Source organism: Rhodovulum sp. P5 (assembly GCF_002079305.1).
Lineage (GTDB): Bacteria > Pseudomonadota > Alphaproteobacteria > Rhodobacterales > Rhodobacteraceae > Rhodovulum.
On sequence record NZ_CP015039.1, the window covers coordinates 2,058,049 to 2,516,050 of the forward strand.

At 64.7% G+C, this 458,002-nt stretch carries 413 protein-coding genes, 5 tRNA genes, 9 pseudogenes and 1 CRISPR repeat array (2 of these 428 running past the window's edge); of the genes and pseudogenes, 215 read left to right on the forward strand and 212 right to left on the reverse strand.

Annotated features, from left to right (window positions below; all coding sequences use genetic code 11):
• Together RGUI_RS10060 and RGUI_RS10065 are read right to left on the reverse strand one after the other, a co-directional pair.
• On the reverse strand, positions 1 to 422 hold the 5' portion of the coding sequence (locus tag RGUI_RS10060) for an N-acetyltransferase (protein ID WP_081532937.1). It extends 304 nt beyond the left edge of the window; 422 of the gene's 726 nt are visible here — the first part of the coding sequence; the start codon lies at positions 420 to 422; the stop codon falls past the left edge of the window.
• A complete protein-coding gene (locus RGUI_RS10065) occupies positions 419 to 1,150 on the reverse strand; it encodes a molybdopterin-binding protein (RefSeq protein ID WP_081532938.1) in 732 nt (243 codons plus the stop codon). The genes RGUI_RS10060 and RGUI_RS10065 overlap by 4 nt, the downstream gene beginning before the upstream one ends.
• A gap of 174 nt (positions 1,151 to 1,324) precedes the next feature.
• Between RGUI_RS10065 and RGUI_RS10070 the strand changes: the two genes are divergently transcribed.
• Positions 1,325 to 2,296 carry an NAD(P)H-binding protein gene (locus RGUI_RS10070; RefSeq protein WP_081532939.1) on the forward strand — a complete coding sequence of 324 codons (972 nt, stop codon included), beginning with the start codon at positions 1,325 to 1,327 and terminating at the stop codon, positions 2,294 to 2,296.
• A 36-nt stretch (positions 2,297 to 2,332) separates the two neighbouring features.
• Here the strand turns inward: RGUI_RS10070 and RGUI_RS10075 are convergent, their stop codons facing one another.
• A complete protein-coding gene (locus RGUI_RS10075) occupies positions 2,333 to 2,620 on the reverse strand; it encodes a YggT family protein (protein ID WP_081532940.1) in 288 nt (95 codons plus the stop codon).
• Positions 2,621 to 2,760: 140 nt separating this feature from the next.
• On the opposite strand from RGUI_RS10075, the pseudogene RGUI_RS10080 reads away from it, so the two are divergent.
• The 6 genes and pseudogenes from RGUI_RS10080 to arfB all read left to right on the forward strand — a co-directional run bounded on the left by RGUI_RS10080 (position 2,761) and on the right by arfB (position 7,832).
• Positions 2,761 to 3,293: pseudogene (locus RGUI_RS10080) on the forward strand (acyl-CoA thioesterase).
• A 74-nt stretch (positions 3,294 to 3,367) separates the two neighbouring features.
• Positions 3,368 to 4,720 (forward strand): MFS transporter, encoded by a 1,353-nt coding sequence (locus RGUI_RS10085; protein WP_081532941.1) that lies wholly within the window; start codon positions 3,368 to 3,370, stop codon positions 4,718 to 4,720.
• Positions 4,705 to 5,598 carry a penicillin-insensitive murein endopeptidase gene (gene mepA, locus RGUI_RS10090; RefSeq protein WP_081532942.1) on the forward strand — a complete coding sequence of 298 codons (894 nt, stop codon included), beginning with the start codon at positions 4,705 to 4,707 and terminating at the stop codon, positions 5,596 to 5,598. Before RGUI_RS10085 ends, mepA begins: the two co-directional genes overlap by 16 nt.
• The gene (locus RGUI_RS10095; protein WP_081532943.1) at positions 5,571 to 6,467 is read left to right on the forward strand and encodes an esterase-like activity of phytase family protein; all 897 of its coding nucleotides are present in this window, start codon (positions 5,571 to 5,573) and stop codon (positions 6,465 to 6,467) included. Before mepA ends, RGUI_RS10095 begins: the two co-directional genes overlap by 28 nt.
• A gap of 66 nt (positions 6,468 to 6,533) precedes the next feature.
• Positions 6,534 to 7,154 (forward strand): queuosine precursor transporter, encoded by a 621-nt coding sequence (locus RGUI_RS10100; protein ID WP_081532944.1) that lies wholly within the window; start codon positions 6,534 to 6,536, stop codon positions 7,152 to 7,154.
• A 255-nt stretch (positions 7,155 to 7,409) separates the two neighbouring features.
• On the forward strand, positions 7,410 to 7,832 hold the full coding sequence (gene arfB / locus RGUI_RS10105; protein WP_081532945.1) for an alternative ribosome rescue aminoacyl-tRNA hydrolase ArfB: 423 nt from the start codon (positions 7,410 to 7,412) through the stop codon (positions 7,830 to 7,832).
• A gap of 132 nt (positions 7,833 to 7,964) precedes the next feature.
• Here arfB and RGUI_RS10110 read toward each other — a convergent pair whose 3' ends face one another.
• From RGUI_RS10110 to RGUI_RS10170, 14 genes are all read right to left on the reverse strand, one after another.
• The gene (locus RGUI_RS10110) at positions 7,965 to 8,582 is read right to left on the reverse strand and encodes a hypothetical protein (RefSeq protein WP_081532946.1); all 618 of its coding nucleotides are present in this window, start codon (positions 8,580 to 8,582) and stop codon (positions 7,965 to 7,967) included.
• 26 nt (positions 8,583 to 8,608) lie between these two features.
• On the reverse strand, positions 8,609 to 8,977 hold the full coding sequence (locus RGUI_RS10115; protein ID WP_081532947.1) for a response regulator: 369 nt from the start codon (positions 8,975 to 8,977) through the stop codon (positions 8,609 to 8,611).
• 24 nt (positions 8,978 to 9,001) lie between these two features.
• The gene (locus tag RGUI_RS10120) at positions 9,002 to 9,265 is read right to left on the reverse strand and encodes a hypothetical protein (protein WP_081532948.1); all 264 of its coding nucleotides are present in this window, start codon (positions 9,263 to 9,265) and stop codon (positions 9,002 to 9,004) included.
• On the reverse strand, positions 9,253 to 11,565 hold the full coding sequence (locus RGUI_RS10125; protein ID WP_081532949.1) for a chemotaxis protein CheA: 2,313 nt from the start codon (positions 11,563 to 11,565) through the stop codon (positions 9,253 to 9,255). The genes RGUI_RS10120 and RGUI_RS10125 overlap by 13 nt, the downstream gene beginning before the upstream one ends.
• Complete coding sequence (locus RGUI_RS10130) at positions 11,558 to 11,959, reverse strand: response regulator (RefSeq protein ID WP_081532950.1); 402 nt, start codon at positions 11,957 to 11,959, stop codon at positions 11,558 to 11,560. Before RGUI_RS10130 ends, RGUI_RS10125 begins: the two co-directional genes overlap by 8 nt.
• A 1-nt stretch (position 11,960) precedes the next feature.
• Entirely contained in the window at positions 11,961 to 12,830 is an 870-nt protein-coding gene (locus tag RGUI_RS10135; RefSeq protein ID WP_081532951.1) for a protein-glutamate O-methyltransferase CheR, read from the reverse strand.
• Positions 12,820 to 13,452, reverse strand: coding sequence for a HEAT repeat domain-containing protein (locus tag RGUI_RS10140; protein ID WP_081532952.1), 633 nt, complete (start codon positions 13,450 to 13,452; stop codon positions 12,820 to 12,822). The genes RGUI_RS10135 and RGUI_RS10140 overlap by 11 nt, the downstream gene beginning before the upstream one ends.
• A gap of 14 nt (positions 13,453 to 13,466) precedes the next feature.
• The gene (locus RGUI_RS21885; protein ID WP_253798192.1) at positions 13,467 to 13,976 is read right to left on the reverse strand and encodes a CheB methylesterase domain-containing protein; all 510 of its coding nucleotides are present in this window, start codon (positions 13,974 to 13,976) and stop codon (positions 13,467 to 13,469) included.
• Between the two features lie 44 nt (positions 13,977 to 14,020).
• Positions 14,021 to 14,557, reverse strand: a complete 537-nt coding sequence (locus RGUI_RS21890) for a response regulator (RefSeq protein ID WP_216640065.1) — start codon at positions 14,555 to 14,557, stop codon at positions 14,021 to 14,023.
• A 29-nt stretch (positions 14,558 to 14,586) separates the two neighbouring features.
• Positions 14,587 to 16,182, reverse strand: a complete 1,596-nt coding sequence (locus tag RGUI_RS10150; protein WP_081532953.1) for a chemotaxis protein CheW — start codon at positions 16,180 to 16,182, stop codon at positions 14,587 to 14,589.
• A gap of 22 nt (positions 16,183 to 16,204) precedes the next feature.
• Positions 16,205 to 18,193, reverse strand: coding sequence for a methyl-accepting chemotaxis protein (locus tag RGUI_RS10155; protein ID WP_081532954.1), 1,989 nt, complete (start codon positions 18,191 to 18,193; stop codon positions 16,205 to 16,207).
• A 341-nt stretch (positions 18,194 to 18,534) separates the two neighbouring features.
• Complete coding sequence (locus RGUI_RS10160; RefSeq protein WP_081532955.1) at positions 18,535 to 19,122, reverse strand: DUF1643 domain-containing protein; 588 nt, start codon at positions 19,120 to 19,122, stop codon at positions 18,535 to 18,537.
• Between the two features lie 132 nt (positions 19,123 to 19,254).
• Positions 19,255 to 20,850 carry a phosphoglycerate dehydrogenase gene (gene serA / locus RGUI_RS10165; protein ID WP_081532956.1) on the reverse strand — a complete coding sequence of 532 codons (1,596 nt, stop codon included), beginning with the start codon at positions 20,848 to 20,850 and terminating at the stop codon, positions 19,255 to 19,257.
• A 99-nt stretch (positions 20,851 to 20,949) separates the two neighbouring features.
• Entirely contained in the window at positions 20,950 to 22,104 is a 1,155-nt protein-coding gene (locus RGUI_RS10170; RefSeq protein ID WP_081532957.1) for a phosphoserine transaminase, read from the reverse strand.
• A gap of 256 nt (positions 22,105 to 22,360) precedes the next feature.
• Here RGUI_RS10170 and RGUI_RS10175 point away from each other — a divergent pair, with 256 nt between their 5' ends.
• The 8 genes from RGUI_RS10175 to RGUI_RS10210 all read left to right on the forward strand — a co-directional run bounded on the left by RGUI_RS10175 (position 22,361) and on the right by RGUI_RS10210 (position 30,821).
• On the forward strand, positions 22,361 to 23,614 hold the full coding sequence (locus tag RGUI_RS10175) for an Hsp70 family protein (RefSeq protein ID WP_081532958.1): 1,254 nt from the start codon (positions 22,361 to 22,363) through the stop codon (positions 23,612 to 23,614).
• A gap of 163 nt (positions 23,615 to 23,777) precedes the next feature.
• Positions 23,778 to 25,121, forward strand: a complete 1,344-nt coding sequence (locus tag RGUI_RS10180; RefSeq protein WP_172841121.1) for an ABC transporter substrate-binding protein — start codon at positions 23,778 to 23,780, stop codon at positions 25,119 to 25,121.
• A 48-nt stretch (positions 25,122 to 25,169) separates the two neighbouring features.
• Positions 25,170 to 26,114 carry a carbohydrate ABC transporter permease gene (locus tag RGUI_RS10185; RefSeq protein WP_081532960.1) on the forward strand — a complete coding sequence of 315 codons (945 nt, stop codon included), beginning with the start codon at positions 25,170 to 25,172 and terminating at the stop codon, positions 26,112 to 26,114.
• The gene (locus RGUI_RS10190; protein ID WP_081532961.1) at positions 26,114 to 27,160 is read left to right on the forward strand and encodes a carbohydrate ABC transporter permease; all 1,047 of its coding nucleotides are present in this window, start codon (positions 26,114 to 26,116) and stop codon (positions 27,158 to 27,160) included. Before RGUI_RS10185 ends, RGUI_RS10190 begins: the two co-directional genes overlap by 1 nt.
• Positions 27,160 to 28,224, forward strand: coding sequence for an ABC transporter ATP-binding protein (locus RGUI_RS10195; protein WP_081532962.1), 1,065 nt, complete (start codon positions 27,160 to 27,162; stop codon positions 28,222 to 28,224). The genes RGUI_RS10190 and RGUI_RS10195 overlap by 1 nt, the downstream gene beginning before the upstream one ends.
• Positions 28,217 to 29,248: an endonuclease/exonuclease/phosphatase family protein gene (locus RGUI_RS10200; RefSeq protein ID WP_081532963.1), complete on the forward strand. Its 1,032-nt coding sequence runs from the start codon at positions 28,217 to 28,219 to the stop codon at positions 29,246 to 29,248. Before RGUI_RS10195 ends, RGUI_RS10200 begins: the two co-directional genes overlap by 8 nt.
• On the forward strand, positions 29,245 to 29,964 hold the full coding sequence (locus RGUI_RS10205) for a glycerophosphodiester phosphodiesterase family protein (RefSeq protein ID WP_081532964.1): 720 nt from the start codon (positions 29,245 to 29,247) through the stop codon (positions 29,962 to 29,964). Before RGUI_RS10200 ends, RGUI_RS10205 begins: the two co-directional genes overlap by 4 nt.
• Entirely contained in the window at positions 29,952 to 30,821 is an 870-nt protein-coding gene (locus RGUI_RS10210; RefSeq protein WP_081532965.1) for an endonuclease/exonuclease/phosphatase family protein, read from the forward strand. Before RGUI_RS10205 ends, RGUI_RS10210 begins: the two co-directional genes overlap by 13 nt.
• A 51-nt stretch (positions 30,822 to 30,872) precedes the next feature.
• Here RGUI_RS10210 and RGUI_RS10215 read toward each other — a convergent pair whose 3' ends face one another.
• From RGUI_RS10215 to RGUI_RS10245, 7 genes are all read right to left on the reverse strand, one after another.
• Positions 30,873 to 31,181 carry a hypothetical protein gene (locus RGUI_RS10215; RefSeq protein WP_081532966.1) on the reverse strand — a complete coding sequence of 103 codons (309 nt, stop codon included), beginning with the start codon at positions 31,179 to 31,181 and terminating at the stop codon, positions 30,873 to 30,875.
• A gap of 177 nt (positions 31,182 to 31,358) precedes the next feature.
• Positions 31,359 to 32,975 (reverse strand): glucose-6-phosphate isomerase, encoded by a 1,617-nt coding sequence (gene pgi / locus RGUI_RS10220; protein WP_172841122.1) that lies wholly within the window; start codon positions 32,973 to 32,975, stop codon positions 31,359 to 31,361.
• A 4-nt stretch (positions 32,976 to 32,979) separates the two neighbouring features.
• Positions 32,980 to 33,642, reverse strand: a complete 663-nt coding sequence (pgl, locus tag RGUI_RS10225) for a 6-phosphogluconolactonase (protein ID WP_156882934.1) — start codon at positions 33,640 to 33,642, stop codon at positions 32,980 to 32,982.
• Complete coding sequence (gene zwf, locus RGUI_RS10230; RefSeq protein WP_081532968.1) at positions 33,639 to 35,093, reverse strand: glucose-6-phosphate dehydrogenase; 1,455 nt, start codon at positions 35,091 to 35,093, stop codon at positions 33,639 to 33,641. Before zwf ends, pgl begins: the two co-directional genes overlap by 4 nt.
• A 209-nt stretch (positions 35,094 to 35,302) precedes the next feature.
• Positions 35,303 to 36,115 carry a hypothetical protein gene (locus RGUI_RS10235; protein ID WP_081532969.1) on the reverse strand — a complete coding sequence of 271 codons (813 nt, stop codon included), beginning with the start codon at positions 36,113 to 36,115 and terminating at the stop codon, positions 35,303 to 35,305.
• On the reverse strand, positions 36,112 to 37,731 hold the full coding sequence (locus RGUI_RS10240; RefSeq protein ID WP_081532970.1) for an acyl-CoA synthetase: 1,620 nt from the start codon (positions 37,729 to 37,731) through the stop codon (positions 36,112 to 36,114). Before RGUI_RS10240 ends, RGUI_RS10235 begins: the two co-directional genes overlap by 4 nt.
• Positions 37,728 to 38,897: an acetyl-CoA acetyltransferase gene (locus RGUI_RS10245; RefSeq protein ID WP_081532971.1), complete on the reverse strand. Its 1,170-nt coding sequence runs from the start codon at positions 38,895 to 38,897 to the stop codon at positions 37,728 to 37,730. The genes RGUI_RS10240 and RGUI_RS10245 overlap by 4 nt, the downstream gene beginning before the upstream one ends.
• Before the next feature lie 212 nt (positions 38,898 to 39,109).
• Between RGUI_RS10245 and RGUI_RS10250 the strand changes: the two genes are divergently transcribed.
• The 5 genes from RGUI_RS10250 to RGUI_RS10270 are packed head-to-tail and all read left to right on the forward strand — an operon-like array spanning position 39,110 to position 43,623.
• Complete coding sequence (locus tag RGUI_RS10250; protein ID WP_253798206.1) at positions 39,110 to 40,132, forward strand: TRAP transporter substrate-binding protein; 1,023 nt, start codon at positions 39,110 to 39,112, stop codon at positions 40,130 to 40,132.
• A gap of 28 nt (positions 40,133 to 40,160) precedes the next feature.
• Entirely contained in the window at positions 40,161 to 40,700 is a 540-nt protein-coding gene (locus RGUI_RS10255; protein WP_081532972.1) for a TRAP transporter small permease subunit, read from the forward strand.
• Positions 40,682 to 42,064, forward strand: a complete 1,383-nt coding sequence (locus tag RGUI_RS10260; protein ID WP_253798208.1) for a TRAP transporter large permease subunit — start codon at positions 40,682 to 40,684, stop codon at positions 42,062 to 42,064. Before RGUI_RS10255 ends, RGUI_RS10260 begins: the two co-directional genes overlap by 19 nt.
• Positions 42,061 to 42,855: an SDR family NAD(P)-dependent oxidoreductase gene (locus RGUI_RS10265; RefSeq protein ID WP_081532973.1), complete on the forward strand. Its 795-nt coding sequence runs from the start codon at positions 42,061 to 42,063 to the stop codon at positions 42,853 to 42,855. Before RGUI_RS10260 ends, RGUI_RS10265 begins: the two co-directional genes overlap by 4 nt.
• Positions 42,856 to 43,623 carry an SDR family NAD(P)-dependent oxidoreductase gene (locus RGUI_RS10270; RefSeq protein ID WP_081532974.1) on the forward strand — a complete coding sequence of 256 codons (768 nt, stop codon included), beginning with the start codon at positions 42,856 to 42,858 and terminating at the stop codon, positions 43,621 to 43,623.
• Between the two features lie 70 nt (positions 43,624 to 43,693).
• On the opposite strand, the gene RGUI_RS10275 is transcribed toward RGUI_RS10270, so the two are convergent.
• The 4 genes from RGUI_RS10275 to RGUI_RS10290 form a co-directional block, all read right to left on the reverse strand.
• The gene (locus RGUI_RS10275) at positions 43,694 to 44,437 is read right to left on the reverse strand and encodes a hypothetical protein (protein WP_081532975.1); all 744 of its coding nucleotides are present in this window, start codon (positions 44,435 to 44,437) and stop codon (positions 43,694 to 43,696) included.
• A gap of 289 nt (positions 44,438 to 44,726) precedes the next feature.
• A complete protein-coding gene (gene cynS, locus RGUI_RS10280) occupies positions 44,727 to 45,194 on the reverse strand; it encodes a cyanase (RefSeq protein WP_081532976.1) in 468 nt (155 codons plus the stop codon).
• Between the two features lie 27 nt (positions 45,195 to 45,221).
• A complete protein-coding gene (locus RGUI_RS10285; protein WP_081532977.1) occupies positions 45,222 to 46,949 on the reverse strand; it encodes a bifunctional protein-serine/threonine kinase/phosphatase in 1,728 nt (575 codons plus the stop codon).
• A 56-nt stretch (positions 46,950 to 47,005) separates the two neighbouring features.
• Positions 47,006 to 47,857: a formate/nitrite transporter family protein gene (locus tag RGUI_RS10290; RefSeq protein ID WP_081532978.1), complete on the reverse strand. Its 852-nt coding sequence runs from the start codon at positions 47,855 to 47,857 to the stop codon at positions 47,006 to 47,008.
• A 487-nt stretch (positions 47,858 to 48,344) separates the two neighbouring features.
• Between RGUI_RS10290 and RGUI_RS10295 the strand changes: the two genes are divergently transcribed.
• The 11 genes from RGUI_RS10295 to cysG all read left to right on the forward strand — a co-directional run bounded on the left by RGUI_RS10295 (position 48,345) and on the right by cysG (position 62,811).
• The gene (locus tag RGUI_RS10295; RefSeq protein ID WP_081532979.1) at positions 48,345 to 48,929 is read left to right on the forward strand and encodes an ANTAR domain-containing response regulator; all 585 of its coding nucleotides are present in this window, start codon (positions 48,345 to 48,347) and stop codon (positions 48,927 to 48,929) included.
• Complete coding sequence (locus tag RGUI_RS10300; protein WP_253798232.1) at positions 48,926 to 50,095, forward strand: CmpA/NrtA family ABC transporter substrate-binding protein; 1,170 nt, start codon at positions 48,926 to 48,928, stop codon at positions 50,093 to 50,095. Before RGUI_RS10295 ends, RGUI_RS10300 begins: the two co-directional genes overlap by 4 nt.
• A gap of 267 nt (positions 50,096 to 50,362) precedes the next feature.
• Entirely contained in the window at positions 50,363 to 51,727 is a 1,365-nt protein-coding gene (locus RGUI_RS10305) for a CmpA/NrtA family ABC transporter substrate-binding protein (protein ID WP_081532981.1), read from the forward strand.
• A 64-nt stretch (positions 51,728 to 51,791) separates the two neighbouring features.
• Positions 51,792 to 52,868: an ABC transporter permease gene (locus tag RGUI_RS10310; protein WP_081532982.1), complete on the forward strand. Its 1,077-nt coding sequence runs from the start codon at positions 51,792 to 51,794 to the stop codon at positions 52,866 to 52,868.
• A 5-nt stretch (positions 52,869 to 52,873) separates the two neighbouring features.
• Positions 52,874 to 54,553: an ABC transporter ATP-binding protein gene (locus tag RGUI_RS10315; RefSeq protein WP_081532983.1), complete on the forward strand. Its 1,680-nt coding sequence runs from the start codon at positions 52,874 to 52,876 to the stop codon at positions 54,551 to 54,553.
• A 5-nt stretch (positions 54,554 to 54,558) separates the two neighbouring features.
• Positions 54,559 to 54,978 carry a globin family protein gene (locus RGUI_RS10320; protein ID WP_081532984.1) on the forward strand — a complete coding sequence of 140 codons (420 nt, stop codon included), beginning with the start codon at positions 54,559 to 54,561 and terminating at the stop codon, positions 54,976 to 54,978.
• Positions 54,979 to 54,985: 7 nt separating this feature from the next.
• A complete protein-coding gene (nirB, locus tag RGUI_RS10325; RefSeq protein WP_081532985.1) occupies positions 54,986 to 57,433 on the forward strand; it encodes a nitrite reductase large subunit NirB in 2,448 nt (815 codons plus the stop codon).
• The gene (gene nirD / locus RGUI_RS10330; protein ID WP_081532986.1) at positions 57,430 to 57,762 is read left to right on the forward strand and encodes a nitrite reductase small subunit NirD; all 333 of its coding nucleotides are present in this window, start codon (positions 57,430 to 57,432) and stop codon (positions 57,760 to 57,762) included. The genes nirB and nirD overlap by 4 nt, the downstream gene beginning before the upstream one ends.
• Positions 57,762 to 60,383 (forward strand): nitrate reductase, encoded by a 2,622-nt coding sequence (locus RGUI_RS10335; protein WP_081532987.1) that lies wholly within the window; start codon positions 57,762 to 57,764, stop codon positions 60,381 to 60,383. Before nirD ends, RGUI_RS10335 begins: the two co-directional genes overlap by 1 nt.
• A complete protein-coding gene (locus RGUI_RS10340) occupies positions 60,380 to 61,351 on the forward strand; it encodes a glycosyl transferase family protein (RefSeq protein WP_081532988.1) in 972 nt (323 codons plus the stop codon). Before RGUI_RS10335 ends, RGUI_RS10340 begins: the two co-directional genes overlap by 4 nt.
• Positions 61,352 to 61,365: 14 nt before the next feature.
• Positions 61,366 to 62,811: a siroheme synthase CysG gene (cysG, locus tag RGUI_RS10345; protein ID WP_081532989.1), complete on the forward strand. Its 1,446-nt coding sequence runs from the start codon at positions 61,366 to 61,368 to the stop codon at positions 62,809 to 62,811.
• A gap of 9 nt (positions 62,812 to 62,820) precedes the next feature.
• Here cysG and gyrB read toward each other — a convergent pair whose 3' ends face one another.
• The 8 genes from gyrB to mutM form a co-directional block, all read right to left on the reverse strand.
• Positions 62,821 to 65,238: a DNA topoisomerase (ATP-hydrolyzing) subunit B gene (gene gyrB, locus RGUI_RS10350; RefSeq protein ID WP_081532990.1), complete on the reverse strand. Its 2,418-nt coding sequence runs from the start codon at positions 65,236 to 65,238 to the stop codon at positions 62,821 to 62,823.
• A 77-nt stretch (positions 65,239 to 65,315) separates the two neighbouring features.
• The gene (locus tag RGUI_RS10355; RefSeq protein ID WP_081532991.1) at positions 65,316 to 65,936 is read right to left on the reverse strand and encodes a LysE family translocator; all 621 of its coding nucleotides are present in this window, start codon (positions 65,934 to 65,936) and stop codon (positions 65,316 to 65,318) included.
• Positions 65,933 to 67,045 (reverse strand): DNA replication/repair protein RecF, encoded by a 1,113-nt coding sequence (gene recF, locus RGUI_RS10360; protein WP_081532992.1) that lies wholly within the window; start codon positions 67,043 to 67,045, stop codon positions 65,933 to 65,935. The genes RGUI_RS10355 and recF overlap by 4 nt, the downstream gene beginning before the upstream one ends.
• A gap of 76 nt (positions 67,046 to 67,121) precedes the next feature.
• A complete protein-coding gene (gene dnaN / locus RGUI_RS10365) occupies positions 67,122 to 68,240 on the reverse strand; it encodes a DNA polymerase III subunit beta (protein ID WP_081532993.1) in 1,119 nt (372 codons plus the stop codon).
• 117 nt (positions 68,241 to 68,357) lie between these two features.
• Positions 68,358 to 69,713 (reverse strand): chromosomal replication initiator protein DnaA, encoded by a 1,356-nt coding sequence (gene dnaA, locus RGUI_RS10370; RefSeq protein ID WP_081532994.1) that lies wholly within the window; start codon positions 69,711 to 69,713, stop codon positions 68,358 to 68,360.
• Positions 69,714 to 70,279: 566 nt separating this feature from the next.
• A complete protein-coding gene (gene rpsT, locus RGUI_RS10375; RefSeq protein ID WP_081532995.1) occupies positions 70,280 to 70,546 on the reverse strand; it encodes a 30S ribosomal protein S20 in 267 nt (88 codons plus the stop codon).
• A 182-nt stretch (positions 70,547 to 70,728) separates the two neighbouring features.
• Complete coding sequence (locus RGUI_RS10380; RefSeq protein WP_081532996.1) at positions 70,729 to 71,505, reverse strand: enoyl-CoA hydratase; 777 nt, start codon at positions 71,503 to 71,505, stop codon at positions 70,729 to 70,731.
• 62 nt (positions 71,506 to 71,567) lie between these two features.
• Complete coding sequence (mutM, locus tag RGUI_RS10385; protein WP_081532997.1) at positions 71,568 to 72,419, reverse strand: bifunctional DNA-formamidopyrimidine glycosylase/DNA-(apurinic or apyrimidinic site) lyase; 852 nt, start codon at positions 72,417 to 72,419, stop codon at positions 71,568 to 71,570.
• Positions 72,420 to 72,506: 87 nt separating this feature from the next.
• Here mutM and ubiE point away from each other — a divergent pair, with 87 nt between their 5' ends.
• Both ubiE and ubiB read left to right on the forward strand, forming a co-directional pair.
• Positions 72,507 to 73,259, forward strand: coding sequence for a bifunctional demethylmenaquinone methyltransferase/2-methoxy-6-polyprenyl-1,4-benzoquinol methylase UbiE (gene ubiE, locus RGUI_RS10390; RefSeq protein WP_081532998.1), 753 nt, complete (start codon positions 72,507 to 72,509; stop codon positions 73,257 to 73,259).
• Between the two features lies 1 nt (position 73,260).
• Positions 73,261 to 74,790, forward strand: coding sequence for a 2-polyprenylphenol 6-hydroxylase (gene ubiB, locus RGUI_RS10395; RefSeq protein WP_081532999.1), 1,530 nt, complete (start codon positions 73,261 to 73,263; stop codon positions 74,788 to 74,790).
• Positions 74,791 to 74,799: 9 nt separating this feature from the next.
• Here ubiB and RGUI_RS10400 read toward each other — a convergent pair whose 3' ends face one another.
• Both RGUI_RS10400 and RGUI_RS10405 read right to left on the reverse strand, forming a co-directional pair.
• Positions 74,800 to 75,480, reverse strand: a complete 681-nt coding sequence (locus RGUI_RS10400) for a flagellar hook capping FlgD N-terminal domain-containing protein (protein ID WP_172841123.1) — start codon at positions 75,478 to 75,480, stop codon at positions 74,800 to 74,802.
• Between the two features lie 13 nt (positions 75,481 to 75,493).
• On the reverse strand, positions 75,494 to 77,317 hold the full coding sequence (locus tag RGUI_RS10405; RefSeq protein WP_081533001.1) for a flagellar hook-length control protein FliK: 1,824 nt from the start codon (positions 77,315 to 77,317) through the stop codon (positions 75,494 to 75,496).
• A 116-nt stretch (positions 77,318 to 77,433) separates the two neighbouring features.
• Here RGUI_RS10405 and RGUI_RS10410 point away from each other — a divergent pair, with 116 nt between their 5' ends.
• The 6 genes from RGUI_RS10410 (at position 77,434) to RGUI_RS10435 (ending at position 81,116) form a co-directional block, all read left to right on the forward strand.
• Positions 77,434 to 77,727, forward strand: a complete 294-nt coding sequence (locus RGUI_RS10410) for a rod-binding protein (protein WP_081533002.1) — start codon at positions 77,434 to 77,436, stop codon at positions 77,725 to 77,727.
• Positions 77,714 to 78,058: a hypothetical protein gene (locus tag RGUI_RS10415; protein ID WP_081533003.1), complete on the forward strand. Its 345-nt coding sequence runs from the start codon at positions 77,714 to 77,716 to the stop codon at positions 78,056 to 78,058. Before RGUI_RS10410 ends, RGUI_RS10415 begins: the two co-directional genes overlap by 14 nt.
• A 211-nt stretch (positions 78,059 to 78,269) precedes the next feature.
• Positions 78,270 to 79,463, forward strand: coding sequence for a flagellin (locus RGUI_RS10420; protein ID WP_081533004.1), 1,194 nt, complete (start codon positions 78,270 to 78,272; stop codon positions 79,461 to 79,463).
• 62 nt (positions 79,464 to 79,525) lie between these two features.
• Complete coding sequence (flaF, locus tag RGUI_RS10425; protein WP_253798235.1) at positions 79,526 to 79,921, forward strand: flagellar biosynthesis regulator FlaF; 396 nt, start codon at positions 79,526 to 79,528, stop codon at positions 79,919 to 79,921.
• Positions 79,918 to 80,328, forward strand: coding sequence for a flagellar biosynthesis repressor FlbT (gene flbT / locus RGUI_RS10430; protein ID WP_081533005.1), 411 nt, complete (start codon positions 79,918 to 79,920; stop codon positions 80,326 to 80,328). The genes flaF and flbT overlap by 4 nt, the downstream gene beginning before the upstream one ends.
• Positions 80,325 to 81,116: a DUF1217 domain-containing protein gene (locus tag RGUI_RS10435; RefSeq protein WP_081533006.1), complete on the forward strand. Its 792-nt coding sequence runs from the start codon at positions 80,325 to 80,327 to the stop codon at positions 81,114 to 81,116. The genes flbT and RGUI_RS10435 overlap by 4 nt, the downstream gene beginning before the upstream one ends.
• Before the next feature lie 5 nt (positions 81,117 to 81,121).
• On the opposite strand, the pseudogene RGUI_RS10440 reads toward RGUI_RS10435, so the two are convergent.
• A pseudogene (locus RGUI_RS10440) lies at positions 81,122 to 82,473 on the reverse strand (FliI/YscN family ATPase).
• Between the two features lie 83 nt (positions 82,474 to 82,556).
• Here RGUI_RS10440 and RGUI_RS10445 point away from each other — a divergent pair.
• The 9 genes from RGUI_RS10445 to RGUI_RS10485 are packed head-to-tail and all read left to right on the forward strand — an operon-like array spanning position 82,557 to position 87,195.
• Positions 82,557 to 82,949, forward strand: coding sequence for a FlgB family protein (locus tag RGUI_RS10445; protein WP_081536051.1), 393 nt, complete (start codon positions 82,557 to 82,559; stop codon positions 82,947 to 82,949).
• A 16-nt stretch (positions 82,950 to 82,965) separates the two neighbouring features.
• On the forward strand, positions 82,966 to 83,358 hold the full coding sequence (gene flgC, locus RGUI_RS10450) for a flagellar basal body rod protein FlgC (RefSeq protein ID WP_081533007.1): 393 nt from the start codon (positions 82,966 to 82,968) through the stop codon (positions 83,356 to 83,358).
• Between the two features lie 11 nt (positions 83,359 to 83,369).
• Positions 83,370 to 83,660: a flagellar hook-basal body complex protein FliE gene (fliE, locus tag RGUI_RS10455; RefSeq protein ID WP_081533008.1), complete on the forward strand. Its 291-nt coding sequence runs from the start codon at positions 83,370 to 83,372 to the stop codon at positions 83,658 to 83,660.
• Positions 83,661 to 83,664: 4 nt separating this feature from the next.
• Positions 83,665 to 83,931, forward strand: a complete 267-nt coding sequence (locus tag RGUI_RS10460) for a flagellar biosynthetic protein FliQ (protein WP_081533009.1) — start codon at positions 83,665 to 83,667, stop codon at positions 83,929 to 83,931.
• Positions 83,932 to 83,934: 3 nt separating this feature from the next.
• Entirely contained in the window at positions 83,935 to 84,657 is a 723-nt protein-coding gene (locus RGUI_RS10465) for a flagellar hook-basal body complex protein (protein ID WP_081533010.1), read from the forward strand.
• 16 nt (positions 84,658 to 84,673) lie between these two features.
• On the forward strand, positions 84,674 to 85,459 hold the full coding sequence (gene flgG / locus RGUI_RS10470) for a flagellar basal-body rod protein FlgG (protein WP_081533011.1): 786 nt from the start codon (positions 84,674 to 84,676) through the stop codon (positions 85,457 to 85,459).
• Positions 85,459 to 85,890: a flagellar basal body P-ring formation chaperone FlgA gene (gene flgA / locus RGUI_RS10475; protein ID WP_081533012.1), complete on the forward strand. Its 432-nt coding sequence runs from the start codon at positions 85,459 to 85,461 to the stop codon at positions 85,888 to 85,890. Before flgG ends, flgA begins: the two co-directional genes overlap by 1 nt.
• Positions 85,891 to 85,905: 15 nt before the next feature.
• Positions 85,906 to 86,643 carry a flagellar basal body L-ring protein FlgH gene (gene flgH / locus RGUI_RS10480; protein ID WP_081533013.1) on the forward strand — a complete coding sequence of 246 codons (738 nt, stop codon included), beginning with the start codon at positions 85,906 to 85,908 and terminating at the stop codon, positions 86,641 to 86,643.
• 9 nt (positions 86,644 to 86,652) lie between these two features.
• Positions 86,653 to 87,195, forward strand: a complete 543-nt coding sequence (locus tag RGUI_RS10485; RefSeq protein WP_156882936.1) for a flagellar basal body-associated FliL family protein — start codon at positions 86,653 to 86,655, stop codon at positions 87,193 to 87,195.
• Positions 87,196 to 87,207: 12 nt separating this feature from the next.
• Here the strand turns inward: RGUI_RS10485 and RGUI_RS10490 are convergent, their stop codons facing one another.
• The 9 genes from RGUI_RS10490 to fliL all read right to left on the reverse strand — a co-directional run bounded on the left by RGUI_RS10490 (position 87,208) and on the right by fliL (position 96,735).
• Positions 87,208 to 87,555, reverse strand: a complete 348-nt coding sequence (locus tag RGUI_RS10490; protein ID WP_081533015.1) for a hypothetical protein — start codon at positions 87,553 to 87,555, stop codon at positions 87,208 to 87,210.
• Positions 87,552 to 88,643: a flagellar biosynthesis protein FlhB gene (locus tag RGUI_RS10495; RefSeq protein WP_081533016.1), complete on the reverse strand. Its 1,092-nt coding sequence runs from the start codon at positions 88,641 to 88,643 to the stop codon at positions 87,552 to 87,554. Before RGUI_RS10495 ends, RGUI_RS10490 begins: the two co-directional genes overlap by 4 nt.
• The gene (locus RGUI_RS10500; RefSeq protein ID WP_172841124.1) at positions 88,643 to 89,410 is read right to left on the reverse strand and encodes a flagellar biosynthetic protein FliR; all 768 of its coding nucleotides are present in this window, start codon (positions 89,408 to 89,410) and stop codon (positions 88,643 to 88,645) included. The genes RGUI_RS10495 and RGUI_RS10500 overlap by 1 nt, the downstream gene beginning before the upstream one ends.
• Positions 89,407 to 91,497, reverse strand: a complete 2,091-nt coding sequence (gene flhA / locus RGUI_RS10505; RefSeq protein WP_081533017.1) for a flagellar biosynthesis protein FlhA — start codon at positions 91,495 to 91,497, stop codon at positions 89,407 to 89,409. Before flhA ends, RGUI_RS10500 begins: the two co-directional genes overlap by 4 nt.
• A gap of 208 nt (positions 91,498 to 91,705) precedes the next feature.
• Entirely contained in the window at positions 91,706 to 94,093 is a 2,388-nt protein-coding gene (locus tag RGUI_RS10510; RefSeq protein WP_081533018.1) for a hypothetical protein, read from the reverse strand.
• The gene (motA, locus tag RGUI_RS10515) at positions 94,090 to 94,959 is read right to left on the reverse strand and encodes a flagellar motor stator protein MotA (protein WP_081533019.1); all 870 of its coding nucleotides are present in this window, start codon (positions 94,957 to 94,959) and stop codon (positions 94,090 to 94,092) included. Before motA ends, RGUI_RS10510 begins: the two co-directional genes overlap by 4 nt.
• A 66-nt stretch (positions 94,960 to 95,025) precedes the next feature.
• On the reverse strand, positions 95,026 to 95,652 hold the full coding sequence (locus RGUI_RS10520; protein WP_081533020.1) for a MotE family protein: 627 nt from the start codon (positions 95,650 to 95,652) through the stop codon (positions 95,026 to 95,028).
• Entirely contained in the window at positions 95,649 to 96,194 is a 546-nt protein-coding gene (locus RGUI_RS22520) for a hypothetical protein (protein WP_081533021.1), read from the reverse strand. Before RGUI_RS22520 ends, RGUI_RS10520 begins: the two co-directional genes overlap by 4 nt.
• A 10-nt stretch (positions 96,195 to 96,204) precedes the next feature.
• Positions 96,205 to 96,735: a flagellar basal body-associated protein FliL gene (gene fliL / locus RGUI_RS10530; RefSeq protein ID WP_081533022.1), complete on the reverse strand. Its 531-nt coding sequence runs from the start codon at positions 96,733 to 96,735 to the stop codon at positions 96,205 to 96,207.
• Between the two features lie 134 nt (positions 96,736 to 96,869).
• Here fliL and fliF point away from each other — a divergent pair, with 134 nt between their 5' ends.
• The 4 genes from fliF to fliP are packed head-to-tail and all read left to right on the forward strand — an operon-like array spanning position 96,870 to position 100,127.
• Positions 96,870 to 98,504, forward strand: coding sequence for a flagellar basal-body MS-ring/collar protein FliF (gene fliF / locus RGUI_RS10535; RefSeq protein ID WP_253798238.1), 1,635 nt, complete (start codon positions 96,870 to 96,872; stop codon positions 98,502 to 98,504).
• Positions 98,504 to 99,100: a hypothetical protein gene (locus RGUI_RS10540; protein ID WP_081533024.1), complete on the forward strand. Its 597-nt coding sequence runs from the start codon at positions 98,504 to 98,506 to the stop codon at positions 99,098 to 99,100. Before fliF ends, RGUI_RS10540 begins: the two co-directional genes overlap by 1 nt.
• Entirely contained in the window at positions 99,093 to 99,386 is a 294-nt protein-coding gene (locus tag RGUI_RS10545; RefSeq protein WP_081533025.1) for a FliM/FliN family flagellar motor C-terminal domain-containing protein, read from the forward strand. Before RGUI_RS10540 ends, RGUI_RS10545 begins: the two co-directional genes overlap by 8 nt.
• 3 nt (positions 99,387 to 99,389) lie before the next feature.
• Complete coding sequence (gene fliP / locus RGUI_RS10550) at positions 99,390 to 100,127, forward strand: flagellar type III secretion system pore protein FliP (RefSeq protein ID WP_081533026.1); 738 nt, start codon at positions 99,390 to 99,392, stop codon at positions 100,125 to 100,127.
• A gap of 9 nt (positions 100,128 to 100,136) precedes the next feature.
• On the opposite strand, the gene RGUI_RS10555 is transcribed toward fliP, so the two are convergent.
• The 6 genes from RGUI_RS10555 to RGUI_RS10585 all read right to left on the reverse strand — a co-directional run bounded on the left by RGUI_RS10555 (position 100,137) and on the right by RGUI_RS10585 (position 107,565).
• On the reverse strand, positions 100,137 to 100,754 hold the full coding sequence (locus tag RGUI_RS10555; RefSeq protein ID WP_172841125.1) for a sugar transferase: 618 nt from the start codon (positions 100,752 to 100,754) through the stop codon (positions 100,137 to 100,139).
• 186 nt (positions 100,755 to 100,940) lie between these two features.
• The gene (locus tag RGUI_RS10560; protein WP_081536053.1) at positions 100,941 to 102,065 is read right to left on the reverse strand and encodes a flagellar basal body P-ring protein FlgI; all 1,125 of its coding nucleotides are present in this window, start codon (positions 102,063 to 102,065) and stop codon (positions 100,941 to 100,943) included.
• Positions 102,065 to 103,396 carry a flagellin gene (locus RGUI_RS10565; protein WP_081533028.1) on the reverse strand — a complete coding sequence of 444 codons (1,332 nt, stop codon included), beginning with the start codon at positions 103,394 to 103,396 and terminating at the stop codon, positions 102,065 to 102,067. The genes RGUI_RS10560 and RGUI_RS10565 overlap by 1 nt, the downstream gene beginning before the upstream one ends.
• 3 nt (positions 103,397 to 103,399) lie before the next feature.
• Positions 103,400 to 104,839: a flagellar hook-associated protein FlgK gene (gene flgK, locus RGUI_RS10570; protein WP_081533029.1), complete on the reverse strand. Its 1,440-nt coding sequence runs from the start codon at positions 104,837 to 104,839 to the stop codon at positions 103,400 to 103,402.
• 40 nt (positions 104,840 to 104,879) lie between these two features.
• Entirely contained in the window at positions 104,880 to 106,607 is a 1,728-nt protein-coding gene (locus RGUI_RS21210; protein WP_156882937.1) for a flagellar hook protein FlgE, read from the reverse strand.
• Positions 106,608 to 106,692: 85 nt separating this feature from the next.
• Positions 106,693 to 107,565: a flagellar motor protein MotB gene (locus RGUI_RS10585; protein ID WP_081533030.1), complete on the reverse strand. Its 873-nt coding sequence runs from the start codon at positions 107,563 to 107,565 to the stop codon at positions 106,693 to 106,695.
• 311 nt (positions 107,566 to 107,876) lie between these two features.
• Here RGUI_RS10585 and RGUI_RS10590 point away from each other — a divergent pair, with 311 nt between their 5' ends.
• Complete coding sequence (locus tag RGUI_RS10590) at positions 107,877 to 110,321, forward strand: FAD-dependent oxidoreductase (RefSeq protein ID WP_081533031.1); 2,445 nt, start codon at positions 107,877 to 107,879, stop codon at positions 110,319 to 110,321.
• Positions 110,322 to 110,478: 157 nt separating this feature from the next.
• Positions 110,479 to 110,721: a zinc ribbon domain-containing protein gene (locus tag RGUI_RS10595; RefSeq protein ID WP_081533032.1), complete on the forward strand. Its 243-nt coding sequence runs from the start codon at positions 110,479 to 110,481 to the stop codon at positions 110,719 to 110,721.
• Positions 110,722 to 110,725: 4 nt separating this feature from the next.
• Here RGUI_RS10595 and RGUI_RS10600 read toward each other — a convergent pair whose 3' ends face one another.
• From RGUI_RS10600 to mtgA, 4 genes are read right to left on the reverse strand one after another with little or no spacing between them, the layout of a single operon-like run.
• Positions 110,726 to 111,649, reverse strand: coding sequence for a DMT family transporter (locus RGUI_RS10600; protein WP_081533033.1), 924 nt, complete (start codon positions 111,647 to 111,649; stop codon positions 110,726 to 110,728).
• Positions 111,650 to 111,709: 60 nt separating this feature from the next.
• The gene (gene queG, locus RGUI_RS10605) at positions 111,710 to 112,750 is read right to left on the reverse strand and encodes a tRNA epoxyqueuosine(34) reductase QueG (protein WP_081533034.1); all 1,041 of its coding nucleotides are present in this window, start codon (positions 112,748 to 112,750) and stop codon (positions 111,710 to 111,712) included.
• Complete coding sequence (locus RGUI_RS10610) at positions 112,747 to 113,412, reverse strand: glutathione S-transferase family protein (protein ID WP_081533035.1); 666 nt, start codon at positions 113,410 to 113,412, stop codon at positions 112,747 to 112,749. Before RGUI_RS10610 ends, queG begins: the two co-directional genes overlap by 4 nt.
• 55 nt (positions 113,413 to 113,467) lie before the next feature.
• Positions 113,468 to 114,241: a monofunctional biosynthetic peptidoglycan transglycosylase gene (gene mtgA / locus RGUI_RS10615; RefSeq protein WP_081533036.1), complete on the reverse strand. Its 774-nt coding sequence runs from the start codon at positions 114,239 to 114,241 to the stop codon at positions 113,468 to 113,470.
• A 169-nt stretch (positions 114,242 to 114,410) separates the two neighbouring features.
• Between mtgA and RGUI_RS10620 the strand changes: the two genes are divergently transcribed.
• Complete coding sequence (locus RGUI_RS10620) at positions 114,411 to 115,163, forward strand: hypothetical protein (RefSeq protein WP_081533037.1); 753 nt, start codon at positions 114,411 to 114,413, stop codon at positions 115,161 to 115,163.
• 141 nt (positions 115,164 to 115,304) lie between these two features.
• Here RGUI_RS10620 and gltB read toward each other — a convergent pair whose 3' ends face one another.
• The gene (gene gltB, locus RGUI_RS10625; protein WP_081533038.1) at positions 115,305 to 119,843 is read right to left on the reverse strand and encodes a glutamate synthase large subunit; all 4,539 of its coding nucleotides are present in this window, start codon (positions 119,841 to 119,843) and stop codon (positions 115,305 to 115,307) included.
• A gap of 105 nt (positions 119,844 to 119,948) precedes the next feature.
• On the reverse strand, positions 119,949 to 121,382 hold the full coding sequence (locus RGUI_RS10630) for an NAD(P)-dependent oxidoreductase (RefSeq protein ID WP_081533039.1): 1,434 nt from the start codon (positions 121,380 to 121,382) through the stop codon (positions 119,949 to 119,951).
• Positions 121,383 to 121,611: 229 nt separating this feature from the next.
• On the opposite strand from RGUI_RS10630, the gene RGUI_RS10635 reads away from it, so the two are divergent.
• Positions 121,612 to 122,415, forward strand: a complete 804-nt coding sequence (locus RGUI_RS10635; RefSeq protein WP_081533040.1) for an undecaprenyl-diphosphate phosphatase — start codon at positions 121,612 to 121,614, stop codon at positions 122,413 to 122,415.
• 53 nt (positions 122,416 to 122,468) lie between these two features.
• On the opposite strand, the gene RGUI_RS10640 is transcribed toward RGUI_RS10635, so the two are convergent.
• Positions 122,469 to 123,455 (reverse strand): complex I NDUFA9 subunit family protein, encoded by a 987-nt coding sequence (locus RGUI_RS10640; RefSeq protein WP_081533041.1) that lies wholly within the window; start codon positions 123,453 to 123,455, stop codon positions 122,469 to 122,471.
• Between the two features lie 137 nt (positions 123,456 to 123,592).
• Here RGUI_RS10640 and RGUI_RS10645 point away from each other — a divergent pair.
• A tRNA-Leu gene (locus tag RGUI_RS10645) sits at positions 123,593 to 123,679 on the forward strand.
• 149 nt (positions 123,680 to 123,828) lie between these two features.
• Positions 123,829 to 125,136 carry a Glu/Leu/Phe/Val dehydrogenase gene (locus RGUI_RS10650; RefSeq protein WP_216640066.1) on the forward strand — a complete coding sequence of 436 codons (1,308 nt, stop codon included), beginning with the start codon at positions 123,829 to 123,831 and terminating at the stop codon, positions 125,134 to 125,136.
• A gap of 88 nt (positions 125,137 to 125,224) precedes the next feature.
• On the opposite strand, the gene RGUI_RS10655 is transcribed toward RGUI_RS10650, so the two are convergent.
• From RGUI_RS10655 to RGUI_RS10745, 19 genes are all read right to left on the reverse strand, one after another.
• A complete protein-coding gene (locus tag RGUI_RS10655) occupies positions 125,225 to 126,220 on the reverse strand; it encodes a transporter substrate-binding domain-containing protein (protein WP_172841126.1) in 996 nt (331 codons plus the stop codon).
• A gap of 4 nt (positions 126,221 to 126,224) precedes the next feature.
• Complete coding sequence (locus RGUI_RS10660) at positions 126,225 to 128,123, reverse strand: hypothetical protein (protein ID WP_081533044.1); 1,899 nt, start codon at positions 128,121 to 128,123, stop codon at positions 126,225 to 126,227.
• Positions 128,124 to 128,532: 409 nt separating this feature from the next.
• Positions 128,533 to 130,371: a dihydroxy-acid dehydratase gene (gene ilvD / locus RGUI_RS10665; RefSeq protein ID WP_081533045.1), complete on the reverse strand. Its 1,839-nt coding sequence runs from the start codon at positions 130,369 to 130,371 to the stop codon at positions 128,533 to 128,535.
• A 159-nt stretch (positions 130,372 to 130,530) separates the two neighbouring features.
• Entirely contained in the window at positions 130,531 to 130,905 is a 375-nt protein-coding gene (locus RGUI_RS10670; protein ID WP_081533046.1) for a glycine zipper family protein, read from the reverse strand.
• Between the two features lie 115 nt (positions 130,906 to 131,020).
• Positions 131,021 to 132,244: a phenylacetate--CoA ligase family protein gene (locus RGUI_RS10675; RefSeq protein WP_081533047.1), complete on the reverse strand. Its 1,224-nt coding sequence runs from the start codon at positions 132,242 to 132,244 to the stop codon at positions 131,021 to 131,023.
• Between the two features lie 61 nt (positions 132,245 to 132,305).
• Positions 132,306 to 133,130: an ABC transporter ATP-binding protein gene (locus RGUI_RS10680; RefSeq protein ID WP_081533048.1), complete on the reverse strand. Its 825-nt coding sequence runs from the start codon at positions 133,128 to 133,130 to the stop codon at positions 132,306 to 132,308.
• Positions 133,131 to 133,191: 61 nt separating this feature from the next.
• Positions 133,192 to 134,469 (reverse strand): ABC transporter substrate-binding protein, encoded by a 1,278-nt coding sequence (locus RGUI_RS10685; RefSeq protein WP_081533049.1) that lies wholly within the window; start codon positions 134,467 to 134,469, stop codon positions 133,192 to 133,194.
• A 62-nt stretch (positions 134,470 to 134,531) separates the two neighbouring features.
• Positions 134,532 to 135,608, reverse strand: coding sequence for a branched-chain amino acid ABC transporter permease (locus RGUI_RS10690; RefSeq protein ID WP_081533050.1), 1,077 nt, complete (start codon positions 135,606 to 135,608; stop codon positions 134,532 to 134,534).
• A gap of 107 nt (positions 135,609 to 135,715) precedes the next feature.
• Positions 135,716 to 135,898, reverse strand: coding sequence for a hypothetical protein (locus RGUI_RS10695; RefSeq protein ID WP_081533051.1), 183 nt, complete (start codon positions 135,896 to 135,898; stop codon positions 135,716 to 135,718).
• A 3-nt stretch (positions 135,899 to 135,901) separates the two neighbouring features.
• A complete protein-coding gene (locus RGUI_RS10700; protein WP_081533052.1) occupies positions 135,902 to 136,921 on the reverse strand; it encodes a branched-chain amino acid ABC transporter permease in 1,020 nt (339 codons plus the stop codon).
• Between the two features lie 74 nt (positions 136,922 to 136,995).
• Positions 136,996 to 137,817: an ABC transporter ATP-binding protein gene (locus RGUI_RS10705; RefSeq protein ID WP_081533053.1), complete on the reverse strand. Its 822-nt coding sequence runs from the start codon at positions 137,815 to 137,817 to the stop codon at positions 136,996 to 136,998.
• Positions 137,814 to 138,152, reverse strand: coding sequence for a hypothetical protein (locus RGUI_RS10710; RefSeq protein ID WP_081533054.1), 339 nt, complete (start codon positions 138,150 to 138,152; stop codon positions 137,814 to 137,816). Before RGUI_RS10710 ends, RGUI_RS10705 begins: the two co-directional genes overlap by 4 nt.
• Positions 138,149 to 140,314, reverse strand: coding sequence for an AMP-binding protein (locus RGUI_RS10715; RefSeq protein WP_081533055.1), 2,166 nt, complete (start codon positions 140,312 to 140,314; stop codon positions 138,149 to 138,151). Before RGUI_RS10715 ends, RGUI_RS10710 begins: the two co-directional genes overlap by 4 nt.
• Before the next feature lie 429 nt (positions 140,315 to 140,743).
• Positions 140,744 to 141,067, reverse strand: coding sequence for a DUF3775 domain-containing protein (locus RGUI_RS10720; RefSeq protein ID WP_081536055.1), 324 nt, complete (start codon positions 141,065 to 141,067; stop codon positions 140,744 to 140,746).
• A gap of 77 nt (positions 141,068 to 141,144) precedes the next feature.
• Positions 141,145 to 141,885, reverse strand: coding sequence for an SDR family oxidoreductase (locus tag RGUI_RS10725; protein ID WP_081533056.1), 741 nt, complete (start codon positions 141,883 to 141,885; stop codon positions 141,145 to 141,147).
• Complete coding sequence (locus RGUI_RS10730; protein WP_081533057.1) at positions 141,882 to 142,445, reverse strand: DUF3833 domain-containing protein; 564 nt, start codon at positions 142,443 to 142,445, stop codon at positions 141,882 to 141,884. The genes RGUI_RS10725 and RGUI_RS10730 overlap by 4 nt, the downstream gene beginning before the upstream one ends.
• Positions 142,442 to 143,677 (reverse strand): MFS transporter, encoded by a 1,236-nt coding sequence (locus tag RGUI_RS10735; protein WP_081533058.1) that lies wholly within the window; start codon positions 143,675 to 143,677, stop codon positions 142,442 to 142,444. Before RGUI_RS10735 ends, RGUI_RS10730 begins: the two co-directional genes overlap by 4 nt.
• Complete coding sequence (locus tag RGUI_RS10740; RefSeq protein WP_081533059.1) at positions 143,674 to 144,435, reverse strand: DUF1365 domain-containing protein; 762 nt, start codon at positions 144,433 to 144,435, stop codon at positions 143,674 to 143,676. Before RGUI_RS10740 ends, RGUI_RS10735 begins: the two co-directional genes overlap by 4 nt.
• Positions 144,432 to 145,727 carry an NAD(P)/FAD-dependent oxidoreductase gene (locus tag RGUI_RS10745; protein ID WP_081533060.1) on the reverse strand — a complete coding sequence of 432 codons (1,296 nt, stop codon included), beginning with the start codon at positions 145,725 to 145,727 and terminating at the stop codon, positions 144,432 to 144,434. The genes RGUI_RS10740 and RGUI_RS10745 overlap by 4 nt, the downstream gene beginning before the upstream one ends.
• A 247-nt stretch (positions 145,728 to 145,974) precedes the next feature.
• Between RGUI_RS10745 and RGUI_RS10750 the strand changes: the two genes are divergently transcribed.
• Both RGUI_RS10750 and RGUI_RS10755 read left to right on the forward strand, forming a co-directional pair.
• On the forward strand, positions 145,975 to 146,523 hold the full coding sequence (locus tag RGUI_RS10750) for a sigma-70 family RNA polymerase sigma factor (RefSeq protein WP_253798244.1): 549 nt from the start codon (positions 145,975 to 145,977) through the stop codon (positions 146,521 to 146,523).
• Between the two features lie 10 nt (positions 146,524 to 146,533).
• Complete coding sequence (locus tag RGUI_RS10755) at positions 146,534 to 147,190, forward strand: ChrR family anti-sigma-E factor (protein ID WP_081533062.1); 657 nt, start codon at positions 146,534 to 146,536, stop codon at positions 147,188 to 147,190.
• Positions 147,191 to 147,323: 133 nt separating this feature from the next.
• Here the strand turns inward: RGUI_RS10755 and RGUI_RS10760 are convergent, their stop codons facing one another.
• From RGUI_RS10760 to RGUI_RS10800, 9 genes are all read right to left on the reverse strand, one after another.
• Positions 147,324 to 148,511, reverse strand: coding sequence for a DNA recombination protein RmuC (locus RGUI_RS10760; protein WP_081533063.1), 1,188 nt, complete (start codon positions 148,509 to 148,511; stop codon positions 147,324 to 147,326).
• Positions 148,508 to 150,340 (reverse strand): DNA mismatch repair endonuclease MutL, encoded by a 1,833-nt coding sequence (mutL, locus tag RGUI_RS10765; protein WP_081533064.1) that lies wholly within the window; start codon positions 150,338 to 150,340, stop codon positions 148,508 to 148,510. Before mutL ends, RGUI_RS10760 begins: the two co-directional genes overlap by 4 nt.
• 40 nt (positions 150,341 to 150,380) lie before the next feature.
• Positions 150,381 to 151,694 carry a pitrilysin family protein gene (locus tag RGUI_RS10770; RefSeq protein WP_172841127.1) on the reverse strand — a complete coding sequence of 438 codons (1,314 nt, stop codon included), beginning with the start codon at positions 151,692 to 151,694 and terminating at the stop codon, positions 150,381 to 150,383.
• Complete coding sequence (locus tag RGUI_RS10775; RefSeq protein ID WP_081533065.1) at positions 151,691 to 153,031, reverse strand: pitrilysin family protein; 1,341 nt, start codon at positions 153,029 to 153,031, stop codon at positions 151,691 to 151,693. Before RGUI_RS10775 ends, RGUI_RS10770 begins: the two co-directional genes overlap by 4 nt.
• 87 nt (positions 153,032 to 153,118) lie before the next feature.
• Positions 153,119 to 153,628 (reverse strand): DUF3035 domain-containing protein, encoded by a 510-nt coding sequence (locus RGUI_RS10780; protein WP_081533066.1) that lies wholly within the window; start codon positions 153,626 to 153,628, stop codon positions 153,119 to 153,121.
• Positions 153,629 to 153,682: 54 nt separating this feature from the next.
• Complete coding sequence (gene lspA / locus RGUI_RS10785) at positions 153,683 to 154,153, reverse strand: signal peptidase II (RefSeq protein ID WP_081533067.1); 471 nt, start codon at positions 154,151 to 154,153, stop codon at positions 153,683 to 153,685.
• Positions 154,154 to 154,157: 4 nt separating this feature from the next.
• On the reverse strand, positions 154,158 to 155,747 hold the full coding sequence (gene purH, locus RGUI_RS10790) for a bifunctional phosphoribosylaminoimidazolecarboxamide formyltransferase/IMP cyclohydrolase (RefSeq protein WP_081533068.1): 1,590 nt from the start codon (positions 155,745 to 155,747) through the stop codon (positions 154,158 to 154,160).
• A 48-nt stretch (positions 155,748 to 155,795) separates the two neighbouring features.
• Complete coding sequence (locus RGUI_RS10795) at positions 155,796 to 157,538, reverse strand: heparinase II/III family protein (RefSeq protein WP_156882938.1); 1,743 nt, start codon at positions 157,536 to 157,538, stop codon at positions 155,796 to 155,798.
• Between the two features lie 76 nt (positions 157,539 to 157,614).
• Complete coding sequence (locus tag RGUI_RS10800) at positions 157,615 to 158,925, reverse strand: RsmB/NOP family class I SAM-dependent RNA methyltransferase (protein ID WP_081533069.1); 1,311 nt, start codon at positions 158,923 to 158,925, stop codon at positions 157,615 to 157,617.
• Positions 158,926 to 158,970: 45 nt separating this feature from the next.
• On the opposite strand from RGUI_RS10800, the gene RGUI_RS10805 reads away from it, so the two are divergent.
• Complete coding sequence (locus RGUI_RS10805; RefSeq protein ID WP_081533070.1) at positions 158,971 to 159,150, forward strand: DUF1674 domain-containing protein; 180 nt, start codon at positions 158,971 to 158,973, stop codon at positions 159,148 to 159,150.
• A gap of 3 nt (positions 159,151 to 159,153) precedes the next feature.
• Here the strand turns inward: RGUI_RS10805 and RGUI_RS10810 are convergent, their stop codons facing one another.
• The 3 genes from RGUI_RS10810 to dapB form a co-directional block, all read right to left on the reverse strand.
• Complete coding sequence (locus tag RGUI_RS10810) at positions 159,154 to 159,513, reverse strand: dihydrodipicolinate reductase (protein WP_081533071.1); 360 nt, start codon at positions 159,511 to 159,513, stop codon at positions 159,154 to 159,156.
• 129 nt (positions 159,514 to 159,642) lie between these two features.
• Positions 159,643 to 160,239, reverse strand: coding sequence for a hypothetical protein (locus tag RGUI_RS10815; protein ID WP_081533072.1), 597 nt, complete (start codon positions 160,237 to 160,239; stop codon positions 159,643 to 159,645).
• Positions 160,240 to 160,578: 339 nt separating this feature from the next.
• The gene (dapB, locus tag RGUI_RS10820) at positions 160,579 to 161,388 is read right to left on the reverse strand and encodes a 4-hydroxy-tetrahydrodipicolinate reductase (protein WP_081533073.1); all 810 of its coding nucleotides are present in this window, start codon (positions 161,386 to 161,388) and stop codon (positions 160,579 to 160,581) included.
• Between the two features lie 91 nt (positions 161,389 to 161,479).
• Here dapB and rbfA point away from each other — a divergent pair, with 91 nt between their 5' ends.
• The 3 genes from rbfA to truB are packed head-to-tail and all read left to right on the forward strand — an operon-like array spanning position 161,480 to position 163,586.
• Positions 161,480 to 161,887, forward strand: coding sequence for a 30S ribosome-binding factor RbfA (gene rbfA, locus RGUI_RS10825; protein WP_156882939.1), 408 nt, complete (start codon positions 161,480 to 161,482; stop codon positions 161,885 to 161,887).
• The gene (locus RGUI_RS10830) at positions 161,877 to 162,620 is read left to right on the forward strand and encodes a phosphodiester glycosidase family protein (RefSeq protein ID WP_081533074.1); all 744 of its coding nucleotides are present in this window, start codon (positions 161,877 to 161,879) and stop codon (positions 162,618 to 162,620) included. Before rbfA ends, RGUI_RS10830 begins: the two co-directional genes overlap by 11 nt.
• A 60-nt stretch (positions 162,621 to 162,680) precedes the next feature.
• Positions 162,681 to 163,586 carry a tRNA pseudouridine(55) synthase TruB gene (gene truB / locus RGUI_RS10835; RefSeq protein WP_081533075.1) on the forward strand — a complete coding sequence of 302 codons (906 nt, stop codon included), beginning with the start codon at positions 162,681 to 162,683 and terminating at the stop codon, positions 163,584 to 163,586.
• 312 nt (positions 163,587 to 163,898) lie between these two features.
• Here the strand turns inward: truB and RGUI_RS10840 are convergent, their stop codons facing one another.
• The gene (locus tag RGUI_RS10840; RefSeq protein WP_081533076.1) at positions 163,899 to 164,096 is read right to left on the reverse strand and encodes a DUF2783 domain-containing protein; all 198 of its coding nucleotides are present in this window, start codon (positions 164,094 to 164,096) and stop codon (positions 163,899 to 163,901) included.
• A complete protein-coding gene (locus RGUI_RS10845) occupies positions 164,093 to 165,643 on the reverse strand; it encodes an FAD-dependent monooxygenase (RefSeq protein WP_081536059.1) in 1,551 nt (516 codons plus the stop codon). The genes RGUI_RS10840 and RGUI_RS10845 overlap by 4 nt, the downstream gene beginning before the upstream one ends.
• A gap of 472 nt (positions 165,644 to 166,115) precedes the next feature.
• On the opposite strand from RGUI_RS10845, the gene bktB reads away from it, so the two are divergent.
• Together bktB and RGUI_RS10855 are read left to right on the forward strand one after the other, a co-directional pair.
• On the forward strand, positions 166,116 to 167,291 hold the full coding sequence (bktB, locus tag RGUI_RS10850) for a beta-ketothiolase BktB (RefSeq protein ID WP_081533077.1): 1,176 nt from the start codon (positions 166,116 to 166,118) through the stop codon (positions 167,289 to 167,291).
• A 201-nt stretch (positions 167,292 to 167,492) separates the two neighbouring features.
• Positions 167,493 to 170,072, forward strand: a complete 2,580-nt coding sequence (locus RGUI_RS10855; protein ID WP_081533078.1) for a response regulator — start codon at positions 167,493 to 167,495, stop codon at positions 170,070 to 170,072.
• Positions 170,073 to 170,112: 40 nt separating this feature from the next.
• Here RGUI_RS10855 and RGUI_RS10860 read toward each other — a convergent pair whose 3' ends face one another.
• The 4 genes from RGUI_RS10860 to dctP (RGUI_RS10875) form a co-directional block, all read right to left on the reverse strand.
• Positions 170,113 to 171,636 carry a malonyl-CoA synthase gene (locus RGUI_RS10860; RefSeq protein ID WP_081533079.1) on the reverse strand — a complete coding sequence of 508 codons (1,524 nt, stop codon included), beginning with the start codon at positions 171,634 to 171,636 and terminating at the stop codon, positions 170,113 to 170,115.
• A gap of 42 nt (positions 171,637 to 171,678) precedes the next feature.
• Positions 171,679 to 172,995, reverse strand: a complete 1,317-nt coding sequence (locus RGUI_RS10865; protein WP_081533080.1) for a TRAP transporter large permease — start codon at positions 172,993 to 172,995, stop codon at positions 171,679 to 171,681.
• Positions 172,995 to 173,540, reverse strand: a complete 546-nt coding sequence (locus tag RGUI_RS10870; RefSeq protein WP_081533081.1) for a TRAP transporter small permease — start codon at positions 173,538 to 173,540, stop codon at positions 172,995 to 172,997. The genes RGUI_RS10865 and RGUI_RS10870 overlap by 1 nt, the downstream gene beginning before the upstream one ends.
• A 61-nt stretch (positions 173,541 to 173,601) precedes the next feature.
• Complete coding sequence (gene dctP / locus RGUI_RS10875) at positions 173,602 to 174,588, reverse strand: TRAP transporter substrate-binding protein DctP (RefSeq protein WP_081533082.1); 987 nt, start codon at positions 174,586 to 174,588, stop codon at positions 173,602 to 173,604.
• 140 nt (positions 174,589 to 174,728) lie between these two features.
• Between dctP (RGUI_RS10875) and RGUI_RS10880 the strand changes: the two genes are divergently transcribed.
• Positions 174,729 to 175,385 (forward strand): GntR family transcriptional regulator, encoded by a 657-nt coding sequence (locus RGUI_RS10880; RefSeq protein WP_081533083.1) that lies wholly within the window; start codon positions 174,729 to 174,731, stop codon positions 175,383 to 175,385.
• Positions 175,386 to 175,499: 114 nt separating this feature from the next.
• Here RGUI_RS10880 and RGUI_RS10885 read toward each other — a convergent pair whose 3' ends face one another.
• The 3 genes and pseudogenes from RGUI_RS10885 to cobU form a co-directional block, all read right to left on the reverse strand.
• Entirely contained in the window at positions 175,500 to 176,258 is a 759-nt protein-coding gene (locus RGUI_RS10885) for a YaaA family protein (RefSeq protein WP_081533084.1), read from the reverse strand.
• 59 nt (positions 176,259 to 176,317) lie between these two features.
• Positions 176,318 to 178,356 (reverse strand): annotated as a pseudogene (recQ, locus tag RGUI_RS10890) (DNA helicase RecQ).
• Positions 178,357 to 178,459: 103 nt separating this feature from the next.
• Complete coding sequence (cobU, locus tag RGUI_RS10895; protein ID WP_081533085.1) at positions 178,460 to 178,969, reverse strand: bifunctional adenosylcobinamide kinase/adenosylcobinamide-phosphate guanylyltransferase; 510 nt, start codon at positions 178,967 to 178,969, stop codon at positions 178,460 to 178,462.
• Positions 178,970 to 179,084: 115 nt separating this feature from the next.
• Between cobU and cobT the strand changes: the two genes are divergently transcribed.
• The 13 genes from cobT to nifK all read left to right on the forward strand — a co-directional run bounded on the left by cobT (position 179,085) and on the right by nifK (position 192,138).
• A complete protein-coding gene (gene cobT, locus RGUI_RS10900) occupies positions 179,085 to 180,092 on the forward strand; it encodes a nicotinate-nucleotide--dimethylbenzimidazole phosphoribosyltransferase (RefSeq protein ID WP_081533086.1) in 1,008 nt (335 codons plus the stop codon).
• Positions 180,089 to 180,856, forward strand: a complete 768-nt coding sequence (gene cobS / locus RGUI_RS10905) for an adenosylcobinamide-GDP ribazoletransferase (RefSeq protein ID WP_081533087.1) — start codon at positions 180,089 to 180,091, stop codon at positions 180,854 to 180,856. The genes cobT and cobS overlap by 4 nt, the downstream gene beginning before the upstream one ends.
• Positions 180,847 to 181,380: an alpha-ribazole phosphatase family protein gene (gene cobC / locus RGUI_RS10910; RefSeq protein ID WP_081533088.1), complete on the forward strand. Its 534-nt coding sequence runs from the start codon at positions 180,847 to 180,849 to the stop codon at positions 181,378 to 181,380. The genes cobS and cobC overlap by 10 nt, the downstream gene beginning before the upstream one ends.
• Positions 181,381 to 181,746: 366 nt before the next feature.
• Positions 181,747 to 183,546: a nif-specific transcriptional activator NifA gene (gene nifA, locus RGUI_RS10915; protein WP_081536060.1), complete on the forward strand. Its 1,800-nt coding sequence runs from the start codon at positions 181,747 to 181,749 to the stop codon at positions 183,544 to 183,546.
• Positions 183,547 to 183,955: 409 nt separating this feature from the next.
• Positions 183,956 to 185,425 (forward strand): nitrogenase cofactor biosynthesis protein NifB, encoded by a 1,470-nt coding sequence (gene nifB, locus RGUI_RS10920; protein WP_081533089.1) that lies wholly within the window; start codon positions 183,956 to 183,958, stop codon positions 185,423 to 185,425.
• Between the two features lie 26 nt (positions 185,426 to 185,451).
• Positions 185,452 to 185,646, forward strand: coding sequence for a 4Fe-4S binding protein (locus RGUI_RS10925; RefSeq protein ID WP_081533090.1), 195 nt, complete (start codon positions 185,452 to 185,454; stop codon positions 185,644 to 185,646).
• Positions 185,601 to 186,428 carry a 4Fe4S-binding leucine-rich repeat protein gene (locus RGUI_RS10930; RefSeq protein ID WP_253798250.1) on the forward strand — a complete coding sequence of 276 codons (828 nt, stop codon included), beginning with the start codon at positions 185,601 to 185,603 and terminating at the stop codon, positions 186,426 to 186,428. Before RGUI_RS10925 ends, RGUI_RS10930 begins: the two co-directional genes overlap by 46 nt.
• Positions 186,415 to 186,693 carry a nitrogen fixation protein NifZ gene (locus RGUI_RS10935; protein WP_081533092.1) on the forward strand — a complete coding sequence of 93 codons (279 nt, stop codon included), beginning with the start codon at positions 186,415 to 186,417 and terminating at the stop codon, positions 186,691 to 186,693. The genes RGUI_RS10930 and RGUI_RS10935 overlap by 14 nt, the downstream gene beginning before the upstream one ends.
• Complete coding sequence (nifT, locus tag RGUI_RS10940) at positions 186,690 to 186,899, forward strand: putative nitrogen fixation protein NifT (RefSeq protein WP_081533093.1); 210 nt, start codon at positions 186,690 to 186,692, stop codon at positions 186,897 to 186,899. Before RGUI_RS10935 ends, nifT begins: the two co-directional genes overlap by 4 nt.
• 5 nt (positions 186,900 to 186,904) lie before the next feature.
• Positions 186,905 to 187,738, forward strand: coding sequence for an SIR2 family protein (locus RGUI_RS10945; RefSeq protein ID WP_081533094.1), 834 nt, complete (start codon positions 186,905 to 186,907; stop codon positions 187,736 to 187,738).
• A 346-nt stretch (positions 187,739 to 188,084) separates the two neighbouring features.
• A complete protein-coding gene (gene nifH, locus RGUI_RS10950) occupies positions 188,085 to 188,966 on the forward strand; it encodes a nitrogenase iron protein (RefSeq protein ID WP_081533095.1) in 882 nt (293 codons plus the stop codon).
• Between the two features lie 69 nt (positions 188,967 to 189,035).
• The gene (nifD, locus tag RGUI_RS10955; protein WP_081533096.1) at positions 189,036 to 190,502 is read left to right on the forward strand and encodes a nitrogenase molybdenum-iron protein alpha chain; all 1,467 of its coding nucleotides are present in this window, start codon (positions 189,036 to 189,038) and stop codon (positions 190,500 to 190,502) included.
• A gap of 97 nt (positions 190,503 to 190,599) precedes the next feature.
• Positions 190,600 to 192,138 (forward strand): nitrogenase molybdenum-iron protein subunit beta, encoded by a 1,539-nt coding sequence (gene nifK, locus RGUI_RS10960; protein WP_081533097.1) that lies wholly within the window; start codon positions 190,600 to 190,602, stop codon positions 192,136 to 192,138.
• A 248-nt stretch (positions 192,139 to 192,386) separates the two neighbouring features.
• Here nifK and RGUI_RS10965 read toward each other — a convergent pair whose 3' ends face one another.
• Positions 192,387 to 193,031 carry a VPLPA-CTERM sorting domain-containing protein gene (locus tag RGUI_RS10965; protein ID WP_081533098.1) on the reverse strand — a complete coding sequence of 215 codons (645 nt, stop codon included), beginning with the start codon at positions 193,029 to 193,031 and terminating at the stop codon, positions 192,387 to 192,389.
• 250 nt (positions 193,032 to 193,281) lie between these two features.
• Positions 193,282 to 194,544: an FAD-dependent monooxygenase gene (locus RGUI_RS10970; RefSeq protein ID WP_081533099.1), complete on the reverse strand. Its 1,263-nt coding sequence runs from the start codon at positions 194,542 to 194,544 to the stop codon at positions 193,282 to 193,284.
• Between the two features lie 52 nt (positions 194,545 to 194,596).
• Between RGUI_RS10970 and RGUI_RS10975 the strand changes: the two genes are divergently transcribed.
• The 4 genes from RGUI_RS10975 (at position 194,597) to RGUI_RS10990 (ending at position 200,443) form a co-directional block, all read left to right on the forward strand.
• On the forward strand, positions 194,597 to 195,928 hold the full coding sequence (locus tag RGUI_RS10975; RefSeq protein WP_081533100.1) for an amidase: 1,332 nt from the start codon (positions 194,597 to 194,599) through the stop codon (positions 195,926 to 195,928).
• A 136-nt stretch (positions 195,929 to 196,064) separates the two neighbouring features.
• On the forward strand, positions 196,065 to 197,246 hold the full coding sequence (locus RGUI_RS10980; protein ID WP_081533101.1) for an aminotransferase class I/II-fold pyridoxal phosphate-dependent enzyme: 1,182 nt from the start codon (positions 196,065 to 196,067) through the stop codon (positions 197,244 to 197,246).
• A 28-nt stretch (positions 197,247 to 197,274) separates the two neighbouring features.
• Complete coding sequence (locus RGUI_RS10985; RefSeq protein WP_253798253.1) at positions 197,275 to 200,013, forward strand: DNA translocase FtsK 4TM domain-containing protein; 2,739 nt, start codon at positions 197,275 to 197,277, stop codon at positions 200,011 to 200,013.
• Between the two features lie 10 nt (positions 200,014 to 200,023).
• Positions 200,024 to 200,443: a PaaI family thioesterase gene (locus RGUI_RS10990; protein WP_081533103.1), complete on the forward strand. Its 420-nt coding sequence runs from the start codon at positions 200,024 to 200,026 to the stop codon at positions 200,441 to 200,443.
• A gap of 11 nt (positions 200,444 to 200,454) precedes the next feature.
• Here the strand turns inward: RGUI_RS10990 and RGUI_RS10995 are convergent, their stop codons facing one another.
• Positions 200,455 to 201,408: a hypothetical protein gene (locus RGUI_RS10995; RefSeq protein WP_081533104.1), complete on the reverse strand. Its 954-nt coding sequence runs from the start codon at positions 201,406 to 201,408 to the stop codon at positions 200,455 to 200,457.
• Between the two features lie 164 nt (positions 201,409 to 201,572).
• Between RGUI_RS10995 and RGUI_RS11000 the strand changes: the two genes are divergently transcribed.
• Entirely contained in the window at positions 201,573 to 202,175 is a 603-nt protein-coding gene (locus tag RGUI_RS11000) for an outer membrane lipoprotein carrier protein LolA (protein ID WP_081533105.1), read from the forward strand.
• A 3-nt stretch (positions 202,176 to 202,178) separates the two neighbouring features.
• On the opposite strand, the gene RGUI_RS11005 is transcribed toward RGUI_RS11000, so the two are convergent.
• Positions 202,179 to 202,748, reverse strand: a complete 570-nt coding sequence (locus RGUI_RS11005; protein ID WP_081533106.1) for a transglycosylase SLT domain-containing protein — start codon at positions 202,746 to 202,748, stop codon at positions 202,179 to 202,181.
• A 206-nt stretch (positions 202,749 to 202,954) separates the two neighbouring features.
• On the opposite strand from RGUI_RS11005, the gene hspQ reads away from it, so the two are divergent.
• Positions 202,955 to 203,281, forward strand: a complete 327-nt coding sequence (hspQ, locus tag RGUI_RS11010; RefSeq protein ID WP_081533107.1) for a heat shock protein HspQ — start codon at positions 202,955 to 202,957, stop codon at positions 203,279 to 203,281.
• 7 nt (positions 203,282 to 203,288) lie between these two features.
• Here the strand turns inward: hspQ and RGUI_RS11015 are convergent, their stop codons facing one another.
• From RGUI_RS11015 to RGUI_RS11025, 3 genes are all read right to left on the reverse strand, one after another.
• Entirely contained in the window at positions 203,289 to 204,869 is a 1,581-nt protein-coding gene (locus RGUI_RS11015; RefSeq protein ID WP_081533108.1) for a gamma-glutamyltransferase family protein, read from the reverse strand.
• Between the two features lie 164 nt (positions 204,870 to 205,033).
• Complete coding sequence (locus RGUI_RS11020) at positions 205,034 to 205,477, reverse strand: ATP-binding protein (RefSeq protein WP_172841128.1); 444 nt, start codon at positions 205,475 to 205,477, stop codon at positions 205,034 to 205,036.
• 62 nt (positions 205,478 to 205,539) lie between these two features.
• Positions 205,540 to 205,890 (reverse strand): STAS domain-containing protein, encoded by a 351-nt coding sequence (locus RGUI_RS11025; protein ID WP_081533110.1) that lies wholly within the window; start codon positions 205,888 to 205,890, stop codon positions 205,540 to 205,542.
• Between the two features lie 88 nt (positions 205,891 to 205,978).
• Between RGUI_RS11025 and RGUI_RS11030 the strand changes: the two genes are divergently transcribed.
• The 4 genes from RGUI_RS11030 to RGUI_RS11045 are packed head-to-tail and all read left to right on the forward strand — an operon-like array spanning position 205,979 to position 208,898.
• Positions 205,979 to 207,151 (forward strand): acetyl-CoA C-acyltransferase, encoded by a 1,173-nt coding sequence (locus RGUI_RS11030; protein WP_081536061.1) that lies wholly within the window; start codon positions 205,979 to 205,981, stop codon positions 207,149 to 207,151.
• Positions 207,148 to 207,603, forward strand: a complete 456-nt coding sequence (locus RGUI_RS11035) for a GAF domain-containing protein (protein WP_081533111.1) — start codon at positions 207,148 to 207,150, stop codon at positions 207,601 to 207,603. Before RGUI_RS11030 ends, RGUI_RS11035 begins: the two co-directional genes overlap by 4 nt.
• On the forward strand, positions 207,600 to 208,211 hold the full coding sequence (locus tag RGUI_RS11040) for a LysE family translocator (protein ID WP_081533112.1): 612 nt from the start codon (positions 207,600 to 207,602) through the stop codon (positions 208,209 to 208,211). The genes RGUI_RS11035 and RGUI_RS11040 overlap by 4 nt, the downstream gene beginning before the upstream one ends.
• A gap of 39 nt (positions 208,212 to 208,250) precedes the next feature.
• Entirely contained in the window at positions 208,251 to 208,898 is a 648-nt protein-coding gene (locus RGUI_RS11045) for an RluA family pseudouridine synthase (RefSeq protein WP_081533113.1), read from the forward strand.
• 54 nt (positions 208,899 to 208,952) lie between these two features.
• Here RGUI_RS11045 and RGUI_RS11050 read toward each other — a convergent pair whose 3' ends face one another.
• Positions 208,953 to 210,395: an aldehyde dehydrogenase family protein gene (locus RGUI_RS11050; RefSeq protein ID WP_081533114.1), complete on the reverse strand. Its 1,443-nt coding sequence runs from the start codon at positions 210,393 to 210,395 to the stop codon at positions 208,953 to 208,955.
• 126 nt (positions 210,396 to 210,521) lie between these two features.
• On the opposite strand from RGUI_RS11050, the gene RGUI_RS11055 reads away from it, so the two are divergent.
• The 3 genes from RGUI_RS11055 (at position 210,522) to RGUI_RS11065 (ending at position 212,702) form a co-directional block, all read left to right on the forward strand.
• On the forward strand, positions 210,522 to 211,175 hold the full coding sequence (locus RGUI_RS11055; protein ID WP_081533115.1) for a peroxiredoxin: 654 nt from the start codon (positions 210,522 to 210,524) through the stop codon (positions 211,173 to 211,175).
• Between the two features lie 85 nt (positions 211,176 to 211,260).
• Positions 211,261 to 212,091, forward strand: coding sequence for a glycosyltransferase (locus RGUI_RS11060; RefSeq protein WP_081533116.1), 831 nt, complete (start codon positions 211,261 to 211,263; stop codon positions 212,089 to 212,091).
• A complete protein-coding gene (locus RGUI_RS11065) occupies positions 212,088 to 212,702 on the forward strand; it encodes a hypothetical protein (protein ID WP_081533117.1) in 615 nt (204 codons plus the stop codon). The genes RGUI_RS11060 and RGUI_RS11065 overlap by 4 nt, the downstream gene beginning before the upstream one ends.
• 81 nt (positions 212,703 to 212,783) lie before the next feature.
• On the opposite strand, the gene pnp is transcribed toward RGUI_RS11065, so the two are convergent.
• On the reverse strand, positions 212,784 to 214,925 hold the full coding sequence (gene pnp, locus RGUI_RS11070) for a polyribonucleotide nucleotidyltransferase (RefSeq protein ID WP_081533118.1): 2,142 nt from the start codon (positions 214,923 to 214,925) through the stop codon (positions 212,784 to 212,786).
• Positions 214,926 to 215,244: 319 nt separating this feature from the next.
• On the opposite strand from pnp, the gene RGUI_RS11075 reads away from it, so the two are divergent.
• A complete protein-coding gene (locus RGUI_RS11075; protein WP_081533119.1) occupies positions 215,245 to 215,706 on the forward strand; it encodes a hypothetical protein in 462 nt (153 codons plus the stop codon).
• A 39-nt stretch (positions 215,707 to 215,745) separates the two neighbouring features.
• Here the strand turns inward: RGUI_RS11075 and RGUI_RS11080 are convergent, their stop codons facing one another.
• The 3 genes from RGUI_RS11080 to RGUI_RS11090 form a co-directional block, all read right to left on the reverse strand.
• A complete protein-coding gene (locus tag RGUI_RS11080) occupies positions 215,746 to 217,482 on the reverse strand; it encodes an alpha/beta hydrolase (RefSeq protein ID WP_081533120.1) in 1,737 nt (578 codons plus the stop codon).
• 168 nt (positions 217,483 to 217,650) lie between these two features.
• Complete coding sequence (ykgO, locus tag RGUI_RS11085) at positions 217,651 to 217,776, reverse strand: type B 50S ribosomal protein L36 (protein WP_010141322.1); 126 nt, start codon at positions 217,774 to 217,776, stop codon at positions 217,651 to 217,653.
• 76 nt (positions 217,777 to 217,852) lie between these two features.
• Positions 217,853 to 217,927 (reverse strand) — tRNA-Val (locus RGUI_RS11090).
• Positions 217,928 to 218,079: 152 nt separating this feature from the next.
• Between RGUI_RS11090 and RGUI_RS11095 the strand changes: the two genes are divergently transcribed.
• Positions 218,080 to 218,937, forward strand: a complete 858-nt coding sequence (locus RGUI_RS11095; RefSeq protein ID WP_081533121.1) for an N-formylglutamate amidohydrolase — start codon at positions 218,080 to 218,082, stop codon at positions 218,935 to 218,937.
• 12 nt (positions 218,938 to 218,949) lie between these two features.
• On the opposite strand, the gene RGUI_RS11100 is transcribed toward RGUI_RS11095, so the two are convergent.
• The 4 genes from RGUI_RS11100 to RGUI_RS11115 form a co-directional block, all read right to left on the reverse strand.
• Positions 218,950 to 220,203, reverse strand: coding sequence for a DNA polymerase IV (locus RGUI_RS11100; RefSeq protein ID WP_081533122.1), 1,254 nt, complete (start codon positions 220,201 to 220,203; stop codon positions 218,950 to 218,952).
• A 127-nt stretch (positions 220,204 to 220,330) separates the two neighbouring features.
• On the reverse strand, positions 220,331 to 221,659 hold the full coding sequence (locus RGUI_RS11105) for an HlyD family type I secretion periplasmic adaptor subunit (protein ID WP_081533123.1): 1,329 nt from the start codon (positions 221,657 to 221,659) through the stop codon (positions 220,331 to 220,333).
• On the reverse strand, positions 221,656 to 223,881 hold the full coding sequence (locus tag RGUI_RS11110; RefSeq protein WP_081533124.1) for an ATP-binding cassette domain-containing protein: 2,226 nt from the start codon (positions 223,879 to 223,881) through the stop codon (positions 221,656 to 221,658). Before RGUI_RS11110 ends, RGUI_RS11105 begins: the two co-directional genes overlap by 4 nt.
• Complete coding sequence (locus tag RGUI_RS11115; protein ID WP_081533125.1) at positions 223,878 to 225,539, reverse strand: ABC transporter transmembrane domain-containing protein; 1,662 nt, start codon at positions 225,537 to 225,539, stop codon at positions 223,878 to 223,880. Before RGUI_RS11115 ends, RGUI_RS11110 begins: the two co-directional genes overlap by 4 nt.
• A gap of 316 nt (positions 225,540 to 225,855) precedes the next feature.
• On the opposite strand from RGUI_RS11115, the gene RGUI_RS11120 reads away from it, so the two are divergent.
• Complete coding sequence (locus RGUI_RS11120) at positions 225,856 to 226,803, forward strand: YihY/virulence factor BrkB family protein (protein ID WP_081533126.1); 948 nt, start codon at positions 225,856 to 225,858, stop codon at positions 226,801 to 226,803.
• 69 nt (positions 226,804 to 226,872) lie between these two features.
• Here the strand turns inward: RGUI_RS11120 and RGUI_RS11125 are convergent, their stop codons facing one another.
• The 6 genes from RGUI_RS11125 to RGUI_RS11150 form a co-directional block, all read right to left on the reverse strand.
• On the reverse strand, positions 226,873 to 228,786 hold the full coding sequence (locus RGUI_RS11125) for a monovalent cation:proton antiporter-2 (CPA2) family protein (RefSeq protein ID WP_081533127.1): 1,914 nt from the start codon (positions 228,784 to 228,786) through the stop codon (positions 226,873 to 226,875).
• 174 nt (positions 228,787 to 228,960) lie between these two features.
• Positions 228,961 to 231,339, reverse strand: coding sequence for a glucosylglycerol hydrolase (gghA, locus tag RGUI_RS11130; RefSeq protein ID WP_081533128.1), 2,379 nt, complete (start codon positions 231,337 to 231,339; stop codon positions 228,961 to 228,963).
• 28 nt (positions 231,340 to 231,367) lie between these two features.
• Complete coding sequence (gene glgB / locus RGUI_RS11135; RefSeq protein ID WP_081533129.1) at positions 231,368 to 233,545, reverse strand: 1,4-alpha-glucan branching protein GlgB; 2,178 nt, start codon at positions 233,543 to 233,545, stop codon at positions 231,368 to 231,370.
• 154 nt (positions 233,546 to 233,699) lie between these two features.
• Positions 233,700 to 235,202, reverse strand: coding sequence for a glucosylglycerol-phosphate synthase (gene ggpS / locus RGUI_RS11140; RefSeq protein WP_081533130.1), 1,503 nt, complete (start codon positions 235,200 to 235,202; stop codon positions 233,700 to 233,702).
• Between the two features lies 1 nt (position 235,203).
• Positions 235,204 to 235,986 (reverse strand): HAD family hydrolase, encoded by a 783-nt coding sequence (locus tag RGUI_RS11145; RefSeq protein WP_081533131.1) that lies wholly within the window; start codon positions 235,984 to 235,986, stop codon positions 235,204 to 235,206.
• Positions 235,983 to 237,107, reverse strand: a complete 1,125-nt coding sequence (locus RGUI_RS11150; protein WP_081533132.1) for an NAD(P)H-dependent glycerol-3-phosphate dehydrogenase — start codon at positions 237,105 to 237,107, stop codon at positions 235,983 to 235,985. Before RGUI_RS11150 ends, RGUI_RS11145 begins: the two co-directional genes overlap by 4 nt.
• Positions 237,108 to 237,656: 549 nt before the next feature.
• On the opposite strand from RGUI_RS11150, the gene RGUI_RS11155 reads away from it, so the two are divergent.
• The 4 genes and pseudogenes from RGUI_RS11155 (at position 237,657) to RGUI_RS11170 (ending at position 242,601) form a co-directional block, all read left to right on the forward strand.
• A complete protein-coding gene (locus tag RGUI_RS11155; protein WP_081533133.1) occupies positions 237,657 to 239,015 on the forward strand; it encodes an ABC transporter substrate-binding protein in 1,359 nt (452 codons plus the stop codon).
• A 53-nt stretch (positions 239,016 to 239,068) separates the two neighbouring features.
• Positions 239,069 to 240,310, forward strand: coding sequence for a carbohydrate ABC transporter permease (locus tag RGUI_RS11160; protein ID WP_081536062.1), 1,242 nt, complete (start codon positions 239,069 to 239,071; stop codon positions 240,308 to 240,310).
• Positions 240,307 to 241,520: pseudogene (locus RGUI_RS11165) on the forward strand (carbohydrate ABC transporter permease). Before RGUI_RS11160 ends, RGUI_RS11165 begins: the two are co-directional and overlap by 4 nt.
• A 34-nt stretch (positions 241,521 to 241,554) precedes the next feature.
• On the forward strand, positions 241,555 to 242,601 hold the full coding sequence (locus tag RGUI_RS11170; RefSeq protein ID WP_081533134.1) for an ABC transporter ATP-binding protein: 1,047 nt from the start codon (positions 241,555 to 241,557) through the stop codon (positions 242,599 to 242,601).
• 25 nt (positions 242,602 to 242,626) lie between these two features.
• Here the strand turns inward: RGUI_RS11170 and RGUI_RS11175 are convergent, their stop codons facing one another.
• The 9 genes and pseudogenes from RGUI_RS11175 to RGUI_RS22140 form a co-directional block, all read right to left on the reverse strand.
• The gene (locus RGUI_RS11175; protein ID WP_081533135.1) at positions 242,627 to 243,382 is read right to left on the reverse strand and encodes an ABC transporter ATP-binding protein; all 756 of its coding nucleotides are present in this window, start codon (positions 243,380 to 243,382) and stop codon (positions 242,627 to 242,629) included.
• Complete coding sequence (locus RGUI_RS11180; protein WP_081533136.1) at positions 243,379 to 244,236, reverse strand: ABC transporter ATP-binding protein; 858 nt, start codon at positions 244,234 to 244,236, stop codon at positions 243,379 to 243,381. The genes RGUI_RS11175 and RGUI_RS11180 overlap by 4 nt, the downstream gene beginning before the upstream one ends.
• Positions 244,233 to 245,144: a nickel transporter permease gene (gene nikC, locus RGUI_RS11185; RefSeq protein WP_081533137.1), complete on the reverse strand. Its 912-nt coding sequence runs from the start codon at positions 245,142 to 245,144 to the stop codon at positions 244,233 to 244,235. The genes RGUI_RS11180 and nikC overlap by 4 nt, the downstream gene beginning before the upstream one ends.
• Positions 245,141 to 246,199, reverse strand: coding sequence for an ABC transporter permease (locus RGUI_RS11190; protein WP_081533138.1), 1,059 nt, complete (start codon positions 246,197 to 246,199; stop codon positions 245,141 to 245,143). The genes nikC and RGUI_RS11190 overlap by 4 nt, the downstream gene beginning before the upstream one ends.
• Positions 246,200 to 247,795, reverse strand: coding sequence for an ABC transporter substrate-binding protein (locus RGUI_RS11195; protein ID WP_081533139.1), 1,596 nt, complete (start codon positions 247,793 to 247,795; stop codon positions 246,200 to 246,202).
• A 51-nt stretch (positions 247,796 to 247,846) separates the two neighbouring features.
• Positions 247,847 to 248,917, reverse strand: coding sequence for a dipeptidase (locus tag RGUI_RS11200; RefSeq protein ID WP_081533140.1), 1,071 nt, complete (start codon positions 248,915 to 248,917; stop codon positions 247,847 to 247,849).
• A gap of 539 nt (positions 248,918 to 249,456) precedes the next feature.
• The gene (locus tag RGUI_RS22525; RefSeq protein WP_216640068.1) at positions 249,457 to 249,930 is read right to left on the reverse strand and encodes an integrase core domain-containing protein; all 474 of its coding nucleotides are present in this window, start codon (positions 249,928 to 249,930) and stop codon (positions 249,457 to 249,459) included.
• A gap of 463 nt (positions 249,931 to 250,393) precedes the next feature.
• The gene (locus tag RGUI_RS11210; protein WP_253798264.1) at positions 250,394 to 250,618 is read right to left on the reverse strand and encodes a DUF1153 domain-containing protein; all 225 of its coding nucleotides are present in this window, start codon (positions 250,616 to 250,618) and stop codon (positions 250,394 to 250,396) included.
• 292 nt (positions 250,619 to 250,910) lie between these two features.
• A pseudogene (locus RGUI_RS22140) lies at positions 250,911 to 251,081 on the reverse strand (IS630 family transposase); the annotation flags it as partial.
• Positions 251,082 to 251,146: 65 nt separating this feature from the next.
• Here RGUI_RS22140 and RGUI_RS11215 point away from each other — a divergent pair.
• Positions 251,147 to 252,166, forward strand: a complete 1,020-nt coding sequence (locus RGUI_RS11215; protein WP_081533141.1) for an IS110 family transposase — start codon at positions 251,147 to 251,149, stop codon at positions 252,164 to 252,166.
• A gap of 235 nt (positions 252,167 to 252,401) precedes the next feature.
• Here RGUI_RS11215 and RGUI_RS11220 read toward each other — a convergent pair.
• The 4 genes and pseudogenes from RGUI_RS11220 to cas9 all read right to left on the reverse strand — a co-directional run.
• A pseudogene (locus RGUI_RS11220) lies at positions 252,402 to 253,215 on the reverse strand (IS630 family transposase); the annotation flags it as partial.
• 114 nt (positions 253,216 to 253,329) lie between these two features.
• A CRISPR array of direct repeats spans positions 253,330 to 258,833; the repeat unit is 36 nt; unit sequence GTTGCGGCTGGACCTCGAATTCTGAACAGCTAAACT.
• A 73-nt stretch (positions 258,834 to 258,906) separates the two neighbouring features.
• A complete protein-coding gene (gene cas2 / locus RGUI_RS11225) occupies positions 258,907 to 259,212 on the reverse strand; it encodes a CRISPR-associated endonuclease Cas2 (RefSeq protein WP_048531593.1) in 306 nt (101 codons plus the stop codon).
• 35 nt (positions 259,213 to 259,247) lie between these two features.
• Positions 259,248 to 260,159, reverse strand: a complete 912-nt coding sequence (gene cas1 / locus RGUI_RS11230; protein WP_081533143.1) for a type II CRISPR-associated endonuclease Cas1 — start codon at positions 260,157 to 260,159, stop codon at positions 259,248 to 259,250.
• Positions 260,160 to 260,219: 60 nt separating this feature from the next.
• Positions 260,220 to 263,534, reverse strand: coding sequence for a type II CRISPR RNA-guided endonuclease Cas9 (gene cas9, locus RGUI_RS11235; RefSeq protein ID WP_253798269.1), 3,315 nt, complete (start codon positions 263,532 to 263,534; stop codon positions 260,220 to 260,222).
• A gap of 396 nt (positions 263,535 to 263,930) precedes the next feature.
• On the opposite strand from cas9, the gene RGUI_RS22145 reads away from it, so the two are divergent.
• Entirely contained in the window at positions 263,931 to 264,641 is a 711-nt protein-coding gene (locus tag RGUI_RS22145; RefSeq protein WP_253798295.1) for a hypothetical protein, read from the forward strand.
• A 178-nt stretch (positions 264,642 to 264,819) separates the two neighbouring features.
• On the opposite strand, the gene tnpB is transcribed toward RGUI_RS22145, so the two are convergent.
• The 6 genes from tnpB to RGUI_RS11270 form a co-directional block, all read right to left on the reverse strand.
• Positions 264,820 to 265,170, reverse strand: a complete 351-nt coding sequence (gene tnpB, locus RGUI_RS11245) for an IS66 family insertion sequence element accessory protein TnpB (protein ID WP_081533145.1) — start codon at positions 265,168 to 265,170, stop codon at positions 264,820 to 264,822.
• A complete protein-coding gene (locus RGUI_RS11250; protein ID WP_172841129.1) occupies positions 265,167 to 265,634 on the reverse strand; it encodes a hypothetical protein in 468 nt (155 codons plus the stop codon). The genes tnpB and RGUI_RS11250 overlap by 4 nt, the downstream gene beginning before the upstream one ends.
• A 519-nt stretch (positions 265,635 to 266,153) precedes the next feature.
• A tRNA-Thr gene (locus RGUI_RS11255) sits at positions 266,154 to 266,229 on the reverse strand.
• A gap of 60 nt (positions 266,230 to 266,289) precedes the next feature.
• Positions 266,290 to 267,693 carry a heme biosynthesis protein HemY gene (locus tag RGUI_RS11260; protein ID WP_081533147.1) on the reverse strand — a complete coding sequence of 468 codons (1,404 nt, stop codon included), beginning with the start codon at positions 267,691 to 267,693 and terminating at the stop codon, positions 266,290 to 266,292.
• 13 nt (positions 267,694 to 267,706) lie between these two features.
• A complete protein-coding gene (locus RGUI_RS11265) occupies positions 267,707 to 268,927 on the reverse strand; it encodes a COG4223 family protein (RefSeq protein ID WP_081533148.1) in 1,221 nt (406 codons plus the stop codon).
• An 81-nt stretch (positions 268,928 to 269,008) separates the two neighbouring features.
• A complete protein-coding gene (locus RGUI_RS11270; protein ID WP_156882940.1) occupies positions 269,009 to 269,731 on the reverse strand; it encodes a uroporphyrinogen-III synthase in 723 nt (240 codons plus the stop codon).
• An 80-nt stretch (positions 269,732 to 269,811) separates the two neighbouring features.
• Between RGUI_RS11270 and tsaD the strand changes: the two genes are divergently transcribed.
• The 5 genes from tsaD to RGUI_RS11295 all read left to right on the forward strand — a co-directional run bounded on the left by tsaD (position 269,812) and on the right by RGUI_RS11295 (position 273,542).
• Entirely contained in the window at positions 269,812 to 270,900 is a 1,089-nt protein-coding gene (gene tsaD / locus RGUI_RS11275) for a tRNA (adenosine(37)-N6)-threonylcarbamoyltransferase complex transferase subunit TsaD (RefSeq protein WP_081533150.1), read from the forward strand.
• Entirely contained in the window at positions 270,897 to 271,862 is a 966-nt protein-coding gene (locus RGUI_RS11280; protein ID WP_081533151.1) for an NAD(P)H-dependent glycerol-3-phosphate dehydrogenase, read from the forward strand. Before tsaD ends, RGUI_RS11280 begins: the two co-directional genes overlap by 4 nt.
• 1 nt (position 271,863) lies before the next feature.
• Positions 271,864 to 272,139, forward strand: coding sequence for a YciI family protein (locus RGUI_RS11285; RefSeq protein WP_081533152.1), 276 nt, complete (start codon positions 271,864 to 271,866; stop codon positions 272,137 to 272,139).
• Positions 272,139 to 272,552, forward strand: a complete 414-nt coding sequence (locus tag RGUI_RS11290; protein ID WP_081533153.1) for an EVE domain-containing protein — start codon at positions 272,139 to 272,141, stop codon at positions 272,550 to 272,552. The genes RGUI_RS11285 and RGUI_RS11290 overlap by 1 nt, the downstream gene beginning before the upstream one ends.
• Positions 272,553 to 272,639: 87 nt before the next feature.
• Positions 272,640 to 273,542, forward strand: a complete 903-nt coding sequence (locus RGUI_RS11295; protein ID WP_253798298.1) for an HAD-IIA family hydrolase — start codon at positions 272,640 to 272,642, stop codon at positions 273,540 to 273,542.
• A gap of 12 nt (positions 273,543 to 273,554) precedes the next feature.
• On the opposite strand, the gene RGUI_RS11300 is transcribed toward RGUI_RS11295, so the two are convergent.
• On the reverse strand, positions 273,555 to 274,418 hold the full coding sequence (locus RGUI_RS11300; protein WP_081533154.1) for an MBL fold metallo-hydrolase: 864 nt from the start codon (positions 274,416 to 274,418) through the stop codon (positions 273,555 to 273,557).
• Positions 274,419 to 274,732: 314 nt separating this feature from the next.
• Positions 274,733 to 275,074 carry a DUF2853 family protein gene (locus RGUI_RS11305; RefSeq protein ID WP_081533155.1) on the reverse strand — a complete coding sequence of 114 codons (342 nt, stop codon included), beginning with the start codon at positions 275,072 to 275,074 and terminating at the stop codon, positions 274,733 to 274,735.
• A gap of 177 nt (positions 275,075 to 275,251) precedes the next feature.
• Between RGUI_RS11305 and trpB the strand changes: the two genes are divergently transcribed.
• Positions 275,252 to 276,466 carry a tryptophan synthase subunit beta gene (trpB, locus tag RGUI_RS11310; protein WP_081533156.1) on the forward strand — a complete coding sequence of 405 codons (1,215 nt, stop codon included), beginning with the start codon at positions 275,252 to 275,254 and terminating at the stop codon, positions 276,464 to 276,466.
• A 162-nt stretch (positions 276,467 to 276,628) separates the two neighbouring features.
• On the opposite strand, the gene ahcY is transcribed toward trpB, so the two are convergent.
• Complete coding sequence (gene ahcY, locus RGUI_RS11315) at positions 276,629 to 278,023, reverse strand: adenosylhomocysteinase (RefSeq protein ID WP_081533157.1); 1,395 nt, start codon at positions 278,021 to 278,023, stop codon at positions 276,629 to 276,631.
• A 206-nt stretch (positions 278,024 to 278,229) separates the two neighbouring features.
• On the opposite strand from ahcY, the gene RGUI_RS11320 reads away from it, so the two are divergent.
• The 3 genes from RGUI_RS11320 to RGUI_RS11330 all read left to right on the forward strand — a co-directional run bounded on the left by RGUI_RS11320 (position 278,230) and on the right by RGUI_RS11330 (position 280,118).
• Positions 278,230 to 278,883: a VPLPA-CTERM sorting domain-containing protein gene (locus RGUI_RS11320; RefSeq protein ID WP_081533158.1), complete on the forward strand. Its 654-nt coding sequence runs from the start codon at positions 278,230 to 278,232 to the stop codon at positions 278,881 to 278,883.
• Between the two features lie 162 nt (positions 278,884 to 279,045).
• Complete coding sequence (locus RGUI_RS11325; RefSeq protein ID WP_081533159.1) at positions 279,046 to 279,636, forward strand: HD domain-containing protein; 591 nt, start codon at positions 279,046 to 279,048, stop codon at positions 279,634 to 279,636.
• Positions 279,633 to 280,118, forward strand: a complete 486-nt coding sequence (locus tag RGUI_RS11330) for a GNAT family N-acetyltransferase (RefSeq protein WP_081533160.1) — start codon at positions 279,633 to 279,635, stop codon at positions 280,116 to 280,118. Before RGUI_RS11325 ends, RGUI_RS11330 begins: the two co-directional genes overlap by 4 nt.
• On the opposite strand, the gene RGUI_RS11335 is transcribed toward RGUI_RS11330, so the two are convergent.
• The 3 genes from RGUI_RS11335 to RGUI_RS11345 are packed head-to-tail and all read right to left on the reverse strand — an operon-like array spanning position 280,113 to position 281,710.
• The gene (locus RGUI_RS11335) at positions 280,113 to 280,460 is read right to left on the reverse strand and encodes a hypothetical protein (RefSeq protein ID WP_156882941.1); all 348 of its coding nucleotides are present in this window, start codon (positions 280,458 to 280,460) and stop codon (positions 280,113 to 280,115) included. The genes RGUI_RS11330 and RGUI_RS11335 overlap by 6 nt on opposite strands.
• Complete coding sequence (locus tag RGUI_RS11340) at positions 280,457 to 281,011, reverse strand: ActR/PrrA/RegA family redox response regulator transcription factor (protein WP_081533162.1); 555 nt, start codon at positions 281,009 to 281,011, stop codon at positions 280,457 to 280,459. Before RGUI_RS11340 ends, RGUI_RS11335 begins: the two co-directional genes overlap by 4 nt.
• Positions 281,012 to 281,071: 60 nt before the next feature.
• The gene (locus RGUI_RS11345) at positions 281,072 to 281,710 is read right to left on the reverse strand and encodes an SCO family protein (protein WP_081533163.1); all 639 of its coding nucleotides are present in this window, start codon (positions 281,708 to 281,710) and stop codon (positions 281,072 to 281,074) included.
• An 85-nt stretch (positions 281,711 to 281,795) separates the two neighbouring features.
• On the opposite strand from RGUI_RS11345, the gene regB reads away from it, so the two are divergent.
• The 11 genes from regB (at position 281,796) to hslU (ending at position 295,735) form a co-directional block, all read left to right on the forward strand.
• Entirely contained in the window at positions 281,796 to 283,193 is a 1,398-nt protein-coding gene (gene regB, locus RGUI_RS11350) for a sensor histidine kinase RegB (RefSeq protein WP_081533164.1), read from the forward strand.
• An 85-nt stretch (positions 283,194 to 283,278) separates the two neighbouring features.
• Positions 283,279 to 284,421, forward strand: coding sequence for a hypothetical protein (locus RGUI_RS11355; RefSeq protein WP_156882942.1), 1,143 nt, complete (start codon positions 283,279 to 283,281; stop codon positions 284,419 to 284,421).
• Positions 284,412 to 284,822 (forward strand): PAS-domain containing protein, encoded by a 411-nt coding sequence (locus tag RGUI_RS11360; protein ID WP_081533166.1) that lies wholly within the window; start codon positions 284,412 to 284,414, stop codon positions 284,820 to 284,822. The genes RGUI_RS11355 and RGUI_RS11360 overlap by 10 nt, the downstream gene beginning before the upstream one ends.
• Positions 284,823 to 284,864: 42 nt before the next feature.
• A complete protein-coding gene (tsaE, locus tag RGUI_RS11365) occupies positions 284,865 to 285,380 on the forward strand; it encodes a tRNA (adenosine(37)-N6)-threonylcarbamoyltransferase complex ATPase subunit type 1 TsaE (protein ID WP_081533167.1) in 516 nt (171 codons plus the stop codon).
• A complete protein-coding gene (locus tag RGUI_RS11370; protein ID WP_081533168.1) occupies positions 285,373 to 286,392 on the forward strand; it encodes an aminoglycoside phosphotransferase family protein in 1,020 nt (339 codons plus the stop codon). The genes tsaE and RGUI_RS11370 overlap by 8 nt, the downstream gene beginning before the upstream one ends.
• Entirely contained in the window at positions 286,374 to 287,066 is a 693-nt protein-coding gene (locus RGUI_RS11375; protein ID WP_081533169.1) for a nucleotidyltransferase family protein, read from the forward strand. The genes RGUI_RS11370 and RGUI_RS11375 overlap by 19 nt, the downstream gene beginning before the upstream one ends.
• A complete protein-coding gene (addB, locus tag RGUI_RS11380) occupies positions 287,059 to 289,998 on the forward strand; it encodes a double-strand break repair protein AddB (RefSeq protein WP_081533170.1) in 2,940 nt (979 codons plus the stop codon). Before RGUI_RS11375 ends, addB begins: the two co-directional genes overlap by 8 nt.
• Positions 289,995 to 293,375 (forward strand): double-strand break repair helicase AddA, encoded by a 3,381-nt coding sequence (gene addA / locus RGUI_RS11385; RefSeq protein ID WP_081533171.1) that lies wholly within the window; start codon positions 289,995 to 289,997, stop codon positions 293,373 to 293,375. Before addB ends, addA begins: the two co-directional genes overlap by 4 nt.
• Before the next feature lie 61 nt (positions 293,376 to 293,436).
• Positions 293,437 to 293,757, forward strand: a complete 321-nt coding sequence (gene trxA, locus RGUI_RS11390) for a thioredoxin (RefSeq protein ID WP_081533172.1) — start codon at positions 293,437 to 293,439, stop codon at positions 293,755 to 293,757.
• 113 nt (positions 293,758 to 293,870) lie between these two features.
• Complete coding sequence (gene hslV, locus RGUI_RS11395) at positions 293,871 to 294,428, forward strand: ATP-dependent protease subunit HslV (RefSeq protein ID WP_081533173.1); 558 nt, start codon at positions 293,871 to 293,873, stop codon at positions 294,426 to 294,428.
• Complete coding sequence (hslU, locus tag RGUI_RS11400; RefSeq protein WP_081533174.1) at positions 294,425 to 295,735, forward strand: ATP-dependent protease ATPase subunit HslU; 1,311 nt, start codon at positions 294,425 to 294,427, stop codon at positions 295,733 to 295,735. Before hslV ends, hslU begins: the two co-directional genes overlap by 4 nt.
• Positions 295,736 to 295,765: 30 nt before the next feature.
• On the opposite strand, the gene RGUI_RS11405 is transcribed toward hslU, so the two are convergent.
• Entirely contained in the window at positions 295,766 to 296,365 is a 600-nt protein-coding gene (locus tag RGUI_RS11405; RefSeq protein ID WP_081533175.1) for a Smr/MutS family protein, read from the reverse strand.
• Between the two features lie 22 nt (positions 296,366 to 296,387).
• Positions 296,388 to 297,056: a Tim44/TimA family putative adaptor protein gene (locus tag RGUI_RS11410; protein ID WP_081533176.1), complete on the reverse strand. Its 669-nt coding sequence runs from the start codon at positions 297,054 to 297,056 to the stop codon at positions 296,388 to 296,390.
• Between the two features lie 111 nt (positions 297,057 to 297,167).
• Here RGUI_RS11410 and RGUI_RS11415 point away from each other — a divergent pair, with 111 nt between their 5' ends.
• Both RGUI_RS11415 and secB read left to right on the forward strand, forming a co-directional pair.
• On the forward strand, positions 297,168 to 297,647 hold the full coding sequence (locus RGUI_RS11415) for an FxsA family protein (RefSeq protein ID WP_081533177.1): 480 nt from the start codon (positions 297,168 to 297,170) through the stop codon (positions 297,645 to 297,647).
• 58 nt (positions 297,648 to 297,705) lie between these two features.
• Positions 297,706 to 298,206 (forward strand): protein-export chaperone SecB, encoded by a 501-nt coding sequence (gene secB, locus RGUI_RS11420; protein WP_081533178.1) that lies wholly within the window; start codon positions 297,706 to 297,708, stop codon positions 298,204 to 298,206.
• Between the two features lie 3 nt (positions 298,207 to 298,209).
• Here secB and dnaQ read toward each other — a convergent pair whose 3' ends face one another.
• The 4 genes from dnaQ to RGUI_RS11440 are packed head-to-tail and all read right to left on the reverse strand — an operon-like array spanning position 298,210 to position 300,920.
• On the reverse strand, positions 298,210 to 298,905 hold the full coding sequence (gene dnaQ / locus RGUI_RS11425; RefSeq protein WP_081533179.1) for a DNA polymerase III subunit epsilon: 696 nt from the start codon (positions 298,903 to 298,905) through the stop codon (positions 298,210 to 298,212).
• Positions 298,898 to 299,494, reverse strand: coding sequence for a dephospho-CoA kinase (coaE, locus tag RGUI_RS11430; protein WP_081533180.1), 597 nt, complete (start codon positions 299,492 to 299,494; stop codon positions 298,898 to 298,900). Before coaE ends, dnaQ begins: the two co-directional genes overlap by 8 nt.
• Positions 299,491 to 300,324: a shikimate dehydrogenase gene (locus tag RGUI_RS11435; protein ID WP_081533181.1), complete on the reverse strand. Its 834-nt coding sequence runs from the start codon at positions 300,322 to 300,324 to the stop codon at positions 299,491 to 299,493. The genes coaE and RGUI_RS11435 overlap by 4 nt, the downstream gene beginning before the upstream one ends.
• A complete protein-coding gene (locus RGUI_RS11440) occupies positions 300,321 to 300,920 on the reverse strand; it encodes a nucleoside triphosphate pyrophosphatase (RefSeq protein ID WP_081533182.1) in 600 nt (199 codons plus the stop codon). Before RGUI_RS11440 ends, RGUI_RS11435 begins: the two co-directional genes overlap by 4 nt.
• A 434-nt stretch (positions 300,921 to 301,354) precedes the next feature.
• On the opposite strand from RGUI_RS11440, the gene RGUI_RS11445 reads away from it, so the two are divergent.
• The 7 genes from RGUI_RS11445 (at position 301,355) to RGUI_RS11475 (ending at position 308,733) form a co-directional block, all read left to right on the forward strand.
• A complete protein-coding gene (locus RGUI_RS11445) occupies positions 301,355 to 301,804 on the forward strand; it encodes a CopD family protein (RefSeq protein WP_081533183.1) in 450 nt (149 codons plus the stop codon).
• A 121-nt stretch (positions 301,805 to 301,925) separates the two neighbouring features.
• Complete coding sequence (gene rho / locus RGUI_RS11450; RefSeq protein WP_081533184.1) at positions 301,926 to 303,197, forward strand: transcription termination factor Rho; 1,272 nt, start codon at positions 301,926 to 301,928, stop codon at positions 303,195 to 303,197.
• Positions 303,198 to 303,221: 24 nt separating this feature from the next.
• Positions 303,222 to 304,511 (forward strand): tRNA uridine-5-carboxymethylaminomethyl(34) synthesis GTPase MnmE, encoded by a 1,290-nt coding sequence (gene mnmE, locus RGUI_RS11455; protein ID WP_081533185.1) that lies wholly within the window; start codon positions 303,222 to 303,224, stop codon positions 304,509 to 304,511.
• Between the two features lie 12 nt (positions 304,512 to 304,523).
• Entirely contained in the window at positions 304,524 to 306,389 is a 1,866-nt protein-coding gene (gene mnmG / locus RGUI_RS11460; RefSeq protein ID WP_081533186.1) for a tRNA uridine-5-carboxymethylaminomethyl(34) synthesis enzyme MnmG, read from the forward strand.
• Positions 306,386 to 307,006: a 16S rRNA (guanine(527)-N(7))-methyltransferase RsmG gene (rsmG, locus tag RGUI_RS11465; RefSeq protein ID WP_081533187.1), complete on the forward strand. Its 621-nt coding sequence runs from the start codon at positions 306,386 to 306,388 to the stop codon at positions 307,004 to 307,006. Before mnmG ends, rsmG begins: the two co-directional genes overlap by 4 nt.
• Positions 306,999 to 307,808 carry a ParA family protein gene (locus tag RGUI_RS11470; RefSeq protein ID WP_081533188.1) on the forward strand — a complete coding sequence of 270 codons (810 nt, stop codon included), beginning with the start codon at positions 306,999 to 307,001 and terminating at the stop codon, positions 307,806 to 307,808. Before rsmG ends, RGUI_RS11470 begins: the two co-directional genes overlap by 8 nt.
• 19 nt (positions 307,809 to 307,827) lie before the next feature.
• Positions 307,828 to 308,733, forward strand: coding sequence for a ParB/RepB/Spo0J family partition protein (locus RGUI_RS11475; RefSeq protein ID WP_081533189.1), 906 nt, complete (start codon positions 307,828 to 307,830; stop codon positions 308,731 to 308,733).
• Between the two features lie 4 nt (positions 308,734 to 308,737).
• Here RGUI_RS11475 and hemW read toward each other — a convergent pair whose 3' ends face one another.
• From hemW to rph, 3 genes are read right to left on the reverse strand one after another with little or no spacing between them, the layout of a single operon-like run.
• Positions 308,738 to 309,901 carry a radical SAM family heme chaperone HemW gene (gene hemW / locus RGUI_RS11480; RefSeq protein ID WP_253798301.1) on the reverse strand — a complete coding sequence of 388 codons (1,164 nt, stop codon included), beginning with the start codon at positions 309,899 to 309,901 and terminating at the stop codon, positions 308,738 to 308,740.
• Positions 309,891 to 310,499 carry an RdgB/HAM1 family non-canonical purine NTP pyrophosphatase gene (rdgB, locus tag RGUI_RS22150; protein WP_156882943.1) on the reverse strand — a complete coding sequence of 203 codons (609 nt, stop codon included), beginning with the start codon at positions 310,497 to 310,499 and terminating at the stop codon, positions 309,891 to 309,893. Before rdgB ends, hemW begins: the two co-directional genes overlap by 11 nt.
• 3 nt (positions 310,500 to 310,502) lie before the next feature.
• A complete protein-coding gene (gene rph / locus RGUI_RS11485; protein WP_081533191.1) occupies positions 310,503 to 311,219 on the reverse strand; it encodes a ribonuclease PH in 717 nt (238 codons plus the stop codon).
• Between the two features lie 149 nt (positions 311,220 to 311,368).
• Between rph and hrcA the strand changes: the two genes are divergently transcribed.
• Together hrcA and RGUI_RS11495 are read left to right on the forward strand one after the other, a co-directional pair.
• Positions 311,369 to 312,409 carry a heat-inducible transcriptional repressor HrcA gene (hrcA, locus tag RGUI_RS11490; RefSeq protein ID WP_216640130.1) on the forward strand — a complete coding sequence of 347 codons (1,041 nt, stop codon included), beginning with the start codon at positions 311,369 to 311,371 and terminating at the stop codon, positions 312,407 to 312,409.
• 3 nt (positions 312,410 to 312,412) lie between these two features.
• Positions 312,413 to 312,970 carry a nucleotide exchange factor GrpE gene (locus tag RGUI_RS11495; protein ID WP_081533192.1) on the forward strand — a complete coding sequence of 186 codons (558 nt, stop codon included), beginning with the start codon at positions 312,413 to 312,415 and terminating at the stop codon, positions 312,968 to 312,970.
• Here the strand turns inward: RGUI_RS11495 and mutS are convergent.
• Positions 312,967 to 315,585, reverse strand: coding sequence for a DNA mismatch repair protein MutS (gene mutS, locus RGUI_RS11500; RefSeq protein ID WP_156883083.1), 2,619 nt, complete (start codon positions 315,583 to 315,585; stop codon positions 312,967 to 312,969). The two genes, RGUI_RS11495 and mutS, sit on opposite strands and share 4 nt — an antisense overlap.
• Before the next feature lie 165 nt (positions 315,586 to 315,750).
• Here mutS and RGUI_RS11505 point away from each other — a divergent pair, with 165 nt between their 5' ends.
• Both RGUI_RS11505 and RGUI_RS11510 read left to right on the forward strand, forming a co-directional pair.
• A complete protein-coding gene (locus RGUI_RS11505) occupies positions 315,751 to 318,009 on the forward strand; it encodes an NADP-dependent malic enzyme (protein WP_081533194.1) in 2,259 nt (752 codons plus the stop codon).
• The gene (locus tag RGUI_RS11510) at positions 318,009 to 318,890 is read left to right on the forward strand and encodes a ribokinase (protein ID WP_081533195.1); all 882 of its coding nucleotides are present in this window, start codon (positions 318,009 to 318,011) and stop codon (positions 318,888 to 318,890) included. The genes RGUI_RS11505 and RGUI_RS11510 overlap by 1 nt, the downstream gene beginning before the upstream one ends.
• Here the strand turns inward: RGUI_RS11510 and msrA are convergent.
• Positions 318,866 to 319,531: a peptide-methionine (S)-S-oxide reductase MsrA gene (msrA, locus tag RGUI_RS11515; protein WP_081533196.1), complete on the reverse strand. Its 666-nt coding sequence runs from the start codon at positions 319,529 to 319,531 to the stop codon at positions 318,866 to 318,868. The two genes, RGUI_RS11510 and msrA, sit on opposite strands and share 25 nt — an antisense overlap.
• Before the next feature lie 195 nt (positions 319,532 to 319,726).
• Positions 319,727 to 324,943, reverse strand: coding sequence for a pre-peptidase C-terminal domain-containing protein (locus tag RGUI_RS22430; protein WP_081533197.1), 5,217 nt, complete (start codon positions 324,941 to 324,943; stop codon positions 319,727 to 319,729).
• A gap of 519 nt (positions 324,944 to 325,462) precedes the next feature.
• Between RGUI_RS22430 and RGUI_RS11525 the strand changes: the two genes are divergently transcribed.
• The gene (locus RGUI_RS11525) at positions 325,463 to 325,699 is read left to right on the forward strand and encodes a transcription termination/antitermination protein NusG (protein WP_081533198.1); all 237 of its coding nucleotides are present in this window, start codon (positions 325,463 to 325,465) and stop codon (positions 325,697 to 325,699) included.
• 49 nt (positions 325,700 to 325,748) lie between these two features.
• On the opposite strand, the gene RGUI_RS11530 is transcribed toward RGUI_RS11525, so the two are convergent.
• Positions 325,749 to 326,741 carry a D-cysteine desulfhydrase gene (locus tag RGUI_RS11530; RefSeq protein ID WP_081533199.1) on the reverse strand — a complete coding sequence of 331 codons (993 nt, stop codon included), beginning with the start codon at positions 326,739 to 326,741 and terminating at the stop codon, positions 325,749 to 325,751.
• Positions 326,742 to 326,850: 109 nt separating this feature from the next.
• Here RGUI_RS11530 and RGUI_RS11535 point away from each other — a divergent pair, with 109 nt between their 5' ends.
• Complete coding sequence (locus RGUI_RS11535) at positions 326,851 to 327,792, forward strand: LysR family transcriptional regulator (RefSeq protein ID WP_081533200.1); 942 nt, start codon at positions 326,851 to 326,853, stop codon at positions 327,790 to 327,792.
• Here RGUI_RS11535 and RGUI_RS11540 read toward each other — a convergent pair.
• The gene (locus RGUI_RS11540) at positions 327,730 to 328,614 is read right to left on the reverse strand and encodes a LysR family transcriptional regulator (RefSeq protein ID WP_081533201.1); all 885 of its coding nucleotides are present in this window, start codon (positions 328,612 to 328,614) and stop codon (positions 327,730 to 327,732) included. The two genes, RGUI_RS11535 and RGUI_RS11540, sit on opposite strands and share 63 nt — an antisense overlap.
• A gap of 231 nt (positions 328,615 to 328,845) precedes the next feature.
• Between RGUI_RS11540 and dctP (RGUI_RS11545) the strand changes: the two genes are divergently transcribed.
• The 5 genes from dctP (RGUI_RS11545) to RGUI_RS11565 all read left to right on the forward strand — a co-directional run bounded on the left by dctP (RGUI_RS11545) (position 328,846) and on the right by RGUI_RS11565 (position 333,113).
• Positions 328,846 to 329,835, forward strand: a complete 990-nt coding sequence (gene dctP / locus RGUI_RS11545; protein WP_081533202.1) for a TRAP transporter substrate-binding protein DctP — start codon at positions 328,846 to 328,848, stop codon at positions 329,833 to 329,835.
• A 78-nt stretch (positions 329,836 to 329,913) separates the two neighbouring features.
• On the forward strand, positions 329,914 to 330,417 hold the full coding sequence (locus tag RGUI_RS11550; RefSeq protein WP_081533203.1) for a TRAP transporter small permease: 504 nt from the start codon (positions 329,914 to 329,916) through the stop codon (positions 330,415 to 330,417).
• Between the two features lie 3 nt (positions 330,418 to 330,420).
• Complete coding sequence (locus RGUI_RS11555; RefSeq protein WP_081533204.1) at positions 330,421 to 331,722, forward strand: TRAP transporter large permease; 1,302 nt, start codon at positions 330,421 to 330,423, stop codon at positions 331,720 to 331,722.
• A complete protein-coding gene (locus RGUI_RS11560) occupies positions 331,719 to 332,486 on the forward strand; it encodes an alpha/beta fold hydrolase (RefSeq protein WP_081533205.1) in 768 nt (255 codons plus the stop codon). Before RGUI_RS11555 ends, RGUI_RS11560 begins: the two co-directional genes overlap by 4 nt.
• Positions 332,487 to 332,741: 255 nt before the next feature.
• Positions 332,742 to 333,113: a YbaN family protein gene (locus RGUI_RS11565; RefSeq protein WP_253798304.1), complete on the forward strand. Its 372-nt coding sequence runs from the start codon at positions 332,742 to 332,744 to the stop codon at positions 333,111 to 333,113.
• A gap of 111 nt (positions 333,114 to 333,224) precedes the next feature.
• Here the strand turns inward: RGUI_RS11565 and RGUI_RS11570 are convergent, their stop codons facing one another.
• The 4 genes from RGUI_RS11570 to RGUI_RS22160 form a co-directional block, all read right to left on the reverse strand.
• The gene (locus RGUI_RS11570) at positions 333,225 to 333,458 is read right to left on the reverse strand and encodes a FeoB-associated Cys-rich membrane protein (RefSeq protein WP_081533206.1); all 234 of its coding nucleotides are present in this window, start codon (positions 333,456 to 333,458) and stop codon (positions 333,225 to 333,227) included.
• Positions 333,455 to 335,941 carry a ferrous iron transport protein B gene (feoB, locus tag RGUI_RS11575; protein WP_081533207.1) on the reverse strand — a complete coding sequence of 829 codons (2,487 nt, stop codon included), beginning with the start codon at positions 335,939 to 335,941 and terminating at the stop codon, positions 333,455 to 333,457. Before feoB ends, RGUI_RS11570 begins: the two co-directional genes overlap by 4 nt.
• Entirely contained in the window at positions 335,934 to 336,275 is a 342-nt protein-coding gene (locus RGUI_RS11580; RefSeq protein WP_081533208.1) for a FeoA family protein, read from the reverse strand. Before RGUI_RS11580 ends, feoB begins: the two co-directional genes overlap by 8 nt.
• 79 nt (positions 336,276 to 336,354) lie before the next feature.
• Positions 336,355 to 336,585, reverse strand: a complete 231-nt coding sequence (locus RGUI_RS22160) for a hypothetical protein (RefSeq protein ID WP_081533209.1) — start codon at positions 336,583 to 336,585, stop codon at positions 336,355 to 336,357.
• Between RGUI_RS22160 and RGUI_RS21230 the strand changes: the two genes are divergently transcribed.
• Entirely contained in the window at positions 336,584 to 336,742 is a 159-nt protein-coding gene (locus tag RGUI_RS21230; RefSeq protein ID WP_156882944.1) for a hypothetical protein, read from the forward strand. The genes RGUI_RS22160 and RGUI_RS21230 overlap by 2 nt on opposite strands.
• Positions 336,743 to 337,135: 393 nt before the next feature.
• On the opposite strand, the gene RGUI_RS11590 is transcribed toward RGUI_RS21230, so the two are convergent.
• Positions 337,136 to 338,350 (reverse strand): argininosuccinate synthase, encoded by a 1,215-nt coding sequence (locus RGUI_RS11590; RefSeq protein WP_081533210.1) that lies wholly within the window; start codon positions 338,348 to 338,350, stop codon positions 337,136 to 337,138.
• A 108-nt stretch (positions 338,351 to 338,458) separates the two neighbouring features.
• On the opposite strand from RGUI_RS11590, the gene ilvA reads away from it, so the two are divergent.
• Positions 338,459 to 339,706: a threonine ammonia-lyase IlvA gene (ilvA, locus tag RGUI_RS11595; RefSeq protein ID WP_081533211.1), complete on the forward strand. Its 1,248-nt coding sequence runs from the start codon at positions 338,459 to 338,461 to the stop codon at positions 339,704 to 339,706.
• Here the strand turns inward: ilvA and RGUI_RS11600 are convergent.
• Positions 339,703 to 340,032: an Hpt domain-containing protein gene (locus tag RGUI_RS11600; RefSeq protein ID WP_081536067.1), complete on the reverse strand. Its 330-nt coding sequence runs from the start codon at positions 340,030 to 340,032 to the stop codon at positions 339,703 to 339,705. The two genes, ilvA and RGUI_RS11600, sit on opposite strands and share 4 nt — an antisense overlap.
• 158 nt (positions 340,033 to 340,190) lie before the next feature.
• Here RGUI_RS11600 and RGUI_RS11605 point away from each other — a divergent pair, with 158 nt between their 5' ends.
• A complete protein-coding gene (locus RGUI_RS11605; RefSeq protein ID WP_371586872.1) occupies positions 340,191 to 341,465 on the forward strand; it encodes a PP2C family protein-serine/threonine phosphatase in 1,275 nt (424 codons plus the stop codon).
• Between the two features lie 16 nt (positions 341,466 to 341,481).
• Here the strand turns inward: RGUI_RS11605 and RGUI_RS11610 are convergent, their stop codons facing one another.
• The gene (locus RGUI_RS11610; RefSeq protein WP_081533212.1) at positions 341,482 to 341,928 is read right to left on the reverse strand and encodes an NUDIX hydrolase; all 447 of its coding nucleotides are present in this window, start codon (positions 341,926 to 341,928) and stop codon (positions 341,482 to 341,484) included.
• A 76-nt stretch (positions 341,929 to 342,004) separates the two neighbouring features.
• Here RGUI_RS11610 and RGUI_RS11615 point away from each other — a divergent pair, with 76 nt between their 5' ends.
• The 8 genes from RGUI_RS11615 to RGUI_RS11650 all read left to right on the forward strand — a co-directional run bounded on the left by RGUI_RS11615 (position 342,005) and on the right by RGUI_RS11650 (position 350,892).
• Positions 342,005 to 343,006 (forward strand): Hsp33 family molecular chaperone HslO, encoded by a 1,002-nt coding sequence (locus RGUI_RS11615; protein WP_081533213.1) that lies wholly within the window; start codon positions 342,005 to 342,007, stop codon positions 343,004 to 343,006.
• A complete protein-coding gene (locus tag RGUI_RS11620) occupies positions 342,993 to 343,595 on the forward strand; it encodes a CoA pyrophosphatase (RefSeq protein WP_081533214.1) in 603 nt (200 codons plus the stop codon). The genes RGUI_RS11615 and RGUI_RS11620 overlap by 14 nt, the downstream gene beginning before the upstream one ends.
• Positions 343,595 to 344,743: a CCA tRNA nucleotidyltransferase gene (locus RGUI_RS11625; RefSeq protein ID WP_081536069.1), complete on the forward strand. Its 1,149-nt coding sequence runs from the start codon at positions 343,595 to 343,597 to the stop codon at positions 344,741 to 344,743. The genes RGUI_RS11620 and RGUI_RS11625 overlap by 1 nt, the downstream gene beginning before the upstream one ends.
• Positions 344,744 to 344,773: 30 nt before the next feature.
• Positions 344,774 to 345,358 (forward strand): LysE family translocator, encoded by a 585-nt coding sequence (locus tag RGUI_RS11630; protein ID WP_081533215.1) that lies wholly within the window; start codon positions 344,774 to 344,776, stop codon positions 345,356 to 345,358.
• 54 nt (positions 345,359 to 345,412) lie between these two features.
• Positions 345,413 to 347,254 (forward strand): ABC transporter ATP-binding protein, encoded by a 1,842-nt coding sequence (locus tag RGUI_RS11635; protein WP_081533216.1) that lies wholly within the window; start codon positions 345,413 to 345,415, stop codon positions 347,252 to 347,254.
• Positions 347,251 to 349,092: an ABC transporter ATP-binding protein gene (locus RGUI_RS11640; protein WP_081533217.1), complete on the forward strand. Its 1,842-nt coding sequence runs from the start codon at positions 347,251 to 347,253 to the stop codon at positions 349,090 to 349,092. Before RGUI_RS11635 ends, RGUI_RS11640 begins: the two co-directional genes overlap by 4 nt.
• On the forward strand, positions 349,089 to 350,318 hold the full coding sequence (locus RGUI_RS11645) for a class I SAM-dependent RNA methyltransferase (protein WP_081533218.1): 1,230 nt from the start codon (positions 349,089 to 349,091) through the stop codon (positions 350,316 to 350,318). The genes RGUI_RS11640 and RGUI_RS11645 overlap by 4 nt, the downstream gene beginning before the upstream one ends.
• 79 nt (positions 350,319 to 350,397) lie before the next feature.
• On the forward strand, positions 350,398 to 350,892 hold the full coding sequence (locus RGUI_RS11650; RefSeq protein WP_081533219.1) for a murein L,D-transpeptidase family protein: 495 nt from the start codon (positions 350,398 to 350,400) through the stop codon (positions 350,890 to 350,892).
• 3 nt (positions 350,893 to 350,895) lie between these two features.
• Here RGUI_RS11650 and RGUI_RS11655 read toward each other — a convergent pair whose 3' ends face one another.
• Positions 350,896 to 351,435, reverse strand: a complete 540-nt coding sequence (locus RGUI_RS11655; RefSeq protein ID WP_081533220.1) for a CAP domain-containing protein — start codon at positions 351,433 to 351,435, stop codon at positions 350,896 to 350,898.
• A gap of 171 nt (positions 351,436 to 351,606) precedes the next feature.
• Here RGUI_RS11655 and RGUI_RS11660 point away from each other — a divergent pair, with 171 nt between their 5' ends.
• Both RGUI_RS11660 and RGUI_RS11665 read left to right on the forward strand, forming a co-directional pair.
• Positions 351,607 to 352,194, forward strand: a complete 588-nt coding sequence (locus RGUI_RS11660; RefSeq protein WP_081533221.1) for a L,D-transpeptidase — start codon at positions 351,607 to 351,609, stop codon at positions 352,192 to 352,194.
• A gap of 137 nt (positions 352,195 to 352,331) precedes the next feature.
• Positions 352,332 to 352,511, forward strand: coding sequence for a hypothetical protein (locus RGUI_RS11665; protein ID WP_081533222.1), 180 nt, complete (start codon positions 352,332 to 352,334; stop codon positions 352,509 to 352,511).
• Between the two features lie 83 nt (positions 352,512 to 352,594).
• Here RGUI_RS11665 and hemH read toward each other — a convergent pair whose 3' ends face one another.
• Both hemH and RGUI_RS11675 read right to left on the reverse strand, forming a co-directional pair.
• Positions 352,595 to 353,686 (reverse strand): ferrochelatase, encoded by a 1,092-nt coding sequence (hemH, locus tag RGUI_RS11670; RefSeq protein WP_081533223.1) that lies wholly within the window; start codon positions 353,684 to 353,686, stop codon positions 352,595 to 352,597.
• Positions 353,687 to 353,758: 72 nt separating this feature from the next.
• Positions 353,759 to 354,601 carry a methyltransferase domain-containing protein gene (locus RGUI_RS11675; RefSeq protein WP_081533224.1) on the reverse strand — a complete coding sequence of 281 codons (843 nt, stop codon included), beginning with the start codon at positions 354,599 to 354,601 and terminating at the stop codon, positions 353,759 to 353,761.
• A 45-nt stretch (positions 354,602 to 354,646) separates the two neighbouring features.
• Between RGUI_RS11675 and RGUI_RS11680 the strand changes: the two genes are divergently transcribed.
• From RGUI_RS11680 to RGUI_RS11695, 4 genes are read left to right on the forward strand one after another with little or no spacing between them, the layout of a single operon-like run.
• Positions 354,647 to 355,366: a ComF family protein gene (locus RGUI_RS11680; protein WP_081533225.1), complete on the forward strand. Its 720-nt coding sequence runs from the start codon at positions 354,647 to 354,649 to the stop codon at positions 355,364 to 355,366.
• Positions 355,367 to 355,401: 35 nt separating this feature from the next.
• Positions 355,402 to 355,659, forward strand: coding sequence for a glutaredoxin 3 (grxC, locus tag RGUI_RS11685; RefSeq protein WP_081533226.1), 258 nt, complete (start codon positions 355,402 to 355,404; stop codon positions 355,657 to 355,659).
• 6 nt (positions 355,660 to 355,665) lie between these two features.
• Entirely contained in the window at positions 355,666 to 356,499 is an 834-nt protein-coding gene (locus RGUI_RS11690) for a carbon-nitrogen hydrolase family protein (protein ID WP_081533227.1), read from the forward strand.
• Complete coding sequence (locus RGUI_RS11695) at positions 356,496 to 356,936, forward strand: MarR family winged helix-turn-helix transcriptional regulator (RefSeq protein ID WP_081533228.1); 441 nt, start codon at positions 356,496 to 356,498, stop codon at positions 356,934 to 356,936. Before RGUI_RS11690 ends, RGUI_RS11695 begins: the two co-directional genes overlap by 4 nt.
• A 121-nt stretch (positions 356,937 to 357,057) precedes the next feature.
• Here the strand turns inward: RGUI_RS11695 and ubiG are convergent, their stop codons facing one another.
• A complete protein-coding gene (gene ubiG / locus RGUI_RS11700) occupies positions 357,058 to 357,804 on the reverse strand; it encodes a bifunctional 2-polyprenyl-6-hydroxyphenol methylase/3-demethylubiquinol 3-O-methyltransferase UbiG (protein WP_081533229.1) in 747 nt (248 codons plus the stop codon).
• A 71-nt stretch (positions 357,805 to 357,875) separates the two neighbouring features.
• Here ubiG and pip point away from each other — a divergent pair, with 71 nt between their 5' ends.
• The 6 genes from pip to infB all read left to right on the forward strand — a co-directional run bounded on the left by pip (position 357,876) and on the right by infB (position 365,052).
• Positions 357,876 to 358,865, forward strand: coding sequence for a prolyl aminopeptidase (gene pip / locus RGUI_RS11705; RefSeq protein WP_081533230.1), 990 nt, complete (start codon positions 357,876 to 357,878; stop codon positions 358,863 to 358,865).
• 6 nt (positions 358,866 to 358,871) lie between these two features.
• Positions 358,872 to 359,498, forward strand: a complete 627-nt coding sequence (locus RGUI_RS11710; protein WP_081533231.1) for a bifunctional 2-polyprenyl-6-hydroxyphenol methylase/3-demethylubiquinol 3-O-methyltransferase UbiG — start codon at positions 358,872 to 358,874, stop codon at positions 359,496 to 359,498.
• A gap of 158 nt (positions 359,499 to 359,656) precedes the next feature.
• The gene (gene rimP, locus RGUI_RS11715; RefSeq protein ID WP_172841131.1) at positions 359,657 to 360,250 is read left to right on the forward strand and encodes a ribosome maturation factor RimP; all 594 of its coding nucleotides are present in this window, start codon (positions 359,657 to 359,659) and stop codon (positions 360,248 to 360,250) included.
• A gap of 3 nt (positions 360,251 to 360,253) precedes the next feature.
• On the forward strand, positions 360,254 to 361,882 hold the full coding sequence (gene nusA / locus RGUI_RS11720) for a transcription termination factor NusA (RefSeq protein WP_081533232.1): 1,629 nt from the start codon (positions 360,254 to 360,256) through the stop codon (positions 361,880 to 361,882).
• A 22-nt stretch (positions 361,883 to 361,904) separates the two neighbouring features.
• Positions 361,905 to 362,525, forward strand: a complete 621-nt coding sequence (locus tag RGUI_RS11725; RefSeq protein ID WP_081533233.1) for an RNA-binding protein — start codon at positions 361,905 to 361,907, stop codon at positions 362,523 to 362,525.
• Positions 362,526 to 362,532: 7 nt separating this feature from the next.
• Positions 362,533 to 365,052: a translation initiation factor IF-2 gene (gene infB, locus RGUI_RS11730; RefSeq protein ID WP_081533234.1), complete on the forward strand. Its 2,520-nt coding sequence runs from the start codon at positions 362,533 to 362,535 to the stop codon at positions 365,050 to 365,052.
• Positions 365,053 to 365,397: 345 nt separating this feature from the next.
• Here the strand turns inward: infB and mutT are convergent, their stop codons facing one another.
• From mutT to RGUI_RS11745, 3 genes are read right to left on the reverse strand one after another with little or no spacing between them, the layout of a single operon-like run.
• Complete coding sequence (gene mutT, locus RGUI_RS11735) at positions 365,398 to 365,796, reverse strand: 8-oxo-dGTP diphosphatase MutT (RefSeq protein ID WP_081533235.1); 399 nt, start codon at positions 365,794 to 365,796, stop codon at positions 365,398 to 365,400.
• The gene (gene argJ / locus RGUI_RS11740; RefSeq protein WP_081533236.1) at positions 365,793 to 367,163 is read right to left on the reverse strand and encodes a bifunctional glutamate N-acetyltransferase/amino-acid acetyltransferase ArgJ; all 1,371 of its coding nucleotides are present in this window, start codon (positions 367,161 to 367,163) and stop codon (positions 365,793 to 365,795) included. The genes mutT and argJ overlap by 4 nt, the downstream gene beginning before the upstream one ends.
• A gap of 21 nt (positions 367,164 to 367,184) precedes the next feature.
• Positions 367,185 to 368,030, reverse strand: coding sequence for a peptidylprolyl isomerase (locus tag RGUI_RS11745; RefSeq protein WP_081533237.1), 846 nt, complete (start codon positions 368,028 to 368,030; stop codon positions 367,185 to 367,187).
• A gap of 182 nt (positions 368,031 to 368,212) precedes the next feature.
• Here RGUI_RS11745 and secA point away from each other — a divergent pair, with 182 nt between their 5' ends.
• The gene (secA, locus tag RGUI_RS11750) at positions 368,213 to 370,936 is read left to right on the forward strand and encodes a preprotein translocase subunit SecA (protein WP_081533238.1); all 2,724 of its coding nucleotides are present in this window, start codon (positions 368,213 to 368,215) and stop codon (positions 370,934 to 370,936) included.
• Positions 370,937 to 371,069: 133 nt separating this feature from the next.
• Positions 371,070 to 371,143 (forward strand) — tRNA-Cys (locus RGUI_RS11755).
• A 243-nt stretch (positions 371,144 to 371,386) separates the two neighbouring features.
• On the opposite strand, the gene RGUI_RS11760 is transcribed toward RGUI_RS11755, so the two are convergent.
• On the reverse strand, positions 371,387 to 372,397 hold the full coding sequence (locus RGUI_RS11760; RefSeq protein WP_081533239.1) for a site-specific integrase: 1,011 nt from the start codon (positions 372,395 to 372,397) through the stop codon (positions 371,387 to 371,389).
• Complete coding sequence (locus tag RGUI_RS11765; RefSeq protein ID WP_081533240.1) at positions 372,384 to 372,593, reverse strand: hypothetical protein; 210 nt, start codon at positions 372,591 to 372,593, stop codon at positions 372,384 to 372,386. Before RGUI_RS11765 ends, RGUI_RS11760 begins: the two co-directional genes overlap by 14 nt.
• A 1,245-nt stretch (positions 372,594 to 373,838) precedes the next feature.
• On the opposite strand from RGUI_RS11765, the gene RGUI_RS11770 reads away from it, so the two are divergent.
• Positions 373,839 to 375,401, forward strand: a complete 1,563-nt coding sequence (locus RGUI_RS11770) for an RNA-directed DNA polymerase (protein ID WP_081533241.1) — start codon at positions 373,839 to 373,841, stop codon at positions 375,399 to 375,401.
• Positions 375,402 to 375,446: 45 nt separating this feature from the next.
• On the opposite strand, the gene RGUI_RS11775 is transcribed toward RGUI_RS11770, so the two are convergent.
• From RGUI_RS11775 to RGUI_RS22165, 3 genes are all read right to left on the reverse strand, one after another.
• A complete protein-coding gene (locus RGUI_RS11775; RefSeq protein WP_081532493.1) occupies positions 375,447 to 377,093 on the reverse strand; it encodes an IS1634 family transposase in 1,647 nt (548 codons plus the stop codon).
• 383 nt (positions 377,094 to 377,476) lie between these two features.
• Positions 377,477 to 379,123 carry an IS1634 family transposase gene (locus tag RGUI_RS11780; RefSeq protein ID WP_081532493.1) on the reverse strand — a complete coding sequence of 549 codons (1,647 nt, stop codon included), beginning with the start codon at positions 379,121 to 379,123 and terminating at the stop codon, positions 377,477 to 377,479.
• 298 nt (positions 379,124 to 379,421) lie between these two features.
• Positions 379,422 to 379,970, reverse strand: coding sequence for a thermonuclease family protein (locus tag RGUI_RS22165; protein WP_253798306.1), 549 nt, complete (start codon positions 379,968 to 379,970; stop codon positions 379,422 to 379,424).
• 929 nt (positions 379,971 to 380,899) lie between these two features.
• On the opposite strand from RGUI_RS22165, the gene RGUI_RS11790 reads away from it, so the two are divergent.
• From RGUI_RS11790 to RGUI_RS11910, 26 genes are all read left to right on the forward strand, one after another.
• Entirely contained in the window at positions 380,900 to 381,475 is a 576-nt protein-coding gene (locus RGUI_RS11790) for an RNA polymerase sigma factor (RefSeq protein WP_172841132.1), read from the forward strand.
• A gap of 67 nt (positions 381,476 to 381,542) precedes the next feature.
• Positions 381,543 to 382,121, forward strand: coding sequence for a hypothetical protein (locus tag RGUI_RS21715; protein WP_172841133.1), 579 nt, complete (start codon positions 381,543 to 381,545; stop codon positions 382,119 to 382,121).
• Positions 382,122 to 382,125: 4 nt separating this feature from the next.
• Entirely contained in the window at positions 382,126 to 383,262 is a 1,137-nt protein-coding gene (locus RGUI_RS11795) for a S8 family serine peptidase (RefSeq protein ID WP_172841134.1), read from the forward strand.
• Positions 383,263 to 383,423: 161 nt separating this feature from the next.
• Positions 383,424 to 384,671 carry an FAD-binding oxidoreductase gene (locus RGUI_RS11800; RefSeq protein ID WP_081533244.1) on the forward strand — a complete coding sequence of 416 codons (1,248 nt, stop codon included), beginning with the start codon at positions 383,424 to 383,426 and terminating at the stop codon, positions 384,669 to 384,671.
• Positions 384,672 to 384,757: 86 nt separating this feature from the next.
• Positions 384,758 to 386,089, forward strand: coding sequence for an ATP-binding protein (locus RGUI_RS11805; RefSeq protein ID WP_081533245.1), 1,332 nt, complete (start codon positions 384,758 to 384,760; stop codon positions 386,087 to 386,089).
• Complete coding sequence (locus RGUI_RS11810; protein WP_081533246.1) at positions 386,086 to 387,078, forward strand: HupU protein; 993 nt, start codon at positions 386,086 to 386,088, stop codon at positions 387,076 to 387,078. The genes RGUI_RS11805 and RGUI_RS11810 overlap by 4 nt, the downstream gene beginning before the upstream one ends.
• The gene (locus RGUI_RS11815; RefSeq protein WP_081533247.1) at positions 387,075 to 388,502 is read left to right on the forward strand and encodes a nickel-dependent hydrogenase large subunit; all 1,428 of its coding nucleotides are present in this window, start codon (positions 387,075 to 387,077) and stop codon (positions 388,500 to 388,502) included. The genes RGUI_RS11810 and RGUI_RS11815 overlap by 4 nt, the downstream gene beginning before the upstream one ends.
• A complete protein-coding gene (gene hypF / locus RGUI_RS11820) occupies positions 388,499 to 390,742 on the forward strand; it encodes a carbamoyltransferase HypF (RefSeq protein WP_156882945.1) in 2,244 nt (747 codons plus the stop codon). The genes RGUI_RS11815 and hypF overlap by 4 nt, the downstream gene beginning before the upstream one ends.
• A gap of 217 nt (positions 390,743 to 390,959) precedes the next feature.
• Entirely contained in the window at positions 390,960 to 392,045 is a 1,086-nt protein-coding gene (locus RGUI_RS11825; protein WP_081533248.1) for a hydrogenase small subunit, read from the forward strand.
• Between the two features lie 3 nt (positions 392,046 to 392,048).
• Entirely contained in the window at positions 392,049 to 393,839 is a 1,791-nt protein-coding gene (locus RGUI_RS11830) for a nickel-dependent hydrogenase large subunit (protein ID WP_081533249.1), read from the forward strand.
• A gap of 14 nt (positions 393,840 to 393,853) precedes the next feature.
• Positions 393,854 to 394,435: a HupE/UreJ family protein gene (locus RGUI_RS11835; RefSeq protein WP_081533250.1), complete on the forward strand. Its 582-nt coding sequence runs from the start codon at positions 393,854 to 393,856 to the stop codon at positions 394,433 to 394,435.
• Positions 394,436 to 394,445: 10 nt separating this feature from the next.
• Positions 394,446 to 395,231: a Ni/Fe-hydrogenase, b-type cytochrome subunit gene (cybH, locus tag RGUI_RS11840; RefSeq protein WP_081533251.1), complete on the forward strand. Its 786-nt coding sequence runs from the start codon at positions 394,446 to 394,448 to the stop codon at positions 395,229 to 395,231.
• A 281-nt stretch (positions 395,232 to 395,512) separates the two neighbouring features.
• Positions 395,513 to 396,133 (forward strand): HyaD/HybD family hydrogenase maturation endopeptidase, encoded by a 621-nt coding sequence (locus RGUI_RS11845; protein ID WP_081533252.1) that lies wholly within the window; start codon positions 395,513 to 395,515, stop codon positions 396,131 to 396,133.
• Entirely contained in the window at positions 396,133 to 396,453 is a 321-nt protein-coding gene (locus RGUI_RS11850; protein ID WP_081533253.1) for a HypC/HybG/HupF family hydrogenase formation chaperone, read from the forward strand. The genes RGUI_RS11845 and RGUI_RS11850 overlap by 1 nt, the downstream gene beginning before the upstream one ends.
• 4 nt (positions 396,454 to 396,457) lie before the next feature.
• Positions 396,458 to 396,835, forward strand: a complete 378-nt coding sequence (locus RGUI_RS11855; protein ID WP_081533254.1) for a hydrogenase accessory protein — start codon at positions 396,458 to 396,460, stop codon at positions 396,833 to 396,835.
• Positions 396,836 to 396,845: 10 nt separating this feature from the next.
• On the forward strand, positions 396,846 to 397,670 hold the full coding sequence (locus tag RGUI_RS11860) for a hydrogenase expression/formation protein (RefSeq protein ID WP_081533255.1): 825 nt from the start codon (positions 396,846 to 396,848) through the stop codon (positions 397,668 to 397,670).
• Complete coding sequence (gene hybE / locus RGUI_RS11865) at positions 397,667 to 398,494, forward strand: [NiFe]-hydrogenase assembly chaperone HybE (RefSeq protein ID WP_081533256.1); 828 nt, start codon at positions 397,667 to 397,669, stop codon at positions 398,492 to 398,494. The genes RGUI_RS11860 and hybE overlap by 4 nt, the downstream gene beginning before the upstream one ends.
• Positions 398,491 to 399,381, forward strand: a complete 891-nt coding sequence (locus RGUI_RS11870) for a hypothetical protein (protein ID WP_081533257.1) — start codon at positions 398,491 to 398,493, stop codon at positions 399,379 to 399,381. The genes hybE and RGUI_RS11870 overlap by 4 nt, the downstream gene beginning before the upstream one ends.
• Positions 399,374 to 399,715 (forward strand): hydrogenase maturation nickel metallochaperone HypA, encoded by a 342-nt coding sequence (hypA, locus tag RGUI_RS11875; RefSeq protein WP_081533258.1) that lies wholly within the window; start codon positions 399,374 to 399,376, stop codon positions 399,713 to 399,715. The genes RGUI_RS11870 and hypA overlap by 8 nt, the downstream gene beginning before the upstream one ends.
• Positions 399,715 to 400,599 carry a hydrogenase nickel incorporation protein HypB gene (gene hypB, locus RGUI_RS11880; protein ID WP_081533259.1) on the forward strand — a complete coding sequence of 295 codons (885 nt, stop codon included), beginning with the start codon at positions 399,715 to 399,717 and terminating at the stop codon, positions 400,597 to 400,599. Before hypA ends, hypB begins: the two co-directional genes overlap by 1 nt.
• A complete protein-coding gene (locus tag RGUI_RS11885; protein WP_156882946.1) occupies positions 400,599 to 402,074 on the forward strand; it encodes a sigma-54 dependent transcriptional regulator in 1,476 nt (491 codons plus the stop codon). Before hypB ends, RGUI_RS11885 begins: the two co-directional genes overlap by 1 nt.
• A gap of 3 nt (positions 402,075 to 402,077) precedes the next feature.
• Entirely contained in the window at positions 402,078 to 402,368 is a 291-nt protein-coding gene (locus RGUI_RS11890; protein ID WP_081533261.1) for a HypC/HybG/HupF family hydrogenase formation chaperone, read from the forward strand.
• Complete coding sequence (gene hypD / locus RGUI_RS11895) at positions 402,365 to 403,507, forward strand: hydrogenase formation protein HypD (protein WP_081533262.1); 1,143 nt, start codon at positions 402,365 to 402,367, stop codon at positions 403,505 to 403,507. Before RGUI_RS11890 ends, hypD begins: the two co-directional genes overlap by 4 nt.
• The gene (hypE, locus tag RGUI_RS11900) at positions 403,504 to 404,547 is read left to right on the forward strand and encodes a hydrogenase expression/formation protein HypE (RefSeq protein ID WP_081533263.1); all 1,044 of its coding nucleotides are present in this window, start codon (positions 403,504 to 403,506) and stop codon (positions 404,545 to 404,547) included. Before hypD ends, hypE begins: the two co-directional genes overlap by 4 nt.
• Before the next feature lie 125 nt (positions 404,548 to 404,672).
• Positions 404,673 to 405,545, forward strand: coding sequence for a phosphate/phosphite/phosphonate ABC transporter substrate-binding protein (locus tag RGUI_RS11905; protein ID WP_081533264.1), 873 nt, complete (start codon positions 404,673 to 404,675; stop codon positions 405,543 to 405,545).
• A gap of 4 nt (positions 405,546 to 405,549) precedes the next feature.
• Positions 405,550 to 407,367 carry an ATP-binding protein gene (locus RGUI_RS11910; RefSeq protein ID WP_172841135.1) on the forward strand — a complete coding sequence of 606 codons (1,818 nt, stop codon included), beginning with the start codon at positions 405,550 to 405,552 and terminating at the stop codon, positions 407,365 to 407,367.
• Between the two features lie 7 nt (positions 407,368 to 407,374).
• On the opposite strand, the gene radC is transcribed toward RGUI_RS11910, so the two are convergent.
• From radC to dnaK, 3 genes are all read right to left on the reverse strand, one after another.
• A complete protein-coding gene (radC, locus tag RGUI_RS11915) occupies positions 407,375 to 408,139 on the reverse strand; it encodes a DNA repair protein RadC (protein ID WP_081533266.1) in 765 nt (254 codons plus the stop codon).
• Between the two features lie 62 nt (positions 408,140 to 408,201).
• On the reverse strand, positions 408,202 to 409,353 hold the full coding sequence (dnaJ, locus tag RGUI_RS11920) for a molecular chaperone DnaJ (protein WP_081533267.1): 1,152 nt from the start codon (positions 409,351 to 409,353) through the stop codon (positions 408,202 to 408,204).
• A gap of 75 nt (positions 409,354 to 409,428) precedes the next feature.
• On the reverse strand, positions 409,429 to 411,345 hold the full coding sequence (dnaK, locus tag RGUI_RS11925; RefSeq protein ID WP_081533268.1) for a molecular chaperone DnaK: 1,917 nt from the start codon (positions 411,343 to 411,345) through the stop codon (positions 409,429 to 409,431).
• Positions 411,346 to 411,518: 173 nt separating this feature from the next.
• Here dnaK and RGUI_RS11930 point away from each other — a divergent pair, with 173 nt between their 5' ends.
• The 5 genes and pseudogenes from RGUI_RS11930 (at position 411,519) to galE (ending at position 416,063) form a co-directional block, all read left to right on the forward strand.
• Positions 411,519 to 412,151: an alpha-ketoglutarate-dependent dioxygenase AlkB gene (locus tag RGUI_RS11930; protein WP_081533269.1), complete on the forward strand. Its 633-nt coding sequence runs from the start codon at positions 411,519 to 411,521 to the stop codon at positions 412,149 to 412,151.
• A 143-nt stretch (positions 412,152 to 412,294) separates the two neighbouring features.
• Positions 412,295 to 413,092 (forward strand): 3'(2'),5'-bisphosphate nucleotidase CysQ, encoded by a 798-nt coding sequence (gene cysQ / locus RGUI_RS11935; protein WP_371586873.1) that lies wholly within the window; start codon positions 412,295 to 412,297, stop codon positions 413,090 to 413,092.
• Positions 413,092 to 413,892 (forward strand): 3-deoxy-manno-octulosonate cytidylyltransferase, encoded by an 801-nt coding sequence (locus RGUI_RS11940; protein WP_081533270.1) that lies wholly within the window; start codon positions 413,092 to 413,094, stop codon positions 413,890 to 413,892. The genes cysQ and RGUI_RS11940 overlap by 1 nt, the downstream gene beginning before the upstream one ends.
• 266 nt (positions 413,893 to 414,158) lie before the next feature.
• Positions 414,159 to 415,061 carry a UTP--glucose-1-phosphate uridylyltransferase GalU gene (gene galU / locus RGUI_RS11945; RefSeq protein WP_081533271.1) on the forward strand — a complete coding sequence of 301 codons (903 nt, stop codon included), beginning with the start codon at positions 414,159 to 414,161 and terminating at the stop codon, positions 415,059 to 415,061.
• A gap of 19 nt (positions 415,062 to 415,080) precedes the next feature.
• Positions 415,081 to 416,063: pseudogene (gene galE / locus RGUI_RS11950) on the forward strand (UDP-glucose 4-epimerase GalE).
• A 58-nt stretch (positions 416,064 to 416,121) separates the two neighbouring features.
• On the opposite strand, the gene RGUI_RS11955 reads toward galE, so the two are convergent.
• The 8 genes from RGUI_RS11955 to RGUI_RS11990 form a co-directional block, all read right to left on the reverse strand.
• Positions 416,122 to 416,589, reverse strand: coding sequence for a PTS sugar transporter subunit IIA (locus tag RGUI_RS11955; protein ID WP_081533272.1), 468 nt, complete (start codon positions 416,587 to 416,589; stop codon positions 416,122 to 416,124).
• Between the two features lie 56 nt (positions 416,590 to 416,645).
• Positions 416,646 to 417,209 (reverse strand): ribosome hibernation-promoting factor, HPF/YfiA family, encoded by a 564-nt coding sequence (gene hpf / locus RGUI_RS11960; RefSeq protein ID WP_081533273.1) that lies wholly within the window; start codon positions 417,207 to 417,209, stop codon positions 416,646 to 416,648.
• Between the two features lie 200 nt (positions 417,210 to 417,409).
• On the reverse strand, positions 417,410 to 418,174 hold the full coding sequence (lptB, locus tag RGUI_RS11965; RefSeq protein WP_081533274.1) for an LPS export ABC transporter ATP-binding protein: 765 nt from the start codon (positions 418,172 to 418,174) through the stop codon (positions 417,410 to 417,412).
• Positions 418,171 to 418,599 (reverse strand): LptA/OstA family protein, encoded by a 429-nt coding sequence (locus RGUI_RS11970; protein ID WP_253798310.1) that lies wholly within the window; start codon positions 418,597 to 418,599, stop codon positions 418,171 to 418,173. The genes lptB and RGUI_RS11970 overlap by 4 nt, the downstream gene beginning before the upstream one ends.
• A gap of 90 nt (positions 418,600 to 418,689) precedes the next feature.
• Entirely contained in the window at positions 418,690 to 419,304 is a 615-nt protein-coding gene (lptC, locus tag RGUI_RS11975; protein WP_081533275.1) for an LPS export ABC transporter periplasmic protein LptC, read from the reverse strand.
• 2 nt (positions 419,305 to 419,306) lie between these two features.
• A complete protein-coding gene (locus RGUI_RS11980) occupies positions 419,307 to 420,266 on the reverse strand; it encodes an SIS domain-containing protein (RefSeq protein WP_081533276.1) in 960 nt (319 codons plus the stop codon).
• Positions 420,267 to 420,274: 8 nt separating this feature from the next.
• Positions 420,275 to 420,886, reverse strand: coding sequence for a ribonuclease D (locus RGUI_RS11985; protein WP_081533277.1), 612 nt, complete (start codon positions 420,884 to 420,886; stop codon positions 420,275 to 420,277).
• 110 nt (positions 420,887 to 420,996) lie between these two features.
• Positions 420,997 to 421,773: a LamB/YcsF family protein gene (locus tag RGUI_RS11990; protein WP_081533278.1), complete on the reverse strand. Its 777-nt coding sequence runs from the start codon at positions 421,771 to 421,773 to the stop codon at positions 420,997 to 420,999.
• 167 nt (positions 421,774 to 421,940) lie between these two features.
• Between RGUI_RS11990 and RGUI_RS11995 the strand changes: the two genes are divergently transcribed.
• The 3 genes from RGUI_RS11995 to RGUI_RS12005 are packed head-to-tail and all read left to right on the forward strand — an operon-like array spanning position 421,941 to position 424,123.
• Positions 421,941 to 422,372, forward strand: coding sequence for a biotin/lipoyl-containing protein (locus tag RGUI_RS11995; protein ID WP_081533279.1), 432 nt, complete (start codon positions 421,941 to 421,943; stop codon positions 422,370 to 422,372).
• A 4-nt stretch (positions 422,373 to 422,376) separates the two neighbouring features.
• Positions 422,377 to 423,750, forward strand: coding sequence for an acetyl-CoA carboxylase biotin carboxylase subunit (gene accC / locus RGUI_RS12000; protein ID WP_081533280.1), 1,374 nt, complete (start codon positions 422,377 to 422,379; stop codon positions 423,748 to 423,750).
• Positions 423,737 to 424,123, forward strand: a complete 387-nt coding sequence (locus RGUI_RS12005) for an acetyl-CoA carboxylase biotin carboxyl carrier protein subunit (RefSeq protein WP_081533281.1) — start codon at positions 423,737 to 423,739, stop codon at positions 424,121 to 424,123. Before accC ends, RGUI_RS12005 begins: the two co-directional genes overlap by 14 nt.
• Here the strand turns inward: RGUI_RS12005 and RGUI_RS12010 are convergent.
• The 4 genes from RGUI_RS12010 to RGUI_RS12025 are packed head-to-tail and all read right to left on the reverse strand — an operon-like array spanning position 424,093 to position 427,712.
• Complete coding sequence (locus tag RGUI_RS12010; protein ID WP_081533282.1) at positions 424,093 to 425,589, reverse strand: glycosyltransferase family 39 protein; 1,497 nt, start codon at positions 425,587 to 425,589, stop codon at positions 424,093 to 424,095. The genes RGUI_RS12005 and RGUI_RS12010 overlap by 31 nt on opposite strands.
• Positions 425,561 to 425,875 carry a lipid-A-disaccharide synthase N-terminal domain-containing protein gene (locus tag RGUI_RS12015; RefSeq protein ID WP_081533283.1) on the reverse strand — a complete coding sequence of 105 codons (315 nt, stop codon included), beginning with the start codon at positions 425,873 to 425,875 and terminating at the stop codon, positions 425,561 to 425,563. The genes RGUI_RS12010 and RGUI_RS12015 overlap by 29 nt, the downstream gene beginning before the upstream one ends.
• Positions 425,865 to 426,599, reverse strand: a complete 735-nt coding sequence (locus tag RGUI_RS12020) for a glycosyltransferase family 2 protein (protein WP_081533284.1) — start codon at positions 426,597 to 426,599, stop codon at positions 425,865 to 425,867. Before RGUI_RS12020 ends, RGUI_RS12015 begins: the two co-directional genes overlap by 11 nt.
• 39 nt (positions 426,600 to 426,638) lie before the next feature.
• Entirely contained in the window at positions 426,639 to 427,712 is a 1,074-nt protein-coding gene (locus RGUI_RS12025) for a LacI family DNA-binding transcriptional regulator (RefSeq protein ID WP_081533285.1), read from the reverse strand.
• Positions 427,713 to 427,825: 113 nt separating this feature from the next.
• Here RGUI_RS12025 and RGUI_RS12030 point away from each other — a divergent pair.
• A tRNA-Arg gene (locus RGUI_RS12030) sits at positions 427,826 to 427,902 on the forward strand.
• Between the two features lie 57 nt (positions 427,903 to 427,959).
• Here RGUI_RS12030 and RGUI_RS12035 read toward each other — a convergent pair.
• Both RGUI_RS12035 and RGUI_RS22530 read right to left on the reverse strand, forming a co-directional pair.
• Positions 427,960 to 428,751 carry a hypothetical protein gene (locus RGUI_RS12035; protein WP_081533286.1) on the reverse strand — a complete coding sequence of 264 codons (792 nt, stop codon included), beginning with the start codon at positions 428,749 to 428,751 and terminating at the stop codon, positions 427,960 to 427,962.
• Positions 428,741 to 429,480 (reverse strand): annotated as a pseudogene (locus RGUI_RS22530) (HupE/UreJ family protein). The gene RGUI_RS12035 and the pseudogene RGUI_RS22530 overlap by 11 nt, the downstream one beginning before the upstream one ends.
• A 168-nt stretch (positions 429,481 to 429,648) precedes the next feature.
• Between RGUI_RS22530 and RGUI_RS12045 the strand changes: the two are divergent.
• The 6 genes from RGUI_RS12045 (at position 429,649) to bfr (ending at position 433,806) form a co-directional block, all read left to right on the forward strand.
• Positions 429,649 to 429,981 (forward strand): hypothetical protein, encoded by a 333-nt coding sequence (locus RGUI_RS12045; RefSeq protein ID WP_081533287.1) that lies wholly within the window; start codon positions 429,649 to 429,651, stop codon positions 429,979 to 429,981.
• Entirely contained in the window at positions 429,978 to 431,180 is a 1,203-nt protein-coding gene (locus RGUI_RS12050) for a GTP-binding protein (RefSeq protein ID WP_081533288.1), read from the forward strand. Before RGUI_RS12045 ends, RGUI_RS12050 begins: the two co-directional genes overlap by 4 nt.
• Complete coding sequence (locus tag RGUI_RS12055; protein ID WP_253798328.1) at positions 431,177 to 431,497, forward strand: DUF6525 family protein; 321 nt, start codon at positions 431,177 to 431,179, stop codon at positions 431,495 to 431,497. The genes RGUI_RS12050 and RGUI_RS12055 overlap by 4 nt, the downstream gene beginning before the upstream one ends.
• A gap of 153 nt (positions 431,498 to 431,650) precedes the next feature.
• Positions 431,651 to 432,802 carry a cytochrome-c peroxidase gene (locus RGUI_RS12060; protein WP_081533289.1) on the forward strand — a complete coding sequence of 384 codons (1,152 nt, stop codon included), beginning with the start codon at positions 431,651 to 431,653 and terminating at the stop codon, positions 432,800 to 432,802.
• Positions 432,803 to 433,075: 273 nt separating this feature from the next.
• Entirely contained in the window at positions 433,076 to 433,321 is a 246-nt protein-coding gene (locus RGUI_RS12065) for a bacterioferritin-associated ferredoxin (RefSeq protein ID WP_081533290.1), read from the forward strand.
• Entirely contained in the window at positions 433,318 to 433,806 is a 489-nt protein-coding gene (bfr, locus tag RGUI_RS12070) for a bacterioferritin (RefSeq protein WP_081533291.1), read from the forward strand. Before RGUI_RS12065 ends, bfr begins: the two co-directional genes overlap by 4 nt.
• 84 nt (positions 433,807 to 433,890) lie before the next feature.
• Here bfr and RGUI_RS12075 read toward each other — a convergent pair whose 3' ends face one another.
• The 10 genes from RGUI_RS12075 to RGUI_RS12115 all read right to left on the reverse strand — a co-directional run bounded on the left by RGUI_RS12075 (position 433,891) and on the right by RGUI_RS12115 (position 445,529).
• The gene (locus tag RGUI_RS12075) at positions 433,891 to 434,946 is read right to left on the reverse strand and encodes a DUF1513 domain-containing protein (RefSeq protein ID WP_172841136.1); all 1,056 of its coding nucleotides are present in this window, start codon (positions 434,944 to 434,946) and stop codon (positions 433,891 to 433,893) included.
• Positions 434,936 to 436,021, reverse strand: coding sequence for an imelysin family protein (locus tag RGUI_RS12080; protein WP_081533293.1), 1,086 nt, complete (start codon positions 436,019 to 436,021; stop codon positions 434,936 to 434,938). Before RGUI_RS12080 ends, RGUI_RS12075 begins: the two co-directional genes overlap by 11 nt.
• Positions 436,018 to 437,439: a di-heme oxidoredictase family protein gene (locus tag RGUI_RS12085; RefSeq protein ID WP_253798331.1), complete on the reverse strand. Its 1,422-nt coding sequence runs from the start codon at positions 437,437 to 437,439 to the stop codon at positions 436,018 to 436,020. The genes RGUI_RS12080 and RGUI_RS12085 overlap by 4 nt, the downstream gene beginning before the upstream one ends.
• A gap of 25 nt (positions 437,440 to 437,464) precedes the next feature.
• Positions 437,465 to 438,742, reverse strand: coding sequence for an imelysin family protein (locus RGUI_RS12090; protein ID WP_081533295.1), 1,278 nt, complete (start codon positions 438,740 to 438,742; stop codon positions 437,465 to 437,467).
• Positions 438,743 to 439,009: 267 nt separating this feature from the next.
• Positions 439,010 to 439,783, reverse strand: coding sequence for a FadR/GntR family transcriptional regulator (locus tag RGUI_RS12095; RefSeq protein ID WP_081533296.1), 774 nt, complete (start codon positions 439,781 to 439,783; stop codon positions 439,010 to 439,012).
• Entirely contained in the window at positions 439,752 to 440,708 is a 957-nt protein-coding gene (locus tag RGUI_RS12100; RefSeq protein WP_081533297.1) for an ABC transporter ATP-binding protein, read from the reverse strand. The genes RGUI_RS12095 and RGUI_RS12100 overlap by 32 nt, the downstream gene beginning before the upstream one ends.
• A complete protein-coding gene (locus RGUI_RS12105; RefSeq protein ID WP_371587431.1) occupies positions 440,708 to 442,495 on the reverse strand; it encodes a dipeptide/oligopeptide/nickel ABC transporter permease/ATP-binding protein in 1,788 nt (595 codons plus the stop codon). Before RGUI_RS12105 ends, RGUI_RS12100 begins: the two co-directional genes overlap by 1 nt.
• A gap of 88 nt (positions 442,496 to 442,583) precedes the next feature.
• Positions 442,584 to 443,531: an ABC transporter permease gene (locus RGUI_RS12110; RefSeq protein WP_081533299.1), complete on the reverse strand. Its 948-nt coding sequence runs from the start codon at positions 443,529 to 443,531 to the stop codon at positions 442,584 to 442,586.
• Between the two features lie 18 nt (positions 443,532 to 443,549).
• The gene (locus RGUI_RS21235) at positions 443,550 to 443,936 is read right to left on the reverse strand and encodes a hypothetical protein (RefSeq protein ID WP_156882947.1); all 387 of its coding nucleotides are present in this window, start codon (positions 443,934 to 443,936) and stop codon (positions 443,550 to 443,552) included.
• A 12-nt stretch (positions 443,937 to 443,948) separates the two neighbouring features.
• Positions 443,949 to 445,529: an ABC transporter substrate-binding protein gene (locus tag RGUI_RS12115; RefSeq protein WP_081533300.1), complete on the reverse strand. Its 1,581-nt coding sequence runs from the start codon at positions 445,527 to 445,529 to the stop codon at positions 443,949 to 443,951.
• 103 nt (positions 445,530 to 445,632) lie between these two features.
• Between RGUI_RS12115 and RGUI_RS12120 the strand changes: the two genes are divergently transcribed.
• From RGUI_RS12120 to RGUI_RS12135, 5 genes and pseudogenes are all read left to right on the forward strand, one after another.
• Positions 445,633 to 446,301 carry a DUF1028 domain-containing protein gene (locus RGUI_RS12120; protein WP_081533301.1) on the forward strand — a complete coding sequence of 223 codons (669 nt, stop codon included), beginning with the start codon at positions 445,633 to 445,635 and terminating at the stop codon, positions 446,299 to 446,301.
• A gap of 83 nt (positions 446,302 to 446,384) precedes the next feature.
• On the forward strand, positions 446,385 to 447,182 hold the full coding sequence (locus RGUI_RS12125; protein WP_081533302.1) for a transglutaminase family protein: 798 nt from the start codon (positions 446,385 to 446,387) through the stop codon (positions 447,180 to 447,182).
• Positions 447,183 to 447,329: 147 nt separating this feature from the next.
• Positions 447,330 to 447,494, forward strand: coding sequence for a hypothetical protein (locus RGUI_RS21240; RefSeq protein WP_156882948.1), 165 nt, complete (start codon positions 447,330 to 447,332; stop codon positions 447,492 to 447,494).
• Between the two features lie 172 nt (positions 447,495 to 447,666).
• A pseudogene (locus RGUI_RS12130) lies at positions 447,667 to 449,969 on the forward strand (Tex family protein).
• Between the two features lie 191 nt (positions 449,970 to 450,160).
• A complete protein-coding gene (locus RGUI_RS12135; RefSeq protein WP_081533303.1) occupies positions 450,161 to 450,625 on the forward strand; it encodes a TspO/MBR family protein in 465 nt (154 codons plus the stop codon).
• Positions 450,626 to 450,632: 7 nt separating this feature from the next.
• Here the strand turns inward: RGUI_RS12135 and RGUI_RS12140 are convergent, their stop codons facing one another.
• The 4 genes from RGUI_RS12140 to RGUI_RS12155 all read right to left on the reverse strand — a co-directional run bounded on the left by RGUI_RS12140 (position 450,633) and on the right by RGUI_RS12155 (position 455,846).
• The gene (locus RGUI_RS12140; protein ID WP_081533304.1) at positions 450,633 to 452,627 is read right to left on the reverse strand and encodes an N-acetylmuramoyl-L-alanine amidase; all 1,995 of its coding nucleotides are present in this window, start codon (positions 452,625 to 452,627) and stop codon (positions 450,633 to 450,635) included.
• A complete protein-coding gene (locus RGUI_RS12145; RefSeq protein ID WP_081533305.1) occupies positions 452,627 to 453,286 on the reverse strand; it encodes a hypothetical protein in 660 nt (219 codons plus the stop codon). The genes RGUI_RS12140 and RGUI_RS12145 overlap by 1 nt, the downstream gene beginning before the upstream one ends.
• The gene (locus RGUI_RS12150; protein WP_081533306.1) at positions 453,283 to 455,142 is read right to left on the reverse strand and encodes a hypothetical protein; all 1,860 of its coding nucleotides are present in this window, start codon (positions 455,140 to 455,142) and stop codon (positions 453,283 to 453,285) included. The genes RGUI_RS12145 and RGUI_RS12150 overlap by 4 nt, the downstream gene beginning before the upstream one ends.
• 221 nt (positions 455,143 to 455,363) lie before the next feature.
• The gene (locus RGUI_RS12155; RefSeq protein ID WP_081533307.1) at positions 455,364 to 455,846 is read right to left on the reverse strand and encodes an Lrp/AsnC family transcriptional regulator; all 483 of its coding nucleotides are present in this window, start codon (positions 455,844 to 455,846) and stop codon (positions 455,364 to 455,366) included.
• A 104-nt stretch (positions 455,847 to 455,950) separates the two neighbouring features.
• Here RGUI_RS12155 and putA point away from each other — a divergent pair, with 104 nt between their 5' ends.
• Positions 455,951 to 458,002, forward strand: the 5' portion of a protein-coding gene (putA, locus tag RGUI_RS12160) for a bifunctional proline dehydrogenase/L-glutamate gamma-semialdehyde dehydrogenase PutA (RefSeq protein ID WP_081533308.1). The gene runs 1,410 nt beyond the window's last position; only the first 2,052 of its 3,462 coding nucleotides appear in the window; its start codon is at positions 455,951 to 455,953; its stop codon lies off the right edge, out of view.

Below are 458,002 nucleotides of genomic sequence, written 5' to 3' on the forward strand. Positions count from 1 at the left end.
ACCCGTTCCATCACGGCGCGGCGTGCGGGGCCAATGCCGTTCTCGGCCCACAGTTCCTCCATGATGGCAAGTGGCTGCCAGACGGTGAAGGCGGAAACCGGCGGCGGGGGCGGGGCGGCGACCCCGCCGATGGGGGCGGATAGCAGCAGCACCGGATCGACAACTTCATAGCCCCGGACCGCGAGGGTCGCGTCCAGCCCGCTCTCCCCCTCGCGCAGCATGAACAGGCACGGCTGGCCCAAAGCCGCCATCGCCACTTCTGCCGCGGGCACATCGACGTCGGCCACGTCGGCCTCGGCCGTGGTGGCCGACACGCGCTTGCCCCCGCCCTGCCCGTCCCGGATGCACCAGGGCCCATGCCGCCAGCGCGCGGCAGGGGGCCATGTCGCCTCCTGCCCGGCGAACAGCCGGTCGAAACTCACCCGACAGCCTCGGGGAACAGGGTGCAAAGCTTGCCCATGGCGCTGTCGATCCGTTCGCCACTCGTGCCGCGGATCACGATATTGGTGCCGTAGACCCCGTCGCGGTTATAGGGGTACGAGCCGATGGAGAGGTCCGGAAACTCCGCCGCCAGCCCGCCAAGGAGCGTGGCGATGTCGCCCTCCGCCCGCTCAACGCTCAGGTTCTGGGACATCAGCGGATCACCCCCGGTGAGCGTCGGCAAGACGCCCGCCACCATCGCCTGAAAAATCGTCGGAACCCCCGCCATGACATGGACATTGCCCAGCGTGAAGCCCGGCGCAGCCGACACCGGGTTGTCGATCAGCGTGGCACCTTCGGGAATACGGGCCATGCGCAGGCGGGCATCGTTCAATTCCCGCCCCATCCGGTCGCAATAGTCCTGCATGATCGCCCGGGCGTCGTCGCGAACGTCGATGGGCACCCCGAAGGCCGCGGCGACCGCGTCGGCGGTGATGTCGTCATGGGTCGGACCGATCCCGCCAGAAGTGATCACGGTGTCATGGGCCGCCCGCAGGGCGTTCAGCGCCTCGACGATCCGGTCCTGCACATCCGGCACGATCCGCACCTCGGCCAGACGGATGCCGTGCTTGACCAGTTCCCCGGCAAGGAAATGCATGTTCGCATCGCGCGTGCGCCCCGTCAGGATTTCGTCGCCGATCACCAGCATCGCCGCGGTGGGGTTGCTCATCCTCGCCTCCGTTTCAAACCTGTCAGCTTCGGGTATAGGAGCCTGCGGGGCGCTTTCAAAGCCCCCCGGCGCAACGCGGCAATCTGCGGCCTCTTCTGCATCGGCGCGCTGTCGCATAGGGTGGCGCCGAAACGGCCCGCACCGGGCGATCCGCTTGCCAGAAGGAGCCATGCCATGACCCGAACCGACCGCAAACGCGTCTTCGTCCTTGGGGGCACCGGAACCATCGGCACCGCCACGGTCAAGGCGCTGGTTCGTGCAGGCCATGACGTCGTGTGTTTCATCCGGCCCGGGTCCGAGGCCAAACTGCCCGACGGGGCCAAGGCGCGCACGGGCGACGTGACCGATCCACTGTCGCTGACCGAGGACGGTTTCCGGGGAGAACGGTTCGATGCCGTTGTGTCCTGCCTCGCCTCGCGCACGGGCGTGCCCCGCGATGCGTGGGAGATCGACCACCAGGCCCATGTCGAGGCGCTGGACATCGCCAAGGCGGCGGGCGTCACGCAATTCGTGCTGCTGTCGGCGATCTGCGTTCAGAAACCGCTTCTGGCCTTCCAGCAGGCCAAGCTGGCCTTCGAGAAAGAGTTGCGCGACTCGGGCCTGACATGGTCCATCGTGCGTCCCACCGCGTTCTTCAAATCGCTTTCGGGGCAGGTTGAGCGGGTGCGCAAGGGCAAACCCTTCCTGATGTTCGGGGATGGCACCCTGACCGCCTGCAAGCCGATCAGCGACGACGACCTTGGCACCTATATCGCGGAGTGCCTGATCGACCCGGACCGTTGGAACCGCATCCTGCCGATCGGCGGGCCGGGGGCGGCCATCACCCCCCGCGCGCAGGGGGAGATGCTGTTCGCCGCACTGCGGCAGGAACCGAAGTTCAAACAGGTGCCGGTGGCGATGCTGAACGTGATCATCGCGGTGCTGTCGACGCTGGGAAAAGTGTCGCCCAAGATGCGCGACAAGGCCGAACTGGCGCGGATCGGGCGGTACTACGCCACCGAGTCGATGCTGCTGTGGGATCCCGAGACCGGGACATACGATGCCGACGCGACACCCTCTGCCGGCACCGAAACGCTCGCTGATTTCTACGCCCGCCTTGCACGCAGCGGCGAAACCGTCGATCTGGGCGAACATGCCGTGTTCTAGGCCCCGGCCGGGCCACGGCATGCCCGCAAGGTCAGGTCAGGCAAAGATATACATGTTGTTGCCGATGATGATCTTCAGCGCGAAGATCGCGATCAGCACCACCAGCGGCGCCAAGTCGATGGAGCCGGTATTGGGCAGGATACGGCGCACCGGGGAATAGATCGGCTCCAGCAACTGGTTCAGGCCGCGCCAGATCTGCCCGACGATGGGCTGGTAGACATTCAGCACGTTAAAGCTGATCAGCCAGCTCATGATGATCTGAACGATGATGATGAAATAGACGATGTTCAGGATCATCAGGAGGATCATGAAAAGCGAAAGCATGGGCAAGCCTTTCCTTCTGTCAGCTATCCGCCCAACAGGTAGGCGCAGCCGCGCCCCGGTGCAACTGTCTTTCCGCCGCGTCGCCCTTGACGGTAAACGCAGCAGGCGCAAGGCATGGCCCGACACAAAGGAAGCTTCACATGTACCCGTTTCTGCGTCTTGCCAAGGAACTCCACATCCACCGGAAGGCCCCGCCCCTGCCGCTGACGGGAACGCATGTCTCGACCCATGTCTGCTGGCCGTGGGATCTCGATGTCTGGTGGGAACTCAACAACGGGCGCACGCTGACGCTGCTTGATCTGGGCCGGATCCCGCTGGCCCGCCGGGTGGGCCTGATCGACACGCTTCGCCGCGAGCGCTGGGGGCTGACCATGGCCGGGGTCTCGGTCCGCTATCGCCGGCGCGTGCGGATGTTCGACCGGTTCGAAATCCACAGCCGCTGCGTCGGCTGGGACGACCGGTTCATCTATATCGAGCAGGGCATGTGGCGCCGCGGCGACTGGGCCAATCACGCGCTCTATCGCTCCGCCGTGACGGACGAGAACGGGATTGTCGCGACCGACCGCGTGGTCCGGGCAATGGGGGTCGACCCGGTCTCGCCCCCCTGCCCGACTGGGTCGCCGCGTGGATCGGGGCCGAGGGCGAACGCCCGTGGCCGCCGATGCAAGGCTGACCCTACGGCACCAAAACGATTGCGAAACCCGTGAATGGCCTGTCTTATGCCCCCGCGATGGCGGGAGATGACACATGAACACGGCAGAACGGCGCCGGATCTGGGGATGGTGGTTCTTCGACTGGGCGGCACAGCCCTATGCCACGCTGCTTTTGACCTTTATCTTCGCCCCTTACATCAAGGACTTGCTGGGCGACGGCAGCGCCGCGCAGGCGGCCTGGGGCTATGGCGTGGGCGCAGCGGGCCTCGTCATCGCGATCTGCGCCCCCCTGCTGGGCGCGGTGGCGGACAAAAGCGGCCATCGCATGGTGTGGATGCTGCTGTTCTCGCTCATGTATGTGTTGGGCGCGGCGGGGCTGTGGTGGGCGGACCCGGCGGATTTCAGCATTCCGCTTCTGCTCTTCTCCTTCGGGCTTGGCCTGATGGGGATGGAATTCGCCACGATCTTCATCAACGCGATGCTGCCGGAACTTGGGCCGCGGCGCGAGCTTGGCAAGATCTCGGGCACCGGCTGGGCCTTCGGGTATCTCGGCGGGCTGATCGCGCTTGTCATCATGCTGCTTTACTTTGCCGAGGGCGACACCGGCACAACCCTGATCGGGCGGGAGCCCGCCTTCGGCCTTGACCCCGAGGCCCGGGAAGGCACGCGGTTCGTGGGCCCGTTCACGGCGCTCTGGTACGCGCTGTCGATGATTCCGTTCTTCCTATGGGTGCACCTGCCCCCCCATCCGGAGCGCACAACCTTTCGCAAGGCCCTCGGTCAGGCGTTGCCGGAGTTGCGCGCCACCTTGCGGCATCTGCCGCGCACACCCAGCCTGTCGGCCTATCTGGTCTCGTCGATGTTCTATCGCGATGCGCTGAGCGGCATGTATGTCTTCGGGGGCATCTACGCGGCGGGTATGCTGGACTGGTCCGTGATCGATGTGGGAATCTTCGGGATTGTCGCTGCGGTAACGGCGGCGGTGTTTTCCTGGGTCGGCGGGCAGGCCGACTACCGCTTTGGCCCCAAGCCGGTTCTGGTGTTCTGCGTGATCCTGCTGACGCTGGTCGCCATGGGGGTGATCTTCGTCTCGCGCGAGGCGGTGTTCGGCGTGCCCGTAGCGGCCGACTCCGCCCTGCCCGACATTGCGTTTTTCATTCTGGGGGCGATCATCGGGGCGGCCGGCGGTGCGTTGCAGACGGCCAGCCGAACGATGATGGTCCGGCAGGCCAATCCCGACAAGATGACGGAGCATTTCGGCCTGTTCGCCCTGACGGGAAAGGCGACCTCGTTCATCGCGCCCCTCTCCATCGGGTTCATCACCGACATCTCCGGATCGCAACAGATGGGGATTACACCCCTGGTTGTGCTTTTTCTGTTGGGGCTTTTTCTGCTACTCTTCGTCCGGGCAGATGGAGAGCGGGCAGAACGATGGCAGGAAACCTGATTGGCGCGATCGTTGCGCTGACATTGGCGACATCCGCGCAGGCGGCCCCGACGGCCAGTTCCCTGTTCGGGGCGAAACAGGATGCCTCCGGCCACCGTGCGGCGGCCATCGGAAGCTATGCCAAGGGCTGCGGTGCGGGGCTGGTGCAACTGCCCGAAACCGGGCCCACATGGCAGGCGATGCGCCTGTCGCGCAACCGCAACTGGGGCCACCCCGAGACGATCGATTTCATCGAACGGCTGAGCGCCCGGGCCACGCAATATGGCTGGAAAGGGCTTTACGTCGGCGATATCAGCCAGCCGCGCGGCGGGCCGATGCTTTCGGGCCATGCCTCGCACCAGATCGGGCTGGATGTCGATATCTGGATGCTGCCGCCCAAGCGGCTGAACCTGTCCCGCCGGGAACGCGAAAACCTGTCATCGATCAATGTGCGCAGCGAAGACCAGCGCAGCGTCAATGGCAATTTCACCCGCGCCCATGCTGCCGTGCTGCGCGCCGCGGCGTCGGACCCCGCGGTTGATCGCATCTTCGTCACGCCGCCGGTCAAGGTGGAACTGTGCAAGACCGCGAAACGCTCCGACAAGGCGTGGCTTCAGAAGATCCGGCCGTTTTACGGGCACAACTATCACTTCCACGTGCGTCTGAAGTGCCCCGACGGGTCCCGCTATTGCGCGCCGCAGCGGCCAACAGTATCGCAATTGTCCAAGGGAGGCGATGGCTGTGACGAGACGCTTGAATGGTGGGTGACCGACTATCTCGATCCGCCGAAGACGGCCCCCACAAAGCCGGCAAAACCCGCCCCCAAGCGGCGTCATCCCCGCGAATACACGATGGCCGACCTGCCAAAGGAATGCCGCACCGTACTTTCTTCGGACTGACCGCTTCCCTCCTGCTGCTGCTGTCGTTGGCGACCTCTGACCGGCAGGGTTCTGTCGCGTTCGTGGGCAGCCTGACCTTGCCCGAGGGTCGGGACTTCAAGGGATGGTCCGGCGTGGAAATCGCGCCCGATGGTACAACGCTGTTCGCGCTGAGCGACCGGACGCGTCTGATAACGGCGACATTGCAGCGGAACGACGGCAAGCCGGCGGGATTGACCGACGTCACATCCGTGCACCTGCGGGACGACACGGGCAAGCCGATCCGGGCAGGCTTTGACTCCGAGGGGCTGGCGCTTGGCCCCGATGGCGCGCTCTACGTGTCGTTCGAGGGCTGGGAACGGGTCTGGCGCTGGGAAAAACCGGGCGACGCGGCAACATGGAAGCCCGATTTCCCGCATCCCGACATCGCCCCCAAGAACAAGGGGCTTGAGGCGCTCGCGGTCGATGATCGGGGCGATGCCTACACGATTTTCGAGCATACGGGCGGCCAGACGATGTTGCAGGTCTACCGCCTCTCGGGGCGGGAGTGGAGCGCGCCCTTCACCCTGCCACGGCGCGGCGCCTTCAAACCGGTCGGCGCCGATTTCGGCCCCGATGGGCGGTTCTACCTGCTGGAGCGTGCGTTCTACCCACCGATCGGGTTCGCATCGCGGATCCGGCGCTTCGACTTCAGCCCCGAGGGTCTGTCAAACGAGACCGTCCTGCTGAAGACCCGTGTCGGCCGCCACGCCAATCTTGAAGGGCTGTCGGTCTGGCGCGACGACACCGACGCAATTCGCCTGACGATGGTGTCCGACAACAACGGGCTGAAGTTGCTGCGCAACCAGATCGTTGAATACCGGGTTGCCAAGAACGCCGCCGGCAGATAGACGACCCTGTCTGCCCACAGGGGTGGGCCAAGTCTCCGCAACCTTGTCAAAACGGAAACCGTTCCAATGACCCGTATTCTGCCCGGCATCCTCGCCATGGCCGCCATCGTGGTGGCCTCCAACATCCTCGTCCAGTTCCTGTTCGGCCAATGGCTGACATGGGGCGCCTTTACCTATCCGCTGGCCTTTCTGGTGACCGACGTGATGAACCGCGTCTATGGCCCCGGGCCCGCGCGCCGTGTCATCCTTGCCGGTTTCGTGGTGGGGATCGCCTGTTCCTTCATCGGCACGCAGATCACCGGGGAATTCGGCCCGCTGGTCACGCTGCGCATCGCGCTCGGCTCCGGCCTCGCCTTCCTGACGGCGCAGCTGCTTGACGTGGCGGTGTTCGACAGGCTGCGGGACGGGCGCTGGTGGCGCGCGCCGCTGGCCTCCACACTGATCGGGTCCACCGTCGATACGGCGCTGTTCTTCACCATCGCGTTTTCGGGGGCGCTGACCATCCTTGAACCCGCAAACGATGTTTTTTGGGCCAACGAGATCCTGCCGCTTCTGGGGGTCGGACCGATGGTGCCGCTCTGGGTTTCGCTGGCCGTGGCGGACTGGGGTGTGAAGTTTGCCTTGGCGTTGATCGCGCTTGTGCCTTTCCGCCTGATTGTTGGGCGGCTGACAGCACAAGTTGCGTGAATTAATTTGACAGACACCAAATCTGTGGCAGTCTGAGGTCAACGGCAACAGCAGAAAGGAGGTGGTCCAGTGTCTAGAGTGATATTGGAGAGAGAGGTTGGAACAGTCGCGGGGGCCGTGATCTAAGGGCAACCCCAAGGATCGAACACTCGCGATTGGGCCTCACGCTCTAACCGGCCCATCTCCGTAGCTCTCGAGGGTCGTCCGCATCGGGCGGCCCTTTCCTTTTGCCCCCTTTCGGCGCAGGGTCGCCCCATGCTGCGCATCACCGATCAGATCGCCATCGAGGACTGGGAAATCACAGAGGTCTTTTCCCGCGCCTCGGGCCCCGGCGGGCAGAACGTCAACAAGGTCTCGACCGCCGTCGATCTGCGGTTCGAGGCCGAACGCTCGCCCAACCTGCCCGATCCGGTCAAACGCCGGCTGAAACGTCTGGCCGGGCGGCGCTGGACGCAGGACGGCGCGATCCTGATCTCGGTGCAGGACACCCGCAGCCAGGCCCGCAACAGGGACATCGCGCGCGAACGGCTGGCAGAGTTGATCCGCAAGGCCACCGAGGCCCCGAAGCGGCGCATCGCGACCCGGCCGACGCTGGGCTCCAAGAAACGGCGCCTGAAGGCCAAGAAGGAACGCGGCGAGGTCAAGACCCTTCGGGGCAGGGTATCACCAGAGGAATAGGCGCCGTCCGGAACGGGAAGGGCGCGCAGGGCAAAGCTTCACGGCGCCCGCAAAGGCTCCGTCACACATGTTGGCCATCAACCGCCGGCGCTGTCTTGCGCTATTCCCCATCCGGCGTCTGGCATGTCACCCTCAGAAAAGGTCGATGTCCGGGGCGGCGTCCTCAACCGGCTCGCCCAGGGCACGGGCGCAGGCATCGCGCTGTTCGGCCATCACGAACTTTGACCGCGCCGCCTCGATGATCGTCTTGGGTTCCGACGCAGCCTCGGACGAACGCAGGATCAGCGCGGGGTTCAGTCGGTTCAGCCCCTCGTTCATGGTCTTGACCGCATCGAGGATCTGGCGCGACTTGTCCTGGTTCTGGCCATCGCCGATCATCTCCAGCAAATGCCCTTCAGCCTCGGACAGGAACCGGTCGATGGTGTTCAGCAGAACCTCTTCGCGTCGTGTCAGGGGCGCACAGCATTCGCGGGGCGACAGGCTTCGGCAGGTCGCCTCCGACGATACGTCGAAGCCGGGCGCGGTTGCCCGTGCCACCTCCCGCAGTCCGTCGATGGCCGAAATCGCCGAGGCAGCGCCGCCGATCCAGCTTTCCGAAACGGTCTGCATGATCTCTGACGCGACATCGATCTGGCCATTCGTGACCCGAACATAGTCGCCCATCGCGGCCGTGAAACGTTCCGCATATGCAGGCATTTCGGCCTGGGCGTCGATGGCTGGATGCGTGATCCGGTTGCTTTCGTCGTTCATCGTCCCGATCCTCGACCCGTTGCGTTTCAGGTCGGCAGAACCTGGTCGAGCACCGCGAAGAGCTTCTCCGGCTCGACGGGCTTGACCAGCCAGCCGGTGGCCCCGGCGGTTTTCGCGCGATCGCGCTGGTCCTGGCTGCTTTCGGTGGTCAGCACGAGGATCGGCGTGAACCGGCAGCCGCCATTCTTGCGCGCATGCTGAATGAACTCGATCCCGTCCATGCCGTCCATGTTCAGGTCGGTGATGATCAGATCCGGGCGATAACCGGTCTTGAGCTTCTTCATCGCGTCCTCGCCGCTGCGGCAATCCTCCACGGTATAGCCACCGCGGGAAATCGTCTGACGCATGCTGGTCAGCACCGTCGGGCTGTCATCGACGATCAGGATATTTGTCATGTCTCTTGCCTTTCTTCGGGCCGCTCAGGCGGCATGGGTGATCGTTGCGCCGTCCCGATGAAGGATCGGGGCAAGCAATGCATTAAGGTCTTCGGCCTGTGGCAGGGCGACGGTCGCGGGCTGATAGGCCATCAGCACCTGCAAGACCGCGGTGTGGATGTGGGTCGCGCCTGACAGGTCCACGCGGCGCTCACCGCCCGCTTCCAGAAAGGCGACCAGCGCCTCGGCCTCCTCGACCGCGGCGACACCTTCGATGCGGGCGATCTCGCCCTCGGTCAGGACCGGCATTTCAGAACCTCCTCCAGATCGAGCAGCAACAGGATGCTGCCATCGCCCAGCAGGGCCGCGCCCGACACCCAGCCAAGCCCGGCCAGCGGCCCTTCCAGCGGGTGCGGGATAACCTCGGCCCCCGCGCGGAAATCATCGACGATCAGGCCGACCGCCTCGCCGCCGACCGTGACGACGAGGACCGACAGTTCTTCGGGGGCCGAGTCGGGCGGGGGCAGCCGCAGCGCCTTGCGCATGTCGAAAAGAGGGACCAGCCGGTCGCGCAGCACGATCTGCGGATTGCCCATATGCATATGCACGTCGGCCCGGGGAATGCGGATGGTTTCCTGAACGCTTTCCAGAGGCGCGCCATAGCAGGCATCCGCAACCTCGACCATCATCACCCGACGCACGGCCATCGACAGCGGCAGGCGGATCGCAACGGTCGTCCCCTTGCCGGCCTCGCTGCTGAGGGAGACCGTGCCGCCGGCGCGCTCCACCATCGAGGCGACGACATCCATGCCGACACCGCGCCCGGAAAGGTCCGACACCTCTGCCGCGGTGGAAAACCCCGGTTGCAGGATCAGGCGCATCGCGTCCGCCTCGGGCAGGGTCGCGGCGGCCTCCGCACTCAGCAGGCCACGCTCGACGGCCTTTTCGCGGACCCGCGCAATGTCGATCCCCTTGCCGTCATCGGCAATCTCGATCACCACCTGATCCTCCGACAGGCGGGCGGACAGGCGGACAAGCCCCTCCGCCGGTTTGCCAGAGGCCGCGCGGGCATCGGCCGCTTCGATCCCGTGATCCATCGCGTTGCGGATCAGGTGCACCAGCGGGTCGGCGAGCGATTCAACGACGTTCTTGTCGGCCTCGGTCTCACCGCCTTCGATCTCCAGCCGGATCGGCTTGTTCAACTGGCGCGACAGGTCGCGGACCAGCCGCCGGAACCGTTCGAAGACCGATCCCAGCGGAACCATGCGCACCTGCATCACGGCGCTCTGCAATTCGTCGACGATCCGGTTGAAGACCTCGTATTGCGCCTTGATCTCGCGGGCCATCTTGCGACTGCCGTATTCCTCTTCCGCGCGTTCGGCGAGGTAGGGCAGCGCGTTCTTCGCGACGATCAATTCACCCGCCAGCTTCATCAGCATGTCGATGCGCGACTGGTCGACCTTGAAAACGCTCTTGGCCCGCGGGGCGGGAGATCCGGACCGGGCGACGGGGGCTGTCGTTTCCGGGGCTGTGTTCTCCGGGGCGGCGGGGGCAGGATCGGGCACCGCCGTCCGCCGTTCCAACTCGTCCAGCGCGTCGGCCACCAGATCGGCCATCGCAGCGGTGGAGTGCGTCTCGACCGATTGTGCCTTTGCGGGGGCGATCCGGTCGGCCATGGCGTCCAGCCCGGCCGCGGGCAGAAGGGCCTCCAGCACACGCGCCACGGCGCCCAGGCGCCCGGCAAAGGTTTCGGGCGCCACCTCGGCTGCCAGCGCCTCCGCCTGGGCCGACAGCAGATCATGCAGGACGCTGTCGTCAGGGGGCGCGGCCGTGGCCTTCGCCGGAATCTCGTAGGTGCTGGTCTGACTGACGACATAGGCGAGCTTGTCCTCAAGCTCTGCCCGCGGCGCGCGGCTCAACACCCGGAACCGCAGCGTGCAGCGAAACGGATCGAAGGCGACGCCCGGCTCCAGCGGTTCGGTCGCGGTGACCGACAGCCAGACCCGCCCGGGCAAGGCCAGCACGGTGCGCAGCGGATCGTCCCCGCGGAAAAAGCAGTCCTCATCCGGCACATAATCGATCGCGACCAGCGCCCTACCCTCGCCAAGGACGACCTCGGCCTCGGCCCGCTCGGGCGCGGGCAGATCGCTCAGCCACTCCGCGGGCAGCCCGTCGACGGGGGGCGGCGGGGCGGCGGTGGGCGCCGCTGCGGCATCGGGACGGAAGGCGGACAGCCGTTCGGCCAGACCGGCCCCTGTGCGCCCCGCATCCGCGGGCAAGCCGTCGGCTTCCTCGAACACCTCCAGCCACTCCGTGACCTGGTCGAGGGCATCGAGCAGCGCGTCGGCCATGTCGCCCGTCAGCGCGATTTCCCCCGCCCGCACGCGGTCAAGCACGTCCTCGCCCGCATGCACGACCCGGGTCAGCGGCCCGATATCGAAAAGCCCGGAATTGCCTTTCAGGGTGTGCACGGCCCGGAACAGCGCGGCGACAAGCGCGGGGTCCCCCGGGGTTCGTTCCAACGACAATAGCGCTTCGCTGGCGCGCTCGATCAACTCGCGCGCCTCTGCCAGGAAGCCCTGCTTGAGATCTTCGTCGGCGTCAGACATCGCTAGGGCTCCCCAGAAGGAGGGTCAGCAGGCGCGTCAGCCAGTCGGGCTCCACCGGTTTGACCTGATAGAAATTCGCGCCGGCCTCAAACGCCTTGCGCCGGTCTTCGGGCTTCGCCTCGGTCGAGATCATGACGGCGGGAATATCGGCGATCTCGGGATGTTTGCGTGCCTCCGCAAGGAAGCGATAGCCATCCATCTGGCGCATGTTCACATCGACAAGGAACAGGCCGAACCGTTCGCTGAGCGCGCGTTCCAGACCTTCCAGCCCATTGGCCGCCTCGACCACGGAATATCCGGCCCTCTCGGCAATGTTGCGGATATAGCGGCGCATGGTGACCGCGTCGTCGATCACCAGGATTCGGGGGGCATCGATGGTCGGCGCGTCTGCCATGTCATCGGTCCTCGTAGGGTTTTTGATAGACGATGCCCTCGGCAAAGCGACGGACGGCGAAGAGATCTGAAATCCGGTTCATCGATTCCGAGTGGCCCAGCAGCACGAAGCCGCCGGGCCGGAGCGCCTCGGCGATGTTCTCGACCGCCCGGCGCTGCGCCTGATGGTTGAAATAGATCAGCAGGTTCCGGCAGAAGACGATGTCGATATCGCCCTGCTGGAACCGCGGCGGCGGCGACAGAAGGTTGACCTTGGCAAAGTCGACCACCTCACGGATTTCGGAGTCGATCTGATGCTTGCCGTTCCGGGCGGGGCGGAAATAGCGTTTGCGCAGCTCGGGCGGCAGGTTCTTCAGCGAGCGTTCCGGGAAATAGCCGGTACGCGCCGCCGCCAGAACCGAGGTATCGATGTCGGATGCCAGCAGGGTGACATCATGGTCGTCGATCCCGCGCCAGTATTCCAGCAGGTAGAAGGCGATGGAATAGGGCTCTTCCCCCGTAGCGCAGGGCATCGACCAGATCTTGAGCGGCGCGTTGGGACGCCGAGCGCTGATTTCCGGCAGGATGGAGCCGACCAGACATTTGAACTGGTGTTCTTCCCGGAAGAAGTAGGTTTCGTTGACCGTCATCTCGTTGACGAGGGCCTGAAACTCGGTCTGGGACGGCTCCAGCCGCATGAACGAGAAATAGCTGCGAAACCGGTCGTGGCCGGTGGCCTCCATCCGGCGCGCGATGCGTTTTCGGACGAAGTAGCGTTTCGACCTGTCGAAGGCGATGCCGGTCTTTCGATAGAAGAACTCCTCGAAAGCGGCATAGTTCGCCTCGGTCAGGCCGATATCATCGGTCCCGCCAAGGGTTGGGTCATGGCGCATCGAGGGGTCCTTCCGGTTGATCCGGCGGCCCGGCGAGACGCTCGCAGGCAAAGTCACAGGCAAAACGGATGTAGGTACAGTCTTCGAACCGCGCGGCCGCGGCGCGGATGGCGTCGACCATGTCGGGCCGGCCGCATTCAGCCAGCCGGTCGATCGCCGTCCCCACCACATTGGGGTCGGTGTCGCGCGACAGAAGCGGCGCGATCCAGTCGGGCGCGTGCGGATGGGCGAGGTCCTGAAGGATGTCGAGCGCGAAGAGGCGCTGGTCGGGGTCGGGATCGGCCAGCAGCGCCTCGATCCGGTTGGCCACCGCGTCCGGCATCTGCTGCGCGGCCTCGACGGCGGCGTTGCGCAACTCGGCATCCTCGCTTTGCAGGCAGGGCAGGATCGCGTCCAGCGCCTCGGGCGTCGCGATCCCGGCCAGCACCGTGAACATCGCACTGCGCACCGCGTGGTCGGTCTCTCCGGCCAGCAGCGGGGCAAGATCGGCCACGGCCCCTGCCGATCCGTCGAGGTCCTGCACCGCATGGCGGCGCATCACCGGATCGGCATCGTCCAAGTGATAGCTGCGGCGCTTCGCCCGGGGGGCGGCGGGGCGTTCGGATTTCGCAAGAAGCGGCATGGTCTGTCCTCCGGTCAGCCGACGAATCGGGTCAGCGTTGCGGCAATGCGGTCGATGTCGACCACGCGGTTGGCGCCGCCGGCCTCGATCAGGGCGCGGGGCATACCGAAGACGGCGCAGGTTTCTTCCGATTGCGCGATGGTCCGACCGCCGCCGGCGCGGATGCGGGCCATGCTGGCCGCGCCGTCATCGCCCATGCCGGTCAACAGCGCCGCAACCAGCCGGTTCGCGGGAACAACCTCCAGCGCGCTGTCGACCATCCGGTCGACAGAGGGGGTCCATGTCCATGACTGGTCGGCCGGGACCGGACCGGCGACCAGCCGTCCGCCGCGGCGTGACACCTGCACATCGGCGTCACCCTGCGCCATATAGGCGGTGCCCGGCTGCAACTCGGTGGTGCGCGACAATTCCACCACGGGCAGCGGGCCCTGACGGGTCAGCCGTTCGGCAAAGACCTTGGTGAACCGCTTTGGCATGTGCTGGGCCAGGACGATCGGAACCGGAAAATCCGGCGAAAGGCGCACCAGAACCTCCTCGACCGCCGTCGGCCCGCCGGTCGACGCGCCGATCAGGACCAGATCGCAACTGGTGGCCTCGGCCCGGCGCGGGGCAGGCCGGGCCGGACGACGCTCGGCCGCGGGCGCGGGCGGGCGGGCTCGGTCTCCCGCGCGGTGCTGGCGCCAGCAAGCGCAAGCGCGGGCCGCCGGATCTTGCGTCCGGCCGCCGCGGCGGCGCGCACCTTGGCGATCAGGTCGGGAAAGATGGTGCGCAGGTTCTGCGACACCGTCCCGCCCGGTTTGGCGATGAAGTCGATGGCGCCAAGCTCCAGCGCCTCGAACGTGGCCAGGGCCCCGGCCTCGGTCAGGGAGGACACCATGACCACGGGGCGGGGCGCCTTTTCCATGATGAGCGACAGGCAGGTGAGCCCATCCATCACCGGCATGTTGATGTCGAGCGTCACGACATCGGGATCGAAGCTTTCGATCTTGGCCAGCGCGTCTTTGCCGTCACGCGCGACGGCGCATTCGATATCCGGCTCGGAGGCAAGGCATTCGTTCAGCCATCGGCGCATCAACGCAGAATCGTCGACGATCAGAACACGCATGTCTTGCCTCCTTTCACCGGATCGCAGGGTCAGGCCGTGGCGGCCAGATCCTCATCTTCATCCCGAACATCGCAGGTTTCGGTTAAGAGAAGGGCAGAGGCATCGAGGATCTGGATGATTTTGTCGCCGCCATCGAGGTTTGCGACATTGCCCATCAGGGCGCGCTGTTCATCCGACAGATCCGGGGCTTTCTCGATCGAGGCGCGCGACAGGCGCAGAACCTCGGTCACCGAGTCCACGATAAAGCCGGTCTCGACCCCGTCACGGCTGAGAACGATGATCCGCTGCCGGTCTTCCCGCTCTGCCTCGGGCAGGCCGAAGCGCGTGCGCATCGTCACCACCGGCAGAACCGCGCCGCGCAGGGTGATGATGCCGGCCACGTAATGCGGGGCCCGCGGCACGCTGCGCAGGTCGTTCGGGACGCGGATGATTTCGCGTACAGCGTCGATCTCGACACCATAGTCCTGCCCGTCCAGCTGGTAGACCACCAGTTGCGTCTCATCGCCGTCGCCGGCGGCCTGCGCCGTGGTTTCCGCCATGTCGGTCTGGTCCTCTGCTGTCTCTGTCGTCTCGCCTGCCTCATCCAGCGCGGCGCGGATCGCGGCATCCTGGAACAGGGTGCGCCCCGACAGCACGCCGATCAGGCGCTTGCCCCCCTCCAGCCGGCACATGGTGCCGATCCGGTCCTGGCCGGTCTGGGAAATCAGGCTGGACACGCCGACCTGATCCTCGCGGGAGGCGGTGATCACCTCGCGCACCTGGTCGACCACAAGGCCGACACGGGCATCGGGGTCGCCTTCGCGGTCCACATGCAGAACGAGGATGCGGTTCGATTCCGATATTTCGGAACTCGGCAGGCCGAAGAGACGCCGCAAACAGACGATGGGCAGCAGCCGTTCCCGCAAGTCGATCAGGCCAAGAACATGGCTTGCCGATTGCGGAACCTGAAAGATCGACTCCGGCGGGCGCACGATTTCATCGACCTCGGAAATCTCGAACGCGTATTCCTGCCCGTCGACCATCAGGTTGACCAACTGGACAAGGGAATCGTCTTCGCCGTCGGCATCCTGCGACGCGGTGGAACCCGCAAGGCCGGGCTTGGCGTCGGTCGTGCTTTCGGCAGCCACAACGCTGGCCAGCCGAACGGCCTGGCTGACATCGAGGATCTGGATCAGGCCCGCGCCTTCGGTGTCCTTCACCACACCGTCCAGCAGGGTGTCGATCCCCGTGGCGCCCAGCGAGGCGCTTTCCTCGGGGGTTTCGATCCGGTCGGCGGCAAAGCTCACCACATGGGAGACGCGATCGACGATAAGACCGACGGGCGTGCCGCAATCCACCACGATGGTGCGGCTTGCGTCATCAACGGGTCGGGGCGGCAGCCCGGTCATCCGGCGCAGATCCATCACGGGCAAGATCGCGCCCCGAAGATTGGCGAGCCCCTCGAACCCGGGCGGGGTCAGCGGCACGCGGATCGCATCGGGAACGCGAATGATCTCGCGCACCAGTTCCATCGGCAGGGCAAAGCAGTCCTCGCCCATGTAGAAGGTTACGAACTGCCGCGGTTCGGCGGCAGTCGCTTCGCTGTCGGAGACGGCGTCCCCGACGTCGGCGGTGTTTCTGGCCATGCCTATTCTCCCGACCGCGCGATCAGACGGCCGACTGAAGTTCGTCGGCGGTCGAAGCGATGCTTTCGATGGCAGAGGCAAGGTCCGCGATCCCGACCTTTTGCTGGCCGGCGGCCGTTGCGGCCTGACGCGCGGCGGTGCTGGCCTGTTCGGCTGCCGTCGCGATCTGTTCGGAGCCGGCCTTGGCCTGCGTCACCGCCGCCATCACGCCCTGCGCGCTGGTCTGGATGCTTTCCGCGTCGGCGATCACCTGCCCGATGGCCGTTTCGACCTCTTCCATGGCCGCGGTGGTCGTGCGGGCCTGATCGACATCGGCGGCCGACGAGTCGGCGATTTCCAGCATGTCGGTGCGCACCACCCCGATCTGGTCCTGGATGGCCTTGACGAGGTCCTTGATCGTCTCGGCGTTCTCTGCGGCATCGTCGGCAAGGTTCTGGATGTCGGAGGACACCACCGCAAACCCCTTGCCGTATTCGCCGGCGCGGGCGGCCTCGACCGCGCCGTTCACGGCCAGCATCGAGGTCTGGATCGCGACATTGGCGATGGCGTCGACGATCTTGTCGATCTTGCCGCTCAGCATATCGAGGTTCTGGATTTCCTGCGCATTCGCCTTGCCCTGCTCATTGGCCTCGGACACGCCCCGGATGATGTCGTCCACAGCGGTCTTGTTGGTGTCGAGCAGGCTGGAAATCGTCGAGGCCTGTTCAAGAACGTCGGTCAGGCGCTCTTCGGTGTCGCGCGAGCTGCGCTCGATCTGGGCAAGGCCCGCCACGCTTTCTTCCGAGGCGGAGGCCTGCGACATCGCCACCTGTTCGATCTGGTTGATCGCGGTCATGATCTGTTCGGAACTCGACGCCATTTCCTCGACCGTGGCCGAAAGTTCCTCGGCCGAGGCCGCCAGTTCTTCGCTGCTTTTCGAAATGTCAGCACTGTTGCGCAGATCGTCGGCCAGATCGACAAGGTCGTTCGACGCTTCCTCGGCCGAGGACAGCGCGGCGCTTTGCGTCTCGACGGCGGTGATGGTCTGGTTTGCCGCGGCGCTCTGCTCCTCGGCGGCGGCGGCGATCTCCTCGCTGGCCTTCAGCGCCTGCGTGGTGGCCGACGACATTTCCGACGCGGCACGGTCGATGCCGCGGTTGGCATCGACGATGGCCTCGATCTGCCGCCGGACCTGGTTCAGATTGTCGATGACGACGCCGCTTTTCTCGACTTCCGCGCGAGAGGCTTCGGAGGATTCCGTCACGCTTTCCGAGATCTGCTTGATGCCGGTGCGGATCTGCGCGACCAGGTCCTGAATGCTGCTGGCATTGGTCTCGGACGCTTCGGCCAGTTTGCGCACTGTGTCGGCGACAACGGCAAAGCCCTTGCCGTGGCGACCTGCACGCGCAGCCTCGATCGCGGCATTCAGCGCCAGAAGGTTGGTCTGGTCGGCGATGCGGATGACCTGATTGACGGAATCGATGATGTTCGTCGCCTGTTGGTCAAGCTCGGCCATCATGCGCACCGACTGCGTCTGGCGGTCGGCCGCGACGCCGACATTGTCCAGAACCGCGCGAATGCCCGCGCCGGTCTGGGCGATCAGTTCCTGCAGTTCCAGCCCCTTAGCCTGACCACGGGCCGCGGCCTCGGCCTGGCTTGTCACGCTGTTGTCGATGCTGCGGATCGCCGCCATCGACTCCTCTGACGCGGTCGCCGCCTGTTCGGCGCCTTCGCCGATCTGGCGCATCGCGGTGGCCAGTTCCTCTGCCGCGGCCGATGATTCCGTGACATTGGCGCTCATCTGCGAGGCGGCGGCGGCCAGCCGTTCGGCGGCCTGCTGCTGGCGCGCAACGGTCCGGGCCCGCTGGCGGTTGGCCTCGGTCGCCTTGCGGCGACCGGATTTCACAGCCGGACGGGCGCCCGCGGCGGAATGGGCCGTGTGCATGTCGGACATGTCGGCGGGGCCTGCATGCGATGCCAGATGGGCTTCGGCGTCATAGCCGTTGGCGCGGGAGGACTTCGTGATGGGCATTTCGGGTCCTTTGGATGCTTGAAAGGGCACAAACGGCACGGTGGTCCGGTGCCGCACACAACGGCCTGCATGGCCGCGAAACAAACAGGAGTGAGGACGCCAAAAGCGCCGCTCGCGCGCCCAGCATCGAGCCGGTGACCCGGGCGTGGACCGTTTCCGTTATAGGGGTCGATCAGGCACCGGATTGACCGGAATGTGTCCGTTTTGTGGACATTCGGATCAGGGTTCCCAAGGCGTTGACGCATGGACAACGGCCGGTGCACGGCGCGAAACCTGCGCCTGACAGGGCCAACCGCGAACGCGACCGATAGGGTGGAGGACCGGGGAAACCCCGCGAACGATCAGTCCGCGGGAAACGGAAACCGCTCCGTATCGCCACGGATATACAGCGGATGCTGCGCCGAGCCGTCCTTGTTGAGCTTGAGCGCCATCAAGGGCTTGCCGGTCGCGCGCAAGGCGGTAAGCGTCTCTTCGACGATAGGGGCATATCGCTTGTGGAGCTTGCCATAGGCGAGAAGGATTTCTTCGGCCTGCGATGCCTCCCGCAGGATGGCTGGCAGGTTTTCGACGCTTCGCGCAACCTTTGGGTCGTGCGGCACGTCCTTGGGGCTGGTGGCGCGCCAATCCAGCATGTTCACCTTGACGTAGCGGGTAAAGCCCCAGCGCCGTGCAAAGCGCAGTTCCTTGTCGCAGGTCGGGTCAGAGACATCCGCCCGGGCGACCGAGGGATTCTGACCGACGAACAGGATCGTGCGCGGCGCCTGCCCCTCCGGCGTCCAGTCGCGGGACAGGGTTTGCCGGTATCGCCCGCATTCCGAAAAGGTCGCGCCGCCAAGAACGCCGTCGGGCAGCCGAATATGAACCTTGCCGCCCGGGTCGTGAAGGGCATGCGCATGTTCATTGGCCGATCTGATGCCACCGGATGTCATGGCCGTATCGCGCCAAGGACAGGAGTGCTGTTGCCGATCATCCGTCCCCTTTCCTTCCGGGCGGCCCCGCAAACAAGATCGGGGCCTGCCGCATGTCTTGCCGCAGGCCCCGGGATTGTCAAACGGGCTGGATCAGTTCACCGCGAATTCCAGCGGGCGCACCTGCTGGAACAGGCCGGTGGCGAACAGTTCTTCCTGAACATGCAGCGGCAGCGGCTGGTCGAGGTAGAGAAGCGCGATCGCGCTTTCGCCGATTCCGGTCCGGCCGAGGGTAAAGTTGGCGATGTTCACGCCATGCGCCCCCATGGTCGCGCCAAGGGCACCGATGATGCCGGGCACGTCCTTGTTGGTAGTGTAGAGCATGTGCTCGCCGATCTCGGCATCGATGTTGATGCCCTTGATCTGGATGAAGCGCGGCTTGCCGTCCGAGAACACGGTGCCCGCGATCGAGCGTTCGCGGCTGTCGGTGACGACGGTCAGCTTGATATAGCCGTCGAAGGTGCCCGACTTGCCCTGCGTCGTGGTAGAGGTCGCAACGCCGCGTTCCTTGGCCACGACCGGGGCAGAGACCATGTTGATCTCGGGGTTCGCGGGTTTCAGGACACCCGCGATGGCCGCGGCGTTCAGGGCGGCGGTGTTCATCTCGGCGGCGACACCATCATAAAGGATGTTGATCGCCTTGATCGGCTCATCGGTCATCTGCCCGACGAACGCGCCCAGATGCCCGGCCAGCTTGATCCACGGGCCCATCACCTTGGCCTCTTCGGCGGTGATCGACGGCATGTTGATCGCGTTGGTCACGGCACCCGTCAGCAGGTAGTCCGACATCTGCTCGGCCACCTGAAGCGCCACGTTTTCCTGCGCCTCGGTGGTGGACGCACCAAGATGCGGCGTGACGACGACATTGGGCAGGTTGAACAGCACGTTGTCCTTGGCCGGTTCTTCGGCGAAGACGTCGAACGCCGCGCCGGCGACATGGCCCTCTTTCAGAAGTTCGGCCAGCGCGGCCTCGTCCACCAGACCGCCGCGGGCACAGTTGACGATGCGCACACCCTTCTTGGTCTTCTTCAGGTTCTCGGCCGACAGGATGTTTGCCGTCTTCTCGGTCATCGGCACATGCAGGGTGATGAAATCGGCGCGCTTCAGCGCCTCGTCCAGTTCCACCTTGTGCACGCCCAGCTTGGCGGCGCGCTCTTCCGACAGGAACGGGTCATAGGCCAGCACCTTCATCTTCAGGCCCAGCGCCCGGTCGGCCACGATGGAGCCGATATTGCCGCAGCCGATCAGGCCCAGCGTCTTACCGGTCAGTTCCACGCCCATGAAGCGGGACTTTTCCCACTTGCCGGCATGGGTGGAGGCATTGGCCTCGGGGATTTGACGGGCCACCGCCATCATCATCGAAATCGCGTGCTCGGCCGTGGTGATGGAGTTGCCGAAGGGCGTGTTCATCACGATGATGCCCTTCTTCGACGCGGCGTTCAGGTCCACATTGTCGACACCGATCCCGGCGCGGCCGATGACTTTCAGGTTGTCCGCAGCTTCCAGCAGCTTTTCGGTGGCCTTGGTGGCCGAGCGGATGGCAAGGCCGTCATACTTGCCGATCACCTCTTGCAGTTTTTCCTTGTCCTTGCCGAGGTCGGGCATGAAGTCGACCTCGACCCCGCGGTCGCGGAAGATCTGCACGGCGGTTTCAGAGAGCTTGTCGGATACGAGAACTTTGGGGGCCATGGTGGCGAGTCCTTGAATAAAGGGGGTGTCGCGCCCCGGGGTCGCACCCGGGGCCTCTTGGGCAGGGGGAAGGTCCCGGGTCAGGCCCGGGACGGGATGTCAGGCGGCTTCGGTCTGCGCTTCGATCTCGGCCTCGAAGGCCCATTCAAGCCAGGGCAGCATCGCCTCGATATCCGAGGTCTCGACCGTGGCGCCGCACCAGATGCGCAGGCCCGCGGGCGCGTCGCGATAGGCGCCGACATCCAGGGCCACGCCTTCCTTCTCCAGCCGCTTGGCGACGGCCTTGGCAAAGGCGGCCCCGTCCGCGATGCGGGCATCGTTGAACTTCAGGCAGACAGAGGTGTTGGACGCGGTTGCCGGGTCGACGGCCAGGTTCTCGATCCAGTCGTGCTCGGCGACGAATTTCGCAATCGCGCCGGCATTGGCATCGGCCCGCGCGATCAGTGCAGGCAGGCCGCCGATGGATTTGGCCCAGTCCAGCGCGACAAGGTAGTCCTCGACCGCCAGCATCGAGGGCGTGTTGATCGTCTCGCCAACAAAGATGCCCTCGATCAGCTTGCCGCCCTTGGTCATGCGGAAGATTTTCGGCAGCGGCCAGGCGGGGGTATAGCTTTCCAGCCGTTCCACCGCGCGCGGCGACAGGATCAGCATGCCATGCGCGGCCTCGCCACCCATGACCTTCTGCCAGGAGAAGGTGGTCACATCCAGCTTGTCCCAGGGCAGGTCCATCGCGAAAGCGGCAGAGGTCGCGTCGCAGATCGTCAGCCCCTCACGGTCGGCCGGGATCGCGTCGCCGTTCGGCACGCGCACACCGCTGGTGGTGCCGTTCCAGGTGAAGACCACGTCCTTGTCGAAGTCGACTTCGGCGAAATCGACGATCTCGCCATAGGGGGCCTCGCGCACGGTGGCGTCGAGCTTGAGTTGCTTGACCACGTCGGACACCCAGCCCGACCCGAAGCTTTCCCAGGCCAGCATTTCCACGCCGCGGGCGCCCAGCATCGACCACATCGCCATTTCGACGGCACCGGTGTCAGAGGCGGGAACGATACCGATGCGATAATCGGCGGGAATGCCCAGCACCTCGCGCGTCGTTTCGATCGCGGCTTTCAGCTTGGCCTTGCCGACGGCGGCGCGGTGCGACCGGCCCAGAGCGACGTCGTTCAGCTTGTCGGTGGAAAATGTGGGGATCTTGGCACAGGGGCCAGAGGAAAAGCGCGGATTGGCCGGGCGCGCTGCCGGAGTCTCGGTGACCATTGCTGGTATCCTTCCAGATATTCGCCCCTCGTTGGGGAGGGGTGTCCCACCGCCGCCTATACGGCAACCCTTTGGAATCAGCAAGCGTCTTGATGAGGCGGCAGCGCGCTTGCGCAGGATGTCGCAGAACGATGCGGGAACCGCGCCGCGCGCCGACACCCTTTGCCCTTGCCCGCTTTACCCTTGTCCGGCCCCTTGCCGGGGCGCGACGGATCCTCTAGGCCACGCCGCCATACCCGTTCAAGGACATGCCGCCATGACCGCCCCAACGCTTGCCCTCGACTTCGGGACATCGAATTCCGCCGCGGCGCTCCTTGTGGATAGGCGGGTTCGGCGCCTGGAAATCGAGGCCGGGGCGGACACCCTGCCCACCGCGGTCTTCCTGCCGACGGATGGTGCCGACATGCGGATCGGCGCGGCGGCAGAGGCCGCCCTGACCGGCGACGAGGACGGGCGCTATATGCGCGCCTTGAAAAGCGTGCTCGGCACGCCGCTGTTTCACGAAGACCGCCTGATCGCGGGCAAGCGCCGGACGCTGGGCGATATCGTCACGGCCTTTCTGGCCGAGGTGAAGGCCCGGGCCGAAGCCGCCGCAGGGATACCCTTCGCCAATGTCCTGTCGGGACGGCCGGTTCATTTCCATTCGGACGATGCCAGCCGCGATGCCCGGGCAGAGGAGGACCTGCGCGCCTGCTACCTTGCTGCCGGATTCAACAAGGTCGACTTCATTTTCGAACCAGAGGCCGCGGCCCATGCCACCCGCACGACCGAAGCGCGAGAGGAAACCCGGCTGATCGTCGATATCGGCGGCGGCACCTCTGACTTCTCGGTCGTGCTACTCGGCGCCGACCGGGTTGACGTCATGGCCAGCCACGGCATCCGGCTGGGCGGCACGGATTTCGACCATGCGGTGTCGATGGCCCATGCGATGCCCCAACTGGGACTGGGCGGAGAACTGCGCCGCGCCTTCGGCGAGGGGCTGCTGCCGGTGCCGCGGGCACTGTTCGTCGATCTGTCCACCTGGGCGATGATCCCCTTCCTTTACAGTCGTGACACCGAACGCATGGTCGCCGACCTGGTGCGCCACGCGGTCGAGCCTGCCCCACTTGAACGGCTTGCCACCGTGATCGAACACCGGCTGGGCCATGACCTGGCCTTCGCGGTCGAGCGGGGCAAGATCGCCGCCAATATGGGCACACCCAACGCACGGATCGACATGACCTGCGTGGAGCGTGGCGTCGCGGTGCCGATCACCGCGGGAACCTTGAACGCCGCGCTCACCCCCTATCGCGACGGGCTGAGAACGGCGCTTTACGAGACCCTGTTCCATGCCCGGGTGACGCCCGCCGACATCGCCTCGGTCGTTCTGGTCGGCGGCTCCAGCCTGATGTCGCTGGTCGAGGACGAAACCCGCGCCGTCTGCCCGGGGGCCCGGCTGATCCGCTCTGACGCCTTCACGGCGGTGGTCGATGGCATTGCCCTTGCCACGAGGCTTTCGGGAAGGCGCTAACCCCGGCAGGGCTGCAAGCGCGTCCCCCGCCGAGGGGCTGCCCGATAGCCGCCTGTCATCCCCCTGTCACAGAACCTTAGCGCGACCGTCAACGTTCAGCGATCCGATTGTCATGCGGTCTGGATATCAGAACACACCGTTTCCGCATCCGGGGGTCATCCGAATGAAATCTGCTCTGCTCGCCGCAACCGCCGCCCTTGCGCTGGCCAATGCCGCACCCGCCTTCGCCGAAGACATCACCGTCAAGCTCTGGTCGATGGCCGACCGCTCCGGTCCCTTGCGGGCGGGCAATATCGTGACCGCCGCCGACGAACTCAACGCCATGCTTGAGGCGGCCGGTTCCGAAAACCGGGTCAAGATCGAACTGATCGAAACCAACTCCAAGGGCTTTGACGCCGACGCGCTGGATCTGCTGAAGGCGCATTCGGTGGGCGAAACCCCCGACATCGCCGTGGCCGCCCATGAATGGATCGGCTCCTTCGTCGAGGCGGGCCTTGCCGCGAACCTTGAAGACCACATCACCGGCAACGAGGTTCTCTACGCCGACATCATCCCGAACCTCTGGAACGCGGTGAAGTACAAGGGCGAGCGCTACGGCATCCCGCAGGACTCCGAGGTCCGGATGTTCTTCGTCAACAACGACATCCTGCGCGCCATGGGCAAGTCGGAAGACTTCATCACCGCCCTGCCCGGTCAGGTCGAGGCGGGGGAGTTCACCATGTACGACTGGTGCGACCTTGCGGCCGAGGCGGTCGACAGCGGCGCGGCCAAATATGGCTGGGTGCACCGCCCGAACGTCGGCCCCGACTTTCAGATGGCGATGGCCAGCTTCGGCATCGACATCTACAACGAAGACGAGGCCAAGCTGCAGATCACCAAGGACGGTCTGACCGAGTATTACAAATGGCTCGGCTACTGCGTGAACAACGGATCGCTGCCCGCCGACATGACCTCGTGGTCCTGGGACAGCACCCATGCCGCCTTCCGCGGGGGCGAGGCGATGGGCAAGTTCCACGGCATCTGGAACGTGGGCAAACAGCTTGAAAGCTTTGGCCTGACGGGCAAGGACGACTATTTCCACAAGCTGACATGGATCCACGCACCGGCCGGTGAAAAGGGCGGGGCGCCGAAGAACCTCAGCCACCCGATCGTCTATATCGTCGGTGATACCGAGAACAAGGACTTGGCCGCGATGCTGGTCGCGCTGGCCAGCCAGCCTGTGCTGAACACCCGCCACGCCATCGGCACCAACCACACGCCGATCAATTTCGGCCAGGTGGCCATGCCCGAATTCCAGGAAAAGGGCTGGGCGCTGATCGCCGGCACGCCGATGCTGAAATACTCGGAATTCATGCCGAACCACGCCAAGATCGGCCAGTACAACGCGATCACCTATTCCGGTGTTCAGGCTGTCGAAACCGGCGAGATGACCCCCGAAGACGCCGCCGAGATGGTGCTTGAAGAGCTCGAGATCGAGCTTGGCGACGACGTCATCATCCTCGACTGACGCAAGGTCCCGCTCCCTCCGATCCAAAGGGGGGAGCGGCTGCCAGAGATGACAGAAGCAAACCGCCGCGCCCTAGCCGACAAGGCCCTGTTCCTGGGGCCGGCGGCCTTGTTGCTGGTGCTGTTCTTCCTTGCGCCGATCTTCGTCAACTTCTTCGTGGCGTTCTCGGACATGGCGCAAACCGTCCGGTTCGACGACTTTCCGACCACGAAACAGTTCAACAAGCTGGGCCATCTCGACCCCGAGGCCTTTCTGGGCATCGATCTGCGGCGGTCCTTCTACAAGGCGTTGATGCTGACGCTGGTCTTCGTGGTGCTGACGCTGGGCCTTTTCAACGTCACCTTCGCGCTGATCCTTGCCCTTGCGACCACGGCGATCCCACCCCGGATGGGCGCGTTCTTCCGCGCGGTGTGGCTCTTGCCGCGGATGAGCCCCTCGGTCGTCTATGCACTGCTTTGGCTGTGGGTCATCGATTCCAGCGAACGGGGGCTTTTCAACCAGATCGTGATGTTCGCGGGACTGCCGCAGATGAACCTGAAGCTCGACCACCCGATGGCGGTGATCGTGGTGGCCAACGGGCTGATCGGGGCGTCCCTGGGCGTGATCATCTTCACCAGTGCGATCCGGTCGATCCCCGAACATCTGTTCCATGCCGCCCGCGCCGACGGGGCCGGGCCGCTGTCCATTGCGCGCCATGTCGTGCTGCCCGCGCTGCGTTGGCCGATCAGCTATATCACGATCTACCAGGCGCTCGCGCTGCTGGTGTCCTTCGAATACATCTTCCTGATCATGGGGCCCGCGCGGTCGACCATGACCATGGCGATGCTGTCCTATACCAAGTCGCTGGCGCCCCAGATCGGCGGGGGGCAATACGCCTATGGCGCCGCCATCGCGACGATCCTGATCGTGATCGGCATCGTGGTGGCCCTTGTCATGTGGCGGCTGACCAACATGAAGGCGCTGCTGCAGCGCCCTCGGATCGAGGTGCGCTGATGACCGCGGTCGACTGGGAAGGACTGGCCCGAAGCGGGCAACGGGACAGGCGGCTGAGGCAGGGCGCGCTGATCGTCTTTCTGACGGCCGTGTCGATCCCGATTATCCTGCCCTATTTCTGGATGGTGATGATCGCGTTCACCGCGCGCACCGGCGGGGCGGACAGTGCCACGCTCTGGACCGCTTGCGCGATCCTCGTCCCGGTGACGCTGGGCTATGCCGCGGCCTATCAGGCGCTGTCGGGCAAGGCGCGGGCCGGGGCCGGGCTGGCCGCAATCGCGGTGGCGGTGGTGCTTCTTTGGGTGTTCCTGCGCGACGACCTGCATCTTTACAACTTCCGCTTCCTGATCACCCCGAATGTGGTGGAGGACCTGCGCGGGGCCGCCACCGCGGGCGGGCAATTCCCGTGGGTCTGGGACGCGCTGATCAACTCCCTGATCCTTGCCAGCAGCCAGACCGTGATCGTCGTGACCGTGTCCACGCTGGCGGGCTATTACCTGTCGCGCTTTGCCTTTGCAGGGCGCGCGGCCTTCCTGCAATCGCTGCTGGTGCTGCAGGCGTTCCCGGCCATCACGCTGGTGATCCCGATCTTCCTGATGGTCTACTGGATCGGGCTTTTGAACACGCTGGTGGCCCCGATCCTCGTGCTGACGGCGCTGGAACTGCCCTTCTTCATCTTCATCATGAAGGGATTCTTCGACGCCGTGCCGTGGGATATCGAGATGTCGGCCCTGACCGACGGCGCCTCGCGCCGACAGGCGTTCCGGATGGTGGTGCTGCCTCAGGTGCGCGTGGGCATGATCGCGGTGGGCGTCTTCTCCTTCATCAAGGGGTGGGAGGAATACGTCTTTGTCACGGGCCTGCGCACCGGCAACAGCTACTGGGTGATGTCGACATATCTGTATTACGTGCGGGAGGACGTGATGGGTGTGGATTACGGGCTGGTGGCGGCAGTGTCGCTGATCTACGTGCTTCCCTCGCTGATCCTGTATCTCTTCGCGCAGAAATACCTCACGCAGATGACCTTGGGCGGGGTGAAGGGCTGATGGCACAGGTCGAGATGCGCAACCTGCAAAAGTGCTGGGGCCGGTCGGTCGCGGTGGACGGTGTCAGCCTGACAGTGGAGAACGGCGAATTCGTCGCGATCCTCGGCCCCTCGGGCTGCGGCAAGTCCACGACCCTGTTCATGCTGTCGGGCGTCTACCAGCCCACGGGCGGAGAGATCCTGTTCGACGGGGCAGTCGTGAACGAGGTCGAGGCGCGCGACCGAAATGTGGGCATCGTGTTCCAGTCCTACGCGCTCTATCCGAACATGACGGTGTTGCAGAACATCCTGTTCCCGCTGCGCTTTCAGAAGGCCCCCGATGCCGACACGCGCGCGCGGCAGATGGCCGATCTGGTGCAGGTAGGCGATCTGCTCGACCGCCGGCCCTCTCAGCTTTCGGGGGGGCAGCAGCAGCGCGTGGCGCTGGCCCGCGCGCTGGTCAAACGCCCGAACCTTCTGCTGCTTGACGAACCGCTGTCCAACCTCGATGCGACCCTGCGCCTGACCATGCGGGCCGAGATCCGGCGGATCACGAGAGAGCTTGGCGTGACCACGATCCTCGTCACCCATGACCAGCTGGAGGCCACGACGATGGCCGACCGGGTCATCTGCATGAAGGACGGCCGCATCGAACAGGCCGGCCGCGCCGAGGATCTGTACCTGCGTCCCGAAACCCTGTTCGTGGCGGGGTTCATCGGGTCACCACCGATGGACCTGATCCCCGGCTCGGTCGTCAACGGACGGCTGGTGGCCGACGCGCCGGCGCTTTCGGTCAACCATGACGGCCCGGTCACGCTGGGCATACGTCCGGAAATGCTGAAACCGGCCGAGGCGGGGCTTCCCGTCACCGTTCTGCATGTCGAGGCGATGGGGCGCGAGACGCTGTATTCCGTCGACAGCGCCCTTGGCCACCTGCGGTTCCTTGAGGCGACCACGCGCCCGCGCTGGCGCGAGGGGGAAAGGCTCTACCTCGACTTCGACCCGGGGGAGGTGCTGGTCTTCGATCGCGACGGGCAACGCCTGCCCGGCGCCACCGCCCGGCTGGAGGCTCCTGCCCATGCGTAACCCAATCACCACCGCCGTGCCCGCCATCATCCCGCCCACGATGGAGGACCGCACCAAGGCCATCGTCGCCGGGGGCAACAGGGCCGCCCACGACCGCTTCATGGCAAGCTGGGCCTGCCTGAACAGTATCGAGGTCGCCCCGCCGCCCGCGCCACCTGCGCCAACCGAAAACCTGACCGTCGCCGCGTGGAACATCGAACGCTGCAAACGGGTGGCGGCGAACGCATGGCGCATCGGGCAGGCACAGGCCGACATCGTTCTGGCGACCGAGATGGACCTGGGCATGGCCCGGTCGGGTCAACGGCACACGACCGCAGATTTGGCCGCGGCGCTGGGGATGGGCCATGCCTTCGGTGTCGAATTCGTCGAATTGGGCCTTGGCGATGCGTATGAGACCGCCCGCCATGCCGGGGAGACGAACCTGCACGGTCTGCACGGCAATGCCCTGCTCAGCCGGTGGCCGCTGAAAAACGCCGCACTGATCCCGCTTGATGACGGTGCGGAATGGTATGTGCGCGCCCCCAAGGGCGACGGCCAGCACCGCGTGGGCGGGCGCATGGCGATGGCCGCGCAGATCGACCTTGCAACCGGGCCCCTCACCCTCGTCTCCGTCCATTTCGAAAGCGAAAGCGATGCAAGCGGCCGTGCGGCCCAAGCCCGGCGGCTGCTCGACAGCGTCGATGCGATCTATGGCGCGGGCCCTTGCGTGATCGGCGGCGACCTGAACACCCGCGGGTTCCTCGACGCCGGGGTGGGGACGGAGGAGATGCTGTCCGATCCCGCGCAGACAGAGCCCTGTTTCACCGCCTTCGCCGAGCACGGATTTGACTGGCGCGCCTCGAACACCGGCGCCACGACAACGCGACCGCATCCGGCCGCGCCCCGTGACACGCCCCTAAAGACGCTCGACTGGCTGTTCACCCGTGGGGTGACGGCAAAGAACGCCTTCGTTGCCCCGGCGATCTGCGATCAGGGGCTTTACCTCTCCGATCACGAATTGATTGGGGTGGAGATTGCGCCATGACCACGCGTATCGTCTGCCACCGGGGCGCCTGCCGCGCCGCGCCCGAGAACACCATCGCCAGCGGCCTTGCCGCCGCGAAACTGGGCGGCGACATCGTGGAACTGGATGTCCGCCAATCCCGAGACGGGGTGCTATACGTCCTGCATGACGAAACGGTCGACCGGACGACGCCATTCCACGGCGCGATCGCCAAGATGGACAGCACCACACTCGACCGGCTGGATGCGGGCGCATGGTACGGGCCCGATTTCGTCGGCGAACCGCTGCCCCGGCTCGATGCCTTCTTCACGGCCCTGTCCCCCCATGTCGATTTCTATGTGGAGGTAAAGGCCGCCCGTCCCGAAGACGTCGCCGCGGCGATCCGCAGGGCCGGTCTGGCGGAGCGGTGCTTTGTCTACTCCGAAACGCCATCCCTGCGGCAGGGCCTGAGAGAGGCCGCGCCCTGGCTGAAACGCATGGTCAACTGGCGTGACCTCGACCACATGGCAGAGGCGCGGACGGCGGAGGATGCCCAGATCATCGAATTCCACGCCGAGGACATGACGCCGGACCGGCTGGAAACCGCTGCGGAACTGGGGCTGGAAATCATGGTCCACACCGCACGGCTTGACCCCGAAGCCTTCGCCGCCGCGCTGAATGCAGAGGCCCACTATCTGAACATCGACCATATCGATCTTGCCATCGAAATGAGGTCAGAACTGCAATGCACTGCGTAAGCTACAACATCCAGTACGGGCTTGGCGCCGACGGCCGCTATGACCTGCCCCGCATCGCCGCAGAGGTCGCCTCGGCGGACATCATCGCCCTGCAGGAGGTCGACCGCTACTGGGCACGCTCCGGCATGGTGGACAGCCCTACGGTTCTGGCCGATCACCTGCCCGACCATCACTGGGTCTTCGGCGCAAATCTGGACATCAGCGCCGATTATCGCGACGGCGGCCGCATCGTGCATCGGCGCAAGCAGTTCGGGACGATGATCCTCAGCCGCTGGCCGATCCTGTCCTCGCGCAATCACCTGTTGCCGAAATGGGGCGACCGGCAGCACCATTCGATCCAGCAGGGGATGCTGGAGGCCGTGATTGACACGCCCCTGGGCGCGCTGCGCGTCTATTCCGTCCATCTCAGCCATCTGTGCCCCGAAACGCGACTGCCGCAGGTCGACGCGATCAAGGACATCCTCGCCCGCGCGCCCGCGGAGGGCGGCGCATGGTGCGGCGGACATCCCGACCCGGCGGCAGGCTGGACCGAGGAACCCGAACCGCCCATGCCCTTGGACCATATCGTCATGGGCGACATGAATTTCGGCCCCGAAAGCGCAGAATATGCCCGTCTGATCGGCCCCTGCGCCCCGAAATTCGGGCGCCTGACCAACCGCGCCGGTCTGGTCGATGCCTGGGTTGCCGCGGGCGGCGAGGAGGCCGCGGGCGCCACCCACCCCGATGCCGGGCGGCGGATCGACCATTGCTTCGTGTCGGCCAGCCTGGCCGGGCGCGTTAAGTCCTGCCGGATCGACGATACCGCGCGCGGGTCCGACCATTGGCCGCTCTGGACGGCGTTTTCCACGCCCGTCTAGGCGCCGAGGCCGCGGCGCAAGGCACCAAGTGTCAGGGGCGCCCCCGTGGGATCAAAGCGCCCCTTCGTCGTTGAGCGACGTAATCCCCGTCGTGCTTCCATCGCGATAGGCGATACAGCGCCAAAGCCCGGTCGGCCCGACCCCCACGATGACCTCGGTCCCCGCTTCGGAGAAGGACGAGCTTTTGACCCGGACATCGGAATTGCCGGTATAGTTCGCCACGCCGCGCAGGCAGGCCTGCTGGGCATTGGCCTCGGCCGTGTTGCCGGGCGCCGTGCTCAGATCCACGGTTTCAACGGTTTCGACACAGGCGGCAAGACCGGCGAGTGCCAGCCCGCCAAGGACGACTTTCAGTTTCATGGGACTGCCCCTTCCGTCGTTCGATCACGTACAAGGTCGCGCCGCGGGGCAAATTCCCGCCTGCGCTTCGCAGGACATAGCCGCCCCGGCGCGGGCCTTGAAGCGGTCGCGCCACGGGGATCGAAACAGCGCAGAATGCGTTGCCGTCGCGCGACAGCGTTTCGGGGAAAAAGCGCCCTACGAACAGCCCGCCACATAGGCCAGAAGCTGCCGGGTGGACCCGTCCAGATCGGCCGGCGGTTCGGCCCCGGCGAGCATCGGCTCCAGCGACTTGGCCAGTTCCTTGCCCAGTTCCACGCCCCACTGGTCGAAGGAATTGATGCCGAGGATCACGCCCTCCACAAAGACGCGATGTTCGTAAAGCGCGATGATCTGGCCCAGCATATGCGGCGTCAGTTGCGGATAGATCAGCGTGGTCGATGGCCGGTTACCGGGGAACACCCGGTGGCGGGCCTGACGCTCCAACTCATCGCCCTCGAACCCTTGGGCGTCGGCGATGGCGCGCGCCTCGTCCAGGGTGCGGCCGCGCATCAGCGCCTTGGACTGCGCCAGCGCATTGGCCAGAAGCAGGCGGTGATGGTGGGCAAGCGCGGGCTCATGCCCCTTCGCGGCCACAAGGAATTCGCACGGCACGACCTGCGTGCCCTGGTGGATCAACTGGAAAAAGGCATGCTGGCCATTCGTCCCCGGCTCCCCCCAGACAACGGGGCCGGTGGGCCGGTCCGGCGCGCTGCCGTCCATCGTGACGCTCTTGCCGTTACTTTCCATCTCAAGCTGCTGAAGATAGGCGGGCAGGCGCCCCAGCCGCTGGTCATAGGGCAACACGGCGCGGGTGGCGTGGCCCAGAACCTGCGCATGCCACATGCCCACCAGCGCCAGCAGCACCGGCAGGTTGTCCTTCGGGGCGGCGGTACGGAAATGGGCATCCATCGCGGCCCCGCCGGCAAGGAATTCGTCGAAGCGTTTGGGGCCGATGGCAATCATCAGGCTCAGCCCGATGGGGCCCCACATGGAATAGCGCCCGCCAACCCAGTCCTCGAACCCGAAGACGCGGTCGGGATGGATGCCGAAGTCCGCCGTCTTGTCCAGTGCCGAGGACAGCGCCGCGAACTGCGCGCCCGGATCGGCCACCTTTTCGGCCATCCAGCGGCGGGCGGTCTCTGCATTGGTCATGGTCTCGACCGTGGTGAAGGTCTTGGAGGCGACGATGACCAGCGTGGTTTCGGGGGCAAGCCGCTTCAGCGTGTCGGTGATGTCCGCCCCATCGACATTCGACACGAAATGACAGCGCGGCCCGTCGTGATAGGGGGCCAGCACCCGCACGGCCATCGCCGGCCCAAGATCAGAGCCGCCGATGCCGATATTGACGACATCGGTGATCGCCCCGCCCTGCCCTTCGACCTGGCCGCCCCGCACCGCATCGGCGAAGACATGCATGCGTGCCAGCGTCTCGCGCACGCCGGGCATGATGTCGTCCTCATTGACCTGAACCGTGCCGTCTAGGTTGCGCAGCGCGGTGTGCAGAACCGCCCGCCCCTCGGTTTCGTTGATCTTCTCGCCCGCGAACATCGCCGCGCGCCGCTCCGCCAGCCCGGCGGCGGTGACAAGCTCCAGCAGCAGATCGCGGGTTTCGGCATCGATATTCGTCTTGGAATAGTCGAACAGCATATCGCAGGCCCGCACCGAAAAGGCCGTCGCCCGGTCTGCGTCCTGCTCAAACAATTCCTGTATCGCGCGCGCGTCGATCTGGCCCGCCTTGTCGTCGAGCCGCTCCCAAATCTGCGAAAGGGTCAAAATCCTACTCCGTCCAATGCACGGTGGCGTCTTTCAACACTGTGCAGATCGGCGCAAGCCGAGAATCCTCCATCTCGCGCGCCCGTTCCACGGCCGCACGCTTGGCCCAACCGGTGATCAGCACATGGGTGTTGAGCGCGCCCTTCAGCACCGGGGCCGTCAGGGTGATCCGCGCCTCGGGTTCCTCGGGCGGGGTTATCTGCATCACCGGCGGCGCATCGGAGGCCAGCGCGGCCTCAAGCTCCGGCGCGCCGGGGAACAGCGACGCGGTGTGCAGGTCTTCCCCCATGCCCAGCACCGCGACCGACAGGGGCAGCGTGCGCTTGACCCGTTCGGTCAACCCGGCCATCCCGTCAGCGCCGGGACGCAGGCTGATGAACCGCGCATCGCTGGCCTTTCCGGTCAGCAGCCGGGCCTTCAGAAGAGCTTCGTTCGATCGGGGGTGATCGGCCGGCACCAGGCGTTCGTCCGTCGGGATCACCCGCACCCTGTCCCAGTCGAGAGAGGCGCCGCACAAATCGTCGTAAAGCGGGCCGGGCGTCGTGCCGCCGGGCAAGGCAATGGTTATGCGATCCTCGTGGAACAGCGCGTTCTTGATCTCGCCCGCCAGTTTGTTGGCAAGGTCCATGATCAGCATTTCAAGGTCGGGGTATTCGATCAGGTTCACGGTTTCACCTCCCGCCAGCGCCGCCCGTCGCGATGCATCAGCATCAACGCGTCCTCCGGCCCGGAACTTCCGGGGTCGTAGGGATGCGGCCGGTCCTCCCGGGCTTCCCATGCGGCGATGATCGGGTCGGTCCAGGCCCAGGCGGCCTCGACCTCGTCCCCCCGCATGAAGAGCGTCTGGTTTCCACGGATCACGTCCATGATGAGTCTTTCATAAGCATCCGGAATGTCTTCGGCACCGGGACCAAGTGCCTCGGCAAAGGACATGTCAAGCGGCACCTCGATCAGGCGCATGCCGCCCGGGCCCGGCTCCTTGATGGTGACCTTCAGCTTGATGCCTTCGTTCGGCTGCAAGCGGATCACCAGCACGTTGGATTTCTGCCCTTCCTGTTCACCGAACAGCGAATGGGGCGGATCCTTGAAAATGATCGCGATTTCCGACGTCCGCGCCCGCAGCCGCTTGCCCGTGCGCAGGTAGAATGGCGTGCCCTTCCACCGCCACGAGGACACATGCGCCTTGATCGCGATGAAGCATTCGGTGCGGCTGTGTGGGTTTTCCACATCGGCGAGGTAGCTGGCATGGCCATTCCCGGCCTCGTACTGGCCGCGCACGATATCGGACAGGCGCACCGGGTCGAGCGCGCGGATCACCTTCAGCTTTTCGTCGCGCACGGCGTCGGGGTCGAACGCATAGGGCGGCTCCATCGCGATCAGGCACAGAAGCTGCATCATGTGGTTCTGCACCATGTCGCGCATCGCGCCGGACTTGTCGTAATAGCCGCCACGCCCCGCGACGCCCACCGTTTCAGCCACGGTGATCTGGATGTGGTCCACGTATTGCGCGTTCCACAGCGGCTCGAACAGCATGTTGCCAAAGCGCACCGCCATCAGGTTCTGGACGGTTTCCTTCCCGAGGTAGTGGTCGATGCGATAGATCTGATGTTCGTCGAAATGGCAGGCCAGCGTTGCGTTCAGGTCGCGCGCACTGGTCAGATCGTGGCCGAAGGGCTTTTCCACGACGATCCGGCAATTGTCGGTGTTCATGCCATGCAGGTTCAGCCGCTCGGCCAGATCGCCGAACAGGCTCGGCCCGACCGAGAAGTAATAGGCCTGTACCGCACCGGGGCGCATCTTCGCGGCCAGTGCGGCCCAGCCGTCCTCACCGCGGGCATCCACGGCCACATAGCTGTTGCGGGCGAGAAAACGTTCCATGGCCTGCGGGTCAAGCTTTCCCTCTGGCACGTGTTCTTCCAGCGCTTTTCGAATCTCCGCCCGCCAGCCCTCGTCATCGAAGGGGGAGCGCGCGGCGCCGACGATGCGGGCCTCCTCCGGCAATTGCCCGGCCAGATCGCGCCGGTAGAGACCGGGCAGGATCTTGCGTGTGGACAGATCCCCGGTGGCCCCGAAGATCACCAGATCGAACGGTTCGACCGGTATCACGCGCGAAACCATGGGAGCCCCTCATTGCGTCGAGTTGGCGGGCGCCCAGGTCAGGCCGCCCCTGAAATCGCTTTTCATGCGCCGGTCCGATCCACCGGGCCGCCGCAGTGCACAACTTGGCACGTACCACGCCCATGGCAATACGACCAAGGGAAAGCGTCCGCCGACGGCCCTTTGCTGCCCTTTCGGTGGGCATCCGCCGGCGGGCGATGCCCGATGCCCTATCGCCAGAGCATCATTTCAAAGGTCACGCAAATCGGCGCGGCCCCCGGCGGCAGGTGGCCTTCGAACCGCGCGCCCGCGGGGTCAACGCAGAAGGTCGGCAGCGGCTTGCCCGGACTGGCGCCGGGCAGCAGCAGCACCTCGGAGATCGGGGAGGCCATGGGCGGCGCATCAAGGAACTGCGCCCCGATCAGGCTGCCGATCCCGGCGACATGGTCGAAACCGGGTGCAGTTGCGATCTCGGCCACCGCGGCGGTCAGATCCTCGAACGGGGCAAGTGTGGCGATGGCGGCATTGACCGTTTCGGGCGGCCGTGTCGCCCGCGGGCGAAAGAACGAGAAATTGGTCTCCTCATCATAGGTCACGTCATAGGTGCCGCCGCTGAAAACCATCGCGGGCAGATCGGCGGCGGCGGCCAGCGTCACCTCATCGGGCAGCAGATGCCCGGCGGCGATGCCCTCCGGCCCCTCCCACACCGCGTGGCAATGCAGCCACCATGCGCCATCACGCCGTCCGATGATGGCGGTGCCGTGGCGGATGCGGGCATGGGTGCCGTTATGGGTTTCGCTGTACCATGCGGCGTGTTTTCCGTCGCGGCTGCGATCCGGCATGACGAAACGGAACGGCCCCATTTCCACCCCGTCCATGGTCAGCACGGCACAGTCCGCCCCGGTGCCATCCATCGCCGCGGCAACCGCCTGCATCAGAACCGCGCCTTGGGGCAGAGAGAGGGTCACGGGACGCGCGTACCCCTCCACGACATGGCGGCGCGGTTCGGTCCGGGGGCCGGGATGGCGGATCTGGTGGCTCATGCAGGTTCCCCGCTCAACAGCCCCAGCGCATCCAGATGTTCGCGCACCAGCTTCTTGGTGATCTTGCCGTAGCCGGTCTTGGGCATCTCTTCGAGAAACACGTAGCGCGCGGGCAGCTTGTATTTCGCGACCTTCCCGTCGAGATGGGCGGCCAGTGCCTCTGCCGTCGCGGCGCTGCCGTCCTCAAGCACCACGGCGGCCAGCCCGACCTCCCCCCACTTCTCGTCCGCGATGCCAAGGATCGCGACCTCGGAGACATCGGGATGGGTCAGCAGGACCTCTTCGATCTCGCGCGGATAGACGTTGGAGCCGCCGGAGATATACATGTCCGACGCCCGCCCGGTGATATAGAGGTACCGCTCCGCATCCATGTGCCCCAGATCGCCGGTCAGGAACCAGCCATTGCGGAAGGATTTCGCATTCGCTCCGTCGTCCTTGTAGTAACCGGCACAGACCGCGGGACCGGCCACGCAAATCTCCCCCGTTTCATGGGGGCCAAGGATCGCGCCCTTGTCATCCTGAATGGTCACATGCAGGCCCGTGCGCTCAAACCCGCAGGTGCCCACCCGCGCCTCGGGGCCGTCTTCAATGTGGTGATCGCGGGGCGGCAGAACGGTGATGGCGCCCGTCACCTCGCCCAGCCCGAAATACTGCACCAGAACCTTGCCGAGCTTGCCTAGCGCGTGTTTCTGGTCAGCCCGGTACATCGGCGCCCCGGCATAGATCACGTAGCGCAGCGAGGAATGGTCATGGGCATCCACCGCCGGGTGTTCCGTCAGCATCTTCACGATGGTCGGCACGGTGAACATGTTGGTGACCTTGTAATGCTCGACCAGCCGCCACGCCTCGGCCACGTCGAACCGCCCCGGCGGCGGCAGGATCGACACCACCCCCGCCGCGATCTGGGTCAGCTGGTGCATGCCGGCCCCGTGGGACAGGGGCGCAACAACCAGCGAGGCATCGCCTGGCGTCGTGCCCGGCATCAGGTCATTCAGGTGGTTCAGCGTGGTGAAGGTCAACTGCCCATGGGTCAGCACCACCGCCTTGGGCCGCCCGGTCGAGCCGGAGGTGAAGAACAGCCAGCACGGGTCGTCCCGATCCACGGGCGCGTTCGGCACGTCGGTGCCCAGATGCCGGGCCACCAGAGCCTCGTAGTCCGCGCCGAAAGCGTCCCCGGCGATCTCTATCACATGGGCCAGATCGGGCGCGGCAGACCGGCAGGCGGCGGCGTGGTCGGGAAAGGCGGCCTCGCACACCATCGCGCGCACCTCGGCCTTTTGCGCCAGATAGGCGACCTCGTCAGGGCTTTGCCGGAAATTGGCGGGCACCCAGACCGCGCCGATACGCCAGCAGGCCAGCATCACCTCGGTCATCTGGTTGTTGTTGGCCGATTGCAGCAGAACACGGTCACCGTGGCCCAGCCCGAAATCCTCGCGAAAGGCCGCGGCAAGGGCCGAGACCCGGGCGTCAAGCTCCGCCCAAGTCCAGCGCTTGTCCCCCCAGATGATCGCCGGGCGGTCGCCCAGACGCGCCCGGTTGCGGGTCAGGAAATGCGCAAGGTTGTGGGACAGCGTCGACCACGGCAGCGCGGTGTCGCGGTTTTCCGTGGCGCTCATTTCTCCCGCTCCAGGATCGAGACGTAATTTGCCACCGCCGCGCCGCCCATGTTGAACACACCGGCCAGGCCGGCCCCCTCGATCTGCATCTCGCCGGCTTCACCCATCAACTGCATCGCGGCCATGACATGCTGGGACACACCCGTCGCCCCGACCGGATGCCCCCGCGCCTTCAGCCCGCCCGAGGGGTTCACCGGCAACCGCCCGTCGCGCCGGGTGATGCCGTCACGGATCACCCGGTGGCCCTGTCCGCGCTCGGCCAGCCCCATCGCCTCGTATTCGATCATCTCGGCGATGGTAAAGCAGTCGTGGGTCTCCACCAGATCCAGATCGTCGATGCTCAGCCCCGCTTCCTCCAGCGATTTCGCCCAGACCTTGCGCGGCCCGGCAAATTCGGTCGGGTCGCGGCGCGACAGCGCAAGAATGTCGTTGACCTGATTGCGGGCGCGGAAGGCGATGGCACGCTCCATCCCCGCGGCGGTTTCGGCATCGGCCAGCACAAGGGCCACCGCCCCGTCCGAGATCAGCGAACAATCGGTGCGACGCAGGGGCGGGGCGACATACGGGTTCTTGTCACTGATCGTGTTGCAGAACTCCACGCTCAGATCCTTGCGCATCTGGGCCAGCGGGTTCCGCACGCCGTTCTTGTGGTTCTTGGACGCAATCATCGCCAGTTCTTCGGACCGGTCGCCATTCTGCTGGAAATAGGCCTGCGCGATGCGGCCGAAGACCCCGGCAAAGCCCGCCGGTTCCCCCCCTTCCTCTTCGCGATAGGAGGCGGTCAGCAGGATGTCGGACACCTCGGCCAGGGGCGTGGCGGTCATCTTCTCGGCGCCCACGACCAGCGCGATCTTCGACCGGCCCGCGGCGATATTATCAAGCGCGGCATAAATCGCGGCCGACCCCGTGGCGCAGGCGTTTTCCATCCGCACCGCGGGCACATGGCGCAGCGCGTCCAGCCCCATCGCGACCAGCGACGCCTCGAACGCCTGGCTGGAAAAGCCGTGGTTATAGACGCCGACGAAGATGCCATCGACATCCTCGGCCCCGATCCCGGCATGGGTCAGCGCGCCGGGCACCACCTCGGCCATCAGCGCCTCCAGCCCCGGGGCCTCGGACTTGCCAAAGGGCGTGTGGGCCCAGCCCACGATCCGTGCGTGTTGCATCTTGTCCTCCCTGAACGGTCATATCCCGACCCGTTGTCAGTCTGCCGGGCCTTTCAGAGGAGGAGTGTGCGCGAGATCGGCAGCGGGAACAAGAATGCGGTGGAAAGGGTTTGCAAGCCCGCCGAGCCGTCCCTAACGTGAGCGAACCAACGACCAGAAATCCGGCGCACCCATCGCGACAAGACGACGGCGCGCCAACGGGAGGAAAATTGATGCGGAAGTCTCTCGCCACGGCGGCGGCCTGTTTCGTGGTTGCAGCCGGCGCCCATGCCGAAAACCTTGTCATGCAAAGCGTCTATCCGTCGTCGCTGCCGCTTCTGGGCGACACGGGCGTGAAGCTGACCGAACAGGTCGCCAAGCTGACCGATGGCGATCTGACCATCGAGTTCAACGAACCCGGCGCCATCGTCGGCGGAAACGAGATGTGGGACGCGATCTCCACCGGGGCGGTCGATGCGGGCTGGTATTCGCCGGGCTTTGCGCAAGGGATCATCCCGTCGGCGGCGATCTTTACCGCGGTGCCCTTTGGCCCCGATGTGCGCGAATACACCGCGTGGTGGTATTACGGCGGCGGCAAGGAAATCTGGGCCGACATCACCAAGCCCTACAACATCCATACGGAGCTTTGCGCGATCCTTGTGCCAGAGGCGTCGGGCTGGTTCGCGAACGAGATCGACAGCCCCGAGGATCTGAAGGGCGTCAAGATGCGTATCTTCGGCCTTGGCGCCGCGGTCATGCAGAAACTGGGGGTCGAGGCGCAGTCGATGCCCGTGGCCGACACGATGACGGGCCTGCGTCTGGGCACCATCGACGCGGCCGAGATCTCCTTCCCGCTGATCGACAAGGCGCTGGGGATGAACGAGCACGCCAATCACTACTACTTCCCCGGCTGGCATCAGCAGACATCGCTGATCACCTTCATCGCCAACCAGGATGTGTGGGACGGGCTGTCGGACACGCATCGGGAGATCATCAAGACCGCCTGCGCCGCCAATGTCGCCTATACCGCGGCCGAGGGCGAAGCCAAGCAGCTTGAACCGCTGGCCGCGCTGAAAGCCGAAGGCGTGCAGGTGCATATGTGGAATGACGAGATGATGGCCGCCTTCCGCGGCGCATGGGACGAGGTCGTCGCAGAACAGACGGCGAAAGACCCCGATTTTGCCCGCGCATGGACCTCGCTCTCGGACTTCCGCGAGAAGTACAAGGACTGGGCCGCGATCGGTTACCTGAAGTAAGGGACGGGGGCCCCGGCCCCCGCTTTCCATGCGGACGCTTCTGCGCCTTTCCGATATCCTCGCATGGCCCTGCCGGATCGTTGCCCGGGCCATGGGCTGGCTGTTGATCGTGCTGATGCTGGTCATCCTGTACGACGTCATCGGGCGGCGCTTCTTCGCGACCGGATCGTTCAAGCTGCAAGAGCTTGAATGGCACCTGCACGGGGCCATCGCGGTGTTGTGCTTCGGCTGGGCCTATATCGAGAATGCCCATGTCCGGATCGACGTGTTCGCCGACCGCCTGTCGGACCGGATGCGCCTGCGCTGGGAAATCGCGGTGATCTGCCTGTTCCTGATCCCGTTCATGGGCCTGTTGACATGGTATGCGTGGGATTTCGTCGTGCGCTCCTACATCCGGCATGAGGGGTCCTCGGGCGGTGTTGGGTTGCCGAACCGCTGGATCATCAAGTCCGCGATTCCGATTGGCGCGGTTCTGACGATCATGGGCGGGCTTTCGGTCCTGTGCCGGGCGGTCGTTGCCCTGCGCCGGCCTGATCTTCTCTCCGATCCGTGGAGGGTACCGACGTGATCGAGGCGATCTCGGCCGCCTTGCCCGGGGCGATGTTCCTGTCGCTGGTCGTCGGGCTTTTCTCGGGTGCGCCGGTGGCGATCATGCTGATGGGGGTCAGCCTTGTGTTCGGGCTGCTGGCGGTCTGGACGGGCGACATGCGGCCGGTGCATGCCACGCTGCTGCCCAACCGGATCTTTTCGGGCACCATCGAGAACCCGGTTCTGGTCGCGGCACCGATGTTCATCTTCATGGGCGTGGTGATGGAACGCACCCGCATCGCCGAGGATCTGCTGATCACCCTGCAGCGGCTGATGCGGGCCGTGCCCGGCGGGCTGGCGCTGGCGGTCGTGCTGATGGGCACGATCCTGGCCGCGGCGACGGGGATCATCGGCGCCTCGGTCGTGATGCTGACGCTCTTGGCCGTGCCGACCATGCTGGAGCGTGGCTATGACAAGGGGCTTTCGGCGGGCACCGTCGCCTCCGCCGGGACGCTGGGCATCCTGATCCCGCCATCGGTCATGCTGGTCTTCATGGGCGATCTGCTGTCGGTGTCACTGGGGCGGCTTTTCGTGGCCGCGCTGATCCCCGGACTGGCACTGTCGGCGGTCTATGTCGTCTACATCGTCATCCGCTCTGCCCTGCAGCCATCGCTCGCCCCCAAGGCGCCACCGCTCTCGGCCGAGGAAGCCCGCGGGCTTTGGCTGGAAACCCTGAAATCCGTGCTGGCCCCGCTGATCCTCATCATTGCGGTTCTGGGCTCCATCCTCGCCGGCATCGCCACCCCGACCGAGGCATCTGGGGTGGGCGCGGCGGCGGCGCTTTTGCTGGGGCTGGTGCGCGGGCGGCTGGGAATGGCGACCTTGCAGGCGTCGATGAACGGCTCCATCCGGCAGCTGGCGATGCTGTTCTTCATCTTCGTTGGCGCGACGGCCTTTGCCTATATCTTCCGCAAGGTCGGGGGGGAGCATTTCATCGTCGACACCGCCCGGTCCCTGCCGCTGGGCGACTGGGGGCTTCTGTTCGCGATGATGGGCATGATCTTCGTGATGGGCTTCTTCTTCGACTGGATCGAGATCACGCTGATCATGCTGCCGATCTTCGCCCCCATCGTGCCGCTTCTCGACCTTGGCGGGCATGTGGAACCCGCGCAGATGATCTACTGGTTCGCGATCCTCGTCTCGCTGAACCTGCAAACGAGCTTTCTGACACCACCCTTCGGATTTGCACTGTTCTACATGAAAGGCGCGGCGGGCCGGATGCTGTCGATGCGCGATATCTATCGCGGCGTGGCGCCCTTCGTGATGCTGCAGCTGGTCGTTCTGGGGATTGCCATCGCATGGCCCGACCTCGTGCTGTGGTTGCCCGGAAAGCTGATGCCATGAGGGTCGCGGGCAAGCGGGCCATCGTGCTGGGCGCGGGATCGGTCGGGCCGGGCTGGGGCAACGGCAAGGCGGCGGCGGTGCTGTATGCCCGAGAGGGCGCGTCGGTCCTGTGTGTCGATCGCGACCGCGCCGCGGCCGAGGAAACCGCACGGATCATCCGCGGCGAAGGCGGCCGGGCAGAGGTGTTTGCGGGCGATATGACCGACCCGGGCGCAGCCACCAGTGCCGTGGCCGCGGCGGTGGCGGCCTTCGGCGGGCTCGACATCCTGCATTACAATATCGGCATCTCGACCCGCGGGGGCATTACCGAGACCCGCCTCGAAGACTGGCAACGCGTGTTCGCCGTCAACCTCGACGGGGCGTTCCTGACCACGCAGGCCGCGCTGCCCGCGCTGGAGGACGGCGGCGGCGCCATCGTCTATATCGCCACGCTGGCCGCGGTGATGAATGGCCCCTACCCGTATGTCGGCTACGAGGCGTCGAAGGCGGCGCTGGTTCGGCTCGCCTCCTCCGTTGCCATCGAATATGCCGCCCGCGGCGTGCGCGCCAATGCGGTCCTGCCGGGCATGATCGACACGCCCCATGTGCAGGCGATGATCGCCCCCGGCACCGATCCGGCCACACTGGCCGCCACCCGCGCCGGGCAGGTGCCGATGCGCCGGCAGGGCACCGCGTGGGACGTGGCAGAGGCCGCGCTGTTCCTTGCATCGGATGCGGCAGGTTTCATCACCGGGGAAACCCTGCGCGTCGATGGCGGCATGGGCATCCTTACAGGCCAATCGGAGAGATAGATGGACAAGACGGCACTCGTGACGGGCGCGGCCCGCGGCATCGGTCTGGCGACCACGCATCTGTTCCTGGAAGAAGGGCGCCGCGTCGCGATGATCGACCGCGATGCCGAGGCGCTGGCCGCCGCCGCCGAGGGGCTGGAGGGCGCGCTGCCCATCGTCTGCGACGTGTCGATCCCCGACCAGGTCGACGCGATGGTGGCTGAGGTGACGGCCGCCTTTGGCCGGATCGACGCGCTGGTCAACAATGCGGGCGTCGCCGATTTCGGCCCGATCGGAGAGACCGACTTTCAGCGCTGGCGCAGGGTGATGGAAACGAACCTAGACGGCGTCTTTCTTGTCAGTCAGGCCTGTGCCCCGGCGCTGTGCGCGCAGGGCGGCGCCATCGTCAATATCGCGTCGATCTCCGGCCTTCGGGCCTCCACCCTGCGGGTGGCCTATGGCACGTCCAAGGCCGCAGTCATGCACCTGACCCAGCAGCAGGCGGCGGAGTTGGGGGAGTTCAACGTGCGCTCTAACTGCGTGGCGCCGGGCCCGGTGAACACCAAGCTCGCGCTCGCCGTTCATACGCCCGAGATCCGCGCGGCCTATCACGACGCGATCCCGCTGAACCGCTACGGGTCGGAGCGGGAGATTGCCGAGGTCATCGTGTTCCTGTGTTCGGACCGGGCCAGCTATGTCTCTGGCCAGACCATCGCGGTGGATGGCGGCTTTGGCTCGACCGGCATCGGCCTGCCCGCACTGCGTCAGGTCACGGATCAGAAGGTCTGAAACGACGACGAGAGGACAAGCAAAGGGCGACCGGAACGGATCCGGTCGCCCTCTTCATGTCGGTCATGGCTTAGCGCTTGGTGCGACGGCGCTTCAGCCCCACCAGGGCAAGGCCACCCGCAGCCATCAGCGGCAGCGCGCCCGGCAGCGGCACGACCGGCCCATCTTCGATGTCTTCATAGGCAACGAAGACAGCGCCGGTGTCATCCATCGCGACGGCGTCTCCCCCGCTCAGATGGGCGTAGGCGTCAACGGCAAACGACATCGAACTGTCAGAGATATCCGTGTCTTCCAGCGAGGCGTCGGTGAAGGGCATGACGGTCCGGCCCGTGGTGTACTGGATCGCGCTGCCGATGCCCGTCAGAAGGCTGTTATAGGCAGAGTAAAGGGACGAACCGGCCGTGGCTTCGAGGATGACCAGAACGTCGCCGCCATCCGACACGAAGTTCGCCACGCTTGCGATTTCCGCAGCGGTGTAGTCGATGGCGTTGTTGTAGAAACGCGTAATCACCAGCAGATCGACACCCGCCAGCAGCGCGTCGGTCAGCGTGGACGCATCTTCAACGGCCGAAACGCCGGCTTGGGCGTTGAAAAGGGCGCGGGTATCGCTCTGCTGTTCTTCGTTACGGGAAAACAGAACGCTCGTCGCGCTATCAAGAACGTTCAGGTACAGCGCGTCATTGACCGCCTTCCCCGCGGTGTTGACGTCGGCAACAACGGTCACGGAAGCAGCAGAGGCACTGACGGCCGCGGCGGCGGTCAGCGCGATGGAAAGGGCAGCACTCTTCAACGTACCAGATTTAAATTTGAACATCTTATTCCCCCCAGAGAGAAAAGTTTCGCGTCGGAAAGGCCACGACAAGCTGCCGTAGCGTCAATAGTGTCACCCTAGAGACAGTTTAAATCAAGGTTTAGTTAAGGGACCTGTCCTGTCGAAAAGGACAGGTCTTCAACCCTCTTTTGCAGGCCGCGCCCGCCCAGTCGATCGATCACCAGCCGGGCGCGCACATTCTGGGGCAAAGGCCGGGGCGGGCGTCCTGCCCGCCCGGCGCCAAATCGGCCGCGGACAGGTCCGATAGATTGGCCGGTGCAGACGGGGCCGATTACCAGGAATTGTAGGCGAGGTACTTGCCCGACATCTCGATCTTCACCCGGTCGCCCTTGGGGTGTTCCACGCGGGTGACGTGCATGTCGAAATCGATGGCCGACATGATGCCGTCGCCGAATTTCTCATGGATCAGCGCCTTGATCGTGGGGCCGTAGACGCCGACGATTTCATACAGGCGATAGATGCAAGGATCGGTCGGCACGGTCTGTTCCCAGACCTTGGTCGGGCATTCCTCCAGCACCGGTGCGGCCTCGGCCGGCAGGCCCAGCAGTTTCACCAGCGCCTCGGCCTTTTCTTTCGGCATGGCATTCATGCCCATCGCGGCGGAATGCGTCCAGACCGGCGACATGCCGATCGCCTCGGCGATCCCTTCCCAAGTCAGGCCCTGCCGTTTCTTGACAGAGATGATCATGGCGGTGAGGTCTTCCTTGGTCAGGTCATCGGTGTGGGTGAGGTCTTTCATCGCGTGTCTCCCTGTTGATTGCGATGGTCATCCGCCGAGTTGCGCCAGCAACACGACGACAATTAAGGCAAGGGTGGCAGAGACGCCCTGCCAGAAGCGAACCGGATGGCGTTCGACCAGCGGCACATGGCGCGCGGCCCGATAGGTGGGCGGTGGCCTGTGCAGATCGGACATGAACTCGGACAGCGCATCATAGCGGCGCAGCGGATCGGGATGGACGGCACGGGCCAGCGCGGCGTCGACCCAGTCGGGCACACCATGGGTGTCGTCGCGGGCGGGCCGGTAGCGCAGGCGCCGCTGATCGTTTCGGTTGCGGACCTTGGCGACCTCGGCCCCATAGGGCAGCCGCCCGGTCAACAGTTCATAGGCGATGACCCCAAGGGCATACTGGTCCGACCGCCAGCTGACCGCATCGCCCGACAGGTATTCCGGCGCGGTGTACTGGTACGTTCCCATCATGTCGCCGGCGAGGCCAGGCACGGTCTCTTCCAGCCCCGCCACCCGGACAGAGCCGAAATCGATGATCTTCACGGTGCCGTCGCCGTCGATCATGACGTTTTCGGGCCGCAGATCCTGATGGATCATCTCGCGCCGGTGAAAGGCGCGCAGGCCCCAGGCGATCTGGTCGACGATGTCGCGCACCTGATCCAGCGTCGGGCGCGGCGTGTCGGTCATCCATTGGCGCAGGGTCCGCCCCTCGACGAACTCCGTCACCGAATATAGCGCCGAGCGCTTTTCGCACGGGGCAGAGCGCAGCACGTGGAACGAGACGATGCGGCGCGCCACCCAGTCTTCCAGAGCGAAGCGGCGCAGGAAGTCCGGGTCCTCCTGCATGCCCGTCGCCGGGATCTTCAGCGCCACCCGCGTGCCGCCCGCGGTGACCGCCAGAAACACATGGCTGCGGGATGAGGCATGCAGGGGGCGCACAACCCGGAACCCGTCGATCCAGTCGCCGGCCCGCGGCAGGGGCGGCACGGGCAGGGTCGCGTGCCCGGCGTCGAGATCGCCATCCTGCATGGCGGGCAGCGCATGGATGCGCAGGATCTGAACGGTCAGGTTGTCGGCGCTGCCCGCATCGAGCGCAAGATCGGCAAGCGCGCGGGCCGCCGCGGTCAGGTCCGGCGCCGCCGCGATTTCGCGGGCCACGGCGCGGCCAGTCACATGATCATGCACGCCGTCGGTGGTCAGAACGAATACGTCACCGACAGACAGCGGCACGCAGCGATAGTCGATTTCGATCTGCGGGGCCGCCCCAAGGGCACGACCAAGATAGGTTTCCGTGTCCGAAATACGGACCTTGTGGTCGTCGGTCAGGGGCTCAAGGCTGTCACCGGACAGGCGCGCAATCCGGCTGTCGCCGATATGGAACAGATGTGCCTCCCGCCCTTTCAGGATCAGGGCTGAAAGCGTGCAGACATGGCCGCGATTGGCATCGCCGATCGTGCCGTTCCGCGCATGCAGCCACGCATTCGTCGCCGCGATCACGCGGGAGGCCGCGGTCTTGACCGTCCATGTCTCCGGCGTGCTGTAGTAATCGGCCATGAGGCTTGAGATCGCGGTCTCGGACGCCTCGCGCGAGACGGGGCTGGAACTGATGCCGTCCGCCACGGCCAGCGTCAGGCCCTTGAACACCCGTTCGGGCCCCTCTGGCAGGCAGGCCCCGAAGAAATCCTGGTTCTGCGGCTTCCGCCCGGCCGCGGAATACTGGCCGATCGACACGGCAAGACCGGTCTGGTCGCAGGCATCCTTGGGCATGGGCGGCTCCGGTTGAAAAAGACGGGGCCCCGCGCACCGGGGCCCCGAAGGACCGATTATTCGGCCGGCATGGTGGACACGTCACTGTTGTGGGTCACGGCCGCCTTGCGCGAGGGCGAGGTCTTGTAGTGGGTCGAGTAGATCATCGCGCCCACGAAGGTCAGACCGCCCACGAGGTTGCCCAGAACCGTCGGGATCTCGTTCCAGAACAGGTAGTCGGTGATCGTGAAGTTACCGCCCAGCAGAAGGCCCGAGGGGAACAGGAACATGTTCACGATGGAATGTTCGAAGCCGAGGTAGAAGAAAACGAGGATCGGCATCCACATCGCGATGACCTTGCCCGACACGCTGGTCGACATCATCGCGGCGACCACGCCGGTGGACACCATCCAGTTGCACATCACCGCCCGGACAAAGAGTGTCAGCATGCCCGACGCCCCGGCCTCGGCATAGCCGACGGTGCGGGCCTCTCCGATCACGCCGATCTTCTGGCCGACGGCGTTCGGTTCATGGCTGAACCCGGTGGTGAAGATGATCGCCATGAAGATCGCGACGGTGAAGGCCCCGGCAAAGTTGCCGACGAAGACAAGGCCCCAGTTGCGCAGCACGCCCTTGACCGTGACACCCGGCCGCTTGTCGAGCAGGGCAAGCGGCACCAGCGTGAACACGCCCGTCAGCAGGTCGAAGCCCAGCAGGTAGAGTGTGCAGAACCCGACCGGGAACAGCAGCGCGCCGATCAGGAATTGCCCGGTGTTCACGGCCACCGTCACGGCAAAGGCCGCCGCCAGCGCGAGAATGGCACCGGCCATATAGGCGCGGATCAGCGTGTCCTTGGTCGACATGAAGACCTTGGCTTCACCGGCATCGACCATCTTCGATGCAAATTCGGGTGGATTGATGTAGGACATGTTCGGTTCCTCTGTCTGTTCGGGCCTGCGTTTCGGAGGCCGATCAAAGGGCGCAGTCGCGGCGCCGTTTTGGGAGAGGCAGGTCAGGGAACACGGCAAACATGACGCCGCGTCCTCGGACCGGCCCCGTGGGGCGGTTTCGAAGGAAGCAGCGCCGTTGCTGCACACCCAGAAAGGGTATCAGATCGGAAAGGGCCGCGCCGTTGCGGCTTGGGGCAGGTGTGACCACCGGCCATGTTTCGATTAGGCCCGCACCACGCACGCAAGCAAGCGAATCGAGACCGATTGCCGCAAGTTTCGGTCGAATCGAACACATCCTGATTGTTTCGCCGCATTCCTGCGCAGCATCTGGCAAGATTTGTGACCATTCGCCCATTTCGCGGGCGCAGCATGTCTGGAATGATTCGATGATGCCCCTGCACACGCGCGCCGCTTGCTGCGCCTTGCCGCGGCGCCTAGCCATGCGGGGGGACAGACGAGAGGCCAAATGCCCGACATGATTTCCATCGTCGTGGTCGAAAGCGACCGAGACCGCGCGCTTCTGATCGTGGACAGCCTGCGGGAAGCCGGCGATTTCGACGTCTTCGTCGTCTCCGAGATGACCGGACTTGCGCGCCAGATTTCAGAGCGGAACCCGGACGTGGTTCTGGTGGACGTCACCAGCCCCTCTCGCGATATCCTGGAAGAACTGGCGCTGGCCTCGGGCCCGCTGGACCGACCGGTGGCGATGTTCGTCGACCGGTCGGACGACAGCCTGACCAAGGCCGCGATCGAGGCGGGCGTATCCGCCTATGTGGTCGACGGGCTGCGCGCCGACCGGATCAAGCCGATCATGGATGCCGCCATCGCCCGCTTTCACATGTTCGCGCGGATGCGCGCAGAGTTGGAGGCGACACGCCGGGCGCTGGAGGAACGCAAGGTCATCGACCGCGCCAAGGGCATGCTGATGAAGGCCAAGGGGCTGGACGAAGACGCGGCCTATGCGCTGTTGCGCAAGACGGCGATGGACCAGGGGCGCAAGGTCGTCGATGTCGCACAGGCGCTGGTCACGGCTGCGGGGCTGTTGTCGTGAGCATGGTGGACTTGCAGGTCGGGTTCATCCCGCTGGTCGATGCCGCCCCCCTGATCGTGGCGCGCGAAATCGGCTTTGACGAGGAAGTCGGGCTGCGGCTTTCCCTGCGCTCGGCCCCAAGCTGGGCAACCTTGCGCGACATGCTGGTGATGGGTCAGGTCGAGGCCGCGCATCTTCTGGCGCCGATCCCCGTGGCGATGGCGCTGGGTCTTGGGGGCATGGCGACGCGGCTGGACGTGCTGTCGGTGCTGTCGGTCAATGGCAATGTGATCGGCGTATCGACGCCCTTGGCGGACCGCATGCGCGCCGCCGGCTTCGGTTTCGATTTCACGGATGCGCGGGCGGCCGGGCAGGCGCTGATCGCCGCCTGTGATACCCGCCCCCGGATCGGCGTGCCCTTCCCGTTCTCGATGCATGCGGAACTGCTGTATCACTGGCTGGGCGTCCGGGCCCCGCAGGATCTGGATGTCAGAACCGTCCCGCCCCCCCTGATGGCCGATGCGATGGCCGCGGGAGAGATCGATGCCTTCTGCGTGGGCGCGCCCTGGGGGTCCATCGCGGTGGAAACCTGTGTGGGGTCGCTGTTGCTGCCGGGCACCGCGATCTGGGCCTTTGCCCCGGAAAAGGTGCTGGCCGTCCGGCATGACTGGGCAGAGAGCGAACCCGGCCTTGCGCGCCGCCTGATGCGGGCGGTCTGGCGGGCCGGGCGCTGGCTGGGACAGGCGGACAACCTGTCGACCGCGTCCGAAATTCTGGCGCGGTCGGAATATGTCAACGTGCCCGCCGAACTCATCGAACGGGCGCTGACCGGGCGGGTCACGATCAGCCCGCGGGGCGAGCTTCGCCGGGTGCCCAATTTCCTTGTGTTCCATCATGGCGCGGCGAGTTTTCCGTGGAAGTCGCAGGCCGCGTGGATCGCCGCCCGGCTGGCAGAGCGGAACGGGCTTGACCGGGCGCAGGCCATGCAGACCGCGCGCGGGGTCTTCCGCACCGATCTCTACCGCCGGAATCTGGGCGATCTGGGCGCCGAATTGCCCGGTGCGTCGGAAAAGGTCGAAGGTTCGGTGCAGGTGCCGACGCCGGTTGCCTCCGAAACGGGACGGCTGATTCTTCAGCCTGATCGTTTCTTCGACGGGCATATTTTCGACCCAAGCGCGACAAACTGACGCCATATTGGGCAGAATGCTGCGCCGCAAAGACAGGAAGCCTGTCATTTTCCATTTTTGAACTGGAACAGATTGACGCCCGCGGAGTGCATTTGCATGGTGAATGTGTGGCGGGGCAAGGATGTCTCGTCACACGAAATTCACCCACGATGATGCGGGTATTCCTGAGCAAAGCCGCTCGACCCTTCGCATGAATGCGAGGCTGGTCGGCGGCTTTTTTGTTTTCCTGCCCGCACCCACGGGCCCTGATCGAGGATCGAACTCCACATGAAACGCGCGATTGCCCTTCTGGCCGCTTCGACGATGCTGACCGCCCCTGCCTGGGCCGAGATGCTGGATGTCGAGAAGGACGAGCTGAAATTCGGCTTCATCAAGCTGACGGACATGGCGCCGCTCGCCGTGGCCTACGAGATGGGCTATTTCGAGGATGAGGGCCTGTTCGTCACACTGGAGCCGCAAGCCAACTGGAAGGTGCTGCTGGACCGCGTGATCGACGGCGAACTGGACGGCGCGCACATGCTGGCCGGTCAGCCGCTGGCCGCGACCATCGGCTTCGGGACCGAGGCCCATGTCATCACCCCCTTCTCGATGGATCTGAACGGCAACGGCATCACCGTGTCGAACGAGATCTGGGCGCAGATGAAGGAGAACATCCCCCACGAAAACGGCAAGCCGGTGCACCCGATCTCTGCCGCGGCGCTGAAGCCGGTGGTCGAAAGCTACCGCGCCGAGGGCAAGCCGTTCAACATGGGCATGGTGTTCCCGGTCTCGACCCACAACTACGAACTCCGCTACTGGCTGGCCGCGGGCGGGCTTGAGCCCGGATATTACAGCCCCGACAATGTCAGCGGCCAGATCGGCGCCGAGGTTCTGCTGTCGGTGACGCCGCCGCCGCAGATGCCCGCCACGATGGAGGCCGGCACGATCTATGGCTACTGCGTGGGTGAGCCGTGGAACCAGCAGGCGGTGTTCAAGGGCATCGGCGTGCCGGTCGTCACCGACTACGAGCTTTGGAAGAACAACCCCGAAAAGGTGTTCGGCATCACCGCCGAGTTTGCCGAAGAATACCCGCAGACGACGCTCGCTGTGACCAAGGCGCTGATCCGGGCCGCGATCTGGCTGGATGAAAACGACAACGCCAACCGGGAAGAGGCGGTCGAGATCCTCAGCCGGTCCGAGTATGTGGGCGCGGACGCAGAGGTGATCGCCAACTCGATGACCGGCACCTTCGAATACGAAAAGGGCGACAAGCGCGAGGTGCCCGACTTCAACGTGTTCTTCCGCTATAACGCGACCTATCCCTTCTATTCCGATGCGGTCTGGTACCTGACCCAGATGCGCCGCTGGGGCCAGATCGCCGAGGCCAAGCCGGACTCCTGGTATGACGAGGTGGCGAAGTCGGTCTACAAGCCGGAAATCTACCTGGAAGCCGCGCGCATGCTGGTGGACGAAGGTCTGGCGAACGAGGCAGACTTCCCCTGGGACAGCGACGGCTACAAGGCAGCGACGCCTGCCGCGGATGTGATCGACGGCATCGGCTATGACGGCCGCCAGCCCAATGCGTATCTCGACAGCCTGCCGATCGGGCTGAAGGGCGACCAGACGGTCGTCGGCAACGAGGTACAGGGCTGAGCCCGCGCGCGGGGGTGATCTCCTCCCTGGGCCCCCGCGCGCCCATTTTCCAAAGGACGCTCCGATGACCGCAATCGACCCCGATACGCTGGGCCGGGCAGAGGCCCGCCGCACCGCCCTCTTTACCCGGATCAACAAGGCCGATGGCTGGTTCCGGATCCTCGGCCTTGGCTGGCTGACCCCGATCCTGCGCGCCGCGGCTGGCGACAACCCCAAGGCGCAGATGCGCGAGTTGTGGCAGTTGCTGGGCGTGCCGCTGGCCGCGATCCTGATCTTCCTTGTGGCCTGGGGCACGCTGGCGCCCAAGGTTCAGACCTCTCTCGGCGCCATTCCGGGGCCGGCACAGGTCTGGGCACAGGTGCAGGTGCTGCACGCCGATCACGTTCGGACCCAGGAAAAGGCCGCCGCCTTTTACGAACGGCAGGAGGCGCGGAATGAAAAGCTGATCGCCGCCGGCAAGGAAGACAAGGTCAAGTGGCGCGATTTCACCGGAGCGCCGACCTATTATCAGCAGATCTGGACCTCGATCCAGACGGTGTTCTTCGGCTTCATGCTGGGCACCATCGTGGCCGTGCCGCTGGGCATCGCGGCGGGCCTGTCGCGCACCGCGAATGCCGCGCTGAACCCGCTGATCCAGATCTTCAAGCCGGTCTCGCCGCTGGCATGGCTGCCCATCGTCACCATGGTCGTCTCTGCGGTCTATGTAACCAATGACGGCATGTTCTCGAAATCCTTCCTGACCTCGGCGATCACCGTCACGCTGTGTTCGCTCTGGCCCACGATCATCAACACCGCGCTTGGCGTGTCCTCCATCGACAAGGATCTGGTGAACGTCTCCAAGGTGCTGAAGATGGGCACCTGGACCAAGATCACCAAGCTGGTCCTGCCCTCCGCGCTGCCGCTGATCTTCACCGGGCTGCGGCTGTCGCTGGGCGTGGGCTGGATGGTGCTGATCGCGGCGGAAATGCTGGCGCAAAACCCCGGCCTTGGCAAATTCGTCTGGGACGAGTTCCAGAACGGGTCTTCCGACAGCCTTGCCCGGATCATGGTCGCGGTCTTCACCATCGGCCTCATCGGCTTCGCGCTGGATCGGCTGATGTACGCGATCCAGTCCATGTTCACCTTCTCGGCCAACCGGTGAGCGCCATGGGTATTCTTGAGTTCCAGAACGTCTCCAAGGGCTTCGGCGAAGGTGCGGCGCGAGAGGAGGTCTTGAAAGACATCTCCCTGACGGTCGACGAGGGCGAGTTCCTGGCGATCCTCGGCTTTTCCGGCACTGGCAAGTCGACGCTGATCAACCTGATGTCGGGGCTGGTCACGCCCGACCGCGGCACGGTGCGTTTCAAGGGCGCGCCGGTAACCGGGCCGGGGCCGGAGCGGGGGCTGGTATTCCAGTCCTACTCCCTGATGCCGTGGCTGACCGTGGCGGGCAACATCGCATTGGCGGTCGATGCCGTGCACAAGGGCACGCCCAAGGCGGAGCGCCAGGCGCTGGTGGAGAAATACATCGCCATGGTCGGGCTCAGCCACGCCGCCCAGCGCCGCCCGGCTGAACTGTCGGGGGGCATGCGCCAGCGGGTCGCCGTGGCGCGTGCGCTTGCGATGGACCCAGAGGTTCTGTTGATGGACGAACCGCTTTCGGCGCTGGATGCGCTGACGCGAGCCAACCTGCAGGACGAGATCGAGGCGATCTGGGAGGCCGACCGCAAGACCGTGGTCCTGATCACCAATGATGTGGACGAGGCGATCCTGCTTGCCGACCGGATCGTGCCGCTGAACCCGGACGGCACCTTGGGTGATGCGTTCAAGGTCGACCTGCCGCGCCCGCGCGACCGGACGGCCATGAACCATGACCCGGCGTTCAAGGCGCTTCGCGGACGCGTTACAACCTATCTGATGGATGTGGGGATCGCCGCCAAGGTGGCCGAAACCCGGACCCTGCCGAATGTCACGCCGATCCATTCCGTGCCGAAGGTCGTGGCCGAGGCCGCGCAATCGGCGCTGGAGGCGAAGTACCTGGAATTTTCCAAGGTCCACAAGATCTACCCAACGCCCAAGGGCCCGCTGACCGTGGTCGAGAATTTCGATCTAAAGGTCCGTAAGGGAGAGTTCATCTCTCTGATCGGGCATTCGGGCTGCGGCAAGTCCACGGTGCTGACCATGACCGCGGGGCTGAACGATATCTCCAAAGGTGTCGTGAAGCTGGATGGATATGAGGTCACCGGCGCAGACCCCGAACGCGCCGTGGTGTTTCAGGCGCCGTCGCTCTTCCCGTGGCTTTCCGCCAAGGAAAACGTCGCGGTGGGCGTCGACCGGGTCTATCCGAAGGCCTCCCAGGCGGAACGGCAGGACGTGGTGGAATACTACCTTGAACGGGTTGGACTGGCCGACGCGATGGACAAGCCCGCCAGCGAGTTGTCGAACGGCATGAAACAGCGCGTCGGCATCGCCCGGGCCTTTGCCCTTTCGCCGAAACTGCTGCTGCTTGATGAACCCTTCGGCATGCTCGACAGCCTCACCCGGTGGGAGCTGCAAGAAGTGCTGATGGAGGTCTGGTCGCGCACCAAGGTCACCGCCGTCTGCGTGACCCATGACGTGGACGAGGCGATCCTGTTGGCCGACCGCGTGGTGATGATGACCAACGGCCCGCAGGCGACCATCGGCAAGATCATGGAGGTGAACCTGCCGCGCCCGCGCACCCGCAAGGCGCTGCTCGACCACCCCGACTACTATGCCTATCGCGAGGAACTGCTCGGCTTCCTTGAGGAGTACGAACACGGCGCGAAACCCCGGAAACCCGCCCCCCGGGCCATCGCCGCGGAGTGAAAGCCATGACACCTCAACAGATTTCACTGGTCCGCGAAAGCTTTGCCAAGGTCATCCCGATGAGTGAGGACGCGGCACACATCTTCTATGGGCGGCTGTTCGAGATTGCCCCCCAGACACGCGGTCTCTTCCACGGTGACATGGACGAACAGGGCCGCAAGCTGATCGCCACGCTGGCCGCGGTTGTCGACGGGCTCGACCGGCTGGACGAGATCGTGCCGGTGGCAGAGGCGCTGGCCGTGCGCCATGTCGGCTATGGCGTGAAACGAGAGGACTACGCCCCGGTCGGCACCGCCCTGATCTACACCCTGTCCGCCGGGCTGGACCATGAATTCGCCCCCGAGACCAAGGCCGCGTGGAGCGCCGCCTATGACCTGCTGTCCGCCACGATGACCGCGGCGGCCTATCCCCATGCAGCGGAGTAAGACCGAAATGGAAAGACAGAAACTCGTCGTCATCGGGGCCGGCATGGCCTCCGGCCGGGCGCTGGAACATCTTCTGGAAGCCAGCCCCGGCGCCTACGACATCACCCTTTTCAACGCCGAACCCCGCGGCACCTATAACCGCATCCTGCTCAGCCCGGTTCTGTCGGGCGAGAAGACCTTTGACGAGATCGTCACCCATGACGAAACCTGGTACGCGACCTCCGGCATCGCCTGCCGCTTTGGCGAGAAGGTGCTGGGGATCGACCGCGACCGGAAAACCGTCACCGGCGAAAAGGGCGAAGTCTCCTATGACAAGCTGCTGATCGCCACCGGGTCCACCCCGGTCATCATCCCGCTGCCGGGCCACGACCTGAACGGCGTGATCGCCTATCGCGATCTCGAAGATACCGAGACGATGGCGGAGCTTGCCAAGAAACCCGGCGCCCGCGTCGTGGTGATCGGTGGCGGCCTTCTGGGGCTGGAGGCCGCGGCGGGCATGGCCGCCCACGGGGCCGACGTGACCGTGGTGCATCTGATGGGCCACCTGATGGAACGCCAACTCGACGAGGCCGCCGGGTATCTTTTGCGCAAGGCGCTGACCGATCGCGGGATCAAGGTGCTGTGCTCGGCGAACTCCAAGGAAATCCTCGGGCAGGACGGCCATGTGCGCGCGCTGTTGCTGGACGATGGCACGGAACTGCCCTGCGACCTGCTGGTGATGGCCGTCGGCATCCGGCCCGGCACCGCCTTGGCGAAAGAGGCCGGCCTGGCCGTGGGCCGCGGTATCCATGTCGACGACCAGATGATCACCTCCGATCCCGATATCCTCGCCGTCGGCGAATGTGTCGAGCATGACGGCGCCATCTTCGGCCTTGTCGCGCCGCTTTACGATCAGGCGAAGGTGGTGGCCAAGACGCTTTTGGGCGACGACGCGGCCTATGTGCAGCGGGAGGTGTCCACCAAGCTGAAGGTCACCGGCTGCGACCTGTTCAGCGCGGGTGATTTCGCCGATGGCGAGGGGCGAGAGGACATCGTGTTCCGCGACCCCGCCCGGGGCGTCTACAAGCGGCTGGTGATCGAGGGCGACCGCCTGATCGGCGCGGTGATGTATGGCGACACCGGGGACTCCGGCTGGTTCTTCAACCTGATCCAGTCGGGCGAGGATATCGGAGAGATGCGGGACACGCTGATCTTTGGCCCGGCCTATCAGGGGGGCGCGGCCGTGGACCCTATGGCGGCCGTTGCAGCCTTACCGCCTGAGGCGGAGATCTGCGGCTGTAACGGCATCTGCAAGGGGCAGATCGTCGACGCCATCGCCGGGGGCGCGACCGACCTGGGCGCCGTCCGGGTCGTGACCAAGGCCAGCGGGTCCTGCGGAACCTGCACGGGGCTGGTGGAACAGGTGCTGGCGGTGACGCTGGGCGATGCCTATCAGGCGCCCGCCGCGCAGCCAGTCTGCGGCTGCACCGACCTGACGCATGAGGACGTCCGCCGGCTGATCAAGGCGCAAGAACTGAAATCCCAACCCGCCGTCTGGCAGGAACTGGGCTGGAAGACACCCAACGGCTGCCATGTCTGCCGCCCGGCGGTGAACTACTACCTGCTGGCCGACTGGCCGCTGGACTATGCCGACGATCCGCAAAGCCGCTTCGTCAACGAGCGCAACCACGCCAACATCCAGAAGGACGGCACCTTCTCGGTCATGCCGCGGATGTGGGGCGGGATCACCACCCCCGACGAGTTGCGCGCGATTGCCGATGCCGCCGACAAGTATCAGGTGCCCACGGTCAAGGTGACGGGTGGCCAGCGGATCGACCTTCTCGGCGTGAAGAAAGAGGACCTGCCCGCGATCTGGTACGATCTGAACCGGGCGGGGATGGTGTCGGGCCACGCCTATTCCAAGGGGCTGCGCACGGTGAAGACCTGCGTCGGCACCGACCATTGCCGGTTCGGCACGCAGGATTCCACCGGGCTGGGCATCAAGCTGGAAAAGACGCTGTGGGGGTCGTGGACGCCGCACAAGGTCAAGCTGGCCGTGTCGGGCTGCCCACGCAACTGCGCCGAAGCGACCTGCAAGGATGTGGGCATCGTCTGCGTCGACAGCGGATACGAGGTCGGCGTGGCGGGGGCTGCGGGGATGGACGTCAAGGAGACCGAATTCCTCGCCAAGGCAGAGAGGGAGGAAGAGGCCATCGCGCTGACCGTCGCCTTCATCCAGCTTTACCGGGAAAACGCCAAATACCTGGATCGACCCTACAAATGGGTCGCCAAGGTGGGGCTCGACTGGGTCAAGGCGCAGGTGGTGGACGACCTCGACACCCGCGCGGCGCTGGTCGAACGCTTCGAGATCTCGCAATCGGTCTACCGCAAGGATCCGTGGGCCGAACATGCCAAACCCGATACGGCCGTGCGCTTCCAGCCGATGGCCGACCTGACGCTGGAGGCCGCGGAATGAACTGGATCGATATCGGCGCCATCGACGACATCCCCCTGCGCGGCGCGCGCGTTGTGAAAACCCGCCATGGCTGTGTCGCCGTTTTCCGCACGGCAGAGGCGGAGGTCTTCGCCACATCGGACCGCTGCCCGCACAAGGGCGGGCCGCTCTCCGACGGGATCGTGCATGGCCGCAAGGTGACCTGCCCGCTGCACAACTGGGTATTCTCGCTGGAAACGGGGCAGGCGCAGGGCGCGGACGAAGGGCAGATCGAAACCTTTGCCGCAAAGGTCGAAGACGGCCGCATCCTTCTGGATGCTGCCCGCCTGATGGCGCGGAGTGCCGCGTGATGGCCACCTGCACGACCTGCCCCTATTGCGGCGTGGGCTGCGGCGTGATCGCCGCGCCCGACACGGCCGGGGGCTGGTCCTTCAAGGGCGACCCGACCCATCCTGCAAACCTTGGGCGGCTATGTTCGAAGGGCACCGCGCTGGGCGAAACGCTGGATCTGTCCGACCGGTTGCTGACCCCACTGATCGGTGGACATCCGGCGGGCTGGGACAACGCGCTGGACCTTGTCGCCAGCCGGTTCCGGGCGGCGATCGACGCACATGGGCCCGACAGCGCGGCCTTTTACGTCTCTGGCCAGTTGCTGACCGAGGATTACTATGTCGCGAACAAGTTGATGAAGGGCTTCATCGGCTCGGCCAATATCGACACCAATTCCCGGCTGTGCATGGCGTCCTCGGTCGCCGGGCACAAGCGCGCCTTTGGCACCGACACGGTTCCGGGGCAATATACCGATCTGGAAGAGGCCGATCTGGTGGTGCTGGTTGGGTCGAACCTCGCCTGGTGCCACCCGGTGCTCTACCAGCGGATCGTCGCGGCCAAGAAGGCCCGCCCCGGGATGCGCGTTGTCAATATCGACCCGCGCCGGACGGCAACCTGCGATATTGCCGACCTGCATCTGCCAATCGCGCCGGGGGGGGATGTGGCCCTGTTCAACGGGCTTCTGGCCCGGATCGTGGAACAGGGCGCCGTGGATGAGGCCTATGTGAAGGCCCATGTCGACGGGTTCGATGCCGCGCTGGAGGCCGCAAGCGACGCCGATCTTTCCGCCACGGGCCTGTCGCCCGACGACCTGCGCCGTTTTTATGACCTTTGGGTCCGGACCGAGAAGGTCGTGACCGTCTACTCCCAGGGGGTCAACCAGTCCTCTGCCGGGACCGACAAGGTCAATGCGATCCTGAACTGCCACCTTGCCACCGGACGGATCGGGCGGCGCGGCATGGGGCCGTTCTCGGTCACCGGGCAACCGAACGCGATGGGCGGGCGCGAGGTCGGGGGGCTGGCCAACATGCTGGCCTGCCATCTGGACATCGAGAATGCCGAACATCGCGCGGCCGTCAGGGCCTTCTGGGACGCCCCCGCAATGCCCGAGGCCCCCGGGCTGAAGGCCGTCGACATGTTCCGCGCCGTGGCCGACGGCCGGATCAAGGCGCTGTGGATCATCCACACAAACCCAGCGGTCAGCATGCCCGAGGCCGACGCGGTGCGCGACGCCATCGCCGGGTGCGATTTCGTCGTGGTCAGCGACATCACCGCCGCCACCGATACCGCCCGGCTGGCCGATGTCGTGCTGCCCGCGGCGGCGTGGGGCGAGAAGGACGGCACCGTCACCAATTCCGAACGCTGCATCAGCCGGCAGCGGCGCTTTCTGCCCGCACCGGGCGCGGCGCGGCCCGACTGGCAAATCCTGTGCGATGTGGCCGCGCGGATGGGCTGGGCGCAGGCCTTCGACTATCGCGGTCCGGCCGAGATCTTCCGGGAATACGCCGCCCTTTCCGGCATTGCCGGGCGGTTCGGGCGCGATTTCGATATCTCGGGGCTCGCCGGTCTCGGCGACCGCGCCTATGACGACATGGCCCCGACGACATGGCCGGTGAGCGACACTCGACAAGGTGGCCGGTTCTTTGCCGGGGGCGGGTTCTACACCCCCGATGGCCGCGCGCGGATGCTGCCCCTGCACCACCGCGCCCCCGCCACCCAGACCACGCCGGAGCATCCGTTCCGGCTGAACACGGGCCGCGTGCGCGACCACTGGCACACGATGACCCGCACGGCGAAATCGCCGCGGCTGAGCCAGCACATGGCCGAACCCTATCTGGAAGTGCATCCCGCCGATGCCGCCCAACTGGGCCTGACGCCGGCCGGGATCGCAGAGGTCACGAGCCCCGCCGGTCGCGCGCTGCTGCGCGTGGTCGTCACAGATCGCGTCAGGCGGGGGGAGGTCTTCGCGCCCATGCATTGGACCGGAGAGACCGCTGCCCTCGGCCGGGTCGATGCGCTGGTGCCCGCGGTGACCGACCCGGTTTCGGGCCAACCCGAAAGCAAGGCGGCGGCCGTTCACGTCGCCCCACTGGCTGCCACCTGGTACGGGTTTGCCGTCGCCGCGGACAGCATCCGGCCCGAAAGCAGCTATTGGGCACGGGCGCGGTCGAAAACCGGATGGCAGGTCGAAATGGCCTGCACCGACCGCCCGTCCGACTGGGAAGGCTACGCCCGGCGCCTGTTCGCTCTGCCAAAGGCAGAGGCCGTATCCGTGATCGACGCGGGCCGCGGCACGGCCCGGGTCGCCCTGATGCAAGACGGGCGTGTGGCGGCGATGCTTTATGCCGGGCTGGACCCGGTCGCGCTGTCCCGGCCGCATGTCGCCGCGCAGATCGGCGCCGAGGGCACGCTTGATGTGCTGTCGGGCCGTCCGGGTGCAAATCGGCCCGAACCCGGCCCAACCGTGTGCGCCTGTTTCGAAGTGGGTGTGAACACCATCATGGCCGCCATCCAATCCCAGCGCCTGACCTCGGTCGAGGAGATCGGCACAGCCCTGCGCGCGGGGACGAGTTGCGGATCGTGCCGCCCGGAACTGGCGACACTCCTTGCCCGGGCGACGCGGGTGGAGGCCGCGGAATGAGCCTTGCCCCCTTCATCCATGCCATGGGCCGCGGACCGTCCCGCGGCCGGTCGCTGACCCGGGACGAGGCGCGGGACGCGATGGGCCTGATCCTGTCGGGACATGCCGCGCCCGAGGCCGTGGGGGCTCTGCTCATGCTGATGCGCTATCGCGGAGAGACCGCCGGAGAGGTTGCAGGCTTTGCCCAAGCCCTGCGCGAGACGCTGCCCGCCTGGCCGGGCGCGGCACCGGGGATGGATTGGCCGAGCTTTGCCGCCGGGCGAACGCGGGGGCTGCCGTGGTTCCTGCTGTCGGCGCGGCTGGTGGCGATGGCGGGGGTGCCGGTACTGATCCATGGCTGGAACTCTCATCAAAGCCCGGTTGCCGCGGTGCGCGATGCGCTGCCGCTGGCCGGGATCGGACAGGCCCGCGACATGGCCGAGGCCGCGGAGATCATTGCAGCCCGCGGTATCGCCTATCTACCGCTGGAAGCCTATTCGCCAGCGGCGCTCGACCTTCTGCGCCTGCGCGATGTTCTGGGCCTGCGCTCTGCCGTCAACACGGTGCTGCGCGTGCTGAACCCCGCCGGGGCGGGCGCCGCGGTTCAGGGTGTGTTTCACCCGCCCTATCGCGAATTGCAGGCGGATGCCGGCGCCCTGCTGGGCACGCGCAACCTCACCGTTCTGAAGGGCGGCGGGGGAGAGTTCGAACGCCATCCGTCAAAGGACATCGCGCTGTTCGGCCTGCGCGACGGCCAACCGTGGCAGGCCGGGTCCCCCGCCCTGCTGGAGGACACGCGCCGCCTTGCCGACACCCTGAACGACCCGGCAGACCTTGCGCGCCTGTGGCGGGGCGAGCTATCCGATCCCTTCGCCGAGTCCGTTGTGATCGGCACGGCTGCGCTGGCGCTGGACACCGCCGGACGGACCGATTGCCTGCCCCTTGCCCGCACGCTTTGGGCCGACCGTCACGATGCCAAGGCCGCCTGAAAGGAGACTGAACCATGAAGACCTTCCCGATGTTCCTGACCCTTTCAGGCCGCGAAGTAGTGATTGCCGGCGGCGGAGAGCAGGCGGCGCAAAAGGCGCGCCTGATCCTGAAGACCGAGGCCGATCTGACCCTTGTGGCGCCAGAACTTGACCCCGAACTGGCCGCGCTGGTTGCCGCGGGCCGCGCACGGCACCACGCCGGTGCGATCTGCCCTGCGTGCTTTGGCGATGCGGCGCTGGTCTTCATCGCGACGGGCTGTCCGGGGGTCGACCGGGCCTTGCACGCCTTGGCGAAAGAGGCCGGCGCACTGGTGAACGTGGTGGACCAGCCCGCCTTGTGCGATGCGGTGACCCCCTCCATCGTCGACCGCGACCCGGTGGTCGTGGCCATCGGAACCGAGGGAACCGCCCCGGTTCTGGCCCGCCAGATCAAGACCCGGGTCGAGCAGATGCTGGAGCCGCGCCTTGGCGATCTGGCCGCCATGGCGGGGCGGATGCGCGAGGCGGTGGCCGCCCGCGTGCCGGCCGACCGGCGCCGGGCGTTCTGGCGCTGGGTGTTCGACGGTGCGCCGCGTACCCTGCATGCCTCTGGCGCCGAACGCGACGCAGCCCGCGCCCTGAAGGCGGCGATGGAGGAAGGCCGCGCCCCCGACGCGTGCGAAACCGGGCTGATCAGTCTCGTCGGCGCGGGCCCCGGTGCGCGCGACCTGCTGACCCTGCGTGCGGTTCAACGCCTGCAAGAGGCCGACGTGATCTTCTATGACCGGCTGGTCGATCCGGAGGTGCTGGAACTTGCCCGCCGCGATGCAGAGCGTGTCTATGTGGGCAAGGCCGTCGGTGCCCATGCCTGGCCACAGGAAAAGATCGACGCGGTGATCGTGGCCGCCGCGAAACGCGGGCAGCGGGTGGTGCGGCTGAAAAGCGGCGATCCGGGCATCTTCGGCCGCGCGACCGAGGAGTTGGACGCCGCGCGGCAGAACGGCATCGCCGTGGAGGTCGTGCCCGGCGTGACGGCCGCCTCTGCCGCCGCGGCCGCCACGGGGCGCGCGCTGACCGAAAGGGGCGCGACCGACCGGGTGGTCTTCGCGACCGGCACCTGCCGCCCCGGCGATGCCGACCCGGACTGGGCCAGCCTGCTGCTTCCCGGCACGACGCTGGCGCTTTACATGGCGGTCAGCAAGGCCCCCGCGGTGCAGGCCAACCTGCTGTCCGCCGGCGTGTCCCCGGACAGCGAGGTCGAACTCGTCGCGTCCGCCTCCACCACCGGGGAGACGGTGACGCGCTGCCCCCTGTCTGACCTCGCGGCCACTGTTGTGGCGCAGAAGGTTCAGAACCCCGCGATCATCTTCATTCGTCGGCCGAAGACAGCCGCGATCATGGTCGAGACCTCGCCGAACGTGGCGGCCGACGCCAGCGGACCGGCACCGGCACAAATGCCCCGTCTGGCCGCACTGGCCTGAGGCAAGGGCCTAGAAGTCCAGGTTCGCCACGCTGAGGGCATTCTGCTGGATGAATTCGCGCCGGGGTTCGACCACATCGCCCATCAGCTTGGTGAAGATGTCGTCGGCCTCGGCCACATCGGCCACGCGTACCTGCAGCAAGGTCCGCGCCTCGGGGTCGAGGGTGGTTTCCCATAGCTGGTCGGGGTTCATTTCACCCAAACCCTTGTAGCGCTGCAGGCTGAGGCCCTTCTCGCCCTCGCCAAGGATCGCCGCCAGTAGTTCCGAGGGCGCATTGATCGTCTGGTCCCGATCCTTGCGCAGCAGCGTGGCGGGCGTGCCATACACATCGCGCAACTTGTCGGTCAGGCTGCCAAGCCGTCCGGCCTCGGGCGAGCGCAGGACGGGGCCGTCCAGCACGCGCACCTCTTCGACGCCGCGCAGGATACGGGTAAACCGCATCCCCTTGTCCTGCGTCGGGCGGCCCTGCCAGCCCCGTTCGTATTCCGCGGCAATCAGGTCCAGCCGGGCGGCCACCCGGTCGGCCGTGCCCTGCAGATCGGCATCGACCTGCCCGGGCAAGAAGGCCCCCGCAATCGCGGCCTGTTCAAGGATGTGGGACGGGTAGTGGGTCGGGAAGGCCTGAAGGATGCGGCGCACATGCCGCGCCTCTTCCACCACGCGGGCAAGGTCGGCGCCCACGATCTCCTCGCCCGAGCCAAGGCGCAGAACGGCGCCCTCGATCCCCATCTCGATCAGGTAGTCCTCAAGCGCGCCCTGGTCCTTCAGGTAGACCTCGGACTTGCCGCGGCTGACCTTGTAAAGCGGCGGCTGCGCGATGTAGAGGAACCCCCCTTCGATGATCTCGGGCATCTGCCGGAAGAAGAACGTCAACAGCAGCGTGCGGATATGGGCGCCGTCCACATCCGCATCGGTCATGATGATGATCTTGTGATAGCGCAGCTTCGAAATGTCGAATTCATCCCGCCCGATCCCGGTGCCAAGCGCCGTGATCAGCGTCCCGATCTCCTGACTGCTGAGCATCCGGTCAAAGCGGGCCCGTTCCACGTTCAGGATCTTGCCCCGAAGCGGCAGCACCGCCTGATTGGCCCGGGCCCGCCCCTGCTTGGCCGAACCGCCGGCGCTGTCGCCCTCCACCAGGAACAGTTCCGAATGGCCGGGGTCCTTTTCCTGACAATCGGCCAGCTTGCCGGGCAGGCTGGCCACGTCCATCGCCGTTTTCCGCCGGGTCAGTTCGCGGGCCTTGCGCGCCGCTTCGCGTGCCAGCGCCGCCTCGACAATCTTGCCGACGATCTGGCGCGCCTCTTGGGGATGTTCCTCGAACCACTCGGCGAGTTTCTCGTTCACGAGGCTTTCGACGGCGGGCCGCACCTCGGAACTGACCAGCTTGTCCTTGGTCTGGCTGCTGAACTTCGGATCGGGCACCTTGACCGACAACACACAGGTCAGCCCCTCGCGCGCATCGTCGCCGCTAAAGCTGACCTTCTCCCGCTTCGCCAACCCGCTGGAAGTCGCGTAGCCGTTGATCGTGCGGGTCAGCGCACCACGAAAACCCGCCAGATGGGTGCCGCCGTCCCGCTGCGGGATGTTGTTGGTGAAGGGCAGGACGGTTTCATGATAGCTGTCGTTCCACCACATCGCGACCTCGACGCCGATGCCGTCGCGCTCCCCCTCCATGAAAATCGGATCGGGCATAAGGGCGGTCTTGTGCCGGTCGAGGTATCGCACGAATTCCCGCACCCCGCCCTCGTAATGCATCTCGACCTTCTGGGGCTCTGCCCCCCGCAGGTCCTGCAGCGAAATCTGCACGCCGGAATTCAGGAAGGCCAGTTCGCGGAGCCGGTTTTCCAGCGTCTTGAAACTGTAATCGAGGTTGGAAAACGTCGCGAGGGAGGCGAGGAACCGCACCTCGGTACCGGTTCGGTCGCCGGCGTCCCCCACGACCGCCAGATGCTCCGACGTTTCCCCATGCTCGAAGCGGGCGAAATGCTCCTTGCCGTCGCGCCAGATGCGCAACTCCAGCCAATCCGAAAGCGCGTTCACAACGCTGACGCCCACGCCATGCAGACCGCCCGACACCTTGTAGGAGTTCTGGTCGAATTTCCCGCCCGCATGCAGCTGGGTCATGATGACCTCGGCCGCGCTGACGCCCTCCTCCTCGTGGATGCCCACAGGAATGCCGCGGCCGTTGTCGCTGACCGACACGCTGGAATCGGGGTGGATCGTGACGGTCACGGCATCCGCATGGCCGGCCAGCGCCTCGTCGATGCCGTTATCTACGACCTCGTACACCATGTGGTGCAGGCCCGAGCCGTCGTCGGTGTCCCCGATATACATGCCGGGGCGCTTGCGCACCGCCTCCAACCCCTTGAGAACCTTGATGGAATCTGCGCCGTAGTCGTCGGTCCGGGCTGCGTTTTCCGCCATGCGAGCGATCCTTTGCTTTATGGCGGTTTTATAACGGTTTGTGGTGGGGTTGTCACGCGCCCCCACAAGATTTGGTGTCAGGCAAAGGGGATAATCAGCCCCACCCCGATCAGCAGCATCCCCGCGATGCGGTTTGTCCGTCTCAGCGCCGCAGGCGAGGTCAGGATGCGCCGCGCCCGGTCGACGAACAGGGCGAAAATCAGGTTGCCAAGGAACGGCACGGCCATCGAAATGGCCATGATCGCGGCAATGTCCGGTGGCCGGATCGCGGCCAGATCGAAGAACCCCGGCAACACCCCCATGTAAAACAGGATCGCCTTGGGATTGCCCAGGATCACCGCAAGCCCCGCCAGGAATCCCGCCCACATGCCCGGGCGCGTCAGGCGGCTGTCCTCGGCGATGCTGGCACCCGGGTGACGCAACAGCAGAACGCCCATGCCCAGAAAGACAAGGCTCGCCACGGTGCGCAGCACCACAAGAAACCCGTCGAAGACCGATACGATCCACGCGACGCCCAGAATCGCCAGCAGCGGCCAAAGCGCGTCGCCGATCACCACGCCCAGGGCCAGCGGCCATGCCGCATTGAACCCGCCCGAAAGGGCGCGCGCGGTCAACGCCACCCAGACCGGGCCGGGCGTCAGAAACAGGATGAAAAGCGCGCCCGCATAAAGCGCAAGATCGCCCGGCGTGATCGTCATGGTATCGCCCCTTCGGAAACCGTGCTTGCGCCCCCGGCCTCGGCCACTTCAAGATACTGCGCCCGGGGGCCCAGCGCCTTGAACAGCTCCGCCCCCGTTCCGGTCATCCACGCCTGCGCGCCAAGGGCGCATACCTCATCGAACAGCGCGGCCCGACGCCCGGCATCGAGATGCGCGGCAACCTCGTCCAGCAGCAGAAGCGGCGGCGCGCCGAACGCTCCGCTCAGCGCCCGGGCATTGGCAAGGACCACCGCGATCAACAGCGCCTTCTGCTCGCCGGTGGAACACAGATGCGCCGGCATGTCCTTGGCCTCGAACACGGCCTCCAGATCGGCCCGGTGCGGCCCGGTCAGGGTACGGCCGGCGGCCATGTCCCGGCCCCGCCCCGCCGCCAGAGCCGCCGCCAAATCCTCCGCCGTGCCCGGGTCGGCCCCGTCCGGGCCCGACAGGGCCAGCGCCGCCCGCGGAAAGGCCGTCTCCGCCCCCTGCTGTGCCACGTCAAGGCGAGACAGCGCCGCCCGCCGGTTGGCGCCGATGGTTGCCCCGGCCTCGGCCATCCGGCCCTCCAGCGCCGCGTACCAATGCGCATCCCGGACGTCGTCCTTCAGCAGGCGGTTCCGTTCCCGCATGGCCTTGTCATAGGTCAGCACCGCGTCGGCATGGCCCGGCTCAAAGCTCAGCGTCACGCGATCCAGGAACCGACGCCGCCCCTCGGCCCCTTCGGTCCACAACCGATCCATCGCCGGCACCATCCACAGAACCCGCGCAATCCGGCCCAGCGCGACCTGCGGGGCGGGCTTGCCGTCGATCCGCACCTGCCGCGGTCCGCCGGGTTCGGCCCAAGTCTCCACCTCGTGCACATCACGCAAGGACCGCAGCACCGCGCGGACCTTCCAGCCCAGTGCTCCGGGGGCGCGGGCCATGTCCGGCGCGGCGGACCGGCGAAGGCCCCGGCCCGGCGACACCAGGGACACGGCTTCCAGAAGATTGGTCTTGCCCGCCCCGTTCGGACCGAAGATCGCAACGGGGCGCTCGTCCATCGACAGATGCGCCCGGGCATGGGACCGGAACTGGGAAAGGGTGATCTCGGTCAGCGCCAGCCGGGGCATGCCGCGGCCTTCTTCTTGGCGAAAATACCCTCGGCGAAGCCACCCGGCAAAGCCGGGTTCCCCCGCGACGTCGCCGTCACACGCGCATCGGCATCACGACATAGACGGCCGACTCGTCGTTGCCTTCGCGCATCAGGGTCGGATCGCCCGCGGAATTGAACAGGAAGACCGCGTTTTCACGATCCACCTGGCTGGCGATTTCCAGCAGGTACTTGGCGTTGAAGCCGATCTCCAGCTTCTCGTCGCCATAGGCGACGGCCAGTTCTTCTTCCGCGGCACCGCTGTCGGGTGCGTTGACCGACAGCACCATCCGGTCCTCGTCCAGCGCCAGCTTGACCGCGCGGGAGCGTTCGGAACTGACGGTGGCCACGCGGTCGACGGCGCGGGCGAATTCCGCGGCATCGACTTCCAGACGCCGGGTGTTGCCCGCCGGAATGACCCGGGAATAGTCGGGGAAGGTGCCGTCAATGACCTTGGAGGTCAGCGTGATCTCGGGCGTGGCAAACCGCACCTTGGTTTCGCTGACCGATACCGCGATCTGGGTGTCGTCGTCTTCCAGCAGCTTGCGCAACTCGCCCACGGTCTTGCGCGGCACGATCACGCCCGGCATGGTCTCGGCCCCCGCCGGCAGCGCAGCGTCGATCCGCGCCAGCCGGTGCCCGTCGGTCGCGACGCAGCGCAGAACCCGGCCGTCCTCGCCATCGGCCACATGCATGTAGACGCCGTTGAGGTAGTAGCGCGTTTCCTCGGTCGAGATGGCGAATTTCGACTTGTCGAACAGCCGCCGCAGCACCGGCGCCTCGGCGGAGAAGTTGGAGGTGTATTCCGAGGACGCCATCACCGGGAAGTCTTCCTTCGGCAGGGTCGCCAGCGTGAAATGGGACCGTCCGGCCCGCACCTCCAACCGCCCGGACGCGCCATCGTCAGAGAGTTCCACCAAGGCCCCGTCGGGCAATTTGCGCACGATCTCGTGCAAGGTCACGGCGGGCACCGTCGTTGCCCCGGCCCGCTCCACCATGGCCTGCACCTTGTCGACGACCTCTATATCCAGGTCCGTCGCGCGGAAGCTGACGCTGGCGCCCTCCGCCTCGATCAGCACATTGGCAAGGATCGGGATGGTGTTGCGACGTTCCACCACCGATTGCGCCTGACCGACCGCCTTCAAAAGCGCGCCGCGTTCGATGCTGATCTTCATGCCCTCGCTCCTCATGCAGCCGGGAGGCGAACCGTAACGGTTTCGCCTCCGGCCTCAAGGTTTTTCTGGAATGTCCGGGACTTTTCCAAGGGCGTCAAGGGCGTACACGTCAGACCGTCAGGCGTCGAGCATCCTGCGCAACAGTTCCAGATCCTCGTCGATCTGCGGATCGCTCAACCGCAGCTCGTCGATGCGCTTGACAGCATGCATCACGGTGGTGTGGTCGCGCCCTCCGAACCGGCGCCCGATCTCGGGCAGACTGCGCGAGGTCAGGTGCTTGGACAGATACATCGCGATCTGCCGCGGCCGCGCGATGGTGCGGTGCCGCTTGGGCCCGATCATGTCGGCAAGGCGCATGTTGTAGTGCTCGCTCACCTTGCGCTGGATTTCCTCGACCGTCACCTTGCGGTCGGTCGTGCGCAGGATGTCGGCCAGACAATCCTGTGCCAGATCCAGCGTGATTTCCTTACCCACCAGAGAGGCGAAAGCGAAAAGCCGGGTCAGCGCCCCTTCGAGTACACGGACATTCGTGGAAATCCGGTGGGCGAGGAATTCCAGAACGCCATCGGCGATGGCAAGGCCGGGATACTGCGTGCGGTACATGTCCACCTTCTGCTGAAGGATGCCCAGCCGCAATTCATAGTCCGTGGGATGCAGATCGACGACAAGACCGCATTGCAGGCGGCTGCGGATGCGGTCTTCCATGTCCTTGATCTCCCCCGGCGCGCGGTCGGCGGAAATCACGATCTGCTTGTTCTGGTCCACCAGCGCGTTGAAGGTGTGGAAGAACTCCTCCTGCGTGCTGTCCTTGCCGGCGATGAACTGCACGTCATCGACCATCAGCACATCGACCGACCGAAAGAGCGACTTGAACCCCATCATGTCGCGTTCGCGCAGCGCCTGCACGAAGCGGTACATGAACTGCTCCGCCGAGAGATAGACGACCTTCTTTTCCGGCGACCGTTCCAGAAGCTCCCACGCGATGGCGTGCATCAGGTGCGTCTTGCCAAGCCCCACACCGCCGTAAAGGAACAGCGGGTTGAAGGTGACAGCGCCGCCTTCGGCGACCCGGCGGGCCGCGGCATGGGCCAGCGCGTTGGGCTTGCCGGTGACGAAGGTGTCGAAGGTGAACCGCGCATCCAGCGGGGCACCGGGCAGATCAGCATCGGCGCGCGCCTCGGCCCCGGCGGGGGCCGATGACCGGTTGGCCGGCACCGCCACGTCATTGCGACCGGACGCGACCGAGAACACCAGACGATCGGCCATCACGCCATTCTGCGTCATGTTTTCCAGAATCTTGTCGCCATAGTGCCGCTTGACCCAGTCGCCGACAAAGGTGGTCGGAACGGAAAACTCTGCCACCCCGTCCTCAAGCGTCCGGAATTCGAGGGGTGCGATCCAAGTTACGAAGTTGTTCTTTCCAATAGCCTTTTCCAGGTTTTCACAGATCCGCCCCCACGTTTCGTCTTTCATCTATCGCCCGCTTTCTTTCAGTCCCGCTCTTCTTTTTCGCCGGCTGCGCCCGACCTGTCCGCACGGACAATAGCCGAACCGGCTCTTACCCACCGGGCAAAGAGGGACAGGCCATTGACAGGAAACAAGAAGATTGTCCGATGGACGCAACGTCCCCGGCGATCATCCCATTACGCCGCCATGGCGCTTTATATTATGGACATGAGACGCAGTGTTCGCGAACCACCACAATTCGCGCATCCTGCGAATGCATCAAAACGCGATGAACCCCCTCAGTTTCACGCGCCCTGTTTTTCTCCGTTCATGCCGGATTCCGACGGCAGCGTCGGCCAGTCCAGCACCTGCGGAGGCTGCATCACGTCATGTCCCCCCAAAGCCGATGTGACTCGTAGGGACTAAGTTAGAACCCGCAGCCAGCACCGCGCAACAGAACTATGACCTTGACTAGGACTGGAGCGAAAACGAATCCGGATGGCGTTGCGATGGCGACACGAGGTCGATTTTTCACAAAAAAGAGGGCACGGCTGCGCGGCCATGCCCTCTGCATTCGAATCGGAGATATGGCCTTAGCTGCCCAGCGCCTTCACGCGGGCGGACAGGCGCGACATCTTCCGCGCGGCGGTGTTCTTGTGAACGACGCCCTTGGTCACGCCGCGCATCAGTTCCGGCTGCGCCTCGCGCAGGGCGGTTGCCGCGGCGTCCTTGTCGCCAGAGGCGATCGCCTCTTCGACCTTGCGCAGGTAGGTCCGGATGCGCGAACGACGCGCCTTGTTCACGGCATAGCGGCGCTCGTTCTGGCGGGCGCGTTTCTTGGCTTGGGGCGAATTTGCCATCTCGTCTGGTTCCCTTCTCCGGGTCTCATCGTTCAAAATTCTCGCGCAACGAGCCCCGGCCGGGTTTTGCAGACTACCGGCTGATTCCGGCCAAAGCGGGCCTCACGCGCATGTAAGGGCCGTCGCTTAGGCGAGACGGCCCCAAAAGGCAACCGGAAATTGCACCGGCTTGTCGTCAACCGTCACTTGTCGCGGAATTGCGGTTCCCGCTTGTCGACGAAGGCCTGCATGCCCTCGGTCTGGTCTTCGGTGGCAAAGAGCGCGTGGAACATCCGCCGCTCGAACAGCAGGCCCTCGCGCAGGGTCGTCTCATAGCTGCGGTTGACGCATTCCTTGACGGCCATGGTGGTGATGGCGGATTTCTCGGCGATCTTGCCGGCGGCGGCCATCGCCTCTTCCATCAGCTTCTTGGCGGGGACCACCCGACTGACAAGGCCGGAGCGTTCCGCCTCTTCCGCGTCCATGAAGCGGCCGGTCAGATGCATATCCATCGCTTTCGACTTGCCCACGACGCGGGTCAGGCGCTGGGTGCCACCGATCCCGGCCACGACGCCCAGGTTGATCTCGGGCTGGCCGAACTTGGCGGTGTCGGCCGCGATGATGAAGTCGCACATCATCGCCAGTTCGCATCCGCCGCCCAGCGCATAGCCCGACACCGCCGCGATGATCGGCTTGCGGCAGGCCAGAAAGCGTTCGGTTTCGCGCGTGAACAGGTCGCCGGTAAAGACGTCGACGAAACTCTTCTCGCTCATCTCGCGGATATCGGCCCCCGCGGCAAAGGCCTTTTCCGACCCCGTCAGGACGATGCAACGCACCCGGTCGTTGTCGTTCGCCTCGGTCACGGCGTCGGCCAGTTCGGCCATCAACTCGCCATTCAGGGCGTTCAGCGCGTCGGGCCGGTTCAGGCGGATCAGCGCCACGTGGTCCTCGATCTCGACGATCAGCGTCTTGTAAGCCATCTTGCTCCGGCCTCCATGTCGTTCGGGGCCGAGTCCTTAGCAGCCTCACGCCCGCTTTCAAGTTATCTTTGGCATTGCGGGCAGTAGAAGCTCGATCGCCCCGACTGCGTGATTCGGGCAATCGTGCCGCCACACCCCGGCGTCAGGCAGGGTCGGCCTTCCTGCGCGTAGACCCGGAAACTGTGCTGGAAATAGCCAAGTTCGCCGTCCGTATGCCGATAGTCACGCAAACTTGACCCACCGGCCGCGATGGCCTCCTCCAACACCGCGCGGATCACCGGAACCAATCGGGCGACCCGCGGCGCGGCGATGCGCCCGGCCTTGCGCCGGGGCGAAATTCCCGCCCGGTGCAGCACCTCGCAGACATAGATGTTGCCCAGGCCCGCCACGATCCGCTGATCCAGCAGCGCCGCCTTGATCGGCGTCATCCGTCCCTTGAGCCGCGCGACAAGATAGTCCTCGTGAAAAGCATTGCCCAGCGGTTCGGGGCCGAGATCTGCCAGCAGCCAGTGGTCGCCCAGGCGCGCGGTATCGATCAGGTCCATCGCGCCGAAGCGCCGGGCGTCGTTAAAGGTAATCCGTGCCCCCCCGTCCATGTCCAGAACGACATGGTCGTGCTTCTGCGGGGCGGCGACGGGATGGTGGAACGCCCCGGGCATATCGCCCGAGATCAGCATCCGCCCCGACATGCCCAGATGGATCAACAGCGTCTCCTCGGTGGAAAGCTCCGCAAGGATATATTTCGACCGCCGCCCGAGCCGCAGCACCCGCGCCCCGGTCAGACGCTCTGCCATGCCTTCGGGCAGGGCCCAACGCAGGTCGGGGCGGTTGACCTGCGCGGCCGCGATCACCCGCCCCTCCATCACGGGGGCAAGCCCGCGACGCACTGTCTCGACCTCGGGCAATTCGGGCATCGGCACTTTCCTCCGGCGCGGGGTGCATTGTAGTCCCCGACGAGCGCCTTATAAGAAGGCCCGAACAGTACAACGGCAAGGCCACCCATGACCGACACTCAGGATACCACCACGCATTTCGGCTTTCAGACCGTGTCGGAGTCGGAGAAGGCCGGCATGGTGCACGGTGTCTTTACCCGTGTCGCCTCCCGCTATGACCTGATGAACGACCTGATGTCGGCGGGCATCCATCGCATCTGGAAAGACGCGATGATGGACTGGCTGGCCCCGCGCCCGCATCAGCGCCTGCTGGACGTGGCCGGCGGCACCGGCGACATCGCCTTCCGTTTCCTCAGGCGTGCCCCCGGCGCGACCGCGGTCGTCTGCGACATGACCGAGTCGATGCTGATTGAGGGGCAGAAGCGCGCCGATGCCGAGGAACTGGGCGCAAGCCTTGACTGGGTGGTCGGCGATGCGATGGATCTGCCCTTCGAGGACAACAGCTTCGACGTGGTCACCAACGCCTTCGGCACCCGCAACGTTACCCGGATTCAGGATTCGCTGACCGAGGGCTATCGCGTGCTGAAACCCGGCGGGCGCATGATGACGCTGGAATTCAGCCAGATGCCCAACCCGATGATGCAGTGGGCCTATGACCGCTATTCCTTCAACGTGATCCCGGTCATGGGGCAGGTCGTGGCCAACGACCGGGACAGCTATCAGTACCTCGTTGAATCGATCCGCAAGTTCCCCGAACAGGAAACCTATGCCGACATGTTCCGGGCCGCGGGGTTCGAGCAGGTGAAATACCGCAACCTGTCGATGGGCATCGCAGCACTGCATTCGGGCTGGAAGATCTGAGTTGCGCGGACCTCACAATATCTGGCGGCTGGTGCAGACACTGGCCACGATGGAGCGCACGGGCGCCAACCGCTTCGTGCTGCAGCAACTGGGTGCACCGGCCAGCGTCGCGGCCTTGGCCCGCGTGCTTGGCTGGCCACTGAAATGGCTGGGGGAAAAGGGCGACCCGGACCTTCCCCCCACGACCCGAGCGATCACCGCGCTTGGCCCGGCCTACATCAAGTTCGGCCAGATCCTGTCGACCCGGCCCGACGTGGTGGGCGACGATCTGGCGGTGCAATTGCGCGTGCTGCAGGACAAGCTGCCGCCCTTCCCGGTGGAGGTCGCGAAGGCCACGGTCGCGCAGGAACTGGGCCGGCCGGCGGACGAGGTGTTCTCGGAATTCTCCGAACCGATTGCCGCGGCCTCCATCGCGCAGGTGCACAAGGCGCGCATCGCAGCGACGGGCGAACAGGTCGCCGTGAAGGTCCTGCGCCCGAATGTGGAGCGGGAATTCCGCCGCGACATCGACGCCTTCTATTTCGCGGCCTCGACGATCGAGATCCTGGCCCCCTTCTCCCGCCGGCTGCGGCCGACCGACGTGATCGCCCATTTCGACGGCGTCGTCACGGGAGAGCTTGACCTGCGGATCGAAACCTCGGCCGCGGCGGAATATGCCGCCAATACCGAAGGCGACGCAGGCTTTACCGTGCCGCGGGTGATCTGGCCGCTGTCGGGCAAGCGGGTGATGACGCTGGGCTGGTGCGAAGGCGTGCCGCTGGGCGACAATGCGGCCATCGATGCCGCGGGCCACGACCGGCGCGCCATCGGCGAACGGGTTTTGTCGATGTTCCTGCGCCATGCCCTGCGCGACGGCTTCTTCCACGCCGACATGCACCAGGGCAACATGAAGGTGGCGCCCAACGGCGACGTGCTGGTGTTCGATTTCGGCATCATGGGGCGGATCGACGAATATACCCGCCGCGTCTATGCCGAGATTCTCTATGGCTTCATCCGCCGCGATTATCGCCGGGTGGCCGAGGTGCATTTCGAGGCCGGTTACGTCCCCGCCGACCGCGACATCGACGAATTCGCACAGGCGCTGCGATCCGTGGGCGAACCGATCTTCGGCATGGAAGCCACCTATATCTCGATGGCGAAGCTTCTGGCCTATCTCTTCGAGGTCACCGAACGCTTCGGCATGGCGACGCGGACGGAACTGATCCTGCTGCAGCGGACCATGGTCGTGGTCGAGGGCGTGTCGCGCTCGCTCAACCCCTCGATCAACATCTGGGAAGTCGCCAAGCCCATCGTCGAGGAATACATCAAGGAAAATATCGGGCCCAAGGCCCTGGCGCGGGATCTGACGCGCACCGCCCGGGTGCTGGCCCGGTTCGGGCCGCGCCTGCCGGATCTGGCCGAAGCGGCCCTGATCCAACAGTCGCAGCGCAAGGCCGAACCACCGCGGCCGTCGCGCCTGAAACCCGCGATCTGGATGGGGCTTGGCTCTGCGCTGACCCTTGCCGTGGTCGGGCTTGTAACGGTTCTCTGAGTGGCCGGATCAGACCTCCGGCTGCCGCAGGGCAGAAATGTCCGAGGCAGAGGCCTCATCACCGCCCGAGAAGACGATGACGATCCCGTCGGAGTCTGACCGCACCTCGGTGATTTCGGCGAAGACCTCGCCCTGCGCTTCGGAGATATGCGCGTCGTCGGCATAGCTTTCCACCACGAAGGTATAGCTGCCGGCATCCGCGGTCGTGCCCGCGGTATTGGTGCCGTCCCAGACGACGGGCTCCCCATCGATGCTGATGTCGAACCGGCTGATTTCGCGGTTGTTTTCATCGCGCACGACCATTTGCGCGCTGTCCGCGGCCGAATCGATTTCCGGAACTACCGAGATCGGCGAGCCATCGAAATATGCGGCAACCGCGGCGCGGCCTTCCATGCCGACCCAGCCGCCGTATTGGGCAAGACCCGCACCGCCGAGGTTTTCGTTCAGATTCTCCAGAAGCTCGTTGGACTTCACCTGCTGCTCGACCCCGGAGAAGGTGGCAAGCTGCACGGCGAATTCCTGCGATTCCATCGGGTTCAGCGGGTCCTGATTCTGAAGCTGAACGGTCAGCATCGTCAGGAAGGTCTGGAAATCGCTGCTGAGCGCCGAGGAATCATCGGAACTCTGCGTCGTGCTGGTGGTGCTTGTGCTCGTGGTCGTGCTGGCAGTCGTGGTGGAAACGCTGTCCATTGCTTCGCTCCTTCTAAAGCCTGAGGTCGAGACCGGACGACGTTCCGGTTGCCGAGTCTCGTCGTTGTGTCCCGGCCTCTGCGACCATGTCCGCAACACGATCACCCTCGCCGCCATTGTCGGACGAACCGTCCGCCGTGTGCCGTTCACCGGTGTTCCCGAAATCCAGCACGACCTCGCCGTAGCCAAGCTCGCGCATTGCGTCGTTCAGCATCTCGGCGTGGCGACGCATCAGGTCGAGCGTTTCGGGTCGTTCCGCGTTGATGGTGACGGTGATCCCGCTGTCCCCGGGGTTCAGGGTCAGGCGCACGCGGCCCAGTTCCTCTGGGCTGAGCGTCAGTTCGACGGAACCATCGGTGGTCCGGTGCAGTGCCTCGGCAAGCTGGCGCATCGCGGGCCGCGGGGCCTCGGCAAGCGGCGGGTTCGGCAACTGGCTGAGCCGCGCGGATTCGGTCGACCGCTGTTCGACGCCGCTTGCCTCCACCGACTGCAAGGCATCGCCAACCGCGGTGTCCACGGCGGCCGCACTGCGACCGTTTTCAAAGGCCATGCGCGCATCGGCGATGTCAGAGGCCGCCGGGCGTGCCGCGGCGGATTGGGCGGTCTCGGTGTCCGCACGAACGGTCCCCGTCTGCGCGCGGCGCAGCGCGGCCACATCCTCGGGAATGTCGGCCTCCCTTTCCGCCCGCGTCACCGAAGCCCGGGCCTCGCGATAGGCGCTGCCGGCTTGAGCCGTCATCTCGCCAGCAACACGCGTCTCGGCCGCAACGGCACCTGCGGGCGCCTGAGGCAGCGTGGTTTGCGCGGGGGCCGATTGGGTGGACGACGAGGCGGATGTCTCGGTCGGGGCCGCGGTGGTTTGGGCGGCCTGCAGCGGGTCAACACCGGCTTGGGGCGTCGCCGATTGGGGGGCGACAGCCTGAGCGGCCAATGGCTGTGCCGGCGCCGGCTGCGGGGCCGCAGCCTGGGCGGACAACGGCTGGCTTGGCAAGGATTGGGGCGCGGCCCCTTGGGCGGTCGGTCCGGCCGCCTGTGCCGTCGCGCCCTCTGTCGATGTGGCAGACAAGACCGCCGGCATCGACGCCCCGACCCCGCCAGCGGGCACAACGCCCGGCCTCTGACCAAGGGCGGCGTCGCCTGCAGTGGTCTGCAATGGGGCCGTTTGCACGACTCCTGACCCATTCTCGGCCGGCACGGACGCAAGGCCAAGCTTGGGCGCCATCGCATCGACGGCAGATGCACCGCCCGATGTAACCGCGGGCATCACGGCCCCGATATCGGTGGTCCGCAGGTCGACAACGCTGGGCGCAGTCGAGCCTTGAGCCGCGCCACCGCGTACCGTATCGACGATTGCGGCCTGATCGGTTGCGGCGATCTCACCGGTGGCAAGCGCAATTGCATCACCTGTCGCGCCGATGTCCGCCCCGTCAGAGGTCGGCAGAGCCGAGCCCTCCCCCGCCGCCGCATCATCGACGGCAATCACACGGGGCGGGACCGAGCCGGTTTGCGCGCCCGGATACCCCTGGGTTCCGGGCCAGAGCATGTAGGGCGCCGCGATGTAGGAGGGCTGTTTCGACGAGGCGGCCGCCGTATCATCGGCTGCGCCGGTGTCCTGCGCAGCCGTTTCCGGGTCTGCATCGGGGGGCTGCGCGGCCTCGGTGGATTGATCCGACGTCTTGTCGCCGCCTTGTCCACGGCCTGCGCTGGCGGCCTTGGCGGTTCCCGAAAAGACGGACTGGAACGGCTCCGTCCCGGACTCGGGCGAGGATGCACCGCTACGGGTGCTGTCGGAGGTGAGCGGGGCGGCCGAGGGGCCAAGAGGAGGAAGAGCTTGCATGCGATACGCCGGACTTCTGCCACAGTTCGCATCCAGATGACCGAAAACCGGTTACCGATTCTTTACCGACGAGCCGCGATAAATGGAAAAACGACTCGCAGTTTAGGAAACTCGGCATGATCTCACCTTTGAATGCGACCTCCGCCGCGCCCGTCACGCAAAGCGCGGCCAACAAGGAAATGAAATTGCGTGAGATGGCGGAAAAGCTGGAAACGCAATTCCTGGCCGAAATGCTGAAACATGCCGGTGCCGGAGAAGCGCGCGGCGAATTCGGCGGTGGCGCGGGCGAAGAGCAGTTCACATCCTTCCTGCGCGAGGCGCAGGCACAGGAAATGGTCAAGGCTGGCGGGCTCGGCCTGTCCGAATTCATATTCGAAGCATTGAAGGAGCGTATGGATGACGCTGGATAAGGCAGACGAGATCGCGGACGTTCTGGAACGCGAACGGGTTGCGCTGCGCAACGCCGACTTCAAGTCGCTGAACAAGCTGAGCGATGAAAAGGAAAGGCTGTTTGCCGATCTCGGCGACACGCCCTTCGCCGATGCCGAAACGCTGAAGCGGCTGCTTGACATGGCCAAGCGCAACGAAACGCTGCTGGACGCGGTCCGCCGGGGCATCGACAGCGCCGCGCAAAGGCTGAAACGCCTGCGCGAACCGGCCGAACCCCTGGACACCTATAGCCAGACCGGACAGCGCACGCGCCTCGACGCCACGAAAAGGTCCCTCACGCGCCGCGCTTGATCCCCATTTTAGACAAACACGACGCTTACCGTCCTTCCTCGTTAGGCGTTGTTTTACCTCGGACTGAAAGGTTCGGGACGCGTCCGGAAAAGCCGGGCGGCACGGCGCGGGAAACCCCGCCTCCCGTATGGGTCAGAACGCCTGAACATGCCGCCAAATGCGGCGCTGAAACCCCATGGCGCAAAGCGCCGTACACTAGGAAGGACCACACATGTCCAGCATTCTGACGAACTCCAGCGCAATGGTTGCCCTGAAAACCCTGCGCAGCATCAACTCCGGTCTGAACAGCACCCAAAGCGAAATCTCGACCGGCAAGTCGATCTCGTCGGCGAAAGACAACTCTGCCGTCTGGGCCATCTCGAAAGTGATGGAATCGGACGTGACCGGCTTCGACGCCGTTGCCACCAGCCTGCAAACCGGCGGTGCGATGGTGTCCGTGGCCCGTACGGCCGTTGAATCGATCACCGAAGACCTTCAGGCGATCAAGGAAAAGATCATCGCGGGTCAGGACCCGTCGGCTGACACCGGCAAACTGGACAACGAGATCACCGAACTCGTGTCCATGATCGAATCGAAGATCAGCGGCGCCCAGTTCAACGGCGTCAACCTGCTCAGCTCGGGCGGCACCGAATCGATCCTCGGCTCGATCGACCGTTCCGGCACCGCGGTGACCACCAACACGATCACCGTGAACCACCAGAACATGTCGACGGCTGCTGCCGCCGCGGCTGCCGGTAACCTTGCCGCCGGTACCAACGCCACCCTGCTCGACGTGGCTGGTAACAGCGACGTTGCTGCCGCGGTGATCGCGGGCGGCGGGTCTGAAGGTTTCGCGCTGACCGGCATGGTTGCCGGCAACACGATCACCATGGCCATCGACGACCGTAGCTTCAGCTACACCGTCACCACGGCCGACACCGCCTCCGGTTCGGACGTGAACGAGATCGCCATCGCGAACCTCTACTCGCAGGTCATGAACTCCGGCATGTCCGGCATCACGGCCGTCTACGACCCGGCTTCGGCCGCTGCCGACCTGACCATCCAGGCCGCTGCCGGTCTGGATCGTTCGCTCAGCGTTGCGATCACCGACGACGGTTCCGGGGCGCTTGGCGGCCTGAGCGGCTTCAGCACCAGCGGCACCGTCGCGCAGGTTGAAGCGTTCATCAACGGCGCAATCGATGCGGCGGCTGCCCTTGGTGCATCCGAATCCCGGATCGAAAGCCAGACCGAGTTCGTGAAGAACCTGTCGGACTCCCTGAAAACCGGTATCGGCGCGCTGGTCGATGCCGACATGGAAGAGGCTTCGGCCAAACTCCAGGCTCTGCAGGTTCAGCAGCAGCTGGCCACCCAGTCGCTGTCGATCGCGAACCAGGGTCCGCAGAACCTTCTGTCTCTGTTCCGCTAAGTCGGATCGGGCCGGGGCTGAACGCCCCGGCCCCTTTCCTGATGGCAAAAAGCTATTCGTGAATGGAAGGACAGACCGTGAACGCCCTGCAAATGGCCCAACAGGCCTATTCCGCCCCCGCACAGAACCAGACGCGCAGCCCGCGCGCGACCGAATACGCCGCTTTCGCCCGGATTACCGCCCGGCTGAAGTCGGCCCACGAAGCTGGCCGCGACGCCTTTCCGGCGTTGGCCGCGGCCCTGACCGAAAACCGCAAGCTCTGGCGCATACTGGCCATCGACGTGGCCGACAGGGATAACGCCCTGCCCCCGCCGTTGCGCGCCCAGATCTTCTATCTCTACGAGTTCACCGATCAGCACTCTGCCAAGGTGCTGAAGCAGCAGGCCGATGCCGGCCCCCTGATCGAGATCAACACCGCCATCATGCGTGGCCTCCGAAGCGCAGAGAGGGTGTCATGAGCGGTCTTGTCCTGAAACTCGGCCCCAAGGAACGGGTGCTGATCAACGGCGCGGTGATCGAAAATGGCGACCGGCGTACCCGGCTGGCCATCAAGACCCCCAACGCCAACATCCTGCGCCTGCGCGACGCGATCCACCCCGAAGAGGTCAACACGCCGGTTCGCCGTGTCTGCTATATCGCCCAGCTCGTTCTGGCGGGCGACGCGGAACCGGAAGAAACCCGGCCCCAGCTTCTGCGTGGCATCGAACAGCTCAGTCAGGTTCTGACCGACCATGACAGCCGCGCGCAACTGACCGCGGCGACCGACGCGGTGCTGGCCGATCAGTTCTATCAGGCGCTCAAGTCGCTGCGTGCACTGTTGCCGCGCGAGGAACGTCTTCTGGCAGGAGGCCCGAGACTGTCATGACCTACACGCCCGTTGTCCCCATGAGCGGCATTGCCGGCTGGACCTTCCTCGAACGCACGAGAGACCTCCAGCAGCAGGCCTACAACCAGAGCCAGACCGTCCAGAACGACGTCGAGTACTTTGCCGAGAACATCGGCAAGGTCGAAACGGCAGAACAGCTCGTGTCGGACTACCGGCTGCTGAAAGTCGCCCTGGGGGCCTTTGGCCTCCAGGACGAGATCGCAAACAAGTTCTTCATTCAGAAGGTGCTGGCCGACGGCGTGCTTGCCGACGATGCGCTGGCCAACAAGGTCGCCGACAAGACCTATTACAAGTTGTCCGAGGCGTTCGGCTTCAACAGCCTCACCGGGCCCGAGACCCAGACCGAGGGCTTTGCCGAGAAGATCACCGACGCCTACATGACCCGCAGCTTCGAAATTGCAGTGGGCGAGCAGGACAATGCCATGCGACTTGCCATGAACCTTGACCGGGATCTGGCGGACCTGGCCGAAAGCGATATGAGCGAGAACGCCAGATGGTACAGCATCATGGGGTCGGAACCGCTGCGCGAGGTGTTCGATACCGCCTTCGGGCTGTCGGACTATTTCGCCGCGCTGGATGTCGACAAGCAACTTGAAACCTACCGCGACAAGGCAGACGCCTATTTCGGGGACGAGGGCGTGTCCCAGTTCGCCGACGACGAAAAGCGGCAGGAACTGATCAACCTTTTCCTCGCCCGGTCGGAGATCGCTTCGGGGATTTCAGGCTACTCGCCCGCGCATACGGCGCTTGCGCTGCTGGGGGGCTGATCGGATCAGCCCGCCTCGGCCGCCTTTACGACATCTTGCCCCGATGCCTTGAGCACCGAGGCAAGGCGCGCAAAGCTCTCACCAACGCCGCCGGGGGAATCCTCGGCCAGGAAGGCATCAAGCCGGTTCCAGACCGCGATGGCCGCGTCGATCTCGGGGTCCGACCCGGCGGCATAAAGCCCTGCCTGGATCATCATCTCCGCCCGGTCATAGGCGCCCAAGAGCCGCCGCGCCTGCGAGATCATGGCGTTCTCGGGGCCCGTTGCGGCCTCTGGCAGGCTGCGCGACACCGACCGCAACAGATCGACCGCCGGGAACCGCCCGCGTTCGGCAATGCGGCGGTCCAAGACGACATGGCCGTCCAGCACACCGCGCAGGATGTCTGCCACGGGCTCTTCCATGTCCGACCCCGCGACCAGAACCGAGAAGACGGCCGTGATGTCACCCGCCCCGTCGCAGCCGGGCCCGGCGCGTTCGGCAAGCGACATGATCGCCTGCGCGGTGGAGGGCGGATAGCCCCGCAGTGCTGCGGTCTCGGACGCGGCGAGCGCCAGTTCGCGATGCGCCTCGGCAAACCGGGTGACGGAGTCGGCCAGAAACAGCACATGCTTGCCCTCGTCCCGGAAATGCTCGGCCACGGCCATCGCCGCCCAGGCCGCACGCCGGCGCACCATAGGCGACTGGTCCGAGGTGGCGGCCACCACGACCGACCGGGCCATGCCCTCCGGCCCCAGTACCTTGGTCACGAATTCGCCGACCTCGCGCCCGCGCTCACCCACCAGTGCGATCACCGCCATGTCGGCCTGCACACCGCGCGCAAGCTTGGCCAGAAGCGTCGACTTGCCAACGCCGGAACCCGCGAACAACCCGATACGCTGCCCCGGACAAGCGGCAGAAGCGTGTCGAAGGCCGCAAGCCCCGTCGCCAGCCGTTCCCCCAGCGGGCGCCGTTGCGTGGCCGGGGGCGGCGGGGCGCGCAGAGGACGCGGCACCATGCCGGGCATCAGCGGCCGTCCGTCCAGCGGCTTGCCGAACGGATCGACAACACGGCCGAGCCAGCCGGGATGGGGTGCAATCTCACCCGGGCCCAGAAGCACCACCCGGTCACCGACCGACAGCCCCTCAGGCGTGCCGTCGGGCAAGACGGTGATGGTGTCATGGGACAGGGCCAGAACCTCGCCCCGCCGTCTTGTCCCGCGACCGTGGCGAATTTCGACCAGATCGCCAAGCCCCGCGGCCTCTGCCAGACCCGCCACGGTAACCGTCCCGCTGCCCGCGGCCACCACACGCCCCAGCGGCCGAATCGGAGACAGGGCCGCGATACGGCGCAAGAGGGCGGCGAAAGGACTGTCAGGCATACGGATTCTCCGGCCGGTTTATCACTTACCGTTTCTAAAGGAATCGCACTTAAGCATTGGTTGAAACCGAGGGAGAAGCCCCGATGTTCAAAGAACTTGAAATACTACGCATGGCACATGGTTTGGCAGAGCATGCCGGCCATCGTCAAACTGTCATTGCACGCAATGTGGCAAATGCCGACACGCCTGGCTTTCGCGCCAAGGACATCGACGGCTTCTCGGAATTCTACTCCAAATCGGATGAAGGGCTGAGCCTGCGCACGACGCGGGCCAATCATTTTTCCGCTGGCGACAGCCTTGGCCAAAACATCGAATTGTTCGATTCGGAAGGCGATGTCGACCCCAACGGCAACAGCGTTTCCCTCGAAAGCGAAATGGTCAAGGCCGCCGAAACCAAGCGTCAGCACGACATGGCACTGGCTGTCTATCACAGCTCGATGGGCATTCTGCGCACCAGCCTCGGCCGGGGCCGGTAGGCGAAAGGATTAGACGATGTACGACCTCAGCGAAACCTTCGGCCTGTCGGCCAGCGGCCTGAAAGCACAGGCCACCCGCCTGCGCCACGTGTCGGAGAATATCTCCAACGTCGACACGCCCGGCTATCACCGCAAGATCACGCCCTTCAATGTCGCGTTCAACGCCGATGGCCTTGCGGGCGAAGTCGAGACCGGCCCGGTCTATCTGGATCAGACCGAACCGAAACAGATTTTCGATCCCGCCCATCCGATGGCCAATGAAGACGGCTATTACGACGGGTCGAATGTCGATCTCATGATCGAGATCGCCGACGCGCGCGAAGCGCAGCGCAGTTACGAAGCCAACCTCAAGATGTTCGACCAGGCCCGCAAGATGACGCAGGGCCTGCTTGAACTGCTACGCCGTTAGGAGACAGAGAAATGGAAATCGGATCCACTTTTGCCGCCCATGGCTATGCCTCGGCGCGGCCGGCAACCCAGCCGGAAGTCCGGACAGACACGCCGGAGAACGCCTTCGTCAACCTCGCGCGGAACTTTGCGCAGACGATGGAAACGGGCGAGCAGACGGCGATCTCTGCCATGTCGGGTTCGGCCGACCCGCATGCACTGGTGCAGGCCCTGGCACAGACCGAACTGGCGATCGAAACCGCCGTCACCGTGCGTGACAAGGTGGTCGAGGCCTATCAGGAAATCCTGCGGATGCCGGTCTGACGCCATGGATGAGGTCATCTTCTACGACACGCTCCGGCAGGGTCTCTGGATCGCGGTGATCATCTCGCTGCCGATCCTCGTGGCCGCGCTGGTCACCGGTGTGACCATCGGCCTGTTCCAGGCCCTGACGTCGATCCAGGAGATGACGCTGACCTTCGTGCCAAAGCTGGCCGCCATCGTCATCGTCTATTGGATGTCGATGGGCTTCATGGCCGAAACGCTGTCCAGCTTTTTCACCGGGCAAATCGTGCCCATGATCGCAGGGATCTGAACCATGTCGAGCACGGGCTATACCACGCTGTCGCGCCAGTCGGGCTTGCTGCGCGAGATGCAAAGCGTCGCCAACAACATCGCCAACGCCACGACCACCGGGTTTCGGCGGGAAGGCGTGATCTTCTCTGAATACGTCCTCGCCGCAGAGGGTGAGGGCGAGTCGCTGTCGATGGCGCGTGCCCATGCCCGCCAGATCGACCTGACCGCCGCGCCCCTGACCCATACCGGCAGCCAGTTCGACTTCGCGATCGAGGGCGAAGGCTTCTTCCAGGTCGAGACGCCGAACGGCCCGCGCCTGACACGGGCCGGCAGCTTCACGCCCAATGGCGAGGGCGATCTTGTCACCCCGGAAGGCTACAGGGTTCTGGACGCAGGCGGCGCCCCCGTGTTCATTCCCGCCGAGGCCAATAACATCGCCGTCGCCGCCGACGGGACGCTGTCGGCCGATGGACAGCCCCTGACCCAGATCGGCCTGTTCACGCCGGCCGACCCCAACGCGCTGTCCTCCGTGGCGGGCACGATGCTCGACCCCGGCGGCGCGACCGAACCGCTGTTGAACGGCACCATCGTGCAGGGGTTCGTCGAAGGCTCCAACGTCGATCCGATTTCGGAAATCGCCCGGATGATCGAAGTGCAGCGCACTTACGAGATGGGCCAGAACTTCCTCGACCGGGAACATGACCGCATCAGTTCCGCCGTGCGCACCCTCGCCGGCAGCAACTAGCCAGAAAGGATAGCCCATGCGCGCCCTGAAGATCGCCGCCACCGGGATGTCGGCCCAGCAGATGCGGGTCGAGACCATTTCCAACAACCTCGCCAACATGAACACCACCGGCTACAACGCACGCCGGGCCGAATTCGCCGACCTGCACTATCAGCAGGTCACGCGCGCCGGCACGATCAACGCCGCGGACGGCACCACCTTGCCGACCGGCATCCAGCTTGGGCTTGGCGTCCGCCCCTCGTCGATCACGGTGCAGGTGTCGCAAGGCTCCCTGTCGCAGACCGGCGGCGATCTGGATGTCGCCATCGAGGGCAAGGGTTATCTGTCCGTCACGCTGCCCTCGGGCGACACCGCCTATACCCGGGACGGCGCCCTGAAACGCAGCGGCGACGGCCTGATCGTCACCGCCGACGGCTATCCCGTCTCGCCCGACATCACCATCCCCGACGATGCCAGCAGCATTTCGATCAACTCCGAGGGGGAGATCTACGCCTATTTCTCGAACCAGGTCGATCCGCAACTTCTGGGCCAGTTCGACCTGACGGTGTTCTCGAACGAGAAGGGGCTAGAGGCCCTGGGGTCGAACCTGTTCCTCCAGACCGCGGCCTCTGGCGGCCCGATCACCAGCACGCCGGGCGACAACGGGTTCGGTACGCTGCGGCACGGCTATCTCGAAGACAGCTCGGTCGATGCCGTGCGCGAGATCACCGAACTGATCGAGGCCCAGCGCGGCTACGAACTGAATGCCAAGGTGATCTCTGCCGCCGACCAGATGCTTGGTGCGACGACGCAGGTCCGGTGATGAAAGCGCTCGCCCTGCTTGCCCTGATGGCGACGGCCCAGCCGGTTTCGGCCGAGATGGTCGTCGCCACCCGCATGATCCGCGGGATGACGATCCTCGGCCCCGACGATGTGGCCCTGGTCGAGGGGACGACGCCGGGCGCGCTTGTCGAACAGGCCGACGCAATCGGGCAGGAGGCCCGGGTGAACCTTTACGCAGGCCGTCCGATCCGGGCCGGCGATATCGGACCGCCGGCGATCATCGAACGCAACCAGATCGTGACCGTCCTTTATGCCGGGCGGGGCCTGACCATCGCGGCCGAGGGCCGCGCCCTGGAACGTGCCGGGGTCGGCGACATGGTTCGCGTGATGAACCTGGCCTCCCGCAAGACCGTCAACGGATATGTGTCGGAAGACGGAACGGTTTCCGTCGGCACGACCCTGAAACACTGAGGAGCCAGTAGGCCCATGAAGCCGATCATCGCCGCAGCCCTGACCGCCGTCGTGCTGTTCCCCGCCGGATGCGCCGACCTGAAAGAAGTCGGCAAGCCCCCGGCATTCAAGCCGACCGCAGGCACCAACGAATATTACGCGATGAACGCCGCCGGGGCGCTTCCGCCCGAGGTCGAGCGGCGCGGGCCCGTCGACAACTCCTCGCTCTGGGCCGCGGGCAAGAAATCGCTTTTGGGCGACCGGCGTGCCGGACAGCGCGGCGACATCCTGACCGTCGTCATCGAACTGGACGAAAAGGCCGAGATGTCGAACGCCACCGACCGCAGCCGCAGCGGCAGCAAGAGCATGGGCATTGCGCAGCTTCTTGGCCTGCCGCAGAACATGCTGAAAAAGCTGCCGGCCGGCGCCACCATGGATCCGGCGATCGATACGAATGCCGACACCAGCCACAGCGGCGACGGCTCGATCAAGCGGAAGGAAAAGCTGACGCTGCGGGTCGCCGCGACCGTGACCCAGGTGCTGCAGAACGGTGTGTTCCAGATCGAGGGGACACAGGAAATCCGGGTGAACTTCGAACTGCGCGAACTGGTCGTGACCGGCTATGTCCGGCCCGAGGATATCTCGCGCCAGAACGAGATCACCTATGACAAGATCGCGTCGGCCCGTATCTCCTATGGCGGACGGGGCCAGATCACCCAGATGCAGCAGCCGGCCTACGGCCAGCAAATCCTTGATATCGTAAGCCCGTTCTGAGGAAACATCATGGCCAAGCTACTCCCGGTCATCATCGCCGTTGTCGGTCTTCTTATCGGGGCCGGGGCGGGGTTCATGCTCAAGCCCGCCCCGGCGCCCGCCCCCGCGGACGAACATGCCGCCGATGACGGGCACGGCGACGATGGCCATGCCAAGCCCGCCAAGGCCGACGCCCATGGCGACAAGGGCAAAGGCGGCGGACATGGGGATGGGCACGGCGACGAGGGCGGCACCGACTTCGTCAAGCTCAACAACCAGTTCGTCGTCCCGGTGGTGCATGACGAAAAGGTCGCGGCGCTTGTCGTGCTGTCGATCAGCCTTGAGGTCGAGACGGGCGGCGGCGGCGATGTCTTCACGAAAGAACCTCGGCTGCGCGACTCCTTTCTGCAGGTGATGTTCGATCACTCCAACGCCGGCGGCTTTGACGGTGCCTTCACCGAAAGCGGCACGATGACGCTCTTGCGCCGTGCGTTGCTGGAAACGTCCCGAACCATCCTCGGGCCGATCGTCCACGACGTCCTGGTCACCGATATCATCCGTCAGGATACCTGACCGGGCGCCCGCCTATCGCAGGCGGGCCCGTTCGATCAATCCCTGAACCGCGCGGTCACGCCCAAAGGCTTGGGTGGCCGCGCGAATTGCGTTGGCTTCCTCGACCCGTGCCCGGGCCAGTTCCGCATTCAGCGCCTTGCGCCGGAGCCGGTGATGGCGGGCGCGGGGTTCCTCCAGCATCGCGCGAACCGCGACGTCGTCGTCGGCCGCGGCCCGGCGGGCCTCTGCATCCAGCGCGGCCAGCTCGGCCTCCACCCGGCGGCATTCCTGTGCCGCCGCGCGCAGGCGGGCAAGGGCGGCCTCCTTCAGGGCGCTGCCGACATCGGCCAACCGCAACAGGCGGGCATCGGGTTTGCTCATCGGTTCGCTCCGGCGCGGGTGCGCATCTCTTCGGCAAAGCGGATCGCGGCGGCCACGGCGCGGTAGTGCTCGGGCCGGATTTCCTCCCCGATCTCGACGCTGGCATGCAGCGCGCGGGCAGTGGGCGGATCGCGGCGCATCGGCACGCCGGCCTCGGCGGCGACCTCGCGGATGCGCGCGGCGATCTCGTCCACGCCCTTGGCAACGCAAACCGGTGCCCCGCGAGAGTTTCGGTTCCATTTCAGCGCAACCGCGTAATGCGTGGGGTTGACGATCACCACGTCGGCCGTCGGGACATCCTGGATCATGCGGTTCGTGGCGATATCCATGGCGCGCTGGCGCCGCTGCTGTTTCATTTGCGGATCGCCTTCGGACTGCTTGACCTCTTCCTTCATTTCCTGATGCGACATCCGGTTCTTGCGCTGGTGTTCAGCCGCTTGCCACACATAGTCGATGGCCCCCATCACACCGGCAATCGCGACCGCAACAACCATGAACTGCGCCGCCATGCGCACCAGTTGCGCAACCGCCATGTTGGGCGACAATTGCATTACGCCCAGCATCTCCTCGATGTGATAGCTGAGATAGACGCCCAGCAAGACGGCATAGAGGGTCAGCTTCACCGTGCTTTTCGCGAATTCGAAAAGACCGCCGCGCCCGAACTTGTTCTTCGCGTTCTGAACGATCGACAGGCGGGAGAGCTTGGGCTTGATCCGCTCGGGCGCTACGACAAGGCTGCGCTGGGCCAGGACCGACAGCAGGACAAGCAGGCCGGGAACCGCGAACCACGGCAGGATCGGAATACCCACCTGAGCGATCAGCCCGCCCACAGGGGCCGTGCCGTGACCGTTCAAAATCAGCGGCGCGATCCGGTCCGCCTGGCCCAGCAGCACGGCACCGACGGTGCCCAGCGCCGTCAGGCTCCCCGCCCCGAAGGCGAAGGCCGTCAGCGAAAACCCGGCATAGGCGGCGGCCGTGTTCAGATCGACCGACTTGGCCAGTTCGCCTTTCTTGCGCGCATCGTCGAGCTTCTTTTGTGTCGGCTCGAATTGCTTGTCGTCATTTTCCGTGTCGCCGCCACCGCTCATCAGCCGCCTCCGAAGGGCATCGCGAACAGCTCAAGCAGGCGGCCCTGCCACAGCATCAGCATCGGCGGCATCGACAGGAACAGCAGGATCAGCCCCCCGGCGGTGATTGCCGGGGCACCGACAAAGGCCACCATCAATTGGGGCATCGCCTTGTTGATGACGCCAAGCGCAAGGTTGTAGATCAGCGAGGCGATGACAAAGGGCATCGCCAGCGTGGCGGCCAGCCCGAACCCCTTTGCAATCCGCAGCACGCCCCAGTCGGCCAGGACGCGGGCGTCGGGAAAACGGCCCATGGGCAGGAAGTCGTAGGACAGGATCATCGCCTCGGCCGCGCGCACATGCAGGCCCGACATCACCGCAAGCGCAAGACCGGCGGTCATCATCAGCCGCCCCATCGCCGGCTGCGGGTCCATGGTCGCAGCACCCAGAAGCTGCGACAACGATGTTGCCTGTGCCGCGATTTCACCGGCCATCTGCAAAGCGATGATCATCATCCGCAGCACAAGGCCAAGCGCCAGGCCGATCACCGTTTCGGTGGCCAGCATGATCGGGAAAGGGGGGGCGACGGCCGGAAAGGCCGAAACGACCGCGGGCGTGATGACCAGCGTGAAGGCCAGCGCCACCGCAAGACGGACGCGCACCGGCACCGCGCGTTCGCCAAAGGCGGGCAACATGGCCATGACCGCACCGACCCGCAGAAAGACAAGATAGGCGGCCAGCAGAACCGGCCGCCAGAGTTCGATCAGCGCCGTCAGTTCGGCATTCATGCGGCAACCATGCCGACAAGCGCGGGCCTGATATTCGTCCCGATCTCCTCGAACGACAGCACGGGGGCGGAAATCCCCTTGGCCGACAGCGCCATGCGCAGGAACCGGCGCCGGCGCCCCGATGTCGCGATGACCGGGAAGACGCCCGCCTCGCCCGATTTGGCAAGCTTTTCCGAAACGGCCCCGGCCAGGCGGTTGAACTCGTCCGGGGGCAGAGCGACGTCGGCCGACCCGTGGTCGGAGGGCACCTGATAGGCGATGAACCGCTCTTCCCATTCCGGCGAAAGCTGCAAGAGCGGCAGAGTCCCGTCCTCGCGCCGGTGTTCGGCGACAAGCTGGAAGCCCAGCCGGCGGCGGACATGTTCGCAGATCGACTCGGGCCCGGCATGGGCGGGGCGCGCCTCGGCGATGGCCTCCATGATCAGGGGCAGGTTGCGGATCGACACCCGTTCCTCCAGCAGCAGGCGCAATACGGCCAGCAGCAGGTCGGGCGGCACCTTGTCCGGCATCAGCTCCTCGATCATCCGGCGGTTGGCGGCGGCGCGGTCGGTGTCGGACAGGTCCATCACCTCGTCCAGCAGGCGGCGCAGCGCCTTGTGCGTCAGCAACAGGGCAAAGTTGCTCTTGACCACTTCCAGAAGATGAGTCGCCAGCACTTCGGACGCGTTGACGACCGTCACCCCCTGCAGGGCAAGATCCTCGCGCTGGTCGGCCGCCACCCAGCGGGCCGGTGCACCGTAAACCGGTTCGCGCACGTCCTCTCCCGGTGGCAGGAGGGCGGCGGCATCGGCCTGAAGGGCAAGAACCCGGTCGGGGCGCAACTGGTCCCGGGCCTGTTCCACCCCCTGGATCAGCATCACATAGGTCCCCGCGGGCAAGGCGCCGTTATCGGTCAATCGGATCTCGGGCAGGATCAACCCGTAGCTTTCGGCCACATGCCGCCGCATCGAGGTGATCCGCGCCTCGATCCCGGTCGAGGGGTCAAGCACCATGCCGACAAGGTCGGGCGCAAATTCCAGATGGATGTCATCCAGATCCAGCAGATCGCCAAGCTTGCTTTGCGGCTGGCTTTCGCCCCCCTCTTCATCTGTCGCGACGGGCTTGCGGGCTTCTTCATCAAGACGCTTGCGCTGCAGGAACGCCGCGGTGCCCAGCGCGAGCGCCCCGGCCATGAACGGCAGGAAGGGAAGGCCTGGCACCAGCGCGAACATCCCCAGAAGGACGGCCACGGTTGCAAGCGCGGCGGGGTGGCGGCCAAGCTGGGAAAAGAGCGCGAAATCGGCCGTCCCGTTCGCGCCGCCCCGTGCCAGCAGCAAGGCCGACGCGATGGAGATGATCACCGCGGGGATCTGGCTGACAAGCCCGTCGCCCACCGTCAGGATCGCGTAGGTTTCCAGTGCCTGCCCCATGGGCATGCCATGCACAAGGACCCCCATCAGAAGGCCCATGACAAGGTTCAGAAGTGTGATCAGCAACCCCGCGACCGCGTCGCCCTTGACGAATTTCGATGCACCGTCGAGCGAACCGAAGAAGGTCGTCTCGGCCTGTTCGGTCTCGCGGCGGCGCCGTGCTTCGGCATGGTCGATCGCACCGGCGGCCATGTCGCTGTCGATGGCAAGCTGCTTGCCCGGCATCCCGTCCAGCGCAAAGCGCGCGCCGACCTCGGCCATGCGGCCCGCGCCCTTGGTGATGACCATGAAGTTGACGATCATCAGCACGCCGAAGACGACAAGGCCAAGGAACACGCTGCCGCCCATCACGAACATCGCGAATCCCTCGATCACGTCGCCGGCGGCCCCGGTGCCGGTATGGCCCTGCCCGATGATCAGCTTCGTGGAAGAGACGTTGAGCGACAGCCGCAGCATCAGCGCGGCCAACAGGACCGTCGGAAAGGCCGAGAAATCCAGCGGCCGTTCGACAAACAGCGTGACCGTGAAGATCAGGATCGCCAGCGCGAAGGAGGCCGCCAGCCCGATATCCAGCACCCAGGCGGGCATCGGCAGAATCATCATCACGATGACCGCCATCAGCGCCAGCGCCAGTAGGATCGTCGGGCGGAAGAGGTCGTTGAGCGTCAGGTTCGGCATGGCGACGCGCCCTCCTGCTCAAGGGGCGCAAGACCGGGCAGGAATGCCGCCCGGCCGGGCCATGAAGATGACGGGCGCAAGCGCCCGGCAGCGGAAATCAGGGTGGGAATCGGTTCGGGATACGCCATTCTGGCCAGTCCGGTTTTGGTAAACGTCCCGTAGACCTTAAGGCCGCAGCCATTGATAAAGGCTGAACGGCGGCGGGGCGTCAGTCGGTCGCCCGCGCCCCTTCAAGCAGGGTATCAAGCTGAGCCCGGATCGTCGTGCTGCCGTTCAGGATCGCCCGGGCCTCCGCAAGGCTCGGCTCGGCATCGGCGGTGGGGCGGGGCACGTCGCGCCGAAGGGTTGCGAAACTGCGCTGGCTTTCGCCACCGGCCGTTTCAACCGTGTCCCAGTCGCGCGCGCGCCATGCCAGATCGGCCTGCTTTCCGGTGTCGCCAAGGGCGCCGTAGTATTGCGCCGCGGTCTGCAGGTCGTCCTGCAACTGCGCCGCCTTTGCCCGCAGGCGGTCAGCCTCTTCCCCCGTCATCCCGCCAAGGAACTGCACGGCCTGGCCGGGCTGGTCCATAGCAATGGCAAGACGGGCGCGGACCATGCGCTCTTCGGGCGTGCCGCGCGGCGGCGCCCGGTTCATCAGCTCTGCGGCACGGTCGGCAAATCCAAGATCCGCCAGACGGCTGGCAACCGCGAACCGCGCTTCATCCGAGATCGGAAGATCCTCTCGGGTCAGGATGCCGTCGAAGGATGCCTTCAGGAACTGCGTGTCCGATCCATCCGCGGTCAAACCGGTGACAAGTTCGGTCGCCAGCGCCGGGTCGTTCGCCAGGTCGTTCTCGACCATCAGGTCGAAGGCACGTTCGAAATCCACATGCTTGCCGGTCCCGCGAATGGCAAGGGCCATCAGGTGCGCGCCAGACTCCGTCCCGCGACGTTCGAAGGCAAACGCCTCGGCCAGGGCGATGTCGTCCATCGTCGGGATCTCGCCCTTGTCCAGTTGTGTCTCAAGCTGAAGGGCAAGGGCATCGGCCGCGGCCAGCCCACCGTCCGACAGAACCTCTTCGATGCGGGCGTCGGCTTCCTCGTCAAGGCCCTGCACCTGCTCCAGCTTCGCCTCGACAAGGGTCAGCTCATGGGTCTCCGCCTCGGGGCCAAGGCGAATGATGGCATTGCGCAGGTTCAGCGCGGTCTGTTCGTCCCCCGCCTCCAGGAACCGATCAGAGATGATCGGGCCCAGATACCGCCGCAAGTTCAGCGGCAGTTCGGAAAACGCCATCAGGATCGCCGAGGTATCGATATACTCGTCCGGCGGCAGTTCCGGCATGGCCAGCGCCGCCCAAAGCGCTACGCGCGAGGGGCATCCAAGCTGCGTTTCGAACAAGTCGGGCTTGCGGGCCTGCCCCTCGTCCATTATCGCGGCCAGTTCGTCCCAGACCGGCGTGGCAGGGTGTTCAAGACCGATCTCTCTGAGAACGGCGCGGGCTTCGGCCCCCATCGTCTGGGACAGATAGGCCTGAACCAGACGCCGCACGGCGTCGGGCGAGTTCTGGTCGCGAATATCGGTGAGGTCTGCCCGCCGCTCTGCAATCAGTTCCGCGGCCGGACGCTCTGCCCCCCATCCGACCAGGTCGAAATAGCGGTCGGGAAAGCAGCTGTGCCCCGAGGCGGAGGAGGTCACGGGGTCGCCCTCCTTGCCCATCGACAGGCCCTGATCGATGCTGGTCTCGATCCGGACATTCGGCCGGTCTGCAAGACCGCCGCCGCCATGGGTTGGTTCTTCATGGCCGACCTGCGCGGCATGCCCGCCATGGGCGGGTTCATGGGCCGCAGGCTCTTCCGCATGGGCAGGTTCCGGGCCGTGGCCGGCTGCACCGCCATGCTGCGGTTCTGTTTCAGGCGGGTCGACCGCGTCGACCGCAGGTTCCAAAAGACCCTGTGCGGCCGCGCGGCTGATATCCTTCAGAAGGGCGGCTTTCAGGCCAGCCAACCGGGGGTCGGATACGGTGGCCTTGGCCTCGGGCGTCAGGAATTCCCCGACAACAGCAGGCGGCGGCGACCGGTGGCCGGTCACGATCGGCAGGGAGAACCGGCCATCGGCCTGCACGCGCTCCACCGGGGGGTCGGGCGGCTCGGGCACGACCGGCTGGGTTTCGGGTTCGGCCGCTGCAACGGGCGGATTGGACGGCTCTTCGGGGGCCATGTCAGACGACAGGGGCGCCTCGAACGGCGATCCGGCCGGCGCCGGTCCGGTCCGCACGTCTAGAACCAGAAGTCCGGGGCGCAGAACGAAGGCATCGCCATGGACGCGATCCGCCACCTCGACGGCGACAAGACCCGGTTCGATCTCCCGGATGTCGGCGATGCGGTCGCGGGGGATCTTTTCGAACACACCGGCGAAATCGAAATCGAGACCGCGGTTTTCGAACCGCAAGAGGTATCCGTCGGGTCCGCGCCCCATCGACCAGGCCTCGGCCGAGGGGGTTTCGAACACGATGCGGGAAAACTCGGGATGCTCCCCCGAGCGAATCCGCACCTCCTGCGCATGACCCGACAGCGCCGGGAGGAGGGAAAGAACCGCAAGAGTTGCGATCCGTCTCATGCGGCCTCCCGTTTCGAGGCCTTGAGCGCCTCTTCAAGGTCGGAGAAGCTCGGGCGGCGGCTGCCGGGCGTGTTCTGCCGGCCGACCTCGATACAAATGGTGGGCGGATGGTTGTGCAGGTTGGCGACCAGAACCTCGCGGATGAGGTTGTAGAAATGCGCGTCTTCCTCCACCGCGGCCTTCAGCTTGACCGCGAAGGGGCCGACCAGACCATAGGCGAGGAACACCCCAAGGAACGTGCCGACAAGCGCCCCGCCGATCATCTTGCCCAGAACCTCGGGCGGCTGATCGATGGACCCCATGGTCTTGATAACGCCAAGCACGGCGGCCACGATCCCAAGGGCGGGAAGGCCATCGGCCACGGTCTGCAGCGCGTGGGAGGAGTGCATCGAATGATGCATATGCGCCTCTAGCCGCTTTTCCAGAACCTCCTCGACCTGGTGCGGGTCGTCATAGTTCATGCCCGCGGCGCGCAACGTGTCGCAAATAAGGTCAACGGCTTCGTGATCGGCGGCAATCTTTGGATACCGGCCGAAGACCGGGGAATCGCCCGGCGCCTCGATATGCGTTTCAAGGTCCAGCGGGTTCTGGCGCGCGATCCGGATCAGTTCGAACATCAGGCACAGAAGATCGCGATAGTCCTCGGGCTTCCATGTCGGGCCCTTGAACACCTTCCCGATGTCCTTCAGCGTATGCTTGATCGCCGGCACGTCGTTACTGATCACGAAGGCGCCGACGGCCGCGCCGCCGATCATCATCATTTCATAGGGCAACGACTTGATGATGATCGCCAGCTTGCCCCCGGCGAGGAGGTAGCCGCCGAATACCATCGCGAAGATGATGACGATCCCGACTATCCCGATCATTGTCCGACGCTCCGATAGGTTTCTTCTGGACCCGACATTGTCAGGCCCGCCTTAAGAAAAGACTGATCATTCCGTGGGGGCGAGTGCATTGCGCCCCGCAAGGATCACGCTGATCGAATAGGCAAGGTTGGGGTCCAGCCCGGCAAGGATCGCCGCGGCGGAATCCGACCGCATCCGGCCCAGAAAACCGGCCGCAAACCCCGGTTCCATCTGGGCAAAGACCGCCGCAGCCTGTTCGGGCTTCATGTTCTCGTAGACCGATGTCAGCTGGGCGACGTCGGATTCGGCGGCGCCATCCGCCAGGGCCAGCGTGGCCTTCAGCGAATCCTCGGCAGCTTGCAGGGCGGCCATCTGCCGCTCGATCTCCTCGCCGGAGATTTCCAGCGTGGCGGCGCGGTTGGCAAGGAAGGCCTCACGCCGGTCAAGCTCGGCTTCGCGCTTTTGCAGGGCCTCAAGCACCGAGGCGATCTCGGGCGGCGGTGGACAGGGGGCTTCCCCCGCACCATGCGTTGCGTCCGCATGGGATTGCGCCCCCTTGTCGAGATGGCGCAACTCCTCCGTCAGGGCCTGCGCCGTCCCTCCGCCAAGGCGCACGACGCCCGAGGCAAGGAACAGACCTGCGATGACGGGCAGAACGGCCCGGCTGGCGGTTTTCGGCTTCGACTTGGGCTTCGATTTCGTCGGGCGGCTCATCGGGCGGCCTCCCTGACATTACGGCGGAAGAGCAGCATGCCCTCCTGCGCGGGTGCGTCCGCTTCGGCCGTTTGGGCCGGTTCAGCAGCCGATTCGGCGGGGGCGGCCTCGGCCGTGGGGATCGGCACGACGGTTTCATCTGCCGGGGACGCGGCGACCGGCGCGGGTTGCGCCGCCGGGGCAGGCGCCGCCGCCGGTGCCGGGGCGGCTGCGGGCCGCGGCGGGGCCTGCATCGCCTTGGTCAGGGCGTCGTCGGCATCGGGCATGTCATGCATCGCCGCCAGCATGATTTCCAGTCGCCGGGACACCTCCTCGGCGCGGTCGGTCAGGGTTGCCAGGCTGTCTGTTGAATGCACGGCAGAGCTTTGCGCGCCTTTCAACACCTTGGTCATGTCGTCAACCTGGGCCGACAGGACGGCAATCGCGCCGCCCATGCCCTTTTCAAGATCGGTGAACCGGCGAAGGCGACGGGCCAGAACGAAACAGTAGAGCGTCGCACCAAGGGCTCCGGCGATCAAAAGCATGTCTGCGATCAGTGCCATGAAACTTTCCTCAGTTCAGAACGAATTCGGTGACCAGCAGATCGCGCACGCGCTCCGGCCCGGTCACAAGTTGAACCCGGCGCAACATCTGGCCGCGCAGGGTGATCAAGGCCGTGGGCCTTTCCAGTTCGGCCACATCGACCGCCCGGAGATAGCTGTTGAGGACATCAAGGATGCGCGGGGTCACGCGTTCGACATCCCCCCGGTACTCCGGCGGGACTTCAAGCTGCGCGCGGAACTGCAGGTGCTTGCTGTGCGCGTTCGGCCCGAGCGATATGATCAGCTTTTCAAGTTCGACGAACTCGACATCGAGCAGCTTCGATTCCCCATGACCATCGCCATGGCCGCCGGCATTTCCGTGTCCATCGTCATGCGCCATTTCTTCGCCGGTCTCTTCATGACCGCCGCCGAGAATCATCCCGGAATAGATTGCGAAAAACGCCCCGCCCCCCAGAACGAGGGCCAGCACAACGCCTATAATCAAAGGCATTTTCGACTTTTTGGCGGGTTCTTCCGCCTCTTCCATTTCGGTCGCGGCCATCCTTGGCCTCCTTCTTTGCCGCCTCCTCTATAGCCGCAGGAGGGCTAACCGATTGTTAAGTCGGGCCTGCGAAGGATGTGAGGCAGAAACGAGGCAGAAGCCCCAACATCGGGAGACCGAAATTGTCCCAGCTTATGGCCGTATGGACCGGGCTGAACCCGCGCCGCAGGATGATCGTGATTCTGGCAACCGTTGCCATGTTCGCAGCCGTTCTGGCACTGTCGCGGGCAGCAACCAGCCCCAGAATGTCCTTGCTATATTCCGGTCTCGACGCAGCCGCCGCCGGCGACGTGATCGAGGCCATCGACCAGTCCGGTGTAGACTACGAGGTCCGCGGCTCGGCGATCTATGTCGATTCGCGCCACCGTGACAGCCTGCGGATGACGCTTGCCGGCGAAGGCCTGCCCGCCAATGGCGCCGCGGGCTACGAACTTCTCGACAGTCTTTCCGGCTTCGGCACTACATCGCAGATGTTCGATGCCGCCTACTGGCGCGCGAAAGAGGGCGAGCTGGCCCGGACGATTCTTTCCAATCCCCAGTTCCGCAGCGCCCGGGTTCATATCGCGGCGCCGTCCTCGCGCCCCTTCGCCCGCAGCGTGAAACCCTCGGCCGCCGTGACGGTGTCGGTTGGCGGTGGCGCGGTCGCTCCGGCCCAGGCACAGGCGCTGCGCCATCTGGTCGCGGCAAGCGTGGCCGGACTGCTGGCAGAGGATGTGTCGGTGATCGACGCCACCACGGGCATGGTCGTGGCCGACGAGATGGGCGCAGGCTACGGACGTTCTGCCGATGAGCGGTCAGAGGCTCTCAAGGCCCGGCTGGAGCGCATCCTGGCGGCACGCGTCGGCCCCGGCCGGTCCGTGGTCGAGGTCAGCGTGGAGACGGAAACGCAGACCGAATCGATCCGCGAACGCCGGTTCGACCCCGAAACCCGCGTCGCGATCAGTTCCGAACAGCAGGAAAAGTCGGTCAGTTCTAAGGAGACCGGTTCCAACGGCGTGACCGTTGCCAGCAACCTGCCCGAGGGGGATGCCGGCAACGAACGGTCGGCGGAACGCAAGGAAACCGAAAGCCGCAACCGGGTGAACTATGAGGTGTCCGAGACGGAACGCGAAATCCTGCGTTCTCCCGGCGCCATCAAGCGGTTGAGCGTCGCTGTCCTTGTGGACGGAACCATGGCCACCGATGCCAACGGCACGGAAACCTGGCAGCCCCTGCCCGACGAAGAACTGGAATCGCTTCGGGAACTCGTCGCATCGGCCGCCGGCTATGACGAGGCGCGCGGCGACGTCATCACGATCAAGTCCATGCAGTTCGAACCGGTCGATCTTCCGGGCACCGGGCCGCAGGGTGGCCTGTTCAAGGACGTGACGCTTGACCCGCTGACGCTGATCCAGCTGGGCGTGCTGGGCACCGTCGCGCTGATCCTGGGCCTGTTCGTGGTCCGCCCGATTCTCGCCGGACCGCCGGGCGCGGTGACCGCAAGCCTTCCCGCCCCCGATGGCGGGAGCGGCGACACGGCCCTTCTGAGCGGCGAGGTCGACCCCGACGACGGCATGGCCGGCGGATTCCCGATGGGACAGATGGGCATGGCAGAGATCGACCCCGCCGATTTCGGGGGCGGCATGGGCATCGGCGCGATGGGCGAGGGCTCCTTCGGCGGCGGCGATGACAGCGCCGTGGACAGGCTGAAGGACCTGATCGAAAGCCGTCGTGAGGAATCCGTGGCGATCCTGCGCGGCTGGATGGAAGAACCGCAGGAGAACGCCTGATGTCTCGCCTGAAGTTCGAGGATTTTTCGGTCCCCGCCCCGCAAAAGGCCGCCGCGGTTGCGGCCCCCGCACCCGACCCGCAGGAAGAGCGCTTGAATGCCTATGAAGAAGGCTACAAGGCCGGCTGGGACGACGCCATCGCGGCCGAAGCCGCGGCCCAGACCCGGATCAGCGCGGATTTCGGCAAGACGCTGCAAGAGATGACGTTCAGCTATAACGAGGCGCGGGCCCATGTGATGGGCGCCCTCGGCCCGCTGCTGACGGCAATGGTCGAACGGGTCATGCCGCAGATCGCCGCGGACGGCTTCGCCCGAACGGTTGTGAAAACGGCGATGCAGATGGCCGAAAGCGAGGCCGACCATCCGCTGTCCCTTCGGGTTTGCCCTGAAAACCGGATGCCGCTGGAAGACCTGGTCGGCAAGGACCCGGGCCTTCCCCTGAAGATCGTCGAGGACGACACGCTGGGCCCCGGACAGGCCCTGATTTCCAGCACGACCCGCGAAAGCGAGGTCGACATTGACGGAATGCTGCTCGCGCTCCGCACGGGGCTTGAGGAATTCCTGACAGCCGAAGAGGAGGCGCGACGCCATGGATGACACCGCTATTGACGGGGCGACGGAAGGTCTGGGCGCCAAGATACTGGACAAGGTCCCGATCGAGATCACCGTTTCGGTCGGCAAGGCCCGCCCGCTGCTTCGCGACCTGCTTCAGATCGAGCAGGGCGGCATCCTGCCGCTTGACCGGCGAATCGACGACCCGGTGGAACTTTACATCGGCGACCGGCTGATCGCCCGCGGCGAGTTGCAGGAAACCGAAGGTCCCGACGGTGGCGAGATCGCCGTGCGGCTGACCGAGATCATCGACACGATGCCGGGTACCTGATCCATGCGCAATCTTTGCCTGTTTGCCGCGCTTGCGCTGGTCGCCCTTGCGGTGCCGGCGGCGGCGCAGGACATCTCGATTTCCCTCGGCGACGGCGACTCTCTGACCGGCCGGGGGATTCAGCTGATCCTTCTGATCACGGTGCTGAGCCTTGCCCCCGGGCTTGCGATCATGCTGACCTGTTTTCCGTTCATCGTGACGGTTCTGGCGATCCTGCGGCAGGCCATCGGCCTGCAGCAGTCCCCGCCCAACATGCTGATCGTCAGCCTGGCGCTGTTTCTGACCTATTTCGTGATGGAGCCGACCTTCACGCAGGCCTGGCAGAACGGGGTGATCCCTCTGGCCGACGAAGTGATCAGTATCGAGGATGCGATCCCCCGTATCCTCGATCCGTTCCGCGATTTCATGGCCGCACGCGCCAAGCCCGACACGTTCGATGCGCTGACCTCGCTGCGTCCACAGGCCGACGCGGCCATTCCCATGGCCGACGCGTCGCTGTCGATCCTGGTTCCGTCCTTCATGCTGAGCGAGATCGAGCGCGCCTTCGAGATCGGCTTCCTGATCTTCCTGCCGTTCCTGATCATCGACTTGGTCGTGGCAGCCGTGCTGATGTCCATGGGTATGATGATGGTGCCGCCAGCCGTGGTCTCGATGCCGTTCAAGCTGGCCTTCTTCGTGGTCGCCGACGGCTGGAGCCTTGTGTCAGAGGCGTTGGTGCGCGGCTACTTCCCGCAGGGCTGACCCGACGGGTCAGCCCACCCTCGCCTGCCGCCCCAGCGCGTGCGCCAGCAGGATCAAGTCCCCCCAAAGACTGGCGCCGCAACTGTATCGCAGATCGAAATCGATCCGCTCGCCGAACGCGTCCCGGTCATGTCCGAAGATCTGCCAGGGCCCCGTCAGGCCGGGGCGCTGGCCGAGATAGGCTCCGCGTGCAAGGCCATAGCGCGCAAGCTCGGCCCGGGTCACAGGCTGCGGGCCGACGAGGCTCATCTCTCCACGCAGGACGTTGAGCAGCAACGGAAGGGCGGAGAGCCCCGTGGGGGACCGGAACCGGGCCGCGACGCGCGCGCCCTCCGTCCACCGACGCGCCGGGTGGCTGACAGGCGTGCATCCCGCGCTGGCCGCAATCTCCAGGCCTGAAAACTCACGGCCACCCTGCCCGACATAGCGAACGGCGACAAAGCCCGGTCCGCTGCGCAACCGGGCATGGGCCCAGAGGGTGGCGACGATCGGAAGGGCCAGGGGCAAAAGGACCAGCGCCAGAACGCAATCGAGGCTGCGCTTGCCGCGATAGAGCGGGGGCGCCTCGGCCGCAGGCCCGACATGATGCGGCTGGATCGTCGGTCGAGGAAGGGGACAGGCTGTCACGATGCCCTCCGATAGCGATGGATGCAGACTACCGGCACCATCCTGCACCGAACGTTGTAAAAGCATCCTTGCGGCACCCACCGGGAACGCCGCAAGTTTTTCTATATTTTACAGAGGATTGGCGGGGTTTCGCACCTGCGCTGGCCGCGGGCTGGCCGCCGACATGGGCGGCCAGAAAAGTCAGCATCAGCGGACGATGAACTCCGCATGCAGGGCACCGGCGGCCTTGATGCTTTTCAGGATGTCGATCATGTCGGTCGGGGCAACACCCAGCGCATTCAGACCGGCCACCACTTCGGACAGTGTGGTCCCTTCGCGGATCTCGGCCATGCCCTTGCCCGGGTCCTTCTCGATCGCGGCGTTCGTGCGGGGGACGACGACGGTCTGCCCCCGGGCAAACGGATTGGGCTGCACGACCACCGGCTCTTCCTCGATCCGCAGGGTCAGGTTGCCCTGCGCCACCGCCACGCGCGAAATCCGCACATCTTCGCCCATCACGATCGTGCCGGAGCGCTGGTCGACCACCACGCGCGCCCGGCGTTCGGGTTCGACCGTGATCCGCTCGATCCGCTGAAGCGCGTGGGCCGGGGACGGCGCCCCGGTCGCATCGATGTCCAGCACCACGGTGCCGGCATCGATCATCCGGGCCACACCGCGGCCAAAGCGGCCATTTACGGCGGCCTCGATCCGGGCGGCCGTCGTGAAATCAGGGGTCCGCAGGGCAAGGCGCAGGCGCTTCAGCGACGAGAAATCGAACTCGATCTCACGCTCTACCCGTGCCCCCGACGGGATGACGCCCGCCGTTGGCACACCCTGAACCACCTTCGCGGCCGCGCCTTCCGCAGCCACGCCCCCGGCGATCACCGTGCCCTGGGCCACGGCGTATATCTGCCCGTCCGCCGCGTTCAGCGGCGTCATGACCAGCGTCCCGCCCAGAAGGCTCTTGGCATCGCCGATGGCCGATACCGTCACGTCGATCTGGGATCCGGTGCGCGAGAACGGCGGCAATTCCGCCGTCACGAACACCGCTGCCACGTTCTTGGGGCGAAATTGCTCTCCGGTAACGTTAACGCCCAGCCTTTCAAGAACATTGGACATGATTTCTTCGGTGAAGGGCGCGTTGCGGATACCGTCGCCGGTGCCGTTCAAGCCCACGACCAAACCGTATCCGACAAGATCGTTGCCGCGGACCCCGTCGAATTCGACGAGGTCCTTGATCCGGATTCCGTCGCCATAGTCCGTCTCGTCCACGCCGGCAAATGCCGCCGGGACCCAGAGCAGGGCGAGGATGATCAGCGCGAAGCGGCCCATCATGAGATGTAGTTCGCAAGACTGAGCTGCGAAAGCCGTGCGGTCAGCATGTAGAGCATCTCCAGTTGTCCTTCGACGGCCTGCAACTCGGTCGCCGTGTCGTATTGATCGACTTCAAGAAGTTGCGTCATGGCCAGTTCAAGCGTGTTCCGGCTGGCGGCATTGGCCGCCTTCGCCGTCTCGATCTGGTTTTGTTTCACACCGACCTCGGATCCGAGTTCGACAAGCTGGTATTGCGAGTCAAACAGCCGTTCCGACACCTCGGTCGCAACCTGCGTTCGCGACACCACGTCCCCCGTCAGGATCGTGTCGTCGGCAAGCAGGGCGCCGATCGTCAAGGACGACAGCAGGGACCGGATATCATGGTCCGCCGCGGTCAGTTCCAGAGACGTCGTTTCATGCTCGCTAACGCGCACCTCTCCGGTTGCCGTGAACGACCCGACATAGCCGGGTTGGCCGGGCACCGACGGATCAGCCGTCAGAAACCCGTCGAGGTTGGTTTCATCCGTGAACCAGGTGTCGAGTGCATCGGCCGCGGTTGCCGGCGGCGTATAATCCGCATCGGATACGACTTCGGTCATGGCAAGAAGGATCGCCTCGGCGTTGGACTGGGGCGTATCTTCCAGAACCCCGCCGGAGGCCCGGGCGGTCGCGTACCAGCTGTTGACCTCGTCAACGGCATCGGCCGCGTTGTTTGCGGTGATCGCGGCGATTGCGCTGGTGTGGATGTCGGTCGCATCCGCTGACGGGATGGAGGACAGGTAGCCGTCGACCTTGGATTCAAGGTTGAACCAGCTTTCCACCACCGTGATGATGTCATGCGGGGTGTTTGCGCCAGCCGCGGACACGGCGGCCTTGACCGCGTAAAGGATGGCACTGGCGTCGTCCACGGGCACCGTGTCGGTCTTTTGACCCGCGAACAGCGAGCGGCCGCCATAGGTCGTGTTCAAGTGCCCGATGCAGGCATCCAGCATCGTCTCGGCCTCTTGCCCGACAACGGCCAGGCTCATGGTGTTTTGCCCGGCACTGGTTGTCAGCGAAAAGTCCGCTGCGAGTTGCTCTGCCACCGACGTGAGCTGACCCAGGACTTCCTGCGTCACGTCGGCCGCGGTTCCGACTTCGGCAACGGCGGAATCGTAGCTGTCCATCAGGGTCAGGCTACGCTCGATCCCGCCGATCGTGCGGAAATCGCCCCGCAGATGCGCGGACCGGTCTGCGACCTGACCGGTCGACAGTTCCTCGGACAGCGTCGAAAGCCGGGCCTTCAAACCGCTATTCTGTGAGCGCAGGAGCATGGTCTGCGCAAGGTCACCCATGGTCGAAAGATACATCGCTCACAACTCCAGCAAGGCGTTCATCATCGTTTCCAGCGTCTGAATGACCCTGGCATTCGCGATATAGGCCTCCTCATAGCGCAGGAGGTCCTGAAGTTCGGCATCGGTATCGACGCCATTGGCGGCCTCGGTTTCCATGAGGGCCGTTGTCCGCGCAGAAGACAGGCTTGCCTCCTGCTCGACCTGCAGCGCTTTCACCGAAACCGCGTTGACCGTCTCGGTGGCCAGTTCCGCCGCCGAGTAAGAGCGGATCGTGAAGTCGCCCGACGCGGGCACCCCGCTGCTGGACAGGGCATCCGCATACGCATTCAGCAGCGTTGCGTCCCCGACCTCGCCCGGCGTGGCAGCGCCAAGCCCGCTGCGCAGGCGCCAAAGGGTGTCGCCGTTGCTGTTGATCTCGATCCGGTCCGAAAGGCCGACCTCATCTTCGGGCAGGACGATGTTGAGCGCAGACCCGCTATCGGTGAACAGACCCGCGCCGGTTCCGTCCACATCGACGCCCTCGAACCGCTCGATCAGGTTGCGCGCGAGCGCGTCGAGATTGGTCTGGGCCTCGGTCGTGATGGTGTCCCGCTGGTCGAAGAGCCCCTCCAGGCGGCCGCCGCCCATCAGCGCGCGCGAGCCAGCGACCGAGATCGGGTTGCCGTTCAGCGTCAGGCCGTTGAGTTGGCCATCCTCCACGGACATGGAGGCATCGATGTAGGATGTTGACTCGAAGCCGATTTCAGCGGCCCGCCCATCAAGCAGGATGGCACCGTTTTCGGTGTAGAGAGCGACCTCTTCATTGGGCCGTGCGATCTGGCGCACCGGCACGATTTCAGAGATCTGGTCGATCAGAACCTGCCGCTGGTCCAGCAGACCGTTATAGTCATAGCCGGAATTCACGTAGCGCTTGATCTGGTTGTTCAGGTCGACCACGCGTTCAAGGGTGTTGTTCAGCGTGTCGACATCCTGTGCGATGGCTTTCTCCGCCTCGGTGCGGAGTTCCTGAATCGTGTCCGTTGCATCGTTGATGCTGTCGGTGACCGCGTAGGCGGCGTTCAGCACATCGGCCAGCCGTGTTTCGCTGTCGGGCCGGCTTGCCGCGTTGACAAGGGCGGATTCCAGCGCCGCGATACGACCGGCGATGGAATACTCCTCGTCCGGCGTTCCCATCGCGGCCTCGATGCTTGAAAGGGCATCGGCCCGGGTTTGCAACTGGCTGGTTTCGGCCTCTGCCATTCGGCGATCCGTCAGCAGTTGCACATCGGACTGGCGTTGAACGCCCTCGATCCGGACCCCGCTTCCCGACCCATGCGTGCCGGCGCTGGAGGTCTCCAGCACGCGACGCCCATACCCATCGGTCTGGGCGTTCGCAATGTTCGACGAGACGACCTGGGTCCCGCGCGAGGCGACGTTGAGCCCGGACAGGGCATTGCCGAAGGCTGTAGACAGGCTCATTGTTCACCTCCTGTAAAGTGTTGCGGGACCCTGGATTGGCCTAGCGTTTGATGTTCGTGGTTTCCTGAAGCATTTCGTCGACGGTCTGGATGACCTTCGCGTTGGAGGAATAGGCACGCTGGGTCTGGATCAGCGCGGTCAGTTCCGCGGCAACGTCGGTGGCCGATTCCTCAAGCGCAAAGCTGACCACGTCGCCCGTGGGCCCGTCGCCGGCATCCCACAGGAAGAACGAACCGCTCTGGTCCGAGGTCGTGTACATCTGGTTGTCGAGCGAGGTCAGACCGTTGGGGTTCGACACGTCGACGATCGGGATCTGGTACAGCGTCCGGGTGATGCCTGTGTCGAAGTTCGCACTGACGAACCCGTTGCCGTCGACCTCGATCGAGGTCATGTTGCCCACCGGGAAACCGTCCTTGTTGATCGTGGTGGGGGCGAAGCTGTCGGACAGCTGCGTCATGACGCTGCCGCTGTGCTGCGCACCGATATCGATGGTGATACTGTCGTCGAGGGGACCGACCTGGATGGTCAGAAGGCCCGTGGCCGGATCGTAGACCGAGCCGACAACATCGCTATCGCTGGCGGACCCGTACGCCGCATAGGTCGCGTCGGTATCCCATTGTTCGCCGTAGGGAATTTCGTTCGTCGTCGTGTTGCCGTATGCGGCCGCCTGGGCCGGGTCAGCGGTCGTCGGGCGGTTGCCGGTCGTCAGGTAGTAGGTCGGATCGCCATTGTCATCGACGATGGGGTTACCGGTGGAGTCATAGGCCGGCGCGTAATGCGTGCTGTCCCACAGGTGATCGGCGTCGGAATAAGTGAAGCCGGTGTAGAGAAACACCTCGTTGTCGCCGGCGGCCTCAACCATCGTCCAGGTGGGCGTTGCCGCGTTCGGTGTGGAGTCGTAATAGGCGACATCCGACAAATGGTTGCCGGAACTGTCCACAGCCGGCACCGCGACCTTGCCTTCGGGGTCCATCGCGACCTGGGTCACATTCTCGATCGTGCCGCCATTGGTCTGGCTGGCATTGAATTCGATCACGTATGAGCCAACGACCTCGCCATCCTTGCCCGAGTCCCGCAGGACCACAGTCCAGAGGTTGGAGCCGGGCGAGCCTTCGGGCGGAATGACCGGCGAATAGGAGATGTCGAGGTTCTGCGACGTGCCGAGGTTGTCGAAATACTCAACCGACAGGGACAGGAAATCGCCGTCTGCGTCAGCGCTTGTCTCGACCGCGGGCAGGTTGACGCCGATGGTCATCTCGGTCGTCGGTTCGGCGGCGAACTGGTTGTTGGCGATCTGCACGGGCACAAGGCCCTCGATGGTGTCGCGCGGATAGTTCGGGATCGTGCCGTCGGCGGTTGCGGGCCACCCCAGAAGCACCTGACCGGAGGTCGTACGCAGATAGCCGTCTTCGTCCGTACGGAAGGACCCCGTGGTCGTCATGTACATCGGCCAGTCATCGGTGGCCGAGATCAGGTCGGTCTGTTTCATCACCGGGATGAAGCCACGACCACGCACGGCCAAGTCGGTCGCGTTGTTGGTGGTGGCCAGAGCCCCGGATTCGTCGATCATGCGGGTTGTCGTCGTCCTGACCCCACCCGCGGAATACGTCCCAGCCGTGCTGCCAATCACCATGGCATGGAAATCCGCCTCGGCGCACTTGTATCCGTGCGTGCCGGAGTTGGCGATGTTATCCGAAATGGTTGATAGCCGGGTCGCGTTCGCGTTCAACCCGGCCACACTGGCATTCATAGACGAAGACATGGACATGCGCGCACCTTTCTGTTGCTGTGCTATCGGCTGCCCAAGGGGTATCGTCTGCGCTTTAACGGCTGCCTAACAGATAAAATCGGTCTCATTTCGAGATGTCCGACCGCAGCAGCACCAGTTCGATCCGGTTGTTGCGCGGCGCCATCGGCTGTTTCACCGCGGGCTTGTGGTCGGCATAGCCCGTGACACGCGCCACACGCTTGGTGACGATGCCGCGTTTCTCAAGCATCTGGCGGGTCACCTGTGCGCGTTCGGTCGACAGATCCCAGACCGGGTTTTCCGCAAGAACCAGCGGACGCGAACTGACATGCCCGGAAATCGCGACTTCGTTGCGGACCAGGGCAAAGGCCTCCGCGATAAGCGAGATCAGCTCTCTCATGACCGGTTCGGGGTCGACCCCGTCCTTCGAGAAGAGCGGCGCCTCATCGAGGTCGAAGAGTTCGATGATCAGGCCCTCGTCCGTCAGCCGGGTCACGATGTGGCGCAAAAGCTGCTCGCTCTGCACCGTTTCGCCGTTCTTGCCGTTCAGAAGATCCTCGATCTCCTTCAGCGCCTCCATCTCGGCCTGCGCCGTCTCCGACATCTCGGATTCTTCGGGCTTCATGATATTGCCATAGCCCAGCGATCCGCGTGCCTGCCTGTCCGGTGACGGCGTCGCCTGGGACGCCCCCGTGCCGTTCTGGGAAAGCGTCTGCTCCGACATGACGCTGTCGCCTGCAAAGGCACCGTCGCCACCGCCGGACGTTCTGTTCACCGGGATCGTGGGATTGAAGTAATCCGCAAGCCCCTTGCGCTGTTTTTCCGTCGTCGCGTTCAGCAGCCACATCAGCAGGAAGAAGGCCATCATCGCGGTCACGAAGTCGGCATAGGCAACTTTCCAAGCGCCACCGTGATGCCCGTCTCCGCCGACAACCTTCTTTCGCTTGATGATGACTGGCGCATTGGTTCCAACCGCCATCACACCACCTCGTTTTGCACCCCGTTTCATTTATGGGGAACAGGTCTGAACACAGGTTTAACGGCAAACCTTGGCCAATCCGGGGCAAGAACCCGGCGATCCGGCCACTTTCACCGGGACCGGCCCCAGAATGCAGGCATGATCGGGGCGGCGATGCGCAAGGAAGGTGTTGGCCCTGTCACCCGGCACCAGACGGCGCGACCGGCAGGCGAATCTCCCCAGCCGCGCGCGCCTTCGCAATTGACGCCCAGCGGCGCGCGGACGACAGTTCCAGTCGCCGCCCTGCCGCCGCAGACCTGCGAGAGGACATCATGCCCGCCATTCCCGACCATGCCCGTGCCGTCATCATCGGCGGCGGTGTTTCCGGCTGCTCGGTCGCCTATCATCTGGCCCAGCGCGGCTGGAGCGATATCGTTCTGCTGGAACGCAAGCGGCTGACCTGCGGCACCACATGGCATGCCGCGGGGCTGATCGGGCAGTTGCGCGGCACCCAGAACATGACCCGGCTGGCCAAGTATTCCTGCGATCTCTACACACGGTTGGAGGCTGAGACCGGGATTGCAACCGGCATGCGGCAGGTCGGTTCGATCAGCGTGGCACTGACCGCCCACCGACATGAGGAACTCTTGCGGCAGGCGACGCTGGCCCGCGCCTTCGACGTGGAGGTGCACGAGATATCCGTGCCAGAGGCCAAGGCGATGTACCCGCATCTGAACACCGACGGCGTGGTGGGCGCCGTGTATCTGCCGGGCGACGGACAATGCGATCCGGCCAATATCGCGATGGCACTGGCCAAGGGCGCCCGGATGGCCGGGGCGCGGATCGTCGAAGGGGCGAAGGTCACCGCCGTTACCGACAACGGCCGCCGCGTCACGGGTGTGGATTGGGCGACAGACGACCATACCGGCCACATCGCCGCCGACGTCGTGATCAATTGCGGCGGTATGTGGGGGCGCGATCTGGCGGCGCGGTCTGGGGTGACCCTGCCGCTTCATGCCTGCGAACATTTCTACCTTGTCACCGAACCCGTCGACGGGCTCGGCCATCTGCCGGTGCTGCGGGTGCCCGACGAATGCGCCTATTACAAGTCCGACGCGGGCAAGATGATGCTGGGCGCATTCGAACCGCGGGCCAAGCCCTGGGGCATGAACGGCATTCCCGAAAGCTTCGAATTCGACACGCTGCCCGAGGATTTCGACCATTTCGAACCGATCCTGGACATGGCCACCCGCCGGATGCCGCTGTTCCAGACGGCCGGCGTGCACACCTTTTTCAACGGCCCCGAAAGCTTCACCCCCGATGACCGCTATTACCTCGGCGAAGCGCCGGACCTGACGGGGTACTGGGTGGCGGCGGGCTATAACTCAGTCGGCATCGTGTCCTCCGGGGGGGCAGGCATGGCGCTGGCCGCGTGGATCGACGAAGGGGCACCGCCCTTCGATTTGTGGGAGGCCGACATTCGCCGCGCCCAGCCCTTTCAACGCAACCGCCGTTATCTGCGGGAACGCGTGACGGAAACGCTGGGGCTGCTTTACGCCGATCACTACCCCTACCGTCAGATGGAAACCGCGCGCGGGGTCCGCCGCAGCCCGGTCCATGACGCGCTGGCCGCCCGCGGCGCCGTGTTCGGGGAACTGGCGGGATGGGAGCGTGCCAACTGGTTCGCCCGACCGGACCAGAAGCGCCGCTACGAATACGACTGGCACCGGCAGAACTGGTTCGACAACCAGCGGGCAGAGCATATGGCCGTGCGGACCGGTGTGGGTCTGTTCGACATGACGTCCTTCGGCAAGATCCGGGTAGAGGGGCGGGATGCCTGCGCCTTCCTTCAGCGCCTGTGTGCCAACGAGATCGACACCGCGCCGGGGCGGATCGTCTACACCCAGATGCTGAACACCCGCGGCGGGATCGAGGCCGACCTGACCGTCACGCGCCTGTCGGACACCGCCTTTCTGCTGGTGGTGCCGGCCGCCACGTTACAGCGCGATCTGGCATGGCTGCGTCGCCATCTGGGCGACGACTTCGCCGTCATTACCGATGTCACTGCGGCCGAGGCCGTGTTCTGCATCATGGGGCCGAACGCGCGCACCCTGCTGGGCGCGGTCAGCCCGGACGATCTGTCCAACGCCGGTTTCCCGTTCGGCACCGCGTGCGAGATCGAAATCGGGCTGGGCCTCGCCCGCGCGCACCGGGTGTCTTATGTCGGCGAACTTGGATGGGAACTCTACGTCTCCACCGATCAGGCGGCGCATGTGTTCGAGACACTGGTCGAGGCCGGGCAAGACCACGGTCTGACCCTGTGCGGCCTGCACGCGCTCGACTCCTGCCGGATCGAGAAGGCCTTTCGCCATTTCGGCCATGACATCACCGATGAGGATCACGTGCTGGAGGCCGGCCTTGGCTTTGCCGTGAAACCGGACAAGGGCGATTTCATCGGGCGGGACGCCGTCCTGCGCAAGCGAGACGCCGGGCTCAACCGCCGGCTGGTGCAGTTCTGCCTGACCGACCCCGAACCGATGCTGTTCCACAACGAGGCGGTCATCCGCGACGGCCGGATCGTATCGATCCTGACCTCGGGCAATTACGGCCATGCGCTGGGCGGAGCCGTCGGGCTGGGTTATGTGCCCTGCCCCGGCGAAACAGCGGCAGAGGTGCTTGCCTCCACCTTCGAGATCGAAGTCGCCGGAAGGCGCCATGCCGCGCGGGCCAGCCTTGCGCCGATGTATGACCCGCGCGCAGAACGGATGCGGTCGTGAACCAAGCGGTGAAGATCGGGGCAACAGTGCTGCATTTTTGGGCGTGAAGACAGGTTGCCCGCGGGCAACGGCCCCGGCACGGCCGCGGCCTTGACGCCTTTGCCCGCACGGCCGCATAGACGTTGCGCCCAACGGGCTTACCACAGGGGACGCTGCGATGCCGATCTACAATTACCGCTGTAACGCCTGCGAGGCCGAGTTCGAACTGCTGGTCCGTCTCAGCAGCGACACCGCGCCCACCTGCCCCGAATGTGACAGCAGCGATCTGACCCGCATGGTCTCTCGCATCGCGCCTCCGGGGAAAAGCGCCGAGATCTTTGCCAGTGCCCGCAAACAGGCGGCGAAGGAAGGCCATTTCAGCAACTATTCGAAATCCGAACGGCCCAAGATCAAACCCTAGGGGCCTATCCCTGCGGGGTCATGCCCCGGCGGGCCCGTCCCCGCTCAAGGCCAAGCTGCCGTTCCCGCCAGATGATCAGCACGCCCGCAGCGATCACCAGCGATGCGCCGCCCAGCATCACGGGCGTGGGCACCTCGTCGAAGATCACGTAGCCCACGATCAGCGCCAATAGCATCGAGGCATAGTCGAACGGTGCGACCACCGCCGCCTCGGCATAGCGATAGGCAGAGGTCAGGCCGATCTGCGCCAACCCGCCGATCAAACCTGCGCCCACCAGCATCGCGGCCTCTGCCGGGGTCGGCACCACCCAGCCGAACGGAACGGTCAAAAGCGACAGGGTCGAGGCCGTGACCGAGAACCAGAAGACGATGGCCGCGGTATGTTCGGTCTTGACCAGCTTGCGCACGAAGACCTGCGCCAGCGCCGCGCACATGGCTCCGCCAAGCACGACCATCGCGCCCAGCGCCTCATGCGCGTCCATGTCCGCGCTGCCGAACGCCGTCAGGCGCGGGCTGAGGATGATCAGAACCCCCACAAGCCCCAGCGCAACGGCCGTCATCCGGAAAAGCCGCACCTTTTCGCCAAGAAACATCGCGGCGAAGATCACGACCAACAAAGGCGCGGCATAGCCGATGGCCGTCACCTCCGGCAGGGGCAACAGGCCAAGACCGGCAAACATCAGCCCCATCGCCGTGCCACCCACCAGCCCGCGCCACAGATGCCCCGTCGGGTTCTTCGTCTTCAGCCCCTGCCGCAACTGCCCTTGCAGGGTCAGCCACATGACGATCACCGGGATCGCGAAGAAGGAGCGGAAGAACACCGCCTCCCCCGGCGGCACATGGGCCGAGCTTGCCTTGATCAGCGCCGACATCACCACGAACAGCGCGACAGAGGACAGCTTGAAGGCGATGGCGCGGGCGGGGTTCATGGGGGATGTCCGGGCAGATACCCATCCTGCATACGCCTGCTTTGGCGGTCGTGGAAGTCCCTAGCCTGTGCGCAGGCGCACCACAGCCCAGCGCGCGGCATCCGCCACGACCGGGTCGGCATCCTGGGCCAGGGCCTGCACCGCTGAGGCAAGGCTTGGATCGCCCGAGTTCCCAATGGCATAGCAGACATTCCGCACGAAGCGCCCCCGCCCGATCCGCTTGATCGGAGAGCCGGAGAACCGCATGCGAAAGGCCGCGTCGTCCAGCGCCGCCAGCTCTGCCAGCGGCGGTTCGATCAGGTCGGGGCGGGCCTTGTATTTCGCCTCGCGCGCCGCAACGGCAAACTTGTTCCACGGACAGACGCCAAGGCAATCGTCGCACCCGTAGATCCGGTTGCCAAGCGCGGGGCGCAGGTCGGCGTCCACCGGCCCCTTGTGCTCGATCGTCAGGTAGGAAATGCAGCGCCGCGCATCCAGTTGGAACGGCGCGGGAAAGGCGCCTGTGGGGCAGGCATCAAGACAGGCGGTGCAGCGCCCGCAATGCGGCTCCTCCGGGTCATCGGGCGGCAGGTCGAGCGTGGTGAAGATCACCCCCAGAAAGAACCAGTTGCCCAGATCACGGCCCAGAAGGTTGGTATGCTTGCCCTGCCATCCCAGCCCCGCGGCCTGTGCCAAAGGTTTTTCCATCACCGGCGCGGTATCGACGAACACCTTGATCTGATGCCCCGGCGCCTGGTCCAGCAGCCACCGCCCCACCCGCTTCAGCCGTTTCTTCAGGACGTCGTGATAATCGCGGTTTTGCGCGTAGACGGAAATCGCCCCGCGGTCGGGCCGGCCAAGCACCGCCAGCGGGTCGTGCTCATGGGTGTAAGGCTCCGCGACCAGAATGATCGATCGCGCCTCGGGCCAAAGCTCTGCCGGGTTGCCGCGCCAGCCCATCCGCTCGGCCATCCAGTGCATCTGCCCGTGGCGCCCCTTGTCCACGAACGCCGCCAGCCGCGCCGGGGCCTCCGGGATCGCATCGGGGCGGCAGACGCCCATCTTCGCCAGACCTTCGGCGCGGGCCTGCGCTGCCAGCCGCGCTTTCAGGTCGGCGCTCAAAAGTCGAGGTTGGAATAATGCCGGGGCGGCGGGAAACCCGATACCTGATCGGCAAGGATATTGCGGAAGGCCGGGCGCGACTTGATCTTGGCATACCAGTCTCGGACATTCTGGTTCCGGTTCCAGTCGACGTCAGAGATGTAATCGAGCGCCGAGATATGCGCCGCCGCCGCGAAATCGGCCAGTGTCATCACGTCGCCCGCCAACCAGCGGCGCTGTTCCAGCAAATGGCCCATGTAGTCGAGATGATACTTGATCGCCTGCGCGCCTGCCTTGACGTTGCGGCTGTCGGGGTACCCCTCTCCGGTCACCTTCTTGTTCACGCGCTCATAGAGCAGCTTCGTCGTGACCTCGTGGTGGAACTTGTCGTCGAACCAGAAGATCAGCCGCCGCGCCTCGTACCGCTCTGCGGGCGTGCCGGGCAGCAGTTTCGGATCCGGATAAGCCTCGTCCAGATATTCGCAGATCGCCTGGCTTTCCGACATCGCGCGCCCGTCCATGCGCAGGACCGGCACCTTGCCCGCGGGATTGCGGCGCATGAAGTCTGAATCCCGTTCCCAATACCGTTCCTCGATCAGTTCCACCTCGATCTTCTTCTCGGCAAGGACAAGGCGCACCTTGCGGCAGAACGGGGACAGGGGAACATGGTACAGACGGTTCATGCGACACTCCCGGTCGGTGATGTGTGCTTCGTGATGCCGTGGCGCGGGGCGATTTTCAACCTTCGAAGCAGTCGTCGCGGTTGTCGAGGCGGATCGTGGCCGCCCCGTCCCGCACCTGATTGGCCCGCCGCCGCAGGGTGGGCGACAGGTTCGCCGGGTTACGCTCCTTGGGATTGGGCAGGATCACCGCCAGCGCCGCGGCCTGCGAGGGGCTGAGCCGTGCGGGCGGCACCCCGAAATGTTCGCGCGCGGCCGCATCGATGCCGAAGATACCCTCTCCGAACTCGGCCACGTTCAGATAGACCTCAAGGATACGCCGTTTCGACCATGTCAGTTCGACCACGGGGGTAATCACCGCCTCCAGCGCCTTGCGGGGCCAGCTTCGCCCCTGCCAGAGAAAGACGTTCTTGACCGTCTGCTGGGTGATGGTCGAGGCACCATAGCGCCCGTTCGCCGCCAGCGCCCCGCGGATCGCCCGCATGTCGAACCCCCAGTGCAGGCAGAAATTGGCATCCTCCGCCGCGACGGCCGACCGCTGCATCACCGGCGCGATCGCCTCCATCGGCACCCAGACATGTTCGACCATGCCCAGACGCCGTCCCTCCGACCACATCGTGAAGGTCGTCGGCGGGTTGAGGACGGACGGGGCCGCGATCCCGACAAACAGGGTCACGGGCAGTCCGATCAGGGTCCATTTCCACGCACGCCGCAACCGCTGGCGCAAGGGCACGGACGACGACGCCTTCCGGCCCGCGGTCTTGCGCGGCTTTGCCTTGCGGGCCGGTTTGGCCCGTGATGCCGTTGTCTTTGTCGTGCTGCGCCTTGCCATGGTCGGGGTGATAACGCGGGGCGCGCGCCTTGACCATTCCCCGCCTTGCCCCGGCAGCGCCGCGCTCTGTTGCCCAGAACGCAACGCCATGTTTCCGCCCTTATTCTTGCACCGAAATTCCGCGTTCTGCTATCCCGTCGCCGGGGGCGCTCGCTAACGGAGCGTAGTAATGAATAAGCTGTTTCTTTCCTTGGCGCTGATGCTGCCCGTGGCCGCGCAGGCCGCACCGATTTCGCTGAACGAGGTTGTCAACCGCACCACCACGTCTGCCGGAAGCCTCGTCTCTGACGGTCTGTACGACGCTTTCGACGGTGCCTTCACCATCTTCAACTACGGGTCGTTGAGCCTGTCGCGCGACATTGCCACGCTGGAAGGCGACGTGACCTACCGGGTGCTCGACACCTTCACCAACAACACGGCGACGACGATCACGACCACCGTCACCAACTACACCAATCTGGGCTCTGACGGGCGCGAATACATCGTCGAGGAAGGCGTGGACCGCGCAACCACCTTTGAGGACCGCCGCACCGCATACGGTTCTCCGGTTGACGAATACGACCCGGTGCTGACCTTCCTTTATGGCAACAACGCCTTTTCCGCGGCGAACATCTCCGGCGACGTCAGCAGCAACCGCTTCGACATGGATATCGTCCTGACGCTGGATCCGGGCGAGTCCATCGGCATCCTCTACTTCGCGACGCTCTACAAGGACGCGACCGACCGGTCGGGTGATGTCGCCGCGGCGCAGGCCATCGCAGACGCATTCGCGGCCGACCCGTTCACCGGCACGGGGCTAAGCGCACAGCAGATCGCCAGCGTGGCCAACTTTGACGCCAACGCACCGGCCGTGCCGCTTCCGATGTCGCTGCCGCTGCTGCTGGCGGGTCTTGGTGGTCTGGCAGTTCTGCGCCGCCGCTGACATCGCCCCCCGAACACCGACGCAGGGCGGCCCACGGGCCGCCCTTTCGATTCCGTGCGCCCGGGCCATCTGCTTGACGCAACGAAAAACCCCCGCGTCCAACAGGCCGCGGGGGTTTTAGTCTCTAAGGCGTGGCGCCGATTACTCGGCCGGAACGGCGCGTTCCTCGATGCCCAGCGGATGGCTCAGCTTGTCCAGCATCTCGCGCGGGCAAACCTGCAGGAAGTTGCCTTTCTCAAGCTCCCAGTGATCGAGGATGTCGCGTGCCCGGCGGCTGCCGGTTTCCTCGACATGGGCGGCCAGAAGGGTTTTCACCTCGGCTTCCCAGTGCTGGACGGACAGCTTGCAGGTGACGATCGTTTCCATGTTCATATGGCTCTCGGCCGTCCCCTCGGGGTCATAGATATAGGCCATCCCGCCGGTCATGCCGGCCCCGAAGTTCGCCCCGATCTCGCCCAGGATCACCGCAACACCGCCGGTCATGTATTCGCACCCGTTGGAACCGCAGCCCTCAACCACCACCTTGGCGCCGGAGTTACGCACCGCGAAGCGCTCACCGGCCCGGCCCAGCGCGAACAGACATCCGTCGGTCGCACCATAGAGCACCGTGTTGCCGATGATCGTGTTGTCCGATGCCTTCAGCGGCGAAGAGAATGGCGGGCGTACGACGATGGTCGCCCCCGACAGGCCCTTGCCGACATAGTCGTTGGCATCGCCCGCAACCACGATCTTCAGCCCCGGCGCACCGAAGGCCCCGAGCGACTGGCCGGCGCTGCCCGCAAGCTTCACCGTCAGGTGGTCACGCTGCAGCTTGTTACGCATGCCGAAGCGCTGAACGATATGGCTGGACACGCGGGTGCCGATGGTGCGGTCGGTGTTCCGCACCGCGTAGGAGACCTGCATCTTTTCGCCATCCTCGAAGAACCGGTGCGCATCGCGCAGGATCTCGGCATCCAGCGTATCGGGCACCGCGTTCCGCGGGCGATAGCGGTCCAGAACCGGGCGGTCGCTGGCATCGACCTGGATCAGAAGCGGGTTCAGGTCCAGATCGTCCAGCGTGGCCGAGCCGCGGCTGATCTGCGTCAGCAGGTCGGTCCGCCCGATCACGTCAGACAGCGAGCGCGCGCCGATGGAGGCCAGGATTTCCCGCACCTCCTGGGCGTAGAAGGTGATCAGGTTCACCACCTTGTCGGCATTGCCGGTGAACTTGCCGCGCAGCTTTTCATCCTGCGTACATACGCCCACCGGGCAGGTGTTCGACTGGCACTGGCGCACCATGATACAGCCCATCGCGATCAGCGCGGCGGTGCCGATGCCGTATTCCTCGGCCCCCATCATCGCCGCCATGACGATGTCGCGGCCGGTGCGCAGACCGCCATCGGTACGCAGCGTCACCCGGTCGCGCAGGTTGTTCATCGACAGCACCTGATGCGCCTCGGTCAGGCCCATTTCCCAAGGCAGACCGCAATACTTGATGCTGGTTGCCGGGCTGGCCCCGGTCCCGCCATTGTGGCCCGAGATCAGGATCACGTCGGCCTTGGCCTTGGCGACGCCCGCGGCAATGGTGCCCACGCCGGAAGACGCCACCAGTTTCACCGTCACCTTGCAGCGCGGGTTGATCTGTTTCAGGTCATAGATCAGCTGCGCAAGATCCTCGATCGAATAGATGTCGTGGTGCGGCGGGGGTGAGATCAGCGTCACGCCCTTGGTCGAATGCCGCAGCCGCGCGATCAGGTCGGTGACCTTCATCCCCGGAAGCTGGCCGCCCTCACCCGGCTTGGCGCCCTGGGCGACCTTGATCTCCAGTTCCTCGCAGTGGTTGAGGTATTCGGCAGTCACGCCGAACCGGCCCGACGCCACCTGCTTGATCTTCGCAGACGGGTTGTCGCCATTGGGTTCGGGGTGGAAATGCGCCGGATCCTCGCCACCTTCGCCGGAGTCCGACTTGGCCCCGATCCGGTTCATCGCGACGTTCAGCGTCTTGTGCGCCTCGGGCGACAATGCGCCCAGCGACATCCCCGGCGTCACGAACCGCTTGCGGATCGAGGTGATGCTCTCGACCTCCTCGATCGGCACGGGCTTGCCCACCGACTTGATGTCCAGCAGGTCACGCAGATGGATCGGCGGATTCGACCGCATCGCGGCCGAGAACTGCTTCCAGATCTCGAACGACGCGGTGTCGCAGGCCTTCTGCATCATGTGCATGGTCTTGGCTTCCCAGGCATGCGTCTCGCCTGTGCGACGCGCCTTGTAGAAGCCGCCGATGGGAAGGACGTCGCGCGCGCCGCGCCAGCCCTGTTTGTGCACCTCTTCCAGCTTGCGCTGGATGCCCGAAACACCGATGCCGGAGATCCGCGAATGCATGCCGGGGAAGTATTCGGCACACATGGCACGGGACAGGCCGACGGCCTCGAAGTTCAACCCGCCGCGATAGGACGAGATGACCGAGATCCCCATCTTGGACATGATCTTGAGAAGACCCAGGTCGATGGCCTTGCGGAACCGCGCCACAGCCTCGTTCAGCGAGCAGTCCAGCAGGCCGCGGCGGATGCGGTCGGCCAGCGTGTCCTCGGCCAGGTAGGCGTTGACGGTGGTCGCACCGCAGCCCACCAGAACCGCGAAATAGTGCGGGTCCACGCATTCGGCAGCACGCACGTTCAGCGACGTGAAGGTCCGGAGCCCCTTGCGCGTCAGCCAGCTATGCACCGCGCTGGTGGCAAGGATCATCGGCATCGGGACCTTGTCCTCGCTCTGGTACTGGTCCGTCAGCACCAGGTGACCGGCGCCGGAGCGCACGGCATCCTCCGCCTCGGACCGGATCCGCTGCAGCGCATCGCGCAGCGCGTCGGGGCCTGCATTGGCGGGGAAGGTGCAGTCGATCTCGGTCATCGGCACGACGAACTGGCTGACCAGCTCGTCGAACTGGGCATTGGCCAGGAACGGGCTTTCAAGGATGATGATCCGGGTCTGGCTGCCATCTTCGTCCAGCACGTTGCGCAGGTTGCCGAAGCGCGTCTTCAGGCTCATCACCCGGTATTCGCGAAGGGAGTCGATCGGCGGGTTGGTGACCTGGCTGAAATTCTGCCGGAAGAAGTGGCTGAGCGGGCGGTATTTTTCCGACAGCACGGCGCTGGGCGTGTCGTCGCCCATGGACGCGATGGCCTCTTTCCCGTCTTCGGCCATCGGCATCAGGATCGTCTCGATCTCTTCGACCGAGAAACCCGCCGCGATCTGACGCTTGCGCAGGTCCGCACCTTCGAACATCGGCTTTTCCTCGACGCCCGCCAAACGCTCGTCGAAGTCGTGCACCTTTTCCAGCCAGTCGCCGAAGGGCTGGCTGTCGGCCAGCATGTCCTTGAGATCGGAGTCGTGGTAGAGCTTGCCCTCTTTCATGTCGACGGCAATCATCTGCCCCGGGCCAAGCGCGCCCTTTTCGCGGGCGGTGGATTCGTCGGTCGGGACCATGCCGATTTCGGATCCAGCGACCAGCAACCCGTCGCCGGTGACCACATAGCGCATCGGCCGCAGGCCGTTCCGGTCAAGCCCGCCGCAAACCCAACGCCCGTCGGTCATGGCCAGCGCCGCGGGGCCGTCCCACGGCTCCATCACCGAGTTCACATAGGCATACATGTTGCGCCAGGAGTCTTTCAGCTCCACCGCCTGGTTCGACCAGGCCTCGGGCACCAGCATCGTCTTGGCCATCGGCGCGTTGCGACCGGCACGCACCAGAACCTCGAACACCGAATCCAGCGCTGCAGAGTCGGACGAACCCTGCGCCACGATCGGCTTGATGTCGTCGGCCAGTTCGCCAAAGGCAGAGGACGCCATGCGGATCTCGTGGCTTTTCAGCCAGTTCAGGTTGCCCTTCAGCGTGTTGATCTCGCCGTTATGGGCCAGCATGCGGAACGGCTGGGCCAGCCACCATTGCGGGAAGGTGTTGGTGGAATAGCGCTGGTGGTAGATCGCAAAGGACGACTCGAACCGCTCGTCCTTGAGGTCGGGATAGAATTCGGCCACCTGCTCGGCCAGCATCATGCCCTTGTAGATCACGCTGCGGCAGGACAGCGAACACAGGTAGAGCGTCGGCACCTGCGCAGCTGCGGCAGCCTTTTCGATCCGGCGGCGGATGACGTAAAGTTCGCGCTCGAACGTCTCTTCATCCACGCCCTTGGAGTTGGAAATCAGGATTTGCTCGATCTCCGGCCGCGTGGCATTGGCCTTTTCGCCCAGCACGTCGGTATTCACCGGAACGTGCCGCCAGCCATAGATGTAATAGCCCATCCGCAGAACCTCGGATTCCACGATGGTCCGGCAGACCTCCTGCGCGCCGAAATCGGTCCGCGGAAGGAAGACCTGCCCCACCGCGATCAGGCGGTCGGGGTCGGGCTCATGCCCGGTGCGGCGGATCTGGTCATAGAAGAACGGCACCGGGATCTGCACGTGGATACCCGCGCCGTCGCCGGTCTTGCCATCGGCATCGACGGCCCCACGGTGCCAGACGGCCTTGAGCGCATCGATCCCGTTCTCGACCACCTTGCGCGAGGGCTGGCCATCGATCGCGACCACAAGGCCCACCCCGCAGGAGGCATGCTCATCGTCGGTGCGGTACAGTCCCTGCTCGGCCACGAAGGCACGCTTGGCTTCCTCGCGCGCCACCCAGTCGGCATCGTATTTCGTCATGGTCAGACCCCTTCTGTTGCGGGTCGGGGCCGCGACTGTCATGTGCGCGCCCCGGATCATGTTCGGTGAAAGGGGCGGTCTGCCGCCCCGGGCCCTGGTCGCCGCCTATTCGGCCGCGACCTGTGCAGGCTGATCGAGATATTTGAGGATGCTGTCGGCGGCCTCGCGCCCGTCGCGGATGGCCCAGACCACAAGGCTTGCCCCACGCACGACATCGCCCACGGCGAAAACGCCCGGCAGGCTGGTCTCATGGCTGCCGAACTCTGCCTTGATGGTACCCCAGCGGGTCACTTCCAGCGCGGTTTCCCCCCAAAGCGTCGGCAGGTCCTCAGGCTCGAACCCAAGTGCCTTGATCACCAGATCGGCGGGTTCGACATAATCCGCCCCCTCGATCACCTCGGGGCTTTGACGGCCGGTGGCATCCGGCGGTCCAAGGCGCATCTTCTGCACCATGACCGATTCCACCGGATCGCCGGCAAACCCCTTGGGCGCCGAGAGCCAGACGAATTCGACGCCCTCTTCCTCGGCGTTCTGAACCTCGCGCTGGCTGCCCGGCATGTTCGCCCGGTCGCGGCGGTAGAGGCATTTGACCGATTCCGCGCCCTGACGGATCGCGGTGCGCACGCAGTCCATCGCGGTGTCGCCGCCGCCGATGACGATCACGCGCTTGCCCGCGGCATTCAGGGTGCCGGATTCATATTCCGGCACATCGTCGCCGAAACCGACCCGGTTCGATGCGGTCAGATAGTCCAGCGCCCGCACGATCCCCTTGGCCCCGGCACCCGGGCCCTTCAGGTCGCGCGATTTGTAGACGCCGGTCGCGATCAGCACCGCGTCATGCTTGCCGCGGATCGCGTCAAAGCTGATATCCTCGCCCACATTGCAGTTCAGAACGAACTCCACCCCGCTGTCCTCAAGCTGCTTGACGCGGCGCATGACCACGTCCTTCTCCAGCTTGAAGCCGGGGATGCCATAGGTCAGCAGACCCCCCGCCCGATCATGGCGTTCATACACCGTCACCTGCACACCGGCGCGGCGCAGCCGGTCGGCCGCCGCCAGACCGCCGGGGCCAGAGCCGATAATCCCGATGCTTTCGGCACGGGTTTCCTCGGGCGTGACGGGTTTCACCCAGCCTTGTTCCCACGCGGTGTCGGTGATGTATTTCTCGACCGCGCCGATGGTGACGGTGCCATGGCCCGACTGTTCGATCACGCAATTGCCTTCGCACAGCCGGTCCTGCGGGCAGATGCGGCCACAGATCTCGGGGAAGGTATTGGTCGCCTGGCTCATCGCGTAGGCTTCTTCCAGCCGGCCTTCGGCGGTCAGCCGCAACCAGTCGGGGATGTTGTTGTGCAGCGGACAATGCGACTGGCAATAGGGCACGCCGCACTGGCTGCAGCGCGCGGCCTGATCGCCCGCACGGTCATCGGAAAACTCGGCATAGATCTCGTTGAAGTCATGGGTGCGGGCCTCGGCCTCGCGCTTGTCCGGCGTCTGTTGTGCCACGTTGACGAACTGAAGCATCTTGCGCTTCGACATCGCGCACTCCTTCCATATAGGTCCCGTACTTCGAGCGATCTGTATAAGAGCGTTCGGATTCAAATAAAAGTCACAATAACTGACGTAAAAGCGGAAAATCCGGGCCCCGGTGTCGCACGAGGCACGAAAGCCGCCAAATTCAGGTCAGCACATGTGACGTTATCGAAGACTTCCCATTCCAGTACGCACGCCTATCCTGTCCGCCGAATCGCATTCGGAGCGGATATTCGTGGCACTCTATCATTTGTTCATCCTCGCCGTGATCCAGGGGATCACGGAGTTTCTTCCGATTTCCTCATCCGGGCACCTGATCCTTTTGCCCAGGCTGACCGGGCTGGACGACCAGGGCCTTATCATCGACGTTGCCGTCCATGTCGGTACGCTGGCCGCCGTGGTGCTGTATTTCCACAAGGACGCACTGATTGCCCTGAAAGGTCTGGCCCGCGTCGTGCGCGGGCAGATCGACACGCCCGGCGCTTTCCTTGCCCTGTGCCTGATCATCGCCACCATCCCGGTGATGGTTCTGGGCTTGGTCATCAAGCTGACCGGCCTTGACGAAGCCCTGCGCAGCATCGCGGTGATCGGCTGGACCATGCTGCTGTTCGGGATTCTGCTATGGGTCATCGACATCAAGGCCCCCCAGACCCGGAAAGCCCCGGAATGGACGCTGAAACATGCGGTGACCATGGGGCTTTGGCAGGCCATTGCGCTGATCCCGGGCACCTCGCGTTCCGGCATTACCATCACCGGGGCAAGGGCCCTGGGTTATGATCGGGTGGGCGCGGCGCGGCTGTCGATGCTGATGTCGATCCCGACCATCCTTGTCGCCGGTCTGGTCGTTGGAAGCGAGGTCGCGCTGGACGCCGACATGGCCATGGCCCGCGACGGCGCAATCGCAGCGGCCCTTGCCTTCCTCTCCGCCCTTCTGGCGCTGGCGGTGATGATGCGCCTTGCCCGGTCGATCAGCTTTACGCCTTACGTGATCTACCGCGTGGTCCTTGGCGTGATCCTGCTGTGGATCGCCTATACCTGAAGCGAGACAGCGGGGGCGTCCAACCTCGGCCCCCCGCTGCCGAATGAGAGTCGTTACGATCCCAGCCGCTTTGCAGCCTCTCGGATCTCATAGAACTGACCCGCCGGGCGATACCGCCACAGGTATTCCGGCAGAACGGCATCCATCGCGGTGGGCGCAATCCCAAGCTCGGCAAAGCCGGGCATACCGGGGCTGACCACGTTGTCGACCGCAAGGTTGGTCACCTGATCGCGGGTCAGGACGGAATTGCTGAAGAGCCCCAGCGACAGCGACTGAAGCAGATCGAAGACCGTCGCCATCGCCGCGGACAGGAAGAACGGCAGGTTCAGCACGATCCGGTTCGGGCGGCCGACCAACTCCAGCATGTCTTCCATCAGGTCACCGAAACGCCGCACCTCGGGCCCGCCAAGCTCATAGGTCCCGGCCGGAACCTCGCCCGCCGCCGCCATCGCCGCGGCCTCGGCCACATCGTCGACATAGACCGGCTGAAACTTCGTCATGCCGCCGGTCACCGGCAGGATCGGCGTGAATCGCGACATCGAGGCGAAGCGGTTGAAGAACTGGTCCTCGGGCCCGAAAATCACCGACGGGCGCAGAATCACCGCGTCGGGGCAATGGTCCCGTACCGCCGCCTCGCCCAGCCCCTTGGTCTTGGCGTATTCGCTCTTGGCCTGGGCGTCGGCGCCGATGGCCGAAATCTGCACCACCCGCCCGATTCCCATCGCCGCCGCTTCCTCGGCGATGTGGCGCGCGCCATAGTGCTGGACCAGCCCGAAGGTATTCTTGCCGACCTCGCTCAGGATGCCCACGCAGTTCACCGCAACCTCTGCCCCCTGCAGCGCCGCGCGAACCGAGTCGCGATCGCGGACATTGCACAAGACCGGCTCCACCTGCCCGACGGCCCCGTAGGTGCGCACGAAGATCGCCTCGTTCGGGCGGCGGACGGCAACGCGCACCCGCCACCCCCGCTGCGCCATGCGCCGGGCGATATAGCGGCCGACGAACCCGGACCCGCCGAAGATTGTAACCAGCTTGGACATGAAAGAGCCCCCTGCATATGATGGTATGCAACGGGATATAGACCGCCATGCGCCTGTGCAAGAGAACTGAGTGCCGCGTGCAAAATGGCCGTTGACACTGCCGGCGGGCGCCTTTAAGTCACCGCCTCACGACACCTGCCCAGGTGGCGGAATTGGTAGACGCGCTAGCTTCAGGTGCTAGTGTCCGTACGGACGTGGAGGTTCGAGTCCTCTCCTGGGCACCATATTCAAGACCGCATTTCCCGGCACTCCCCGCGCAGAAGAGGCCCTTGTCATCTTGCGCATGCAGGAGACGTTGGACCATTGCCCCCCGCCTGACTTAGTCTCTGTCCGACGCACCTCTTTGCGTCGGTCCATGTTCGGAGACGAAGCAATGCAGTCCCAAACCAAGGCGCCCCTCAGCGCGGATTCAAAGCCAGAGGGGATGTTGGCGAAGGCGCGCGAGAATCTGCGCATGGCCTGCGACCAGCTCAACATTCATCCCGACGTGTTCGAGGAACTGAAATGGCCGCGAGAGACGCTGGCCGCGACGCTCCTGATCCGGATGGACGACGGCAGCCGGCGGGCCTTCAAGGCGTGGCGCTGCCGCTATAACGACCGGCGCGGGCCGACCAAGGGCGGTGTGCGCTTTCATCCCAATGTCTCGCTGGATGAAATCGAGACGCTGGCCTTCTGGATGACGTTCAAATGCGCCGTGGCCAACCTGCCCTTCGGCGGCGGCAAGGGGGGCGTCTGTGTCGATACCAAGCAGTTGTCGCCCGTGGAACTGGAACGCCTGAGTCGCGCCTATATCGAAGCCTTCGCCCCGTTCATCGGCCCCGATCACGACATTCTGGCGCCCGACATGTATACCAACGGCATCGTCATTGCGTGGATGTCGGACGAATACAGTTCGATCTCCGGACAAGCCTCGCCCAGCGCGCTAACCGGCAAGCCGCTGGCCTTTGGCGGCACCGTGGGCCGCATCGATGCCACGGCGCGCGGAGGGTACTATGCCTTGCGCCATCTTGAGACATCGCTTGACGTCAACCCCGACAAGTCCACCGTCGCGATCCAGGGTTTCGGCAATGTGGGCTATCATTGTGCCAAGCTCCTGCATGCGGATGGCTACACCATTGTCGCCATCACCGATTCCAGCGGTGGGATCTACGACCCAGCCGGTTTCGACCCGCTGGCCGTCATGCAGCACAAGCACGAAACCGGCAGCGTCAAGGGCGCCAAGGGGCATGGCAAGACCAAGCAGATTTCCAACACCGTGCTTCTGGAACTGGATTGCGATGTTCTGGTGCCCGCCGCGCTGGAGCGGCAGATCACGCTGGACAATTGCGACCGCATCAAGGCCCGCGTGATCCTGGAGCTTGCCAACGGTCCGGTGTCACCCGAGGCCGACAAGCGTTTGACCGAGGCCGGCCATGTCATCGTGCCCGACATTCTGGCCAATTCCGGCGGCGTCACCGTTTCGCATCTGGAATGGGTGCAGAACCGTTCCGGGTTTTACTGGGACGAATCGCGGGTGCGCGACCATCTCAAGACGACGATGGAGACGGAGACCCGGGCCATCTGGACCCTGCATAACGAGATGAGCGTTTCGATGCGCGAGGCCGCCTATATCCACGGCCTACGCCGGATCGCCGAATCGGTGGAGGCCCGTGGCACGCCCGCCTATTTCGACGGAACGTAAGGGCCTCTTCGGCGACCACGCCCAGATTGCCCGCCGCAGGGGCTGGGCGGCGTCACCCACCCACAACCGGCCCTGCACGAGTCGCGCGTCAGTCCGTGGCCGCACCGGCCGCCGGCACGGCCTCAGCCTCCGCCCGGCCGCCGGCCGGGATCTGGTTGATGCGGAACAGGGTGTTCAGGAAGGGCGACATCTTGCGGCCTTCGAAATGGCCGTTGAACCGGTCGAACGCCGTGCCGTCGCTGAAGATCTCATATAGCGCGCGGATGACATCCTCCCGGAACCCGGGCACCTGACCGGAGATCACCAGCGCGTAGGGTTCATAGCTGATCGGCCGCGCGAGGGCGGCCTTGACGCATCCCTCGGCCCGGCCCGTCTTCTGCACGCTGTTGGCGATGATGTCCGCATCCCCGAAGTAGTAGCCCAGATCACCCCGGCAGAACGCGGCCGCCGCATCCCCGTGTCGTGGGAATTCCCGCGGGCAAATCCCCTCTCCCGGTTGCAGATCAAGCAGCCCGCGCCGGATCGCATCCCGCAACACGGGCCCAATCGTGGTGCCGACCACGTATCCTGCATCGACATGGCGGGGTTTCGCGCCGTCCGGGGCCGGTTCCGCGAAGATGCACGCCGGCCGTGGCGAGGCCGCGGTTTCCGCCGCCGGGGGGGCCTCTGCCGCCTTCTTCCCATCTGCCTTGAGGTAGGAACCGTTGGCCACGAAAACGATGGGCGAAAAGGACAGCCGGCCCGCCGGTTCCAGACCTGCGAAATCACGCAACCGCCCCAGTGTGATCGTCGTGGGATCGCACAGAAGGTCGATATCGTCACGCGTGCCGCGCAAGACACCGATGCGCTCGTCAGCGGTCACCGGCACTTGCCGGAAGGGATAGCCCGCGCGCGTCACCGCGTCGGTGCACAGATCGACCAGAAAGCCCACGAAGCTGCCGGTTGACGCATCCTGCGCGGCGAACGGCCCGGCATCCACCCGCACACCGATGGTGACGAAGGGCTTTTGCGGGGTCTCGGTCGCGCCAGCCGCCTGTGCGATGACCACCGATAGCAGAAGCGCAAGAAATGCACGTACCGGCATGGGCCTATGCCTCCTCCGCAGCGGGCGGGGCAAGCGCACGGCCCGCGGGCAGGACGTTCGCCGAGGCGGCGAATTCATGGACAAGCGTCGCCCGAACCAGAAGCCCCACCGCCAGGCCGATCAGCCCGGTAATACAGGCAGCTTCCAGCAGAACGGGCCAGGAGTCGGCATAGCTGAACCTGTCCCTCAGCGCGACCTGGGACGACAGGGTGCGGGTCACGAAACCGGTGACGAACATCACCCCACCGGTGATGAAGGGCAGCCAGCCCAGCACCTTTTCCGACCGCGCTCCATCGCGCCATGCGTCGATGGTCAACAAGACCAGCATGGCCAGCACAGGCCCCCGCATCGCCGCCGGGCCCTGGTATTCGATGGCAAAGCGCAGTACCGCCTGCCAACGCTCGACCACGCGCTCCAGACCGACCGAGGCGATGGTGGCGTAGATGTTGTAGCCCACGACGCAGACCACCGCGGCAAAGCCCGACAGCGCGAACACGGCCATGAACTGGGACAGCCATCTTGACCAGTGGTCGCGAAAGACGTTGCGCCACGCGTTGTTCTGATAGGCCGACTGGTGATAGCTGACCGCCATCAACAGGGCGAGCACATAGGTCAGCGCCGCGCTGAAAAGATAGTTCATCCCGATCAGGATACGGCTGTCCCCCACAAGGGAATCGTCGCTGGTGACCGTGTCGCGCCCGAAGAACATCCCGAACAGGAACGCCGCCAGCAAGACCGCCGCCATCGCCCGGACCCAGATCAAAAGGCTGATGCTTTCCCGATCGGCCCAGAAGACGGCATAGCGGACGTAATTCACCAGTTTGACCTGCGCGAGATACCGCTGCTGCGCAGAATCCGGCCCACTGGCGTCAGGCGGGACTTCCCAGCCCAACGCGTCGCCATCTTCGATCGACAGAATGCCGTGCTCGACATAGAGCATCAGCAACACGCAGACATCGGCGCAGATCAGGTCCGCCTCTTTCGCGGCCTTTTCCCACGCCGCGCGCTTTTGTTCCGGCGTGCGGCCGTTCGATCCGTCCGGTAGGCTTTCGAAATCCGACAGGGTGTCGAGATCAAGCAACAACCGTTCGATCCGACGGGCAACGCCGGTTTCCACCGCGGCCACCTCATCGCGCTTGGCGAAGTTTGCCAGTTGCAGCTTTTCCTGCAGGATCCACGACCGGAAGGCGATGATCTTCGCGATATCCTCGCGAAAGGCCAGCGGATCGTCGAGCATGCGCACCGCGTTGTCTTCGTACCGCTCCAGCCGCTCCCATTCCTGCTGTGGGATCAGGAAGGTTTCGTCCTTCTCGCGGACGAGGCCGAGCGATTGCTGCCGCAAGTGGCGGCTTCCGGCGACCAGTCGTGTGGGAATGCCCGACAGCCGATGCGCCGCAAAGCGGACCTTTTCTTCCATGCGCTGCAGAACCGGAACGCTGGGCGCAAGCCCCACCATCGTCAGGCTGACCGTCAATGGCACGATCGGATCCTTGCCGGGGTCGTCTGCCTCCTCCGCCGGTCCTACATCGGGCGACAATTGCTGCAAGTCCGGGGTAAAACCTGTGACCAGCTCCGTCTTTGTGCCCGCATCGTCGGTCGGCACGGCACTTGCGCCGACCTCTCCCCCGCCGGCCATGTCGATCCCCGGGATTTCAAGACCCAATACCGGGAACAGCAGCGCGCCATAGATACACAGGATCCAGTACACCAGAAGCAGGATCACCGTGTAAAACGTGTAGGCCCGCCAATAGACCGTCTTGCGGCGCATGTCGGACGGGGTCAGAAGCTCGATCAGGCGTGTCAGTTCGCGCGACTTCTCGTAAGAAGGCCGATTGAACTGTTCCCACGCGAACACGACGATAATCGCGGCGCCGAAAAAAAGCGCCGCCTGATATTCACTCATCTTGCCTCTCGTATCGCGGCGCTAGGCCGCCGTCTGCTCAGGTACAGTCCTGAACGGCCGGATTGCACGCCACCTGTTGGGCGACGGTCGCATCGGGCCAAAGCCCGGCAGCCGCGACCGCGGCAAGAAGGGTAAGGGTCAACATGATTTGGCGCATGGCGCTTTTTCCCAGATGAAATACGGAAGGACCCAGGAACCAGCTAATCTTAACACTATAATAACGTTAACATGCCCGCTCCGATTCAGGGAGTCGAACCTTGCAATCGGGGCGATTTTGTAAAGCCATACAATATATTGCCCTGAACGGGGCAACATTGCCTGCATCCTGCGCCACTATGCCCGCAAAACAGCAGCATTCGGGCGCCCGCATACGCAAGCTCCCCGAATCCGGATCTCGGCCGCGTCCCGATCAGTCCGGCAGGATGCGCACTGCCCCCTTGTCCGCCGATGCGGCGAAATGGGCATAGGCCTTGAGTGCCTGAGAGACATGGCGCTGACGCGGGGCGGCCGGGGTCCATCCCTTCGCGTCCTGCGCGGCGCGGCGCTCGCTCAACACACACTCCGGCACGACCAGCGTGATCATGCGGTTCGGAATGTCGATCTCGATCAGGTCGCCATCCTGCACCAACCCGATGGTCCCGCCCGACGCCGCCTCGGGCGAGACATGGCCGATGGACAGCCCCGACGTGCCGCCAGAGAACCGCCCGTCGGTGATCAGCGCGCAGGCTTTGCCCAGCCCCTTGGATTTGAGATAGGAGGTCGGGTACAGCATTTCCTGCATGCCCGGTCCACCTTTGGGGCCTTCGTAGCGGATCACCACGACCTCCCCGGCTTGCACCTTGCCCGTCAGGATGCCACTGACCGCCGCGTCCTGGCTTTCAAAGACCCGCGCGGGGCCGGAGAAGACAAGGATCGACTCGTCCACACCCGCGGTTTTCACGATGCAGCCGTCCGGGGCGAGGTTGCCCTTCAGCACTGCCAGACCGCCATCCTTGGAAAACGGCGTCTCCGCCGATCGGATCACGCCGCCCGCGCGGTCGGTGTCCAGCGACGGCCATGTGGAGGACTGGCTGAACGCCTCGATACTCGGCACACCGCCGGGGGCGGCAAGAAACAGGTCCTGCGCCGCCGCGGCGTTGGATTTCACGATATCCCACTGGTCGATGGCCGCGCCAAGCGTCGATGTATGCACCGTGCCGCAATCGCGGTGGATCAACCCCGCCCGGTCAAGCTCGCCCAGGATTGCCATGATGCCGCCGGCGCGGTGCACGTCCTCGATATGCACATTGGCGGTGTTGGGCGCCACCTTGCAAAGGCAGGGCACCCGGCGCGACAGCGCGTCGATGTCGTCCATGGTGAAATCGACCTCGGCCTCCTGCGCGGCGGCAAGGATGTGCAGCACCGTGTTGGTCGACCCGCCCATCGCGATGTCCAGCGCCATGGCGTTTTCGAATGCGGCCTTGGTCGCGATGGACCGCGGCAGGACACTTTCGTCGTCCTCTTCATAATACCGGCGGCACATTTCCACCGCCTGCCGCCCGGCCTCAAGAAACAGGTCCTTGCGGAAGGTATGGGTGGCCAGCGTGGTGCCGTTGCCCGGCAGCGACAGGCCCAGCGCCTCGGTCAGGCAGTTCATGGAGTTCGCGGTGAACATGCCCGAACAGGACCCGCAGGTCGGGCAGGCGCCCTGTTCGATGGCCAGAAGATCGCCGTCGCTGACCTTGTCATCTGCGGCAGCAACCATCGCGTCCACAAGGTCCAGCACCACCTCGCGCCCGTCATGCAGCGTGACCTTGCCTGCCTCCATCGGCCCGCCAGAGACGAAGATCGCCGGGATGTTCAGCCGCAGCGCCGCCATCAGCATGCCCGGCGTGATCTTGTCGCAATTGGAGATGCAGATCATCGCATCGGCACAATGGGCGTTGACCATGTATTCGACGGAGTCCGCGATCAGCTCCCGCGACGGCAGCGAATACAGCATCCCGTCATGGCCCATCGCGATGCCGTCATCGACGGCGATGGTGTCGAACTCCTTGGCCAGCCCTCCCGCCGCCTCGACCTCGCGCGCCACCATCTGGCCGAGATCCTTCAGATGCACATGGCCCGGAACGAACTGGGTGAAGGAGTTGACGATGGCGATGATCGGCTTTCCGAAATCGCTGTCCTTCACACCGGTGGCGCGCCACAGGCCGCGGGCACCGGCCATGTTGCGGCCATGGGTCGAGGTACGGGAACGGTAGGCTGGCATGTCGTCTCTTTCCGGGCTTGCACGTCTTGGCAGTGACGAGTGCGCCTTTGGGCACGAAAAATCAACCGGTCAATTCCGGTGGGTGCTGACCGGCCATCCATCAGGCGCCGGTCTGGGGGCGCGGGCAGTGCCTTTGCACCTCGCCCCGCCCGCCGGGTATCACCCCACGACGTTGTAGCCGCGCGAACGCATGCAATTGCGCACGATGGCGGCCTTGTTCTGTTGCTGCTGCACCGCGCCCGCGGCGATGCCCGCAACGGCCCCGACGATGGCCGCGTCGCGCACATTCGTGCCCTTGTTGTTCAGAACGGCCGTGGTACCGCCCGCGGCCAGGGCGCCGGTTCCAGCACTTGCACCGGTGGTGCTGTCGAACGCCCCTTGCCGCGCGGCCAGCGACTGGCACTGGGCCAGATCGATATCGTAGTTCGGCCCAACGGGGCCGTCGATCACGGGCTGGTAATTCGCCCCCGAATTTTCACAGGCGGCGACAAGGCAAATCAGGGAAACGATACCAAGGGATTTCAGGCGAAGCATTTCAGAACCTTTCGGTGCATGGAATTACGTGCTTGGCGCGGTCCGGAAGATGACGGACCGCGAGATCACTCTATCCCATTGCGCATGTCCGAACCAACAAGCCGCGCCCCCGACCTCAGTCGTAGCTGCGCTGATCGTCGATGACCTTGCCGTCATTTGGCAGGCTGCCCGGCGCGACAAGGTCCACCTTGCCCTTCAGCTTCAGCACGGCTGCGATGCTGTCGGCATAGGCCCCGGGATCCGTGGCCTCGGTCTCAAGCTGCACGGTCATGGTGTCCATCTCGCCCTCGCGCCCGGCGATGACGCGGGCCTTCAGAACCTCGGGGTGGCGGGCGACCAGATCGGCCACCTGTTCGGGACGGACGAACATGCCCTTGATCTTGGTCGTCTGGTCCGCGCGGCCCATCCAGCCCTTGATCCGCATATTGGTGCGCCCGCAGGGAGAGATACCGGGCAGCACCGCCGACAGGTCGCCGGTGGCAAACCGGATCAGCGGGTAATCCTTGTTCAGCGTCGTCACGACGACCTCGCCCACCTCGCCATCGGGCACCGGATCGCCCGTGCCGGGGCGTACGATTTCCACGACCACGCCCTCATCGACGATCATCCCCTCCATCGCGGGGGACTCGTAGGCGATGTTGCCCAGATCGGCGGTGGCATAGCATTGCAGGCAGGAAATGCCCCGGTCCGCGTATTCCTGACGCAACGAGGGGAAGAGCGCCCCCCCCGACACCGCCGCGCGGGTGATGCGCGACAGATCCAGCCCCATCTCCTCGGCCTTGTCCAGGATGACCTTCAGATAGTCCGGCGTGCCCGCATAGGCCGTGACCCCGATGTCATGGGCGGCGCGCGCCTGCAATTCCGTCTGCCCGGTACCCGCGGGCAGCACCGTTGCACCGACGGCGCGGGCGCCGTTCTCAAAAATCATGCCCGCCGGCGTCAGGTGATAGCCGAAACAGTTCTGGACGATATCGCCTTCGCCAATCCCGCAGGCATAAAGGAACCGGCCCATGCGCCACCAGTTGGTCGACACGCTGGCGGGTTCATAGATCGGCCCCGGCGACTGGAATATCTGGTCGAACTGGGCGCCTTGCCACGCCGTATACCCGCCGAAGGGCGGATGCGCCGCCTGCGCCGAGGTCAGGTCCGCTTTGCGCAGAACCGGCAGGTCGACCAACGCCTCCCGCCACGCAAAGGCATCGGGGTCCACCCCGCCCAATGTCTTCGCGTAACCCGGCAGCGCCTTGGCCGCCGCGATCTGCGCGGGCAGGCATTCTGCCAGAGAGGAAATCCGCTCGTCCTCTGAACGGGTTTCCAGATCGTCGAAATAGTCGCTCATGCCCGAGGCCTCCGGTTGACGGGGTGTTTTACAGCACAGTGCCGCGCTGCAACGGGGTCCGTCAACTCAACCAACGCTTGCGGCGCCGATAGGACCGCACATCGCGGAAGCTCTTGCGGCCCTCGTCGGCCATGCCGAGGTAGAATTCCTTGACGTCGGGGTTTTCGCGCAGTTCGGCCGCCGGTCCGTCCATCACGATACGCCCCGATTCAAGGATATAGCCGTAATGGGCATAGCGCAGGGCGACATTGGTGTTCTGCTCGGCCAGCAGGAATGTCACGCCCTCGTTCTCGTTCACCGACTTCACGATCTCGAAGATCTGTTCCACCAGTTGCGGGGCCAGACCCATGGACGGTTCGTCCAGCAGGATCGTCTCTGGCCGGGACATCAGGGCGCGGCCGATGGCCGTCATCTGCTGTTCCCCGCCCGAGGTATAGCCCGCCTGGCTTTTCCGGCGCTCTTTGAGGCGGGGGAAATAGGAATAGACCATCTCAAGATCGGCCTGCACCGCGGCGGCGCCATCGGTGCGGGTATAGGCGCCGGTCAGAAGGTTCTCCTCCACCGTCAGATGCTCAAAGCAGTGCCGCCCCTCCATCACCTGGATCACGCCCAGCTTGACCAGATCGGCGGGGTTCAGATCCTGCACCCGCTCGCCACGGTAAAGGATGGACCCCTTGGTCACCTCCCCGCGTTCTGACCGCAGCAGGTTGGAAATCGCCTTCAGCGTGGTCGTCTTGCCCGCCCCGTTGCCCCCCAGAAGGGCCGTGATGCCGCCCTTGGGCACGTTAAGCGACACGCCTTTCAGCACGAGGATCACGTGGTTGTAGATCACCTCGATATTGTTGACTTCCAGCAGGGCGTCTTCGGTTTTCGCGGCGTCGAACATGGGCAGCCTTCCCGGATCGGATGATCCCGGCGCGGGGTGGCCCCGCGCCGGGATGGTCACATCACTCGCAGCGCAGCGAGATCTCGTTCTCCGCGGCAAAGGCCATGGAGTCGTCCTCGATCAGCGGATCGATGATCGCGTCGTCGGGCGCGATGAAGTCGGTCAGGGCGACCCATTTGCCCTCTCCCGCGTTCCACTGCTGCACGATGCCCATGCCGGATCCACCGTGATTGGCGCAGGAGACCGAGAATTCCGGCCCGATGCCCGGCGCACCCAGTGCTTCCATCTTGGCGGCGGTCATCTCCAGCGCCTCCATGCCGTCGCGCATCATCGACGCGTCGATATCGGGCGTGCCATGCAGGCCCTGCGCGGTCTTGGCGGCCTCGACCGCCAGCATCGCGGCGTACATGCCCCGGGTATACAGCACCTTGCCAAGGTTGGACCCGTCGCCAGCGGCCATCCCCTTGTCATGGACATAGGTCTTGATGTCCTCGAACACCGGCAGATCGCCGATCTTGTTCATGTTGAGCGACTTGTAGCCGTCGGCGGCCATGCCCGCGGGGGTCACGTCATGTTCGGCGCCCGCCCACCAGTTGCCGATGAAATGATCCATCGGGAAACGGATATTGGCAGCCTCCTGCACGGCGACCTGGTTCATCACGCCCCAGCCCCACATGATCACATAGTCCGGGCGTTCCCGCCGGATTTGCAGCCACTGGGATTTCTGCTCCTGCCCCGGATGGTCGACGGGGATGGTGTTGAGCGTGAAGCCGTGCTTTTTCGACAGGTCTTCCAGCGTCCGGATCGGCTCTTTCCCGTAGGCGGAGTTGTGGTAGAGCAGCGTGATCTTCTTGCCGCCCAGATCGCCGCCGTTTTCCTCCAGCAGGTACTTGATCGCGACCGAGGCCGCGTCCCAGTAGTTCGCCGGGTAGTTGAAGACCCACTCGAAAACCTTGCCGTTTGCCGCAGACGTTCGGCCATAGCCCATCGTGTGCAGAGGAATGCCGTCAGCTTCCACCTTGGGGATAAGCTGGTAGGTGATGCCGGTCGACAGCGGCTGATAGATCAGCGCCCCTTGCCCCTTGGTCGCCTCGTAGCACTCCACACCCTTTTCGGTGTTATAGCCCGTCTCGCATTCGATGACCTGCGCGCGCACGCCGCCGATGCCGCCGTCACGCTCGTTCACCAGGGTGAAATAGTCCTGATAGCCGTCCGAGAACGGGATGCCGCCCGCGGCATAGGGCCCGGTGCGATAGCTGAGATCGGGGAATACGAGGTCGGCCAGTGCCGGCCCCGCCGCGAGGGCCGCGCCAAGCGCGAGTGGTGCGAGTTTGTTCATGCGATGTTTCCTCCCAAAGGGTATTCCGGGTTGTCCCGGTTGGTGCGCGTTTCCCCGTCCCCTCAATGCGGGAACGGCCAAAGCCTCAGTTTTTCCTTCCCGATCCGCCAAAGCTGCGCCAGCCCGTGCGGTTCGGCGATCAGGAACAGGATGATCAGGGCGCCGACGATCATCAGTTCCAGATGCGCGGCCAGATCGGTCGGCCAGCCCATGGCGCCGACCAGAACGTTCTTCAGCAGGACCGGCAGCAGCACCAAGAACGCCGCGCCCGCGAAACTGCCGAAGATGGAGCCCAACCCCCCGATGATCACCATGAAGAGGATCAGAAAGCTTTTCTGGATGCCGAATGCCTCGCCCACCTCGACCGCGCCCAGATAGACGGCGAAGAACAGCGCACCCGCGATGCCGACATAGAAGGACGACACCGCAAAGGCCGTCAGCTTCGCCTTAAGCGGGTTCACCCCGATGATCTCTGCCGCGATGTCCATATCGCGGATCGCCATCCACGACCGCCCCACCGTGCCGCGGGTCAGGTTCCGCGCGATCCAGGCCAGCACGACCACGAAGACAAGGCAGATCATGTATTTCGCCCACGCGTCCGTGTTGGGGCCGGTAACGGGGATGCTGAACACCGTCCGTTCCGGCGCGCTGATCTGGCCGGAGGCGGAGTTGTTGTAAAACCACGGCACCTTGTTGAACAGCCAGACGAGGAAGAACTGCGCGGCCAGCGTCGCCACGGCAAGATAGAACCCCTTGATCCGAAGGCTCGGCAGGCCGAACAGAACGCCCACAGCCGCGGTGACCAGCCCCGCACCGATCACATGAAAGACGATGCTGACATCGGGAAAGGCGGTCATCAGCTTGTAACAGGCATAGGCCCCGACGGCCATGAAACCGCCGGTGCCCAGCGACAACTGCCCGCAATAGCCGACAAGGATGTTCAGGCCCAGCGCGGCAATCGCGTAGATCAGGAACGGCACGAAGATCGCGTTGGCCCAGTAGTCGTTGACCACGAAGGGGATGACCGCGAAGGCCACCACGAGAACGGCATAGTACCGATACCGGTCGAACAGGATCGGAAAGGTCTGGTTGTCCTCGTTATAGGACGTCTTGAAGTCGCCGGCCTCGCGGTAGAACATGACCTCTTCTTCCTCCCCTTACGCGGTTCTTGCGACCGCTGCCCGTCTGTCGCGGGCCGTTGTCATGGCACATCACCCCGCCTGCATGGGGCGGGATGGGCCGTCGTCTAGTGCCTTCGGTCCACCATCCGCACCCAGCACAGCGTCCCGCCCATGAAGCCCGCGAAGGCAAACATGGCATAGGCCGCAGGCATCCACATCGCGTCATTCACAGACGCGAGGGCCAGATAGGTAAACGCAGCAAAGAACCCCCAACCGATCACACAGGCAATGGCATAGAGCTTTTTCATCGCTCAAACCCTCTCGATGATCTTTTCTCCGAACAGGCCCTGTGGCCTGAACACAAGGAAAAGTAGCGCGAGAACATAGGCGAACCAGTTCTCCGTCGCGCTGAGGGTGAAGCCGAACGTGGTTCCGAACCAGGGTGAGCTGACGATGAATTCGAAGAGTTTCTCGCCAACCCCGATGATCAGCCCGCCAACGATGGCCCCGGGGATCGAGGTGAAGCCGCCCAGCATCAGCACCGGCAATGCCTTGAGCGCGATCAGCGAAAGCGAGAACTGCACCCCCGATTTCGCGCCCCACATGATGCCCGCCACCAGCGCGACGAACCCCGCGATGGACCAGACCAGAACCCAGATGAAGCGGAGCGAGATGCCCACCGACAGCGCCGCCTGATGGTCGTCGGCCACGGCGCGCAGCGCCCGGCCCTGCTTGGAATACTGGGAAAACACGGTCAGCGAAATCACCAGAAGCGCGGCCACGAGTGCGGCCACCATATCCAGCTTGTCGATGAAAAAGCCGTAGAAGTTGTCGCCGCCCAGGAAGGCGGTCTTTTCCTCGACCCAGAAGCTGGCGCCCTGCGGCAGGCCGACATCCAGCGTCTTGATCTCCGACCCCCACATGATGTCGCCGAAACCTTCGAGGAAGTAGGCCAGCCCGATGGTTGCCATGAACAGGATGATCGGTTCCTGGTTCACCAGGTGCTTGAGGATGAACTTCTCGATCAGGATGGCCAGCACCACCATCACGCCCACGGTCAGAACGATGGCGACAAGGGCCGGCAGGTGCCAACCGAAATGGTGCAGATCCGTCCCCAAGGCCGCATTGATCAGATGCGCAAAGGGTATCTGCCCCTGTTGCAGCCCCACCAGCGTCAGCGCCGCAAACAGCGCCAGCACCCCTTGGGCATAGTTGAAGATGCCCGATGCCTTGAAGATCAGCACGAAGCCCAGCGCCACCAGCGCGTACAGCACCCCGGCCATCAGGCCGTTCAGCATCACCTCGACGGCGTAAAGGAACTGGTCAGGCATTCGCCATTCCCCCTTCGATGCAGCAGCGCCCGCAAGTCAGGCCCGCCCCGGACGGTCGGTCCATCACAAACACCCTAGTCATGGCTGACCCCCAGATACGCGCTGATCACATCGGGGTTGGCGCGCACCTCATCGGGCGGGCCGTCGCCGATCTTCTTGCCGTAATCCATCACCACGACCCGGTCGGACAGGTCCATCACCACGCCCATGTCATGTTCGATCAGAACGATGGTGGTGCCGAATTCGTCGTTCACGTCGAGGATGAAGCGGGACATGTCCTCCTTTTCCTCGACATTCATCCCCGCCATGGGTTCGTCCAGCAGCAGAAGCCGCGGCTCGGCGGCCAGCGCCCGGCCCAGTTCGACCCGCTTTTGCAGGCCATAGGGCAAGCGGCCCACCGGCGTCTTTCGGATATGCTGGATCTCAAGGAAGTCGATGATCTTTTCCACCGCTTCGCGGTTGGCGCTTTCCTCTGTCTGGGCGCGGCCCCACCACAGCGCCTGCGCCAGCAGGGACGACTTCATCCGGGTGATGCGCCCGGTCATGATGTTGTCGAGCGTCGACATGCCGGAAAACAGCGCAATGTTCTGAAAGGTCCGCGCAATCCCCTGCCGCGCAACCTGATAGGGGCGCATCGGCGGGCGAAGACGATCCTCGAACCAGACCTCGCCCTCACTTGGCGTGTAGAAGCCCGAGATCACGTTCAGCATGGACGACTTGCCCGCGCCGTTCGGCCCGATGATCGCGCGGATCTCGCCCTCGCGGATGTCGAAGGAAATGTCCTTGATCGCCACCACCCCGCCAAAGCGCAGGGTGATGTTCTTCAACTCCATCAGCACATCGCCGATGGTGCGGCCGTCCTCGGTCACATAGGGCTCATACGCCGGCTGGCTCATAGCAGCCCCATGATCTTTGCGGCGGCCCCCCGGAGCGCGGCACCAAGGATCGTCGCCACGCCATAGGCCGCGAACACCGTCAGCAGGTTCACCCCGGCATAAAGCGCGGCCTGTTGCAGCCGTGCCTTGCGGGCGGTGTCGGGCTCTGGCTGCGGCTGCATCGGGGCGCGCACCTGCGTGAACATGGCCACGGCCAGCGCAAAGACCGCGGCCAGAAACCAGAACCCCGCATCGAAGACCACCAACAGGGTGAACAGCGCCAGCGTCAGCTTCAGCACATCGCCCGGCGTACCGCTGAGGATACCTTTCCAGTCGATCGGGGTCGGGTCGCTCATGCCGCGGCTACCTTCTTGGCTGGTTTCACGGGGAAGGTCTCTGCTTCGAGGATCTTCAGCGTCGCGCGGATACGGCCCTTGCGCCCGTCCTCATAGGTGACCTCGGTTTCGGTGTATTGCTCGGTCGAACCGTCATAAAGCGCGGTGACCAGATCGGCGTATTTCTCAGCGATGATGTTGCGGCGCACCTTTCGGGTCCGGGTCATCTCTCCGTCATCGGCATCCAGTTCCTTGTGCAGCACAAGGAAACGGTGGAGCTGACAGCCCGACAGCATCTCGTCCTCGGCGACGCTGCGGTTGACCTCTTCGACATGGGCGCGGATCGTGTCCAGCACCCGGGGGTGGCCCGCCAGTTCCTGATAGCTGGCATAGGCGATGTTGTTGCGCTCCGCCCAGTTGCCCACGGCGGTCAGGTCGATGTTGATGAAGGCGGTGCACATCTCGCGCCCCGCGCCGAACACCACGGCCTCCAGGATATCGGGGTAGAACTTCAGCTTGTTCTCGACATATTTCGGCGCAAACAGATGTCCGTCGGCCATCTTGCCCACGTCCTTGGCCCGGTCGATGATCCGCAAGTGGCCCGAGCCTTCCTCGAAGAAGCCCGCATCGCCGGTGGCGACCCAACCCTCGGGGTCCTTGGTCGAGGCCGTGCTTTCGGCGTTCTTGTAGTATTCCTCGAACGTGCCCGGAGAGCGGTAGTAGACCTCGCCATTCTCGCCGATCTTCACCTCCACCCCCGGGGACGGGACGCCCACGGTGTCCGAGCGCACCTGCCCGTCGGGCTGCTGGGTGATGAAGACCGACGCCTCTGTCTGGCCGTAGAGTTGTTTCAGGTTGATCCCGAGAGAGCGGTAAAAGGCGAAAATCTCCGGCCCGATGGCCTCCCCCGCGGTATAGGCCACGCGGATGCGCGACAGGCCAAGGGTGTTCTTCAGCGGCCCATAGACCAGAACCTGCCCGGTGCGGTAGTTGAAGTAATCGCGCAGGGGCTGCGGATAGAGGTTCAGCAGCGGCCCCCGCCCCTTGAAATGCTTCCGCGTCTCGATCGGGTGGCGCAGCTTGACGAAGAACCCCCGCACCGCGTTTTCCACGATGGTCTCGATCGCGAAGCCGATCCCCATCATGTAGTGGAAGAACCAGCGCCAGCGACGGCGGAGTGTCGGTGTCGACTGCTTGTTGCGCAGCCGGGGCATGCCGAAATCTTCGCCCGTGGTCTTGGCGAACTCCATGAAATGATGGAACAGCGCGTATTTCAGATCGCCCGCATCCTCCATCCGGATCATGACATTGGTCAGCATCGTCTCGAAGATACGCGGCGGGGCAAAGAAATAGGTCGGCCCGATCTCGCGCAGATCGGTCATCATCGTCTCGGGGCTTTCGGGGCAGTTCACGCAGAAGCCCGCATACATCGCCTGCCCGATGGAAAAGATGAAATCGCCCACCCACGCCATCGGCAGATAGGCCAGAACTTCTTCGTCCTGCCCCAGATGGTCGAATTCGCACGACGCCCTGGCGGTGGCGATGATGTTGCGGTTCGACAGGACCACGCCCTTGGGCTTTCCGGTCGTACCAGAGGTGTAGAGCATCACGCAGGTGCTGTCCCATGTCAGCTCTGCGATGCGCTTGTCGAGTTCAGGCTCCAGCCTGAAATGGGCGGCGCGCCCCTCGGCCTCGATATCGGACAGGGAGTTCAGATGCGTGTGGTCGTATTTCCGCATGCCCCGCTTGTCGTTGTAGAGGACATGCTCGATATGCTGGATGCGGTCCTGAACCTCGATGACCTTGTCCACCTGCTCCTGATCGCCGCAGACGACAAAGCGCGCGCCGCAATGGTCAAGAACATAGGCCATCTCTTCGGCGACGGCGTCCTGGTAAAGCGGCACCGGCACCGCGCCACACATCTGCGCGGCCACCATGGCCCAGTAATGGGCCGGGCGGTTGCGGCCGATGATGGCGACATGCTCTCCGCGCTCCAGCCCCAGCGCCAGCATCCCCATCGCGATGGCGCGAATCTCGTCATTGGCCTGGCTCCATGTCCAGCACTGCCAGATACCGAATTCCTTCTCGCGATAGGCGGGACGGTCGCCCCATGCGCGCACGTTCCGCGCAAAAAGCGCCGGTATCGAACAAAGCTCGCCCGCAGACGCGCCGGATGGTGCCAAGTCAGATCCTCCCTATCGCCGTGTCGTACCGGTGCCGCCGCCCGCTTGTCCCGCGGGTCTGGCAACGCCGGCGATGGCCGAAACCGGCCCGACGCAGCTACGATCGCCGGGTTGTCCCGGTCCTGTAAAAAGGGGCCCCTCCCCCCGTTTTCCTCATCATGCTTCGGATTTGCTGACCGAACCCGGCCTCCCCCGCACCGAAGCAACGCAGGCAGATTTGCGCAAGGCCCGCGGGCGGTCAAGCAAAAGGTTAGATTATTGCGCGGTGGGGCAAGAGTCTTTCGCACAGGCCCTGAGAACCGCACCCTTTCAAGGCGTCATCCGCGCGCCACTGCACAAAATCCCGAGCTTTGGGCGTGGGTTGCGCGCCATGCAAAAAGGCCCCGGTGCAGGAACTGGACGGGCCGTCGAAAGGGCAGAGGTTGCGCCTTAGCGGTCGAAGAAATCTTCCTCGACATCGGCGGGGCTGATCCCGATGGCCTCCAGCCCGGCCTCAAGATAGTCGGCGAACAGCGGCATGTTGACGAGATAGTTCTCGGTCGGCGTGCTGGCCTCGGCCTTGGCGGTCGCGATGGCCTCTGCCAGTTCGCCGGCCTCGTAGGTTTCGCGCCCGATCCATGTCAGCGCCACGAGGCTGGCCTTCTCATCCTCGTTCATCGCGCCGATGAACGCCCGCAACTCGGCCTCGGCGACCTGCTTTTCCCGGGCCTGAAAGATGACCTGAACGACCTTGCGGGGGCTGATTTCCAGCAGCTCTTCCATCGTGACCTCGTCTCCTTCGCACGGGCGCACAGTGTTGCGCGCGCCCGTCCGAGACTCAAGGGGCTACATCACTTGCCGCGCGCGAAAAGCGGATAGTAGGCCCAGTCCGGCAGGAACTGCGCCAGCCGGAACACCCATGCAAAGGGCGCCGGGAACGAGCGCGAGAAGTTGTCGGTCATCATATGCTCGACGATTTCATGGGCGGCCACGTCGGGTTCCATGATCATCGGCATGTTGAAGTCGTTCTTGTCGGTCAGCCGCGTCTTGACGAAGCCGGGCAGCACCGCCTGTACCTTCACGCCGGTGTCGCGCAGGTCGCAATACATGCTTTCGGCCAGCGACATCACACCGGCCTTCGACGCGGTGTACCCGATCGATCCCGGCAGGCCGCGATAGGCCGTCAGGCTGGAGGTCAGCACGATATGCCCCGCGCCGCGGTCCAGGAATTTCGGCACCACCTGCCCCATGACCCGTGCGGCGCCCGTGAAGTTCACGTCGCACATCGCCTCGACCTTCTCGGCGTCCCAGTCTTTCGCCGACATCGGCCAGTAGACCCCGGCCAGGAAGACCACGCCGTCAACCTCGCCCGCCTCTTCCACGGCCTGTTTCACCGACGCCCCGTCGGCCACGTCGATGGGCACGATCTTGGCCTTGCGCGGCAGGGAGTCTGCGAGGTCATCCAGCCGCTCTTCGCTGCGGGCGCTCAGCACCAGCTCCACGCCAAGCGCGCTCAGCCTTTCGGCAACGGCGCGGCCCAGCCCCTCGCTCGCCCCGATGATCCAGTATCGTTTTCCAATCCAGTCCGTCACGCGGCCTCCTTCGGGCGCATGGTCGCAACCAGCTCGGCCACCTTGATGCCGAACTTGCTGAACTGGCTGCGATTCATGATCGCCCCGTTCTCCATCAAATACATCCAGTCGGTGACATCCAGAACATGCCCGCCCGAATCCGCAGGCAGCCGGATGCGGTAGCGCAGATGTATGGCGGAACCCATCTGCATGCCATGCCCCGACCCCACAAGATCGGGCGCATCAGCACGAATGGTCCCATCATTTCCAAGGGAAAACGTCCAAATGCGACTTTGGGTAGCACCGCTGTCATATGTGAACTCTTCGGTCATCTGGCCCTTGTCGCCCTCCCACGTCGCGTCGAAATCCGCGACGAAGCGAGAGGTCACGCGGCCAGTGGGCCCGTAGATCACGCCCTCGCACAGGATCGGGCCGTTCAGGTGGCGGCGCAGGTCGATATCGGGGCCGGCATTGGCATAGTCCCCGGGCCCCTGCGCCTTGAACCCCAGGTACCGGTCCTTCAGGGCCACCGCGGCGAACGCCACCAGCAGCCCGAGTACAAAGATCGCAAGACCCGTCATCGAATATCTTCCCCTCTCAACGGCGTCGCGGCCAGAAGCGCGACGGCCACCAGTTTCAGTGCGCAGGGCACCAGCGCATACAGCACGCCCAGCATGGTCAGGGCGGTATCGGGGTTTTCCCCGCCCGCCGTGAATCCCGCGCGATCCAGAAGCGGCAGTAGCGTGACCGCCGCAAAGGCCAGCGTGAATTTCGAAACGAACGACCAGATGCCAAAGGCCTGGCCCGCATTCGGGGCCACGCGCGCCATCCGCCCTGCAAAGATCGCCGGCAGCAACGTCATATCCGCCCCAAGCGCCGCGCCCGAGGCCACGCAGATCACGGCAAAGGGCAGAACATCCCCCGCCTCCAGCGTCGCCGCAAAGCCGAACGCCCCAATCGACAGGACCATGCCGCCCAGAAGCGTCCGCTTTTCACCGAAACCGCGGGCCATCCGCCCCCAAACGGGGGCCGAGGCCGCCGCGGCCAGGAAGAACAGCAACAGCAGTGGCCCCTCCCATCCCGGGGCGGCCAGCCGGCTTTCGACGAAGAACAGGAACAGGGTGGAGGTCACGGCCACGGGCGTCGCATTGACCAGCGCGATCAGCAGCAGGCGCCGGGCGATGGGATCGGCCAGAACGTCGCGTAGCCCGCTCTGCTCCGGTGCGATGGGAAGGGACCACTCCCGCCGCATGGCAACGGCCGCGGTCAGGGCCAACCCGCAAAACCCGGCCGCGAACAGGGCAAAGGGCGCATCGCTGACGGTAAGCAGAACCGTCGGGGCGACCGCCGCAAGGCTCACCCCCAGAAGCGCCCCGGTTTCGCGCCATGAGGCCAGCCGCACATGGCCGCCCCCGCCCATCCCGCGGGCCCGCGCCACCCCCTGCGCATAAAAGGTGATGGTCAGGAAGCTGAACGCCGTGAACAGCCCCGCCAGCGTCAGGGCGAACCACAACAGCGGCGAAACCGGCGGCGTCACCGCGAAAAGCGCGACCATTGACCCCGCCAGCAGAAGAACGCCCAGGGCCACCGCAAGCCCGCGCCAGCGATGCGTCCGTTCCGACAGCCAGCCAAGGGCGGGGTCCTGCACGACGTCGACCAGCCGCAGCCCGAACAGAACGGCGCCCAACGCCGCAAGGCTGACCCCATATTCGTCGACGTAGAATTTCGGCGCGTGAATATAGATCGGCAAGCCCGCCGCGGCCAAGAGCCCGGCAAACAGCGCATAGCCCGGCAGCGGGGCCGCCTGGGTCATGTCACCTCGTCGGTGGGCGGCTCCGGCCGGGTGCGATAACCAGCGCGCTTCAGGAACAGGATCAGCGCGTGCCAGTGGATCAGCGCCAGCACCCGGCGCGACCCGAACGGCCGGCGCAGCATCCCCCGCAGGATCGCCCAGTTGGTCAGCGGTTTGCGCGGCCCCGTCAGCGTGGCGTAAAGCCCGGTTTCATCGTTCGACGAATAATCGATCCAGATGCCGATCTTGTCGGGCCGGATGTCGAAGCGGAAGCGATAGCCCCCCTCGATCGGCAGGAACGGCGAGACATGGAAGATCTTCGTCGCCGTCAGGATATCGCTCGCCTCGATCGGGCGCTGGTCGGGGTGGTGGCACAGGTACGAATGCCGGTCGCGCCACGGGTTGTTCACCTCGGCAATCACCACGCGCAACGTGTCGTCCTTGCCGTAGCACAGCCAGAAGCTGACCGGGTTGAATTCATAGCCCTGCACCCGCGGCAGGGTCAAAAGCTCGATCCGGCCCTTGGCAGCGAACAGGTTGTGGGCCTTCAGCACGGCGCGCACCCAGGCTGCGCCGCGCCCCTCTCCCCACGGGCCGCCATGGTCGACGTCCCAGACCGACATGCGGTTCTTCGCGTTCAGCGAAAACCACGACGGCCCCCGAACCTCGGCCTCTGCATCATAGAGCACATAGTCCACGGTATGGCGCAGCTTGTGGCCGACCTTGCCCCGCCGTTGGTGATAGGTCGTGCCCCTTACATGTTCGACAATTCCCGTCATGCCGTCACCGTCTCAGACTCCCGCCGCTTCATCGCCTCGACCACGTCGACAGCGCTGGAAAGCCCGTCCTCGTGAAATCCGTTCTTCATCCATGCCCCGCAGAACCATGTCCGGTTCAGCCCGTTCATCGCCTGCACGGCCTTCTGCGCCTCCAGCGCGCCAAGGTCATAGACCGGGTGGCGGAAGGTGACCGTGTCATAGATCAACTCCTCGCGGATATCGCGCTGGGAGTTCAGCGTCACGAACAGCGGGTCGTCCTGAGGGATCGGCTGAAGCGAGTTCATCCAGTAGGTCAGGTCGATCCGGTCGGTCTTCTTCGCACTGTCCTCGACATAGACCCAGCTTGCCCATGCAGCGCGGCGTTTGGGCATCACGCGCGTGTCGGCGTGCAGGACGGCCTCGTTCGGTTGATAGCGGACGGCGCCGAGGGCCGCCTTTTCCTCGGGCGTGGGGTCGGCCAGCAGGGCCAGCGTGTCATCTGAATGGGTGGCAAAGACGACCGCGTCGAACGGCTCCCACGTGCCGCCCCTGGCTTTCACCTCCGGTCCCGCTTCGGTCCGGCGCACGGCCTCCACCGGGCAGGCGGTTCGGATGTCGGCCCCCTGGCCCTTCAGCACGGGTTCCAGCCGCCGGATATATTCGACCGACCCGCCCTTCACCGTGTACCACTGGTGCTGCCCGGTATGGGACAAAAGCGCGTGGTTTTCGAAGAACCGGATCATCGCCTGCGCAGGGAAGTCGAGGATGCCTTCGGTCGGGGTGGACCAGATCGCCCCGGACAGCGGCAACAGATACCGGTCGCGGAACCAGTCCCCGGTGCCAAGCCGGTTCAGAAACTCCCCAATGGAAATCTCCGGGTCCTTTGCCACCTCCAGCGCGCGGGCGTTGAACCGCATCACGTCGCGCAGCATCGCCAGAAACTTCGGGTTGAGCGCGTTGGCGGGCTGGGCGAACACCGCCTGAAGGTTCCGAAGCCCGTATTCGAACGCGCCCCCGTCCAGCGAGGCACCGAAACTCATGTCCGATTTCGCCACGGGCACGTCGAGATCGGCAAAGAGCTTCGTCAGATGCGGATAGTTCACATAGTTGAAGACGATGAAGCCCGTATCGACCGGTTGATCGCCGCGCTTGCCGGCCACAACGGTGCGGGCATGACCGCCAAGCCGCCCCTCCGCCTCGAAAAGCGTGACACGATGATCGGTGGCCAGAAGATGCGCGGCCCCAAGGCCGGAAATCCCCGCACCGATGACGGCGACGCGCCGGGGGGCGCCCGCTGCGGTCTCGAAAGGCATGCTGTCCTGCTCCTGATCTGTCCGAGGGTGGCATATGGCGCACACCCCTTGGCTGTCCAGCACCGGTTGGCGACACATGCCCATTTTAGAATTTTTCTCGACTGGCGGTGATCCGATCCCCGGTACATCGCGTATCACGGATATGTTGGACGGCATCAAAGCCATCGATCAAATGGATGGAGCCCCGAAGGATCGGGCCTATCTTGTTGGGCATCAGAATCGTGTCCGGCAATCGAAGGCAGACGTCGTGAAGGAAGAGGTTACGCCCGATGCACGCTGGTTGGTTTGCATCGAACATGTGCGCGAACGGAAGGATCAAGGCGCCTTTGCCGAGCTCTTTCGGCATTTCGCGCCGCGCGTGAAGGCGTTCTTGATGAAGTCTGGGGCCGATGCGGCCCTGGCAGAGGAATGTGCGCAGGAGGTGATGGCAACGGTCTGGCGCAAGGCACATCTGTTCGACCCAGAGCGGGCTAGCGTGGCGACGTGGATATTCACCATCGCCCGGAACAAGAAGATCGACGCCTTGCGCAAGCAGAAGCGGCCCGAGCCCGAGGACCTGCCTTGGGGCCCGAAGCATGAGCCGGACCAGGCAGAGGCCGTTGCCCTGCAACAGGAGAGCGAAATTCTGGGCAAGGCGCTGGCCGCCCTGCCCGAAAACCAGAGGGTTCTGATCGAGCGGGCCTACTTTGGCGAGTTGTCGCATAGCGAGATCGCCGCGGAAACCGGGCTCCCGCTCGGGACGATCAAGTCGAGGATACGGTTGGCGCTGGAACGGTTGCGCCACGAAATGAAGTGAAGAGACGGCAATGACGAGTGAGATCAAACATCATCTGACCGACGAGATGCTGATGGGTTATGCGGCAGGCAATCTGCCCGAGGCCTTCAATCTGGTCGTGGCAAGCCATGTGTCCATGTGCGACGACTGTCGCGCAAGACTGGCGGAATTCGAAGCCGTCGGTGGCGCGGTGCTTGACGAGGATCCGGTTTGCGAAATGTCCGACGACAGCTTCGCAGCCACGATGCAACTGATTGCCGACATGCCGGTTGAGGAGCGGATCGAACGCGTCGCGCCCGGCCCGGCGGGCATCTTCCCCGGTCCGTTGCGTGATTATCTGGGTGGCGATGCGGACACCGTGCGGTGGAAGTCGGTCGGCGGCAAGGTGCGTCAGGCGATCCTGCCCACGTCGAAAGAGGCGACGGCACGGCTGCTCTACATCCCGGCCGGTGTGCCGATGCCCGAACACGGCCACAACGGCACGGAAATGACGCTGGTCCTGCAAGGGGCATTCGAGGATGCGGACGGGTATTTCGGCCGCGGCGACGTTGAAGTGGCGAATGAAGAGCTTGACCACACACCCGTCGCCGCCCCCGGCGCGGACTGCATCTGCCTTGTGGCAACCGATGCGCCGCTGAAGTTCCACGGGTTGTTGCCGCGCATCGCGCAGCCGTTCCTTGGGATCTGACCATCCGGCTGTGGCGCGACGTCTGTCCCTGCGTCTCGCAACCGCCGCGCCCCGGGCCTTGGCCCGGGGCCTGTTTTTTCGGGACGTTGGAAAAGCCGCGGAGCGCATACGCGCCCGTATCGTGCGGGCCTGACTACTCTGCCGCGCCGCCAAGGCGCAGAACCGGGGGCCCGTCCTCCTCCAGATCCTCGAAATCCAGCGTGTCCAGTCGCGCCGCGCGCTTTCCGGCCCGCTCGGCGGCGACGCCGATCCCCTCCAGATCCGCGCGCGCCTGTCTGAAATGGGTGTTCAGCTTGTCCACCCGTTCCACCACCAGTTCCACATCCCGGTGAAGCTGGCGCAGGGTCTGCCTTATGGCGCCCGCCTGCTCCCGCATCCGCGCATCTTTCAGGATCGCCCGCATCGTGGTCAGCGTCGCCATGCAGGTGGTGGGCGACACGATCCACACCCGCGCCGCGAAGCCTGCCCGCACGAGATCGGGGAAGTTGGCGTGCAACTCGGCATAGACGGCCTCGGACGGCAGGAACATCAATGCGCCGTCCGCCGTTTCTCCATCCAGAATATACTTCTCGGAAATCGCCCGGATATGTGCGCGGACAGAGGATTTCATCAGCTTCGCCGCCTCGCTGACCTCCCACTGGGTTTCGGCGCGGCGCAGCGCCTCGTACCCCTCCAGCGGGAACTTCGCGTCGACCACTATGGGCCCCGGCGGATTGGGCAGGTCGATCAGGCAATCGGCCCGCTTGCCGTTCGACAGCGTCACCTGAAACCGGTAGCTGTCCGGCGGCAGGGCCTTGGCAACGATGTCGTTCAACTGGATCTCGCCAAAGGCGCCGCGGGTCTGCTTGTTCGACAGGATGTCTTGCAGGCCCAGCACGTCGCCCGACAGTTTCTCGATATTGGCCTGTGCCCGGTCGATGGTCGCCAGACGCTGCTGCAACTCCCCCAAAGACAGCGCCGTCCGGCGGGACGCGCCCTCAAGATTGCGGTTCATCTGGTCGGAAACCTGCGCCAGACGGCTTTCCATCAGTCTCAGCATGTTGGCCTGCGCGGCGGCCTGCGCCTCGGACACATGGGTCAGGCCACCCGCCAGCCGGTGCTGACCCTCGCCCAGCGCCTCGACCCGGCGGGCCAGTTGGTCCATCTGGTAGATCAGCGGTTCGGCCAGATCCGCCGACCGCCCCGCCCGCCGGACGGCGAGGATCAGAAGGATCAGCACCAGAAGCGCCAGCGCCGCGCCGCCAAGGCTGGCCAGGACCAGCGGGTCGTCCCAGCGTTGCGCCAGTATCCAGTCGCGGACCTGCGCCCAAGCGTCTCTCATGTGCGTCCAAACAGCCGCTCGATATCGGCAAGCCGCAGTTCGACGTAGGTCGGCCGGCCGTGGTTGCACTGGCCGGAATGGGGCGTCGCCTCCATCTCGCGCAACAGGGCGTTCATCTCGTCCACTCGCATCCGCCGGCCCGAACGGATCGAGCCGTGGCAGGCCACGCGGGACAGGATCGCCTCGATCCGGGCCTGCAGCGTCTGGCTTTCCCCAAGGTCTGCCAGTTCGTCGAGGATATCGCGGATCAGCGCCGTCGCATTGACCTCTCCCAGCAGTGCGGGGGTTTCGCGCACGGCGATCGCGCCGGGGCCGAAGGGTTCGACAGTCAGCCCCAGCCGGGACAGATCGGCGGCGTGGTCCAGCAGGCGCGCGCAGTCGTCGTCCGACAATTCCACGATCTCGGGGATCAGCAGGGCCTGCGCCGCGACGCCGTTTTCGGCCATCTGGCGCTTCAGCCGTTCATAGACCAGCCGCTCATGCGCGGCGTGCTGATCGACGATGACCATGCCCGTTTCGGTCTGCGCGATGATGTAGTTTTCATGTACCTGCGCGCGGGCCGCGCCCAGCGGCAGCGCCTCGGCCTCCGGCTCCGGTGCTGCCGGTTCGAAGCGGGCGGACGGCTCTGCCAGACCCGGCGACAGGGGGGCGGGGGCCTGTGCGGCATAGGCGGCCGAAATCGCCCGGGGCGAGGGGCGATCCATCTGGTAGGGGCGCGGCGCGGCCTGTTCGGGCCGCATCGCCCCCAGCGTGGCCCCGGCCACGGTGGTCGACGCCCGATGCCCGGCCTCTGCCAGCGCGTGGCGCAGGGCCGACACGATCAGCCCGCGCACGATCCCGGCCTCGCGAAACCGGACCTCGGCCTTTGCCGGGTGCACGTTGACATCGACCCGGTGGGGATCGCAGTCCACGAACAGCGCCGCGGCGGGGTGCCGGTCGCGTGACAGGAAATCGGCATAGGCCGCACGCAAGGCCCCGATCATCAGCTTGTCCCGCACCGGGCGACCGTTGACGAACAGGTATTGCGCAACGGCCGAACCGCGGGAATAGGTCGGCAGCGCGGCATAGCCGATCAGGGCATGATCATCACGCTCGGCCTCGATCCTGAGCGCATTGTCGGTGAACTCCCGCCCCATCACCCGGGCAAGCCGCCCGGCCAACGCATCGAACAGATCACCCGATTCCGCATCCGCCCGGAACACCACCCGCCCCTCGCCACCGTCGGAGACATCGCGCAGGGTGAAGGCCACCGTCGGTTCGGCCATGGCAAGGCGCTTGACCACGTCGCCGATGGCCTGCGCCTCCGCCCGGTCGGATCGGAGGAATTTCAGCCGCGCGGGCGTGGCGTGGAACAGATCGCGCAACTCTACCACCGTGCCGCGGGTCAGCGCCGCGGGGGTCACCGGCCCGATCTTTCCACCGGTCACCGCGATCTGCGCGGCCTCTGCCCCCGCCACGCGGCTGATGATGGTCAACCGGCCCACCGCGCCAAGGGAGGGCAGCGCCTCCCCCCGGAAGCCGAAGCTGTGGATGTTCAGAAGGTCGGACCCGTCGATCTTGGACGTCGCATGGCGGGCCAGCGCCAGCGGCAGATCGCTGGCCCGGATGCCATGCCCGTCATCGGTGACCCGGATCAACGTCTTGCCGCCATGGGCATAGGCGACCTCGACCCGCCGCGCCCCGGCATCAAGCGCGTTTTCCACCAGTTCCTTGACCGCAGAGGCCGGGCGTTCGACCACTTCGCCCGCCGCGATCCGGTTGGCCGCGGCATCGTCAAGCTGACGTATCGGTGGGGGGTCGGCGCTTATGTTGCGGTTGGGGGAGTTCATGCCACAAGGGATAGCACGCCCTTCCCCGACTCGCCAAGGTTTAGTTCGTCCCGGTCAGCCCCTCGGGCTGGCCGACCACGATGAAGTGCAATCCCTCGGGGTCCAGCAACTCTGCCGCCACGCGTTTTACATCGTCCAGCGTCACGGCGCGGATATTGTCGTTGCGGGTCTCGACATAGTCGATGCCCAACCCCTCCATCTGCATGCCGACAAGGATGCGCGCGATCTTGGCGTTGCCGTCGAAGCGCAGCGGATAGGCACCGGTCAGATAGGTCTTGGCATCTTCAAGCTCTTCCTCGGTCGCACCGTCTTCGGCCATCTTGCGCCATTCGTCACGGATCACCTGTACCGCCTCGGCGATCCGTTCGTTGGCCGACGCGACACGACCATAGACAAGCGGCGCATGGTCCCGCGGATAGAGGTAGGAATAGACACCATAGGTCAGCCCGCGCTTGACCCGGACCTCCTTCATCAGACGCGATTCAAAGCTGCCCGCGCCAAGGATCTCGTTCATCACATAGGCGGCGAAATAGTCGGGATCGTCCCGCTCCATCCCCTTTTGCCCGAAGACAGCCACCGATTGCGGCGTGTCGAACTGCTCCACCGTCACACCGCCCGGCAGCGCGAATTCGGCCTTGCCCGGCATCGGCGCGCCCGTCTCTGGCAGATCGGCCAGCAGCGTATCAAGCAGCGCCCCCAGTTCCTCGGCCGTGATGTCGCCCACGGCCGAGACGAACAGCCGGTCGCGCGCGAGCACCCGTTCATGGGCGTCCACCAGATCGGCGCGGGTCAGCGCGGCAACGCTCTCCTCCGTCCCGTCGCTGGAACTGCCATAGGGATGGTCGCCAAAGGCAAGGCGGTTGAAGGTTTCGCTCGCGATCGCGTCGGGGTCTTTCTTGTCGGACTGGATCCCCGCGATCACCTGACTGCGCACCCGTTCGACCGCGTCGTCGTCGAACCGTGGCGACAGCAGGGCATCGCGCAACAGTGCCACCGCTTCGTCCCGGTTCTCGGTCAGCATCTTCACCGAAACGCTCAGCGCATCGGGTCCGACATCGAAGCTGAAACTGGCGGCCAGCGCGTCACGCGCCCGGGCGAAGGCGCGGGCATCCAGATCGCCGGAGCCTTCTTCCAGAAGCGCGGTCATCAGGTTGATCGCCCCGCGCTTGCCGGGCGCATCCAGGCTCGCCCCGCCCCGAAAACGGATCTCCAGCGCGACGAAGGGAATCTCGTGGCTTTCGACCAGCCACGCCTCGACCCCGCCGGGCGAGGTGACCTTCTGTATGTCCACCGCCGCGCGGGCGGGGACGGCCAGCATCACGGCCAGGGCAAGCGATAGAACAACCCGGATCATTGCGTCACCTCCGCCACGTCATCCGCCGGGCGTTGCAGCCAGCCCGTCACCGCGTTGTCACGGTTCAGAACCATCCGCGCGGCGGCCATCACGTCTTCGGGCGTGACTTCTTGCAGGATGGTGGGCCATGCCTGCACATCTTCGACCGTCAGGCCAGAGGTCAGCGCCGCCCCATAGCGACGCGCGAGCCCCTGAATATCGTCGCGGGCATATATTTCCGCGGCGTGGAGCTGCGTCTTGATACTGGCGAACAGATCAAGGTCGATCCCCTCTTGCAGGAACTCCGCCAGCGCCGCGTCAAGGGCGTCTTCGGCCTCCTGCAAGCTGACATCGGGCGCGGGCACCGCGATCACGCCAAAGGTCGTGTCGTCGAGCGACACCGCACTGTAAAACGCCGCCGTGTAAAGCGCGACATTCGCGTCGAATTGCAGCTTGGCGCCCAGAACCGATGTCGCGCCCTCGCCACCAAGGATCTCTGCCAGATAGGTCAGGGCGGCGGCGGTCTTCTGGTCGCCCGGGTCGCGCTCCGGCGCCAGGTAGCTGCGGATCACATAGGGTTGGCCGACCCGGGCGTCCTGAAACATCACGCGCCGTTCCGCACGCTGCGGAGGTTCCTGCGGGCGCATCCGGTCCGGCAGATCGGCGGTGGGCTCTAGCGCGCCAAAACGGGTTTCGGCAAGGGCGCGCACATCCTCGGGTGTCACATCGCCGGCAACCACGAGGATGGCATTATTGGGCGCGTAGAAGGTCCTGTAAAACGACAGCGCATCGCCCTTGGTCAGCCCCTCCATCTCGTGCTTCCAGCCGATGATCGGGATTCGGTAGGGGTGGTTGAGGTACTGGACGGCCTTGCGTTCCTCGTTGAAGAGGGCGCCGGGGCTGTTTTCCGTCCGGGTGTTGCGCTCTTCCAGGATGACGCTCCGTTCAGTCAGGACATCATTTTCGGCAAGGCGCAGATCGCGCATCCGGTCGGCCTCAAGCTCCATCATCAGGTCCAGACGGTCGGCCGCGACACGCTGGAAATAGGCGGTGTAGTCCCACGAGGTGAAGGCGTTGTCCGACCCGCCATTGCCCTTCACGATGGAGGAGAACTCGCCCGGCCCGATATCGTCGGTCCCCTTGAACATCAGGTGTTCAAGGAAATGGGCGATGCCGGATTTCCCCGGCGGCTCATCCGCGGCGCCCACCCTGTACCAGACCATGTTCACCACGACGGGGGCGCGGTGATCCTCGATCACGACGACCTGCATGCCGTTGTCCAGCGTGAAATCGGTGACCTTGTCGGCACGGGCCGGCAGCGTCAGCAGGATCAGGAAACCTAGCGCAAGGCGGATCATCGGCAGTAACCTCCCGGGGAGTATCTTTGGCGGCAAGCTACGCCCGGCCCAACCGTTTTCAACGCCCGGCACGAAGATGTGAGGCACCTAGTCCGACGCGGGCGGGGCCCCGACATTGCGCACGCCGACCTGCCGCCAGCGTTCCAGTTCCGCGTGCTGGTCCAGCGACTGCTTGGCATAGGCGCTGAAATAGACGTTCACGTTGAACAGACGTTCCAGCAGCCGGCCGTCGTGGCGGCGGCGATAATCCAGGTCTTCCTCGGCCAGCGTCTGCCGGATCGACGGACTGACGCCATAGCGCGTCACATGGCTGATCAGGCCCTGATCGCCCCGCACACCCCGGGCCGCATTTCCGCCCAGCGCGGCAATGGCGTCGGCCTCTGGCGTCGGGTCGACACGGTTCGGCGCGCCCGGCGTCGGCAGCGGAAGCTGCGCGAAATCCTTGGGCATCTCGATCGGCTTGTTGGGCAGAACGGAGAACTCGTCCGGGGTCCTGTTGGAGGCCCGGACATTCATCAGTTGCGGATCGCCCTTGCTGCATCCGGCCACGACCGTCGCCAGAAGCATGCCCGATATCCAGAACCGCATGGATGCCATGCCATCACGTCCTTTGCCCGTTTCGGACCTCTTTACCGCAGCTTGCACGCGGCGTCACGGGGTCTTCTCGTCCCCCGTGAAGGCGACAAGCCCCAGCGCGCCTGCGAAGATCGCGATGTCGGCGACGTTGAAGGCATAGGGGTTGTCGATACCGCAGCAGGACATGTTCAGGAAATCGGCCACGGCCCCATAGACCAGCCGGTCGACAACATTGCCCAGCGCGCCCCCGATCAGGCACCCGGCCGCGATCAGCGCAACGCCCCGATGCCGACCGCGCAACATCCAGATCAGAACCGCCGCCGAAATCGCCAGCGATACGCCGATCAGGACCCAGCGGCCCAAATCCCCGTCGCTGGACAGCAGGCCGAAATTCACGCCCCGGTTCCACGCCATGCGAAAGGTCAGGTAGGGCGGCCAGATATCCATGCGCAGCGCGTCCGCCAGCCCAAGCCCCCAAACCACGTAAAGCTTGGAAATCTGGTCGAGCGCGAACACCACGCCCGCCGTCAGCCAGAGCGCGCGCATCCCCCTAGTGCCGGAAATGCCGCATGCCGGAAAAGACCATGGCCAGCCCAGCCTCGTCCGCGGCGGCGATCACCTCGTCATCGCGCATCGACCCGCCGGGCTGGATCACCGCCGTCGCCCCGGCCTCGGCCGCGGTCAGCAGGCCATCGGGGAACGGGAAGAACGCGTCAGAGGCAACGACCGAACCCTTGGTCAGCGGTGCGGAAAGCTCCAGCACCTCGGCCATGTCCATCGACTTGCGCGCAGCGATGCGGGTGGAATCCACGCGGCTCATCTGCCCCGCGCCGACCCCCACGGTGGCGCCGTCCTTCACATAGACGATGGCGTTCGATTTGACATGCTTAGCGACGGTCCAGGCAAACAGCAGATCGGCGATCTCTGCCGCGCTCGGCGCGCGCTTCGTCACCACCTTCAGATCATCCGCCGTGATGCGCCCGTTGTCCTTGTCCTGCACAAGCAGCCCGCCAGAGACCTGCCGGAAGGTCAGCCCCGGCTCGGCCGGGTTGGCAAGGCCATCGGTCGTCAACAGCCGCAGGTTCTTCTTCCTGGCGAAGACCTCCTTGGCCGCATCATCGGCGGCGGGGGCGATCACGACCTCGGTGAAGATCTCGGTAATCGCGTGGGCGGTCGCCTCGTCCAGCTTCATGTTCAGCGCGACGATCCCGCCAAAGGCCGAGGTCCGGTCGCAATCGAACGCCCTGCGATAGGCAGCCTCCAGCGTATCGGCGCGGGCCACACCGCAGGGATTGGCGTGCTTGATGATCGCGCAGGCGGGGCCGTCGGCGGGCAGAAACTCGCTGACCAGCTCAAAGGCCGCGTCGGTGTCGTTGATGTTGTTGTAGGACAGCTCCTTGCCTTGCCACTGGGTCGCCGTCGCAACGCCCGGGCGGTTCGACCCATCGGTATAGAACGCCGCCGACTGGTGCGGGTTCTCGCCATAGCGCAGGGTCTGCGCCAGCGTCCCGGCAAAGGCACGGCGGCGCGGCGCGGGTTCCCCGATGGCCCCGGCCATCCATGTGGACACAGCGGCATCATAGGCGGCCGTGCGGGCATAGGCGATCTGGGCCAGACGCTTGCGGAAGGAAAGCGAGGTCGCCCCGTCCTGCGCGTCAAGCTCTGCCAGAAGGGCGGCGTAGTCTTCGGTATCCACGACCACGTTCACGAAGGCATGGTTCTTGGCCGCCGCCCGGATCATCGCCGGCCCGCCGATGTCGATGTTCTCGATGCAGTCGTCATAGTCCGCGCCCTTGGCCACCGTCGCCTCGAACGGGTAAAGGTTCACGACCAGCAGGTCGATGGCGCCGATCCCGTGGCTTTCCATCGCCGCCTGATGGTCGGGGTTGTCGCGCAGCGCCAGAAGCCCGCCATGCACCATCGGGTGCAGCGTCTTGACCCGGCCGTCCATCATCTCCGGAAAACCGGTGACCTCGGACACGTCGATCACGCCCAGCCCGGCCTCGCGCAGGGCGCGCGCCGTGCCACCGGTGGACAAGAGTTCCACCCCCCGCGCCACGAGGGCCTTGCCAAGGTCCTCCAGCCCCGTCTTGTCAGATACGGAAATCAGCGCGCGGCGCACGGGCACAAGATCGGTCATCGGGTCGTCCTTTGCAGTTTCGTCGTCGGGTCTGGGCCGGAAGGCCGCTTAATCACCGAGATGGTCGTCGCGGTCAAGATCGCGCGGCGGGCGCAGGCTTCCCGGCGTCTTGGCCAGACTCCATTTGATGACGCTCGCATAATCCATCGCGTCGGCAGAGAGAACGACCTGTTTCGTCGCGCGCGGCTCCGTCTGCCGCGGGTCCAGATAGACGCCCGGCTCCAGCGCCAGTTTCGCCGCGCCGTCGTGGCGGAATATCCACGTCTCGCCGCTTTTCAGGGTCAGGGCCACGGCCGCACCCTTGGGGTCGCGCCGGGCCGCGACATCGGGGTGCAGGTGAAAGCGGATCGTGAACGGCAGCCAACCGTTCGGCATGCGCGCGCGCATCCGTTCGAAGACCTCGCGTTCGGGGTCGGAAAAGGCGGCAAGCGTATCCTCGCCGCCCAGGCTTCTGCCGTCCCGCGCCATCAGCAACTGGCGCACATGGGTCAGGCCGTGCGTGCCGGAATAGCCATCATGCCAGACGGTCAGGCTGTGCCCGCCAAGACCCGCTTCCTGCCGCGCGACCACGGTGCCCGGCCGTTCGATCAGCAGGGCTGGCGCGCCCCGCCGCCGCACAGGACCAAGGCGAGAGGACGAATACCCCTCGATCGCCAGCGTGGAATGGGACGGCGTGGCCCGCCCGGCACGATGCCAGTCCGCCCCGAACAGGTGACCCGCCCCCCAGTTGACGATCACCGGACGCCGGCCCGAGGTCAGTTCAAACGCAAGGGTCGAGGCATGGGCATTTTCCGACATCGCCGGGGCGGGCGGTTGCGCGGCATCGACGATCACCGTGGTCCGCCCCGCGGCCAGCCGGGCATAGCCCATCGCCAGTCCGGGCCGCGCCGTCGGCCGGATACGTGCATCGGCCAGCGCGCGGTCCAGCACCCCTTCCCCGCCGCAGTCGCCGCCGTGGAAACGCGCCAGCGCGCCGTCCGCATGCCGCAAGGCGCGCAAGGTGGGCGCGATCCGGGCAATCCCGTCCTGAAGGGCCGCGCCCGGGTCTTGCCCGGCCTCTGTCAGGGTCGCGGCCGTCATGGTCAGCAGAATGAAGACCTCCAGCAAGTCTTCGGGGTTACGCGTGGGCAGACCGCCGGCATCGTCGATGACCTCATCGCAATGCGCCCCGATGGCCGCCAGCGCGGCGCCCAGATGGTCACCGGCCGCCGACAGGGACAGCGCCGCGCGGATCAGACCGGCCAGCGCCGTAAACCGCGGCCGGCCGGGCGGGGCCGACGACCAGCGCCGGGCGAGGAACCGGGCCTGCTGGCCCAGCGCCCGCAAAAGCGCGCGGGAGTGCGCCGCATCCGACAGGCCCAGAATGGGCCCGGCATGGGGCAGCAGATGCATAAGCCGCCGGCCCGTCTCCTCCGGCGACCGGTCAGGCCCGCGCCCGTAGCGTGAAACCCAGTCATGGGTCCAGTCCCGGGCGCGCCTGCGGGCCGGGCCATCGGCCACGGCGGCGAGATCGTCAAGCCATACGAACCCGTGGAGCGCGTTTCGGATTTCCGGGTCCTCTTGCGGAAGGTCCCAGATCGAGGCGCCGGGAATGTCCACCACCCGGTCGCGCAGCTGGAACCGACCCTCGCACAGCAGTTTCCCCCGGTCGAAATTGCCGGGCCAGCGCGGCGCGGGCTGCCATGTCAGGGTCGTCTCTGGCGCCGAAAGCGTGTCAAGCCGGGCCCGAAGCCGGTTCAGCCAGATGAACGGCCCCCGCTCCGGGAGCATGCTGTCGAAAGCGCCTGACATTCCGGCCTGTCTGCCTTTCTGGCGGGTACGGATGCAGCATAGCCAGCGGTCCGCCCCCTGTCACCGGCCAAGCGGATCAGCCGACCGGGGCCTTGCGCAGGCCGGCTACGAAAAAGCCATCCATCCCACCCAGATCAGGCCAGAAATCGGGGCGCAGGCGCAGCCCGCCCCCGGCAGCGTGCCAGCCCGGTTCGATCCAGTCGGCCGCCAGCGCCTCAACCGACAGGTCCGGGTGGCGTTCCAGCGCGGCGGCGATCTGGCCCTCCCCCTCTTCGGGCAAAAGGGAACAGGTGCAGAAGACCAGCCGCCCGCCCGGCGCCAGCATGGCAAGGGCGGCATCGATCATCCGGGCCTGCATCGCGAACAACGGCTTGATCGCCGCGGCGGTCTTGGCAAAGGGCAGGTCGGGATGGCGGCGGATCGTGCCGGTCGCCGAACAGGGCGCATCCAGCAGGATCGCCTCAAACGGTTCAGCGGGCATCCAGTCCAGCGCATCGGCGACCACCAGATCGGCGGACAGGTCGGTGCGGGCCAGGTTTTCCTCCACCCGCGCCATACGCTGATCAGAGATATCGAGGGACGTGACCGTCGCCCCCGCGGCGGCAAGCTGCATGGTCTTGCCCCCGGGCGCGGCGCACAGATCCAGCACCCGTTCTCCGCGCTGAGGGGCGAGGAGTTTTGCCGGCAGGGCGGCGGCGGCATCCTGCACCCACCAGTCGCCGGTTTCATAACCCGGCAGGGCGGAGACCTGGACCGGCCCGGTCAACCGTACCGAGCCGGTGGGCAGTGCCCGGCCCCCGACCCGGGCGGCAAGCGCCGCCGTATCGCCGTCTTTCGGGGTCAGGTCCAATGGCGCGCCCGCGGCATGGGCGGCCTCGATGCCCGTCACCGCGGCCCGGCCCCATGCACTGTCAAGCCGGCCGCGCAGCCAGCCGGGCAAACGCTGGGGCGGCTGGGCGGCCCAGGCCTCGGCCGGGGTCTCGGCCACCTTGCGCAACACCGCGTTGACCAGACCGGCGAACGATACCGTGCCACGATCGGCGCGCGCCAGCCCGACCGCGGCATTGACCACGCCGTGGGGTGCGGCGCCGTCCTGCAGCATCTCGACCGTGGCCAGACGCAGGATCGCCCGCACCGCGCCCCGGGGGGGCCTGCGCAGATGGGGTTTCAGGATGGCATCGGCCCGGTCCATGTGGCGCAGCGTGGCGACCGCCAGACGCTGCGCCGCGGCCCGCTCCGCCGGGGCAAGCAACGCCAGCGGCCCGTCCTCCCCGCCCAGTTCCGCGATGGTCCGCGCATCTTCCAGCACGCACAGGATTAGACCCAGCGCCGCGCCGCGCACCCGGTCGGGGCCTGCGCCCTGTTTCTTGTCCCGCTTGTCAGACATGCACCCTGCCGTATATCAACCGTCCAGAACCGGCAAGGAGCCGTCATGACCGACACTTCCCGCAAGGACCTGCCCCCCGCCGCGATCCGCGCGCTGCAAGAGGCAGAGGAACGCCGCAAGAAGGCCGAGGCCGTGGACATGCCGACAGAGCTTGGCGGCCGCGACGGCCCCGAACCCGTACGCTACGGCGACTGGGAGAAGAAGGGGATCGCCGTCGATTTCTGACGGTCAGTTCAGCCGCAAATCTGCATGGCGCCCGGCACCGCGATCCGAGGTGAACCGAACGGTCTGCCCACGCACCTGCACAAGCTGGCAGTTGTAGCCGAGGTCCTCGTCTCCGAAGTTCAGGTCACGGCAGAAATAGCCGCCCTTCCATGACCAATCCCCGACAACCGGTTTGCCGAAGGCGCGCCCGGCGATCTGCCCGCCCGGCGTGACGGTCAGTTTCACACCCAATCGGGTCAGTTTCCTGCCTTCGACAAGGCTGACGAAGCCTGAACGGCTGTCGACATCGCGAAATCCCTCGGCAGCGGCAGGTGCGGCCGTTGCGATCAGGCCGGCAAGGGCGGTTGTGCAGACAAAGCGCATTCGACAACTCCGGAATGTTCCCTCGCGGAGGGATACGTTCCGCGCGCCGATCCGGATGACTTCTGCCCGCAGACCGCCCCTGCCGCCCTTGGGACACGTGGGTTTAGCGCCGCACCCGCGGCCCGCGCGTCAGCCCTGCACCTTGCGGCGAACGATCAGCGACCCCAGCCCGGTCAAGAGCAGCGCGGCCGACAGCGGGACGGGAACCCGCGAGACCTCTTCAACCACGAAGTCGTCCATGATCGCGAAGGTGGATTCCGGCACCGTGATCAGCAGACCGGTAAGATTGTCAAAACCGGAAAAGGTAACCACTTGCGCGCCGGGATCGTTCACAACGGGCTCTGTCAGTGTCCGGGTAATCTGCCCGCCTCCCGCAAGCCAGCCTTCGAAAGTCACCCCGCCGAAGAAACCGGAACTGACGGCGATCCGCACGGAGCTGAAGTCGAATGTGCCGCCTTCGACATAAAGCAGCAGTTCCCCATCGCTTTGCAGGCTGAGAACCCGCCCCCCGTCGCGCGCGAAGCCATTGAAATTGGTGTTCGACGACTGGTCGACCGCCGTGATGAACGTTTCCGAAGGCGTGTAGGATCCGAAAACGAAACCGTCCTCGTCATAATACTGAAACCTCGGAAGCTCGCTTGGTCCCTGCCCGAAATCAAGGACAGTGGCGGACGCTACGGACGACGAAAGTGCGAAGGCACATGCAGCTATGAAAGACAGGCGCATCTGAAATTAACTCCCCCTAGAACCATTACAACTTCGGATGCGACCACATCGCCCGGGACCTGTCAACAAAAGACAGCCACGCCATATCGGGCACCGGGGCAGCGCCCTGTTGCGGCATGCAGACGACGACGCCCGCAAGAATTTTGCGCAAATAATCGACGCGCTTGGCTGCCCTAGCAGGCTGCTAGAGAACTGGAAATCCCGTCATCGCAATACAAAACCGTTCGTTGTGAGCAATGATCGAGCAAGGCAACAAGAGCCGCGCCCGGACCAGCGCCGGGACGATGTTCCGAACGCTCTCGACCTCAGGTGCATGCCCTGTGCTTTTGCAGCAGTCCGCTAGAGGCCCAGCACATCCACCATGTCATATTCGCCGGGCTTCTGATCTTGCCCCCAAAGCGCGGCCTTGACCGCGCCGCGGGCAAAGATCGCGCGGTCGGTCGCGATGTGGCGCAGCACGATCCGCTCGCCTTCGCCGGCGAAGATCACGTCATGTTCACCCACCACATCGCCGCCCCGGATGGCAGAGAAGCCAATGGCCCCCCGCACCCGTTCGCCGGTGATCCCGTCCCGGCCACGATCCGCCACTTCATCCAGCGCGACGCCGCGCCCCTCCGCCGCGGCCTCTCCCAACATCAGCGCGGTGCCCGACGGCGCGTCGACCTTGTGGCGATGATGCGCCTCGACAACCTCGATATCGAAATCCTCGTCCAGCGCGGCGGCCACCTTGCGCGCCAGTTGCGCCAGCAGGTTCACCCCAAGGCTCATATTGCCGGCCCGCACGATCACCGCATGGCGCGCGGCGGCCTTGAGCTTTTGCAACTGCTCCGCGGAAAAGCCGGTGGTGCCGATCACATGCACGGCGCGGGCCTGCGCGGTCAGCGTGGCGGTGGCCACCGTTGCCTCGGGCGTTGTGAAATCGATCACGGCCTGCGCCTGGGCGATCACCTCGATGGCGTCGTCGGTGACCTTCAGCCCCATATGCGGGCCGCCCATCGCCTCGCCCAGATCGCGGCCGACCCACGGGTGCCCTGCGCGTTCGACGGCACCGACAAGCCGGGCATGCCCGCCCTTGACGACGGTCTGCACCAGCATCCGGCCCATGCGGCCCGACACGCCCATGATCACGATCCCCGGCAGATTGACCATCGTTCTCTCCTTGCAAGATGTCGCCCGTGTCTAACCCCAAGCGCGAGGCTTGGCAAAGGTCCCGCTTGTGCAAACGGCGCCCATGACCTAGATGCACGGCATGTCCAGATCGTCAGCCCCCTCCCAGCGTCAGCTTCGCGTCGGCGAGCTTATCCGTCGTACCTTGTCCGAGGTTCTGGCCCGCGGCGACGTGCACGACCCGGAGTTGAACCGGATGTCGATCACCGTGGGCGAGGTCCGCACCTCTCCCGACCTCAAGGTCGCCACGGCGTTCATCCTGCCGCTTGGCGGACGCGGGGCCGAGGACGCGCTGGAGGCGCTGCGCCGCAACAAGGGCGAATTGCGCCGGATGGTGTCGAAGAAGCTGACCCTGAAATTCTCGCCGGAATTGCGCTTTGCGCTGGACCAGACCTTCGACCAGATGGATGAAACCCGCCGCCTGTTGGCACAGGATGACGTGGCGCGCGACCTTGCCGATCCGGAAGCGGATGGGGCCTAGGGCGTTTCTCATCGCGCTTGCCGCTGCGACTCTGCTTCCGGTCGTGGCATCCGCATCTTGTCGAGACATGACCCATGAGGGGCGCGGCTATGCCGTGTGCAGCTTCGACCCGACCCTCAGCGATCTGCGGCTGTTCCGGCTTGACCCCGATGGCAGGGTGATCGGCACCTTCGCACAGCTTCAGTCGGTGCTGGCCAAACAGGGGCTGAGGCTGGCCTTTGCGATGAATGCGGGCATGTACCACCCCGACCGCAGGCCTGTGGGTTTGTATATCGAGGGCGGAGAGCCGCAGGCGCGCGCGGTCGCCTCCGCCGGGCCGGGCAATTTCGGGCTGCTGCCCAATGGTATCCTCTGCCTAAACGATGGATCGGCCCGCGTGATCGAAACCCGCACCTATGTTGCGGATCCGCCCGCCTGCCGCGATGCGACGCAATCGGGGCCGATGCTGGTGATCGACGGCGCGCTTCATCCCCGGTTTCTGGTGGACAGCACCTCGCGCTATGTCCGCAACGGTGTGGGTGTGGACGACGCCGGGATCGTGCATTTCGCGATATCCGACCGGCGCGTCACCTTCCACGAATTCGGGCGGCTGTTCCGCGACGTGTTGAAGACGCCGAATGCGCTGTACCTCGACGGCAAGGTCTCCAAGCTTTACGCGCCCGACCTCGGCCGCTTCGATCTCGGCCTGCCGATGGGCCCGATGGTGGGCGTGGTGGCGCACAGCCCGAGTTGACGGCGCCCGGCGGGTTCGGTAGCACGCCAGCCTCACAAGATCACAGGTGGAGCGAGAAGAGTGGGACGCAGCCGGAAGGGACGCGACATTTCGGGGTGGCTGGTCGTGGACAAGCCCGCGGGGCTGACCTCGAACGCCGTGGTCAACAAGGTGCGCTGGGCCTTTCAGGCGAAGAAGGCGGGCCATGCCGGCACGCTCGACCCCGCGGCGACGGGCGTTCTGGCCATCGCGCTGGGCGAGGCGACGAAGACCGTGCCCTATATCACCGATGCGCTGAAGGCCTATAGGTTCACCGTCCGCCTCGGCGCGGCGACCAATACCGACGATGCAGAGGGGGAGGTCATCGCGACCTCGGACAAGCGCCCGACGGATGCGGATATCGCCGCCGCGCTGCCCGCCTTCGTTGGCGATATCGACCAGATCCCGCCGAAGTTTTCCGCCGTCAAGATCGACGGGGAACGCGCCTATGCCCTGGCCCGCGCGGGCGAAGAGGTCGAGATCGCAGCGCGCCCGCTTTATGTCGACAGCCTTGAGATGGTCGCGCGGCCCGATGCCGATCATGTCGAGCTTGAAATGGTCTGCGGCAAGGGTGGCTATGTGCGCTCCATCGCGCGCGATCTTGGGGAAGCGCTGGGATGCCTCGGCCATGTCGAAAGCCTTCGGCGCGTGTGGTCCGGCCCGTTCGACGCAGAGGACGGCATAGGCATGGACCTGATCGAAGAACTTGCCCGGACACCGGAGATCGACGCCTATCTGCGCCCGCTGGAAGAAGGGCTGGCCGATCTGCCGGAACTGCCGACCACACCGGAAGGCGCGACACGGCTGCGCAACGGCAACCCCGGCATCGTCCTGAGTTCCGAGGCGGAATATGGCGAGGAGGCCTGGGCATCCTTCGACGGGCAGGCCGTGGCGGTTGGCGTCTACAAGGCGGGGGAATTGCATCCCAGCCGGGTGTTCAACGGGTAAGTGCCGGGGCGCCTGACTCTCCCTGTTCCACTTCCCCTGTTCCACTTCGGACCCGCGACATTCTCAGTGGATCGGGGAGCCGTGCCATCGACGGGCCGAGGCGTGGCGATCCAACGGAAGAGTTGCCCACTTTATCGGGCAATGTTCGGCGGACGTGCGAGCGGAGCGCCGGCTTCACCAGATCGCCGGGCCGTGGGGTCGGCCCGTCGATGGCGCGGCGGCCTTGCGGCCTTGACTCCGCGCATGGTCAGACCATGCCGAAACGCCCAGTCGGTTAGAAAATCAAGCCAAAGGCCATTGCCCTTGACCGGGTCAGAGCTTGCGCCGGGGATTGGCCAACTCCAGCGCCTCGCTCAGCACCTCGCGGTCGCCGATATGGTTGGCGAGGATCAGGATCAACTGGGCGTTCAGCGCATGGCTTTCCGCCTCGCTCAGGCCCCGATGGGCGCTCAGAAGCTCGGTATAGAACCCGTCATGGTCATCAAGGTTGGGGGTCGTGATGAGCTTCACAGCCGCCCCTCCCACAGTTCCGCCAGGGCCGCGTTGACCTGTGCGGCGTCACACTCCACCCAACGCGCGGCGATCACCCGGTCGGGCCGCAGAAGGTAGAGCGCCCGCGGCGCATCGCCAAGGAACTGGGCCCGGACCTTGTCGGTCACGGCCATCTCAAGGCAGGGCACCGGCACGCCCTTGGGTGCGGGACCGTTCAGCGCCAGCAGCGTGACATCCTCGCCCAGCCGGTCGAACAGCCAGCCATTGCCCTGGGGCACGTCCGGCACGACGGCACCGGGCCGTGTCATCGGCGGCAGCAGGGCATCGTCGGGGCCGGCGCTGTCATAGACGCAGCCATGGGACAGGCGGCCGGAATTGACCCAGCCGCGCGCGAAATCCGCCTTGCGCGCCAGACCCAGCACCTGATCGCGGAACAGCCGCTCCACCCCGGCGGCGGGCGTGATGAACCGTGCCGCGGCGGTGGATTGCCGGATATCGGCCTCGGCCGCCTGCACCCGTTCCCGGTCATAGCTGTCGATCAGGCGTTCGGGCGCGCGCCCGTCCAGAACCGCGGCCAGTTTCCAGCCGAGATTCTCGACATCCTGCAACCCGCCATTGCCGCCCCGTGCCCCATAAGGCGGCACAAGATGCGCGGAATCGCCCAGAAAGATCACCCGGCCATGGACGAAGTTGTGCAGCCGCCGGCACTGGAACTTGTAGACGCTGACCCATTCCAGCTCGAAATCCGGGCCGACCAGCTTTTCGATCCGCGGGATGACGTTTTCAGGCCTGGCCTCTTGCGCGGCATCGGCATCGGGGCCCAGTTGCAGATCGAGCCGATAGATATTGTCGGCCTGCCGCTGCAACAACGCCGACTGCCCGTCATGGAAGGTCGGGTCGAACCAGAACCAGCGTTCGGCCGGAAAGTCGGCGGCCATCTCGATATCGGCGATGAGGAACCGCTCCTCGTACATCTCGCCCTCGAAATCGAGATCGAGGATCGCCCGCATCGTGGACCGCGCGCCATCGCAGGCCAGCACATACTCCGCCGAAAGGCCATAGCGCCCGTCGGGCGTGCGCACCGTCACATGGGCTTCGTCCCCGGTGTCATCGACCGACGTCGCGCGGTTGCGGAAGCGCAGATCGATCAGGGGCTCGGCCAGGGCACGTTCGGCCAGAAACTCCTCGACATAATATTGCTGGAGATTGGCGAAGACGGGCAGGCGATTGCCCGGTTCGCTCTCCAGGTCGAAGTCGCAGACCTCGTCATCGCCATGGCAGACGCGGCCGATGCTCCACGGGACGGCCTTCTCAAGAACCTTGTCGGCGATACCCAGACGGTCGAACAGGTGCAGGCTGCGCCGCGACCAGCCGATGGCGCGGGACCCCGCGGCGACCGTATTGCCATCGTCCAGCACGACGGACGGAATGCCCCGACCGGCAAGGTCCAGCGCGATGGACAGCCCGACCGGCCCGGCCCCCACGACGATCACCTTGTGGCGCGGCTCCTGTCCGGTCAGGCCCGGGGGCGCCACGTAGGGGAACGTCTTGTGGTCATAGGGCATCAGGCAATCTCCCGCCATGCAGGCTGCCGTGCGCTTTAGCGCGACCGGCGCCGCAAGAAAACCCACGGAGCGCGGACAGTCTTAACCGCTTGCCGCGTCGTCCGTCAGACCGGGCCGCCCACTCGCAGCACCGGATTGACGAATGCGCCCTGACTAGAACACGGCCTCCCGCGGTCTGGGCGGGGTCACAGGCCATCGCGTCTCCCCCAGCGTTCTTTTTGTTGTCCTTCTCCCATATATTAACCTCTGTCAGTCGGTCAGCCGCTGCAACCGCTTTTTTTCTGTGCTTTTGGCCAAGCATTGCACAACCGCTGTGCGAGAGGGCCGGCCACCGCGGCAGGGGCCCTCCGGCACCGGGCACCGCTCCGCCGGTTCGGACCGGGCGCCGCGCCGAAATCGCATCTGGTCAACGCAACCAGACCGCGCAAAAGTGGCCGCAGCATCGGACAGGCAGACCGGGAGGAGAACAGTCATGACCGGTATCGTCATCCTCGGCGGCGCACGCACCGCCATCGGCGCCTTCGGGGGCAGCCTTTCCGGCGTCCCGCCCATCGAACTGGCACGGATCGTGTCCAAGGCCGCGCTGGCACGGGCCAAGCTGAAAGGCGACCGGGTTGGGCATGTCGCCTTCGGCCACATCATCAATACCGAGGCGCGGGACATGTACCTTTCCCGCGTGGCCGCGATAGAGGCCGGCATCCCCGAGACCTGCCCGGCGATGAACGTCAACCGGCTGTGCGGGTCGGGGGCCCAGGCGGTCGTTTCCGTGGCGCAGGCGCTGATGCTGGGCGATGCGGAATTCGGGCTGGCCGGTGGCGCCGAATCGATGAGCCGCACGCCCCATATCCTGTCCGCGGCCCGCTTTGGCCGGAAGATGGGGGATACTGCCGCCACCGACATGATGCTGGGCGCGCTGAACTGCCCCTTCGGCACCGGGCATATGGGTGTGACCGCCGAAAACGTGGCCGCCGAGCACGACATCAGCCGCGCCGACCAGGACGCCTTTGCCCTGCAAAGCCAGGAACGCGCAGCATGGGCGATTGCCGAAGGCCGTTTCGATAGCGAGATCGTCCCGGTCGAGGTCACACGCGGGCGCGAAACGGTCAGCTTTACCCGCGACGAACACCCCAAGGCGGCCACGCTGGAGGCCCTTGCCGGCCTCAAACCCGCCTTCCGCAAGGACGGGACGGTGACCGCGGGCAATGCCAGCGGGATCAATGACGGCGCGGCGGCGCTGATCCTTGCCCGCGAAGACGCGGCAGAGCGGGAGGGGCTGACACCCCGCGCGCGCCTTTTGGGCTATGCCCATGCCGGGGTCGCCCCCGACATGATGGGGCTGGGTCCGATCCCGGCAGTCGAGACGCTTGTCGGCAAGCTCGGGCTGGGGGTCGCGGACTTCGACGTGGTCGAGAACAACGAGGCCTTCGCCGCGCAGGCGCTGGCGGTGAACCGGGCGCTGGATCTTGACCCCGCGCGGGTGAACCCCAATGGCGGTGCCATCGCGCTCGGCCACCCGGTCGGGGCGACAGGCGCGATCCTGACGGTCAAGGCGCTTTACGAACTGGACAGGGTCGATGGCCGCCGTGCGCTGGTGACGATGTGCATTGGCGGCGGGCAGGGAATCGCACTGGCGCTGGAACGTCTTTGACGGGGCAAAGGGCAGCCCCCGCCGCCCCCCGAACCGATAGGCACGCGCGTCTGACGAGACGCGGATCGGCGCCTTGACCCCAGAACGGGCACACGCCCGTTTCCGGCAAGGCCATGACGCCGTGGCGATTTTCTGCCCCCGTTAATCGGCCATTCACCTCGATACGGAAAATTCTCTTCAAACGACTCGGAGACTCCGTTGATGGACGTAGCAGAAAGACTTGCCCGGGAACGGCGCGCCCGCCTTGCGGCGGAACAACTGCTCGATCAGAAAAGCCGCGAGCTTTTCGAAGCCAATCGCCGCCTGTCCCAACATGCGCGCTCCCTGTCGGAAGAGATCGTCCAGACCCGCCAGACGGCGGAGGAATTGCGCGGCCGCAACAGCAAGGTGATGTCCGAACTTGCCGTCGTCTCCAAGGAATTCAACGTGGCCAAGCAACGGCTGTGGGATTCGCTGGAAACCGTGCGTGACGGGTTTGCCCTGTTCGATTCCAAGGACAGGCTGGTGATCGCCAACAATGCCTATCTGTCGGTCTTCGACGGGTTGGAGGATGTCCGGCCGGGCATCCGCTATGACGAGATCATTCGCCTGATCGTCGAGGAAGGCATCGTCGATATCGGCGAAGACGACCCCCATGACTGGGTCGAGAAGATGCTGACGCGGTGGCACGAGGACCCGGTGCCGTCCAAGGTGATCCGGCTTTGGGACGGCACCTATGTCAAGATGCTGGACCGCCGGGCGCCGTCGGGTGACGTCGTGTGCCTGTCATCGAACATTACCGACATGATGCGCATGTGGGCCGCGGTGGAGGCGGTGCCGGACGGCTTCGTCCTTTATGACCACGACGACCGCCTGGTGATGTGCAACGACCGGTACAAGGAAATCTATGCCGAAAGCGCCGAGGCGCTGGTTCCCGGCAACCGGTTCGAGGAAATCCTGCGCTTCGGCCTTGAACGCGGCCAGTACGAAGAGGCAATCGGCCACGAGGATGAATGGCTGTCCGAACGGATGAACCGCCATTTCAACCCCGGCGGCCCGATCGAGCAGGAATTGAGCGACGGCCGCTGGCTGCGGATCCTCGAACAGCGCACCCCCGATGGCGGTCTGGTCGGCCTGCGCGTCGACATCACCCAGCAGAAGCGCCAGCAGGAAGCGCTGGAGCGCGCCCGCGTCGCGGCCGAAGCGGCGAACCGCGCCAAATCCGCCTTCCTCGCGAATATGAGCCATGAACTGCGAACCCCGATGAACGGTGTCGTGGGGATGGCGGAACTTCTGTGCGAGACATCGCTTTCCGACGAACAGCGGCTTTACGCCCAGACGATCCGCGATTCAGGCGAGGCGCTTCTGGGGCTGCTGAATGACGTGCTCGACTATTCCAAGATCGAGGCGGAAAAACTGCAACTGCACCCCGAACCGTTCGACCTGGAACGCACGATCCACGAGGTCGTGATGCTCTTGCAGGCGCCGGCGCGGGACAAGGCGCTGGACATGATCATCGACTACGACCTGTTCCTGCCCACCCATTTCATCGGCGACCGGGGCCGCATCCGCCAGATCCTGACCAACCTGATCGGCAATGCCGTGAAGTTCACCGAAGAGGGCCACGTGCTGGTGCGCGTTGTCGGCTTCGACGATCTTGACGGGAAATCGCGCCAGATCATCGTGACTGTCGAGGATACCGGCATCGGCATCGCCCACGATCTGCAGCAGCATGTCTTCGGCGAGTTCAACCAGGTCGAGGATCAGCAGAACCGGAAATTCGAAGGCACCGGGCTGGGCCTTGCGATCACCAAGCGCCTGGTCGAGATGATGGGCGGGGAAATCTGGCTGATCTCGGAAAAAGGGGCGGGGTCCTGTTTCGGCTTCAGCGTCAAGCTGCCGGCGACCGAGGCGACCGAACCCGAACCGACCGCCGACAGCATCGGCGCCCGCAATGTCGTGGTGGTTGACGACCAGGAGGTCAACCGCACGATCCTGGAACGCCAGCTGGGCCAGTTCGGGATGAACGTCGTCAGCCACATGGCGGGCGAACTGGCGATGGAGGATGCGCTCAAGGCCGACCTCGTCGTGACCGACCACCGCATGCCCGGCATGGACGGTGTCGACTTTGCACAGGCCCTGCGGGACCGGGGCTATGCCGCGCCGATCCTGATGCTGACCTCGAACCCCTCGATGATGGCCGACCGGGACAAGGCGTCAGAGGCCGGCATCAAGATGATCCTGCAAAAACCGGTGCTGCGCCGCACGCTTTACGATGCGATTACAGAGATCGCACCCGCCGCAATCGAGCCGCCGGTCGCGGAGGTCGCTGACTCCTCCGACAGGACGATGCGCGTGCTTGCGGCAGAGGACAACCAGACCAACCGGCTGGTCCTGGAAAAGATGCTGTCGGGCCTGAACATCGACTTGCGCTTTGCCACCGATGGCAACGAGGCGGTGTTCCGCTTCTGCGAAGAGCGTCCCGACCTGATCCTGATGGATATCTCGATGCCCCATTGCGACGGCAAGACGGCCACGCGGCGCATTCGCGAGATCGAGAGCGACGGCGACGATCCCCCGGTCGAGATCGTCGCGCTGACCGCCCACGCGATGAGTGGCGATGCCGACGAGATTCTGGCGGCCGGGCTGAACGCCTATCTGACCAAGCCGCTGCGCAAGAACGACATCGTGGCCGCGATCGCCGCGGCGCGGCCGGAAGACTGTGCACCGCTGCACGTTGCGGACACCGGGGCAAGCGCCGGGCCGCGGCTTGCGCCCGAACCGGCATTGCAGGCCGGCTGACGGCCGGGCCCTGCCGGCCCGCAACCGCCGCCGCGGCGCGTTATGCCTCTGGTCCGGCGAACGCGTCGGAATAGGCTTCGCGCAGCAGGTTCTTCTGCACCTTGCCCATCGTGTTGCGCGGCAGGCTGTCGACGAGCAACAGCTTGCGCGGATGCTTGAACCGGGCGAGCGAGGCGCCGGCGGCGGCACCGATGGCGTCAAGGTCCGGCACCTCGCCCGGGCGGGGCACGATCAGGCCCAGCACCGTTTCCCCGAAATCCGCATGCGGGACGCCGATCACCGCGCTTTCCAGCACACCGGGCTGGGCGTCGAGCACCAGTTCGATTTCCTTGGGGTAGATGTTGTAGCCGCCGGAAATGATCAGGTCCTTGTTGCGGCCCACGATGTGGACATAGCCATCCGCATCGATCAGGCCCAGATCGCCGGTGATGAAGAACCCGTTCGCGCGCAACTCCGCCGCGGTCTTGTCCGGCATCTGCCAATAGCCCTTGAACACATTGGGGCCACGCACCTCGATCTGCCCGATCTCGCCCTCCGTCAAGGGGGCGCCGGTTTCGGGATCGGTGATCTTGACCTCCACCCCCGGCAGCGGAAAGCCCACAGTCCCCGGGCGCCGCTGCCCCTCATAGGGGTTGGAGGTGTTCATGTTGGTCTCGGTCATGCCGTAGCGTTCAAGGATGCGGTGGCCAGTACGCTCTTCGAACTGCCGGTGGGTATCGGCCAGCAAGGGCGCGCTGCCCGAAATGAACAACCGCATGTGGCGGGCGGCCTCTTGCGTAAAGCGCGGATCGTCCAGCAGCCGGGTATAGAAGGTCGGCACACCCATCATCGCGGTGGCCCGCGGCAGGCCCGCAAGGATCGCATCGAGGTCGAATTTCGGCAGGAAGATCATCGCCCCGCCAGCCACCAGCGTCACATTCGTCGCCACGAAAAGCCCGTGGGTGTGAAAGATCGGCAGCGCGTGCAAGAGGACATCCGCGGCCGTGAAGCGCCAGTAATCCGCCAGCGTCGCCGCGTTGGACAATAGGTTGCCTTGCGTCAGCATCGCCCCCTTGGACCGTCCCGTCGTCCCCGACGTATAGAGAAACGCCGCAAGATCATCCACGGCCCGCTCCACGGTTTCGAAGGCATCGGGCATGCTTTGCGCCGCCTCGGCCAGCGATCCGGTGCCATCGGCGTTCAGCGTCTCAAGCCGCGCACCCAGACGGTCACACACCGGGGCGATGTCGGCCGCCTTCGGCCCGTCGCACACCACCAGCGCCGCACCGCTGTTTTCGATGAAATAGGTCAGTTCATCGACCGTGTAGGCGGTGTTGAGCGGCAGGAAGACAATGCCCGCCTGAACACAGGCGGCATACAGCGCCAGGGCCTGGGGCGATTTCTGCACCTGAGCGGCCAGACGGTCGCCGGGCCGCAGGCCGCGCGCCGTCAGCACATGGGCAAATCGCGCCGCCAGCCGAAGGAAGGCGTCATGGGTCAGGGTCGTGCCATCGGGCAGATGCAGGAAGGGCGTGCCCTTGCCGGCATGTTTCCCGAACAGGCGGTCGTAGAGCGGGTTCGCCATCTGTGAAGCTCCTGATCTAGGGATGGTCCGGGCCGTGCCGCGTCACAGCCCGGGCCCCATGACGAGATCGGGCAGCCATGTCGCCAAGCCGGGGAACAGGCACAACAACACGATGGCCAGCACCATGCAGGCGACATAGGGCAGCGACCCGACAAGGATCGTCCGAAGCGAGATATCCGGCGCAATCCCGTTGATGACATAAAGGTTCAGACCGACCGGAGGCGAGATCAGCCCGATTTCCATGTTGATGGTCAGCACGACGGCGAACCAGATCGGATCGAACCCCGCGGTGGTGATGATCGGCAACAGGATGGGCGCGGCCATCAGGATCACCGCCACCGGCGGCAGGAAGAACCCCGCGATCAGCAGGAACACATTCACGGCCCCCATCAGCACCCAGCGGTTGACCTGCAACGTGCCGATCCATTCCGCGATGGATTGCGTGATGAAAAGCGAGGACAGCATGTAAGAGAACACCCCCGCCGCCGCGATGATGAACAGGATCATTACCGATTCCCGCGTGCTGTCGCGCAGCACCACCCAGACATCGCGCGGGTGCCACAGCCGGTAGATGATCATCGCGATCAGAAGGCACAGCAGCGCGCCCACCGCGGCGGTTTCCGATGGCGTCGCAACCCCGCCATACATCGCGAAAAGCACCCCGATGATGATGGCAAGAAAGGGCAGGACGCGGGGCAGGATCTCCACCTTCTCGCGCCATGAATAGGTGCCTGCGGACAGCAGCCGGGCATCGCCGGACCGCCATGTGGAGTAGAGCGACCACGCCATGAAGAGGCCCACCAACATCAGCCCCGGCACCACGCCCGCAAGAAACAGCCGGCCGATAGAGCTTTCGGTGGCGATGCCGTAGACGATCATCGTGACCGATGGCGGGATAAGGATACCCAGCGTGCCGCCGGCCGCGATGGAGCCTGCCGCGACCCCCTCGGGATAGCCGCGCTTGCGCATCTCGGGGATGCCCATCTTGCCGATGGCCGCGCAGGTGGCGGGGCTGGACCCCGACATCGCCGCGAACAGCGCACAGGCGCCCAGATTCGACACCACCAGCCCGCCGGGGACCCGGGTCAGCCAGCGTTCCAGCGCCTCGTAAAGGTCTGCCCCTGCCCGGGTGGAGGCGATGGCCGCCCCCATGATGATGAACATCGGGATCGACAGCAGCGCGAAATTGTCGAGCTTGCCAAAGAAGATCTCCGGCATCAGCCCCAGCGACCGCATCCCGTCGAAGACGATCAGGAACCCACCCGACACGATCAGCAGCCCAAGCGCCACGGAAACCCCGGAAAACAGCACAAGGATCGTGGCCAGCGCGACAAGCCCGCCCAGAAGCAGAGGGTCCATCAGATATCCTCCAGGCCGAAGGGGCGGTCGACCCGCAGGATCAGCGCCACCAGATCGGCGACGAGCTGCAACAGCAACAGGCCGAAACCGACCGGGATCGACAGATACGGGATCCACAGCTTCACGCCCCAGACCGTGTCGGACCGCCAGCCCCGCGCCCAGGCGAAATGCCAGAATTCATAGCCGTAGACGAACATCACGCCCACGATCAGGATCGAAACCGACAGGGTCATCACCGCCAGCCACAGCCGCGCGCGCGGCCCCAGCGCCAGCGGCACCAGATCGACATTCACATGCCCCCGCTGGCGCTGCACATAGGGCAGGCCGACCAGCGTGGCCGCGATGACAAGGTAGACCACCGCCTCGGTCTGCCAGATGGTCGAACCGTTCAGAACGAAGCGGATGAAGATCATCTGGCAGGTGATCGCGACGGCGGTCACGATCATCGCCGCGGAACACCACCCCGCAAGGGTCGAGATCGCGGCGACGACGCGCAGGAACGGATTGCGGCCGGAATGCGCGACGGTGGCCTCATGAACCTTCATGGGCTCCTCCGGTTGGCGGACGGGGAAAGGGCGGCGGCGCTCAGGGCACCGCCGCGTTCGCTCACTCGACCGCGAAGGCGAGATCCAGCAGGTGCTGCCCGTCGGGCACATCGGCGACGAAGGCCTTGTAGGAGGTCTCTTTCGCCAGGTCGCGCCAGGCGTTGAACTCTGCCTCGGTCATGGCGGCGATTTCCACGCCGGCCTCTTCGAACACGCGGCGGGATTCGGCGTCTTCCTTCTTGGCCTCTTCCAGATAGAAGGCCTGCGCCTTCTCGGCGGCGGTCAACAGGGCGGCCTGCTGCGCGTCGCTCAGCCCCTCGAAGGTGGACTTGTTCATCAAGAGGGGCTGATACATGAACCACAGCGCATAATCGCCCGCGGGCGTGTAACAGCCCACCTGCTCATACAGACGATAGCTGACGAATGACGAGGACGAGGTGTTCGCCGCATCCAGAACGCCTGTCTGCATCGCGTTGTAGATCTCCGACGACGCCATCGACGCGATGGAGGCCCCGGCACCGGCCAGCATCTGCTCGAACGCCTTGCCCGCGGCGCGCATCTGCAACCCGTCGACATCGGCCGGCGCGGTGATGCACTTGTCCTTGCCCGCGAAGCCGCCCGCCAGATAGCCGTGGACCAGCACCATCACGTCATCATCGGCCATCTTGGCCTCGATCGCCTCCATGAACGGGCTTTCGTTCATCCGGGCCGCGTGGTCGTGGTTCTTCACCAGCCCCGGCATCAGCGTCAGGTTATAGGCCGGCTGCTGACCGCCCGCATAGGACAGCGGCAGAACGGTCATGTCCAGTTGCCCGCGCGACAGGGGCTTGTACTGCTCCCGCGCCTTGAACAGCGACTGCGTGGGGAAAATCCGGATCTGCAGATCGACGTCGGCCGCGGCGACCTCATCGGCCACGATCTGCGCAACCTGATGGCGCACGTCCTTGTCGGACCACTGGTGGGACAGGCGCAGATCAGTCGCGCTTGCGGTCACCGTGCCCGAGATAAGCGCAAGCGCCCCGGCGGTGGCCGTGTGTTTGATGTTCATCGATTTCCTCCCGTGGACGTCCGATCCTTTGTTGGCCGGACCTGTCGCTTGTGTTGCATCGGCGGCTTTTTCAGTCAACCTTCTCGTATACAATCGCACTATTCTTGCGTGCAATTGGCGCACGCGCTAGAGCGCATAGCATGGAGCGCAAAAGATCCGACATCATCGCGGACGAGCTTGAGAGCCTGATCTTCGACGGCACGTTTTCAGATGGCGACCGTCTGGACGAGGCGCAGCTTGCCGAACGCTTCTCGGTCTCCCGCACCCCGATCCGGGAGGCGTTGCAGCGTCTGGCGTTGTCGGGGCTGGTCGAGCAACGGCCGCGCCGCGGCGTCTTCGTCCGCCAACCGGGGCTGGCCGAACTGGTAGAGATGTTCGAGGTCATGGCCGAGCTGGAGGCCGTCTGCGCGCGGCTGGCCGCCCGGCGGATCTCCGACGCGGCGCTGGACGCGTTGCGCGCCGCCAATGACCGCTGCCGGCAGGCGGTCGAGGCACAGGATGCCGATGGCTACTACCGGGAGAACGAGCGGTTCCACGCCATTCTTTATCGGGAATCCGGCAACGGGTTTCTGGAACAGGAAAGCCTGCGCCTGCATCGCCGCCTGCAACCCTTCCGCCGCCTGCAACTGCGCCTGCGCGGGCGGCTGCGGCAATCCATGGCAGAGCATGAAAGCGTGGTGGCCGCGCTGGATGCAGGTGACGGGACGGCCGCGGCCGAGGCGATCCGGAGCCATGTCGCCGTGCAGGGCGAGAAATTCCACTATCTGATTTCAAGCCTGAAACCGGCGGCGGAGTGACGTGCAAGGCCGGGGCCACGCGCGGCGGCCTTTACGCGGCGCCAACCCCGCGGACGCCGTGACTTGCCCTATTTCCGGCGGTCACGCCTGCCCGACCCTGTCAGGCCCAGCGCCTCACCCCCGCACGAATACAGGCCGGTCAACGGCAGACTCCGGGTCGAACGCATAGCCCCCCACCGTAAAGGCCGTAAGATCGGCAGACTCCGTCACGCCGTTTTCCAGAACCCAGCGGGCCATGGCCCCCCGCGCGCGTTTCGCCGACACCGCGATCACCTTGCGCACGCCGCCGCGCTCTTCCTCGAACCGGGGCGATATCAGGGACAGATTGCCCAGCGCCGCGCGGTCGATGGCGCTGGCGTATTCCTCCGACGCGAGGTTCAGGATGGTCTTCGTGCCGACGTCGGCCGCGTCCGCAACCAGCGCCTCGGCGATCTTGGTGCCCCAGAAGGCGTACAGCGTTCCCGCCGGGTGCCCGGGCAGCTTGCGCCCCATTTCAAGCCGGTAGGCACAGACGGCATCGGTGGGCCGCAACAACCCGTAAAGGCCAGAGAGGATGCGCAACCGCCGCGCCGCCTCGGCCCGGGCAAACTCGTCCAGCGTGGCCAGTTCAAGCTCCTTGAAGGCATCGCCATCGAACATGTCCCCGGCGGCCTGCCGCCCCTCGGCATTCGGCGACCAGGCGGCAAAGCGCCCGGCATTCAGCTCTGCAATCGCGGGAGAGACCTTCATCAACGCGGCAATGTCGTCCGCAGGCCAGTGGCGCGCGACATCGACAAGCTCCGCCGCCTCGTCAAGGAACCGCGGCGTCGTGGTGGCATGCCCCGCGGCGCGGGTTTCGTTCAGGCGTTTCGCGGGCGACAATACGACAAGCATCCGGGTCCTTTCCTTGAAATCGCGCCGAGAGATAGCAGGGCAGACGGTGGCGTCCAGCCCTACGCCTCGGCCAGAACCTCAAGGAAGGCCGCGCCGAACCGGTCGGCCCGGCGTTCCCCAGCAGCCGGGTCAGCGTACCCATGTCGCGCGGCTTGACCTCGGCCAGCTTGGCCAGCAGCGAGGCCGGACAACTGAGGGGCTTTTCATGCCCGTCGGCCCCGCGCGACAGGTCCGCCTGAACCGCGGCGAGACGGTCGAACAACTGCCCTTCGGACCGCCCCGACAGCTTGCGCCGTGCGGGGTGGGGCATGTCCGGCGCCGCGCCCGTGATGACGCCCAGGAACGCCGCGCCATAGCGTTGCAGCTTTGTGGCGCCGACCCCGCCGATCCGGGCCATCGCGTCCATGCTATCGGGCCGGGTTTCCGCCATCTCGATCAGGGTGCGGTCGGTAAAGATGATATAGGCCGGGACATTCGCGGCCTCGGCCAGCGCACGGCGCTTGGCCTTCAGCGCAGACAGAAGCGGCGCGTCCTCCTCCGACACCAGCGCCTTGACCACGGGGCGGTTGCGTTCCGCCCGGATCGTGTCACGGCGCAACTCGATCCCCTGCTCGCCTTTCAGGATCGGGCGGGCGGCGGGCATCATGCGCAGGGCGCCGTGGCGTTCGGGGTCGGGGCGGACAAGATCGCGGCCCATCATCTGCCGGAACACCGCCTGCCAGCCCTTGCGGTCGAACTCCTTGCCGACGCCGAAGGTCGGCAAGGCCTCATGGCCGCGGGCGCGCACCTTGTCCGTTTCGGTTCCTGTCAGGATGTCGATCAGGTGCCCGGTGCCGAAATACTCCCCCGTGCGCAGCATGGCCGACAACGCCTTTTGCACGGCTTCGGTGGCCTCGAACCGGTCCGGCGGGGTGTCGCAAAGATCGCAATGACCGCAGGGGGCGGCATCCTCCCCGAAATAGGACAAAAGCGTCTGGCGGCGGCAGGCCATCGCCTCGGCCAGCCCCAGAAGCGCGTTCAACCGGGCGTGATCGGCGCCTTTCCGTTCGGGCGGCGCCGCACTTTCATCGATCTGGGCGCGGCGCAGGCGGATATCGTCGGCCCCGAACAGCGTCAGCGTTTCGGCCGGCGCCCCGTCCCGGCCCGCGCGGCCGATCTCCTGATAATAGGCCTCGATCGACTTGGGCAGGTCGGCATGGGCGACCCAGCGGATATCGGGCTTGTCCACGCCCATGCCGAAGGCGACCGTGGCCACCACGATCAACCCGTCCTCCTGCTGGAACCGCGTTTCGACCTGGCGCCGCGCGTCGGCCTCCATCCCGCCGTGATAGGCGCAGGCGCTGTGCCCGGCCTGCGACAGCGCCGCGGCAAGACCTTCGGTCTTCGACCGCGTCGCGCAGTAGACGATCCCGGACTGTCCCTTGCGGGCGGCGGCAAAGGCAAGGATCTGCTGGCGCGGGCGGTCCTTCGCCCCGAAGGCAAGGTGGATATTGGGCCGATCGAAGCCGCGCAGAAAGCTTTCGGGCGGCACCCCGTCGAACAGGCGGCGCACGATTTCCTCGCGCGTTTCGGCATCGGCGGTGGCGGTAAAGGCGGCCAGCGGAACGCCCAGGTCGCGGCGCAGATCGCCGATACGCAGGTAATCGGGCCGGAAATCATGGCCCCACTGGCTGACGCAATGGGCCTCGTCCACCGCGATCAGACCCACGCCGATCCGGCGCAGCATGTTGATTGTGCCGCCCGCGGCCAGACGCTCTGGCGCCATGTAGAGCAGTTTCAGGTCGCCGGCATCGAGGGCACGAAAGACCTCTGCCGTTTCGTCCTCGGTATTGCCCGACGTCAGGGCCCCCGCGGCAACGCCAGCCTCCCGCAGGCCGCGCACCTGATCGCGCATCAGGGCGATCAGCGGGGAAATCACCACCGTCACACCCTCCCGCATCAGCGCGGGCAGTTGATAGCACAGGGATTTCCCGCCGCCCGTGGGCATGATCGCCAGCGTGTTCCGGCCCGCAGCAACGGCGGTGACAATCTCTTCCTGACCTGGACGGAAGGCATCGAATCCGAAGACGGAGGCAAGAAGATGTTGTGCTTCGGCCATGGAACCTGCGGTGTATCTGGTGGATTGCGCCCACCGACACGCTACCGGTCGACAGGCGGGGGGACAAGTCCCGGCATCGGGATCGGGGCAATCCCCAGCCTTGCTATTTCAGGCGCAGGGGCAATCCAGCGGCCACGAACATCACCTCGTCGGCCACTTCGGCGACGCGCTGGTTCAGGAAGCCCTGCGCATCGCGAAAAGCCCGGGCAAGCGCATTGTCGGGCACGATGCCCATGCCGACCTCGTTCGACACCAGAACGACCGGGCTTCGTTGCCGGCCAAGCGCGGCGATCAGCGTATCGGCCTCCGGCTCCCACGGGCGGTCGGCGAACATGTGGTTCGACAGCCAGAGCGTCAGGCAATCGACAAGGCGCGGCCCTTCGCCGTCGCTCCGGTCCAGCGCCCCGGCAAGGTCCAGCGGTTCCTCGACCGTGGTCCAGCCCGCCCCGCGCCGGTCCACGTGATGGGCGATGCGCGCCTGCATCTCGGCATCGTCCCCGGCCTCGGCCGTCGCGATATAGATAGGCGGGCCGGGCATTGCGCGCACCAAAGCCTCCGCATGGCGGCTCTTGCCCGACCGCGCGCCGCCGGTGACAAGGATGATGCGGGACATGGCCGGTGTTCCTTCCGTGCAATGCGGGCGCGGTTGCATAGCCCGGGCAGAGGTGGCATTCAACCGCCCTGTTTTCCCGGCAGCCCGCGCGCCGCCGATGCCAGATGGAGAGACCATGAACGCCCCCGACACCTTCGCCACCGCCCTGCAGCGCAAGATCGACCTCAAGACCAAGCCGCAGGGGTCGCTTGGCCGGATCGAGGATCTGGCAACGCAGATCGCGACCGTTCAGGGCACGTTGACCCCCCGGATGGAGCGCTGCGGCCTGACGATCTTTGCCGCCGATCACGGCATCGCGGCAGAGGGCGTGTCGGCCTTCCCGCAGGAAGTGACGCGGCAGATGGTGCTGAACTTTCTGGCCGGCGGGGCCGGGGCCAATGTCTTTGCCCGCTCGGTCGGGGCGGATTTCCGCGTGGTCGATGCCGGTGTCGCCGGGGAGCCGTTCGGGGTCGATGGCCTGATCGACCGGCGCATCGGCGCGGGCACGGCCAGCTTCCTGACCGGCCCAGCGATGACCATGGATCAATGCGAGGCCGCCTTGGCCGCGGGCCGGGAAATGGGCACCGATGGCGACTACGATGCCGTGGCTTTTGGCGAGATGGGGATTGCCAATACCGCGACGGCCGCCGCGCTGGGGCACAAGCTGACCGGCGTGGGTCTGGATATTCTGGTTGGCCGCGGCACCGGGCTGGATGATGACGGGCTATCCCACAAACGCGCGGTTCTTGAAAAGGCCGCGGCGCGCACCGGGGAGCTGGCCCCCAAAGAGGCTCTGGCCGAATATGGCGGGTTCGAGGTCGCGATGATGACCGGCGCGATGCTGGGCGCGGCCGAGGCACGGCGCATCGTGATCGTGGATGGCTTCATCGCGACATCGGCCGCGCTGGCCGCGGTCCGGATCGCACCCGAGACGCGCGGCGCCATGGTCTTCGGGCACAAGTCGCAGGAACAGGGGCACCGGGCGCTTCTGGATGCGCTTGACGCCGATCCGCTGCTCGATCTGCATTTCCGGTTGGGTGAAGGCACCGGTGCACTTCTGGCTTGGCCGCTGGTCAAGGCGGCCGCCGCGATGCTCAACGAGATGGCGAGCTTCGAGGACGCCGGGGTCGCAGGCCCCGCATGACCGCGCGGCTTAGGGACGAGGCGGGGCTGATCCGTCTCGCCGCCCTGTTCATGACGCGCCTGCCCGTCCGGGTAGAGGCCGAGTACTCCCCCGAGCGGATGCGCCTGGCCTCTGCCTGGTTCCCGCTTGTCGGGCTGGGCATCGGCGCGGTGCTGGCGCTGGCCTACGGGTTGGCCGCGCTGGTCTTTCCGCCCCTTGTTGCCGCGCTGCTGGCGGTGGCCCTGGGCGTTCGGCTGACCGGCGCGCTGCACGAGGATGGTCTTGCCGACATCGCGGATGGCCTGGGCGGGGCCGCCGATCGCGCCCGCGCGATGGAGATCATGCGCGACAGCCGGATCGGCAGCTATGGCGCGGTCGCGCTGGGGCTGGTTCTGGCGGTCAAGGTGGCGGCACTTTCCCATCTGGGCAGCGCCGCGATGGCGGGGCTGATCGCGGCCCACGGGCTCAGCCGCCTGTCGCCGGTGCTGATGATGGCGCGGCTGCCCTATGCGCGCTCTGACGGCAAGGCGGCCTTCGCCGGAACCGGGCCCGGCCCACGCGGGCTGCGCATCGCGCTGGCGACCAGCGGCGTGACGCTGCTGGGCCTTGGGCTGACCGTGGGGCCGGTGGCCGCGCTTGTCACGCTGATCGCGCTGGCGGCGGTCCTGATCCGCATGGAGGCGATGTTCCGTTGGCGGCTGGGCGGCTATACCGGCGACGGTCTGGGCGCGGTGCAGCAACTGTCTGAAACCGCGGTTCTTCTGGCTATCCTCGCATGTGTCTGACCCTCGTGCGCCACACCGCCCCGGATGTGGCGCCGGGCACCTGCTATGGCCGTCTGGACCTGCCGCCCGGCCCCGATTTCCCGGATGAGGCCGACCGGCTGACCCGGTCCCTGCCACCGGCGACACGCATCCTGTCCAGCCCGCTGACACGCTGTCTGCGCCTTGCAGACCACATCGCACAGGCCCGTGGCCTGCGGGTGGAGACCGACCCGCGGCTGGCCGAGATGGATTTCGGCACATGGGAAGGCGTGGCGTGGGACGACGTTCCCCTTGCCGAACTGGATGCATGGGCGGCCGATTTCGACCATGCCCGCCCCCATGGCGGGGAAAGCGTCGCGATGTTCAAGACCCGTGTCGCGGATTTGCTGACCGGACTTCGAGAGGGGCAAGGCTGTTTGTTGATCACCCATGCCGGTGTCATGCGCGCCGCGCTCAACCTGACCGGGCAGGATGCGACATGGCAGCGTCGCTTCGCCTTCGGTGAGGCCCTGACGCTTTCGGCGGAGGACCTTGGCCGGCTGTAGGGCGCCACGGGCGGCCCGGCTGGTCCGCCCGTGGCGCCTCAACTGCCTTTTCTGTGTCATATCCCCGACAAACTGCCCGGGGATATCCGGCTAAGCCCTTGCCCCGCAACACATGAGAGCCGCCCGAAGGTGACGCACACAATTAGAATCACTTCATTTCAAATTGTATTCCGCCATGGGTGTCCGGCCGTCTTTTCATGCTTTCCTGATGCTGAATTTTTCGGCAGCGCAGCATCCATTGTATGAAAACTGACAGAAACCCGGGAAGCACCGGCCCCAAATACACGCATCACGAGAGATGTGAGGCAGAGGGCATGGACAAGGGCGGGCACTGTTCGGATGATGACATTGAAAGTCGAGGAAGCCATGAAAATCTCGCCCCCTGACAGAAACGCTCATCCCGTGCCACCCCAAGGATCATTCGAACATCTGCCGCTGGATACCGTCTGTGAAGCGGCCAAGATTCTGACCGGGTCCAGCGACCCTGTCGCTGCCATGCCGTCCGTTCTGAACGTCATGGCCTCTTTCATGGGCTTGCAGATGGGGGCGCTGGCGCTTCTCGACGATACGGGCGGGGACAAGGCCGGGAAGAAGGAACTGAATCCCTACGTCATCGCGGCAACCACCAAGGGGTCGGTCGGCAAGCCGGCCGCGTCCGGCGCCATGCCGCTGAAGGCGACGCGGGCGGTGTTCCGTACCGGTGTGTCGCTGGTGTCCTGCGACGTGCTGAACGAACTGGGCCCCGATGCGCTGCCCAAGGACGCCCCGCATGACCAGTTTGCCTATCTCGCCGTTCCGATCCGGGAACAGGTGCATTCGCCCTATGTGATCGGCGTGCTTGGCGCGTGGCGCGACCTGACAGAGGATGACGGGCACAATATCGACGAGGACCTGCGGGTGATGACCATGATCGCCTCAATCCTCGAACAATCGGTCAAGTTCCGCCGCCTTGTCGCGCGGGACCGCGAACGCCTGATGGAAGAGGCACGTCTTGCCCTGCGGCAGGCCAATGAAAACGCGGTGCGGGCGGACAAGAGCCTTTCCAAACCGATCGAAGGGATCATCGGGGACAGCCCGGCGATCAAGGCGGTGATCTCGCAAATCCGCAAGGTGGCGCCGACCAATACGCCCGTCCTGCTGCGGGGTGAAAGCGGCACCGGGAAAGAGCTTTTCGCCCGCGCCGTGCACTCTCTGTCGGACCGCAGCGACAAGCCGTTCGTCAAGGTAAACTGCGCCGCGCTGAGCCAGAGCCTGCTGGAATCGGAACTCTTCGGGCACGAAAAGGGGTCGTTCACCGGCGCCGTGGCCCAGAAGAAGGGTCGCTTTGAACTGGCCGACAAGGGCACGCTGTTCCTTGATGAGATCGGCGAAATCGGGCCGGAGTTTCAGGCCAAGCTGCTGCGCATCCTGCAGGAAGGCGAATACGAACGGGTCGGCGGCGCGAAGACGTTGAAGGTCGATGTCCGGCTGGTGACGGCCACCAACAAGGATCTTGAGGCCGCCGTGGCCCGGGGCGATTTCCGCGCCGACCTGTATTTCCGTATCTGCGTCGTGCCGATCATGCTGCCGGCCCTGCGCGAGCGTCTGGAGGACGTGCCGACACTGGCCCAAGCCTTCCTGAACCGGTTCAACGAACAGAACGGCATGAACAAGCGGATCAGCCCCGAGGCGATGTCGCAACTGGCGACCTGCCAGTTCCCCGGCAATGTCCGCGAACTGGAAAACTGCATCAGCCGAATGGCCGCGCTGTCTTCCGGGACAGAGATCGACGTGCGCGAAATGGCCTGTACCCAGGGCAACTGCCTGTCGGCAGAGCTTTGGCGGATGCAGACCGGGGAGCATTCGCCCATCGGCGGTCTGGCCGCGATCCGCACGCCCTTGCCGGTGATCGACAGCTCGGCCACCCGGCGCCCGCCTGTGACGCCCAGCCCGCAACCCCCGAACGGATTTTGCGAACCGGCGCAGGGGTCGATGCCCGGCGCTGCGGCCCCGATGGACCGTCCGCTTGAAAACGGCATCTCGCCGCAGGACGACCGCGCCCGCCTGGTCGACGCGATGGAACGTTCGGGCTGGGTTCAGGCAAAGGCCGCGCGGCTTCTGGGCCTGACCCCGCGTCAGATCGGCTATGCCCTCAAGAAGCACAATATCGAAGTTCGGAAGTTCTGAAGGCGACTGCGCAGGATTCCGCAAACGTTAGCCAAAAGGCCAACTTCTGCGGTTTCGCCCAAGTTAATTTCAATCTAGGTTAACACAGGGCTTCGGCCTGGCCAGGGTTGGTGTGTTTCGGCCTTGGCAAGCCCGGCATTACCGCCGGGTGGCGCCCGCCACACCCCCAAGGCGGGCGCCTTTCTTTTCCCGCCGTCGCGGCCCGATCCCACCCGACCCGACACGGTTCAGCCGCGCCATCCCGACCCTTCGCGCGACATCGATGTCGGATTTGCGACGCTCTGTCCGCCCCGCGACGGCACAAACTGCGTCAATGTGGCCCCATCCCCCGGAAAAGCCGACAAACGCACTTGGCACGGTACATGCTTCATTAACCTGTGACGAGCGAGCACAGCAAAGGAGACCGCCCATGTCCGCGCCCTTGATCCCGATTTCTGGCCTTACGGTCTCCAACCGGAAAGAAATGGGTGCAGAGTTGAGCAAGGGGGGATGTTCGTCATCGTCCTGCGGCTCCTCCGCCGGCCCCGAGGACATGGACCCCAAGGTCTGGGCCAAGGTCAAGGATCACCCCTGCTACTCGGAAGAGGCGCACCACTACTTCGCCAGGATGCACGTGGCCGTGGCGCCCGCCTGCAACATCCAGTGCAACTATTGTAACCGGAAATACGACTGCGCGAACGAAAGCCGCCCCGGCGTCGTGTCCGAACGGCTGACGCCGGAACAGGCCGCGCGCAAGGTTCTGGCCGTCGCTGCCGAGGTGCCGCAATTGTCGGTTCTGGGTATCGCAGGTCCCGGCGATGCCGCCTATGACTGGCGCAAGACCAAGGCGACCTTCGATCTGGTTTCCGAAAAGCTGCCCGACATCAAGCTGTGCCTGTCCTCCAACGGTCTCTCCCTGCCCGACTATGTCGATCAGATCGTGGACATGAATGTCGACCACGTCACCATCACCATCAACGCGATCTACCCCGAGATCGGTGCCAAGATTTACCCGTGGATCTTCTACAAGGGCAAACGCCGCACAGGGCTGGAAGCCGCGACCATCCTGCGCGACCGGCAGTTGCAGGCGCTTGAGATGCTGACCGAGCGCGAGGTGCTGGTAAAGGTCAACTCCGTCCTGATCCCCGGCATCAACGACGACCACATGGTCGAGGTGAACAAGGCGGTCAAGAAACGCGGCGCGTTCCTGCACAACATCATGCCGCTGATCTCCGACCCCGCGCACGGCACCCATTTCGGCCTGACCGGCCAGCGTGGGCCGACCGCGGCCGAGTTGAAGAAGGTGCAGGACGAATGCGCCGACGGCGCCAACCTGATGCGCCACTGCCGCCAATGCCGCGCCGACGCCGTGGGCCTTCTGGGCGAGGATCGCGGACAGGAATTCACCCTGGACAAGCTGCCAGAGGTGATCCCGGACGGGTCCGAGGCGCGCGAAGCCTATCGCGACTGGGTCGCCGAGGAACGCAAGGACCGCGAGACCGCCGCGAAATATGCCGAGGAAGCCGCCGCCGAAACGGTCGAAAAGCCGGTGCTGTTCGCGGTCTGCACCCAAGGGTCGGGCCGGATCAACCTGCATTTCGGCAAGGCGACCGAGTTCCAGATGTACGAGGCCGACGCCGATGGCATCCGGTTCGTCGGTCATCGCCGGGCGGATAATTACTGCCTGGGCGGCTATGGCGACGAAGACCGTATGGACGAAATCATCCGCGTGCTGGAAGATGTGCCCTACGTGCTGTGCCAGATGATCGGCGGGGGCCCGCGCAAGCGCCTGTCCGATGCGGGGATCGAAGCCATCGACAGCCTTGGCGAGGAATATATCGAAACCGCCATCGCCGCCGTGCTGAAATCCCGCGCCGCGCGCCGCGCCAAGACCGCCTGAGCGACCGCGAGAAGGGAGTGCACCCCGTGGCCTACAAGATCGTCACCGAGACCTGCACCGCCTGCGGCGCCTGCGAGTTCGAATGCCCCAACGCCGCGATCCGCATGGTGAAGGACACCTTCGTGGTGGACCCGAACCTGTGCAGCGAATGCGAGGGGCATTTCGAAAACCCGCAATGCGCCGAGGTCTGCCCGGTGCCCAACACCTGCATACCGGCCTGACGCAGATCATGCCCGGCGGCCCCGATCCGGTAGACTGGCAGGGACAGGCGCTTGACTGCGCCACCTGCCGGTTTTCCGACCTTCTGGCCGATCGGCAATGCGGCCCCGGTTGGGCCTGTGCGTTTGATCGCTATGCCCCCCGGATCGCGCGGTTCTTCATGCTGAACCCTGACATGGCCGATACCTGTCTGGACGATCCCTATTCCGAGACGCGCGCCAATGCCGCCCGCGTCGCCAATGTCTTCCGCCTGCGCCCGCTCTTGGACGATCCCGACCCGGGCGTCCGTTCCGTGGCGGTGACCCGGCTGCCCGCCGGCCAGTCCCGCGCCGCGCTGAACGACCCCGACCGAGAGGTACGCGTGGCGCTGGCCTGGCGCATGCCGCTAACCGATCTGCTTCCGCTTCTGCATGACGAGGATTTCTATGTCCGGCAGGTGGCCGCCCGGCGCGCCGATCCGGGCGTGCTGCCGATCCTGATGGGCGACCCCGACCCGACCGTGCGAAAGACCGTCGCCGAACGCGTCGCGACGAAATGGCTTGGCAAGATGCTGTTCGACCCCGAACCCCGGGTGCGCTGTGCCGTGGCCCGACGGATCGGCGAAGATTTCCTCAGCACCCTGGCCCGCGACGAGGATATCCGCGTCCGCCACACCGTGGCCGAACGCGCCCATGCCGAGCTTGCCCGGCAGATGTGCGACGACCCCGAAGCGCCCGTGCGCGAGGCCGCAGCCGAACGCCTTGAAACCCTCAACGCCGAAAAGGTGCCCCATGTCGACGGATGACCGCGAAATCGAAATCTACGGGCCCCCGGCCTTCGAGCCGGGCGAACAGGTCCGCTGCAAGAAACATATCCGCAACGACGGCACCGTGCCGGGCGCCGAGATCGGCGACTTCGTTGTCCGCAAGGACGAAGAAGGTTATGTGCGCGACATCGGCACCTTTCTGAACCAGTTTTACATCTATGCAGTGGAGTTCGTGGACAGCCGGTCCATCGTGGGCATGCGCCGTGACGAACTCATCAGCGTCGACAAGGAGATGGCGACATGAAGATCATGGTCCGTGAAACCCCCAAGGGCATGGAAGTATACGTTCCCAAGAAAGACCTCGAAGAACTGGTCGTGGAGCAGGAGAAAGAGGGCCTTTGGGGCGGCTGGGCGAAACTGTCCAACGGCTGGACCTTCGAGATGCCCGAATTCGACGAGGCGCCGAAACTGCCGATCACGGTGGATGCACGCCGCCTGTCGGTGGAGTGAGCGCCATGACCGCCCGGGAGCGTCTTTCCACCCTGCTGGACGAGGTCGCCGCCGGCACCCGCATCCCCTATCTGGGTGCGGGCGTCGCGGCATCGTCGGGCGGCAACCAACCCGCCTCTCCCGCCGAGCTTTGCGAGGCGATCGAGGCCAAGGTGCGCGCGCCGAAACGCGCCCGCGGCAACATGTGGTCGGTGGCGCAATTCGTTGAAAGCCGCCGCTTGCGCAAGACGCTTGAGGCCATCGTGCTGGAGGCGTTTGCCGACCGTCCGGAACCGGGCCCCTTGCACAAGTGGCTGGCCCGTGTGCGCCCGCCGCTGATCGTCGATGCCTGGTATGACAGCGCCATCCTCGACGCCATGGCAACCGGGGGCGAGGGAAGCTGGGGCCTTGTGCAGGGTGCCAGCCGCAACGGCGAATGGCACGAGATCTGGAACCGTGCCTTCGATTCCGCGCTGGAAGAAATCGGCGAACAGCCCGACCCGGCGTGGGAAACACTGGTCTACAAACCCCATGGCGTCATCCGGGAAGGGCACTCCTTCCTGATGTCCGACAGCGACTATGTCGAGGTCCTGACAGAAATCGACATCCAGTCGCCGATCCCGGAAGATGTGCAAACCCGGCGCACCGGGCGGCCCTTCCTGTTCCTCGGCTGCCGCTTCGACGATCAGATGCTGCGGCTCTTTGCCCGGCAGATCGCGAAACGCTCTGCCACCGGCCACGCCGCGGTGATCGAGGGCGAGTTGAGCCGGATGGAACAGAAGTTCATGGAAGAACTCGGCATCGAGGTTCTGGACCTGCCGCTTTCGGCCGTGACCGAGGCAATCGCCGCCCCGGCCTGACCCCACTTGGCGCTGTGGCGCCCCTATCCTGCTCCTGCGGCCCCCGTTTCGGGGGCCGTTTTGGTTTCGGATGCCTGCCCCTTCAAGAGTCCACGCCTTCGCCCCGGCCGAATTTTCGCAATGTCGGCGCATGTCACATGCACCGACAATCCAATCGCGCGGCCTTTGTCGGGTGTTTGTCGTGTTCGACACATGTGACGAAAGCGCGGCGGAGACGCCCAAACCCTTAAAAACAAATGAAAACATAAATTCCCACGGCTTGGCACGCTCCCTGCTTAACAAGGGGTGAGAGCGGCCGCGACGCCTTCTCGCGACACCAAACGAATTAGCTGCAAAGGAAAGACCCATGAGCGACCTGAGACAGATCGCCTTCTACGGCAAAGGTGGTATCGGCAAATCCACGACTTCCCAGAACACGCTGGCCGCGCTCGTCGAGATGGATCAGAAGATCCTGATCGTCGGCTGTGACCCCAAGGCGGACTCCACGCGTCTGATCCTGAACACCAAGATGCAGGACACCGTGATCCAGATGGCCGCCGAAATGGGTTCGGTCGAAGATCTCGAACTCGAAGACGTGATGAAGGTCGGCTACAAAGGCATCAAGTGCACCGAAGCCGGTGGCCCCGAGCCGGGGGTTGGCTGTGCCGGCCGTGGCGTTATCACCGCCATCAACTTCCTGGAAGAGAACGGCGCCTATGACGATGTCGACTACGTCTCCTACGACGTGCTGGGCGACGTTGTGTGCGGCGGCTTCGCCATGCCGATCCGCGAGAACAAGGCCCAGGAAATCTACATCGTCATGTCGGGCGAGATGATGGCGCTTTACGCCGCCAACAACATCTCCAAAGGCATCCTGAAATACGCCAACTCCGGCGGCGTGCGTCTCGGCGGCCTGATCTGTAACGAACGTCAGACCGACCGCGAACTCGACCTGTCCGAGGAACTGGCGAAGAAACTGGGCACCCAGCTGATCCACTTCGTCCCGCGCGACAACGTCGTTCAGCACGCCGAACTGCGTCGCCAGACGGTTATCCAGTACGACCCGAACTGCGCCCAGGCGAAAGAATACCGCCAGCTGGCCGAGAAGGTCCATGCCAACTCCGGCAAGGGTGTGATCCCGACCCCGGTCACCATGGAAGAGCTGGAGGAGATGCTGCTCGACTTCGGCATCATGCAGTCCGAGGAAGACCGTCTCGCGCAGATCGCCGCGCAAGAGGGCAAGGCGTAAGCCACACCCAATGTCCCGGGCCGGCGCAATGCGCCGCCGGCCCCCTCCCTGTCCCAAGGAGCCTCGAAGATGGCAAAAGATCTTGAAGACGGGCACGAGAAGCTGATCGAAGAGGTTCTCGCCGCCTACCCGAAGAAAGCGCAAAAGAAGCGCGCCAAGCACCTCGGCACCGCCGGCCCGATCGAAGAGGGCGAAACCGAGATCGTGTCGAAATGCGACACGGTGAAGTCGAACGTGAAATCCGTGCCCGGCGTCATGACGATCCGCGGCTGTGCCTATGCCGGCTCGAAAGGCGTGGTCTGGGGCCCGGTCAAGGACATGGTCCACATCTCCCACGGCCCCGTTGGCTGCGGTCACTACTCCTGGTCCCAGCGCCGCAACTACTACACCGGCACCACGGGCATCGACAGCTTCGTGACCTTCCAGTTCACGACCGACTTCCAGGAAAAAGACATCGTCTTCGGCGGCGACAAGAAGCTTGAAAAGACGATCGACGAGATCAACGAGCTGTTCCCGCTGTCGAAAGCCATCTCGGTCCAGTCGGAATGCCCGATCGGCCTGATCGGCGACGATATCGAAGCCGTGGCCAAGAAGAAGAAGAAGGAAAGCGGCAAGACCATCGTGCCCGTCCGCTGCGAAGGCTTCCGTGGCGTTTCGCAGTCGCTGGGTCACCACATCGCCAACGACGCCGTGCGTGACTGGGTTCTGGAAAACGGCACAGGCGCCGATTACGAGCCCGGCGAATACGACGTCACCATCATCGGCGACTACAACATCGGTGGCGACGCCTGGTCGAGCCGCATCCTGCTGGAAGAGATCGGCCTGAACGTGGTCGGCTCCTGGTCGGGCGATGCGACGCTGGCCGAAATGGAAAACGCGCCGAAAGCCAAGCTGAACCTCATCCACTGCTACCGGTCGATGAACTACATCTGCCGCCACATGGAAGAGAAGCACGGCATTCCGTGGATGGAATACAACTTCTTCGGGCCCAGCCAGATCGCCGCATCCCTGCGCGCCATCGCCGCGAAGTTCGACAAGAAGATCCAGGACAACGCCGAAGCGGTCATCGCGAAGTACCAGCCGCTGGTTGACGAGATCCTCGCCAAGTACAAACCGCGTCTCGAAGGCAAGAAAGTCATGCTCTATGTCGGCGGCCTGCGCCCCCGTCACGTCGTGACCGCCTATGACGACCTCGGCATGGAAATCGTCGGCACCGGCTACGAATTCGCCCATGGCGACGACTACAAGCGGACCGGCGAATACATCAAGGAAGGCACGCTGATCTATGATGACGTGACCGGCTACGAGCTGGAGAAGTTCATCGAGACCATCCGTCCCGACCTCGTCGGCTCCGGCATCAAGGAAAAATACCCGACGCAGAAAATGGGTATCCCGTTCCGTCAGATGCACAGCTGGGACTACTCCGGCCCCTATCACGGCTATGACGGCTTCGCCATCTTCGCCCGTGACATGGACTTGGCGATCAACAACCCGGTCTGGGGCATGTACGACGCGCCTTGGAAGAAATCGGCCTGATCGGCCTCGGCGGGGGCCTGAACGCCCCCGCACCCTCCCCATCAACCCTTTCGGCCGCGTCTCGGAATGCGGACGGGTCTGAAGAAGGAATGCACTCATGCCTCAATCGGCAGACAAGGTCCTCGACCACAACAAGCTGTTCCATGAGCCCGAATACAAGGAAATGCTCAAGAACAAGCGGGCGAAGTACGAAAACGCGCCGTCCGCGCCCCAGGTGACCGAAATCCTCGACTGGACGAAGTCGTGGGAATACCGTGAAAAGAACCTCGCCCGCGAAGCGCTGGTCATCAACCCCGCCAAAGCCTGTCAGCCGCTGGGCGCCGTGTTCGCCGCTGCCGGTTTCGAAGGCACGATGAGCTTCGTGCACGGTTCGCAAGGCTGCGTGGCCTACTACCGCTCGCACCTGTCGCGCCACTTCAAGGAGCCGTCCTCGGCTGTCTCCTCGTCGATGACCGAAGATGCGGCCGTGTTCGGCGGTCTGGTCAACATGGTTGACGGCCTGGCCAACACCTACGCACTGTACGAGCCGAAGATGATCGCCGTTTCCACCACCTGCATGGCGGAAGTCATCGGCGACGACCTGAACTCCTTCATCATTCAGGCGAAGACCAAAGGCTCCGTTCCGGAAGATTTCGACGTGCCCTTCGCGCACACCCCCGCCTTCGTCGGCAGCCACATCGACGGCTACGACAACATGATGAAGGGGATCCTCGACCACTTCTGGAAGAACGCCGAGCGCAAGGAAACCGGTTCCATCAACATCATCCCGGGCTTTGACGGCTTTGCAGTCGGCAACATCCGCGAACTGAACCGGATCCTCGGCGAAATGGGTGTGGAATACACCGTGCTGTCGGATGTGTCGGACGTGTACGACACCCCGTCGGATGGTGAATTCCGCATGTATTCCGGCGGCACCAAGCTGGAAGACACCAAGGCGGCCATCAACGCCAAGGCCACCATCTCCATGCAGCAGTACAACACCAAGAAGACCATGGAGATGATCGAGAAGACCGGTCAGGAAGTGGTCAACTTCCACTACCCGATGGGCGTGCAGGGCACCGACGAATTCCTGATGAAGGTGTCGGAACTGTCGGGCAAGGAAGTTCCGGAAAGCCTGACGCTGGAGCGTGGCCGCCTGGTCGACGCGATGGCCGACAGCCAAGCCTACCTGCATGGCAAGACCTACGCGATCTACGGCGATCCGGACTTCGTTTACGCGATGGCCAAATTCGTCATGGAAACCGGCGGCGAGCCGACCCACTGCTTGGCCACCAATGGCGGCAAGGAGTGGAAGGCGCAGATGGAAGAACTGCTGGCCTCTTCGCCCTTCGGTGCGAATGCTCAGGTCTGGGCGGGCAAGGACCTTTGGCACCTGCGCTCGATCCTCGCGACCGAGCCGACCGACATGCTGATCGGCAGCAGCTATGGCAAATACCTGGAACGTGACCTGGGTATCCCGCTGATCCGCCTGACCTTCCCGATCTTCGACCGTCACCACCACCACCGCTTCCCGACCTGGGGCTATCAGGGTGGCCTGACCGTGCTGGTCAAGATCCTCGACACGGTGCTCGACAAGCTCGACACCGAAACCGGGACCCTGGGCGAGACCGACATCTCCTTCGATCTCACCCGCTGACGCCACGCTGCCCGGGGGCACCTTTCCTGTCCCATCCCCCCGGGCCGCATTGTTCCCTTTGGCGTCATCCCGCATGCGGCCGGTGTTTTTGCACCGGCCGCATGTCTTTTGGGTGAGAGCGCCGGCGCGAAGAAGGAACGGCGGACGCATCAGACGGACCAGAAGAAAAGCGGGGCGCTGCACAGCACCCCGCTTTCATCTCACTTGAACTTCCACGCCACCCAGAGGGCAGCGTAAGCGCCGGTAAATCAGGCCTTCCGGCGACGGCGCAGGACAGCCAGACCGCCCAGACCGGCTGCCAGCAACGGCAGGGTCGCGGGCACCGGCACCGCAGCCATGCCGTCGACCGGCGCGGCAAGCTCGCCATCGACGTAGAATTCGACACCGGTCACGCCGCCGTTTTCCCAGTAGATCAGTTCAAACGCCGTCGGGCCCGTCCCCTCATCAGAGGTCACGGTCGTTGTCGCGAACGACCGGTTGCCGTCATAGCTGGCAACGGTGTCGCCGTTCATGCGCAAGACGAACCCGTCATCGGACCCAACCGCGAAGATGTTCGAACCCGCTGCCAGATCGATATAGCCGGTGAAGCGGAAGACCGAGTAGGTCAGGGTGGACGTGTCCCCACCCGACAGGTTCGACGCGTAGCCCCCAAGGAAGGTGGAGAGCAGCGTACCATCGCCGTAGGTGTCGGTGGAGCCGTTCGGGAAATCGATAAACGCCGCGTCGAACGTCGCGGTTGCCGCGCCGCCCGCGATCACCGCCTCGGCGCCGGCAATCGACGACAGGCCAGTGTTGGCGTCCCAGAATTCGCCGGTGAAAGTGGCAGCCGAAAGCGGACTGGACGCCAAAAGCGCGGTCGCACCCGCAATGGCAATAAACTTGAGATTCATCATACCATACTCCTTGAAAATCCGTTGGGCATTTCCGGACTCAACGCATCATATCAAAGCCCGGACCCTCTGCCTAACACCAAGGCGCCGTTCGGCACAGATTCCTGCCCCATTGGGCCCGAAATCGCGCCCGACGAGGTTTTGCCAAGATGTTTGATGCACCGGCGTTGAATGCGGCCGAAACAATAATGTCGGAAATCGCCGATTGTTCAGGCTGCGTCTGTGGCCCTGATATCCGTGGCCGGGCCGATCCCTACAACGGCCGCCCCGTCATCAGCCGCGGCAGATCGCCGGACAGCCCCGCGGCCTCACGAATGAAACGGCGGCGCAGGCCCGGCAGCGCCTGAACCGCGCCCATGCCCAGATCACGCCCCAGCCGCAGAACCGGATTGTCGTTCGAGAAAAGCGTGTTCACCGCATCGGTGCCCACGGCCATCAGCGCCGTGTCGAACCGGCGCCATGTCTGGTAGCGTTCCAGAACGTCGATGGCCCCGATATCCTCGCCCCGGCGCTTGGCCTCCACCAGCACCTGCGCCAATGCGCCGACATCGCGCAGGCCGAGGTTCAGCCCCTGCCCCGCGATTGGATGCACGCCGTGGGCCGCATCACCCAAAAGCGCCACGCGCGGCGCGACGAAGGCATTGGCCAGCGTCAGGTTCAGCGGATAGGTGAAGCGCGCGCCTTCCAGCCGGATTTGCCCCAGGAAATCGCCAAAACAGGGCCGCAGCGCCGTCAGATAGGCCGCATCGTCCAGGGACTGGATCCGGGCGGCGTTCTTGTGGCTCTCGCTCCACACGATCGACGACCGGTTGCCCGGCAGCGGCAGGATCGCCAGCGGCCCGGGCGGCATGAAGAACTGATGCGCGGTGCCGTTGTGGGGTTTGTCATGGGCGATGGCGCAGACCAGTGCCGTCTGGCCGTAGTCCCAGCCCGTCCGCTTGATGCCCGCGCGTTCACAGGTGCCCGACCGGCGCCCGTCGCAGCCCACCAGGACGCGCCCCCGCAACGTCTTGCCAGAGGCCAGCGTGACCGTCACCCCGGTGGCATCCGCCTCCTGCGCGACGACTCGTTCTTCGGACAAGGTGGTGATCGCCGCTTCTGCCGCCATCGCGTCCAGAAACGCGCCGCGCAGGTACCGGTCTTCCAGCATGTAGCCCATCGGGCCTTCCTCGATCTCACCATGGTGGAAATCGAGGAAGAAGGGCGCAGGCCCTTCGCCCGCGCGGCCGTCAGAGGCGACGATTTCAAGGATCGGCTGGCTTTGGTGACCGACCGTCTGCCAGATGCCTATGGCTTTCAGCAGTTGAGTCGAGGCCAGCGCCAGCGCATAGGCGCGCCCGTCAAAGCCTGACTCGGCCCGGGCCGGGGCCGGAAGCGCGTCGATAACGGTGACCGACAGCCCGTTACCGGCCAGTGCAAGGGCAAGGGCCGGCCCGTTCAGCCCGCCGCCCACAACCAGAATGTCTGAATCGAAACTCATGTGCCGCAATATGGACGCAGGCACAGGATTGTCCATAAGGCAGAGGCCCGCTAGCTTCGCCCTTGAGTGATTTTTCGCGGAGGCAGACATGGCGGCGGACTGGCGGAACATGAGCGCGGCCGATCTGGGCCGGGGCATCGGCGCGGGCGAGATCGACCCGATGGAGCTGACCGCCGCGTTTCTGGATGCGATCCGTACGCATCCGCACCGCGACGTCATCTATGCCCGGCTGACCGAACATCGCGCGCTGGCAGAGGCCGAGGCCGCCCGCGACCGGGCCAAAACCGGGCATCGGCTTGGGCCGCTCGACGGGGTGCCGGTCTCGTGGAAAGACCTGTTCGACACCGCCGGCGTGGCAACGGAGGCTGGCAGCGCCCTGCTGGCCGGCCGCGTGCCGGACCACGATGCGCAGGTGCTGCGCAATGCGACGGCCTCGGGGCTGGTCTGTCTGGGCAAGACCCATATGACGGAACTGGCCTTTTCCGGCCTTGGCGTGAACCCGGTCACCGCAACGCCACCGTGCATCAACGACCCGCAGGGGGCGCCGGGCGGGTCGTCCTCGGGCGCGGCGACGTCGGTCGCATTCGGGCTTGCCCCGGCGGGAATCGGCTCCGACACTGGCGGATCGGTGCGGGTGCCATCCTGCTGGAACGATCTTGTGGGGCTGAAGACCACATCGGGGCGGTTGTCTCTGAAAGGTGTCGTGCCCTTGGCGCCGAAATTCGACACGGTCGGCCCCTTGTGCCGCACGGTGGAGGATGCCGCCCTGATCCTGGCGGCATTGGAGGGCGGCACACCTGCCGATCTGCGCGGCGCCAGCCTGAAAGGCACCCGCCTGTTGGTTCTGGAAACCGTCGCGCTGGACGGTCTGCGCAACGAACCGCGCGCGGGGTTCGACCATGCGCTGGAACGGCTGGCGGCGGCTGGGGCCACCCTAGTCTGGGCCGAGGCCGAGGAGGTGGCAGACGCTATGGCACTGTCGGGCGTCCTTTACGCGACCGAGGCCTATGCGACATGGCGCGATGCGATCGAGGCGGAGCCGGAGAAGATGTATTCCGAGGTTCTGAAACGGTTCCGCGGCGGGGCGGAATATTCCGGTGCTGACTACGTGGCCGCGTGGCAGATGCTGGACGCGTGCCGCGACCGCTGGGCCGCGCGGACCGCCGGGTTCGACGCGGTTCTGGTGCCCACCTGCCCGATCCTGCCGCCCAATGTCGACCGGCTGCTGGCGGATGCCGATTTCTTTCTGTCCGAGAATCTGCTGACCTTGCGCAATACCCGCATCGGCAACCTGATGGGGGGCGCGGTGCTGACACTGCCCACGGGGCTTGCCTCTACCGGGATCTCGCTGATGGGGCCGCCGATGTCGGAGGAACGGCTGCTGCGGCTGGGCCGGGCGGCAGAGGCCGCGCTGGCCTAAATGCCACAATGCCGTGCCGCAAGGCGCGGAATTCCGCCGGTTTCTGGACCCTGCGGGCTTTGCCCGGTATCCTGATCCCAAACGGGCTGCGCAAGACGGCCCGACCCGAGGCATGACAGGCAAAAGACAGGGGTCCATGACCTTTCCCGAGCGGTTTTCGAACCTGCCAGAATACGCATTTCCAAGGCTGCGGCGTCTTCTTGACGGCCACGGCCCCGGTGGTGCGCCGTTGCATATGACCATCGGGGAGCCGCAACACGCCTTCCCCGACTGGGTTGCGGGCGTCATTGCCAAGCACATTCACGAATTCGGAAAGTACCCGCCGAATGACGGCACGCCCGAACTGCGCACGGCCATCGCCGACTGGGTGGCGCGGCGCTATGGCGTCATGCTGGAACCCGACAGCCACATTGCCGTTCTGAACGGCACGCGGGAGGGGTTGTTCAACGCCGCCCTTGCGCTCTGCCCAGAGAAAAAGGCAGGCAAGCGGCCGGTCATCCTGACCCCGAACCCGTTCTATCAGGTCTATGCCGTGGCGGCGCTGGCCGCAGCGGCCGAGCCGGTCTATGTGCCGGCCACGGCCGAAACCGGGTTCCTGCCCGACTTCGCCGCACTGCCGGCCGACATTCTGGACCGTGTCGCCATCGCCTATCTCTGCTCACCCTCCAACCCGCAGGGGGCTGTGGCCGACGCAGGATACTGGGCCGATCTTTGCCGTCTGGCCGAAAAGCACGATTTCCAGATTTTCGCCGACGAATGCTATTCAGAGGTCTATCGCGGCACCCCGCCCCCCGGCGCGCTGGAAGTCGCCCGCAGCATCGGCACCGACCCCGAACGGGTGCTGGCGTTCCATTCCCTGTCCAAGCGGTCGAACCTTCCGGGCCTGCGCTCTGGCTTTGTCGCGGGCGGGCCGGAGTCGCTCCGCCGGATCAAGCAATTGCGCGCCTATGCCGGCGCGCCGATGCCGCTGCCCCTGCAACGGGTGGCCGAAAAGGTCTGGGCCGATGAAAAGCACGTCGATGACAGCCGCGCGCTGTACGTCGAGAAATACGCCATCGCGGACGAGATCTTCGGCGACCTCCCCGGCTATCACGCGCCGCAGGCGGGGTTCTTCCTGTGGCTGCCGGTGGCCGACGGTGAAGAGGCCGCCCTGAAGCTCTGGCGGCTGACGGGCGTGCGGGTGCTTCCCGGCGCCTATCTGTCCCGCGACGTGGACGGGCACAATCCGGGGGCGGGCTATATCCGCGTGGCGATGGTCGCCCCGCGGGACGAACTGCGCCACGGTCTGACGCGGCTGCGCAAATGTCTTTACGGTTGAGGATGAACAGGCAATGGCACTGTACCAGATGAGAGGCCGCGAGCCGCTGCTTGATTCCGAAATGCAGGCGATGATCGAACGGCGCGGGAAGGAACTGCTGGGCTTCGCCCTGCTGGGGCTGGCGTTCTTCATCGGGCTGGTGCTGGTGTCCTATGTGCCGGAGGATCCAAGCTGGTTCTCGGCCACCGAAGGCCCCTCGGAAAATGTTCTGGGCCGGTTCGGCGCCTCCATCGCGGCACCGCTGATCATCATCATCGGCTGGGGGGCGTGGGGTTTTGTCGTGCTGCCCGCAGTCTGGGGCCTGCGTCTGGTCACCCATATCGGCGCGGACCGGGCGTTGGGGCGGCTGGTCATGGCGCCGATCGTCATCGCGCTGGCCTCTGTCTACGCGGCAAGCCATGTGCCACCGCCGGGCTGGGGGCAAACCTTCGGCATGGGTGGGCTCTTTGGCGATACGGTTCTGGGGGCGCTTCTGGGCATCCTGCCGGTCGACACTCTGCTGGGCCTTCGGATCGTTGCGGGCCTTGTCTGGCTGGCCACGCTGGCGCTGGGGCTTTTTACCCTCGGTTTCGACCGGGCAGAACTGCGCAATTTCGGCCGCTACATGTTGCTGGGCGTGGTGCTGAGCTATGTGGGCCTGCGCCATATCGCCGGGCGGACGGCGCGGGGCGCTGTTGAAGGCCGCAAGCGGATGGGCGAGGCCAGACAGGCGGCAGCCGAACCCCGCATGCACCGGGCCGAACCCGCGGTCACAGCGCCCGAAGACTTCGTGATCGAAGAAACGCCGCCGCGCGCGCTGCCCGGCCTTCTGGCCCGCGTGGCCAACATCGCGCGGCGCACCCCGGACCCCGACCCGGCACCGGAACTGGTGGAAACGGCCTGCGACGTGGACGACAGCGCACTCGCCCCGATGTCCGAGGAACGGATCAAGGCCCGCATCGCCGACGTCATTCGCAAGCGGACACCGGAGGGCCACGCGCCGCTGCGCACCGAACCGCCCGTGGTGCGCGGCGCCGCCCCGCTGGTCGTTCCCCCGGCCCCCGGTGAGGCACTGCCCGAAGACACGTTTACCGGCGACTTCGACGACATGGACGATTTCGACGCGCCCGACCCGATCGAGGTGACCCGCGGCCCCGTCCTGCCGAAGGCCGAGCCGCGGCAGGTCGTGCAGCACCCCCCGCGCAAGAGCGTTCAACCCTCTCGCCGCGCGCGGGAAGAGGCGCAACCGGCCCTGCAATTCGACGATCAGGGGGCCCAATACGAACATCCGCCCCTGTCGCTCTTGACCAACCCCGACCAGATCGAGCGGTTGTATCTGTCCGACGAGGCGTTGTCGGAAAACGCGCGGATGCTGGAAAACGTCCTCGACGACTATGGCGTGAAGGGCGAAATCGTCTCGGTCCGCCCGGGCCCCGTGGTGACCATGTACGAACTGGAACCGGCGCCGGGGCTGAAGGCCAGCCGGGTGATCGGTCTGGCCGACGATATCGCGCGGTCGATGTCGGCGCTGTCGGCGCGTGTCTCGACCGTACCCGGGCGCAGCGTGATCGGCATCGAACTGCCCAACACCAATCGTGAGATGGTGGTCTTGCGCGAAATCCTGTCGTCCCGCGATTTCGGCGATTCCAAGATGCGCCTGCCCCTGGCACTGGGCAAGGATATCGGGGGGGAGCCGGTCGTGGCGAACCTTGCCAAGATGCCCCACCTTCTGATCGCGGGGACCACCGGTTCGGGCAAGTCGGTCGCGATCAACACCATGATCCTGAGCCTGCTTTACAAGCTGACGCCCGACGAATGCCGGCTGATCATGATCGACCCCAAGATGCTGGAACTGTCCGTCTATGACGGCATCCCGCATCTTCTGTCCCCCGTCGTCACCGACCCGAAAAAGGCCGTCGTCGCCCTGAAATGGGTCGTGGGCGAGATGGAGGAACGCTATCGCAAGATGTCCAAGATGGGCGTGCGCAATATCGAGGGCTATAACGGCCGCGTGCGCGACGCCCTGTCGAAGGACGAGATGTTCCGGCGCACGGTGCAGACCGGTTTCGACGACGAAACCGGCGAACCTGTCTATGAGACAGAGGAATTCCTGCCCGAAACCCTGCCCTATATCGTGGTGATCGTGGACGAGATGGCCGACCTGATGATGGTCGCCGGCAAAGAGATCGAGGCCTGCATCCAGCGGCTGGCCCAGATGGCGCGGGCAAGCGGCATTCACCTGATCATGGCCACCCAGCGCCCGTCGGTCGATGTCATCACCGGCACGATCAAGGCGAACTTCCCCACCCGGATTTCGTTCCAGGTGACCGGCAAGATCGACAGCCGCACGATCCTTGGCGAACAGGGGGCCGAACAGCTTCTGGGCATGGGCGACATGCTTTACATGGCCGGTGGCGGTCGGATCGCCCGCGTGCATGGCCCCTTCGTCAGCGACGAAGAGGTCGAGGAGATCGTGAACTATCTGAAAGCCTATGGCCCGCCCGACTATGTCGGCGGCGTGGTCGAAGGCCCCGACGAGGACAAGGAAAGCGATATCGATCTGGTGCTGGGCCTTGGCGGCAACACCAACGGGGAAGACGCGCTTTACGATCAGGCGGTGGCCATCGTCATCAAGGACCGGAAATGCTCCACCTCCTACATCCAGCGCAAGCTCGCCATCGGCTATAACAAGGCCGCGCGTCTGGTCGAGCAGATGGAGGACGAGGGCGTCGTCAGCCCCGCGAACCATGTGGGCAAGCGCGAGATCCTCGTGCCGGAACAGGCATAGGCCGGCCAGCATGACCGATCACGACCGCATCGACCAGATTGCCGCCGCGCAGCCACCCTTTGCCCGGCTTCTGGGTTTGCGCATCCTCTCGGCCACGCCCGACCGGGTAGAGGCCGCGCTTGAGGTCACCGAGGCCCTGACCAACCGCAACGGCACCCTGCATGGCGGCGCGGTGATGGCGCTGGCCGACAATCTGGGCGGCACCGCGACCTTCCTGAACATCGGCGAAGGCGAAGGAACCGCGACGATGGAAAGCAAGACCAACTTCTTCCGCCCGGTTCGCCTGGGCGACACGGCACTGGCCGAAACCACGCCGCTGCATCGCGGGCGGACAACGATGGTCTGGCAGACGAAGATCACCCGCGGCGACGGCAAACTGGCCGCGCTTGTCACGCAGACCCAGATGATCCTGCGCGGCGCGCCGGAATAGCGCGCGCCCGGTCAGGTCTCTTCGAACGGGCGCAGATCCTCGGGCAAAAGCGCGGGCGGCGTGACACCGGCGATGGGATCGGACAAAAGCGTGCTGGCGATCTGCATCCGGTCGTCCCCATCGAACATGGACCACAGCCGGCGCATGTCTTCCTCGAACCGCGCATCGCCGACGAAGCCCGCATCGCGCAGCTTTTCGACCTCCTGCATGACCTCGACCACATAGTCGCGCAGGCCAAGGGACATCAGCTTGCCGCCGGAGGTTTCATCCTCCTGCACCGCATGGGCGAACGAGATCAACAGCATCTGCGACAGCGCATCGCCAAGCTGGGCCCCCTTGGCGACCAGTTGGCCCATCAGCGCCTCGCCCGCGAAGGTCAGTTCCATCCCCATCCCGGCGACCAGTTCACGCACTTCGTCGACGGTTTCGGGGTCCAGCGCGCTGGCCAGCGGCACGGTGTCTTCGTCGACCGCGACATCGTCGTCATCGGCGGTCAGCGCAACCGGCGGTCGGGCCGCCGTAGCGGGGCCGGGCATGACCTTTGGCGCAGGCTTCGGCGCGGCGGGGCCGGGTTCCGACGCGGGCTTCGGTGGCTCGGGGTGCGCAGGCGCGGGCGGCTCGGCCTTGGCGGGCTCTGGATTGACCTCCGCCTTGGCCGGGGCGGCCGGCACCTTGGCCGGTTCAGCCGCCGGGGCCGCGCGGAGGGCACCCGCCGCCTTGTCGCTCGGGCGCAGCAGAAGCTTCGGCTTGCTGCCGAACAGGCGCATCACAAGAACCGGGCGGCGCTCCCGCTCCTCGATCAGGCCGCGATCCTTCAACGCCCTGAACGCACGTGGAAATTCCAGCCCGAGCCCCTTGGCCCGAACCGACAGAAAGTCCCGTTCGAATGGTCCTTTTTCCTCGTGAAGCTGGTTCACGAGCGTCAGAAGCTCCAGTTCCTGACGAGAGAGTGGTTTTTCTTGCATATGTGTCCCGCCCCGGCCTGCCGTCTCGCTTGTCAGATTGCGTGACCCTCGTCAATTCCGCCAGTGGACAGGCCGCGGCCTTTTGCCGGTGGGGCCCGACGGGCGCACCGCTTCGTGAGCCGATAGCAGGTGCAGGCCGCCGCAAAGATCTCTAGGTTGATGGCATGAAAGCGTTTCGCCTTGCCCTTGCCGCCCTGTGTCTGTCCTCCGCCCCGGCCCTGTCGGATCCGATTTCGCTGTCGCGCCTGTCGGCCTATCTCAACGGGATCACCACGGCGCAGGCCGAGTTCCGGCAGATCAATGCCGACGGGTCGATTTCCACCGGGGAGTTGTCGATCAAACGGCCGGGGCGGGCGCGGTTCGACTATGACCGGCCGAACAAGGCGCTGGTGATCGCCGGGGGCGGACAGGTCGCGATTTTCGACGACGCCTCGAACCAGGGGCCGGAACAATACCCCCTTTCGAAAACGCCGCTGAGCCTGATCCTCGACAAGAATGTGGATCTCGGCCGGTCCGGCATGATCGTGGGCCATGATTCCTATGACGGCTTTACCCGTGTCGTGGCGCAGGATCCCGCGCATCCCGACTATGGCACGATCGCTCTGATCTTTACCGACAACCCCGTGGCCCTGCGAGAGTGGATCATCACAGACGAGGTGGGCAACGCGACCAAGGTGGTTCTGGGGGACATGCAGACCGGCCTGACGCTGCCCGCAAGCCTGTTCAGCATCATTCTGGAAAGCAACCGGCGATCCGGGGGCAACTGACGATCAGCGGCACCGGACCAATTGCGCCTTGTAGGCCTGCGCCCGCAACGCCACACGGTCGGCCACCGCAAGAAGCCACGACTTGCCATAATGGCTGCCCCGGGCATAGCCCGCCTGCCCCTCATGATAGGCCAGATACTGGTTGCGCGCATCGCTGAGCGGGATGCCCAGCTTGTCCCGCGACTTTGTCATGTACCAGCCCATGAAATCGGTCGCGTCCTTGAAATTGGTTCGGCTGGCGCCGCGGTTCTTCGTTGCCTTGCGGTAGTCGTCCCAGGTGCTGTCGATCACCTGCGCATAGCCATAGGCCGAACTTTGCCGCCCCATCGGGATGACACCCAGAACGAACCGGTAGGGCGTGCGCGCCTTGCGGTCGAATTTGCTTTCCTGGTGGATCACCGCCATCTGCACATGCACCGGCACACCCCAGCGCCGTTCGGACCTTTTCATCGCCCGCATGTAACCGGGCTTGTCCGACGCGATGGCACAGGCATTGTCCAGATTGCGCGGCGCAGAGCCGCCGCCGCATGCGGCAAGCAACAGCAGCGATGCTATCAACAGGTACCTGCTCATCTGCCCGGATCGTTCTTTTTGATTACGGGCAGGATAGGGGAAAATCCCGCGCGAATAAACGAAAAACGCCGCCTTTCCCGCCAGAATGGCGCGAAGTCCGGCACTGTATGGGCGGGGTTCACACTCTGTTTCCCCGAAAATCCACGTGCCGCATAGACATCTCCGCTACATGGGCCTTAGGGTGCTGAGGTGGGGGATTTGAAGGCATGCGGACAGCGCAGGCAAAATATCATATCGGTCAGGTGGTTCGTCACCGGAAACATCCCTTTCGGGGGGTGATCTTCGACGTGGACGCCATGTTCTCGAACACGCAGGACTGGTACGACTCGATTCCAGAGGATGTGCGGCCGCGTAAGGATCAGCCGTTCTATCACCTGCTCGCCGAGAACGACGAAAGCTATTACATCGCTTACGTGTCGGAACAGAACCTGATCCCCGACGAGACCGGGGAACCGGTGGATCACCCCGACCTTCCCGATCTCTTCGGCGATTTCGAAGACGGCACCTATCCGCTCCAGTTCCAGTTGAACTGACCGCCGGTCAGTAGCCCAGCGCGCAGCCGTCCTTCCGCGGGTCGGACGCCCCCTGCAACACCCCCGTTTCCGGGTCGATCAGGATCGCCTGCGCGCCGCCGATGGGCAGATCGGGGATCGCAACATCGTGGCCCATCCCGGCCAAGGTCGAGCGGACATCGTCCCGATAGCCGCGTTCCACCAGCATCGTGCCGGCGTCGGAAAAACTCCGCGGAGCGTCCAGCGCCTGTTGCGGGTTCATGTCATAGTCGATCAGGTTGGTCAGCACGCGCACATGCCCGTTGGGTTGGTACGCCCCGCCCATCACGCCGAAGGGCATGATGACCTTGCCGTCTTTCTTCAGCATCGCCGGGATGATCGTGTGCATGGGCCGCTTGCCGCCCGCGGCCTCGTTCACATGCCCCTCGGTCAGGCTGAACCCGGCGCCGCGGTTCTGGAAGTTGATCCCGAATTTCGACGAAGCGAGCCCCGAGCCGAAGCTGTGGAAGATCGAATAGATCAGCGATACCGCCATCCGGTCCCGGTCGACCACGGTGATATAGATGGTTTCCCGGTGCACGGCCTCTGACAGGGCGGCGGGGCTGTCCATCGCGCGGGCCGGGTCGATCAGGGCCGCCAGCCGTTCGGCGGTCTCGGGCGCCAGCATGTGATCCAGCCGGGTGATATGGTCGGCATCGGCGACAAAGCGGTTGCGCGCGTCATAGGCCAGTTTCGCGGCCTCGGCCTCCAGATGCGCGCGCTCTGCCCCCAGCGGGTCCAACCCCGGCAGGTCGAAATGGGACAGGATGTTGGCCATCAGGATCGCCGTGGCCCCCTGCCCGTTGGGCGGATGCTCCACCAGGTCCACGCCCTTGTAATGGCCGCTGACCGGGTCGGTCCAGGTGCAGGCGGTGGCCGCGAAATCCTCCATCGTATGGGTGCCGCCCAGCGCGTTGAGAGAGGCGACCATATCCTCGGCCACCTCGCCCTCGTAGAAGCCCGCGCGGCCGTCCATCGCGATCCGGCGCAAAACCTCTGCCTGTTTCGGCGCGCGGAAGACCTGCCCCGGCTGCGGGGCCTTGCCCCCCAAAAGGTAGAAATCGCGCGCCGCGCCCTGCAGGTGATCCGCGCTTTTCCCCCAGTCAAAGGCCGCGCGGGGCGCAACGGGGATACCGGCCTCGGCATAGTGGATCGCGGGCGCAAGGCTGGCGGCGAGCCCCGCACGGCCCCACTCTTTCGACAAGCGGCAGAAGGCATCGACAGCCCCGGGCACGGTGACCGCATCGGCGGTTGCCGTTGGCATCACGTCCAGCCCCCGCGCCCGCAACGCGGCGGCGTCCAGTCCGGCAGGCGCACGGCCGGACCCGTTCAGGCCGATCACGCGATCCTCTCCGCCGGGTTTCAGCAGAACGAAGCAGTCGCCGCCAAGCCCGGTCATCTGCGGTTCGCACAAGCCCAGCAGAACCGCCCCGGCAATCGCCGCATCCACGGCGTTGCCCCCCGATTCCAGCATCTGGATGGCCACCTTGGCCGCAAGCGGATGGGACGTGGCACAGATGCCATTGGTGGCGAAGACGGCCGACCGGCCGGGAACCTGAAAATCGCGCATGTTTCCTCCCGAAAAACGCTGCGCAAGCCTAGGGCGCAAGGACCGCCATGCCAACGGCGAAACCGGTCTTTCGGGGATGGAAGGACACCGGGTGGGCAGACGCGCACGGATGCCGGCAAGGGACGCAGCGGCCTGTCGCGTTGCCTGAACGGGGTGTCGAAGCGTCAGTGCTCTTCTTGCAGCGGAACGACGAAGGACAGGCGGTTCTGATCGCCCTCGCGCCGGTATTCGATGTTCCGCGCGAAGGAGCGGATCAGGAACCAGCCATAGCCGCCTTCGGACGGTGCCTCGGTCAGGACATCGTCCCCGGGCAAGCCACCTTCGGGCAGCTTTTCACCGGGCATCGGCACACCGTAGTCACGCACATCGATGCTCAGCCGCAGGTCCGAGCGGTGCATCCGCAACTCGATCGGGCCGGGGCTGGTCGGACCATAGGCATGTTCGACGATGTTGTTCAGAACCTCGGCCAACACGGTCTCGGCCATGCCGAGGCTTGCGCTTTCGGGCAACGGCGTGCCGAAGCGCGCCTTCATCTCCGCAAGGGCCGCGCGCACCCCAAGCGGGGTCGCCTCGACCATCAGGGGCGCCGTTTCGGCGGATTGTAACATCGTGGCCTGATCCTGCATGTGTTCAGGGGAAGACCTGTCACCGTTTCAGATGACAGCGGCGATCATGCGATGGACCGTTGTTCCTGTGCCGGAAAGGCTGCCTCGCAGGTGGGATGGATGGTGAAGACCCGGTCCATGCGCGTCAGCCGGAACACCTTGTCGACATTCGGGGTCAGACTGCACAGTTCCAGCTTGCGGTCCGGACCAAGCAGTTTCATCACCGCGACAACGGCGCCAAGGCCGGAGCTGTCGAGGAATTCCACTTTCCCCAGGTTCAGCACAACGCGCGCCGGGCCGTTATCGGTCACCTCGCGCAGGCAATCCTTGAACCGGATTGCGACCGCCGAGTCGATCCGGGCTTCGGCGACAATGACATGAATCGCATCGTCGCGCAGTTCCGTTTCCAGTTTCATTCGGCCAGACTCCTGTAATTCGGTTCAAAGGCTAGACGGCAATCGTTACCATTCGGTAAGCCATGCTTGGCGAAAGGGAGAGGATATGATGGACAAGGTCGTGATCTGTGGCGCCGCGCGGACCCCGATGGGAGGATTTCAGGGCGTTTTCGCGACCGTGCCGGCGCCAACCTTGGGCGGCGCGGCCATCCGCGCCGCGATGGACGGGGCCGGGGTCGCGACCGTGGACGAGCTTTTGATGGGCTGCGTGCTGCCCGCGGGGCAGGGGCAGGCCCCGGCGCGACAGGCCGGTTTCAGCGCCGGGCTGGGGGAAGACGTACCCGCCACGACCGTCAACAAGATGTGCGGATCGGGCATGAAGACGGCGATGATGGCCCATGACCAGTTGGCCTTGGGCGCGGCGGGCGTGATCTGCGCCGGGGGGATGGAGAGCATGACGAATGCACCATACCTCTTGCCCAACATGCGTGGCGGCGCGCGGATCGGCCATGGTCAGGCACTGGACCACATGTTCCTCGACGGGCTGGAGGACGCGTATGACAAGGGCCGCCTGATGGGCACCTTTGCCGAGGATTGCGCCGAGACATTCCAGTTTACGCGAGAGGCGCAGGACGACTACGCACTGGGATCCCTCTCGAACGCGCTTGCCGCGCAAAGCTCCGGCGCGTTCGAGGGTGAGATCGCCCCGGTCACCGTGACCACGCGCAAGGGCGACACCGTGGTGGCAGAGGACGAACAGCCCGGGCAGGCGCGACCCGAGAAGATCCCCCATCTCAAGCCCGCCTTTCGCAGGGATGGCACGGTGACGCCGGCCAATTCGTCCTCGATCTCAGACGGGGCGGCGGCGGTGATCCTTGCCCGCGGCGAGGTGGCCGAGGCGCGCGGCCTGCCCGTGCGCGCCCGCATCCTTGGCCATGCCAGCCATGCGCAGGCACCGGGATGGTTCACCACCGCGCCGGTGCCGGCGGCCCAAAAGCTGCTGGCCAGGATCGGCTGGTCCAAGGACGACGTCGATCTGTGGGAGGTGAACGAGGCTTTCGCCGTGGTCCCCATGGCCTTCATGCATGAAATGGGACTGCCGCGCGACCGGGTGAACGTCAACGGCGGCGCCTGCGCACTGGGTCACCCGATCGGGGCCTCGGGCACGCGGATCATCGTCACGCTGCTGAACGCGCTGGAAAAGCGGGGCCTGAAACGGGGCGTTGCGGCGATCTGTATCGGCGGCGGCGAAGGCACCGCAATCGCCATCGAGCGGCCATGAGGCGCATCGACTACGCCGAGATGTCGAAAACCCTTGCCGCGCTCACCACGGGCGAGACGGATCAGGTGGCGCTGATGGCGACCATGGCCTGCGAACTGCACCATGCCGATGACCGGTTCGACTGGACGGGTTTCTATCGTGTCACCGCCCCCGACTTGCTGAAGATCGGCCCCTATCAGGGCGGCCATGGCTGTCTGACCATTCCGTTCGACCGGGGCGTTTGCGGGGCGGCCGCCCGCACCGGCGTCACGCAGATCGTGGCCGATGTCGACGCGTTCCCCGGCCATATTGCCTGCGCGTCCTCGACCCGCTCCGAAATCGTGCTGCCCGTGTGGGACCGTGAGGGCGTGTTGCTAGGCGTGCTGGACATCGACAGCGACCAACCGGCCGCGTTCGACCAGGCCGATGCGGCGGGGCTGGCCGCGTTGCTTGAACAGACCTTTGCGCGATGACCCCGCAGGGCTGGGCCGTCTTCGCGATCTTCTGGGTTCTCTTCGTCACGACCCCGGGCCCCAATGCGGTGAACTGCATCCTGAACGGCATGACCCATGGCCTGCCCCGGGCGCTTTGGGGCGTTTTGGGAATCCTGACACAGGCAACCCTGTTTCTGACGCTGTCGGCGGCCGGGATCACCGCCCTGATCGCGGCGAGCCCCACGGCCTTTGCCTGGGCGAAACTCGGCGGTGCGGCGGTGCTGATCTGGCTGGGCATCCGCGGCTGGCGCAATGCCGCGGTCGCCGTCGCGCCACAGGCGGCGTCGGGTCGGTCGATCTATACCCGGGCCTTCCTGATCGCCACGGTCAACGCCAAAAGCATCGCCGGATATCTCGCCGCCTTTTCCCAGTTCGTGGAACCCGACATTCCCATCGGTCGACAGATGTGGGCGATCTTTCCCACCGCGCTGACGCTGACGTCGCTGTCCTATGCCAGCTACACCGCGCTTGGCGCATGGCTGGGCCGGCTGGCGCTGGGGGCGGTGATGAACACAAGACTGCGGCAGGTGCTGGCGGTGTGTTTCATCCTCTATGGGGGGCTTCTTGGCCTTTCGGCGCTGCCCTAGGCTTGCGGCAGGGGTCCGAACCCGCTACCGCCACGGCCCATGAGCGATGCCTACAACCCGCCCGACACGCCGCTGGACATCCTGCACCAGGACCACGAGATCCTCGTGGCCAACAAGCCCGCGGGCCTGTTGTCGGTGCCGGGAAAGGGCGCGCATCTGGCCGACTGTCTGATCGCGCGCATCCAGGCGGCCTTTCCCGACGCGCTGCTGGTGCATCGGCTGGACCGGGACACATCGGGCGTGATGGTGTTCGCCCTGACGCCGCAGGCCCAGCGCCATCTGGGCCTGCAATTCGAGAAACGGCAGACCAAGAAGACCTATGTCGCCCGGGTCTGGGGCCTGCTGGAGCCGAAAACCGGCACCGTCGATCTGCCGCTGATCGTCGACTGGCCGAACCGCCCGCGCCAGATGGTCGACCATGAAAACGGCAAGCCCGCGGTCACCGACTGGCGCGTCGTCCGCCATGACAACGGGACAACCCGCGTGCGGCTGTTTCCGAAAACCGGCCGCAGTCACCAGTTGCGCGTCCATATGAAGGAACTCGGCCACCCGATCCTCGGCGATCCGTTCTATGCCGAGGGGGCAGCCCGCGATGCCCCGCGCCTGATGCTGCATGCCGAAGAACTGCGCCTGCGCCATCCCGATGGCGGGCGGGGCATGAGCTTTCGCGCCAAGTGCCCGTTCTAGCGCGGCGCCCGTGTCAACCGGGCGCCGCCGCCGGTGGGCAAGTCGGGCGGCTGGTCAGGCGCTGCCGCCCCAACCGCTGACCGCCTTGACGTCGCAGAATTCTTCCAGCCCCCAGACGCCGCCCTCGCGCCCGTTGCCAGATCCCTTGACCCCGCCGAACGGGCTGCCCGCGCCGCGGGACGTGCCGTTCAACTCGACCATGCCCGAACGCAAGGCCCGGGCCAGACGCTGGCGCCGCACCCCATCGCCCGACTGGACATAGTTGGTCAGGCCGTAATCGGTGTCGTTGGCGATCTGCAACGCCTCGTCCTCGCTGTCGAACGGGATGATCGACAGGACGGGGCCGAAGATCTCCTCTCGGGCAATGGTCATGTCGTTGGTCACATCGGCAAAGACGGTGGGCCGCACGAAGTAACCGCGGTTGAACCCTTCGGGTCGCCCGGTCCCGCCCGCGACCAGCCGCGCGCCTTCGTCGATCCCTTTCTGGATCAGGGACTGCACCTTTTCGTATTGTGCCGCACTGACCACCGGGCCGACATGGCGGCCTTCAGCACTTGCCGGGCCCACCTGCATCTGCGCGGCGACCGCCTGCGCCGTTTCCACCGCGGCGTCATAGGCCGAGCGTTCCACCAGCATCCGGGTCGGCGCATTGCACGACTGGCCGGTGTTCTGGAAGCAATGCAGGACACCGCGTTTGACCGCCTTGTCGTCGGCATCGGCAAAGATCAGGTTCGCGCCCTTGCCGCCCAATTCCAGATGCACCCGTTTCAGCGTGGCGGCGGCGTTCTTCGAAATCGCGATCCCCGCCCGGGTCGAGCCGGTGAAGGAGATCATGTCGATCCCCGGATGTCCCGACATCTGCGTGCCCACGCCGGGCCCGTCGCCGTTGACCAGATTGAAGACACCCTTCGGCACGCCGGCCTCATGCACGATCTCGGCGAAGACCATCGCCGACAGCGGCGCGATCTCGGACGGTTTCAGAACCATGGTACAGCCGGTGGCCAGTGCCGGGATCACCTTCAGCGTGATCTGGTTCATCGGCCAGTTCCACGGCGTGATCATGCCGATCACCCCCGCCGGGTCCATCAGGATGCGGTCGTCGGGCGCCTGGGCCCCCAAGGGGCGTTCGAATTCGAACCCCTCCAGCGCGCGGATGAAGTTCTTGATGTGATACGCCCCGGCGCCCACCTGGTTGGCCCGTGCGAAATCGATCGGCGCCCCCATCTCGCGGCTCATCGCCTGTGCCAGATCCTCGGTGCGCGCCGTGTAAAGGTCCAGGATGCGCGACAGAAGCGCAAGCCGGTCTTCCTTTGATGACGCGGCCCAACCTGGGCCGGCGGCACGGGCGGCCGCGACCGCGGCGTCTGTGTCGGCCGCGCCCCCAAGCGAAATCGTCGCAAAGGGTTCTTCGGTCGAGGGGTCAATGACCTCGCACAGCGTTTCCGAGACGGGCGGAACCCAGGCTCCGTCGATGTAAAATGCTGTCTTTTCGATCATTTGTCCCTCCTGGGGTTGCGACATTCTGGCTGTGTGCGGCGCTGCATGCATTTCGGGGTGGCAAAGCTGAACTTAGAATGTATCTAAGATCCATAACTTCAGACGCCCGTACGAAAGGACGATTCCATGGCCCTGCGCATCAACGACATTGCCCCGAATTTCACCGCCGACACGACCGAAGGCAAGATCGACTTCCACGACTGGATCGGCGACAGCTATGCGGTTCTGTTCTCGCATCCGAAGGACTTCACCCCCGTCTGCACGACCGAGTTCGCCGCCGCCGCCAAGCTGGCCGGCGAATTCGCCAAGCGCAACACCAAGGTCATCGGTATCTCTGTCGACGAGGTGGAAGAGCACCTGAAATGGAAGGCCGATGTCGAGAAATACGCCGGCACCGACATGACCTTCCCGATCATCGCCGATGACAAGCTGGAGATCGCCAAGCTTTACGGCATGCTTCCGGCCGACGCCTATCTTGCCGACGGCCGTACCGCCGCCGACACCGCGACCGTGCGCACCACCTTCATCATCAACCCCGAGAAGAAGATCGAGCTGATGCTGATCTACCCGATGACGGTGGGACGCAACTTCGACGAGATCCTGCGCGCGCTGGACGCGATCCAGAACAACGCGGGCAAGCCGATCGCCACGCCGGCCAACTGGCGCCCGGGCGAGGACGTGATCGTCGGCCTGACGGTCAGCACCGAAGAAGCGAAAGAGAAGTTCGGCGCCGTGGAAGAGATCTTCCCCTATCTGCGGACGGTGAAGCAGGCCAGCTAAGCGCGGCGCCTGATCCGGCTATTTGCCCCCTGCCAGTGGTCTTGGCGGGGGGCTTGTCGTATGAGGGTCGAAACAGGTGTGCCGTATGCAGTCCGAACTGATCCTCTCGACCTACAACAGCCCCCGCTCGCTTGCCCTCTGCCTTGAGTCCATCGCGATGCAGCGGGTCAGGACCGACGGGATCTGCATCGCCGATGACGGGTCGGGCCCCGAAACCAAGGCGGTGATCGACGCCTTCGCCGCGCGCCATCCCGACCTGACAATCCGCCATGTCTGGCACGAAGACCGCGGGTTCGAGAAAAGCGCGATCCTGAACAAGGCGATTGCCTCCTCGCAGGCCGCGGTTCTGGTGTTCATCGACGGCGACGTCATGATCCATCCCGATTTCGTGGCGCGGCATCTGCACCTGACCCGGCCGGGCCAGTTTTCCACCGGCAGCCTGATCCGACTGGATGCCGAAGCGACCGCCAGCGTGACGCCCGAGATGGTCCGCGACGGGACGGTGTTCGACCGCGATTGGCTGAAGGCAAACCGCGCCCTTGGCAGCCTGTCCACCTGGGCAAAAACGCGGCCCTTCCCGGTGCCGGTGATGGATGTGCTGGAACGCCTGTCGCCGGTGCGGCGGGCGCTTTGCGGGGCCAATGCCTCTGTCTGGCGCAGCGATCTGCTGAAGATCAACGGCTATGACGAAACCATCAAATGGGGCGGCGGGGACAAGAATCTGGGAATCCGGCTGAACAATGCCGGGGTGCGGGGGCGGCACTTGCGCTATTCCGCGCCGCTGGTGCATCTGGATCATCCGCGCGGTTATGCCGACCCCGAGAAGAAGAAACGCTACCGCGCCCTGAACCGCGCCGCGCGGAAAAGCGGCGAGACGTGGACACCGAACGGGATCAACAAAGAAGGTCGCACATGATCAGGCTCAAGCGCCGCCGGAAGGTCGCCTTTCCCCCCGTGCCGAGATTTTCCGAACCCGACCTGAAACGGCTGAAGGACGCCTATGCCGATGCCGCCAGCATTCTGGAATATGGCAGCGGCGGGTCGACCATCATCGCCGCGGAACTGGGCAAGAAGGTCCGCTCCGTCGAAAGCGACAAGGGGTGGACCGCGCTTCTGAACGCCCATCTCGACAGTGCGTTTCCCGATGCCGATGCCCGCGTGATCCACAGCGATATCGGCCGGACCGGCAAATGGGGCAAACCGGTGAACCGGAAGGCGATGGAGAATTTCTATCGCTATCCGTTGGCCATCTGGGACGCGCCCGATTTCACCCATCCCGATGTCATCCTGATCGACGGGCGCTTCCGGGTGGCCTGTTTCTGCACCGCCGTGATGCGCATCGAACGGCCCACGCTGGTGCTGTTCGACGATTTCGTCGTGCGCGAGAAATACCATACGGTCGAGGCCCTGGCCAAACCCGTCGAACGGCTGGAGCGCATGGCGGTCTTCGAACTGGAACCGGGGATGGTGCCGCGCAGCGAACTGACCTGGGTCATCGGGTCGTTCTTCAGGACAAGCTACGCCTGACGTCTCCCCCGCGCCGCCAGCCACGAACGCAAAGGGGCGCGAAGCTTTCGCCCGCGCCCCTCAAATCCGGTTGGCCGAAGATTACTCCTCGGCTTCGGCCTTCTCTTCCTTGGGCGCTTCCTTGCCGGTCTCCTGATCGACGACCTTCATCGACAGGCGGACCTTGCCGCGGTCGTCGAAGCCCAGAAGCTTGACCCAGACCTCCTGGCCCTCTTTCAGAACGTCGGAGGGGTGGTTCAGGCGGCGGTTCTCGATCTGGGACACGTGGACCAGACCGTCACGCTTGCCGAAGAAGTTCACGAAGGCGCCGAAATCGACGATCTTCACGACCTTGCCCTTGTAGATCTTGCCCTCTTCCGGCTCTGCCACGATCGAGTAGATCATGTCATAGGCCTTCTGGATGGCTTCGCCGTTGGGCGAGGCGATCTTGATCACGCCGTCATCGTTGATGTCGACCTTGGCGCCAGAGGTTTCCACGATCTCGCGGATGACCTTGCCGCCCGACCCGATCACTTCGCGGATCTTGTCGGTGGGGATGGTCATCGTTTCGATCCGCGGGGCGTGAACGGAGAACTCGCCCGCCTCGGTCAGCGCCTTCGACATTTCGCCAAGGATGTGCAGCCGGCCGGCCTTGGCCTGTTCCAGCGCCTTGGCCATGATCTCGGGCGTGATACCCGCGACCTTGATGTCCATCTGGAGCGAGGTGATCCCGGCCTCGGTGCCCGCGACCTTGAAGTCCATGTCGCCAAGGTGATCCTCATCCCCAAGGATGTCGGTCAGCACGGCGTAGGACCCGTCATCCTCCAGCACCAGACCCATGGCGACGCCCGCAACCGGTGCCTTCAGCGGCACGCCCGCATCCATCATCGACAGCGACCCGCCGCAGACGGACGCCATCGAGGACGACCCGTTCGATTCGGTGATCTCGGACACCACGCGGATCGTGTAGGGGAAGTCGGTCTGTGCCGGCAGCACCGCCTGCAGCGCGCGCCAGGCCAGCTTGCCGTGGCCAATCTCACGCCGTCCCGGGCTGCCCACGCGGCCCACTTCGCCGACCGAGTAGGGCGGGAAGTTGTAGTGCAGCAGGAAGTTGGAGCGGAAATTGCCGTGCAGCGCGTCGATGATCTGCTCATCATCGCCGGTGCCCAGCGTGGTGACCACCAGACCTTGCGTTTCACCCCGGGTGAAAAGCGCCGAGCCGTGGGTCCGCGGCAGAAGGCCGGTTTCGCAGACGATGGGGCGCACCTGATCCAGGGCACGGCCGTCGATTCGGTGACCGTTCTTGACCACGTCGCCACGCAGGACGACCGACTCCAGCTTCTTGATGGCAGAGCCGAGGTTGACGTCGGCAAGCTGCTCTTCGGTCAGGACAGACTTGATCGCCTCTTTCGCGGCGGCGACGGCGGCGACGCGCTCCTGCTTGTCGTTGATCGCATAGGCCGCGCGCATCTTGTCTTCGCCTGCGGCTTTCACGGCCTCGTAGAGTTCGGAATAGTCCGGCGGCTGGAAGTCGAAGGGCTCTTTCGCGGCCGCTTCGGCAAGGCTGATGATCAGGTCGATGACCGGCTTGATCTGCTCATGCGCGAAGGTCACCGCGCCCAGCATCTCGTCCTCGGTCAGTTCATAGGCCTCGGATTCGACCATCATCACCGCGTCGCGGGTCCCGGCGACGACAAGGTCAAGCCGCTGCTCGGGGTTGTTGCGAAGGCCCTGCATGTCCTCGACATCGGGGTTGAGGACATATTCGCCATCGACATAGCCGACGCGCGCGCCGGCAATCGGCCCCATGAAGGGCACGCCGGAAATCGTCAGCGCGGCAGAGGCCGCAATCATCGCCACGATGTCGGGGTCGTTGACCAGATCGTGGGACAGCACCGTGCACATCACCAGCACTTCATGCTTGAAGCCGGGAACGAACAGCGGGCGAATGGGGCGGTCGATCAGGCGCGCGGTCAGCGTTTCCTTTTCGGTCGGCCGCGCCTCGCGCTTGAAAAAGCCGCCGGGCACCTTGCCCGCGGCATAGTATTTTTCCTGGTAGTGGACGGTGAGCGGGAAGAAGTCCTGCCCTTCCTTCTGCTCCTTGGCGAAGGTCACGTTCGCCATGACCGACGTCTCGCCCAGCGTGGCGATCACGGTACCGTCGGCCTGCCGGGCAATCTTGCCCGTTTCCAGCGTGAGGGTCTCTTCCCCCCACTGCATCGTCTTCTTCGTTTCGTTGAACATACGTCTATCCTGTGAGGGAGCGCTCCCGGGCGTATCCCGGGTCTCCCGTTGAAATGGCGGCCGCATTGCCGCCGACCCCTTCCATCGTGTCGAGTGCCGGGGCCTTGGCACAACGTCTCAGATGGCCGGGACATAGAGAAAAACGGGCCAATTGGAAAGACATAACTGGATTTTCGCACGAAATCGGCATCCGGCTGGCGGCGCGCTTCCGCAAGCCGGGCATGCGGAAACGTCAGAACTCGGATAATAACTCGTTACATCTTTGTCGCTAACTGTACGCGCATACTTCGCTTTTCGCGCGATCACAGGAGAGATGAGGATGGAAACGAACGCATTCGGAACGGTTCGGCTGGACGATGGGCAGGCGACGCTGCCCGTGGGGCCGGGCGTTCTGCGCCCTGTCGGGCTGGATTTTCTGGCCACGGTGCAGGACCGGCCGAAGATGGAGGCCGCCGCCACGTTTATCGACACCCTGTCGAAACATGTCGAAACGGTGCGCGTGGCCTTTCTGGACGGCTATGACAGCATTGCGGCAAATGTCCCGGCATGGCTGCATGAAAACGCACCCGCGGCCTATGCCGCCCTTTTCCCCGACACGCCCAACCCCGCCGATATCACGCCGGCGCAGTTGTGGGACAGCCTGGACATGACCGCGATCTGGAGCCGGGACGACGGCATCGTGACCATCGCCTTCGGCTTTCACGAGGTTGACGTTCCGCGGTCCTTCGCTGCGGAGTTCCAGCTTGACGGGGCGCTTCAGCGCGTGGCCTTCGTCGCCTGACGGCCCCGGCCACAGGATCGCGCCCCCAGGCGGGCGCGGTCATTTCTGAAAGACATACGTCCCCGGCGCCGGGGCCAGCGGCGGCAAGCCGTCCCCGGCGGCGCCCATCTGTGGCGGGGCCACCTTTTCCGGCGCGCTTTTCCCCGACAGCCAAGCCGCCCAGTCGACCCACCAGGATCCTTCCTTGGCGTCGTGACGGGCAAACCACGTGTCCGGGTCCATATAGCTTTTTTCCGCGGTGCGATGACCGATCCGGTAGAACCGGCGCTTGTGCCCCGGCTCTGACACCACGCCGCCGTTGTGCCCACCGGAGGTCAGCACGAAGACAAGCTCGTTCTCGGTAAAGAGTGTCACCTTGTAGACGGACCGCCACGGCGCGATGTGGTCCTTCTCGGTACCGACGACGAACATCGGCGCGTCGATATCCTTCAGCGCAATCACCCGCCCGTCGACGGCAAACCGGCCCGAAGTCAGGCGGTTTTCAAGGAACAGCCCGCGCAAGTATTCCGAATGCATCCGCGCCGGCATCCGCGTGGCATCGGCATTCCAGACCGAGATGTCGAATTCCGGTTCATCCTGCCCCATCAGATAGCGGCGCACCGCGCGCGACCAGACCAGTTCCTCTGACCTGAGCGCACGGAAGGCCCCGGCCATCTGCGTCTCGTCCAGGAACCCCTGATCCCACATCATGTCCTCAAGGAACGCCACCTGGCTTTCGTCGAGGAACAGCATCAACTCGCCCGCCTCGGTGAAATCGGTCTGCGCAGCCAGAAGCGTGACCGAGGCCAGGCGGTCATCGCCGTCCCGCGCCATGGTCGCCGCGGCAATCGACAGGATGGTGCCGCCAAGGCAATAGCCGCAAGCATGCACCTTCTGCCCCGGAACGATGCGCGTCACCGCATCAAGCGCGGCCATCACCCCCCGGCGCCGGTAATCGTCAAGCCCGACATCGCGCTGCGCCGCGGTCGGATTGGCCCACGAGATCGCGAAGACGGTAAAGCCCTGCTCCACCAGATACCGGATCATCGAATTCTCAGGCCGCAGATCGAGGATATAGTATTTCATGATCCACGCCGGCACGATCAGCACCGGTTCCGCATGGACCTTTTCCGTCGCCGGGCTGTACTGGATCAGTTCGAACAGCTCGTTGCGAAAGACGACCTCACCGGGCGTGCAGGCAAGCGTTTCGCCGACCTTGTACTTTCCTTCCGGCTCAGGCTTCTGGCCCGTCCACTGGGCCGCGATATCCTCGGCCAGATGGCGCGCGCCCTCGGTCAGGTTGCGCCCGCCGCTTTCCAGCGTCGCCTCCATGATCTCGGGGTTGGTCAGGGCCGTGTTCGACGGCGACATCGCGTCCAGCACCTGCCGCACCATGAACGCCGTCCGGTCGGAACTGTGCGGGCGGGTGCCGCGCACATATTCCGTGGCGTGATCCCACCAGTCCTGCGAGGCCAGGAAGGCCTGCTTCCAATAGGTATAGGGCGGCTTGTCCCATCCGGGGTGATCGAACCGGTGATCGCCCGGTTTGGGCTGGAACGGCGCATCGCCGGGGGGCCAGCCGCTGGCATGGACCGCAAGCTTGGCCATGGACTGCATGCCATGTTCGACCAGTTCCATCTGGCGGCCCGGCGCGCGGGCCAGATGCATGCCCCAGTCGGCCCAGGCGGCCCAAGCCGCATGCGGCGATGTCCCGCCGGTCAGCCGGGCCATCACGGCACGGGAGGCCCGGTCAAGCGTGTCATAGGGGTGGGTGCGGTTGCCTTTGGGCGCGGTCATGGGCTGCCTTTTCGCTTCCGCCGGCCTTTGCGACCGGACCTTTCCGAAGCGATAGCAATCAAGGCCCAGCGCGTAAATGCTGCAGTGCAAAAGGCCCCTGCGGCACCGCAACGAAAAACCGCCCCGGCGGGTGACCGGGGCGGTTTTGGAAACGTCCTGAAGCGCTGATCAGCCCTGGCGGGCCTTGAAGCGGCGCTGGGTCTTGTTGATCACGTAGACCCGGCCCTTGCGGCGCACCACGCGGCAATCGCGGTGACGCTGCTTCAGCGAGCGGAGCGAGTTGCGGACCTTCATCGGCCTTCTCCTCATGTCGCGGCGCGTCCGTGCGCCTTGCAGGTTTCGCCAACCGGCCCGTCGGGCCGAAATTCGATGGTGGGCGGTACTGGGATCGAACCAGTGACCCCTACGATGTCAACGTAGTGCTCTACCGCTGAGCTAACCGCCCATCTCCGTCACTGTCCCACCTGCCCGAAAGAAAACGGACGCGGGCAGGACCGCGTCGGTTCGCAGGCGTATAAAAGGAGTCGGAAGAGGTTTCAAGGCCTTTTGGCAAATGTCGAAAGGTCGTTATAAGGGGAGGTAAGGAGGCAGAGCACCTTGCACGCCTACAGGCTCTACCGGCCGGAACGGCCGACCACCAGCGTCGTGTTTTCCTCGCCCCACAGCGGGCGGGATTACCCTTGGACATTCCTGCGCCAGTCCGTGCTTGACGAGCGGACGATCCGGTCGTCCGAGGATGCGTTCATGGACCTGCTGTTTGCCGAGGCGCCGGTTCACGGGGCCCCCCTGATCGCCGCCGTCGCCCCGCGCGCCTATGTCGATCTCAACCGCGCCAGCGATGAACTGGACCCCGCCGTGGTCGATGGCGCGAAGCTGGCCGGCCACAACCCCCGGATCAGTTCCGGCCTTGGCGTGATTCCCCGGGTCGTGGCAAACGGTCGCGCGATCTATCGCGGAAAGATCGACCTGACCGAGGCGAAAACCCGTCTGTCCGTCTACTGGCACCCCTATCACGACCAGCTTCAGGCGCTGCTGGACGAGGCGCGCAACGATTTCGGCGAATCGGTGCTGATCGATTGCCACTCGATGCCGCGCGAAGCGATCGAAAGCGTGGCCACCGCAAAGAGCCCCCGGCCAGAGGTCGTGCTGGGCGACCGGTTCGGGGCCTCTGCCGCGCCCGACATCGTCGACCGGGTCGAGGCGATCTTTCGCGCCGCGGGGCTGCGGGTGGGGCGCAATGCGCCCTTTGCCGGGGCCTATATCACGCAGCGCTATGGCCGGCCCGCCCGCCGTCAGCATGCGATCCAGATCGAGATCGACCGCTCCCTCTACATGGACGAATCAGAGATCCGCCCGAATGCGGAGTTCGATGATTTCCGGCGCCTGATGACATCCATCGTTGCCGATCTGGCCGATATCGGCCGGGCGGACGAAATCCCGCTCGCCGCGGAATAGCCGAAGGCGGGGCTATCGCAGGGCCCGACCCTTCAGGATCGCCTCGGGCCCGAAGCGCGCGCGGATCAGGTCGCTGGCCCGTTCCGCCGCGGCCCGCGTTTCCGCCTGCGGGTCGAGCAGGTCCCCCGATAGATCCGCGGCCTCGGCCGGCAGGATCTCGGACAGCCCCACGCCCAGCAGGCGGAACGGACCGGCCTCTTCGGTCTGATCCATCAACCCGCGCGCCGTTCGGTAGATCCGGTCGGCGATCTGCGTGGGCTCGGTCAAGGCGTGCCGGCGCGTCAGCAGCCGGTGATCGGCGCGTTTGAGTTTCAGCACCACCACGCGGCCCGCCCGGCCCTTGGCCTTGGCCCGGTCCGAGACCTTTTCGGACATGCGCCACAAATGACCGTCAAGAATATCGGGGTCGGACGTGTCCTCGGCAAAGGTCGTCTCGTTGGAAATGCTCTTCACCGGCGCATTGGGGGATACCCGGCGGCTGTCCTCGCCCCGGGCCAGATGCCACAGCCGGTCGCCCATGCTGCCAAAGCGGGCGTGAAGATCCTGCCTGTCCCACCGCCGCAGGTCGGCAAAGCTGCGCACCCCGGCCTTTTCCAGCGCCGCCTGCCCGGCGGCACCGACACCCCAGATCAGGCGCACCGGCTTGTCGGCCAGGAAATCCGCGGTGTCCGCCCGCCCGATCACGGCAAAGCCTTTCGGCTTGTCGAGGTCGGAGGCGATCTTGGCCAGGAACTTGTTGTGGGACAAGCCGATCGACCCGCTCAGCCCCAGCTCGTCCTCCATCCGCTTGACCAGCCGCGCCAGCAGAACGGCGGGCGGCGCCCCGTGCAGCCGCTGCGTCCCCGACAGATCCAGAAACGCCTCGTCCAGGGAAAGCGGTTCGATTGCCGGGGTGAGGTCTTCCATCATGCTGCGGATCGCGCGCGACGCCTCGGCATAGGCCGCGCCGCGCGGGCGGACCACCACCGCCTCGGGGCACAGTTGCAGCGCCTTGAACATCGGCATGGCCGAGCGCACGCCCTTGATCCGGGCGATATAGCAGGCGGTAGAGACCACGCCGCGCCGTCCGCCGCCGACGATCACGGGCTTGTCCCGCAGATCGGGATTGTCGCGCTTTTCGACCGCGGCATAGAACGCGTCGCAATCCATATGGGCAACGGTCAGATCGAACAGTTCGGGATGCGCGATCACCCGCGGCCGCCCGCAGGCGGGGCAGCGCGTTCCGCTGTCAAAGGCGGTCAGGCAATCGCGGCAAAGGGCGGGCATCGATCTGGGTCCGGCACGGGCCTTGCATGTCGCATGTCGGGCATGCTTGCCCGGCAGGATGCGCGCCAGGGCGCCGCCGGGCAAGGGCCGATGCGTTGCCAGACACCGGCGACGGGCCGGACCCGGCTCAGGCCTCCGTCATGGCGCGGGACGAAATCACCTGCAGCGGCTTGAGCAGATAGGCAAGGACCGACCGCCGCCCGGCCCGGATATCGGCCATCACCGTCATGCCCGGGCCGATCCGCCGAAGCTCCCCGTTCACGCCCTTCAGCGCATGCAGCTCTGTCGCGGTGAAGCCCAGTTTGACGCGGAAGAACGTCTCGCCGGATTCCTTGGTGAAACTCGACGGTGAAATCCGCACGACCTCCCCCAGCACATCGCCATAGCGGGTGAAGTCGTGGGTCAGGATCTTGATGCTTGCCTCCTGCCCGACCTCGACGCCGCCGATGCGGTCGGCCAGCACCTCGATCTCGGCAAAAACGCGTTCGGAATCGGGGATGATCTCGATCAGGGTTTCGCCGGGGCCGACGACCTCTCCGTCGCTTGAAATGGTCAGGCTCTTGACGATGCCCGTCACCGGCGCGCGCAGCACCGCACGGGCGATCCGGTCGTTGATCTGGACAAGGCTTTCGCGGGTCCGCGCCAGTTCCTCGGCCTGCGCCTCCAGCCGTTCGGCCGCCTCGCGCCGGTATTCCGCCACCAGTTCGGCCTTCGACGTCTCCGCCCGGGTCGCCGCGGCCTTCTGCGCCTCGATCTCGGTCCCCAGTTCCAGGATTTCGCTTTCCTTCCGGATCACGGAAAGCTCGGTATCCTCGATGGTCAGAAGCGACACGACCTGCCGGCCCTTGGTCTTTTCGTAGCGCGCCATCTGTTCGTTCAGGATCGCCAGTTCCTCGCGCGCCTTGCCCCGCCGGGCGTCGTAGGATTTCATCCGCATCAGCGCGATGTCGCGTTCGGTGTCCAGCGTCTGGATCTGGGCCACGCGATAGGCGACCTCCTGCGCGTAGGACGGATCGGCGCTTTGCAGCAGGTCGTTGATCTTTTCCGCGCCGACCTGTGTCAGGTCCACCCGGACCAGATCCCGGAACCGGGCAACCTGAGTCTCCAGCCGGGCGGCGAGCGCCTCCAGCTTGTGTTTTTCCGACTTCAGATCGCCCATGTCGAGCACGGCCAGAACATCGCCGCGTTCGACATGCTCGCCCTCGCCGATGCGAAGTTCCGCCACCAGCCCGCCTTCCAGATGCTCCACCTGCCGGGCAAGCCCCTCTGGCCGGACAAGACCCTGGCCGGAGACGACCTCGTAAACCGGGGTCTGCGACGCCCAGACCAGGAAAAAGGTCAGCCCCGCGGCAATCGCCCAGATCGTGATCCGGGCCGCCTGGCTGTCCCGGCGTTCCCCAAAATAGGGACTGATGGCAAGGGTTCTGTCGATGGGCCTGCCTGTCGCCTTGCTCATTGCAATTTCTCCAGGTTCAGCTTGTCGGGATGGCCCGAGAAGACGAGTTTTCCGGCTTTCAGGGCCAAGACATGGTCCGCGCGTTTCAGGACCTTCTGCTTGTGCGTAACGAAGATCGTCGTCATCCGCTCCCGCCGCCGCGCAATGGCAGTGAACAGGCGCAGTTCATCCGCATGCGACAGGCCCGAGTCAGGCGAATCCAGCAACAGGATTACCGGGTCGCGCAACAGAAGCTGGGCAATGGCCAGTTTCGTGCGGAAGACCGGCGACAGGGAAATCTGGACCTCGCGCGTCAGGCGGGTATGAAACCCGTCCGGCAGCCCCTCGATCTGCGGCAGGATGCCAAGTTCGTCGCAGACCCGCTCCATTTCCCGCGTGGGCAGGCCGGGTGCGGTCAGGCGCAGGTTCTGCGCAACGGTCCCGTGAACCAGCAATGGCTTGTGTCCCATATAGCCGACAAGGTCGGTGCGCTGCATCGGGCCAAGCTGCTGCATGTTGACCTCGCCCAGGAAGATCGCGCCGGCCTGCAACGAACACAGCCCCGCGACCGAGCGCAAAAGCGTCGTCTTGCCGGCACCGGTCGGGCCGCACAGGCAGGTGAGCTTGCCATAGGGCACCCGCGCCGACACCGCGTGCAACGCGGGCGCGTTGGTCAACGGATAGCGCATCACGACCTCTTCGATCCTGAGCGGCGGGCTCAACTGGCGGACGTTCTTTCGATCGGGCGTCATCACAGATGCGCCGCTGCGGCCCGGATCGATGCGCATCAGGTTGTCGATCTGGCCGAAGACCTTCAGCACCTCGGGCATGCGGACCGCCGTCGTCATGGCCTGCTGGACCGGCGCCAAAAGACGCGTCGTCAAAAGGATCGTGACGATGAACATGCCCGCGGACATGTCGCCCTTCATCACCTCGCGCGCGCCGATCAGGATCACGCCCGACATCGTGACCGGCGCCAGAAGCACCGACACGTTCGCAAGTCTTTGACTGGCGCGGTCCAGTTCAAACTGGGCCGCGGCATAGCGTTCATAGATCGGCTGGATCCGCCCCGCGAAGGCGGGCCCAAGCCCGCGCTGCATGATCTCTGGCGATCTGTCCAGTGCCTCGCCCATACGGCGCAGATAATCCGAACGGACGAGGTTCATCTTCGTTCCGGCGGATCGCAAGCGGGGCACCGCCAAGATCGCCGCGATGGCAAACCCGATCACGCTCAACACGATGAACAGCCCGACATGCGAGCAGGTGAAGAAGATCACGCCGACAAGCACCACGATGAACGGGATTTCGAATAGAACCGTGGCCACCGGCCCGACGAAGAAATCGCGCACCGTCTCGAAATGCTTCATCCGGTTGATCTGATCGCTGACCGAGGATGCCTGCATCATGTTGAGCGGCAGCGACATCAGCTTGTCGTAGATCTCACCGGACAGGATATATTCGATCCGTGCCGATATGCGGGCCACGATCCGGGCGCGCACCTGCCGGATCGCAAGGTCGAAGGCGAAGAGCCCCCCCAAACCGATCATAAGCCCCAGAAGGGTATCCAGCGCCTTGGCCGGCAGCACCATCTGGAACACGAAGGCCACGGATTTGGATGCCACGACGACCAGCAGGCCCGACAGGATGGTCAGGAAGATCAGCAGTTGCAGTTCCGGCCGGAACCGCGACTCGATCCGCGACAGGACGGGGGCCACGGGTTGTTTCTTGCGCGCCGTGTCCGCCTCGGCGCCGTCGACCAGCAGGCAGTTATAGCGCCGCCGCCGCCCGATGGAGATCTTCTGGCCCGTGTCGGGATCGACCAGAACATCGCGCCCTTTCTCGTCGACCGAGCAGAACAGGATACGTTCCTGCGAATCCAGCACCATGGACCCGTTGGGCAGGCCGCCAAGATTGCGCCCATCCTGTTCGATCATCCGGGTCTCGAACCCCAGCCGGGACAGCACAAGGCGTAGTTCCAGCAGTTCGAACCGGTCCGGCATATGCGGGATGGCGTTGCTGAACTTGCGCAGATCGATCGGCCAGCCGCGGCGGCGCAGAACCTCCACCAGGGCCTTGGCTGCCGGCGCCTCGATCACGATGTCGCCGAAGCGGCCCAACTCCATGCCGGACAAGAGCATATCGCGATAGGGATCGACCAGGCCGTCCTGCGACGCCGGCGCCGCGGGCACGGCGCCCGTGTTGCGCAGGTCGAAAACATCCGTGCCGCCGCCCAGAACCGTCATTCGCCACCCCCGAAATCGAAGGCGCGTTCGACCCCCGTTTCCAGCACCCGCGTCTGGTGGACGCGGAAGTGGCGACTGGCGAGGCTGAGAAGCGACGGTTTGTAGGTGACCAGAACCTGAAGCGTGCCGGGGCGCAGCGCCTCGAAAAGGCCGCGCAGGGCGGCATCGGTGTAGACGTCGAACCCGTGATTGGCTTCGTCGAACAGGATCAGGTCGGGCTTGGTGACCAGACCGGAGATCATGACGGCCGCCGCGCGGACCGACTGCGGCAGCGCCGACTCGGTCTGCTTGGACACGTTCAGGCCGTATCCGTCCGGGTGGCGCATGATGAAATCGTGCAGGCCGAGGATCCGGGCCAGTTGCACCGCCTGCGCGCCGAACTCCTCTGACCGGAAGCCGGTCATGTTGTCCAGAAGCGTACCCTCGAAGAAATGATACTCCGACGACAGCAGGCTGACACGGTGTGCGATATCCCGCGGGTCGTAGCTGTCCATCGGGCGGTCATTGATCAGGATTTGCCCCTTGGCGGGGCGTTGCTGCCCGGCAAGCACCGACAGGAAACGCGAACGCCCCGATCCTTCGGGGCCGACAAGCGAAATCGTGTCGCCCCGCTTGAGCGTCAACGAGATATTCTCAAGACAGCACTGTCCAGGGCTAGGCCCTGCGATACCGACGTCTTCCAGGGTCACGCTCTCGATCTGCTCCAGCCGGGTCTGGCCCTCGATCGCGGCGGGTGCGGCCAGCAGGCCCTCCACTTCCTTGATCGCCGGGCGCAGGTCGCGGCCACCGGCCAGCAAGGCCTCCATCCGCAAGGTCGGCTGGATGATCCGGCCGGTCAGCAGAACGCCGGCGGCCAGCCCGCCCATCGTCATGTCGCCCCGCACCACCATCAGCGCGCCCAGCCCCGCCATCACGACCGGCGCGATCAGCGATATCGTTCCGGTCAGACCCTGGGTGAAACTCGTCAGCCCGTTGAGATCGCGGGTAATGCCGACGCTGCCGCCGATGAACCGCTCATACCGGCGCACCATCGCAGGCTCGATCCCCAGGGATTTGATCGTCTCGATCCCGGTCAAGCTTTCGATCAGGAAGGCATGGCGGCGCCGGTCGCGTTCCTGCCGTTCGTTGGTCAGCTTCAGGATGCGCGTCCGGAACGCCCAGACGATCACCGCCGACAGGATGCTGAGAACCGTCGCCCCCACCCCCATCACCGGAGAGATCAGCGCCATCACCGCGATGAAAAGGACAATGAACGGTATGTCGAGCAACGCCATCGCCACGTCGCTGCTGTGATGCTTGCGCACGCGCCCGATGCTCATGAAATGGTCCAGCAGGTCGCCCCGGGCCAGAAACCCCCGGTCGACGCCGGGGCCAAGCACCCGCGCCAGTGCCGCCCCGTGCACCTCGACCTCCTTGCGGAAGGCGCGCACCAGAACGGAATGCCCGCGGGCCAGCCGCAAGCGGTAGTCAAGCAGCGCCACGACCACGAGCGAGGCCACAAGCACGGACAGCGTTGCCGCCCCCGCATTCGGGATCACCCGGTCGAAGACGTGCAGGATCACAAGCGGCAGCGCGAGCGCGAAGATGTTCGTCACCATAGAGGCGACGAGCACATCGGCACCCAGCCGGGGCTTGATGGATCTGATCCTGTCAACCATTCGGAGACTTTCTTCGTTCCGCCGCAAACTGCACGAAAAGGAACAAAGGGTTTCTTAATTCGCACCAAACCCGCTTGCCATTTTTCGACAACTTTTATCGGTGGGATCGGGCAGCAATGCGGCAGGGCGACCCGCCATGCGCGGTTTTCCTTGTGAAACCTGATAAGAATCCCGTTTCACGCGGGCCTCGGGCGGCACGCGCGCACGCGGCACACGCCACCATGCCCGGCCTTTGACGAAGACGCGCGCGGAACAATGCCGCGCGCAAATCGTTGACCTTACGGAATCGGAGAATCGACAACTCGACGGAGACGACATGACCGCCCGACAAGGCCACAGCGCCCGCGTCCCTGCCGCCGTTCCGGCGAAAGGGTGGAAAGACATCCTGCTGCGCGTCTGGAAAAAGACCGGCGACGACCATATGGGGCTGATTTCCGCAGGCATCGCCTTTTACGGCCTGCTGGCCCTGTTCCCTGCCATCACGGCGCTGGTCGCCATCGGCGGCCTTGTGCTGGACCCCGAACAGATCACCGCGCAGATCGACGAGCTTTCAGCCATGCTTCCCGACAGCGCGGCGCAGATCGTGGCGGGGCAGGCCGCCGATGTGGCCGGGTCGGCCAGTGCGGGGCTGGGCTTTGCGGCCATCTTCGGCGTGCTGCTTGCGCTTTATTCCGCGTCGAAAGGCGTGGCGAGCCTGATCGAAGGGCTGAACCTGGCCTATGACGAGACCGAGGCGCGCGGGATCATCCTGCAGACCGTTCTCAAATTCAGCCTGACCGCGGTGCTGATCGTGGGCGTGGTGGTCGGGCTGTCGGCCACGGTGATTCTGCCCGGCCTGCTGGGCGTGATCGATCTGGGGCCGGTGACCGAATGGCTGATCCGCAGCGTCCGGTGGGCGATCCTGCTGGGCATGACGGTGTTGGGGATCGGGGTGCTCTACCGCTTCGGTCCCAGCCGACGGGCGGCCGAATGGCGCTGGCTGACGCCGGGCGCGGTGGTCGCCTGCGCGCTCTGGCTGGCCGCCTCGGTCGGCTTTGCCTACTACACGGACAATTTCGCCAGCTACAATGAAAGCTTCGGCGCCCTGTCCGGCGTGATCGTGTTGCTGACATGGATGTGGATGTCGGCCTATGTGCTGCTGCTGGGGGCGGTGATCAACGCCGAGGCGGAGCTTCAGACACGCCACGACACCACCATCGGTCCCGACGCGCCGATGGGCGAACGCGGGGCGGTCAAGGCCGACACGCTGCCGCCCGGGGAGTGAGCGGCCCCATGGTTACGGGTCGACATCTGCGGAGTTGAGCGCGGCGGAACACAGCCCATGTGGCGGCGGTCAGGGCCGGGTTTCGTCCTCTTCTGCGCGCAACAACATGTCGGTGGGCGAGAGCGGATCGGTATGGCTGTGGGGGCTCGATTCGTGCAGGGCCCCTTGGGCCAGCGCATCTGTCAGCTCGGCATTCAGTTCGCGGCTCAACTTGATGTAATCGGCATTGTCCTCGACCGGAACGCCGGGCTTCCACACCGTCGCCAGATCGCGCAGGGCGGCCCGGTCGAATTCGAAGAATGTACGCTGCGCGGCCTCGGCCTCGGCCTCGAACTCGGTCATGCCGGTCTTTTCGAACACGTAGCGGCCAACGCGCAGGGCGCTGTCGAAAAGTTCCCGCACCACGTCGTCGGCGCCGGCCCGGTAAAGTTCGAACACGTGCACCTTGTCATGGGCGCGGGCGATGATGTGCAGATCGGGCCGGATGCGGCGGGCATATTTCACCAGTTTCGTCGTCGCGCCCGGATCGCCAAGGCAGACCACCAGAACCTCTGCCGTGTCGATGCCCGCCGAGGCCAGCAGGTCGGGCCGGGTGGCGTCGCCGTAATAGGCCTTGAACCCCACCCGGCGCAGGCCCTGGACCGATTTCAGGTCGTGGTCCAGAACGGTCGTCTTGGCCCCGGTCATGGCCACCATGCGGTTCACGGTCAGCCCGAAGCGCCCCATCCCCGCGATGATCACCGGATGGGTTTCGTCGATCCCGTCATGGGCCGGGCCGCTCTCACCCGGCGCGCGGCGCAAGCGGATCAACAGCCGGTGCAGGATGAACAGCGCCGGGGTGATCAGCATCGACAGCGCGATGACCAGCGTCGACATCTTGGCGATATCCGGCGGCAGGATGTTCTGCGATGCGGCAAAGGCCGTCAGCACGAACCCGAACTCCCCCGCCTGCGCAAGCCCGAGGGTAAAGAGCCAGCGGTTTTCATGGTCGAGGCCAAAGGACCGCGCGATCACGAACAGGACCGCCACCTTGATCATCACAAGACCGGTCACATAGACCGGCAGCAGGATCGGCGCCGCCCAGAAGATCGAGAAATCCATCCCCGCGCCGACGGTGATGAAGAACAGGCCCAGAAGCAGGCCCTTGAACGGCTCCAGCGCGCTTTCCAGCTCGTGCCGGAATTCGGAGTTCGCCAGAACCACGCCGGCGAGGAAGGTGCCGAGCGCCGGGGACAGGCCGACCGTCAGCATCAGCGAGGCAATGCCCGCCACGATCACCAGTGCCACGGCGGTGTTGAGTTCGCGCAACCGCGTCGCGTGAACATATCGGAACAACGGCCGCACCAGATATGACCCCGCCAGCACGGTGCCCACGATGGCGCCCAGTGTGACCAGCGTCACGCCCCAGGCGGGCAGGCCGGTGATCAGACCCCCGGCATGGTGGCCGGCATCGCCCGCGCCGTGCCCGGTTCCCGCGGCCAGAAACGGCATGATGGCCAGCATCGGGATGACCGCGATGTCCTGAAACAACAGAACCGAGAACGCGCTGCGCCCGCCGGGCGTATTCATCAGCTTCTTCTCGCTCAGCGTCTGCAGCACGATGGCGGTCGAGGACAGCGAGAAGATCATGCCCATGGCAAGGGCGGTCTGCCATGTCTGGCCAAAGGCGATCGCGGCCACCGTGACCAGCGACACTGTCACGATCACCTGCAAGCCGCCCATGCCGATCAGCTTGTCCCGCATCGCCCAAAGCGCGCGCGGCTCCAGCTCCAGCCCGATCAGGAACAGCATCATAACCACGCCGATCTCGGCGACATGGCGCAGCCCCTCCATCTCGGCGCCCGCGATGCCGAGGACGGGGCCAAGCGTCAGACCGATCAGAAGATATCCCAGCACGGACCCAAGGCCCAACCGCGCGGCAAGGGGCACCGCCAGCACGATCGCCGTCAGATAAAGTGTCGCCTGGAAAAGAAAGCTGTCCATGGACGGTCCCGCCGGGGTTTCGGCACATGCCGATTGCCCGGCGATAGCCGGGCGTCGGAGTCAGCCGGTTACGAATGCGGCGCGACCCTATCACCTGACTTGGGGGCGACAAGGTCAAAGGCCCGGGACCCACCTATGAGACCGGTGCAGACGTGGTCGCGACGCCCGGTTGGCTCAGCCATCCTTGACGAAGACGAGGCCCATTGAGTCCTTCAGCCGCACGGACCCACCGCTATAGTCGTCGCCGATCCCGGGGCTGCGCAAGGCAAGCGTCCAGCGGCCCGCCCGGCGATCTTCGGGCAATAGGGCCAGCGGTTCGATGTCGTCCGTCGGCCCGCCCTCCATATGGCAAAGCGCGAAGACCTCCTTGCCGTCCGGCCCGCGGCGGTGGGCGCAAAAGACCGTCCGCCCGTCAATCGGTTCGAGATAACGGAACGAGTCATCGGGGCCGAAATTGCGCCGCAGCCACGGGTTCGCGGCCCGGAAATCGCGAAGCCGACGCATGAAGCCGGTCTGCACCGGGTCGAGATGGGAAAGCGAATGCACGACATTGCAGTATTCGTGCATGTCATCCATCCACGCCCGCGCAATCGCCTTGAGGTTCGCAACCGTATAGGTTTCGGGCCCCGCCAGCGCGGGTTCGACCGCGTTCAGCAGCGTCGCGATGGTGTGCAGGTCGTATTCCGTCACCTCCACCAGCGCGGGCAGGAATTCGAAGAACCGCGCCAGATCCTCTCGCGTCTCGAACCCCAGCTCCTTCAGCCTGCGGAACGCGCCGGGCATCGAATAGCTGTATTCGTCGACCTGCCATTTCAGGCTGATCGCCTCTTCGGCCACGACCTTGACGCCGTATTTGTCGTCCTGGTTGCGGATGAAACCCCAGCTTGCCCGTGCCACCGCGTTCAGGAAATCCATCGGCACGCCGGGGAAGACGGCATAGGTCAGGATCGACACGGCGGGATTGTCATAGGCCTTGTCTAGGATCTCCATCTTGGTGTCGCCAAGGCGGGTGTTGATGTTCAACCGCGGGCTGACCTGCGTGCCGCGCCTCAGCGTGTCATGGTTCGCGGTGCCCGAGATCCAGTTTTCGCCATGGGCGAGGATCTCCTTGATGCGCCAGTATTTCGACAGCCAGAAGGTATAGATGAAGGGCGTGTTGTGTGCGAAGGTCAGCGGCCCCCACTGGAACACGTCGTCGTCGCGCTGGGTTTCGATGACCGCCCGATAGGTGGAGCTCAGTTCCCAGTCTTCTTCGGGCCAGGGCCGGCCGTCTTCGAACACGAACCACGGGCGATAGTCGGTCCCGGCCACGGTCTGCACGATGTCCGACATCTCTTGCAGATAGTCGTCGTCGTGGTGCAGTTCCTGCGTGCCCGGATCCCACCACTTGAAATCCTGCGCCCCGTCGACCCGCACCCCATCGGCGCCGAAATCCACCTTGCGCCGCTGCATCTCCAGCAGGATCGCGCGCACGAAGGGGTTCTTGTAGTCGATGTTCTGGCCGTACATGTTCGGCCCTGCGAAATAGTGGTGGTTCAGCGCGCCCAGCCCCTGATTGTCCGAATGGCCGAACACCACATCGAGGATCAGCATCTTGGGCCCGCCCGGGAAGGTGTGGAGCGCGGCGGCAAGGTCGATCAATTCGTCCGGCCGGGCGGTTTCCAGCAGCACCGGATTGACCGTCCCCATGCCCGCGATCACCACGTCATAGCCCCAGTTGGTGGTGTTGGGCCGCATCAGCGAGACACTGAGGCTGCCGTCCTCCAGCACCTCGTCCTGCCAGAAGGCCGGACCGGCCTCGTAGACGGTGGTCGGCTCCACCGGCAGCGGCTGCACCGCGTCATAGCCCATGAAAAGCTCGTCCGCCGGTTCCAGCGGCAGGCCATGGGCCACGCGTTCGCCGATCCGCTCGATATGACGCGTCAGGCTGGCCAGCGTGCCGCCCGCCGTTGCCGTGGGTACGTGAAGTTGCAGGATGCTGGTCGGCGGCGTGAACTTGTAGGGTGCGCCGTCCCGGCCCTTCAGCGCCTGGAAATAGCCCGCATCGCCACGGGCGGCCTGCATGGCGGCCACGTCATAGATTTCCGCGGGCGCAAGCGCGCCATAGGGCAGCGACATCGCCAGCGGATCGAGGATGCGGTGATAGACGCCTTCGCCGTCACGCCAGACAAGCGCATAGAAATCCCCGCCCTGTTCGCGCCGCCCGGCGACCAGACCTTCGGCAACCGAGAAGGTGAAGGCCTCGCACCGGATCACGGGCAAGAGCTTGCGGTCGAACTCCAGCTCCGAATGGGCGACGGTCAGGTCAAGCGGCGCGCGCGGGCGCAGGATTTCCAGAAAGATATCGCCCTCGGCCACCTTCCAGTCCTGCAATTCCGGGGTCCAGAATCCGAACCGGACATGAGTGCCATCGACATGGGCGCCCAGCCGCCGGGCGATCTTGCGGCCCGCATCGAAGCGGTCTTCGGCGGTGACCAGCACGTCTTCGCACCACGCGGCCAGACCTTCGGTCGCGACCCGGTCATAGGTGATCCTGTCGAGTGTCTTCAGCATTGGATTCCCTTTCGGGTTGAGGGTCAGATCAGCCGCGGTCGGCGCGCAGCATGACAACGGAAAGCGGCGGCAGCGTTACCTTGGCCGAGGCCGGTTGGCCCTGCAGCGGCTGTCCGGTCGCAAGCACGCGGCCCATATTGCCCATGCCGGTACCGCCGTACTGTTCGGCATCGGTGTTCAGCACCTCCTGCCATGCGCCGGGTTCGGGCAGGCCCAGCGCCATCCCCTCTCGCGGGACGGGGGTGAAGTTGCAGATGACGGCCACCGGGGGATCGCCCGCGTCGCCCCGCCGGATCCACGCAAAGACCGACTGGTCCGCCGCATCGCCGAGGATCCATTCAAAACCCGCGGGGTCGGTGTCGCGGCGGTGCAGGGCGGGCGTGTCCCGGTAAAGCCGGTTGAGATCGCGCACGAGGTTTTGCAGGCCCGCATGGCGCGGATCATCCAATGCGGCCCAGTCCAGTTCGCCGTTGTGGTTCCACTCGGCCACCTGTCCGAACTCCTGCCCCATGAACAGCAGCTTCTTGCCCGGATGACCCCACATCAGCCCATAATAGGCGCGCAGGTTCGCGAATTTCTGCCAGGCGTCGCCCGGCATCTTGCCCAGCATGCTGCCCTTGCCGTGCACCACCTCGTCATGGCTGATCGGCAGGATGAAATTTTCCGAGAAGGCGTAGGTTAGCCCGAAGGTGATCTTGTTGTGGTGATGGCGGCGATAGACCGGGTCTTTCTGGATGTAATCCAGCGTGTCATGCATCCAGCCCATGTTCCATTTGAAGCCGAAACCCAGCCCGCCCGAGGACACGGGCCGCGACACGCCCGGAAAGGCGGTGCTTTCCTCGGCCACTGTCATAACGCTGGCGTCGTCGCCGTAGACCTCGGTATTCATCCGCTGCAACAGCGCGATGGCCTCGTAATTCTCGCGCCCGCCATCCTTGTTGGGAATCCATTCGCCCTCGTCCCGGGAATAGTCGCGGTAGAGCATCGAGGCGACCGCATCCACGCGCAGCCCGTCGATATGGTACTCCTCCAGCCAGTATCGGGCATTGGCGACGAGGAAATTCTGCACCTCGGTGCGCCCGAAATTGTAGATCAGCGTGTTCCAGTCCTTGTGAAACCCCTCCCGCGGGTCGGCATGTTCGTAAAGCGCGGTGCCGTCGAACTGGCCCAGCCCGTGGGCGTCGGACGGGAAGTGGGCGGGCACCCAGTCCAGCAGCACGCCCAACCCCTTGCGATGGGCCGCGTCGATCAGGTCGCGAAACTCATGCGGGGGGCCGTGCCGGACCGTCGGCGCGAACAGCCCCGTGGGCTGATAGCCCCAGGACCCGTCAAAGGGATGCTCGGCGATGGGCAAAAGCTCGATATGGGTGAACCCCATGTCGGCGGCATAGTCGACCAACTCTTCGGCGGCCTCCTTGTAGGAGATCGGGCGGTTGTTCTGGCTGGCGTCCCGCCGCCAAGACCCAAGGTGAACCTCGTAGATCGAGATCGGGGCAGAGACGCTGTTTTGCGCCGCACGCGTCTGCATCCACGCGGCGTCATGCCAGCCGTAACCGGCGATATCGCGCACCACGCTGGCCGTTTGCGGCGGATGCTGCGCCCCGAAACCGACCGGGTCGGCCTTCAGCGGCAGGACAGTGCCATCGGCGGCGACGATTTCGTATTTGTAGACGGTGCCCTCGCCCAGATCGGGCAGAAAGATCTCCCACACGCCCGAGGCACCGCGCTTGCGCATCACGTCGCGCCGCCCGTCCCAGTCGTTGAAATTGCCCACGACCGACACGCGCCGGGCATTCGGCGCCCAGATCGCGAAATGGGTGCCCCTGACGCCCTCATGCTCCACCACATGCGCGCCGAGCTTTTCCCAAAGCCGGGCATGGGTGCCTTCGCCGATCAGGTATTCGTCCATCTCGCCCAGAACCGGGCCAAAGCTGTAGGGGTCGCGATAGGTCTGCGTGTGGCCGTTGGCCGCCGTCTTGGTCAGGCGATAGCGCCCCTCCCGCGGCAACTCTCCCACAAAGATCTCCGGCGCGCCCTCGACGGGTTTGAGGGGAATGGAGGCACCGCCGATATCGGCAGACAGCTTCGCCGCCCCCGGTGCGAACGCGGTCAGCCGCCGCCCCTCGGGCGCGCTGCGGGGACCGAGATGCGCGAACAGGTCGTCGGCCGTTCCGCGCATGATTTTGGAATAGGCCGTGGCTGACATGGGGTTTCCTTTCGTCTTGGTCTGTTTCCCTGCCTTGGACGCAACGCATGCCCGTCTCGTCCGGTGTCCCGGACAAGATCATGCGGCGGCAGGATGGAGGGGCGCGGCCGGGCCGTTCCCCCTCCCGATTATCGGTGTCGGCGCGTCGGCTGGCTCAGGCGGCCGGGCGGGTTTGGCCCGTGCCCGAAGGACCGGCCAACGCCTGCATCTGGTGTTCCGCCCAGAAGCGGATGTCATAGCGATGCACGCCGTCGCGCAGGGCGGCCATCCGGTCGCGTCGTTCTTCCTTCGGCATCTCCAGCGCCTGTGAAATCGCGCTGTCCATGGACCGATGCGAGAACGGGTTGGTCAGAAGCGCCGATCCCATCTCGACCGCGGCGCCCGCGAATTCCGACAGCACCAGCACGCCATCGCCATCGACGCGGGCCGCGGCGAATTCCTTGCAGACCAGGTTCATCCCGTCGGCAAGCGGTGTGATCCAGGCGACATCGGCGGCGCGATAATAGGCCACCAGATCCTCGAACGGGATGGCCCGGCTGATCAGCGCGATGGGCTGCCAGTCAAGCGTGCCGAACCGTCCGTTGATGCGGCCGGCCATCTGTTCGATCTCGGTCTGGATGTTTTCATAGACCGTCATGTTGCGGTTGGCGGGCACCGAGACATGCATCAGGCGCACCTTGCCGCGCAGGTCGGGGCGGCTTTCCAAAAGCCGCTCATAGCTCGACAGCTGTTCGATCCCGCCCTTGGTGTAATCGGTGCGCCCGACCGAAAGGATCAGCTGCGCCTCACCCAGATCGGCGCGGATCTCGGCGGCGCGGGTCGCGGTTTCCTCGCGCCGGGCAATGCTGTCGATATAATCGGCATCGACACCAACGGGCGAGGCCTGCACCGCGATCTGACGCCCGTCATAGTTCAGAAGGGTCGGCACGCTGCGTTCCGACAGGGCCGTGACCTCGGCCGCGAATTCCGGGTCGACCTTCTGGCGCGCGGCGACATCGACATCCAGCAGACTGCGCGCGGCCGAGACGAAGTTCGACACATAGCGCGGGATGTGGAAGCCCACGACATCGCAGGCCAGCAGGCTTTCAAGGATCTCCTTGCGCCAGGGCAGCACGTTGAACGTGTCGGCCGCCGGGAAGGGCGTGTGGTGGAAAAAACTGATCTTCACGTCCGGTCGCAGGGTGCGCAGATAGCCCGGCACCAGCCACAGGTTGTAGTCATGCACCCAGACCACGGCACCCTGGGCCGCCTCGGCCGCCGCAGCCTCGGCAAAGGCCCAGTTCACCTCTCGGAACGTCGGCCAGTCCACGGGGTCGTAGTTATAGCGTTCCTTGAAGGAATGCAGGATCGGCCAGAACGCCTCTTTCGAGGTGACGTGGTAGAAGCTTTTCACCTGTTCCGCCGTCAGCGGCAGGCGCGACACGGTGTATTTTCCGTATTGGTCGTCGATTTCCACCACCCGGTCGAAATCGGGGTTGGAGGGGTCCTCCGCCTGTTTCCAGGCGACCCAGGACCCGCTTTCGAACCGGCCGAAAAAGCTTTTCAGCGTCGGCACGATGCCGTTGGGGCTCTTGTTCTCGCGGAATTCGATCTTTCCATCGACTTCCACCTCCTCATAGGGCTGCCGGTGATAGACGATGACGAGATTCGAGGGCATTTCAGGCTCCTGTAGGGTTGTCGTGAAGGGCGAAGGCGTTGATCGCCTCCATGATGCCGGCCGCGCCATGGGCGCGGGCGGTGTAGACGTGGTCGAGGCCGCGAAGGCGGTCGAGCAGGGCGCTTTCGGAATTGCCAACCGCCACCGCGTTCAACCCGCATTCAAGCATCGAGAGATCGTTCAGCGTATCGCCCGCTGCCAGCACCCGCGCCTGCGGGATGCCCAGATGGGCGATGAGACGCTTCAACGACGGCCCCTTGGACACGCCCTTGGGCAGCACGTCGAAAAACCGCTTGTCCGAAATCAGCCAGTCAAGGCCGAGGCGTTCGATCTTGTCCTCGGCCGTCGCGCAATAGGTGCCAGCGTCCAGATCGAAGCTGACCCGGTGGCGGAACGCCGTCGGCTGAAGCGACAGGCCGGGATGTCCGTCCAGCGTCTCGCGCACCGCGTCGCCCTTGTCGCCCCAGCGGTCGGAAATATCCGCCTCAAGCGCGGGGATCGGGGTGATGGCATGGCGCGGCACGACCTCGGCAATCGTGGTGCCGACATCGCCCACCACATAGTCCGGCCAGGGCAGGCCGCGCTGGCTGCACAGTTCCATGATGAAGTCGGGATCGCGGCCGGTGACGAAGATCAGCCCGATGCTGACGCGGTTGTCCTCGATCCAGTTGTAGAGCGTACGCCGGTCGGCCTCGGCCCCGCCAAGGAAGGTCCCGTCCAGATCCGTGGCAAGAACGAACTGACGGTCGGAAAGCGGCGGCAAAAGCTTGGTCTGGATATTCATGCGGTGGCTCCGAAAGGCAGGGGAACGGTCGGGGCGGGATGGTCGAACGAGAGGTCGAGCGCGCGCGGTTCGGCCTCGATCGGCCGGGTCCAGAGGTCGGAGAAGCTGCGTTCCAGATCGGCGCCTTCATGCAGAACGGCGTTGACCGTTTCGCAGATCGGCATCGGAACGCCGATACGGCGGGCAAGGTCGATCACCGAACGGGCGTTCACCTCGCCCTCGACCACCACCGGGCGGCCGTCGAAACAGGCCTCTCGTGCAAGTCCCTGCCCCAGCTGGGTGCCCAGCGACATGTTGCGCGAGGTGGCGGATGAACAGGTCAGCGTCAGATCGCCCGCGCCGGACAGGCCCGTGACGGTTTCACGCTTGCCGCCCAACGCCTCGGCCAGCAGCTTCATCTCATCCATGCCGCGGGCAATCAGCGCCGCGCGGGTATTTTCCGCAAAGCCCGCGCCCGACATCATCCCGCAGGCGATGGCGATCACGTTCTTGACGGCCCCGCCGACCTCTACCCCGACAAGGTCGTCGGAGACATACGGGCGGAACCCCCCGCCGCTGAGCGACATGGCGAGCCGGGCCGCGGGGCTGGCATGCGGGTCCAGCCGGTCGGCATAGGTGAAGGGGAAGGCAACCGTCGCCGCCGTGGGATGGCCGAGCGCGGTTTCGCGGGCAAAGGTCGGGCCCGAGATCGCGCCGACGGGGTGGCCGGGCAATTCGTCACTCGCCACCTCGGACAGCAACAGGCCGGTCTTGCGCTCGATCCCCTTGGCGCACAGCGCGACCGGAATGCCCGGCGGCAGGTGCGGCGCCGCGGCCCGGCACATCGGGCGCAGGCTCGCCGATGGTGTGACGAACAGCACGGCCTCGGCCCCCTGCAAGACGTCGGACAAGCTGGCGCTTGCGACGATCCCGTCGGGCAGGTCGATGCCGGACAGGTAATCGGGGTTCTGCCCGGTCTCATTGATCGTGGCCGCCAACGCCTCGCGGCGCGCCCACAACCGGACAGCACAGCCGTTTCGGGCCAGCACCGCGGCCAGCGCTGTCCCCCACGACCCCGCGCCGAGGACGGCAATACGCTTGTAGGAATGGGATGGAGACCTGGGCGCGAGCGTATCTTTCATTGCGATCCTGTGTTTCTCGACGTTGCGATTGCCAGCCGAACAAGCGTCGTTCGACCGGGCAGACCGAAGGTGCGGCCCGCGTCATCCCGCCGTTGGACCAGACGGCGATGTGCCGGGTCGGACGGGGTTCTGTTGCGTGTGTCTTGAAGGCTAAGTCTGAAAGCGCAGGCTTCAAGTCCACGCTGCCCTGCAGCACCGCCGAACGCCCATATTGGGGTAAGATATGCTTCGGTATACGTAGTAATTAGGCGGTATGCCCGAATTTCAGGCAATAGGGTGGGGACGCGATATGCTCAAAAACGTTTCAAATGCAGGGGAAATACGGGGCTCTGGCGCACGTATTTGCTTAGATAGACAAAGCGCCATCCAATCCAAACAAATGCTGCGCAAGCAAAGTCGGGATGACCGACGCATGGATCGCGTCATCACGAAACCAAGCAAGCCCCCCGTCCACACCCGCGTGCCGAGCGACCTTGACACGCCAAGCGGTCTTGGCCGACCCTTCGACCAACTTGCACGACAAGAAAAGACAGGGAGATTTCTGGACTCATGACAGTTTTCGAGAGGAAAGGTTTGTCTCGGCTCGCACTTGCGGCGTTGGTCTCCGTCACGGCCGCAGCACCGGGTCTGGCACAGGACATCCGGTTCTGGACCATGGAAGAACAGCCCGACCGGCTGGCCAAGCAGCAGGAGATGGCCGAAGCCTTCAAGGTGGAAACCGGGATCTCGGTGGAGGTCATCCCGGTGACCGAGTCCGAGCTTGGTACGCGGGCGACCGCCGCCTTTGCCGCGGGCGATCTGCCGGACGTGATCTATCACCCGCTGTCCTACGCGCTGCCCTGGGTGGAGGCCGGTATCCTTGACCCCGAGGCCGCGGCAGAGGTGATCGAGGCGCTGGATCCCACAACCTTCGCCGAGGGACCGATGGAGATGGCCGCGTTCGAGGATGGCTGGGCCGCGGTTCCGGCGGACGGCTGGACCCAGATGATCCTCTATCGCAAGGACCTGTTCGAGACCGCCGGGCTGGCCCCGCCCACCACCTATGCCAATGTGCTGGCCGCGATCGAGACGCTGCATTCCCCGCCCGAGATGTACGGCTTTGTCGCCGCGACCAAGGTGGACGAGGCATTCATGAGCCAGGTGCTGGAACATGTCTTCCTTGCCAACGGGCTCAGCCCGGTGGACGAAGACGGGTTCGTGCCGCTGGATATGGCGAAGACGACCGAGGTGCTCGAATTCTACAAGGCCATCGCAGAGGCCTCCCCGCCGGGTGAGCTCTACTGGAAGCAATCGCGGGAGGTCTATTTCGCGGGCAAGGCCGCGATGATCATCTGGTCGCCCTTCATCCTGGATGAACTGGCGGGGCTGCGCGACAGCGCACCGCCAACGATCAACGACGATCCGACCTCACCCGAACTGGCCGAGAAGACGGGCATCGTGACCACCTTTGCAGGCCCGTCGAACCCCGACGGCGCGGCGTGGTCTGCAACCAATTTCTTCGGGATCACGGTCGACGCCGATATCGACGCCGCGATCAGGTTCGTCGAATACTCGATGGGCGCGGGGTACATGCAGACGCTGTCCATCGCGCCCGAGGGCAAGTTCCCGGTGCGCCGGGGCACCGCGCCGGGCGATACCAGTTTCGTCGAGGCCTGGGCCAGCCTGCCGGTCGGGGTCGACCGCAAGGCCCCCCTGTCAGAGTTTTATGCGCAGGACGTGATCGACCGGATCGTCGGCGGGCTTGACGTGGCGCAGCGCTGGGGCGTGAAGGAGGGGCAGCTTGCGCTGGCCTCCCGCATCCTCAACACGCAGGTCATCAACCGGCTGGTGCGCGAATATATCGACGGGGCGCGGGACGCGACGGCGACAGTCGAGGCGCTGAACGCCGAGCTTGCGAAGATCCAGTGACGACCGGCGACACCGGGCGCGGCGCTGGCCGTGCCCGGCCACAATCCCCGTTCGTGACGCCACCCAGCCCGCCACACATGCGGGGCGCGCTTGCCCGGCGCGAGGCACGGCTGGCCTGGGGCATGTTGCTGCCCACGGTCAGCATCGTTGCGCTGGTGGTCCTCCTGCCGCTGCTGGCCGTGTTCTGGATCAGCGTCAAACCCGTGGGCCTTGCCGATCTGCGCCCGACGCAACCCGTGGTCCGCGAAAGCTTTCGCGCGCCCGAGGCGGCGGGCGATGCCGGGCGGCTGGACTATCGCTTGCGCAATTCCAGCCAGGACCAGCCGATCCACGATGTCCGGCTGACCGATACGCTGCCCGATGGCCTGACCGTCACCGATCTGCCCGACATGTGCCGGCTGGATGGCCGGGTGCTCTCCTGCGATCTGGGCGACTGGGACGGCGGGCATCGTGACCGGCTGCGCGTGGGGGTCGTGGCCGAAGCGCGCTTTTTCACCAATGACAGCGCGCCGGGGGACAGCCCGCCCCGGATCACCGGACGGGCCGAGAATATCCTGACCAATACCAGCTTCACCTTTCAGAACTTCACCGCGATCTTCAGCGCGGCAGAGTTCTGGCAGGTGCTTTGGGTGACGATCGTCTACACCGTCTTCGGCACGCTCGGCGCGCTGGTCGCGGGGCTCTTTGCAGCGCTTCTTCTCAACGAGAGCTTTCGCGGCAAGGGCGTGTTGCGGGGCCTGTTCCTGTTTCCCTATGTCGCCCCGGTGATCGCGGTGGCGTTCACATGGGTGACGCTGTTCGATCCATTCTCGGGCTCTGCCAATGCGCTGCTGATCCAGATGGGGGTGATTGCAGAGCCGATCAATTTCTTCGGCCAGCGCCCGCTGGCCCTGATCATGGTCATCGTGTTCGAGGTCTGGCGCTATTTCCCGCTGTCCTTCCTGTTCATCCTCGCCCGGATGCAGTCGATCGACACCGATATGTATGAAGCCGCCGATATGGACGGCGCCTCGCCCTTCCAGAAATTCTGGTATCTGTCGCTGCCGATGCTGTTGGGAATCCTCAGCGTGCTGTTCCTGCTGCGCTTCATCTGGACCTTCAACAAGTTCGACGACATCTTCCTTTTGACCGGCGGCAATGCGGGCACGCGCACGCTGACCGTGAATGTCTATGAACAGGCTTTCGCCGTGTCGAATATCGGGGCCGGCGCCGCGGTGGCGGTGGTGATCTTCGCCTGTCTGCTGCTCTTTTCGGTTTTCTTCTTCCGCTTCGTCAGCCGGGAGGAAGGGCTATGAGGCGGCTTCGAAACGGCCTGGTGATCGCGCCGGTCCTGGCGGTGGTGTGGGCGTTCCTGGTCGCGATAGTCGTGTCGGTCGGCCTGTCCTTCACCACCGGCGCGGCGTTTCGGCCAGGGGGGATCGGCTGTGTGGTGCTGGGGGTGGCACTTGCGCTTTTGACCCTGCGGGGCTGGCCGCGGGTTCTGGTTGCCATTGTGGGCGTGATCCTTGGGGGCGCGCTGATGCTGACGCCCCTTGCGCCCATCGTGACCGGGGCCGGGGTCGGGGCGGTGGCCTTCGGGGCAGGCGCGGCGATGCTGGGGCTGGGCAGTGCCCTGCCGCTTGTCCCCATGCTGCGCGGCCTGCCCGCCGGGCCCGCCACGCGGCACGAGGCCGAGGCCGCGATCAGCGGCTTCTTGTTTCGCGCGGGGCTGGTGGTCTTTGCCGCGCTGGTGATCATCCCGTTCTACGTCATGGTGATGACCAGCCTGAAATCGCAGGGCGCGCTTTTGCAGAACCCGCTGGATTTCTCCATCGACCTCACCCGCGGGGCCGAACTGTTCCGATCCTATATCGAGCTTTTCCGCGACTTCCGGTTCGGCAGTTACCTTTGGACATCGTTCTACGTCTCTGTCCTGACGGTTCTGATCACGCTGATGTTCAGCGTCCCCGGCGCCTATGCCGTGGCGCGCCTGCGGTTCCGGGGCGAAAGCTGTTCTCCCGCTCGATCCTGCTGATCTACATGGTGCCGATGATCGTTCTGGCGCTGCCGATCTATATCGGCTTCTCGATGAGCGGCTTGCGCAACACGATCATCGGTATCGTGCTGATTTATCCCGTCACCACGATCCCGGTCGCGCTTTACATGTTGCAGGGCTATTTCCGCGGCCTGCCGGCAGAGGTGGAAGAGGCCGGGCTGATGGACGGGCTGTCGCGCCTGCAGGTGATCTGGAAGATCACGCTGCCGCTGTCGCTGCCCGCGCTGGCGAGCGTCTCGCTTTATGTCTTCATGATCGCGTGGAACGAGTTCCTGCTGGCCTTCATGTTGCTGGACGATCCGTCGAAATTCACCCTGACCCGCGGGGTGACGATGCTGAATTCGTCCGAGATCCCGCGCCAGCACCTGATGGCCGGGGCGGTGATCGCGACGGTGCCGGTGATGGTGCTGTTCCTGGGGCTGGAACGGTTCATGACGCGGGGCCTGACCGCCGGGTCGGTGAAGGGATGAAGGCGGGCATGGCAGCCACAGACAGGGGGACAGAATGGGCGCGATAACGCTGCGGGCCGTCGAAAAATGGTTCGACGAGGTGCAGGTCATCAAGGGCATCGACCTGGCGATCGAGGCGGGCGAATTCGTCGTGTTCGTCGGCCCGTCCGGCTGCGGCAAGTCCACGCTTCTGCGAATGATCGGCGGGCTGGAAGATACCTCTCGCGGGGTGATCGAGATCGACGGGCGGGACGTGACCGACCAACCCCCGGCGCGGCGGGGCCTGACCATGGTGTTCCAGTCCTACGCGCTTTACCCGCATATGTCGGTGCGCGAAAATATGGGGTTTTCGCTGAAAACCGCCGGCGCGCCGAAGGCCGAGATCGACGCCAAGGTGGGCCATGCGGCCGAGATCCTGAAGCTTGACGCCTATCTCGACCGCCGGCCCAAGGACCTGTCGGGCGGGCAGCGCCAGCGCGTCGCCATCGGCCGGTCCATCGTGCGCGAACCCACGGCCTTTCTGTTCGATGAACCGCTGTCCAACCTCGACGCCGCGCTTCGGGTCGAGATGCGCTATGAAATCGCCAAGCTGCATCAGGCGCTGGACACCACGATGATCTATGTCACCCATGACCAGGTCGAGGCGATGACGCTGGCCGACCGGATCGTGGTGCTGGAGGCGGGGCAGATCGCACAGGTGGGCACGCCGCGCGCGCTTTACGAGACGCCGGCCAACCTGTTCGTGGCGCAATTCATCGGCAGCCCCAAGATGAACATCCTGCCCTGCACGGTGGAGGGTCAGACCTGGCGGATCGAGAGGGGCCGCGGCGGGCCCTATAACGGCGCCGGGGCCGCGGTGCATCTGGGCATCCGCCCCGAACATATCGCCATTGCCGAGGTGGGCACCGGGCACTGCGACGGCACCGTCGACGTGGTGGAATATCTCGGCGCCGACTGCTTCGTGGTGGTCGATTGCGGGCCGCTTGGCCGCGTCACCGTCCGCACGACCGGCACGACAGATGTTGCCGTGGGCCAGGCCGTCGGCCTTGCCTTCGACCCTGACTGGCTGACCTTTTTCGGTGCGGACGGTCAGGCGATCTAGGCACCAGGCCGCTGAACGCGCGGTGTTACGCCCGGCTGTATCCCAGCGAGGCCTGCAACAGACTTTGCGAATAGGGGTGGGTCGGCTGCATGGCGCGCATCTCCTCCACCCCCATGACCTCCACGATCTCGCCCGCCTGCATGACCGCGATGCGTTCGCACATATGCGCCACCACCGACAGATCGTGGGACACCATGAGAAAGGTCAACGCATGCTCGGCCCTGAGATCGCTCAGCAGGTTCAGAATCTCGGCCTGCACCGAGACGTCGAGCGCCGAGGTCGGCTCATCCAGCAGCAGGATCGACGGCTCTGGCGCAAGGGCGCGGGCGATGGCCACCCGCTGGCGCTGGCCACCCGACAACTGGTGCGGAAACCGGAACCGGAACGCCGGGCCCAGACCCACATCGTTCAGCAGTTGTTCGATCCGCGGCTCGATATCCCGGAACCCGTGCAGGTACAGCGTTTCTGACAGGACCTGATCGACCGACTGCCGCGGGTGGAGCGAGGCGTAAGGATCCTGAAACACCATCTGCACGGTCTTGTAGAAGGACCGGTCGCGTTTCCGGCCAATCGGCTGACCATTGACCAGCACCTGCCCCGACCAGTCGGGCGCAAGGCCCGTCAGCGCGCGCAGGATGGTCGACTTGCCGGATCCGGATTCGCCCACCAGCCCGAAGCTTTCCCCCGGCGCCACGGTGAAACTGGCCGATTTGACCGCATCGACGCGGTCGACCCCTTCGCCGAACCAGACATTGAGGGTGTCGAAACTCAGCGCCGTCATTGCGAAGGCCCCACGCTTGGCGCCGCGGCCCAGGCCGGGTCGCGTTTCAGAACCTCTAGCCGCTTTTGCGGCGCATCGAACCGCGGCAGGGAATTCAGAAGACCCCGGGTGTAGGGATGCTTTGCCTCGTGCAATTTTCCGGCCTCGCAGGTTTCGACGACGCGGCCGGCATACATGATCAGCACCCTGTCGCAGAACTGCGCCACAAGGTTCAGGTCGTGGCTGATGAAGATCAGCCCCATGCCGCGATCCTGCACCAGCCGGTCCATGATCTGCAGCACCTGCGCCTGAACAGAGACATCGAGCGCCGAGGTCGGTTCGTCCGCGATCAGCAGGTCGGGGTCGGGCAACAGCATCATGGCAATCATGATCCGCTGGCCCATGCCGCCCGACATCTCGTGCGGATAGGCGCGCATCACGCGTTCTGGGTCGCGGATCGACACGGCCTCCAGCATCTCGATGGCCTTGGCGCGGGCCTCCGCGCGAGAGCCTTTGGCATGCAGGCGCCAGGCCTCGATCAACTGGTCGCCCACGCTCATCACCGGGTTCAGCGAGAATTTCGGGTCCTGCATGACCATCGAAATCCGCTCTCCCCGCACCTTGCGCATCTCGACTTCGGATTTCTCCAGAAGGTTCGCGCCCTCCAGCCGGATATGGCCGGCCTCGACCTGCCCCGGCGGGCGGATCAGGCGCAGGATGGCCCGGCCGGTCATCGACTTGCCCGAGCCGGACTCGCCCACGATGCCCAGCCTTTCCCGCCCCAGCCGGAAAGAGACACCGCGCACCGCCTCGAACACACCCTTCCGGGTGGGGAAACGAACCCAGAGGTCTTGCACGTCAAGCAGGTCGGTCATTTCTCACTCTTCGGGTCAAGGACGTCGCGCAAACCGTCGCCCAGCAGGTTGAAGGCCAGCGACACGGTGAAGATGGCAAGCCCCGGCATGGTCGCCACCCACCAGTGATCAAGGATGAAACGCCGCCCTTCGGAAATCATCGCGCCCCATTCCGGGCTGGGCGGCTGCGCGCCGAGGCCGAGGAACCCAAGACCCGCCGCCGCAAGGATGATGCCGGCCATGTCGAGCGTGACCCGCACGATCAGCGAGGAGATGCAAAGCGGCCAGATATGCCTGGTCACGATCCGGATCGGCCCCGCCCCCTGCAGGCGCACCGCGCTGATGAAGTCGGAATTGCGGATCGTCAGCGTCTCTGCCCGCGCGATCCGGGCATAGGGTGGCCAGGCGGTCAGCGAAATGGCCAACACCGCGTTCTCGATCCCCGCGCCAAGGGCCGCGACGAAGGCCAACGCGAGAACCAGCCGCGGGAAGGCGAGAAAGATATCGGTGATGCGCATCAGGATCAGGTCGACCCAGCCGCCCACATAGCCCGCCACCGTGCCGACGATCAGGCCCGCAATCGGCGCGATCAGCGCCACCAGCGTAACGATATACAGAGTGATGCGAGAGCCGTAGATCAGCCGCGACAGGATATCCCGCCCCAGGCTGTCGGTGCCCAGCAGATGCCCCTCTGTCCCCAGCGGCTTCAGCCGGTTGGTCAGGTCCTGCGTGAACGGGTCATGGGGCGCAAGCCACGGCGCAAAGGCCGCCATCAGCAGCAACGCGATCAGGATCGAGAGGCCGAACATCGCAAGGTGATTGCCGCGGAAGGCCAGCCAGCCCTGATAAAGATTCGCCAGCCGCGCCTGCATCCGCGAATGGGGTGTGTCGGTCAGCAGCCAGTCGCGCCAGCCTGTGGTGTCGCTCATTTGGCCCTCGGATCGAAGAACTTGTAAAGGAGGTCGGAAAACACGTTCAGCAGGACGAAGACGAGGCCAACGACCACCGTGCCGCCCAGAACCGCGTTCATGTCGGCCGACAACAGCGCCGTGGTGATGTAGCTGCCGATGCCCGGCCAAGCGAAAATGATCTCGGTCAGCACCGACCCTTCCAGAAGGCCCGCATAGGAAAGCGCGATCACAGTGATCAGTTGCACCCGGATGTTGCGGAAGGCGTGGCCCCAGATCACCGCCCATTCGCCCAGCCCCTTGACGCGGGCGGTGGTGACATATTCGGCGCTCAACTGTTCCAGCATGAACGACCGCGTCATGCGGCTGATATAGGCCAGGCTGTAATAGCCCAATAGCGACGCGGGCAGGATGATATGGCTAAACGCATCGCGCAGCACCGTCCAGTTCCGGTCAAGGATGCTGTCGACAAGGATCATCCCCGTCACCGGCGGCACGATATCGGCATAGAAGATCGAGACCCGCCCCGGCCCGCCAACCCAGCCGAGAATCCCGTAGAAGATCAAAAGGCCCATCAGGCCCAGCCAGAAGATCGGCATCGAGTAGCCCACCAGCGCCACGACGCGGGCGATCTGGTCGATGAGAGAGCCGCGCTTGACCGCCGCGATCACGCCCAGCGGCACACCCGCCACCACGCCGATCAACGTCCCCAGCGTGGCCAGTTCCAGCGTGGCCGGGAAGACCCGGGCGATATCTTCCGACACCGGGCGGCCGTTCAGAAGCGACATGCCGAAATCGCCATGCAGCACGTCCCAAAGGTACAGCGCGAACTGCACGATCAGAGGCCGGTCGAGGCCCATTTCGTCATAGACCTGCTGATAGGTCTCGGGCGTGGCACGCTCGCCCACCACGGCCAGAACCGGGTCGATGGGCATCACGCGGCCGATCACGAAGGTCACGAACAACAGACCCAGCATGGTGATCGCGATCGATCCCAGCGTAACGCCCGTCTTCGTCGCCCAAGCGGGGAAGAGCGCCGCGCGGCGCCCTTCCTGTTTCTGCTCCGTCAGGGCCACTTACTTGGTGACCTGCCAGTAGGAGGCGGCCGTGATCGCCTGACCGGTGGAGAAGTTCGTGATGTTGTCGCGCATCGCCGATTGCTCGATCTTCTGGGCAATGATGGCGAAGGGCGACGTCTCGCGGAATTCGGCCTGAATGTCGCGATACATCTGCGCGCGCGTTTCCCGATCATTCTCGACCACGGCGGCATCGACCTGCGCGGTCAGATCGCCCGGGTTCCAGCTGTTGCGCCATGCCAGCACGCCGGTCAGCCCGGCCTCATCAGAGTTGTCGGGGTTCCACGCAAAGGTCGAGGCGTTGGTCTGCGGGTCCGGGTAATCCGGGCCCCATGCGCCGACATACAGGTCCAGTTCACGCGCGCGGTACATGCCAAGGATTTGCTTGCCGGTGCCGACCGTCAGGTTCAGCGTGATCCCGGCCTGCGCAAAGGTGTTCTGCAGGGACTGCGCGATCTCAAGACGTTCCTGCGCCTCGCGCACGCCGGCGGTCAGCGTCATCCCATCGACCCCAGCCTCGGCCAACAGCGCCTTGGCCTTTTCGACATCCAGCGAGAACGGATTCTCCTTGACCGACCCAAGATAGGTCAGCGGCAGGAAGTTCTGATGAACGGTGTACTGCCCCTTGAGGAAGCTGTTCACCATGCCTTCGTAGTCGATCAGGTACTTGATCGCCTGCCGCACCTGCGGCTTGGACAGTTCGGGATGCTTCTGGCTGACCGAGATATACATCAGCCGGCCCTTCAGTTCGTCCTGAACCTTAATGCCGTCTTCGTCCATCACGCCGGCCACGTCTTCGGGGTTCAGGTCGCGCGCGATATCGATATCGCCGCGTTCCAGCAGCAGGCGCTGGGTGGCGCTTTCCTGGATGTGGCGCACGACAACGCGGTCCAGATGCGGCGCGCCGCCATAGTAATCGGGGTTCGCGGTCAGGGTCACAGATTCATTGGGTTTCCAGCCCACCAGCTTGTACGGCCCCGACCCGGCAGAGTTGGTCTTGAGCCAGAGATTGCCCATATCGCCGTCCTGCTCGTGCTCCATCACGACCTTCTTGTCGACGATACCGCCGATGGTGGCAGTCAGACAGTTCAGCACAAAGGACGTCGCATAGGGCTTGTCCGTCGTGATGATCAGCTTGTTGCCCTCGGCCCGGATCGTGTCTTCGACGTTGTCGGCGGTAAAGCCGAACTGGGTCAGGATGAACGACGGCGTCTTGTTCAGCAGAACCGCCCGGCGCAGCGAGAACTCCGCATCCTCCGCCGTCACCGGGTTGCCGGAGTGGAACGTCACGCCCTCGCGCATGGTAAAGGTGATGGTCTTGCCGTCCTCGGACACTTCCCAGCTTTCGGCAAGGTCGGGCTGATAACCGGCGTCCAGATCCATCGGGTCGAAATTGACCAGCTTGTTATAGATCTGGCGGCTGACATCCGATCCCGCGAATTCAAAGGATTCCGCCGGATCCAGCGTGGTGATGTCGTCGATCCGGTTGGCGATCACCAGCATGTTGGCGGGCGTTTCGGCCCCCGCAGGGATCGCGGTGACCGCCAGGGCCAGGCCCAGCGCAGCGCCGGACATCAGCTTGGAAAGTGCATTCATGGTTTTCAGTCCTCTCCTGTTGTCTTTGCGTTCACGCTCCGGTGCGGGTCTTCATTGTCCCCAGGTCTTTTCCAGAACGCGTAACCAGTTGCCGTGGCAAATCCGTTCGATCAAGTCGTCCCCGAACCCATGATCGGCCATCGCCTGCCGCAGCACGGGCAGCCCCGCGGCCGAGCCGATGGCCGATGGGATCGTCGCGCCGTCGAAATCGGACCCAAGCCCCACGCGAGTCTCCCCAAGTTTTTCCAGCAGATGGTCAAGGTGCCGCAGCATGTCGTCAAGCCCGGTGTCCACCATTCGCCCGTCCGGACGCAGGAAGGCCGCCGCGAAGTTGAGCCCGACCATCCCGTCACTCGCCGCGATGGTTTCAAGCTGCGCATCGGTCAGGTTGCGGGCATGGGGCGTCATTGCATGGGCGTTGGAATGGGTGGCCACGATCGGCGCGTCCGAATGCTTTGCGACATCCCAGAACCCGGCCATGTTCAGATGCGAGACATCGACAAGGATGCGCAGTGCGTTGCAGCGTTTGACCAGCCGGATGCCGGCCTCGGTCAGGCCGCCGCCGGTATCGCCGTCCGATGGAAAGCGGAACGGCACCCCCTCGCCAAAGATCGTCGGTCGGCTCCACACCGGGCCAAGCGACCGCAGCCCGGCCCGGTAGAGCAGATCGAGCGCGTGCAGATCGGGGTCGATCGCCTCGGCCCCTTCGATATGCATCACCGCCGCGATCTGGCCCGACGCCATCGCGGCCCGGATATCCGCGACGCTTCGGCAGAGCGTCAGGGCACCCAGCTCCTCCAGCCGGAAGAGGATCGCCGCCTGCCGCAGAACGGTCGAAAGCGCCTGCGCTTGCGGAACCGGGTCCGGCAGGGGCAGATCATAGGCGGCCTGGCGCATCCCGTCGTCCTGATCGAGACCGGTATCGGAGGGCACGAAGATCGCGAAAAGTCCCCCGCCAAGCCCCCCGGCCCGCGCCTTGGGCAGATCGATATGGGTGTGAAGCCCGGTCAGGAACCGGTCCGCCACCGGCGGCCCGCCGGCGCGATCAAGCTCGAACAGAATGTCGTTGTGGCCGTCGAAAACGGCAGGCCCGCTGCGGTTCGGCACTGAAATCCTACGCATTGATGTGTCAGACAGGCTGACATGCAGGCGGGAGCCTAGAGCAAAAAATCCGAAGGTGAAGACACAAAGCGACGGATGCCCGCTTGGTTGCGGCCAATCTCGACATCCGCCCAAGTTCCATGCAGCCCGGGCGGGCCACACAGGTCCATAAGGGGTCACTTCTTGTGGGAAGTGGTGCCGGTGAAGAGCATTGAAGCTCAATATTATTGATGTTTCCTGCCAGTCCAAAACTGACGAATAGTACATAAAAACTGTAACTTAAGTGTCTCAGGCTGTTTCACTCGTGCCCACGGTATACCATATGTAGAGGTGGATACTCAGGGGGACGAGAAATTCCCGCCAAGCACAAGCTTTCGGCCGCGTTCGTGAAGAGTTCTGGCCCCGGAAAATACGCCGACGGCGCGGGGCTCTGGTTGGTGGAGCGGTCGCCCGTGGATGGGCAATGGGTCTTGCGCGTGACCGTTCACGGCAGGCGATGGGAAATGGGACTCGGCGGCCTCGGTGCCATCAGTGTATCGACCCAGCGGAATCTGCTCAGGTTAAGCCGCTATTCTGAATGCCTCTGAAGGTGTGCGCATGGCAAGCGCCTGGTGCGGGCGCCGGTGATTGTAGAACTGGATCCAGTCGCCGATCGCGCGGCTGGCATGCGCGAGGCTTTCGAAACGCTGCCGATGCACGCACTGCTCCTTCAGGGATCGGATCAGCCTTTCCATCATGCCGTTCTGCTGTGGGCAGTGTGGCGTGATGAACTCCTGTCGCAGGCCATAGCTTCGAACGAGCGCCGTGTATTTTCGCGAGGTGAAGACCAGGCCGTTGTCGCTCCGCAGAAGGAACGGGACTTCGACACGGCCAAGCGTGCCGAACCGGGCGATCAGGGCATGCTCAAGGGCGGAGGCCGCTGTCGTGGCTTTGCCGGAACGGGAAAGATGCCAGCCGAGGAGCTCGCGCGTATGGCAATCCATCACCAGGGCCAACGTGGCCCAGCCGTCCTTGCCGGCCCAGACACGGGCCATGTCCGTAGACCAGCGCTCGTTCGGCGCGGTCGCAACCAGGGAAGGGCCTCGATCCTTGGTCGGGCGCCGACAGGACGTTTCCGAACCTGCCAACCCTTGATCTGAAAGACCCGCTGCACCGTGTTCTTGTTGAAACCGAGAAGCCAGGCCACTGTCCGATACCCGAACGACGGGTTCTCCTCGATCATCGCCTTGATCGGCTCTGCGAAACGGGGATCGATCCGCGGGGCCGACTTCACCGGCTTGTAGTAGACCGTCCGGCGCGGCACACCGAACCACGCACAGAGCTTGGTCAGCGGCACGGCAATCCCGTCAGCAAGCAGGCCCTCATGAAGCGTCCGGATCAATTGTCGTCCTCCGTTCGGCATTGGCCTCGAACCGGTGGCGGCTCAATGCCTCACCATGAGGGCCTGGAACTTTTTTCGAGCACGCAGTTCCAGCATCGCCTCGCCATAGGCTTGCCTCACAGATCGCGGAGCTGCTTCTCGTATTCCTGGCGCACATCGAGCGGATTGGCACGCAGCGCATTCTCCATCCCCTTGCGGGCATCGTCCACCCAGTACTCGATCTCGGAGGGGGCCAGATCATAGGTCCGGCTGGCCTCCGCTACCGTCGTCTTCCCCTGAATGATCTCGATGACCAGTGCAGATTTACGCTTCGCCGTCCAGCGCTTGATGTTGTCGTCCAATTGTCCACTCGTCGCTACGTTTTCCTCCTTGTAGCATGAGCAGGATTTCACTGGGTCGGTACAATCCCTTTATATGGCTCCTTCCCGGTCAAAAAGTCCGGAACGGTAGCCCGCTGCAGATCGCCTCGCAGCAACGCACACGGGGGTGGGCGGATGGCCCGGAATCCCGGGGCGGGTCACCCCGGAATGGGCACCTCGAATTCTGAACAGCTAAACTTGCATCGCAGCGGTGGCGTCTTTCGTGCCAGTTGCGGCTGGACCTCGAATTCTGAACAGCTAGAGCATCGTCCATTTAATCTGCAACATATCCTGCAGCCTTGAAGAGGTTTCGGCACTGGTCTGGTGGGAAGAGGTCGCAGGTTTGGGCAACGGATTGGAAGAGCGCGTCGAAAGTTCGGGCCTTGAGCCGTCGCAGGTGTGCCTTGAGCTTCGAGTATGCCATTTCGATTGATGGTGTGGATGGCTCCTGCTCCCGGCGTCGCGATGCGCCATGATGGGGTGTCATTGTCCCAACTTGAGGAGCCATCCATGTTCGAAGTTAACACAGCCGGCATCGATCTCGCCAAGAATGTCATCCAGGTCCATGGCGTCGATAACGACGGGAAGGTCGTAGTGCGGCGCCAACTCCGGCGGAGCCAATTTCTGGCATTCTTCGAGGGCCGCCAAGGCTGCCTGATCGGCATGGAGGCCTGTTCCGGGGCCCATCACTGGGGGCGACAGTTGCAAGAGATGGGCCACGAAGTGCGGCTGATGCCGCCGTCCTACGTGAAGCCCTACGTCAAGCGCAACAAGACGGATGCGGCCGATGCCGAGGCGATCTGCGAGGCGGTGACGCGCCCGTCGATGCGGTTCGTTCCCGTGAAGAGCGAGGCGGACTCCGCGGCGCTCGTGCTGCACCGGGCGCGGGATTTCCTGGTCGGGCAAGTTACTCAGGTGGGCAACGCGATCCGCGCCCACATGGCAGAGTTCGGGATCGTAACAGCAAAAGGATCGAAGCGCGTCGCGAGCCTGGGAGAGGAACTGGTCAAAGTGCCCGAGCCCGCGCGCCTTCCGCTTCAGGCGCTGTTCGATCAGCTGGCGGAAACGCAAGAACGGATCGACCGGCTGACTGACGAGATCGAGGAGGTGCACCGGCAGAACGAGGTGAGCCTACGGTTGGCATCGATCCCTGGCGTGGGCGTGCTGACAGCAACGGCGATCGCCGCAACGACGCCCGATGTCAGCAATTTTGGCTCCGCACGGGACTACGCCGCCTGGCTCGGCCTGACGCCGAAGCAGCATTCGACAGGCGGAAAGCCCCGAAGCGGCGGTATCTCGAAGATGGGCAACCGTTACATTCGACGGCTGCTGTACCTGGGCGCTATGGCGCAAATCATGGTTCGCCGCAGGCTCCGAAACCCTGGGACGGACTGGCTGTCGCGGAAGCTGGCGACAAAGGAAACCAGGGTCGTCGCGATCGCGCTGGCGAACCGCATGGCGCGGACGATCTACGCGCTTCTGCGCGATGGAACGAGCTACAGGCCGCGGCTCGGGGCGATGCCCGGCTGAGACCGGTCTGACGGAATGGTAAGGCGCAACGTGAGGTGATGGCGAACTGACGGAAACGGCGAACAGGAACACCCCGATGAATCCGAAGCGCCGTAGAGCGCGTTCGATTGAGTGGGAGCCTTCAGCCGACGCGGAAATTCATCATGGCGCGCAGCAAATTTGCTGCAACGGGACGCCGAATACATGGCCGCAGCCGACCAGCCGCCGGAAGCTCACAAACCCCTTGCCATGCAGGAGCCATCCATACAGGGTTCAGGTCGGGCGAGTACGGCGGCAGGAATAGCAGCCAACTGCCTTGCGACTTCAGGATCTCCTGCACGTGAGCCGATTTGTGCGACGACAGGTTGTCGGCGATCACCACATCGCCCGGCTGCAAGGTCGGGGCCAGTTGGGTCTCGATGTAGATATCGAACGCGGCCCGGTTCATGGGTCCATCCAGCACCCAGGGCGCGCTGAGTTCGTCGATCCGCAGACCTGCGATGAAGGTTTGCGCGCGCCAATGGCCGAAGGGAGCATCCGCTTCCAGTCGGGTGCCGCGGGCGGACCTGCCCCGCAGCCGTGTCATCTTGGTCGTGACGGCTGTTTCATCGATGAAGACCAGCCGATGCGGCTCAGACCGCATCCTCGGCATCCGGCGGTGCTGCCACTCGTATCTGGCGGCGCGCACCCGCTTGCGCAGCCGCTCCGTCGCGATCAGCGATTTTTTTATATGTGAACCCAAGGCGATGGATCAGATGGCGCGATAGCATCGCCGGAGTGGCGGTGAGGTCGTGTTCCAGCTTCAACGCCTCGGCCAGCTCAGGCATAGAGATGTCCGGCTCGGCTTCAACGCGCGATTTGAGCCAGTCCGAGACCCTGTCGAGCTTGCTACCGCGCGGGCGCCCCTGGGGCGCGGCCTTCACCCCTCCCGTTCGCCTCTTGCGTTGCATGATCCGCACAGCGCTTGCTGCTGATATCCGCAAACGCCGCCCAGCTTCATGGCAAGAAAGGCCGTCATCAACCAGAGCCACAACACGCTCACGAATGTCCAGTGATAGCGATTTGCCCATGATCCACCTCAACATATGGTGAATCACAAAATCCGTCCCCTGAGAACCCCGCCGATTCAGATTTCAAGGCCGACGCTCTAAACTTTCCGGTCGCGCCCACGGACCGGCGGTGACGTTGCGGCTGGACCTCGAATTCTGAACAGCTAAACTGTGAAGATGCCTGCATCGTGGAACCTTCGCAGTTGCGGCTGGACCTCGAATTCTGAACAGCTAAACTTTTGCGGCCGCTCAAACGCCCATTCTGCCCGTTGCGGCTGGACCTCGAATTCTGAACAGCTAAACTGGCCAGCGCAATGGACATGTTCTCGGCAAGGTTGCGGCTGGACCTCGAATTCTGAACAGCTAAACTTATCACTCGCAGGACATCTGCCCCGGCACGGTTGCGGCTGGACCTCGAATTCTGAACAGCTAAACTGTTTCCTCGCCCACGGCTTCGCGGGCGTGCGTTGCGGCTGGACCTCGAATTCTGAACAGCTAAACTGGGTTCCGCCAACGGGTGGAGGTGCAGTTCGTTGCGGCTGGACCTCGAATTCTGAACAGCTAAACTTTTCGAGGCCGCGAAGCACAACCACTACGGTTGCGGCTGGACCTCGAATTCTGAACAGCTAAACTAACGAGGCCGCGCTCGACGTGCTGCTGGCCGTTGCGGCTGGACCTCGAATTCTGAACAGCTAAACTGCCGCCGTTTTGCGGCCAACTTCTCGCAGAGTTGCGGCTGGACCTCGAATTCTGAACAGCTAAACTGCCGATTGCGCTGATCTTGCCAGTCGGGGCGTTGCGGCTGGACCTCGAATTCTGAACAGCTAAACTAGGCCTGCGAAACTCGGCGCGGTGGGCCTGGTTGCGGCTGGACCTCGAATTCTGAACAGCTAAACTCGCGGGTGTCGATGATGGCAATGTCGTCTGTTGCGGCTGGACCTCGAATTCTGAACAGCTAAACTACAGCCCATGTAGAGGGCGCGGGCCGCGGGTTTGCGGCTGGACCTCGAATTCTGAACAGCTAAACTGCAGCACGGCATGGTCGGAGACCTCGAAGGGTTGCGGCTGGACCTCGAATTCTGAACAGCTAAACTCCGATCTGGTGGCCGTGTAAGGGGCGGAATGTTGCGGCTGGACCTCGAATTCTGAACAGCTAAACTGTTCAGGACTGCCGTTTTCGGCTTCCTTCCGTTGCGGCTGGACCTCGAATTCTGAACAGCTAAACTATGGTCGATGACAAGCCGATGAGTGGGCTGGTTGCGGCTGGACCTCGAATTCTGAACAGCTAAACTGACCGGCTGCGGGCCCCACTTTGCCTCGATGTTGCGGCTGGACCTCGAATTCTGAACAGCTAAACTAGCGACCAGCAAGCTCTCCGATGCGATGGAGTTGCGGCTGGACCTCGAATTCTGAACAGCTAAACTCGCGCTGATAGGGCTCAAGCACTGGAAGAAGTTGCGGCTGGACCTCGAATTCTGAACAGCTAAACTTCCATGCGGTCCAGGGTCTCGACCGGCACGGTTGCGGCTGGACCTCGAATTCTGAACAGCTAAACTCGGCGCCGGTCGGTGGGCGCAGGACGAAGAGTTGCGGCTGGACCTCGAATTCTGAACAGCTAAACTCAGCGCCCGCCACCACCGCAGATATTCCGCGTTGCGGCTGGACCTCGAATTCTGAACAGCTAAACTCAGCCCCCTCAAGCACCGTCATCCCGTCTTGTTGCGGCTGGACCTCGAATTCTGAACAGCTAAACTGTGCGGAGCGGGTTTTCGGCATGACCGCAAGTTGCGGCTGGACCTCGAATTCTGAACAGCTAAACTTCGGACCGCTTCATAGGCATCCCCTACCGGTTGCGGCTGGACCTCGAATTCTGAACAGCTAAACTCCCATGCTCAGGGAAATAGCTGCGCATGTCGTTGCGGCTGGACCTCGAATTCTGAACAGCTAAACTGGCCTGCGCCTCAAGGATCAGTTCGTTGAAGTTGCGGCTGGACCTCGAATTCTGAACAGCTAAACTGACCACCTGCTGGATGGAGCGAAGCGGTGAGTTGCGGCTGGACCTCGAATTCTGAACAGCTAAACTGGGCAGGGGCAGCGGGACGGGCGGTGGGGAGTTGCGGCTGGACCTCGAATTCTGAACAGCTAAACTCTCGCGCATGGCGACGATGGTGTCGTGCATGTTGCGGCTGGACCTCGAATTCTGAACAGCTAAACTGTGGACGATATCGTGGCCTGGGCCGCTGATGTTGCGGCTGGACCTCGAATTCTGAACAGCTAAACTCGTTGGCCACCATTTCCCCGATGCCCTTCGTTGCGGCTGGACCTCGAATTCTGAACAGCTAAACTCTCACGCTCGAAGCGTTCTCGCTCGAGCCGTTGCGGCTGGACCTCGAATTCTGAACAGCTAAACTTCCGCGCGACGATGACGGTTGGCTATGGCGGTTGCGGCTGGACCTCGAATTCCGAACAGCTAAACTGTGGTGGATGATGATGGCATGAAGGAAGCCGTTGCGGCTGGACCTCGAATTCTGAACAGCTAAACTGATATGATCGTGAAAGCGGGCATGCTCCTCGTTGCGGCTGGACCTCGAATTCTGAACAGCTAAACTCCTCGACGCCGAGATGGTGGAACTGCTGCGGTTGCGGCTGGACCTCGAATTCTGAACAGCTAAACTTACAAGGCAGCCGTTTCGGATGACCGCACGGTTGCGGCTGGACCTCGAATTCTGAACAGCTAAACTCTCTCGGAAGCTCAGGGCGGGCCTGGAAATGTTGCGGCTGGACCTCGAATTCTGAACAGCTAAACTGGGGTCGGACATGTCCGGCAGGCCGCTGGCGTTGCGGCTGGACCTCGAATTCTGAACAGCTAAACTCCGGCGTTGCAACACGAACCGTATGTCGGCGTTGCGGCTGGACCTCGAATTCTGAACAGCTAAACTCACCCCCCGCACCCGCATCGGCCTTGGCCAGTTGCGGCTGGACCTCGAATTCTGAACAGCTAAACTTGAATGTCAGCCAGATGAAGGCGGACTTTTGTTGCGGCTGGACCTCGAATTCTGAACAGCTAAACTGGGGTCGGACATGTCCGGCAGGCCGCTGGCGTTGCGGCTGGACCTCGAATTCTGAACAGCTAAACTCCGGCGTTGCAACACGAACCGTATGTCGGCGTTGCGGCTGGACCTCGAATTCTGAACAGCTAAACTTCCCCCACATAAACCACGGCCAAAAGGTACGTTGCGGCTGGACCTCGAATTCTGAACAGCTAAACTCTTGTAAAGTTGATCAAGTTGCTGGATGTGTTGCGGCTGGACCTCGAATTCTGAACAGCTAAACTCACGCGGTCGAGCTGGAGTGTATCGGCAGCGTTGCGGCTGGACCTCGAATTCTGAACAGCTAAACTCCACCGTTGACGCGAACGCGCCCCTCGACAGTTGCGGCTGGACCTCGAATTCTGAACAGCTAAACTAAGCTGCTGGCGACAGGGATGGACCGGCCAGTTGCGGCTGGACCTCGAATTCTGAACAGCTAAACTTGCACCTCGGACGGGGTCATTGGCCGCACCGTTGCGGCTGGACCTCGAATTCTGAACAGCTAAACTCTGGGGGTGGTGGTTCTTGTGCGTAAGGGGGTTGCGGCTGGACCTCGAATTCTGAACAGCTAAACTCCTTGCCTCACGACACTGTCGCGCGGCGTTGTTGCGGCTGGACCTCGAATTCTGAACAGCTAAACTAAATGACCAACACGCATCACAAGCCTGACAGTTGCGGCTGGACCTCGAATTCTGAACAGCTAAACTCGCCCTGCCGTCCAGAAGGCGACCTGCGGCGTTGCGGCTGGACCTCGAATTCTGAACAGCTAAACTAGAAGTGGATCGCGCGCCTGTTGCTGGCGCGTTGCGGCTGGACCTCGAATTCTGAACAGCTAAACTCGATGCCGACAAGGGTTGGCCGGTCACGGAGTTGCGGCTGGACCTCGAATTCTGAACAGCTAAACTGGGTGCAGGCAGCGATGGCCGCCTTTGCGGGTTGCGGCTGGACCTCGAATTCTGAACAGCTAAACTCCGGTCACCGTCAGTGTTGGCGTGCTGATCGTTGCGGCTGGACCTCGAATTCTGAACAGCTAAACTGGGCGGCGCGCTGACCCATGCGGGGTGGGCGTTGCGGCTGGACCTCGAATTCTGAACAGCTAAACTGATCGTCGGCCTCGGCCGCGTCCACCGGGAGTTGCGGCTGGACCTCGAATTCTGAACAGCTAAACTTCAGGTCACCAAACGGGTTGCCTTCGGCCACGTTGCGGCTGGACCTCGAATTCTGAACAGCTAAACTGCAGGCCTCGGGGAAGTCGTTCGCCAGACGGTTGCGGCTGGACCTCGAATTCTGAACAGCTAAACTGATCTGCTGGACGCCACACTGAAGGGCTTCGTTGCGGCTGGACCTCGAATTCTGAACAGCTAAACTCGAGGGCGGGTCGAAGCTCATCCGCCTGAGTTGCGGCTGGACCTCGAATTCTGAACAGCTAAACTGTTCTTCACCTTCGTCACCGGTACGAAAAAGTTGCGGCTGGACCTCGAATTCTGAACAGCTAAACTGCCAGAGCGCGGCAAAAGGCACCGACCTCTGTTGCGGCTGGACCTCGAATTCTGAACAGCTAAACTGCCGCGGCCGTCGATTTCATCCTGTCCGGAGTTGCGGCTGGACCTCGAATTCTGAACAGCTAAACTGCCATGATGGGGGTGCAGGCCCCCCGCTAAGTTGCGGCTGGACCTCGAATTCTGAACAGCTAAACTCAAGGGGCGCGCGCGACGCGTTCGGGCCAGTTGCGGCTGGACCTCGAATTCTGAACAGCTAAACTCAAGGGGCGCGCGCGACGCGTTCGGGCCAGTTGCGGCTGGACCTCGAATTCTGAACAGCTAAACTGCACAGCGCGAGATCTATGACGATGCGCGGTTGCGGCTGGACCTCGAATTCTGAACAGCTAAACTGTAGGAGGGCGCGCGCCTGGGCCGGAAGGTGTTGCGGCTGGACCTCGAATTCTGAACAGCTAAACTCTGATTGTGCCGTGAACAGATCGTGGATCAGTTGCGGCTGGACCTCGAATTCTGAACAGCTAAACTTCCGTCCCCCTCGCTCTCTGCCCCGTTGCGTTGCGGCTGGACCTCGAATTCTGAACAGCTAAACTCGATCAGGCGTGGCACCTGGGCCAGTTGCTGTTGCGGCTGGACCTCGAATTCTGAACAGCTAAACTCGTCCGAGATATCGTCCGCCGCGACCGCGAGTTGCGGCTGGACCTCGAATTCTGAACAGCTAAACTTTAGGCAGCCCACCGAAATCGTTGTCCATGGTTGCGGCTGGACCTCGAATTCTGAACAGCTAAACTCCCGGGCGCCGTGCGTCACGACGTGGTCGAGTTGCGGCTGGACCTCGAATTCTGAACAGCTAAACTGTCGTCCGCAATGCCTTCCTGTCCGTGATCGTTGCGGCTGGACCTCGAATTCTGAACAGCTAAACTATGCCCATTTCAGCGAACCCGATCATTTCGGTTGCGGCTGGACCTCGAATTCTGAACAGCTAAACTTTCACGCGCTGTTGCTGCGCGTCGCGAGCGTTGCGGCTGGACCTCGAATTCTGAACAGCTAAACTTGTTCCTCTTCCAAGCTCCTGAAATCAAAGGAACTTTGGGAGGGGACGGGTAAGGCAAACCGAAGAGTCTTCATCAAAACAGCGCCAGTTGTTCTGGATTCTTCCGGGCCGCCCTGCGGCCCTGATCGGAGAAGTGAACGATATCACGATATTGCCGGTCGGTGAAGTTGAGGATCTGGATGTCGCCCTTGTCGGGCAGATGTCGCTCAATTCGGTTCACGCGCGTCTGGAACGCCTCTTTGCCGTTGACGAAGCGTGCGTAGACCGAGAACTGGCTGCGCTCGAACCCTTCATCCAGCAGGAAGTTCCGGAAGTCCGTCGCCGCCTTCCGCTGCGGCTTGGTGTCGGTGGGCAAATCAAACATCACGAGAATCCACATGATTCGGTATCCAGACAGGTAGACAGGTGCAGTGGTCATGACCCCAACCCCGCAAGGGTAAGAGCATCGGGCGGCGAAGGCAGGGCAAGGTTCAGGCGTCCGGTCTCAAAGCTCTGGCCCAGCGAAACGGCGAGTTTGCCAAGCGCTACGGACACTGGTGTCAAGCCGCCGCCCAAGGGCAGATCAAGGGCGATAAGCCGGGCCAATGCCGTTTTGGCCTCGCTATCAACCTCTGGTCCATTTCGTTCCGCAAGCCCGCGAACGCAGCAATCGACCAGGGGGCGGAATGGCTCCATCAGGTCATCTGCTAGGGCGAAGGCGTTCCCCCTGTTCGAATGGTGCAGTCCGATGGTGGGATGCAACCCGGCGGCTACGACGGCACGGGCGGTGGCGGCCCGCAGTACGGTGTATCCGTAGTTCAACAGCGCATTTAGATCGGGTGCCGTGCGATCCCGTCGAAACTCCTCACCCATCATGCGGGGCCAGTAGTACCGGGCGGCTTGCGCTTCGACATTGGAATTGTCGCCGCTCGTCACCTTGCGTTTGAGCATGGCGACCGGTGCGTGAGCCTCGCCCATGGCCTCCAGAGCGGCGGCCTGCATGGCGATCTTGCAGATCACGACCTGTTTCCAAGCCTGCTTCAGAAGTGGGGCTTTGGCCTGCCATTGGGCACGTAGACGGGCACCCTGGGCATGATGCCCCTCGAGAGGGAGGAGAACAGATTTGGGGGCGTGGTTCGGCCCACACAAGACGACCGGAGCTCCGCGATCGGCGAGTTCGGTCAAGAGTGAGGTGGACCATGTGGTCCCGTGAGCGTGCACGATTACCCCGGCGATCTGGTCGAGCGGGATACGACCGATTTCTTCCGAGCCTTCGCTGACTTTCATGAAGCCACGGTCGCGCGAGAGATGCCGACCGTCGGTCGAGATATCCACGATCTGATCCATACCTTCACCCTCCAAGCCATTGGAAGGTTGGCATGTTTTACCGATTCGGGCGACTCCGGTCTATATGGGCTTGGCGCCTCCGTCGCGAAGGCGGCCAATTTCATCGACAGATACGCGGCGAATCCCGGATGCGACCGCAGGCCGAGCGCCGATTTGAATCCATTTGAACGGGTCGGATCTGTCGTTGTTTCGCGTATCGGCGTTCGCCTCGTTATGCGGAACGATGAACAAGCCGTTTGCAATGTCCATTTTCTGAACATGTCCGACGACCGTTCGTCCGTTCCGTTCCAGTGCAACCATGTCGCCTTTGTGAACACGCAATAGACGCTTTGCCGCCGGGTGGGGCCGCTTATCGCCTTCGAGGGTATGGGCTTCGAAGGTCGTGATGACCTGCGCTTCGATCTTTCCGTGTGGAAGCCTCCAGATCTCGAACACGTGGTTGCTGCCGCTCTGGTAGGCCTTGATCGGGTCCTGCGCGGGCACAGGAACGCGCGCCTGCTCTTGCAATGGCTTGATGATCCGTACCCGGCGGATGCCTTGATATGGCCCTGGCTTGGCTGCGAATTCGCGTAGGGCCTTCTCAAAGTCCTTGCCGGTCTTATCCGCGGTCGCAACGCGCAACGCCTTTCGCAACTGGGGGTCTCGCACCTGGCCACTTCGGCCCGGCTCATCCAGCAGCTGCGCAGGCTTGACACTCAACAAATCGCTTCGGCTGGCAACATGAATGTCATCGACGATGGAATAGGCCGTCTCCTGGTGCAACTGACCGGCTGTGCTGGCGCGCCCCAGCTTGCGAACCTGTTTGTCGATCCGACCGTGATCTGCGCGATGGCTAACGACGATCCTGCCGAGCTGAACCTCGAGATCAATGCGAAAGCCTTCCCAGGGCGGTGGCGTATCACGGGCGATAAGCTCAGCGGACTGGCCGGCCTCTTCGCCCTCGCCGGCGGCGCGGCTGATCCGGTTGAGCAAGCTGCGGTCCGTGGCGGCGACCACGGCGGCGTCGATGGCGTGGTGACGGTGATCGGTGCGGTTCTTGGCCTTGACCGCGCCGCGATCCTTGTCACTCAACAGGGAGTTCAGCCCCCAATGCCGTCGCAGCATTTCGGTTAATCGTCCGGGCACGACCCACACATGGCCGCCCTTGGTATAGAGCGTGTCCAGATAGGTGCGCGATATCCGGGCGAGGTATTGCGTATCCACCAGCGCCCGGTCAAGAAAATCATTCTCGCCTTCGAACCGCTGCATTGCGTCCGGGGCAAAGCGCCAGCGCTTGTTTTCGGGCAGGTTCTTCAGGTTGGCTTCGATGGCGTCCCATTTCGGGGTGCCACCAAAGGCTTTCCATGGGGTCTGATTGCGCTTTTCGCGGTTGGCTTCACGTAGGCAAAGCGTCCGATTGGCGAAACTGTCATCCAGAGTGCGCGAATAGGGCAGGATGTGATCAACATCGCAGCTGCCGTCAAAGATCATGGCGGCAGAGATGCGCTTGCCCGTATAGGGACAGAACCGCCGCATCGCATCGTCGGGGTTCAGATCCTCCCACAACCGCAGGAGCATCCGGTTGCGGCCGTTGTCTTCGATCCCGAGTTCTTCAAGCTTTTCACTCCTTTTCTTCGCGGCCTCAGTCGTGTCGCGGATGCGCTTCATTGCATCCTTTTTTTGCTGCTCGGATTGCTTCAGTTCCCGCGCCAGTTCGACGACGATCTGATCGGGTTTCCCGTAAACCTCGATGATCTTATTCACCACCCGCCGAAGCTGATTGAGCCCGATATGCACGGTCGGATTGGTTATGCGGCCAAAGCGCGTGATGTCATCGTCGTTTTCATCATAGGTTCCCGGAATGACATGCCGGTCCAGCACCTCGCCATAGTATGGCAGGCGGTCTAGGCACTCGCCCGTCCGCTTATCCGAATGGTGCCAGCCACAGGCGGCGACCGCTTGGGCATAAGTCACGACATCGGTCTTTAGCCTGTCCAGAATTCGAGTCGTCGCCGTCAGGCCCAATCGGCCATAGCCCTCGGGAAGCGGCGCCTTTGCGGTCCCCTCCGCGTGGTCGCGCTCGAGCCCATGCTCTTGCATAAGCCACTCTACCAACGCAGCGTGATCTGCATCGCTTTGCACCTTTCGGGTTCGTGAGATCACCTCCCATTGCGCGTCGGGCTCCAAAACGGACCAGCGCGAGCCGAAACGGTCGGGATGGGAGAGACTGGCGCGGACCGGGTCGCAGGCGATGGCGTCGCGCACGCTGGTTTCCAAGGTGAACCGCTCTCCGTCGCGCAGTTTCAAGACCTTCGCCAGCGCCGGCAGTTTCATGGTCATGGATTTCAACGAAGCTGTGGGCTTCTTGTTGTCCAGTGCGTGGATGATCAGGTCGCGTTCCTCGAGGGTCAGAGGGCGTTTCTCCCTCCCGTCTGCCGTCACGCGCAACTGATTGACGGTTTCGAAAAGCACGCGGCGCTGGGTCAAGGGATGGGCCTTTGGCAAACGCTCCTCGGCCGTGAACAGACAAAGCCCAACCTTCGGTTCTTTAAGTGGGCGCTGAAAGAATATCTTCTCGAACACGAGGTCGCGCAGTTCATCGGTCAGCTCGGGGTGATAGCTCGCCTGGGCCGACCAGAGTTTGTGAAATTCTTCCTCGAGATGTTTGCGGTCGGGGTAGAAATCATACCCTGCTTCCTCCTTGCCGTCCGGCCCATCCCGTTTGGCAATGGAGAGGCGGGTCCGCACGGTGGGCACATTTCGCGGGTCAGTAGCACGCCGGCGCCGCATGTGCAGGAATTCGCCGTAGGTGCGGGCACCGCTGGTCAGCATCTCCTGCTCCAGTCGCGCGGTTGCGTCCTTGATTTTGCCGCTTTCGTTGTCGCCGCGATCCGTCCTGCGGTTGGATTTGAAGCCGCGTCGCTGGTTGATATGAAACAGCGCCCGGCCCAGGTGCGTCAGCGGCAGAGCCGCGTCCAGGCCGGTTGTCCGTAGCTCGTAGGGATCCAACGCCTCCAACCTCTTCGCCTCGGCTGGATCGGCGGGCATCAGCCCCGCACTGGCCAGAACCTTCATCAACGTAGCGCGGCGACGCAGGTACCGATCACGGCGGCGACGCATGGCTCGGGCTGTCCGCCTTTTAACTGCCAAAGGCGGACCAATTTTTGTCTCAGAGGACGGTTCCCGACCGTCTGAGAAAACGCGAACTCCGCCGCCTATCACACCTGTGATCGGGGCGTCAGCCTTGGCACCATCAGTTTCGTAAAGCCACCAGCCGATAGAGTTCGTTCCAATATCGAGACCCAAACGCATATTCACCATCCAAATTACGATCTCGAACAGGATTCCTTGCACTCGAATGAGATGCAACTTGAAAGCGTAGCTGGTGTGTGCCAAAAATATAGTGTTCAGAATTCGCGGTCGAGCCGTTAACAAGCTCGAAGTAGCACCACATTGAAGCGCGCCCTACGGGGTGCGTTTCCTTTATTGGCGCCTGACATTTGGATCGAAATATTCTTGAGAAAGCGATCACATATTGCCCGAATGCGCATAGTCTCGTCGTCTTCGCGAACGGCAGCTATGCAGGCTGCGGCTGCGGCAATTGAACCGAACGCTAAAGGTCCGCAAAGAGCCGGGTTTACCATCAACATTTCGCTTTACCCGCGAAGTGTTGCGCCCGCGCGGTGAGGAAGAATAAGGTCGCCTAGCGGGCTTCTGAGGGGCCTACTGAAGGCAGAGTTGCGCAGATAGCCAACGTTGACAGACTTCGGCGTTCGCGCAATGTTCTGGCCCATGTCTCGCCGCTCGACCCCTCAACAGAAGATCGACGACAAGGCGTTTCCCGTACGGGTTCGTGTCGAGGTGCCTGAGAACGGTCTGGGCCGCATGCTGAACGACATGCACTTGTGGTTGGAAACGCATGTCGGGCGAGGCGACTATGCTTGGCATTCCGGCGGTCGGGTCAGTCTTTCGGATACCGTTGCGCTTTATTTCCGGGATCCGGCAGCCGGGACCGCCCTGCTGGCGGCATTTCCCCTGGTCCTGGCCGATGGCACACTGTTGGAGACTTACACCTCGCCGATGCTTCCGCTCGGCCACCACGAAGAGAACATCACCGTGTGCAATCTCTATTCACAGACCAATGCGCAGGAGGCCATGCGCCAGCTCTTCGACATCAGACCGGAGCTCGACCGACTGGGGAACCTTCAGGAGCAGTCGGCGATCTACCCCGACCAGCTGGCCCCCATCGTTCGCACGACTGACGACGGCCGGGAACTAGCGATGGCGCGCTGGGGCATGCCGACGCCGCCGAAATACCTCGAGGGAAAGAAGACGGATCGCGGAGTGACCAATATCCGGAACACCCGCTCACCGCATTGGCTGCGACGGCGAATGACATCCATCAGAAGGATGGCGAAACGACGGACGCCCTTTCGGATTTCTCACCTGCCCGTGCAACCGACCCCGGGGTGGCCAAGGTGCACCCCAACGCGATGCCGGTGATCCTGACGACCCCGCAGAGTGGGAAGCCTGGCTGATCGCGCCTTGGTCCAAAGCGCGTGCCCCGCGGCGACCGCTTCCCGACGTCGTACGGCAGAGTACCGATGAGGAATGACCCGCGCGGATTCAGGCGCTGGCCGCATGCCGTTTTGTATTCCGTCAGGCCGCTTGCGTCCCTCAGTCATATGGCCACGGGGCGGTGCTGGCGGGCCGTCGCGATTCTGCGCCAATCCAAACCCTCAAAAAGGGCCTCGAACTGGGTCGAGGACACCTGCACGACGCCATGGCGAACTGATGGCCACACAAATCCCCGCCCTTCGATCCGCTTGTGGATCAAAACCAGACCCGTCCCGTCCCAAACGATCATCTTGAGGCGATCTGCGCGCTTTGACCGGAAAATGAAGACCTCGCCACTGAACGGATCACGTTCCAGGCTGTTCATGACATGGGCCGCCAACCCATCCATTCCTTTTCGGAAATCTACGGGCTCGGTCGCCAAATAGACCCTGAAGGCATTCTGAGGGAAGATCATCGTGCAGCCCTGATACCGCGTATGACTTTCGCGATGTCAGCTTCGCTCACGCTTGCAGAGAGCGTGACCCTGATGCCCCAAAGTTCCAAGCAGAAAGCGGGCTGATGATCTTCCACCCCCTCCGATTGCGCATTGTCTGCCGTTTCATCAGCTTGAGGTTCGGAGATGACGACCTCGACAAATTCAGGGCTTCCGCCTTCCTGTCTCTCGCGGCGATCTCGCTCATCATTGACCCAGCGGCAAACCATCGTTTCGTTGGCTTTGATCTCACGGGCGAGAGCACTTGCCTTGAGCCCTTCGTCGAGGACTTTCGCGGCGACGACCTGCTTCAACGCCTCCGGCCACACATTTCGTCCTGTCGAGGACGTCGCCACCTCGTACCCCCAGACCGTCCGTGTCGGCGTACCGTCCAGCATGTCTCCCCCTTCAACGAACATTCCCGCGAAGCCACGTGCATCGATCACTCAGCTTGCGACAACCTGTCCGACGTGGAGACGAAATGAGAAAGGTCAAATAGGGCGTTGGATGCACCGCTTACGATAGAAACATCCGTATGGCCGGATAACTCACTCAGTCCTCCGTTCGCCCCCCCTCACGGGGGCGTGGATCGAAACTGGTATTCCTGACGGGCTTCGCTGCAGGACATGTTGTGGCCTCCCTCGCGGTGGCATTGGATAGAAAGACGACTCGGGTCATCGCAGAAGGACGTCGACACAAGCCGCACGAATGACGAAACGCCGCCACCGCTCTCCCGGCTATCTCTCGAAGAGATGCGCGACCGATTCCTCTCTGCGCCGGGTTGCTCGCGCTTTAGGCGTAGTGTCACCTCTTGCGGGGATCGGATAAAGCCGGTGGATGCAGTCATTAGCTGCCGAGCCGTCGATCGCCACTGCTGATCGACTGGCATAAGGGGCCATTCGGGTGGATATTCCGCCACCTGAATTAAATTTACTCAGTAAATACAACTATCTACGTTGTTTTACTGGTGCCGGTGAAGGGACTCGAACCCCCGACCCCATCATTACGAATGACGTGCTCTACCAGCTGAGCTACACCGGCACTGTGGCGGGGTCTTTAGCACCCTCCGAAGACGGTGTGTAGACCCTTTTTCGCCCTTGGTTACGCTTGGCCGTTGTCCTGCTTGGAACCGGCCACCAGAAGCGGCAGCATGCCCGACCCGGGCAGCGCCGCCGGGGTGTCGGGGCCGCGCTTCCAGCTGAGCGTGTCGAAGCCCTGACAGTTGCTGCAAACCGCGCGCCAGACATCATGCACCGTCCCGCACTTGTCGCAGATCCATTGCGGCCCGCGCGGCGCGTTGATGGCCTTGGCCAGATAGCCGCGCACCACGCTTTCATCGGCCCCCATGCCGCGTTCGACCGCGGCCATCAGGGTCAGCACACGCACCGTGGGATCGGTCTCCGCCAGATCGCCCAGCGCCTTGCGGGCGGCGGGGAAATCTTCGGCGGCCAGGCACAGCTCTGCCTGCAGCATCTTGGTCTCGGGGTCGTCCAGGGTTTCCTTGGCCAGGGTCAGCGCCTCGAACCGGGTGATCCGCTCCGCCGGGGTTTCATCGGGTTCGATCTCGGCAAAGGCGGCGGCCAGTTCGGGATGGGGCTGCGCCGACCAGGCCCGCTTGATCGCACGGGTGGCAAGGTTGGGCTTGTTCTGTTCGATCAGGGCGCGCGCGGCCATCACCGCGCCGGGCACCAGATCGGGGGACAGCTTGTTGGCCTCGATCGACAGATCGCGCGCGCGCGGCTCATTCCCGTCGACCATGGCGTGGCGGGCCTGGCACAGGGCCAGAACCGCATCGCGGCGCCGGTGCAGATCGCGCGGCATGGTGCCGTGGCGCAGCTTGGCGTTCAGCGTCTGGCGGGCACCGCCCCAGTCCTCGACATTGGCCTGAAGCTGCAACAGCGTGTCCTGCGTCTCCCCGTGGCGCGGCTTCAGGGCAAAGGCCTTTTCGGCCAGTTTCAGCGCGGTATCGGTGTCGCCCTCTTCCAGCTTCTGCTTCATCAGGCCCCGGACACCGACAAAGCGGGTGCGGTCGTCGGCCACCAGTTTCTTGTAGATCTCGGTGGCGCGAAACTTGTCGCCGGTCATCTCGGCGGCTTGCGCGCTCAGCAGGTTGGTCAGTTCCGGGCGGCGCAGATACCGTTCCGCCTTGGCCGCGTTCGACATCGCCAACCGCGCCTCGCCCGAGGCCAGCGCGATCATCCCGTCGGCCAGCGCCTGAAAGCCGCGACGTTCGCGCGACCGGGTGAAGTAGCGCGACAGCGCCGTCTCATCCCCGTTCAGGAAGCGGATGAACGCGACCAGAAGCCCGGCCAGTTTCAACAGCAGCCAGACCCCGACCACAAGCAGGATCGCCGCGATGACCGACTGAAGCGGGCCAAGCACGAATTCGGTATTGGCCACGGCCAGCCGAATGCCGGAGCCGGTTTCCATAAGGAGACCCGCACCGAAGGTCAGCGCCGCAACGATGGCGATGAAGATCAGTATCTTGAGTAGAGACCAAAGCATAGTGCGCGCGTCCTCAGTTTGTGTTCAGGCTTTGCTCAAGCGCCTGAGCGGCCTCGACCGCGTCGGCACGGGCCGTTGCATCCTCGATCCAGCCCGACATCTGGGCACGGGCGCTGTCGGACAGCGCGTCCAGTTCGGCCAGGGCGGCGCGCAGATCGCCGTCGCCCAGCGACGCCTCGGCCCGCGACAGGACCGCATCGGGATCGTCGCCCTCGCGCGGTTGCAGCGACCGCACGCCAAGCTGGCTGCGAATGAAGGCGCCAAGGCGTTCGGTGGTCGCGGCCCCGGCCTTCTCGGCCAGCGCCACGTCCAGGGCGGCGCGCGCAACATCGGGGAAGCGGCGCTGAAGTTCGGCCAGTGTCGGCACCCCGCCCGAGGCGACCGCGACCAGCGCGTCGGGCACCTGCGTGCTGCCGAAATCCGACAGCGCGTCGCCGAACGGGTTGCCGCTGGCGAGCGCCGCGTTGACGCGCATCATCGCCGCGCGGGCCTGCGCCTGTTCCGCCTGCGATTTGACGGCGCCGATCTCGGCCTCGGCCTCGTCCGTCAGCACGGCGGCCGTTTCCTTCAGCTTGGCGTTCTCGTCCTGAAGCGTGGCGATCTTGCGTTCCAGCCCCGCGATCACATCGGCAGCCTCACCATCGGCGGCGGCAAGGCTGGAACGGGCAATGTCGCTGAGACGCTCATCCATCGCGGTGACGCGCTCGTCAAGCGAGGTGATCCCGTCGCCAAGCTCTGCAACCTGCGTCTTCAGCGCCGCCAGGTCCGGCGTCAACGCCGCGGTCAGGTCCGCCACCGGGTCGCCCTGGGGCAGGTCGGCCAGACGGGTCTCAAGCGCGGCAAGCCGGTCTTCGATCCCCGAAAGCCCCTCGGTCACGCCAGAGATCGCGGCGGCATCGCCGCTGTCGCCTTGCAACATGGGAAAGGTCCAGCCCTCGGGCTGGATGTATTGCGCGGTCGTATACCCGATCCCGGCCGCCAGAAGACCCCCCAGAACAGGGCCGAAGAACCCACCGCCCCGTCTGGGCGCCGACGCTGCCTGCGGCGGTGTGGGCGCGGGCTTGTCCTGCGGTTCGGGATCAGGTTGCTCTGCCTCGGCCGGCTGGTCCTGCACGACCTCGGCGTCGTCGACGACCTCTTCGGGATTGGCGTCTGTCGGGGCCGATGCGTCCCCGGCCTTGCCCCATGGCAGGGCGACTTCTTCCGGGTCTTTCTTCTCGTCGTTTTCAGCCACGGGACCCCGCCTTTCGATTCGCTTCGACACCGATGGCGCATGCTGCGCCGTAGCGCACCATAATGAGTCGACTTAACGGCCTCAAGGCACTGTGAGGCCCCCGATCAGGGCACCCAACCCGTCCATCATCGCCGCGGCGTCGGGGCGCTCGGCCTCGTGCAACGCAATCGGTTCGGGACCGGCCCAGGCTTCCGTCACCGCGGGGCTCATCGTGACAAGCGCCAGGCGCCCTGACCGCCCGGCAAGCTGGTAGGACACCAGAACCGCAGAGCGCGGCGAAAACAGCGGAAGCAATGTCAACGGCGCCTGCGCCACGGCGGCGAACACCTCCTCGGGGAGAGAAAGGGCCCGCTGGGCGTAGACGACACGTTCCATCGCGGCGAGGCCCTTGGCCGCCAGCGTCGCGCTGACATCGCCGCGCGCATGTTCCCCGCGCAGATGCAACAGGCCCCCATCCGGCGGATCAGCGGCAATTGCGGTCACAAGATCCTCGGCCGTCCCGGCGGCCGACCGTGCGGTCAGGCCCGCCATCCGCGCCGCCTGCGCCGTGCGGTCCCCCACGCAATAGGCGGGCAGGTCGCGCCGGTCGGACACCTTCGCAAAGCCCGCCACCCCGTTTTCCGAGGTGAAGACCAGCCCACCAACCCCGGTGAGCGGGATCGGGGTATCGAACAGCGCAATCTCCATGATCGGCGCGGTTACAACCTGAAAGCCCGTTCCGAAACGATCCGCAAAGGCGCGGGCGAAGCGGTCCGATTGCATCCGTGGGCGGGTCAGCAGCAACAGAGGGAGAGCATCGTTCACGGCCGGCTTAACCTCGCGGGATTGTGCCTGTGGTCTGCGTGGTGTTACCTGCCTGCCGACGCGCGTGCAACGGCAAGGACATGGGGCAGATGCTCACCATACTGGGGCTGGAAAGCAGTTGCGACGATACCGCCGCCGCGGTTGTGCGGCAGGCCGACGGCGCGGCGCCCGAAATCCTGTCCTCCATCGTGCTGGGGCAGACGGCGCTGCATGCGCCCTTCGGCGGGGTGGTGCCCGAGATCGCGGCCCGCGCCCATGCCGAGAAGATCGACCTTGCCGTGGAACAGGCGCTGGCCGAGGCAGGCGTGGACCTGCACGATCTCGACGCCATTGCGGTCACGGCGGGCCCCGGCCTGATCGGCGGGGTGCTGGCGGGGGTGATGTGCGCAAAGGGCCTGTCGGCGGCCACGGGGCTGCCGCTGATCGGCGTGAACCACCTGGCGGGGCATGCGCTGACCCCGCGGCTGACCGACGGGTTGGAATTTCCGTACCTGATGCTGCTGGCCTCTGGCGGGCATTGCCAGTTCCTGCGCGTGGACGGGGTGGAGGACTTCACCCGCCTTGGCGGCACCATCGACGACGCGCCCGGCGAAGCCTTCGACAAGACCGCGAAGCTGCTGGCCCTGCCGCAACCCGGCGGCCCGGCGGTGGAGCGCGAGGCAGAGGCGGGTGACCCGGCCCGCTTTGCCTTCCCCCGCCCGCTGATGGATCGGCCCGGGTGTGACATGTCCTTTTCAGGTTTGAAGACGGCGCTTTTGCGGGCGCGCGATGCCATTCTACCGGAAAAGGGCGGCATCACCGTGCAGGACCGGGCCGACCTGTGCGCCAGCTTTCAGGCGGCGGTGCGCGACGTTCTGGCCCGAAAGGCCCGCCGCGCGATTGCGGCCGCACCCGAGGGGCTGACCGCCTTGGCCGTGGCCGGGGGCGTGGCCGCCAACCGCAGCATCCGCGACGCGCTGGAGCAGGTGGCGGCAGAGGCCGGTTTGCCCTTTGTCGCGCCGCCCTTGCGGCTTTGCACCGACAACGCCGCGATGATCGCCTGGGCCGGGCTGGAACGGTTTCGCCTTGGGCACGCAGATGACATGACACTGGCCGCGCGGCCGCGCTGGCCGCTTGACAGCCAAAGCCCGGCGCTTGTCGGATCGGGAAAGAAAGGAGCCAAGGGATGAGCCGCATCGGTATCGCAGGGGCCGGCGCGTTCGGAACGGCGCTGGCCATCGCTTTTGCCCAAGCGGGACGGCAGGTCACGCTGTGGGCGCGGGACCCGGGCCGCGCCGCCGAGATCCGCAAGACGCGGGAAACCCCCTATCTAGACGACATCATCCTGCCCGACACCATCACCGTATCGGGGGAACTTGCCGATCTGGGCGCGTGCGACCCGGTGCTGCTTGCGGTGCCGATGCAAACCTTGTCGGACGTCTTGACCGCCCATCGCGAACGCCTGAACCGCGGCACGCTGGTGGCTTGCTGCAAGGGCGTCGATCTGACCACCGGGCGCGGGCCGACCGCGATCATCGCCGAAACCTGCCCCGCGGCCGTCCCGGCGGTGCTGACCGGCCCCAGCTTTGCCGCCGATATCGCGCGCGGCCTGCCCACGGCGCTGACACTGGCCTGCGCCGATCCCGACACCGGGGCGCGCCTGCAAGACGGGCTGTCCACCCCGACCCTGCGGCTGTACCGGACCACGGACACCGCCGGGGCGGAACTGGGCGGGGCGCTGAAGAACGTCATGGCCATCGCCTCTGGCATCGTGATCGGCACCGGGCTGGGCGAAAGCGCGCGCGCCGCCCTGATCACCCGCGGCTTTACCGAGATGCAGCGCTTTGCCCGCGCCTATGGGGCAGAGGCAGAGACGCTCTCGGGCCTGTCGGGGTTCGGCGATCTGGTGCTGACCTGCACCTCGGCGCAGTCGCGCAACTTCCGCTATGGCATGGCGCTGGGGCAGAACGCGTATTTCGACCCGCATATCACGGTCGAAGGTGCGGCCACCGCCCGCGCCGTCGCCGCCATCGCAACCGCCCGGGGCATCGACATGCCGGTCACCCAAAGCGTGGCCCATGTGATCGACGGCCGCCGCAGTATCGAAGAGGCTGTGCGCATCCTGCTCAGCCGCCCGCTCAAGGAGGAATGACATGGCCCTTTTCGCACTGATCTGCCGGGACAAGCCCGGCCATCTGGACATCCGCAAGGCCAATCGCGATGCGCATCTAGCCTATATCGCGGACACCGGCGTCGTCGCGCAGGCAGGCCCGTTTCTGAATGACATAGGCGAGATGTGTGGCTCGCTCGTCATCATCGACGTGGCCGACCGCATCGCCGCCGAAGGCTGGGCCGGGGGCGATCCCTATGCCAAGGCCGGGCTGTTCGACAGCGTGATGATCGAGGCATGGAAGAAGGTGGTCGGCTGATGGCCTTTTGGCTGTTCAAGTCAGAGCCCAACACATGGGGCTGGGACGACCAGGTCGCCAAGGGCGATGCGGGCGAGGAATGGGACGGCGTCCGCAACTATCAGGCCCGCAACAACATGCGCGCGATGAAGGTCGGCGACCGGGGGTTTTTCTACCACTCCCTGAAAGAGAAGGCGATCGTCGGCATTGTCGAGGTGATTGCAGAGGCGCATCCCGACAGCACGACCGACGATCCCCGATGGGAATGCGTGGACATCAAGGCGATCAAGCCGCTGCCCAAACCGGTGACGCTAGAGATGTGCAAGGCCGATCCGCGGCTGGCCGACATGGTGCTGGTGAACAATTCGCGCCTGTCGGTGCAGCCCGTGACCGAAGAGGAATGGCAGATCGTCTGCGACATGGGCGGGCTATAGGCGGCTGGGACAACGCACCCCCTCGCCCCGGCGGGCGGGGATGCCTATCAGCGGGCGCATCACGGGTCAGCCGCGGGAAGCGAACAGATGATGATGACGTCGGAACAGGCCTTCGCGGCTTACGAGGCTGCTCGCGCACGGCTGCCAGACGCACGGGCCGGCGGGACCGCCCGTCGGGTCGAGACACTGGCCGAGATCGCCGATGACTTCGACGTCTTCCTGCTGGATGCCTTCGGGGTGCTGAATATCGGGGAGACCGCCATTCCCGGCACGCCGGAGCGGGTGGCAGACCTGCAAGCCGCGGGCAAGCGGGTGATGGTCGTCTCCAACGCTGCGGGCGTTCCCCACGGCGACCTGATGGAGAAATACACCCGGCTGGGTTACGACTTTGCGCCCGACGATGTCATTTCCAGCCGCAAGACCCTGCTGGCCGCGGTGCGGGCCGCACCCGCCCGCCGCTGGGGGATCATGGCGACCGAATCCCGTGGACGGGAAGATCTGGACGGGATCGAGGTCACGTATCTGGCCGAGGATCCGGCCGCCTATGCGGCGGCCGAGGGGTTCTTACTGATCGGCAGTGCCGCCTGGACCGAAGAGCGGCACGCCTTGCTGGAAGCGGCGCTGCGCGAAAACCCGCGCGAGGTCTGGGTCGGCAACCCCGACATCGTGGCCCCGCGCGAGACCGGTTTCTCGGCCGAACCGGGGCACTATGCCCACCGCCTGGCCGATGCGACGGGCATCGCGCCGCGTTTCTTCGGCAAACCGTTCGCCAACATCTTCGACATGGCCTTTGAACGGCTGGGCGGTGACATCCCCCGCGAACGGATCGTGATGGTGGGCGACAGCCTGCACACCGATATTCTTGGCGCCCATGCCGCGGGCGTCGCCTCGGCCCTTGTTGCGGGTTATGGCTTTTTCGCCGGGTCCGATGCGAACGCCGCCATCGCGGCCTCCGGCATCGTGCCCGACATCATCCTGACCCGGCCCTGACGCCCGTGTCGCTCAGAACGCGTTGAGCGGTATCTTGAGGTAGGATCGCCCATCGGCCTCCGGCTCGGGCAGCTGGCCGCCGCGCAGATTGACCTGAAGCGCGGCCAACATCCGATCGGGCAGGCCAAGGGTTGCGTCCCGCTCATCCCTAAGGGTGATGAACGCCTCCCGGCTGGCATCCTTCAGATGGGTGTTCCGCGCCCGATGCTCGGCCACCGTCGCTATGCAGGCAGGTTCCGCCCCCTCGGCCGGGTAGTCGTGCCCGATGAAAAGGCGCGTGGCATCGGGCAGGGACAGAATGCGCTGAAGCGAGTCGTAAAGTTCCGCGGAACTGCCGCCGGGGAAATCGGCCCGGGCAGAGCCGTTTGCAGGCATCATGAAGGTGTCGTTCACGAACGCCGCGTCGCCGGCGACATAAGTGATGGTGGCCAGCGTATGGCCGGGCGTGAACAGGACGTCGACGGGGATATCACCCACCTTGAAACTGTCGCCATCGGCAAACACCCGGTCCCAATACCCCGTGCCCTCGGGAAACCCGTCCGGCAGGTTGTAGATGTCGCGCCAGACCGACTGAATCTCTGCCACCTTCTCGCCGATGGCCCGCGGCGCCCCGAGTTTCTGCCCAAGATAGCCGGCGGCGGAGAAGTGATCGGCATGGGGGTGGGTGTCGAGGATCCAGACGATCTTCAGCCCCGCTTGCCGGACGTAATCGAGGATACGGTCGGCGTTCTCTGTCGATGTCTTGCCATCGGCCGGATCGAAATCGAGGACCGGGTCGACAATGGCCCCCTCCTTCGTTTGCGGATCGTGAAAGACATATTGCCAACTGCCGGTCGCTGCATCCCAGAAGGACTGTACGTTCGGCTTAAGTGTCATGGGACCTCCGGTATCGGTTCTGTCCCATCTGACTTGGGGCCGCATTCTGCGGGTGCAAGATCCGTCGCAAAGACCGACAGGTCGGGACTGACCGGTCGCGACGGGACGTGCCGACACATGGTGGGGCAGAAATAAAAGAGGGTCCCGCCTAGGCAGAACCCTCTTCTCCCACGTGCACCCTATGCACCACACGCGATTGAATCTGAGGGCCCAGCCATCCTGGCGGGCGCGATACATGCATAGCGCGTACGGGCCTGCGACGCAAAGCCCAAGTATCTAGGATTTAAGACAAGTCTTCGGCTGACCCGGGTCCATCAGCCGTAGATGTGTTCTTTCCCGAAATGCTTGGCCAGCATGTAATAGACGACCGCGCGATACTTGTGCCGCTCCGAATGGCCGTAGGTGTCGATCACGGCGTTGATCGCCTCCATAAGTTCGGGCCCGTCCGACAGGCCCAGTTTCCGGATCAGGAAGTTCTTTCGAACCGTTTCCAGTTCTTCCGGTTGCGACACGGCGACAGTTTCGGCGTCGGCCTTGTAGATCGCCGGGCCGCAGCCGATGGTGACCTTCGTCAGCAGGTCCATGTCCGGTTCCATCCCGCATTTTGTGCGCAGGTCTTCGGCATATTTCGCGATCAGATCGTCCCGCTTGCCCATCTGTCTCCTCCGTCAGTGGTTCGGCGTTGTTTCTGCGTGTCCCAGCCTAGGATCCCTCTGTCGTCCCGCCAACGAAAAACCGGGGCCGCCCCGGCCTGTGGCGCATTGACCCTTGCCGCCCCGGGGGCGCGGGTGTCTCATCCGGCCACGCGTCAAGAACAAGAGGAAGACCCGAAAATGACGTCCTATCTGAAATCCACACCGACCCGGGAGGGGTATTTCGGCGAGTATGGCGGCGCGATTCTGCCACCCCCGCTGGAACCGCATTTCAAGGAAATCCGAGAGGCCTATGACCGGATTTCCAAATCGGCCGACTTTATCGAGGAGTTGCGGTCGATCCGCAAACATTTCCAGGGGCGGCCGACCCCGGTGTCCTATTTCAAGAATCTCTCGGGGCTCTGCGGCGGCGCGCAGATCTATGCCAAGCGGGAGGATCTGAACCACACCGGCGCGCACAAGCTGAACCACTGCATGGCCGAGGGCTTGCTGGCCAAGTTCATGGGCAAGACGAAGCTGATGGCCGAGACGGGCGCGGGCCAGCATGGCGTGGCACTGGCGACGGCGGCGGCCTATTTCGGGATGGAATGCGAAATCCACATGGGCGAGATCGACATCGCCAAGGAGGCACCCAACGTCACCCGGATGAAGCTGCTTGGCGCGACGGTGGTGCCGGTGCGTTTCGGCGGGCGGTCGCTGAAAGAGGCGGTGGACAGCTGTTTCATGAGCTATCTGGAACAGGCGGACACGGCGCTTTTCGCCATCGGGTCGGTCGTCGGGCCGCATCCCTTCCCGATGATGGTGCGTAACTTTCAGCATGTCGTGGGCGTCGAGGCGCGGGAACAGTTCCTTGAGATGACCGGAGAGTTGCCCGACATGGTCGCAGCCTGCGTCGGCGGCGGGTCGAACGCGATGGGCCTCTTCTCCGGCTTCATCGACGATGACGTGGCATTGTACGGGGTCGAACCGCTAGGGACGTCCTCCAACCTTGGCGATCATGCGGCAACGATCACCTTCGGCCATGACGGCGACATTCACGGCTTTCGCACGCTGGTGCTGACCGACGAGAATGGCGAACCCGCACCGGTGCACACGGTGGCCTCCGGCCTTGATTATCCCGGGGTCGGGCCCGAACACGCCCATCTGCACAAGACCGGCCGCGTGACCTATACCGCGGCGGACGACAAGGAGGCGCTGAAAGCCTTCTATGCCCTGTCGCGGCACGAGGGGATCATCCCCGCGCTGGAATCCGCCCATGCGGTGGCTTTCGCCATGCGGGAGGCCGCGAACCATCCGGGCAAGTCAATCCTGATCAACCTGAGCGGCCGCGGCGACAAGGATATTGACTATGTGACCGAGACATTCGGCACGGGAGAGGATTTCCTGAACAGCTAAGGCCAGATAGCCGCCCCGGACACCGATACGGGGCCTCTTGCCGATTGGCCGTGCGGGTGGCGTGGCCGCAAGGCCGGGGCGCACTCCCCATCCACCCCAACATAAACGCCGCCGCCCGGTTTTCCGGACGGCGGCGATTTCAGTTCCGGAAAGCGGTCCGGATCAGTACCGGTAATGCTCCGGCTTGAACGGGCCTTCGGGCGTCACGCCGATATAGGCGGCCTGTTCGGGGCTCAGTTCCGTCAGTTTCACGCCGATCTTCTTCAGATGCAGGCGGGCGACTTTTTCATCCAGATGCTTGGGCAGGATGTAGACGTCGTTCTTGTACTGATCGCCCTTGGTGAAGAGTTCGATCTGCGCCAGCACCTGGTTGGTGAAGGAGGCCGACATCACGAAGGACGGGTGGCCCGTGGCGTTGCCGAGGTTCAGCAGACGGCCTTCGGACAGCAGGATGATCCGCGCGCCCGAGGGCATCTCGATCATGTCCACCTGGTCCTTGATGTTGGTCCATTTGTGGTTCTTCAGCGCGGCGACCTGAATCTCGTTGTCGAAATGGCCGATATTGCCGACGATCGCCATGTCCTTCATCTCGCGCATATGCTCGATGCGGATGACGTCCTTGTTGCCGGTGGTGGTGATGAAGATGTCGGCGTCTTTCACCACGTCTTCCAGGGTGACGACCTCGAACCCGTCCATCGCGGCCTGAAGCGCGCAGATCGGGTCGACCTCGGTCACCTTCACGCGGGCGCCGGCACCGCGCAGCGACGCGGCCGAGCCCTTGCCGACATCGCCATAGCCGCAGACGCAGGCGACCTTGCCGGCCATCATCGTGTCGGTGGCGCGACGGATACCGTCGACCAGCGATTCCTTGCAGCCGTACTTGTTGTCGAATTTCGACTTGGTGACGCTGTCGTTCACGTTGATTGCCGGGAAGGGCAACAGGCCCTGCTTGGTCAGTTCATACAGGCGATGCACGCCGGTTGTGGTTTCCTCGGACACGCCCTGGATCATGTCGCGCTGCTTGGTGAACCAGCCGGGGCTTTCGGCCATCCGCTTGCGGATTTGTGCAAACAGCGCCTCTTCCTCTTCGGAATGGGGCACGGCGATCAGGTCTTCCTCGCCATTTTCCACCCGCGCGCCGAGCAGGATGTAAAGCGTCGCGTCGCCACCATCGTCGAGGATCATGTTCGCGCCGCCCTCGGGGAACATGAAGATCCGGTCGGCGTAGTCCCAGTATTCCGGCAGGGTCTCACCCTTGATGGCGAAGACCGGGATGCCCGCCTTGGCAATCGCGGCAGCCGCGTGGTCCTGGGTGGAGAAGATGTTGCACGACGCCCAACGCACCTCGGCGCCCAGCGCCACCAGCGTTTCGATCAGGACGGCGGTCTGGATCGTCATGTGGAGCGAACCGGCGATCCGTGCGCCTTTCAGCGGCTTCGCCTCGCCATATTCCTCGCGCAGGGCCATCAGGCCCGGCATCTCGGTTTCGGCGATGTCCAGTTCCTTGCGGCCGAAGTCGGCCAGCGAAATGTCCTTGACGATGTAGTCCTGCGGCATGTCTTCGTCCTGTCTCCGGTGGGATTTTCTGTCGGCGAGGCGCTTAGCACCGATGCGCTCTGTGGACAACAGGGCAGTCGCGCCGAAGTTGAACCAAGGCCGACCGGCGGGGACGACAAGATCTTTCGATGACATCCCGTTAAGATCCGTTATCCTTCCAAGCGTGCGAGACACATACACATGCTTTCATTCTGGAGGGAAAAATCATGTTGAAGAAACTTTTCTTGGCGTCGGTCCTGGCGTCTGCCGTTGGCAGTGCCGGCCACGCAGCAACGATTGTCAGCGCCGTCGGGGTCACGGCGACGAGCGAAAGAAGCGGCGTTTCCGCGGCTTACACGATCGATCAGTCGGGTCTGAGTGTCGGCTATACCAGCGGCATCACCGATTTCGACGCCTATATCGCGTCGAACCCGATACACACCTACGTCGCGTTGGGGAATGAGTGGTTTTCCGATTTCGGCAACACCACGCCGACATTGACCTTCGACCTCGGTTCGGTTCTCAACATCGACCGCGTCGCGCTCTGGGTCGAAGAGTCGAGCGGCTTCAGCACGGCTGACGTGACGACCTCCACCGATGGGGTCACCTTCACATCACTGACAACGATCAGCCCGCAGGACAATCCGCTGGCCGACTATCCCGCCGAGGTCTTCAGCTTCACCACGACGGCGCTGCGCTATTTCCGGATGGATCTGTCCGGCTGTCCGCAGCCGAACCCGGGCTCGACCGATGAATGCTCTCTGGGCGAAATCGCCTTCTCGGCCGTCGATACGCCGCCGGTGCCGGTGCCGGCCGCCGGGTTCCTTTTCGTTTCCGGATTGGGCGCGCTGGCGGCTATGCGCCGTCGCAAGACCCGCTGACACTGAATACATAGCGTCAGGTCTGAAAAGGCGCCGTGGCAACACGGCGCCTTCTTCTTGTCACTCTCGGCTTGCCATGCGTCCCGTCCCCCCTGCCCGGCCGGCCCCCGCCTCGACAATCGCGGGGCAGCGTGGCAAGCGCGTCCCAAAGGGGTGTTCCGCATGACTCATACACGCGCATGGCAAAGGATGCTTTCGGGCCGCAGGCTGGACCTGCTGGACCCAACGCCAGTGGATATCGAAATCGAGGACATCGCGCACGGGCTTGCCTTCGTCGCGCGCTGGAACGGGCAGACACAGGGCGACTATCCCTATTCGGTCGCCGAACATTCCTTGCTGGTGGAGGAGATCTTCGCCCGGCTGGAACCCGGCGCCCCGGCGAAATGGCGGCTGGCGGCGCTGTTGCATGATGCGCCCGAATACGTGATCGGCGACATGATATCACCGGTGAAGGCCGCCGTGGGACCAGAATACGGGCGGCTGGACGAACGGCTGGCCGCCGCGATCCATATCCGCTTCGGCCTGCCCGCCCAGACGCCGCAGAAGATCAAGAGGCAGATCAAGAAGGCTGACAAGGTCTCCGCCTGGCTGGAAGCGACCCAGATCGCCGGGTTCGACGAAGGGGAGGCCAACAAGTTCTTCGGCAAACCCCGGCCCGAAATCGCCGAGGGCCTCGTCCTCCGCCTGCGACCGCCTGTTGAGGTTCGGAAAGCCTATACGGCACGGCACGCGGCGCTGATGGCAGAGCTGTGACCGTCATCCGGGCCGCGCGCCCGCAATACGCCCCCGCAATGGCATTCCTCTTGAACAGGGTCATCGCCGAAGGCGGCAGCACGGCCATCGAACACCCAGTCACACAGGACGATATGCTGACCTGGATGCAGGACGCCCCGGACCGGTCCTGCTGGCATGTCGCGCTGTCGCAAGCGGGTGATCTTGCAGAATTCCAATGGGCAGAACCGCATCCCGGGCTGCCGCGTGATGCCGCGGACATCGCCAGCTTTGTGTGCGCGGACCACAGGCAGCGCGGCACCGGAACAGAACTTTTTCAGCTCACACAGGCGGCCTGCCGGGCACACGGCTATCGGTGGATCAATGCCGCGATCCGGTCGGACAATGCGGGCGGTCTGCGCTTCTACGCCAGACTTGGCTTTACGACATGGAAGACAGACCCCGATGCGCGGCTGTGCAACGGGCAGGTGACCGGCAAGACGTACAAGCGGTTTGACCTATAGGGCCACCCCCGGCGGATCGCAGATCAGGCCGGCCGCGGCCTCACCCTGTCTCCACCCCACGAACCGGTCCCGGGTGAAGGTCAGGTCAAGGCGGCCCCAGCGCAGATGCCGGGTGATGGTATCGGGACACCCCGACAAGGGCAGATCGACCGGCCGGCCGCGTTCACGCGTCAGGGCCCGCACCACCCCATCGGGCGCCCGCCCGAAATCGATCCGCAAATCGCGGTCGGTAAGGCCGAGGCCCCCGTCATCGGGAATGAACGTCGCGCCGGTGCCAACCGGCCCGTCGACCGCGCAGCCCGCCAGAAGCAAAAGCCCCAGCGCGGCGGCGCGCAAGCTCACCGGGGGCTGCGCTTGGCCAGGATCCGTTGCAGCGTCCGGCGGTGCATGTTCAGGCGGCGTGCGGTTTCCGACACGTTGCGGTCGCACTGCTCATACACCCGCTGGATGTGTTCCCACCGCACGCGGTCGGCGGACATCGGGTTTTCCGGCGGCGGCGGCAGGCTTTCCCCGTCCGACAGCAGCGCAGCGGTCACATCGTTGGCGTCGGCGGGTTTGGACAGATAGTCGGTCGCCCCGACCTTGACCGCGGCCACGGCGGTGGCAATCGCACCATAGCCCGTCAAGACCACGATCTTGGCATCGGGGCGCTTTTCGCGGAGCGTTTCGACGACATCCAGCCCGTTGCCATCCTCCAGCCGCAGGTCGATCACGGCATAGGCCGGCGGGCGCGCCGTGGCGATGGCCTTGCCCGCGGCAACCGAGTCCGCCGTTTCGGTCTGGAACCCCCGCTTTTCCATGGCGCGGGCCAGGCGGCGCAGGAAGGGCTCGTCATCATCCACAATAAGCAGGGACGGATCGTCGCCGAGTTCCTGCATTTCGCTCTCTGCCATGGGGCAACCTCCCGAGGGTGTACTGAGTTCACAAGGTTGTAGGATGTTAACGAAGCAGGGTCAATTTGCCTCAAGCGAATCGACGAAGCACGCGATGCGATCTGCCATTTCTTCAGGCGTCAAATCCCGTTTGAAGACTTCCACCACACCGGTCTCGGGGAAAGCGAGATAGCTGAAGGTGGAATGGTCGATGAGATAGTATTCCTCGTCCGGATCCTGGATCTGATAGAATGTCCGGTAGGCGCGGCTGGCCACCTTGACCTGATCTGCCGTGCCGGTCAGGCCCAGCATGCGTGGATGCATGTATTCGGTGAACTCGGCCAGAAGCTCCGGCGTGTCCCGCCCCGCATCGACCGAGATGAAGACAGGTTTCACCTGATAGCCGCGGTCATCCAGCAGGAAGATGGCCTGCGCATTGCGCGTATTGTCCAGCGGACAGACATCGGGACAGAACGTGTAACCGAAGTAAAGCAGCGTCGGCCCATCGATCACGTCTGCATCGGTCACCGTGGCGCCGGTTTCATCGACCAGCGTGAAGGGGCCGCCGATCTCGTCAATCGGCCCGGCAAGGCCGCCGTCCCGGCACGCCGCAAACCGGTCGTCTTGCCGGCTGTTCTGCCAAAGATAGACGCCGCTTCCGATCACGGCCGTCGCGAAAACGGCGAAAGCGGCATAAGAGACGAGGGCGATACGTGACATGGCAGCGGTCCGTTCCGTGGATTTGGTGCATTGATCGGCCTTTGACGCAGGATTAACAAGGGCAAAGCCTGCGACGGGGACGCCAATGTTCGAACATGCCATCGGTCTTCTGCCCACAAGCGAACGGACCAACTGGATCCGCCTGCGGACATTGATCCTCTTGCGATGGGCCGCAATCGGCGGGCAGGTCGTCGCGATCACCGTCGCACAGCTCTATTTCAACATCGCGCTGGACCTTGGCCTTTGCCTCATCATCGTGGGCATGGCGGTGATCGCCAATCTTGTCGCCATGGCGGTCTATCCCGAAAACCGGCGCCTGTCCGAAACCGAAACGATGCTCACGCTGTTGTTCGACATCGTGCAGCTTGCGGCGATGCTGTTCCTGACGGGCGGGCTGAACAATCCCTTCGCGCTGCTGATCCTGACGCCGGTGACGATTTCGGCCACGGTCCTCGGTCGCATGTCCACGCTGTTTCTGGCCCATGTGGCCTTTGTGCTGATCACCTTCGTGGGCTTCTTTCACATGCCACTGATGACCACCGACGGGGCGATCCAGGAACTGCCGCAGATCTTCCTGTTCGGCTTCTGGGCGGCACTGGTGATCGGTATTTCGTTCCTCGGTCTTTACGCGGAACGCGTGACCACCGAGGCGAACAACATGTCCGATGCGCTGCTGGCAACGCAGATGGCGCTCGCCCGGGAGCAGAAGCTGACCGATCTTGGCGGCGTTGTCGCGGCGGCCGCACATGAGCTGGGCACACCCCTTGCCACGATCAAGCTGATCAGTTCCGAACTGATGGACGAGGTGCAGGACCGGCCCGACCTGCAGGAAGATGTCGCCCTGATCCGCGATCAGGCAGACCGCTGCCGCGACATCATGCGGTCCATGGGGCGGGCGGGGAAGGACGACCTGCACATGCACACCGCACCGCTGGAGGCCGTGATTGACGAGGCCGCGGAACCCCATCGCGACCGCGGCAAGGAGATCATCTTCAAGGCCGAACCGATCCATGGGGGCAGCCCCCGCATGCCGGTGATCTACCGCCGCCCCGAGATCATCCACGGCCTGCGCAACATGATCCAGAACGCCGTCGATTTCGCCGATTCCCGGGTCTGGGTGGTCGCGCAATGGTCGCCGCAGGATATCACGATCCGGATCATGGATGACGGGCCCGGCTATCCGCCCCACCTTCTGGGCCGGATCGGCGATCCCTTCGTGCGCAAGCGCAAGACGGACAACCAACAAAAGGAGCGCCCGGAATACGAAGGCATGGGCCTTGGCCTTTTCATCGCCAAGACGCTGCTGGAACGGTCGGGCGCGCGGCTGAGCTTTGCCAACGGGTCCGACCCGCTTCTGACCGGCGCCGACCGGTCCGAACAGCGCGGCGCCGTGGTAGAGGTGGACTGGCCGGTCGGCAAGATCGGCGTCAGCGCCGAGGAGCAACTGGCCGCGCTTGGGGACAATGTCCTGTTCGAGGCATGACCGAAACATTCTCTTAATCTTAACCGCGCATTAACCAATCTGGCCGACTGTCGGACCCCAATGGACGGGTACTGAGCATCGGAAAATGGCTATCGAGTGGAGTTCCATGCTGACCGTGGCGGCAACGTCGCTGGTTACGGCGTTTGTTGCGCTGATGGTGTTGCCGCTGGTTCCGCGGCTTGGCCGCCGCGCCGCCAGCCCCCCCGGTGACGGCGGTCTGGTCTTTCTGTTCGATCGGCAGACGCTTCTTGACGCAACGCCGGATGGGCGCCGGTATCTTTCCCAGGCCCCGGCCGACCTGTCCGACTGGGAACGGCTGGGCGCGCTCGTGACCCCCCGCTTTCCCGGCTTTTCCGACCGGATGGCACGCCTGTCCCATGACGGCACCGCCCTGCTGACCGAGGCGGGCGGCGATGCCCAGCTTGCCGCCACCTGGCTGGATGGGGTCACGCGGATCACGCTTCACCTGCCCCATGAAAGCGAACAGAAAGACTTGCACGATCCGCAAAGCCTTGCGGCGATGACCGCCGAACTGGGCACCCTGCGCGACTTGGTCGAGGCGATGCCGACCCCGGCATGGCAGGAAGACAAGGCCGGCTGCGTGGCCTGGGCCAACAGCGCCTATCTGGATCTGGTCACCGCGCGGCAGGCGGACGAGTCGACACTGACATGGCCCCTGCCCTCCCTCTTCAAACCGACGGCGGAGGGCGATAGCTCGCCCCATCGTCAGTCCTTGACCTTCGGCCCGAATGACGAACGCTGGTTCGACTGCATGTCCGTCACCGCGCAAGGGGCACCGCTGCATTTCGCGATTCCCGCCGATGCGACCGTGCGCGCCGAAACGCAGTTGCGCAATTTCGTGCAGACCCTGACGAAAACCTTCGCCGAACTTCCTATTGGTCTGGCGGTGTTCAACCGCGCGCGGGAACTCGTCCTGTTCAATCCTGCCCTGTCAGAGCTGTTCAATCTGGAGCCGGAATTCCTGAGCGCGCGCCCGACGCTTATCACCATGCTGGACCGGCTTCGCGAAGACCGCATGATGCCGGAGCCGAAGGACTACCGATCATGGCGAGAGGCGATCCTGCGGCTGGAGCGGGACGCACAGGACGGGGTCTATTCCGACACGTGGACGCTGCCCTCGGGCCATGTCTACCGGGTCACGGGCGGCCGCATCCCGACGGCGCCGTCGCCTTCCTGTTCGAGGATATCAGCGCCGAGATGTCGCTGACCCGCCGCTTCCGTGGCGAGATCGAAACCGGTCAGGCCGTGATCGACAGCCTTGACGAGGCGATTGCCGTCTTCTCGACCGCCGGGGTGCTGACCCTGTCGAACATCGCCTATGCCGAACTATGGGGCGATGACCCCCTGCTGGTTCTGGGCACCATCGACATCGCCGGCGCAACGGCCCAATGGCAGGACCAGTGCGTTGCCGATACCGGCCACGACCCGGCCGAACTTGCCCGCAATATTCGCCACCGTCAGGCCTGGTCTGGCGAATTGGTCCATCGCGATGGCCGGGTCCTGACCTGCCGGATCAAGCCGATTGCCGGCGGGGCCATGCTGATCGGGTTTCAGCCCGTAGCGGCGGGAAAACGTCCGCCCCGGGCGATCTCGGGCGGGCGGGGCTGATCGGCCCTTGCGGGGGTTGGCTGGCAGGGTAAAACTGCACCCATGTCGACCGATGCAACCCCGGAACCGATCCGCCTGACACTCCATTCGGAGGCCGAAACCCGCGCTCTGGCGGGGCGGTTGGTGGAAATTCTGGGGCCCGGCGACACGATCCTTCTGAAAGGGCCGATCGGCGCCGGCAAGACCGCCCTGTCACGCGCGCTGATCCACGCGTTTCAACAGGCGGCCGGGGACATCGCCGAAGACGTGCCTTCCCCGACCTTCACGCTGGTGCAGACCTACCGGGCCGGGGCGTTGGAAATCTGGCACGCGGATCTTTACCGGCTGACCCATCCTGACGAGGTTGTCGAACTTGGGCTAGAGGACGCCTTTGCCACGGCCCTGTGTCTGGTCGAATGGCCCGACCGGTTGGGGGACTTGGCACCCGAGGGCGCCCTTTCCGTGACCCTGGAGCCGGGGGCGGAGGAGGAGACACGCCTCCTGACCTTTGACACCACCAGCCCGGCATGGCGCAGCCGATTGGCCCCGGTGCTTGAACCTGCGGCGAACGATGCCTGACCGCGCCGCCCTTCGCGATGCTTTCCTTTCCCGGGCGGGATGGGGCGGGGCCGTCCGTCGGCCGCTGGCCGGCGATGCCTCCAACCGCCGCTATGACCGGCTGACCGGCGGGCCAGGCGGCGCTGGAGCCGTGCTGATGGATGCCGCGCCCGAAAAGGGCGAAGATGTCCGTCCCTTCGTCGCGATTGCACGGCACCTGTCGGGGCTCGGTCTCTCTGCCCCCCGCATCCTGGCAGACGACCCAGACCACGGTTTCCTTCTGTTGGAAGACCTCGGCGACGACCTGTTCGCCCGCGTGGCCAAACAGGCGCCTGACATGGAACCACCGCTCTACGAGGCCGCGGTCGATGTTCTGGCCGCCTTGCACAGCGCCCCCCTGCCCGCGGGGCTTGCCGCCTATGACGCGCCCTTGATGGCGGATCTCGCCTGCCTGCCCTTCGACTGGTACATACCCGCCCTCGACCGGCCCGCCCCGGATGATGAACGGGCCGCATTCCGCGACGCGATCAAACGCCGACTGGCGGCGCTGCCGGACGATCCGGTCCTCGTCCTCCGGGACTATCACGCGGAAAACCTGCTTTGGCTGCCCGACCGCGCGGGGATCGCGCGGGTGGGGCTTCTGGATTTTCAGGACGCGATGACCGGGCATCGCGCCTATGACCTCGTCTCGCTTCTGGAAGACGCCCGCCGCGACGTGCCGGAGGATCTGCAAGCCCGGATGCGCGCGCGGTATGTTGCGGCCGCCGGGATCGACGCGGGCGCCTTCGATGCCGCCTATGCCCTGATGGGCGCGCAGCGCAATCTGCGCATCCTCGGGGTGTTCGCCCGGCTGTGCGTCCGCGACGGCAAACCGGGATACCTGCCGATGATGGGCCGGGTCTGGGGCCACCTGATGCGCGATCTGGCCCACCCATCAATGGCCGATCTGCAAGAGCGGGTGATACGCCTTCTGCCGCCCCCCGACCCCGACATTCTTGACAGGATCGCCAGCCGATGCGCCCCGACGCGGTGATGCTGTTTGCCGCCGGGTTCGGCACGCGGATGGGCGCCCTGACCGCCACGCGCCCGAAACCGTTGATCGAGGTCGCCGGTCGCCCGCTGATCGACCATGCGCTGGCCCTTGTGGATGAGGCCGGCATCGGGCGATGCGTCGTGAACACGCACTATCTGGCCGATCAGATTCACGCTCACCTGCGGGGCCGCGGGGATGTCCTGATCTCGCACGAAAGCCCGCGGATCCTCGACACCGGCGGGGGGCTGCTGCAGGCCCTGCCGCGTCTGGATGGAGACGCCGTTTTCACGCTGAACAGCGACGCCGTGTGGACCGGGAACAATCCGCTGACGCAACTCACCCGGGCGTGGGAGCCGGAAAAGATGGATGCCCTTCTGTTGCTGGTCCCGCCCGGAAACGCACGGGGCCATACCGGAACCGGCGATTTCGTCATGTCCGCCGACGGCCGGCTCTGCCGCGGTCCCGGGGCCATCTACACCGGTGCGCAAATCCTCAAGACCGCAACGCTGGCCGATCCTCCGGCGGATGCCTTTTCGCTGAACGTGATCTGGGACAGGCTGCTGCAGGACGGCCGTCTTTACGGCGCGGTGCATGCGGGCGGCTGGTGCGATGTCGGGCATCCGGGCGGGATCGCGATGGCAGAGGCGATGCTGGCCGGGACGGACGATGTTTGAGACACCCGGCCCCCGCGTCTTCGGCCTGCCCCCCGGTGCCGATTTCCCGAAGGCGGTGCTGGCCGGGCTGGAACAGAGACTGTCCGGCCAACCGCCCGAAGCATGGGCGCGGGTCGAGATCTGGGTGAACACCCAGCGGATGCGCCGGCGGTTGCAGGATTTGCTGCTGGACGGACCCCCGCGCCTTTGGCCCCGCATCCGGCTGGTCGGCGATCTGGGGCGGCATCCGATCCTGTCGGACCTGCCCCCGGCGCCCTCGCCCCTGCGGCGGCGGCTGGAACTGGCACAACTCGTGCGCGCGCTTCTGGAAAGCGCCCCGGATCTGGCCCCGCGCAGCGCGGTATTCGACCTTGCCGACAGCCTTGCCGCCCTGATGGACGAGATGCAGGCCGAAGGTGTTCCCCCCACCGCGCTGCGCAATCTCGATGTCGGGGCCTTGTCCGCCCATTGGGCACGGTCGCTGCAATTCCTGACGCTGGTTGAGGACTATCTGCGAACCGCAGGCGCCGCACCGGGCGAAGGCGCGGCCCAGCGCCTTGCCGCTGAACGGCTGACCCGGCTTTGGCAGATTGAACCGCCGGAACATCCGGTGCTCGCGGTCGGCTCCACAGGATCGCGGGGCGCGATTTCGCTGTTCCTTCAGGCGGTCGCCCGGCTGCCGCAGGGGGCGGTTGTGCTGCCGGGGTTCGACTTTGACATGCCCGGGCCGGTTTGGGCCACGCTTGAAGACGCGCGCGCGGCAGAGGATCACCCGCAATTCAGGTTTCGCCGGCTGCTTGACGCGCTTGACCTTGACCCCGCCGGCGTGAACCCCTGGACCGACATCACCGCGCCCTGCCCCGGCCGGAACCGGCTGATCTCGCTATCGTTGCGCCCCGCCCCGGTGACCGACCAGTGGATGGAGGACGGCCCCGGGCTGACCGACCTGATCCCGAGCACCGAGGCGGTCACGCTGATCGAGGCGCCATCACCCCGGGCCGAGGCATTGGCCATCGCCTTGTGCCTGCGCGACGCGGTTGAGAGCGGCACCCGCGCAGCCCTTATCACGCCCGACCGCGTTCTGACCCGGCAGGTTACCGCGGCACTCGACCGGTGGGGCATTCTGCCCGATGACAGTGCTGGCCTTCCGCTGCCCCTGTCGCCCCCGGGGCGGTTCCTGCGGCAGGTGGCGGCGCTCTTCGGGCATCGGCTGACCCTGCGCGACCTGCTGGCGCTGCTGAAACACCCCCTTGCGGCCTCTACCCCCGGGCAAAGGGCCGGTCACCTGTTGTGGACCCGGGAACTGGAACTGCATCTGCGCCGGGAGGGAGCAGCGTTCCCCGGGCGCCGCGCCCTGATCGCGTGGGCAGGGAAAGGGCCGGAGGACGGGCGTGCGGCTTGGGCGGAGTGGTTGGCCGAGACGGTAGAGGGGGCCGATCTGGGCGGAACCGCCGCCCTGACCGATCACGTGGCGCGCCACCTGGCCCTCGCCGAAAGGCTTGCCGCGGGTCCGGGGGCAGACGGGAGCGGCGCGCTGTGGGCCGAGGATGCGGGCGGCGTGGCGCAGGAGCTTTGCGCCCATCTGCAGGCAGAGGCAGAGGCCGGCGGTGACATGACGCCCACGGAATATGCCGACCTTTTCCACGGGATCCTCCAGACAAAAGACGTGCGCAGCGCCGTCGAACCCCATCCCGGTGTCATGATCTGGGGCACGCTGGAGGCGCGGGTGCAAGGCGCAGACCTCGTCCTTCTGGCCGGGTTGAATGAGGGCACATGGCCCGGCACGCCGCCGCCCGACCCGTGGCTGAACCGGCAAATGCGCCATGACATGGGGCTGCCGGTGCCGGAACGGCAGATCGGGTTGTCCGCCCATGACTTTCAGCAGGCCATCGGCGCGCCGCGCGTCGTCCTTGCCCGCGCAATCCGGGATGCAGAGGCACAGACCGTCCCGGCGCGCTGGCTGAACCGGTTGACGAACCTTCTGGGCGGTCTGCCCGATCAGGGCGGGAATGAGGCGTTGAGCGCCATGCGACGGCGGGGGCAGCGCTGGCTGGACATGGCCGCAGAACTGGACCGCCCCGACACATCCGTGGCCCCTGCCCCGCGCCCGTCCCCCCGGCCGCCTGTGGAGGATCGACCCCGTCAGCTTTCGGTCACCGGGGTCGAACGGCTGATCCGCGATCCTTACGCGATTTATGCGGAGAAGATGCTGGGCCTCAGGCGGCTCGACCCGCTGGTCCATGTGGCCGATGCCCCCTTGCGCGGGTCGGTCCTGCACCGGGTGATGGAACGGTTTCTGGACATGCCGGTCGAACCGGATGCAGAGGCTGCCCGCGCGCGTCTGCTGACCCTGGCCGATACAATCCTTGCAGAAGAGGCCCCCTGGCCCGCCGCCCGGATCCTTTGGCGGGCAAGGCTGGCGCGGGTGGCCGACGTCTTCCTGCGCGAAGAAGCCCTGCGCCAGACACGCGCGACCTGCATCGGGCGGGAGCGGAAAGGATCGGTCACGCTGGGCAGCGGCTTTGCCCTGACGGCCAAGGCGGACCGGATCGACCGGACCGAGAATGGCCGGATCATCCTTTACGACTACAAGACCGGGACGCCGCCCAGCCTGAAAGCGATGGAAGCCTTCGACAAGCAGCTTTTGCTGGAGGCCTGCATCGCCGAACGGGGCGGGTTTGAAGATATCCCCGCCGCGCGCGTCGACCATGTGGCCTATATCGGGCTCGGCAATCCGCCGAAGACGGTCTGCAATCCGCTGGACGGCAACCTTGTTGCGAAGACATGGGCAGAGTTGAACGCCCTGATCGCAAGCTATGAGCGGCAAGACCAAGGCTATACCGCGCGAAGCCGGCTGCAAAAGCGCAGCGATACGACCGATTATGACCTGTTGTCCCGCTATGGCGAGTGGGACGAAACGGACGACCCGGAACCGGAGGATGTCGGCGGATGACACGGAACCCGGCGACCGAGCGGCAGATTCAGGCAGCCGACCCCGTCAACTCCACATGGCTGTCGGCCAATGCCGGGTCGGGCAAGACGCGCGTCTTGACCGACCGGGTGGCGCGGCTGTTGCTGGACCATGTGCGGCCGGAGCGGATCCTGTGCCTGACCTACACCAAGGCCGCGGCAAGCGAGATGCAGAACCGGCTGTTCAGCCGTCTGGGTAACTGGGCGATGCTGGACGATACCGAACTGGGCCGCACCCTGTGGGAGCTTGGGGTCGACGGCCCGGTTGATCCGGACATGCTGCGGCAGGCGCGGCGGCTGTTCGCGCGCGCGATCGAGACGCCGGGCGGGTTGAAGATCCAGACGATCCACTCCTTCTGCGCGGGGCTGTTGCGCCGCTTTCCGCTGGAGGCGGGGGTATCGCCGGGCTTTGCCGATCTGGATGAGAGGACCGCGAAACGCCTGCGCGCCGAGATCGTGGAGGACATGGCCGAGGGGCCGGAGGCGGGGCTGCTGGCCGATCTGGCGCGGTACTACACCGGCGACGATCTGGATGGCCTGACCGCGGAGATTGCCGGGCATCGGGACAGGCTGGCGAAGTCGATGGAGGACCCGGCGATCTGGCGCCTTTTCGGCCTGCCGCGGGAGTATGACGAGACGACCCTTCTGGCGCAGGTGTTTCTTGGGGGCGAAAACGATCTGATCCGCCAAGTGGTGCCGGTTCTCGCCGCGGGCAGCAAGACCGATCAGAAGGCCGCGGCAACCTTGGACCCGTTGGTCGGGGAAGGCCCCGGCTTGCCCTTGCTGACACAGTTGGAGGGCTTGTTCCTGACCGGGGCGACTGCGAAATCGCCGTTTTCGGCCAAGATAGGGTCTTTCCCGACCAAGGCGACGCAAAAGGCCCTGGGTTCGTTGATGGCCGATCTCGATGCGCTGATGGTCCGGGTGGAGGATGCCCGGCAACGGCGCATCGCCCTGTCCGCCGCGCGCCGGACGCGCGCGCTGCACCGCTTTGCGGGGGCGTTCCTGAAACGCTACGAGGCGCGGAAACTGGCGCAAGGCTGGCTCGACTTCGACGACATGATCCTGAAGGCGCGCACGCTTCTGACCGATCCGGGTGTCGCGCAATGGGTGCTGTTCCGGCTCGATGGGGGCTTGGATCATATCCTCGTGGACGAGGCGCAGGATACCAGCCCCGTGCAGTGGGATGTGATCGAGCTTCTGGCGCAGGAATTCACCGCCGGCGAAGGCGCACGGTCCGGGGTGGAGCGGACGATCTTCGTCGTCGGCGACAAGAAACAGTCGATCTATTCGTTTCAGGGCGCAGATCCCGACGGGTTCGACAGGATGAAGGCCACCTTCCGGGACCGGCTGGCCGGGATCGACCGCAATCTTGTGCCGCTGACGCTCGAATATTCCTTCCGCTCCGCCGAGGCGATCCTGTCGGTCGTCGATAAAACCTTTCCGCCGGACACGCCCCATGGGCTGGATCGGGAAATGCGGCACCGTGCCTTTCATGGCGATCTGCCCGGCCGGGTGGATCTGTGGCCCGTGGTCGAGGAGTCCGCCACAGACGAGCCCGGCCATTGGGCCGACCCCGTCGACATGCCCGCGGCAGAGCATCACATGGTGCGCCTTGCCCGGCGTGTCGCCGCAGAGGTCCGCGCAATGATCGACCGGGGCGAGACGCTGGCGGTCAAGCACAAGGACGGCCGGATCACCCGCCGCCCGGTGACCGAGGGCGATTTCCTGATCCTCGTCCAGCGGCGGTCGGATCTGTTCTATGAAATCATACGCGCCTGCAAGGCCGAGGGGCTGGAGATCGCCGGGGCCGACCGCCTGAAAATCGCGGCCGAACTTGCGGTTCGCGATCTGGTCGCGCTGCTGTCATTCCTGGCCTTGCCCGAGGATGACCTGTCCCTTGCCTGTGCGCTGCGTTCACCGCTGTTCGGCTGGTCGGAAGATGCGCTCTACCGGCTCGGCGCGAAACGGGGAAAGGCCTATCTGTGGCAGACCCTGCGCGGGGCGGATTGGGCTGAAACAGAGACTGTATCGGTATTGAAATCCCTGCGGGACGAGGCCGATTTCCTGCGGCCCTACGAGTTGCTTGAACGGATCCTGACCCGGCATGACGGACGCCGCCGCCTGACCGCGCGGCTGGGGCAAGAGGCCGAAGACGGGATCGACGCGCTGCTGGATCAGGCGCTGGCTTACGAACGGGTCGAGGTACCTTCGCTGACCGGCTTTCTCGCCTGGCTGGAAAGTGGCGAGGTGGAGGTCAAGCGCCAGCTCGATTCCGCGGGCGACCGGATCCGCGTGATGACCGTGCATGGCGCAAAGGGGTTGGAGGCCCCCATCGTCATCCTGCCCGATTGCGGGGCGCGCCGCGTCGATATCCGCGATCAGTTGCTGACCCTCGACGATGGCAGCGTGGTCTGGAAAACCCCGTCCGGGGAGCGACCGACACGTCTGGAAGACGCCTATGCCCGGCGCATCACGCGGGAACAGGCAGAGCGGCAGCGCCTGCTTTACGTTGCCATGACCCGGGCCGAACAGTGGCTGATCGTGGGGGCGGCTGGAAAGCTGTCGCCGGACGGGTCCGACTGGTACAGCCTTGTTCAGGCCGGGATGCACCGCGCAGGCGCGGATCCCCAGGATTTCGCGTTCGGGGCGGGCCTGCGCGTCGACCGCGGACACTGGCAGAAGGGGGACGTCGAGCAGCCCGCAGACATAATCGCTCAACCCGCTGACCTTCCCGAATGGGCGATGGTCGAGGTTCCGCGGCCCGAACGGCCCGCCCAACCGGTTTCCCCCTCCAACCTCGGCGGGGCGAAGATCCTTGGCGGGGACGGCGAGGGGCTGGAGGCGGAGGCCGCGAAGGCGCGGGGGACGTGGATTCACCTGTTGCTGGAACACCTGACCGACGTGGCAGAAGAGGCCCGCGCACAGCAGGCCAGCGCCTTGCTGACAACATGCACACCATCCGCGGCGGAGACCGAGATCGCGCAGCTTGTGGAAGAAGCGCAAAGGATCCTCGCGACACCCGATCTTGCCCATGTGTTTGCGCCCGAGACACTGGCCGAGGTCGAGCTTGCCGCGCCGATCGGTCAAACCATGATCCGTGGCACCATAGATCGGTTGCTGGTCGCCCCCGACCATGTGCTGGCCGTCGATTTCAAGACCAACGCCGTGGTGCCCAGCCATGTCGACGATGTGCCCGAGGGGTTGTTGCGCCAGATGGGGGCCTATGCGCAGGCGCTGACCCAGATCTATCCCGCCCATCGAATCGAGACGGCAATCCTGTGGACGCGAACCGCGACGCTGATGCCGATCCCGCCCGGGCTTGCCGCGGCGGCCTTGGCCCGCGCTGCGCTGCCTTGACGCGTTCCCGCCCGCTGCTTACCTTCCGGCGGGACTTTCAAGGTTCCAAGGAGACACCCCAATGGCAACCCAAGCCGTCACCGACGACACCTTCGACGCCGAGGTGCGTAACTCCGACATCCCCGTGGTTGTCGATTTCTGGGCCGAATGGTGCGGCCCCTGCAAACAGATCGGCCCCGCGCTGGAAGAACTGTCGGACGAGTTCGAAGGCAAGGTGAAGATCGTCAAGGTGAATGTCGACGACAACCCCTCCAGCCCCGCCCAGATGGGCGTGCGCGGCATCCCGGCGCTGTTCCTGTTCAAGGGCGGCGAGGTTGTTTCCAGCAAGATCGGCGCCGCGCCCAAGGCCGCCCTGAAGAACTGGATCGAAGACTCCGTCTGATCCTTTCATCAGAAGACTGAGACAAAGGGGCGCTTTCGCGCCCCTTTTGCATGGGCGGGTTGTGGGGCAGCATTCGGCGCATATATGGGCTCCAACCCGAATGGAGGGGCAAAATGGCAGAGCAGGACTTTCCCGGTTGGCACGGGACCACGATCATGGGCGTCAAGCGCGGCGGCGAGGTCGTCATCGCGGGCGACGGTCAGGTCAGCCTGGGCCAGACCGTCATCAAGGGGACCGCGCGCAAGGTGCGCCGACTGTCCCCCGGGGGCTATGACGTGGTGGCGGGCTTTGCCGGGTCGACCGCCGATGCCTTCACGCTGCTGGAACGGCTGGAAGCCAAGCTGGAAAAGGCACCGGGCCAGTTGCAGCGCGCGGCGGTCGAACTGGCCAAGGACTGGCGGACCGACAAGTACCTGCAAAAGCTGGAAGCGATGCTGATCGTCAGCGACGGGGACGAGATGTATGTCATCACCGGCGCAGGCGATGTGCTGGCCCCCGAACATGACGTGGCCGCCATCGGATCGGGCGGGAACTATGCACTGGCCGCGGCGCGCGGGCTGATGGAAACCGCGATGTCGGCTGAAGAAATCGCCCGGAAGGCGATGGCGATTGCCGCCGACATCTGCGTGTACACGAATGGCAACCTGACGGTGGAGACGATTTCGAAATGACCGACCTGACCCCCCGCGAAATCGTCTCGGAGCTCGACCGGTTCATCATCGGGCAGAACGACGCCAAGCGCGCGGTTGCCGTGGCGCTTCGCAACCGTTGGCGGCGCAAGCAGCTGGCCGACGATCTGCGTGAAGAGGTCTACCCCAAGAACATCCTGATGATCGGCCCCACCGGCGTCGGCAAGACCGAGATATCGCGCCGCTTGGCCCGGCTGGCCCGCGCGCCCTTCATCAAGGTGGAGGCGACGAAGTTCACCGAGGTCGGCTATGTCGGGCGTGACGTGGAACAGATCATCCGCGATCTGGTGGACAGCGCCATTGCCCAGACCCGCGAATGGATGCGCGAGGACGTGAAAGCCGCCGCCCATCAGGCCGCCGAGGACCGGGTGATCGAGGCGATTGCGGGCACGGACGCCCGCGAACAGACGCGGGAGATGTTCCGAAACAAGCTGAAGAAGGGTGAGCTTGATGACAAGCTGATCGAGCTGGAACTCACCGACAGTTCCAACCCGCTGCCGATGATGGACATCCCCGGCATGCCGCCGGGGCAGGGGGCCGGCATGATGAATCTGGGCGACCTCTTCGGCAAGGCGTTCGGGGGCCGGACGGTCAAGAAGAAGATGTCGGTGGCCGACAGCTATGACATCCTGATCCAGGAAGAGGCCGACAAACTGCTGGACGATGAAAGCGTCAACCGCGCCGCGCTGGAGGCGGTTCAGGAAAACGGCATCGTCTTCCTCGATGAGATCGACAAGGTCTGTGCCCGGTCCGATGCCCGCGGGGCCGATGTCAGCCGGGAAGGGGTCCAGCGCGACCTGCTGCCCTTGATCGAAGGCACAACCGTGTCGACCAAGCACGGATCGGTCAAGACGGACCATATCCTGTTCATCGCGTCGGGCGCGTTCCACATCGCCAAGCCGTCGGATCTGCTGCCGGAATTGCAGGGCCGCTTGCCGATCCGGGTGGAGTTGCGCCCGCTGACCGAGGCCGATTTCGTGCGCATCCTGACCGAGACCGACAACGCGCTGACGCTGCAATATACCGCGTTGATGGGCACCGAACAGGTGAAGGTCAGCTTCACCGAGGACGGGATCGCCGCCCTTGCCCGGATCGCGGCCGAGGTGAATGAAAGCGTCGAGAATATCGGGGCCCGGCGGCTTTACACGGTGATGGAACGTGTTTTCGAGGGGCTGAGCTTCACCGCGCCCGACCGCGCGGGCGAAGCCATCGAGGTCAACGCCGCATTCGTCGAGGAAAACCTTGGGGAACTGACGCGGTCAACGGACATGACGCGCTACATCCTGTAGCGTCCGGGCGCGTTTGGTCCTGCGGCGGCGTTACCGATGCCGGCGCAGGTACACATAGAACGCGCCGTCCCCGCCATGGCGCCGGTGGGCCGGGGCCACCTGTTGAACGGCCGCCGCCAAGGGGGCCTGGTGCAGCCAGTGGGGCACCTGCCGGCGCAGCACGCCACGGCGATCGGGGATCGGCCCGCCACCATCGTCGTCGCGCCCCTTGCCGGTAATGATCAGGACAAGCCGGCGGCCCTTCCCGTGATTTCTCAGGATGAAACCCGTCAGCGCTGGATGCGCCTGGGCCAGGGTCATCCCATGCAGATCAAGCCGGGCCTCAGGGTCCAGCTTGCCGCCCGTCATCCGAGAGAAGGTCTTTCGATCCATCCGTACCGGAACCTTCGGCACCGGATCGGAAAAAGACGCGGTCGAGGTCTGGGGGGTCGACCTTGATCCAACCTGAAACGGCGTCAGCGGGTTTTCGGATTTCGTATCAGGCTGCGGCTTGGGGGGTTTCGCCGGAAACGGCTCCGGCTCGTCCACCCGGGCTTGGCGTTTGCCATGCATGGGTCGCGCCTGCCGGGCGACATGGTCCCACAAGGCACGTTCCTCATGGCTCAGGGTCCGGCGGCGTTTCCCCCCCATCGCACGGCCCCCAAGGAGGGGATCACTCGCCGGTGGCGACCAGTTGCCAGTTCGGATCGTCGCTGCCCATGCGGCGGGCAAATGTCCACACATCGCGCTGGCGCTTGATCTCGTTGGGGCTGCCCTCGATGATATCGCCGGCCTTGTTGCGCACGACCGAGGTCAGTTCGCCCACGAACCGCACGGTCAGTTCGGCCTCGCCAGTGTCGCGATCGAAGGTGGCGTCTTTCAGAACAAGCTCGCGCACCCCGACGAAATGCGCATCCACGCTCAGGCCCTGATCCTCGCGCAGGTTCACCACATCGGCAAAGCTGTCATGCACATCTTCCGACAGGAAGGGGCGAACATCGTCCAGGTTGCCATGCTCGAACGCCATCAGGATCATCTCATACGCACCGCGGGCGCCATGCAGAAACTCCCCGACGACGAAACCCGGCTCCGCCATCTTCATCGCGGCAAGGGCCTTCGCCGCGTCACTGCCATCGGGCACGTGATCGGTGATGTCGGTATCGGGTCCTCCCTCGATCACCTCGAATTCCCGGCGGCCATCGCCCCGGCGGGAGGAGGGGTCGGGCATCGCCACCGGCGGCTTCTCGAATCCATCCCGCGTTCCCAGGACCGAGCGCAGCCGCAGGATCAGGAAAACGGCAATGCCTGCGAGAACGAGAAGTTGGATGATGGCAGAGCTCATGAAAACCTCGGAGTGCGCGGGAAGGGTTTGTATCGTAGCGTCACGCCACATATGTAAGGGAGCGTTCGGGTCAAGTCCACAAGACCCGCGACGCATGATAGAGGTTTAAATATGTGGCTCTTCCTTCTGTTCCTGTCCGTTCCGCTGATCGAGATCACGCTTTTCATCCAGGTCGGCGGCCTGATCGGGCTTTGGCCGACACTGGGAATTGTGGTGCTGACCGCGATCCTTGGAACATGGCTGATGCGGCAGCAGGGGGCCCATGCCATTGATCAGTTGCGCCGATCCTTTCAGGAATTGCGCGACCCGGCAGAGCCGTTGGCCCATGGCGCGATGATCCTGTTTTCCGGCGCGCTGCTGCTGACACCGGGCTTTTTCACCGATGCGGTAGGCTTTGCGCTTTTGATGCCGCCGGTACGTGCGGCGGCCTATCGGTATCTGTCAAAGCGGATCGTGGTTCAGACGATGACCTACGGCAATGCACCCCAGCGCCCGATGCACGGCCAGGCCGATGTGATCGACGGCGATTTCGAAGAGGTTCCGCCGCCGGGAAACAGCCCGCATTCACCCTCTGGCTGGACGCAGCATTGAGCCGTTGGGGCCAAGCTGTTAAGGACCGCCTCAATGTAAACTTTGGCAGGAGAGTGCCATGAGCGAAACCGAAGGCAACGGCGCAGCCGCGCAGCCGCCGCAAGTGAAAATGCAGGTTCTGGGTCAGTTCATCCGGGACATGTCGTTCGAAAACATCCTTGTCCGCAAGGGCGTTCAGGGCGAGATGACGCCCGATATCACCGTTCAGGTGGCGCTTGACGCGCGCAAGCGTCAGCCCGACCACCAGTACGAGGTGATCACCAAGTTCACCATCTCGTCGAAAAACAAGGGCGACGAAACCCAGCTTTTCCTGATGGAACTGGAATATGGCGGGGTCTTCCACGTCGAGAACGTGCCCGAAGAGCAGCTTCATCCCTTCCTGTTGATCGAATGCCCGCGGATGCTCTTCCCGTTCGTGCGCCGGATCGTGTCCGACGTCACGCGCGATGGTGGCTTCCCGCCCCTGAACCTGGAACCGGTGGATTTCGTGGCGCTCTACCGTCAGGAAATCGCGCGCCGTGCCGCTGAACAGCAGGCCCAAGCTGCGCCCGCGAACTGACGTTCAGTCGAACGTTTTCCAAAGCGCGTCGTCGCCCAGCTCTGCCACGAAGGCAGCATGGGCGGCGGCTTCCCCGTCTGTAATGCGCGCGGGCAGGGGCGCCGGCCGGGCCCGGGGACGCCACGCCTGTGCATCACCTGCGGCGGTGCCCGCGTTTTGCCCTTGGGCGGACAGGCCGAAATCCGGCTGACGCCCTCCGATCAGTTCCAGATAAACCTCTGCCAGGATTTCGGAGTCGAGCAGCGCGCCGTGCTTTTCACGTGCGGAATTGTCGACACCAAATCGGCGGCACAAGGCATCCAGCGTGGCGGGAGAGCCGGGAAATCTCTGCCGCGCCATGGCCAGCGTATCGATGGCCTGATCCCAGGGCAGTTGCGGCAGACCGAGCCAACCGAGTTCCGCGTTCAGGAATTTCATGTCGAAGGCGGCGTTGTGAATCACCAGCTTCGCATCACCGACGAAGTCGAGAAAAGCCTGCCCGATCTTTGCAAAAACAGGCTGGTCGCGCAGGAAGTCATCGCCCAACCCATGCACCTCGAACGCCTCTTGCGGCATGGGGCGTTCGGGGTTGATGTACTGGTGATAGGTCTGTCCCGTGGGCAAATGGTTCCAGAGTTCCACGGCGCCGATTTCAACGATCCGGTGGCCCTCTGACGGTTCAAACCCCGTGGTTTCGGTATCGAGAACGATTTCACGCATGCGTTTCTGTCAGCCTTTTCACCAAGGCTTGCACGTCTGCCCGGGTCTGTTCAAGCGTCCGTGTCTCGATCAGGTAATCGGCACGCCGCCGTTTTTCTGAATCTGCAAGCTGTTTGCCAAGAAGGGTCTGAAACTGCGCATCCGTCATGCCCGGACGTGACAGAACGCGCCGCCGCTGCAAGTCCGGATCGGCCGTGACCACGAGCACCGCATCAAGGTCGGTCTCTGCTCCGGTTTCAAAGAGCAGGGGGATATCGAGGACGACAAGCGGCGCGCCCGCATGGTTTTCGATAAACGCCTTGCGGTCCTTGGCGACAAGCGGATGTACGGCGTGTTCGATCCGCGCCAAGGCGCCCGGATCCTGCGCGATCCACGCCTTCAGAACCGCGCGATCCACGCCGCCCTCGGCCACCGCGTCGGGGCAAAGCGCGTTGATCGCAGAAACCGCCGCGCCCCCCTTGGCATAAAGGCGGTGCACGGTGGCATCCGCATCCCAGACCGGCACGCCCAGATCGCGAAAGAACCCCGCGGTCGTCGATTTGCCCATGCCGATGGAGCCGGTCAGACCCAGCCGAAACGGTGTCGTCATTGGCCCAATAGAACAGCCCGCGCCGCGTCATCGACCTCCGGTCGACGTCCGAACCAGCGCTCAAAGCCCGGAACGGCCTGGTGCAGCAGCATGCCCAGCCCGTCGACCGCCACGCAGCCCTTGGCCCGCGCTTCGCGAAGCAGCGTTGTTTCCAGCGGCGTGTAGACGATGTCGGAGACCACCGCCGACGGCGACAATGCCTCTAGCGAAATCTTCAGATCGGGCTTGCCCACCATGCCTAGTGCTGTCGTGTTGACGACCGTCGTCGCCCCCTCGAACATCTCCGCCGCCTGGACCCATTCATAGACGACAATCTTGGGGCCAAACTCTGCCCGCAAGGCCTCTGCCCGCGAGCGTGTTCGGTTGCTGACCCGGATTTCCCGCACACCTTGTTCGGACAGGGCCGAAATCACGGCCCGCGCCGCGCCGCCCGCGCCCAGAACGGCGACCGGGCCGCTTGTCGCCTTCCATCCCGGCGCACCCTGGCGCAAATTCTCGATAAAGCCGACACCATCGGTGTTGTCGGCGTGCACCTTTCCATCCGCCCGAAAGATCAACGTATTCGCAGCCCCGATCAGCGCGGCCCGGTCAGAGACCAGATCGGCCAGCCCAAGGATCGTCTCCTTGTGGGGGATGGTCACGTTGATCCCCACGAACCCCATCCGGGGCAGGGCGGACAAGACATCCCTTAGGTCGGCCTGCGCCACATCCATCGGGATATAGTAGCCCCGTATCCCGTAGCGTTTCAGCCAGTGGCCATGCAGTTTCGGCGACTTGGAATGGGCAATGGGCGAGCCGATCACGCCAGCCAGCGGTATGCGATCCGTCATGCCATCAGAACTCCGCGTGTGGTGAGGAAGGTCAGAAGCGGCAACAATGGCAGCCCGAGAACATCGAAGTAATCGCCCTCGATCCTGGAAAACAGCCGCACGCCTTCTTCCTCCAGCTTGTAAGCCCCGACCGAGTCGCCCACCGCGGGCCAGTTCCGGTCGAGATAGTCGTCAAGATATCTATCGGAAAATGGACGCATCGTCAGCGTCACCTGTCCCACATGATGCCACAACTGTTGCAGATCGTCATATATCACGACAGCCGAAAGCAACTGATGCTGTCCACCCCGCATCGCGCGAAGCTGATCGCGGGCCTCGTCGATCGTTGCGGGTTTGGTCAGGACAGTGCCGTTGTGACAAAGCACCTGATCGCATCCGATCACCAGCGCCTCCGGCCTCTTCTGCGCGACCTTCTGTGCCTTCGCGGCGGCCAGCACTTCGGCAATCTCGGCCGGCTGGGCGCCCTCTTGTTCCAGTCCTTGTCGGATCGCGTCTTCGTCGATCCGTGCGGACATGACCGTGAAGGGCACGCCCGCGTTTTCCAGCAATGTCTTCCGGATGGCAGAGCCCGAGGCAAGAACGACAGGTTCGGTCATGGCTGGAGAATCCTGTGGAAAAAAGCCGGATGGCGTCGCGGTTGCGCGTGGATATCTCCGGCGGGTGCCTTTCGGGTGCCGACTATGGTGGAAAATGTCAAGCTTGTGACACCCCAAATCCACGGGGATGCCAGCGCCCGACGAAGTGTTAAGGAATCGTTACGATTGGAGTCATCCAAGGAAATCCACAGCCAGACGAAGGATCATGTGCCGGTAAGATACTGATTCTAAATGGGTAGTTTACCTAAAACTTGATTGACAAAAGATATCATCAGCTTTGTTCACAGATTGCCGTACTGTGGGCTGATCGGTGGATGCTTCGGTAATCCACATGCCCACAGGCCCTACCAAAACATCATCTTTTCTTTTCCTTCTTCTCTGTTCTAGAAGGACACCCGACGGTTAAGAACAGAAGAGCAGAGAAGAGGCATCCCATGGGCGATTTCCTGGCGTACATCTACCCTTGGACGAAATCGCTGCACATCATCGCTGTGCTGACATGGATGGCGGGTATCTTCTATCTGCCCCGTCTGTTCGTCTATCACACAGAGAAGGTGACCGTCGGTCAGGAAACCGACGCACTCTTCCAGGTGATGGAGATGAAGCTCTACCGCTACATCATGAACCCGTCGCTTATCGCCGTGTGGATTTTCGGCCTGTTGCTGGTCTTCACGCCGGGCATCGTCGACTGGTTGACGATCTGGCCCTACACCAAGGGCGCAGCGGTTATCGCCATGACGTGGTTCCATATGTGGCTGGGGGCACGGCGCAAGGATTTCGTGGCGGGGGCGAACAACCGCAGCGGCCGCACCTTCCGCATGATGAACGAACTGCCGACGATCCTGATGCTGGTGATCGTCTTCTCGGTGGTGGTGAAGTTCTAAGTGGATTGACTCACCGAAAAGGCGGGGCTATCTAGGCGCCTCACAGCCCGCCGTCCTGGCGCGGCTGCCGGCTTCCCCTTTCTGCTGCGCCCGAATGGCGCCCTGCCTTCGAAGTGTTCCCATGACCCAAGACTCGTTGAATCTGGCCGATCTCAAGGCCAAGAGCCCCAAGGACCTCCTCGCCATGGCGGAGGAGCTGGAGATCGAGAACGCCTCGACCATGCGCAAGGGCGACATGATGTTCTCCATCCTCAAGGAGCGCGCCGAAGAGGGTTGGGAAATCTCTGGCGATGGCGTGCTTGAGGTCTTGCAGGACGGGTTCGGCTTCCTGCGCTCGCCCGAAGCGAACTATTTGCCGGGGCCTGATGACATTTACGTCTCGCCCGACATGATCCGGCAGCATTCCCTGCGCACTGGCGACACCGTTCAGGGTGTGATGCAGGCCCCGCGGGAGAATGAGCGCTATTTCGCGATCACCAAGGTGACGGGCATCAACTTCCAGGAGCCGGAGAAGGCCCGCCACAAGATCAACTTCGACAACCTGACACCGCTTTACCCCGATGAGCGGCTGAAGATGGAAATCGAGGATCCGACCATCAAGGATCGGTCGGCCCGGATCATCGATCTGGTCTCACCCATCGGGAAGGGGCAGCGCTCGCTGATCGTTGCGCCGCCGCGGACGGGTAAGACCGTCTTGCTGCAGAACATCGCCCATTCGATCGAGGCGAACCACCCGGAATGCTACCTGATCGTGTTGCTGATCGACGAACGGCCCGAAGAGGTCACCGACATGCAACGCAGCGTGAAGGGCGAGGTGATTTCCTCCACCTTCGACGAACCGGCAACGCGGCACGTGGCTGTGGCCGAGATGGTGATCGAGAAAGCGAAACGTCTGGTCGAACATAAACGAGATGTTGTTATCCTTCTCGATTCGATCACCAGACTTGGCCGTGCTTACAACACCGTGGTGCCATCCTCGGGTAAGGTGCTGACCGGTGGTGTGGATGCAAACGCGCTGCAACGACCGAAACGCTTCTTCGGTGCCGCCCGGAATATCGAGGAAGGTGGGTCTCTGACCATCATCGCCACTGCGCTGATCGACACCGGCAGCCGGATGGACGAAGTCATCTTCGAGGAATTCAAGGGCACCGGCAACTCCGAGATCGTGCTGGATCGCAAGGTCGCCGACAAGCGCGTCTTCCCGGCGATGGACATCCTGAAATCCGGCACGCGGAAAGAGGATCTGCTGGTCGACAAGGCAGACCTGCAGAAGACCTTCGTTCTGCGCCGGATCCTGAACCCGATGGGCACCACCGATGCCATCGAGTTCCTGATTTCCAAGCTCAAGCAGACCAAGACCAATTCCGAATTTTTCGATTCGATGAACACCTGAGGCGATCCCGCCCGGAGGTGATCCTTGGACACGATATTCGCCCTTGCGACGGCGCGCGGTAAGGCGGGCGTCGCCGTTATTCGCATTTCCGGCCCGAAGGCAGGGCTAGCCGGGCGTATGCTGGCGGGATCCTTGCCAGAACCCCGGCAAGCCGGGCTTCGTCGTCTGCGGGATCCGGATGGCCAGTTGCTGGATGAGGCGCTGGTTCTCAGCTTCGGACACGGCGCCAGCTTTACCGGTGAAGACGTTGTAGAACTGCACTGTCACGGTAGCCCGGCGACCGTGAGCGCTGTTCTGAAAACGCTCGGTCAGATTGACGGTCTGCGCCTGGCCGAACCCGGGGAATTCACACGTCGGTCGCTGGAAAACGGTGTACTTGATCTTGCCCAGGTCGAAGGTCTTGGCGACTTGCTGGAGGCGGAGACCGAAGCACAGCGCCAACAGGCCTTGCGCGTGTTGACGGGCGCCCTTGGCCAAAAAGCCGACAAATGGCGGTCAGGCTTGATCCGGGCGGCGGCCTTGCTAGAGGCGACGATCGATTTCGCGGATGAGGATGTCCCTGTCGATGTCTCGGGCGAAGTCGATGATCTTCTGTCATCGGTCGCGGCGGATCTGACGGCAGAGGTCGCGGGTGTCGCCGTTGCCGAACGGATTCGCGACGGGTTCGAAGTGGCGATTGTTGGCCCACCCAACGCCGGGAAGTCGACGCTTCTGAATTTCATCGCGGGGCGAGAGGCCGCGATCACGTCGGAACATGCGGGTACCACCCGTGATGTGATCGAGGTGCGCATGGATCTGCATGGCCTGCCGGTGACGATCCTCGACACGGCGGGGTTGAGAGAGACCGGGGATGCGGTGGAGAGGATCGGGGTTGCCCGCGCGATTGAACGGGCGCGCGCCGCAGAGCTGCGTGTTTTCCTTTTGGATGAGACGGGGGCGACGGAAGGCTTGCAGCCAGAGCCGGAGGATCTTGTCGTTCAGGGAAAGGGGGATCTGGCATCGACCGGTGAATTCACGGTTTCCGGGAAGACGGGGCAGGGGGTCGAAACGCTGTTGCAGCGGATCACCGAACATCTGGAACGGCGTGCGGCACGGGCGGTGACCGCCACGCGGGAACGTCACCGCCAGGCGATGGTCCGTGCGACGACAGCTATTGAAGCGGCGCAGAATCAGCTATCCTTCGGGATGGACGGCGCAGAGATCGCGGCGGAGGATCTGCGAACGGCAGTCCGCGCGCTCGATTCGCTCGTTGGACGGATTGATGTCGAGCATCTGCTGGACGAAATCTTCTCGTCATTTTGCCTTGGGAAGTGAGGATTGTTTCACGTGAAACAACGGGACTTTGACGTGATCGTGGTTGGTGGTGGCCATGCGGGGGCTGAAGCGGCCCATGCGGCCGCCCGACTTGGCGTGTCCGTGGCCCTGGTGACGCTGCGGCGCGACGGCATTGGCGTAATGTCCTGCAATCCGGCCATCGGCGGCCTTGGAAAGGGGCACCTTGTTCGGGAAGTCGATGCCCTTGACGGTCTCATGGGGCGGGCAGCGGATCTTTCGGGCATTCAGTTTCGGTTGCTGAACCGACGCAAGGGACCTGCCGTTCAGGGTCCGCGGGCGCAGGCGGATCGAAAACTGTACCGTCAGGCAATTCAGGCGATGCTGGGATCGGCACCGGATCTGACGATCATCGAGGGCGAAGTCGCTGACCTGATCGAAAAGGAACAGCGTATCGCCGGCGTTGTTCTGGCCGATGGATCAGAGATCGGGGCCCATGCCGTGGTTCTGACGACCGGCACCTTTCTGCGTGGGGTGATCCATATCGGGGAACGCCGAATGGATGGCGGCCGGATGGGCGATAAGCCCTCGGTCCGTTTGGCAGAGCGTATCGAAGGCTTTGGCCTGCCGCTCGGGCGCCTGAAAACAGGGACGCCGCCGCGTCTTGACGGACGGTCCATCGATTGGGACCGGCTTGAAAAACAGCCCGGCGATGACGAACCCGTGCTCTTCTCCTTCATGTCGGAAGAGGTGGCCGTTCGTCAGGTCGCCTGTGCCATCACCTACACCAACCCGCAGACGCATGAGATCATCCGGGACAACCTGGAGCGCTCGGCGATGTATGGCGGGCATATTGATGGGATCGGGCCACGCTATTGCCCCTCGATCGAAGACAAGATCGTGAGGTTCGCGGACAAGACCTCCCACCAGATATTTCTTGAACCCGAAGGCTTGGATGACCCGACGGTCTATCCGAACGGTATTTCGACCTCACTGCCCGAGGATGTGCAGGCGGACTATGTCCATTCGATCGCGGGGCTGGAAGACGCCCGGATCCTGCAGCCGGGCTATGCCATTGAGTACGACTACATCGACCCGCGCGCGTTGAAGATGACGCTTGAACTGCGTGATGTGCCGGGCTTGTTCCTGGCGGGGCAGATCAACGGGACGACCGGCTATGAAGAAGCGGCGGCCCAAGGTCTGGTCGCCGGCCTGAATGCGGCACGGCAAAGCATGGGGCAGGGGGCGGTGACGTTCACCCGGACCGACAGCTATATCGGCGTCATGGTCGATGATCTTGTCACCCGCGGGGTCAGTGAGCCGTATCGGATGTTTACCTCTCGCGCCGAGTTCCGGCTGTCGCTTCGCGCCGACAATGCGGACCAGAGGCTGACGGGCAAGGGGATTGAGATTGGCTGCGTGTCGGAAGACAGGCGCGGGGCGTTCGAAGACAAGATGTTGAGGCTGAACACCGCACGGACGCAACTGGATGCGTTGTCCCTGACGCCGAAGCGGATCGCCGAAGTGGGGATCGCGGTCAATGCGGATGGGACCCGGCGCAACGGGATGGACGTGCTTGCATTCCCGAATGTGAGTTTCGAGGATCTTGTCCCGCTGGAGGAAAGCCTGGCGCAAGTCGACGTCGAAACGCGCGCGCAGTTGGAGCGGGACGCGCTCTATGCGAACTATATCAAGCGGCAGGCCCAGGATGTTGAGGCGATGCGCCGGGATGAGGCACAAAAGCTTCCGGCGGATTTCCCATATGGGGCGCTGGAGGGGTTGTCGACCGAACTGAAAGGCAAATTGTCCGCGGCGCGACCGGAGACTTTGGCGCAGGCGGCGCGGATCGATGGCATGACGCCCGCGGCGCTGACGCTGATCCTGGCGCGACTCAAACAGATCGAACGGCAATCTGCATGAAAGCCACGGATGATTGCATGCAGAATGTTTCACGTGAAACATCAGACCGGCTGCACGCCTATGCTGCCCTTGTGCGAAAGTGGAATCCCGCGATCAACCTCGTCGCGCCGTCAACGCTTGATGAGCTAGAAACGCGGCACTTTGCGGATTCGATGCAGCTGTATCCGCTGGCACCTGCAAGCTGGCACCATTGGGTCGACCTTGGCAGCGGTGGCGGGTTTCCGGGTATGATCGTTGCGATTCAGGCCGCAGACGCCGGAGAGTCGCGCCGGGTTACGCTGATCGAAAGCGATCGCAGGAAAGCTGCTTTCCTTTCTACCGTGGTGCGAGAACTGAGCCTTCCCCAGACGGCGATTCTGCCGCAACGGATCGAATCCGCCCCACCGCAGGGCGCCGATGTCCTTTCGGCCCGCGCGCTTGCGCCGCTTTCGCAGCTGATCGGCTATGCGCGCCGGCATTTGCGGCCTGACGGTATTGCACTTTTTCCGAAAGGCGCACGATATCGGGAAGAGCTTGATGCGGCGCTTGCATCGACTGCCGTAGACGTCCAAGACTTCCCAAGCAAGACCGATCCCCAGGCCGTAATCCTGAAACTCGGAGGCATCGCCCGTGTCTGACTCCACCCGCTCCAAGACACCGAAAATCATTGCCGTGGCCAACCAGAAGGGCGGTGTCGGCAAGACGACCACGGCCATCAACCTCGGCGCCGCGTTGGTGGAAGAGGGGTTGAGCGTTCTGATCGTCGATATCGATCCGCAAGGGAATGCGTCGACGGGCCTCGGAATCGAGGCCGAGCAGCGCGGGCTGACGACCTATGATCTGCTTTTGGAGGGCGCGCCGCTGGCAGATGTCGTGCAACCGACGGCAATCGATGGGTTGTTGATTGCGCCGGCGACGACGGATCTCAGTTCCGCCGATATCGAGATGGTCCGAAACGACCGGCGCAGCCATCTGCTGCATAACGCGCTTCGTCAGCCGGCGATCGGGTCTTTCGGTCTCGACTATATCCTGATCGACTGCCCGCCCGCCCTCAGTCTTCTGACGGTGAACGCGATGGTTGCGGCGGACTCGGTCCTCGTACCGCTGCAAAGTGAGTTCTTCGCGCTTGAAGGTCTGTCGCAGCTTATGCTGACGGTGCGGGAGCTTCGCCAGACAGCCAATCCGAACCTGAGGATCGAGGGTGTGGTCCTCACGATGTTCGATGGTCGCAATAACCTGTCACAACATGTAGAAAAAGACGCGCGAGCGTATCTGGGCGAACTGGTGTTCGAAACCGTCATTCCGCGAAATGTACGGTTGAGCGAGGCGCCGTCCTTTGCCATGCCCGTGCTGGAATATGATCCGAGTTCGCGCGGAGCGCAGGCTTATCGGGCCCTGGCGCAAGAGATGCTGAAACAGTCGGTGCCGGTCGGCGCCTGAACGGGGCAGGACAAATCGCATGAAGAAACCGGAAAAACGCGGTCTTGGCCGGGGTCTGTCGGCCTTGATGGCGGATGTTCAGATCGAGCCCGCCCCCGAAGCAGGCGAGCCGCCCCGGAGCAAGCCCGACCAGATGGTGCCGCTTGACCTGTTGGAGCCGAATCCCGATCAGCCGCGCCGGCAGTTTTCAGAAGATGCGCTGAAGGAACTGGCGGACTCGATCCGCGAAAAGGGCGTGATCCAGCCGCTGATCGTGCGCCCGAGCAAGAAGGTCGAGGGCCGGTACGAGATCGTCGCCGGGGAACGGCGTTGGCGCGCTTCGCAACTGGCGCAACAGCATGAAGTGCCCGTCATCCTGCGAGAGCTGGACGATACCGAGGTTCTGGAAATCGCGATCATCGAAAACATCCAGCGGGCGGATCTGAACCCGGTGGAAGAGGCGATGGGCTATCGCCAGTTGATGGATCGATTCGGCCATACCCAAGACAAGGTGGCCGAGGCGCTTGGCAAGAGCCGGAGCCATATTGCGAACCTGCTGCGGTTGCTCCAGCTTCCCGAAGAAGTTCTGGACCACTTGCGAGAGGGGCGGATGACCGCCGGTCATGCCCGGGCCCTGATCACGACCGAGAATCCGGCGGATCTTGCGCGGCAGGTGATCAAGGGTCAGCTTTCGGTTCGTGAGACCGAGAAGCTGGCCAAACAAGGGTCTGAGCCGAAATCGGCGAAACCCCGGAACAGGGCCCCAGAAAAGGACGCCGATACCCGTGCGCTGGAACAGGATCTGTCCGCTAATCTGGGGATGCGGGTCACGATCGAGCATTGGGCAGACGGATCGGGGCGGATCGTGGTTGGGTACAAGGACCTCGACGATCTTGACCGGTTGTGCGGCGCGTTGAGTGCGGCGACGGTCACCGCTTTCGACTGAGCGGTCAGTCCGGCAGAAGGGCTGCGATCACGCCGTTCAGAAGGGCGCGACCGGTCTTTGTTGCATAGAGCCTGCCATGCGCGGTCCCAATCAGGCCGCTTTCCACTAAGTCATTGATTATATTATGATTTAGGGGCTTTCCGGCCAGATTTTCCAGGCGGCTGATGGAAATTCCCTCCACCAGCCTCAGGCCCATCAAAAGGTACTCGGCTGCCTGATCCTCGCGGCTCAATGCCTGGCGGGGCAACTCGCCATTTTCCCCGGTTTCAACACGCGTCAGCCATTCCTCCGGCGACAGCGGCGTTTCGGTGGCCCAGCGAGTGCTATCGAGCGTCAGCCGGCCATGCGCCCCGGGCCCGACGCCCGCATAATCGCCCATGCGCCAGTAGATCAGGTTGTGACGGGACTCCGCCCCGGGCCGCGCATGGTTTGACACTTCATAGGCGGGCATGCCGGCGTCTTCGCAAATCTCCTGCGTGGCGGCGTACATATCCGCGCCCAGATCCTCATCAGGCAGACCGCGCAGCCCGCCGCGGTTCAACCGGTCGCCAAAGGCCGTGCCGGGTTCGATCGTCAACTGGTAGAGCGAAAGGTGATCGACCGCCATGGAGAGCGCCTCTCGCAACTCCGCCCTCCAATCGGCCAGCGTCTGATCCTGCCGTGCATAGATGAGATCGAAACTGACACGGGCGAAACACCGCCTTGCGATATCGAAGGCCGCACGGGCCTCTGCGACGCTATGCATGCGCCCCAGCCGTTTCAGATCGCCATCGTTCAGGGCCTGTATGCCCAGCGACACCCGGTTGACGCCGGCATCGCGATAGCCGCGAAACCGGTCAGCCTCGACCGAGGTCGGGTTGGCCTCTAACGTGATTTCCATGTCATTGGCGCAAGGCCATGTGGTCCGCACGGTCTCAAGAATCGTGTTCACGAGGTCGGGGGACATCAGGCTGGGGGTGCCGCCCCCGAAGAACACGCTGTTGAGGATACGCGGGCCGGTTTCGGCCCCCAGTCGGCGGATTTCCGATACATAGGCGCGAGCCCATCGCTCCATGTCGATGTGCGCCACGACATGAGAGTTGAAATCGCAATAGGGGCATTTGGCGAGGCAGAACGGCCAGTGGATATAAAGCCCGAAACCTGCCTCTTGCCAATCTTCAGCGTTCAAAGATCTCCACCAGCTTTTCGAAGGCGCGGGCACGGTGGCTGATCTTGTTCTTTTTCCAGCGGTCCATCTGACCGAAGGTGATCTCGTACCCTTCGGGCTGGAAGATCGGGTCAAAGCCGTGCCCCTGATCGCCCCGCATCGGCCAGACGATCTGACCGGGCATTTTCCCCTCGAACACCTCGTCATGTCCATCGGGCCAGGCGAGGACAAAGGTACAGCAGAATTGCGCCGTTCGCGGTTCGGGAGCGGCAACCTCCTCCAGCTTTCGCCAGACCCTTTCCATGGCCATCGGGAAGTCGCGACCAGACCCTGTTTCGGCCCAATCGGCGGTATAGACGCCCGGTTCCCCGCCCAGGGCATCGACCGCCAGACCGCTGTCATCGGCAAGTGCGGGCAATCCCGTGGCCCTGGCCGCCGCATGCGCCTTGATCCGGGCGTTGCCGACGAAGGTCGTTTCGGTTTCCTCGGGCTCGGGCAGGTTCATCTCGCCCGCGCCGGTCACCTTGATCGCGTAGGGTTCCAGAAGATGCGCGATCTCTTCCAGCTTGCCGTGGTTATGGGTTGCGACCAGCAGGGTATCGTCGGTGAAACGCCGCATAACTCAGCCCGCCACGGCGGCCTGTTGTGCGGCGGCAAGGTCGGCGACGCCTTTTTCCGCAAGGGCCATCAACGCATCCATCTGTTCGCGAGAGAATGTGGCGCCCTCTGCCGACATCTGCACCTCGATCAGCCGGCCCGATCCGGTCATCACGAAGTTGCCGTCCACCCCGGCCACGCTGTCCTCGGGGTAATCAAGGTCCAGCACGGGTTGCCCGGCATAGATCCCGCAGGACACGGCGGCCACCGGATCGCCAAGCGGATCGCTGATGATGTCGCCGGCCTTCATCAGCTTGTTCACGGCAAGCCGCAATGCCACCCAGCCGCCGGTGATGGCCGCGCAGCGGGTGCCGCCATCGGCCTGGATCACGTCGCAATCGACGGTGATCTGGCGTTCGCCCATGGCCACGCGGTCAACGCCCGCGCGCAGGGACCGGCCGATCAGACGCTGGATTTCCACGGTGCGGCCACCCTGTTTGCCGGCCGTTGCTTCCCGCCGCATCCGCGAAGAGGTCGAGCGCGGCAGCATGCCGTATTCACCCGTCACCCAGCCAAGACCGGAGTTTTTCAGAAACGGCGGCACGCGTTCTTCCAGCGAGGCCGTGCACAACACATGGGTATCGCCCATGCGGATCAGGCAGGAGCCTTCGGCATGTTTCGTCACCCCGGTTTCGATTGAAACCGGGCGCATTTCGCTTACATCACGGCCAGACGGGCGCATGGGGCCTCCTGTTCTCTTTGCTGGTCGGGTTGCTCCCACGGCGCGGGCTGCGATGCAAGCCCGATTGACGGGAACACGAACTGTCCTTTAATTGCATCGCTTCGGTGGAGTGCTGTTCGGTGAACCAGACCCAGACCATCCTGAACGAGATGAACGACCGCTCGCGAGAGGTGTTTCGCCGTGTCGTCGAAGGGTATCTGGACACCGGCGGCCCGGTGGGGTCACGCACGCTGACCCGCACGATGAGCGAGAAGGTCAGCGCCGCGACGATCCGCAACGTTATGCAGGATCTTGAATTCCTCGGGCTGCTGGACAGCCCCCATGTCTCGGCCGGTCGCGTGCCCACGCAACTGGGCCTGCGGATGTTCGTCGACGGTCTTCTGGAAATCCGCGATCTGGAAGACGACGACCGCGAAAAGATCGACGCCACGCTGGGCAGCAACGAAAATGACGTGGGCGCAATGCTGGACCGGGTCGGCGCGGCGCTGTCGGGCGTGACCCAAGGCGCAAGCCTTGTTCTGGCGCCCAAGCACGAGGCACCGATCAAGCATATCGAATTCGTCAGCCTTGCTCCGGACCGGGCGCTGACCGTTCTGGTCTTTGCCGACGGTCATGTGGAAAACCGCCTGTTCCAGCCCGCGCCGGGGCAAACGCCATCCTCGATGCGGGAGGCTGCGAATTTCCTGAATGCATTCGCCGCGGGCAAGACACTCAGCGATCTGCGCCGCTCGATGCAGGTGGAAATCTCTCGGCGGCGTCAGGAACTGGACGATCTTGCCCGGGTGATGGTCGAGGCGGGCCTTGCGGTGTGGGAAAACGAGGGCAGCGACCATGAACGGCTGATCGTGCGCGGCCGGGCCAATCTGCTGGCCGACAGCACCGAGGCCGAGGAACTGGACCGGATCCGCAGCCTGTTCGATGACCTTGAACGCAAACGGGACATCGTGGAGTTTCTGGAGCTCGCCGAAGAGGGCGAAGGGGTGCGCATTTTCATTGGAAGTGAAAACAAGCTTTTTTCACTTTCGGGTTCCTCTTTGGTGGTCTCTCCATATATGAACGCGGACCGTAGGATTGTTGGCGCTGTGGGCGTGATCGGACCGACGCGGCTGAACTATGGGCGGATCGTTCCGATCGTGGACTACACGGCGCAATTGGTCGGGAAATTGATCACCGACCGGGGCAAGAGGTGAGACATGGCAGAACCGGAAAAGAGTGAAGTGGAAGATCTGTCTGACGAGGCAAACGACCGCGTCGAGGTCGATATCGACCTGTCCGTTCCGGACGATGAGGTCGAGGCCCTGCGTGCCGAGCGGGACGAGTTGCGCGATCGGTTCATGCGCGCGCTGGCCGATGCCGAGAATGCCCGCAAGCGGGCCGATCGTGACCGGCGCGAGGCAGAGAATTACGGCGGCGCCAAGCTGTCCCGCGATATCCTGCCGGTCTATGATCACCTGTCCCGCGCGCTTGACGTTGTGACGGATGAGCAGCGCGAGGCGAACAAGGCGGTTCTGGAAGGCATTGAACTCACGCTTCGTGAATTGCTGAACGTCTTTTCCAAGCACGGGATCGAACGGGTATCGCCCGAAGTCGGGGATCCGTTCGACCCGCAACTTCACCAGGCGATGTTCGAGGCACCGGTGCCGGGAACGAAGGCGGGCGATATCATCCAGGTGATGGCCGTCGGTTTCATGTTGCACGACCGGTTGCTTCGCCCCGCGCAGGTGGGTGTGTCGTCGACCCCTGCGTCTTAACCGTCGGCCAGTCGCTTCAACTCGTAGATCAGCTCCAATGCCTGTTTCGGTGTCAGCTCGTCGGGATGCACCCCGGCGAGCTTTTCTTCGGCGGCTGACCGTCCCTTCGGCTGGGGTGGGGGCGGGGCAACCGCCCGGAAGAGCGGCAGATCGTCGATCAGCGCCTTTTGCGGCCGCCCGCTTTCCCGCTCCCCTTTTTCCAAGGCTTCCAGAACGACGCGGGCGCGCTCGACCACCGCATGGGGCAACCCGGCCAGTCGCGCGACCTGCACACCGTAAGACCGGTCAGCCGCGCCCTGCCGGACCTCGTGCAGGAAGATCACGTCGCCTTCCCATTCCTTCACGGCCACGGTGGCGTTCTCCACACCCGTTAGCTTGTGCGCCAGCGCTGTCAGTTCGTGATAGTGGGTGGCGAACAGCGCGCGGCATCGGTTGACATCATGCAGGTGTTCCAGCGTGGCCCAGGCGATGGACAAACCGTCATAGGTCGCCGTGCCGCGCCCGATTTCATCAAGGATCACCAGCGCCCGGTCGTCCGCCTGGTTCAGGATCGCGGCGGTCTCCACCATCTCGACCATGAAGGTCGACCGGCCGCGGGCCAGATCGTCCGACGCGCCCACCCGGCTGAAGATCTGCGACACCAACCCGATCCGGGCGCTGGCCGCGGGCACGTAACTGCCCGCCTGCGCCAAGAGCGCGACCAAGGCGTTCTGACGCAGGAAGGTGGACTTGCCCGCCATGTTGGGCCCGGTCAGCAACCAGATGGCCGCGCCGTCCGTCCCGTCTGCCAACCCGCAATCATTGGCGATGAACGGCCCGCCGCCCTGTTTTCGCAAGGCGCGTTCGACCACCGGGTGCCGCCCGCCCGTGATCTCGAACGCGCGGCTGTCTTCGACCATGGGTTCGCACCAGTCCTCGCCCCGCGCCAGATCGGCCAACGAAGCGGCAAGGTCGATCTCGGCCAGTGCGGCAGCGGCCTGTCCGACCGGACCCGCCCGATCCAGAATGGCCGTCTTCAGGCTGTCATAGAGCCGTTTTTCAATCTCCAGCGCCCGGTTCCCGGCATTCAGAATGCGGGTTTCCAGATCGGAAAGCTCCACCGTTGTAAAGCGCAGGGCGTTCGCCGTCGTTTGCCGGTGGATGAAGGTTTCGGACAGGGGCGGCGACAGCATCTTGTCGGCATGGGTCGCCGTGACCTCGATGAAATAGCCCAGCACATTGTTGTGCTTGACCTTGAGAGAGGAGATCCCGGTTTCGCGGGCAAAGTCGGTCTGCATCGCGGCGATGACGCCGCGCCCCTCGTCCCGCAGCTTGCGCGCCTCATCAAGGTCTTCTTCATGACCCGGGGCGATGAACCCGCCGTCGCGCAGCATAAGCGGCGGCTCGGCCACCAGCGCGCGGTCCAGCAGATCCAGCAGATCGTCATGGCCTGTCAATGCCTCTGCCGCATCGCGGATCAACTCGGGCAGATCCCCGTGAAGCTGACCTTGAATCACGCCGGCCTGTGTCAGACCGTTCCGGATTGCGGCCAGATCGCGGGGGCCGCCCCGGTCCAGCGCAAGGCGTGACAGCGCGCGGTCCATGTCGGGGCATTTTCGCAGGGCGCCGCGCAAGCTGTCGCACAGGCCGGTGTCCTCGACCAGGGCCCGGACCGCGGCCAACCGGCTGCGGATCATGCCCAGATCCCGCGACGGGCTGGAAATCCGCCGTTCCAAAAGCCGCGCACCGGGGGCTGTCACCGTCCGGTCGATGGCATGGAGCAGGCTGCCCTCACGCCCGCCCGACAGGCTGGCCGTCAGTTCCAGGTTGCGCCGGGTTGCCGCGTCGATCTGCACGGTGCCGCCCGCGCTTTCCCGGACGGGCGGACGCAACAGCGGCAGTTTGCCCTTTTGCGTGATCTCAAGATAGTCGACCAGCGCCCCCATGGCCGACAGTTCCGCACGGGAAAACGCGCCGAACCCTTCCAGCGTGCCCACGCCGAACACCGCACCCAGCCGTTTGACCGCCGATCCGCTGTCGAAACTGGCGCGGGACAGGGGGGTGAGGGACGCGCCGGCGTCCGTCACTGTATCGGTCCAATCGCTCTCGCTCGCCTCGGACAGCAAGACTTCGCGTGGGGCCAGCCGCGCCAGTTCCGGGCCAAGGCGCACCGGGGGGCAGTCCATCACGCGGAACGCACCGGTAGAGATATCGACCCAGGCCAACGCTCCTTCTCCCCGCAGCGCGGCGAAGGCGGCAAGGAAATTGTGGCGCCGCGCTTCCAGCAGCGAATCCTCGGTCAGCGTGCCGGGGGTGACCAGCCGGACGACATCGCGTTTCACGACCGACTTCGACCCGCGCTTTTTCGCCTCGGCCGGGTCCTCCATCTGTTCGCAGACGGCCACGCGGAACCCCTTGCGGATCAGCGTCAGCAGATAGCTTTCGGCCGCATGGACCGGGACGCCGCACATCGGGATATCGGCGCCCTGATGCTTGCCGCGTTTGGTCAGCGCGATGTCCAGCGCTTCGGCGGCCGCTACCGCGTCGTCAAAGAACATCTCGTAGAAATCGCCCATCCGGTAGAACAGGAGCGCCTGCGGATGCGCGGCCTTGATCTCCAGATACTGCGCCATCATCGGCGTGACGGCTGCTGACCCTCCGCTCACCCTTGCCCCCTGTTTCCCGTGGTCCCCGGACCTTACAAATCGCGCCCTCCGGCGAAAAGGTGGAAATCGGCGTCCTATTGAGGACCGCGGCGCACGGGGTTAAGACGCTCAAGTCGAGAGGAAGGGACCCGCGTCATGGCCGACAATTCCAAGATCACGCCGGAAGAGGCGCTGAGCTATCACATCGAACCCGTTCCGGGGAAATACGAGATCGTGGCGTCGAAACCCATGACGACGCAACGGGACCTCAGCCTTGCCTACAGTCCGGGCGTCGCGGTTCCGGTACAGGCCATCGCAGACGCGCCGGAAGCCGCCTATGACTACACCTGCAAGGGCAACATGGTGGCCGTGATTTCGAACGGCACGGCGATCCTGGGGCTGGGCAATCTGGGGGCCTTGGCCTCCAAGCCTGTGATGGAGGGCAAATCGGTCCTCTTCAAACGCTTCGCCGACGTCAACGCCATCGACATCGAACTGGATACCGAGGATCCGGAAGAGATCATCAAGGCGGTCAAGCTGATGGGGCCGACCTTCGGCGGGATCAACCTAGAAGACATCAAGGCGCCGGAATGCTTCATCATCGAACAGCGCCTGAAAGAAGAGATGGACATCCCCGTCTTCCACGACGACCAGCACGGCACCGCCGTGATCTGTGCGGCGGGGCTGATCAACGCGCTGCATATCTCGGGCAAGAAGATCGAGGATTGCAGGATCGTGCTGAACGGGGCCGGGGCCGCCGGGATCGCCTGTCTTGAACTGATCAAGGCGATGGGCGCCAAGCATGAAAACTGCATCGCCTGCGATTCCAAGGGCGTGATCTACCAGGGTCGCACCGAGGGCATGAACCAGTGGAAATCGGCCCATGCCGTCCCGACCGAGGCGCGCACGCTGGAAGACGCGATGAAGGGGGCCGACGTCTTTCTTGGCGTCAGCGTGAAGGATGCCGTCACGCCCGAGATGGTGACCAGCATGGGCGAAAGCCCGGTGATCTTTGCCATGGCCAACCCCGATCCGGAAATCACCCCCGAAGACGCACAGCGCGTGCGGGCCGATGCCATCGTGGCCACGGGGCGCAGCGACTATCCCAACCAGGTGAACAACGTTCTTGGCTTTCCCTATCTCTTCCGTGGGGCGCTGGATATTCACGCCCGTGCCATCAATGACGAGATGAAGATCGCCTGTGCCCAGGCGCTGGCCGACCTGGCGCGCGAGGACGTGCCGGACGAAGTCGCCATGGCCTATGGCAAGAAACTGTCCTTTGGGCGGGACTACATCATCCCCACGCCCTTCGATCCCCGGCTGATCTATACCATTCCGCCGGCGGTTGCCCGCGCGGGGATGGAAACCGGGGCGGCGCGTCGACCCATCGTCGACATGGACGGGTATGAACATCACCTCAAGGCGCGGATGGATCCCACGGCGTCGGTCCTGTCGGGGATCGCGGCGCGCGCCAAGGCGGCGCAGGCGCGGATGATCTTTGCCGAGGGCGACGACGAACGCGTGTTGCGTGCCGCGGTCAGCTATCAGCGGTCGGGCTATGGCAAGGCGCTGGTCGTGGGCCGCGAATCCGATGTCCGTGAAAAGCTGGAGCAGGCGGGCCTTGGCGATGCCTATCGCGAGCTTGAGGTCGTGAACGCCGCCAATTCCCGCCATCTGGAGGCGTACCGGTCCTTCCTGTACCAGCGCCTTCAGCGCAAGGGCTATGATACGCACGACATCAACCGTCTGGCGCAGCGCGACCGGCATGTCTTCTCGGCCCTGATGCTGGCGCATGGGCATGGCGATGCGCTGGTGACCGGCGCCACGCGAAAATCGGCCCATGTGCTGGAGCTGATCAACCACGTCTTCGATGCCACCGCGCAGGACGGGGCCGTGGGTGTGACGGCGCTACTCAGCAAAGGGCGGATCGTCTTCATCGCCGACACGCTGGTGCATGAATGGCCCGAGGAAGAGGATCTGGCCACCATCGCGGAACAGGCGGCGGGAGTGGCCCGCAGCCTGGGAATCGAGCCGCGGGTGGCCTTCCTGTCATTCTCGACCTTCGGCTATCCGGTCAGCGAGCGCGCGATCAAGATGCACAAGGCGTCGGCGGCGCTGGACCGTCGCGGGGCGGATTTCGAATATGATGGCGAGATGACCGTCGATGTCGCGCTGAACCCCACGGCGATGGCGAAATATCCGTTCTGCCGTCTGACGGGGCCGGCGAATGTGCTGGTGGTCCCGGCGCGGCATTCTGCCTCGATCTCGGTCAAGCTGATGCAGGAAATGGCCGGCGCCACGGTGATCGGCCCGATCCTTGCCGGCGTGGACAAGCCGATCCAGATCTGCGGGACGGTCTCCACGGTCAATGACATCCTGAACATGGCGCTTCTGGCGGCGTGTGAGGTCGGCTAGTGACGGTCTACTGCCTCGGCTCGATCAATGCGGACCATGTCTATTCGGTGCCGCATCTGCCCGTGCCGGGGGAAACCATCGCGGCCCACGGCCTGACCCGCGGGCTGGGCGGGAAGGGGGCCAACCAGTCCGTCGCGGCCGCGCGTGCCGGGGCGGACGTCGTGCATATCGGCGCGGTCGGGCCCGATGGGGACTGGGCTGTCGCGCGGTTGGCAGGTTTCGGGATCGATACCGCGCCTGTCGCGGTGGTGGAGGATCCGACCGGTCACGCCATCATCAATGTCGGCGCCGATGGCGAAAATGCGATCGTGATCTATCCCGGCGCCAATCTGCGGCAGGGCGACGCCCGGATCGCCGCGGCGCTGGCGCAGGCGGGGCCGGGCGATACGCTGCTGCTGCAGAACGAAACCTCCCACCAGGTGCAGGCGGCATGTCTTGCCGCGGCGCAGGGACTGCGTGTGATCTATTCCGCAGCGCCGTTCGATCTGGACGCCGTTGCATCCGTTCTGCCCCATGTGTCCCTTCTGGCCGTCAATGCGATCGAGGCCGCGCAGCTTGATGCCGCGTTTGGCGCGGCGCGTGGGGCCGAGGTGATCGTGACCGAGGGCGCGCAAGGGGCGTGCTGGCGGTTTGATGGTGGTGAGGTTCGCGTGCCGGCATTCCCGGTTCAGGCGGTCGACACGACCGGGGCCGGGGACTGTTTCATCGGTTCCGTCGCCGCTGCGCTAGACCGGGGTCTGGATCGGGCGGGGGCCTTGCGTTTTGCCTCGGCTGCCGCGGCGCTTCAGGTCACACGGTTGGGGACCGCCGACGCGATCCCGTCTCGGACCGAGGTCGAAGCGTTTCTTGGCCGCGTTCAGGATCCGGCAAAGGGCGCCTGATTCCCCCACAACTGACGCACGCGCGCATCGCGCCCGCAGGCCTTGCGGTATTTCTTGTAAGCCTCTGCCTTGGATTGCGGCCCGAACCGGGTCAGCACCAGATCTGACTTCTTGTAATAGTCCTGATGGTACGCCTCGGCCGGATAGAAGGGCGCGGCGGGCAGGATCGGCGTGACGATGTCTTGCCCCAACGCGGTTTCGGCCTTTTGCAGTGCCGCTTCGGCAGCGGCCTTTTCGGCTGGATCAGAGACGAAAATGGCGGTTCGATAACTGTGCCCCCGGTCGCAGAACTGCCCGCCTGCGTCGGTCGGATCGACGGACCGGAAGAACAGCGTTACAAGCTGCGCATAGCTGACGCTGGCCGGATCATAGGTGATCTTCACGGCCTCGTAATGGCCGGTTCCGCCGCGCACCACCTGCTTGTAGGACGGGTCGGCGACGGTGCCGCCGGTAAAGCCCGACACGACCTCGGCCACGCCTTTCACCTTCTCGAAATCGGCTTCCACGCACCAGAAACAACCGCCCGCGACGATGGCGGTCTTCATCTCGGCCGCTTTTGCCTCGTGGCATTCCGCGGCGATGCCAAGCGCGATTGCGGCGATCAGAAGGGCGGGTTTGATGTCTTTCAGTGCGCGGATCATGGCAGGTCTCCTTTTGGATCAAAGCCTACGCCTGCGCGGGGAACACGCGGAACGCACAAGCCGGTGACCTCACGCAAATGGCACCGCGCGCGCGGGCCGATGGGTTTCCAGACGGACTGGGCATATCCCCTGCAAACGCGAACAGCCCGGCATTGCCGGGCTGTCGCAAAGCGTTATTGGGCTTGGTGTGGAGTGTCAGACGATATCCCAGTCCAGCCCCACATCGGCGATGACGTGATAGGTGGCGTCGCCGTCGTTCATTTCCCAATAGCTGACGCGGCCGGTGTCCTTGCGCCAGATCACGTCATCGGTGCCGTCGCCGTTCAGGTCGCCGATCCCTTCCACCGACCAGTCCGTGCCGGCCCACCCGATGGCGTGATAGGTTTCCTGCCCGTCATGCATTTCGAAATAGCCGACATGGCCGCTATCCTTGCGCCACAGGATGTCGTCGGTACCGTCGCCGTTCAGATCGCCGATGCCCTGCACCGACCAGTCCAGTCCGGCCCATCCGATGGCGTGATAGGTTTCCTGCCCATCATGCATTTCGAAGTACCCGACATGACCGGCCGCCTTGCGCCACAAGATATCGTCGGTGCCATCGCCGTTCAGATCGCCGATCCCTTCCACCGACCAGTCGGTACCGGCCCATCCGATGGCGTGGTAGGTGTGGTTGCCGTTGTCCATCTCGAAATATCCGACATGACCGGCGGACTTGCGCCAGAGGATATCGTCGGTTCCGTCGCCGTTCAGGTCGCCGATCCCCTTGACGGTCCAGTCCGTGCCGGCCCATCCGATGGCGTGGTAGGTGTGGTTGCCGTTGTCCATCTCGAAATATCCGACATGGCCCGCGGACTTGCGCCAAAGGATGTCGCTGGTTCCGTCGCCGTTCAGGTCGCCCTTGCCTTCGACAGACCAGTCCGTCCCGGCCCAGCCCATCGCGTGATAGGTCTGATGGCCATCGTTCATCTGCCAATAGCCCAGATGCCCGCTGCCCTTGCGCCACAGGATGTCACTGGTTCCGTCACCTTCGAAGTCGCTTGCGGCGGGTTTTTCCAACAGGGTGATCGTCGTGGTGTCGCCATCTTCCGACAGGCTGAACCGCTGGCCGGTATAGTTGCCCTCCAGCGTGATGGACCCGTCTGCCGTACCGTCGTTGTCGGTATCGATATAGAGGATTGCGGCGTCCTGCGAAAAATCGCTCGACGTGATCTCGACATCGACATCGCGGAACTCGATCCGGTCCTCGGCCGAGAAGTCGGTGATCGTATCGCCCAGAAGTCCGCCGGCCGACATCGTGAAGAACGTGTCGCTTCCCGCTCCGCCGGTCATCCGGTCCTCGCCAAGGCCGCCGGCGATCTCGTCATCCCCGGCGCCCGCGTCGATCGTGTCGTTCTGCGCGGTGGTAGAGTTGTTCCGGATGTAGTTGTCGAGATCGAGGTCGAGCCCACGCCACTGTTCCAGTGCGGCCTCGACATCAAGCGGTGCGTTGGTGAAGTCGTAGACGGCCAGAAGGGTGGCCTCGTCATAGAAGGACAGCTTTGTCAGCGTGCCCTTCACATCGGCTGCCGTTTGCGGGCTGTCCTTGACGAAGGTGCCCTCCAGTTCGACGAACAGGCGGTTGCCTGTGATCGTCTCGAAGAAGGTCACCAGGAACTCGTCGGCATAGGTCACCGTCCCGTCAAGCTTGACGGCGTTTGTGGACGGCCCGACGTTGATCGCCTTGTCGTCGTAGTTGATGAAGATGTCCCCGCCGGTCGTCGGCGCGACGCTGGAACTCAGCGCGATCGGGATGCTGGTGAGCCCGGCGACCGTGCCCGACGTGTCGAACTCCCCGCCGAGAGAGAAGGCATCCGCGGCGCCATAGTCGACCTCGTAGCCCAGATCCTCCAGCGACCCGATGGTGATGGTACTCAGCGGCATGCCCGGGCTGTTTTCCGAGTAGCCGGTCATCAACTCGATGTCGAAGAGGTCTTCTTCCCAGTGGCTGCCGGCCGTTCCCTGGCCGCCGTCGTTTTCGACGGGCACGTAGGTCTCGGACTGGCCGGTCATGGCACTGTAGGCGGCAAGTGCATTCGCGCCGGTGTACTGGAAGTCGGCCGAGATCCCGAACCACTCCCACAGCACCCCGAAGCCCAGCACGTGACCCATTTCGTGGGTGATCACCTCTGTCAGGATGCCCTTTTCGACCATGCCCTGCAGGTCGGCGGAGTCGAACTGCATGATCCCGGCCACCGGAAGATAGCTGTCGGAGCGGACCGAGCGCGGACCGGCCTGGGCGAGGATGCCGCCCTCGCCGTCGATCTCATCGACGGAGGCCGTGATGTGCAAGTCGTCGATGAAGCCAAGGGTTTCGGACGTGATATCGGGGATGTCGCCGATGATGACTTCTTCCCACCGGGCCTCTGCAATCTCGAAGTACTGCCGGTAGGCCTCGTCACCGGAGAAGTCGATGACGATGTCGAATTCGCCGGGTTCCGAGGGCGAGTCGGAAAGCTGGCTGACCGAAAGCCGGTACGTGCCGGTGTTGGAGCCGACAGCCCCGGCCGAGATATAGTAGGTTCCCGACGTGTCGGGCGTGAATTCAAGCCGGCTGTTGGAGCCGTCCCCGCCGTCATCGTTGAACATGCCCGGAATCGCGGTGCCGGAACTGTCATAGATGCCGCGCAGATACGGATCGCTCAGCGTGTCGGCGTTGGCCTCCGCACCGACGATATCGATCTGGTAGGTTTCGCCGGCGGTCAGGGTGACCGCGAACCAGTCCTGATCCCCGGTGGTTTCGATCGTGCCGGTCACGCCGCCATCGACGGCGACCTGGCCCGTGGTGGCGGTGTCGTTGGAATAGTCGTCTTCGATCGGCGCGTCGGAAAGTGCTGCGATGCTCAGCTTGTAGTCGCCCGTCGCGTCATCATAGGCCCCGGCCGACAGGTAGTGCGTGCCCGATGTTTCGGCCGTGAATTGCAGCTTGCTGTTCCGGCCCTCGCCACCGTCGTCGTCGCTGGTGTCCGAAATCAGGCTGCCGGTGCTGTCATAGACGCCCTCGAAGAACGGATCGTTCAGCGTTCCCTCGCCGGTCGAGGCGCCTTCGAGGTCGATCTCGTAGGTGGTGCCAGCCGTCAGGGTCACGGCAAACCAGTCGGTATCGCCGCCCGTTTCGATCGCGCCGGTCTGGGCACCGCCAACCGTGATTTGCCCGGTCGTCGCGGTGGAGGCCGCATAGTCGTCGGCCGTTCCGCTGCCGGTTACCGAGACCTTGTAGGTACCGGTGTCGGAGCCGAAGGCGCCCGCGGCTACATAGTAGGTGCCGGTCTGTGCGACCTCATAGGTCACGCGGCTGTTCAGCCCCTGCCCGCCGTCATCGTTTTCCGTGCCGTCAAGCAGAGTGCCCGAGGCATCGTAGAGACCGTGCAAGAACGGATCGCTCAGGGTGCCCCCGGCGGTTTCCGCCCCTTCGACGTTGATCTCGTACACCTCACCGGCGCTTAGTGTCACCGCGAACCAGTCGGTGTCGCCCGCGGTTTCAATGACCCCGGTGGTCGACCCGCCGGCCACCAGGCTGCCCGTGGTTGCAGTGCTTGCCGCGAAGTCGTCGCTTGCCGCGGAAACCTGCGAGACGGACAGCGAATAGGTTCCGACCTCGTCGCTATAGGCACCGGCCGCAATGTAGTGCGTGCCCGATACGGTTGCCGTGAATTTCACCTGGCTGTCGCGCACCGTGCCGGTGTCGTCGTTCTCGGTATCGGAGATCAACTCGCCCGCCGCGGTGTAGATGCCGCGCAGATACGGGTCGGCCAGGGTGCCGCCGCCACCGGTCGCGCCCACCAGATCGATGATGTAATCCTCGCCCGCAACCAGGTTGACGGCGAACCAGTCCTGATCATGCGCGGTTTCGATGTTGCCCGACACCGTACCGTTGACGCTGACCGTACCGGTCGTCGAGGTGTTGTCGCTGTAATCGTCGTGCGCGTCCTGGGTTTCAAGGATCAGCGTATAGCTGCCGGTGTTCGACCCATAGGCGCCCGCGCTGACGTAATAGGTGCCGCCCGTCGCGAAGGTCAGCTTGACCTCGCTATCAAGGCCGATCCCGCTGTCGTCGTTGGAACTGCCGTCCAGCAAGTTGCCGTAACTGTCGTAGACCCCGCGCAGATAGGGGTCTGCCAGCGTTCCGCCATTGGAATAGGAGCCCAGCAGCGAGATGTTATAGGTCTCTCCGGCATTCACCGAGATGGCGAACCAGTCCTCGTCCCCCTCGTAGTCGATGGTGCCGGTCGCCAAGCCGCTTGCCGAGACGACGCCGGTGGTGCCGGTGTCCGCCGCGTAGTCGTCAAGCTGGCCGTTGGAGGTCACGGAAAGCGTATAGGTGCCGGTGCCCGTGGAATAGGCTGCGGCTGCGATATAATAGGTGCCACTGGCCGATGGGGTAAAGTCGACGAGCGCGTTATAGCCCTGGCCGCCGTCATCATTGTAGGTGCCCGAGATATAGCTGCCTGAGGCGTTGTAGATCCCCTCGATCAGCGGATCGTCCAGCGACCCGCCATAGGTTCCGGAGCCTTCCAGGGAGATGGTGTAGGACTGCCCGGCGACGAGGTCGACGGCGAACCAGTCGCGGTCATAGCCGGTGTCGATTTCACCGCTGACCGAGCCACCGACAGAAACGCTGCCCGCGGACTGGATGTTGTCGCCGTGGTCGTCGGCCATGCCGAGATCGGTGATGGAAATGGTGTAGTTGCCGGTTCCGCTGCCGTAGGCGCCGGCCGAGACGTACCAGTTCTCTGTCGCACTCGCCACGAAGTCGATCCGGCTGTTGAGCCCGTCGCCCCCGTCGTCGTCCGTCGAACCCGGGAACAGGTAGCCGTAACTGTCGTAGATGCCGTGGATGAAGGGATCGGACAGCGGATCGCCCGAAGCGCTGACCAGATCGATCCGGTAGCTGTGCCCCTGAACGACGCTGAACCGGAACCAGTCCCGGTCGTTGCTTTGTTCGATCTCGCCGCTTGCAGAGCCGTTCATCGCGATCTCGCCCGTCGTCGCGGTCGAGTCGTCGTAGTCGTCCAGCCCGCCGAGATCGGTGACGAACAGGGTATATGTTCCTGTCCCGTATCCGCCGGCCTCGATATAGATCCGCTGATCCGCCCCGGACGAGAAGCTTATCTGGCTGTCATAGCCATAGCCGCTGTCGTCGTCGTAGAACCCCAGCCATGAGCCATCGCTGGAATAGAGGCCCGAAATGAACGGGTCGGCCAGCGTTCCATTAGACGAAGACCACCCCATAAGGTCGACCTGGTAGGAGTGGTTCGCCTGCAAGTCGAGTGCAAACCAGTCCAGATCGTTGTAGAAGTCGATGCTCCCGGTCGCATAGGAGCCCGGGTAGACATACCCACTATAGTAGGCGTTCGCGCCGTAATCGTCTGACATGTATCCCCCACGTCAAAAAAGATCTGTGAAATACCGGAATCCTGACGGATCCCGACTCGTACAATCGTAAAGATTAATGTTGGACCGCGAAAGTTCTGTAAGAAGGACATTCCTGTGACACAAATCCGGCAGGCCGCCCTTGAGATGGATGCTGAAAAACTAGAAATCCCGCCATCGCAAGAGAAGACCGTTCCTTGTAAGCAACGATGCAACAAGGCGAGTAGGGCCATGCCCGACCCTGGGTGGGCGCATTGAAGCGCTCGTGCCGATCGGTTAATCTCAAAAGTGCGAACGACTTACGGGATCTGGAGGACATTGCCAATGCGCCCTCCCGCGGGGAGGGTCGGGCGCGGCCCGGGCTGGTCGCCCGGACCAGCTTCGGGACGATGTTCCGAAAGCTTTCGACCGTAGACGCATGTCGTGTGCTCTTTCAGCAGCCTGTTAGATGGATACCGTCGGTCCCGGAACCGTCGTCCGGGCACAGTGCCTATTCCTTTGAATTTGCGCAGGTCCGACGGCATGCGCCCGGTGCCGGAGGCGCTGATCGACGGGTTGCGCGCCCGGACGGACCCGGAGACGCATGTGCTGCTGTCCCCCGGTGACAAGGTGGAAATCACCGCCGGGGCCTTCACGGACTTCGTGGCCACGGTGGACGCGCTCGCCCCCGATCAGCGGGTGTGGGTGTTGCTTGACCTGATGGGACGGGCGACGCGCGTCGCAGTTCCGCGGGACAATGTGATGGTCAGGCGCGCCTGACCATCAAACAGCGCGTTGTCCGGCTGGGTCGGTCTCAGGTCATCGGGGTTCAGAGGGCGCTGTCATAGCCGAACAGCGCCGCGGCGCCGCCGGTGTGCACGAAGACCACGCGTTCCCCCTTCGTGAAATGGCCCTTGCGGATCAGGTCGATCAGGCCCGCCGCGCCCTTGGCGGAATAGACCGGATCGAGAAGGATCGCCTCAAGCTCGGCGAACATGCGGATGGCCTCCAGCCCGCCCTCGGTCGGGATGCCGTAGCCTTCGCCGACATAGTCGGTGTTTGCCACCACGTCGGCCCGCTCAACGACGCCGGGGCATCCCAGTTTCTCGGCGGTCGCAACGGCGAGGTTGAAGACGTTTTCCTCCTGCTTGGGTTTGGGCGCGCGCACGCCGATCCCAAGCAGGGGGATGCCGGCATTCATCGCCTTCAGCCCGGTGATCAGGCCGGCCTGCGTGCCAGCACTGCCGGTGGCATGGACGATGTGATCGACCCTCAGCCCCCGGTCGTTGAACTGCCCCAGCATTTCAAAGGCGCAATTGACATAGCCAAGCGCGCCCGTCGGGTTCGACCCCCCGCCCGGAATGGTATAGACACTCCGCCCCTCGGCACGGAAGCGGTCGGCGACGGCTTCCATCTCGGCGTTCATGTCCAGACCGCCGGGGCGCTTTTCGGTCGTGGCACCGTGCAGGTGGTCGAGCAGCACGTTGCCGTTGTTGTTGTAGTTGGGATCGTTCGATCCGGTCCGGTCTTCCAGCAGGATATGGCAGGCCATCCCCAGCTTGGCCGCGAAGGCCGCGGTTTGCCGGGCATGGTTCGATTGGGTGGCGCCCTGCGTCATGACCATGTCGGCGCCCTGAAGCTCTGCCTCGGCCATCAGGAATTCAAGCTTGCGGGTCTTGTTGCCACCGGTGGACAGCCCCGTGCAGTCGTCGCGCTTGATCCAGATTTCCGGGCCGCCCAGTTCGGCGCTGAGCCGGTCGAGCCTTTCCAGCGGTGTGGGCAGATGGGCAAGGAAATGGCGGGGATAGCGGGCAAGATGCATAAGAGGCTCCCTATGTTCATTAGTCCGGCGATTACCAACTCTCATCTGGCAAGTCGAACGGCTTTCTTGCATCTTAACTTGCAAAACGCGCAAGTTGTGGGGCCGGACCATGCGATACGACTGGATCGAAGACATTCTTGCGGTGATCGAAACCGGTTCCTTTTCACGCGCGGCCGACCGGCGCAGCATCACACAATCCGCCTTCGCCCGCCGCATCGACACGATCGAGCAGCATCTTGGCGGGGCGCTGTTCGACCGCCGGCGCAAGCCCGTCGCGTTGTTTCCGCAGGCCCGCGCGCTTGAACCCGGTCTTCGCCAGTTACGTCAGATGCAGGCGTCGATCCTGCAGGAGGCGGCGCAGATCGCGCTGGGCGGCGGCCCTTCGGTTACGCTCGCCTGTCAGCATGCCATCACGGCGACCTTTTCGCCCCACCTGGTTCGGGCCATTTCGGCGTCCGGGCTGGAACCGGTGCGCGTGCGCGCGGGCAACCGGGATGAGTGTCTTGTGATGTTGCTGTCGGGAGAGGCCGATCTGGTGGTAAGTTACGCCTTTCCCGGGCAGCCCACCGATATGAGTTCGGGATTTGTCGAACATACGATTGGCCGGGACAGCCTGCTTCCGGTGGGGGTGAGCGCGATGGCGCGCGATGCCGGCGGTACATTGAAGGTCATTGCCTATCCGTCAGACGTCTTTTTCGGCGCGCTGGTGCAGCGGGAGCTTTGGCCGTCCTTGCCGCCCGGAACCATCCTGAAGCACCGGGCCGAAACGGCCCTGACACTGGCGGCGTACCGATACGCGCTGGCCGGGATCGGCGTCGCATGGCTGCCGCGGTCGCTGGTACAGGACGATCTGGCTGCCGGGCGGCTGTCGCGGGTGCAGGATGCCGGGCTCGCGTGCGAACTGGAGGTCCGTCTGGTCCGCCTGGCCAACCCGATGCGCCCTGCGACGCTGTCAGTCTGGGCGATGGCGCTGGACGCGGAGATGGATCTAGAACGCTTCCCAGATCTTGCGCCCGATGGGGTCGAGCCTGTCGGGGGAACAGAAGAGTGAAATCGTCAGCCGGGCAACCCAGGACCGCCCGCCAAGGCGCACCAGCGTTCCGTCGGCAAGTTCGCTGGCGATGGAAAACTCCGGCAGCCATGCCACCCCGCTGCCCGCCAGCGTCCGGCGTTTCAGCGCCTCGGCCAGCGCATCCATGTAGCGGATTTCAAGCGGGGTTTCCCGCTCTCCAATGGTGCGGTCGACGACGGTGCCAAGAAAGGTATCGGAATCATAGGCGAGATACGGCACCGGGATGCGGCTGCGCCCGCCGAGCGTCCAGCCATGGCGCGACGCCGCCGCGTGATGCGCAACCGGAATAAGATCCTCGGTGCAGATGTCTTTGCGCACGAACCGGGTTTCATCGAGGATCGGTTCGAAATGCTGATGGCGGTAGTAGAGCAGGAAATCGCTGCCCCCCTCGCTCAGCAACTGGCAACAGGCGGCCATCGTGTCGGAAATGACCCGCGTTCGCAGGTCGGGCGTGGTCTTTTCGAACTCTGCCAGGCGCGGCTGAAGGTAATTGACCGAGATCGCATGGAGCGCGGCAAAGCGAAGAAGGGGCAGCTTGCCCCGTTCGGCGGCCCGGATGGATTGGCGGGCATCTGAAAGCTGCGCCAGAGTCTGTTGGGCGGTTCCCAGAAACTGACGGCCCGCGGGCGTTAGCTGCACCGGATAGGTCGATCGGTCCACCAGCGGCGCGCCGACCCATGCCTCAAGCGACTTGATGCGGCGGCTGAAGGCCGGCTGCGTGACGTTTCGATCCTCGGCCGCGCGGGAAAAGCTGAGCGTTCGCCCAAGGCATACGAAATCCATCAGCCAGTTGATGTCCATTCTTGAACCCCGTCAGCGCCGTGCAAGCGACGGTAACGAAATGCGACGAACCGCGCAAACTATGCCGGATCGGAATAGTTTCTTGTGCCATTGGCATTGGCCGAAACGCGACCGACTCGCTTACGCTGACCGTCATCGGGACGCGTTGTCACAGGCGCGTCAGAGAAGAACACAGCGCCAAGACCGCCGGTTTGCTGCGGCGGCAATCTTGCGACCAACCGGGAGAATGCCATGACCAGACCCCTGAAGACCGTGCTGACGACCTCGGCCCTTGTGACGGCCATCGCCGCGCCGGCCTTTTCCGCCACGACGATCCCCCTGTCGACCTATGTGAACGAGGCCGACATCCGCTATGAAGGCTTCGTCCATTTCGCCGAACTGGTGGCCGAAAAGACCGGCGGCAGTGTCGAGGTGCAGATTTTCCCCTCTGCGACGCTGCATGGCTGGTCCGAGGGCGTGGACGCGATTCAGGGCGGTGTGTCCGATATCAGCTGGATCCCGGCCGATGAGCGCCTGCCCTGCTACCGCGTCACGTCGCTTTATCCAGCGTCCATCGATCTGGACAACCAGATCGAGATGGATGCCGCCTATGCAGATCTGGTGAGTGACGAGGCCGCCAAGGTCGGGCTCGTGCCGCTGTTCAACTCGAACTACTCCTACGATCAGGAGTGGTGGTTCGAAGAACCGATTGACGACCTTGGCGATCTGCAGGGCAAGCAGGTCCGCTCCATCGGGCCGCTGGTCAGCATGATGATCGAAACCTGGGGCGGCGCACCGGTCTTCGTGGCCCCCAAGGAAGTGTTCCAGTCTGCCGAACGGGGTGTCGTGGACGGCATCAACATGGGCGTCGCCACCTATTCAAGCTGGCAGCTTTGGGATGTGATGCCCTACATGGTCAATGCCAGCCTGTTCTACGGCAACATCCAGTACATGATGAACAAGAAGAAGTTCGACTCCCTCACCGCGGAGGAACAGGCGGCCCTGACCGAGGCCGCGAAGGAGACCGAGACCTGGTTGAAGCCGCGTTACGAAGACTGGGTCGATCAGCGGGTCGGCAATGCCGTGATGAAGGGCGGCGGGGCGGCCGTCTCGATCAGCAAGAACAAGCGCGAAGAGCTGATCGCAAGCGTGCAGGACAAGTGGAACGAAGAGGTCAGCGCGGCCTGCGGACCTGACCTGTCCGGCGCCATTCTCAAGCTTTTCGCCAACAACGCGCCCTGATCGGCACGTCGCAACGCCCCGCTGCCGCGATTACCGGCGGCGGGGCCCATCCTTTCCCCAACATGCAGGAGTGACGCAATGGCCGGTAATCTGGACCGTTTCATTCGCCTGACAGAGACGGCGGTCGTCTGGCTGGCAGGTGCAGGGGCCGTGGTGGTCCTCGTTCAGATGGTCTGGATCAGCTACGGGGTGTTCACGCGCTACGCATTGAACGCGCCCGACCGCACGGTGACCGAGGCCACGGCGCTTTTGCTGTTTCCGGTCGCTTTCGCCGGCCTTGCCTATGCCTTGCGCGAAGACGCCTATCCCAAGGTCACGATGCTGACCGACCACCTGCCCGCGAAGGCGCGCAAGGCGATCGCGGTGTTCAACCTCGCGATCATGCTGGGGGTCGGGCTGTTTTTCTCGCTCGCCGGGCTCGACGCGACGATCCGATCCTACAACTCCGGGGCCTCGTCGGAAATCCTGCTTTGGCCGCGATGGGCGTTCTGGGCGCCGGGTGCCGTGGCGCTGTTGCTCTTTTCGATCTACGCGGCCCTTCGGCTTGTGCGCCTTGTGCGCACCCCGGCGCAGGAGGTCTGAGCGATGCAATGGTATGAAGTCGGCATCGGGCTGCTTGGCCTTTTGATGTTCCTCATCGCCATCGGCCTGCCGATCCCGTTTGCGCTGGCCGCGGCCTCTCTGCCGTTCCTGTGGCAGATCCAGAGCTTCCAGACCTCGCTGGTGTCGTCGCAACTGAAACTCTGGGGCGTGTGGATCGATTACATCCTGCTCGCCGTACCGCTGTTCGTTTTCCTGGGCGAGTTGATCGGCAAATCCAATATCGGCCCGAACCTCTACCAGTTCCTGCATCAGGGGGTGCGCATGCGCGGCTCTGCCGCCTTCGGCTCCATCGGGGCCTGTGCAGGGTTCGGCGCGGTGTGCGGGTCGTCCATGGTCGGATCGCTGACCATCGGCGGGGTCGCCCTGCCCGAGATGCTGCGCCTTGGCTACGGCAAGCAACTCTCCTCGGGCGTGCTGGCCGCGGGCGGGACGCTGTCGGTCCTGCTGCCGCCCAGCCTGATCCTGCTGTTCTACGGGATCGTGACGGATCAAAGCATCGGCGATCTGTTCATCGCCGGCGTCATTCCCGGCCTGATCCTTGTCCTGTTCTTCTCGGCGGTGGTGCTTGTCTGGGGGGTCCTCTATCCCGACGACATCCCCGAAAGCGAACAAGCCCGGCGCATGGGCCTGTTTCAGATCGCGGCCACCGTCGGGCCCATCGCCCTGATCGGCCTTGTCATCACGGTTGCGATCTATGCCGGTATCGCCACCCCGACCGAGGCCGCCGCGGTCGCCGCCCTTCTGACCGTCATTCTGGCCTTCGGTGTCGGTGGGCTTCGCTGGCAGGGGCTCAAGGACGCGCTGTTTTCGACCATGCGCACGATGGGCTATCTGGGCCTGCTGCTGTCGGCTGGCACGCTCTTCGGCTTCGTGCTGACCTATTACCGTGTGCCTTACGAATTCACGCAGTATTTCATGGCGTTCGACCTGTCGCCCTACATGGTCCTCCTGATCGTGCTGGTCTTCTACATTGTGCTCGGCATGTTTCTTGAGCCGGTCTCGATGACCTTCATCACCTTGCCGACGATCTTTCCGCTGATGTCGGCCGCCGGCTATGACCTGATCTGGTTCGGGGTCGTCTATACGATCACGATGGAAATCGCCGTGCTGACCCCGCCTGTCGGCCTGAACCTCTATGTCATCCAGGGGATCAGCCGCGGACAGGTGACAATCGGCGATGTCATCAAGGGATGCCTGCCGTTCATCGGCGCGCTGCTGGTGCTGATTGCGCTGCTGGTGGCGTTTCCGCAAATCGCCCTGTGGCTGCCCGAGCAGATGAAATGAGCCCGGCTGACGTTGGTGATACCGGGGGCCGGTCCGAAGAACGGCCGCTGGTTCTTGTCCACGGTTATCTGGGCGGTGCTGGGCAGTGGGCCGACCTGCGGCAGGCGTTTTCCAATCGATTCAGGGTCGTCACCATCGATCTGCCGGGGTTTTCCGATGCCGCGCACAGGCCCGCCCCGGCGACCATCGGCGGCTTTGCCGACGACGTGATTGCACAGCTTGATGCGCTGGGCATCGACCGGTTCTGCCTGCTGGGCCATTCCATGGGCGGCATGATCGTGCAGGAGATGGCCCACAAGATCCCGTCGCGGGTGGACCGCCTTGTCCTTTACGGCACCGGGCCGCTTGGCCGTATGCCGGACCGGTTCGAAACCCTTGAGGTTTCCCTTGAGCGGCTGGACTGCGAAGGCGTTGCAGCCACGGCCCGCCGGATCGCCGCAACATGGTTCGTGAAGGGCGAGGATCACCCGGGCTTTCAGATCGTCAATCGCATCGGCGCAATGGCAAGTGCGGCCGCGGCGCAGTCTTCGCTTCAGGCCATGGCGGACTGGGACGGCCGCCCCAACCTGTCGTCGCTGACCATGCCATCCCTGGTCGTATGGGGGGACCGGGACAAGTCCTATCGCTGGCCCCAGGTCGAAACGCTTTGGTCGGGTCTGCCCGATGCCTCCCTTGCCGTGGTCCCCGGCGCATCGCACGCGGTGCATCTGGAAAAGCCGGATATCTTCACGGCCATCGTCATGGACTACCTGACCTCCCGTTGACTGCGAAGGAGCCGCGGGCGCGGAACCTTCGATTGCGGGCGACGTTCCCCGCGCGCCACACCGTCTGCGGCAGACCAAGAGTCGCGCAAGGCCCCCCGTTTTGATACGCTAAGTCACGCGGAGAGCAGAGGATCCTGCGATGGACAGAGGTTGTCCCCATTCTTCCAGCCGCGGCCGGTACCGCCCGTGGCTGACATGGACTGCTACCCGACCGCGATGGCCGGGGCGCGCGTTGGCTGTTTTCGGAGACCTCGGATGATGGTGCTTCGCGCGGCCTGGCTGATCGCGGGGGTGACGGCGCTTGGGCTGGGGATACTTGGTATTTTCCTGCCCCTGTTGCCGACGACCGGCTTTCTTTTGCTGGCGGCCTTCTGCTTTGCACGGTCCTCTCCGGTCCTGCATGACTGGCTGCTGCGGCATCCGCATCTCGGTGCCCCCATCGCCCATTGGCAGGAGCATCGCGCAATCTCCCCCCGGGCCAAGCGGCTGGCGGTGGTATCGATGCTGGCGGCGTTCGGGTTGAGCGTTCTTCTGGGTCTTCGGCCCGTGATCCTTGTCGTTCAGGCGCTGGTGTTGTCGGCGGTCGCGGCGTTCCTGCTGACCCGGCCGAGCCCGCCCAGCGGTTAGCCCGCCCGCGCCGGTGCCGGGACGGCAAACGCGGCGATCAGCCCCGCGCGGGCATGTTGGAGCGGCAGCCTTGACTGTGGAGCAGTCCCCAAACGGTGATGGGCGGGGCGGTTATTTGCGGGCGCCGGTCTCCGGTTCGGAGAAGTCGTAATTCACTGCCTCGCATGTCCCGCCGGTGGCGCAACCCGGGCAGGTGTTGCAGGCGGGCGAGGCCGCGCGCCGGCGGCGCCACAGGCCCCGGAAGAGAAAGCCAAGCGCGATGACGACGGCCAGCGCGATCAGTGCAATCTCATAACCCGCAAGGCTGGTTTCGGCGGTGAGGTCGATCTGCGGTGTCTGGTTCATGATGTCTCCTCCGCAACGGATGACCGGACGGGCAATCGAAGCCACGGCTTTGGCAGCGCCACGATCAACAGCGCGGCAAGCGCCAGAAGATAGACGGCGGTCATTGTCTGCAACCCGCTCAACCCCAGAAGACTGCCGGTGGTGAAGACAAGGCTCGCCACGGTCAGCCCGAGCAATGTCGGGAAGACGATGGAAAAGCCTGTCCAGAACGCGCTGTGCGTCTGCGTGCGGATCATGATGACCGTCGCAAGGCAGGGCGGGTACAGCGCAAAGAACAGCATCAGCGCCACCGCCGACAGTGCGGTGTGGCCGGCCGCGGCCTGCTGCGCACCCATGCGCGCTTCCAGCGGCAGGTTCTGCCCGTCATCCTGATCGAACAGCACGCTGAGCGTGGCCACGCTGTTTTCTCGCGCGGCGAAAGAGGCCAGCAGCGCCACATTGATCCGCCAGTCGAAATCGGCGAATTGCGTGACGGGCTCCAGCCCGCGTCCGATCACACCAAGAAAGCTCGACTCGACCTTGTCGCGGCGCAAAGTGCGGCGGATCGCGGTGCGCGCCTCCACAAGATCGGAGAGTGCTGCCGCAGCCGCGCGATCCTGCGCGGTGCCGTTCGGAACGAAGAACGGGGCGAAGGCCGGATCGGCGCGGAGAAAACGCGCGTCGATGGCCGCGGACCGTTCCGGCGTCGCGGCGATTTCCTGCGCTGAGGCGTAATCCGTGGCGCGGTTGAGAAGCCGGATCAACGCCGCCTGATCGGGCACGGCGGCAAGGTTTGGATTGCCCTGCAGCGTTTCGTAGAACTGCGCAATCGCGGTTTCGGCCCGGGCTTGATAAGTGGCCTGTCGCGTCTCCGGCACGCCGGGAAACTGCAGCAGCACATAGATGACGACGGCCACCGCGACCACGACGGTGGCAACCTTCTTGATGTACAGCCAGGTCCGGTCGGTGGCGCGGCGCAGCACGCCCACCGGGGTGGGCAGGTGATAGTTCGGCAGTTCCATCACGAAGGGGGCGGTTTCGTGATGGCTCAGCACCGACACGGTAAGAAGCTTCGAGATCAATAGCGCCACGATCACCGTCAGGGTTGACAGATAGAACAGCATCAACCCCTTGGCATCGGGGAAATAGATGGTGATCAGAAGCGTATAGAGCGGGATCTTGGCCATGCAGTTCATGAACGGCACGGTGAGGATCGTCGCCATCCGCGCTCGATGATCGGGGATGCCCTTGGTCGCCATCACGCCCGGCACGGCACAGCCGCCCGCAAACACCCCGGCCAGAATGAAGGGCAGCGTCGATTGCCCGTGCAGGCCGAAGCGGTGCAGGATCCGATCGAGGATGAAGGCGATCCGCGCCATATAGCCCGAGTCTTCCAGTATCGCGATCAGCGCGAACAGGATCAGGAAGATCGGAACGAAGTTCAGCAGGGTGAGGGCGGAATCGACCATCCACAGGCCCAGCACGCGCAATTGCGGATCGACGAGGAACCCGGCATCGGGCAGCAAAGCCGCGACAAGGCTGCGCCCGCCCGCCAGAACAGGCCAGGTCAATTCGCTCAACTGATAGCCCTGCACGATGGATAGCTGATAGATCGTCCAGATCGTCGCGATCAGGAACAGCGGCGCCAGCCAGCGGTTGAGCAGGAACCGGTCGATCCGTTCGGAGATCGGCACATGGCCCGCACGGGTATGATTGATGCAGGTGGCTACGATGTCGGCGGCCAGCTGGTCGCGCGCGGTGGCGATCATGTCGGACGCGCTTTCGGGCCCGGGCACGGCCTCGCGCAACCGGTGGGCGCGGTCGAGTATCGGGTGGGGATTGTCCAGCCGCTCCGCAAGCAGCTTTTCGGCCTCGCTGTCGTCCTCCAGCAGTTTCACCGCCAGCCAGCGGGCGGAGACATCCCGAAGGGCATGTTCGTCGGCCAGCAGAGCCTGAAGCTCTTCCACCGCCGGTTCCAATGTGCCGTAGTTCAGCGTGGCGGGGCGGGTATCCTGCGCCGTCGCAATCGCGTCGCGCAAATCGTCGCCGCCCTGGCCCTTGCGTCCGATGACCGGGATAATGGGCACGCACAGCCGTTTGGACAGGGCATCAAGGTCGATCTCCAGCCCGCGCGCCCCGGCCACGTCCATCATGTTCAGGGCGATGATGATCGGAACGCCCATTTCCATAAGCTGGAAGGTCAGCGGCAGCCCGCGGCGCAGATTGCTGGCATCCAGGACGTTGACCGCGAGATGGGGCTTTTCCTCCAGCAGGAACTGTCGCGCGACGCGTTCCTCGGGGGAATAGGAGGTCAGGCTGTAACATCCCGGGAGGTCCACCACCTCAACGGTTTGGCCTTCATGGATGTAGCTGCCCGATTTCTTCTCGACCGTCACGCCGGGATAGTTGGCGATATGCTGGGTCAGCCCGGTGAGCAGGTTGAACAGGGTCGATTTCCCCGCATTCTGCTGGCCGGCCAGCGCGACGAGTCGCCTCTCAGGCATAGTCGACTTCGATCTGCGCGGCCTCGTGGCGCCGCAGCACGATAAAGCTGTCGCCGACGCGCAACTCGATCGGATCGCGAAGCGGCGCCGCGCGCAGCACGGTCACTTCGCGGTAGGGACGGATGCCGAGATCGAGGAGCCGCTGGCGCACCGCACCGCAGCCCATCAGGCGCCGGATGCGGCAGGTCGTGCCGGGGGCGCAGTCGTTCAGGCTGCCGCCTTGGGGACAGACGGCGCAGGTGCCGTCTTCTGCATGGCAGCGCCTGTGCTGTCCGTGACGGTGCCGGCCCTTGCCCTTGCCCCAGCCATGTCCACCGAAAAGTCCGCGTCCCATATCGTTATCCTGTCTGCTGGGGCGGAACCGCCGGCGGTCTGCCGCGGCCCCGTCTTTGCCGTGTTTCGTGACCTTCGCGCTACTTGAGGTCGCAAGCCTTGATCCAGATCACCGCGTCCTGACTCAGTTCCTTGACGCAATGCATCGTGGCTGGGCCCGCGCCCAGCACGCCACCGGGGCGTGAAAGGTTCGGACTTGGGCTGTAAGCAAGCTGGCAATTGGCACAAAGCGGCGTATGGGCCAGTGCCGCCGTCGCCAGACCCAGCCCGATCAGGGCAACCGCCAGTGAAGACTTCGCTGCAAGATGCATGCTGCCCTATTCCCTTGCTTTGGCAGTGGCCCGGCTGCCCGAATCTGTTTCCGGTGACCCCCTGGCGGCGGCATGGGGTGGCCTATCGGTACAAAGCCTGACCGTTTGGATCAAGAAAGTCGGATTGTCGCAGATCGTCTTGGTTCACGTGGTATGACATTCCCCTGCGCTCCAGCTTGCTCCGTACCTGAGTGCTCCTATCAGGAACGGCGCGCATAGGATCGATTTAGGTCAAGATATATGTCCTGAGTTGGAGCGGCCGTTGAACAGTGATCCTGTGTGCCCAATAAACGGGCGGCGGCGCACAGGAACAAGGCGTGTGTGAGAGGCCGAGGCCGGTGTGCAGACCATGGCGAAAGGGCGCGCGGGCCTCGCGACGCGTGTCACCCCAGCCGGTCACAGAATCGATCTGAACAAAGATCAAGTAGAGCCGCTGACGGTCAGAGCTTGCGGCACAAGACCTGCCCCGGATCAAAGGTGTCGAAGCTATCGCGCCGTGTATTCGCCCGTGTGGCACGCCGCCGGTGCACACGGGCGATATCGGTGTCCCCTAGAGACGCCGGTTGCGCATCGCGATCAGCCGCAGACGCAGGGCGTTGAGCTTGATGAAGCCCGCCGCATCCTTTTGATCATAGGCGCCGGCGTCATCCTCGAAGGTCACATGTTCCTCGGAATAGAGCGAGTGATCCGACCAGCGGCCCACGGTCCGGACGGACCCCTTGTAAAGCTTCAGCCGGACGGTGCCCGTGACATGCTCTTGCGACTTGTCGATCAGCGCCTGCAGCATCTCGCGTTCGGGGCTGAACCAGAAGCCGTTATAGATGAGCTCCGCGTATTTCGGCATCAGCTCGTCTTTCAGATGCGCCGCACCCCGGTCCAGCGTGATCTGTTCGATGCCGCGATGGGCCTCCAGCAGGATCGTGCCGCCGGGCGTTTCATAGATGCCGCGGGATTTCATGCCCACGAAACGCCCTTCGACAAGGTCAAGCCGCCCGATGCCATGCTTGCCGCCCAGCTCGTTCAGCCTGGTCAGAACCGTGGCGGGCGACATCGCCGTGCCGTTGATCGCGACAGCGTCGCCTTTCTCGAACGTCACCTCGATATATTCGGGTTCGTTCGGGGCGTCTTCGGGATGCACCGTGCGCTGATAGACATAGTCGGGCGCTTCCTCTGCGGGGTCTTCCAGCACCTTGCCCTCGGACGAGGTATGCAAGAGGTTCGCATCGACCGAGAACGGCGCCTCGCCGCGCTTGTCCTTCGCGATCGGAATCTGGTTCTTCTCGGCGAAGTCGATCAGCTTGGTGCGGCTGGTCAGGTCCCATTCCCGCCAGGGCGCGATGACCTTGATATCGGGGTTCAGCGCATAGGCCGCCAGTTCGAACCGCACCTGGTCGTTGCCCTTGCCGGTCGCGCCATGGGCCACCGCATCGGCGCCCGTTTCGGCCGCGATCTCGATCAGGCGCTTGGAAATCAGCGGACGCGCGATGGAGGTGCCCAGCAGATAGAGCCCCTCATACACCGCATTCGCCCGGAACATCGGGAAGACGAAGTCGCGCACGAATTCCTCGCGCAGATCCTCGATATAGATGTCCGTCGCACCCATCATCTCGGCCTTGGCGCGGGCCGGTTCCAGTTCCTCGCCCTGTCCCAGGTCGGCGGTAAAGGTCACCACCTCGCAGCCATATTCGGTCTGCAGCCATTTCAGGATGATCGATGTGTCGAGGCCGCCGGAATAGGCAAGGACAACTTTCTTGGGCGCAGACATGGGCCACCTTTCGTCAATCGGACAACGCGCGGCGGATACCGGTTTTCGTGGCACAGGGCAAGGGAGGGGCGGCTTGCGCAAGTCTGTCGAACGCGTCAAAGCTGCATCATGAGCGATTTTGCCGACAAAGCCCGCGCTGCCGAACGCGCCATGCGCGCGGTGTTCCCGCCCACGCCCCTGCAGCGCAACGCACATCTGTCCGACCGGTATCAGGCCGATATCTGGCTGAAGCGGGAAGATCTGTCGCCCGTACGATCCTACAAGTTGCGGGGTGCCTTCAATGCCATGCGCAAGGTCTTGTCGGCGACACCGGACCGGACGACCTTTGTTGCGGCCAGTGCGGGAAACCATGCGCAGGGCGTGGCCTATTGCTGCCGCCATTTCGGGGTGCAGGGGGTGATCTTCATGCCGGTCACGACCCCGCAACAGAAGGTCGACAAGACCCGCATCTTCGGCGGCGACAATATCGATATTCGTCTGACAGGCGACTATTTCGACGACACGCTGGCCTCGGCCCAGGGGTACTGCCAGGGCGTGGGGGGCCATTTCCTGTCCCCCTTCGACGATGAGGACGTGATCGAGGGGCAGGCGACGCTGGCGGTGGAACTTCAGTCGGTCCTTTATCACACGCCGGACATGATCATCCTTCCGGTGGGCGGGGGCGGTCTGGCCGCGGGCGTCGTCTCGTTCCTTCGGGATGAGACACCCGATATCGCCTTCCGGTTCGTGGAGCCTGCCGGCGGCGCGTCCCTGTCGGCCGCCGTGGCCGCGGGCGAACCGGTGACGCTGCCGAAGGTGGACAGTTTCGTCGATGGTGCGGCGGTTGCCCGGATCGGCAGCCGCACCTTCGCGCGCCTGAAGGGCATCGCCGCCGATGATGTCCTGCGTGCGCCAGAAGATCGGATCTGCACCACGATGCTGGAGATGCTGAATGTCGAGGGCATCGTTTTGGAACCGGCAGGCGCCATGTCCGTCGACGTGCTGCCCGTTCTGGCAAGCGAGATCCGGGGCAAGTCCGTTGTCTGCGTGACCTCTGGCGGCAATTTCGACTTCGAGCGACTGCCCGAGGTCAAGGAACGCGCCCAGCGCTATTCCGGGGTGAAGAAGTATTTCATCCTGCGTCTGCCGCAGCGTCCGGGGGCCTTGCGCGATTTCCTCGACCTGTTGGGGCCGGAGGATGACATTGCGCGCTTCGAATATCTCAAGAAATCGGCCCGGAACTTCGGTTCCGTCCTGATCGGGATCGAAACCGGCCATGCCAGCAACTTCACGGCGCTGTTTTCGCGGATGGATGCACGGGGTTTCGTCTATCGCGACATCACCGACGACGCGACACTGGCAGAGTTCCTGATCTAGGCGACGTTGCGCCCGGTCTGGATCCGGTCGAGCAGGCAGTCTTTCGACTCCGCATAGCAGGTCACGAGCGGGCCGAGTTCCACGGGCTGGCCACCGGCCAGCCGGTCCTCGATATCCCGGCACAAGCCGCAGAAGTCGCGAAGCCCCAGATTCAGCGCCGACCCCCGCACGAAATGCAGTTCCCCCGCCAGGGTCTCGGGATCCGTCGTTTGCGGAAGGCGGGCGATGACCTCGTCCACCTCTTCAAGGAACAGGTCGAGGACTTCGCCGAAGGCGTCCTCGCCGACTTCGCTACGCAGTTCGTCTATGCGTGCCCAATCGATCATGACATGTTCCAACCCGATTTCTCACACCATGTCTTCACGCTAGGCCGGCGCCGTTAACAGCCGGTGACCGGGGCTTTGGCACATATGTTGAAAGCGATCTTTCACGCGGCGTTAAGTTGCGGGCGCTATTTCGGGCAGAGGCAAAGGCAAATGCATCCGTGAATATCCAGTCAGAACCCGGCACTGCAGACAATGGCGAGGCGCGCTTGGTGCGCCTTGTCCTGCTGGTTGACGACAGTCGCCTGCAGCGGCGCATCCTGCGCGCTTCGCTGGAGCGTTGGGGATATACCGTCGTCGAATGCGGATCGGCGGAAGACGCGCTGGAGGTCTGCCGCAGCCAGCCCGTCGATCTGATCATCAGCGACTGGATGATGCCCGGCATGGACGGGCCGGAGTTCTGCGAGGCCTTTCGCGCCCTGCCGCGGGAAAGCTATGGCTATTTCATCCTGCTGACGTCGAAATCGGAAACGGTGGAAATGGTCCATGGCCTGGACGTCGGGGCGGATGAATTCCTGACCAAGCCCGTGAATGCCAGCGAGTTGCGGGCGCGGATCGCCTCGGGTGAGCGGATCCTGCGCATGGAACATCAGTTGCGCGAAAAGAACCGGCTGCTGAGTTCGACACTGGCGGAATTGCAGGGCCTATACGATGCGATCGACCGCGACCTGATCGAGGCGCGGAAACTGCAACAATCGCTGGTGCGCGAACGCAGCACCCGGTTTGGCGAGTCCGAGCTTTCGCTGCTTTTGCGGCCTTGCGGCCATGTGGGGGGGGATCTTGTCGGGTTCTTTCCGGCCGGGGAAGACAAGATCGGGCTCTACTCCGTCGATGTGTCGGGCCATGGCATCAGTTCGGCGATGATCACGGCGCGTCTGGCCGGGCTCTTGGGGTCGCGGTCGGCGGAACAGAACATCGCGCTCGACCTCGACGATGACTGGACGGTTGTCGCGCGGCGACCGGAAAAGGTGGCAGAGCACCTGAACCGCCTGTTCCTGGAGGAGATCGAGACCGAACACTACTTCACGCTTTTGCTGGCCATCGTCACGATCGAGACGGGCCATGTCGATTTCGTGCAGGCAGGGCATCCGCATCCGGCGGTGCAGCACGCCGATGGCAGTGTCGAGTTCATCGGGCATGGCGGCCTGCCGGTCGGCCTGATCCCCGGGGCGGAGTTCGAATCGGGAGAGATCGTGCTGCAACCGGGCGACCGGCTATTCCTGACCTCCGACGGGATCACCGAATGCGAAGCACCCACCGGCGAACAGCTTGGCGATGACGGGCTATGCCGCCTGATGAAGGCGAATTCCGATGCGGCGGGGGAAGACTTCTTCGTGGCCTTCCTGCGCGACCTGACGACCTTTGCCGGGGTCACCGAGTTTTCCGACGATATCTCGGGCGTGCTGTTCGACTTCGGCCGGTCGCACGGGGCGTGACCCGGACGCTTGGGTTCTATCTGGCGAGGCCGAGGAATCGTGCCACGAAATGCCGGTCGCCCGCGTTGCCAAGCCGGTCGAGCGCCTCTTCCGCCGGCATCCAGAGCGCGATGTGGTCCGGCTCTATCGGGTCGCCAAGGGCGCGGACGGGCCGGGCCAGGTAAATCGTGCACAGCTTTTCCGCCCAGAGATCGTATTCGGGCATATAGGTGAAACGCCGAAAGGCCCCCAGCCGCCGCGGCGCCGCGATGGTCCAGCCGGTTTCCTCGTACACTTCGCGGTGCAGGGCCGCTACGGGGGATTCGCCGGGATCGATCCCGCCACCGGGCAACTGGAATTCGGGTGTTGGATGTTCCTGATGCGTGATGAGGAGCGACTCCCCCCGCGCCAGAACCGCATAGGCCCCCGGCCGCAGGCGATAGCGTTGCCGTCCGTCTATCCGTTCACCGAACCGTCTGATCATGCGCCGTCCCTTTGTGCCCGCCTTGTGGCCTCTATATAAGGCGGGTATGCCAAGGCGAGAGGCCCAAGGAAACCCCATGTCACTCGGATCGCAGATCGCCTGGGACGATACCGTCCTGCCCTTCCAGCTTGACCGCAGCGATATCCGCGGGCGCGTTGCCCGGCTGGACGGAGTGCTGGATCAGGTGTTGTCGCAGCACAACTATCCCCCGCAGATCGAAGCGCTGGTGGCCGAGGCCGCCCTGCTGACCGCATTGATCGGGCAGACGATCAAGCTGCGCTGGAAACTGTCGCTGCAGATCCGGGGCGATGGCCCCGCACGACTGATCGCGACGGACTATTTCGCCCCGGCCGAGGATGGCGCGCCCGCATGGATCCGCGCCTATGCCAGTTTCGACGAGGACCGGCTTGACCCCGAGGCAAAGCCGTTCGACCTGATCGGCAAGGGCTATTTCGCCGTTCTGATCGACCAGGGGCGGGACATGGTGCCCTATCAGGGGATCACGCCGATTGCGGGCGGTTCGCTGTCTGCCTGTGCGGAAACCTATTTCGCGCAGTCCGAACAGTTGCCGACGCGGTTCTCGCTCAGCTTCGGGCGGGCCATGCTGCCGGGCCAGGGGGAACGCTGGCGCGCGGGCGGCGTGATGCTGCAGATGATGCCCGAGGCCTCTCCCTTTGCGGCACAAGGGGGCGGCAGCGGGGACAAGGGATTGCTGATCGCCGACGACATCCTTGACGGGGACGAGGCGGAGAACTGGCACCGGGCCAACACGCTGCTGGATACGGTTGAGGATATCGAGCTTGTCGGCCCAAGGGTGCAGCCGACCGATCTGCTGGTGCGGCTGTTTCACGAGGAAACGCCCCGGGTTTTCGACCCGCAGCCGGTGCAATTCGGCTGCACCTGTTCCGAGGACCGGGTGCGGCAAAGCCTGTCGATCTACTCGGCCAAGGACATCGGCCACATGACCACGGACGAGGGCATCGTGACCGCCGATTGTCAGTTCTGCGGCGCGCATTACGAGCTTGACCCCACGACGCTGGGCTTCGAGGCGGAGAAAGACCCAGATGACGACGGCTGAGGCGATCGAGGCACTCCGATCCGCCCTCAGCCAGCCGGGGGGTGAGACCTCCGACCACGATCTGAACCCCGATTTCATCCTGCCGGAGGGGCGCGTTCTGCGCCCCGCGGCCGTTCTGGTGCCGGTGCTGCCGTCCCCGGCCGGGGCGCAGGTGGTGCTGACCAAGCGGTCCTCCCGCCTGCAACACCATCCCGGTCAGATCGCCTTTCCCGGCGGCAAGGTGGATGACAGCGACACAGGCCCCATCGATGCCGCCCTGCGCGAAGCGGAGGAAGAGATCGGCCTGCCCCGCGATCTGGTCGAGGTTCTGGGTACGCTGCCATCCCATGAAACGGTGACCGGGTTCACGATCACGCCGGTTCTGGCCCATATCCGCGCCCGGTTCGACCCCCGCCCCGAGGCGGGCGAGGTCGACGAGGTGTTCGAGGTGCCCTTTGCGCATCTGATGACGCCCGCGCATTTCGTGGTGCAGTCCCGCATCTGGCGGGGTCAGCGGCGGTTCTATTACACCGTGCCCTATGGGCCCTATTACATCTGGGGGGCGACGGCGCGAATCCTGCGGTCGCTGGCGGGCCGGGTGGCACCGTGATCCGGGTTTCGGGCGAGTGGTTCTTTGCCGACCATACGCAGGCGGTCTGCGCCGTCTTGACGGATGCGGGCCATCGGGCCCTGTTCGTCGGCGGCTGCGTGCGCAATGCCCTGCTAGGGGCGCCGGTCACCGATATCGACATCGCCACCGATGCCCGCCCCGAACGGGTGATGGAATTGGCCGAGGGCGCGGGGCTGAAGGCCATTCCCACCGGGTTCGACCACGGCACCGTGACGATCGTGGCCGGGCATCTGCCCCATGAGGTGACAACCTTTCGCCGAGATGTCGAAACCTTCGGCCGCCACGCGGTCGTCGCCTTTGCCGACACGGCGGAGGAGGACGCCCACCGCCGCGATTTCACGATGAACGCGCTTTACGCCACGCCGGATGGCAGGGTGGTCGATCCGCTGAACGGCCTGCCGGATCTCAGGGCGCGGCGGGTAAGGTTCATTGACGATGCCGGTGCCCGTATTCGGGAGGACTATCTGCGCATCCTTCGGTTCTTCCGGTTTCATGCGTGGTATGGCGACCCCGATGCCGGGATCGATGCCGAGGGCTTGGCCGCCTGTTCTGCGAATTCGGCGGGAATAGAGACGCTTTCAAAGGAAAGGGTGGGGGCGGAGATCAAGAAACTCCTGTCCGCGCCCGATCCGTCGCAAAGCGTCGCGGCGATGGCCCAAAGCGGTGTGCTGGCCCGCACTTTGCACGGGGCGGAGGCGCGGCTCTTGCCCGTTCTGGTGCATCTGGAAGGGGCGCATGGTGTCGCGCCCAACCCGATCCGGCGGCTGTCGATTCTGGGGGGCGAGGATCACGCCGACCGTCTGCGGCTGAGCAAGGCGGAGGCGCGCAAGCTTGACCGGTTGCGCCAGGCGATGGCGATGGATGCCGCCCCCGCGGCCCTGGGGTACCGGTTCGGTGTCGAGGACGCCCGCGATGCCGTTCTGTTGACGGCGGCTGCCTTGGGCGCCCCTCCGCCGTCCGGGTTCATGGCGGATATCGAAACGGGGGCTGCTGCCGCCTTTCCGCTGTCGGCGCGGGACCTGATGCCTGGGCTGTCGGGCCCGGCGCTGGGCGACCGGCTGAAGGCGCTTGAGGCGCGCTGGATCGCCTCCGGCTTCACGCTCACGCGCGAGGATCTGCTTGACTAGCCGCGACTGCTCCGGCAGCGCGTGACGGCCATGCTGGTCGACCCGCTTTACCTGTTCGTCTTTGCCGGGCTGTTTTCCCCGGGGCCCAACGTGATCCTGCTGACCGCGTCGGGCGCGCGGTTCGGGTTCCGGCGGACCTTGCCCCATGCCGCCGGGGTTGTCATCGGGGTTGGCGTGACCTCTGGCCTGACGGGCTTGGGCATCGGCGCGCTGGTCCTAGCGCAGCCGGCGCTCACTGTGGCGTTGCGTGTTCTTGCGGCGGGCTGGATCCTGTGGATGGCTTGGAAACTGCTGGGCGCGGCGCGTCAGGCCAAGGGGCAGACCGGCGACCGGCCCTTTACCTTCGCCCAGGCCGTGCTGTTCCAATGGGTGAACCCCAAGGTCTGGGCGGTGGCATTGGCGGCCGCGGCAGGCTACGGCGCGGGTCTTGGCCCCTGGGGGGAGGCCACGCGGCTGGCCACCGCGTTTTCGGGGCTGAACCTCTTCGTTTGCCTGTTCTGGGCCTTCGCCGGGTCGTTGCTGAGCGTCCTGTTGTCGAGCGAACGCGCATGGCGGCTGTTCATGGGCGGCATGGCCCTTGCCCTTGCGGCATCGGCGGGCTTGGTATTTCTCTGACACGTGGCTGCCCTATAGTTGTGGGCACAGGCATCAGGAAGGCCGCTTTTCAACGTGTTCCGATTCTTCGAATCCCTTGTCGATCCGTACAGGCCGTATGCGGACAGCGATACGCCGCCCCGGCGGTTGGCGCCGTTCCTGTGGGGCTATGCCAAACCCTTCTGGAAGGTGTTCGTCATCGCGATCGTGCTGGCCATCCTGTCGGCAGCGGTCGAGGTCTGGCTGATCAACGTGCTGGGGAACATCGTCGATCTGTTGTCCGATGGAACGCCGCAACAGGTCTGGCAGGCGCATGGGACGACGATGATCGCGCTGGGGCTGTTCATCCTGATCGTGCGGCCGGCAATTCAGGCGCTGGATGCGGCGGTCCTGAACAACGGGATCATGCCGAATTTCGGCACGATGATCCGGTGGCGCGCCCATGCCCATGTGCTGCGCCAGTCCGTCGGCTGGTTCGAGAACGACTTTGCCGGGCGCATTGCCAATCGCATCATGCAGACCCCGCCCGCCGCGGGCGAGGCGGTGTTTCAGGTCTTCGACGCGATCAGCTATGCGCTGGCCTATGTCGTCGGCGCCGCGATCTTCCTTGGGCAGGCCGATCCCCGGCTGGCGATTCCGCTGCTGGTCTGGCTGCTGCTCTACGCCATTCTGGTGCGCTGGACGATCAAGCGGGTGGGACCGGCGTCCAAGGCGGCGTCGGATGCGCGCAGCGCCGTGACGGGTCGGGTGGTGGATGCCTATACCAACATTCATGCGGTCAAGCTTTTCGCCCATCACGACCGGGAATTGGCCTATGCGAAGGAGGCCATCGAAGACACGCGCCGGACCTTTGCCGCCGAGATGCGGATTTTCACCAAGATGGATTTTGCCCTGACCGCACTGAACGGCTTCCTGATCGTGGGTGTGGTCGGTTGGGCAATCGGGCTTTGGATGCAGGGGATGGCAAGCGTGGGCGTCGTGGCGGCGGCCACCGCGCTGACGCTGCGCCTGAACGCGATGACCGGCTGGATCATGTGGTCGCTGTCCAGCTTCTTCCGCTCGCTCGGCGTCGTGGCCGAGGGGATGGAGACGATCGCGCAGCCGATCACGCTGGTCGATGCGCCCGATGCCCGCGCGATGGACTTTCGCGAGGGCCGGATCGAGATCAAGGCGCTGACCCATCACTACGGGCGCGGCAGCGGCGGGCTGGAGGGGATCGACCTGACCCTGGAGCCCGGTGAGAAGGTCGGGCTGGTCGGGCGGTCCGGTGCGGGGAAGTCGACATTGGTGAAGCTGCTGTTGCGGTTCTACGACGCCGAGGGCGGGCGTATCCTGATCGACGGGCAGGACGTGGCCCATGTCACGCAGGAATCCCTGCGCCGCCATATCGGCATGGTCAGTCAGGAGGCGACGCTGATGCACCGCTCCGTCCGCGACAACATCCTTTATGGCCGACCCGAGGCGAGTGAGGACGAGATGATCGCCGCAGCAAAGCGGGCGGAGGCGCATGACTTCATCCTCGATCTTGCAGACAGCGACGGTCGGCGCGGGTACGATGCGCGCGTCGGCGAACGCGGCGTGAAACTCTCGGGTGGGCAGCGGCAGCGGATCGCACTGGCCCGCGTGATCCTGAAAGACGCCCCGATCCTTGTGCTGGACGAGGCGACCTCGGCGCTGGATTCCGAAGTCGAGGCGGCGATTCAGGAAACGCTCTACGGGGTGATGGAGGGCAAGACGGTGATCGCCATCGCGCACCGGCTGTCGACCATCGCGCATATGGACCGGATCGTGGTGCTGGATGACGGCCGCGTCGTCGAAGACGGCAGCCATGGGCAGTTGCTGGCGCATGGCGGGCTTTATGCCCGGTTCTGGGCGCGGCAATCGGGCGGCTTCATCGGGACGGAGGCGGCGGAGTGAGCGCCCTTGATGCCCTCGGGCGCCTGATCGACCCGTTTCAGCCGGCCGATGGCCCGCCGCCGCCGCGGCTGGTCTCCTTCGCGCGCTGGGCGCTGGCCGGGTCGGGGAAAGCGCTGCTGATCACCCTTGCCATCGTGGTGACCGCAGGTTTTGCCGAACTTGTGGCCGCGCGTTTTACCGGATGGGTGATCGACGCGGCGGCGGCCACCGGCCCGGGGGCCTTCTGGGCGCCGTTCTGGCCGCTGGTCGTTGGCGGCGCGGTTTTCTTCCTGGTGATCCGGCCGGTGATCTTCGCGGCCGATGCCGGGGCGGGGTCGATCGTATTGGGCCCGCATCTGTTCCCGCTGATCCTGTCGCGGTTGAACCGCCATACGCTCGGCCATTCGATGCGGTATTTCGAGAACGATTTTGCGGGCCGGATCAGCCAGAAGGCGATGCAGACCGCCCGCGCCTTGACCGATGTGGTGATCGAGGTTCTGGACGTGGTGACCTATGGCATCGCGATCTTCCTTGGCACGCTGGTCCTGATAGCGGGTGTCGATGGGCGGCTGTTGCTGATCTTCGTGCTGTGGGCGGCGCTTTATGGCTTTGCGCTGCGCTGGTTCATTCCGCGCGTTCAGGCGCGGTCGAAGGCCCGCGCTGGGGCGCGGACGCAGGTGACGGGCCAGATCGTCGACACGCTGTCGAACATCGCGACCGTCAAGCTGTTTGCCCATGACGAGCACGAAGACCGCGCCACGCTTGATGCGCTGGATCGGTTCCGCGTCAAGGCCTTCGATTTCGGGGTGATGTCGGCCAGTTTCCGGCTGGTGCTGACATCCCTTGGCGGGCTGTTACCGCTGTTTTCGATCCTCGGCTCGCTCGCGCTCTGGACAGCGGGGCAGGCGACGCCGGGCGATATCGCGATGACCGCGATGGTGGCCACGCGGCTGGCGCAGATCACCAACAGGCTGGGCATGGCGGCGGTGTCGATCTTTGCCAATATCGGCGAGATCGAGGACGGGATCGGAACGCTTGCCGTGCCACATGAGATCACCGACCGGCCGGACGCGGCACCGCAGGTGGCAGGCCAAGGGGCCGTCCGGTTCGAGAATGTGACCTTTGCCTATGGCGGATCGGTCACAGCACTCGATGCCTTCGATCTGTCGATCACGCCGGGGGAAAAGGTGGCGCTGGTGGGCGCGTCGGGGGCGGGGAAATCGACGGCGACGGCGCTGTTGCTGCGGCTTTACGATGTGGAGGGTGGGCGGATCACGCTGGACGGGGTCGATATCCGTGACCTGACGCAAACCGCGCTGCGCCACCAGATTGCCGTGGTCCGGCAGGAAACCGCGATGTTCAACCGCTCCGCGCGGGAGAACATTCGCTACGGGCGCCCCGATGCCACCGATGCAGAGATTTTCGCCGCTGCCGCCCGTGCGCAGGCGCACGAGTTCATCGAAGAGCTTGTCGATTACAAGGGGCGGCGGGGGTATGACGCCTATCTGGGCGAACGCGGGGTGAAGTTGTCGGGCGGGCAGCGCCAGCGGATCGCACTGGCGCGGGCGATCCTGAAGGATGCGCCGGTGCTGGTGCTGGACGAGGCGACATCGGCGCTCGATTCCGAGGTCGAGGCGCAGATCCAGTGCGCGCTGGAGGAGGTGATGGAGGGCAAGACCGTGCTGGCCATCGCGCACCGGCTGTCGACCATCGCGCATATGGACCGGATCGTGGTACTCGACCACGGTCGGATCGTCGAGGAAGGCAGCCACGCGGCACTGCTGCGCCGGGACGGGCTTTATGCCCGGTTCTGGGCGCGGCAGTCGGGTGGCTTCATCGGGACGGAGGCGGCGGAGTGAGCCACCTGATCGAACGGCTTTCCCTGCGGGGCGAGGGTCTGACGGCGGACGGGATCACCGTGCCCCTGACCCTGCCCGGCGAGGAGATCGAGGGGGCGGCGGCGGACGGCCGGATCCCCAGCCCGCGGATCGTGACGCCGGTTCCGGAACGGGTGCGCGCCCCTTGCCCGCATTATTCCGGGTGCGGCGGCTGCGCCTTGCAGCATGCGAGCGACGCCTTCGTGGCCGACTGGAAGATGCAGGTGGTCAGGCGCGCGCTGGACGGGCAGGGGCTGGAGGCGCCGGTGCGGCCCATCGTGACCTCCCCGCCAGAGACAAGACGGCGGGCGGTGCTGGCGGGGCGGCGCACGAAGAAAGGTGTGCTTATCGGGTTTCATGCGCGTGCCTCTGACGTGATCGTGGAGGTTCCGGACTGCCGCCTGTTGCATCCCGATCTTCTGGCGGGGCTTCCCGCGTGCGAGGATCTGACGTCGCTTGGCGCATCGCGAAAGGGGGCCTTGGCCCTGACGCTGACCCGGTCGGAAGACGGGCTCGACATCGCGGTGGCGGAGGCCAAACCGTTGGAGGGCGGGCTGTTTGCTGAGCTGGCCGGGGTGGCCGAGCGCCATGACGTGGCGCGCCTGACATGGAACGGGGAGTTGATCGCCGAACGCCGCCCGCCGCGGCAGCGGATGGGCCGGGCCTTTGTTGCGCCGCCGCCGGGGGCGTTTTTGCAGGCGACCGAAGACGGGCAGGCGGCGCTGACGGCCGCGGTGGTCGAGGCGGTGGGATCCGCCGCAAATATTGCCGACCTGTTCGCGGGCTGCGGGACTTTCGCGCTGCCCTTGGCCGAACGGGCACAGGTGCATGCGGTCGAGGGATCTCGCGCGATGCTGGCAGCGCTGGATGCCGGTTGGCGGCGGGCGACCGGCCTGAAACGCGTGACGACAGAGACGCGCGATCTCTTCCGCCGTCCCCTCCTGCCGGATGAACTGAGGAAACTTGACGCGGTCGTCCTTGATCCGCCGCGTGCGGGGGCGGAGGCGCAGGTGGAGCAGATCGCGGCATCTCAGGTCCCCGTGGTTGCCGCGGTGTCGTGCAATCCGGTGACCTTTGCACGGGATGCGCGGATGCTGTGCGCTGCGGGGTTTCGCATAGACTGGGTACAGGTGGTCGATCAGTTTCGCTGGTCCGGCCATGTGGAACTGGCCGCGCGGTTCAGCCGAACCGGCCCTGTTGGCCGATGACGCTTTAGCAGGTGAAGCAGACCGCAAGATCGCGTATGGTCGCACGCAACAAGACAAGCACAAAACGGGCGACACAGGCATGATCGGGCGGCGGGCGTTTCTGGGGACGGGTGCATTCTTTGCGCTTGTCGGGTGTTCATCGAAATTCAAGCGCTATGACGGGCCGGAGGTCACCCGCATCCTTGTCTTCAAGGACAAGCGGAAGATGTACCTTGTCCACCATGACCGGGCGTTGAAGAGCTATGATATCGACCTTGGCTCTGCGCCCGTTGGCGACAAGACACATGAGGGCGACGGACGCACGCCGGAGGGGCGCTATGTCATCGACCGGCGCAATCCAAACAGCGACTATCACCTGTCGCTGGGGATCTCTTATCCCAACGCAGCCGATATCGCCGAGGCGCGGGCCCTTGGGAAGGACCCCGGCGGCGACATCTTCATCCACGGCCGGTCGCGCGAGAATCGCGGCAAGGGCCCGGATTGGACGGCGGGCTGTATCTCGGTGAAGGACAAGGAGATGGAAGATATCTACGCGATGGTGCGGCTTGGCACCGTCATAGACATCTTTCCCTGAGCGTCAGAGTCCGGCAAGGGCCGGTTGACTGCGGCCGGTGATGATCGTCCACCATATCTTGCCGTTGGGTTCCTGGAAGTAGGCAAAGCCCATTTCGGTGGCCGCGGGGTCGAGGATGATGGCACTCTTGTCGGCCTCCTCCATCCAGCCGGCCAGCGTTTCCAGTTCGGTTTCATAGCTTTCGGACACAAGCAGGCCCTGAAGGCTGCCCTGATATCCGACCTGGGTGGCAAGGATATACGGCGACTGCCCGCCGGAGCCGAAGGCCCAGGGGCGGTTCTGCACCGACATGTCGCGCGAATGGGTCTCTGCCGCGGCGTTCAGGCGCGCATCAAGCTCCAGGGGCGCCAGCCCGCGCGCGTTGCGCAGCACATTGACCGAATCTAGCATCCGGTACTGGATCTTGGCCGCATCGCCGCGCGAGATACGATAGACGCGCGGCAGGGGTTTGCCGTCGGGCCCATAGCGTGTCACCGGTTCGCCGGAGCCGCAGGCCGACAAGGTCATGAGCGCGGCAACCAGAGCGAGGACCAGACCCCTCATACAAAGCATCCCTTTCGTCATTCCCTTCCCTTGTGTCTAGCGGGTATGCCGGGGCGGTTCAAACGCTTCCCGGCTGCGGTGCCGACTTTGACCGGTCTTTGATTTGCAGGTGCTGCCCGCTCCGCCTATATCCGTTTAAAAAGAGGCACGTCCCGCCAGAAGGAGGACCGCATGGCTATCGACAGTCCGTTCCGGATGACACGCCGCCATTTCATGGGCGCATCCGCACTTGCCCTTGGGGGGGCGGCCCCTGCGGTTGCCTGGGCGCAAGACGAGGCATCGGCGGGCCAGGGAGTGCGCCGGAACACGGCGATGTTCCGGGCGCATGACTGGCAGGACTATTTCTCGACGACGCGGAAGGGGGCCATTCTGGTCGATATCAGTTCGACCGCCCTGCATTTCTGGTCGGAGGATCAGACGATCTACAAGGTCTATCCGACATCCGTGCCGGTTTCGGATGACCTGACGCGGCGTGGCCGGACCGAGGTCGTGCGCAAGGTCGTCGGCCCGGAATGGCGGCCGACGCCAGCGATGAAGAAGCGCAACCCCGAATGGCCCGACTATGTGGCGCCGGGGCCGGACAATCCGCTGGGGACGCATGCGCTGTATCTGGGGTGGACATACTATCGTATCCATGGCACCCACGACACGCGCAAGATCGGGCGACGGTCCTCCAACGGCTGTATCGGGCTTTACAACGAGCATATCGCCGAACTCTTCGAACTGGCGGAAATCGGCACGCAGGTGTTGCTTATTTGACGACATCGGCGCCGGCGTCGCGCCCAATCCGCGTGTTCCGTTGAAAAGTCGGGAAATCGTGGATTAGACAGAGGTTACATGTTCATAATGCATGTGACGGGTGGAAGAATCGTCCCGTGCAGAAATAGGAGAGACCCATGAAGAAACTCGCTCTTGCCGCCGCTCTTTCGGTTGCTGCGACTTCGGCGTTCGCCGGTGGTTACACCGAGCCGGTCATCGAGCCGGAAGTGATTGTGGAAGACACCTCGTCCTCCGCCGCTGGTATCCTGGTTCCGCTGATCGCCGTCATCCTGATCGCCGCTGCTGCGTCGAACTAAGCGATCCGCCGATCATCAAAAAAGGCGGTGGGTTGTCCCACCGCCTTTTTCATGTCTGCCTGTCGGGGCGTGGCGCCAGTTGCCTAGTCCAGCCAGCCCCTGAGATTCGACCGGATGACCTCGCCCAGCGCGCGAATATGGGCATCGTCATCGTTCAGGCAGGGAATGTAGGTGAACTTCTCGCCGCCGGCTTCCTCGAAGCTTTCGCGAATCTCTTCGTTGATTTCTTCCAGCGTCTCGATGCAATCGGCCGAGAAGGCCGGCGCGATCACCGCGATCTTCTTCTTGCCCTTCTCGGCCAGCCGCGCGACCTCTTCCACCGTATAGGGCTGAATCCACTCCTCCGGGCCGAAGCGCGACTGGAAGGTTGTCGTGATCTTGTCATGCGCCCAGCCCAGCTTCTCCTTCAGCAGGCGCGTCGTTTTCAGGCAGTGGCAGTGATAGGGGTCGCCCTCGTTCACATAGCGTTGCGGCACCCCGTGATAGGAGCAGACGAGGATGTCGGGTTCGTAGTCCATCTGCGCATAGGCGCGCTCGACCGAGGCGGCCAGCGCCTCGACATAGAGCGGATCGTCGAAATAGGAGGTGATGGTGCGTACCGGCGGCTGCCACTTCTCGTGCATCAGCGCGCGGAAAAAGTGATCGCAGGCCGTGGCCGACGTCGTGCCGGAATATTGCGGATAAAGCGGAAAGAACAGGATCTTCCGGCAGCCTTTCTCGGCCAGTTCGCGCACCTTAGAGCGGGTCGAGGGGTTGCCGTAGCGCATGCAGAAATCGACGACGACATCGTCACCAAAGCTTTCCTGCAAGTCGGTCCGGAGCTTTTCTGTCTGCGACTTCGTGATCGTCATCAGCGGGCTTTCCCCCGCCTCATGGTTCCAGATCGATTTGTACGCCTCGCCGGACGAGAACGGGCGCTTGGTCAACACCACGAGTTGCAGGATCGGCTGCCAGACCCAGGAGGGATAGTCGATCACGCGCTCGTCCGACAGAAATTCGTTCAGGTACCGCCGCATCGAGCGATAATCGTAGTTGTCCGGTGTCCCGAGATTGGCAAGCAGGACCCCCACCTTTGCCGGCGGAATCCGGGGATGGCCCGGCGGCGCGTGCGACGGACGTTCCGCCAACGCGGCGTTTTCGAGGGGTGCTGCCTCGTTCTGTTTGGAGTCAAACATCGTCTCGGCTCCGGGCTCTAGATCACTCTTCAATTTAGAATTCCTCGGGAAATAAACATATTCTGACGGTGGTCAATCGGACTGCTCACCCGATCTGCCGGAAAAGCCTTGCTCTTTCGTTCCCAGCGCCGCGGCCAGACGCGTTTGCGCGGACCCGGGTCTAAGCGCTTTCGGTTGGATTTCGGAAGGCGCCCACCCGGTTAGGTAGATCATTTCGACCGTCGCGGGAATGCGTCCATCCGGCCCGGCATGGGCGTCGGCATAGCGGCGCGCAGCCTCGGGGAAGAGCGCGCGCGGCGGGACGCGGCGGTGGCGCGCGGTCAGCGCATTGGTTTCGCCCATCGCCCTGAGGTCTGCCATCAGGTGAAAAAGTGTTTCGTAGGTAACGGTTTGCGTCGCGGCATCGGCCACTGGCAGCGCGAAACCGGCCCGCTGCAGCAGCGCGCCGAGATCGCGGATTTCGGCCATCGGCACCACGCGCGGGGACAGACCGCCGGTCAGTGCGGTTTCCACCTCGGCCAGGATCGCGCGCAACTCGTGCAGGCTGCGGCCGCCGAACAGGACGCCCACGAACAACCCATCCGGTTTCAGGGCGCGGCGGCACTGGACCAGTTGTCCGACGGGATCGTTCGACCAGTGCAGCGTCAGCGCATGGATCACAAGGTCGTGTGCGGCGGGTTCAAGCGACAGGTGGTCGGCATCGGGTACGAATCTGGCCCCGGGAAACCGATCTTCCCAGACCTCGGGGAAACCGGACACGACCGCGGGCGCCGTAAAGGTTCTGTTAACCTCGGCCAGCCTTTCCTGAATCTCGTCGGCCGCCAATTCATGCAGGAACAGCGCCGGGGCGCGCCGGGCGCGGGTCCGGTGCTGCAAAAGGGCGGTTCGGTCGGTCAGGTCGGGTGGTGCGGTCATCGGGCCTCCGGGCTGTCGCGAGGGGAATGTAGGAAACCGGTGCACATGATTCAAAGCGCGCTTCGTCTCGTCTACCCGCCGCGCTGCGTGTCCTGTGGCGATCTGGTCGAGCGGGACTTTGCCCTGTGCCCCCGATGCTGGGGCGAAATGGGGTTTCTCTCGGGCCTGGTGTGCGACAGTTGCGGGGTGCCCCTGCCCGGAGAGGACAGCGGCGGGCCGGACTATTGCGATGAGTGCCTGACGCGGCCGCGGCCCTGGACCCGGGGGCGGGCGGCCTTTCTCTACCGCGACAGGGCGCGGGCGCTGGTTCTGGCGTTCAAGCATGGCGACCGGACGGACCTTGCCCGGCCAGCGGCGGACTGGATGCTGCGGGCCGCCGGGCTGATCCTGCAACCCGGGATGCTGGCGGCACCCGTGCCGCTCCATCGCTGGCGGCTTCTGTCGCGGCGCTATAACCAGTCGGCCCTCTTGTCGGCGCGGATTGCCGGGCGTGCCGGCCTTGAACATGTGCCCGACCTGTTGCGGCGCATCCGGCGGACGGCGGTTCAGGACGGGATGGGGGTCGAGGCCCGGTATGCCAATATCGACGGTGCCCTTGCCGTCACGCCCCGCCATCAAGACCGCTTGAGGGACCGTCAGGTGTTGCTGGTCGATGATGTGATGACGTCGGGCGCAACCTTGACCGCGGCAGCGGAGGCTTGCTTTGCGGCGGGGGCCGCGGATGTCCGCATTCTTGTTCTGGCCCGCGTTGCGAAAGCCGACTAGCGGCCTATAGTTCTGCCAAACACCGGAAAGACCAGATGCAACAGATCGAGATATATACCTCCGCCTATTGCGGATACTGCCGGGCGGCCAAACGACTGCTGGATGACAAGGGCGTCAGCTATTCGGAAATCGATGTCGGCCTGCAGCCGCAGCTGCGCCAGCAGATGATGGCCCGCGCCCATGGGCGCCACACGGTTCCGCAGATTTTCATCGGGGAAACCCATGTCGGGGGCTGCGATGAGCTTTATGCGCTGGAGCGTGAGGGAAAGCTCGATCCACTTCTTGCTGGCTGAGCGGGCATGCACGCGGCCCTGATCCAGATGACGTCCGGCGATCTGCCGGGGGAAAACCTGCCGGTCACGCGGGCGATGATTCGAGAGGCGGCGGGGGCCGGCGCCGGGTTCGTTCTGACGCCGGAGGTGACCAACTGCCTGTCGTCAAGTCGGGCACATCAGCGAAAAGTGCTGCAGGATGAGGCAGATGACCCAACCCTTTCTGCGTTGCGGCAAGAGGCCGCGGATCTTGGGGTTTGGCTGCTGATCGGGTCGCTTGGCCTGACGACGGATGACCCCGATGGGCGTTTTGCCAACCGGTCCTTCCTGATTGCCCCGGACGGGTCGGTCGCGGCATGGTACGACAAGATCCATATGTTCGATGTGCAGATCAGTGAAACCGAAAGCTACCGCGAGTCGGAAGGCTATCGGCCCGGGGCGCGCGCGGTGACGGCTGAGACGCCGTTCGGCAAGATCGGGATGTCGATCTGCTACGACCTGCGCTTTGCCTATCTGTATCGGGCGCTTGCCCATGCAGGTGCCGAGATCCTGACCGTGCCTGCCGCGTTTTCCCCCGTCACCGGCGCCGCCCATTGGGAGCCGCTTCTGCGCGCCCGCGCCATCGAGACGGGGTGTTACGTTCTGGCGCCGGCCCAATGCGGGTTGCATCCCGCGACGGAGGGGCGGCCGCGGCGCACCCACGGGCACAGCCTTGCGGTCTCTCCCTGGGGGGAAGTGCTGGCCGATGGTGGCGAGGCGCCGGGCATCGTTTATGTCGATCTCGACAGGGAGGAGGTCGCCAGGGCCCGGGCCCGTGTGCCGTCGATCACCCATGACCGGCCGTTCGAGCCGCCGGCATGAGCGAAGCCAGCGACAGTCTGGCCGTGTCGCTTTTCTCGGAAATCCTGATGGCCGATCAATTGGCGCGCAGCCGGATCTCCAAGGCGCTGCCCAAGGGGATGGAGTTGAGCCATTTCTCGGTGCTCAACCACCTTGCCCATCTGAACGAGGAACGCAGCCCCGCACAACTGGCCGCCGCGCTGCACGTCACCAAGGGCGCCATGACCAATACGCTGAGCCGTCTGGACTGGGCGGGTCATGTGCATATCCGCCCCGACTGGGACGACGCGCGGCGCAAGATGGTGTCGATCAGCCCCGCGGGGCGCGCGGCCCGCGAGGCCGCGATTCAGGCGATGGCACCGGTTTTGAGCGCGGCGGTGGCCGATATCGGGGAAGAAAAGTTGCGCTCTGCCCTGCCGGTCTTGCGGATGCTGCGCCAGAGGCTGGAGCGGCCCTGATGCCATAGAGATGATCTGGAACGCGCCCCGGGTTCGACCCCGGGGCCTGTTCCGTGCCGCGCAGTAGGGAGAGGGGAGGCCCCGGATCAAGTCCGGGGCTGGGGTGGTGTGAACCGACGGGTCAGGACGGCTTGATCGCGGCGGTGACGTAATTCACGCTCAGATCGCGGCTCGACAGCGACCACGACCACGAAATCGGGTTGAACACGAAACCGGTGCGATCCACCGGGTTCATCCCTGCCTGCTCGATCAGGTTGCACAGCTCATCGGGTGTGATGAACTTGGCGTATTCATGGGTGCCCTTGGGCAGCCACCGCATCACGTATTCCGCGCCGAAGATCGCCATCACGAAGCTTTTCGGGTTGCGGTTGATCGTGGAACACAGGTGCAGCCCGCCCGGTTTCAGCAAGACCCGGCAGGCGGTCAGATAGGCCAGCGGGTCGGCCACATGTTCCACCACTTCCATGTTCAGGACGACATCGAACTGTTCGCCCGCCTCGGCCAACGCCTCGGCCGTGGTGTGGCGATAGTCGATATCCAGCCCCGATTGTTCGGCATGGATGCGGGCCACGGGAATGTTGCGCTCGGCCGCATCGGCGCCGACGACCGTCGCGCCAAGCCGCGCCATCGGTTCCGACAGCAGCCCGCCGCCGCAACCGATATCCAGCAGGCGCAGGTCCGCAAAGGGAGTGTCAGCGGACAAATCCCGGTCGAACTCTGCCGCGATCTGGCGGGTGATATAGTCCAGCCGGCAGGGGTTGAGCATGTGCAGCGGTTTGAACTTGCCGTTGGGGTCCCACCATTCCGCGGCCATTGCCTCGAATTTTGCGACTTCCGAAGGGTCGACGGTGGTCTCTGCTGCTTGCATCACGGGCTCCGTTCCTGTCTTCTGTGATCGCCCCTTGGGCTTCTTCACTCCCGCGTCTATATAGGCGGTCCATGGACAGATCCGCAGGCCAAAAGCGCGCATCGCAACATCTTTACCCGCCGGCCGACCCGTTCGACCAGCGCATGGTCGACGTGGGCGACGGGCATCGCCTGTATGTCGAACAGTGTGGAAATCCCGACGGGATCCCGGTTGTGGTGCTGCATGGCGGCCCCGGTGGCGGCTGCAGCCCCGCGATGCGGCGCTATTTCGACCCAAGCGAGTATCGGGTGATTCTGTTCGATCAGCGCGGTTGCGGACGGTCGCGCCCCCATGCCAGCGTCGAGGCCAACACCACCTGGCATCTCGTCGCGGATATCGAGACGATCCGGGAAGAGCTTGGTATCGACCGCTGGGTCCTCTTCGGCGGAAGCTGGGGCGCCACGCTGGCGCTGGTCTATGCCCAGACCCATCCCGACCATGTCGCCTATATGGTGCTGCGCGGCGTCTTCCTTATGACGCAGGCAGAGCTTGACTGGTTCTACGGCGGCGGCGCCGGCCAGTTCTGGCCCGATCTCTGGGCCCGGTTTGCCAAGCTGATCCCCGAGGATGAGCAGGGCGACATGATCGCCGCCTATCACAAGCGGCTCTTTTCCGGCGATATGATGCTGGAAACCCGCTACGCCCGCGCCTGGGCGTCCTGGGAAAACGCGCTGGCCTCGATCCAGCATGAGGGCCCGGCGGGCGAGGCCCCGGCGGATTATGCCCGCGCCTTCGCCCGGCTTGAGAATCACTATTTCCTCAATCGCGGCTTCCTCGACCGGGATCGGCAGATTCTGGAGGATGTTCCGACGATCTCCCACATTCCGGCCACCATCGTGCAGGGTCGGTATGACATGGTTTGCCCCCCGGCTTCTGCCTGGGCGCTGGCCGAACATTGGGATCGGGCGGAGTTGAAGATGGTGCCGCTGGCGGGCCATGCCCTGTCCGAACCGGGGATCAGCGCGGAACTGGTGCGCACGATGCACAATGTGCAGCGCCGGGCAACGCAATTGGGGCTGTAGACCAAGATGAGTGTGAATGTCCGGTTCTGGGACCGTCTGGCCCGTCGGTATGCGCGGATGCCACTGCGCGATCCCGAAACCTATGAGGAAAAGCTGACGCGCACGCGGGCCCATTTTTCGCCCGAGATGGAAGTGTTCGAATTCGGCTGCGGCACCGGGTCGACGGCGCTGGCCCATGCGCCCTTCGTGAAACAGGTCACCGCGATCGACTGTTCGGCCAACATGATCGAGATCGCGCAGGAAAAGGCGCTGGCCGAGGGCATCGACAATGTGCGGTTCGAGGTCGCCCGGCTGGAAGACATGGGCCTGCGCCCGGGTTGTTATGACATGGTCATGGCGCACAATGTCCTGCACCTGCTTGAGGATCGGAAGGGCGCGCTGGCCCATGTGCACGAGATGCTGCGCCCGAATGGTGTGTTCGTCTCCAGCACCGCCTGCGCGGCAAGCGCGCCGCTTTTGTTCCGGATCATCGTCAAGCTGGGGCACATGGTGCAGCTGTTGCCGCTGTTCCACCTGCTGACCGAGGACCGCCTGAAGGCCGATATCGAGGCGGCCGGGTTCAAGATCGTTGATGAATGGCTGCCCGAGGGCGGTCGGTCCGCGCTGTTCCTGATCGCGCGGAAGGTGGGCTGACGGGCGTCTTCGGACCGGGCCGCAACATAATCTTCTTGCACGGGAGGGGCTTTCGTCCTATACGCCCCTCAACAACGGCGGATCGGCCTCCACCCCCGACCCTCCACCGGTGGAATATGCACGGGCCGTTGGCCCGTTTTTTTATGTCTGGATGTTCCATGGCCGACCTCATCGCCAAGACCGCCATCGACCGGCGCCTGGCCGAGATCCTGACCCCCGTGATCGAGGGGATGGGCTTTGAACTGGTGCGCGTTCGCCTGATGGGCGGCAAGACCAAGACGCTTCAGGTCATGGCCGAGCGTCCCGAGGGCGGGATCGAGGTCGACGACTGCGCCGAGATTTCGATTGCGATCTCGGCCGTCATGGATGTCGAGGATCCGATCGAGGATGCCTATACGCTTGAGGTCTCCAGCCCCGGGATCGACCGCCCCCTGACCCGGCTGAAGGATTTCGAGACCTGGGACGGTTACGAGGCCAAGCTGGAAACCGCGGAGTTGATCGACGGGCGCCGCCGCTTCAAGGGCGTGCTGGCCGGGGTCGAGGGCAACGAGGTGCTGATCGAAATCGACGGCCCCGAGGGCGAACCGATCACCATCGGGCTCGATTACGAGTGGCTGTCGGATGCCAAGCTGGTGCTGACCGATGAATTGATCCGCGACATGCTGAGGGCGCGGAAGGATGCGGGTGTGGTGGACGAATCCGCCTTTGACGAGATCGAGACGGATCAGGCATCCGTCCCGCAGGAGGAGTAAGAGATGGCGATTACCTCTGCCAACCAGTTGGAACTGCTGCAAACCGCCGAGGCGGTCGCGCGCGAGAAGATGATCGACCCCGATCTGGTCGTGCAGGCGATGGAAGAGAGCCTCGCCCGGGCGGCGAAGTCCCGCTATGGCGCCGAGATGGACATTCGCGTCGCCATCGACCGCAAGACCGGCAAGGCGACCTTCACCCGCGTGCGCACCGTGGTCGAGGATGAGGAGCTTGAGAACTATCAGGCGGAACTGACCGTTGCCCAGGCCAAGCAGTATCTCGACAATCCGCAGGTTGGCGACACCATCGTGGACGAGGTGCCACCCGTCGAACTGGGCCGGATCGCCGCGCAAAGTGCCAAGCAGGTCATCCTTCAGAAGGTGCGCGAGGCCGAGCGCGACCGGCAATACGAGGAATTCAAGGACCGCGCCGGCACCATCATCAACGGGCAGGTCAAGCGCGAGGAATACGGCAACGTCATCGTCGATATCGGCCGGGGTGAGGGCATCCTGCGCCGTAACGAAAAAATCGGCCGTGAAAGCTATCGCCCGAACGACCGGATTCGTTGCTATATCAAGGATGTCCGGCGCGAGACGCGGGGACCGCAGGTGTTCCTGTCGCGCACGGACCCGCAGTTCATGGCCGAGCTGTTCAAGATGGAAGTGCCGGAAATCTATGACGGCATCATCGAGATCAAGGCCGTGGCCCGCGATCCGGGCAGCCGCGCCAAGATTGCCGTGATTTCCTACGACAACTCCATCGATCCGGTCGGCGCCTGTGTCGGTATGCGGGGGTCCCGCGTGCAGGCCGTGGTGAACGAGCTTCAGGGCGAGAAGATCGACATCATCCCCTGGAACGAGGATCAGGCGACCTTCCTTGTGAACGCGCTGCAACCGGCCGAGGTGTCGAAGGTCGTGATCGACGAGGAAGCCGGTAAGATCGAGGTCGTGGTCCCGGATGAGCAACTGTCGCTGGCCATCGGGCGGCGTGGCCAGAACGTGCGCCTTGCCAGCCAGTTGACCGGTCTCGACATCGACATCATGACCGAGGCGGAGGAAAGCCAGCGTCGTCAGGCCGAGTTCGAGGAACGCACCCGGCTGTTCATGGATACGCTCGATCTGGACGAGTTCTTCGCCCAGCTTCTGGTCTCTGAAGGCTTCACCAACCTCGAAGAAGTCGCCTATGTCGATGTCGATGAACTTCTGGTCATCGATGGTGTGGACGAGGGCACGGCGGCCGAGTTGCAGGCCCGGGCCCGCGACTTCCTGGAAGAACAGAACCGCAAGGCGCTGGATCATGCCCGCGAATTGGGCGTGGAAGACAGCCTTGTTGACTTTGAGGGTCTTACACCCCAGATGATTGAGGCCTTGGCGTCTGACGGTATCAAGACGCTTGAGGACTTCGCGACCTGTGCGGACTGGGAACTTGCCGGTGGCTGGACAACCGTCGACGGCGAGCGGGTCAAGGACGATGGTCTTCTGGAGAAATTCGACGTTTCGCTGGAAGAGGCCCAGACCCTCGTGATGACCGCCCGAATCCAGTTGGGCTGGGTCGATCCTGCCGAACTGGAGTCCGACGAGGAAGAGGACGAAGAGGCCGGCGAAGAAGACGTTCAGGAGGAGGCCGGGGTCTGATCCCCGGTTTCGGGCGGGGCGTATGACGCGGGGCGGTGCGGCAAAGGCGAAGGACGGGCCCGAACGGCGCTGCATCGTGACCGGAGAGGTGCAGCCCAAGGCTGGGCTGATCCGCTTTGTGGTCGCCCCCGACGGGCAGATCGTTCCGGACCTGTTGGGTAAACTGCCGGGCCGGGGCATCTGGGTGAGCGCAGATCGAGACGCGCTGCAAACGGCGATGAAGAAGCGGCTCTTTGCCCGCGCCGCGCGTCAACAGGTTGCGGTTGCAGAGGACCTGTTGCAGGTGCTTGAGGCGGGTCTTTTGCGCCGGGTGACCGAAGGGTTGGCGCTGGCGCGCAAGGCCGGGCAGGCGGTCGCGGGCTATGAAAAGGTCAAGGCATGGCTCGACACCGGGCAGGCGGCGGTGCTGATCCAGGCCCATGACGGGTCGGCGCGGGGCAAGTCCAAGCTGAAACCGCCGCGTCGGAATGACGGATATATCGGCTGTTTGTCATCCTCGGAATTGGGTTTGGCATTCGGCAGGGAAAGTGTGATACATGGCGCGCTTGCGACTGGCGGACTCACTGAACGTGTAGTAGAGGATGCCGCCAAGCTTTCGGGCGTGCGCAAGAAGATCGGGGAAGACGTCCCCGGAAAGGGTTGAAGGCCTTATGAGCGATAGTGACGGCAAGAAGACACTCGGTTTGCGCGGCGGCTCGCGTTCCGGTCAGGTGAAGCAGAGCTTTTCCCATGGCCGTACCAAGAACGTGGTGGTCGAGACCAAGCGCAAGCGCGTTGTCGTGCCCAAGCAGGGCGCCGGGAAATCCGGTGCCGGCGGCGCGGCCGGGGGTGATCCGTCGAAACGTCCCGCAGGCATTTCCGACGCGGAGATGGAGCGCCGGCTGAAGGCGCTTCAGGCGGCCAAGGCGCGCGAGGCCGAAGAGGCCAAGCAACGCGAGGAGGACGAGCGCCAGCGCGAGATCGAGCGTCAGCGCCGCCGCGAGGAACAGGAAGCCAAGGAGCGCGAGCAGCGCGAGATCGAGGAAGCGGCCCGCCGCAAGGCGGAAGCCGAGGCCGAAGAAGCCGAGCGCAAGAAACGCGAGGCCGAAGAAGCCGCCAAGAAGAAGGCGGCAGAGGCGGCGAAGCCTGCGCCCAAAGCGGCCGCTGAACCCGCCGCCGAGAACGATCCGGCCAAGGCCGCACCCAAAACCGCGACGCCGCGCAAGACTGATCGTGAGCGTGAACGCACCGACGACCGCCCGGCCCGCGGCAAGGGCAAGGACGACAGCCGTCGTTCTGGCAAGCTGACCGTCAACCAGGCCCTGTCCGGTCGCGAAGGCGGTCGGCAACGGTCGCTTGCCGCGATGAAGCGCAAGCAGGAACGGATGCGGCAGAAGGCCATGGGCGGTGCCGAGAGCCGTGAAAAGGTCGTGCGCGATGTGCAGTTGCCGGAGACCATCGTGGTTTCCGAACTTGCCAACCGGATGGCCGAACGCGTGGCTGACGTCGTCAAGGCGCTGATGCAGAACGGCATGATGGTCACGCAGAACCAGTCCATCGACGCCGATACCGCGGAACTGATCGTCGAGGAATTCGGCCATCGCGTGCAGCGCGTCAGCGATGCCGATGTCGAGGACGTGATCGCGACTGTCGAGGACAAGGCCGATGACCTTGAGGGCCGCCCGCCGGTCATCACGATCATGGGCCATGTCGACCACGGCAAGACCTCGCTTCTGGACGCGATCCGAAATGCCAAGGTCGTGGCGGGCGAGGCCGGCGGTATCACCCAGCATATCGGCGCCTATCAGGTCACGACCGACAGCGGCACGACGCTGACCTTCCTCGACACGCCGGGCCACGCCGCCTTTACGTCGATGCGCGCACGGGGTGCACAGGTGACCGATATCGTGGTGCTGGTTGTGGCGGCTGACGATGCGGTGATGCCGCAGACGATCGAGGCGATCAATCACGCCAAGGCCGCCAAGGTCCCGATGATCATCGCGATCAACAAGATCGACAAGCCCGCGGCCAATCCCGACAAGGTTCGTACCGATCTGCTCCAGCACGAAGTCATCGTCGAGAAGATGTCGGGCGAGGTGCAGGATGTCGAAGTGTCCGCCCATACCGGGCAGGGCCTTGACGAGCTTCTGGAGGCGATCGCGCTGCAGTCGGAGATCCTTGAACTCAAGGCCAATCCCGAACGCGCCGCCGAAGGTGCCGTGATCGAGGCGCAGCTTGATGTCGGCCGCGGCCCCGTTGCGACGGTGCTGGTGCAGAAGGGCACGCTGCGCCAGGGCGATATCTTCGTCGTGGGTGAGCAGTGGGGCAAGGTGCGTGCGCTGGTCAACGACAAGGGTGAGCGGGTCAAGGAAGCCGGACCGTCAGTGCCGGTCGAGGTTCTGGGCCTGAACGGCACGCCCGAGGCGGGCGATGTGCTGAACGTGGTCGAGACCGAGGCGCAGGCGCGCGAGATCGCCGAATACCGCCACGAAAAGGCCAAGGAAAAGCGCGCGGCTGCCGGGGCGGCCACGACGCTGGAACAGCTCATGGCGAAGGCCAAGGAAGACGAGAATGTTCAGGAGCTTCCGGTTCTCGTCAAGGCGGATGTGCAAGGGTCGGCCGAGGCCATCGTTCAGGCGATGGAAAAGATCGGTAACGAAGAGGTCCGCGTGCGTGTCCTGCATGCCGGTGTCGGCGCGATCACCGAAACCGATGTGGGCCTGGCCGAGGCCTCTGGCGCGCCGGTCTTCGGGTTCAACGTCCGGGCTAACGCGCCCGCACGGAACGCGGCCAACCAGAAGGGTGTGGAAATCCGCTATTACAGCGTGATCTACGATCTTGTGGATGATGTGAAGGCGGCGGCGTCCGGTCTGCTTGGGGCCGAGATTCGCGAGAACTTCATCGGCTATGCCCAGATCAAGGAGGTCTTCAAGGTCTCCGGCGTCGGTAAGGTTGCGGGCTGTCTGGTGACCGAGGGCGTGGCCCGGCGCAGCGCAGGCGTTCGCCTGCTGCGCGACGATGTCGTGATCCACGAAGGCACGTTGAAGACGCTCAAGCGCTTCAAGGACGAGGTCGCCGAGGTCCAGTCCGGTCAGGAATGCGGCATGGCCTTTGAGAATTACGACGATATCCGCCCGGGCGATGTCATCGAGATCTTCGAGCGGCAGGAGGTCGAGCGTACGCTCGCATGATTTCCGGCCGACTGTCTGTTTGACGATAAAGGGGCGCCCATCAAGGCGCCCCTTTTCTTGGTCGCGTGAGTGGAAAGCCGCCGCCTAGGCGGTCGCGTTGACCGGAAGGCCTTCGTAAAGCCGCTGTCCCACGCGAACCACGATCTTGCCGTCTGCGAGGTGTCGAACGAAGGAACCCTGGACCGAAACACAGGTTCCCAACAGGATTGTGCGAATCATGAGTCTGCCGTTTCCATTTTTGCAACAAAATTACTTTAGCAATAAGTTCGTAAACATGATACGTACAAAAACCGCGCAGAGCTTGGAATTTTGCCCGCTAAGACGCTCAAAAACCTGGCATTTGCGTTAAAGCAGGTCACGAAGGACGGGAATTAGCGGAATATCGGCAGGCGGCATCGGGTACTTGCCCAGATCCTTTGCAAATGCCCATTTCAGCACCTGCCCTTCATGCCCATGCACCTGGCCCCGCCATTTACGGCAGGCAAAGACCGGCATCAGCAAGTGGAAGTCGTCATAGCTGTGGCTGGCAAAGGACAGCGGGGCGAGGCAGGTCTGCGCCACCTCGATCCCCAGTTCCTCCTGCAACTCTCGGATCAGGGCGGCCTCGGGCGTTTCGCCGACTTCGACCTTGCCGCCCGGAAACTCCCACATCCCGGCCATCGACTTGCCTTCAGGCCGCTGGGCCAGAAGCACGCGATTGTCGGCGTCGATCAGCGCCACCGCGGACACAAGAACCAGTTTCATGAGCGGTAATCTGCGTTGATCTCGATATAGCGCTTGGTCAGATCGCAGGTCCACACGGTGGCCGCGCCATTGCCCAGACCCAGATCGACGCCGATGACCAGATCGTCCCGTTTCATGTAGGCAGCGCCGGCTTCCTCGGCATAGCCGGGCGAAACCCAGCCCTTTTCCGCGACCAGTATGTCGCCGAAGCGGATCGACAGGCTGTCCCGGTCGGCCTTGGCGCCCGACTTGCCCACCGCCATCACGATCCGGCCCCAATTGGGATCTTCGCCGGCAACGGCCGTCTTGACCAGCGGCGAATTGGCGATTGCCATGGCGGCCTTCTTGGCATCGGCGTTGCTGGCGGCCCCGGTCACGGCGACCTCGACGAATTTCGTGGCGCCCTCGCCATCCCGAACGACCTGATGGGCCAGGTCGAGCATCACGCCCCGCAGGGCGTCCTGAAACTCGCGCGCGGCCTTGCTGCGCAGATCGGTGATTTCGGGGGCGGGTGACCGGCCCGTTGCGGCAAGAAGCAGGGTGTCGGAGGTCGACGTATCGCTGTCGACGGTGATGCAGTTGAAGGTCTCGTCCGTCACACGGCCCAGAAGCCGCTGCAGCGGTTCCCGGGCGATTTTCGCATCGGTGAAGATGTAGACCAGCATCGTCGCCATGTCGGGCGCGATCATGCCGGAGCCTTTGGCGATCCCCGCGATGCGGATGGTCTCGCCCTCGATCTCGACCGTGCGCCCGGCACCCTTGGCGAAGGTGTCGGTGGTCATGATGGCGCGGGCGGCGCGTGGCATGGCCTGCGGGGACAGGTCTGCCACCAGATTGTCCAGGACCGTGGTGATGCGGTCATGGGGCAGGACTTCTCCGATCACGCCGGTGGAACTGGAAAACACGCGGGACGCGGGCACGCCAGCAGCCTTTGCAACGGCCTCGGTCACGGTGTGCACGGCCTGTTCCCCGTTCTTGCCGGTAAAGGCATTGGCGTTGCCGGAGTTGACAAGAATGGCCGCGCCCTGCCTTGCACCCGAATAGTGTGACAGCTTTTGCTGGCAGTCGAGCACGGGCGCCGATCGCGTTGCCGACCGTGTGAACACCCCGGCGATCTGCGTCCCCGGGGCCAGGCGCGCCAGCATCACGTCAAGCCGACCCTTGTAGCGGACCCCGGCCTCGGCCGCGGCGAATTCGACGCCTTCGATCACGGGAAGATCGGGAAAGCCACCGGCGGGTGCCAGCGGCGAAATCGTCGGGACCTTGGCCGGCACCTTCTGGGCGACGATTTCCAGTTCCTGACGCAACCGGGCGACTTCGCGCTTCAGCGGTTTGACCTTGGCGTTCTTGATCTTCTTTTCGATCTTTTTCTTCTTGTCTTTGCCCATCTGTTCCTTCGCCCCTTGGCCTTAGTCGTTCAGAAGGTCCCGGTTTTTCAGAAGCGCGGGATCGATATCGACTGCGGGCCGGGTGATATCGGCCGCGGCGGTGATGTCCTCGATGGCATTGGCCATGGCGTCCTGCTGGATCTTTTCGATCAGATCGGCCCGAACGTCGTCCAGCCGCGGCGCCTCGGCCAGCCGGGTGTCGTTCAGCTTGATGACGTGCCATCCGAACTGGGTCTCGACCGGTTCCGAAACCTCGCCGGGTTTCATCTTCAGCACCGCGTCTTCGAAGGGTTTGACCATCATGCCTTCGGTGAACCAGCCCAGATCGCCGCCATTCGGGCCGGAGGGGCCGATGGATTTCTCGCGGGCAAGTTTCACGAAATTGGCGCCGCTCTCAAGCTCTCCGATGATGGCCTCTGCTTCTTCCCGTGTCTCTACAAGGATGTGCGAGGCATTGAACTCCTTGTCGGGATGGTCGGTGGAATAGGTGGCTTCATACGCCTCGCGCACCGCGTCCTCTGTCACCGCGCGTTCGGCGACCCGCGACAGCGCTTCGCCCGCGATGAAGGAGCGTTGCTCGTTTTCAAGCGCCAGTCGCGCGCCAAGCGACAGATCCGTGCCGATGCTGTCGACAACGGCGGTCTGGCGGATCAACTGGTCCAGAACCGCAGAATAGAGCACGTCATCGGGCAGTTGCTGGTATTCCGCCGGAAGCTGTGCCCGCGTGACGATCATGTGGCCCAGCGTGATTTCGGTGTTCCCCACGCGCGCCACGACGGTGTCGGCGCTGATCTCCTCGGCGGCAAGGGGCAGGGCAAGACCCCCGGCAAGGACCAGCGCGACAAGCGGTCTGAAGGCAAAATGCATCGGGGTACTCCTTGCGGGCCGCGCGACTGGGCGGCGTTGACTCCATTCCGGCCGACCCTTACATCGCAGATGATTTTTGGGGCCCGCTGGCGTTTGCAGGCCACTTCTATTGCCGCGAACCAAGGCGGGCAAGCGTCCGTCGAACAACAACCTGTCAGATACGCATTCGCCGCGGAGAAAACATGCTGGGCATCGGAACAGTCACGAAGAAGGTCTTTGGGACCCGCAACGACCGCATGGTCAAGAAGGTCCGCCCGATCGTCAATCGGATCAACGAGCTGGAGCCGGACTTCGAGGGGCTGACCGACGAGGGGCTGAAGGAAAAGACCCAGGAGTTCATCCGCCGCCACCAGCAAGGCGAAAGCCTTGATGACCTGCTGCCCGAAGCCTTCGCCAACTGCCGCGAGGCCGCGCGCCGCGCGCTGGGCCTTCGGGCCTTCAACGTGCAGCTTGTGGGCGGCATCTTCCTGCATCGCGGCAACATCGCCGAGATGAAGACGGGCGAGGGCAAGACGCTGGTTGCAACCTTCCCCGCCTATCTGAACGCGCTGACGGGCAAGGCGGTGCATATCGTCACGGTCAACGACTATCTGGCCAAGCGCGACGCGGAATGGATGGGCAAGGTCTTTGCCGCGCTGGGCATGACCACCGGATGCGTCTACCCCTATCAGGGCGATGTGGAAAAGCGTGCCGCCTATGCCGCCGACATCACCTATGGCACCAATAACGAGTTCGGCTTCGACTATCTGCGCGACAACATGAAGTCGGAGCTGAAGGACATGGCCCAGCGGGGCCACTACTTTGCCATCGTAGACGAGGTCGACTCGATCCTGATTGACGAGGCACGGACGCCGCTGATCATTTCCGGCCCCAGCCAGGACCGGTCGGAACTTTACAAGACCCTCGACGCGGTCGCCCCCGAACTGGTCGAGGAGCACTACAAGCTCGACGAAAAGACGCGCAACGTGACCTTCACCGAAGAAGGCAACGAGTTCATGGAGAGCCGTCTGCATGAGCTTGGCATCCTGCCCGAGGGGCAGTCGATGTATGACCCCGAAAGCACGACCATCGTCCACCACGCCCAGCAGGCCCTGCGTGCGCACAAGCTGTTCCTGAAGGACCGCGACTACATCGTCCGCGACGGCGAGGTGATGCTGATCGACGAGTTCACCGGCCGGATGATGCGCGGGCGCCGCCTGTCCGACGGTCTGCACCAGGCCATCGAGGCAAAGGAAGGCGTGACGATCCAGCCCGAGAACGTGACGCTGGCATCGGTCACCTTCCAGAACTACTTCCGCCTTTACGACACGCTCGCCGGCATGACCGGGACCGCCGCCACCGAGGCCGAGGAATTCATGCAGATCTACGGCCTTGGCGTGGTGGAGATCCCCACCAACATGCCGATCGCCCGGATCGACGAACACGACGCCGTCTATCGGACCGGCGACGAGAAGAATAACGCCATCGTTGAAACGATCCGCGAGGCGCACAAGCGCGGCCAGCCGCTTCTGGTCGGCACCACCTCGATCGAGAAGTCCGAGATACTGTCGGAGCTTCTGAAGAAGGAAAAGATCGAGCACAACGTTCTGAACGCGCGCCACCACGAACAGGAAGCCAAGATCGTCGCAGAGGCCGGCCGCTATGGGGCTGTGACCATCGCCACCAACATGGCCGGGCGCGGCACCGACATCCAGCTTGGCGGCAATGTCGAGATGAAGGTGATGGAGGCGCTGGACGCCGACCCGAACGCCCATCCCGACGAGGTGCGCCAGAAGATCGAGGCCGAACACGCCGACGAAAAGCGCCGCGTGCTTGCCGCCGGTGGCCTGTTCGTTCTTGGCACCGAACGCCACGAATCCCGCCGCATCGACAACCAGTTGCGCGGCCGTTCGGGCCGTCAGGGCGACCCGGGGCGGTCCGCCTTCTTCCTGTCGTTGCAGGACGACCTGATGCGCATCTTCGGCTCCGAACGTCTGGACAAGGTGCTCTCGACCCTCGGCATGCAGGAGGGCGAGGCGATCATGCACCCCTGGGTGAACAAGTCGCTGGAAAAGGCCCAGGCCAAGGTCGAGGGGCGCAACTTCGACATCCGAAAGCAGTTGCTGAAATTCGACGACGTGATGAACGAACAGCGGAAGGTCATCTTCTCCCAACGCCGTGAGATCATGGAGGCTGACGACCTCTCCGACATCGTGCAGGACATGCGCCAGCAGGTGATCGACGATCTGGTCGAACAATACATGCCGCCGAAGTCCTATGCCGACCAGTGGGACACTCAGGGCCTGAACAACGCGCTGATCGAACAGCTGAACCTGGACGCTCCCGTCGCCGCATGGGCCGATGAGGAAGGCGTCGACGACGAGGATATTCGCGAGCGGCTTTACACCGCCGCGGACGAGGCGATGGCGGCGAAGGCGGCGCAGTTCGGCCCCGAGGCGATGCGCACCGTCGAAAAGCAGGTCCTGCTTCAGACCATCGACACGAAATGGCGCGAACATCTTCTGCGGTTGGAGCATCTGCGCTCCGTCATCGGGTTCCGCGGCTATGCCCAGCGTGATCCGCTGAACGAATACAAGACCGAGGCCTTCGCGCTGTTTGAGTCGCTGTTGAACGGTCTGCGGGAGGATGTCAGCCAGAAACTTGGCATGATCCGCCCGCTGACCGAGGATGAACAGGCAGAGATGATGCGCCAGATGGCCGAGCAGCAGGCGCGCCTTGATGCCGCGGCGGCGGCCGGTCGCGCGGCCCATCCCGGCCTGCCGGGCAGCCCGCCGGCAGCGCCCGAAGGGGCTGTCGAGGGATTCGATGAAACCCGCCCCGAAACATGGGGAAACCCCGGCCGAAACGATCCGTGCCCCTGCGGTTCCGGCAAGAAGTTCAAGCATTGCCACGGCCAACTGGCCTGACCGCCTGATCCGGGGTCCCGTCGCAACACGGGGCCCCGACGCGGGTTCAAGGGCTGCCCTGTGGCGCCCGTCGCACCAGCGCAGATAACGGCTTGACGCCCCCGAACTAGCCACCTATTCAGAAGACCGCTCTGGCGAGTTGGCGGAGTGGTGACGCAGCGGATTGCAAATCCGTGTACACCGGTTCGATTCCGGTACTCGCCTCCATTTACTTTCAATGGCTTAGCGCCCTATTGGGCCGTCAAGAGCACCTCCGTCTAGGAATGTCTAAACAATCGTCTAAACATTCTGTTTTTGTTCCGTTCTATACAGAAGGCGGAACGGCCCGGATGATCAGACGCATATGAGGCGCGTGATCGCGCAAGATAGACGAGCTCAGGCGCTAGTCGGCCTGACCCGAGGAAGCTCATGGCTAGCGATGTGAAGGCGTTCCGATGTAACGCAGCCTGCCTAGCGCGGGCTGCTTTGTTCAGTTCGTTTTTGCTGGGCCTGCAAGGCGCGGACCTTCTGACGCACCTTCTTGGTGTAGTGCAGCACCATTGCCGGACTCTGGCCCGTTACGGCCGCGACCAGATCGTCCCCGCAGCCCGCTTCTACGAGCTCACAGGCCGCGTTGTAGCGCCAGCTGTGAATGTCATAGTCCAGCGCGCCAATGGTGTCCCTGACCTTCCTGACGGCCTGTGAGGCCCCGCGATATGACCAACGGTTCGTTCCCCGTTCGTTGGTCAGGATGAAGACCGAAAGCCGCGTGGAGGCATCGAGTGCGGCTTGCAACTCTGGCAAGATCGGAACCCAGAGTTCCTTGCCGGTCTTGTTCTGGCGAATGACGACTCCGCCATCTTGAATGTCGGACCAGCGCATTTCCAGCACATCGCCAATTCGCTGCCCGGTGCCAACACAGAGCTCCATGACGAGGCGCTCACGCGTACCCAGCGGGCAGCTGGTGCGGTAGGCTTCGAGCAACTCTCTGGGCCAAGGTTCGCGCTCCTTGCGCGCCGTCTTGAGCTCCTGGACACCCTTGGCAGGGTTGGTGTCTCGCCAGCCCAAATCAACGCAATGCTCCATGAGGACCCGTAGGACGCGCAGTGAGTAGTTTGCGAAGTAGGCCTTGTCGGCATTCGCATCCCGAAGCCGGATGACGTCCTTGCGCATCATGTTCGCAGGATTGGCCTCGCCCATGATCGAGCAGAAGAAGTCGAGGTACTTGTCGTAATCCAGTGCCGTGCGCGGTTTGAGCTTCCGGTATCTTGGTGACCCACGGTAGTCTTTGACGAGGGCAGCGAAATTCCGAGTGATGACCCGCTTGGGCGGTGCTTCACCCGCAAGAATATCTGCATACTCCTGCCAAAACTCGGGAGTTCCAAATTCGTTTTGCAGCTTCCGCGACGGCCACCCCCGGCGCTGGAAGTACAGACCGTTCCGCTGGCGGTAAACGTGTTTTGGAAGCTCACGTTTTGCCATGGCGCATATCGATTCTGTCGAATTCGTCAGCCATCGTGTCTGAGGTTAGCACAATCTCGATCCTACGTCCCTCCACTGCGATCCGGCTTACCGACTTGCCCGCACCCTCCAGCGCATTGAGCAGATCAAGCGCCTTCTTTTCCAGACTGCTTCCTGCCACGTTCCTCTCGCTCCCTTCCGCGTTGGTTTTGCGCATCCTGTTGGCTGAATGAGGAAGCTCTCCTCATGCAAAGCACTGATAGGTCCTCGATAGGCAGCGAGCTCGGAACGCAGCAACAACAACTTTGCGGAGGTGTCACTAAGTGCAACAGCGCTTTTGTAACAATTCGTTACCCGATAGCGCCGTTCCGGCGCCCGAATTGTGCGCCTGATCCCAGTTGTGGGACGCGGCACACACAAACAAACGCGTGCCGCTGCCACTACTATTTTCCGATGCATACGTGACCCGATCCCGCCTGATGGTGCACCAAATCCCCAAGTGACCCTAGTCGGGATCGGTGTCACTAAGTGCAACCACTGACAAGAGGTGTGTGTATGTGGGCCGCCTCCCGCCCCCTCCGATCCTTGCGTCTCCGGGGGTGGGAGGCTCGCGTCAGCCCTCACATCGTGTGCCTGCTTGCCATGGAAGGCGGTCTGCAGGGCCAGCAGCGCAGCGGTGATTAGAGAGCTTCGAACTAGCTTTGTGCTTCGCGGAATAGCGATCTCGAATTTGTCTCGCGTGAGAGGGCTAGGCCGACGCAAAAACGACTGCGTCGAAGGCCCCTCAGTTCGCTTTCAAACCCTCGCCCTTAAAGTATAACCCATGGAATCGGCACACGTTTCCTTCAGGCGCCCGGCTGAGCCAGGTGACATAGCGGGTAGGCGGAGGCCATACTCCAGACATTCGCTGTCATCGGCGCTCAGGTTTGCCCGGCGGGGCTTTCCGGCCGTTCGCCGCCCGCGCTCGATTTGCGCTAGGGCTGTGAGAAACGAGCAAGGTAGGGGCAGAGACCTCCCGTACGCCACTGTCCGCTCGAATGGCAGCGATACGCACGTGGCCGTTTATCAGGTGACTTGATCTGGGCCTCGCATTTACAATCTCGACGCGCCAGAGTGCAACAAAGTCTTCACGATCAAGTCCCCCTCTTGCCAGCGAGTTCACGCGGTCCGATAACTAAGCGAACAACGTGCGAGGCCTGTTTTGCAATCTCCGAAGTTTCAGTTTCTAAAAGATGATATCAGGGATGTTTTCGATATCAGCCTGTTGAAGGATGAGTGGAAAAGGCGAACGAAGCCGCAAATAAGGAAGCAACTCGTATTTGATGCAATTGAGTATAGAGACATTGACCAAGATATATCGCACCTACTTCAACGTGTTCGAAGAGAGGTCAGCGAAGGGAGCTATGTCGTCCGAAGGCCGAAGAGATACCTGACTGAAAAATCTCGCGGCCTTTGCCGTCAAATGACCTTGATACACCCAAGAGACCTGCTCGTTCTGGAAAGGCTTTCTAGGTCGGTCTACTTCGAATTGAAACTCAAAGCTCCGAGCAAGTCAGCATTCTTCGAGCCAGACGACGGAAAATTTGCGAAGGGTTTCAGGCAAAGCGACTTTGAGTACGGGTCCTTTGCAAGCTGGAAGAAGTTTCAGAAAAGCATCTTTGGCTTTGCAAAGGAGAATGACTACATAGTCATTACTGATGTGGCGAACTTCTACGACTTCATCAACTTTCAACATTTAAGAAACATCGTCTCTTCGCTGGCGGACATCCGGGAGTCTATTCTCGACCTCCTAATTCATGTATTGAACCGCCTAACATGGACGCCAGATTTCATGCCTTTGACACAAGTGGGTATGCCTCAGATTGAGACATCAGCCACACGTGTTTTGGCGAACGCTATGCTCTATGAGGTGGACAAGGTTTGCGAGCACTCAGCGGTCTCTAACTACGCTAGATTCATGGATGACATAGATGTTGGCGTGGCTTGTGTTGAGAAAGCCAAAGCCATTGTTCGGGATATTGACCTGACCCTGCAATCACGCCAACTCAGGCTCAACTCTTCAAAAACTCGAATATTATCACGGCAAGAGGCCTTCACGCATTTCTGCATATCTGAAAATATGACTCTGTCGCGGATAGAAGCGTTTACCGAGAAGGGGCGATTCCTAACTCTTGCCAAGGCAATCTTGACATCGAAATATGAGACCTGGCTTCACCGGTCCCCCGATGGCGGGCCGGGCGAGAATTCCCGTTTCATTCGGGGCAATGGGCCGAAAATCCACAAGCGTGTATTGAGTTTGATCTACGAGGTGGGAGGCGCTGTCAGTGATGAGGACCTTCTCTGGCAGGTCGAGTACAATCCATCTATGCGACCGACAGCGCTGCGATACCTCTCAAGGACACGTAGAGGAAACACAGTCCTCAAGAAATTGATCACAATGGTGAAAAGTGGCGTGTTCGTCGACGATGCTGCATATGTAGATGTCGCTGGCTTCATGCTTCACGCTAAGTTTCGAAAGACCCACGCATGCACGTTGCGAGCGGAGGAGTTTTGTAAGCTCGCTGCTTCGACGAGCGATATTGGCTTGCACAGTGCAATATTTGTGTCAGCGCGCTTTCTCGCTCGCTCAAAAATACAAAGACTTCTGGATAACAACGTCGAACGAATTTCAGATGACTTCTGGCTCAGCCGAGCCGCGGCGGGCCTGACATCTCTATTCATTGGGGAATCCGAATGGGGGAAATATCTCGACTTCCTTCGCAGTTTAAACTCGCCAGATGCCGAAGACGTGTACGAGTATCTGCTGTCGATAAGTAGCTCGACGAGCTTTACTCAATCCCTCAAAGCCTACATCAAAGCTCCAAATCACACCTTTCCTCAGGCACTTTTCTTTCCCAAGGTCCTGATTCTACTGGCGGTGGCGAAAAACGTCAGCAGCGCAGCATTGGCTCCTAACCTCCATGTGGATCACCCCGCGCTCAAGAAGGACCCCTCAAGTTCACCAGTAAAACGCGTAAGTGATTGATATCGTTATGGCGAGATTGGCCAAAATGTAACTACGCGAGGGTGATCAGGCGGGTTTTGGCAGGTTCAGGGTGTCGAAGAGGTCCAGTTGTTCGGGGGTCGGGGTGGTGAGGCCGTCGAGCTTTCGGTCGGCGATCCGGGCTTCGTGGCGGTGGATGCGCGCGAGCATGTCGAGGGCGGTTCGTGGGCTGGCGTCATGTCCTTTTGCCTTCAGCCGCATGCGCATGACGCGGTAGAGGACGAGGGCGAGAAAGCAGATCAGCGCGTGGGCGCGGATGCGGTCGGGCAGCCGATGGTGGACGGGGGCGATCTCGATATCGGATTTCAGGACGCGGAAGCCGCGTTCGATATCGGCCAGCGACTTGTAGCGGGTCACGGTTGCGGTCGGCGTCAGGTCGGGGGCATTGGTCAGCAGGGCGAGCTTGCCGTCGAAGAGTTCGGCTCGGGCGACGGCGTCTTCGTCGATGCTGTAGCTGAACCGGTCGGCCTGCAGGTCTGCCTTGAGGAACCGGGTCAGTTCGGCCTCGGCCACGGCGCGCGTGAAGCGGCTATAGGCGCCGCGGTCGGAGGCGCGGCGGCCCCGCGCCGTCTGGCCGTCGTCTTGCGCATCGAGCTTGGCGACCATCTTTTCGGCCTGGGCTTCAAGTTCGGCGATGCGGGCGCGACGTCGTTCGGATTGGTCGGCGGCTCGAACGGGATCATGGGCGACGATCAGGCGATGGCCGGCAAAATTGCTTTCCGCCAGGCCGCCTTCGTCGAAGGCAAGGCCCCGAAAGGTCTCGACCAGATCGGCATAGCGACGGGCGGGGACGGCGAGGATGAACTCCAGCTTGCGGTCGTCCTGATCGGCCAGGGCGGTCAGTTCGTCGATGTTTTCAAGGCTGAGCAGGCCACGGTCGGCGACCAGGATGACACGCTGCACGGGAAACCGCTGCAACACCGTCTGCAGCATGCCCTGCAGGGTTTTCGTCTCCCCGACATTGCCGGGGTGGACCGTGTGCATGAGCGGCAGGCCGTCGGCGGTTTGCACGACGCCGAGCACGAATTGCCGGGCGATGCCACCGGTTTCCTTGTTCATGCCATAGGCGCGGAGGTCGTCGTCAACCTCTCCGTCGCCATGGATGCGCACCGTGGTCAGGTCGTAGAAGACCACGGCCAGGTCCCGATCGACCAGCGGACGGATTTGTCTGGCCAGTTCCATCTCGACCCGCTCGGCATGGTCCATCAGCGCATCCATGGCGCGGAGCAGATGTTGATGCGTGACGGTGTCCGGCATCGCCGGCATGGCGACCGTTTCCAGCCAGCGCAGGCAGCCCAGCTTGCTTGTGGGGTCGCACAACCGATTGAACACCATGGCGCGGACCAGCGCCTCCACGTCGACTTTCCGCTTGCCGGAACGCAGCGCACGGCCGAGGGCATGATCGAAACCAAGGTCCTTCCACAACTCGTGCAGGGCAAAGACGTCGCCATAGCTGCGCGCCGCCTCGTAGGTGATCTCGGCCTTCTCGGGCTCGACCCGACCCGCGGCGCGACTGAGCCCCCGGATCAGCGCATCGAGCTGGCCATCCTTCATCCCGTCCACGCGCCCCAGATTGGCCACGACGCGCAGCCGGGGCTTGCCCGCCTCGTTACGGAAGGACTCGACAATCTGCAGATAGCGACGCCCGCCGCTCTCGGTGATGCGCGTGAACATGGCATGCAGGATATCGCACGTTTGGGCGCATTCATAGGGTCTTAAACATCATAACGTGTAACTACACGACTTCGGCCGAACTGCCCACCTCGCGCGCCTTAAGCTATTGAAATCCCATACCTGCGCTGAACGCGCTCACGCAGATTCCCCCGGATTTTGTCGAAGTTCGGGGACCCGTACTACGCTCAAATGGGTTTCTGAAACCGGGTAAGCTTCAGGTGCTCTGTGCCGCAGCAGTGGGACGTTCGCGAGAGGCTGAAAAGGGCTGAGCGACAGCTTTTCTCTGTGCGATTCACGCATGCCGCTCAAGTTCACCAGTAAAACGCGTAAGTGATTGATATCGTTATGGCGAGATTGGCCAAAATGTAACTACGCGAGGGTGATCAGGCGGGTTTTGGCAGGTTCAGGGTGTCGAAGAGGTCCAGTTGTTCGGGGGTCGGGGTGGTGAGGCCGTCGAGCTTTCGGTCGGCGATCCGGGCTTCGTGGCGGTGGATGCGCGCGAGCATGTCGAGGGCGGTTCGTGGGCTGGCGTCATGTCCTTTTGCCTTCAGCCGCATGCGCATGACGCGGTAGAGGACGAGGGCGAGAAAGCAGATCAGCGCGTGGGCGCGGATGCGGTCGGGCAGCCGATGGTGGACGGGGGCGATCTCGATATCGGATTTCAGGACGCGGAAGCCGCGTTCGATATCGGCCAGCGACTTGTAGCGGGTCACGGTTGCGGTCGGCGTCAGGTCGGGGGCATTGGTCAGCAGGGCGAGCTTGCCGTCGAAGAGTTCGGCTCGGGCGACGGCGTCTTCGTCGATGCTGTAGCTGAACCGGTCGGCCTGCAGGTCTGCCTTGAGGAACCGGGTCAGTTCGGCCTCGGCCACGGCGCGCGTGAAGCGGCTATAGGCGCCGCGGTCGGAGGCGCGGCGGCCCCGCGCCGTCTGGCCGTCGTCTTGCGCATCGAGCTTGGCGACCATCTTTTCGGCCTGGGCTTCAAGTTCGGCGATGCGGGCGCGACGTCGTTCGGATTGGTCGGCGGCTCGAACGGGATCATGGGCGACGATCAGGCGATGGCCGGCAAAATTGCTTTCCGCCAGGCCGCCTTCGTCGAAGGCAAGGCCCCGAAAGGTCTCGACCAGATCGGCATAGCGACGGGCGGGGACGGCGAGGATGAACTCCAGCTTGCGGTCGTCCTGATCGGCCAGGGCGGTCAGTTCGTCGATGTTTTCAAGGCTGAGCAGGCCACGGTCGGCGACCAGGATGACACGCTGCACGGGAAACCGCTGCAACACCGTCTGCAGCATGCCCTGCAGGGTTTTCGTCTCCCCGACATTGCCGGGGTGGACCGTGTGCATGAGCGGCAGGCCGTCGGCGGTTTGCACGACGCCGAGCACGAATTGCCGGGCGATGCCACCGGTTTCCTTGTTCATGCCATAGGCGCGGAGGTCGTCGTCAACCTCTCCGTCGCCATGGATGCGCACCGTGGTCAGGTCGTAGAAGACCACGGCCAGGTCCCGATCGACCAGCGGACGGATTTGTCTGGCCAGTTCCATCTCGACCCGCTCGGCATGGTCCATCAGCGCATCCATGGCGCGGAGCAGATGTTGATGCGTGACGGTGTCCGGCATCGCGGGCATCGCGACCGTTTCCAGCCAGCGCAGGCAGCCAAGCTTGCTTGTGGGGTCGCACAACCGATTGAACACCATGGCGCGGACCAGCGCCTCCACGTCGACTTTCCGCTTGCCGGAACGCAGCGCACGGCCGAGGGCATGATCGAAACCAAGGTCCTTCCACAACTCGTGCAGGGCAAAGACGTCGCCATAGCTGCGCGCCGCCTCGTAGGTGATCTCGGCCTTCTCGGGCTCGACCCGACCCGCGGCGCGACTGAGCCCCCGGATCAGCGCATCGAGCTGGCCATCCTTCATCCCGTCCACGCGCCCCAGATTGGCCACGACGCGCAGCCGGGGCTTGCCCGCCTCGTTACGGAAGGACTCGACAATCTGCAGATAGCGACGCCCGCCGCTCTCGGTGATGCGCGTGAACATGGCATGCAGGATATCGCACGTTTGGGCGCATTCATAGGGTCTTAAACATCATAACGTGTAACTACACGACTTCGGCCGAACTGCCCACCTCGCGCGCCTTAAGCTATTGAAATCCCATACCTGCGCTGAACGCGCTCACGCAGATTCCCCCGGATTTTGTCGAAGTTCGGATGCCGGCTCTGGGCCGGCTTTGCCAGCGCACTCTCGCTGCACCCGTGAAGTGCCGCGCCTGCACGGTGGGTATTTCGGCTCGGGGCCGTCGTTCGCTGCGGTGTGAAGGAAGGGCTGAGGACGCCTTTCACTTGTGAAATACGCTCATATTTCCGCGCTGTCTTGCGGCGGCTTTCCAGTGCTTCTTTCGCACGCCATCTGGCTCTAGATGAGCATACTTCCCGCCAGAGAACTTTGGCCAGTCGAGGGCCAGCCCCCGCGTGACCATTTCGGCGCTAAGGTCACGACCGTCGGGCAAAAAACAGGTTGCGACGACGCGATCATAAGAGATTTCCGGTTCAATCTCCGCCGTTATGACCCTTCCCTTGCAGAGCTGGACCAGCTCCCACTTGGCCTTCTTGCCCCAAGGGTGATCAAGTTCCGGCGCATCAATGCCCGCAAGCCTCAGTCTGACTTTTCCGATCTGTATCGTGTCGCCGTCGATGACATAGCATTTACCGGTCAGCGTGGACGGGCAGGAGGCGGGCGCTGATGACTGGTCGGCGACACAGGAAACCGACACCGACCGCTGATCTGACGCAGGTGTTGGGACGCTTGGCGCAGGGCGTGGGCGCGCCTGCCGTTTTCGCTGCTTCGCAGCTGCCTTGAACAACGTGCGAATTACCAGTTTCAGCAAAGCAGGCTCCGTTTGCTTTGAGAGGAATATCCCTCAGCGTAGCGGCCAAAGTTCAATCGAGAAAGTGTTAAGAACTGGACGCTTGGTCTCACCCTCCCAATCCGGATGTCGGCCATTGATCGACCGTGTTTCGAAACGCGCATCGCGCTGCGAATTTGGAATCTTGAAGCGCAATAGCCGCAGCACTGTGTCTGGAGCGGATGGCCTGAAGATTGCGGCTATTTCGAACGATCAAGCGAGTTCCGCGCCCTCTAAACTTTCACCCTATGTTCTTCACAATACTAGCCGCTGTCTACGCATTTAATCCTTTTAATTCAGTCTCATACCTAGTCTTGCAAATCCGTGTACACCGGTTCGATTCCGGTACTCGCCTCCATTTACTTTCAATGGAATAATGGTCCGAAAAGTCGTCAACTGCGCGACTAACTAGGGCTGTCCAAACAATCGGCCAACCATTCTGATTGTTCCGTTCTTCAAAGAAGGCGGAACGGCCCGGATGATCCGAGGCAGATGCGGTGCGTGGTCGGGCAGGATAGACGGGCTCATGGCGGCCTGACCGGCGGATACTCATCACTCGCCATGCAAAGGCGTTCCCGCGTCTCGCAGTTTGCCTACCTCACGCCCTCATAAAGGACGCGCGACGTTTGCGGATGGCTGTCTCACTCTTGGCGCAGAACGGATTGGCCCAATGCGGGTATCGGCTGCCGTCTCGGTCCGCGATCCGAAATGGACGGTTCGAGGCCTCAGTGCCGGGCTATGCACAAGGGGGCTCCTCCCTTTCGTCCGATGTCGGAAGAATGACCGTGCCGGCGTGATTTTGCGCCGGGATGGTGTCTTTGCCGCCGCTTCTGCGGTGCCATCACGTCTTTGCAGCGGACGCGCCCATTTCGCATTTGGCAGCCCTTCCTTGCCCGTTCTATCCTCTGCCCATGCGCGCATCTCAACGTCAGGATTCCAACGAAGAACGGCCCGCTGATGCTGTCCTTCTGGCCCGCGTCGCCGAGGGCGACATGGCGGCGATGAAGGCGCTCTATATGGCCCATGCCGACGCGGTGACCCGGTTCGTGCGGTCCCGCGTGCGTGACGAGGCCGAGGTCGCCGATATCGTGCAGGACACGATGCTGACCGTCTGGCATGCCGCGGCCGGGTTCCAGGGGCGCTCCACCGTTCTGTCATGGATATTGTCGATGGCGCGGAACAAGACCGTGGATCACATCCGCAAGCAAGCCCGCGTGACCCTTGGTGCCCCGGATGAGGAGATCCCCGACAGCGACCCCGACCCTGAAGCGGCACTGGGTGCGGTGCAGGATGCCGCCCGCCTGCGCGCCTGCGTGGAGGCCCTGCCGGAGCGGCAGCGGGCCGTCGTGCACCTCGCCTATTACGAAGACATGACCCTGGGTGAGATCGCCGGCATTGAATCCGTCCCCGAGGGCACCGTCAAAAGCCGGATCTACCACGCCAAGCAATTGCTGCTCCGCTGCCTGTCGCGGGATGGCCAGACATGATTTTGAACCTTTCGCCCGCTCGCACGACCAACCTTCACGAGCACCGAAACCCGCGATGGAGGCGAGAATGGACCGGCCCGACGGACTGAGTGAAGAGATGCTGCTGGCCCATCTGCGCGGTGAGGCGGGCCCCGAAGACGCCGCAAGGATCGAAGCGGCCGCCGCGGACGATCCAGCCTTGCGGGCTGAACTGGCGCTGATGGGCGGGCTGAAGGGCGCGCTGGCGACGGCGAGTGACGGGCCCGATACCCGCGAATTCGGATGGCGGCGGCTTGAGAAGGAGCTTTCCAGAACATCTCGGCCCGCGCCGGGGCGGACGCATCTTTGGCGCATCGCCGCAGTCTTCCTCGGCGCGCTGGTTCTGGGGCAGGGCACCTATATCGCACTGACGCAGGGGCCGAACAACGCCCCGGTCTTCCGCACGGTGTCAGAGCATGCGGCGGACTTCGGTTTGGGTGTGGGGTTCGTGGACTCCGCGCCCATGGGCGATGTCCAGACCCTGCTGCGCGAGAGCGGCGCCCGCATCGTGGACGGGCCCGGCGCACTCGGGCTGTACCGTCTTGCATTTGAGAGCGCGGAGGCGCGCGATGCGGCCCGCGCGATGCTGGCGGCGTCTCCGCTCGTCGATCTGGTGGCGGAGGAGTAAGACCATGCGCCTTTTGTCCCTTGTCCTGCTTCTGTTGATCGTCGCCTCCTGCACACCGACCGGCCAGCCCGGCGGGCCGGTCACCCGTGGGTCTGCCCCGGCCGTGGTGGACCCGCAGGAACTGATCGTCCTGACGGCACAGGCCCCCGCGACGCTGATCGCCAGGGCCGAGGCCCGCGGCTACACCCTGCGCGATGTCTTTCCGCTGCGCGATCTGGATGACACGCTTGTCGTGTTCGGCATTCCCGACGGAACCACGATCCCCGAGGCCATTGCCGAGATCGAGGCTGCCGTGCCGGGTGTGACGGCGGGGGCGCATCACGTCTACAGGTTGCAGGCCGATGCAACGCGCAGCCGGGACTATGCCGCCCGGATGATCGGCTGGCCGTCCGGTGGGTGCCGCGCGCGGGTCCGGGTGGGCCTGCTCGATGCCGGGGTGACGGCCGACCATCCGGGTCTGAGCGACGGGCGCATCCGGCAGGAAACCTTCACCGGCAGAACCGCGCCACCGGTCACCGATCACGGCACGCGCATGGCGGACCTGCTGATCGGGCCGAACCGTCTGCGCGGCACGACGCTTTTCAGCGCCAATGTCATCGATCCGGGCCTTGGTGCGGGCGATGCCGCCGGGGTGGTGTCGGTCCTGCGCGGGATGGACTGGCTGGCGGCGAACGGCGTGGACGTGGTGAACATCAGCCTTGCCGGACCGCGCAACAAGCTGATGAACCGCGCGATGGGGCGCGCCGCTGCCGATGGGATGGTGCTGGTCGCCGCTGTCGGCAATCTTGGCCGCGGGGCGCCGCCGCAATACCCGGCGGCTTTCCCCTTCGCCCTTGCGGTGACAGCCGTCGGCCCCGATGGCGCCATCTATCGAAAGGCCGTCCGGGGGGACCATGTCGACATCGCCGCGCCCGGGGTCGACATCCTGCTGACGACCGGCGGCCGAATGGTCGTGGCCAGCGGCACATCGATGGCCGCCCCCTTCGTCACCGGCGTCGTGGCCGCGGACCCGGGCCTTGCCCGGTTGAACGTGGACGCGCTGCGCGCCGAACTCGGCCGCCGTGCAGAGGATCTTGGGGCGGTCGGCCGCGACCCTGTCTTTGGCGCGGGCCTGCTGCGCGCGCCGTCGGAATGCCGATGACCCGCGCCACGGATGGTCCGGAAGCAAGCGTCGCCGACCGCGCCAAATCATCGGGCGCGGGCCTCGGATCCGGTCGTGCTTTCCCGCCCCTTGGCCGGTCTGGTTTGGCCCAACCGACCGGGTTATGCACGATGTGACAGGGGATTGGAGAGTCGCACGGTATGGCCGATTTCGACATTGCCATCGCCGGTGCCGGCATCGTGGGCACCAGTGCGGCGCTTTGGGCGCGGATGCGCGGGCACAAGGTTCTGCTGGCCGATCCCAACCCGCCGGGGTCGGGGGCAAGCTCCGGCAATGCCTGTACGCTTGCGACCTATGCGTGCCAGCCGCTCAACGATCCATCGGTGATCCGCGACCTTCCGCGCCTGATGTTTGATCGCGACAGCCCGCTTGCCGTCTCTTATCTCCATGCCCTTCGCCATCCGCTGTGGATGATGTCCTTCCTGGCCAACTGCACGACGCGGCCGTCGCGCCGGATTGCCGGGCATCTGGCCGGGCTTCTCGCCCATGCGGATGCGGGGCTGGACCCGTTGATTGCCGCGGCCGGCGCCGAGGATCTGCTCGTTTCCCGTGGGCAGTTGTCGGTCTGGTCGACCCGCGATGGCGCGAAGGAGGTGGACGCGGCACGCGATCTTCGCCGGCGGTTCGGTATCCCTTGCGAAGACCTCACCGGTGAAGAGGCAAGGTCGCTGGAACCGGGGCTTGCCGTTCCGGTCGCGCGGGCCTTGTTCCATCCAGCCGCCCGCCACATCCGCGACCCCGAGGCGCTTGTCCGGCGGATGCATGCACGCTTTGCCGAACTGGGCGGTTCGACACGCAAGGCCCGGGTATCGGCGGTCCGCGCCGATCGGGACGGCGTCGATGTGACCCTTGGGTCGGAAACCGTGCGCGCCGGACATGTCGTCATCGCCGCGGGCGCGTTTTCAGGGCGCATCGCCGGGGCGGGCACCGCTGGCCTGCCGCTCGGCACGGAACGCGGCTATCACCTGATGTTCGAGGGCGACGGTCACAGGCTGACCCGCCCCGTGGGCTGGGGCGAGGGCGGGTTCTACGCGGTGCCGATGGCGCGCGGTCTGCGGCTGGCGGGAACGGTCGAAATCGCCGGTCTTGATGCACCGGAGAACCCCGGCCGCCTTGCCTATCTCGCCCGCCGTGGGGCCGAGTTGTTCGGCGACCTGCCAGAGCCCGACGACCACTGGCTGGGCTTTCGGCCGACGATGCCGGATTCCCTGCCGGTGATCGGCTATGGTGCCACGTCGCGGCGGGTCATCCACGCCTTTGGCCATCAGCATCTGGGCCTGACGCTTGGCGGGATCACCGGCCGGATCGTTGCGGACCTTGTGGAAGGGCGGCCGCCGGGGATCGACCTTGATGCCTTTCGCCCGGACCGGCGCTATGTCCCGTTCTGAACGCGCATTTCCGTGCATCGACGCTTGCCCGCGAATTCCTTTGCAGAGCAGCGGATCACCGGTATGCTCGCCTAGAAGGAGATAGGATGGCCAAGGAACTCACCTTGAATACCAAGGCATCGACCGGCGACTTGTCGGATACGGTCTGGGCCGATGTCCTTGCCGCCGTCGACCGGACCTATGCCGATCTGGTCCTCTATCAGGAACGTCTTGAAAAGAAGAATGCCGAGTTGGAGACGATGCGCTCGTTTCTCGGCTCGATCCTGTCGTCGGTGTCCGATGTGCTGATCGTGGTGTCGCGAAGCGGCCTGGTCGAGGAGGTCTCTGCCTCTTTCCCCGCCGCAGTCGGCAAGCCGCGCGCGGCCTTTGCGGGATGCCTGGTCGAGACGCTGTTCAAGCCATCGGATCGGGAGATGCTGTCGGCGGCCATGGCGCGCGCCGCGATGAACCGCATGCCCGAAACGATCGAGGTCAGCCTGGAGACGTCGGGCAATGACACGCCGCTGGAATTGTCGATCAGTGCACGTCTGGACGACCGGGGACGGGTCACCGGCCATGTCCTGACCGGCCGGCCGTTGGGGGAGTTGCGCAAGGCCTATGCGGAACTGGAAGACAGCCATAACGAGTTGAAGGCGGCGCAGGCGCTTCTGGTGCGCAACGAAAAACTCGCATCCCTCGGCCGGCTTCTGGCCGGTGTGGCGCATGAGCTGAACAACCCGATCAGCTTTGTCTACGCCAACACCCATGCGCTGGAGCGCTATGCCTCCAAGTTCGAGACCTATTTCGAACGGGTACAGGCCGGGGCCTCGCGGGAGGAGTTGATCCGTCTGCGCGAAGAACTCCGCCTCGACCGGGAGGTCGGCAATCTGAGGGAGGCCGTGGCAGGCGCGCGGGACGGGGCGGAACGGGTGCGCGATATCGTTGAAGACCTGCGGCGGCTGTCGGCGGACGGCACCGGAGAGATGACCCCCTTCGATCTGGTAGAGACGGCGAAAGTGGCCGCAAGCTGGGTGGTGCGCGGGGCCAAGCATGATGTCGAGATCGCCTTTTCCGGCGAAGACTGTATCCCCGTCAGCGGTCGACCCGGCCATGTGCAGCAGGTGGTGATGAACCTTGTCCAGAATGCCCTTGATGCGGTGGCCGGGCAGCCGGCCGGCCGGATCGAGGTCGGCGCGCGGGTCGAGGGCGCACGCGCGATCCTGTCGGTCTCGGACAACGGCCCCGGTGTCCCGCCGGATCTGCGCCAGTCGATCTTCGATCCGTTCTTCACCACCAAGGCCGTCGGCAAGGGCACCGGTCTGGGCCTTGCCATCAGCCACAAGATCGCCGAGGAGCATGGCGGCGCCTTGCGGCTTTGCCGCTGCGATGACGGCGCGTGTTTCTGTGTCGACCTGCCATTTGCCGGAGCCTGCCCATGAATGTTCTTTGGCTTCAGACCTCGGGCTGCGGCGGTTGCACGATGTCGGTGCTTTGTGCGGATGCGCCCAACTTTTTCGACCTTCTGGACAATGCCGGTGTGCGCATCCTCTGGCATCCGGCCCTGTCGGTTGAAAGTGGCGAAGAGGTGATCGCATTGCTGGAGCGGATCGTGCGGGGCGATGTTCCGCTTGATGTGCTGTGCGTTGAGGGTGCGATTGCCCGGGGGCCGCGCGGTACCGGCCGGTACCAGATGCTGTCGGGCACCGGGCGGTCGATGTTCGACTGGGCCTTGGAACTGGCCCCCCTGGCCCAGCATGTGGTTGCCGTGGGCAGTTGTGCAGCGTTCGGCGGCGTGTCCTCGGCCGGGGGCAACCCCTCCGATGCCGCCGGGCTGCAATATGAGGGCAGTCATGCCGGGGGCATCCTGCCCCCCGAATTTCGCGGGCGCGCAGGGCTGCCGGTGGTCAATGTCGCGGGCTGCCCGACCCATCCGGACTGGGTCACCGAGACGCTGATGCTGCTGGCCTCTGACGCGCTTGGGCCAACGGATCTGGACGCTCTGGCCCGGCCGCGCTTTTATGCCGAACACCTCGTCCATCACGGCTGCCCCAAGAATGAGTTCTACGAATACAAGGCCAGCGCCACCCGCCTGTGCGAGATCGGCTGCATGATGGAACATCTGGGTTGCGTCGGCACGCAGGCGGTAGGCGATTGCAATATCCGGCCCTGGAACGGGTCGGGCAGTTGCACCCGGGCGGGATATCCCTGCATCTCCTGCACCGCGCCGGAGTTTGAGGAACCCAAGCACGCCTTTACCGAAACGCCGAAGGTCGCCGGCATCCCGGTCGGTCTGCCCTCCGACATGCCCAAGGCATGGTTCATGGCGCTGGCCTCCCTGTCCAAGGCCGCAACCCCCGAACGGTTATCGAAGAACGCCGTCGCCGACCGGGTCGAGATCCTGCCAAGCCCAAGGAAACCAAGGGGATGAGCGGGACGAGACTGGTTGTCGGGCCGTTCAACCGGGTCGAGGGCGATCTGGAGGTTTCTCTGGATATCGACGACGGCGCGGTGCAAAGCGCCCGCGTCAACGCCCCCCTCTATCGCGGGTTCGAGACGATGCTGATGGGCCGGCCCCCGTCGGACGCACTGACCCTGACCCCGCGCATCTGCGGTATCTGTTCGATCAGCCAGTCTTCGGCGGCGGTGCACGCCCTGGCGGCGGCGGGCGGTCACCGGCCCGCACCGCAGGGGGCCGCGATGGCGGCGCTGATCCACGCGGTCGAGAATGCCGCGGATCACCTGGCGCATTTCAACCTGTTCTTCATGCCGGATTTCACCCGCCCCTGCTATGCGGACCGACCGTGGTATGACCGTACCGTCGAGCGGTTCAAGGCACTGGAAGGCGCCGCCCCGAAACAGGGCATCGAGGCCCGGACGGCGCTGATGCATATCCTTGGCCTGCTGGCGGGCAAGTGGCCCCACACGCTGGCGATCCAGCCGGGCGGCGTGACCCGCGCGCCGGGACCGCGCGACAAGGTGCGGATCATGGCCAGCCTGACAGCGTTCCGCCGGTTTCTGGAAGGCGTCGTCTTCGGCGGGTCGCTGGAAGAGTTCGCGGCGATAGAGACCCCCGATGCCCTGATGGCGTGGGACACGGGCGATGTCGGGTTGTTCCTGCGGATCGCGGCCGATCTGGATCTTGACGCGCTGGGCCGCGGCTCTGGCCGCTATCTGTCCTTCGGGGCCTACCCAATGTCCAGCGGTCACGGCTTTGACCCGGGGCTGTGGGCAGAGGGACGGCTTGACCCTCTCGACCTTTCCGGGTTGGTGGAGGATCTGTCCCACGCCTGGATGCTGGGAGAGACCAGCCATCCGGCAACGGGCCAGACCCTGCCCGACGAAGAGATGCGCGCCGAGGCGTATACCTGGTGCAAGGCCCCCCGGCTGAATGGGCAGACCTATGAGGTCGGCGCAATCGCCCGGCAGGTGGTCGATGGTCATCCCCTTGCACGGGCACTGGCCGGGGGCGGGGTGCTGGCCCGGGTCGCAGGTCGCCTTCTGGAACTGGCCCGCACCCAGGGTTTGATGGAGGATCTTGCCCGAGGTATCGAACCCGGGGCCGCCTTCATGGACCCGGCGCCGGATGTGCAGAGCGGTACGGGGGCCGGGCTGGTAGAGGCCGCGCGCGGCGCGCTGGGCCACTGGGTGCGGGTGCAGGACGGCCGCATCGCGTGCTATCAGATCATCGCGCCGACAACGTGGAACTTCTCGCCCCGCGATGCCAGAGACGTGCCCGGCCCGTTGGAGACGGCCCTGGTGGGCACGCCGGTCGCCGAGGGGGAAACCACGCCCGTCGCCGTTCAGCATATCGTGCGCAGCTTCGACCCTTGCATGGTCTGCACCGTCCATTGACGGACGGGCGCGCGATCCGTGTGCGCGGACAGGTGCAGGGCGTGGGCTTTCGTCCCTTCGTCTGGCAACTTGCGCAACGGTTCGGTGTGCGGGGGGAGGTTCTGAACGATCCGGAGGGCGTGCTGATCCGCGCCGCCGGGGGCGATCTGGCCGGGTTTCAGGCCGCCCTGTCCGATGAGGCCCCGCCGCTGGCGCGGGTCGACCGTGTCGAGGTTGCGCCGTTCCGGTTCGCGGATGTCCCGCAGGGCTTCGTCATCGCCCCCAGCGCCGGTATGGGCGCCGAAACCCGGGTCACCCCCGACGCGGCGACCTGCGCGGCCTGTATTGACGAGGTGCAAGGGACGGGGCGCCGCCACGGCTATGCCTTCACCAACTGCACCCATTGCGGGCCACGCTTTACCATCTTGCGGGGCCTGCCCTATGACCGGGCGCAGACCACGATGGCCCCGTTCGCTATGTGCCCGGCCTGCGCGGCGGAATATGGCGATCCCGCCGACCGCCGCTTTCATGCCCAGCCCATCGCTTGCCCGGACTGCGGCCCCCGTCTTTGGCTGGAACGGGAGGGCCAGACGGTTCCGGGGGATCCCATCGCTGAAACCGCGCGCCTGCTGGCAGAGGGCAGGATCGTCGCGGTCAAGGGGCTGGGCGGGTTCCATCTGGCCTGTGATGCCACCGACCCGGCGGCCATCGCAAACTTGCGGCATCGCAAGCGGCGCCCGGCCAAGCCCTTCGCCCTGATGGCGCCCTTGACCCTGATCCGCTGCCATGCCGCCCTTGGTTTGGCAGAGGAAGAGCTGCTGCAAGACCCTGCCGCGCCTGTCGTATTGTTGCCCAAGGCGGGCACGCCGTTGCCCGAGGCGCTGGCCCCCGGTCAGGGAACACTGGGTTGGATGCTGCCCTATACGCCGCTTCACCACCTGGTGCTGGAGGCGGTGGGGCGCCCGCTGGTCATGACCTCGGGCAACCTGTCGGGCGAACCCCAGGTGATCGGCAATGACGAGGCGCGGGACAAGCTTGGGGCGTTCGCCGATGCCTTCCTGTTCCACGACCGCGATATCGCCCGTCGGCTGGATGACAGCGTGGAGCGCGCGGCCCCCCGCATGGTTCTGCGTCGCGCCCGCGGCCGGGTGCCGGGCACGCTGCCGCTGCCGCCGGGCTTTGACGATGCGCCGCAGGTTCTGGCGCTGGGCGGGCAGATGAAATCGGCGATCTGCCTGATCAAGAACGGGCAGGCGCTGCTATCGCACCACTTGGGCGAACTTGACGAGGCCCTGACATGGGAGGAGTTCCTGAAGGCCATCGACGACTTTGCCGACCTGTTCGATCATCGCCCCGTGCGTGTCGCCTGCGACGCCCATCCCGGCTATCGCGCCACGCAGCATGCGCACGGGATGGGTCTGCCAGTCGAGGAGATCCAGCATCACCATGCCCATCTGGCCAGTTGCCTGGCCGAAAACGGATGGCCGCGCGACGGTGGGCCGGTCGCGGGGATCGTGCTGGATGGCACCGGATATGGTTCGGATGGCACGGTGTGGGGTGGGGAGCTGCTGTTGGGCGACTATGATGGCGTCACCCGCATTGCCCATCTGACCCCGGCGCCACTGGTCGGCGGCGACGCCGCCGCGCGGGAGCCGTGGCGCAACCTGCTGGTCCGGCTGGATGCCGCGGGGCTGTCCGATCTGGCCGACCGGCTGTTCCCCGGTCTGCCCCGGCAGGCGGTGCGCAGTGCCGCGCGGGCTGGGCTGAACGCACCGGCATGCAGTTCCGCCGGGCGGCTCTTCGACGCGGTTGCCGCGGCCTTGGGCCTGTGCCCCGCGCGCCAAAGCTATGAGGGGGAGGCCGCCATGCGGTTGGAGGCGTTGGCGACCGACCCGGCGGATCGCCCCTATCCGTTCGACCATACGGGTGACCAGATCGACCCCGCACCGATGTTCCACGCATTGGCCACGGACCTTGCCGCGGGGACCGAAGCGGCCGTGATCTCGGCCCGGTTTCACGCGGGTCTGGCCGCGGCCTTCGCCACCCATGCGCGCGATCTGGTCGCGACCGGTCAGGCCGCGGCCGTGGTGCTGTCGGGCGGCTGTTTTCAGAATGCCCGCCTGTTGACCGACTGCCTGACCGCGCTGGAGGCTGTGCCGGTCCTGACCCACCGGGAAACCCCTGCGAATGATGGCGGCCTTGCGCTGGGCCAGGCCGTGATCGCCGCGGCGCGTCATATTTCCCGAACGGAAGCAAGCTGACCGCCCGCCGCGGGCAATGGCAACCGCCTGACCGGCAGAGATTAAGGACGCCGGCGCGAAAATGCACTTTTCCCATTGATTGCAAAAAGAAAAATACCGGACCCGTGGCAGGTCTCTTTTCCTTTGCGCAGACCCATGTCGCCCTGCTTGCATACGCTGGGATACTGAAACTGCCGCGCGCCCGATGGGCGACCGGCCCTGCCAAGGGAGGACCGACTTGTCCGAAATCGAAACCTTCTATGAAGTCATGCGCCGTCAGGGGATCACCCGGCGCAGCTTCATGAAATACTGCTCGCTCACAGCGGCGGCGCTGGGCCTTGGTCCCAGCTTCGTGCCGAAGATCGCCCATGCGATGGAAACCAAGCCGCGCACGCCGGTGATCTGGGTGCACGGGCTGGAATGCACCTGCTGTTCGGAAAGCTTCATCCGCTCCGCCCATCCGCTGGCCAAGGATGTCGTGCTGTCGATGATCAGCCTTGACTACGACGACACGCTGATGGCCGCCGCCGGCCATGCGGCCGAGGCCGCGCTGGAAGACACGATCGAGAAATACAAGGGCAACTATATCCTCGCGGTCGAGGGCAACCCGCCGCTGAACGAAGACGGCATGTTCTGCATCATCGGCGGCAAGCCCTTTGTCGAACAGCTGCGCCATGCCGCGAAAGACGCCAAGGCGATCATCAGCTGGGGGGCGTGTGCCTCTTACGGCTGCGTGCAGGCCGCGGCCCCGAACCCCACGGCGGCCACGCCGGTTCACAAGGTCATCACCGACAAGCCGATCATCAAGGTTCCCGGCTGCCCGCCGATTGCCGAGGTGATGACCGGCGTCATCACCTACATGCTGACCTTCGACCGGCTGCCCGATCTTGACCGGCAGGGCCGGCCGAAGATGTTCTATTCCCAGCGGATCCACGACAAGTGCTATCGCCGCCCGCATTTCGACGCGGGCCAGTTCGTCGAGAACTGGGACGACGACTATGCGCGCAAGGGCTATTGCCTGTACAAGATGGGCTGCAAGGGGCCGACCACCTACAACGCCTGTTCCACCGTGCGCTGGAACGAGGGCGTCAGCTTCCCGATCCAGTCGGGCCATGGCTGCATCGGCTGTTCCGAGGACGGGTTCTGGGATCAGGGATCGTTCTATGACCGCCTGACCACGGTCAAGCAGTTCGGCGTGGAAGCCACCGCCGACCAGGTCGGCTTTGCCGCTGCCGGTGCGGTGGGCGCGGGGATCGCCGCCCATATCGCCGCCAGTGCCCTGAAAAGCGCCCAGCGCAAGCGCCAAGAGAAAGAGGAGGTCTGATAGATGACCGTAACTCCGAACGGTTTCGACCTCGACAATTCCGGCAAGCGCATCGTCGTCGACCCGGTGACCCGGATCGAGGGGCACATGCGCTGCGAGGTCAACGTGGATGAGGAAGGCATCATCCGTAACGCGGTCAGCACCGGCACGATGTGGCGCGGTCTGGAAGTGATCCTGAAGGGCCGCGACCCGCGCGATGCCTGGGCGTTCACCGAAAGAATCTGCGGCGTCTGCACCGGCACCCATGCCCTGACATCCGTCCGCGCGGTCGAGGATGCGCTGGGGATCACCATCCCCGAAAACGCGAACTCGATCCGCAACATCATGCAGTTGAACCTGCAGATCCACGACCACATCGTGCATTTCTACCACCTGCACGCACTCGACTGGGTGAACCCGGTCAACGCGCTGAAGGCCGATCCGAAGGCGACGAGCGAGTTGCAACAGGCCGTCAGCCCGAGCCACCCGCTGTCGAGCCCCGGCTATTTCCGTGACGTGCAGAACCGGCTGAAGAAGTTCGTGGAATCCGGGCAACTGGGTCTGTTCAAGAACGGTTATTGGGACAACCCGGCCTATCTGCTGCCGCCCGAGGCCGATCTGATGGCCACGACCCATTATCTGGAGGCGCTGGACCTGCAGAAAGAGGTCGTGAAGATCCACACGATCTTCGGCGGCAAGAACCCGCATCCGAACTGGCTGGTCGGCGGCGTGCCCTGCCCGATCAACCTGAACGGCACGGGCGCTGTCGGCGCGATCAACATGGAGCGGCTGAACATGGTCAGCTCCATCATCGATCAGTGCATCACCTTCGTGAACAACGTCTACATCCCGGATGTGAAGGCCATCGGCGGGTTCTACAAGAACTGGCTGTATGGTGGCGGGCTGTCATCCCAAGCCTGTTTGGCCTATGGCGACATTCCCGAACATCCCAACGATTTCTCGGCCGAGCAGTTGCACCTGCCCCGCGGCGCGATCATCAACGGCAACCTCAACGAGGTTCTGGATGTCGATCCGCGCGATCCCGAACAGGTGCAGGAATTCGTGGACCATTCGTGGTACACCTATGGCGAGCCGGGCAAGGGCCTGCATCCGTGGGACGGCGTGACCGAGCCGAACTACGAACTTGGGCCCAACGCCAAGGGCACCAAGACCGCCATCGAGGAGCTGGACGAGGCCGCGAAATATTCGTGGATCAAGGCGCCGCGCTGGAAAGGTCACGCGATGGAGGTCGGGCCGCTCGCCCGCTACATCATCGGCTATGCCAAGGGGCACGAAGACATCAAGGGCCAGGTCGAGGGCTTCCTTGGTGATATGGACCTGCCGGTCGATGCGTTGTTCTCCACCCTTGGGCGCACCGCCGCCCGCGCTTTGGAGGCGGAATACTGCACCCGCCTGCAAAAGCACTTCTTCGACAAGCTCATCACCACCTGCAAGAACGGCGATGAATCCACCGCCCATGTCGACAAGTGGGAGCCGAAGAAGTGGCCGAAAGAGGCCAAGGGCGTCGGCATGACCGAGGCGCCGCGCGGCGCGCTGGGCCACTGGATCAAGATCAAGGACACCCGCATCGAGAATTATCAATGCGTCGTGCCGACCACCTGGAACGGGTCTCCACGCGACACGGCGGGCAATATCGGTGCGTTTGAGGCGAGCCTCATGAACACCAAGATGGAACGGCCCGAGGAGCCGGTCGAAATCCTGCGCACGCTGCACAGCTTCGACCCGTGCCTTGCCTGTTCCACCCACGTGATGTCGCCCGATGGCGACGAGTTGACCACGGTCAAGGTGCGCTGAGGGAGGAGACACCGATGAAGAAACTGATCCTGTCTGCGGCGCTGGCCGCACTTGCCGCCCCCGCGCTTGCCCATACCGGGCATGGGGGCACCTCGGGGCTGATGCACGGGTTCATGCATCCGATCCTTGGGGCCGATCACCTGCTGGCGATGCTGGCGGTGGGGCTCTGGTCCGGCTTCGTCCTGTCCCGGCGCGTCTGGGCGGGGGCCGCGACCTTCATGGGGGCCATGGTCCTGGGCGCGGCACTGTCCTGGTCGGGCGTGCCGATCCCCGGGGTCGAGGGCCTGATCGCGGCCTCGGTCGTGGTGTTCGGTGCGCTGACGGTCTTTGCCCATGGCGGCCAGCCGCGCTGGCTGACCGGGGCGTCGCTGGCGGCCATTGCGGGCTTTGCCATATGCCACGGCCATGCCCATGCGACCGAGGCGACCGGGCAGGCGCTTGCCTATCTGGCGGGCTTCCTGAGCGCCACCGCGCTGCTGCATCTGGCCGGTATCGCGCTTGCCCGGTCCATCGCGGCGGCCCGTGGGGCCAAGACGGTGCGCCGGCTGACCGGGGGTGCGGTTGCGGCCACCGGTGCATGGCTCGTCTCGGGGTAAGGGGCCAGCCATGACCGACACCAACACAACGATCCACATCCCCAATCCGCAGGCGCCGACCCCGCTTGAGGCGGCGCGCCTGACCGGGGGCGCCCGGCCCGAAGACATCGAAAGCCTGCGCATGCAGGCGGCGATCTATGTCTACGAGGTGCCGGTGCGCATCTGGCACTGGCTGAATGCTGCGGCCATCACCGTGCTGATCGTCACGGGCTTCCTGATTGGATCGCCCCCGCCCACCATCGAGATCGCCGAGGCGACGCAGCAATTCACCTTCGGCTATATCCGCTTTGCCCATTTCGCGGCGGGTATGGTTCTGACCGTGGCCTTCCTTGGCCGGATCTACTTTGCCTTCATCGGCAACCGGCATTCGCGTCAGTTGTTCTACCTGCCCTTCTGGCGGCTGCGCTGGTGGAAGGAGTTGTTCTTTGAACTGCGCTGGTATGCCTTCCTCGAAAAGGAGCCGAAAAAGTACATCGGGCACAACCCGCTGGCCCATTTCGCGATGTTCACCTTCATCACGCTGGGCATGACCTTCATGATCTTCACCGGCTTCGCGCTTTATGCCGAGGGGGCGGGGCAGGACTCGATCTACTATTGGGCCTTCGGCTGGATCATCGATCTGGTGCAGAACACCCAGCGCCTGCACACGCTGCATCATCTGGGCATGTGGGCGATCACGATCTTCGCGATCATCCATATCTATGCGGCCATCCGCGAAGACATCATGTCCCGGCAGTCGATGATCACCACGATCATTTCGGGCTGGCGGACGTTCAAGGACGACCGGATCGAGTAATCCGCACCCAGTGAACGCATGATCTGACAGGCGCGGCCACGGTCGCGCCTGTTTGCATTGGAAGGGCACCTTGTGGTTGCGGTTCAAACTGGAAAGTGACTAATCATCAAATCGCGACCGGTATGCGGTAGAATGCCGATAAATCCTTTGTATTTCAGATAAATGACAGATTGTCGCAGGGGTGGGGAAATCGTCTCTGCCATCGGTGACTACAAACTTTACTGTCGTCTCGGGAAACAGGCGAAAGCCATACTGCCAATACGGCACTCAAGGGAGGAACCATGCAGGACGCGCAAGACGACTCCGTGCTCATTCTCGGGATCGGCAATGTCCTCTGGGCGGATGAGGGCTTTGGCCCCCGCTGTGTCGAGGCGCTGGCCGACCGGTTCGCCTTTCCGGACAATGTCCGCTTGCTCGATGGCGGCACGCAGGGGCTTTACCTTCTGCCCTTCATCGAAGAGGTCCGCTCGCTCCTGATCTTCGACGCGGTCGATTACGGTCTGGCCCCAGGCACCCTGAAAATCGTGCGCGACGATGACGTGCCGTCGTTCATGGGCGCCAAGAAGATGAGCCTGCACCAGACCGGGTTTCAGGACGTTCTGGCCACCGCCTCGTTCAAGGGATGCGCGCCCGCGCGGATGACCCTGATCGGCTGCCAGCCGGAGGAAATGGAAGACTACGGCGGAAGCCTGCGGGAAAGCATCGCCGCCCAGATTGCCCCTGCCATCGCCGCGGGGGTCGAGGAACTGGCCCGCTGGGGGATCAAGGCCGTGCCCGGGCGGACCGCGACCGACGATCTGGCCGATGCCTCCCTGCGCCGGGATGCCTACGAATCCGGCCGACCCTCGGCCGAGGATGCCTGCCGCGCCGGCGACGACCGTTTCTTTCCCGGGCGCTCCTGATGTGTCTCGGCCTGCCCATGCGGATCGAGAGCGTGGACGGTATCGCGGCCCGCGCCACGGATGGTGAGGGCGAGATGGTGATCGACCTGTCGCTGACCCCCGATGCCAAGCCGGGTGACTGGGTTCTGACCTTTCTGGGTGCCGCGCGCGAAGTGATCGAGGCCGAAGAAGCGCAGAAGATCCGCGCCGCGCTCCGCGGGCTGCAATCTGTCATGTCGGGCGGTGCGATCGGCGATGCCTTTGCCGACCTCGACAACCGCGAACCGACCCTGCCCCCCCATCTTCAGGCCGCGCTGGACGCGGGCCAAAGCCAAGGATAGCGCCATGACCCACCCGCTGATCGACAGACTGCATTCGGAACTGGGCTGGCCGCGGCTGGCTTCGGTTGCGGCTGTCGACGACTTCACTGCGGCCCCGGGCGCGCATTGCCTGTTTGTGCCGGGCGATCCCGTGCGCAATCTTGAAAGCGCCGATGCCGCGGTGATCCTGCCCGAACTGCGGCAAGCGTTTCAGAACGCGTTCGACTGCGCCATCGTCGATGACGCGATCGAGGCGGAGGTTCGAGAGACCTACCGTGCGCTGAAAACCCCCGGCTTCCTGTTCTTCCGCGAGGGCAAATACCTTGGCGATATCCAGAAGATCCGGGACTGGGACGACTATCTTGCGCGCGTGTCGCACATTCTGAACATGGCCGACGCCTGAGGAGGACATCATGGTCACCAATTTCCACATGCCCCCCACCGGTTTTGGCCCTGGCTCCCAGCCGTCGGAGGAGGACGTGCCGTGGATGCCGATGCCCTCTGGTATGCGCACCTATTCCGCCCACACGCCCGACGTGGACGATGCCGAGGCCGCGGCGCCCGCGCTGGCCCTACTTGAAAAGATGGCCGATGCCTGCGACCGGGCGGCCGAGGGCGAGCCGTCGGTCATCCATCTGGCCGGGGCGGCCCCCGCGGCCCGCAAGCTGATTGCCGAGACGCTGGGCCAAGGCGAGGTCGCGATGAAGATCCGCGGCGTTCCGTCCGTCGCCGTGCAGGAAAGCGTGTTCGCCGGGGTCTGGCAGGTGCTTGGCACCGGTGTCGACCGGGTGGAGGTCGGCCCCGTACCCGCCCGCGCGGTCGCGGCCTTCGAACCGTCGCGCCCGGCCCTGGGGCTGGACGCGCCGAAAACGCCGGGCGTGTTCAATGCGCCGGCGCTTCTGGTCGAACTACTCGACAAATCTAGGCGCTTCCGGCGCGGCAAGGCCCCCCATGTCGTCAACCTGACCCTGTTGCCCCATACCGAAGAGGATCTGGTCTGGCTGGACGCGGCCCTGGGCGAGGGGGTGGTCACGATCCTGTCGCGCGGCTATGGCAATTGCCGGATCACCGCGACGGCCACGCCCCATGTGTGGCGGGTTCAGTTCTTCAACTCGATGGATACGCTGATCCTTGATACGTTCGAGGTTACGGAAATGCCCGAGGTCGCCCTTGCCGCGCGCGAGGATCTGCAGGATAGCGCCGCGCGCATCCGCGAGGTGCTGGAGGCGATCCGATGACCGCGCATCCGGCGGGCGCACCGCGGTTCGAGGGCAGTTACCTGGGCGCCGACGACCGGATCAGCGCCCAAGCCATTATGGAATGCAAGATCTGCTGGACGAGTTATGACCCGGCCGAGGGCGATGACTATCGCCAGGTCCTGCCCGGCACGCCCTTCACGGCCCTGCCCGAGGACTGGACCTGCCCCACCTGCGACGCGCCGAAGGCGCAGTTCATGGTTCGTGAAGATCCCGGCAGCCAGGATGCACTCGACGCGACCTATATCGCCGAAAAGACCGCCGCGCTCACCGCCGATTTCCGCGAGATCTGGAACGCGAAGATGCGCGACGTGCCGCTGTGCAACAAGGCGCTGAGCGTTGAGGCCGTCGGGTTCATCTTGCAGGATGGCCGTCCCTTGGGTGTTCTGGTGGCCCCGTGGTTCATGAACCTGATCCTCTTGCCGGCCGAAGGCGAGGACTGGTCGGACCTGACCCCCGGCGCGCAGGAGGTGATCGGCTTTCCCTCTGGCGAATACGAATTCATCCACAACACGCGAGAGATGGTCGGCGGCTACAAGGCCTGTTCGCTGTTCTCGCCGATGTCGGATTTCACCAGCCAGATGCAGGCGGTCGAAGTCGCGCGCGCGGTCATGACCGAGCTCTTCAAGGAAGAGAACCGGGAGGAGACCGACCGAACCGCCGAGATCCGCGAGACGCGGAAGGCGGAACTGGCCGCTGCCGAAGCTGCCGCTGCTGAAACCGCGGACATCCCTGCCGAACCGTCCCGCCGCGCGGTGATCTCTGCGGGTCTGGCCGGTGTGGAGGAGGCCCCGTCCGGCGAATGACGCCCGCCGCGCTTCATATCGCGCTGACATCCGCGGGGCCGCGTGTGACGCCGCCAAAGCCCACGGGCGTGGAGGCGATGCTTCTCGGCCGCACGGCAGAGGAGGCGGCGGAGCTGTTGCCGCTTCTTTTCAACCTGTGCCGGGCGGCGCAGGGCACGGGCGCGCGCATGGCGCTGGGCCTGCCGTCTGGGCCCGGGGACGCGGCCGCGCTGGCCCATGAGATCAAGCGCGAACACCTGATGCGGCTGTTCGTTTTGTGGCCCCGGCGGCTGGGCCTGTCGCCCGTACGGATGCCCGGCGAAGAGGCCCTTTTGACCGCCGTCTTCGGCCCCGGCGGTTGCCCGGCCGAACCGGAGCGGCTGGACAACTGGCTTGCCTCGGGCGTGGGGGTCTCTCCCGTTATCCGGGCCATTGCCGATGCGTTCGACCCCGGAGAAGCGGTTGTGGACCTGCCCGCGCCCGACCCGGGCGAACTGCGCCCGGCAGACCCCCGGGAAAACAGCCCCTGGGCGCGGCATCCAGATCAGCCCCTGCTGGCGGTGGTCGAGGCCCGGTATGGCCGCGGGCCGCTCTGGCGGGCGCTGGCGCGGCTTGTCGACCTTCACGCTTGCGCCACCGGGCAACTGGACCTTGCCCCGCGGCAAACGGATGGCGTCACCTGCGTGCCCGCGGCGCGCGGCAGCTATACCCTGTCGGCCCGTTTGGTGGACGGCCGGGTGGCGGCCTTTGCGCGCCATACGCCGACCGACGATCTGCTGGCCCCCGGCGGCGCGCTGGAACTGGCGCTGGCGGCCCTGCCCGCGGCCAAGGCGCATCTGGCGCCCCTTTTGGTCGATATCCTCGACCCTTGCGTGCCGGTTGAGTTCACGGAGACCGCCGATGCATGAGATGTCGCTGTGCGAGGGCATCCGCGGGATCGTGGAGGATCAGGCGCGTGTCAACGGCTTTACGGCTGTGCGGGTGTTGCGGGTCGAAATCGGGAAATTCGCGGGTGTCGAAAAGGAGGCGCTGGCCTTTTGCTTCGACGTGGTGATGCGGGGCAGTCCGGCCGAGGGCGCGCGACTGGAAATGATCGACCTGCCGGGCCGGGCGATGTGCTACGATTGCATGGTCGAGGTCGAGATCGAGGAACGGTTGGACCCCTGCCCGAAATGCGGCGGCGGCAAGCTGATGCCCGTGGCGGGCGATGAGATGCGGATCAAGGATATGGAGGTGGTCTGATGTGCACGGTGTGCGGATGCGGAACGGCAACGATTGAAGGCAAGGACCATGATCATGGGGAGCATGGCCACCATCACCATGATCACGCGCACGACCATTCCCACGATCACGATCACGATCATGGGCACGCGCACGGGCATCACCATCACGGCGCGCATGGCGATCTGCATTTCGGCACGGGCGCGGCGGGCACGGCCGTTGCCGGCGTCAGCCAGGCCCGGCTGTTGGAGATCGAGACCGACATCCTGTCGAAGAACGACGCCTATGCCGATGGCAACCGCCGGGTGCTGAGGGCGCTGGGGACGTTCGCGGTCAACCTTGTCTCCTCCCCCGGCTCCGGCAAGACGACCCTTTTGTGCAAGACGATCGAGATGCTGGGCGACCAGCCGCTGGCGGTGATCGAGGGCGACCAGCAAACCAGCAACGATGCCGACCGCATCCGTGCGACCGGGGCCAAGGCCATTCAGGTCAACACAGGCAAGGGCTGTCACCTTGACGGGCATATGGTGGGCCATGCGATGGATCACCTGAACCTGCCCCGCGGCGCGATGCTGTTCATCGAGAATGTCGGCAACCTTGTCTGCCCCGCGGGTTTCGATCTGGGCGAAGATGCCAAGGTCGCGATCCTGTCGGTGACGGAGGGCGAGGACAAGCCGCTGAAATACCCCGACATGTTCACCGTGTCGAAGCTTGCCATCCTCAACAAGATCGACCTTGCCCCCCATTGCGACGTGGATCTTGATGCTTATGAGGACAACCTGCGACGGGTGAACCCGCATATCGAGATCCTGCGCGTCTCTGCCCGGACGGGCGAGGGGATGGATCACTGGGTCGACTGGCTGCGCGCCCATCTGGCCGACAAATCCGCCGGGGCCGCGGTGTAATGGCAAGGGCCAGTTCTCCACCCGCCGTCCTTCTTGTGGATGACGAGCCGCATTCGCTGTCGGCGATGCGCATGGCGCTGGAGGACGAGTTCGAGATCCTGACCGCCGCCAATGCCGATGAGGCCGAGGCGATCCTGAAGGACGAATGGGTACAGGTGATCCTGTGCGACCAGCGGATGCCGGGCCGGACGGGCGTCGAATTTCTGGCCGATGTGCGCGACCGCTGGCCCGAAACCGTGCGGATCGTCATCACCGGCTATACCGACACCTCGGCCATGATCGCCGCGATCAACGAGGCGGGAATCCATCAGTTCCTGACCAAGCCCTGGCATCCCGATCAGCTTGTCATGGCCACCCGGAACGCCGCCCGCCTGTTCCAGCTTGCACGAGAGAACGAGCGGCTGGCGCTAGAGATGCGGCTTCTGACCTCGACGGCGGAGTCGCGGCTGGAGAAACGGCGCAAGGCCTTGCGCGAGGGGATGGGCTTTGAAACCGTGCTACGCACGCCCAACTCCCCGATCAACGCGACGATCCAGCAGGCGCGCCAGTTCGCCAGCTTCGATGTGCCGGTGCTGCTGGTGGGGGAGGCCGGATCCGGCAAGGCGCAGATCGCGCGGGCGATGCATTACGGCTCTCTCCGCTCCGACAAGCCGTTTTACGAGTTGAACCTTGCGGGCCTGCCCGAGGATCTGGCCTTTGTCGAACTTCTGGGGGCCAAGCGCGGGGTGCTGACCGGTGGTGTGGCGCGGATGGGCCTGTTGCAGAAGGCCGACCGCGGTACGCTGTACCTGTCGGGGGTCGAGACGGCGTCGCCTGCCCTGCAACTGACCTTGCTGCGGGTCCTGACCGAGGGCGCCTTTACCCCCGTTGGCGGGCAGGAAACGCTGGGCACCAATCTGCGGCTGATCTGCGGGGCAGAGGGCGACCTGCGGGCCCGCGTCGCTGACGGGGCCTTTCGGGCGGACCTGTATTTCGCGCTTGCCGCGGGTGAGATCGCGGTGCCGCCGCTCCGCGCCCGGCGGGGCGATGTCGCGATCCTTGCGCAGGCGATGCTGGCGGAACTTGCGGTGCAGCATGGCAAGCCGGTGCATGGGCTGGAGGAACCGGCGCTGGAGTTTCTTGAAAACTACGACTGGCCCGGAAACCTGCGTGAGTTGAAGAACGAGATCACCCGGATGCTGATCTTTGCGCAGGAAACCGTGCTGGGCGCGGACCTGATTTCCCGCCACATCCTGCAGGCCCCGCCGTCAGAGGACGGGGCAGACCGCTCGGCCGAGGCGGCGCTGACGGCGGATGGCACGCTGAAGGACCGGGTGGAACTGATGGAGATGCGGATATTGCGCGAAACCCTGACGCGCCACCGCTGGAACAAGAGCCGCGCAGCGGCCGAACTGGGACTGTCGCGGGTGGGGCTGCGGGCAAAACTTGACCGCTACGGCATCGCCGATCCCTCCGCCACGGTCGAGGAGGAGTGAGACATGTGTTTGGGTATCCCCGGCCAGATCGTGGCCATCACCGATGAACCGCGCATGATGGCGCTGGCCGATGTCTCTGGCGTGCGGCGCGAGGTGAGCGTGGCCTGCGTGCTGGACCGCCCCATCGGTGATCTGGTGGGCGAATGGGCATTGATCCATGTGGGGTTCGCCATGGCGCTGATCGACGCGGACGAGGCCGCGAAGACGCTGGAGGCCTTGCGCGATCTGGGCGAGGCGCAAGAGGCGCTGGAGGCGATGGAAGAAGGCGCAAAGGCGCTGGAGGCCGACGCATGAAATACGCCAGCGAGTTCCGCGACCCCAAGGCCGCCCGCGCCGTACTGGCCCGGATTGCCACGGTTGCCGATCAGATCGGCGCGACCCGCGAGAAGCCGGTGCATATCATGGAGATCTGCGGCGGCCATACCCACGCGATCTTCCGCTATGGCCTCGACAAGCTGGTGCATGAGGGGGTGGAGTTCATCCACGGCCCCGGCTGCCCGGTCTGTGTGCTGCCGATGGCGCGGGTGGACGAATGTGTCGAGATAGCCAAGCGGCCGGAGGTCATTTTCACCACCTTCGGCGATGCCATGCGGGTGCCGGGCACGAAAAAGTCGCTGATGCAGGCCAAGGCGGACGGTGCCGATATCCGCATGGTCTATTCGCCGCTCGACGCACTGGAACTGGCCCGCCGCAACCCCGGGCGCGAAGTCGTGTTCTTCGGTCTGGGGTTCGAGACGACGACGCCCTCAACCGCGCTGGCGATCCAGCAGGCGGCATGTGAATCGCTTTCCAATTTCAGCGTCTTCTGCAACCACATTACCGTGCCGGAACCCATCAAGGCGCTGCTGGACGACCCGCATATGGTGCTGGACGGGTTTATCGGGCCGGGCCATGTGTCGATGGTGATCGGCATCCATCCCTACGACTTCATCGCACAGGACTATGGCAAGCCCATCGTCGTCGCGGGGTTCGAACCGCTGGATTTGCTGCAATCGGTGCTGATGGTGCTTGAACAGATCCGCGACGGCCGGGCCGAGGTCGAAAACCAGTATTCCCGCGTGGTGCCCGAACATGGCAACCCGGTCAGCATCACGGCGATGGCCGATGTCTATGAGAAGCGCCCGAGTTTCGAGTGGCGCGGTTTGGGGGAAATCGATGCCTCCGGCCTGCGGATCCGGGCCGCCTATGCCGCCTATGACGCCGAGGAGAAATTCGGCGTGGGCTATGCTGCCGGGCCGCGCCATGTGCCCGAACCCGAAGGCTGCGCCTGCGGTCAGGTGATGACGGGGCGGATCAAACCCACCGCCTGCCCGCAATTCGGAAAGGGCTGTACGCCAGAGATGCCGCTGGGGGCGCTGATGGTCAGCTCCGAAGGCGCCTGTGCCGCCTATTGGCAATATGGCGGCGCCCGGGCCACGGAGGCTGCGGAATGAACGATATGTCCAAGCCGACCCGCCTGCGCGACACGCGCGTGACGCTTTCCCATGGCGGGGGTGGGCGCGCGATGCGGGATTTGATCGACGAGATCTTCACCGCCGCCTTTCACCCCCCGGGCATGGAGGATCAGGCACGGCTGAGCGATGCGGCGCTGGCCGCCCCCGGCGCGCGGCTGGCCATGACGACCGACAGTTTCGTGGTGACGCCGCTGGAATTCCCCGGTGGGGATATCGGCAAGCTTGCCGTTTGCGGTACGGTCAACGATCTGGCCGTGGGCGGCGCGAAACCCCTGTGGCTTTCGGCGGCCTTCATCATCGAGGAGGGGTGCGAGATCGCCCTGCTCCGGCGCGTCGTGGCCTCGATGGTGGCGGAGGCCGAGAAGGCCGGTGTCAGCATCGTCACCGGCGACACCAAGGTCGTGGGCCGTGGCGCGGCCGATGGCGTGTTCATCACCACGACCGGGGTCGGTGTCATCCCGCCCGGACGAAACCTTGAGGCGGGAATGATCCGTCCCGGCGATGTCGCCATCGTCAATGGCGTGCTTGGCGACCACGGGGCGACCATTCTGGCCGCGCGGGGCGATCTGGCACTCTCCACCGATATTCAGTCTGACTGTCAGGGTCTGGGCCATCTGATGGAGGCGGTGATCGCCGCAGCCCCCGACACCCGCGCGGCCCGCGATGCCACCCGCGGCGGTCTGGCCTCCGCCCTGAACGAAATGGCAGAAGCCACGGGCGTGGGGATCGTGATCGACGAAGACGCGCTGCCCCTGCGGGATGAGGTCAAGGGCATGTGCGAGATCCTTGGGCTGGACCCGCTTTACCTTGCCAACGAAGGCACGCTGGTCGTGTTCGTGCCCGAAGCGCAAGCCCCACAGGCCCTGGCCGCGATGCAGGCCCGCCCCGAAGGTCGGGGGGCCGTTGCAATCGGTCGCGCGGTCGAGGCGCATGAAGGGCAGGTGCGCATGCGCACGGCCTTTGGCGGCACGCGGATCGTCGACATGCTGGTCGGAGAACAGCTTCCCCGCATCTGCTGAGACAGGCCCCCCACCGCTCCCGTTTAGAGGATCGCAACAAGTCGGCGCCATGGTGTGGCCCGTCCCCGGTTTCGTCTTGGCTGTTCTGTCCAAACGGCCGACCGGGCGGAGATGGGAGCCACAAGATGCATGTCGTTACAAGCCGCGGGCTGGCCATTGTCCTGTCGTCCCTTCTGGCGATGGCCCTGTCGCTTGCCCCGATTGCCACGCCCAGGGCCGCGGCCGACCCGGCCTATACCATCGGCGTGGTGCCCCAGTTCGAGGCGCGTCGCTTGGCCGAGATCTGGATGCCGATTCTTGACGAGATTTCGAAGCGCACCGGATACGCGTTTCAGATGGTCGGCGCGTCGGACATCCCCCAGTTCGAGGGGGAGTTCATGCAGGGCACTTACGACTTCGCCTATATGAACCCCTATCACGCGCTGGTTGCCGAAGACACGCAAGGCTATCTGCCGATCATCCGCGACGGCGGGCGGCAGCTTTTCGGGATTCTGGTCGTGCGCAAGGACGCCCCGTTCCAGTCGGTGAGCGAGCTTGCCGGGAAGAGTATTGCCTATCCGGCCCCGAACGCGCTGGGCGCGTCACTGCTGATCCGGGCCGATCTCGACCGGATATTCGCGCTCGATTACACGGCAAGCTATGTGGCCACGCACAGTTCGGCCTATCTGAATGTCTTTCTGGGCGGCGCCGATGCGGCCGGCGGGGTGATGGCGACCTTCCGCAAACAGGACCCTGCGATCGGCGACCAATTGCGCGTTCTCTATGAAACGACACGGGTGCCGCCGCATCCCATCGTCGTGCATCCGCGCGTGCCGCACGAGGCGGCCGAGGCGTTCCGGAAGGCCGTGCTGGACCTGGCCGAAACGGACGAAGGGGCGGCCCTGCTTGCACAGGTTCCCTTCCGCAAGGCCATTGCGGCCGGGGCGACCGACTATGCCGTGTTGCGGGACCTTGCACTGGAGTCCTATTTCGTTCCACCAGACACAGGCACCGACTGATTTCATGCGGCTGCGTCCCCCAAGGTGGAACATACGGCGGCTGCTTCTGGCCCTCTTGCTGGCAGTGACCCTGTCCAGCATCGTCGTGTTCCAGTGGGTTCTGGTTCCCCGCGTCACGCAGGTGATGACCAAGGCGCAGCGCACCGAGATCGCGCAGCAGATGGATGTCATCATCGACTCGATCGAGCCATTCCTGTTGTCGCGCCAGTATGGGGCGGTGATCGAAACCCTGTCGACCATCGAGGATCGCAACGAGACTTGGGTCTCGATCCACTTCCGCCTGCCCAACGGGATGAGCCTTTACCCGTTGATCCCGGTGGAGCGGGCCCATCCCGGCCGTGTGATCCGGATCACCCGCGACCTGGACCTGCGCGGCCAGTCCCTTGGGTCCTTGTCGGCGACGGTGGATCAAAGCGCGCTGATTGCCGATCTGAGGTCGGAGGTCAGCGGCATCACGATGTGGATCCTGCTGGGCCTGCTGGTGGTCATCCTGTTGCTGGTGCTGATCATCGACCGGCTGGTCGCGCGCCCCATCGGCGGGCTGGCCCGGGCCGCGGACCGCATGGCCGAAGGCGATTTTACCCAACCCCTTGATGCGGCATGGGTCGACGAGATCGCCCGCCTGACCCAGAGCTTTTCCGCCATGCGCCGCAAGATCGGGCATCAGACCGAGGCGCTCAGCCGCGCGCGGGAAGAGGCCGAGGCCGCGCTTCAGACCAAGTCGGAATTCCTGGCCCGGATGAGCCATGAGATCCGCACGCCGCTGAACGGGGTTATCCCAGTGGCAGAGTTTCTCAGCGACACCGACCTGACCGACGAGCAGTGCTATCACGTCGATACGATCCGGGAATCGGGAAAGGCGCTGCTGGCCATCGTCGATGACATCCTTGATCTGGCGAAGCTGGAGCAGGGCAAGATGGTGCTGACCGAAGCGCCGTTCTGCCTGTCGGACCTTGTTTCGATGGTCACGCGCATCCTGCGCGTTGCCGCCGAAAAGAAGGGGCTCAGCCTGTCGGGGGAGGTCTCTCCGGATCTGATGGGCGTCTGGTTTGCCGGGGACGAGGATCGGTTGCGCCAGGTGCTGATCAACCTTGTCGGCAACGCCATCAAGTTTACCGAGGCCGGGCGCGTGACGATCCGCGCAGGGCATGCCGCCGCCCCGGGCTGGATTGTGCTTTCCGTGATCGACACCGGCATCGGCATCGCCGCCGAAGACCAGCAGCGTATCTTCGAGAGTTTCGAGCAGGCCGAAGGCGGGCGCCGGCGGCGCTTTGGCGGGACGGGCCTTGGCCTTGCGATCACCCGCGCCCTTGTGGAAGCCCATGGCGGCCGGCTGACCGTCGATAGCGTCCCCGACGCGGGCAGCCGGTTCGAGATCGAGCTTCCCCTGTCCCGGGCCATGTCGCACGGCGCCGCGGCCGATCCTGCTACGGTCGACCCACAGCCCGGTACAGAGGAGCGCCCTGCAAAGCGGGCGCTTGTGGTTGATGACAACCGCACGAACCGGTTCGTGGCCAAGACGATGCTCCAGCGGATCGGGTACGAGGTCGAACTGGCAGAGAACGGGCAGGAGGCGCTGGGCGCGGTGCAAAGCAGGTGCTTCGACATCGTCTTGATGGACATGCACATGCCCGACATGGACGGTCTGGAAGCCACGCGCCGCATCCGGGCGCTGAACCGGCCGCTGGAATCGATGCGAATCGTGGCGCTGACGGCGAGCGTTCTGGAAGAAGACCGCATTCGCTGCCGGGAGGCCGGCATGGACGGCTTCGTCTCCAAGCCCCTGTCGCTTGCCGCCTTGCGGACCACCCTCGCGGCATAAGCGGCGTCTACAGGTATCCTTCGGCCCGAAAGCTCAACTCCCGCGCCTTGCCCACGATGATGTGGTCATGCAGCACCAGAGACAGCGCGGCGCAGGCGGTATCGATCTGTTCGGTCATTGCGATATCGGCCTGAGAGGGCGTCGGATCGCCGGACGGATGGTTGTGCACAAGGATCAGCGCCGAGGCATTCAGTTCCAATGCCCGCTTGACGACCTCCCGTGGATAGACGGGCACATGATCTACGGTGCCGCGGGCCTGTTCCTCATCGGCGATCAGCACGTTCTTTCGGTCGAGGAACAGAACCCGGAACTGCTCGGTCTCCCGATGGGCCATCGAGGTGCGGCAATAGTCCAGAAGCGCGTCCCAGCCCGACAGGATCGGTCGGTTCATCACCCGCGCCCGGGCCAGCCGGTGGGCGGCGGCCTCGACGATCTTCAACTCCACCAGCACGGCCTCGCCCACGCCCTTGACCTCTCGCAATCGCGCGGCGGGGGCGGACAGCACGCCGTTGAAGCCCCCGAACGTCTCCAGCAGGGACCGGGCCAAGGGCTTGACGTCCTGCCGCGGCACCGCGCGGAACAGGACGAGTTCCAGCAATTCGTAGTCCGGCATGGCCGCGGCGCCCCCCTCCATGAAGCGAGTGCGCAGACGCTTGCGGTGATCGCGGATGTAGGAGGGCAGGCGCTCCGCCGATGCCGAAACGGGCCTGGCCTCAGCAAAAAGCGGCAAGGCGGGTTCGGCAAGTTTGGTGGAGGCGGGTGGCTCGCTCATGGGCGGCAGCCTAGGCGGAGCATGGTCAACGAAAGGTTAACGCGCCCGCAGGCGCGTCACCGTCAGCTTTTCATGCCGTCCCAGAAGCTCTTGACCTTGGTGAAGAAGGACGACCCTTCGGGGTTGTTCTCCTCGCTCAGTTCCTCGAACTCTTTCAGCAGTTCCTTCTGCCGCGCCGTCAGCTTGACCGGCGTTTCCACGGCCAGTTCGATGAACATGTCGCCATTGCCGCCGCCGCGCAGCCCCGGCATGCCCTTGGCACGAAGGCGCATCTGCTTGCCCGACTGGCTGCCCTCGGGCACCTTCACCCGGGACCGGCCGCCGTCGATGGTCGGCACTTCGATCTCGCCCCCAAGGGCCGCGGTGGTCATCGACACCGGAACGCGGCAATGCAGGTTCATGCCCTCGCGTTCGAAGATCGGGTGGGGGGCCACCTCGATGAAGATGTACAGGTCTCCGGGCGGTCCGCCACGCAGGCCCGCTTCGCCCTCTCCGGCCAGCCGGATGCGCGTGCCCGTCTCGACGCCCGCGGGGATATTGACCGAGAGCGACCGGTCCCGTTCCACCCGCCCCGCGCCACCGCAGGACTTGCACGGGTTCTTGATGATCTGCCCCATGCCGCCGCAGGTGGGACAGGTGCGTTCGACGGTGAAAAAGCCCTGCTGTGCCCGCACCTTTCCCATGCCCGAACAGGTCGGGCAGGTGGCAGGCTCGGCGCCGCCCTCGGCCCCGGTTCCGTTGCAGACCTCGCAGGCGACCGACCCGGGCACCTTGATCGTCCGGTGGACGCCGGAATAGGCCTCTTCCAGAACGACGCGCAGGTTATAGCGCAGGTCGGATCCGCGGGTCGCGCGCTGACGCCCGCCCGCGCCCTGCTGGGCCATGAAGTCGCCGAACAGATCGTCGAACACGTTCGAGAAGGCAGACGCGAAATCGCCCTGCCCGCCGAAACCCGCACCGCCCGGACGCGGGCCGCCGCCCATGCCCTGTTCGAACGCCGCATGGCCGAACCGGTCATAGGCGGCTTTCTTGTCGGCGTCTTTCAGCGTCTCGTAGGCTTCGTTGACTTCCTTGAACTGCGCCTCGGCATTGGGGTTGTCCGCGTTGCGGTCCGGATGCAGTTCCTTGGCCTTCTTGCGATAGGCCTTCTTGATTTCCTCGGCCGAGGCGCCGCGGCTCAGACCCAGAACTTCGTAGAAATCGCGCTTTGCCATCAGCTTTCCCTCTGGCGGGAACGCACGGGCCGGCCCGGGGTCGCCCGGACCGGCCGCATTGCCCCCGTGCGCCCGTTACGAGCGCTTGTTTTCGTCCAGATCCTCGAACTCCGCATCGACGATGTCGTCATCGACGGCGCTGGGCTCATCGGTGCCATCGGCCTCGGCCTCACCGGCCTCTTCCTGCTGCGCCTTGTAGATCGCCTCGCCCAGCTTCATCGCGGCTTCGGACACGTTCTGGATGCCACCCTTGATCTTGTTGGCGTCGTCGGTTTCCAGCGTTTCCTTCAGCGCGCCAAGGGCCAGTTCGATCGCCTCGACGGTAGAGGGGTCGACCTTGTCGCCATGGTCCTCGATCGACTTCTCGGTCGAGTGGATGAGGCTTTCGGCCTGGTTCTTGGTCTCGACCAGTTCGCGGCGTTCCTTGTCGGCCTCGGCATTGGCCTCGGCGTCCTTGACCATCTGGTCGATCTCGTCGTCGGAAAGACCACCGGAGGCCTGGATCGTGATCTTCTGTTCCTTCCCGGTGCCCTTGTCCTTGGCGGAAACCGACACGATGCCGTTGGCGTCGATGTCGAAGGTGACCTCGATCTGCGGCATGCCGCGCGGGGCCGGCGGGATGTCTTCAAGGTTGAACTGGCCAAGCAACTTGTTGTCGGCAGCCATTTCCCGTTCGCCCTGGAACACGCGGATCGTCACGGCCGATTGGTTGTCTTCGGCGGTGGAGAAGATCTGCGACTTCTTGGTCGGGATCGTGGTGTTGCGGTCGATCAGCCGGGTGAACACGCCACCCAAGGTCTCGATGCCCAGCGACAGCGGCGTGACGTCCAGAAGGACCACATCCTTGACGTCGCCCTGCAGAACACCGGCCTGAATGGCGGCGCCCATCGCGACCACCTCATCGGGGTTGACGCCCTTGTGGGGCTCTTTCCCGAAGAACTTGGTGACCTCTTCGATGACCTTCGGCATCCGGGTCATACCGCCGACCAGAACCACCTCGTCGATGTCGCCGGTGGACAGGCCCGCATCCTTCAGCGCGTCCTGGCAGGGCTTGATCGATTTCTTGATCAGGTCGCCCACAAGGCTTTCCAGCTTGGCGCGGGTCAGTTTCATGACCATGTGCAGCGGCGTGCCGGTGTCCTTGTCCATCGAGATGAACGGCTGGTTGATCTCGGTCTGGCTGGAGGACGACAACTCGATCTTGGCTTTTTCGGCAGCTTCTTTCAGACGCTGCAGGGCCATCTTGTCCTTGGACAGATCGACACCGTGTTCCTTTTTGAACTCGTCGGCCAGATAGGCGACGATCCGCATGTCGAAGTCTTCGCCGCCGAGGAACGTATCCCCGTTGGTCGATTTCACCTCGAACAGGCCATCGTCGATCTCAAGGATGGTGATGTCGAAGGTCCCGCCGCCAAGGTCGTAGACGGCGATGGTCTTGGTCTCTTTCTTGTCGAGACCATAGGCCAGCGCGGCGGCTGTCGGCTCGTTGATGATCCGCAGCACTTCAAGCCCGGCAATCTTGCCGGCGTCCTTGGTGGCCTGACGCTGGGCGTCGTTGAAATAGGCGGGCACGGTGATCACGGCCTGCGTGACGTCCTCGCCCAGATAGCTTTCGGCGGTTTCCTTCATCTTCTGCAGGATGAAGGCAGACACCTGGCTGGGGCTGTATTTCTCGCCCTTTGCTTCGACCCACGCGTCGCCATTGCCGCCATCGACGATGGAGTAGGGGACGTGCTTCTTGTCCTTCTCGACTTCGGCATCGTCAAACCGGCGCCCGATCAGGCGCTTGACGGCGAAAATTGTGTTGTCGGGGTTGGTAACGGCCTGCCGCTTGGCGGGCTGACCCACGAGACGTTCGTTGTCGGTGAAGGCGACGATGGACGGGGTCGTCCGCGCGCCTTCGGCATTCTCGATCACCCGGGGCTGCGACCCATCCATGATGGCAACGCAAGAGTTGGTGGTCCCGAGGTCGATACCGATGACTTTGCCCATGTGCTAAACCTCTTCTTCGGCGATGTGTTGGAGCGCAGACCCTAAGAAGGCCCCTGCACTCCGATCCCTATAGGTGCGGGGAATGGCCCCGAACCCGGCTCTTGGCGCTATATAAGAAGGGGTATTGGGGCCTGCAAGCGGCCGATATGACAGAAATGTGAGTCTGGTGAACGATGTCTGAGACCGCCGAACCCCGTCGCGCCTGCCCCTCCCGCGTCCTGCGCGGGGTCGCGATTTTCGAAGGCTGGCTGACACCGGAGAGACAGGCGGCCATGATCTCAGATATCCGCGGTGTCGTGGCTGCGGCGCCGTTCTTCCAACCCGAAACCCGGTTCGGCCGAAAGATGAGTGTGCGCATGACCTCGGCCGGGCGCTGCGGCTGGGTGTCGGACAGGCGCGGATACCGGTACGAACGGCGCCATCCGTCGGGGGCGGCGTGGCCTGAGATCCCGGCCGCCGTTCTGGCGGTTTGGGCAAAGATCACGGGTCTTGAGCGTGACCCGGACTGTTGCCTGATCAACTATTATGGCGCGGGGGCGAAGATGGGCCTGCATCAGGATCGGGACGAAGCCGATTTCCGCTGGCCGGTCCTGTCGATCTCGCTGGGCGACTCTGCCCTTTTCCGGATCGGCAATGTGGAGCGCGGGGGCAAGACCGAAAGCGTCTGGCTGCAATCCGGCGATGTGCTTGTCATGGGGGGAGAGGCCCGGCTGGTCCACCACGGAATCGACCGGATCAAGATGGGATCGTCGGCGCTTTTGAAAGATGGCGGGCGGCTGAACCTGACCTTGCGCGTGGTGGACTGACGGTGCCGGGTGTGCCGCCCTGTGGGGGCGATAAACCGGGGCCCGCCATCGCAACGGGCAAGACGGACGGCGCTTGCCGTTCCGGGTCCGGACAACCATAAAGGCGATGACCGAAGACCGTTCAACCGCATCAGGAGGCAGGTTTGGATTACACGCGACTTGAAGAGGTGATGCGGCGCACGGCGCTTCTGGCCGGTGCGAAGATCATGGAAATCTACGAGTCGGAGGATTTCGAGGTGCGCGCCAAATCCGACGACAGCCCGGTGACCGCAGCCGACGAAGCGGCCGATGCCCTGATCGCGGCAGAGTTGCGCGCGGCCTTTCCCGATGTTCTTCTGGTGACAGAGGAACAGGCGGCCAGCCATGCCGAGCAGGCCGAGGATTTCCTGATCGTCGACCCCCTGGACGGCACCAAGGAATTCATCAAGCGCCGGGGAGAATTCACGGTGAACATCGCCTGGGTCGAGGGCGGCGTGCCGGTCCGCGGCGTGGTCTATGCGCCGGCAAAGGGGCGACTGTTCTACACCCGTGCCAACGGTGCCGCGGTCGAGGAAACGGGCGATCTGGCGCTCGATGCGCCCGGCGCTGCCACACCGCTTTCGGTGTCGTCCCCCGACAATGATGCGTTGGTGGTCGTCGCGTCCAAGTCGCATCGCGATCAGGCCACCGACGACTACATCGCCAAATACGCCGTGAAGGACATGACGAGCGCGGGTTCTTCGCTGAAGTTCTGCCTCGTCGCGACAGGAGAGGCCGATCTTTATCCGCGTCTGGGCCGAACCATGGAATGGGACACCGCCGCGGGCCATGCGGTTCTGGCCGGTGCGGGGGGCAAGGTCGTGCGGTTCGATGACCACACGCCGCTGGTCTATGGCAAGGACGGCTATGCCAACCCGTTCTTCATCGCCTACGCGCCCGGCGTGGATCTGAAGGCCTCCTGATGTCGGTCTTGATCGTTATCCCGGCGCGCTATGCCTCGACCCGCTATCCGGGCAAGCCGCTTGTCGATCTGGCAGGCGCCACGGGTCAGAAGAAGACCCTGATCCTACGCTCGTGGGAGGCCGCGTGCGCGGTTTCCGGCGTCGACCGGGTGGTCGTGGCAACCGATGACGACCGTATTCGCAAGGCGAGCGAGGGGTTCGGGGCCGAGGTCGTGATGACGTCGGAGAGGTGTGCCAACGGCACCGAACGGGTGGCCGAAGCCCTTGATGCCCTTGGCGGCGCCTTCGACATCGTGGTCAATCTTCAGGGGGACGCGCCGCTGACGCCTGCATGGTTCGTCGAGGATCTCGTGGCCGGGCTGTCGGCCGATCCGGTGGCCGAGGTGGCAACCCCGGTCCTGCGCTGCGATGGCGCAACGCTGAACGCATTTCTGGAAGATCGTAAGGCCGGCCGTGTCGGCGGCACGACGGCGGTTTTCGGGCGTGACCGGCGGGCGCTCTACTTCTCCAAGGAGGTCATCCCCTACACCGGCAAGCACTTTGCCGATGGGGATCCGACCCCGGTGTTCCATCATGTCGGCGTCTATGCCTACCGGCCCTCGGCCCTGGCGGCCTATCGCGGCTGGTCGGCCGGCCCGTTGGAAGAGCTTGAGGGGTTGGAGCAACTGCGCTTTCTCGAACGGGAACGCCCGGTGCTGTGTGTCGAGGTCGAGGCACGGGCGCGAGAATTTTGGGAACTGAACAATCCCGAAGACGTTACGCGTATCGAGGCGATGATGGCACGGATGGGAATCGCATGACGTCAGAAGTGGCAGATTTCATCAGGTTGCCCTACGTCAGCCGTGGCTGAAATCCGCCGGTTTTCGTGACATTGTCGCCACAGAAAGGGCAATATCGCACAGGCCCTGCTACGAGGCGGCGATGCGGGACGCAGTTTCCCGGTATTCGACGTTAATATTCACGGTTGTTCTTTGTGAAGTGACGCGGATGTTCTAGGAACGGGCACACTCGCAGCGTGATCGGGTTGGTCACGCTTCAGGTCGTAAATAGAGGGCGAGGAACGACTATGAACCGTAAAGTATTGAAAGCCGTATTCCCGGTCGCAGGGCTGGGTACCCGTTTCCTTCCGGCCACGAAGTCGATCCCGAAAGAGATCATGACGCTGGTTGACCGCCCCCTCATCCAGTACGCCATCGACGAGGCGCGCGCCGCGGGCATCAAGGAATTCATCTTCGTCACCTCGCGCGGCAAGAACGCGCTTGAGGACTATTTCGACCATGCGCCGCAGATCGAGGATGCGCTGAGGTCGAAGGGCAAGAAGGACCTTCTTGACACCCTTGAGTCGACCAACATGGAAAGCGGCGCCATCGCCTATATCCGTCAGCACAAGGCGATGGGTCTTGGCCACGCGGTGTGGTGCGCCCGCCGCCTGATCGCGAACGAACCTTTCGCGGTGATCCTGCCCGACGACGTGATCGCGGCCGAAAAGCCCTGCCTTCAGCAGATGGTCGAAGCCTACGAGGAAACCGGCGCGAACATGGTCGCCGCGATGGAAGTGCCGCGCGAAAAGACCCATGCCTACGGCATTCTGGACGTGGAGCGTGACCTTGGCGACAAGGTTCTGATCAAGGGCATGGTCGAAAAGCCGAGTGTCGAGGACGCCCCGTCGAATCTCGCGGTCATCGGCCGGTACATCTTGACGCCGAAGGTGCTCCACAACCTCGACCAGAACTTCAAGCACAACCGCTTGGGTGCGGGTGGCGAATTGCAGCTGACCGATGCCATCGCGGAAGAAATCAATGCCCAGGGCGTCTATGGCTATCGCTTCAACGGCCAGCGCTTCGACTGCGGGTCAAAGGCCGGGTTCCTTCAGGCAACCGTGTCCTTCGGCCTGTCGCGACCGGAACTGCGGGACGAATTCGCCGGGTATCTTCGGGAACTGGTGTCGCTGAAGCAGGCGGCCGAGTAGGGCGAGCGCGAGACCGGCTATGAAAAGCGTTCTGGTCACGGGCGGTGCGGGCTATATCGGCTCGCACGCCTGCAAGGTGCTGGCCCGGTCGGGCTATGTTCCCGTCACCTATGACAACCTGTCCACCGGCTGGGAACAGGCGGTGAAGTTCGGTCCGCTTGAGCAGGGCGACATCGCCGACAAGGCCCGCCTTGCCGAGGTGTTCGAGGCCCACAACCCCGTCGCCGTCATGCATTTCGCCGCCTTCAGTCAGGTGGGCGAGGCGATGCGCGAACCCGGCAAATACTGGCGCAACAACCTGTGCGGGTCGCTGGCGCTGATCGAGGCCGCGATTGCCGCGGACTGCCTGAATTTCGTCTTCTCCTCCACCTGTGCCATCTTCGGAGAGCAGGATGGCGTAACCCTGAACGAGGACAGCGCCCAGGCGCCGCTGAATGCCTACGGGGCGTCCAAGCGCGCGATCGAGGACATGCTGCGCGATTTCGGGGCCAGCCATGGCCTGAACTCGGTGATCTTCCGCTATTTCAACGTCGCCGGTGGGGATCCGGACGCGGAAGTCGGCGAATGTCATGTGCCCGAGACTCACCTGATCCCGATCATGCTGGAGGCCGTCGATGGCAACCGGCCGGAACTCACCATCAACGGGACCGACTACAACACGCCCGACGGCACCTGTGTGCGCGACTACATCCATGTCATGGACCTGGTCGAGGCACATGTGCTGGGCGTCAAATGGCTGGAAGACGGCAAGGGCAGCCGTGTGTTCAACCTCGGCTCGGGCAATGGCTATTCCGTCCGGCAGGTCCTTGAACGGGGGCCGCGGTCACCGGGCTGGAGGTGCCGTTCCGGGAAGGGCCGCGTCGGGCTGGCGATGCCACAAGCCTCGTTTCCGGAAGCGCCCGCGCCGAGCAGGAACTCGGCTGGCAGCCCAAGCGGGCCGATCTGGACACGATGATCGCGGATGCGTGGCGCTGGCACAAAACCGGCGGTTACGGCGGCTGAGCAAACGCGAAAGAACGCGGGCAGGCGGGCAAGCAGCGGCTTGGCCCGCCTGTGGTGTTCAGGCGGCCTGAATCGAGGTCTGTGCCTCGGTCAGAACGGCATGAAGGGTCGCGGGATCGGAATTCGCCCGCAATTTGCCGCACACCGTGGCGTCGCGCAGCGTGCGCGAGACCAGCGCCAGCGCCTTGAGGTGGTCGACACCCGAATCCTGCGGCGCGAAGAGTGCAAAGATCAGGTCCACCGGCTGACGGTCCACCGCGCCGAAATCGATCGGCTTTTCCAGCCGGACAAAGGCGCCGCGGACATTCTTGATCGATGACAGCCGGGCATGGGGCAGGGCGACACCGTGGCCGACCCCGGTCGGCCCCAGGCTTTCCCGCTCCTGCAGGGCGTCGATCGCGTCCACGGCGGGCAGGCCGTAGACGCTTGTCGCGATCTCTCCCATTTCCTGGAACAGGCGCTTCTTGCTCGACAACTTGCCGAAGACCCGAACGGCTTCGGGTTTGAGAAGAGTAGCTAGCTGCATATGCCTCTCGCTTTGGGCGTCGGGCTGCGCATGGGGCGCGGCGTCACGGGGCGGGCTTACGGATCGATCCAGCCCACATTCCCGTCGTCGCGGGTATGCACGACATTGATCTTCCCGGTTTTCTCGTTCCGGAAGACCAGAACGTTCGATCCGGTCAGTTCCATCTGCATCACCGCCTCACCGACCGAGATCGAGGGGACCTTGGTCTCCATCTCGGCAATGATGATCGGCTGCAGGGTATCGGCCTCGGTGTCCTCTTCCGCTTCGGATGCAGCAAGGACGTAAGACGACGCGCCCATCAGTTCAACGGGTTCGGCGCGATCCTTGTGGTGGTCTTTCAGGCGGCGCTTGTAGCGGCGCAGCTGCTTTTCCATCTTGTCGCTGCAATTGTCGAACGCCGCGTAGATCTCGGTGGCATGCGCCTTGGCCTGTGCGGTGAGTCCGGTCGACAGATGCACCGTCGCCTCGCACACATATTCATGCGCGTTACGCGAAAATACCACCTGCACTCCGGTCGGGCGTTCGGCGTACTTCTCAACGACCGAACTCAACTCGTCCTTGACATGAGTCTGCAGGGCTTCGCCGATGTCGATCTGTTTTCCGCTGATCTGGTACACCATCTTGCCTCCTGTTCTTGCCTGCTCGACGCAGGGTTGCACCCCGTTAAAGCCCGGCGGCGCCGGGGTCAACGGTGTTCGGGGCCTGTTTTGCGGTACATATGCCTTGAACCCTAACAAGCTGCAAACGCGTGGTCACCCCTCGATAGGGTGCGGATGCTGCATCCCCGGATCGGTTGGCCATGGGCTGCGGGCGTGCCACGTCACGAAATCCGGAAACTGCTGCCAAGATAGACACGCCGCACGTTTTCATCCCGGATCACCTCCTGCGTGGTGCCGCTCATCAGGACCTGGCCGTCATGCAGGATATAGGCGCGTTCCACGATCTCCAGCGTCTCACGGACGTTGTGGTCGGTGATCAGAACGCCGATCCCGCGGGTCTTCAGGTCGGCGACCAGGGTGCGGATCTCGCCAACGGCAATCGGATCGACCCCGGCAAAGGGTTCATCGAACAAAAGGTATTTCGGATTGGCCGCAAGGGCGCGGGCGATTTCCACCCGCCGCCGTTCCCCACCCGAGAGCGACAGGGCCGGGGCCCTGCGCAGATGTTCGATAGAGAATTCCGACAGCAGTTCTTCCAGCCTTTCGCGCCGCTTGTGGCGGTCGTCTTCGACGATTTCGAGAATCGCGGAAATGTTGTCCTCGACATTGAGGCCGCGAAAGATGCTGACCTCCTGCGGCAGGTACCCGATCCCCATGCGTGCACGGCGATACATCGGCAGGTTGGTCACGTCGCGCCCGTCAATGACCACGCGGCCGCCCTCGGGCATGATAAGCCCCGCAATCGCATAGAAACATGTCGTCTTGCCCGATCCGTTCGGGCCGAGCAGGGCGACAACCTCCCCCCGGTCGAGCGTCAGGCTGACATCGCGGATGATCGGACGGCGGCGATAGGATTTCCTCAGCGCCGTCACCCGAAGGCCAAGATCGCCATCGGCGGGCGTGAATCTGCCACCCTCCGCCGTCATCGGGAGGTCCCTTCGGGGCGCAGGACGGTGCGTACGCGTCCCTCCATCCGGCCGATCCCGGTCCCAAGGTTCACCACCAGCTTGTCCCCGGCGACGGTGCCCGGACCTTGTGTCAGAAGGACATTGCCAGACATCTCCACCACGCCATCGGCGACCCTGTAGACGCCGAAATCGCCCTCTGCGGCCTCCTCGTTCAGCACGAGAACGACACTGCCGTCAGCCTCGACCCGGTCGATCCGGTTTCCTTCCGCGCTGTCATCCGCGTAGAACACGGTAATTTCCTCGGCCTGCAGACGCAGGTTGCCTTGGGTGGCAAAGACGTCGCCCGTAAACAGAACGGTTCCCGCGGCCTGATCCACGTCAAGCTGTTCCGAAGTGATCTCGATCGGTTGGGTGCTGTCATGTTCGAGGGACCCGAACTTCACATCGGTGCCCTGTGCGAGGGCGGGCCCGCACAGCAAGACGAGCGCAAACAGTGCAGATAAACGGCGAACCAGCAAATCGAAACCCTTCCCTCACCTCTGGGGGTCGTATACCAGTTTAACGCCATCCTTGAAAACAAGTAGATAGTTGTCGGGCTCGCCCGGGCGAGTGGCGAGCCGCATGCTGCCGGCCTCCAGCCGGCCGGGCGGTCCTTCGGCCGTGACTTGTCCGGGCGCGATGACCTCTGTGTCGTCCAGCGATGTGATGACCTGCTGGGACTGTATTCGGTAGCCGGTCGAGGTCGTCACGGTCGTGTCGCCCTCCAGAACCAACTGGCCGGCATCGCGATCCATCGTCCCGTGGTCGGCCGTGATGCCGGCCTTGGTGCCGTCCGCAAGGTCCAGGCTTACGGTGACGACATCGGCGATGGTGCGCCCGGGGGTGTCGGGGTCGCGGCGCGCACTTTCTGCCGCCAGCGCGATCTGGGTGCCGTCCCGCGTGACGCCGGCATAGGTTGGCGCCGTCAGGCGTTGTTCCTTCAACAAACGCGTCACCTCTGCCTGCGGCAGGATGGTCAGCCCGTCAGAGCCCGGCGCGCTGATCCGCGACAACAGGAAGAGCGTCGCAAGAACCCCCAGCGCCGCCAGCGGGAGGGCGATCTTCGATAGCGCGATGAACCGGGAATAGCTGTCGCCTTGTGCGGGCATAGTCAGACGATCCCGGCGCGCAGACAGTCGTGAATGCCGAGAATGCCCACCGGCGCGCCGGCGTCCCCGTTCACGAACAGGCAGTTGATCTTTCGGTCGTTCATCAGGCCAAGGGCGGTCTCGGCCAGTGCGTCGGGCTCGATCGTGAAGGGATCGCGGGTCATCACCTCGTCGATTGTCCGCTCCATCAGCCCGTCGATGTGGCGGCGCAGATCGCCATCGGTGACGATACCGATCAGCCGTCCCGCAGGATCGGTCACGCCGACCACGCCAAATCCCTTCTCGCTCATCGTGAACAGGGCGTCGGCCAGCGGCGTTTGCGGCGTGACCAGAGGCAGGCGGTCGGGTCCATGCATCAGGTCCGCCACCGTGGACAGGCGCGCGCCAAGCTTGCCGCCGGGATGGAATTCGCGGAAGTTTTCGGGCGTGAACCGGCGATGCGCCATCAGCGCCACGGCCAGCGCGTCGCCCAGGGCCAGCGTCATCGTGGTCGATGTCGTGGGGGCAAGGTTCATCGGGCAGGCTTCCCCCGCCTGCGGCAACACCAGCGCGACATCGGCCTGGCGCAGAAGCGTGCTGTCGGCCCGTCCGGCGACCCCGATCAGCGGAATGGAAAACCGCCGCGTATAACCGACGATATCGGCAAGCTCCGGCGTCTCGCCGGAATTCGACAGCACAAGGCAGACATCGCCCCGGGCCAGCATGCCCAGATCGCCGTGACTGGCCTCGGCCGGGTGCACGAAATGGGCGGGCGTTCCGGTGGACGCGAAGGTCGCCGCGATCTTGCGCGCGATATGCCCCGATTTGCCCATGCCAGAGACGATCACCCGACCCCGCGCGTTCAGGATCAGGTCAAGCGCCTTGACGAAATTGTCGTCCAAGGCATCGGCCAGCATCTGAACGGCGTCCGCCTCGCGCGTAAGGACGCGCCGGCCAATCGAAAGGGAGCCTTCTTGGGTCATGTCATGCCTCAATGGGCAAAGATGTCCGTCTCGGGCCAGCCTTCAAGATCGAGCTTCGCGCGCACCGGCAGGAAATCGAAACACGACTGCGCGATGTCCGTGCGTCCCTCGCGCCCCAGCATGCCGTCCAGCACGCCTTTCAGGCGGTGCAGGTGCAGCACGTCGGATGCCGCATAGTCAAGCTGCGCCGCGGTCAAATCCGACGCGCCCCAGTCGGAGCTTTGCTGCTGTTTGGAAATGTCGACATCCAGAAGCTCTTGCAGCAGGTTCTTCAGCCCGTGCCGGTCGGTATAGGTACGCACGAGCTTTGACGCGATCTTGGTGCAATAGACGGGTGTGGTCAGGACGCCGAAGGTCTTCAGCAGCACCGCAATGTCGAAGCGGCCGAAATGAAACAGCTTCAGAACACTTGGATCGGCCAGCAGGCGGGCAAGGTTCGGCGCCTCTGTCTGACCCTTCGCCACCTGCACGAGATGGGCATTGCCGTCGCCACCGGACATCTGCACCACGCACAGCCGGTCGCGATGGGGATTGAGCCCCATGGTTTCGCAGTCGATCGCGACAACGGGGCCGAGATCGAGGTCATCGGGCAGGTCGCCCTTGTGAAGGAAATTCGCCACGTTACCACCTTGGCACTAAGGTCTGCCCATGCACGGACAGGTTGTAGGCGGGTTTGATCGCCGAGGGATGCCCACTTGTCAAGCAATCCTTGGGGCTTGGCAAGGCGGGGTTAAACGAAGCTTTCGACCCTGATGCCCCGTTCTTCAAGGGCGTCGCGCACCCGCGCGGCCTGCGCCACGGCGCTGGGCTTGTCGCTGTGCACGCAGATGGAGTCGATCGCGGTTTCAAGGCGTTTGCCGGTCACGGTTTCAATGGCGCCGCCCTCGACCATCCGCACGATCCGGGCCGCGGCCTCATCCGGGTCGTGGATCACAGCGCCGGGTTCGGAGCGGCTGACCAGGTGGCCGGTGTCGGTATAGGCGCGGTCGGCGAAGATCTCCGATTTCACCTTCAGGCCAGCCTCGCGCGCGGCGCGTTCCTGTTCGCCCATGGCGATGGATAGAGAGATCAGGTTGCGATCCACCGCGCAGATCGCCCGTGTCACCGCAGCTGCGACCTCCGGGTCTGCGCTGCCCAGATTGCCAAGGGCCCCGTGCGGTTTGACATAGGTGATCTGGTGTCCCGCATAGGCGGCCAACGCCTGCGCCGCCCCGATCTGGTAGGCGACCAGACGCTCGATTTCCCCCGGTGAATAGGGAATGTTCCGCCGTCCGAACCCCCAGAGATCGGGAAAGCCCGGATGGGCCCCGATGGCAACGCCGTTCTCCTTTGCGATGCGGAAGGTTTCCACCATGATTTCGGGGTCGCCGGCATGCAGCCCGCAGGCGACATTGGCCGATGTCACGATCTTCAGGATCGCCGCGTCATCGCCCATACGATAGCAGCCGAAGCCCTCTCCCATGTCGGAGTTGAGATCGACGCGGCGCGGCTCTGGGGGCTTGGTCATGATCGGGTCGTCCTGTTGCGATTTTGGCCAGTCAACACCAGCCGTGCCGGAAACGAAACCGCATTCGCGCCGCGGCGGGATGTTTCAGGTCACCTTGAAACTGCGGCCCCTGTCGTGCTCAATTCTCCGGATGGGCAAACCGGGGATCGAAAGGCGGCAGGCGGGGCATGGACACGACCTTTATCGAAAGCCTGATCGTCCTGATGCGGCGCCACGGCATTGCCGAACTTGACTATGCTGCGGGCGACGAAAGCCTCAATCTGCGGCTTGACGTACCCGCGGGGGAAAGCGCGGATGGCCCGCCCGCCATTGCGCCCCGGGACGCGCCACCGCCGGTGGCCGAGCCCGACGACGGCACCAGCGAGATTCGCGCGCCCATGGCCGGGTGTTTCTACCGCGCGCCCGCGCCCGATGCGCCGCCTTTTGTCGAGGTCGGGGCGCCCGTCTCCGCCGGCGATCCGCTGGCCCTGTTGGAGGCGATGAAGATGCTGACGCCGGTGGAGGCCGAAACGGCCGGTGTCGTGGCGGTGATCCATGCCGAGAACGGCCAGATGGTGGCCCGGGGCGATCTGCTGATCACGCTGCGGCCCGGGGGCTAGACCGATGTTCGATACGGTCCTTATTGCCAATCGGGGGGAAATCGCCTTGCGCATCCTGCGCGCCTGCCGGGCGCTGGGCCTGCGGACTGTGGCGGTCCATTCCGAGGCGGATGCCGGTCTGCGCCATGTCGCGCTGGCGGACCGGTCCTTGTGCATCGGCCCCGCTGCGGCAAGCGAAAGCTATCTTCACACGGAGCGCATCCTGTTGGCTGCGGAACTGACGGGCGCGCAGGCGATCCATCCCGGCTATGGCTTCCTGTCCGAGAACGCCGATTTCGCCGCGGCGGTCGAAGGTGCGGGGCTGACCTTTATCGGGCCGAATGCGCGGGCGATCCGTACCATGGGCGACAAGGTCGCGGCGAAACAGGCGATGCGTGAGGCGGGTGTACCTTGCGTGCCCGGCTCGGACGGGGCCTTGCCCGACGATCCGCAGGCGATCCAGGCGGTCGCGGCGAAGGTTGGCTATCCGGTGCTGGTCAAGGCCGCCGGCGGCGGCGGCGGGCGCGGCATGCGGGTCGTCCGCGTGGCCGAGGATCTGGACCGCGCCGTTTCCACCACCCGGACGGAGGCGCGGCAGGCCTTCGGCAATCCGACCCTTTATCTTGAGAAGTTCCTCGACCGTCCGCGGCATATCGAGATTCAGGTGCTGGCCGACGCCCATGGCGACGCCGTCTGGCTGGGGGAGCGGGACTGCTCTCTCCAGCGCCGCCATCAGAAGGTGATCGAGGAAGCCCCGGCACCGGGTATTCCCCGCGACGCGATTGCCGACATCGGCACGCGCTGCGTCGCAGCCTGCAAGACCCTTGGCTATGTCGGCGCCGGCACGTTCGAATTTCTCTATCAGGATGGCGGGTTCTTTTTCATCGAGATGAACACACGCCTGCAGGTCGAACATCCCGTGACTGAGATGGTGACCGGCATCGATATCGTCTGCGAACAGATCCGGATCGCCCAAGGTCATCCGCTGTCGGTTGCGCAGGACGATATCCTTATCCATGGCCACGCCATCGAATGCAGGATCAATGCCGAGGACCCGGACAAATTCCTGCCGTCCCCCGGTCAGGTCACGGACTGGCTGCCGCCGGGCGGGCCCGGTGTGCGAGTCGAGTCGCATCTTTATCCCGGGTATCAGGTTCCCCCGCATTACGACTCCCTCATTGCCAAGATCGTCACCCATGGGCCGGATCGCGCGGTTGCGTTGGCCCGGATGCAAACGGCCCTGGCAGAGACGGTCATCGGCGGGATCGACACCAACATCGCCCTGCATCTGCGATTGCTGGCCGATCCGGGCGTGCGGGCCGGCGGGATCGACATTCATTACCTTGAGGCGCTGATCGCCGCCGGGCACGGGACGGGGGCTGCCGATGACGCTGGATGAGATCGAGCACCTCATGCGGCTGGTGCGCCAGCAGGGGCTTTCGGAACTGGTGCACCAAGGTCGCGATACGCGGATCGCGCTCCGGGCCGCGACATCTGCTGCGCCCATCGCCGACCCCGCCCCGCCACAGCCGGAGGCCGCGCAGGTCGTGCGCGCATCGCATTTCGGCCTGTTCCGCGCGGTCCATCCCGGGCGCACCGAACCGGAGGCCACGATCGGGCAACAGGTGACCGCAGGCCAGATCCTTGCCTTCATCGAGGCCGGGAGGCTGCTCCATCCCGTGGTGGCGGAAACGCCGGGTACCCTTGGGGAGTGCCTTGTCGCGGACGGTGCGCTTGTCGGCTATGGCGCGCCGGTATTCGCACTGGACTGAACGGTTAGGTCCGCGGCGTACCAGCAGGTGGCCGGCAGGACGTAGAGCGCGAACCGTTTCCCGCGATAGGCGCCCGTGTCCGGCGTGATCTCGGCCAGCGGTATTTCATCGCGCGCACAGGGCGGCACCTGCCCGGAGGCGACGAACAGAACGTCCCCTTCCGCGCCAGGGGGCAGCGGATGTTTCAGGGCATAGTGGTTCGGGGCCCGGCCCACCGATGGCACCGCGAAGAAGGTCAGCCCGCTGTCCCGCCCGCTGTAGAACAGGTCGGCCAGCACGTCGCGGTTTTCGGCGACGACGATGTCTTGGTGGCTGTCCTTCGCAGTGGCAATGACGGCGGCACTCATCTCTGCCCGGCCAAGATATCGCGCCAGCAAGGGCTCCCCCCCGGGCGCAAATGCCCAAGGGAACGCGCCCATCACCGGCAGGGCCAGTGCGACGGTGCCATTGACGGCAAAGGACGCCCAGCGCCACGCGGGCCGCAGCCATGGCAGAACCGCCAGCGTTCCGGCCAGATACGCAGTCGCCGCCCAGTTGGCATAGGCGCCCGACACAAGCGCCTGCCCGCAGATCAGCACAAGGATCGGCAAGGAAAAGACCAGCATCAGTCGCTGACCGAAATCGGCCCGGCCCGCGCGCATTGTCAGCCAGATCAATCCGCCGAACAGGATCGGGCCGAACACCCCGGACTGCGACGCAAGGAATTCGGCCAGCGAACCAAGCTCCACATGCGTTCGCCCGCCCGGGTCGCGCACCCAGTCGGCATTGTCGAGCGTGTGTTCCAGCGTGCTGAACCCGTTGACGAGGTTCCAGATCACGTTCGGCGATATGGTCAGGGCGAAGACCCCCAGAACGGTCAAGGCATCGGCCAGCCGGGGCCGCGCCTGCCGGAACAGAAGCGCCGCCAGCGGCGCGCAGATCAGGAAATAGATCGCCGCGTATTTCGACAGGAAGCCAAGGCCAAGCGCGACCCCGGTCGCAACTGCCCAACCCCGCCCACCGCCATCCAGCACCCGCAGCCACCCGGCCAGCGCAAGGGCGAGAAAGGGGAACAGGATCGTGTCGGTCGAAATCAGGATGGAGCCCACCGCAACCATCGGCAGGGTCGCATATCCCGCGGCCACAAGAACCGCGGCCCGCGCACCCCAGAGGCCGGCCGCGATCCAACCCAGGATCAGCGCCGTCGCGCCATGAAACAGCGGCGCGGGCAGCCGCACCCAGAACGGCGCATCGCTGCCGGCCAGATCGGTCACGGCGCGGATCACCCATCCGATCATCGGCGGCTTGGAATAGTAGCCAAAGGCCAGTTCCTGCCCCCAGAGCCAGTACTGCGCCTCGTCCACGAACAAATCCATGCCGTTGAGGGACAGCAGCCAGACGCGCAGACCGGTGATCGCAAGCACCAGCGCGCCCGCCGGGATCAGCCAGCCGGTACGCTCAGACAGCGGTGCGGCGGCGATGGTCATAGATCAGCCAGAGGTTCCGCAGGTAGATGAACAGCCCCATCGACTGGCCGAGGATAAAGACCGGGTCCTTGCGATAGACCGCATAGGCGAACAGGATCAGGCCGCCCGCAAGCGAGAAATACCAGAAGGCCAGCGGCACGACCGAGTTTTTCGCCCGCTCCGACGCGATCCATTGCACCAGGAACCGGGCGGTGAACATCAACTGCCCGCCAAGGCCGATCATCACCCACCAGAACTCGGTCCAGCTGTTGACCGCAAGCCAGGAAAACGCCGTCTCAATCGACATGGCCGCCCTCCGGCAGGGGACGTGCCTTCTTGCGACGCTTGATCAGCCAGGCCACGCCCACAAGATCGTGGATCCCGACAAGGGCGCGCTGAAGGTTGTTGTATTTCGATTGCCCCGCATTGCGCTCTCGGTGCGCAACATCGACCAGCGCGATCTCCCACCCGTCGCGTTTGAACAGCGCGGGAAGATAGCGGTGCATATGGTCGAAATAGGGCAGGGCCACGAACCCGTCGCGGCGGAACCCCTTCAGCCCGCAACCTGTGTCGCGCGTGCCATCCTGCAACAGCCACGACCGCAGGGCATTGGCGAACCGCGAGGCCCAGCGTTTCGACAACGTGTCCTGCCGCTTTACCCGCTGCCCGGCGACAAGGCCCAAGCGCCCGGTCGCATCGTCGATCAGCGGCTGCCACAGCTTCGGCAGTTCCGAGGCCGGGTTCTGCCCGTCACCGTCCAGCGTACACACGATGGGTGCGCGCGCGGCGTGCACCCCGCTGTGAACGGCGGCGCTCTGCCCGCCCGAGGTCGGATGCTGCACCAGCCGAACCGAGGGGTCGGTGCGCATGATCTCGCGCACCTTGGCGGCGGTGTCGTCGGTGGAGCCGTCATCGACGACGATCACCTCATGGCTGTCGAGCGAGCCGCATGCCTTGGCAATATCGTCCAGCAGGAACGCCACGTTCCCGGTTTCATTCTTCATCGGGATCACGATCGAGACGTCGGGCATCGGTGCCTCGTGTATCTCCAGCCGGGGCGGTCGCCGCGGTTAAACATGATCGCTGCGGGCTTGTCCACCGTTTGAAGGGGCTTGGCGCAACGTGTCGCCCGGGTCGAACAGCGGCCGTAATGCCACCCGTTCACCCTTGCCCGAAAGCCCCTGTTCGGCGCAGTCGGCGATGATCTGTGCCGCGCGCCGCCCGATTTCCCGCCTGCGGATGTCCATCGTCGCGGGGCGAAGGGGCAGACCGTCCAGCAACTCGATCCCGTTGAACCCGGCAAGGCCCAGCCGTCCGGGCACGTCGATGCCCGTCTGGATACAGTACAGCAGGCCACCCGCGGCGATCATGTCGTTGGAGTAGTAGAGGAAATCGAGGTCCGGCGTGCGCTCCAAGAGCGCCCGGGTCATCTCCCGCCCCTTGGCAAGGCCGGAGCCGCCCGAATAGAACTCCTGGTCGATGATCTCGATACCCCGACGGGCCAGGGCGCCGGTGAACCCTTCGAACCGTTTCCGCGCGCGGTGATCCATCGGCATCTTGGTGCCCAGAAAACCGATGCGCCGATAGCCCGCTTCGGCGATGGTCTCGGCCATCTCGGCACCCGCCCGGCGGTGCGAAATCCCGACGACGGAGTCGACCGGTTCGCCATCGAGGTCGAGGATTTCCACCACCGGGATCCCGGCGGCCCGCAACATGGCGCGGGCGGCTTCGGAATGTTCCAGACCGGCGATGATCATCCCCGATGGCCGCCACGACAGCATCTCGAACAGCACCTTTTCCTCGTGCGGCGGATCATAGCGCGACAGCCCCACCACCGGTTGCAGCGGCGTGTGTTCCAGAACCTCGTTGATGCCAGACAGCACCTCGGGGAACACCATGTTCGACAGCGTCGGAATGATGACGCCCACAAGGTTCACCCGTTGGCTGGCCAGACCGCCGGCGATCTTGTTCGGCACATAGCCAAGCTGCTTGGCCGCGGCCAGAACCTTGTCCCGTGTCTTTGCCGAGACATCGCCACTGTCGCGCAGCACGCGGCTGACCGTCATTTCCGACACGCCCGAGGCTTCGGAGACATCGCGCAGCGTAAGCGGGCGGCGCGGACGGGGCGGAACGGGGGCGGTCACGTGGTGTTGGGTCCTGTCGCGGCTGATCGAACCAGTTAAACGCAGCGACCGAGGAAGTCCACGCGGATGTAGGGTTGCATGGTCGCCGGTTTCCGGGGACAAAGGCGGCGCGCGGCCCCGTGGCTCAACAGGATAGAGCAATCCCCTCCTAAGGGATAGGTTGCAGGTTCGAGTCCTGCCGGGGTCGCCAGTGTCTCGCTGGTTTCGCGCGGTCACATGATCTCAACCAAGGCAAAAGGCCGAAACGCTAAGGCGCGCGCTCGGGGTTGAATGCGCCGTCACTCTGAAACGGAAAGCGGGAGCCGTCGACATCCGCTGGCGGTGCGTCCCCGGTTTCTCCAAAGTCCGGAAAGCGCGGGGGCGGTAAGGTTCGCTCGGGGGGTGGCGTCGGTTGGGCAGGGCGGTTTCCCGGAAGGGCGAGGCTGCCGTAAATCAGGCCGATGGCGATCAGCCAGCTTCCCAGGATGCGGCTTGCCGTTTCTGCCCAGCGCGCCGGGGGGATCCGGGCGGCAACGTTCAGGGTCAGGGCTACCCATAGGCCAAGGCCGAGACCGGCCAACAGCACGGTCGGATCGCCGATATCGCCCGGGTCTGACAGCTTTACCGTCATCGCATAGGCACCGCCGCCGATCAGTGCGGCGGGCCAGAGCGCGATGCGGGTCGCCCGACCGCCGGGCACAAGCGTCCCCCCGATGGCGAGCGCGGCAATCGGCAGGGTCAGGAAGTCGTGCGAGACCGCGCCGGGCAGCTCGGCAAGCCGATCCATGATCGGGACGCGCCAGAGGACAGCCGCGGCGGCACCCGCCAGCCAGACCAGCAGCAGCCCTGCGGCCGGCATGGCGCAAAACCGGGAAAGTCCGAGCCCCAGCCCCGCCAGGGGCAGCAGGAGCGGCGCGCTGAGCCATGATCGCGGCACCCAATAGGCGAGCAGGTCAGAGATCAGAACAGCGGCGCCGAGGGCGAGGCCGCCAGCCGCCAGCAACCCGCCCAGCCAGAGCCGGGCGGTTCGCGCGGGGCGCGGGATCCGATCAGAGCACAAGGAATCCAACGCCCGCCAGCGCAATCGCGGCCCCCAAAAGGCGGGATAGCCGCCCTTGCCAGATCGGGTTCAAAAGCAGGCCGACGCCGATCCCGAGGACATGGATCATGCCGGTCGCGAGCACGAACCCGGTCGCGTAGTTGGCGGGATCGGCCGCGCGGGGCAGTTCGGCGCCATGCGCATAGCCGTGGAAGATCGCAAAGACCGCCACGATGGCAAGCGTCACCCATTCCCATGGACGCCATTCCGCGGCGATGGCGGCCCCCAGAACGATGACCGAAAGGGCAATTCCGGTTTCGACGCGCGGCAGTGGAAGTCCGGCCGTGCCTGCCATTGCGCCGACCACCATGATCAGGGGAAAGGTGACCGGAAGCGTCCAGACCCGGCGCCCCCCATCTGCGCGCCCCATACCCCGACCGAGAACATCGCAAGCAGATGGTCGTATCCTGTCAGCGGATGCTCGAACCCGGCCGTGAAACCGCCCGGGCCGGTCGCGGTGACATGGGCCAGCACAAGCTGAGGGAGTGCTGCGAAAAGCAGGGTGGTCGCGAAAAACAGTGTGAAGCGGGACATGTGCATCGCTTGGAAAGAGGCTTCGATGGTGCAACTTTCGGGTGTGATCATGCGGCGCGCAAGGTCTTCCTTGCCACAGTTCCTGCAGGTCGCAACTGTTTTTTGGGGAAGAGTTCCGGCTACGCCAGCGGCGCAAGTCGCGGAGCAGGCGCGCATTGGTTTCCGGGTTCGGCGCGGGCGTCAGATGGGCCCCACTCAGGCGGCATCTTGCCACGGTCACTCAGCCCGAAAATCTGGCTTGCGAAAAGCAATAGTATAACATTACGTTACAACCTGCGCTTCGCCGGCCTCAGGCAAGTGAGACACCGATGCAGGGAGAGACGAGTGACCATCACCGACGACAGGATCTATGCGGAACATCTGAAACAGGCAGAGGACCATTTCCGCTGGCGGCAGGCGCATCTGGAGGCCTTGGCGACCCTGAAACGGGCCGAGGCGGCGTTGATGTTGCACGAGGCCCGGCTTGTCGGCCATGAGGCCGGGATCGCCCGGCATGAGCATCAGATCGCGCGCAATACGCAGGATGCACCAGCGGTGGACGCAGACGACCATGCAAGGCTGGCACACGCCCACACCCAAGCTGCCGACTGCCACACGGGGCTGCTGGCGGCAATCAAGGCCGTCGCCGCCCAACTTGACGCGGAGGGTCGACAATGACCAGCCCGGCAAAACTCCCGGTCACGGTCCTTTCCGGCTTTCTCGGGGCCGGCAAGACGACGCTGTTGAACCATGTGCTGAACAACCGTGATGGCCGCCGCGTCGCGGTGATCGTCAACGACATGTCCGAGGTGAACATCGACGCCGATCTCGTGCGCGCGGGCAGCGCGTTGTCCCGTGGTGAGGAAAAGCTGGTCGAGATGAGCAACGGCTGCATCTGCTGTACCCTGCGCGACGACCTGTTGGTCGAGGTGCGCCGCCTAGCCGAGGAGGGCCGCTTCGACTATCTGCTGATCGAATCCACCGGCGTGTCGGAACCGCTGCCGGTGGCCGCCACCTTCGAATTTCGCGATGAGGAGGGGCGATCCCTGTCGGACATTTCCGAACTCGACACGATGGTGACGGTGGTCGACGCCGCGCACCTGCTGCGCGACTTCTCCAGCCAGGACTTCCTGAAGGACCGCGGCGAGGACCTCGGCCCCGAGGATGAGCGCACGCTGGTCAACCTGCTGACCGACCAGATCGAGTTTGCCGATGTGATCGTGCTGAACAAGGTCTCGGCCGCCTCGGCCGAGGATCTGGCCGCCGCCCGTGCGATCCTGCGCGCGCTGAACGCGGATGCGAAGATCATCGAGACCGACTACGCCCGGGTGGACGCTGCCGAGATCATCGGCACGGGCCGGTTCAGCTTTGAGGCCGCCCATCGTCATCCGACCTGGGTGCAGGAGCTTTACGGTTTTGCCGACCATGTGCCCGAGGATGCGGAATACGGCATCACCAGCTTTGTCTACCGCGCGGAGCGACCCTTTGATCCGACCAGGCTGGCAGAGTTCTTCGACACGCCGCTGCCGGGCGTCATTCGGGCCAAGGGGCATTTCTGGATCGCCACGCGCCCCCATTGGGCGGGTGAGTTCTCGATGGCGGGCTCGGCGGTCGAGGTCCGTGCCCTGGGTCTTTGGTGGGCCGCGGTTCCCGAAAAGCACTGGCCACCGGAAGATCATGCGCGGATGGCCGAGCGGGTTGCGGGAGAATTCGGCGACCGGCGGCAGGAGCTTGTGTTCATCGGAACGCTTGGGGCAATGAACCCGGCCCGGATCACGTCGATGCTCGATCGCTGCCTTGTGCCGGAAACGACCTTCCAGCCCGACCGCTGGGCATGCTTGCCCGACCCGTTCCCGCAATGGGGCCATGCGGCATGACGGGCAATGCGCGCAGCACGCTGCCCGCCCGGGCGCGACAGAATCCGATGGCGGCGCATGATCGCCTGCCCCCGCCCGCGCGCGCCTGGGTGAGCCAGGCCGTCCTGCCGTGGAGCGCGGCCTCGGTTCACCGGATCTGGCGGCGCGCGATGATCGAGACCGGATCGGAAGCCGTGGCGCTTGCGCGCCTCGCCGCGGCCGAAAACGCCAGGCTTGCCAAAGACCGGCTCGACACGGGCTTGCGGCGGGACAGGGCGGACAGCCGGTTTCCGCGACACACCCATACGGCAATATCCGGTGAAGCTGGCGGAGGGTGATTTCGTCGTTCCAGCGGCCCTCACCACCAGCATCAGCGCAGGGCCGACCATCACGAAGGGGGTATGACCACCATGATCTGAGCGGGCCGCCTTGATTCAGATCATGGGTGCGGGCCATATTTCTGACTATCTCTGTCAGAAAAGGGCCCGCCGATGACGATCGCTTCCAAATCCCTGTCTGTTGCGCTGTCCGCTGCGTTGGCACTCGTGGCCTTTTTCGCAGCCGCCGGGCCCGAAACGGTGCCGCAGACGCCCGAGGCATTGGGGGAGCGGCTGTTTTTTGACACCAACCTCTCGGCGAAACGGACGCAGGCCTGCGCAAGCTGCCACAATCCCGATTACGGCTTTGCCGACCCGCGCGGCATGGCCTCCCCCGGCGATGATGGCGTATCGCTTGGCGACCGCAACGCGCCGACGGCCAGCTATGCGGCACTCATCCCGGCCTTTCATCGCGGGGCGGACGGTGCATGGGTCGGCGGGCAGTTCCTGGATGGTCGGGCCGCCACGCTTGAGGATCAGGCCGGTGGCCCGCCGCTCAACCCCATCGAGATGGGCATGCCCGACAAGGCCGCCGTGGTGGCCCGACTGCGGGAGGACCCGGTTTATGTGGCAGCCTTCCCCGCGCTTTATGGCGCGGGCGTCCTTGAGGATGCAGAGGCCGGGTATGCCGCCATGACCCGCGCCATCGCCGCGTTTGAGCGGACCGAGGACTTTGCGCCCTTCGATTCAAGATACGACCGTTGGTTGAGGGGCGAGGCGGACCTGACGCAGCAGGAAGAGCTTGGCCGGTTGCTGTTCTTCTCGCAGCAATTCACCAACTGCGCCGAATGTCACAAGCTCGCCAAGACCGAGATGGACACGGCCGAGACCTTTACCGACCACAGCTATCACAACATCGGAACGCCGGAGAACCGCGCCCTGCGTGCAATGAACGGCGTCCCCCTCGGGACTGTCGATGGCGGGCTCTTGGACAATCCGGCGGTCGATGATCCGGCGCAGCGGGGCAAGTTCCGGACGCCCACGCTGCGCAACGTCGCAGTCACGCCGCCCTACATGCACAACGGCGTGTTTGGCGATCTGCGCACCGTCATCCTGTTCTACAACACTTACAACACGAAGGCCGAGGCGCGGAAGATCAACCCCGAGACGGGCGCCCCTTTCGGCCCGCCGCCGGTGCCTGACACCGTGTCGCTGGACAAGCTCGAAATCGGCCCGGCGCTGGATGATCAACGGATCGACGCGTTGGTGGCCTTCCTCAAGACACTGACCGATGCGCGCTATGAGCATCTGCTGGAGGACCAGTGAGGGACAGCAACAGGGTTTACAAATCCGATGGATTTGATCAACAATTGAGGCGTTCAACCGGAAATCAGGCGTAACCGGGGACGAGCCGCAGGAGAGGGAGCCGCAAGAAATGCTGGCAGAGGCTGCAAAAGGACGACGCAGGGCCTCATGCGCGCCCGCCCGTTCACACGGTTTCCCCCGCAGCCTTGAGAACGGGCAGACCGGTGGTCGGTCGCCCGACAATATGGCAGCCGGCGCGGTGCGCGGCCTGTCCCAAATGGAAAGGGTCTCCAGATGATTGTCTGCCATTGCATGTCCATCTCCGATACGGATATCCGGCGGGCCATGGACTGGATGCGCGCCTCCGACCCCGAGACGATCATCACGCCGGGCAAGGTGTTTCATGCCCTCGGCAAGTCGTCCGATTGCGGCGGATGCCTGCCGCTCTTCGTTGACACGATGCGCAAGAGCGACAGTCTTGGGGTTCCCACGCACTTGCGCGGCCTGCGCCGCGCGACAAAACAGGAAGACGAGCGATGAAGGGTGATACCGAAGTCATTGAATACCTCAACAAGGCGCTCCGCAGCGAACTGACCGCGGTCAGCCAGTACTGGCTGCATTACCGCCTGCAGGAAGACTGGGGCTATGGGCATCTTGCCGATGTCTCGCGCAAGGAAAGCATCGAGGAGATGAACCACGCCGACAAGCTGATCGAGCGGATCATCTTCCTTGAAGGGCACCCCAATCTGCAAAAACTCGACCCGCTGCGCATCGGGCAGACGCTGAAGGAAACGCTGGAATGCGACCTCGCGGCAGAGCATGAGGCGCGGAATCTCTATATCGAGGCGCGGAACCACTGCGAAAAGGTTGGCGACTACGTCACGAAGGACCTGTTCGAAAGCCTGATCGCCGACGAGGAGGGCCATATCGACTTTCTCGAAACCCAGCTTGACCTGCACGAGTCGCTGGGCGCCGAACGCTATGGTCAGCTCAACGCCAAGCCGGCCAACGACGCCGAGCATTGAGCCCTTGCCCGGGGTCGCCTGTATGGCGGCCCCGGCCTCTGTCCCCTCCGTGGCTTGGTCTGGCGGGGGGCCGGGCCGATTGGCCTAACCGATCCCCAACCCGTGATTGTCGAACTCGTGGCCCCGCAGGACCGCGACGTCGTTTCCGTTCAGTGTCAGCAGGGTGAAGCCCGAGACCGCGGTCAGACCCGGGCCGAGCGCGGCGGCCCCGGCCCCCTCCATCCTTTGCGACCCGACTACCGTCTGTCCGTCCAGACACAGGACCACCCCGGATTCCTTGGATGACACAAGGGCCTGCTTTCCATGCGCGGCGACGGACGAGACATAGCCACCCAGCGAGACATCCGGGGCAAGGCGATCCACGCAATCGCCATCCACAAGCCAGACCACGCCGTCGCCTGTTGCCCGGGCCGTGCTCTTGATCTGCCCGCCGATATAAAGGCGCCCCCGGTGGTCCATCGCGAGGTGGCGCAGCGAAATCCCTTCGGATCCCGGCCAATAGCCCAGTTGGGTCAGATCGCCCGTCTCGAAATCGAGCGTCACGACTTGGCTGCGGAAATCGTGCAGGTTCAGGGGCGCGCGGCCATAGGCGGGATGGGTTTCAAGGCCGCCAAGCGCGATGTGAAACACGTCCCGTCCCGGCTGGCGGACGATCTCGTGCGGGCCGGGGCCGGGCAGGGCGATCTGGCCCACGCGGCGCAAGGGACCGGTGTTGTCGTACACCCCGATGGAGCCCCGCAGGCTTTCAAGGTCGTTCTCGGTGACCAGCAGATGCGCACCGTCTTGGGTGAACGCCCCGTGCCCGAAGAAATGCCGGTCTGCCGGGGCGCGGACGAGCTGCACGATTTCCAGCGTTTCCCCATCGACGACCGAGAACCGGTCGCCCGGGCGGCGCGGGAAGACGACCAGCCGCGCCCCGTGTTCTGCCAGTCCATGGGCGCGGAAATCCAGCGGCACATGGCCCAGCCGCGCGCCGCTTCCCGCAAAGAAACTGGCCTTGCTGAGCGCGCTGTCGGCTGCTGTCTCGATACCCACATAGACCGCCCGTTCCGCCGGTTGGCCCAATGCGCCGCGGCAGGCGACCACGCCCAGCCCCAGCGCGAGCGTGCGCAGAACCTCTCGTCGCGTCTCAATCGCCATCGGATGACGTGAACCCTGTGGTGAGCCCGATGGATTGCGGCAGCCCGGTCTTGAGGTAGTCGTCATGATACAGCATCAGTTGACCGAAATTGCGTAACTCCTCGGCCATGGCCCCGTCTTTTTCCGCGATTTCCGTCAGCCTGCGCGGCTCTTCCGCCAGCGTATCGGCGATGCCCTCAGCCGTTTGCCCCAGCAAGACGAACTCCGTCGTTCCGCCCAGATCGGGCGTCACATCGAAAAACCCGTCCGGCACGGTATAAAGATCGGCCAAGGCCCGCACCCCGGCGGTGATGCTGGCCAGCCCAAGGCCGCTGGCGATGGCCTCGGTGCGTTCGGGATGCGTGTCGCCGGGGCCCTGCCCCAGCCCGCGTTCGATCTTGAACTTCCGCAGGCGGTCGGCATGGACGACGACGCCTGCCAGAAATTCGCGGATCAGGTCATCGACCGATCCGTAGCGGGCGTTGCCGTCTGCCGCGGTGTCATAGTCGCTGCGAAACGGTGCGCCCGGGGACCACGCCGCGACCAGATCGCTGGCAAGATCGGCCTGATAGCCGGCGATGGCCGTGGCCAGATCACAGGCATAGCTGCCCGGCGCGGGATCGCCGTAAAGCAGGTCTTCCAACGCGGTCAGGTTGATGAGCGCGATAGACCGCCCCTTCAGTCCGCCCGCGGCCAGCAGTTCGGGGTCATGGGCCTGCAGGGCCATGCGCACCGCCCGGCGGGCAAAGCCTTTGGGGTCGGGCCAAAGCTGCACGCGCAGCGGGCCTTCCTCTGCCATGATCGGGCCGACCTGGATGATCGCCGCGCGCTGCCAGGCGAGGAAACTGTCCGCAAAGGCCGCTTGCGCCGGGTCCAGCGGCGCGGTGCCGTCGCAATAGCCGTCAAGCGCGGTGGTGAGGTCCTCGGTCGCCGCCCCATAGTCGCGATAGGCGGGCAGGATGAACGCGTCGGCCGTGGTGATCAGGCTGTCTTGCAGCAATGCGGCGTCATCGGTGCTGAACCGGGTTTCGGCCGAAACCGGTCCGGCACTCGACAGCGCTATCAACGCGGCGGCAAGGAGGGGCGTCTGTCTCATAGGCTCTCCAGAAAGCGCAGGAGGGCTGCGCGTTGGTCGGCGGAAAAGGCGGCGAAGGCGGCACGTGCCGCCGCGGCCTCACCCCCGTGCCAGAGGATCGCTTCCTCCAGCGTTCGGGCGCGGCCGTCATGCAGGAAGACCCTGTGGCCGTTCACCGCTTCGGTCAAGCCGATCCCCCAAAGCGGCGGGGTCCGCCATTCGGAACCGGGCACATCCCCGGTGGGCGTGGCATCGGCCAGGTCTTCGCCAAGATCGTGCAGCAGGAAATCACTGTAGGGCCAGATCGTCTGGTTGCGCTGTTCGGGGGCGGCGCCCGCGGCGGTGGTGAAGGTCGGGACATGGCAGGCGGTGCAGCGGGCGCGGGCGAACAGTGCCTCGCCCGCCAGAACAGCCGGATCGCCCAGATCCCGCCGCGCCGGGACTGCAAGGTTACCGGCGTAGAAGGATACGAGGTCGAGCATCTCGTCAGCCACTTCCGGCAGGCCGCCATCGTCGCCATGGGGCGCGCCAAGGCACACGGTCTGCCGGGTCGTACAGTCGCCATGGGGCGCCGGGAACAGGCGGGTCGACAAACCGATATCGCGAGAGAAGGCCTGCGCCGTTTCCTCGATGATGCTGACGGAGTCGGCCTTCCAGCCGAACCGGCCCAGGACCGGTGTCCCGCCCCGGTCGAACCGGTTCGCCCGGCCCGAAATGCCGTCGTCATCGGCATCGTCCGGGTCCGCATGGGCAAGGAGATCGGCGTCGGCGATCGCCTCGAACAGACCAAGCCCGATCAGCGGCGGGGGCAGCCTCGGGTTCAGCGCGACGCCTGCCCCCAGCGGCGCATCGGTTGCGTATTCTGGTTTTCGCAAGGTCACGACCGTGCCGTCGGGATAGGCGAATGGCAGGGGGGTATAGGTGACACGCACCGCGCCCTCACCGGTCATGCCGGGCACGGCGCGATCCTGCAGTTGATAGCCGAGAACCGGGTCCGGCCTACCGGCGGCATCGCTCAACGCGAAGACCATCGTTCCCTTCCTCGCCTCGCCCGGCGTAGGGGGGCTCCCGCGCCCGGCCCGGACATGGCAGGCCGCACAGGCCCGCGCGTCGAACAGCGGCCCCAATCCGTCAGACGCCTTGGTGGAGGATGGCGCCACCACCCAGGGGCGTTCGAACACCGCCTGTCCCAGCGCGAAGTCGAGCCTTTGGTCAAAGCTCAGCGCGCCGGAGGGCTGGGAAAAGGCGTCCCGTCCCATCCGGGTGCGATTGGTGCCGGTCCCGCCCGTCAAATGCCCGTGCGGGCCGGCCCGCGTCACGGCATCCGCAGCGGCCACAGGGTGGTCATCCAGCAACTCGGCGGCGGTCGCCTTGTGGGGCAGCCCCGGCACACAGGCCAAGGCTGCACCGATCAGGATCGAAAACGGGTGTCCTCTCACGATAGTCTCGCGGCTTTGGCGTTCGTCACTCGAACACCGCACCGGGGTTGTCGAGGCTGTCGGACCCTTCGACCGAAATCGCCCCGGCCTGCAGCGCGGCCACCACGTCCTCGATCGCGCGGGTCTGGTCGACCAGCGCATCGATGGCCGCCTGCACCAGCGCATTGCCCGTGTCATTTCCATAGCCGATCATCTGGTCATAGGCCTCGCCGCTTTCCGCACGGGCCTTCACCGCTGCCATGGCCGCCATCGTGGCCTCCAGCTTTACCGTCACCGTTGCGTCCAGATCGGGGTTGACCGAGGCCGTCAGATCGGAAAGCGCGGGCACCTCCATCTCGGTTCCATCGGGCCGTGTGTAGCGGCCGAGATAGACATTCTGGATGCCAAGTGCGTCGTAGTAGTGGGAATTGTGGGTGTTGTCGGCAAAGCAGTCATGCTCTTCCTCGGGGTCGTGCAGGATCAGGCCCAGCTTCATCCGCTCGCCCGCCAGTTCGCCATAGCTGAGCGACCCCATGCCGGTCAGGATGGTCGAAAGGCCCTGCGCCTCGGATTGCTCGGCCAGATCGGTACGCGCCGCGCCGCCGTCTTCCCACGCCGCCACGATGTCCTTCAGATCGGCGACCAGAAGGTCGGAGGCCGCGGCCAGATACGCCGCGCGCCGGTCGCAGGGCGCATTGGTGCAGGCCGCGCCTTGGGCGTAGTCGGTGAAGGGGCGGGCACCCGCGCCGGGCCCGGTGCCGTTGGTGTCCTGCCCCCACAGCAGGAACTCGATGGCGTGATAGCCGGTGGCGACATTGGCGTCGATCCCGTCGATCTCGTGCAATTCCTGCAGCAGGGCCGGTGTGATCTCGGACGCATCCACGGTTTGCGCGCCGACCGTCAGGGTCGGGTTCGCAATGACATTGGCACGGAAGAAGGCGTTCTCCTCGCTCATCTCGCCATAGGCGCCGGCATCGACATAGTCGATCAAACCCTCATCCAGCGGCCAGGCATTCACCTTGCCTTCCCAGTCATCCACCACCGCATTGCCAAAGCGGTAGACCTCGGATTGTTGATAGGGCACCCGGGCATTCAGCCAGGCCGCCTTCGCCGCGTCCTGCGTCTGTTGCGATGGCGCGGCGATAAAGGCGTCGATGGCGGCATCCAGCGCCTGAGCCGTGGCAAGGCTGTCGGAATATTTCGCAAGCGCGAGATCGGCATAGCCATCGATCACCTCGCGCGCCGATTGCGCCTGTGCGGTGCCGGCGGCGGCAAGTGCGCCCGAAAGCAGAACGATTGGAAGGGCGGGGTAAGGCAAGGTCATGTTCAAGGGCTCCTGTTCGCGTTTTCTGAGTTTTCCTGTCAGGAACCATCTCCGACCTTTCGTCGAAATGCAATGGCAGAGTTTTTTGCTCGGGTATTGCGCCCGCGTCGCCGACCTGTTTCGATGTGGCGATGCCCGGCCGCGCGGCGCCAGGGGACGCGCGCCTTGGGCCGTGCGCAATATGGCAACAGCCTTGGCCTGCGTTTGACCACACCCCGTCCGAGGGTCCTTGGCTTTGCCCGGTCGGTGCCGAACCGGCCTGACCGCTCAGCGTGGCGGGCGGTCGGGCATGAAGCGTTTCAGCATCCGGGTTTCCTGCCCCTTCATCAGCGCCCAGGCGGTCTGCATATGCGCCTTCATGATCGCCCGCGCCGCGCCGGCATCGCCCTCCCGAAGGGCCATGACCAGCCGGATCTGATAGTCGCGCCCGCGTGACCAGAGTTCGACATTCGCCGGGGCGTAAAGCTGGCGATGGACGGTCAGGTCGGACAGCAAGCTGACCATGAAGTCGATGACGAAGCCCAAGAGCGGATTGTCGGACTGCTCGGCCAGGATGGCGTGAAAGCGCAGCGAATTGACATGCTGCAACCGTTCCTCCTCCAAAGAGGTCGAGGGGGTATCGTATTCCGCGATCGTGTCCTGAAGCGCCGAAAGCGTTGCGTCGGACAGCTTTCCGGCCAATTCGGCGGCAAGCTCGGGCTCCAGCGCGAGGCGCAGCTTGTAGATATCGCCGATCGTGAGGTCCTTGAAGAAGAAGTAGTTGCCCAAAAGCGCCTTGGCCCGGTGCCGGCTGACCTCGTGCACGAAACTGCCGCCGCCGGGGCCGGTGCGCGTGCGGATCAAGCCCTGGGCTTCCAGTATCCGCATCGCTTCGCGGATCGTGCCCTTGGCGCGGCCAAAGCGCTGCATCAACTCGGCTTCGCCCGGCAGGCGGTCCCCGGGGCGCAGGCTTTCGGCGACCACCCAGTCCTTGATCGCCTCGGCCACCTGTGCGGGGCGGCTCAGCCGTTCAGGTGTCGAGGGGATGGTGGCAGGCGGCAAGCTGGTCGTCTCCCTGTTCGGTCAGTGCCGGCACCTGTGTGCGGCAGATCTCGGTCGCCTTCGGGCACCGCCCGGCAAAGGCGCAGCCCGGGGGCGGGTTCAGCGGATCCGGCAGGTCGCTGCCCTTTTGTTCCGGCGCGACGAGCGGCCGGCCGACCACGGGGGCGCTGTCGGCCAGCAGCTGTGTATAGGGGTGCTTTGGCGCGTTGAAGATGCGCTCGGCCCGGCCGATTTCGACCACCGATCCGAAATAAAGCACGATCACCCGGTCGCTGACGGCCTCCACCACGGCCAGATCGTGGCTGATGAACAGATAGGTGAGCCCGAACTCCTTGCGCAGATCGGCCAGCAGGTTCAGCACCTGCGCCTGCACCGACACGTCGAGCGCGGAGACCGGTTCATCCAGCACGATGATTTCGGGGGAGGCGGCGAGCGCCCGGGCAATCCCGATCCGCTGCGCCTGCCCGCCCGAGAATTCATGGGGATAGCGGGTCAGGAATTCTTCGCGCAGGTTCACGCTGTCGAAAATCTCGGCGATGCGGGCCTCTCGCTCGGCCCGACCCATCCCGTAAAGACGGCGCAGCGGCGTTTCCATGATCTGGCGGATCGTCTTGCGCGGGTTCAGTGACGAGATCGGATCCTGAAACACATACTGGATCAACCGCCCAAACGCCGCCGGGTCGGCATTGTCCAGCGCCTTGCCCGCGATCTGGATCTCGCCTGTCGTAGGGTCCAGCAGGCCGACCAGCATCCGCGCCAGGGTGGACTTCCCGCAGCCGGATTCACCCACGATGCCAAGGGTTTCGCCCTTCTCAACGGAAAAGGTCATCGGGCGGACGGCGCGCACGCCCTCGGGCGCCTTGCCGAAAAGCGGTTTGCCCAGCGGGAAGGTCTTGGACAGATCGGTGACGGCGAGTGCGGGCATCAGACGGCCTCCTCGGGGAACAGGCAGCGCACGGCGCGCGGGGCCGTGCCCGTCAGCGGGATATCCCCTCCGCGGCAGTCCTCTCGCGCCTTGCCGCAGCGGGGGGCAAAGGCGCAGCCCTCGGGCAGTTTGTCGACGACCGGCGGCAGGCCGGGGATCGCGGCGAGCTTGCGCTTGCCGCTGCCAAGTTCGGGGACGCAGGCGATCAGGCGCTTGGTATAGGGATGGGCGGGCGCGTCCAGAACCGCGCCCGTCGGTCCTTCCTCGACGATCCGGCCCGCATACATCACCGCCACCCGGTCGCAAAGCTGCGCCACCACGCCGAAATCATGGGTGATGAAGATGATCGCCAGCCCACGTGCCCGCCGCAGATCGTCGAGCAGCGCAAGGATCTGCGCCTGCACGGTCACGTCCAGCGCGGTGGTCGGTTCATCGGCGATGATGACGTCGGGATCATTGGCCAGCGCCATGGCGATGCCGACGCGCTGGCGCATCCCGCCCGACATCTCGTGCGGATAGTTGTTCAGGCGGCTTTCTGCATTGGGGATGCGCACCGCGTGCAAAAGATCAAGCGCCTTGGCGCGGGCGGCAGAGTCAGAGGTCCTGTGATGCACCCGGATCGCCTCGACCAACTGATCGCCGATCTTGTAAAGCGGATGCAGCGTCCCCAACGGATCCTGAAAGATATAGGCGACATTCTCGCCCCGGCGGCGGCGCAGCTTGCCGTAGGATGCGCCCAGCAGATCCTCGCCCGCATAGCGCACCGCACCGCCGGTGATCACCCCCGGGGGCGAGGCGACAAGTCCCATGACCGACAGGGCTGTCACCGACTTGCCAGAGCCGGACTCGCCGATCACGCCGACGCATTCGCCCGGCTTGACATGGAGCGATACCTCATTGACCGCGCGGTAGATGCGGGGGCCGACATGGAACTGCGTCTCCAGGGCATCGAGATCGAGAAGTCCCCGCTGTTCGGTCGCCGGGACCTTGGCCTTGCGGTCGACCAGCGTCATGGCGCGCGGCCGCGACAGCGCGCCGGAGCGCAGCCGCGGGTCGAGCGCATCGCGGACCCCGTCGCCCAGCAGATTGATGCTCATCACGATGAGAAAGATCATGATGCCCGGTACGACCGAGGTATGCGGCGCGGTGATCAGCGCCGCCCGCGCCTCGCCCAGCATGGAGCCGAGATCGGCCACCGGCGGCTGCGAGCCGAGCCCGAGGAAGGAGAGCCCCGCGGTTTCAAGGATCATCCAGCCCACCGTGGTCGACATCGCGATGACGATGGTCGACAGCACGTTCGGCAGAAGTTCGGACAGGATGATCCGCGTATGGCCAAGGCCGGAGAGCCGGGCAGCATCGATGAATTCGCGCCCGGCAAGGCCCACGGTGATGCCGCGGATGTTGCGGGCGAAGAACGGGATGTTGACCGCGGCGACCGCGATCAGGGCGTTCATCAGCCCGGGGCCGAGGGCCGCAACGATGGCCAGGGCCAGCAGGATATACGGAAACGCCATCAGCATATCGATGACCCGCATGATGATGTTGTCGGTTCGCCCGCCGAAATACCCCGCAACGATCCCGATGGCCGAGCCGATTGTCGCCGCGATGACCGCCGCAGCGATCCCGACCGCCAGTGACAGCCGCGTGCCGTACAGAAGCCGCGCCAGAAGATCGCGGCCAAGATGATCGGTGCCCAGCAGATGCCCCTCGGTAAACGGACGTGCGAACCGTTCCGCCGTGGCGGTCGCATTCGGATCGGGCAGGGGCAACAGCGGCGTCACGATCACCAACAGCAGGATCGCGCCCAGTACCACAGCGCCGAGTGCGGCAAGGCGGTTGCGAAAGAGAAGTGTCAGGAATTGCGCCATGCCCGTCTCACGTCTTGATCCGCGGGTCGAGCACGCTTTGCGCCACGTCGACCGCGATGTTGAAGAGAACATAGCAGGCGGCCACGAACACCACGCCGCCCTGCACCAGCAGGATATCGCGTTTCAGGATCGCATCGACCAGCATCCGACCGACACCGGGCCACTGGAACACCATCTCGATATAGACCGCCCCCGACAGGACAAATCCCGCCTGAATCCCCAGGACGGGGATGATCGAGACCATCGCGGCGCGCAGCGCGTGGCCCATGATCACCTTGCGTTCGGGCACGCCCTTGGCGCGGGCGGTGCGGATGTAATCCTGCCGCAAGACCTCCAGCATCGCGGACCGCGACAGCCGCGCGATCACACCGGTGGCGACCACCGCCAGCGCGGTGGCGGGCATGACCAGATGCTTGGCCAGATCCGGCAGATCGCCCCCGCCATAGATCGCATACATGCCCGACACGGGCAGCCATCGCAGGTTCACCGCGAACAGCAGGATCATCATCATGCCGAGGAAGAAGGACGGGATCGAGATGCCGATCAGCACGGTAAAGGTAATCGCCTTGTCAGCCGCCCCGTATTGCCGCGCCGCCGACACGACACCGGCCAGAATACCCAGCACCGAACACAGGATGAAACTGGTGCCCGCGAGGATCAGCGTCGCGTTGAAACGTTCCAGAACCTCGTCGATCACGGGTCTGTTCAGGCTGAAACTGCGCCCGAAGTCCCCGGTCAGCATATTGCCCAGCCAGATGAAATACCGCTGCACCAGCGGCTTGTCCAAACCCAGATCGCGGTTCAGCTTCTCGACATTCTCGGGCGTGGCGTAGGAGCCGAGGATCGCGGTCGCCGGGTCGCCCGGGATCATCGCCATGATCAGGAAGACGATGATCGTGATGCCCAGCAGGACCGGGATCGCCGACAGGAGTCGTTTCAGGATATAGCCGCCCATATGTTTGTTTCCGTTTCGTCAGTTCCCTAGGCTGCTGAGAAAGCCCACACCCCCGATGGCCGCGACGATTAAGACTAGTATGGTGAATCCCCGAAATACTCGCTTCTTTCGAAAGAACACTTCCGGTGGAACAAACTCTGAAGGGAAATGATGGCCGGCGTCCGGATTGAAAGGATCTATTGGATGCTCTGCCTCACTCGGAAATTCCGCACAGAGTCGAGCCATTAGCCTATCTGCTGCGCCAAACATTGCATCGTGGCGCAGCCGACAGTACCAGATCATCTTTCCATCACGCTTTATTCCAGCTTCACGTTCTTCTTCATCGAAAGAATGCTCGTACCCTCTGTTCTTTGAGTCCACTTCACCGCTGCTTAGACCAGCATTTACAAGTATGTTCTTAAGCACGTCTGAGGCTCTTTAGTTCTTCACGACGTCTTCAAGCTGCAACAGGAAGGACGGTTCGAGCGAGAAATTCTCCACCCGGTCCGAGGTCACCGCGTTCTGCTTCCAGTTGGCGACGAAGACCCAGGGCGCGTCGTCATGGACGATCTGCTGCATCTCTTTGTAGAGCTTGGCGCGTTCGTCCTGATCCGTCGCGACGCGGGCGGCCTCAAGCAACTCATCCACCTTGGGGTTGGAGTAATAGCCGGAGTTGAACCCGCCCTTGTCCGGCCAGGCCTCGGTGCGCAGCGCGAGGAAGGGCAGCGTGTCGGGGTCGTTGGTCATCCACGCCATCTCGGCCATGTCGGCCTTGCCTTCCAGGCCCGGGTTCACCTCGCCCAGGAAGGTGTTCCACTCATAGGTCTCGATCTTGACGTCGAAGCCCACGGCGTTCAGGTCAGCCTGGATCGCGGTACCCATCGGGATCGGGTCGAGCATGCCGGAGCCGCCCTCGGTCACGTAGAAGGTCAGTTCGGTGCCCTCGGCGATACCGGCCTCGGCCATCAGCGCCTTCGCCTTTTCGGGGTCATAGGGGTAAGGGTCCAGCGCGGCGTCATAGGCCCAGGCAAAGGCGGGCGGGGTGGGGCCGGCCGCAACCTCCGCTGTGCCTTCCAGCACGTCGCCCACGATGGCTTCCTTGTTGATCGCGTAGTTCGCGGCTTGCCGCACGGCCTTGTCCGCGAACGGGCCGTCCTTGGCGTTCAGGATCAGGAACCACAGATGCGGCCCGGCCTGTTCGACCACCTTGAACCGGTCGCCCTGGAACTGCGACAGCGAGGTCGGCGGAACCTCCACCATCATGTCGATGCCACCGGCCAGCATTTCGGCCACGCGCGTATTGGCATCGGTGATCGGGCGGAAGACAACCGCTTGCGTGCCGGCCGGATCGCCCCAGTAATCGGGGTTCTTCTCGATCACCACGGCCTCGTTCGACCGCCATTCGGCGAATTTGAAGGGCCCGGTGCCCGACGGATGGCGACCGAAATCCTTGCCATGCTGTTCAACGGCGGCGGGCGAGACCATCAGCCCCGTCGGATAGGCGAGGTTGGACAGGAACGGCGCATAGGGCCCGTTCAGCTTGAACGTCACGGTGTGGTCATCGACCACCTGCGTTTCCTCGATGGCCGAGAAGAAGAAGGCCAGCGGGAAGGGACCGGTGTCGTGATAGGGGTGATCCTCGTTCAGCATCCGGTCGAAGTTGAACTTCACCGCCTCGGCGTCGAAGGGCGTGCCATCGTGGAAGGTCACACCCTCGCGCAGTTGGAAGGTGTATTCGGTGCCGTCCTCGGAAATCTCCCATTCGGTGGCCAGCCCCGGGGCGACCTCCAGCGTACCGGGGGCATAGCGCACCAGCCCCTCGTACACATTCACCAGAATCCGGAAATCATTCACGGCCGTGACCGCGGCCGGGTCCAGCGATTTCGGCTCTGCGATCTGGCCGACGATCAGAACGCCCGGGGGCGTCTGGGCAAGGGCCGGCGCGGCCAGCGTGCCGAATGCCAGCGTGGTCGTGGCGGCGGCCAGAAGCGTTCGGCGCGTCAGGTCGAGGAAGGTCATGTCCTGCTGTCTCCCGGTTTGCAAACAGGGTTAATTTATCATGAGAATTTGCGCCGGTCAATTTTTCATGATAATTTCAGACACCCCAGAGCGAGCGCGACAGATGACCTTTTCCCTTCTTGCCCGAGATGCCGAAACCGGTGCCATCGGCGGTGTGGCCGCCACGGGCAGCTATTGCGTGGGCGGATGGGTTTTGCGGGGGGCGCTGGATGCGGGGATGTCGGCCAGCCAGGGGGCGGCGCCCTCTACCTTCTGGGGGGAGGACGTGCTGGTCGCGCTGCGGGACGGCATGGGGGCGGCCGCGGCCATCGATGCGGTGACCGGCGCAGACCCCGGGCGGGACTGGCGCCAGCTTTCGGCCCTGCCGCTGTCAGGCCCGGGTGCGGCGTTCACCGGAGGTGAGAATACGCCCGAGACCGGGTCCCGGGTTTTCGACGGTGGGGTCGCTGCGGGCAACATGCTGGCCCGGGCCGGTGTCGTCGATGCGATGGCAGAGCGGTTCATGACGGCGTCCGGGCCGCTCGATATCCGCCTGCTCTCTGCCCTCCGCGCGGGGGAGGCCGCGGGCAGCGACAGCCGCGGCCTGTTGTCAGCGGCCCTTCTGGTACTGAACCCCGACCGGGCGCCGCTGACGCTGCGCATCGATTATCATGCGGGCGATCCGATCGGGGCGCTGATCGAGCTGCACGAACGGACGACGACCGGAGACTATGCGGATTGGGCCCGGCAGGTGCCCTGCCGGAGTGACCGGACCCGCGTGCTTGGCCGGTGAGCGGCCGGCGATTCCGGTCGATTGCCACCCGGCCCCCAACGTGAAATGACGATGGGCACGGGCACCGCAACTGGGGATTGCCGATGCGCTTTACCGTCGTTCATCGCACGCGCTACGCCTATTCCGGACCGGTCCGGCTGGGGCCGCATCTGTTGCGCCTGACCCCGCGGCCCGAAAGGGTGGGGCAGGTGGATCATCAACTGCTGATCGATCCCGAACCGGTGGACCGGTGGCAAGAGGTCGACGACAACGGCAACCTTGTAACCCGGCTGATCTTCGAGGGGCAGACACGGCACCTGTCGATCGAAAGCCGCTTCGCCCTCGACACTCCGGCTCTGCCCGCTTTGGTCACGGACATGCCGCCGCTGCCATGGCCGGGCCAAGGTGCCCCCGTCGCGCCCACGGTGGCCGCCTTTTCAGACGCACTCGCGGCAGAGGCCGGCGGGCAGGCGGCCGGCTTTCTCGACCGCCTCAACACGACACTCTACACCCGGATCGACCGCCGCATCCGCCCCACCGGTGCCGCGCATACGCCAGAGCATACGTTGGAAAGCGGGCGGGGCGCGTGCCGCGATCTGGCGGTGTTGTTCATCGCTGCCGCGCGCGCTCAGGGGATGCAGGCCCGGTTCGTCAGCGGTTATCAGGCCTGCAGCGAAACGCCGGACGGGCGGCGCTATCTTCACGCCTGGCCAGAGGTGCATCTGCCCGGCCTTGGCTGGCGCGGATTCGACCCCACCCACGGCACCCGTGTGGAAGAGGGCCACGTCTCCCTTGCCGCGGCCCCGGATCAGGCGGGCACGATGCCGGTCGAAGGGGGCTTTACCGCCGGGCCGGTCACATCGACGCTGGATTTCGATTTGCGGATCGAGACCGACACCTGACCCTGCGCGCCGGATCGCACGGGGTCGTGCCTCCCGGCGTTCGTCCATATTTCGGCAATCTTTCCATGGTCTCCTGATGGGGCGACAGGATGGTCTTTTCATCAGACCAGCGAAACCTTCAACACCTCGGCATGAGGAGCGACGGCCATGGAAATGCTCGATGATTTCGATCTTCAGGTGGAAGAATTCGACGGCCCCGAAGATGACGACCTGATTCTGGACAATGACGACGACGACTTCGATCAGGACTATGACGAATGGGTCGGGGAAATCCTCACCGAAAAGGTCGGCTTCGCGGAAGTCAGTTGGTGATCCGGTCCGGGCGGAACGCGCGCGGCCCCTTGCGGAAGGGGTTTGACCGCACCGCAGGCTGACCCGTCCCGGTCCATGAGCCGCGTGCCGCCTGACAGACGTGCGCAAGGCTCTTTCCGTGGCGTCCCGGGCCCGCTATCAAGGCGCTCCGATCAGCGAGAGGAGCCCGCCCGTGACCATTGCCGAGGACCGTATCACCCGCACCATCGCCACCGATATCGCGGCCACGCCCGGGCAGGTTGCGGCGGCCGTGGGGCTTCTGGACGGGGGCGCGACGGTGCCGTTCGTCGCCCGCTACCGCAAGGAGGTGACGGGCGGTCTGGACGATACGCAGCTTCGGCTTCTGGCGGACCGGCTGGCCTATCTGCGAGAGCTTGAGGCGCGGCGCGCGACCATCCTGTCGTCGATCAAGGACCAGGGCAAGCTGACCGACGATCTGGCCCGCGCGATTGCCGGGGCCGAGACCAAGGCGACGCTGGAAGACATCTACCTGCCCTTCAAGCCCAAGCGCCGGACCAAGGCGATGATCGCCCGTGAAAACGGGCTTGAGCCGCTCTTGCAGGCCATCCTTGGGGATCGCCGCGCCGATCCGCAGGCGCTGGCCGCCGGATATCTGTCAGAGGCTGTGCCCGACGCCAAGGCCGCCCTTGCCGGGGCGCGTGATATCTTGGTCGAAACGCTGTCGGAAAACGCGGGTCTTCTGGGCCGGTTGCGCGATTTCATGCGGGCCGAGGCCTATATCTCCTCCAAAGTTGTCGCGGGGAAGGAAGAGGCGGGGCCAAGTTCTCTGACTATTTCGACCATCGTGAAAAATGGGCGGATATCGCGGCACACCGGGCCCTGGCGATCCTGCGTGCCTCCAAGGAAGAGATCGTTACGGTCGAGATCGGCCCCGACCCCGAGACCGGTGCAGATCGCGCCGTGGGCATGATTGCGGCCGAGATCGGCATTTCCGGCGACGGCCCCGGCGACCGCTGGTTGAGAGAGGCCGCGGGCTGGACATGGCGCACCAAACTCAGCCTGACGATGTATATGGACCTGCTGGGAGAGTTGCGCCGACGCGCCCATGAAGAAGCCATCGCCGTTTTCGCACGCAACCTGAAAGACCTGCTGCTGGCCGCGCCGGCGGGGGCACGTCCGACGCTGGGGCTTGATCCCGGCATCCGGACCGGGGTCAAGGCGGCCGTCGTGGATGCGACCGGCAAGCTGGTGGAGACCGCGACGCTCTACCCCTTCCAGCCGAAGAACGACCTGCGCGGGGCCGAGGCCAAGGTTGTAGAGATGATCCGCCGCCACGGGGTGGAATTGATCGCCATCGGCAACGGCACCGCCAGCCGGGAAACCGAACGCCTCGTCGCCGACATCCTGCGCCTGTTGCCCGAGGGAGCTACGCGGCCGGTCAAGGTCGTGGTGTCCGAGGCCGGGGCGTCGGTCTATTCCGCCTCGGAACTCGCGGCACGGGAATTCCCCGATCTCGATGTCAGCTTGCGCGGGGCGGTGTCCATTGCCCGACGCTTGCAGGACCCGCTGGCGGAACTGGTGAAGATCGAGCCGAAATCCATCGGTGTCGGCCAATACCAGCACGATGTCGACCAGCGCCGCCTGTCGCAAACGCTGGAGGCCGTGGTGGAGGACGCGGTGAACGCCGTAGGCGTCGATCTGAACACCGCCTCGGCGCCGCTTCTGTCCCATGTGGCGGGGTTGGGCCCAAGGCTGGCCGAGGCCATCGTGGCCCATCGCGACGCTACCGGTGCCTTTGCCGCGCGCAAGGCACTGTTGAAGGTTCCGGGGCTTGGCCCGAAGGCGTTCGAACAGGCGGCGGGCTTTCTGCGCATCCGCGACGGCGACGAGCCGCTGGATGCCTCTGCCGTCCACCCGGAGGCCTACGGCGTGGCCCGGCGCATCGTGGCGGCCTGCGGGCGGGACCTGCGGGCGCTGATGGGCGACAGTGCGGCGCTGAAACGGCTGCGGGCGGAGGACTTCGTGGATGATACCTTCGGCCTGCCCACCGTGCGTGACATCCTTGTCGAACTGGAAAAACCCGGCCGCGATCCGCGCCCCGGCTTCAAGACCGCGGCCTTTGCCGACGGGGTGGAGGATATCAAGGACCTCAAACCCGGTATGATGCTGGAAGGCACGGTGACTAATGTCGCGGCCTTCGGGGCCTTTGTCGATATCGGCGTTCATCAGGACGGGCTGGTGCATATCAGCCAACTGGCCGACCGCTTCGTGAAGGACCCGCATGAGGTGGTCAAGGCGGGCGACGTGGTGAAGGTGCGGGTGATGGAGGTCGACATCCCCCGCAAGCGGATCGGCTTGTCGATGCGCAAGGGCGGCGGCGATAGCGCGCCACGGCCCGCGCCGCGAGACAAACAATGCCGCCCGCCGAAGCAAAAGACCCATATCCGGGCGGAGCCTGCGGGCAACGGGGCGCTGGGTGCCGCGTTGCAGGCGGCGATGAAGCGCAAGGACTGACACCAAAGACCGTTGAGGTCGTCCCGGCAGGGGCGCGGCGGTGCCGACACCCCGCGCCCGGTTCTTCGCCGCGGACCGACGCGTCTTGAACAGCGGTCAGGCGAATGCCGCGCTGGCGAGAGACGGGGCATTGCCTTGGGTCCGGCATCCAGCTACGCCCGCCGGGACGCCGTTAACCACTGGATGCGCCCATGACCCTGTTTCCGATCTTTCTTGCCACCTGCGCCGTGCCTGCCGCGGCGGGCGTCCTGTTCAAGCCGGGGGCATGGTATCGCGGCCTCGACAAACCGAACTGGACGCCGCCGAACCTGCTGTTTCCGATCATCTGGGCGGTGCTTTACACGCTGATGTCGCTGGCCGCGGCGCGGATTGCGACCCAGGCGGACAACGATCTGGCGCTTGCGCTCTGGTCTTTGCAGATCACCATCAACACGCTTTGGTCGGCGGTCTTCTTCGGGCTGCACCGGATGCTGGGCGGGGCGATCATCATCGCGCTGTTGTGGGCGGCGGTGCTGGCCACAACCATCGCCTTCGCGGCGCTCGATGTCCTCTCGGCGGTGATGATGGTGCCTTACCTCGCCTGGGGGACGTTCGCGCTGGCGCTGAATATCTCTGTCTGGTGGCGCAACCGGGGCCGGGCTGCGGCCACCGCCTGACGTCGCCTCATATCGTGATCCCCGACATGGCCGCGCGGAAGTCGCGGGCATGGCGGGCGATCCCCTCGCCCCGGCTGGTGCCATAGCGCGGTTCGTGCTTGTCCCGGTCGGCATTGATGATGCGGCGCGCGTTGAAGAAATCGAAATCACCGTCAAAGCCGAAGCTCGGCAGTACAAGGCGCGGGCTGCGATAGCCCACCCGGCTCATCCCCAGGGTAAGAACCCTGGCCGCGATGTCGGGGTCGGCGACCATCTCGGGGCGATCCTCCAGCGGCAGGTCGAGGGCCCGGCCGAACTTGCGATAGTTCTCCCGGAAGGTCAGTTGCACATAGCCGCGACCGCGATAAAGCTTGCCGTCGCCGGGATTGTTGGGCGCGTTCGACGGGTGCGCCTGATAGCGCCGCTGCTGGGTGGAGTCGCGCCAGATCTCGACCATCTGCCGGCCGAAATTGGTCTCATGCTGCGCGGTGGCAAAGATATAGGCGATGTGGGACAGGTCGGTGATCCCGGCCTCGATACAGGCCTTTGCGATCCGCCCCCCGGCCTCGCGCGCGGCGGGGCCATTGCCGACGAGGGCCGCACTTTCCGCGGCCCGGCCGAATGCCTCGAACACATCTGCATCCGCCACCTCGGCCGGGGCGGCGCCGCCGGCGGGTTCCGGCGCCACGGGGATCAGCACGATATCGCCGGGCCGGATGCGCGTGGCGCTGACGGAATCGAAATGGCGCCCGCCCTCATCCCGCAATTCGGTCCAGCGGGCGGCATCGCCCAATTCGCGCCGCGCGATCCTGGACAGGGTGTCGCCGCGGGCCACCGTCACCTGCCGTGCGCGTTCGCGCTCTGGCCCGATTTCCTCGACCGCGCCGCCGATTTCGCCCTGCAGGTCGATCTGCGCGCCGTCCTCGGACAGGTCGGGGGACAGGTTCAGTTGCTCGGCCAGATCGTCAAGCCGCACACAGGCCGCGCCTTGGGGGGCGTCGGGGGTGGGCAGCAGGCGGATCGGCAGGAAGCACTCGGTCCCGCCCGCGGTCATGCGCACGCCGTCGTCCTCTATCCCCGCATGGCTCCACCCCATGGCGGTGCAAAGCGGCTCCAGCCGGGCCCATGTGGCACAGTCATAGACGATCCCGACACCGGGCAGGTCGGTGCCCGCGACGCGCAGCGCGATCTCCTCCAGCGTTTCCTCGGCGGGGGTGTCCCCGGCGGCCTGCGCGCGGGCAAGTTCCACGCTCGCCATCGAACGCAGCATGTCGCCGACCTCGCGGAAGGACAGATCGGTCCGCCAGGGCAGGACCAGCGGATCCCATTTCTGCCGTTGCGCAATGCCCAGAAGCGACTGAACCTCCCCATGGCCCAGCACCGTGGTGCGCGTGATCGGGATGCCGTAGCGCAGGCACAACTGCGCCACCAGCCGCGCCAGAACCGGCAACTGGTTTTCGGTGATCGGGGCGGGGCCGGGGCGGAAGGGTCGCTCGCTCGCATTCAACATGCCGCACAGGCTGATCCCGATGGACTTGGTGTTGGTGTTTAGCGTGTGCGCGGCGTAATGGCCCGATCGCGGGCGGTCATTGGCGTCGATGCCGTGGATGCCGCGCACCACGGTGCCGTCCTGCTGGATCAGGAAGTGATAGTGCTTGCGGTCGAGTTCAGAGGCCCGTGCGCCGCCCCCCGTCCAGTGCAGGATGATCCGCTTGGGCGAGGCGTCGGGCATATGCGCGTCCGGCACCGTCCGGATCGCGGCATCGTTCACCGCGCCCTGGGACAGCCCCGGATCGCCCAGATGCCGGGCGGTGGCCTGATCGACCACGCCGGTTGCCGCAAGGCGGCGGCTGGTCTGGAACTTCTTCACCGCGTCACGGGTGCCGGGGCCGAACAGGCCGTCATCCTCGCCTACGGCCAGAAACCGCGGGATCAGGGCGCGCTGCAACTCGGCCACCATGTCGCCGCGCAGCATCGGCAGCCGATAGTCCAGAACCTGCCCGGGGGCCAGAACGACGGGCATCAGCTACACCCCTTACTGGCGGCGGCTTGCGCGATTTGCTGTTCAAGTTTCGGCAGGGCGTCTTGAACCGCGGGGCCATCGGGCACCGACCGCCCGGTCCGGGCCTTGGCGGCAAGCGTCTTCGCGGCGCCGAGGTCCGCACAGGCCGTCGCCGACGATCCGAAGGCGGCCTCCCAATAACGGGCGGCTGCACGGTAATACGGCCCGGCATCGCGGTCGGGGAAGGCGGACTGGAAGGTCGCGGCCTCGCGCCCCATGCGGGTGTTGAAGCCCCGCGCCCCGGAGGTGGAGCGGGAAGTCACCCGGGATACCCGCAACGCCTCCATCCGCGCGGCGCGGACGGTGCCCTTGCCGTCATCCATCCCTTTCAGCGCCGCGTCGTAACCGCTCAGCGCACAGGCGGCGCGGGCGCCCGTCATGGCCTCGCGCGCCTGCCCGACAGCAAGCGCGTTTTGCGCCAGGCGCAGGCAGGCATCGGCCTTGATGCGGTGTAGCTGGGCGCAGGCGGGCTTTGACGCCTCACACGTGACCGGCCGGTCGGCCAAGGTGACCAGATCGCCGCCTGCCGCACTTTCCTTGGCACCGGCAAGGTCGCGCACATCGTTACAGGCGGTAAGCGTAAGGACCGCCGCTGCGGCAAGCAGGGCAAACCGTTTCATGGTGTCTGCTCCTCCCCGATCTCGGCCAGCAGTTGCTTGAGCTCCCGTATCGCCATTTCGTCCCCCTCGTCGCGCGCGCGGGCGGCCAGCAGGAACAGCTTTTCAAGGTTCGGCTCGGCCTCGGGGTCACTGCGTGCCATGTCGATGGCGTTGAAGAACGCGGCCGTATCAGTTGCGCCGGCGTCGTTCAGGACGCTGGGCGGCACCTGCGAGGCCAGCGCATCGCCGACAAGCTGCAGCCGCAGCCGACCGACCGCCGCGTCGAAGATCGCGCGATCATTGGCGAACCGGCTGCCATACTGTGCGAAAAGATCGTCGTCGCGTTGCTGCGCGGCCAGCATGGCCAGATCGGCCATCGCGGCGGGGTCGTCCATCACGTCGGGGCCAAGCGCCTCGGCAATGTCGGGCAGCGCATCCAGAGCGTGTTTCGCGGCCGCATCGTCTGGGAAGCCCGGCGGCAGCAGGTCGGGTGCATAGGGGGCATCCAGTATGCGGGTCTTCCAGCGGTCATAGGCGGCCGACCCCACAGTGTAGGTGCCCGAGATCACGGCCAGCGCAATTCCCGCCGGGCCGCCGGCCAACCCCGCAAGCCGCGCCGGGCCGGACAGGGACAACACCATGTTCAGCAGTTCCTGCCGCGCGGGATCGTCCCGGGTCAGTTCCCCCAGAAGCTCCGTCGCCATGCCGGTCAGGTCGCCCTGCGCCCCGGCGCTGACCACGTGGTTGATGTCGTCTACCCGGTTGGTGATCTGGTCAAGCCGCGTGCGCAGCCGCGCCGCATCGGCCCCCGGCAGCACCTCAAGCAGCAGGCTGCCTGCGCTCAGAACGCCGCGTGCCTTGGTCAGCGCGTCATGGGCGGGGGTGAAGATGCGGCTTGTCGTTGTCGATATCTTGTCCAGCGGGCCGCCGGCGCTGATCTGCACAAGCTCCTTCAAGGCCTCGCTGCGCTCGCTCTCGCTGGTGGTGGTCTGCAACCCGGCCACGACGTTCATCGTGCGGGTGGCGCGGGCCAACCGGTCCAGCGTGGCCTTTTCCTCGGCCTCGGCGCGGACTTCCTTCTCGCGCAGGTCCATCTGTTTTTCGGCCGAGGCATCGAAGATCGTGCTGAGGGCATCGACCAGCCGCTTCAGCCCCTCATAGACGAATTGCGACGCGAACCCGCCCAATAGCGCGGCAAGCGGTTTGCCGATCCCGTTGACCGTGGCCGTCGTGCCATCCGAAGGCGTCGTTGCATTGTCGAACAGAAGTTGGGTCAGGATCATCCCCGACACGATGCCAAGGACGACGCGAATGATGTAGTTCGATCCGACGCGGGGGTCGTATGTCCCCTCCACCACGTATTTCCGGGCGTCGTAGAGGACCGAGAAACAGGCCCCCAGCGCGGCAAGCGAGGCAAAGAACAGCGCAACCGGCACCCGGGTCGTGTTGGTCGGGTCAAGGAAGGCCATGTGATAGTTTTCGGCGACGCCATCGATGCCAAGGGCGGCCATCGACACGGCCAGAAAGAATGCCGTGAAAAAGATCAGCGTGCGGATCGCGGGAACCGGCGCCATCCAATTCAGGAAGGAATTGCGCTCATCCCAGGCCAGCAATTCGATCGTGCTGGGCAGGGCGGGCGACAGGGCGCGGGCCAGCGTGGCGTGCAGGTCGATCAGTTCGGCCATCGGGATCTCGGCCCGCCGTTCGATCCCGAAATCGAGAATCCCGGCCTTGAGCTTGATCTCGGCCAGCGCCTCATCGGTGACGGACACGCCGCGGGTCATGAAATAGTCCAGCATGGCGGCACATTCGCGGAAATAGCGCGCGCGGCTGTCGATGCTGGAATCGGTTATGCGAGGTGCGAAAAGATCTGTCATTCCCGCTCTTTCGAAACGAGGGCTTCTAGAATGGAACTCGCACGCAAACAGAAATGTAAACTCGTTAACGGTATCAGCGAACTTGGAATGACTCAAGGGTGAGGACGGGACGGGCGGTGCCCCCCGGCCTTGGCGGACGGTGCAGTGGGCCGAGGCGTCCCGCCACGATGCGATGCACTTGTTGGGATCGGAACGTTAGCGTTCCCCGGCGAAGGGGCCGGTCAGCCGGCGTTGCCGGGGTCGTCCCAGACGTCCCGCACCGCCTCCATCGCGACGAAGGTGGAACTGTTGGCGACATGCGGCAGGGCCGAGATACGCTCGGCCAGAACCTTGCGGTAGCTGCCGATATCGCTGGTCCTGACCTTCAGCAGATAGTCGAACCCGCCGGCGATCATGTGGCATTCCTCGATCTCCGGGATCTGGCGCACCGCCGCGTTGAACGCCCTCAGCGCGGCCTCGCGCGTGTCGGTCACCCGCAACTCGACAAAGGCGACATGGGCCCGGCCAAGCCGGATCGGGTTCAGCGTCGCGCGATAGCCGGTGATGATGCCTTCGTCCTCCAGCCGCCGCATCCGGGCCTGCGTCGGCGTCTTTGACAGGCCGATCCGGCGGGCGAGTTCGGCCACTGAAATACGCCCCTCCGCGGACAGAATATCGAGAATCGCATGGTCATATCGATCAAGCTGCGGAAGGCTGTATGGCATGTCACGTCCGTTGTCTTTGGTCGAATCGCCTTCTCGACCGGGCCATTTTGGCGAAATAGGCTGTTCTGTGGCGCGTATACTGATCCAAAGTGAGGGAGAACACCATGCTGGATCAGTCCGAAACCCTTCTGGCCCGGATCGAGGCCGCAACCTACGCCGCCGAGGGGCCCGTTCTGCGGCGCCTGTTGGACGAAACCGCGTTGACTGCATCCGCCCGCGCCCGGATTTGCGCGTCGGCGGCCGATCTGGTGCGCGCCATCCGGGCGAAAGACCGGCCCGGCCTGATGGAAACCTTCCTTGCCGAATACGGGCTGTCGACCGAAGAGGGCGTCGCGCTGATGTGCCTGGCCGAGGCGCTGCTGAGGGTCCCCGATGCCGAGACGATGGACGCCCTGATCGAGGACAAGATCGCCCCCAGCGACTGGGGCCGGCATCTGGGCAAGTCCCACTCGCCGCTGGTCAATGCCTCGACCTGGGCGCTTATGCTGACGGGCCGGGTTCTTGAAAAGCCCGAACCGGGGCTGGCCGCCACCCTTCGCGGGGCGGTGAAACGCCTTGGCGAACCGGTGATCCGTACCGCGGTGGGCCGTGCCATGCGCGAGATGGGGCGGCAATTCGTGCTGGGTGAAACGATCCAGGGGGCGATGGCCCGCGCCGCGGGGATGGAGGCCAAGGGCTACACCTATTCCTATGACATGCTGGGCGAGGCCGCGCGGACCGAGGCGGACGCCCAACGCTATCTTGCGGCCTATGCGAACGCGATCGGCGCGATTTCAAAGGCGGCGCGCGGGTCGGACATGCGGGATAATCCCGGCATCTCGGTCAAGCTGTCGGCGTTGCATCCCCGGTACGAGGTCGCGCAGCACGACCGGGTGCTGGCGGACCTCGCCCCGCGACTGCTGCAACTGGCCTTGCAGGCGAAAGAGGCCGGGATGGGCCTGAACATCGACGCCGAAGAGGCCGACCGGCTGGCCCTGTCGCTTGAGGTGATCGAGACCGTTCTGGCCGATGACCGGCTGGCCGGGTGGGACGGGTTCGGCGTGGTCGTTCAGGCCTATGGTCAGCGGGCGGGGCTGGTGCTCGACTGGCTATATGCGCTGGCCGGCCGGTATGACCGGCGGCTGATGGTGCGGCTGGTCAAGGGCGCCTATTGGGACACCGAGATCAAGCGCGCCCAGGTCGCGGGCATTGACGGCTTTCCGGTCTTCACGCGCAAGGCCGCGACCGATGTCAGCTATCTGGCCAATGCGCGCAAGATGCTGGGCATGACCGACCGGATCTATCCGCAATTCGCGACCCACAATGCCCATACGGTGGCCGCGATCCTAGATATGGGCGCCGATGCGGGCCTTTACGAATTCCAGCGCCTGCACGGTATGGGCGAGGCTTTGTATGACATCGTGAAAGAGCGGCACCCCGGCACGCGCTGCCGTATCTATGCGCCTGTCGGGGCGCATCGGGACCTTCTGGCCTATCTGGTGCGGCGCCTGCTGGAAAACGGGGCCAACAGTTCCTTCGTCAACCAGATCGTGGATGAGGACGTCGCGCCCGAAACCGTCGCCGCCGACCCCTTGACCGAGGTCGAGGCGCATCTGGACGCCCCATCCCATCCCGCGATCCGCCGCGCGCCCGATCTGTTCGCCCCCGACCGGCGCAACGCGCGCGGCTGGGATCTGACCCACCGCCCCGATCTGGACGAGATCGAGGCCGCCCGCGCCCCCTATCTTTCCAGCCGGTTCGAGGCCCTGCCGCTGATCGACGGCACCGCCCGGCCAGAGGCCGCGGAATTGCGCCACAATCCCGCCGATCCGGCCGACTGTGTCGGGACGGTGCAGGTGGCCAGCCGGGACGACGTCGCCAATGCGCTGGCCGCGGCGCAGGCTTGGGACGCCCCGGCGGGGGAACGCGCCGCGGTCCTGCGCCGGGCGGCGGATCTGTATGAGGCGAATTTCGGCCCGATCTTTGCCCTTCTGGCGCGGGAGGCGGGCAAATCCCTGCCCGATGCGGTGGGGGAGTTGCGCGAGGCGGTGGATTTTCTGCGCTATTACGCCCATGGGGCCGAAGCGTTGGACACCCCTGCCCGGGGTGTCTTTGCCTGTATCTCGCCCTGGAACTTTCCGTTGGCGATCTTCACCGGGCAGATCGCGGCCGCGCTG

Coding starts and splice junctions, on each gene's coding strand:
- RGUI_RS10065 (WP_081532938.1), bottom strand. CDS start 1,150: ATGAGCAACCCCACCGCGGCGATGCTGGTGATCGGCGACGAAATCCTG.
- RGUI_RS10070 (WP_081532939.1), top strand. CDS start 1,325: ATGACCCGAACCGACCGCAAACGCGTCTTCGTCCTTGGGGGCACCGGA.
- RGUI_RS10075 (WP_081532940.1), bottom strand. CDS start 2,620: ATGCTTTCGCTTTTCATGATCCTCCTGATGATCCTGAACATCGTCTAT.
- RGUI_RS10085 (WP_081532941.1), top strand. CDS start 3,368: ATGAACACGGCAGAACGGCGCCGGATCTGGGGATGGTGGTTCTTCGAC.
- mepA (WP_081532942.1), top strand. CDS start 4,705: ATGGCAGGAAACCTGATTGGCGCGATCGTTGCGCTGACATTGGCGACA.
- RGUI_RS10095 (WP_081532943.1), top strand. CDS start 5,571: ATGCCGCACCGTACTTTCTTCGGACTGACCGCTTCCCTCCTGCTGCTG.
- RGUI_RS10100 (WP_081532944.1), top strand. CDS start 6,534: ATGACCCGTATTCTGCCCGGCATCCTCGCCATGGCCGCCATCGTGGTG.
- arfB (WP_081532945.1), top strand. CDS start 7,410: ATGCTGCGCATCACCGATCAGATCGCCATCGAGGACTGGGAAATCACA.
- RGUI_RS10110 (WP_081532946.1), bottom strand. CDS start 8,582: ATGAACGACGAAAGCAACCGGATCACGCATCCAGCCATCGACGCCCAG.
- RGUI_RS10115 (WP_081532947.1), bottom strand. CDS start 8,977: ATGACAAATATCCTGATCGTCGATGACAGCCCGACGGTGCTGACCAGC.
- RGUI_RS10120 (WP_081532948.1), bottom strand. CDS start 9,265: ATGCCGGTCCTGACCGAGGGCGAGATCGCCCGCATCGAAGGTGTCGCC.
- RGUI_RS10125 (WP_081532949.1), bottom strand. CDS start 11,565: ATGTCTGACGCCGACGAAGATCTCAAGCAGGGCTTCCTGGCAGAGGCG.
- RGUI_RS10130 (WP_081532950.1), bottom strand. CDS start 11,959: ATGGCAGACGCGCCGACCATCGATGCCCCCCGAATCCTGGTGATCGAC.
- RGUI_RS10135 (WP_081532951.1), bottom strand. CDS start 12,830: ATGCGCCATGACCCAACCCTTGGCGGGACCGATGATATCGGCCTGACC.
- RGUI_RS10140 (WP_081532952.1), bottom strand. CDS start 13,452: ATGCCGCTTCTTGCGAAATCCGAACGCCCCGCCGCCCCCCGGGCGAAG.
- RGUI_RS21890 (WP_216640065.1), bottom strand. CDS start 14,557: ATGCGTGTTCTGATCGTCGACGATTCTGCGTTGATGCGCCGATGGCTG.
- RGUI_RS10150 (WP_081532953.1), bottom strand. CDS start 16,182: ATGGCCAGAAACACCGCCGACGTCGGGGACGCCGTCTCCGACAGCGAA.
- RGUI_RS10155 (WP_081532954.1), bottom strand. CDS start 18,193: ATGCCCATCACGAAGTCCTCCCGCGCCAACGGCTATGACGCCGAAGCC.
- RGUI_RS10160 (WP_081532955.1), bottom strand. CDS start 19,122: ATGACATCCGGTGGCATCAGATCGGCCAATGAACATGCGCATGCCCTT.
- serA (WP_081532956.1), bottom strand. CDS start 20,850: ATGGCCCCCAAAGTTCTCGTATCCGACAAGCTCTCTGAAACCGCCGTG.
- RGUI_RS10170 (WP_081532957.1), bottom strand. CDS start 22,104: ATGGTCACCGAGACTCCGGCAGCGCGCCCGGCCAATCCGCGCTTTTCC.
- RGUI_RS10175 (WP_081532958.1), top strand. CDS start 22,361: ATGACCGCCCCAACGCTTGCCCTCGACTTCGGGACATCGAATTCCGCC.
- RGUI_RS10180 (WP_172841121.1), top strand. CDS start 23,778: ATGAAATCTGCTCTGCTCGCCGCAACCGCCGCCCTTGCGCTGGCCAAT.
- RGUI_RS10185 (WP_081532960.1), top strand. CDS start 25,170: ATGACAGAAGCAAACCGCCGCGCCCTAGCCGACAAGGCCCTGTTCCTG.
- RGUI_RS10190 (WP_081532961.1), top strand. CDS start 26,114: ATGACCGCGGTCGACTGGGAAGGACTGGCCCGAAGCGGGCAACGGGAC.
- RGUI_RS10195 (WP_081532962.1), top strand. CDS start 27,160: ATGGCACAGGTCGAGATGCGCAACCTGCAAAAGTGCTGGGGCCGGTCG.
- RGUI_RS10200 (WP_081532963.1), top strand. CDS start 28,217: ATGCGTAACCCAATCACCACCGCCGTGCCCGCCATCATCCCGCCCACG.
- RGUI_RS10205 (WP_081532964.1), top strand. CDS start 29,245: ATGACCACGCGTATCGTCTGCCACCGGGGCGCCTGCCGCGCCGCGCCC.
- RGUI_RS10210 (WP_081532965.1), top strand. CDS start 29,952: ATGCACTGCGTAAGCTACAACATCCAGTACGGGCTTGGCGCCGACGGC.
- RGUI_RS10215 (WP_081532966.1), bottom strand. CDS start 31,181: ATGAAACTGAAAGTCGTCCTTGGCGGGCTGGCACTCGCCGGTCTTGCC.
- zwf (WP_081532968.1), bottom strand. CDS start 35,093: ATGGTTTCGCGCGTGATACCGGTCGAACCGTTCGATCTGGTGATCTTC.
- RGUI_RS10235 (WP_081532969.1), bottom strand. CDS start 36,115: ATGAGCCACCAGATCCGCCATCCCGGCCCCCGGACCGAACCGCGCCGC.
- RGUI_RS10240 (WP_081532970.1), bottom strand. CDS start 37,731: ATGAGCGCCACGGAAAACCGCGACACCGCGCTGCCGTGGTCGACGCTG.
- RGUI_RS10245 (WP_081532971.1), bottom strand. CDS start 38,897: ATGCAACACGCACGGATCGTGGGCTGGGCCCACACGCCCTTTGGCAAG.
- RGUI_RS10250 (WP_253798206.1), top strand. CDS start 39,110: ATGCGGAAGTCTCTCGCCACGGCGGCGGCCTGTTTCGTGGTTGCAGCC.
- RGUI_RS10255 (WP_081532972.1), top strand. CDS start 40,161: ATGCGGACGCTTCTGCGCCTTTCCGATATCCTCGCATGGCCCTGCCGG.
- RGUI_RS10265 (WP_081532973.1), top strand. CDS start 42,061: ATGAGGGTCGCGGGCAAGCGGGCCATCGTGCTGGGCGCGGGATCGGTC.
- RGUI_RS10270 (WP_081532974.1), top strand. CDS start 42,856: ATGGACAAGACGGCACTCGTGACGGGCGCGGCCCGCGGCATCGGTCTG.
- RGUI_RS10275 (WP_081532975.1), bottom strand. CDS start 44,437: ATGTTCAAATTTAAATCTGGTACGTTGAAGAGTGCTGCCCTTTCCATC.
- cynS (WP_081532976.1), bottom strand. CDS start 45,194: ATGAAAGACCTCACCCACACCGATGACCTGACCAAGGAAGACCTCACC.
- RGUI_RS10285 (WP_081532977.1), bottom strand. CDS start 46,949: ATGCCCAAGGATGCCTGCGACCAGACCGGTCTTGCCGTGTCGATCGGC.
- RGUI_RS10290 (WP_081532978.1), bottom strand. CDS start 47,857: ATGTCCTACATCAATCCACCCGAATTTGCATCGAAGATGGTCGATGCC.
- RGUI_RS10295 (WP_081532979.1), top strand. CDS start 48,345: ATGCCCGACATGATTTCCATCGTCGTGGTCGAAAGCGACCGAGACCGC.
- RGUI_RS10305 (WP_081532981.1), top strand. CDS start 50,363: ATGAAACGCGCGATTGCCCTTCTGGCCGCTTCGACGATGCTGACCGCC.
- RGUI_RS10310 (WP_081532982.1), top strand. CDS start 51,792: ATGACCGCAATCGACCCCGATACGCTGGGCCGGGCAGAGGCCCGCCGC.
- RGUI_RS10315 (WP_081532983.1), top strand. CDS start 52,874: ATGGGTATTCTTGAGTTCCAGAACGTCTCCAAGGGCTTCGGCGAAGGT.
- RGUI_RS10320 (WP_081532984.1), top strand. CDS start 54,559: ATGACACCTCAACAGATTTCACTGGTCCGCGAAAGCTTTGCCAAGGTC.
- nirB (WP_081532985.1), top strand. CDS start 54,986: ATGGAAAGACAGAAACTCGTCGTCATCGGGGCCGGCATGGCCTCCGGC.
- nirD (WP_081532986.1), top strand. CDS start 57,430: ATGAACTGGATCGATATCGGCGCCATCGACGACATCCCCCTGCGCGGC.
- RGUI_RS10335 (WP_081532987.1), top strand. CDS start 57,762: ATGGCCACCTGCACGACCTGCCCCTATTGCGGCGTGGGCTGCGGCGTG.
- RGUI_RS10340 (WP_081532988.1), top strand. CDS start 60,380: ATGAGCCTTGCCCCCTTCATCCATGCCATGGGCCGCGGACCGTCCCGC.
- cysG (WP_081532989.1), top strand. CDS start 61,366: ATGAAGACCTTCCCGATGTTCCTGACCCTTTCAGGCCGCGAAGTAGTG.
- gyrB (WP_081532990.1), bottom strand. CDS start 65,238: ATGGCGGAAAACGCAGCCCGGACCGACGACTACGGCGCAGATTCCATC.
- RGUI_RS10355 (WP_081532991.1), bottom strand. CDS start 65,936: ATGACGATCACGCCGGGCGATCTTGCGCTTTATGCGGGCGCGCTTTTC.
- recF (WP_081532992.1), bottom strand. CDS start 67,045: ATGCCCCGGCTGGCGCTGACCGAGATCACCCTTTCCCAGTTCCGGTCC.
- dnaN (WP_081532993.1), bottom strand. CDS start 68,240: ATGAAGATCAGCATCGAACGCGGCGCGCTTTTGAAGGCGGTCGGTCAG.
- dnaA (WP_081532994.1), bottom strand. CDS start 69,713: ATGAAAGACGAAACGTGGGGGCGGATCTGTGAAAACCTGGAAAAGGCT.
- rpsT (WP_081532995.1), bottom strand. CDS start 70,546: ATGGCAAATTCGCCCCAAGCCAAGAAACGCGCCCGCCAGAACGAGCGC.
- RGUI_RS10380 (WP_081532996.1), bottom strand. CDS start 71,505: ATGGCTTACAAGACGCTGATCGTCGAGATCGAGGACCACGTGGCGCTG.
- mutM (WP_081532997.1), bottom strand. CDS start 72,419: ATGCCCGAATTGCCCGAGGTCGAGACAGTGCGTCGCGGGCTTGCCCCC.
- ubiE (WP_081532998.1), top strand. CDS start 72,507: ATGACCGACACTCAGGATACCACCACGCATTTCGGCTTTCAGACCGTG.
- RGUI_RS10400 (WP_172841123.1), bottom strand. CDS start 75,480: ATGGACAGCGTTTCCACCACGACTGCCAGCACGACCACGAGCACAAGC.
- RGUI_RS10405 (WP_081533001.1), bottom strand. CDS start 77,317: ATGCAAGCTCTTCCTCCTCTTGGCCCCTCGGCCGCCCCGCTCACCTCC.
- RGUI_RS10410 (WP_081533002.1), top strand. CDS start 77,434: ATGATCTCACCTTTGAATGCGACCTCCGCCGCGCCCGTCACGCAAAGC.
- RGUI_RS10415 (WP_081533003.1), top strand. CDS start 77,714: ATGACGCTGGATAAGGCAGACGAGATCGCGGACGTTCTGGAACGCGAA.
- RGUI_RS10420 (WP_081533004.1), top strand. CDS start 78,270: ATGTCCAGCATTCTGACGAACTCCAGCGCAATGGTTGCCCTGAAAACC.
- flaF (WP_253798235.1), top strand. CDS start 79,526: ATGGAAGGACAGACCGTGAACGCCCTGCAAATGGCCCAACAGGCCTAT.
- flbT (WP_081533005.1), top strand. CDS start 79,918: ATGAGCGGTCTTGTCCTGAAACTCGGCCCCAAGGAACGGGTGCTGATC.
- RGUI_RS10435 (WP_081533006.1), top strand. CDS start 80,325: ATGACCTACACGCCCGTTGTCCCCATGAGCGGCATTGCCGGCTGGACC.
- RGUI_RS10445 (WP_081536051.1), top strand. CDS start 82,557: ATGTTCAAAGAACTTGAAATACTACGCATGGCACATGGTTTGGCAGAG.
- flgC (WP_081533007.1), top strand. CDS start 82,966: ATGTACGACCTCAGCGAAACCTTCGGCCTGTCGGCCAGCGGCCTGAAA.
- fliE (WP_081533008.1), top strand. CDS start 83,370: ATGGAAATCGGATCCACTTTTGCCGCCCATGGCTATGCCTCGGCGCGG.
- RGUI_RS10460 (WP_081533009.1), top strand. CDS start 83,665: ATGGATGAGGTCATCTTCTACGACACGCTCCGGCAGGGTCTCTGGATC.
- RGUI_RS10465 (WP_081533010.1), top strand. CDS start 83,935: ATGTCGAGCACGGGCTATACCACGCTGTCGCGCCAGTCGGGCTTGCTG.
- flgG (WP_081533011.1), top strand. CDS start 84,674: ATGCGCGCCCTGAAGATCGCCGCCACCGGGATGTCGGCCCAGCAGATG.
- flgA (WP_081533012.1), top strand. CDS start 85,459: ATGAAAGCGCTCGCCCTGCTTGCCCTGATGGCGACGGCCCAGCCGGTT.
- flgH (WP_081533013.1), top strand. CDS start 85,906: ATGAAGCCGATCATCGCCGCAGCCCTGACCGCCGTCGTGCTGTTCCCC.
- RGUI_RS10485 (WP_156882936.1), top strand. CDS start 86,653: ATGGCCAAGCTACTCCCGGTCATCATCGCCGTTGTCGGTCTTCTTATC.
- RGUI_RS10490 (WP_081533015.1), bottom strand. CDS start 87,555: ATGAGCAAACCCGATGCCCGCCTGTTGCGGTTGGCCGATGTCGGCAGC.
- RGUI_RS10495 (WP_081533016.1), bottom strand. CDS start 88,643: ATGAGCGGTGGCGGCGACACGGAAAATGACGACAAGCAATTCGAGCCG.
- RGUI_RS10500 (WP_172841124.1), bottom strand. CDS start 89,410: ATGAATGCCGAACTGACGGCGCTGATCGAACTCTGGCGGCCGGTTCTG.
- flhA (WP_081533017.1), bottom strand. CDS start 91,497: ATGCCGAACCTGACGCTCAACGACCTCTTCCGCCCGACGATCCTACTG.
- RGUI_RS10510 (WP_081533018.1), bottom strand. CDS start 94,093: ATGAGACGGATCGCAACTCTTGCGGTTCTTTCCCTCCTCCCGGCGCTG.
- motA (WP_081533019.1), bottom strand. CDS start 94,959: ATGATCGGGATAGTCGGGATCGTCATCATCTTCGCGATGGTATTCGGC.
- RGUI_RS10520 (WP_081533020.1), bottom strand. CDS start 95,652: ATGAGCCGCCCGACGAAATCGAAGCCCAAGTCGAAGCCGAAAACCGCC.
- RGUI_RS22520 (WP_081533021.1), bottom strand. CDS start 96,194: ATGGCACTGATCGCAGACATGCTTTTGATCGCCGGAGCCCTTGGTGCG.
- fliL (WP_081533022.1), bottom strand. CDS start 96,735: ATGGCCGCGACCGAAATGGAAGAGGCGGAAGAACCCGCCAAAAAGTCG.
- fliF (WP_253798238.1), top strand. CDS start 96,870: ATGGCCGTATGGACCGGGCTGAACCCGCGCCGCAGGATGATCGTGATT.
- RGUI_RS10540 (WP_081533024.1), top strand. CDS start 98,504: ATGTCTCGCCTGAAGTTCGAGGATTTTTCGGTCCCCGCCCCGCAAAAG.
- RGUI_RS10545 (WP_081533025.1), top strand. CDS start 99,093: ATGGATGACACCGCTATTGACGGGGCGACGGAAGGTCTGGGCGCCAAG.
- fliP (WP_081533026.1), top strand. CDS start 99,390: ATGCGCAATCTTTGCCTGTTTGCCGCGCTTGCGCTGGTCGCCCTTGCG.
- RGUI_RS10560 (WP_081536053.1), bottom strand. CDS start 102,065: ATGGGCCGCTTCGCGCTGATCATCCTCGCCCTGCTCTGGGTCCCGGCG.
- RGUI_RS10565 (WP_081533028.1), bottom strand. CDS start 103,396: ATGTATCTTTCGACCATGGGTGACCTTGCGCAGACCATGCTCCTGCGC.
- flgK (WP_081533029.1), bottom strand. CDS start 104,839: ATGAGCCTGTCTACAGCCTTCGGCAATGCCCTGTCCGGGCTCAACGTC.
- RGUI_RS21210 (WP_156882937.1), bottom strand. CDS start 106,607: ATGTCCATGTCTTCGTCTATGAATGCCAGTGTGGCCGGGTTGAACGCG.
- RGUI_RS10585 (WP_081533030.1), bottom strand. CDS start 107,565: ATGGCGGTTGGAACCAATGCGCCAGTCATCATCAAGCGAAAGAAGGTT.
- RGUI_RS10590 (WP_081533031.1), top strand. CDS start 107,877: ATGCCCGCCATTCCCGACCATGCCCGTGCCGTCATCATCGGCGGCGGT.
- RGUI_RS10595 (WP_081533032.1), top strand. CDS start 110,479: ATGCCGATCTACAATTACCGCTGTAACGCCTGCGAGGCCGAGTTCGAA.
- RGUI_RS10600 (WP_081533033.1), bottom strand. CDS start 111,649: ATGAACCCCGCCCGCGCCATCGCCTTCAAGCTGTCCTCTGTCGCGCTG.
- RGUI_RS10610 (WP_081533035.1), bottom strand. CDS start 113,412: ATGAACCGTCTGTACCATGTTCCCCTGTCCCCGTTCTGCCGCAAGGTG.
- mtgA (WP_081533036.1), bottom strand. CDS start 114,241: ATGGCAAGGCGCAGCACGACAAAGACAACGGCATCACGGGCCAAACCG.
- RGUI_RS10620 (WP_081533037.1), top strand. CDS start 114,411: ATGAATAAGCTGTTTCTTTCCTTGGCGCTGATGCTGCCCGTGGCCGCG.
- gltB (WP_081533038.1), bottom strand. CDS start 119,843: ATGACGAAATACGATGCCGACTGGGTGGCGCGCGAGGAAGCCAAGCGT.
- RGUI_RS10630 (WP_081533039.1), bottom strand. CDS start 121,382: ATGTCGAAGCGCAAGATGCTTCAGTTCGTCAACGTGGCACAACAGACG.
- RGUI_RS10640 (WP_081533041.1), bottom strand. CDS start 123,455: ATGTCCAAGCTGGTTACAATCTTCGGCGGGTCCGGGTTCGTCGGCCGC.
- RGUI_RS10650 (WP_216640066.1), top strand. CDS start 123,829: ATGCAGTCCCAAACCAAGGCGCCCCTCAGCGCGGATTCAAAGCCAGAG.
- RGUI_RS10655 (WP_172841126.1), bottom strand. CDS start 126,220: ATGCCGGTACGTGCATTTCTTGCGCTTCTGCTATCGGTGGTCATCGCA.
- RGUI_RS10660 (WP_081533044.1), bottom strand. CDS start 128,123: ATGAGTGAATATCAGGCGGCGCTTTTTTTCGGCGCCGCGATTATCGTC.
- ilvD (WP_081533045.1), bottom strand. CDS start 130,371: ATGCCAGCCTACCGTTCCCGTACCTCGACCCATGGCCGCAACATGGCC.
- RGUI_RS10670 (WP_081533046.1), bottom strand. CDS start 130,905: ATGCTTCGCCTGAAATCCCTTGGTATCGTTTCCCTGATTTGCCTTGTC.
- RGUI_RS10675 (WP_081533047.1), bottom strand. CDS start 132,244: ATGAGCGACTATTTCGACGATCTGGAAACCCGTTCAGAGGACGAGCGG.
- RGUI_RS10680 (WP_081533048.1), bottom strand. CDS start 133,130: ATGTTCGACGCCGCGAAAACCGAAGACGCCCTGCTGGAAGTCAACAAT.
- RGUI_RS10685 (WP_081533049.1), bottom strand. CDS start 134,469: ATGAACAAACTCGCACCACTCGCGCTTGGCGCGGCCCTCGCGGCGGGG.
- RGUI_RS10690 (WP_081533050.1), bottom strand. CDS start 135,608: ATGTTCTACCGCGAGGCCGGCGACTTCAAGACGTCCTATAACGAGGAC.
- RGUI_RS10695 (WP_081533051.1), bottom strand. CDS start 135,898: ATGAAAAAGCTCTATGCCATTGCCTGTGTGATCGGTTGGGGGTTCTTT.
- RGUI_RS10700 (WP_081533052.1), bottom strand. CDS start 136,921: ATGCCTGACCAGTTCCTTTACGCCGTCGAGGTGATGCTGAACGGCCTG.
- RGUI_RS10705 (WP_081533053.1), bottom strand. CDS start 137,817: ATGAGCCAGCCGGCGTATGAGCCCTATGTGACCGAGGACGGCCGCACC.
- RGUI_RS10710 (WP_081533054.1), bottom strand. CDS start 138,152: ATGAGCGACCCGACCCCGATCGACTGGAAAGGTATCCTCAGCGGTACG.
- RGUI_RS10730 (WP_081533057.1), bottom strand. CDS start 142,445: ATGACGGGTCTTGCGATCTTTGTACTCGGGCTGCTGGTGGCGTTCGCC.
- RGUI_RS10735 (WP_081533058.1), bottom strand. CDS start 143,677: ATGACCCAGGCGGCCCCGCTGCCGGGCTATGCGCTGTTTGCCGGGCTC.
- RGUI_RS10740 (WP_081533059.1), bottom strand. CDS start 144,435: ATGACGGGAATTGTCGAACATGTAAGGGGCACGACCTATCACCAACGG.
- RGUI_RS10745 (WP_081533060.1), bottom strand. CDS start 145,727: ATGCCTTTCGAGACCGCAGCGGGCGCCCCCCGGCGCGTCGCCGTCATC.
- RGUI_RS10755 (WP_081533062.1), top strand. CDS start 146,534: ATGACGAGTGAGATCAAACATCATCTGACCGACGAGATGCTGATGGGT.
- RGUI_RS10760 (WP_081533063.1), bottom strand. CDS start 148,511: ATGAGAGACGCTTGGGCGCAGGTCCGCGACTGGATACTGGCGCAACGC.
- mutL (WP_081533064.1), bottom strand. CDS start 150,340: ATGAACTCCCCCAACCGCAACATAAGCGCCGACCCCCCACCGATACGT.
- RGUI_RS10770 (WP_172841127.1), bottom strand. CDS start 151,694: ATGATCCGGGTTGTTCTATCGCTTGCCCTGGCCGTGATGCTGGCCGTC.
- RGUI_RS10775 (WP_081533065.1), bottom strand. CDS start 153,031: ATGATCCGCCTTGCGCTAGGTTTCCTGATCCTGCTGACGCTGCCGGCC.
- RGUI_RS10780 (WP_081533066.1), bottom strand. CDS start 153,628: ATGGCATCCATGCGGTTCTGGATATCGGGCATGCTTCTGGCGACGGTC.
- lspA (WP_081533067.1), bottom strand. CDS start 154,153: ATGCGCGCGCTCTGGCTGACGGCGGGCGTGGTGTTCGCGCTCGACCAG.
- purH (WP_081533068.1), bottom strand. CDS start 155,747: ATGACCGATCTTGTGCCCGTGCGCCGCGCGCTGATTTCCGTATCTGAC.
- RGUI_RS10795 (WP_156882938.1), bottom strand. CDS start 157,538: ATGTCAGGCGCTTTCGACAGCATGCTCCCGGAGCGGGGGCCGTTCATC.
- RGUI_RS10800 (WP_081533069.1), bottom strand. CDS start 158,925: ATGTCTGACAAGCGGGACAAGAAACAGGGCGCAGGCCCCGACCGGGTG.
- RGUI_RS10805 (WP_081533070.1), top strand. CDS start 158,971: ATGACCGACACTTCCCGCAAGGACCTGCCCCCCGCCGCGATCCGCGCG.
- RGUI_RS10810 (WP_081533071.1), bottom strand. CDS start 159,513: ATGCGCTTTGTCTGCACAACCGCCCTTGCCGGCCTGATCGCAACGGCC.
- RGUI_RS10815 (WP_081533072.1), bottom strand. CDS start 160,239: ATGCGCCTGTCTTTCATAGCTGCATGTGCCTTCGCACTTTCGTCGTCC.
- dapB (WP_081533073.1), bottom strand. CDS start 161,388: ATGGTCAATCTGCCGGGGATCGTGATCATGGGCGTGTCGGGCCGCATG.
- rbfA (WP_156882939.1), top strand. CDS start 161,480: ATGCACGGCATGTCCAGATCGTCAGCCCCCTCCCAGCGTCAGCTTCGC.
- RGUI_RS10830 (WP_081533074.1), top strand. CDS start 161,877: ATGGGGCCTAGGGCGTTTCTCATCGCGCTTGCCGCTGCGACTCTGCTT.
- RGUI_RS10845 (WP_081536059.1), bottom strand. CDS start 165,643: ATGCCCTATGACCACAAGACGTTCCCCTACGTGGCGCCCCCGGGCCTG.
- bktB (WP_081533077.1), top strand. CDS start 166,116: ATGACCGGTATCGTCATCCTCGGCGGCGCACGCACCGCCATCGGCGCC.
- RGUI_RS10855 (WP_081533078.1), top strand. CDS start 167,493: ATGGACGTAGCAGAAAGACTTGCCCGGGAACGGCGCGCCCGCCTTGCG.
- RGUI_RS10860 (WP_081533079.1), bottom strand. CDS start 171,636: ATGGCGAACCCGCTCTACGACCGCCTGTTCGGGAAACATGCCGGCAAG.
- RGUI_RS10865 (WP_081533080.1), bottom strand. CDS start 172,995: ATGGACCCTCTGCTTCTGGGCGGGCTTGTCGCGCTGGCCACGATCCTT.
- RGUI_RS10870 (WP_081533081.1), bottom strand. CDS start 173,540: ATGAAGGTTCATGAGGCCACCGTCGCGCATTCCGGCCGCAATCCGTTC.
- dctP (WP_081533082.1), bottom strand. CDS start 174,588: ATGAACATCAAACACACGGCCACCGCCGGGGCGCTTGCGCTTATCTCG.
- RGUI_RS10880 (WP_081533083.1), top strand. CDS start 174,729: ATGGAGCGCAAAAGATCCGACATCATCGCGGACGAGCTTGAGAGCCTG.
- RGUI_RS10885 (WP_081533084.1), bottom strand. CDS start 176,258: ATGCTTGTCGTATTGTCGCCCGCGAAACGCCTGAACGAAACCCGCGCC.
- cobU (WP_081533085.1), bottom strand. CDS start 178,969: ATGTCCCGCATCATCCTTGTCACCGGCGGCGCGCGGTCGGGCAAGAGC.
- cobT (WP_081533086.1), top strand. CDS start 179,085: ATGAACGCCCCCGACACCTTCGCCACCGCCCTGCAGCGCAAGATCGAC.
- cobS (WP_081533087.1), top strand. CDS start 180,089: ATGACCGCGCGGCTTAGGGACGAGGCGGGGCTGATCCGTCTCGCCGCC.
- cobC (WP_081533088.1), top strand. CDS start 180,847: ATGTGTCTGACCCTCGTGCGCCACACCGCCCCGGATGTGGCGCCGGGC.
- nifA (WP_081536060.1), top strand. CDS start 181,747: ATGAAAATCTCGCCCCCTGACAGAAACGCTCATCCCGTGCCACCCCAA.
- nifB (WP_081533089.1), top strand. CDS start 183,956: ATGTCCGCGCCCTTGATCCCGATTTCTGGCCTTACGGTCTCCAACCGG.
- RGUI_RS10930 (WP_253798250.1), top strand. CDS start 185,601: ATGCGCCGAGGTCTGCCCGGTGCCCAACACCTGCATACCGGCCTGACG.
- RGUI_RS10935 (WP_081533092.1), top strand. CDS start 186,415: ATGTCGACGGATGACCGCGAAATCGAAATCTACGGGCCCCCGGCCTTC.
- nifT (WP_081533093.1), top strand. CDS start 186,690: ATGAAGATCATGGTCCGTGAAACCCCCAAGGGCATGGAAGTATACGTT.
- RGUI_RS10945 (WP_081533094.1), top strand. CDS start 186,905: ATGACCGCCCGGGAGCGTCTTTCCACCCTGCTGGACGAGGTCGCCGCC.
- nifH (WP_081533095.1), top strand. CDS start 188,085: ATGAGCGACCTGAGACAGATCGCCTTCTACGGCAAAGGTGGTATCGGC.
- nifD (WP_081533096.1), top strand. CDS start 189,036: ATGGCAAAAGATCTTGAAGACGGGCACGAGAAGCTGATCGAAGAGGTT.
- nifK (WP_081533097.1), top strand. CDS start 190,600: ATGCCTCAATCGGCAGACAAGGTCCTCGACCACAACAAGCTGTTCCAT.
- RGUI_RS10965 (WP_081533098.1), bottom strand. CDS start 193,031: ATGATGAATCTCAAGTTTATTGCCATTGCGGGTGCGACCGCGCTTTTG.
- RGUI_RS10970 (WP_081533099.1), bottom strand. CDS start 194,544: ATGGACAATCCTGTGCCTGCGTCCATATTGCGGCACATGAGTTTCGAT.
- RGUI_RS10975 (WP_081533100.1), top strand. CDS start 194,597: ATGGCGGCGGACTGGCGGAACATGAGCGCGGCCGATCTGGGCCGGGGC.
- RGUI_RS10980 (WP_081533101.1), top strand. CDS start 196,065: ATGACCTTTCCCGAGCGGTTTTCGAACCTGCCAGAATACGCATTTCCA.
- RGUI_RS10985 (WP_253798253.1), top strand. CDS start 197,275: ATGAGAGGCCGCGAGCCGCTGCTTGATTCCGAAATGCAGGCGATGATC.
- RGUI_RS10990 (WP_081533103.1), top strand. CDS start 200,024: ATGACCGATCACGACCGCATCGACCAGATTGCCGCCGCGCAGCCACCC.
- RGUI_RS10995 (WP_081533104.1), bottom strand. CDS start 201,408: ATGCAAGAAAAACCACTCTCTCGTCAGGAACTGGAGCTTCTGACGCTC.
- RGUI_RS11000 (WP_081533105.1), top strand. CDS start 201,573: ATGAAAGCGTTTCGCCTTGCCCTTGCCGCCCTGTGTCTGTCCTCCGCC.
- RGUI_RS11005 (WP_081533106.1), bottom strand. CDS start 202,748: ATGAGCAGGTACCTGTTGATAGCATCGCTGCTGTTGCTTGCCGCATGC.
- hspQ (WP_081533107.1), top strand. CDS start 202,955: ATGCGGACAGCGCAGGCAAAATATCATATCGGTCAGGTGGTTCGTCAC.
- RGUI_RS11015 (WP_081533108.1), bottom strand. CDS start 204,869: ATGCGCGATTTTCAGGTTCCCGGCCGGTCGGCCGTCTTCGCCACCAAT.
- RGUI_RS11020 (WP_172841128.1), bottom strand. CDS start 205,477: ATGTTACAATCCGCCGAAACGGCGCCCCTGATGGTCGAGGCGACCCCG.
- RGUI_RS11025 (WP_081533110.1), bottom strand. CDS start 205,890: ATGAAACTGGAAACGGAACTGCGCGACGATGCGATTCATGTCATTGTC.
- RGUI_RS11030 (WP_081536061.1), top strand. CDS start 205,979: ATGGACAAGGTCGTGATCTGTGGCGCCGCGCGGACCCCGATGGGAGGA.
- RGUI_RS11035 (WP_081533111.1), top strand. CDS start 207,148: ATGAGGCGCATCGACTACGCCGAGATGTCGAAAACCCTTGCCGCGCTC.
- RGUI_RS11040 (WP_081533112.1), top strand. CDS start 207,600: ATGACCCCGCAGGGCTGGGCCGTCTTCGCGATCTTCTGGGTTCTCTTC.
- RGUI_RS11045 (WP_081533113.1), top strand. CDS start 208,251: ATGAGCGATGCCTACAACCCGCCCGACACGCCGCTGGACATCCTGCAC.
- RGUI_RS11050 (WP_081533114.1), bottom strand. CDS start 210,395: ATGATCGAAAAGACAGCATTTTACATCGACGGAGCCTGGGTTCCGCCC.
- RGUI_RS11055 (WP_081533115.1), top strand. CDS start 210,522: ATGGCCCTGCGCATCAACGACATTGCCCCGAATTTCACCGCCGACACG.
- RGUI_RS11060 (WP_081533116.1), top strand. CDS start 211,261: ATGCAGTCCGAACTGATCCTCTCGACCTACAACAGCCCCCGCTCGCTT.
- RGUI_RS11065 (WP_081533117.1), top strand. CDS start 212,088: ATGATCAGGCTCAAGCGCCGCCGGAAGGTCGCCTTTCCCCCCGTGCCG.
- pnp (WP_081533118.1), bottom strand. CDS start 214,925: ATGTTCAACGAAACGAAGAAGACGATGCAGTGGGGGGAAGAGACCCTC.
- RGUI_RS11075 (WP_081533119.1), top strand. CDS start 215,245: ATGGAAACGAACGCATTCGGAACGGTTCGGCTGGACGATGGGCAGGCG.
- RGUI_RS11080 (WP_081533120.1), bottom strand. CDS start 217,482: ATGACCGCGCCCAAAGGCAACCGCACCCACCCCTATGACACGCTTGAC.
- ykgO (WP_010141322.1), bottom strand. CDS start 217,776: ATGAAGGTCCGCAACTCGCTCCGCTCGCTGAAGCAGCGTCACCGCGAT.
- RGUI_RS11100 (WP_081533122.1), bottom strand. CDS start 220,203: ATGCCCGCCCTTTGCCGCGATTGCCTGACCGCCTTTGACAGCGGAACG.
- RGUI_RS11105 (WP_081533123.1), bottom strand. CDS start 221,659: ATGAGCAAGGCGACAGGCAGGCCCATCGACAGAACCCTTGCCATCAGT.
- RGUI_RS11110 (WP_081533124.1), bottom strand. CDS start 223,881: ATGACGGTTCTGGGCGGCGGCACGGATGTTTTCGACCTGCGCAACACG.
- RGUI_RS11115 (WP_081533125.1), bottom strand. CDS start 225,539: ATGGTTGACAGGATCAGATCCATCAAGCCCCGGCTGGGTGCCGATGTG.
- RGUI_RS11120 (WP_081533126.1), top strand. CDS start 225,856: ATGACCGCCCGACAAGGCCACAGCGCCCGCGTCCCTGCCGCCGTTCCG.
- RGUI_RS11125 (WP_081533127.1), bottom strand. CDS start 228,786: ATGGACAGCTTTCTTTTCCAGGCGACACTTTATCTGACGGCGATCGTG.
- gghA (WP_081533128.1), bottom strand. CDS start 231,339: ATGCTGAAGACACTCGACAGGATCACCTATGACCGGGTCGCGACCGAA.
- glgB (WP_081533129.1), bottom strand. CDS start 233,545: ATGTCAGCCACGGCCTATTCCAAAATCATGCGCGGAACGGCCGACGAC.
- ggpS (WP_081533130.1), bottom strand. CDS start 235,202: ATGCCCTCGAATCTCGTCATCGTCTATCACCGGCAGCCCTATGAGGAG.
- RGUI_RS11145 (WP_081533131.1), bottom strand. CDS start 235,986: ATGAATATCCAGACCAAGCTTTTGCCGCCGCTTTCCGACCGTCAGTTC.
- RGUI_RS11150 (WP_081533132.1), bottom strand. CDS start 237,107: ATGAAAGATACGCTCGCGCCCAGGTCTCCATCCCATTCCTACAAGCGT.
- RGUI_RS11155 (WP_081533133.1), top strand. CDS start 237,657: ATGACAGTTTTCGAGAGGAAAGGTTTGTCTCGGCTCGCACTTGCGGCG.
- RGUI_RS11170 (WP_081533134.1), top strand. CDS start 241,555: ATGGGCGCGATAACGCTGCGGGCCGTCGAAAAATGGTTCGACGAGGTG.
- RGUI_RS11175 (WP_081533135.1), bottom strand. CDS start 243,382: ATGACGGCGCTGAGTTTCGACACCCTCAATGTCTGGTTCGGCGAAGGG.
- RGUI_RS11180 (WP_081533136.1), bottom strand. CDS start 244,236: ATGACCGACCTGCTTGACGTGCAAGACCTCTGGGTTCGTTTCCCCACC.
- nikC (WP_081533137.1), bottom strand. CDS start 245,144: ATGAGCGACACCACAGGCTGGCGCGACTGGCTGCTGACCGACACACCC.
- RGUI_RS11195 (WP_081533139.1), bottom strand. CDS start 247,795: ATGAATGCACTTTCCAAGCTGATGTCCGGCGCTGCGCTGGGCCTGGCC.
- RGUI_RS11200 (WP_081533140.1), bottom strand. CDS start 248,917: ATGCGTAGGATTTCAGTGCCGAACCGCAGCGGGCCTGCCGTTTTCGAC.
- RGUI_RS22525 (WP_216640068.1), bottom strand. CDS start 249,930: ATGGCCCGTGTCTGGGCCGGCAAGGACGGCTGGGCCACGTTGGCCCTG.
- RGUI_RS11215 (WP_081533141.1), top strand. CDS start 251,147: ATGTTCGAAGTTAACACAGCCGGCATCGATCTCGCCAAGAATGTCATC.
- cas2 (WP_048531593.1), bottom strand. CDS start 259,212: ATGTGGATTCTCGTGATGTTTGATTTGCCCACCGACACCAAGCCGCAG.
- cas1 (WP_081533143.1), bottom strand. CDS start 260,159: ATGGATCAGATCGTGGATATCTCGACCGACGGTCGGCATCTCTCGCGC.
- RGUI_RS22145 (WP_253798295.1), top strand. CDS start 263,931: ATGTCTCGCCGCTCGACCCCTCAACAGAAGATCGACGACAAGGCGTTT.
- tnpB (WP_081533145.1), bottom strand. CDS start 265,170: ATGATCTTCCCTCAGAATGCCTTCAGGGTCTATTTGGCGACCGAGCCC.
- RGUI_RS11260 (WP_081533147.1), bottom strand. CDS start 267,693: ATGCTTTGGTCTCTACTCAAGATACTGATCTTCATCGCCATCGTTGCG.
- tsaD (WP_081533150.1), top strand. CDS start 269,812: ATGGGGCAGATGCTCACCATACTGGGGCTGGAAAGCAGTTGCGACGAT.
- RGUI_RS11280 (WP_081533151.1), top strand. CDS start 270,897: ATGAGCCGCATCGGTATCGCAGGGGCCGGCGCGTTCGGAACGGCGCTG.
- RGUI_RS11285 (WP_081533152.1), top strand. CDS start 271,864: ATGGCCCTTTTCGCACTGATCTGCCGGGACAAGCCCGGCCATCTGGAC.
- RGUI_RS11290 (WP_081533153.1), top strand. CDS start 272,139: ATGGCCTTTTGGCTGTTCAAGTCAGAGCCCAACACATGGGGCTGGGAC.
- RGUI_RS11295 (WP_253798298.1), top strand. CDS start 272,640: ATGATGATGACGTCGGAACAGGCCTTCGCGGCTTACGAGGCTGCTCGC.
- RGUI_RS11300 (WP_081533154.1), bottom strand. CDS start 274,418: ATGACACTTAAGCCGAACGTACAGTCCTTCTGGGATGCAGCGACCGGC.
- RGUI_RS11305 (WP_081533155.1), bottom strand. CDS start 275,074: ATGGGCAAGCGGGACGATCTGATCGCGAAATATGCCGAAGACCTGCGC.
- trpB (WP_081533156.1), top strand. CDS start 275,252: ATGACGTCCTATCTGAAATCCACACCGACCCGGGAGGGGTATTTCGGC.
- ahcY (WP_081533157.1), bottom strand. CDS start 278,023: ATGCCGCAGGACTACATCGTCAAGGACATTTCGCTGGCCGACTTCGGC.
- RGUI_RS11320 (WP_081533158.1), top strand. CDS start 278,230: ATGTTGAAGAAACTTTTCTTGGCGTCGGTCCTGGCGTCTGCCGTTGGC.
- RGUI_RS11325 (WP_081533159.1), top strand. CDS start 279,046: ATGACTCATACACGCGCATGGCAAAGGATGCTTTCGGGCCGCAGGCTG.
- RGUI_RS11340 (WP_081533162.1), bottom strand. CDS start 281,011: ATGGCAGAGAGCGAAATGCAGGAACTCGGCGACGATCCGTCCCTGCTT.
- RGUI_RS11345 (WP_081533163.1), bottom strand. CDS start 281,710: ATGTCACGTATCGCCCTCGTCTCTTATGCCGCTTTCGCCGTTTTCGCG.
- regB (WP_081533164.1), top strand. CDS start 281,796: ATGTTCGAACATGCCATCGGTCTTCTGCCCACAAGCGAACGGACCAAC.
- RGUI_RS11355 (WP_156882942.1), top strand. CDS start 283,279: ATGGCTATCGAGTGGAGTTCCATGCTGACCGTGGCGGCAACGTCGCTG.
- RGUI_RS11360 (WP_081533166.1), top strand. CDS start 284,412: ATGTCGCTGACCCGCCGCTTCCGTGGCGAGATCGAAACCGGTCAGGCC.
- tsaE (WP_081533167.1), top strand. CDS start 284,865: ATGTCGACCGATGCAACCCCGGAACCGATCCGCCTGACACTCCATTCG.
- RGUI_RS11370 (WP_081533168.1), top strand. CDS start 285,373: ATGCCTGACCGCGCCGCCCTTCGCGATGCTTTCCTTTCCCGGGCGGGA.
- RGUI_RS11375 (WP_081533169.1), top strand. CDS start 286,374: ATGCGCCCCGACGCGGTGATGCTGTTTGCCGCCGGGTTCGGCACGCGG.
- addB (WP_081533170.1), top strand. CDS start 287,059: ATGTTTGAGACACCCGGCCCCCGCGTCTTCGGCCTGCCCCCCGGTGCC.
- addA (WP_081533171.1), top strand. CDS start 289,995: ATGACACGGAACCCGGCGACCGAGCGGCAGATTCAGGCAGCCGACCCC.
- trxA (WP_081533172.1), top strand. CDS start 293,437: ATGGCAACCCAAGCCGTCACCGACGACACCTTCGACGCCGAGGTGCGT.
- hslV (WP_081533173.1), top strand. CDS start 293,871: ATGGCAGAGCAGGACTTTCCCGGTTGGCACGGGACCACGATCATGGGC.
- hslU (WP_081533174.1), top strand. CDS start 294,425: ATGACCGACCTGACCCCCCGCGAAATCGTCTCGGAGCTCGACCGGTTC.
- RGUI_RS11405 (WP_081533175.1), bottom strand. CDS start 296,365: ATGGGGGGGAAACGCCGCCGGACCCTGAGCCATGAGGAACGTGCCTTG.
- RGUI_RS11410 (WP_081533176.1), bottom strand. CDS start 297,056: ATGAGCTCTGCCATCATCCAACTTCTCGTTCTCGCAGGCATTGCCGTT.
- RGUI_RS11415 (WP_081533177.1), top strand. CDS start 297,168: ATGTGGCTCTTCCTTCTGTTCCTGTCCGTTCCGCTGATCGAGATCACG.
- secB (WP_081533178.1), top strand. CDS start 297,706: ATGAGCGAAACCGAAGGCAACGGCGCAGCCGCGCAGCCGCCGCAAGTG.
- dnaQ (WP_081533179.1), bottom strand. CDS start 298,905: ATGCGTGAAATCGTTCTCGATACCGAAACCACGGGGTTTGAACCGTCA.
- coaE (WP_081533180.1), bottom strand. CDS start 299,494: ATGACGACACCGTTTCGGCTGGGTCTGACCGGCTCCATCGGCATGGGC.
- RGUI_RS11435 (WP_081533181.1), bottom strand. CDS start 300,324: ATGACGGATCGCATACCGCTGGCTGGCGTGATCGGCTCGCCCATTGCC.
- RGUI_RS11440 (WP_081533182.1), bottom strand. CDS start 300,920: ATGACCGAACCTGTCGTTCTTGCCTCGGGCTCTGCCATCCGGAAGACA.
- RGUI_RS11445 (WP_081533183.1), top strand. CDS start 301,355: ATGGGCGATTTCCTGGCGTACATCTACCCTTGGACGAAATCGCTGCAC.
- rho (WP_081533184.1), top strand. CDS start 301,926: ATGACCCAAGACTCGTTGAATCTGGCCGATCTCAAGGCCAAGAGCCCC.
- rsmG (WP_081533187.1), top strand. CDS start 306,386: ATGAAAGCCACGGATGATTGCATGCAGAATGTTTCACGTGAAACATCA.
- RGUI_RS11475 (WP_081533189.1), top strand. CDS start 307,828: ATGAAGAAACCGGAAAAACGCGGTCTTGGCCGGGGTCTGTCGGCCTTG.
- rdgB (WP_156882943.1), bottom strand. CDS start 310,499: ATGCGGCGTTTCACCGACGATACCCTGCTGGTCGCAACCCATAACCAC.
- rph (WP_081533191.1), bottom strand. CDS start 311,219: ATGCGCCCGTCTGGCCGTGATGTAAGCGAAATGCGCCCGGTTTCAATC.
- hrcA (WP_216640130.1), top strand. CDS start 311,369: ATGAACGACCGCTCGCGAGAGGTGTTTCGCCGTGTCGTCGAAGGGTAT.
- RGUI_RS11495 (WP_081533192.1), top strand. CDS start 312,413: ATGGCAGAACCGGAAAAGAGTGAAGTGGAAGATCTGTCTGACGAGGCA.
- mutS (WP_156883083.1), bottom strand. CDS start 315,585: ATGATGGCGCAGTATCTGGAGATCAAGGCCGCGCATCCGCAGGCGCTC.
- RGUI_RS11505 (WP_081533194.1), top strand. CDS start 315,751: ATGGCCGACAATTCCAAGATCACGCCGGAAGAGGCGCTGAGCTATCAC.
- msrA (WP_081533196.1), bottom strand. CDS start 319,531: ATGATCCGCGCACTGAAAGACATCAAACCCGCCCTTCTGATCGCCGCA.
- RGUI_RS22430 (WP_081533197.1), bottom strand. CDS start 324,943: ATGTCAGACGATTACGGCGCGAACGCCTACTATAGTGGGTATGTCTAC.
- RGUI_RS11525 (WP_081533198.1), top strand. CDS start 325,463: ATGCGCCCGGTGCCGGAGGCGCTGATCGACGGGTTGCGCGCCCGGACG.
- RGUI_RS11530 (WP_081533199.1), bottom strand. CDS start 326,741: ATGCATCTTGCCCGCTATCCCCGCCATTTCCTTGCCCATCTGCCCACA.
- RGUI_RS11535 (WP_081533200.1), top strand. CDS start 326,851: ATGCGATACGACTGGATCGAAGACATTCTTGCGGTGATCGAAACCGGT.
- RGUI_RS11540 (WP_081533201.1), bottom strand. CDS start 328,614: ATGGACATCAACTGGCTGATGGATTTCGTATGCCTTGGGCGAACGCTC.
- dctP (WP_081533202.1), top strand. CDS start 328,846: ATGACCAGACCCCTGAAGACCGTGCTGACGACCTCGGCCCTTGTGACG.
- RGUI_RS11550 (WP_081533203.1), top strand. CDS start 329,914: ATGGCCGGTAATCTGGACCGTTTCATTCGCCTGACAGAGACGGCGGTC.
- RGUI_RS11555 (WP_081533204.1), top strand. CDS start 330,421: ATGCAATGGTATGAAGTCGGCATCGGGCTGCTTGGCCTTTTGATGTTC.
- RGUI_RS11560 (WP_081533205.1), top strand. CDS start 331,719: ATGAGCCCGGCTGACGTTGGTGATACCGGGGGCCGGTCCGAAGAACGG.
- RGUI_RS11565 (WP_253798304.1), top strand. CDS start 332,742: ATGATGGTGCTTCGCGCGGCCTGGCTGATCGCGGGGGTGACGGCGCTT.
- RGUI_RS11570 (WP_081533206.1), bottom strand. CDS start 333,458: ATGAACCAGACACCGCAGATCGACCTCACCGCCGAAACCAGCCTTGCG.
- feoB (WP_081533207.1), bottom strand. CDS start 335,941: ATGCCTGAGAGGCGACTCGTCGCGCTGGCCGGCCAGCAGAATGCGGGG.
- RGUI_RS11580 (WP_081533208.1), bottom strand. CDS start 336,275: ATGGGACGCGGACTTTTCGGTGGACATGGCTGGGGCAAGGGCAAGGGC.
- RGUI_RS21230 (WP_156882944.1), top strand. CDS start 336,584: ATGCTGCCCTATTCCCTTGCTTTGGCAGTGGCCCGGCTGCCCGAATCT.
- RGUI_RS22160 (WP_081533209.1), bottom strand. CDS start 336,585: ATGCATCTTGCAGCGAAGTCTTCACTGGCGGTTGCCCTGATCGGGCTG.
- RGUI_RS11590 (WP_081533210.1), bottom strand. CDS start 338,350: ATGTCTGCGCCCAAGAAAGTTGTCCTTGCCTATTCCGGCGGCCTCGAC.
- ilvA (WP_081533211.1), top strand. CDS start 338,459: ATGAGCGATTTTGCCGACAAAGCCCGCGCTGCCGAACGCGCCATGCGC.
- RGUI_RS11600 (WP_081536067.1), bottom strand. CDS start 340,032: ATGATCGATTGGGCACGCATAGACGAACTGCGTAGCGAAGTCGGCGAG.
- RGUI_RS11610 (WP_081533212.1), bottom strand. CDS start 341,928: ATGATCAGACGGTTCGGTGAACGGATAGACGGACGGCAACGCTATCGC.
- RGUI_RS11615 (WP_081533213.1), top strand. CDS start 342,005: ATGTCACTCGGATCGCAGATCGCCTGGGACGATACCGTCCTGCCCTTC.
- RGUI_RS11620 (WP_081533214.1), top strand. CDS start 342,993: ATGACGACGGCTGAGGCGATCGAGGCACTCCGATCCGCCCTCAGCCAG.
- RGUI_RS11630 (WP_081533215.1), top strand. CDS start 344,774: ATGCTGGTCGACCCGCTTTACCTGTTCGTCTTTGCCGGGCTGTTTTCC.
- RGUI_RS11650 (WP_081533219.1), top strand. CDS start 350,398: ATGATCGGGCGGCGGGCGTTTCTGGGGACGGGTGCATTCTTTGCGCTT.
- RGUI_RS11655 (WP_081533220.1), bottom strand. CDS start 351,435: ATGAGGGGTCTGGTCCTCGCTCTGGTTGCCGCGCTCATGACCTTGTCG.
- RGUI_RS11660 (WP_081533221.1), top strand. CDS start 351,607: ATGGCTATCGACAGTCCGTTCCGGATGACACGCCGCCATTTCATGGGC.
- RGUI_RS11665 (WP_081533222.1), top strand. CDS start 352,332: ATGAAGAAACTCGCTCTTGCCGCCGCTCTTTCGGTTGCTGCGACTTCG.
- hemH (WP_081533223.1), bottom strand. CDS start 353,686: ATGTTTGACTCCAAACAGAACGAGGCAGCACCCCTCGAAAACGCCGCG.
- RGUI_RS11675 (WP_081533224.1), bottom strand. CDS start 354,601: ATGACCGCACCACCCGACCTGACCGACCGAACCGCCCTTTTGCAGCAC.
- RGUI_RS11680 (WP_081533225.1), top strand. CDS start 354,647: ATGATTCAAAGCGCGCTTCGTCTCGTCTACCCGCCGCGCTGCGTGTCC.
- grxC (WP_081533226.1), top strand. CDS start 355,402: ATGCAACAGATCGAGATATATACCTCCGCCTATTGCGGATACTGCCGG.
- RGUI_RS11690 (WP_081533227.1), top strand. CDS start 355,666: ATGCACGCGGCCCTGATCCAGATGACGTCCGGCGATCTGCCGGGGGAA.
- RGUI_RS11695 (WP_081533228.1), top strand. CDS start 356,496: ATGAGCGAAGCCAGCGACAGTCTGGCCGTGTCGCTTTTCTCGGAAATC.
- ubiG (WP_081533229.1), bottom strand. CDS start 357,804: ATGCAAGCAGCAGAGACCACCGTCGACCCTTCGGAAGTCGCAAAATTC.
- pip (WP_081533230.1), top strand. CDS start 357,876: ATGGACAGATCCGCAGGCCAAAAGCGCGCATCGCAACATCTTTACCCG.
- RGUI_RS11710 (WP_081533231.1), top strand. CDS start 358,872: ATGAGTGTGAATGTCCGGTTCTGGGACCGTCTGGCCCGTCGGTATGCG.
- rimP (WP_172841131.1), top strand. CDS start 359,657: ATGGCCGACCTCATCGCCAAGACCGCCATCGACCGGCGCCTGGCCGAG.
- nusA (WP_081533232.1), top strand. CDS start 360,254: ATGGCGATTACCTCTGCCAACCAGTTGGAACTGCTGCAAACCGCCGAG.
- RGUI_RS11725 (WP_081533233.1), top strand. CDS start 361,905: ATGACGCGGGGCGGTGCGGCAAAGGCGAAGGACGGGCCCGAACGGCGC.
- infB (WP_081533234.1), top strand. CDS start 362,533: ATGAGCGATAGTGACGGCAAGAAGACACTCGGTTTGCGCGGCGGCTCG.
- mutT (WP_081533235.1), bottom strand. CDS start 365,796: ATGAAACTGGTTCTTGTGTCCGCGGTGGCGCTGATCGACGCCGACAAT.
- argJ (WP_081533236.1), bottom strand. CDS start 367,163: ATGGGCAAAGACAAGAAGAAAAAGATCGAAAAGAAGATCAAGAACGCC.
- RGUI_RS11745 (WP_081533237.1), bottom strand. CDS start 368,030: ATGCATTTTGCCTTCAGACCGCTTGTCGCGCTGGTCCTTGCCGGGGGT.
- secA (WP_081533238.1), top strand. CDS start 368,213: ATGCTGGGCATCGGAACAGTCACGAAGAAGGTCTTTGGGACCCGCAAC.
- RGUI_RS11760 (WP_081533239.1), bottom strand. CDS start 372,397: ATGGCAAAACGTGAGCTTCCAAAACACGTTTACCGCCAGCGGAACGGT.
- RGUI_RS11765 (WP_081533240.1), bottom strand. CDS start 372,593: ATGCGCAAAACCAACGCGGAAGGGAGCGAGAGGAACGTGGCAGGAAGC.
- RGUI_RS11770 (WP_081533241.1), top strand. CDS start 373,839: ATGACCTTGATACACCCAAGAGACCTGCTCGTTCTGGAAAGGCTTTCT.
- RGUI_RS11775 (WP_081532493.1), bottom strand. CDS start 377,093: ATGTTCACGCGCATCACCGAGAGCGGCGGGCGTCGCTATCTGCAGATT.
- RGUI_RS11780 (WP_081532493.1), bottom strand. CDS start 379,123: ATGTTCACGCGCATCACCGAGAGCGGCGGGCGTCGCTATCTGCAGATT.
- RGUI_RS11790 (WP_172841132.1), top strand. CDS start 380,900: ATGCGCGCATCTCAACGTCAGGATTCCAACGAAGAACGGCCCGCTGAT.
- RGUI_RS21715 (WP_172841133.1), top strand. CDS start 381,543: ATGGACCGGCCCGACGGACTGAGTGAAGAGATGCTGCTGGCCCATCTG.
- RGUI_RS11795 (WP_172841134.1), top strand. CDS start 382,126: ATGCGCCTTTTGTCCCTTGTCCTGCTTCTGTTGATCGTCGCCTCCTGC.
- RGUI_RS11800 (WP_081533244.1), top strand. CDS start 383,424: ATGGCCGATTTCGACATTGCCATCGCCGGTGCCGGCATCGTGGGCACC.
- RGUI_RS11805 (WP_081533245.1), top strand. CDS start 384,758: ATGGCCAAGGAACTCACCTTGAATACCAAGGCATCGACCGGCGACTTG.
- RGUI_RS11810 (WP_081533246.1), top strand. CDS start 386,086: ATGAATGTTCTTTGGCTTCAGACCTCGGGCTGCGGCGGTTGCACGATG.
- RGUI_RS11815 (WP_081533247.1), top strand. CDS start 387,075: ATGAGCGGGACGAGACTGGTTGTCGGGCCGTTCAACCGGGTCGAGGGC.
- RGUI_RS11830 (WP_081533249.1), top strand. CDS start 392,049: ATGACCGTAACTCCGAACGGTTTCGACCTCGACAATTCCGGCAAGCGC.
- RGUI_RS11835 (WP_081533250.1), top strand. CDS start 393,854: ATGAAGAAACTGATCCTGTCTGCGGCGCTGGCCGCACTTGCCGCCCCC.
- cybH (WP_081533251.1), top strand. CDS start 394,446: ATGACCGACACCAACACAACGATCCACATCCCCAATCCGCAGGCGCCG.
- RGUI_RS11845 (WP_081533252.1), top strand. CDS start 395,513: ATGCAGGACGCGCAAGACGACTCCGTGCTCATTCTCGGGATCGGCAAT.
- RGUI_RS11850 (WP_081533253.1), top strand. CDS start 396,133: ATGTGTCTCGGCCTGCCCATGCGGATCGAGAGCGTGGACGGTATCGCG.
- RGUI_RS11855 (WP_081533254.1), top strand. CDS start 396,458: ATGACCCACCCGCTGATCGACAGACTGCATTCGGAACTGGGCTGGCCG.
- RGUI_RS11860 (WP_081533255.1), top strand. CDS start 396,846: ATGGTCACCAATTTCCACATGCCCCCCACCGGTTTTGGCCCTGGCTCC.
- hybE (WP_081533256.1), top strand. CDS start 397,667: ATGACCGCGCATCCGGCGGGCGCACCGCGGTTCGAGGGCAGTTACCTG.
- RGUI_RS11870 (WP_081533257.1), top strand. CDS start 398,491: ATGACGCCCGCCGCGCTTCATATCGCGCTGACATCCGCGGGGCCGCGT.
- hypA (WP_081533258.1), top strand. CDS start 399,374: ATGCATGAGATGTCGCTGTGCGAGGGCATCCGCGGGATCGTGGAGGAT.
- hypB (WP_081533259.1), top strand. CDS start 399,715: ATGTGCACGGTGTGCGGATGCGGAACGGCAACGATTGAAGGCAAGGAC.
- RGUI_RS11885 (WP_156882946.1), top strand. CDS start 400,599: ATGGCAAGGGCCAGTTCTCCACCCGCCGTCCTTCTTGTGGATGACGAG.
- RGUI_RS11890 (WP_081533261.1), top strand. CDS start 402,078: ATGTGTTTGGGTATCCCCGGCCAGATCGTGGCCATCACCGATGAACCG.
- hypD (WP_081533262.1), top strand. CDS start 402,365: ATGAAATACGCCAGCGAGTTCCGCGACCCCAAGGCCGCCCGCGCCGTA.
- hypE (WP_081533263.1), top strand. CDS start 403,504: ATGAACGATATGTCCAAGCCGACCCGCCTGCGCGACACGCGCGTGACG.
- RGUI_RS11905 (WP_081533264.1), top strand. CDS start 404,673: ATGCATGTCGTTACAAGCCGCGGGCTGGCCATTGTCCTGTCGTCCCTT.
- RGUI_RS11910 (WP_172841135.1), top strand. CDS start 405,550: ATGCGGCTGCGTCCCCCAAGGTGGAACATACGGCGGCTGCTTCTGGCC.
- radC (WP_081533266.1), bottom strand. CDS start 408,139: ATGAGCGAGCCACCCGCCTCCACCAAACTTGCCGAACCCGCCTTGCCG.
- dnaJ (WP_081533267.1), bottom strand. CDS start 409,353: ATGGCAAAGCGCGATTTCTACGAAGTTCTGGGTCTGAGCCGCGGCGCC.
- dnaK (WP_081533268.1), bottom strand. CDS start 411,345: ATGGGCAAAGTCATCGGTATCGACCTCGGGACCACCAACTCTTGCGTT.
- RGUI_RS11930 (WP_081533269.1), top strand. CDS start 411,519: ATGTCTGAGACCGCCGAACCCCGTCGCGCCTGCCCCTCCCGCGTCCTG.
- RGUI_RS11940 (WP_081533270.1), top strand. CDS start 413,092: ATGTCGGTCTTGATCGTTATCCCGGCGCGCTATGCCTCGACCCGCTAT.
- galU (WP_081533271.1), top strand. CDS start 414,159: ATGAACCGTAAAGTATTGAAAGCCGTATTCCCGGTCGCAGGGCTGGGT.
- RGUI_RS11955 (WP_081533272.1), bottom strand. CDS start 416,589: ATGCAGCTAGCTACTCTTCTCAAACCCGAAGCCGTTCGGGTCTTCGGC.
- hpf (WP_081533273.1), bottom strand. CDS start 417,209: ATGGTGTACCAGATCAGCGGAAAACAGATCGACATCGGCGAAGCCCTG.
- lptB (WP_081533274.1), bottom strand. CDS start 418,174: ATGACGGCGGAGGGTGGCAGATTCACGCCCGCCGATGGCGATCTTGGC.
- lptC (WP_081533275.1), bottom strand. CDS start 419,304: ATGCCCGCACAAGGCGACAGCTATTCCCGGTTCATCGCGCTATCGAAG.
- RGUI_RS11980 (WP_081533276.1), bottom strand. CDS start 420,266: ATGACCCAAGAAGGCTCCCTTTCGATTGGCCGGCGCGTCCTTACGCGC.
- RGUI_RS11990 (WP_081533278.1), bottom strand. CDS start 421,773: ATGACCAAGCCCCCAGAGCCGCGCCGCGTCGATCTCAACTCCGACATG.
- RGUI_RS11995 (WP_081533279.1), top strand. CDS start 421,941: ATGGACACGACCTTTATCGAAAGCCTGATCGTCCTGATGCGGCGCCAC.
- accC (WP_081533280.1), top strand. CDS start 422,377: ATGTTCGATACGGTCCTTATTGCCAATCGGGGGGAAATCGCCTTGCGC.
- RGUI_RS12005 (WP_081533281.1), top strand. CDS start 423,737: ATGACGCTGGATGAGATCGAGCACCTCATGCGGCTGGTGCGCCAGCAG.
- RGUI_RS12010 (WP_081533282.1), bottom strand. CDS start 425,589: ATGACCATCGCCGCCGCACCGCTGTCTGAGCGTACCGGCTGGCTGATC.
- RGUI_RS12015 (WP_081533283.1), bottom strand. CDS start 425,875: ATGTCGATTGAGACGGCGTTTTCCTGGCTTGCGGTCAACAGCTGGACC.
- RGUI_RS12020 (WP_081533284.1), bottom strand. CDS start 426,599: ATGCCCGACGTCTCGATCGTGATCCCGATGAAGAATGAAACCGGGAAC.
- RGUI_RS12050 (WP_081533288.1), top strand. CDS start 429,978: ATGACCAGCCCGGCAAAACTCCCGGTCACGGTCCTTTCCGGCTTTCTC.
- RGUI_RS12055 (WP_253798328.1), top strand. CDS start 431,177: ATGACGGGCAATGCGCGCAGCACGCTGCCCGCCCGGGCGCGACAGAAT.
- RGUI_RS12060 (WP_081533289.1), top strand. CDS start 431,651: ATGACGATCGCTTCCAAATCCCTGTCTGTTGCGCTGTCCGCTGCGTTG.
- RGUI_RS12065 (WP_081533290.1), top strand. CDS start 433,076: ATGATTGTCTGCCATTGCATGTCCATCTCCGATACGGATATCCGGCGG.
- bfr (WP_081533291.1), top strand. CDS start 433,318: ATGAAGGGTGATACCGAAGTCATTGAATACCTCAACAAGGCGCTCCGC.
- RGUI_RS12075 (WP_172841136.1), bottom strand. CDS start 434,946: ATGGCGATTGAGACGCGACGAGAGGTTCTGCGCACGCTCGCGCTGGGG.
- RGUI_RS12080 (WP_081533293.1), bottom strand. CDS start 436,021: ATGAGACAGACGCCCCTCCTTGCCGCCGCGTTGATAGCGCTGTCGAGT.
- RGUI_RS12090 (WP_081533295.1), bottom strand. CDS start 438,742: ATGACCTTGCCTTACCCCGCCCTTCCAATCGTTCTGCTTTCGGGCGCA.
- RGUI_RS12100 (WP_081533297.1), bottom strand. CDS start 440,708: ATGCCCGCACTCGCCGTCACCGATCTGTCCAAGACCTTCCCGCTGGGC.
- RGUI_RS12110 (WP_081533299.1), bottom strand. CDS start 443,531: ATGGGCGGCTATATCCTGAAACGACTCCTGTCGGCGATCCCGGTCCTG.
- RGUI_RS12115 (WP_081533300.1), bottom strand. CDS start 445,529: ATGACCTTCCTCGACCTGACGCGCCGAACGCTTCTGGCCGCCGCCACG.
- RGUI_RS12120 (WP_081533301.1), top strand. CDS start 445,633: ATGACCTTTTCCCTTCTTGCCCGAGATGCCGAAACCGGTGCCATCGGC.
- RGUI_RS12125 (WP_081533302.1), top strand. CDS start 446,385: ATGCGCTTTACCGTCGTTCATCGCACGCGCTACGCCTATTCCGGACCG.
- RGUI_RS21240 (WP_156882948.1), top strand. CDS start 447,330: ATGGAAATGCTCGATGATTTCGATCTTCAGGTGGAAGAATTCGACGGC.
- RGUI_RS12135 (WP_081533303.1), top strand. CDS start 450,161: ATGACCCTGTTTCCGATCTTTCTTGCCACCTGCGCCGTGCCTGCCGCG.
- RGUI_RS12140 (WP_081533304.1), bottom strand. CDS start 452,627: ATGCCCGTCGTTCTGGCCCCCGGGCAGGTTCTGGACTATCGGCTGCCG.
- RGUI_RS12145 (WP_081533305.1), bottom strand. CDS start 453,286: ATGAAACGGTTTGCCCTGCTTGCCGCAGCGGCGGTCCTTACGCTTACC.
- RGUI_RS12150 (WP_081533306.1), bottom strand. CDS start 455,142: ATGACAGATCTTTTCGCACCTCGCATAACCGATTCCAGCATCGACAGC.
- RGUI_RS12155 (WP_081533307.1), bottom strand. CDS start 455,846: ATGCCATACAGCCTTCCGCAGCTTGATCGATATGACCATGCGATTCTC.